The following is a 450010-nucleotide window of genomic DNA, read 5'->3' as shown; positions in this document are numbered from 1 at the left end:
AGACACCTCTCCCGCTGCCGAGCTTGCCCCACCCGCCGCAAACCCCGAAGCTATCCCCCAGAACAGGAGACAGCTTCATGCAGATCTACAAGGTGGGCGGCGCCGTGCGCGACCGCCTGCTCGGCATCCCCTTCAGCGACACCGACTGGGTGGTGGTCGGCGCCAGCGCCGACGAGATGCTTGCCCAGGGCTACCGCCCGGTGGGCGCCGACTTCCCGGTCTTCCTCCACCCCAAGACCGGCGAGGAATACGCCCTCGCCCGCACCGAGCGCAAAAGCGGGCGCGGGTATGGCGGCTTCACCTTCTACGCCAGTCCCGACGTCACCCTGGAAGAAGACCTGATCCGCCGCGACCTGACCATCAACGCCATGGCCGAGGGCGATGACGGCCAGGTCGTCGATCCCTACCACGGCCAGAAAGACCTCGAAGCCCGCCTGCTGCGCCACGTCTCCCCGGCCTTCGCCGAAGACCCGTTGCGCGTGCTGCGCGTTGCGCGCTTCGCCGCCCGCTATGCGCCGATGGGCTTCGCCGTGGCGCCGGAAACCCTGGCGCTGATGCGCAAGCTGTCGGAATCCGGCGAACTGGAAGCGCTGACGGCCGAACGCAGCTGGAAGGAAATCTCCCGCGCCCTGATGGAATCGCGCCCGGACGTGTTCATCCAGGTCTTGCGCGACTGTGGCGCCCTGGCCGTGCTGATGCCGGAAGTCGATGCGCTGTTCGGCGTGCCGCAACCGCCGCAGCACCACCCGGAAGTGGATAGCGGCGAGCACGTGCTGGCCGTACTGCGCGAGTGCGCCAGGCACGATCAACCGCTGAGCGTGCGCTGGGCCTGCCTGCTCCATGACGTGGGCAAGGGAGAGACGCGCAAGGAAGAGTGGCCCAAACACCACGCCCACGAACACCTGGGCCTGCCGCTGATCGACGCGATCAATGCACGCTTCAAGGTCCCGCGAGATTGCCAGGAGCTGGCGCGACTGGTCGGCGAGTACCACACCCACTGCCACCGCGCGCTGGAGCTGCGGCCAAACACCATCCTTGAGCTGCTGCAATCCTTCGACGTCTACCGCCGGCCGCAGCGCTTCGAAGAGTTTCTCGCCGCCAGCGAGATGGACGCCCGCGGCCGCCACGGGCTGGAGGATCGCGAATACCCGCAGGCCGAGTACCTGTGCGGCGCAGCACAGGCCGCCCGCTCGGTCGCGGTGCAGCCATTGCTGGACAAGGGATACAAGGGTGCCGAGCTAGGCGAAGCGCTCAAGCGTGAGCGGCTGACAGCACTGAAGGCCTACAAGGAAAGCCACGCCGCCTGACAGCACCGCGGAGGGATCGCCCCTCCAACGACGAACTCTCACTGTAGGAACGGTCCATGCCCGCGATCGCGCCCATGGGGCGCTCCTACAAATGAGGCGTCAAGCTGTCGGATGCGCCTCGATCAGCGCCGCCGGTGTCAGCTCCACACCGCGCCACTGGAAGGGCACCGGCCAGAGTTTCTGCCCGATCTGCGCGTCCGCCCAGAGTCCGGCAAACGAACGCTGCGCTCCCGGATGCTTCACTTCAGGCGCCAGCAACGCCAGCGGCCAGAGCACGAAGGCATTCTTCAGCACCTCCGCGCGCGGCAGCGTCAGGCCGTCGAACTCCCCGTGCAGGTCGCCATACAGCAGCACGTCGATATCCAGCGGCAGACCCTTGCGCTCCGGCGCATAGCGACCGTTGTCCGCCTCGATATGCTTGAGCCGCAGGCTCAGCTCCGCCAATGGCAGGTCGGTGCGTGCGACGATCACGAAGTTGTAGAAGGGGCCGCTGCGGATGCCCACCGGCTCGCTCTCGAAGACCGGCGAGCAGTGGATGTCCTCGAGGAAACCGTCCAGCGCCTCCAACCCGGCGAGCAGATGGCGCTCACGGTCGAAATTGCTGCCCAACCCGAGGTAGACCGTCGTCAGCGGCATCCGCGTTCGATCTCCACACCCACGCCGATGGCAGCCGCGACGGCGCCGGGCTTGGTGACTTTCAGGCGCAGCCACTGAATGCCGAACTCCGCCATCAGCAACTCGGCCAGGCGCTCTGCGAAGGTTTCCACCAGCTGGAAATGCGCGTCACGGGCGAAAGCCATGACCCGCTCGGAGAGCACGGCGTAGTCCAGGGCCTTGGCAATATCGTCGTCGGCCGCCGCCGGGCGGTTGTCCCAACCCAGCGTCAGGTCCAGGCGCAGGCACTGCCGGATACCCCTTTCCCAGTCGTAGACGCCGATCACGGTGTCCACTTCCAGCCCCTCGATGAAAACTCTGTCCACTGACTGCATGCTCCAAGGCGACACGACAAGCGGCCGGCGCCCCGTTAGAATCGGAAACGACCTCGTCTCCGGTGGAAACCATGTTCTGGTTCTTGGCGATCCTCGCCTACCTGCTCGGATCACTGTCCTTCGCGGTACTCCTCAGCCGCCTGTTCGGCACAGCAGACCCGCGCGCCAGCGGCTCGGGCAATCCCGGCGCCACCAACATGCTGCGCCTGGCCGGGAGGAAGATCGCCATCCTCACCCTGCTCGGCGATCTCGCCAAGGGGCTGGTTCCGGTTCTTTTCGCCCGGATGATCGGCCTGTCCGACGTGGAGCAGGCCTGGATCGGGCTGGCAGCGGTGATCGGCCACCTCTACCCGCTGTACTTCAACTTCCGTGGCGGCAAGGGCGTCGCCACCGCCGCCGGCATGCTGCTGGCGCTGTACCCGCCGGCCGCCCTGCTCGCGGCAGTGGCCTGGCTGGTGACCTTCAAGCTGTCACGCACCAGTTCGCTGGCTTCCCTGGTGGCCACGCCACTGACCCTACCGCTGCTGGCCTGGCAGGAGCCTTCGGCGCTGCTGCCAATGACCGTACTCACCGGCCTGATCGTCTGGCGTCACCGCAGCAACCTGCGCGACCTGATCGCTGGACGCGAACGTCACTTCTAAAGCCGCGAGCTTCCCGGCCCGCGTACCACGCTGCAAGCGAAAAAACGGCCCATGCCGCTCAGAGCATGGGCCGCGTCGTTTGCAGCTTCATTATTCAGATCGCCGGCAGCGACTCCATTGGCCAACGCGCCTGGACGCCGATCGACGGGCCGTCCTGCTGCCCGGCCACCAGCCGCTGGCAGCCAGCATAGGCGATCATCGCGCCGTTATCGGTACAGAAGCGCGGGCGGGCATAGAACACCTGGCCCTTCATCTCGCCGAGCATCTTTTCCAGATGCTGGCGCAAGGCCTGGTTGGCGCTGACGCCACCGGCGATCACCAGGCTCTTCAGGTGAGTCTGCTTGAGCGCGCGCTTGCACTTGATGGTCAGGGTCTCGACCACCGCCGTCTGGAACGCCAGGGCGATGTCGCAGCGGGTCTGCTCGCTGTCGTCACCTTCGGCCACGCAGCGCTGCCAGGTGTTCAGGGCGAAAGTCTTGAGGCCGCTGAAGCTGAAATCCAGGCCCGGACGGTCGGTCATCGGGCGCGGGAAGACGAAGCGACCAGCGGTGCCGCTCTGGGCCAGACGTGCGATTTCCGGACCACCGGGATAGGCCAGACCAAGCAGCTTGGCGGTCTTGTCGAAGGCTTCGCCGGCCGCGTCGTCCACCGACTCGCCGAGCACCTGGTACTGGCCGATGCCATCCACCCGCACCAGTTGGGTATGGCCGCCGGACACCAGCAAGGCGACGAACGGGAACTGTGGCGGCTGCTCTTCGAGCATCGGCGCCAGCAAGTGGCCTTCCATATGGTGCACGCCGACGGCCGGTATACCCCAGGCAAACGCCATGGCCTGGGCGCAGGACGCGCCGACCAGCAGCGCGCCCACCAGGCCGGGGCCGGCGGTGTAGGCGATGGCATCGATGTCTTCGGCAGTCCGGCCGGACTCATCCAGCACCTGGCGAATCAGCGGCAGCATGCGCTTGACGTGATCACGGGAGGCCAGCTCGGGAACCACGCCGCCATAGATGCGGTGCAGGTCGATCTGGCTGAACAGCGCGTCGGCCAGCAGGCCTTTTTCGCTGTCGTACAAGGCGACGCCGGTCTCGTCGCAGGAGGTTTCCAACCCCAGCACTAGCATGGGTTTGAGCCTTTACTCTGGGCAAAATTGAAGCCGCGCATCATAATCGCCGGCTGGGCTTCGGACCAGTGCTTTTCGATCGGAGGCTTTGCATTCCTCCTTCCGAACGTTTAATATCCGCAACCCTTGAAAACCGCCGACTCCGAACAACCGTCAGGAGCGCGATAAATCCTCCGGTAATCATTGAAGGTACGACCTGGATGCCCGCCGTCAAAGTTAAAGAGAACGAACCCTTCGACGTAGCTCTGCGTCGTTTCAAGCGCTCCTGCGAAAAAGCAGGCGTACTGGCCGAAGTCCGTAGCCGTGAGTTCTACGAAAAGCCGACCGCCGAGCGTAAGCGCAAGGCCGCTGCCGCTGTTAAGCGTCACGCCAAGAAAGTGCAGCGCGAACAGCGCCGCCGCGAGCGCCTGTACTGAGTTACAGCGCTTCGTCGCACGCTTTCCGCATCGCCCGGCCCACTCGCCGGGCGAGTGCCTGAAACAAGGCACCCCACTCCGATTCGCATTCGCGGACTTCGGAGTTTTTGCTTTTCCAGCCCCATGCTTAGTCTCAAGCCTCGCTAGCGGCCTCAACGCCCCGCGCTATGCTTGGGTCCACCCTGCGTCCCGATGAGTCTATGGCCGGCCTGATTCCACAATCCTTCATCGATGACCTGCTCAACCGCACCGACATTCTCGATGTGGTGAGTTCGCGCATCCAGCTGAAGAAGACCGGCAAGAACTACAGCGCGTGCTGCCCGTTCCACAAGGAGAAGACACCCTCCTTCACCGTCAGCCCGGACAAGCAGTTCTATTACTGCTTCGGCTGCGGCGCCGGCGGCAACGCTCTCGGCTTCATCATGGACCACGACCAGCTGGACTTCGTCCAGGCAGTCGAGGACCTGGCCAAGCGCGCCGGCATGGACATCCCCCGCGAGGAAGGCCGGCGCGGCAACAAGCCCCGACAGCCGGTCGACTCGCCGCTCTACCCGCTGCTGGCTGCCTCTGCCGAGTTCTACCGCCAGGCGCTGAAAGGCCACCCGGCGCGCAAGGCAGCGGTGGAATACCTCAAGGGACGCGGCCTCACCGGCGAGATCGCCCGCGACTTCGGCCTGGGCTTCGCGCCGCCGGGCTGGGACAACCTGCTGAAAAACCTGGGCGGCGACAACCTGCAGCTCAAGGCCATGCTCGATGCAGGCCTCCTGGTGGAAAACCCCGACAGCGGCAAGCGCTACGACCGCTTCCGCGACCGGGTGATCTTCCCCATTCGCGACAGCCGCGGCCGGGTGATCGCTTTCGGCGGCCGGGTGCTGGGCGACGACAAACCGAAATACCTGAACTCGCCGGAAACCCCGGTCTTCCATAAAGGACAGGAGCTCTACGGCCTGTACGAGGCCCGGAAGAACAACCGGGATCTCGACGAGATCATGGTGGTCGAAGGCTACATGGACGTCATCGCGCTGGCCCAGCAAGGCATCCGCAATGCGGTCGCCACCCTGGGCACGGCCACCAGCGAAGAACACATCAAGCGGCTGTTCCGCATCGTGCCGAACATCCTCTTCTGCTTCGACGGCGACCAGGCCGGCCGCAACGCCGCCTGGCGCGCACTGGAGTCGGCACTGAGCAACCTGCAGGACGGGCGCAAGGTGCGCTTCCTGTTCCTGCCCGAGGGCGAGGACCCGGACAGCCTGGTACGCGCCGAAGGCCCGGACGCGTTCCGCGCCCGCCTCGCCCACCAGGCCCAGCCGCTGGCGGACTACTTCTTCCAGCAACTGACCCAGGAAGCCGACCCCAGCACGCTGGAAGGCAAGGCGCACCTGGCGACCCTGGCCGGGCCGTTGCTGGAAAAAATCCCCGGCAACACCCTGCGCCTGCTGATGCGCCAGCGCCTGGGCGAGATCACCGGGCTGTCCGCCGAGGCGCTCAGCCAGATCAGCGCGCCGCGCTCGGGCCTCACCGGGCAGGGCAAGCCCAGCCAGGCGCCCGCTCCGACCAAGACGCAGGGCTCAGAGCAGCACGCCCACGAATACGCCGACTACGACATGGGCCAGTTCGCCGGCCAGTTCGCAGAGCATGGCGACAGTCACTACCAGGATGCTTCGAACTACTTCGAGGCGCCGCAGGAATTTTCCGCCGGCAACGGCGGCGCCAAGCAGGGCAAGAAGCCCTGGAAGGGCGATCGCAAATGGGACGGCAAGGGCAAGAAAGGCGACTTTACGCCGCGCCAGCCACGTACCGAGATCAGCGTCGAATCGCCGACCCTGACCGCGCTGCGCACCCTGTTGCACCATCCTCAACTGGCGCAGAGCGTCGAGGATGCGAGCCACTTCTCCAACGAGGGACAGACCTACTCGCAACTGCTCGCGGCCCTGGTCGAAGCGTTGCAGAAAAATCCGAAACAGAGCTCGATGCACCTCATCGCGCGCTGGCACGGAACACCCCAAGGGCGCCTGCTACAGGTGCTGGCGGGGAAAGAATGGCTGATCGATGACGGCAATCTTGAAAAGCAGTTCGTCGACACCATTACTACACTTGCACACAACCAACTGCTCAGCAGCCGCGAAGCCCGCCTGCACAGTGTGCTGCGAAAGAATCCCAGTGAACTGACCGACGAAGAGAAAGCGTTACTGCGGGAGCACTACAGCACCCCCTCTTCAACAGGCAGCCAGAGCTGAACTGGCGCCTGAAGCCTCGAATCTGGTATAATCCTCGGCTTATTTCAGCCCGCCAAGACCTTCAGTGGATAGGGTGTTATGTCCGGAAAAGCGCAACAGCAATCTCGTCTCAAAGAGTTGATCACCCGCGGTCGTGAGCAGGGTTACCTGACTTACGCGGAGGTCAACGACCACCTGCCGGAGGATATCTCTGATCCGGAACAGGTAGAAGACATCATCCGCATGATCAACGACATGGGGATCAACGTATTCGAGACAGCCCCGGATGCGGATGCCCTGCTGCTGGCGGAAACCGATACCGATGAAGCTGCCGCCGAAGAAGCTGCTGCCGCCCTTGCCGCGGTAGAGAGCGACGTTGGCCGCACGACCGACCCGGTGCGCATGTACATGCGTGAAATGGGTACCGTGGAACTGCTGACCCGCGAAGGCGAGATCGAAATCGCCAAACGCATCGAGGAAGGCATCCGCGAGGTCATGAGTGCCATCGCCCAGTTCCCGGGCGCGGTGGACGGCATTCTCGAAGAGTACAACCGCATCGTCGCCGAAGGCGGCCGCCTGTCTGACGTCCTCAGTGGCTACATCGACCCGGATGACGGCACCCTGCCGGCCGAAGAAGTCGAGCCGGTCGGTCTGAAAGACGACGCCGAAGCCAAGGACAAGGATAAGGACGAAGAGGACGAAGAGTCCGACGGCGACAGCGAGGAAGAAGAAGGCGACGGTGGTCCGGATCCGGAAGAAGCCGCTCGTCGCTTCGGCGCCGTTTCCGAGCAGCTGGAAAAAGCCAAGAAAGCCCTGAAGAAGCACGGTCGCGGCAGCAAGCAGGCGACCGAAGAACTGGTCGCCCTGGCCGAACTGTTCATGCCGATCAAGCTCGTGCCCAAGCAATTCGACGTGCTGGTCGCCAAGGTCCGCGATTCGCTGGACAGCGTCCGCCGCCAGGAACGCGCCATCATGCAACTGTGCGTGCGTGATGCCCGCATGCCGCGTGCCGACTTCCTGCGCCAGTTCCCCGGCCACGAAACCGACACCGCCTGGGTCGACTCCGTACTCAAGGGCAAGCCCAAGTACGCCGAGGCCATCGAGCGCCTGCGTGACGACATCCTGCGCAACCAGCAGAAGCTGGTCGACCTGGAAGCCAGCTCGCAGCTGACCGTTGCCGAGATCAAGGACGTCAACCGCTCCATGTCCATCGGCGAGGCGAAAGCCCGTCGTGCGAAGAAGGAGATGGTGGAGGCGAACCTGCGTCTGGTGATCTCCATCGCCAAGAAGTACACCAACCGCGGCCTGCAGTTCCTCGACCTGATCCAGGAAGGCAACATCGGCCTGATGAAGGCGGTGGACAAGTTCGAATACCGTCGCGGCTACAAGTTCTCGACCTATGCCACCTGGTGGATTCGCCAGGCGATCACCCGCTCGATCGCCGACCAGGCCCGCACCATCCGTATTCCGGTGCACATGATCGAGACGATCAACAAGCTCAACCGTATCTCCCGCCAGATGCTGCAGGAGATGGGCCGTGAACCGACCCCGGAAGAGCTGGGCGAACGCATGGACATGCCGGAAGACAAGATCCGCAAGGTCCTGAAGATCGCCAAGGAACCGATCTCCATGGAAACGCCGATCGGTGACGACGAAGACTCGCATCTGGGCGACTTCATCGAGGACTCCACCATGCAGTCGCCGATCGAAGTGGCGACCAGCGAGAGCCTCAAGGAAGCCACCCGCGAAGTCCTCGCCGGCCTCACCGCTCGTGAAGCCAAGGTCCTGCGCATGCGCTTCGGCATCGACATGAATACCGACCATACCCTCGAGGAAGTCGGCAAGCAGTTCGATGTAACCCGCGAGCGTATCCGCCAGATCGAAGCCAAGGCGCTGCGCAAGCTGCGCCACCCGTCTCGAAGCGAGCATCTGCGCTCCTTCCTCGACGAGTGACGAAGAACCCCCGGCCAAAACCGGGGGTTTTTCTTTGGGCCTTCCATCGGGCAAAGTGCCACGTCTACACTTCGGCATAGTCCCCCCTGGAATGAGGCCCTTCATGCCGCGTCTGCAGGCAGTTCTACTGTGGTGCCTCGCATTCTGGGCGGGACAGGCATTCGCCCTGAGCCTCACGCCCGAGGAGCAGCAGTGGCTGCAGGCGCATCCCACGCTGCGTCTGGGCGTGGACGCCTCCTGGCCTCCCTTTGAGTTCCGTGACGCGCAAGGCCTCTACCAGGGTCTCGCCCCGGCGTACGTGGAATACCTCAGCGAACAGCTCAAGGTGAAGCTGGAGTCGGTCGAACCGAAGGACTGGAACGACCTGCTGCAACAGGCCCGCGCCGACCAGGTCGACCTGCTTCCCGGCGTCATGGCCACGCCCACCCGCCTCGACTACCTCAGCTTCACCCGCCCCTACCTCGACTTTCCGATCATCATCCTCGCCCGCCGCAACGGGCCGGAGCCGGCGAACGTGAAGGAGTTGTACGGCCTGAGAGTCGGCGTGGTGGCCCACTACGCGCCTCACGAGCTGCTGGTCGCCAACCACCCCGACCTGAACCTGCAGCCGCTACCAAGCATCGCCGCCGGCCTGCAGGCGCTGGCCACCGGTCAGGTAGACGCCTTCGTCGGCGACCTCGCGTCCAGCGTCTGGAATCTGCGCCAGCTCAAGCTAGAAGGCCTTCAGATCAGCGGCGAGACGCCGTACCGCTACCAGTTGGCAATGGCCGTCCCCAAAGAGCAGACCATCCTGCTGGGAATCCTCGACAAGGTGCTCGCCGATATGAAGCCCGAACAGATCGAGGCGCTCCAGGCGCCTTGGGTCGGCGGATTGGTAGATCGCCGCAGCGTCTGGCCCGAGCTGTTCCGCGTCGTGCTCCCCATCGCCCTGCTCACCGCCCTCACCCTGCTGGTGCTGTTCACCATGAACCGCCGTCTGCGCGGCGAGATGCAGCGCCGCGAGAAGCTCGAGCAGGCCCTGCGCGACAGCGAGCAGCACTACCGCGGCTTGGTGGAAAGCCTCACCGCCATCGCCTGGGAAATGCGCCTGGCGGAAAACCGCTTCACCTACGTCTCGCCCCACGCCCAGCGGCTGCTCGGCTACCCGATCAAGGACTGGCTGGAACCCGGCTTCTGGCAGCGCACCCTGCACCCGGAAGACGCCGAGCGTGCCATCCACTTCTGCCTCAGCGAAAGCCAGGCCGGGCGCAACCACAGCTTCGACTACCGCATGCTGGCCGCCGACGGGCGGATCGTCTGGATTCGCGACATCGTCACGCTGATCCACCACGACGACGAGATGATCCTGCGCGGCCTGATGATCGACATCACCGACGCCATGCACACCGAGCAGGCCCTGCGCCTGTCCGAACAGAAATTCGCCTCGGTGTTCCACCACTGCCCGGACATCATCGTCCTCGCCCGTCGCGTCGACGGGCAGTTGTTGGCGGTGAACAGCACCTTCGAACAGCAGATCGGCATCCCCGCCAGCGAGGCGCTGGGCAAGACCTCCACCGAGCTGGGCATCTGGGGCGAACCGGGCATGGGCCCGGCGATGCTCGCACGCCTGCAGGGCGAGCCGCTGAACAACGTCGAGATTCCGCTCAACCGCCGCGACGGCACGCGCTTCACCGCCCTGCTCTCGGCCCAGCACATCGTCCTCGACGACACCCCGGCGCTGGTGGTGGTGGTGCGCAACATCTCCCAGGTCAAGGAAACCCAGGAACAACTGCGCGTCTCCGAGGAAAAGTTCGCCAAGGCCTTCCACGCCTCCCCCGACGGCATGCTCATCTCGCGCATCAGCGACGGCCGTCTGGTGGAAGTGAACCAGGGCTTCACCCGCATCACCGGGTACAGCCGCGAAGAAGCCGCCGAGCGCTCCACGCTCGACCTGCGCCTGTGGGCCAACCCGGCCGACCGCAGCAAGCTGCTGGGCATCCTCGACAACGCCTCCAGCGCCCCGGACTTCACCGCACAGATTCGCACCCGCGACGGCAGCCTGCGCCTGTGCGAGCTATCCGCCCACCGCATCACCATAGGCAGCGACGACTGCATGCTGACCATCGCCCGGGACATCACCGAGCAGCAGCAGATGCAGGAAAAGCTCCGCCTCGCCGCCACCGTGTTCGAAAGCACCGCCGAAGGCGTGATGATCACCGACGCGCACCAGCAGATCGTCGCGGTCAACCGCGCCTTCAGCGAAATCACCGGCTACAGCGAACAGGAAGCCCTCGGCAACTCGCCGCGCCTGCTTGCCTCCGGCCAGCATGACACCAGTTTCTACGTCGCCCTCTGGCACCAGCTCAACGCCGAAGGCCACTGGCAGGGCGAGATCTGGAACCGGCGGAAGAACCAGGAACTGTACCCGGAGTGGCTGACGGTCAGCGCCGTGCGCAACGCCGACGGCGAGCTGACCCACTACGTCGGCGTGTTCGCCGACATCTCCACCCTCAAATACGCCCAGGCGCGGCTCGACTACCAGGCCCACCATGACCCGCTCACCGGCCTGCCCAACCGCCTGCTGTTCGAAAGTCGCCTGAACGCCTCGCTCAAGGAAGCCCAGGAAGACGATCACCAGGGCGCCGTGCTGTTCCTCGACCTCGACCGTTTCAAGCACATCAACGACAGCCTCGGCCACCCCGTGGGCGACCTGCTGCTGAAATCCATCGCCACCCGCCTGCGCGAGCAACTGCGCGACGTCGACACCGTGGCCCGCCAGGGCGGCGACGAATTCATCATCCTGCTGCCCGGCCTCCACCACGCACTGGACGCCGAGCACGTGGCGAACAAACTGCTGGTCTGCTTCGACAAGCCGTTCATCGCCGGCGAACAGGAGTTCTTCGTCAGCGCCAGCATCGGTATCTGCCTCTATCCCAGCGACGGCGGCGACGTCGCCACCCTGGTGAAGAACGCCGACGCTGCCATGTACCGGGCCAAGGCCCAGGGCCGCAACCGCGTCGAGTTCTACACCCGTGAGCTGACCTTCCAGGCCACCGAACGCATGGCCCTGGAGCACGAACTGCGCCGTGCCCTGGAAAGCGACCAGCTCCAGCTCTACTACCAACCCAAGCTGTCCCTCGCGAGCGGGCAGCTTGTAGGAGCAGAAGCGCTGATCCGCTGGAAACATCCGCAATTCGGCGCGATTTCTCCGGATCGCTTCATCCCCCTGGCCGAGGAAAACGGCCTGATCCTGCCGCTGGGCGACTGGGTCCTGCGCGAAGCCTGCCGGCAGATGAGCCGCTGGCAGGACAGCCACGCCGCGTTCGGCCCGCTCTCGGTCAACCTCGCCGGCGCCCAGCTGCGCCAGACCAACCTTGTCGAACGCATCCGCGAACTGCTCGCCCACTACAACCTGCAGTCCTCGCGCCTGCAGCTGGAGATCACCGAGAGCTTCCTCATGCACCAGACCGAGGAAGCCCTGTCGATCCTGCACAGCCTCAAGCACCTGGGCGTGCAACTGGCCATCGACGACTTCGGCACCGGCTACTCCTCGCTCAGCTACCTGAAGCAGCTACCGCTGGACACCCTGAAGATCGACCAGTCCTTCGTCCACGGCCTGCCTGACGACCCCCACGACGCCGCCATCGCCCGCGCCATCATCGCCCTGGGCCGCAGCATGAACCTCACGGTGATCGCCGAGGGCGTCGAACACGAAGCCCAGGAACGCTTCCTCGAAGCCGAAGGCTGCGACCAGATCCAGGGTTACGCGCTGAGCGCCCCGCTCCCGGCCGACGCCTTTGCCAACCGCTTCCTGGTCCCGCTGCATCCGGTTGGCGCAAGCCAGAACGCACCGGTATAATCCGCCCGCCTTCTGGGGGCCTATAGCTCAGTTGGTTAGAGCAGAGGACTCATAATCCTTTGGTCCACGGTTCAAGTCCGTGTGGGCCCACCACCCTTTCAGCAAAAAGCCGCGCAGATGCGCGGCTTTTTCGTATCCGAGCTTTGGCGAACCGCACCGGTTACCTCAAGAGCAGCGCAGCCCGCATCGTGCCCATGCCAGGACGTACAGTTCCGACGGTTTTTGCCCCTGCAATGAGCACCCTTTCACACCAGCCGTCGACTCTCTGACGGAAGACGCCTCAGCCTATGACAGGGGTCAATATCAGATAGCCATTAGCCATTAAATTGGCATCTCCCTGATATGAGTGATCCCCTCATGACTCTCCACCGGCATCCCGTCCAATTGCTTGTCGCGTCCGAGGACCCGGCGCTGGCCCGTCAGGTTCGTGCCCTGCTGGCGGCCTATGAGCTGCGCTGCGGGGTGATGGAAGGCCCTTGTGACTGCCAGCAGGCGCCGCTGTGCCGCTGGTTTCAGGACGCACCGCTGGGCGAGACCGGGAAGATCACCGCGCTGCTGGCCGATGCCATCGGCGTGCTGGAGCGCACCCGCCATGCCTTCCGCTCCCGCGAGCTGGGCGAGTTGCGCCAGCGCCTGAGCGGCGCGCTGCAAGAGTTGTCGGGGCCCCGCCCCCTGGTGTAAAAGACAAACCACCCGCGTTCCGCCATTGCGGAAGCTGGCTTTGCCGGGCAGGACTTGTGGGCCTGCAAGACAAAGCGCCGAGTTGGTCGCCGTCGATTTCGACGGGACGACGAGCCGGCGCTTTTTTCATGCCCGACAAAAACAGCAGACCCGCAAGGAGCCGAACATGGGCCTGGGACCGAAGCTCGAGAGCGTGCTCGAGCGCATCGGCCTGTCGACGATGGAAGTCGATCAGCGCCTGAGTTACCTGGAGTGGCGCGAGGAGGATGGCTGCCATCTCCACGGCCGCGCCGCCGAACTGGAAGGCTGCCACCAGCGCTTCATCGAGCAGCTCTACGACCACCTGCGCAACTACCCGCCGCTGGGAGCGATCCTCGCCGAGCCGGCCACGCTGGCGCGGCTGAAATGCAGCCAGCTCGACTACTACCGCCAGCTCTGGGACGCCCCGCAGGACGCCGACTACGTGCGCGACCGCCTGCGCATCGGCCTGGTGCACCAGCAGGTCGGCGTCGAGCTGAAGTGGTACCTGGGCGCGTATCGCCTGTACCTGGACCAGATGCTCGCCGACCTGATGGGCGATGCCCACGAAGCCAAGACCTACGCCAGTCTGCTCAAGCGGGTGTTCTTCGACATGTCGCTGGCCATCGACACCTACGGCGCGGCCCAGCGCCAGGCGCTGGAGGACAGCGAGGCGCGCTATGCCCGCGCCCTGCGTGGTGCCAACGACGGCATCTGGGACTGGGACCTGGGCAATGATCGCCTCTACGTCTCCGAGCGCTGGGCGCGCATGCTCGGCCTGACCCGCGACAACCTCGGCGAAGGCAGCACCAGTTGGTTCGCCCGCGTCCACCCGGACGACCTGCCCGGCCTGCGCAAGGCCATCGACGCCCACCTGCGCGGCAGCAGCGCGCTGCTCAGCCACGAATACCGCATCCGCCAGCGCGACGGCAATTACCTCTGGGTGCTGGCGCGGGGCGTGGTCACCGACGGGCGCATGGCCGGCTCGCAGACCGACATCAGCCAGCACAAGGCCAGCGAGCACCAGCTCAGCCACGCGGCGCGGCACGACCCGCTCACCGGCCTGGGCAACCGCCTGCGCCTGGACGAACTGCTGCAACAGGCGCTGATGCGCCAGCGCCGCCCCGGCGCGCGGGAGTCCGGCCTGCTGTTCATCGACCTGGACCGCTTCAAGCTGATCAACGACAGCCTCGGCCACGCAGTGGGTGACCGCGTACTGGTGGAAGTCTCCCAGCGCCTGCTGCGCTGTCTGCGGCCGGGCGATCACCTGGCGCGCTTCGGCGGCGACGAGTTCGTCGTGCTGCTGGACGACCTGGCCAGCCTGGTCGACGCCGAGCAGGTCGCGCAGCGCATGCTCGATTGCCTGCGCCAGCCGCTGCACGTGGATGGCCGCACGCTGGTGGTCAGCGCCAGCATCGGCATCACCGGGCTGATGACCGACGGCCAGGCCATCGACACCCTGCAGGCTGCGGACCTTGCGCTGTACCGCGCCAAGGAAGCCGGCAAGGCGCAGTACGCGCGCTTCAGCCTGGAGCTGCAGGCCGAGGCGCAACGCCGGCTGGACCTGGAAAGCGCGCTGGCCCAGGCGCTGCGCCGCGAGGAGTTCAGTCTGCACTACCAGCCCATCGTCCGCCTCGACCGCGATTCGCCGCACTGGGAAGCGGTGGAGGTGCTGCTGCGCTGGAAGCACAACGGCCAGTCGATCTCGCCGCTGGACTTCATCCCGGCGCTGGAGGAATCCGGCGAGATCGTCCCGGTCGGCGACTGGGTACTGCGCCAGGCGTGCCGGCAGACGGCGTTGTGGCAGCGGCAGGGGCATCGCAGCCTGTACTGCTCGGTCAACCTGTCGAGCCGGCAACTGCAGCAGCCGGGGTTCGCCGCGCGGGTGCAGCAGATTCTCGCGGAGAGCGGCCTGTCGCCGCGCAGCCTGGTGCTGGAGATCACCGAAAGCCTGCTGATGCAGGATGGCGCAGAAACCCTCGCCTGCCTGCGCGAACTGGCCGCCGAGGGCGTGCGCCTGGCGCTGGACGACTTCGGCACCGGCTATTCCTCGCTGGGCTATCTCAAGCGCTACCCGCTGCACATCCTCAAGGTCGACCGCAGCTTCATCACCCGCGTGCCGGACGACCCGGAGCTCAGCGCCATCTGCCGCGCGATCATCGGCCTGGGCCACAGCCTCGGCCTGGAAGTGGTGGCCGAAGGCGTGGAGCGCCAGGAGCACCTGGACTTCCTGCGCGCCGAAGGCTGCCGCCACGCCCAGGGCTTCCTGTTCAGCAAGCCGCTGGCACCGGAGCAACTCTTCCAGACCCGCCTGGAGCACCAGCGATGAAGCTCAACATGCCCGTCAGCGGGCGCCAGGTAGATGTGCCGGTCAATGCCAACATCCTCTCCACCACCGACCTCAAGGGTGCGGTCACCCATGTGAACCCGGACTTCATCCAGGTGAGCGGCTTCGACGCCGAGGAGCTGGTGGGCTTCAACCACAACCGCGTGCGCCATCCGGACATGCCACCCGCCGCCTTCGCCCACCTCTGGCAGACCTTGCAGGCCGGGCGCAGCTGGATGGGCCTGGTGAAGAACCGCTGCAAGAACGGCGACCACTACTGGGTCAGCGCCTTCGTCACGCCGATCCGCCATGGCGGCAAGGTCGTGGAGTACCAGTCAGTGCGCACCCGTCCCGGTGCCGAGCAGATCGACGCGGCGGAGCGCCTTTATGCGCGCATGCGCCAGGGCAGGACATTGCGTCGCCCGCGCGTGCCGCTGGTGCTCCAGTTGCTGCTCGGCCTGTTGCTGGCGCAGGCCAGCGGCGCTCTTCTCGCGCTGCTGCTGCCCAAGCTGACCGCACTGGCCTTCCTGTTGGCGCTGGGCGCATCAGGCACTTGGCTGGTACTGCGCCTGCAACCGCTGGGCGCGCTGCTCGGGCGAGCACGGAAGATTGCCGACAACCCGCTGAGCCAGCAGCTCTATTCGGGCCGCGCGGACGAATTCGGCGAGCTGGATTTCGCCTTGCGCATGCTGGAGGCGGAGACCGCCGCGGTGGTCGGGCGCATGGCCGATGCGTCCCAGCAACTGGCCGAGCACTCCGCCGCGCTCGCCGACGCCATGGCCGGCGGCAGCGCGGCTTCGCAGTTGCAGCAGCGCGAGACCGAACAGGTCGCCAGCGCCATGCAGCAGTTGGCGCAGAGCGTCCAGGAAGTCGCCCGTCACGCGCAGCACAGCGCGGTGGCGGCGCAGTGCAGCGAGCGCATCACTCAGTCAGGGCATCAGGACGTGCACGGCACCCGCGGGCAACTCGCTGCGCTGGAAGCCGGCGTGCGCGCGGCCAGTGCCGCGGTGGAGCAACAGAAGGAACACAGCGAGGCGATCTCGCGGATGCTCGAGGTGATCCGCGACGTCGCCGGGCAGACCAACCTGCTGGCGCTGAACGCCGCCATCGAGGCGGCGCGCGCCGGGGAAAGCGGACGCGGTTTCGCGGTGGTCGCCGACGAGGTTCGCGCGCTGGCTTCGCGCACGGAGCATTCCGCGCGGGACATCCAGTCGCTGGTCGGCAACCTTCAGCAGGGAGCCGAGGATTCGGTGCGTGCGCTATGGCACTGCTGCGACCAGGCGGTGGCGAGCCTGGCCCAGGCTGGCCAGGCGGCGGGCACGCTGGAGCGCATCAGCGAGCAGGTCTCGGCGATCCAGCGGATGAGCCTGGAGATCGCCGAAGCCATCGAGGAACAGGGCGCCGCCAGCGAGGACGTGCAGCGCAGCCTGCACGCCATCCGCGGTTCGGCCGACAGCAACGCGGCGAAGGTCGGTACCTGCCAGCGCAGCGCAGCGCGCATGGCGGAACTGTCGGCGGAGCTGCGGATGCTGGCGGAGCATTTCTGGGAGGGCAGCCGGGCGGGTTAGCGCTTGGCGATGATGTACACGGCGTGGACGATGCCGGGGATGTAGCCGAGCAGCGTCAGCAGGATGTTGAGCCAGAACGCTCCGCCGAAACCGACCTGGAGGAACACGCCCAGCGGCGGCAGAAGGATGGCGATGAGGATACGGATGAGGTCCATGCGGTGGCTCCTTGTGAGATTGCCTCGTGCATGGAATGGACCGCCGGGCAGCGGAGCGGGTTCAGAGAATCTGGTGTTCCCTGCAGGAGCGGGCCATGCCCGCGATCGCGTCCATGGGACGCTCCTACAGGGTGCATTGGCCGTTACAGGAACCAGCGGTACTCCCGCGCGCTGACTTCGTTCATGAAGTCCAGGTGGTCGTGGCGCTTGTTCTCGCAGTAGACGAAGACGAACTCGCTGCCCAGGCCTTCCTTGACCACCGGGTGGTCTTCCATCTCGGCGACGGCGCCGAGCATGTCGCGGGGGAAGTCGATGCCGCTGGTGCGGTCTTCGTTCAGCGGCGGGATCGGTTCCTGGCGGGTTTCCAGGCCGTGCTCCATACCGGTGAGGATCGCCGCGAGCACCAGGTACGGGTTGGCGTCGGCGCCGGCCAGGCGGTGCTCGATGCGCAGGTTCTTGCCGTCAGACTCCGGAATGCGGATGCACGCATCGCGGTCCTCGAAGCCCCAGCTGGCCTTGCTCGCGGCGTTCACGCGGGAGCCGTAGCGGCGGTAGGCGTTGTGGTTGGCGGCGAAGATCGGCATGCAGTGCGGCAGCAGCTCCAGGCAGCCGGCCACGGCGTGGCGCAGGGCCTGCTGGTTGTCGCGGTCGAGCAGGTTGTTGCCGTCACGGTCGTACAGGCTGACGTGTACGTGCATGCCGCTGCCCGGCGCATGCAGGTAAGGCTTGCTCATGAAGCTGGCGCGGTAGCCGTGCTTGAGCGCCACGCCACGGGTGGCGCGGGTGAACAGCGCAGCCTGGTCGGCGGCGTGCAGGCCATCGTCGCAGTGGGCGAAGTTGATCTCGAACTGGCCCGGGCCGATCTCGGCGGTAATGACGTTGGCGTCCACGCCCTGCTCGCGGGAGGCTTCGACGATTTCATGGAGCACATCGGAGAAGCGCGACAGGCGCTCGATGTGCATGTTCGGCTGGTCGTCCTCGTCGTCGCTCAGCGGGTCGCGCGGGTACTGCGGCAGGCCGGCATCCAGTTTTTTGTCGAACAGGTAGAACTCCAGCTCGAAGGCCACCACCGGGCGGATGCCCTTGGACTCCAGGCGCTGCATGACGCGGGCGAGTACTTCGCGCGGTTCGAATTCGATGGGCGCCTCGGTGCCGTCGGAGCTGATCAGCATCTGCCCCAGCGGCTGGTTCTCCCAGCGCACCGGCTTGAGCGAGCCGGGGATCAGGCGGCGCGGCGCATCCGGGTCGCCGTCGTTGAAGCAGTAGTCGCCGATGGGGTGCAGGCCACCTTGTACGCCCAGCAGCACGCAGTTCTGCGGCAGTTTCAGCGGGCTGCCGGCGGCGACTTTTTCCAGCATGTCCACGGGGTAGCGCTTGCCGTAGAAGTGGCCGGGAATGTCCAGGCAGATCAGGTCGACGTAGCGGATGTCCGGGTATTGCTGGCGGAAGGCGCGGACTTCGCTGAGCAGGTCGGGATGCATCGGGCGGTTCATGATGTTCTCTGGGGCCTTTGTGCGGGAGCGGCCGGATCGTTTTCCCAAGCCAACCCTCGCGGGCTGGCTTGGGAAATCAGGTGAAGATCCACAGCACCCTGGTTGGTTTGTCGGTGAGGTTGCCGTAGCGGAACTGGCTGTGCGGCGGCAGCTGGAAACTGTCGTTGGGGTAGAGGGTGACGGTGTCGTCCTCGTACCAGATGGTCAGTTCGCCTTCGAGGACGAAGCCGCCCTGCTCCGAGCTGTCGTCCAGGTGGCCTTCGCCGCTGGTGGCGCCGGGGGCGAGAATGCTGTCGAGCAGGGAGAAGCCGCCGGACATGTTCGGCGAGGCGAGGATGTCGGTGACGCCGCCGGCGTAGTACAGGGTGCGGCGGTCGTTCGGCCGGGTCACCCAGTCGCGCTCGCGGCGGGTGTCGCCGGCGTAGAAGTAGGTGGTCGGTACGCCCAGGGCTTCGCTGATGGCGGTGAGGTCGGCGACGGTGGGTTGCGACAGGCCACGCTCGACCTGGGAAAGAAAGCCCACCGAGCGGCCGATCTGCTCGGCCAGCTCGCCCAGGGTGAGGTTCTTGTGCTTGCGCAGGTCGCGGATCAGCGTGGCAAGGTGTTCGTTGGCAACCGTCTGGGTCATGTCAGGGTCCGGATCAGATGAAATCCCGTAATCGATACCAGGCCTTGCCGACGGCTTCCAGTGGCGCGGCGAAGCGCTGGCCGCCGGGGAACCCGGGATTGCGGATGCGTTGATAGAGGTCAAGCTCGTCGCTGCGGCCGCCCATGGCTTCGCTCACGGCGTGGGCGGCGGCCAGGCTCGGCAGTACGCCGTGGCCGGAATAGCCCTGCAGCCAGTAGAGGTCGCCGCGCCGGCCGATATCCGGGGTGCGCCGCATGCTGCAGTCGATGTGCCCGCCCCAGGCGTATTCCAGCTCCACGCCCTTGAGTTGCGGGAATACCCGTTCGACGTAGAGGCGCGTAGCCGCGCGGATGTCCGAGGGCATGCCGCCCAGGTAGGTGCAGCCGCCGCCGAACAGCAGGCGATGATCGGGGGTCAGGCGGAAGTAGTCGAGGACGAACTGGTTGTCGGTGACGCAGCAGTTCTTCGGCAGCAGCGAGCGGGCCAGTTCCTCGCCCAGCGGCGCGGTGGCGACCTGGTAGGTGCCCACCGGCAGGATGCGTTCGGAGACGTCGCGGTCCAGCCCGTCGATGTAGGCGTTGCAGGCCAGCACCAGGGAGGCGCAGCGCACGCTGCCATGCTCCGTAGTCACTTCATAGCCGTTGCCGCTTTCGCGGAAACTCAGGGCGCGAGTCTGTTCGAAGATGCGGCCGCCGGCGCGCTCGATGGCGCCGGCCAGGCCGTAAGCCAGTTTCAGCGGGTTGAGGTGCGCGGAATTCGGGTCATACAGGCCGGCCTGGTAGCGGTCGCTGGCGATCCACTGCGGGAGGTCTTCACGGGGAATGAACTGTAGGCCTTCGTAGCCCCAGCGGCGATTGGCTTCGGCCTGCCAGTCGTAGAGCGAACCAACCCGGCGCGGCAGCACGGCGGTCCACAGGTGGCCGATGCGGTAGTCACAGTCGAAGCCGTGGCGTTGCGGCAGGTCACGCAGTTCGTGGGCAGCCCAGAGCATGCCCTGCCAGAGGCGCAGCGCGCCTTCGTGGCCGAGGTCGTCCTCGATGGGGCCCAGGTCGCTGGACCAGCCCGGCAGTGCCTGCCCGCCGTTGCGTCCGGAGGCGGCCCAGGCGATGCGGCTGGCCTCGATCATGCAGACCTGGCGGCCGCCTTCGACCAGTTGCAGCGCCGTGTGCAGGCCGCTGAAACCGGCACCGATCACCAGGACTTCGCACTCCAGCGGCTCGCGAAGGGCTTCGCGGTGCTGGATCAGCTCGGGGTTGGCGCCGGCGTAGTAGGTGCCGACCGGTTCGGGCGAACGCAGGAACATCGCTACCTCGTGAAATTGTTCTGATTATTTTTCATGAAAAATAACAGAACAAATTTCACAAGGCTAGCCCGTCGCACTTTTGCGGACGGGGTGCGTTTCAGATCATCAGGAAGACAGCACCGCAGCGCTGCCCTGCTCCTCGCGCTTCTGCCGCACGCTGACCACCACCACCAGCGCCACCAGGATAGCGGCGAGGATGGCCGAGGAGCCGATGGTGCCGAAGTCCAGACCGCCCTTCTCGTGGGACTTGGTCAGCACGTCGCCCAGGGTCGCGCCGAACGGACGGGTCAGCACGAAGGCCACCCAGAACAGCAACACCGAGGACAGCTTGGTGAAGTAGTGCAGCGCCACCACCACGGCGATCAGGCTACCGATCAGCAACGCGCCGCCGGCGAAGCCCAGGCCGGAGTCGTCGGCGAGGAAGTCGCCCAGCGCGGTGCCCAGGGTGTTGGAGAAGAGAATGGCGATCCAGTAGAACATCTCGCCCTTGAAGCTGCGGATGTTGTCCACCGACAGCGAGGTGCCGCTGAAGCGCCAGGCCGCGAAGATCGCCCCCAGGATGCTGATGAGGATCGCCGAACCGGTGGCGTAGCCCAGGCCCAGCGTGCGGTCCATGAAGTCCGACATGGTGGTGCCAGCGGTGCTGGTGGAGAGGATCACCAGCCAGTACAGCCAGGGTACGTAGCGCTTGCTGGCGAGCTGGCCGACGAGGGTGACGAGGAACAGGCTGATGAGGATCAGCGAGCTGATCGCATAGCCGACATTGAGGGTCATCGACAGCAGGTCGCCGGCGGTTTCCCCCAGGGTGGTGGCGCAGATCTTCATCACCCAGAAGGCCAGGGTGATCTGTGGCAGTTTGTTGTTCACGGGTTTGTCTCCGGAAATGAGCGGGATAGACGCGCGTCGGTCACGTCGCTGCACCCGGAGTTGGCGGTCTCCCCCGATACCCCCTGGCGCATGGTCGTGGAGACTGAGGGCGGCGCGGTGAAGAAAGGGTCAAGCCGGTATGAAAAATCCATTGGCCAATTTCGCTTCTGCGGCGACCGACGGATGACAGATCACGCTCAGTTGCTATGGTTTTACGTGGGGGCGATGCGCCCGAAGACCGCTTGACTGCGCGCAATTGGCCGGCGCATGGGGATATGGATGAATCAGATGATCAAACCGCAACCGTACTGCAAGAACTGCCGGCTGGCGCCGCCGACCCTGAGCGACGACAAGGTCATGGAGCTCGAGGCGATCATCAAGCCAGGGCACCTGCTGCACAAAGGGGACTTCGTATTCCGCCAGGGCGACCCGTTCCACAGCGTGTACCTGGTGCGCTCCGGTTCGATCAAGACCTTCACCACTAACGAACAGGGTCTGGAGAAGATCACCGGCTTCTACTTCGCCACCGAGATTTTCGGCTTCTCCGGGATGGGCGAAGGCAGCTACCCGGTTTCCGCGCAGGCGCTGGAAAGCACGCTGTGCAGCGAGATTCCGTTCAGCCAGCTGGAAGAGCTGTCGCTGCAGATTCCAGGGTTGTCGCACCAGATCATGCTGATGATGAGCCGCAAGATCCGCGAGGATCAGCAGATGAAGCTGCTGCTCTCGCGGCTGAACTCCGACTCGCGCATCGCCGCCTTCCTTCTCAACATTTCCGCGCACTTCCGCGAGCGCGGCTTCTCCGCCACGCGTTTCCGCCTGAGCATGTCGCGCAACGAGATCGGCGATTACCTGGGGCTGGCAGTGGAGACGGTTTCGCGCAGCTTCACCCGCCTGCAGAAGCACGGGTTGATCCGGGTGGATGGGCGGGAGACGGAGATCGTCGATTTCACCGAGCTGTGCGCGCTGGCCGGAGGTGAGGTCGAGCTTTGAGATGCAGCCCTCTCAGGGCTTCGCTGGCATGACCCGCTCCTGCAAAACGCAGGGCGTCTGACGTTCGATGTCAGACGCCGCTTGCCCTCCCTCGCCTTCCTCTGCCTGAACGGCGTACAACCATGACCGGTTGTACGCCCTACGGACCGTCGAGTCCTTGCGTACCCGTAATCAAGTCCCGATCACACCGCCATCATCCTTGGTGATCACCAGCGTCGTGGAACGCGGGATGCTCTTGCCGTCGCTGGCCGGGAAGCTCAGCGTCGGGTGCTGGATGTTCACCCACAGCGTCTTGCCGTCCGGCGTCTGGGTGATGCCGGTCAGCTCGCAGCCGCGCGGGCCGACCAGGAAGCGCCGTACTTCACGGCTGTGCGGGTCGGCGCAGAGCAACTGGTTGCAGCCCATGGCTTGCATCGCCGGGACGTCATCGTCGTAGTCGGTCTCGATCCACAGGCGCCCGGCGGCGTCGAAGTACAGGCCATCCGGCGAGGAGAAGATGTCGCCGTTGATGGTACCGATCAGGTTCTCCGGCGCGCTGGCGCCCTGGTGCTCGCCGGCCAGCAGGAAGATTTCCCACTGGAAGGTGGTGGCGGTCGGATCACCGCCGGCCTCGTTCCAGCGCAGGATCTGCCCGTGCAGGTTTTCCTTGCGCGGGTTGGCGGCGTCCACCGGCTGCTTCTTGCCGCGGGCATCGTTGTTGGTGAGGCTGACGTAGACCTCGCGGGTGGTCTGCTGCACCGCGACCCACTCGGGGCGGTCCATGGGCGTGGCGCCCAGCCTGTCGGCGGCGGCGCGGGCGTTGACCAGCACCTCGGCCTGGCTGGCGAAGCCATTCTCGGCGCTCAGGCCATTCTGCCCATGCACCAGCGGCAGCCACTGTCCGCTGCCATCGGCATTGAAGCGGGCGACATAGAGGGTGCCTTCGTCGAGCAGGTCGACGTTCGCCGCGCGGTTGTTTGCGTCGTATTGGCCGGCCGGGACGAATTTGTAGATGTACTCGCCCTTGGTGTCGTCGCCGTAATAGAACGCCATGCGGTTGTCGGCGCCCAGCGAGAGGGTCGAACACTCGCGGCAGAAACGGCCGACGGCGGTGCGTTTCTTCGGCGTGGAGGTCGGGTCGAACGGGTCGATCTCCACCACCCAGCCGAAGCGGTTCGGTTCGTTGACGTGGCCGCCATGGGGCTGGTCGGCTTTCGGCGTGGCGTCGAAGCGCGCATCCACCGCTTCCCAGGCGTAGTAGTTGCTGAACTGGCCGTTGGACAGGCCGTAGCGCTTGTGCGAAACGCGCTTGGCGTAGTCGTCCTTGTCGCGGTTGACGAAGTACTGGTGCCAGTTCTCTTCGCAGGCCAGGTAGGTGCCCCAGGGCGTGACGCCCATGGAGCAGTTGTTCAGGGTGCCGAGCACCTGTTTGGCCTCGGGGTCACTGGCGGTGCGCAGCAGGTCGTGGCCGGCCAGCGGGCCGGACAGGTCCAGCGGCGAGCTGCCGGTGATGCGGCGGTTGTAGCTCGAGCCTTCGACGCGCAACCACTGGCCGCCGGCGTCCTTCTTCACCTCGATCACGCTCAGGCCGTGGGCGGCGATTTCCTTGCGCACTTCGCCTTCCGGGCGGCCGCGCGAACCATCGGGGCGGTCCTCGAAGGTCTGGCCCTTGGGGTGCAGCGTCGGGTTGATGTACTCGTGGTTGATCACCAGCAGGCCGTGGCTGTCCGGCGCATTGGGGAAGGGGAAGTAGTGCATGCCGTCATGGTTGTCGCCGGCCTGCAGTTCCTGGGCTTTCCAGTCCTCGCTGGCGTCGCCTTTCCAGGCCGGCGAGCCGCTCACCACAGCGTCGCCCCAGGAGAAGAACGGCCGCGCGCTGTAGCCCTCGGCGACGATCACCCGGTCGAATTTCGGGTCCTGCTGCACCGGCACGCCCTTGAAGCCCAGCAGCGCGGTGGGCACCGGGGCGTCGGCAGCAAACAGTGAGCGGCCGGGGAAGAGGCCGCCGCCGAGGAAGCCGACCGCGCCCAGCACCAGGCTGTTCTTCAGCAGGCGGCGGCGCGAGGCGTCGATGATCTCGCTCATCGGCAGGTTGCCGGAGGGGTTGATCGCCTGGTCGTCGAAGGCGGCCAGTCGGTCGTGGAAATCCTGGAAACGCTCGCTCATCAGATGGTTCCTTCCGCGCGGCCGTCTTTCTGACGGCTCGGGTTGTCAGTAATAGCTATCGGCGGAAGGTTAGGAACGCGGTGTTACGTCGGCATGACAACGCCGCCGAGCCCTGTGACAGGCTCGGCGGCGGTAATAAAAGCCGCCCCGCAGGACCAAGACGACGTCCGGGGGCGGGCGCGAGGGCATTTGCGAAACAGTGCGGCTCAGCTCTGCAGGCCGCCCTGCTCCGAACATTCGGGGCCCGCCAGGCGGGCCGTCCAGTCTTCCAGCACGCCACTGGTGAGGCGTTGCGCGGCGGTCTTGCGCCAGCGCAGGGAAAGCGCGTCGCAGGCCATCATCAGGCGCAGGCCGGTACGTTCCAGCGGGTGGCCGAAGTACCAGTCCAGCAAGCTCGCCACGCTGAGCTGCGGGTAGTGCCGCTGCACCAGTTCCAGCGGTGCATCGGGGGCGACCATGCCGGAACGGCGCACCCGGTAGAACCAGCCGCAGCGCCCCTGCTCCTGCACTTGCTGCGGCAGCTCGGGGAGATTCCAGCGCCGCGCCAGGCGGTAGCTGGGCGAGCGCGGCTGGCTCACTTCGATCAGCGCTTCGCCCCAGCGGAACAGGTCGCCGATGCAGACCTCCTGTTCACTGAGGCCGAAGGTCGACAGGTTCTCGCCGAAGGCCGGCTGTCGCCAGCGCGTCTGCGGGTGCTGCTTGCGCCAGTGGCGGTAGTGCTCGGCCGGGTAGTGGTGCAATGCGCGGTCCAGGCCGCCGTCGCGGCGCAGCTCAGGCCTTGCGTCCCCCGGCAGCCCTTCGGCACCGAGCCAGACTTCCTGATGCGCTTCCAGCTTGTCGATATCGCTGAGCAGACCTCCCCAGCTTTCTTCGACTTTGCCTATGAAAACGCCCTGGATGACGATGCTTTCCACCTTTGTCTACCCATCTGAGACAGCGGACAAGCGCTAGAGTAGTGGCCTGGATAGCTGACTATCCATTTCGATTTTCCAGTTTCGTTGATAAGCAGACCTTATGGATTTCCGCCAGCTCCGCTATTTCGTCGCGCTCTACGAGGAAGGCCATGTCGGGCGCGCGGCCGAACGCCTGGCGATTTCCCAGCCGGCACTGTCGCAGCAGATCCGTCAGTTGGAGCAGAACCTCGACGTGGCACTGTTCCAGCGCAGCGGCAAGCGCCTGCTGCCCACCGCTGCCGCGCACACGCTGTACAACCATGCAGTGCCGCTGCTGGAAGGCCTGGAACGTGCCCGCGAGGCGCTGCGGGGTTTCCGTGGACAGAGTGCGCGCAGCCTGGCCATTGGAGTACTGCAGACGGTCAACGCGAGCTTGGTGCCGCACTTGGTGGAACGCCTGCACGCTGCCCAGCCGCACGTGCAGGTGCGCATCTACGAACTCTCCGGGGTGGAGATCGAGCGCCGCCTGCTGATCGGCCAGCTGGATATCGGCATCGGCTTCCTGCCTCCGCGCCAGCCGGCGCTGCATGGCGTGGAGCTGTACCCGGACGAGTTGCAGTTGGTGATCCCGGCGGAGCATCCGCTGAAGGACTTCAAGAAGGTCTCGCTGGCCCAGGCGGCGGAACTGCCGATGCTGCTGCTCGGCGAGGAATTCCGTGCCCGGCAGATCTGGCAGGAACAACTGGCGGCCATCGGCCGGCGGCCACGGGTGCAGGCGGAGCTGAACCACATGGGCGGCATCCTCGACAGCCTGCCGCAGAGCCGTTTTGCCACCGTACTGCCGGGGCGGGCGCGGCAGATGCACGCGCACAAGGACCTGCTCTGGAAGCCATTGAGCGAACCGCGCATTCCGCTGAGCGTGGGGCTGGTCTATCGCGATGCGCAGCGGCAGCAGCCGACGGTGGAGCTGTTGCGGTCGTTGCTGGATGGGGCGGTGTGACGCCCAAATTCCCGATGGGTATCGCAGGCCCGCACGGAGCTTCTACGTAGGGCGCATAACCTGGAACAGGTAATCCGCCGTCCCGACCACCAGCGGCGGATAACGCTGGCGCGTTATTCGCCCTACGGGTAGACAGACCGAATCGCAGGCAAGAAAAAACCCCGCTTCTTGCGAAGCGGGGTTTTGCAGACCGATATCCTGACGTCCATGCAGGCCACCATCCGTGGTGGAATCCCTATATTTCCGTGTTGTCTTTGGCGCTTCCTGCGCAATGTCCTGACTGAGGAAAAGGTTACCGCCGTAAGCCTTTGTCAGAAAGACGCCGATCACCACCGCTGTTTGTAAGCTTTGGCTTACACGGATTCGTACTAGCGCCCTTCGGAAAGGAAATATCCCCATAAAAAAGCCCCGCCGGAGCGGGGCTTTTCAGAACGAACGCTTAGAACTGCGCAGCGTCCAGCAGGTAGAGCGACTCGCTGCCGGCCTTCACCGAGGCACTCAGCGAGTGAATGCGCGGCAGCAGGCGAGCGAAGTAGAAGCGCGCGGTGCCGAGCTTGCTGGCATAGAACTCGTCCTGGCCTTCCTTGCCCAGCGAAGCGCGAGCCATCAGGGCCCACATGTACGCGTAGGCGGTGTAGCCGAAGGCATGCAGGTACTCGACCGAGGCGGCGCCGATTTCGTTCGGGTTGCCCTTGGCGCGGTCCAGGACCCAGGCGGTCAGCTCGTCCAGGTTCTGCACGGCGGCGTTCAGCGGGCCGGTGAATTCGGCCAGCTCGGCGGACGCCGAGGCGGTGAAGGCGCGGATCTCGTCGGTGAACAGCTTGCAGTAGGCGCCGCCGCTGCCGACGATCTTGCGACCCATCAGATCCAGCGCCTGGATGCCGTTGGTGCCTTCGTAGATCTGGGTGATGCGGCAGTCGCGTACCAGCTGCTCCTGGCCCCACTCGCGGATGAAGCCGTGGCCGCCGAAGATCTGCTGGCCGTGGATGGTGGTTTCCAGGCCCATGTCGGTGAGGAAGGCCTTGGCCACCGGGGTCAGCAGGGCAACCAGTTCCTCGGCGCGCTTGCGGGTGGTCGGCTCTTCGCTGTACTTGGCGGTGTCCAGCTGCATGGCAACGTAGCTGGAGAAGGCGCGGCCACCCTCGTTCAGCGCCTTCATGGTCAGCAGCATGCGACGCACGTCCGGGTGGACGATGATCGGGTCGGCAGCCTTGTCCTTGGCGACCGGGCCGGTCGGCGCGCGGCTCTGGATACGCTCGCGGGCGTATTCCACGGCGCTCTGGTAGGAGCGCTCGCCGGTGGCCAGGCCCTGGATGCCAACGCCCAGGCGCTCGTAGTTCATCATGGTGAACATGGCGGCCAGGCCCTTGTTCGGCGCATCGACGATCCAGCCGGTGGCGCCGTCGAAGTTCATCACGCAGGTGGCGGATCCCTTGATGCCCATCTTGTGCTCGATGGAGCCACAGGACACGGCGTTGCGCTCGGCCAGGGAGCCGTCTGCGTTGACCATCACCTTCGGCACCAGGAACAGCGAGATGCCCTTGGAGCCGGCCGGCGCGTCGGGGAGCTTGGCCAGGACCAGGTGGATGATGTTCTCGGTGAGGTCGTGCTCGCCGCCGGTGATGAAAATCTTGGTGCCGGAAATCTTGAAGCTGCCGTCGGCCTGGGGTTCGGCCTTGGTGCGGATGATGCCCAGGTCTGTGCCGGCGTGCGGCTCGGTCAGGCACATGGAACCGGCCCAGGTGCCGGCGTACATGTTCGGCAGGTACTTGGCCTTGAGTTCTTCGCTGGCGTGGTTGAGCAGCGACAGGCAGGCGCCGGCGGTCAGCATCGGGTACAGACCGAAGGACAGGTTGGCCGAGTTGACCATTTCCTCGACCTGGGCGCCGATCACCTTGGGCATGCCCATGCCGCCGAACTCCGGCGCGCCGCCCACGCCCACCCAGCCGCCTTCGGCGTAGGTGCGGTAGGCCTCGGGGAAGCCAGCCGGGGTCTTCACGCCCTCGGCGCTCCAGCTGCAACCTTCCTCGTCGCCGCTGCGGTTCAGCGGGGCGATCACACCGCCGGTGACCTTGCCGGCCTCTTCGAGGATCGCGGATGCGGTCTCGGCATCGACGGTCTCGGCCAGAGCGGGCAGTTCGGCCCACAGGTTGGCGACCTCGAAGACTTCATTGAGGACGAATTGCATGTCGCGCAGGGGAGCTTTGTAGTCAGCCATGATGGATCCTCGAACGAAAACGACGGCTGATCTGGCAGCCAGCGGTATCAGAATAGGAGGTACACGAAGGTACGCCGCCGGAGTTTACTCCAACAACTTTTCAGACTTTAAGCGTCATGTTGTGACCGCACAACTATAGATTGGTCACAATATGTAGCGAAAAACGAGGAGGCCCGCGCGGGGCGGGCCTCCTCGTCTGGCACGCGGATTACAGGGCGAACTGCTCTGCCGACAGGCGCATCAGCACCTCGGAACCGGCTTCCGCCGCTGCAACGTGAGCCTGCGCGCGCGGCAGCAGGCGGCTGAAGTAGAACTCGGCGGTGGCCAGCTTGGTCTGGTAGTAGGCCGCCTCGCTGGCGCCCTGCTCCAGCTTCTGCTGGGCGACGAGCGCCATGCGCAGCCAGAAGTAGCCGAGGGTGACGTAGCCGGAGAACATCAGGTAGTCGACCGAGGCCGCGCCGACTTCGTCCGGGTTCTTCATGGCGGCCATGCCGACTTTCTGGGTCAGCTCGCCCCACTGCTTGTTCAGCGTCGACAGCTGGGCAACCTGTGCCTTCAGTTGCGGGTGCTCCGCGTGCTGCTGGCAGAGCTGATGGACGAGCTTGGTGAAGCCCATCAGCAACTTGCCCTGGCTGCCGAGGACCTTGCGGCCCAGCAGGTCCAGCGCCTGGATGCCGTTGGTGCCCTCGTAGATCGGCGCGATGCGGCAGTCACGCACCAGCTGCTCCATGCCCCACTCGCGGATGAAGCCGTGGCCACCGAATACCTGCATGCCGATGTTGGTGACTTCCAGGCCGGTCTCGGTCATGAAGGCCTTGCAGATCGGAGTGAGGAAGGCCAGCAGGCTGGCGGCGCGTTCGCGCTCCTCGGCGTCCTGGGACAGGTGCTCGATGTCCAGCAGTTGCGCGGAGAAGTAGGCCAGCGCGCGGTTGCCTTCGTTGAACGCCTTCATGGTCAGCAGCATGCGGCGCACGTCCGGGTGGACGATGATCGGGTCGGCGGGCTTCTCCGGCGCCTTCGGGCCGGTCAGCGAACGCATCTGCAGGCGGTCCTGGGCGTAGCGTACGGCGCCCTGGTAGCTTGTCTCGCCGAGGCAGAGGCCCTGCATGCCGGTGCCCAGGCGCGCGTGGTTCATCATGGTGAACATGCAGGCCAGGCCCTTGTTGGCCTCGCCGATGAGGAAGCCGCGGGCGCCGTCGAAGTTCATCACGCAGGTGGCGGACGCCTTGATGCCCATCTTGTGCTCGATGGAGCCGCAGGCCACGGCGTTGCGCTCGCCAGCCTCGCCGTTCGCATCGAGGTTGAACTTCGGCACGATGAACAGCGAGATGCCCTTGGTGCCGGCCGGCGCATCGGGCAGCTTGGCCAGGACCAGGTGGATGATGTTCTCGCTCATGTCGTGTTCACCGGCGGAGATGAAGATCTTGGTGCCGGTGATCGCGTAGCTGCCGTCCGCATTGGGCACGGCGCGGGTCTTGATGATGCCCAGGTCCGTGCCGCAGTGCGGCTCGGTGAGGCACATGGTGCCGGTCCAGACCGCGCTGGTCATGCGCGGCAGGTAAGTGTCCTTCTGCTCCTGCGTGCCGTGGGCGTGGATGGCGGCCATGGCGCCCTTGGTCAAGCCGGGGTACATGCCCCAGGAACAGTTGGACGCGCCGATCATCTCGCTGACCAGCAGGCCGAGAGACGGCGGCAGACCCTGGCCACCGAATTCCGGGTCGCTGGAAACGCCGTTCCAGCCAGCCTCGACGTACTGCGCGAAGGCTTCCTTGAAGCCCTTGGGCGTGGTCACCACACCGTTGTCGAAGTGGCAGCCTTCCTCGTCGCCGGAGCGGTTCAGCGGGGCGATGACCTGCTCGCAGAACTTCGCGCCTTCCTCGAGAATGGCGGCGAACATGTCCGGGGTGGCATCGGTGGCGCCGAGGGCTTCATAGCGGCCGGTGAAGTCGAAGACTTCGTCGGTGAGGAAGCGCACGTCGCGCAGGGGGGCCTTGTACTCGGGCATCGCGAATCTCCGTTCGGTTCGGGGCGCCAGCGTGGCGCGGAAAACTCGAACCTAACGGCCCGCTACGATGCGGACAATCACGCTGCACGCGCTGAATGCGCGGTCATAACGCAGGCCGCTCAGGCGGTGCGCACCGCTCCGCGACGCGACTGCCCGTGCACGGCCACGCGGTTGCGCCCGCCGCTCTTGGCCGAGTACAGCGCCTCATCGGCGCCCTTGATGACTTCCTCGGGGCTGCGCCGCTCGCCGTCGCGCTCGGCGACGCCGACGCTGATGGTCACCGAGACCGTCTGCGCCTCCTTGCCGGCGCGCTTGCCGCGGCCCTGGCGGTCGTCCTTGGGGCGGTTGCCACGGTCGCGCAGGTGCATGGCGTAACCCTCGATGGCCTGACGCACGCCATCGAGGTAAGGCAGGCACTGCTCCACGGTCTTGCCGGCGAACACCACGGTGAATTCCTCGCCGCCATAGCGGTACGCCTTGCCGCCGCCACCGGTACGACGCAACTGGCTGGCGACCATGCGCAGCACCTGGTCGCCGACGTCGTGGCCGTGGCTGTCGTTGAATTTCTTGAAGTGGTCCACGTCGATCATCGCCAGCACGTACTGCTGGCCCAGGCGCTGGAAGCGCTCGTTCAGCGCGCGGCGTCCGGGCAGGCCGGTGAGCTCGTCGCGGAAGGCCATCTGGTACGCCTCGTGGGCCACCGCGCCGGCCAGGGTGAGCATCACCAGGCTGGTCATCACGGTCAGCGCGTGGGGCAGGATGAATACCTTGGGCAGCATCCACAGCAGCCCGAGCAGGCCCAGCAACTGCGCGGCGTGCAACGGCCGCGGCTGGCGCACGTAGGCGGCGACCAGGGCGACGAAGGCCATCAGGAAACCGAAGTAGGACAGCTGCGCCAGGCTCATCCAGTGGCCGTGCAAAGCCGGCCAGTAGGTGTCGCTGAGCAGCTCCGCCAGCCCCTGTGGGAAGCGCTTGGCCAGTGCTGTCGCCACCCCGGCCACGGCGACCAGCGCGGCACTGCGGGCGAGCAGGTCCTGCAGCATGTGCATGCGCTCCTGCCAGATGCCGTACAGGCCGTAGAGCAGCGGCAGCAGCACGCAACACAGGTGGAACACCAGCGCCGCTTCCGGCATCACCACGCGGTGCGCCTGGAAGTAGTCGACCTGGGTATCGAGCAGGAAATAGGCGATGTACACCACCGTCAGCATGAACAGCTGGCGCTGGCGGCCATAAACCATGCACAGCGCGCCGCCGAGCAGCAGCAGCAGGGTCGGCAGGACGTTGAACAGGGAGATGAAGAAGTCAGACAGTTCGCCCAGGGAGCCGGCGGCGATGCCGGCCGGAATCAGCAACAGGGGCGTGAGGAAATGGCTGATCCGGTAAGGGGCCGTGGGTCGCACAAAGGGTTCCGCAGAGTGGGTGCCGGTCTTGCCGTCAGTCGATCGGCAAGTGGCGTAATGATGGCATTTTCTGCGGCGTTTTGTGTGGATTCGGATACGAAAAAGCCCGCCTTGCGGCGGGCTTCCTGCTGTTCAGCAGACGGACGGCGAACCGTCCGTCCAAGGCGCTGATCAGTAACCGAGGGCGAAATCTTCCTCGGCCAGGTCCATCAGGTTGTTGGCGCCGGACAGCATGGAGCCAACGTGCGCGCGGGTGCGCGGCAGGATACGCTGGAAGTAGAAGCGCGCGGTCTTCAGCTTGGCCTGGTAGAAGGCCTCTTCGCTGGTACCGGCAGCCAGCTTCTCGGCAGCCAGGCGAGCCATGTCGGCCCAGAAGTAGGCCAGGCAGGCGTAGCCGGAGAACATCAGGTAGTCGACCGATGCGGCGCCGACTTCCTCGCGGTCCTTCATGGCAGCCATGCCGACCTTCATGGTCAGGTCGCCCCACTCCTTGTTCAGCGCAGCCAGCGGTGCAACGAACTCCTTGACGGCTTCGTTGGCTTCGTTGGCCTGGCAGAACTTGTGCACGATCTTGGTGAAGCCCTTGAGCGCTTCGCCCTGGGTCATGAGGATCTTGCGGCCCAGCAGGTCCAGCGCCTGAACGCCGGTGGTGCCTTCGTACAGCATGGAGATACGGCTGTCGCGGACGTTCTGTTCCATGCCGTGCTCGGCGATGAAGCCGTGGCCGCCATAGATCTGCACGCCGTGGTTGGCGGCTTCGAAGCCCACTTCGGTCATGAACGCCTTGGCGATCGGGGTGAGGAAGGCCAGCATCGCGTCAGCGGCTTTCTTCTCTTCTTCGTCCTGGCTGCGCTGGACGATGTCGACCTGCTTGGCAGCGAAGTACAGCATGGCGCGGTTGCCTTCGGCGAAAGCCTTGGCAGTCAGCAGCATGCGACGTACGTCCGGGTGCACGATGATCGGGTCAGCGGCTTTTTCCGGAGCTTTCGGGCCGGTCAGCGAACGCATCTGCAGACGCTCGCGAGCGTAGGCGATACCACCCTGGAAACCGATTTCGGCGTGGGCCAGGCCTTGCAGCGCGGTACCCAGGCGAGCAGTGTTCATGAAGGTGAACATGCAGTTCAGGCCCTTGTTCGGCGGGCCGATCAGGAAGCCGGTGGCGGCGTCGAAGTTCATCACGCAGGTGGCGTTGCCGTGGATGCCCATCTTGTGCTCGATGGAGCCACAGGAAACGGCGTTGCGCTCACCCACGTTGCCTTCGGCGTTGGGCAGGAACTTCGGCACGATGAACAGCGAGATGCCCTTGGTGCCCTGCGGGGCGTCGGGCAGGCGGGCCAGCACGATGTGGACGATGTTGTCGGCCATGTCGTGTTCGCCAGCGGAAATGAAGATCTTGGTGCCGGTGATCTTGTAGGTGCCGTCAGCCTGCGGCTCGGCCTTGGTGCGCAGCATGCCCAGGTCGGTGCCGCAATGCGGCTCGGTCAGGCACATGGTGCCGGTCCACTCACCGGAAACCAGCTTGGTCAGGTAAGCGTGCTGCTGCTCCGGAGTACCATGGGCGTGCAGGGTGTTCATGGCACCGTGGGACAGGCCCGGGTACATGCCCCAGGACCAGTTGGCCTGGCCGACCATTTCGCTGATGGCCAGACCCAGGGATTCGGGCAGACCCTGACCGCCGTGCTCGACGTCATGGGCCAGGCTCGGCCAGCCGCCTTCGACGAACTGCTGGTAGGCCTCTTTGAAGCCGGTCGGAGTCTTGACGCCTTCCGGGCTCCATTTGCAGCCTTCCAGGTCGCCAGTGCGGTTCAGCGGAGCGATTACCTGTTCGCAGAACTTCGCACCCTCTTCGAGGATGGCATTGACCATGTCCGGGGTAGCGTCTTCGGCGCCCGGCAGGTTCTGGTAGTGCGCTTCGTAGCCCAGCAGCTCGTCGCGAACGAAACGGATATCACGCAAGGGGGCCTTGTAATCAGGCATAGCGGTAAACCTCTACGAAGGGTTCTGGTTAATGGGCGACCGGTTGCTGCGGTCGCAGTGCGGGAGCATTCCCGGCCGCCCAGTCGGTGCGCGTGCGCATCCGGACAGTCAAACAGGCGTTTGAAACATACGTTTACGCCATACCCTTGTCAAGCGTGCAAACCGACCGCCTGGTCACGCTCGCAGGGCTGTCGGCGGGGCGTATTGGCAGCGAGGCCCTGAGGCTAATTAAAGCCCATGGCAGAGCGGCCGGCGTGTCACAAGGACAGCCGGCCGCGCGGGGGGATTCAGGGCGGGGAAAGGGTCGCGGTCAGGCGCGGATATCGATGAGGGTGCCGAGCGTTTCGTCGGCAGCCTGGATGACCTTGGCGTTGGCCTTTACCTCGTGCTCGCCGCGGCGCAGGTCCACCAGACGGTCGTTGAGCACTTCGCTGGGCGCGCTGCCGGCAGTGGCGATGTCGGTGCTGGCGCGGTCGACGCGGCGCTGGCCGTTCTGCACGCCATACAGGCCCGCAGAGAAAGCATTACCGGAAATTTCCATCGACACGCCTCCAGCAAAAAGCAGCAAGTGGCCACTATTCAAGCAGACGGAGTCCGCCAGGCCAAGGCCCGGTTACAAATCCAGGATGCCCAGGTCCAGGTGCGCGGCCACTGCCGCCGGAGTCGCGTGGGCCAGGCGCGGCACGCGTCCGATGCAGGGTGCGGGCAGACGTTCGGCGAGGGTCGCGAGGTTTTCTTCCAGACGGGAGGTCTGCGGATCGACGATGTTCGCTACCCAACCGGCCAGCAGCAGGCCGTCGCGCTGGATCGCCTCGGCGCTGAGCACCGCATGGTTGATGCAACCCAGGCGCACGCCGACGACGAGGATCACCGGCAACTCCAGGGCGATGGCCAGGTCGGAGAGGTTCTCCTCCCCTGCCAGCGGCACGCGCCAGCCCCCGGCGCCTTCCACCAGGGTGAAATCGGCGCCCAGTTCCAGCACCGAACGCACCGGCCCCTTGAGTGCTCCGACTGTCAGCTTCACGCCCTTCTCGCGAGCAGCGAGGTGCGGCGCAATGGCCGGCTCGAAGGCGAAGGGGTTCACCTGTTCATAGGCCAGCGGCAGGCTGCACTCACCCAGCAGCGCCAACGCGTCGGAATTGCGCAGGCCCTCGGGGCTGCGCTCGCAGCCGGAAGCTACCGGCTTGGCAGCTGCCGTGGACAACCCGGCCAGCCGTGCCGCATGCAGCAGGCCGGAGGCGATGGTGGTCTTGCCGATTTCGGTGTCGGTGCCGGTGACGAAGTAGGCGTGGGACATGGCGTTCCTCTGGTGCTCTTGCCGGATTCAGTGCTTGCGCAGGACGGCGTAGACCACCCGGTAGGTTGCCGGCAGCCCCTGGGGCTGGCGGAAGTGCTCGTAGGCAGCGATCAGCGCGCGCACCCGCTCGCGCCCGGTGAGACCGTCGGGCCGGCCGGGATTTAGGTTGTGCGCGCCGAGCGCCTTGAGTTCATGGGTCAGGCTGCGCAGATCGGGGAAGTGCAGGACGCGGTCCTCGGTGCGCAGCTCCAGCACTTGCAGGCCGCTACCTGCGCAGTGCTGCTGATACTGCTCGAAGGCGCGGAAGCGGTTCACGTGGACGAAGCCGTCCACCGCTTCCCAGCTCTGCCGCAGCTCGCCCAGCGTGCCGATGCACAGGCTGCTGAACGCCGCGACGCCGCCAGGACGCAGCACGCGGCGCGCCTCATCCAGCACCGCCGGCAAGTCCCCGCACCACTGGATCGCCAGGCTGGAGAACAGCAGGTCAGCGGCGCCATCGCGCAACGGCAGCCGTTCGGCATCGCCGCCGATGAAGTGCTGCGCACCGCCCTGCTCGCGGGCGTGACGCAGCATGCCCTCGGCAATATCGACGGACAGGCCCTGTGCCTGTGGATAGCGCGCCGCCAGAGCGCGGGTGAAATAACCGGTGCCGCTGCCCAGGTCGATCCAGCGCTGCGGCACGACGTGGGCCGGCAGCAGCTCCAGCAGACGACCGCCGACGGCGCGCTGCAGTTCGGCCACCGCGTCGTAGGTCGACGCGGCGCGGGAGAAGGAGGCGGCTACCTGGCGTTTGTCGGGCAGCGCGCTGGTACTGCAATCAGGCATCGTCGCCCTCGTGGATGAACTTCAGAATGGCGCCGGCCACTTCGTCCGGCTGCTCCAGCGGCAGGCCGTGGCTGGCGCCGGGCAGCAGGCTGACTTCGACGTCCGGCAGCCACTCCAGCAGGGCGTCGGCAGCGCTGGCCGGGACCAGCGCATCGTTGGCGGCGAACAGGTGCAACTGCGGGCCGGGATAGCGACCGAGGGCGGCGCGGGTATCGAGCTGCCCCAGCAGTTGCAGGCCGGCGGTCAGACCTTCGGCATTCAATTGCGGCAGCGCCACCTGCAGCTGGCGTGCGAGCGTGCGCGGGTCGCGGGCGCCCTGGCTGACCAGCAGCGTGAAGCGCTTGCGCACCAGGTGTGGCTCCAGCAGAAAGGCCTCGAAGAAATCCTCGAAAACTTCATTGGCCATCGCGTCCGGCCAGTCCTCGCGGCGGCGGAAGCAGAGGTTGCTGGCGATGGTCACCAGCCCCCGACAGGACTCGCCACGGCGCGCCGCCAGTTCTGCGCCCAGCATGCCGCCCAGCGACCAGCCGGCGATCCAGGCGTCGTGAGCGACGTTGTCGTCCAGCTCGTCGAGCCAGGCATTCGGATCGGTATCCGCCGGTAGCGGTTCGATCTGCACATTCAGGTGCGGAGCCTGCTCCAGCAGCGCATCGCGCAACGGTTCCAGCGGCGCGCTGCCCAGGCCCCAGCCCGGCAACAGGATCAGTTGGTCACGCATCATCGCCCTCCTCGGCATCAATCTCTGCCAGAAGGCTAGACGACACGCGCTGCCAGCTTTCGGCGAGCGCCACCAGCAGGCGGTCGACCTGCGCTTCGGTGTGCGAAGCGGACAGGGTCACACGCAGGCGCGCGGTGCCGGCCGGCACGGTTGGCGGGCGGATCGCGCCGACGAGGATGCCGCGCTGGCGCAGCTCCGCCGACAGTGCCATGGCCTGGGCGCTGCCGCCGATGAGGATCGGCTGGATCGGCGTCGGGCTGTCCATCAGGCTCAGGCCGATGGCCTCAGCGCCGGCGCGGAAGCGCGCGATCAGCGCATTCAGGTGATCGCGGCGCCAGCTCTCGGCGCACAGCAGCTCCAGGCTCTTCAGCGTGGCGCAGGCCACGGCGGGCGGCTGGCTGGTGGTGTAAATGTAGGGGCGGGCGAACTGGATGAGCGTCTCGATCAGCTCCTCGCTGCCGGCAACGAAGGCGCCAGCGGTGCCAAAGGCCTTGCCGAGGGTGCCGACCAGTACCGGCACATCATCCATCCCCAGGCCGAAGTGTTCGACGATGCCACCACCAGTCGCGCCCAGCGGGCCGAAACCATGGGCGTCGTCGACCATCACCCAGGCGCCCTTCTCCCGGGCCCTGGCGCAGAGCGCCGGCAGGTCGGCCAGGTCGCCGTCCATGCTGAACACGCCGTCGGTGACCACCAGCGTGTTGCCTTCAGCCTTATCAAGGCGGGAGGCGAGGCTGGCGGCGTCGTTGTGCAGGTAGCGCGAGAAGCGCGCACCGGAAAGCAAGCCGGCGTCCAGCAGCGAGGCGTGGTTGAGGCGGTCCTCCAGCACGCTGTCGCCTTTGCCGACGAGGGCGGTGACGGTGCCGAGGTTGGCCATGTAGCCGGTGGAGAACAGCAGCGCGCGCGGGCGGCCGGTGAACTCGGCGAGCGCCAGCTCCAGCTCGTGGTGCGGGCCGCAGTGGCCGTTGACCAGATGCGAGGCGCCACCACCGACGCCCCAGCGTTCGGCGCCGGCGCGCAAGGCGGCAATCACCTCGGGGTGATTGGCCAGGCCCAGGTAATCGTTGGAACAGAAGGCCAGCATCGGCTGGCCGTCGATGACCACTTCCGGCCCCTGCGGCGATTCCAGCAGCGGACGGCGGCGGTAGAGGTCCTCCGCCTGGCGCTGGGCCAAGCGGGCGGCGAGATCGAAAGGCATACGCAACCCCGTGTCGGCGGTGGTCCTGCGAGGCGAGGACCTGTAGGAGCGAGCTTGCCCGCGAACAGTCTTCCCGAACACTTCGGTGCCGGGCGGTTCGCGAGCAGGCGCGCCCCTACATGAAGAAAAGCGGCTCTATCAGGCCGAAGCCGCGTTATAGAACAGCTGGGAGTCGCGTTGTTCCACCAGCGCCTGCTCGATGGCGGCCTGGTGTACCTCGTCAGCGTGCTCCTCGCGCTCTTCGGGCTTGATGCCCAGACGCGCGAACAGCTGCATGTCCTTCTCGGCCTGCGGGTTGGTGGTGGTCAGCAGCTTCTCGCCATAGAAGATCGAGTTGGCGCCGGCCATAAAGGCCAAGGCCTGCATCTGCTCGTTCATCTGCTCGCGGCCGGCGGACAGGCGCACATGGGATTTCGGCATCATGAGGCGAGCGACCGCCAGGGTGCGGATGAAGTCGAACGGATCGACGTCCTTCTCCTCGGCCAGCGGGGTGCCCTTCACTTTCACCAGCATGTTGATCGGCACCGATTCCGGGTGCTCGGGCAGGTTGGCCAGCTGGATCAGCAGGCCGGCGCGGTCGTCCACCGACTCGCCCATGCCGAGGATGCCGCCGGAGCAGATCTTCATCCCCGCTTCGCGCACGTACGCCAGGGTCTGCAGGCGCTCGCTGTAGGTGCGGGTGGTGATGATGTTGCCGTAGAACTCCGGCGAGGTATCGAGGTTGTGGTTGTAATAGTCCAGGCCTGCTTCGGCCAGCGACTGGGTCTGCTCCTGGGTCAGCTTGCCCAGGGTCATGCAGGTTTCCAGGCCAAGCCTCTTCACGCCCTTCACCATTTCCAGCACGTAGGGCATGTCCTTCGCCGACGGATGCTTCCAGGCGGCGCCCATGCAGAAGCGCGTGGAGCCGATGGCCTTGGCTTCGGCAGCGGCCTGCAGCACCTTCTGCACTTCCATCAGCTTTTCCTTGTCCAGGCCGGTGTTGTAGTGGCCGGACTGCGGACAATATTTGCAGTCTTCCGGGCAGGCGCCGGTCTTGATCGACAGCAGGGTGGACACCTGTACGCGGTTCGGGTCGAAATGCGCGCGGTGCATGGTCTGCGCCTGGAACAGCAGGTCGTTGAAGGGCTGTTCGAACAGGGCGCGGACTTCGGCAAGGGTCCAGTCGTGGCGGGTTACTTGGGCTGCGGTGGCACTCATCGGCAAAGTCCTTCGACGCTTGGGGGCGCCTCTTGTCTAGGGTGCCCCGGCGGCGCGCCACCGGGGAAATCAGGCTCAAGGCATCATATGTGGAGCTGTGACGCTGTCAACCACTCTCGCGACACAGGTCGACAAGTGACCATTTATTGATCAATCACGATGATCTCGTTACCGCTGCGGCTGAACCGAACCGGTCCATTGCCGCTCCAATCAGGCAGAACACTCAGGAGTCAGACCCCAGATGGGAACAGAAGGATTCTTCGACGGCCTTGGCCAGATGGTCGGCAAGGCCATCCGCTTCATCGTCGATCTGCTATCGGGCGTGCTCGGCGGCCTGTGGCGCGCCATGGACGACTTCTTCCACGGCTTGGCGCGGGCTGTGGGAATCGACGTCTCGATCTTCAGCTTCGTCCTGCTCTTCATCGGCCTGCTGCTGCTCTACAGTGGCATCCGCGCCTTCCTGCGGCGCTCGATCTTCGGCGGGCTGATCTGGACGGTGCTGGGCCTGGTGGTATTGAGCTGGCTGATTCACTGACCCGCTCACCCCTGAACGCCCCGCCCATGGAGGGGCTGAATGTGGATATCTCAATGGCGCCCCATCTGGTGGCGCCCTCGCGTGCAATGTCTTCTTTGCGGCGGGGCGGCGGAACAGGCCGCCCTGCCCCTCTGCACCGGCTGCGACGATGACCTGCCGTGGCTCGCCGGGTACTGCGCGGTCTGCGCCCTTCCCCTCCCAGCTTCCGGACTGACCTGCGGCCAGTGTTTGCGCCGCGCTCCGGCTTTTCACCGGGTCGAGACACCCCTGCGCTACGGCTTCCCCGTCGATGCGCTGGTCACCCGCTTCAAGCACCAGGCCAATGCGCCGCTCGGGCGTCTGCTCGGCGAGTTGCTCGAACGCCATCTGCTGCATGCCTTTGATGAAGGATTGCCGCGCCCGGACCGGCTGATCCCCGTGCCACTGTCGCGCCGGCGCGAGCGGCAACGGGGCTTCAACCAGGCGCAACTGCTGGCCGACTGGCTGGCCGCGCCGCTGCATCTGCCTGTGGATAACCGCCTGGTCCGCCGCACGCAGGACACCCCGGCCCAGCAAGGACTGGACGCCGCCGCCCGCAAGCGCAACCTGCGCAGCGCCTTCACCCTGGCCGCTGGCGCGAGCGTCGAAGGCCTGCACCTGGCGCTGGTGGACGACGTGCTGACCACCGGCGCCACCGCCGAGCGCATCGCCCGCCTGTTGCGTTGTGCTGGTGCGCGGCGGGTCGACGTCTATTGCCTGGCGCGCACGCCGGCCCCGGAATAGACGACCGTTCGGCCACATTCCCGACATCTGCCCCTTGCGTTTTGCACGCCAGCAACGGAGCCTCGTCGCATACCAATAAGTACCCGCGAAACCATGACCACCCTCAGCCTGTTGACCCAACACGTTACCCGCCGCCCGCAGCGCATCGCCCTGCTGGCGCAGATCGCCCAGCTCGGCTCGATCACCCACGCCGCCAAGGCCGCCGGGATGAGCTACAAGACCGCCTGGGACGCCATCGATGAACTGAACAACCTCTCCGACCGGCCGCTGGTGGAACGCAGCGTCGGCGGCAAGGGCGGTGGAGGCGCGCGCCTGACCGCCGAAGGCGAACGCCTGCTGGCGCTCTACCAGCGCCTGGAAGCCCTGCGCGAGCACATTGTCGAGCACGTCGAGCACCAGGCCGACCTGGAACTGATCGGCCGCCTGATGATGCGCACCAGCGCACGCAACCAGCTTCACGGGCGCGTCTGCTCGGTGGAGCCGTCCGGCCTCAACGACCTGGTGTGCATCGAACTGCCTGGCGGCTCGCGCATCCAGGCGCGGGTCACCCGCGAAAGCACCGAGAAGCTGGAACTGGCCGACGGCGTGCCGGTGGTGGCGCTGATGAAGGCCGGCTGGCTCTACGTCGACCTGCCGCACATCCCCTGCCCGGAGGGCCTGAACGCGCTGGAAGGCCACGTCGATGACATCCGCGAAGCCGAAGACGGCCCCAGCGAAGTGCGCATCCAGCTGCCCAGCGGCCAGATGCTCTGCGCCCTGACCGACCCGGAGCGCATCGAAATCCTCGGCCTGCAAGCCGGTTCGGCGGTGCGCGCGCAGTTCTCCCCGGCGCAGGTGATCCTCGGTACGCCGCTGTAGTCGCCCCGGCAAATGGGTTTCCCTGCCTCATATCAAGCCCGACGAGTGCGCGGCGCGCTCCAATAACCGCCTGAGTCCCGCCCGGGGTCGGGCGGGGCCGTGGTCAATCGGAGCTCCCACCATGCGCCGCTCGCTCGCCCTGCTTGCCCTGCCGTTCCTGCTTTCCCTGCCCCTGGCTAGCCAGGCCGGCCCCGATGTCCTGCGGGTCGGCGCCAGCACCGAACTGATGCCGACGCTGGAACCACTGGTTGACCAGTACCAGCTCGCCACCCACAACAAGGTCCTGCTGATCGGCGGCGGCGAAGGCGAACTCGCCGAACAGGTCCGCCAGGGCACGCCCTACGACCTGCTGCTGACGCCGCTGCACAACACCGACAAGCCCTCGCAAAGGCTCGAGTGCAAAGCCCGCACGATGCAGAAGCTGACCCTGGTGAAGGGCGAGCGCCGGGCGCTCGCCACGGACTTCGTCGAGTACCTGAAAAAACACTGCGCTGACCACTGAGGCGACTGCGCACCCAAACAGAGCGGACTGGGTAAACTAGGCAGCTTTACCATTGCCGGAACGTCGCCATGTCCCATCCCTTCTCCGACCTCACCCCCGACCTGGTGCTGGATGCGGTGGAAAGCATCGGTTTTCTCAGCGACGCCCGCGTACTCGCGCTCAACAGCTACGAGAACCGCGTCTACCAGGTGGGCATCGAGGACAGCGAGCCACTGATCGCCAAGTTCTACCGACCCGGCCGCTGGACCACCGAGGCGATCCTCGAGGAGCACGCCTTCTCCGCCGAGCTGGCCGAATGCGAAGTGCCGGTGGTGGCGCCGCTGGTGCATGAAGGCAAGACCCTCTTCGAGCACGCAGGCTTTCGGTTCACCCTGTTCCCCCGCCGTGGCGGCCGCGCGCCGGAGCCGGGCAACCTCGACCAGCTCTATCGACTCGGCCAGTTGCTCGGCCGCCTGCACGCCGTGGGCGCCAACCGCCCGTTCGAGCACCGCGAGGCGCTTACGCCACAGAACTTCGGCCACCAGTCCCTGGCCACCCTGCTGGAAGGCAACTTCATTCCCAAGAGCCTGCTGCCGGCTTACGAATCCGTGGCTCGCGACCTGCTGAAGAAGGTCGACGCCCTCTACGCCCGAACGAAGTACACGCCCATCCGCATGCACGGCGATTGCCACCCCGGCAACCTGCTGTGCCGCGACGAGACCTTCCACGTCGTCGACCTCGACGACTGCCGCATGGGCCCGGCCGTGCAGGACCTGTGGATGATGCTCGCCGGCGAGCGCCAGGAGCGCCTCGGGCAGCTCTCGGAACTGGTGGACGGTTATCAGGAGTTCCACGACTTCGACCCACGCGAGCTGCCGCTGATCGAGGGCCTGCGCGCCCTGCGCCTGATGCACTACAGCGCGTGGCTGGCGCGGCGCTGGGACGACCCGGCGTTCCCGCCGAGTTTCCCCTGGTTCGGCACCGAGCGTTACTGGGGCGAACAGGTGCTGGTGCTGCGCGAGCAGCTGGCAGCGCTGGATGAGGAGCCGCTGCGGCTGTTCTGATTTCCGCGTTCATTCAGCAATCTCGCGGACATCCCACTGACAATCTGCAGGAGTGCCCCATGGGCGCGATCGCGGGCATGGCCCGCTCCTACAGGTCGACTCCGCTGGCGTGACGTTATCCACAACCCCGTAACGGCATCGTTACGCACATTCGCCAGCGCCACTGGGACATCCAGCGAAGCGGCACAGACAAGCCAGCACGAGCGCCCTAGAATTGTGCAGCCACTCATTAGCTGCCTAACCAAGGATGTTCCATGGCCACCGCCAACCCCCGCCGGGGCTACGCCCTGGGCTTGACTGCCTACGTCATCTGGGGACTCTTCCCGATCTACTTCAAGCTGCTCGAACGCATCCCCGCCCTGGAAATCATCACCCACCGGGCCATCTGGTCGGCGGTGTTCGGCGCCCTGCTCCTGCTGGTGTGGAAACACCCCGGCTGGTGGCGCGAGCTGCGCGAGAACCCCAAGCGCATCGCGGTGCTCACCGCCAGCGGCCTGCTGATCGCCAGCAATTGGCTGGTCTACGTCTGGGCGGTCAACAACGGCCACATGATCGAGGCCAGCCTGGGCTACTACATCAATCCGCTGATCAACGTATTGCTGGGCCTGGTGATCCTGCGCGAACGCCTACGCCCGCTGCAGTGGGTCGCGGTCGGCCTCGCCGCGCTGGGCGTGGCACAGCAGCTGTGGCAACTGGGCAGCCTGCCCTGGGTATCCCTGGCGCTGGCGCTGACCTTCGGCTTCTACGGGCTGATCCGCAAGCAGGCGCCGGTGGCTGCCCTGCCCGGCCTGGTGGTAGAGACCTGGATCCTGCTGCCACTGGCGATCGGCTACCTCGTGTTGTCCGCCGATGGCCCGAGCGTGCACGCGGACTTCTGGACCACCAGGGACGCCATCTGGCTCGCTGCCGCCGGCCCGATCACCCTGGTGCCGCTGGTGTGCTTCAACGCTGCCGCGCGCCACCTGCCTTACGCGACACTGGGCTTCCTGCAGTACCTGGCGCCAACCCTGGTGCTGCTGCAGGCGATCCTGCTGTTTGGCGAGCACCTGGACACCACGCGCCTGATTTCCCTCTGCTGCATCTGGGCCGGCCTGGTCGTCTACAGCGTGGACATCTGGTACCGCCTCGCCCGCGGGGATTGATCATTAATTGATCCACTGCCTGCAAGCCACACCAACTGTGGCTTGCAGGCAGTCACCCGCAGATTGTCCACAGCTCTATCCCGCGATTGCGGGGATAACGGCTGTTTCTTCCACAAGCCGCCTCACCTCCCACTTCCAGTGCAATCCTCTCTGGCTGCACACAGCAGCATGATCAATATTTGCTCAATTCCATGTAATCCACGTTATTCCTGGCCTCCAGAGATGTTCCCCCGGCTTTTCCACAGGCTGATCCACGCCTTGTGTGGATGGAAAAACGCCGCCCGCCCAGAAAGTGGACAACCCTGTTAAAGCCATAGGCTGCGCGGCCTGCAGCGTTCCATGAACGGCTTCTCCACAGACTCTTCCAGTGGTTTTGTGCACAGCGTCTGGAAAGTCCGGGTCGCTCAGTTCGCCGCACCAGCCTTGTGCAGAAAACGATCAATACACTGGAGAGCCCATAAACAGGAGGCTACAGCCACTTATCAACAGAATGCCCACGGTACGATCCCCGCAATTTGTGCACAGCGGCGAGGCAGGAAGTGGATAAACAGATCGACGTGAAACCTAAATAGAATGGGCCCTCTGTCAATCCATCAACAGAGAGCCCACAGGTTTTTCCACAAGCCTTGCGGTCAGAGCGGGACGGTCATTCCCCGCTGTGGAAATTCAGCTCCACCATCAAGTCATCGGCCAGCTCTTCCAGCTTCTGCTGCAGGGTTTCCAACGGCAGGGTCAGCGGCACGGCCAGCAGCGCCTCGGCATGGAACAGCGGCTCGCTACTCATGGGCGCGGGGAGCACCTCGGTGGTCAGGCTCTCCAGGTTCACGCCATGCTCGGCCAGCAGCTGGGTGATATCGCGGACGATGCCGGGGCGGTCGTTGCCCACCAGGTCGAGATGGATCGGCTTCCAGTTGCAGGCCGGCTCGATGCCGCTTTCCGCCAGCAGCACGCGGATGCCGTGCTCGCTCAGCTCCTGCAGACCTTCCACCAGCTCGTCATAGCCTTCGGCGGGAACCGCCACGCGAAGGATCCCGGCGAACTGCCCGGCCATGCGCGACATGCGACTTTCCAGCCAGTTGCCGCCATGGGCGGCGATGCATTTGGCCACGCGCTCCACCAGACCGGGCTGGTCCTGGGCGATGACGGTCAATACGAGGTGGTCCATGAGCAGTCTCCGCGAAGGGCTAGGCCGTGAGGTCCAGCCAATAGGTGTAGAACTTGTCGTCCCGCTGGTATCCCAGGCGCTCGTACAGCGACTGGCCAGCATGGTTGGTCTTCGCCGTCTCCAGCATCAGGCCGCAGGCGCCGGTCGCTTCACCGTGGGCGCGGGCGGCGTTCATCAGCGCCTCGCCATAGCCATCGCGGCGCGCAGCGGGCAGCACATAGAGGTCACTGATCAACCACGACGCCTGCAGCGCCAGGGAAGCGAAGAACGGGTACAGCTGCACGAAGCCTACCGCCAACCCATCGATGCTGCGCGCGATGAATACCGTGGACTGCCCGCTGCCGATGCGCGCCCCGAGAAACTCGCGAATCTTCGCGTGGGGCGCGGGCACTTCGTAGAAATCGAGGTAGCCGGAAAACAGCGGAACCAGGTCATCCAGATCGGTGGGGGTGGCAAGCGTCACGGACATGCGGGATTCTCCAGGAGGGAAGAAGCAGTATAGGCACGGCGAGGTTAGCCGGCTGCGACGGGCTGCCACAGGTACCCGTTCGGGTAATGCGTGTACAGTTTTAAGATTTATCTGGAACAATCCAGATGATATTTGCGAACATAAGACCTGCTACGTGACTGATATGCGTACTTTGGTCTAACCGCGACGCTAGCCCACTGATTTTTCCCACGGCATCATGTAGTATTCCGCGGCTCGGACTACAAGGCGTTTTGCCTGTGTCCAGAGCTGGTCCTGAGCAGAGTGAGGCAAGCAATGACTGAACGCGTTCAAGTCGGTGGCCTGCAGGTCGCCAAAGTCCTTTTCGACTTCGTGAACAACGAAGCCATTCCCGGCACCGGCATCGAGTCCGGCAAGTTCTGGGCGGGCGTAGAAACCGTAATCAACGACCTGGCCCCCAAGAACAAGGCCCTGCTCGCCAAGCGCGATGACATCCAGGCGAAAGTCGATGGCTGGCACCAGGCCCGCGCCGGCAAGCCGCATGATGCGGTCGCCTACAAGGCCTTCCTGCAGGAAATCGGTTACCTGCTGCCCGAGCCGGCCGACTTCCAGGCCAGCCCGCAGAACGTCGACGACGAAATCGCCCGCATGGCCGGCCCGCAGCTGGTAGTGCCGGTGATGAACGCGCGCTTCGCCCTGAACGCCGCCAACGCCCGCTGGGGCTCGCTGTACGACGCACTGTACGGCACCGACGCGATCAGCGAAGAGAACGGCGCCGAGAAGGGCAAGGGCTACAACAAGGTCCGCGGTGACAAGGTGATCGCCTTCGCCCGCGCCTTCCTCGACGAAGCCGCCGCACTGGAATCCGGCTCCCACGTCGATGCCACCGCCTACGTGGTGAAGAACGGCGCACTGGCCGTGACCCTGAAGAACGGCAGCGAGACCGGCCTGAAGAACGCCGCTCAGTTCCTCGCCTTCCAGGGCGAAGCCGCCAAGCCGAAGGCCGTGCTGCTCAAGCACAACGGCCTGCACTTCGAAATCCAGATCGACCCCACCAGCCCGATCGGCCAGACCGATGCCGCTGGCGTGAAAGACGTCCTGATGGAGTCCGCGCTGACCACCATCATGGACTGCGAAGACTCCGTGGCCGCCGTCGACGCCGACGACAAGGTCGTGGTCTACCGCAACTGGCTGGGCCTGATGAAAGGCGACCTCGCCGAGCAGGTTTCCAAGGGCGGCAGCACCTTCACCCGTACCATGAACCCCGACCGCGTCTACACCAAGGCCGACGGTTCCGAGCTGAGCCTGCATGGCCGCTCCCTGCTGTTCGTGCGTAACGTTGGCCACCTGATGACCAACCCGGCGATCCTCGACGCCCAGGGCAACGAAGTGCCCGAAGGTATCCAGGACGGCCTGTTCACCAGTCTGATCGCCATTCACAACCTGAACGGCAGCGCGACCCGCAAGAACAGCCGCACTGGCAGCGTGTACATCGTGAAGCCGAAGATGCACGGCCCGGAAGAAGTCGCCTTCGCCGCCGAAATCTTCAGCCGCGTCGAGGACCTGCTGGGCCTGCCGCGCAACACGCTGAAAGTCGGCATCATGGACGAAGAGCGCCGCACCACCGTCAACCTGAAGGCCTGCATCAAGGCCGCTGCCGAGCGCGTGGTGTTCATCAACACCGGCTTCCTCGACCGCACCGGTGACGAAATCCACACCTCCATGGAAGCCGGCGCCATGGTGCGCAAGGGCGCCATGAAGACCGAGAAGTGGATCGGTTCCTACGAGAACAACAACGTCGACGTCGGCCTGGCCACCGGCCTGCAGGGCAAAGCCCAGATTGGCAAGGGCATGTGGGCCATGCCTGACCTGATGGCCGCCATGCTCGAGCAGAAGATCGCTCACCCGCTGGCCGGCGCCAACACCGCCTGGGTTCCGTCGCCGACCGCCGCCACCCTGCATGCGCTGCACTACCACAAGGTCGACGTGTTCGCCCGTCAGGCCGAACTGGCCAAGCGCGCGCCGGCTTCGGTGGACGACATCCTGACCATTCCGCTTAGCGCCAACACCAACTGGAGCGCGGAAGAGATCAAGAACGAGCTGGACAACAACGCCCAGGGCATCCTCGGCTACGTAGTCCGCTGGATCGACCAGGGCGTCGGCTGCTCCAAGGTGCCGGACATCAACGACGTCGGCCTGATGGAAGACCGCGCCACCCTGCGTATCTCCAGCCAGCTGCTGGCCAACTGGCTGCGCCACGGCGTGGTCACCCAGGAGCAGGTGCTGGAAAGCCTCAAGCGCATGGCTTCGGTGGTGGATCGCCAGAACGCCGGTGACGCCCAGTACCGCGCAATGGCGCCGAACTTCGACGACAACGTGGCCTTCCAGGCCGCGCTGGAACTGGTCCTCGAAGGTACCCAGCAGCCCAACGGTTACACCGAGCCGGTCCTGCACCGCCGCCGCCGCGAGTTCAAGGCCAAGAACGGTCTGTAAGAACATCGCCAAGCGTTGAAGAAACCGCCCTCCGGGGCGGTTTTTTTATGGCTGCCGATCCGGGAACCGGCGCTACGCCCAGTCAATGGTGGACTCCTCCTGCGATGCACTCTGACCACAGGGAATCGGACACGTAACGCATGTGCACAATTATTGTGTACAAAATCCCCACCCTGAATATCCGAGAATCGCAACCAACCTGACTCCCAAGTCAATGATTGCTATGGAAATTTAATTTCCTGACCACTTGGACATCCATCAAGGCCGCACCAATAAAGGGCTCAAGCGGGATTCGAACCTACCTCCAGCGAGATCTGGAAGGCGGCAGACGGTTGCACTGGCATGGAATTGGCTTTGCACACAAATCACAAAAAGCCGTGCATACAAATCGAGTAGCCCATGAACTCCAGCCCTACCCACCTGTCCGGCGTTTCCCCTGTCCAACCTGTCGATGGCGCGGCCTGCGCGAAAACTGCCGCGCCGACCCTGAGCCCGCGCCTGTACAGCGCCGACCTAGCCCCGACCAAGGCCGCCGGCCGCAACTGGGGGCGCTACAGCCTGTTCGCGCTGTGGACCAACGATGTACACAACATCGCCAACTATTCCTTCGCCATCGGCCTCTTCGCGCTAGGCATGAGCGGCGCGCAGATCCTCGCCGCGTTCGCCCTCGGCGCGCTGGTGATCTATGCCCTGATGAACCTGTCCGGCTACATGGGCCAGAAGACCGGCCTGCCCTACCCGGTGATGTGCCGCATCAGCTTCGGCATCCACGGCGCGCAGTTGCCGGCGCTGATCCGAGCGGTGATCGCCATCGCCTGGTTCGGCATCCAGACCTACCTCGCCTCGGTGGTCCTGCGCGTGCTGCTCAGCGCCATCGCGCCGAGCCTTGCGGCCTACGACCATGACTCGATCCTCGGCCTGTCGACCCTCGGCTGGATCACCTTCCTCGGCATCTGGTGCGTGCAACTGGTGATCTTCGCCTACGGCATGGAGATGGTGCGCCGCTACGAATCCTTCGCCGGCCCGATCATCCTGGTGGCCTTCGCCAGCCTCGCCGGCTGGATGTACTGGCGCGCCGGTCTGTCGATCTCCTGGTCCAGCGGCAACGCGCCGACCGGCTCGGCGATGTGGCTGAAAGTCCTGGGCGCCGCAGCGCTGTGGGTCTCGCTGTACGGCACCATGATCCTGAATTTCTGCGACTTCACCCGCAACTGCCCGGACCGCCGCACTATCAGCGTCGGCAACTTCTGGGGCCTGCCGGTGAACATGCTGGGCTTCGCGCTGATCGCCGTGGTGCTGGCTGGCGCGCAGTTCAGCATCGACGGCAAGCTGGTGCAGAACCCCACGGAGATCGTCGCCGCGATCCCCAACACCTTCGGCCTGGTGCTGGCCTGCCTGGCCTTCCTGATCGTCACCGTGGCGGTAAACATCATGGCCAACTTCGTCGCCCCGGCCTACGTGCTCACCAACCTCGCGCCGAACCTGCTGAACTTCCGTCGCGCCGGCCTGCTCAGCGCCACCATCGCGGTGCTGATCCTGCCCTGGCACCTGTACAACAGTCCGGCGGTGATCGTGTATTTCCTCGGCGGCCTGGGTGCGCTGCTCGGCCCGCTGTACGGGATCATTGTCACCGACTACTACCTGGTACGCCGCAGCCGGGTGAACCTGCCGGAGCTGTACAGCGAAAGCCGCGAAGCGGCCTACCACTACAGCGGCGGCGTGAACCTGCGCGCCGTGTCGGCGTTCGTTCCGGCCGCGCTGATCGCCATCGTGCTGGCGCTGGTGCCGGCGTTCGATGCGCTGTCGCAGTTCTCCTGGTTCTTCGGCGCCGGCCTCGGCGCGCTGATCCACTACACCCTGGCCGACCGCAAGCGCCGCTACGCGGATGTCTCCGGCGAGCCCATCGCGGTGGATGCAGCGCACCATTGAGCCTGGATTATCGAGCTTGTGGATAAACGACAAGGCCGCCTTCGGGCGGCCTTGTCCGTTCAGGGCGCCAGCAGGAAATCCAGCACCGCACCTTCGAACTCACGGGGAAACTCGATGTTCGACAAGTGCACCGCCGGCAGCATGAACAGGCGCGCGCCGGGGATCGCCTGGGCAATCAGCTCGCTGTGGTCCGCGGCGGTCACCGTGTCGAACTGCCCGGCGATCACCAGCGTGGACAGACGCACATTGCGCAAGGCGCTGCGCAGATCGGTTTCCTGCACCGCAGCGAAGGACCCGGCCAGCCCATGCCGGTTGGTCGCCAACAGCGTGGCGCGGAACGGCTCCATCTCCGGCCGCCGCGAATCCAGCCAGGCTGGCGGGAACCAGTTGGCAAGGAAGGTCGCCGCAGTGCCCTGCAGATCTTCCGCCGCCAGTACGTCGGCGATGCGCGCGTCCCATTGCTCCTGCGGCCCGAGCCAAGCGGAGGTGTTCGCCAGCACCAGTCGCTCGATGCGCTGCGGAGCCTTCAGCGCCAGCCACTGGCCAACGAAGCCGCCCAGGGAGAGTCCGAGGAAATGCGCACGCTGTACGCCGAGCGAATCGAGCAGCTCGATCACGTCTTCTCCCAACCGCGCCAGTGAATAGGGACCAGCGGGAACGCTGGAGGCGCCGTGCCCGCGAGCGTCGTAGCGCAGCACGCGGAAGTGCTCGCTCAGCGCGGCAACCTGCCCGTCCCACAGGTGCAGGTCGGTGCCGATGGAGTTGGACAGCACCAGTAGGGGCCGCTCGGCGGGGCCGTCCAGGCGATAGGCAATGCGCGCATTGTCGCGGGTAGTCAGATAGTGCAGCTGGCTCATGGCAGCCTCTCCTCAAGGGGTGTGAGACGAGGCTAGTTGCGGCGGACTCTGGAAGAAATTACAAAGAGCGAACGCTCTCTGTCAGGAAAGCTGACATGCACGACTTCACCCTGCACGACCTGCAGTGCTTCGACGCGGTGGTCGAAGCCGGCGGCTTCCAGGCCGCCGCCCAGCAATTGCATCGTTCCCACCCCGCGGTTTTCGCCGCCGTGGCCCGCCTGGAGCGCCAGCTCGGCTTCGAGCTGCTGGACCGCAGCGGCTACCGCGTCGCCCTGACGGCCGCCGGCGAATCCTTCCACCGCCGCGCCCGGGGCCTGCTGCGCGAACTGGGCAGCCTGCGCGACCACGCCGCGCACCTGGCAGCCGGTGAGGAAAGCGAACTACGGGTGGTGCTCGGCGACTTCTGCCCGCGCCCCACCCTGCTGGAAAAGCTCGCACGCTTCTTCGCCACGCAACCCCGCACGCAGCTGCAGTTGTATTTCGAAAGCGTCAGCGGGCCGCTGGAGCGGCTGCTCGATGGCGAGGCCGGGCTGATCCTGCACCGCGTGGACAAGGCCGACCCGCGCCTGGAGTGGCTGGACCTGGGTCAAGTGGACTTCATCCCGGTAATTGCGCCGGGGCTGCTGACGGACATCACGGATATCCGCCCGGAGCACCTGCGCTCGCTCACCCAGTGCGTGATGCGAGACAGCGCCCGGCACTCGCCTCCCGTGGACTTCTTTGCCCTCGAGGGAGCGCCGCAATGCACGGTGCCGGACCAGGCGATGAAGAAGGAGCTGGTGCTGCACGGCCTCGCCTGGGGCCACCTGCCGCGCCACCTGATTGCCGAAGAACTGGCCGACGGTCGCCTGCGCGATCTCAGCGGAACCCACCTGCCCGGCCGCCGCGAGGAACTGGTCGCCGCGCGCCTGCGCGACCGCGCCCACGGCCCGGTCGCGCAGCGACTCTGGAGCTTCCTGCAGCAGGCCTGATCAACTGCGGCTCATCGGCCCGCGCACCGGCTGTTCACGCATGTAGCTGACCTCGCTGACCGGCGCGCCTGCGGCGATCAGCGCTTCGCGCTGCTGGGCGATGGGCGTGCGGGCGATGGCGCGTTCGAACTGGTTGAGCTTCTGGAACGCCGGCAGCGCAAAGGCCGCGGCGAGCATGGCCGCCAGTTTCGGCCAGCGCTGGGCATCCAGCTCGTAGCGGGCGAACTGCGCGTTGCGCATGAAGCAGGCGACGCTGATGTCGGCGATGGACAGCTCACCGAACAACCAGCCGCTCTCCGGCAACTGCGCCTCGAGGTAATCGAATACTGCCGGCAGGTCGTGCTGGTAGGTCTGCTCCAACAAAGCGGCGTCCGGCTCACGGCCCCACACGCCGCGGCCGATCACCAACTGGTCGAACAGCTGCCAGATCACCACCTGGCCCATGCGGCTGTCGGCAAACTCCTCGATCCAGCGGGCGCGGGCGCGCTTGGCGATATCCGCCGGGTACAGCGCCGGCTGTGGATAACGCTCTTCCAGGTACTGGCAGATCACCGAGGAGTCGTTCAGCACCAGTTCGCCGTCCACCAGCACCGGCACCTGGCGCAGCGGGCTCAGGCGCTCGAACGCCTCGTTGCCGAAGAAGGGCACGACGGAGTCGATGCGGTAGTCCACGCCCTTCATTTCCAGCAGGACCAGCGCCTTGCGCACATAGGGCGAGAGGAAGGAACCGATGATCAACACAGGGTCTGACATGGCGAGGCTTTCCGCGAGAAGGGTCGCCCGATTGTAGAACGACGCCGAAAAGCGGGCGACCGGCAGCAAAAGCCGACGGGTGCCAATTGCGCGCGTGACCGCACTTTGCGATCATTTGCGAATGGTTATCGTTTTTTAACTTGATTCCATTCGAGATCATTGGGGGAGTAGCTTGTCGGCCATCCAGATGGGTAGCGGCGAACTCGTTGGCGCCTTGTATCGCGATCACCGCGACTGGCTGACTGCCTGGCTGAATCGCAGCCTGGGCTGTCCGCAGCGCGCCGAAGACCTGAGCCAGGACACCTTCGTCCGCGTACTCGGTCGTCGCGAGCTGCCCTCCCTGCGCGAACCGCGCGCCTTCCTGGTGACCGTCGCCAAGGGCCTGCTGGTGGACCACTGGCGCCGCGTGGCGCTGGAACAGGCCTACCTCGACGAACTGAAATGCCTGCCCGAAGCGGTGCAGCCCTCCGCCGAAAACCACTGTCTGATTCTCGCCGACCTGCGCGAGATCGACCGCCTGCTGGGCAAGCTGTCCACCCGCGCGCGCAGCGCCTTCCTGCTCAACCGCCTGGACGGCCTGGGCCACGCCGAAATCGCCGGGCAACTGGGCGTTTCCGTGCCGCGCGTACGCCAGTACATCGCCCAGGGCCTGCGCCAGTGCTACGTCGCGCTCTACGGCGAGCCGACGTGAAGGGACCGGTTTCCCTGCAGGTACTGGACGAGGCGATCAGCTGGCAGCTGCGCCTGGGCTCCGGCGAATCGCGCCCCGACGATGAAGCAGCTTTCGCCCACTGGCATTCGGCCCACAGCGAACACGCCCGTGCCTGGAGCCAGCTGGGCATGCTCGACCGCAGCCTGGCCGGCGCCGCACCCAAGGCAGCGCGCAACGCCTTGCTGCGCTCGCCGGGCGAATCCCGACGCAAAGTCCGGCGCCTGGCTGGCACCGGCTTGTCGTTGCTGCTGGTCGGCGCACTGGCGCTGGGCGTCGGCAACCGTTACACGCCGGTGCGCTATGCCTTCTCCGATCTCGTCACCGCCACCGGCGAGCAGCGCGAACTGCGCCTGCCGGACAACACCCGGCTGGTGCTCAACAGCCGCACCGCCGTCGATGTGCGCTTCGACGCCGAGCAGCGGCGCATTGTCCTGCTCAGCGGCGAAATCCTGGTGGAGACCGCCCACGGCGACAGCCGTCCGTTCATCGTCGAAACCGACGAAGGCCGCCTGCGTGCCCTTGGCACGCGCTTCCTGGTGGAGCGCGACGACGGCGACAGCACCTTGCTGAGCGTCCTGCAGTCCGCCGTGGCCGCACGCCCCGAACAGCTGCCGGACGAACGCGTGGTCAACCAGGGCCAGCAGGTGCGTGTGCGCGCCGATGGATTTGGCGCGCTAGAGGCCAACAGCGTCACCGCCGATGCCTGGACCCACGGCATGCTGGTGGTGGACAACGTGCGCCTGGGCGAGCTGATCCACCAGCTGGCGCGCTACAGCCCCGGCTACCTGGCGCTGGACCCGGCGCTGGCGGACCTGCGCATCACCGGCAGTTTCCCGCTGAAGAACATCGACCTGGCGCTCAGCTCGCTGGAACCGACGCTACCGGTGCGCATAGAGAAGCACGGCCAGTGGTGGTCCCGCGTGGTGCCGCGCGGCTGAATCCCCTGTAGGAGCGGGCCATGCCCGCGATGGCATCCCGCGCGATACGGACCTGTCGCGGACGGAGTCCGCTCCTGGGAAAAGCTGCCTCGGCGAATACCCGAAAAAAATTTTCACCCGGCCCTATCACTTTTCAATTCTCGTCCGGCAAGGAGGCATCGAGAACCGTTTTCATTCAGGAGTCGTTTTCAATGCGCCGCCCGTTCGAACTGTCGCTCCGCCCCTGCCTGCTGGTCACCGCTATCCTGCTGGCCACCTCGTCGGCCATCGCCGCCGAAACCGTGCGTGACTACCAGGTACCCGCCGGCCCGCTCGCCAGCACCCTCAACCGCATCGCCGCCGAAGCCGGCCTGTCGCTGAGCCTCGACCCGGCGCTGGCCCAGGGTCGCAACGCGCACGCCGTGCAGGGTCGCTACGATGCCGCCGGCGCACTGCGCCAGGCGCTGCAGGGAAGCGGGCTGGAACTGGTGGAAAGCGAATCGGGCAGCTACAGCCTGCGCCCGGTGCCCAGCGACACCCTGTCGATGTCCGCCACCACCATCAGCGGCACCCAGGAAGACCCGGACGGCCCGACCGTCGGCTACCTCGCCACCCGCACCCGCGCCGGCACCAAGACCGACACCCCGCTGCTGGAAGCCCCGCGCTCCATCTCCGTCGCCACCCGCGAGCAGATGCAGGACCGCAACGTGCAGAGCCTGGACGACGCAGTGCGCTACATGCCCGGCGTGATCGCCAGCAGCTACGGCAACGACACCCGCGCCGAATGGCTGAAGGTGCGCGGCTTCGAGCCGACCCAGTTCCTCGACGGCCTGCCGCTGCCCAAGGGCTCCTACGTGATGCCCAAGCTGGAAACCTGGGACCTGGAGCGCGTTGCCCTGCTGCGCGGCCCGGCCTCCTCGCTGTACGGCCAGACCCCGCCCGGCGGCCTGCTGGACATGACCAGCCGCCGTCCGGAAGCCGAGAGCAGCCATGAAGTGCAGCTGCAGGTCGGCAGCTACGAGCACAAGCAGATGTCCTTCGACAGCACCGGCAAGGTCGACGATGCCGGCAACCTGCTCTACCGCGTCAGCGGTGTGGTGCGCGACAGCAACACCCAGGTCGATCACGTCGACAACAAGCGCTACAACATTGCCCCGAGCCTGACCTGGAACTTCGACGAAGACACCAAGCTGACCTTCCTCTCCCAGTTCAACCGCGACGATACCGGCATCACCAGCCAGTTCCTGCCGCTGCAGGGCACCAAGCTGTCCACGCCGGCAGGCGAGGTGAAGTACCACGAGAACCTCGGTGATCCGGACTGGGAGTTCTACGACAAGACCTACTACGCCCTGGGTTACGCGTTCGAGCACCGCATCAACGACGTCTGGCAGTTCCGCCAGAACCTGCGCTACACCAAGAGCGACCTGTCCTTCCAGGGCATCACCGCCGGCGGCAGCGCCTACTCGGTAGCCGACGACGGCACCCTCTCCCGTGGCGCCAACGTGGTCGACGAAGACATCAGCCAGTTCGCCATCGACAACAACCTGCAGGCCGACTTCTCCACCGGCCCGTTCAAGCACACCCTGCTGCTGGGCCTGGACCACCAGCGCGCCAACACCAACTACAAGTGGCTGTACGGTACCGCGCCGACCAGCAACATCAGCAAGCCGATCTACGGCCAGGACTTCAGCAACGTCGTCTACACCGCGTACAACGACTACAACCAGAAGATGCGCGATACCGGCCTGTACGCCCAGGACCAGATCGCCCTCGACAACTGGCGCCTGACCCTCGGCGGTCGCCAGGACTGGGCCCACACCGGTTCGAAGTTCTACAACGCCGATGGCGCTACCGATACCCGCCGCGACAGCAATTTCAGCGGTAACGCGGCGCTCAGCTACGTATTCGACAACGGCGTGGCGCCCTACGTGTCCTATGCCGAGTCGTTCCAGACCGAAGCCGGTGGCACCAACGGCGCGGCCTTCGAGCCGAGCACCGGCAAGCAGTACGAGCTGGGCGTGAAGTACCAGCCGGTGGGCACCGACCTGATGCTCAGCGCCGCCGTCTACGACCTGACCCGCAAGAACATCGTCCTCACCGGCAGCGACTTCATCAGCCGCCCGGTGGGTGAAGCTCAGGTCCGTGGCTTCGAGCTGGAGGCCGTCGGCAACGTCACCGAGAACCTCAAGGTGACCGCCGCCTACACCTATGCCAACAGCAAGATGACCAAGGTCGCCAACCCGCTGGACAAGAACCGTCCGCTGCCGCTCACCCCGGAGAATCAGGCCTCGCTGTGGGCCGACTACACCTGGCATGACGGCCTGCTCGACGGCTTCGGCCTGGGCTTCGGCACCCGCTACGTCGGCGAGACCCACAACATCGCCATCGGCAGCATGGGCTATGTACGCGACAAGTCGGACGGCGACACCGGTTCCTACACCGTCTACGACGCCGCGGTGCACTACGACCTGGGCCGCCTCGACAACAGCCTCAACGGCCTGAACGTCGCGCTGAATGCCAACAACGTATTCGACAAGGAATACATCTCCACCTGCGACGGCTTCTACTGCTACTACGGCGACCGTCGCAACGTGGTCGCCAGCGTCAACTACAAGTTCTGACGCCCGCGCAGCGCTACAGGCACTCGTAGGGCGCATAACGCGCCAGCGTTATCCGCCGGCACAACGGCGGATAACCGGTTCCAGGTTATTCGCCCCAGGCTTCCGGTGGCCCGCGCAATGCGGGCCGCCCCTACGCAATGCCCACCGTCACCTCTCCCCAGACCACGCTCGCATCGTCATGGATCTTCAGACGCGGATAATCCAGCGCCTGACCATCGGCGCTTTCCAGCGCACGCAGTTCATCGATCAGCGGCTCCACACCACGCTCGGGCAAGGCCGCGAACAACGCGCCCAGATCGTAGCGGCGGAAGTCCAGCAGCCGGTCGAAACCATCGGTGACCAGCATGAACGCCCTCAGCCCCACAGGGTCGAGCACCCGGCGTTGCACGTGGGGAATCCAGCGCTCGCTCGGGTCAAGGCACCAGTAGCCTTCCGGCGTGTTGGCCCGCGCGCGGTTGCACCGCACCCATTCACGACTGGCCTGCCAGAGCTGCGCATGGCTCCAGTGCGGATTCGCCTCACGGAGCGCCAGCAGGCGCTGCACCGACTGGCGATCGATCTCTTCCAGCGGCGTGTCGCCGAAGCTCTCGACACGGCCATCGTTCCAGGCCAGGTGGATGCAGGTATCGCAGAGATTGAGCAACTCCAGCGAGCCGTCGCCCAGCACCCGCAGCAGGCTCAGGCAAGCGCTGGGCAGGTTGAGATCCAGGCTCACGGCCACGCCGGAGTCACGCCGGAAGTCCGCAGCGATGCCCGCCTGCAATTGCGCCAGCAGCTCGTCGGTCGGTACATACGGCTGCTCCTCCAGCAAGCGCTGCAGGTGCGCATTGGCGCTCTGCGCCAGCCAGCGCGCGTCACTCTCGCCACCCACCAGGCCCTGTCCGAGACTGGTCGCACCATCCAGCACCCAGGCCGCCTGCGCGGTGTAGCCGATGGCATCGTCGTTCACCGGCGAACCCTGGCGGCAGGCCGCCCCGCGTACGGAAATCGTCGTCACAAGCCGTTCTCCTTCGTTTCGTCGGCCACACTGACCGGCGTACAGTCTCACCTGAATCCGGACCCTGCCAAGGAGAGCCCCATGCTTTGCGTCCTGTCCCGCCCCCTGAGCGGCCTGCTCCTGACCGGCCTGCTGCTGGCCACCGGCGCCCATGCCGCCGAGGTGAAGTACTTCGACCTGCCCAAGGGCTCCGGCCCACACGATGTAGCGCCCACCGAGGACGGCAAGGTCTGGTACACCGCGCAGAAGCTCGGCGTTCTCGGCCGGCTCGATCCGCAGACCGGGCAGACCGAACAGATCAGCCTGGGCAAGGGCTCCAGTCCCCACGGCGTGATCGCCGATGGCAACGGCGATGCCTGGGTCACCGACAGCGGCCAGAACGCCATCGTCCACGTGGATGCGCAACGCCTGGGGGTGGAAGTCATCCCGCTGCCCAAGGAGGCGGCCAACGCCAACCTCAACACTGCGGTATTCGATGACGACGGCGTGCTGTGGTTCACCGGGCAGAACGGTTTCTACGGTCGTCTCGACCCGGACAGCCGCGACCTGAAGGTCTGGCCGGCGCCGCGCGGCAAGGGTCCGTACGGCATCGCCGTGGCTCCGGATGGCGGTCTCTGGTACGCCTCCCTGGCGGGCAACTACATCGGCCAGATCGACGGCATCGAAGGCAGCGCCACCCCCTTCGATGCGCCAAGCAAGGACGGCGGCCCGCGCCGCCTCTGGTCAGATTCCGTGGGGCGACTCTGGGTCAGCCAGTGGAACGCCGGGAGCCTCGCGCGCTTCGATCCCAGCGACAACCAGTGGAAAACCTGGAAGCTGCCGGGCGATCATCCGCAGCCTTATGCGGTCTACGTCGATGCCATGGACCAGGTATGGCTGAGCGATTTTTCCGCCAATGCGCTGCTGCGCTTCGACCCGCAGAGCGAGAAATTCACGGCCTTCCCCAGCGATCACGAACACGCCAACGTCCGCCAGCTGCTTGGCCGCCCCGGCGAAGTGTGGGGTGCCGAATCCGGCACCGATCGCCTGGTGCTGATCCGCGATTGAACCGATGACCGAACCCCAGGAGTTGCTGTCGATGAGTACCCGTCCCGTCCTGTTCCACGCCGCCGCATCGCCCTTCGTGCGCAAGGTCATGGTCCTGCTGCACGAGACCGGCCAGGTCGACGCCGTGGAGCTGTACGCCGCCGTCCACACGCCCATCGCGCCGGACGCCGGCGTGCTGCACGACAACCCCGCCGGCAAGATCCCAGCCCTGCGTCTGGCCGACGGTCAGACCCTGCACGACAGCCGGGTGATCCTCGAATACCTCGACCAGCAGCACGCCGGCGAGCCGCTGATCCCCCGCGAAGGCGCCGCGCGCTGGCGGCGTCTCACCCTCGCCTCGCTGGCGGACGCAGTGCTCGATGCGGCCGTGCTGATCCGCTACGAAACCGCCATGCGTCCGCAGGAAAAACACTGGGACCAGTGGCTGGACAACCAGCAGCTGAAGATCGTCCGCGCCCTCGCCTACTTCGACGGTCCGGCCCACTCCGAGCTGGCCGAGCGCTTCGATATCGCCGCCATCGGTGTGGGCTGCGCCCTGGGTTACCTGGACTTCCGCCAGCCGCACTGGGACTGGCGCGCGGATTACCCGCAACTGGCGAAGTGGTTCGCCGAGGTCAGTCAGCGGCCGTCGATGCAGGCCACGGTTCCTGCCTGACCCCTGGATGGGTATCGCTGCGCTCCACCCATCCTACGGTGCGCAGCTCATTGAGCGATCCGGTTTGCTCCATACTCGCCAGCCGGCACCGCCCAGCCCCCTCTCCCTTTGAGAGAGGGTTGGGGTGAGGGCGAAGCCTGCGCGCCAGAACTTCACCTCGCACAAACCGCGCCGCACCGCCCGGCGCTGAAACCGCTCATCCCGCACCACCCGCCGCTCCAGCCCCAGTTCGAACAACCCGGCGATCCGCCGCGCCAGCCGCCGGCCCACTTCGCGCTCCTCGCGCAGTCCGCTCCACCCACTCATCACTTCTTCCCCAATCGGTAGATCGGCAGCGCAAGCAGCAGGCCGAGTTGCGCCACGCCCATGCACATTTCCAGGAAGGAACGCACATGGGGGTTGTTCGCCGCGTCCTCGACACCCGTGAGTTGAGTCCACAGCTCACCCGGCAGCAACAGCGCCAGGTGCGCCATCGGCTTGCCGGTGGCCACCAGCAGGGCGATCCAGTCGAAGCGGCCGAGCAGCATCAGCACCGGCAGGCACAAACCACTGAGCAGAAGGCCGGCGAACAGACACAGGGAAAAACGCATCAGGTTGGGCATCTCCATTCTCCTCAGCGCTGCACGCGCACGTCTTCCAGTGAAAATTCCAGGTCATCGCCACGGGGCTTGCCGATGCCGTACCAGTCCAAGTGACGGGTCAGCACCATCACGCCACCGAGCACGCCGAACAACAGCAGCGAACCCATCAGCAACGCGTAGTCCTCGGCGCTGAGCAGCGCGTAGAGCATCCCGTAGAGCCCAGCCAGCCCGAGGCTGAACCCGGCTCCGCGCCACAGGCTGCGCAGCACGTGGCAGAGGTAGAAGCCGATCAGCCCGACGCACGCGCCAGCGGACAGCAGGTAGGCCAGCTCGAAGCCGACATGCTCGGAGAGCGACAGCAGCAGCAGGTAGAACAGCGCCAGTGCCATGCCCACCAGGGCGTACTGGATCGGGTGCACCGACAGGCGCTTGAGCACTTCAAAGAGGAAGAAGCCGGCGAAGGTGAGGACGATGAACAGCAGCGCGTACTTCACCGCGCGGTCGGTCTTCAGGTACTGGTCCACCGGGTCCACCAGCGCGACACCGAAGCGGTGCTGGCCGAACTCGTTGCACTCCGCCGAACTGGCACGGGAGGCGTCCGGATCGACCGCTTCGACCGCACGGGCGACATCCGCCTGGGCCGGCGCGGTGCAGGCACGCAGTTGGTCCTCCAGGTTGGTGGCGAAGAAGCTGGTACGCCAGCGTGCGCTGAAGCCCTGGTCGCTGACGCTGCGTTCGGTGGGCAGGAACTCGCCGCCGAAACTGGGGTGCGGCCAGTCCGAGACCAGGTTGACCTGGCTGTCGCGGCCGACCGGGGTGATGTCCAGGCGGCTGCTGCCCAGCAGCGACAGTTCGAAGGCGTAGTCGAATCGCTGCTCGTGATCGCTGGCCTTGAGTGGCAGCACCGCATGCACGCCGTTGCCGAGGAACTGGCTCTGGGTGCCCGGCTGGAAGTCGCGCAGTTCGTCACCGACCTTCAGCTTCGGTGCGTTCTCGATGCCGCGCACGTCGCTGATGCCCACCGCCAGCAGCGGGTCGTCGAAACGGTAGCTGCCCAGGTCGCTGGTGATGCCGTAGTTGGCCGGCAGGACGAAGCTGCCGCTGACCTGGCTCTCGGCATGGAACAGGCGCGCCTCGTAGATACCGCGATGGCGCAGCTCGGTGCGCATCTGTCCGTCGAGGCTGAAAACTTCCGGCAGGAAGTACAGCCGCCCACGCACTTCGCGCTCCTGCAGCACGCGCTGCTGGCTCGCCTTGTCCAGGCGCCAGCCACGAATGGTGCGGGTGTAGGGCACGACCACCAGCGGGCCGGTGAGCTGCTGGCTGTAGCTGGCGCTGCGGGCGATGTCCTGCAGGACTTCGTCGCGGTAGTTCTGACGCTCGTCGACGAGGCCGTCGATCATCAGCAGGGGTATCAGCAAGAGGACGATCAACAGCGCGATGGCGCCGAGCTTGATGCCGAGGTGGCGGTTCATCGAAGGCTTCTCCGTTGGTGGACGACGGGGCAAGCCTGGGGCCCGCGCGTGGCGACGCTCAGGGCGGAGTGTGGAGACTGTGTGGGTTTTATGTGGCGGCGGAGCAGCCAGTAGGAGCGGGCCATGCCCGCGAGCGGCGCCGACAGGCGCCTTATGTCTACGGCAGGGACAGACTCGCGCGCACGCCACCTTCGACGTTCTCGACGCTCAGCTCACCGCCATGCAGCGCCGCCACCTCGGCGACGAAGTTGAGGCCCAGGCCAGTGCTCTTGCGTCCGCTGATCGGGCGCGGCAGCGAGTAGAAACGCTCGGTCAGACGCGGCAGGGCGAACTCCGGAATCGCTTCGCCCTGGTTGAACAAGTCCACCCGCCAGCCTTCGCCGTCGGGCTGCGCAGCGAAGCGAATCACGCCACCGGCCGGGGTGAAATCCAGCGCATTGTCCAGCAGGTTTCCCAGCGCCTGGCGCAGCAGGAAACGCTCGCCCACCACGCATGCCTGCTGGGGAATCGCGTTCTCCAGCTGCACGCCCTGCACCCGCGCCATGCGCTCATCGATCAGCTCATCCGCCAGCTCGTGCAACGCCACCGGCACATGCTCCTCCAGCCCCTGGCGCTGCTCCACCTGGGCAAGGTTCAGCAGGCGCTCGATCAGCTGCTGCAGGCGCTCGCTCTCCCCGGCGATGTTGCCGACGAAGCGCGCACGCTGCTCGTCGGGCATCTCGCCCTCGAGCAACTCCGCCGCTCCGCGAATCGCCGCCAGCGGGCTCTTCAGTTCGTGGGTCAGGGTATGCACGTAGCGTTCTACGTAGTCCTTGCCTTCCAGCTGCACACGCATGTGCTCCACCGCGCCAGCCAACTGCGCCATCTCGCCGCCGCGGTAGCGGGGCAGCTCGGCGCGCCGGCCCTCGCTGACCGCCTGGGCGTAGCGGGTCAGGCGATCCAGCGAGCGGCTCAGCCACCAGGACAGCCCCGCGCCCACCAGCAGGCCGAGCACGATCAGCCCGGCGCCGAGCCACGCCAGACGGCGCTGCGAGCGATCAATGTAGGGCTGCAGTGTGCGGTTGGGCTTGGAGACCGAGACCACGCCGATGATCTTCTCGCCGTCGCGGATCGGCGCAGCGACGTACATCACCGAGGACTCCGGATCGTCCGCCGACTCACGGCTGGAGCGCGCCCCGTACTCACCATTGAGGGTCCGATAGACGTCGTTCCAGCGCGAATAATCCTGGCCCACGGCCCTGCCGAGGGAGTCCAGCAGGACGATGCCGCGCGCATCGGTGACGTAGATGCGGTGGTTCACAGCCGTCTTGTTCACGCCCCAGATATCGGCCTGCGGGCTGCGCGCGCCGTAGGCGCGGAGCATGTCGGGCAGCCGGCTCTGGTCGAGGGTGCCACTCTTCACGTCGGCCTGGAGAATCTCGGCCAGCAGGTTGGCGGTATCCACCAGCGTCTCTTCGCTGGACTGGCGCACGCCGGGGCGGATTTCGTCCATCACTGTGCGCAGGACGAACCAGCCGGTCAGCCCGACGAAGAAGAAGTAGACCAGGAAGATCCGCAGCGACAGGCGCATCAGCTCTTGTCCGGCGCGTAGCTGTAGCCCAGCCCGCGGTGGGTCTGGATCGGTTCGGCGGCGGGGACGACCTGGCGCAGCTTGGCGCGCAGGCTCTTGATGTGGCTGTCGACATTGCGCTCGTAGCCGGCATCGGCGGCGACGCCCAGCGCATCGAGCAGCTGCTCACGGCTGAACACGCGCTCGGGGCGCGCCAGCAGCGTTTGCAGCAGGCGGAATTCGTGGCGGGTCAGCGCCAGCGAGTGGCCATGGTAGCGAATCTGGAAGCGCTCTTCGTCCACCTCGAACGGGCCGTTGCCGGCGGTCGCCGTGGCCGGCGCTTCACGCGGCGCGGTGCGCTTGAGGATGGCTTTCACCCGCGCGGCGACTTCACGCGGGCTGAAGGGTTTGACCACATAGTCGTCGGCGCCGATCTCCAGGCCCACCACGCGATCGATCTCGGCGTTGCGCGCGGTGAGGAAGATCACCGGCACCTCGGAGAAGCGCCGAAGCTGCTTGCAGGCTTCGAAGCCGCTGATGTCGGGCAGGCCGACGTCGAGGATGACCAGATCGAATGCGTCACGCTGCAGGCGTTCGAGGGCGGGGCCGGCGAGGTTCAGCCAGGTGGTCTCGAAACCCTCGGCCTGCAGGGCATAGAGCAGCGTGTCGGCGATGGCGGCTTCATCTTCGACGATGAGGATGTGGGGCATGGGATTCCGATTCCCGGGAAAGTTCCGGAAGGGTCCATCATGCCCCGCGCCGCGTCAATCGAGGATCAGGAGCAGCTCGGCTTGCCGGCCACGAAGCGCTCGCCCGGGTCCACCGCAACGTGGAATTTGCGCAGGCCCTTGGTGCCCATCAGGAACGGGTAGTTGAAGTGGCTGCGATCGGTGAGGTTGACCTCGATGGTGCGCTGGTCGCCGCCCAGGCACACCGGCAGTTCGATCACCGGGCGCTGGCTGAGGCCGGGGCTGGCCTCTTCCTCTTCGTCCTCGCCGGCGGATTCGGTGCGGTTCTTGATCTTCGAGATGCGCGAGAGCTTGTGCTCGTACACCGAATCGCCGCCGTCCTTGGTGGCCAGCTTGAAGCGCACCCAGTCCTCGCCGTCGCGCTGGAATATCTGGATATCCTTGGCCGACAGCGACGAGGTGTAGGCGCCAGTGTCCATCTTGGCCTGCAGGGTCTGGTCGAGCTCGGGCAGGCTGACCCATTCGTAGCGGCCGTAGAGCTTGGTCTCGGCGGCCAGGGCGAGGCCGGGCAGTGCGATGCCGGCCACAGAGAGAAGCGAAAGCAGAGCGAGGGCGCGTTTCACGCGAAATCTCCGGGGTGGAATACGTCGCATAGGACTAGCACGGCGGCCATTGGTTCGCCATACCCGCGCCGCTTGGGCCGGGACAATTGTCTGCGTATCATGGCCGCGCCACCGTCGCACAAGGAATGGACCCCATGCCGGCAGTCAAAGGCGTCATCGCCAGCCTCCTGCTGTTGCTCAACACGCTGATCCTGATCGGGCCGATGCTGCTGATCGCGCTGCTCAAGCTGGTCATCCCCGGCCAGGCCGCGAAGGACGCCTGCTCGCGCGGGGTGATGTGGATCGCCGAGACCTGGGCGGAGATCGACAAGGCTATCTTCGCCCTGATGACCCCGACCGTGTGGGACATCCGCGGCGCCGCCCAACTGCGCGGCGACACCTCCTACCTGGTGATCAGCAACCACCAGTCCTGGGTCGACATTCCGGCGCTGGTGCAGGCGTTCAACCGCAAGACGCCCTACTTCAAGTTCTTCCTGAAGAAGGAGCTGATCTGGGTGCCCTTCCTCGGCCTGGCCTTCTGGGCGCTCGACTATCCCTTCATGAAGCGTTACAGCAAGGCCTTCCTGGAGAAGCACCCGGAGCTCAAGGGCAAGGACCTGGAGATCACCAGGGCGGCCTGCGAGAAGTTCAAGCGCATGCCGGTGACCGTGGTGAACTACCTCGAAGGCACGCGCTTCACCCCGGCCAAGCAGGCCCAGCAGCAGTCGCCTTACCAGAACCTGCTCAAGCCCAAGGCCGGTGGCGTGGCCTTTGTCCTGGCGGCACTGGGCGAGCAGCTCGATACCCTGCTGGACGTCACCCTGGTCTATCCGAAGGGCCCGCGACCGGGCTTCTGGGACCTGCTGTGCGGACGCGTGCCGCGCGTCATCGTCGATATCCAGGCGCGCGAGATCGACCCCGCGCTCTGGCAGGGCGATTACGAGAACGACCCGGAATTCCGCCAGTACGTGCAGCACTGGGTGTCGCAGTTGTGGGAGCAGAAGGATGCGCGCATCGAGCAACTGCGCCAGGAGTTCTGACGCTCCCTACGCGCCTCGTCCGGCGACCGGCGCAGCCGGCGTCAGCGGGGCCGCCGGCGTCCCCCAGAGTCCGCCGAGCGTCCCCAGCAACTGGCTGCTCAGGCCCTGCTCGGTGAAGTAGTCGAGGATCACCCCGGCGAAGCGGCCGATCATCGACTGGTCCATGCCCAGTACGCCGAAGATCTGGTCGACGTCCTGCAGGTTGTTGATCCCGCCAAGCAGCGCCGCGGCGTTGCCCAGTCCACCGAAACCGCCCAGCGCCCCGCCCAGATCACCCAGCGAGCTGTTGCCGGCGAGCTGGTCGAGGTTCGGCAGGGATTTCTGCAATTGCGCCGTGTCGGTTTCCTTCAGGCTGTTCATCGCCATCGCCAACATGGCGCCGGTACCGCCGATGGCCTGCTGCTCGCTGACACCCAGCTGCCTGGTGAGGTTGCCCAGCAACGCGCTGGCGGCCGGCGGCACGCCCTGCCCCTGAGTGGCGGGCTCGCTGGTGTCGGTGAAGGTGGCGGCGAACACGGGGGAAACGGCCAGGCAGGCGGCCAGGAAGACGACGGAACGGATGGGCATCGACGGCTCCGGAAAGCGGATGTCCCGCCCCAGGGCGGGGCCGGATCGTCGATAGGACCGGGGCGCGGCGCGGCGGTTCCGCGCCGGCCGGCGGATATCAGGCGCCGGTGCCCCAGAGGCTGCCCAGGGTGCCGAGCAGGTTGCTGTTCAGGCCCTGCTTGCCGAGGTAATCCAGCAGCACGCTGGAAAACTTGCCGGTCATCTCCTGGTCCATGCCCAGCGCACCGAAGGCCTTGCTCACGTCGCCCATGCTGCTGACGTTGCCCAGCAGGCCGCTGGAGGCGCCGCCACCCAGGTCGCCAAGCTGGCCACCGAGGCCGCCCAGGGCATTGCTGCCGGTGAGCTTGTCGAGGCCGGGAACGGTCTTCGCCAACTGCGAGTAATCGGCGGTGCTCAGTTTGTTCTTCGCCAGGCCCAGCAGCGCGCCGGTACCGCCGAGCGCCTGTTCGTCGCTGACGCCGAGCTGCCCGGTCAGGGCGCCGAGCAGGCCGCTGGTCTGCGGCGTGGAAGCCACGCGCGAGGTGTCGGCGCCGGTCGCGCCGGACACCGCCTTGGCGGCATCGCCCAGGTTGAAGGCGAACGCGGAGGAAGTCGCCAGCAGGGCGGCCAGTGCGAGGGTGACACGGGGTTTGACGGACATCGCTGTCTCCTGGGGGTTCCGGACGCCATATCGACCGGGAGGCAGGGCCATTGTTCCGCCCTGGAAGGCGCAGCGGAGGAAAAACGCGCTCCGTTCACAGGGACAGAAATGTCCGGCGTCATCGGGCTGCGCCAGGGAACTCCTGGCCTGCCGGCAATGAAAGGTCATTCGTCCAATCACTCCGGCTGGCGACGAGGGAGAATCGTCTCGCCACTGCCGCGGCGATTTTCCCCGCGATCGGCAAAGATTCCCTAAGCTAGAGCCATCCCCGCCCGACGGACCGACCATGAGCGAACCCTTCATCCTCACGCCCCGAGTGGCCCGCCTGCTGCCCTGGCTGGTGGCCATCGCCTTCTTCATGCAGGCCCTGGACGGCACCATCCTCAACACCGCGCTGCCGAGCATGGCCCGCTCGCTGGAAGAAGACCCGCTGCGCATGCAGGGCGTGGTGATCGCCTACCTGCTCACGGTAGCGCTGCTGATCCCCTCCTCCGGCTGGATTTCCGACCGCTTCGGCACCCGCCGGGTATTCCTCTTCGCGATCTTCCTGTTCAGCCTCGGCTCGCTGCTCTGCGCGCTCTCGCCCAGCCTCGGCGCCCTGGTCGGCGCCCGCGTGGTGCAAGGCATCGGCGGCGCGCTGATGATGCCGGTGGGGCGCCTGGTGATCCTGCGCGTGTACCCGCGCACGGAGCTGGTGCGCATCCTCAGCTTCGTCACCATCCCCGGCCTGCTCGGTCCACTGGCCGGACCGACCCTGGGTGGCTGGCTGGTGGAGTACGCCAGCTGGCACTGGATCTTCCTGATCAACCTGCCGGTGGGGCTGGTCGGCTTCATCGTCGCCCTGCGCCTGATGCCGGACCTGCGCGGCGTGCGCGCAACGCGTTTCGACTCGATCGGTTTCCTGCTCTTCGGTGGCGCCATGGTACTGATCACCATCGCCCTGGAGGGCCTGGGCGAACTGCACATGCCCCACGTGCGCGTGGTTCTGCTGCTGGTGGGCGGGCTGGTGCTGCTGGCGGCCTACTGGTTGCGCGCGCTGCGCATCGAAGCGCCACTGTTCCCGCCCTCGCTGTTCGCCACGCGGACCTTCGCCGTGGGCGTCCTGGGCAACCTGTTCGCCCGACTGGGCAGCGGCTCCCTGCCCTTCCTCACGCCGCTGCTGCTGCAGATCGGCCTGGGCTTCTCGCCGTCGCGGGCGGGCATGACCATGATCCCGATGGCCCTGGCGGCCATGGTCATCAAGTCGCTGGCGCGACCGCTGCTGGACCTGTTCGGCTACCGCAAGCTGCTGGTCGGCAACACGCTGTTGCTGGGCGCGATGATCGCCAGCCTCGGCCTGGTGGACCAGAACACGCCCTACGCGCTGCTGCTGGTGCAACTGGCGGTCCTGGGCGGGATCAACTCGCTGCAGTTCACCGCGATGAACACCCTCTCGCTGATCGACCTGCGCGACGACAACGCCAGCGCCGGCAACAGCCTGCTCTCGGTGGTCATGCAGCTGTCCATCGGCATGGGCATCGCCTGCGCGGCGGCGCTGCTGGGCGGCTTCAACGGCGATCAGGAAAGCGCCCAGGGCGACGTGCTGTCAGCCTTCCACGCGACCTACTTCAGCGTCGGCATCCTTTCGATGCTGGCGGCGGCGATCTTCTTCCAGCTCAATGCCGACGACGGTCGCACCACGCCACGCCGGGTCGAGCCGGAGCATGGCGTCGACGAACACTGATCAGGGCTTGCAGGTGGGCGCGACGGTCTGGGTCTTCGAGGCGTCCACCGCGCCCAGGTGTTCCAGGGTCCGGCGGCCGAGCAGCACCGGGTAGTCCAGGGTCTGGCGGTCACGCAGGGTGAACTGCTCGCGGTAGACCTTGCCACCCAGGCACACGTCCATCAGCACCACCGGGCTGCGCTCGACGCCGCTCTCGTTCTTGAACTTGAGCACGCGCTCGACGCGCCGCTCGAAGGGCAGGCGCTGCTCCTTGCCGGTGGCCGGATCGGTGAGCATCACGTCGTACTGCACCCAGCGCTCGCCGTTCTTCTTGATCCGGACGATGTTGCGCGCATCCATCACCGAGGTCTGCGCGCCGGTGTCCAGCTTGGCCTTGAGCGGCGCCTGCTCGGGCATCAGCATGAGCGTTTCCACCCAGCCCCAGGTAGCGGGCTGCGCGGGGGCGTCGGCGGCAAGGACACTGCCCGGAATGAGCAGGCCGGCGAGCAGCAGGCGGAAGGTGAATGGCATGGATGGCGGCTCCGGAAAGGCTATGGCGGCACTATAGGCAATAAAAAACCCCGGATGTTTCCACCCGGGGTTTCTTGGCTGACGCCAGGAAGCGTTTAGGCTACCTGTACGCGCTCGGCCTGCATGCCTTTCTGGCCCTGCACGACTTCGAAGGTGACTTTCTGGCCTTCGGCCAGGGTCTTGAAGCCGTTACCTTCGATAGCGCGGAAGTGTACGAACACGTCCGGGCCGCTTTCCGGGGTAATGAAGCCGTAGCCTTTGGTCTCGTTGAACCACTTGACGGTGCCGTTCTGACGATTCGACATGGTGTTCTCCTTGGAACGTATTTTTAAAATTAGCCACGAATGGCCAGGAACTGAGTTGCAAGGAGTTACAAGGAGTCGAGCAGGACGGGGTGGAATAACCGACCGCATCAGGTCACGATCGACGGCGACCCATGCAAACACAGTGCAGAAACTCTACGACAAAAATCTGCGGAAAGCGAATCTCTTGAAAAAACCGCGGATCAGCACCTGGAGAAAATCGGACGAGTGGCCTCAAACCCTTGCCATATCAGCTTCTCAGCCCTCCTGAGGGTGCTCTCCTGCTACACTGCGCGGCCATATGGATTCACCCGGGCTCCCTTCGTGACCACCTCTGCATTTTCCAGCCTCGCGCTGTCGGCCGACCTGCTGGCCAACCTCGACTCTCTCGGCTATCGCGAGATGACGCCGATCCAGGCCGCCGCCCTGCCGGCGATCCTCAAGGGCCGTGACCTGATCGCCCAGGCCAAGACCGGCAGCGGCAAGACCGCCGCCTTCGGCATCGCTCTGCTCAGCCCGCTGAATCCGCGCTACTTCGGTTGCCAGGCACTGGTGCTGTGCCCGACCCGCGAGCTGGCCGACCAGGTGGCCAAGGAAATCCGCCGTCTGGCCCGCGCCGCCGACAACATCAAGGTACTGACCCTGTGCGGCGGCACGCCTTTCGGCCCGCAGATCGGCTCGCTGGAGCACGGCGCCCACGTGGTGGTCGGCACGCCCGGCCGCATCCAGGAACACCTGCGCCGCGGCACCCTGAAGCTCGATGGCCTGAACACCCTGGTACTCGACGAAGCCGACCGCATGCTCGATATGGGCTTCTACGACAGCATCGCCGACATCATCGGCCAGGCGCCGGCGCGCCGGCAGACGCTGCTGTTCTCCGCCACCTATCCCGACGGCATCGGCCAACTGGCGGCGAAATTCCTGAAGAACCCCGAGCGCGTGGAAGTGGAAGCGCTGCACGATGACAGCCAGATCGAGCAGCACTTCTACGAGATCGATCCCAAGCAGCGCCTCGATGCCGTCGTCCGCCTGCTTCAGCATTTCCGCCCGCAGTCCTGCGTCGCGTTCTGCCATACCCGCCAGCAGTGCATGGAAGTCGTCGAGCAGCTCAACGCCCGGAAGATTTCCGCACTGGCCCTGCACGGCGACCTGGAGCAGCGCGAGCGCGACCAGGTGCTGACCATGTTTGCCAACCGCAGCTGCAGCGTGCTGGTGGCCACCGACGTGGCCGCGCGCGGGCTGGACATCGCCGCACTGGAAGCAGTGATCAACGTCGAACTGTCGCGCGATGCGCAGATCCACATTCATCGGATCGGTCGCAGTGGTCGTGCCGGCGAAAAGGGCCTGGCGCTATCGCTGGTTACCCCCGCCGAAGCCAATCGCGCACAGGCCATCGAAGACCTGCAGGGCGCGCCGCTGAACTGGGAGCGCATCGACTTCCTCAAGGCCAGCGACACGCCGCTGCTGCCGCCGATGACCACCCTGGCCATCGCCGGCGGGCGAAAGGACAAGCTGCGTCCCGGCGACATCCTCGGCGCGCTGACCGGCGACGCCGGGCTCAAGGGCACCCAGGTCGGCAAGATCGCCATCTTCGACTTCCAGGCCTTCGTTGCCGTGGAACGCGAGATCGCCAAGCAAGCGCTGAAGCACTTCAACGAAGGCAAGATCAAGGGCCGCTCGTTCAAGGCACGCATCCTCTGACGTCATTCCCCCTGTAGGCGCGCGCCATGCCCGCGATCAAGCGCATGGCTTGCTCCTACAGGTACGACATCCAACCTGTCGCGCTCGCGATAGCCGCGCCCGGAGCGATCCGCTAGTCTGAGCGGCAGACATCCGGAAGTCCCGCACGCGCATGCTCTCCTCCCCACTGCTCCAGTCTCTGCGGCGCCTCTGGGCGCTGGACAAGTTCGCCTACAGCCTGCGGGTGTTCGTCGCCCTCAGCGGGGTCATGCTCGCGTGCTGGCTGCAGGGTCGGCCGGAGCTGGTGATCCCGCTGTTCCTCGGGGTCATCGCCAGCGCCCTGGCGGAAACCGACGACCACTGGCTGGGCCGCCTGCAGGCGTTGCTGGTGACCCTCGCGTGCTTCACCATCGCCTCGCTGGCGGTGGAACTGCTGTTCCCCTACCCGCAGCTGTTCGTCGCCGGGCTCGCACTCTCGACCTTCGCCATGACCCTGCTCGGCGCCCTCGGCGAGCGCTATGCGGCAATCGCCTCGGCGACCCTGATCCTGTCGATCTACACCATGATCGGCGTCGACCAGCGCGGTGGTACGCCCACCGACTTCTGGCACGAACCCCTGCTGCTGGTGGCCGGCGCGCTCTGGTACGGCTTGCTCTCGGTGCTGTGGAACGCACTGTTCGCCAACCAGCCGGTGCAGCAGAGCCTGGCCAAACTGTTCCTCGAACTGGGCGAGTACCTGAAGATCAAGTCGACCCTGCTGGAGCCGCTGCGCCAGCTCGACGTCGAAGCCCAGCGCCTGGCGCTGGCACGGCAGAACGGGCGGGTCGTGGTGGCGCTCAACCAGGCCAAGGAAACCATCCTCGCGCGCCTGTCCCACGGCAGGCCGAGCCCGAAGATCAGCCGTTACCTGAAGCTCTACTTCATCGCCCAGGACGTCCACGAGCGCGCCAGTTCCTCGCACTACCCGTACAACCAGCTGGCCGAAGCCTTCTTCCACAGCGACGTGCTGTTCCGCTGCCAGCGCCTGCTCAACCAGCAGGGCAAGGCGTGCAAGGCACTGGCGAAGGCGATCCAGCTGCGCCATCCGTTCGACTACAACGACAGCGAACTGGCCCTGGCCGACCTCAACGCCTCGCTGGAGTACCTGCGCCAGCAGGGCAACCCGGCCTGGCGCGGACTGCTGCGCTCGCTCGGCGCACTGGCGGCCAACCTCACCACCCTGGACCGCAAGCTCAGCGGCGCGAGCAACCCCGACATGCTCGACGACGAGCAGGACAGCACACTGCTGGACCGCTCCCCCCGCTCATTCAAGGACGCGCTGGAGCGCATCCGCCTGCAGGTCTCGCCGACCTCACTGCTGTTCCGCCACGCCCTGCGCCTGTCGCTGGCCCTGGCCGCCGGCTACGGCATGCTGCACCTGATCCACCCGACCCAGGGCTACTGGATCATGCTCACCACGGTGTTCGTCTGCCAGCCGAACTACGGCGCCACGCGCATCCGCATGGTGCAGCGGATCCTCGGCACGCTGGTCGGCCTGGTGGCCGGCTGGGCACTGATCGACCTGTTCCCCAACCCGCTGATCCAGTCCCTGCTGGCAGTGGTCGCCGGGGTCGCCTTCTTCGCCACGCGGAGCACGCGCTACACGCTGGCGACGGCGGCGATCACCCTGCTGGTGCTGTTCTGCTTCAACCAGGTGGGCGACGGCTACGGGCTGATCCTGCCGCGTCTGTTCGATACCCTGCTCGGCGCGCTGATCGCCGGCATTGCGGTGTTCCTGGTGCTGCCCGACTGGCACGGGCGCAGCCTGCACCGCCTGGTCGGCGGCACCCTGGCGTGCAACAGCCGCTACCTGCGGGAAATCATGCAGCAGTACGCCAACGGCAAGCGCGACGACCTCGCCTACCGCACCGCACGGCGCAACGCGCACAACGCCGACGCGACGCTCTCCACCACGCTGTCGAACATGCTGCTGGAACCCGGCCACTTCCGTAAGGACGCGGAGATCGGCTTCCGCTTCCTGGTGCTGTCGCACACCTTGCTCAGCTACCTCTCCGCCCTCGGCGCGCACCGCAACCAGCTGCCGCCGGATGTTAACGACGACCTCATCGCCGAGGCCGCCGAACGCCTGACCAGCAGCCTCGACGACATCGCTGCGCGGCTCAACGAGCGACGCGCGGTGGCTATCTACAGCGACGAGGAAGACGCGCTGGCCAAGCGCCTGGAAGAGCTGCCCGAGGAACAGGACGACGCCCACCGGCTGGTGCAGACCCAGCTGGCACTCATTTGCCGACAGCTCACGCCGCTGCGCACCCTGGCGGCGCACCTGCTGAAGAAGGACCTCGGCGCGGAACAGATCGAGGCCGCCTGACGTCGAAACTTCCAGCTGCGTAGGAGCGGACTCCGTCCACGAAACCCTTGTAGGGCGCATAACCCGGAACGGGTTATCCGCCAATGGCACCGCGGCGGATAACGCTGGCGCGTTATGCACCCTACGGTCTGCAAGGGAACACAGCGACGGCTAAAGCCCGTGTTCGTGCATCAGCTCGTCGTAGCTGCCGTCCTCGTGCATCTCGCGGATCGCCTTGTTGAACGCCGCTATGATCGCCGCGTGGTCGGGCACATGCCGGCCAACCAGAATGTGCAGGCCATTCTCGGTCAGCGGCACCGGCAGGAATTCCAGCTGCCCCTTGAGTTCGGCAAGGTCGCCATTGAAGTGCACCCGCGCGGTGATCTCGTCTTCCAGCGTCAGGTCCACCCGCCCTGCCTGCAGCATCAGCGCCGCGTTGACGAAGCTGAACACCGGTACCCGCTGCAGTTTCGGATCGTTGTTGAACGCCTCGGAATAGGCATACCCGCGCACCATGGCGATGCGGTACGGGTAGAGATCGGCGAGCCTGGCGAAGGTGATGGGCGAGCCCTGGCGTTTGATCAGGCGTACGCGGTTGACCAGGTAGGGCTCGGAGTACACGGCGAAGGCTTCCCGCTCCGGCGAATACCAGGCATCCGCCACCAGGTCGTACTCGCCATTCGCCACGCCATGCAGCACGCGCGGCCAGGGCACTTCGATGTACTCGCTGGCGTACCCGGCGCGCTTGAGGGCAGCCTGCACCAGGTGCACCGCCACGCCGTTGCCGGGCAGTTGGCGATCGGCATAGGGCGGCCAGCGGTCCGCAGCGATGCGCAGCACCTCCCCGGCCCGCGCCGCGCTGGTAACGCACAGGAACAAGAGGATCAGCAGCAGGCGCAACGGCATCGGGTTTGTCGTCCAGAGAGAAGCTTTCAAGACTAGACGCTGCCCACGGCGTCGCGCCAACCTCAGAACAGCATCGCCGCGCGCAGGCTCATCCCGCCGCCGGTTTCCGGCACCACGGTCAGGTTGTAGCGCTCGCTTTCCGGGCCTTCGAGGAACAGGTTGTAGGTGAAGTTGGCGAAGAAGTTGCCCACCGCCATCCCCACCAGCACATCGGTGGGATAGTGCTTGTCGCCTTCCACGCGCGACAGCGCGGTCAGCCCGTCGAGGGTGTAGAGGCCGGCCTTGGCGGTGTAGCGCCAGGTCGGGTCCATGTCGATGTAGTCCAGATTGCGGCGGGTGAAACTGGTGTGCACGGCGGTAACGGCAGTGTGCTTGGACGGGAAGGAGTCGTCGGGAATCCCGTCCGGCCGCTCACGCCCGGACCATTCCTTGGCTTCCTCGACGAAGCCGGTCACGGCGTAGCGGTCCGCCGCCAGCAGCGTCAGGTTGCGCCCGCGCCAACTCCACTTCTCCTCGCTGCTCACGTCCTTGGGTGAAGCCACCAGGGCAGTGACGACGCTCAGGCCGGTGGCGAGGTTGAGCATGCGGTCGGCCGCCTGGTTGGCGTCGCCGCCGAAGAACCAGTCGTGGTTGCTCGCCGACTTCTGCCACTGGTGGTCCCAGCCACCGGCAGCGATCACTGCCGCGCCAGCCACCGGGGCCCAGACGTCGGCACTGGTGACCGCGCGCTGCGCCGAATCCCCTACCCTCTCCCAGCTCATTTGCGGTGCCCCTGCGCAACCGATGAGCGCGGCGCTGGCCGCCAGAGTGGCGACTGCCAGCAAAGTCCGATTCATGATGCTCCCCCATGCGCCCGGCCCGCTCCAGGGCAGCGGACGCGTCAATGCATGAGCGGGGAAGGATAGTCCGGTGCGCTCTGAAGGCCTCTGCCTTCAGTCACTAATCGGTAACTCTTCGTTTCCTTCAGCGGAAAAAGAAAAACCCCGCCGAGGCGGGGTTCTTCAAATCAGACGGAATCAGCCTTTGAAGACGTCTTCCACCGACTGCAGCGGGTAGTGCTTCGGATACGGCAGGGTCGCCACGCCGGTCTCGATGGCAGCCTTGGCCACCGCGTCGGAAACGACGGTGATCAGGCGCTTGTCCATCGGCTTCGGAATGATGTACTCGCGGCCGAACTCGATGGCGCTCACGCCGTAGGCGTCGCACACGTCCTTGGGTACCGGCAGCTTGGCCAGGTCACGCAGGGCCAGGGCGGCGGCGATCTTCATTTCTTCGTTGATGCGGGTGGCGCGTACGTCCAGGGCACCGCGGAAGATGAAGGGGAAGCCCAGTACGTTGTTGACCTGGTTCGGGTAGTCCGAACGGCCGGTGGCCATGATCACGTCGTCGCGGGTGGCGTGCGCCAGTTCCGGCTTGATTTCCGGGTCCGGGTTGGAGCAGGCGAAGACGATCGGGTTCGGCGCCATGCGCTTGAGGTCGTCCGGGCTCAGCAGGTTGGCGCCGGACAGGCCGACGAATACGTCGGCGCCTTCCAGGGCGTCAGCCAGGGTGCGCTTGTCGGTCTCGGTGGCGAACACGGCCTTGTACTGGTTCAGGTCGTTGCGGCCGGCGTGGATCACGCCCTGGCGGTCGATCATGTAGATGTTCTCGACCTTGCCGCCCATGCTCACCAGCAGCTTCATGCAGGAGATGGCGGCGGCGCCGGCGCCCAGGCAGACGATCTTCGCGGTCTCCAGCTTCTTGCCGGCGATTTCCAGCGCGTTGAGCATGCCGGCGGCGGTCACGATGGCGGTGCCGTGCTGGTCATCGTGGAATACCGGGATGTCGCACTGCTCGATCAGCGCGCGCTCGATCTCGAAGCACTCGGGTGCCTTGATGTCTTCCAGGTTGATGCCGCCGAAGGTGATGGAGATGCGCTTGACGGTATCGATGAAGGCCTGCGGGCTCTCGGCGTCGACTTCGATGTCGAACACGTCGACACCGGCGAAGCGCTTGAACAGCACGCCCTTGCCTTCCATGACCGGTTTGGAGGCCAGCGGGCCGAGGTTGCCCAGGCCGAGAATGGCGGTGCCGTCGGAAATGACCGCGACCAGGTTGCCCTTGCCGGTGTACTTGAAGGCCAGTTCCGGATCACGCGCGATTTCGCGCACCGGCTCGGCGACGCCCGGGCTGTAGGCCAGCGACAGGTCGCGGGCGGTGGCGGTCGGCTTGGTCAGCTCGACGCTCAGTTTACCGGGGCGGGGTTGGGCGTGATATTCGAGGGCAGCGGTCTTGAGATCAGACATTTGGGCACTTCCGCTTTTGTTGCTTGTTGGACAGACGGGGGTCCGAGCATACGCACAAACCCCGCACCTGCCAAGGTAGCCCAAGCCCCTGCTGTCAAGACCTCTAGCGTACGACTTTCAGCCAGTCGCCAGCTTTTGGCTGACCAGTTGGATACAAGTCATTCAATAAACGTATACGATTTATCGAGTCAGATTCCGGACCGGATTCAGCCTTCGCGAACTGCTCTACAGTCTGCCCGGATTTGACCTGAATGACGGCGATCCGGCGCGGTTGTGCGAGTTTCTGCTCGTCGGCGCGCATCGGCCGGAAGCTGCGGATGACCTGCATGAAGTGGTCGTCTTCGCTTTCCAGTGAAGCGCGACCTTTGACCACACCAATGAACAGGTAGGCGCGGTCCTTCTGGTAGATCACCGCGGCGCGGCGGGCGGGCGAGCCGGGCACCACGCCGGTGGCGACGTCGAGACCGGCCTGCAGGAAACTTTCTTCGTTCGATAACCGCCCGCCAGCGCCCTTGCGCAGGTATTCCGCCGGGGTCAGCTGGCCTTCGCGGGGCACCAGCTTCATGCCGATGTAGGCCTGCTGGTCGGCGGTGTAGCCCACCAGCGCGGTCGGCTGGTTGAGGATGCCCCAGCCCGACGGGTAGGTCAGGGTGAAGTCCAGCTCCGAGTGGTAGAAGCTCTGCCCACGGCGCACGCCACTGGAAGCGGAGTCGCCGAAGGGCATGCCGTCGATGGCCTTCAGGTAGCGTTCGGCGCCGATCTCGTGCTGGCTGTTGGCGGCCAGGGTCTGGGCGGGGCCGATGACCTGCTTGAGGCGCTGGTCGTTGTCCGGGTGGGTGTCGAACAACCCGTGGTAGCCGACCGGCTGGGCGGCCTGGCCCTTGCGCGCGGCCTCGTCGCGGGCAAAGTCTTCCTGGTTCTTCAGCACCCGCACCACCTGGATCATGGCGGTCGGGTCATAGCCCGCACGGGCCAGGTACTTGGCACCCAGGCCGTCGGCCTCCAACTCCATGTCGCGGCCATAACCGCGCACGAAGGCGGTGCCGAGCACGTTGGTGAGGTCGGCGGCGGCGCCGACACCGGTGCCGATGGCCACTGCCTGGCCGAGGATGTTCCAGGCGCTGGACTGGCTCTGCTGGCGCACGCTGTGGCGGGCCGTGACGTGGCCGACCTCGTGGCCGAGTACGGCAGCCAGCTCCGCTTCCGAGCCCAGGTACGCCATCAGCCCGCGGTGTATATAGATGTAGCCGCCGGGCAGGGCGAAGGCGTTGATGTCGGGCGTGTCGATGACCGTGAAGTGATATTGCAGATTGGGCCGGTCGCTGGCGCGGGCAACCCGCTCGCCGACCTGCTGGACGTAGGCCTGCAGCTTGCCGTCTTCATAGCGCGGATACTGCTGGGCGATCTGCTGGCTGTACTTCTGCCCCATCTCCAGCTCGCTCTGCTCGCTCATCATCACGAAGTCAGACTTGCCGGTGGCCGGGTTGGTGGCGCAGCCGCCGAGAACGCTCAGCAGCGCCAGCAGGGTCAGAATTCCGAACGAGCGCAAGCTCATGGCAATACCTCCATCATCGCCGGGTCGGTCACAGGCAGCATCCATCGCGCCTGTCCGGGTTTCACGCCACCACGTTCGGCGCGGTCGATGACCCAGCCGCGCGCCTCTACCTGTCGACCCTTGAGATCGCGCAGGGTTGCATCGTCGAAACGCTTCACGAGTCTCGCCTCGATCCGCAGCACCAGCGGGCCGTCGAGATCGATCCACAGCCCGCCGCGATTGCGTTGTACCTGCTCGACCCGTCCGCGAACCACTGCGAATCCGCTTTCGTGAAGTTGTTCCGCCGTCTGTACCGGAGAGCGCTTCCACAGACCGAGCCCGGCGCTGCGGGCTTGCCGCTCGGCAGCCTGCTGGCAGGCGGTGAGGTCGGTGTTGGGGGCGATAGCTACAAGGTAGCCCAGGCCTTCGGCGAGCAGACGGGATTCGAGGTTGTTGCCATGGGCGTCATAGGCGTGGGCCAGGGTGCGACCGTACTTGTCCTTGCCCTGCTGGCCGGCAACCAGGCCAACCTCGCCGTCATTGGCCGCCACCAGTTCCTGCAGACGACGCTGGGCGGCGACCGCGAAGGCTTCCTCGGAGCGGCCGTGATGGGCCAGTTCCGGGGCGTTGACGCCGATCAGGCGGACGCTGCGGCCGTCGGCGAGCTTGAGCGTGTCGCCGTCCACCACTCGCGCCACGCGCACCGTTTCGGCCGACGAAGGTTGCGGGCAGGCAGCGGCGCTGGCGTCCAGGGAAAAAAGGACAGTCATAAAAAAGGCGCCCACAAGGGACGCCTTTTTCGAATTACCGTGAAAAACCATCGTCGGCCTTTCCCGGAAATCGATCTTACTTCTTGCCGCCGAACATGGCGAAGCGCTGGTTGAAGCGGTCGATACGGCCGCCGGTGTCCAGAACTTTCTGCTTACCGGTGTAGAAGGGGTGGCACTCGGAGCAGACGTCCAGGTGAATGCCCTTGCACAGGGTGGAACGGGTCTTGATCACGTTGCCACAGCTGCAGGTAGCTTCGATGTCTTCGTACGCGGGATGGATTTCCGGTTTCATGGTCTCTTCCTCTCGGTGGTGTGCCGCCACCCAGTCTCTGGCAGAAGCCGAGCCACGGTCATCGAGGACCGCGGGCGGGATCTTTTACCGGGCACCGCACGGAAATTAAGGGCGTGGATCATACCAGAGAACGCCTTCAACGCAAGATCAGGCATGACCGACCGTCGCATCGCCCATGCTACCATCCGACGCTCCCCGCCGCCCCGGAATCCGTCGCGTGCCGTCACCGTCCATCCTGCGTCTCGCCCTGCCCTCGCCGCTGCGCCGCCTGTTCGATTACCTGCCTCCGCGCGGGGTCGACGTGGCACGCCTGCAGCCCGGCGTGCGCCTGCGCGTCCCCTTCGGCCGCCGCGAGATGGTCGGCGTGCTGGTGGACAAGGTGGAAAACTCCGAGGTCCCGGCAGACAAGCTGCGCCCGGCCCTGGCCGTACTCGACCGCGAGCCGCCGATGCCAGCGCACCTGCTGGAGCTGTGCCGCTGGACGGCGCAGTACTACCAGCACAGCCTGGGCGACACCTTCTCCTGGGCACTGCCCAACCTGCTGCGCCAGGGCGACCCGGCCGAGGCGCGCCAGCAGCGCTTCTGGCATGCCGAACCCGGCGCCCGCGAGGAAGACCCGCGTCTGGCCCGCGCGCCGCGCCAACGCGAGACGCTGAAGATCCTCAAGCAGCATCCCCATGGCGTCGCCCACGACCTGCTCAGCCAGTTGCAGATCAACAAGGACAGCCTCGACCTGCTGCAGGAAAAGGGGCTGGTCACGCTGGAGGTGCGCGTCCACAGCGTGGCGCCACACCACGGCCCGTGGCTGGCGCAGGCGGAACTGCCGCTGAATGCCGAGCAACGCGCCGCCTTCGAGGCCGTGCGCGCCGGGTTTGGCAGTTTCCACAGCTTCCTGCTCGCCGGCGTCACCGGCAGCGGCAAGACCGAGGTCTATCTGCAACTGATCCGCGAGACCCTGGAAGCCGGCAAGCAGGCGCTGGTGCTGATCCCCGAGATCAACCTCGGCCCGCAGACCCTGAGCCGCTTCGAGCGCCGCTTCAACGCGCGCATCGCCCTGCTGCACTCCGCGCTGACCGACCGCGAGCGCCTCGACGCCTGGCTGGCCGCCCGCGACGGCGAGGCGGACATCATCATCGGCACCCGCTCGGCGCTGTTCACCCCCATGAAGAATCCGGGGCTGATCATCATCGACGAGGAACACGACGCTTCCTATAAACAGCAGGAAGGCTTGCGCTACCACGCCCGCGACCTGGCCATGGTGCGCGCGCGACTGGAGAACGTGCCGATCCTGCTCGGCTCCGCCACCCCCGCGCTGGAGAGCCTGCACAACGCCCAGAGCGGCCGCTACGGCTTGCTGCGCCTGACCCAGCGCGCCGGCGGCGCGCACCAGCCGAAGTTCCACCGCCTGGACGTGAAAAGCCTGCCGCTGGATTCGGGCATCTCCATGCCGCTGCAGCGTTCGATCAAGGAGACCCTGGCCGCCGGCCAGCAGGTGCTCGTCTACCTGAACCGCCGCGGTTTCGCCCCGACCCTGCTGTGCCACGACTGCGGCTGGATCAGCCAGTGCCCGCGCTGCGACGCGCGAATGACCGTGCACCAGGGCAGCGGCGAGCTGCGCTGCCACCACTGCGACCACCGCGAGCGGCCGCCGCGCAACTGCCCGAAATGCGGCACGGTTGACCTGCGCCCGGTCGGCGCCGGCACCGAGCGCGCCGAGGAGCGCCTGCGCATCCTTTTCCCGGATTACCCGGTGCTGCGTATCGACCGCGACAGCACCTCGCGCAAGAACGCTATGCGCGACCTGTTCGCCACTATCAATAAGGGCGAGCCGTGCATCCTGGTGGGCACGCAGATGCTCGCCAAGGGGCACCATTTCCCGCGCGTCACCCTGGTGGCGATCCTCGATGCCGACGGCGGGCTGTTCTCCGCCGACTTCCGCGCCAGCGAACGCATGGCCCAGCAGATCGTCCAGGTTGCCGGCCGCGCCGGGCGCGCAGAGGAACCAGGCCGTGTGCTGATCCAGACCCACCTGGCCGACCACCCATTGCTGGTGCAGCTCACCGAGCAAGGCTACTTCGCCTTCGCCGACCAGGCCCTCACCGAGCGCCGCTCCGCCGGCCTGCCGCCCTTCTCGCACCTCGCCCTGCTGCGTGCCGAGGCGCACAAGCCGGGGCAGGCCGAAGGCTTCCTCGACGAAGCCTGTGCCGAGGCCGAACGCCTTCAGGCGACCCTTGGCCACGACGTCGACCTCCTCGGCCCGGTACCGGCGCCCATGGAGCGCCGCGCCGGCCGCTACCGCGCGCAACTGCTGCTGATGAGTACCGCCCGCGCACCACTGCATCGCCTGCTCACGCCCTGGCTGCAGACACTCGAAGGCATGCCCAGCGGACGCCAGGTGCGCTGGTCGCTGGACGTGGACCCGATTGACCTGTTCTGACAGATGCGCCGCACGGATAAAACCCGCCAGGCTTGCGCATCCGTCCTACATTGACTTCCATCAGCCGCGACGGATGGCACAGCGGCGAGACTGAACAAGGAGCGCTCCGCGGTTGGCAAGCCATGCCCGGCCACGGATAATGCGCGGTTCTGAGCCCGATAACCGGTCGCGCGCGCCGGATGCACGCGAGCACGGAGAAAACCATGAAAGACACGATTCGCCACCTGATCCAGCAAGCCCTTGTCAGCCTCACCGAAGACGGCACCCTGCCGGCCGGCCTGACGCCCGACATCCAGGTGGAGAACACCAAGGACCGAACCCACGGTGACTTCGCCAGCAACATCGCCATGATGCTGGCCAAGCCGGCCGGCATGAAGCCGCGCGACCTCGCGACCCAGCTGGTCGCCGCGCTGCCGCAGAGCCCGGAAGTGGCCAAGGTCGAGATCGCCGGCCCCGGCTTCCTGAACTTCTTCCAGGACCAGGCCTGGCTTGCCGCCAGCCTCGACAAGGCCCTGGCCGACGGCCACATCGGCGTACGCAAGGCCGGTGCGGCCCAGCGCGTGGTGGTGGACCTGTCCTCGCCGAACCTGGCGAAGGAGATGCACGTCGGCCACCTGCGCTCGACCATCATCGGCGACGCCGTCAGCCGCGTGCTGGAGTTCCTCGGCGACACCGTGATCCGCCAGAACCACGTGGGCGACTGGGGCACCCAATTCGGCATGCTGCTGGCCTACCTGGAAGAACAACCGGTGGATGCCCAGGCCGAACTGCACGACCTGGAAGTCTTCTACCGCGCCGCCAAGAAGCGCTTCGACGAGTCCGCCGAGTTCGCCGACCGCGCCCGCGAGCTGGTGGTGAAGCTGCAGGCCAACGATCCCAAGTGCATCGCCCTGTGGACCCGTTTCAACGACATTTCCCTGTCGCACTGCCAGAAGGTCTACGACCTGCTGGGCGTGAAGCTGACCATGGCCGACGTGAAGGGCGAGAGCGCCTACAACGACGACCTCGCGCAGGTGGTGGCCGACCTGACCGCCAAGGGCCTGCTGGTCGAGAGCGACGGCGCCCTGTGCGTGTTCCTCGACGAATTCAAGAACGCCGAAGGCGAGCCGCTGCCGGTGATCGTGCAGAAGGCCGGCGGTGGCTACCTCTACGCCACTACCGACCTCGCCGCCATGCGCTACCGCCACAAGGTGCTGCACGCCGACCGCGTGCTGTACTTCGTCGACCAGCGTCAGGCCCTGCACTTCCAGCAGGTGTTCGAAGTCGCCCGCCGCGCCGGTTTCGTCCCGGCCAGCATGGACCTGGAGCACATGGGCTTCGGTACCATGAACGGCGCCGACGGCAAGCCGTTCAAGACCCGCGACGGCGGCACCGTGAAGCTGATCGACCTGCTGATCGAAGCCGAAGAGCGCGCCTACACCCTGGTGAAGGGCAAGAACCCCGACTTCAGCGAGCAGGACCTGCGCCAGATCGCCCACGCCGTCGGTATCGGCGCGGTGAAGTACGCCGACCTGTCCAAGCACCGTACCAGCGACTACAGCTTCAACTTCGACCTGATGCTGAGCTTCGAGGGCAACACCGCGCCGTACCTGTTGTATGCGTACACCCGCGTGGCGAGCATCTTCCGCAAGCTGGGCAAGACCTATGACGAAGTGGGCGGCAGCATCCACCTGCAGCAGCCCCAGGAAATCGCCCTGGCCGCGCAGCTGGCGCAGTTCACCGACCTGCTCAACAACGTCGCCGTAAAGGGTGTCCCGCACATCCTCTGCGCCTACCTGTACGAGCTGGCCGGCCTGTTCTCCAGCTTCTACGAGCACTGCCCGATCCTCACCGCCGAAGACCCGGCACAACAGGAAAGCCGCCTGCGCCTTGCCGCGCTGACCGGCCGTACCCTCAAGCAGGGCCTGGAGCTGCTGGGTCTGGAAACCCTGGAGCGCATGTAAGCACCCATGGCGAAGAAGAAACCCGCTCCCAAGCGCGGCGCCAGCCGCTACCAGGCCCCAGCCAAGAAGACGTCGGTCCCCGGCTGGGTCTGGCTGGTCGCAGGCCTCGCCATCGGCGGCTTCATCATGTTCCTGATGAAGCTGGAGCCGGGTCGCAACGACGTCAAACGCGAGAAAGCGGAGGCGCCCAAGGCCGTGGTCGGCTCCAACAAGCCTTCCGGCACCGTGCAGCCACAGCAACCGGCCGCACCGACCGGGGTGAAGCCCAAGTACGACTTCTACACCCTGCTGCCGGGCTCGGAAGTCGCCGTGCCGCCGGAAGCCGTGCCGCCGCCGGCCAAGCCGCAGCAGCCGGCGACCGTGGTCGCGACCAAGGAAGAAGCCGAGAAGATCGACACCCAGCGCGCCCTGGCGGCACTGAGTGGACAGAATCCGCCGCCGCCCGCGGTGGTCAAGCCGGCAACGCCCACCACGCCGCCCGCGACCCAGGTCGCCAGCGCGCAGAAGCAGGCGCTGCCGCAGGCCCCGGCCAGCGACACCGCTCCAGCCAAGCCGACGCCGCCACCGGCGGTGGCCGCGACCCAGTACTACCTGCAGGCCGGCTCCTTCCGCAAACAGACCGACGCCGATCACCTGCGCGCGCAGATCATCATGATGGGCCAGAACGCCCGCGTGGAGTCCGGCACCGTCCGCGACGAAACCTGGTACCGCGTCATGGTCGGCCCCTACGGCGACCGCGCCAAGGCCTCCGCAGCGCAGAAACAACTCGCCGGCAACGGTTTCAGCAACCTGCTGTTACAGCAGCGCCAGACCCGCTGAACCCCGGCCACGCCAAGGCTTGCGCCGACGGGCGGCGCGCGAAATGCGCGCTACTCGTCCGGCGCAGGACTTGAACCCCGCCTTCCTAGTCCCCATCTGACTCTGCATTCGGGCACATCGCCCCGCTAGTGTGGAGTAAGACCCTTGACCACCATCGTATCTGTCCGCCGCAATGGCAAAGTCGTCATGGGCGGCGACGGCCAGGTTTCCCTGGGCAACACCGTGATGAAAGGCAACGCGAAGAAAGTCCGTCGCCTGTACCACGGTGAAGTACTGGCCGGCTTCGCTGGCGCCACCGCCGATGCGTTCACCCTCTTCGAACGCTTCGAGCAGCAGCTGGAAAAACACCAGGGCCACCTGGTGCGCGCCGCTGTCGAGCTGGCCAAGGACTGGCGTACCGACCGCTCCCTGAGTCGTCTGGAAGCCATGCTGGCGGTAGCCAACAAGGACGCCTCGCTGATCATCACCGGCAACGGTGACGTGGTCGAACCCGAGCACGGCCTGATTGCAATGGGCTCGGGCGGCGGCTTCGCCCAGGCGGCGGCCCTGGCCTTGCTGCAGAAAGGCAGCGACGACATGAGCGCCCGCGAGATCGCCGAGACCGCACTGAACATCGCCGGCTCCATCTGCGTGTTCACCAACCAGAACCTGACCCTTGAGGAGCTCGACAGCGCCGTCTAAGCGCTGTCGTTCCGGAGTAGCACGTCAAATGTCCATGACTCCCCGCGAGATCGTCCACGAACTCAACCGTCACATCATCGGCCAGGACGACGCCAAGCGCGCCGTCGCCATCGCCCTGCGTAACCGCTGGCGGCGCATGCAGCTGCCGGCCGAGCTGCGCGCCGAAGTGACGCCGAAGAACATCCTGATGATCGGCCCGACCGGCGTCGGCAAGACCGAGATCGCCCGTCGCCTGGCCAAGCTGGCCAACGCCCCGTTCATCAAGGTGGAGGCGACCAAGTTCACCGAAGTCGGCTACGTCGGCCGTGACGTCGAGTCGATCATCCGCGATCTCGCCGATGCCGCGATCAAGATGCTCCGCGAGCAGGAAGTGCAGAAGGTGAAGTACCGCGCCGAAGACGCCGCCGAAGAGCGCATCCTCGACGCCCTGCTGCCGCCAGCGCGTACCACCGGTTTCGGTGACGAACCGGCCCGCGAGGATTCCAACACCCGCCAGCTGTTCCGCAAGCGCCTGCGTGAAGGCCAGCTGGACGACAAGGAAATCGACATCGAGGTCGCCGACATTCCTTCGGGCGTGGAAATCATGGCCCCGCCCGGCATGGAAGAGATGACCAACCAGCTGCAGAGCCTGTTCTCCAACATGGGCAAGGGCAAGCGCAAGAGCCGCAAGCTGAAGGTCGCCGAGGCCATGAAGCTGATCCGCGACGAGGAAGCCCAGCGCCTGGTCAACGAGGAAGACCTCAAGGCCCGCGCCCTGGAAGCCGTGGAGCAGAACGGCATCGTCTTCATCGACGAGATCGACAAGATCGCCAAGCGCGGCAACGTGGGCGGCGCCGACGTCTCCCGCGAGGGCGTGCAGCGTGACCTGCTGCCGCTGATCGAGGGCTGCACCGTGAACACCAAGCTGGGCATGGTGAAGACCGACCACATCCTGTTCATCGCCTCGGGCGCATTCCACCTGTCCAAGCCCAGCGACCTGGTGCCGGAACTGCAGGGCCGCCTGCCGATCCGCGTCGAGCTGAAAGCCCTGAGCCCGAGCGACTTCGAGCGCATCCTCAGCGAGCCGCACGCTTCGCTGACCGAGCAGTACACCGCGCTGCTTAAGACCGAAGGCCTGGACATCGAGTTCGCCGCCGACGGCATCAAGCGCCTCGCGGAGATCGCCTTCCAGGTCAACGAGAAGACCGAGAACATCGGTGCCCGTCGCCTGCACACCCTGCTCGAGCGCCTGCTCGAAGAGGTGTCCTTCGACGCCGCCGACCTCGCCAGCGAGCACAGCGACAAGGCCATCGTGATCGACGCGACCTACGTCAACGGTCACCTGGGCGAGCTGGCCCAGGACGAAGACCTTTCCCGCTACATCCTCTAAGCGATCCCTATCGCTGCGACGGGGCGCCTCAGGGCGCCCCGCTGTTTTTCTGCCGGCGCTACAATGCCGGAATCGCCGTTCAGGAGCCGTCCATGCGCATTCCTTCCGCCATCAAGCTGCACAAGGCCTCGAAAAAGCTTTCGCTGACCTATGGGGAACAGTCCTTTGAGCTGCCCGCCGAGTTCCTGCGCGTGCATTCGCCATCGGCGGAAGTCCAGGGCCATGGCAACCCGGTGCTGCAGGTGGGCAAGCTGAATGTCGGTCTGAACAACATCGAGCCGGCCGGGCAGTACGCGCTCAAGCTGACCTTCGATGACGGCCACGACAGCGGCCTGTTCACCTGGGACTACCTCTACGAGCTGTGCATGCGCCAGGACGAGCTGTGGGCCGACTACCTGGCACAGCTGGAGAAGGCCGGCAAGTCACGCGATCCGTCGGAGTCCGTGGTCAAGCTGATGCTGTAAGCAGCTAACGCCGAAATGCCGCCTGCGCAGGAGCGGGCTCCGCACCTCGCAATACCGTGTAGGGCGCATAACGCCTAAGGCGTTATCCGCCATTGATGCCATCGGCGGATAACCCGTTCCGAGTTATCCGCCCTACGCGCGGGCTCTGCAGCGGGGCCGGTTGGCGAGCAAGCTCGCTCCTACAAGATCAGGAGCGCTTCCGCACATCTCTTCACCGCCCCCTCCAACTCCTTCGATCTTTCCTCCCCGCCTCCCCCTGCGCACCAACCTTCGTCGGGCAATCGCTCCAGGGCACGCCATTTGCAACATTCCCGTTGCAGACTGCTGCGTGCAGGTCGGTCACCCCGGGTTTGGCGAGATGCCCCCGCTCTAGGGCGCGTTTTCTAACTTTTCCCGACATACTCCTAGGAGTTGGCCCACGCTGCACCAGCTTGCGCGGCGAAGGAAACTCGGGTAACCAAGGCAGTGCAATGTACGGAACTACAGTGCACAGAGCGTGGTTTCCTGAACTTCCAGTGATGCCGCCAAGTAGATGAATCGCGTGGAGCCCTCTCCACGTTCCGCAACCCCGAGAAGTACTTGGCCTTACGTCACGAAAGGTGAGCCCCGCCAGTATGTGTCTCAGGACAATGGAGCGTCGCCGATGACCCAGAAGAACAACAGCGATCTACCCCAGCAAGCCGCGGAAAACACCCTGAATCTCAGCCCGGTGATCGGCATTCAGGGCAAGGACCTGCTCACCTCTGCCCGCATGGTGCTGCTGCAAGCGGTCAAGCAGCCGTTCCACAGCGCCAAGCACGTAGCCCACTTCGGCCTCGAGCTGAAGAACGTGCTGCTTGGCAAGTCCGACCTCAAGCCCTCGGACGACGACCGCCGCTTCAACGACCCGGCCTGGAGCCAGAACCCGCTCTACCGCCGCTACCTGCAGACCTACCTGGCCTGGCGCAAGGAGCTGCACACCTGGATCGGCGACAGCGACCTGTCCAGCCAGGACATCAGCCGCGGCCAGTTCGTCATCAACCTGATGACCGAGGCCATGGCGCCGACCAACACCCTGTCCAACCCGGCAGCGGTCAAACGTTTCTTCGAGACCGGCGGCAAGAGCCTGCTCGACGGTCTTACCCATCTGGCCAAGGACCTGGTGAACAACGGCGGCATGCCCAGCCAGGTCAACATGGAAGCCTTCGAGGTCGGCAAGAACCTGGCCGTGACCGAAGGCGCGGTGGTATTCCGCAACGACGTGCTGGAAGTCATCCAGTACAAGCCGATCACCGAGAGCGTGCACGAGCGCCCGCTGCTGGTGGTACCGCCACAGATCAACAAGTTCTACGTCTTCGACCTGTCGCCGGAGAAAAGCCTGGCGCGCTTCTGCCTGCGCAACCAGGTGCAGACCTTCATTGTCAGCTGGCGCAACCCGACCAAGGCGCAGCGCGAGTGGGGCCTGACCACCTACATCGAGGCGCTGAAGGAAGCCATCGACGCGGTCCTGGCCATCACCGGCGCCAAGGACCTGAACATGCTCGGCGCCTGCTCCGGCGGCATCACCACCGTCACCCTGCTCGGCCATTACGCCGCCCTGGGCGAGAAGAAGGTCCATGCCTTCACCCAGATGGTCAGCGTGCTGGACTTCGAGATGAACACCCAGATCGCCCTGTTCGCCGACGAGAAGACCCTGGAGGCCGCCAAGCGCCGCTCCTACCAGTCCGGCGTGCTCGAAGGCAAGGACATGGCCAAGGTGTTCGCCTGGATGCGCCCCAACGACCTGATCTGGAACTACTGGGTCAACAACTACCTGCTGGGCAACGAGCCGCCGGCTTTCGACATCCTGTTCTGGAACAACGACACCACGCGCCTGCCAGCCGCGCTGCACGGCGAGCTGGTGGAGATGTTCAAGACCAACCCGCTGACCCGCGCCGGCGCCCTGGAGGTCTCCGGCACGGCCATCGACCTCAAGCAGATCACCTGCGACTTCTACTGCGTGGCCGGCCTGTCCGACCACATCACACCCTGGGAAGCCTGCTACCGCTCCGCTCGTCTGCTGGGCGGCAAGTGTGAATTCATCCTATCCAACAGCGGACACATCCAGAGCATCCTCAACCCGCCAGGCAACCCCAAGGCCCGCTTCATGACCGGCCCTGAACTCTCGGCCGATCCGAAGGCCTGGCAGGAAAACGCCAGCAAGCACGCCGACTCCTGGTGGCTGCACTGGCAGAACTGGCTCGCCGAGCGCTCGGGCAAGACGCGCAAGGCACCGACCGCCCTGGGCAACAAGGCCCACCCGGCCGGCGAAGCCGCCCCTGGAACCTACGTACACGAACGATGAAAACAGAACTCCTCCCGCAAGCCGGCGCCGTGGACGACGCCAACACCCCAGAATCGTCGCAGGCCGTGGAAGTGGCCCCGCCGACGAGCCGGCGCGCGCGCAGCAAGCGCAGCGCGGAGGAGATACTGCCGAGCAAGGCGCCGGCGGCGCAGCCCTTCGAGTTCCGCACCATCGAGCTCGACGGGCAGACCATCCGCACCGCCGTGCGTCCGGGCAAGAGGCACATGACGCCGCTGCTGATCTTCAACGGCATCGGCGCCAACCTGGAACTGGTCTTCCCCTTCGTCGCCGCGCTGGACCCGGACCTGGAGGTGATCGCCTTCGACGTCCCCGGCGTCGGCGGTTCGTCCACGCCCAGCACGCCGTACCGTTTCCCCGGCCTGGCGAAGCTGGCCGCGCGGATGCTCGACTACCTGGACTACGGCCAGGTGACGGCCATCGGTGTCTCCTGGGGCGGCGCCCTGGCGCAACAGTTCGCCCATGACTATCCCGAGCGCTGCAAGAAGCTGATCCTCGCCGCCACCGCCGCCGGTGCGGTGATGGTGCCGGGCAAGCCGCGGGTGCTCTGGCGCATGGCCAGTCCACGGCGCTACATCCAGCCGTCCTATGGCGTGCACATCGCCCCGGACATCTACGGCGGCGCCTTCCGCCGCGATCCGAAGCTGGCCATGGCCTTCGCCAGCAAGGTGCGCTCGTCCGGCAAGATGGGCTACTACTGGCAGCTGTTCGCCGGCCTCGGCTGGACCAGCATCCACTGGCTGCACAAGATCCGTCAGCCGACGCTGATCCTGGCCGGCGACGACGACCCGATCATCCCGCTGATCAACATGCGCATGATCGCCTGGCGCATCCCCAACTCCGAGCTGCACGTGATCGACGACGGCCACCTGTTCCTGGTGACCCGCGCGGAAACCGTGGCGCCGATCATCATGAAATTCCTCCAGGAGGAACGGCAGCGGGCGATCATCCACCCCCGTCCCTTCGCCCCGAAAGCCAGCTAAGGCCAACTGAAGCATCACAGCTTCGTCACAGTCGGTGGGCATCCTGCCTTGACCGATCGCTGCGCAGGCACTTTTTTTAAAGAGCCGAACAACAAACAGGCGTGTTCACGGGTATCGACACGTAGCGCCTGATTCGGGACCCGCGCTGCGGCCACCTTCGAAGGTGACCGCAGGACAGCCCGGCTGCTGATCCGCTGCCCTGTTTTCGGGCAGTTGCCCTCTCGCGTCGATACCCGTGCACACCCCCCGAACCGGCGGCAGGCGTCTGGAACGGGAATTTCCCGATTCTGGTACAGCCCTTGCGTCGTAGGGTCTGTTGACGTTTTGGCACGGCCGCGACGGCGCCGCATTTTGCGCAGGGCTGGGCGCGAGGAGTGTGGTTTGGTCATTTCAAATGAACGACGAGTCACGACGCACTGCGCAAAATGCGGCCCGTCCCTACGGGTTGCGCGGCAAAACGTCAACAGACCCTAATTAGGTCGGACCTTTCATGGAGTGCTGTTCATGCGCGAGAAAGCTGAGCCGGGTAGCGTCCCCGTCCCCACCGAGTACATGAATGCGCAGAGTGCGATGGTCGGCCTGCGCGGCAAGGACATGCTGTCCACCCTGCGCATGCTGGCGCTGCAGGGCGTGCGCCAGCCGGTCCATTCGGCGAAGCACCTGGCGGCCTTTGGCAAGCAGGTGGGTAAGGTGCTCATCGGCGACTCGCCGCTGCAGCCCAACCCGCAGGACGCACGCTTCCAGGACCCGTCCTGGCGCCTGAACCCCTTCTACCGGCGCACCGTGCAGGCCTACCTGGCGTGGCAGAAGCAACTGCTGGCCTGGGTCGACGAGAGCGACCTGAACAGCGACGACCGTGCCCGCGCGCGCTTTCTGCTGTCGATCCTCTCCGACGCCGCCTCGCCATCGAACACCCTGCTCAACCCGCTGGCGGTGAAGGAACTGTTCAACACCGGCGGCCAGAGCCTGCTCAAGGGCGCGCAGCACCTGCTCGACGACCTGATGCACAACGGCGGCATGCCCAGCCAGGTCAACCGCAGCGCCTTCGAGATCGGCCAGAACCTGGCCATCACGCCCGGCGCGGTGGTGCTGCGCAACGAGGTGCTGGAGCTGATCCAGTACAAGCCGATGGGCGAGCACCTGCATGCCAAGCCGCTGCTGATCGTGCCGCCGCAGATCAACAAGTTCTACATCTTCGACCTGACGACCGAGAAGAGCTTTGTCCAGTACGCCCTGAAGAACAATCTGCAGCTGTTCATGGTGAGCTGGCGCAACCCCGACGCGCGCCACCGCGAGTGGGGCCTGTCGACCTACGTCACCGCTCTGGACGAGGCCATCGACGTGTGCCGCTCCATCAGCGGCAGCCGCAGCGTCAACCTGATGGGCGCCTGCTCGGGCGGGCTGACCATCGCCGCGCTGCAGGGCCACCTGCAGGCGCGCCGGCAACTGCGCAAGGTCGCCAGCGCCACCTACCTGGTGAGCCTGCTGGACAGCCAGGTGGAGACCCCGGCCGCGCTGTTCGCCGACGAGCAGACCCTGGAGACCAGCAAGCGCCGCTCCTATCAGCACGGCGTGCTGGACGGCCGCGACATGGCGAAGATCTTCGCCTGGATGCGCCCCAACGACCTGATCTGGAACTACTGGGTCAACAACTACCTGCTGGGCAAGCAGCCGCCGGCCTTCGACATCCTCTACTGGAACAACGACAACACCCGCCTGCCCGCCGCGCTGCACGGCGACTTCCTCGACTTCTTCAAGCACAACCCGCTGGCCCGCCCCGGTGCCATGGAAGTCAACGGCAGCGCGATCGACCTGAAGAAGGTCGCGGTGGACAACTTCCACGTCGCCGGCATCACCGACCACATCACCCCGTGGGACGCGGTGTACCGCTCGGCCCAGCTGCTGGGCGGCGAGACGCGCTTCGTGCTGTCCAACAGCGGGCACATCCAGAGCATCCTCAACCCGCCGGGCAACCCCAAGGCCTGCTACTTCGAGAACAGCAAGATCAGCTCCGACCCGCGCGCCTGGTACTACGACACCAAGCGCCAGGAAGGCAGCTGGTGGCCGCTGTGGCTGGAGTGGATCCAGGAGCGCTCGGGCGAACGCCGGCCGGTGAACTTCGAGCTGGGCAACGCCGAATACCCGGCCAAGGAAGCCGCACCGGGCACCTACGTGCACGTACGCTGAGGCAAGCATGGATCGGGCAACCCGTTGCGGGTTGTTCGCTCCGCGCCTTCCACTGGCACCGTAGAACGCTCTCGAAGGATGGGTGGAGCGCAACGATACCCATGCTGACGGCGCGCTGAGTCGATGGGTATCGCTACGCTCCACACCATCCTGCGTAGATGCCCTGGCAACCCACGTCGCGGGGGCACCATGCAGAAGTTTGCCGCACAGCAATTGGCAGCCACCCTATCCCGAAGCTATCGTCGGCCCCACTGCGGCTGGAACCTGAACACGGATGAAAACGCGCGACCGGATTCTCGAATGCGCCCTGCAGCTGTTCAACGAGCAGGGCGAGCCCAACGTTTCAACCCTGGAGATCGCCACCGAACTAGGCATCAGCCCGGGTAATCTCTACTACCACTTCCACGGCAAGGAACCGCTGGTGCTGGCGCTGTTCGAACGCTTCCAGGACGAACTGGCGCCGCTGCTCGACCCGCCGGAAGACGTGCGACTGGGCGCCGAGGACTACTGGCTGTTCCTGCACCTGATCGTCGAGCGCCTGGCGCACTACCGCTTCCTCTTCCAGGACCTCTCCAACCTCGCCGGGCGCCTGCCCAAGCTCGCCCGTGGCGTGCGGGCCTGGCTCAACCAGCTCAAGCGCACCCTGGCCACCCTGCTGGCGCAACTCAAGGCGCAGGACGAACTGGCCAGCGACACCGAAGCCCTCGGCCAGTTGGTAGAGCAGATCACCCTGACGCTGCTGTTCTCCCTCGACTACCAGCGCATCCTCGGCCACGAGGGCGACGTCCGCCAGGTGGTGTTCCAGGTCATGATGCTGGTAGCGCCGCATCTGCGGCCGGACTCGCAGCTGATCGCCGAGCGACTCGCCAAGCGCTACCTCACCCCCTGACTTATCCCTGCAGGTTTTTGTCTTGCGAGAATGAAAACGCCCGGCGCGAGGCCGGGCGTGGGTGTTGCAGCAGACCGGTCAGGCCTGGGACGGCGGCGGCGTTGCCGGAGCAGCGGCGGACGGCGTCACGGCCGGCGCGGCGGCGGGAGCCGACGGTGCCGGAGTGGCGACCGGAGCGGTTGCCGGTTTCGCAGCAGCCGGCTTGGCGGCGGTCTTGGGTGCAGCGGGCTTCTTCACGGCAGGCTTCTTCGCCGCGGCCGGCTTGGCTGCAGGTTTCGCAGCGGCAGGCTTGGCGGTGGCAGCCGGTTTTGCAGCGGGTTTGGCGGCAGGCTTCGCGGCGGCTTTCGCAGCAGCGGGCTTGGCAGCCGGTTTCGCGGCAGGCTTGGCCGCAGCCTTGGCAGCCGGCTTCGCAGCAGGCTTGGCAGCGGGTTTCGCGGCAGCCTTGGCAGCCGGTTTGGCGGCGGCTTTGGCAGTGGGCTTGGCGGCCGCCTTCGCTGCAGGTTTGGCAGCAGCCTTGGCAACCGGTTTGGAAGCCGCGGTCTTCACAGCGGGTTTCGCGGCCGGTTTGGCGGCGGCTTTCGCTGCGGGTTTGGCGGCGGCCTTGGCGGCCGGTTTGGCGACGCTGACGCCGGTGAGCTTCTCGATCTGCTTGGTGAGGCTGTCGACCTTGCTGTGCAGGTCTTTCACTTCACGGCTGCTCGGCACGCCCAGGCGCGAGATCGCGCTGTTCAGGCGCTTGTCGAAGGCCTCTTCCAGTTCGCCCCACTTGCCGATCGCGGCGCCCTTGACGGCATCGACGCGCGCCTTCGCGGAACGGGTGGAGGTCTTCACCGCACCCTCGACTTCGGTCTTGGCCAGTTTCTCAGCCTTCTCGCCGTCCTTGACCAGGGTCTCGAACACCTTGCTGCCGTCTTTGCTGACCTTCGAGTAGGCCCCCAAGCCAGCCAGCCAGATCTGCCGCGAGTATTTCTCGATCTCGCCGATCCAACTGGACTCTTTTTTATCGGTAGTTTTTTTGCCAGCCATCCTGCTCTCCTTATTGGGTTCTCGCGACACGCTCGAGCACTGCGCTCAGCTCATCCAGCTTAGCAGAGAGCGCCTCCACATCACGCCTGGAGGGAATTCCGATTCGGTTGAGGGCGGAGGACACGCGCGCATCGAACGCCTCTTCGATCCTGTCGAAGTTCAGCTTGGCCTTGACGCTGTGCAGACGGCCCTTGACGGTGTCGTTGGCGGCGTCGATCTGGGTGCTCACCAGGTCACGGCCTTTCTTCTCCACGGACTCGCCGGACTTGACCAGTTCCTTGAAGTACTCGCTGCCTTCCTGGCCCACGCGAGCGTAGGAGCCCAGGCCTGCGAGCCAGATCTGCCGGGCGTAGTGCTTGGCATCGGAGTAGAGGGAGGATTGGAGTTCTGCGACTTTCTTCTTGCTGACAGCCTTGGCCATGGTGGCACCTCACAGGTTCAGATTCGATGATGTCGAAAGCTGCCCGCATCAGGCGGGACTGTGAGCCAAGGTATCGGGGAAAATTAGAAAACACATACCAGGCTTTGTAGGAAAGCCGGCGCCGCACGAAAACGGCATGGCCCCGCGGGGAACGGGGCCGGCAGGGGGTCAGGCCAGGGCCTTGTCCAGCGCGCGCTCGATCTCGCCCTTGAGCAGGCCGCCCATGGCCGAGAGCATCAGGCCCAGCTTCACGTCCACCGCGACCTTGTCCGCGCCCACTTCGATGCGCCCGTCCACGCCGCTGCGCTTGAACAGCAGGGTGTCGCCCTGCCACTCGCTGCTCACGCCGTGCTCGCGGGTGAGCTTGTCGGCGAGCTTTTCCGCCTTGGCGCGGGCGGCTTCGAGGCCGAGGGAGTGGGAACGTTCGACGTGGATACGGGACATGCTGGAACTCCGCAGTTGACTGACCCCGCCGATCATACGCGCCGCGCCGTATCGCCGCACCCCGCTGGCGGCGTGACCGGGGCGGCGTTTTCTCTGCATCCTGTTAGAATGCCCGCCACTGACTTCCAGGGTACAAACGCCATGAGCGAACCGCGCAAGCCCCAAGCCGGCCAGGACAGCGCCGATCCCACCACGCACTTCGGCTACAAGACCGTGCGCGAGAGCGAGAAGGCCGAGAAGGTCGCCGAGGTATTCCACTCGGTCGCCGCCAAGTACGACCTGATGAACGACCTGATGTCCGGCGGCGTCCACCGTCTGTGGAAGCGTTTCACCATCGAGCTGTCCGGCGTACGCGCCGGCAACCGGGTGCTGGACATCGCCGGCGGCACCGGTGACCTGACCCGCCAGTTCTCCCGCCTGGTCGGCCCGACCGGCGAAGTGGTGCTGGCCGACATCAACGCCTCGATGCTCAAGGTCGGCCGCGACAAGCTGCTCGACAGCGGCGTCGCCGGCAACGTCAACTTCGTCCAGGCCGACGCCGAGAAGCTGCCGTTCCCCGATAACTACTTCGATGCGGTGACCATCGCCTTCGGCCTGCGCAACGTCACCCACAAGGATGAAGCCATCCGCTCCATGCTGCGGGTACTCAAGCCCGGCGGCCGCCTGCTTGTGCTGGAATTCTCCAAGCCCACCAGCAGCCTGCTGTCCAAGGCCTACGACGCCTACTCCTTCACCCTGCTGCCGCTGATGGGCAAGCTGGTGACCAACGATTCCGAGAGCTACCGCTACCTCGCCGAATCGATCCGCATGCACCCCGACCAGGAAACGCTGAAGTCGATGATGGTGGAGGCCGGCTTCGACCGCGTCACCTACCACAACATGACCGGCGGCGTGGTCGCCCTGCACCGCGGCATCAAGCCCTGATGACCCTGCTCCTGCAGGCCGCGCTGGCCAGCGCCGAAGCCACCGTCAACCGCGTGCTGCGGCTCGACGGCGTGGCCCTGCGGCGTCTCGGCCGGCTCGCCGGCAAGGTGCTGGAAGTGGACTGCCAGGCACCCGCGCTGCGGCTGTTCATCCTGCCCGACGCTGACGGCCTGCATTTGGCCGCGCACCACGAGGCGCCAGCCGACTGCACCCTCGTCGCGCCCGCCGGCAGCCTGCTGCAACTGGCCCTGGCCAAGGACAAGACCCGCGTCCTGCACAGCCCTGAAGTGACCATGGGCGGCGACAGCGCGATGCTGCTGGAGCTGGCCGATATCCTCCAGAGCCTGGAGCTGGACTGGGAATACGAAGTCTCCCGCTGGCTCGGCCCGGTGCCCGCGCACCTGCTCGGCGCGCGTTTGCGCGGCGGCATGGCCTGGGCCGGCGACAGCCTGGAAAGCCTGCGCCTGAGCCTCGCCGACTACCTCGCCGAGGAAAGCCGCAGCCTGGTCGGCCAGCACGAAGCCGAAGCGCGCTTCGCTGAGCTGGACCAGTTGAAGATGTCCCTCGACCGCCTCGACGCGCGGATCAACCGCCTGACCCAGAAGATCAAGCCTGACGCATGAAGCTGCTCGCCTTCCGCCGCCTGCTGCGCATCCAGCGCGTAGCCATCCGCTACCGTCTGGACGACATGGTCCTCGAACTGCCCTTCCTGCCCTGGTGGCTGCGCCTGCTCGGCGGGCTGCTGCCCTGGCGCTGGCTGCCGCGCAAGCCGCTGGAGCTCAGCCGTGGCGCGCGCATCCGGCTGGCGCTGGAAGACCTCGGGCCAATCTTCATCAAGTTCGGCCAGATACTCTCCACCCGCCGCGACCTGCTCCCCGACGACATCGCCCTGGAGCTGGCCTTCCTGCAGGACAAGGTGCCGCCCTTCCCGCCGGAACAGGCCGTGGCGCTCATCGAGCAGCAGCTGGGCGCGAAGATCGAGCAGGTGTTCTCCCGCTTCGAGCGCGAACCGCTGGCCTCCGCCTCGGTGGCGCAGGTGCACACTGCGCAGCTCAAGAGCGGCGAGGAAGTGGTGGTGAAGGTCATCCGCCCGAACCTGGAGCCGGTGATCCGCTCCGACATCGCCTGGCTGCACATCCTCGCCCGCACCGCCGAGCGCATCTCCGCCGACGCCCGCCGCCTGCACCCGGCCGAAGTGGTCAGCGACTACGAGAAGACCATCTACGACGAGCTGGACCTGCTGCGTGAAGCGGCCAACTCCTCTCAGCTGCGGCGCAACTTCGAAGGTTCGCCGCTGCTCTACGTGCCCCAGGTCTACTGGGACTGGTGCCGCCCCAAGGTGCTGGTGATGGAGCGCATCTACGGCATCCCGGTGACCGACCTGGACACCCTGCGCGACCAGCGCACCGACTTCAAGGCACTGGCCGAGCGTGGCGTGGAGATCTTCTTCACCCAGGTGTTCCGCGACAGCTTCTTCCACGCCGACATGCATCCCGGCAACATTTTCGTCAGCACCCGCACGCCGTGGAGCCCGCAGTACATCGCAGTGGACTGCGGGATCGTCGGCAGCCTCACCGACGAGGACCAGGACTACCTGGCGCGCAACCTGATCGCCTTCTTCAAGCGCGATTACCGCAAGGTCGCCCAACTGCACATCGACTCGGGCTGGGTACCGGCGGAAACCAAGGTCAATGATTTCGAAGCGGCGATCCGCACCGTGTGCGAGCCGATCTTCGAGAAACCGCTCAAGGACATTTCCTTCGGCCAGGTGCTGCTGCGCCTGTTCCAGACCGCGCGGCGCTTCAACATGGAAGTGCAGCCGCAACTGGTGCTGCTGCAGAAGACCCTGCTGAACATCGAAGGCCTGGGCCGCCAGCTCTACCCGGAGCTGGACCTGTGGACCACCGCGCAACCGTTCCTGGAACGCTGGATGCGCGAGCGCGTCAGCCCTGGCACTCTGCTGCGCAACGCCCAGCAACACATCGAACAACTGCCGCACCTGGCGCAGATGACCCGTGACACGCTCGAGCGCCTGTCCCGCGAGCCGCAGCCCGAAACGCGCCTGACCGGCGTCCCGGTCGGCATGGCCGGCGCCTGGCCGGCGCGGCTGATTGGCGCGGTGCTGGTCGCCGGGGCCGCCGAAACCGGCCTCGCCACCCACAGCCTCGCGGCCTGGCCGGCGTGGGCGATGCTGGCCGGTGGTCTGTATCTGATTCTGCGCCGATAGCCAGTCGCCGCACTGGCTGGCACACTTAACCGCTAGATGAAGTGGCTTACGAAGTGGCTCTGGGCACCGCGCGTGCCCGCTGTACGGAACCCGAGATGAAAGACTGGCTGGACGAAATCAAGTGGAATGCCGATGGACTGGTGCCGGCGATCGCCCAGGACCATCGCACCGGCCGCGTACTGATGATGGCCTGGATGAACCGCGAGGCCCTGGCCCTCACCGCCGCCGAGAACCGCGCCATCTACTGGTCGCGCTCGCGCGGCAAGCTCTGGCGCAAGGGCGAGGACTCCGGCCACGTGCAGAAGCTGCATGAGCTGCGCCTGGACTGCGACGCCGACGTGGTGATCCTGATGGTCGAACAGCTGGGCGGCATCGCCTGCCACACCGGCCGCGAGAGCTGCTTCTACCGGGTGTTCGAGAACGGCGCCTGGCAGACCGTCGACCCGGTCCTGAAGGACCCGGATGCCATCTACTCCCACGTAGGTACAGGAAAACCCCATGAGCACTGATACCCTCGCCCGTCTGGCGGAAGTCCTCGAAGCGCGCAAGAATGCCGCACCGGACAGCTCCTACGTGGCCAGCCTGTATCACAAGGGCCTGAACAAGATCCTGGAGAAGGTTGGCGAAGAGTCGGTGGAAACCATTCTCGCCGCCAAGGACGCCGCCGCCAGCGGTGACTGCACGGACCTGATCTACGAAACGGCCGACCTCTGGTTCCACTCCCTGGTGATGCTCGCCGCCCTCGGCCAGCACCCGCAGGCGGTACTGGACGAGCTGGACCGCCGCTTCGGCCTTTCCGGGCACGACGAGAAAGCCGCGCGCCAACCGTCAGCCTGAACCCGACAACTTTGCGAGGAAAACAAGATGGGCATCTTTGACTGGAAACACTGGGTCGTCATCCTGATCGTCGTCGTCCTGGTCTTCGGCACCAAGCGCCTGAAGAACCTCGGTTCGGACGTCGGCGAAGCCATCAAGGGCTTCAAGAAGGCGATGAACACCGAGGAAGACGAGAAGAAGGACCCGAACGCCGCTGCCGGCAACCCGCCGCTGAACCAGCCGCACACCATCGACGCCCAGGCGCAGAAGGTCGAAGAGCCGGCGCGCAAGGACTGATTCATGTTCGGTATCAGCTTCAGCGAACTGCTGCTGGTGGGCCTCGTCGCCCTGCTGGTGCTCGGCCCCGACCGCCTGCCGGGCGCCGCGCGCACGGCCGGCCTGTGGATCGGCCGGCTCAAGCGCAGCTTCAACGCCATCAAGACGGAAGTGGAGCGCGAGCTGGGCGCGGATGAAATCCGCCGCCAGCTGCACAACGAGCACATCCTGCAGATGGAACAGGAAGCCAAGAAGCTGATGGCGCCGCTGACTGACCTGCAGGAGCAGGCGCGGGAAACTTTCAACCCGCAACAGCCGGTCCAGTCCAGCGGCCAGAACGCACCTGCCGAGCCGCCCGCGGCGCCGAGCATCGCGCCCAACAGCCGCCTGAACAGCCTGCCGGGCGCGGGCCTCGCGCCTGCCACTGAGGAGGTTCCCGCCGCTGCACCGCAGGCGCCGGAAGCCGGCCAGCCGAGCCAACCGACTGAACCGACTGGCGCGAGCCAGCCACCCGCTTCGTCCGAGACGCCGCGTACCCCATGAGCGCCGAAAAACCCGACCAGCCCGAACACGACCAGGAAATGCCCCTGGTCTCGCACCTGACCGAGCTGCGTACGCGCCTACTGCGCTGCGTGGTTGCGATCTTCGTGATCTTCATCGGCCTGCTGTACTTCTCGCAGAAGATCTACGCGCTGGCTTCCGAGCCGCTGCGCCGCTTCCTGCCCGAAGGCGCGACCATGATCGCCATCGACCCGGCGTCGGCCTTCCTCGCGCCGCTGAAGCTGACCATGATCGTCGCCGTGCTGTTCGCCATGCCGGTGATCCTCGCCCAGGTCTGGGGCTTCATCGCGCCGGGCCTGTACAAGCACGAGAAGCGCGTCGCCCTGCCGCTGCTGGCCTCCAGCATCGTGCTGTTCTACGCCGGCATGGCCTTCGCCTATTTCCTGGTGTTCCCGTTGATGTTCCACTTCTTCCTCGGCTCGGCCCCGGAAGGCGTGACACCGATGACCGACATCAACAGCTACCTGGACTTCCTCACCCTGCTGTTCGCCTTCGGCGTGGCTTTCGAGATTCCCGTGGCCACCGTGCTGCTGGTGTGGATCGGGGTGGTCAACGTGGCTTACCTGAAGAAGATCCGCCCCTACGTGATCATCGGCTGCTTCGTCGTCGGCATGATCCTCACCCCGCCGGACCCGCTGTCGCAGACCCTGCTGGCCGTGCCGATGTGGTTGCTGTTCGAGGCCGGCGTGCTGTTCAGCCACCTGATCCGCAAGCGCGGCCCGGAAGAGGAAGAAGAAGAGTCCAAGGGCGACCAGCCTCCGGCCACCCGCTCGTGAACCTGCTGCTCCTCGACGACGCCGACTTCGTGGCGGCGGACCGCGTGATCCTGCGCGACCGCCGCCTGACCCACCTGCAGGAAGTCCACCGCGCCGAAAGCGGCGACCGGATGCGCGTCGGCCGCCTTGGCGGCCTGATGGGCGAAGGCCGTCTGCTGCGCCTGGAAGCCAACGAGGCCGAGTTGCAGGTCAGCTTCGACCAGGCCCCGCCAGCCAAGCTGCCGCTCACCCTGCTGCTCGCCCTGCCCCGCCCGAAGATGCTCCGCCGCGTGCTGCAGACTGTCGCCGCCATGGGCGTGCCGCGGCTGGTGCTGCTCAACAGCTACCGGGTGGAAAAGAGCTTCTGGCAGACCCCCTTCCTCGAGCCAGAGGCCGTGCGCGAGCAACTGATCCTGGGCCTCGAACAGGCCCGCGACACCGTGCTGCCCGAAGTGATCATCGAGAAGCGCTTCAAGCCCTTCGTCGAAGACCGGCTGCCCACGCTGGCCGCCGGCAGCCTCGGGCTGATCGGCCATCCCGGCCCGTGGCCCGAGTGCCCACGGGCGTTGAGCGAGCCGGTGACCCTGGCCATCGGCCCGGAAGGCGGCTGGATTCCCTACGAGGTCGACAAGCTGCGCGAAGCCGGCCTGAACCCCGTGCAACTGGGCGAACGCATCCTGCGCGTCGAGACTGCCGTGACCGCGCTTTTGGCACGACTGTACTAACGAAAAATGGCTAGAGGCCAGTAACCACGCGGCCTCCAGCGTGAACCACCAGTCAGAAAATTACCGTAAAACCCTTCAGTTCCCCGCAGCGAAGCCGATATCAGCGGTACCGGTCGTCCCCACTCTGCGCATTTCCTGCTCAGCCATGCGTACCGGCCCTGTTCATCGCTGGAGCGCCGCCTTCATGTTTCGCTGGTTCAACAACCTGACTGTCAAACTCAAACTCGCCTCGGGCTTCGGCCTGGTGCTGCTGCTCACCCTGCTGATCGCCCTCACCGGCTGGATCAACCTGGGCAACGTGATCGAACGGGGCGACAAGCTCGGCGAGATTTCCGAGCTGATCGCGATCGCCAAGGACCTGCGTATCGCCCGTCTGAAATTCCAGTCCACCCGCGCCCCGGAAGACGCCAAGGCGGTGCTCGATACGCTGGACAAGCTGGACCAGCGCCACCGCGCGCTGAACGAGCGGTTCACCGAGGCCGAGGACCGTCGGGTCATCGACCAGCAGCATGATCTGAGCGTGGAGTACCGCAAACTGTACGCCCAACTGCTGAAGTCCTTCGAAGAGCGCGACGCCGCCAAGCAGGTGCTGATCCAGGCCGCCGGCGCGGTCAGCGAAGGCATGCAGAAGGCCGAGCAGAAGCTGGTCAGCAACGGCAGTCCCGAAGGTCTGCAACATCTGCAGGACCTCTCCGGCCTCGGTCGCAGTGTCATGCAGGCGCGCCTGCAGGTCATGGCCTACACCAGCACCGACGCGCAGAACCTCGAGCAACCCGCCTTCGCTGCCCTGCAGAAGCTCATCGACGGCGTGAAGAGTGACATGAGCACCTCGCCGGCCGAGCTGAACAGCGAGTTCCGCGCCACCCTCGACGCGCTGGAGACCTACCGCAACGCGCTGACCAATTACCGCAACGAGGTCAACGACAGCCAGGCTGCCCGCGACCGCATGCGCGATGCCGGCCAGCAGATCGAGAAGCTCAGCAACGAACTGACCTCCACCCAGACCGCCAAGCGCGACGCCGGCGTCGCCCAGGCCAAGACCCTGCTGGGCCTGGCCGCGCTGATCGCCCTGGTGCTGGGCAGCATCGCTGCCTGGATCATCACCGGGCAGATCGTCAATCCGCTGCGCGACGTGCTGGGCCACGCCGAGCGCATCGCCGACGGCGACCTCAGCCGTGACATCCCCACCAATCGTCACGACGAACTGGGCCAGCTGCAAAAGAGCATGCAGCGCATGAACCTGTCCCTGCGCGAGCTGATCGGCCGCATCCACGATGGCGTGACGCAGATCGCCAGCGCCGCCGAGGAGCTGTCCGCGGTGACCGAGCAGACCAGCGCCGGGGTGAACAATCAGAAGGTCGAGACCGACCAGGTCGCTACCGCCATGAACGAGATGGCCGCCACCGTGCAGGAAGTCGCACGCAACGCCGAGGAGGCCTCCGAGGCTGCCTCCGCCGCCGACCGCCAGGCCCGTGACGGCGAAGGCGCGGTGACCGAGGCGGTAACCCAGATGGATCGCCTGGCCGGCGAAGTCGGCCGCACCAACGAATCGGTGCTCAAGCTCAAGCGCGAAAGCGAGAAGATCGGCAGCGTGCTGGACGTGATCAAGGCAGTCGCCGAGCAGACCAACCTGCTGGCGCTCAACGCCGCCATCGAAGCCGCCCGCGCGGGCGATGCCGGCCGTGGCTTCGCCGTGGTAGCTGATGAGGTACGCGGCCTGGCGCAGCGCACCCAGTCCTCCACCGAGGAGATCGAGGAGCTGATCGCCGGCCTGCAGAGCGGTACCCAGCAGGCCGTGCAGATGATGGAAACCAGCCGCGACCTGACCGTCAGCACCGTCGACCTGACCCGCCGCGCCGGCGAGCGCCTGGGCGCCATCACCCGCACCGTGTCGACCATCCAGTCGATGAACCAGCAGATCGCCGCCGCTTCCGAGCAGCAGAGCGCGGTGGCCGAAGAGATCAACCGCAGCGTGATGAACGTGCGCGACATCTCCGAGCAGACCGCCGCCGCCAGCGAGGAGACCGCCGCTTCCAGCGTCGAGCTGGCTCGCCTGGGCAACGAGCTGCAGGTGCTGGTCAGCCGCTTCCGCGTCTGATCCGGCCTCGCCACGAAAAGGCCCGCGCACTGCGGGCCTTTTTTATTCTGCGCAGGGTTTCCGCTGCAGGAGCGACAGCCAGGGTGGCTTTTTTAGGATGGGTGGAGCGCAGCGATACCCATGCTGTCGGCGCGCGATGTTTGATGGGTATCGCTTCGCTCCACACCATCCTACGAGGCGCTGCAACGACGTTCATGGCAACAGGAAGCCGTACCGAGCCGGAAACATCGCGACAAATTCCCGCCTTCAGTTTCCCCTTTCGCCGCCGATAGCCTCTGACGCACGAAGATGCGTCCCGACAATTGCGCCTCGCCTCTGCACACTCGTTCTTGCCAGCCACGGGCCGTCGATCCCGTGGCGACGCCTGCCTGGAGTTTTCGACATGTACGATTGGCTAGTAGTACAGCTGGGACGCCTGAACGTCAGCCTGAAGCTGGTGGTGGGCTTCGGCATCCTCCTCTTCCTCACCCTGCTGGTGCTGCTCAGCGGCCTGCACAGCCTGGACAACCAGGCCGAGCGCGGCGAGCAGATGGCGACCATCACCGAACTCAACGACCTCAGCCAGCAGGCCAACCTCGCGCGTCTGCAGTTCGAGCTGGGCGGCGATCGCAGCCAGGCCGAGCGCGTCGAACAGCACAGCACGAAGATGCTGGAGCTGATCGAGCAGCGCCTGAAAGGCAGCGACGTCGATGCCAAACAGCTGGCAGCAGCGCGCCAGGCAGTCAGCGAGTACCGCGAGGCCTTCACCGCCCTGACCCGCGCCGTCGACCAGCGCACCCAGGCCCGCGGCACTCTGGTGGGCAGCGCGCAGAGCGCCCTGCAGGCCTTCGAGGCGCTGGACAAGCAACTCTTCGAACTGCTCGCCGAACAACCCGGCGATGCCCAGTTGCTGCACGGCGCCCAGGCCGTCGGCCAGTTGCACCAGCAACTGCTGGTGGTGCGCTATCAGGTACGGGGCTATGTCTTCGAACAATCTGCCAGCGCCGAACAGGCTGCGTTCGCCGCCTTCGACAAGCTGCGCGACACCGGCACGACCCTGCAGAGCCAGTTGCCGGCCATCGCCGCCGACGGCCTGGGCGACGCGCTCAAGGACCTGCAGAACTACCGCAGCGGCATCGAGCACTTCCGCGACGGGGTGAACGCCACCCAGCAGGCCCGCAAGGCGCTGAGCGGCGCCAGCGATGCACTGCTCGCCGCCGCCGACCGCCTCTACGACGACACCCTGGCACGCAACGACGCCGAGACCGCTGCCGCCAAGACCCGGCAGATCCTCATCGCCGTGCTCGCCCTGGCCTTTGGCTTCCTCTCCGGCTGGGCCATCAACCGCCAGATCGTCCGCCCGCTGCACGAGGCCCTGGAACTGGCCGAGCGCATTGCCCAGGGCGACCTCTCCCAGGGCTTGTCGCGCGACCTCAACCTGCAGCGCAGCGACGAGCTGGGCCAGTTGCAGCGGGTGATGCTGCGCATGCGCGAGAGCCTGGCGCAGCTGCTCGGCCACATCGGCGGCAGCGTCAGCCAGCTGGCGACCGCCGCCGACGAACTCTCCGCGGTCACCGAGCAGACCCGCGCCGGGGTGAACAGCCAGCGCGTGGAAACCGAGCAGGTCGCCAGCGCCATCCATGAAATGGCCGCTACCGTGCAGGAAGTCGCGCGCAACGCCGAACAGGCTTCCGCCGCCGCCCAGCAAGCCGACCAGCAGGCCCGCGAGGGCGACCAGGTGGTGCAGGACGCGGTCAACCAGATCGACCGCCTGGCCACCGAGGTAGATCGCTCCGCCGAGGCCATGGAACTGCTGCGCAAGGAAAGCGAGAAGATCGGCAGCGTGCTGGACGTGATCAAGTCGGTGGCTGAGCAGACCAACCTGCTGGCGCTCAACGCCGCCATCGAAGCCGCCCGTGCCGGCGAGGCCGGGCGCGGTTTCGCCGTGGTCGCCGATGAGGTGCGCGGCCTGGCCCAGCGCACGCAGTCTTCCACCGCCGAGATCGAGGGCCTGATCGCCGGCCTGCAGCGCGGCGCCCAGGAAGCGGTGACGCGCATGGACGACAGCCGCCGCCTGACCGGCAGCTCGGTGGAACTGACCCGCCGTGCCGGCGAGGCGCTGGGCGTGATCGCCCGCACCGTGGCCGACATCCAGGGCATGAACCTGCAGATCGCCTCGGCCGCCGAGGAGCAGAGCAGCGTTGCCGAGGAGATCAACCGCAGCGTGGTGCAGGTGCGCGAGATCGCCGACCAGTCCGCTGCCGCCAGCGAACAGACGGCCAGCTCCAGCACCGAGCTGGCGCGCCTGGGCAACGAGCTGCAACTGCAGGTGGGCCGCTTCCGTCTGTAAAGCGCCAGTCGCTCGGTGCGCCCGCGCCGACCGACAACGGCAGGACAGTTGTCATGCGCATGGCGTAGGATCGGTCACTCGCCAACCAGGGAGAGTGACCATGCGCCCGCTGACCATCGACCTCGACGAACTGGCCTTCGCGCTTGATACCCAGGGTATCGATCACTACCTCGATCTGTTCAGCGGCCAGGTGCTGCTGATCCCCGAAGAGGACCCCGACCCGGAGCTGGCCGAGTTGCTGCACCGCGAGCCGGAACGCCTGCTGCCTATCGAACCGCTGAGCAGCGGCCAGTCGCTGGAGCTGATGCGCGACTTCCTCCGCGAAGTACCCGAACCCCACGCCTATTCCGCCCTGGCCAACGCCATCGAGGGGCGCAAGCCGTTCAAGGCCTTCCGCCACGTGCTGATGGGTTACCCGGAATTGCTGCAGGCCTGGTACGTCTACCAGGGCGAGCGCCTGCGCGAATGCGCGCTGGACTGGCTCGCCGACAACCAGATCCAGCCGGCGGGGCGCAGCTCCGGTGCCTACCTGTAGAGCAGCCTCAACCACCGGCGCAACCTGTAGGGCGCATAACGCCCAAGGCGTTATCCACCGTCAACACGGCGGATAACCCGTGCCGGGTTATCCGCCCTACGCGAGCCACCAACAAAAACGCCGCCCCGAAGGGCGGCGTTCTCGTTTCCAGCCGGTAAGGATCAGCCTTTCGGCGCCTCGCTGGAGATCGGCCTGGCTTGCGCCGCCGTGGCCTGCCAGCCGCCGCCGAGGGCCTTGTACAGGTTGACCTCGCTGGTCAGCTGGTTGAGGCGGTCGGTGATCAGCTGCTGCTGGGCACTGAACAGCGAGCGCTGCGCGTCGAGCACGGTGAGGTAGTTGTCCACACCGGTGCGGTAGCGCTTATCGGCCAGGCGGTAGTACTCGCTGGTGGCGTCCACCAGCGAGCGCTGCGCCTGCAGTTGCTCGTTGAAGGTGCCGCGCGCGGCGAGGCCGTCGGCGACCTCGGAGAAGGCCGTCTGAATGGCTTTCTCGTACTGCGCCACGTTGATGTCCTTCTGCACCTTGGCCAGGTCCAGGCTCGCCTGCAGGCTGCCGGCGTTGAAGATCGGCAAGGTGATCGAGGGCTTGAACAGCCAGCTGCCGGAGCCGCCGTCGAACAGGCCGGACAGGTCCGGGCTGAGGCTGCCGGCGTTGGCGGTGAGGCTGATGTTCGGGAAGAACGCCGCCCGCGCCGCGCCGATGTTGGCGTTGGCCGCCTTGAGCTGGTGCTCCGCCTGGAGGATGTCCGGGCGGCGCTGCAGCAGGTCGGAAGGCAGGCCCGCCGGCACGGTGGCCAGCAGCTCGTCGGACAGCTGGCGGCCCTGGGGCAGGTCGCCCGGCAGACCGGAACCCAGCAGCAGGACCAGCGCGTTCTGGTCCTGCGCGACCAGACGGGTGTACTGCGCCAGGGTCGCCCGCGCGCTTTCCACCGAGGTCTGCGACTGGCGCAGGTCCAGGGCCGAGGCGACGCCCACTTCGTAGCTGCGCTTGGTCAGGTCGTAGCTCTTCTGGTAGGTGGCCAGGGTGTTGCGGGTCAGCTCCAGCTGGGCCTGGTCGGCGCGCAGCGTCAGGTAGGCGTTGGCAACGTTGGCCACCAGACTGGTCTGGGTGCTGCGACGGGCCTCTTCGCTGGCGAAGTAGGTTTCCAGCGCCTGGTCACGCAGGGCGCGCAGGCGGCCGAACAGGTCGAGCTCCCAGGAAGTCACGCCCAGGGTCGCGCCGTACTGGCTGCTGATCATCGAGCTGCCGGTGGTCGACAGGTCGGCCGGCAGGCGCTGGCGCGAGCCGGTGATGCCGGCGTCCACCGCCGGGAACAGGTCGGCCCGCTGGATGCGGTACTGCGCCCGGTAGGCTTCGATGTTCAGCGCGGCGACGCGCAGGTCACGGTTGTTTTCCAGCGACACTTCGACCAGTCGCTGCAGTTGCGGGTCCTTGAAGAACTCGCGCCAGCCGATGTCGGCACCGGCGGTAGCCGGCTGCCCCGCATCGTAGGCATCGCCCTGCGGATAAGCCGCGGCCACGGGCGCCTCGGGGCGCTCGTAATCGGGGATCAGCGAGCAGCCGGACAACACGCCGGCTGCTATGGCGAGGGACAGTAAGGACTTTCTCATATCAATGCCCCTTCTCGGTGGATTCCTGTTCCTTGGACGCGGCGTCCTTGAACAGGGTACTGACCACCACGTAGAACAACGGCACCCAGAAGATCGCGAGGACGGTCGCGGTGACCATGCCGCCGATCACGCCGGTACCGATCGCATGCTGGCTGCCGGAGCCGGCGCCAGTGGAAATCGCCAGCGGCACCACGCCGAGGATGAACGCCAGGGAGGTCATGACGATCGGGCGCAGACGCATCCGGCACGCCTCGATGGCCGCCTCGACGATGCCCTTGCCCTGCTCGTGCAGTTCCTTGGCAAACTCGACGATCAGGATCGCGTTCTTCGCCGACAGGCCGATGGTCGTCAACAGACCCACCTGGAAGAACACGTCGTTGGACAAGCCGCGCATGGACGTCGCCAGCAGTGCACCGATGACGCCCAGCGGCACCACCAGCATCACCGAGAACGGAATCGACCAGCTCTCGTACAGCGCCGCCAGGCAGAGGAACACCACGATCAGCGACAGGGCATAGAGCGCGGGGGCCTGCGAGCCGGACAGGCGTTCCTCGTAGGACAGACCGGTCCAGGCATAGCCGACGCCCTTGGGCAGTTGCTTGACGATCTCCTCGACCGCCGCCATGGCCTCACCGGTGGAGCGGCCCGGGGCCGGTTCACCGAGGACTTCCATGGCCGGCACGCCGTTGTAGCGCGCCAGCTTCGGCGAGCCATAACTCCACTCGCCGGTGGCGAAGGCACTGAACGGCACCATCTCGCCGGTACTGTTGCGCACGTACCACTTGTCCAGGTCTTCCGGGCTCATCCGGGCATTCGGGCGGCCTTGCAGGTAGACCTTCTTCACACGACCACGGTCGATGAAGTCGTTGACGTAGTTCGAACCCCAGGCGATGGAGATGGTGCTGTTGATGTCCGCCAGCGAGACGCCCAGCGCACTGGCCTTCTCGTCGTCGATCAGCAACTTGTACTGCGGCTCGTCGTTCAGGCCGTTGGGACGTACGCGCTGCAGCACCGGGTTCTGTGCGGCAAGACCAAGGAACTGGTTGCGCGCCTGCATCAGCACTTCGTGGCCGACGCCGGCCTGGTCCTGGAGGAAGATGTCGAAGCCCACGGCGTTACCCAGTTCGAGTACTGCCGGCGGGGCGAAGGCGAACACCATCGCGTCCTTGAAGCTGAAGAAGTGCTGCTGCGCGCGCTGGGCCAGCGCGAACACGCTGTTCTCCGCGCCCGGACGCTCTTCCCAGGGCTTGAGCATGATGAACGCCATGCCCGAGCTCTGACCACGGCCGGCGAAGTTGAAGCCGGTTACGGTGAACACCGAGTTCACCGAGCTGCTTTCCTTGTCCAGCAGGTACTCGCGCATGGAGTCCACCACTACCTGGGTGCGCTCGGCGGACGAACCGGCCGGGGTCTGCACCTGGGCGAACAGCACGCCCTGGTCCTCGTCGGGGAGGAACGCAGTGGGGATGCGGGTGAACAGGAAGACCATGCCGCCGAGGATCAGCACGTACATCAGCAGGTACGGCACGCGGTGCTTGAGGATCGAGGTGACGCCGCGCTCGTAGCCGTGGGTGGTGGAGAGGAACGCACGGTTGAACCAGCCGAAGAAGCCGCGCTTGTGCTCGCCGTGGTCGCCCTTCTCGATGGGCTTGAGCATGGTGGCGCAGAGTGCCGGAGTCAGCACCAGGGCCACCAGCACCGACAGGGCCATGGCCGAGACGATGGTGATGGAGAACTGGCGGTAGATCACCCCGGTGGAGCCGCCGAAGAAGGCCATCGGCAGGAATACCGCCGAGAGCACCAGGGCAATACCTACCAGCGCGCCCTGGATCTGGCCCATGGATTTGCGCGCCGCCTCGCGGGGCGACAGGCCTTCCTCGGCCATCACCCGCTCGACGTTTTCCACCACCACGATGGCGTCGTCCACCAACAGGCCGATCGCCAGCACCATGCCGAACATGGTCAGGGTGTTGATCGAGAAGCCGAAGGCGGCGAGTACGCCGAAGGTGCCCAGCAGGACCACCGGCACGGCGATCGTCGGGATCAGCGTGGCGCGGAAGTTCTGCAGGAACAGGTACATCACCAGGAACACCAGCAGGATCGCTTCGCCCAGGGTCTTCACCACCTCATGGATCGAGGCGGAAACCACCGGGGTGGTGTCGTACGGGTAGACGATCTTCATGCCCTGCGGGAAGAACGGCTCCAGCGTGGCCAGGGTGGCGCGGATCGACTTGGCGGTGTCCAGCGCGTTGGCGCCGGTGGCCAGCTTGATCGCGATACCCGAGGCCGGCTTGCCGTTGAACTGAGCATTGATGCTGTAGTCCTGGCCGCCCAGGGCGACATCGGCGACGTCCTTCAGGCGAACCTGGGAGCCGTCGGCGTTGACCTTGAGCAGGATGTCCTTGAACTGCTCGGCGCTCTGCAGGCGGGTCTTGCCGATGATCGTGGCGTTGAGCTGCTGCCCCTTCACCGCAGGCAGGCCGCCGAGCTGGCCGGAGGAGATCTGCACGTTCTGCGCCTGGATCGCCGTTTTCACGTCGCCTGGGGTCATCTGGAAGCTGTTGAGCTTCGCCGGGTCCAGCCAGATGCGCATGGCGTACTGCGAACCGAACACCTGGAAGTCGCCCACGCCAGCGGTCCGCGACAGCGGGTCCTGGATGTTGGAGACGATGTAGTTCGACAGGTCTTCCTTGGTCATGCTGCCGTCTTCGGAGACAACGCCGACCACCATCAGGAAGTTCTTCACCGCCTTGGTCACGCGGATGCCCTGCTGCTGCACTTCCTGCGGCAGGAGCGGCGTGGCCAGCTGCAGCTTGTTCTGCACCTGAACCTGGGCGATGTCAGGGCTGGTGCCCTGGTCGAAGGTCACGGTGATGGTCATGCTGCCATCGGAGTTGGACTCCGAGGAGATGTAGCGCAGATGGTCGAGACCGTTCATCTGCTGCTCGATGACCTGCACCACGGTGTCCTGCACCGTTTCGGCGGAGGCGCCCGGGTAGCTCACCTGGATGGCGATGGCCGGTGGCGCAATGGCCGGGTACTGGTTCACCGGCAACTTGAGGATCGACAGACCGCCCGCCAGCATGATCACCAGGGCGATCACCCAGGCGAAGATGGGCCGGTCAATGAAAAACTTCGACATTACGAATCCCCTTGATTAACCCTGCTTGGCCGGTTGAGCGGCGGCGGGCTTGTCGGCGGCACCTGCGGTGGGCGCCACGTTCTTCGCGGGTACGGCCTTGGCCTGGGCGCCCGGCTGGACATACTGCAGGCCTTCGGTGATCAGGCGGTCGCCGGCCTTCAGGCCATCGCTGACCAGCCAGTAGGCACCGACGGTGCGGTCGGCCTTGATGGTGCGCAGCTCGACCTTGTCCTGGGCATTGAGCACCAGCGCGGTCGCCATGCCACGGAAGTCACGGGTCACGCCTTGCTGCGGCGCCAGGATGGCCTGCTTCTTGATGCCCTCTTCCAGCTGCGCATGGACGAACATGCCCGGCAGCAGCTCCTTGTTCGGGTTGGGGAAGATGGCGCGCACGGTCACCGAGCCGGTGCCCTGGTCAACCGAGACCTCGGAGAACTCCAGCTTGCCCTCGACGGGGTATTCGGAACCATCTTCCAGGTACAGCTTGACCTTGGCGGCGTTGTCACCGGCCTTCTCCAGCTGCCCGGCGGCCAGCTCGCGGCGCAGGCGGATCAGCGAAGTGGAGGACTGGGTGACGTCGACATAGATCGGGTCCAGCTGCTGCACGGTGGCCAGTGCGGTGCTCTGGCCGTTCTGCACCAGGGCGCCTTCGGTCACGCTGGAGCGGCCGATACGGCCGGAGATCGGCGAGTAGACCTTGGTGTAGCGCACGTTGATCTGGGCGCTGTCGACGGTGGCCTTGGCCTGCAGGTAGGCGGCCTGGGCGTCAGCGTACTGCTGCTTGCTCACCGCCTCGTCCTTGACCAGTTCCTTGTAGCGTTCGGCCTGCTGCTGGGTGGATACCAGGTTGGCCTGGGCGCTCTGCAGCGTCGCCTGATAGGTGGCCGGGTCGATCTGGTACAGCTGCTGGCCTTCCTTGACGTCGCTACCTTCCTTGAACAGACGCTTGAGGATGATGCCGTTCACCTGCGGGCGAACTTCGGCAATGCGATACGCGGTAGTACGGCCCGGCAGTTCGGTGCTCAGGGTGACTTCCTGCGGCTGCAGGGTCACTACACCGACCTCGGGGATCTGCTTCTCCTGCGGGGCCTGGGCTTTGTCGCAGCCGGCAAGAGTGGCCATGGCGACGAGCAGGGCCGGGACCAGGGCGCGCATGGCTGGCTTTCGTTGCATATCGTTGTCCTCGTGAGCAAAGCATCCGGTTTGGCTGTGGGCTTGCCGGTCCGGAAAAGCTGGCAAAAATACTTACATTCAGCTGTGTTTGTAAACGTCCGAAAGCCCTGAGGGAAACCTACTGAAACGTTTTAGCCTTTGGCTGATAACGCAGTAGGTTTCCCGCAAGGCAGTCGCGGCGATGAACAAAGTTGATAACATCAACTAAAATACGAAAAAATGGTTGAGCCGATCAACCTGATTTACACAAGACTTACCGTGACCGAGCCGATGACCCACAACGTGAATCCCGACCTGCCACAGACCCTGATGAAAGTCCTCGACCACCTGCGCGAGAGCCTCCAGGACCAACTGTGCGCGGAGGGCATCGACCTCACGCCGCCGGACATCCGCCTGCTCGAGCTGATCGGCGCCGATGCTGGCCAGAGCCTGCAGAGCCTCGGCCGCAAGATGTGCCGCGACAAGGCACTGGTGACCCGCAAGATCCGTGAGATGGAGACGCTGGGTCTGGTGCGTCGCGAGCGCAACCCGGGTGACCAGCGCAGCTTCCAGCTGTTCCTGACCGAGGCCGGGAGCCGTGTCGACGAGCGCACCCAGGCCATCCTCGCACGGACCCATGACAGTCTGTTCGCGCCGCTGGACGACGAGGAGCAACGCACCCTCACCCAGCTCCTGCGGCAATGCCTGCAGGGTCACGCGGACTGACAGCACAAACGAAAACGCCGGCAATCGCCGGCGTTTTCGCAATCCTGCGTCTTACTGACGCACCCCTTCTACCGACAGGGTCAGCTCGACTTCCTGGGAAGCCGGGCCAAGATCGCGCTGGATGTTGAAGTCTTTCAGCTTGAGGGTGGTGGTGCCGAGGAAGCCGGCACGGTAGCCGCCCCACGGGTCATCGCCCTGGCCGATCAGTTCAGCCTTGATGGTGACCGGCTTGGTCACGCCGTTCAGGGTCAGGTTGCCAGTGATCTCGGCATTCTTGCCATCGGCCTTCACGCCGGTGGATTCGAAGGTCGCGGTCGGGTTCTTCGAGACGTTCAGGAAGTCCGCGCTGCGCAGGTGCTTGTCACGCTCGGCGTGGTTGGAGTTCACGCTGTTGGTGTTGATGGTCACCTTGACCTTGTCGGCGGACGGGTTCTTCTCGTCGAAGGTGAAGGCACCGTCGAAGTCGTCGAAGCGGCCATACAGCCAGCTGTAACCCAGGTGCTTGATGCGGAACTCGATGAAGGCGTGCTGGCCTTCCTTGTCGATCTTGTAGTCCGCGGCCATGGCCTGGCCAGCGGAGAACAGGGCGGTACCCAGCGCCAGAGCGGCGAACGTCTTCTTCAGCATTGAAGCAATCTCCCTTTGAGGTGAGGTGTTATTTCGCGGCACGACCGAGCATGCGGACCAGGGTCTCATCACGGTCGAAGAAATGGTGTTTGAACGCCGCCAGGGCGTGCAGCACGGCCAGTACAACCAGGGTCCAGGCCAGGTACAGGTGAATGGCGCCGGCGATGTCGGCCTGGTCGGTGATGCCGCTCAGGGTGGCGGGCACGTCGAACCAGCCGAACACGCTGATGGGTTTGCCTTCGGCGGTGGAGATCAGGTAGCCGGCGATGATCACCGCGAACAGCAGCGCGTAGAGCGCCAGGTGGCCGAGCCTGGTGGCCAGGCGGGTCATCTGGCCGTGGTTGGCCGGGGTCGGTGGCGCCGGGCTGATGAAGCGCCAGAGCACGCGCACGATCAGGGCGATGGCCAGGAGGATGCCGATGCTTTTGTGGATTTCCGGAGCGCGGTGGTACCAGGTGTCGTAGTAGTCCAGCTCGCGCATCCACAGGCCCAGGCCGAACAGGCCGAAGACCACCAGCGCACTGCCCCAGTGCAGGAACAGGCTGACCAGTCCGTAGCGAGCGGGGGAATTACGCCATTGCATCGATCGACATCCTTGAAAACGGGAATTCAAGACTAGCGGTTAATCCATCGAAGAAAAGCAGAAAAATCTGCTTTGAAACATCGACTGACAAGATAGGTCCGGTCTGAAACGCCCGTCCCAGAGCCAGAAACGACAATGCCGGCTTTCGCCGGCATTGTGGATAGAACGGGTTCGATCAGAACGGCAGCCAGGACATGATGCCCTTCTTCTCGCCCTTGGCATCGGCCGGCTTGTCGCTGGCGGCCGGCTTGTTGTCGGCCACCAGGGAGGCGCCTTCGAGCACCGGCGTCTTGCCGGCGTAGAGGTCGCGGACCTGGCTGGCGGCACGCTTGCCGCTGCGCAGGGCGCCTTCGATGGTGCCCGGGTAGAGTGCATCGGTGTGCTCGCCGGCGAAGGCCACGCGGGACACCGGGGTCTCCCACACACGCCAGAAGCGGCTGATCTGGCCCGGACCGAAGGCCAGGTAGGAACCGCCAGTGCCGGCGTCGGTGCTGTAGCGACGCATTTCATAGCCGTCGTAGGCACCGCGCATCTTCGGGTAGTACTTGTTCATGCGGATCAGCACCTGCTCGGAGAGCTGGCGGTCGCCGAAGGCCTGCATCACGCGGGCGTTGTCGCCGGACAGGTTGATCAGCACGTTGGCGCCGCCCTTGGTCGCGGGCTCGACCCAGATCATGCCCAGGCCCTGGTCGCTGTAGATCTCGCCGGACAGGCGCGACTTGTCGTCCCACACCGGGCGCTTGAACTTCATCAGGATCTGGTCGCGCCAGCCGTAGTTGGTGCCTTTGAGGGCCGCCAGTTGCTTCTCGTTCAGACCCGGAGTCAGGGTGATGCTGCCCAGGGCGCGCAGCGGCACGGCCAGCACCAGGTAGTCGGCGGTGTAGCCGGTGGGGCCGACCTTGACGGTCACGCCGTCCTTATCCTGGCTGATCGAGGTGACCTTGGCGTTGGTCTTGATGGTCTTGATCTGCTTGACGAAGGCCTGGGCCAGCACCTGGCTGCCGCCGGGCAGACGCGACGCGCGCAGGTCACGGTCGTCGACGCCGCGGTACACACGGCCCTGCTGGGCGAGGTAGAGCAGCGACAGGCGCGACGGTTCGTCGTAGTGCGAACGGATGCGCTGGTTGACCAGCAGGCGCGCGGTCGGCGACAGATTCAGCTTGTCCAGCCAGCGCGCGGCGGTGAGCTGGTCGAGGGCGAACAGAGTCTTGTTCGCCAGCGGGTTGAGCGGGTCGTCGATGGAGGCGGACAGCTCGTTCAGGGACTTCTCGAAGCGCTCGAGGTCCGCTGCGACGGCCGGCATCTTGGTCTTCAGGTCGGCGCTGGTGTAGTAGACGCCGTCGATCAGGTAGCTCGGGGTACGGACGAATTCCGGCGCCGGCACCGAATTCACCTTCAGGGTTTCCAGGTAGCCGTTGAGGGTCGGCTGGACCTTCTTGTTGCCGATCCACTCGCTGGTGGCCAGGCCCGAACGACCGCCCACCTGCGGCTTGGCTTCCAGCAGGGTGACCTGCCAGCCCGCCTGCTGCAGCTCGTAGGCTGCGGAAAGACCGGCGAGACCGCCGCCGACCACGATGGCGGTCGGTTGTTTGTCCTTGCCCAGCGCCACTGCGCTGAACACCCCCAGAGCAAGCAACGCGGCAGCGCGCAGCCATCCCATTTTCATCGCCAGACTTCCCCGAATTGGTGCAAAGGCGCGAAGCATACGTGAGCGCCCGAATGCCGAATAGCTGTGTTGGTCGGCTGCCCACGGCATGTGTCGTAGGACGTGTCCTTGTTCATCTCAGGTGCATTGAATAGGCTTGCCCGATCCGGGCGAGTCGACCGTCTGACGAGCCATTATTTCAAGGAGCAGACCATGGGCCTGAACGCCGAGTGGATGCAGCGCGATCTCGAGGTGCTGTGGCACCCCTGCACCCAGATGAAAGACCACGAGCGCCTGCCGGTGATCCCGATCCGCCGCGGCGAGGGTATCTGGCTGGAGGACTTCGAAGGCAAGCGCTACATGGACGCGGTCAGCTCTTGGTGGGTCAACGTCTTTGGCCACGCCAACCCGCGCATCAACCAGCGCATCAAGGACCAGGTGGACCAGCTGGAGCACGTGATCCTCGCCGGTTTCAGCCACCAGCCGGTGATCGAGCTGTCCGAGCGCCTGCTGCGCCTGGCACCGGCCGGCTTCTCCCGGGTGTTCTACGCCGACAGCGGCTCGGCCGGCATCGAAGTGGCGCTGAAGATGAGCTACCACTACTGGCACAACCTCGGCCAGCCGGAGAAGAAGCGCTTCATCACCCTGACCAACAGCTACCACGGCGAAACCGTGGCGGCGATGTCGGTGGGCGACGTCGCGCTGTTCACCGAGACCTACAAGTCGCTGCTGATGGACACCATCAAGGTGCCGACCCCCGACTGCTACCTGCGCCCCGAAGGCGTGAGCTGGGAAGAACACTCACGGACGATGTTCGCCGCCATGGAGCAGGCGCTGGAGCAGCACCATAAAGAAGTCGCGGCGGTGATCGTCGAGCCGCTGGTGCAGGGCGCCGGCGGCATGCGCATGTACCACCCGGTCTACCTCAAGCTGCTGCGCGAGGCCTGCGACCGCTACGGCGTACACCTGATCCACGACGAGATCGCCGTCGGCTTCGGCCGCACCGGTACGATGTTCGCCTGCGAGCAGGCCGGCATCACCCCGGACTTCCTCGTGCTGTCCAAGGCGCTGACCGGCGGCTACCTGGCAATGAGCGCGGTGCTTACCACCGACAAGGTCTACCAGGCCTTCTACGACGACTACGCCACCCTGCGCGCCTTCCTCCACTCGCACACCTACACCGGCAACCCGCTGGCCTGCGCCGCCGCCCTGGCGACCCTGGACATCTTCGAGCAGGACAACGTCATCGAGGCCAACAAGGCCCTGGCGGCACGCATGGCCAGCGCCACCGCGCACCTGGCCGACCACCCGCACGTCTCGGAAATCCGCCAGACCGGCATGATCCTCGCCATCGAGATGGTCCAGGACAAGGCCAGCAGGACGCCCTACCCGTGGCAGGAGCGTCGCGGCCTGAAGGTCTTCCAGCACGGCCTGGAGCGCGGAGCGCTGCTGCGCCCGCTGGGCAGCGTGGTGTACTTCCTGCCGCCGTACATCATCACCCCCGAGCAGATCGACTTCCTCGCCGAGGTCGCCAGCGAAGGCATCGATATCGCCACCCGCGACAGCGTGAGCGTGGCGGTCAGCGAACGCTTCCCCGAGCATCGCGATCCGGGCTGATCGGCTACAAGCGGCAGGCCGAAAGCTTTAAGCTTGCCGCTTTCCCCCATCAGTTCGACATCGCCATGCGCCTCTCCCGCTTCTTCATCGACGCCCCACTCTCCCTCGGCCAGCATGAGCTGCCCGAAGCCCAGGCCCACTACATCGGCCGCGTGCTCCGGCACTCGGCCGGCGACGCCGTGCAGCTGTTCGACGGCTCCGGCCACGAATACCTGGGCGAACTGATCGAGGTCGGCAAGAAGAACGTCCGCGTGGAACTGCGCGAATCCTTTGCCGGCCAGGCCGAATCGCCGCTGCACATCCATCTGGGCCAGGGCCTGTCCCGCGGCGAGCGCATGGACTGGGCGATCCAGAAGGCCACCGAACTGGGCGCCAGCGAGATCACCCCGATCGTCAGCGAGCGCTGCGAAGTGCGCCTGAAGGACGAACGCGCCGACAAGCGCATGGCCCACTGGCGCCAAGTGGCGATCAGCGCCTGCGAGCAATGCGGCCGCTCGGTGCTGCCGGTGCTCAATGCGCCGGTCACCCTCGCCGACTGGCTGGAGAGCTGCCAAGCACAGCTCAAGCTGGTGCTGCACCCGGTGGCCGAACCGCTGACCAGTCATGACAAGCCCTCCAGCCTGGCCTTCCTGATCGGCCCGGAAGGCGGCTTGAGCGATGCGGAGGTGGAGCAGGCCAAGAGCGCCGGATTCCACGCTGCCCGCCTCGGCCCGCGCGTATTGCGCACCGAGACTGCTCCGGTGGTTGCGCTGAGCGTAGCGCAGCAGCTTTGGGGGGATTTCTAACGGCTTCGGCGACTCAGACACCCCGCAACGCCAACCCCGCCAGCACCAGCAGTACCACCCCGCACAGCGCATGGCTGACCCGATGCCAGCGCGGTGAAGCGTTGCGCCGCAGCCAGTCCACCAGTGCCGCGCAGAGGAAGCAGCAGAGCACCGAGGCGGTCATGAAGCCGGCGAAGAACACCAGCGAATCGGCCAGCGACGGCACGCCGTCCACCAGCCCGGCCATGGCACCTCCCAGCGCGCCCCAGTAGACGATGTTCTTCGGGTTCGACAACGACAGCATGGCCCCGGATGCGAAAGCCCCGGCATTGTGTTCGCCGCTGTCGCCCTCCTCCGCCAGGCCGACCTGGCGAGCATCCAGCAGGCTCTGCACACCCAGCCAGGCCAGATAGGCCGCGCTGGCCAGGGTCAGCGGCAGGCGCAAGGTCTCGTGGCCCAGCAGCAGCGCCAGTCCGGTGAGGCCGATCAGCGCCCACACCGCGTCACCGATCAGGGAGCCGAACTGCACCAGCAGCGCCGGGCGGAAGCCGCCCTTCAGGCCACGGCGCAAGGTTTCGGCGAGGACCGCGCCGGGGGACAGGCAGAAGACGATGCCGAACAGCAGTGCGGCGAAGAACAGGGTCATGGATCAGCTCTCGAACCAGTAGGCGATGACGCGATTCTGCCTGGGCAGCGGCGGCGGGACTTGAACCGGATTGCTCAGCGCAGGGCGCGCTGGAAGTTGCCCGGCGACACACCATAAGCCGCGCGGAAGTGCCGGTTCAGGTGACTCTGGTCGGCGAAGCCCAGTTCGTGCGCCACTTCAGTGGCCGGCAGCCCCGTGCGCAGCAAGGCCTGGGCGCGCCGGGTGCGCAGTTGCATGGCCCACTGCCGGGGGCTCAGGCCGACCTGTTTCTGGAAGCTGCGCAGCAGGTGGAAGCGTGACAGGCCGAGGTGGGCGGCCATTTCGTCGAGGCTGGGTTGTCGCGCAAGGTCGGCGGCCAGCCAGTCCTGCAGGTCGGCAATCCGGCCGCCATTCTCCAGACTTTCCTGCGGCAGGCGCACGCCCATGGCACGGGCGATCTCGGCCAGCAGCAGCGTCAGGCGTTCCTCGCCACGCTGGCGAACGAAGGCATCATCGCCCAGCACGTGCTCGACGGCGTCGGCCAGGGCAGCGGCCAGGGTGGGCAGGCGGTCAGTGGGCCGCTCGAACTCCAGGCGCTGCAGGCCGAGCATCGTGGCCAGCTGCTCAGGCGCGATGTAGAGGCTGACGAACTGCCAGGGCTGGCCTTCGTCAACACCGCCGCCCTGAATCTGGCCGGGGTTGTAGGTGGTGATGGCGCCGGGGCCGGCGTCGAAGCTACGGCCATCCAGCCATACGCTTTCCTCGCCGCGCAGGTTGGCGCTGATGACGAATTCGTCGTGGCTGTGGCGTTCGAAACGGTGGCCGCCGAGGGTGGCGCCGGCGACCTCGAAGCCGGGTTGGTCCCCCAGCTGGGCAAGGCGCAGGCCACCGGTCATGGCGGGCTCAGATCAGGCCGGAGTCGGCCAGCTTCTGCTCCAGCGCGGCCAGGTCGGGGATGCGCGCCTGGGCGTCCCCCAGGTCAACCGCGTCCAGCTCCAGCGGCGCCAGCGGCACGTCGGCGCGCTTGAGATCACTGCCAACTTTCACCGAACGTGGGATGCCCTGCACCAGCAGGGCGAAGAATTTCACGTTGGGTCGCCCGCCCAGGGCGTTGACCACGATCACCCGCGCGCCGGGGCTGACTTCGGCCTGGCCGTCGGAGGCCGCCTCGAAGGACAGCAGCGGCAGGCGCAGGTCGCGCCAGGCCACCTGGCCCAGGTACCAGGACGGCAGGCCGTCCACCGGGTGCGGGGCACGGTAGGTGATCAGCTCGGCCACCGCCACGTTGGGCAACAGCAGGTTGCGGTCGGCCAGCGGCACCAGCAGCGCGGTCAGGCTGCTGGGGGCGGCGTTGGCCGCGGTAGCATTGGCAACCGCGCTATTGGCAACGCCGGCATTGGCGACGGGGAGATCACTCATCGGGCCTTATCTCACTGGGTGACTGCGCCGACGCATTGTTCGGCAAGGTGATTGACCAGCGCCGCCGCGAGCTCGCGCGGGTCGCCGGTGAAGAGGCTGTAGCCGCCTTCGCGCAGGCTGTCGGGCATGCTGGAGCAGGCGCAGCTATCGGCGCGCTGGGTCCAGATCGGCGCGCCCTGGCGGCGCACGTAGGCCGCGGCGGCGCTGCCGTCGCTGCACATGCCGCTGAACACGATCACGCCGCAACGCTCACCGTACTGCTGGGCGAGGTTGAGCATCATCTGGTCAATGGACGGGCTGTAGGGCTCGGGCCAGCTGCGATCTTCCACGCGCATGCGTGCCGAGTCATCGAAGCCCAGTTCGCGGGAGATCGGCACCACCACGACTTCGCCGCAACGCACCGGGTCGCCGTCGCGCACGGAGTTGACGTGCCACTGGCTGTGGCGGCCGACCGCTTGCGGCAGGTTGGCCTCGAAGGCAGCGTCGATGTGCTGGGCATACAGGAAGCCCACCGGCAGGCCGCCGGGCAGGGCATCGAGGAAGGTCTTCACCGCCGCCGGGCCACCCAGCGAAGCGGCCAGCAGCCAGACCTGCGCAGCTGGTTCACCGGCCTTGAGCGGGGAAGCCGCGAGGTCATCGGGCAGCGTCACGCGGGTCGGGCGCTGCGCTTCGTCGAGCAGCGCAGCCAGGCTGCGGCCGACGCCGGCGCTGGGGTCGCCCACCAGCTTGCGCAGCTTGGACACCAGCCGGCGTTCCCAGCGTGGGTAATGTTCGGAATGCCGCTCCGGCGCGTGGCCTTCGCCGAACAGCACGGGCACCCGCGACTGTTCCAGCAGGTTGTCCACCAGCGGTGAATCTTCCTGCTGCGCCAGGTCCACCAGCCACAGGTCGGTCTCACAGGCGTCCAGCTGCTCGCTTTCAAGGCGCGCCGGGTCGGCGTTGAGCACTACCTGGTAGCCGTGTCCGGCCAGGGCCTGCGCCAGCACGTGGCGCTGCAGCGAGGTATCGGCGATCACCGCAATCCGCGGCGTGCTCTGCTCAGACATGGGCCTTCACCAGCTTGTGGATATTCTCCAGCAGCTCGGATTCCTGGTACGGCTTGCCCAGGTACTGGTTGACACCGATGGCCAGGGCACGGTCGCGGTGCTTCTCGCCGGTACGGGAGGTAATCATGATGATCGGCAGGTCCTTCAGCTGTTCATCGTGGCGCACCAGGGTGGCCACCTCGAAGCCGTCCATGCGCGGCATCTCGATGTCCAGCAGCATGATGTCCGGCTTGTGTTCCTGCAGCTGGGCGATGGCGTCCACCCCGTCCTTGGCGGTGAGCACGTTCATGCCGTTGCGCTCGAGCAGGCGGCTGGTGACCTTGCGCACGGTGACCGAGTCGTCCACCACCATGACCAGGGTCGGGCGCTGGTGCTCGATCTCCGCGGCGGCCGGGCCGGCCAGCTGGCGGCGCGGGGCGTGCTGGACATGCTGCGCATGGAGCACACGGATGGTCGCCAGCAGGTCGAGAATCACCACCACGCGACCGTCACCCAGGATGGTCGCACCGGAGATGCCGCTGACGCCGGCGAACTGCGCACCGAGGCTCTTCACCACGATCTCGCGCGAGCCCGCCAGGGCATCCACCTGCACTGCCACGGCGTGGTCCGCCGAGCGCACGAGGATCACCGGCAGCGGCAGCGACTGCCCGACCAGCTTGGGATGCTGGCCATTGTTGAGCAGGTCGCCCAGGTACTTCAGTTCATAGCTCTGGCCCGCGTATTCGAAGCTCGGCGCGGCGCCGGTCTCGTCGGCGGCAGCCTGCTCGTAGAGGGCTTCCAGCTCGTACGGGGAGACCCGCACGATACCTTCGATGGTGTTCAGCGGCAGAGCGTAGAGGTCTTCGCCGGAGAGCACCATCAGCGCGCGGTTCACCGACACGGTGAACGGCAGGCGAATGTCGAAGCGGGTGCCTTCGCCGATGCTGGAGTGGATGCTCATGGAGCCGCCGAGCTGCTTCACCTCGGAGTTCACCACATCCATGCCCACGCCACGGCCGGAAATCTGCGTGACCTTCTCGGCGGTACTGAAGCCAGCTTCGAGGATGAACTGCAGCACCTCGTGGTCGTTCAGCTCGCTGTCGTCGGTCATCAGGCCACGCTCGATGGCCTTGCGGCGAACTGCTTCGAGGCGGATGCCGGCACCGTCGTCGGCGAGGGTCAGGAGGATGTCGCCACCCTCGCGGCCCAGGGTCAGGCGGATGGTGCCCTGCTCGGCCTTGCCGGCAATGCGGCGCGCCTCGCCAGACTCGATGCCGTGGTCAACCGCGTTGCGCAGCATGTGCTCCAGCGGCGCGACGATGCGTTCGAGCACGGTACGGTCCATTTCGCCTTCGGCGTTGCTGACCACGAACTCGACCTGCTTGCCCAGCTCGCTCGCCACCTGACGGACGATCCGGCGCAGGCGTGGCACCAGGCGGTCGAAGGGCACCATGCGGGTGCGCATCAGGCCTTCCTGCAGCTCGGTGTTAACCCGCGCCTGTTGCAGCAGCAGCGTCTCGGCGTCGCGGTTCTTGGCGGCCAGGGTTTCCTTGAGGTCGAACAAGTCGGAAGCGGACTCGAACAGTGCGCGCGAAAGCTGCTGCAGCTGCGAGTAGCGGTCCATTTCCAGCGGGTCGAATTCTTCGTAGCCGGCGCGCTCGGCGTCGGCCTGGTGGCGCGAGAGGATCTGCGCCTGGGTTTCGGTATCGAGACGGCGCAGCTGGTCGCGGACCCGCTCGATGGTGGCGTCCATCTCGCCCAGTGTCGAACCGACGTCGCTCACCTGCTGCTCGACGCGACCACGGAAGATCGAGGTCTCACCGGCGAGGTTGACCAGGCCTTCGAGCAGTTGTGCGGGCACCTTCACCAGTTCCTGCGGCGCACGACGCGCGGCGGCTTCCTGGGCAGCTTCCTGGGCACGGCGGACGAAGGGCAACACCACCGGCGCATCGATGCGCTGCGGCACGGCTGCGGCCATGATGGCTTCCGGCAAGGCTGGCAGGTTCACCGGAGCCGGTTGTTCGGCAACCGGTTCCTCGGCGATGTCTTCAGGCTGGCTTTCGGCGCTCTCGACCTCACCCAGGTGCAGGCGCAGCTGATCGACTTCGGCCTGCAGGCCTTCGAAGCCGGACTGCGCGTCCATCAGCAGGCTTTCCGGCCACGGCGCGCCCTGCTGCTGGGCTTCACCCAGGTGCTGTTCGAGGTCGTGGGCCAGGTCGCCCAGGCTGGTCTGGCCAGCCAGGCGCGCACCGCCCTTGAGGGTGTGGAGAATGCGCAGCAGCTCGTCGAGCGCACCGTTCTCGCGCTCGGCGTCCCAGCGGCCCAGGGCCTGTTCCATGGCTTCGAGCAGGTCGTCGGCCTCTTCCAGGAAGATATCCAGGATGTCGGCTTCCGGGCCTTCCGGCACGGCATGGGTGGAGCTGATCGCGTGCAGGCTGACGCTGCTGGGGATGCTCAGTTGTTCTTCGGGGTTGGCACGAAATCGGTGGATCGCGTCGATCAGCGATTCACCTCCCGGAATCCGGCGATGCTGCTGGACCGCTTCGAGCATCTCGGCGAGACGGTCGTGGCAGCGCTGCAGCAGCTCGAAGAGTGTCGGGCTCGCGCGCAGACGTCCGCCGCAGAGGCCTTCGTAGAGGAATTCCAGTTCGTGGGAGAGATCGCCGATGGGGCGGATCTCGGCCATCCGCGCGCCGCCCTTGAGGGTGTGCAGGTCGCGTTGCAGCGCTTCCAGCTCGACGCTGTTGTCGGGGTTTTCCATCCAGCGGTGCAGGGCACCGGAGGAGCTTTCGAGGATGTCGAAACCTTCCTCGAGGAAGATTTCCACCAGTTCCTGGTCGCGGTCTTCGTTCAGCTCGTACTCGCTGTCCTGTACGCCCGAGGCTTCAGGAACAGCAGCTTCCGGCTCGGCCGGCTGCACTCCGGCGACCTCGGTTTCGGCAGCTTCGAGGAAGGCCTGCAGGTCGAGGTCCTGCGCCGTGACTTCCAGCTCCGGCTCGCTGCTCTCGAGATCGATGCTTTCGAGATCGCTGGCCTCAGCCTCAGTTGCTTCGAGCTCGTCGGCCACTTCGGCTTCCGGCGCCACCTCGGCGGGCAGCTCCAGCTCGATGGCGTCTTCGATAACTGGCGGCAGCTCGAGGGTTTCGTCCTGCTCGGCCACGGCGTCCTGCTGCGCGGCCACGGCCTGCGGCAGGTTCAGGCCGGCGGCCGGGTTCTGGCGGAAGGTGCGGATGGTCTGCACCAGATCGGCTGGATCGGTCAGCGCCTGGCCGGCCTGCAACTGGTCGAGCTGGGTCGCCAGACGGTCGTGGCAGGTACGCAGCAGGTCACCTAGCGGCTGGCTGTGCTGGAAACGATGATCCAGCAGGCCTTCGTAAAGCGATTCGAGTTCGTGGGACAGGTCGCCGATCTCGCGGATTTCCGCCATGCGCGCGCCACCCTTGAGGGTGTGCAGGTCGCGCTGCAAGGTCGAGAGCGCGGCGAGGCCTTCGGGCGAGGCCAGCCACTGGTCCAGCGCCTGGCCGGCGTTATCCAGAATATCGACGGCCTCTTCAAGGAAGATCGCCACCATTTCCTCGTCCAGCGCCCGCGGCGGTTGCTGCGGGGCGGGATGGGCATGCGGGGTCTCGGCGGTGATGACGTCATCGTCGTCATCATCGGCGGCGCCGCGCGGGGCGCCATCATTGGCGTTGCGCGGCGACCAGCTCAGGCCGTCGGGCAGGTTGTCGTCGTCCACCGGGCGGCTGTCGAGCAGGAACTCCTCGTCCTCGGCCGGGAAGTCCTCGGCGGTGAGGCTTTCCAGGTCGACGAACTCGATGTCGGTGGCGTCCTGCAGGTCGTTCGCAGGCTCTTGCGGTGCGGCGACCGGGGCGTCCAGCAAACGATGCAGCGCTTCGACCTGTTCCGGGCGGGCGCTGACCTGCAGGGCCGCAGCCACCTGGTCCATCATGCCGATCAGCGCCTCGTGGGCGGTTTCGGCGGCGGAGAAGAAGGCATCGCCGGTTTCCAGGCGACCCTGGCGCACGGCGCCGTAGACCGCCAGCAGCGCATCGGCGAGTTCCGCCATCTGCGGCAGCTCGGCCATCTGCGCGCCACGGCTGAGGGTTTCCAGCTCGTCGTAGAGGGCGCCCAGCTCCTGGCGCTCCTGCGGGTGTTCACGCCAGCGGCGCAGCAGGTCCTCGGCGTCGAGCAGAATGTCCATGCCCTCGGCGAGGAACATGCCGATCATCTGCGGGTCGTTGCCGCTGCCCTCGCCGCTTTCACCGCGACGCTTGGCCTCGGCGGCCTCCAGGCGTTCCTGGTGGATCTGCGCGATGCGCGCCAGCAGCTCCGGGCTGCCCTCGATGGGCGCCAGCGGGCGGCCTTCGACGAGCTGGTCGAGACCGACACGGAACAGGCCTTCGGCGGCGTGCAGCAGCTCGGCCTCGCGCAGGTCGACCTGCAACAGGTTGGTCTTGAATTCCTTCACCAGCCGCTCCAGCGGCGTGGCGATTTCGGCGATCGGCAGGATGCCGGCCATGTGCGCGCTGCCCTTGAGCGTGTGCAGGGCGCGCTGCAGGTCGTCGGTCACCGGCTGCGGCAGCTGTTGCGCGCAATCGGCGAGGAAGCCGACCAGAGTTTCCAGATGGGCTTCCGCTTCATTGCGGAAGATCTCCAGCAACTGCGGGTCGAGGCTCTCGTCGAGCCCCTCATTGGCTGCCTGCGCGGCAATCTCTTCGACTTCAGCCAGCTCGGGGGTGATGTCCTCGTCCTGCGGGGCCGATTCCGGCAACCCGCCACCCGGCGGCGGTACCGGCTGTCCCTTGGCCAATGCGTGGGCGGTGGCGGCCAGACGGTCGACATCGTCACGCTGGCGCTGGGCGCTGGCGGCGTATTCGTCGACCAGCTCGGGCATCAGCGCGACCACGTCCTGCACCACCTGCAGCACGGCAGGCGAGGCGGCGATGCTGCGGTCGAGCACGCGGTTGAGCAGGTTCTCGATGGACCAGGCCAGCTCGCCGATCACCAGCGCGCGGACCATCCGGCCACTGCCCTTGAGGGTGTGGAAGGCGCGGCGGATTTCGGTCAGCGAGTCGCGATCATCGGTGCTGGCCAGCCAGGTCGGCAGGTGCTCACCGATGGTTTCCAGAACTTCACCGGCTTCTTCGATGAAGACCTCGCGCAGCTCTTCGTCGATCGGTTCTTCGTCGGCGGGCGGCGGCAGCAGGCTGGGCGGCACGTCCTGGGCAGGCGGGTTGATCGCCTGGACCGGCGCAGCCATGACTTCGGCCAGGGACAGCGGCTTGGCCGGTGCCTCGGCGACCGGCTCGGGCTCGGCCGGCGGGCTGGGCAGTTCGACTTCCGGCAGGTCCAGGTCGGCGATGTTCTCGTCGCTCCAGGCTTCGGCCTGGAGGGCAGGAGTTTCAGCTTCGGCCAGCGACTCCAGCGTTTCCAGCTGCAGCGGCGCGTCGAGGCTGAGGTCGACGCCGGCGTCCAGCGCGGTCGGCTCGCTCAGTTCGCCCAAGGTCCAGTTGTCATCGCTGACCAGCGCGACTGGCGCGGTGGACGGCTCATCAGTGGCCGGTTGGGCGTCGAAGCTCAGGTCGTCCAGGGATTCCAGGGTCGCCAGCGGCGCGGGTTCGAGTGCTTCCAGGCTGGCGAAGTTTTCGTCCAGTTCCAGGGAAGGCGCAGGCGACTCGGCAGCCGGCTGGGTCAGGTCGACGCTGAACCAGTCTTCCTCTGCAGGCTTCTCGCCAGCCGGGGTGAGCGCTTCCATGTCCCAGCTCAGCTCGTCCACCGGGGCCGGAGCGGCCTCCAGCGACGGCAGGCTGGCGAAGTCTTCGACCAGCTCCGGGGTTGCCGGGGTTTCGCTCGGCGCGGTGGACAGGTCCAGGGCTTCCCAGGACTGCTCGGCAACGACGGCCTCCGCCGGAGCCGGCTCGTCGAAGCGCGGCGCCTCGGCCAGCGGGGCGGCTTCGTCCAGGTTCCAGCTCAGCTCATCGGCCAGCGGTTGGCTGGGAGCTTCATCCAGCGTTTCGAGGCTGAACTCGATGCTGTCGGCCTTGTGGCTGTCGTCCAGCGACCAGCCTTCGTCGGCCAGGGTGGTGTCGGTGAGCGGTGCAGCCGGCTCCAGCTCGATGTCCCAGCTGAGGCTTTCCGGCTCCAAAGTGGCGGTCGGCGCGCTCGGTTCGGTAGCGGCGGCCAGCGGCTCGACCTCGTCCAGGGTCCAGGCGCCCAGTTCCGCGGACGGTTCAGCGGCCTGCAGGCCGGAGTCCAGTTCCAGGGATTCGAAGGTGAAGCTGGATTCGGCTTCGCTGGCAGTCCGGGCTTCGGGCTCCGCCGGGAGGTCGACGTCGGCCAGCAGCGCAGGCTCTTCTGCGGCAGCAGGCTCAGCGAGCGGCTCCAGGGGTTCGAACGTGAAGCTCTCTGCGTTTTCAGCGACGGGTTGCGGCGCGTCAAAGTCGGCCAGGCCGAGGATCGGTTCTTCGACCGGGGCTGGCTGTTCAACGGGGGCCCGTTCTTCCGGAGGAGCGAGCTCTTCCAGAGAAGCCATGGAGGAAGGCTGCTCGAACGACGGCTCCTCGAGCGCGGCGGTCTCGAAGCCGGACGACTCGAAGCTGTCGGCGATTTCCACCGGCGCGGCCAGTTCCGGGACTTCCTCCACCGGCACCGCTTCGGTCGGCTCGGCCAGCGGCTGGGCGGCCAGCACGTCGATCTCGTCGAGTGGGTTGTCCAGCGGAGCAGGCGCGAAGGCGCTCGGCTCGGCGTCGAGGATCGACGGGCGCGGCTTGAGCGAGTAGCCCAGGCTGTCCAGGCTCTCCTCGGCCACATCGAGGATCATGTCGCCCTGGGTGTTGTGGTCTTCCGACAGGCGCTCGAGGTAGTACTCGACGCTGGTGATGGCGTCGGCCAGGGTGTCCAGGCTGTGCCAGTCCGGCACGGCCTGGCGCACAAGCAGTTGTTCCTGGATGTAGCGATTGCAGTTTTCCAGCAGTTTCGCCGCACGTTCCTGGGAGATCATCGCCAGACCGCCGCGAACCTGCGTCAGCAGCTCCGGCACGCGGGCCAGGTGCTCGTGGTTCCACTGCGAGGCGATGAACTCGATGATCGCGTCCTTGGCCAGTTCCAGGCCGTTGCGCGCTTCCTTGATCACCACCTGGTGGATCTGCTCGACGTCAGTGGTCGGCAGGACGTTCTCTTCGCGGCCCGGCTCTTCGCTCGGGCCGACCATGCCGGCCAGGGTGGCCTCGACATACAGCAGCGCACCGGCGACATCCATCAGGGTGGCGTCGTTGGGCTGGCGCTGGCCGTGGGCGAGCGCGCTGACCACATCGATCTGGTCGAGGATGACCTTGCGCGGCTGGCCGAAGCCCAGCACGGCGAGGGTGTCGGCGATCTGCTTGAGCGGCGCCAGCAGGCTGCCCAGCTCGTTCACGCCGCTGCGGTCGCTGCGCACGAAGAGGTCAAGGCTGTCCTTGACCCGCACCAGCTCCTCGCACAGCGCACCAACGACGGAACGCATGGCGTCGCGGTCGGGGCCGGCGAGACGGGCGCGCTCCTCGTCCACCAGGGCAGCGCCCGGCAGGGCATCGTCCAGGCGGTACTCGTCTTTCACCGCACGCACGCGCGGCGACTGGTCCGACGCCTTGGCCACGTAGAACAGCAGGTTCTTGATCAGCTCGTCCGGCGCCGGCTGGTTCATGGCGTCGGCGCCCTGGTCGACCAGGCGCTTGAATTCACGATCAACCTGGCGCAGCAGGTTACGCACCGAGGTGCCGTTGGCGATGCTGCCGTTGGCCAGGCCTTCGATCATCGCCGAGGCGATCACCCACAGGCGGCCCAGCGGGGCGTCCTTGCACAGGGATTCGAGGCGGGCGAAGACGCGCGCCAGGTAGCCCAGGTTGGTCGGCAGGTCCTGGTTGCGGATGACGCCGACCAGGGCGACCTGCAGCATCTGCCGCAGCTTGCGCAGCAGCGCCGGCAGTTCGGCGGTGCGCAGGCGCGCCAAGGCGTCCACCGGCAATACCGGGGATTCGCGGGACAGATCGGGGGAGAACAGGCTGGTTTCCGACAGCAGCTTCTCGCCACGGGCGGTGCGCAGGTCGTTGAGCAGCGGCAGGACCACCAGCGGCAGGTCGCGGCGGGCGCTCTGAATGCGCTCAAGGTACGCCGGCAGTTGCAGGATGGCCTGCATCAGCACTTCCAGCGCTTCGCTCTGGCTGGAGGTCGTGCCGTCGATCAGCGCCTGGGTCAGGTACTCCATTTCTTCGGCGAGCAGGGCTGCGCCGTAGAACTCCACCATCTGCAGAGTGCCGCGCACCTGGTGGATATAGGCCAGGCAAAAGCCCATCCGCGTCGGGTCCTGGGGATTCTCGACGTAGGATTCGAGGGCTTGCCGCGCCTGCTTGAGCGTTTCGGCAATCTCGCCTTTTACCCATTCCAGGGCGACATAATCGTGCCGATCACCCATAGCCACTCCACTCATGTGTCTGTGTCATCCCTTCCGGGTAAAGGCCAGAACGCGCTCATCGGCGACCGGTTCGAGCAGCGGGTGGTGCCAATCGGCAACCTCGCCCACTCCGATCACCAGCAGTCCCCCAGGCGCCAGCCGCTCGGCCAGGCGATTGAGGATTTCCCGCCGCCGCCAGCGGCGGAAATAGATCAGCAGGTTCTGGCAAAAAATCACGTCCATGCCGGACATTGGCGCCTTGGCCAGTTCCAGCACATTCAGCCGCGCGCAACAGACGCGCCCGGCGAGATCGGGTATCACACGGTATCGACCGTCATCCTGCGCGCTGAAGTAGCGCATGGCCAGTTCCGGGTCGATATCCGCAAGCTTGCGTGCCGCATACGTGGCCTCGCGTGCCCGGTTGAGGGCGTTGAGGCTGATGTCGGTGCCGGTCACGCCATACAGCGGCGCAAGACCTGCATCTTCCAGTACCTTGGCGGCCACCATGGCGAGGGAGTAGGGCTCCTCGCCGCTGGAACAGCCGACGCTCCACAAGGCCAGCGGCCGGCTCGGGCCGACCTGTTCGAGGCGCTGGAGCAGGTAGCTTTCCAGCACGTCGAAAGATGCCTTGTGGCGAAAGAAACGGGTTTCCTGAACGGTGAGGCGGTCCAGCAGGTTCGACCACTCGACGGCGCCGCGCGGGCCATCGGTGACCTGGCGGTAATAGGTGCCGTAGTCGGCGATACCCAGTTCGCGCATCCGCGCGCCCAGGCTGGTCTGCAGGAAGGCACGGCGTTGCTCGTTGACAACAACGCCGGTGCGGTCTTCCAACAGTGCCTGCCAGTCGCGGAAGTCCGCGGCCGACATGTCGGCCAACGGCTGCAACGACCAGACGCCACTTGCCTGCATGTCGCGCCCCTCGCTCAAGATTGTCGTGCGCTACCCGGCTACGAGCCGCGCACCTCCTCTGCTCAGGCCTGTTCGGCGGTGTCCGGCAGTTTGAAGCCGGATACGGAGTGGCGCATCTCGCCGGCCATCTTGGCCAGGTTACCAATGCTGCGCGCGGTGGCGGTGGTACCGGCAGAGGTCTGCGAGGTGATCTCCTGGATCACGTTCATGGTGTTGGAAATGTGGCCGGCGGAGGAGGCCTGCTGACGGGCGGCGTTGGAGATGTTCTGGATCAACGCTGCCAGGGTCTTGGATACCTTCTCGATCTCTTCCAGGGACACACCGGCGTCCTGCGCCAGGCGGGCACCACGGACCACCTCGGAGGTGGTCTGTTCCATCGAGATCACCGCTTCGTTGGTGTCGGTCTGAATGGTCTTCACCAGCGCCTCGATCTGCTTGGTCGCAGCGGAGGAGCGTTCCGCCAGGCGCTGTACTTCGTCCGCTACCACGGCGAAGCCGCGGCCCGCGTCGCCCGCCATGGACGCCTGGATCGCTGCGTTCAGGGCGAGGATGTTGGTCTGGTCGGCAATGTCGTTGATGAGGCTTACGATGTCACCGATCTCCTGGGACGATTCACCGAGGCGTTTGATCCGCTTCGAGGTGTCCTGGATCTGCTCACGGATGTTGTCCATGCCGGTGATGGTGTTGTGCACCACTTCGTTGCCCTTGTTGGCGATGGCTACGGAACGTTCCGCTACCGCCGAGGACTCGGAGGCGTTCGCCGATACCTGGTCAATGGAAACGGCCATTTCGTTGATCGCGGCGGAGGCGCCGGCGATTTCCTGGGCCTGGTGCTCGGAAGCCTCGGCCAGGTGCATGGCGGTGGCCTGGGTTTCCTGGGCGGCGGCGGCCACCTGCACGGCTGTCAGGTTGATGGTTTCCACCAGCTCGCGGAGCTGGTCGATGGAGTAGTTGATGGAGTCCGCGATCGCACCGGTGAAGTCCTCGGTTACCGTCGCGGCCACCGTCAGGTCACCGTCGGCGAGGTCGGCGATTTCGTCGAGCAGTCGCAGAATCGCCGCCTGGTTACGTTCGTTCTTCTCGGCGGTCTCGGCCAGTCGGCGGTTGGTTTCACGCACCATCACCAGGCCGATGAGGATGATCGCGCCCAGGGCGATGATGCCCAGCATGGCGCTGGCGACCTGGTTGAAGACACGGCCTTCGGTCAGGTTCTCGAAGCCGCTGGCCAGGCTGGAGGCCTTGTCCAGCAGGGTCTGCGAGCCACCGAAGATGGTGTTGGCGGCTTCACGGACCTGGAACAGTTCCGGGGAGGTCTCGAGGATCTCGTCCACCGAGCCGGAAACGAATTCGAAGAGCTCGGCGATCTCGTTGAGGCGGTCCACCGCTTCTGCGTTGGTCACCTTGGAGATGCTCATCGCCGCGTTGCCTTCCTTCATGCCCTTGAGTACGCGGCCGAAGAGGCTGGCGTCACGGCCGAAGCTGTCGGCGGCCTGCACGGAGTTCTCGTCACCGGCGAGCACCTTGTTCACCGAGCCGAGGATACGTTCGGCCAGCAGCGACTGGCGCTGGGCTACCGCAACCTGGTCGGCCGGGGCGCCGTTTTCCAGCAGGATGTCGACGACCTCTTCGTACTCCACCTGCAGCTGCGGGATGGTTTCGGCGAGGGTCGCGGCTACCTGGTGCAGGGACAGTACGGTCTGTTCGCTGGCGAGGATGGAGTCGGCGTTCTTGCGCAGGGTGTCCCAGTCCTTCTGTACATCCGCCATCTGCGGTTGTACCGAATCCGGGCTCGGCGGCAGGCCGGTGCTCTCGTCACCCTTGGAGAGGATGTTCCAGCGCTTCTCGAAGTCGTTGCGTGCTTCTTTCAGCAGCTTGAACGCCTCCGCCTTGCCCGCCGCGGCTTCCGTGGCGTTCTTGGCGATACGCTGGGACAGCACGCGCAGTTCGCCGGCATGGCCGATGTACTGTTTGTCGTGGTTCGCCTGGGTGTTGAGGTAAGCGAAGTTGGCGAACAGCAAGACGATCGCCACGATCAGGACCACGAAGAGTCCGAGGATCAGCGAGCTGCTACGCGCACCCGAAAAAAGACTGCCTGCCTTTATATTTTTCATATTCGGCCCCCGCCTGGACCCACCACGATTACGGTTTCCATGTCACAACAAGGGCCGGCAATGCCGGCCCAACCGGTCAAACTCTAGCTGGCGACGTCCAGGAACCCCGGGTGCTGAGCCAGCGCATGCGGACTGAACACGAGCCAGGGTTGCTCCCGATGGAAGACGCCATGGATAAAGGGCTGCAGGACCGCTTCCAGCGGCGGCAACTGCTCGGAGAAGGTGTCCACCGGGAAGTGCTGCATGCCGAACACCTCATCGACGATGAGGCCGGCGAAGACTTCCTGGTATTCCACGACGAGCACGCGCCGTTGCTTGCGCAGAGGCGAAAGCTCCGCGCCGAGGAAACCGCACAGGTCCATGATCGGCAACAGGCGGCCGCGCACGTTGGCGACCCCCTTCACCCAGTCACGGACACCGGGCAGCAGTGTGTAGCGCGGTTCATGAAGAACCTCGCCGACCTCCCCCATGGGCGCCACGAACAGGCGCCCAGCCATGCGAAAGCCGATGCCGTTCCAGCTCTGCACCACCTCGCGCTGCGCGGGCAGACCCGCGGCCAGCTGACGACAGCGCTGATCGATCTGGACGAGAACCTCGAAAGGACTCTGGACTTCCGCCATGCCGGCCCTGGCCTTCTCTAATAATTATGTTTTGTACGTACTGGACAGCTGTATCAGCCGGCCAGTACCGAATTGATGGTCTTGAGCAGTGTTTCTTCGTCCACCGGCTTGGTCAGGTAGTCGCGAGCGCCCTGGCGCTTGCCCCAGACCTTGTCGGTCTCCTGGTCCTTGGTGGTGACGATGATCACCGGAATCGCGCTGGTTTCCGGGTCCTTGGACAGCTGACGGGTCGCCTGGAAGCCGTTCAGGCCGGGCATGACGATGTCCATCAGGACGACGTCGGGCTTTTCCTGGCGAGCCAGGGCCACGCCATCGGCGCCATTTTCGGCCTTGAGTACCTGATGCGAGTGCTTTTCCAGCATCGCGGTCAGCTTGTACATCTCGGTCGGCGAGTCATCAACAATCAGAATTCGAGCCATTGTGGTCCCCATACGGAATAGGCGTCACCGGCGCTTGCGCCGGACTTCAGGAAGCGTGCTCCACCGGGGTGAAGTCGGGCACATGGGTCTTGATCGCGCCGAGCAGTTCTTCCTTGCTGAAGGGCTTGGTGAGGTACTGATCGGAACCGACGATGCGACCCTTGGCCTTGTCGAACAGGCCGTCCTTGGAGGACAGCATGATCACCGGCGTGGATTTGAATGCACTGTTGTTCTTGATCAGGGCGCAGGTCTGATAGCCATCCAGGCGCGGCATCATGATGTCGACGAAGATGATGCTGGGATGGGTATCGGCGATCTTGGCCAGCGCGTCGAAGCCGTCGATGGCTGTAATGACATCGCAGCCGACTTTCTTCAGCAGGGTTTCAGCCGTGCGACGAATCGTCTTGGAATCGTCGATCACCATTACTTTCAAACCGTCGGAATGCTGTTCCATGTTCGCCCTTACCATCTCGGTGAGTCGTTTTTCCGCTTTTTATTTCAGTGCGCAAGCGCCCTGCCACCGTCGGGCTGCGACCCAATCGTGGGAACCTTTTACCACAATCGTCAGAATCTTTACCACGCCCAGCAAATTCAGGCCATAAGACCCCGAACGCGCAGGCTTTTTCCTTGACCGAGCGCACATCCAGCGCCACCCTGAGCGTCCATTTTCAGCCTTTGCGGCGCGGCCTCGAGTCGCAGCCCCAAGCCGACGAATTCCCCCAGGAGGACATCCCATGAGCGTACGCCTCGGGATCGTGATGGACCCCATCGCGCAGATCAGTTTCAAGAAGGACAGCTCGCTGGCCATGTTGCTGGCCGCCCAGGCCCGTGGCTGGCAGCTCTTCTATATGGAACAGCAGGATCTTTACCAGAAAGAGAACGTCGCCCGCGGTCGCATGCGTCCGCTCAAGGTGTTCTACGATCCGGCCCACTGGTTCGAACTGGAAGACGAAGTCGACCAGCCGCTGTCGGACCTGGACGTGATCCTGATGCGCAAGGACCCGCCCTTCGACAACGAGTTCGTCTACTCCACCTATCTGCTGGAACAGGCTGAAACCGCCGGTACGCTCGTCGTCAACAAGCCGCAGAGCCTGCGTGACTGCAACGAGAAGTACTTCGCCACGCTGTTCCCGCAGTGCGCGCCGCCGACGGTGGTGAGCCGCCGGTCCGACATTCTCCGCGAATTCGCCGCGGAGCATCGTGACATCATTCTCAAACCCCTGGATGGCATGGGCGGATCGATGATCTTCCGCCACCGCGAGGGCGACCCGAACCTCTCGGTGATCCTCGAGACCCTGACCCGCCACGGCCAGGAGCAGGTCATGGCGCAGCGCTACCTGCCGGCCATCAAGGATGGCGACAAGCGCATCCTGATGATCGACGGCGAGCCGGTGGAATACTGCCTGGCGCGCATTCCCGCCCAGGGCGAGACCCGTGGCAACCTCGCCGCCGGCGGCCGTGGCGTGGCCCAGCCGCTGACCGAACGCGACCGCTGGATCGCCGCCCAGGTCGGCCCGGAACTGCGCAAGCGCGGCTTGCTGTTCGTCGGCCTGGACGTGATCGGCGAGAACCTCACCGAGATCAACGTCACCAGCCCGACCTGCATCCGCGAGATCGATGCGGCCTACGACACGCGCATCGGCGAGAGACTGATGGCAGTCATCGACGAAAAGCTCAAGGCGCGCAGTGCGTCATAGACTTTTATAAGCCTCGTCGGCAGACTTCCGCCCCACCCTGGCCCGTGCGATCCGCAATGAACGCTGCAACCCATCAAGACTTCCCTGTGTCCTCCGGCGTGCGTCCGGCGGACCGTCTGGGTTTCACCCTGTTCATTGCGGCCATCCTGCACGTCGCCGTGCTGCTGGGCGTGGGCTTCACCATGCCCTCGCCCAGCCAGCTGAGCAAGACGCTGGAAATCACCCTGGCCAGCTTCAAGAGCGACAAGGCGCCGGAAAAGGCCGATTACCTCGCCCAGATGAACCAGCAGGGCAGCGGCACCCTGGAGCACAAGGCGGTCCCCAAGACCACCGAGCAGGCGCCGTTCCAGGACACCGAAGTCAAGAAAGTGTCTCCGCCGACCACTCCTCGCCAGGCCAAGAGCCCGGAAGCGCCCAAGGCCGCCGTTGCCACCCGCACGCCGCGCCCGGACAAGGTGCAGACCAAGCAGCAGACACCCAAGGCCGAGACCGTCGCCAAGCCGGCGCCACAGTTCGACTCCGCCCAGCTCTCGGCGGAAATCTCCAGCCTCGAAGCCGACCTCGCCCGCGACCAGCAGGCCTACGCCAAGCGCCCGCGCATCCACCGTCTGAGCGCCGCCTCGACCATGCGCGACAAGGGCGCCTGGTACAAGGAAGAGTGGCGCAAGAAGATCGAACGCATCGGCAACCTCAACTACCCCGACGAAGCCCGTCGCCAGCGCATCTACGGCAGTCTGCGGCTGCTGGTGTCGATCAACCGTGACGGCTCGCTCTATGAGGTGCAGGTCCTGGAATCCTCCGGGCAGCCGACGCTCGACCAGGCCGCCCAGCGCATCGTGCGCCTGGCCGCACCCTTCGCGCCCTTCTCCGGCGACCTGAACGACATCGACCGCCTGGAAATCATCCGCACCTGGCGCTTCGAGCGCGGCGACCGCCTGTCCAGCAACTGAGCCAGCGCGCCCGAAGCGTCTACTGACGCTTTCAAGTCTTGTCCCTTTGGCCCCCAGGCCTGAAACTAGCCGGCATGAAAAGCACAGCCGCCAGCTACCTCAAGCACCATTTTCTGATCGCCATGCCGCACATGGCGGACTCCAATTTCGCCCAGACGGTGACCTACCTCGTGGAACACAACGAGCAGGGCGCCATGGGCCTGATCATCAATCGGCCCAGCGGCCTGAGCCTCGCCGACGTGCTCGAACAACTGCGTCCGGACGAACTGCCGCCGGTGCGTTGCCAGGGCGTGACCATCTATAACGGTGGCCCGGTGCAGACTGACCGCGGCTTCGTCCTGCACCCCGCCGGGCGTAGCTACCAGGCCACCCTGGAGCTGGGCGAGCTGTCGCTGTCCACCTCCCAGGACGTGCTGTTCGCCATCGCCGACGGCAGCGGCCCCGCGCAACACCTGATCACCCTCGGTTATGCAGGCTGGGAAGCCGGCCAGCTGGAAGCCGAACTCGCCGACAACGCCTGGCTGACCTGCCCCGCCGACTCGGCGGTGCTCTTCGAGGTGCCGGCCGAGCAGCGTCTCTCGGCGGCCGCCGAGCGCCTGGGGGTCAACCTCAGCCTGCTCACCGCCCAGGCCGGGCACGCCTGATGACCAGCAAACCCCTGCGCTTACTCCTGGGTTTCGACTACGGCACCAAGCAGATCGGCGTCGCCGTTGGCCAGGCTATCACCGGCCAGGCCCGCGAACTGTGCGTGCTCAAAGCACAGAACGGCGTGCCGGACTGGAACCGCGTCGAAGCCCTGATCAAGGAATGGCAGCCCGACGCCATCGTCGTCGGCCTGCCGCTGAACATGGACGGCACCCCCAGCGACATGAGCGAGCGCGCCGAGAAATTCGCCCGCCGCCTGCACGGCCGCTACAACCTGCCGGTACACACCCACGACGAACGCCTGACCACCTACGCCGCCAAGGGCGAGCGCCTGGCCCAGGGCCAGCGCGACGGTTACCGCGAACGCCCGGTGGACGCCCTGGCCGCCGCCCTGCTGCTGGAGGGCTGGCTGGCCGACAACGCCCCCGCCTGACCCGAGGCCGGCTCCCTTGACCTGAAGCAGCGCCAGGGGAGCGAAAGCCACTAAGCTTGCCGGACCACTCCTTCCCGGAACGGTCCGCCCCGATGGCCGCCCGCGCCGGGTGGCCTCGCCAACCGAACCGGAGACGTCATGACCCTGCCCAGCCCCGCCGAACTCATCCCCCGCATGGCTACCGACCTGCGTAACTACCTCGCGCAGCGCGGGATCGACTCACCGCGCTTCGTCGGCATCCACACCGGCGGCATCTGGGTTGCCCAGGAACTGCTCAAGGCACTGGGCAGCGACGAGATCCTCGGCATCCTCGACGTGTCCTTCTACCGCGACGATTTCAGCCGCAGCGGCCTGCACCCGCAGGTCCGTCCGTCGGAACTGCCCTTCGAGATCGACGGCCAGCACCTGGTGCTGGTGGACGACGTGCTGATGAGCGGCCGGACCATCCGCGCCGCGCTCAACGAGCTGTTCGACTACGGTCGCCCGGCCAGCGTGACCCTGGTCAGCCTGGTCGATTTGAACAAGCGCGAGCTACCCATTCGCCCGGATATCGTCGGCGAAACCCTGTCCCTGGCACCCAACGAGCGGGTAAAATTGCGCGGTCCCGCACCACTCGTCCTCGAGCGCACGCTTCTCAGCACCGCGCTGTAACTCCGCGCGCCCGGACCTCCACCCCCAACTTTCAGGGCCTGCCACATGCCGACCGACGCCAAGCGCCCGCTGCAGCTCAACGACCTGGGCCAGCTGCGCCACTTCCTCTCGCTCGACGGGTTGTCCCGCGAACTGCTGACTGAAATCCTCGATACCGCCGATTCCTTCCTCGAAGTCGGCGCCCGCGCGGTGAAGAAAGTCCCGCTGCTGCGCGGCAAGACCGTGTGCAACGTGTTCTTCGAGAACTCCACGCGCACCCGCACCACCTTCGAACTGGCCGCCCAGCGCCTGTCCGCCGACGTCATCTCGCTGAACGTGTCGACCTCCTCGACCAGCAAGGGCGAGACGCTCACCGACACCCTGCGCAACCTTGAGGCCATGGCCGCCGACATGTTCGTCGTGCGCCACAGCGACTCGGGCGCCGCGCACTTCATCGCCGAGCACGTCAGCCCCAACGTCGCCGTGATCAACGGCGGCGACGGCCGTCACGGCCACCCGACCCAGGGCATGCTCGACATGCTCACCATCCGCCGCCACAAGGGCAGCTTCGAAAACCTCTCGGTGGCCATCGTCGGCGACATCCTGCACTCGCGGGTGGCGCGCTCCGACATGCTGGCGCTGAAGACCCTCGGCTGCCCGGACATCCGCGTCATTGCCCCGCGCACCCTGCTGCCGGTGGGCCTGGAAGACCAGTACGGAGTGAAGGTGTTCACCGACGCCAACGAAGGCCTGAAGGGTGTCGACGTGGTGATCATGCTGCGCCTGCAGCGCGAGCGCATGGCCGGCGGCCTGCTGCCCAGCGAAGGCGAGTTCTTCAAGCTCTATGGCCTGACCCAGAAGCGCCTGCAGCTGGCCAAGCCCGACGCCATCGTCATGCACCCCGGCCCGATCAACCGTGGCGTGGAGATCGATTCCGCCGTGGCCGACGGTGAACAGTCGGTGATCCTCAACCAGGTCACCTACGGCATTGCCATCCGCATGGCCGTGCTGTCCATGGCCATGAGCGGCCAGAACGCCCAACGCCAGCTGGAACAGGAGGACGCGCAATGACCGTCAGTATTCGTGGCGCCCACCTGATCGACCCGGCCAGCGGCCTGGACAAGGTCTGCGACCTGCACATCGAGGCCGGCCGCATCGTCGCCATCGGCGAAGCACCCGAAGGCTTCCGCGCCGCCCAGGAAATCGACGCCGCCGGCCTGACCGCCGCGCCCGGCCTGGTGGACCTGAGCGTCGCCCTGCGCGAGCCGGGCTACAGCCGCAAGGGCAGCATCGAAAGCGAAACCCGCGCCGCCGCTGCCGGCGGCGTCACCAGCCTGTGTTTCCCGCCGCAGACCAAGCCGGTACTGGACACCTCCGCCGTCGCCGAGCTGATCCTCGACCGCGCCCGCGAAGCCGGCAACGCCAAGGTCTTCCCCATCGGCGCACTGACCAAAGGGCTCGCCGGTGAGCAACTGTCCGAGCTGGTCGCCCTGCGCGACGCCGGCTGCGTGGCCTTCACCAACGGCCTGGCGCCGATGGCGAGCAACCGTGTGCTGCTGCGTTCGCTGGAATACGCGGCGACCTTCGACCTGACCGTGGTGTTCACCTCCCAGGACGCCGAACTGGCGGCCGACGGCATCGCCCACGAAGGCCCGACCGCCAGCTTCCGCGGCCTGGCCGGCATCCCGGAAACCGCCGAGACCGTGGCCCTGGCCCGCAACCTGCTGCTGGTGGAGCAGTCCGGCGTGCGTGCGCACTTCAGCCAGCTGACCAGCGCTCGTGGCGTCGAGATGATCGCCCAGGCCCAGGCCCGTGGCCTGCCGGTCACCGCCGATGTGGCGCTGTACCAGCTGATCCTCACCGACGAGGCACTGGCGGACTTCTCCAGCCTGTACCACGTGCAACCGCCGCTGCGCTCGCGCAAGGACCGCGACGCCCTGCGCGAAGCGGTGAAGAGCGGCGTGATCCAGGCCATCGCCAGCCACCACCAGCCCCACGAGGCGGACGCCAAGAACGCGCCGTTCGCCGCGACCGACCCGGGCATCAGCAGTGTCGAACTGCTGCTGCCGCTGGCCATGACCCTGGTGCAGGACGGCCTGCTCGACCTGCCGACCCTGCTCGCGCGCCTCTCCAGCGGCCCGGCCGCCGCCCTGCGCCTGCCGGCCGGCAAGCTGGCCATCGGCGCGGCAGCGGACGTGGTGCTGTTCGAAGCCGAGGGCCAGACCCTGGCCGGCGAGACCTGGCACTCCCGTGGCCAGAACTGCCCGTTCCTCGGCCACTGCCTGCCGGGCGTGGTGCGCTGCACCCTGGTGGACGGGCACATCGTCCACGCGGTCTAGCGCTCCGCCGTCCCATGAAAAAGCCCGCCAATCGGCGGGCTTTTTCTTTTCCTGTGGCTCCACAGCGAACATCAGCACCAACCGGCGAGCGTAGGAGCTTCAACGTAGGATGGGTGGAGCGGAGCGATACCCATGCTGTCGGTGCCGCGGTTGATGGGTATCGCTTCGCTCCACGCCATCCTACAAGTGCGCCACGTTTCAGATCATCGCCAGGGCCTTGGCGAGGTCAGCGCGCAGGTCTTCCACGTCCTCCACCCCCACCGACAGGCGAATCAGCGAATCGCCGATCCCCAGCGCCGCACGGTTCTCCGGTGGGATGCTGGCGTGGGTCATGATCGCCGGATGCTCGATCAGGCTTTCCACGCCGCCCAGGCTTTCCGCCAGGGCGAACAGTTGGACGTTCTCCAGGAAGCGCCGCGAGCCGGCGAGGTCGGTGTCCAGATCCAGCGAGATCATCCCGCCGAAGCCCTTCATCTGCATGCGCGCCAGTTCGTGCTGCGGGTGTGACGGCAGGCCGGGGTAGTAGACGCGCTTCACCTGCGGCTGCTGTTCCAACCATTTCGCCAGCTCCAGTGCATTGGCGCAGTGGCGCTCCATGCGCAGGGCCAGGGTCTTCACCCCGCGCAGGGTGAGGAAGGCGTCGAACGGGCCGGCGATGGCGCCCACCGAGTTCTGCAGGAAGCCCAGGCGTTCGGCGAGGTCGGGGTTGTCGCCGACGATGGCGATGCCGCCGATGACGTCGGAGTGGCCATTGAGGTACTTGGTGGTGGAGTGCACGACGATGTCGAAGCCCAGGTCCAGCGGGCGCTGCACATAGGGGCTGGCGAAGGTGTTGTCGGCCACGCAGAGGATGCCGCGCTCGCGGCAGGTGCGGGCGATGGCGGCCAGGTCGGTCAGGCGCAGCAGCGGGTTGCTTGGGGTTTCCACCCAGACCATGCGCGTCTTGTCGGTCAGCGCCGCTTCCAGGGCGCCGGGCTGGGCCAGGTCGGCGAAGTGGAAATCGTGCCCGGCGCTGCGCCGGCGCACCCGCTCGAACAGGCGGAAAGTGCCGCCGTAGAGGTCGTTGCCGGAGACGATGTGCGAGCCGGCGTCGAGCAGTTCCAGCACCGCCGAGATCGCCGCCAGTCCCGAGGCGAAGGCGAACGCCTTGCTGCCGCCCTCCAGGTCTGCCACGCAGCGCTCCAGCGCCCAGCGCGTGGGGTTGTGCGAGCGGCCGTAGTCGAGCCCCTTGTGCACGCCGGGGCTTTCCTGGCGGTAGGTGGAGTTGGCGTAGATCGGCGGCATGATCGCCCCGGTGGACGGGTCCGGCTCCTGCCCGGCGTGGATCACGCGGGTGGCGAAACCGAGGCGGTCGTCGTGCTGACTCATGGGAGGGTCCTCCGCAAGTGGTTGAGCAGGTCGAATCGTGTGATCAGGCCGTGGAAGCCCGAGGCGTCGGCAATGATGGCCACCAGACCGCGGCCGAGCACCGCTTCCAGTTCGCCGAGGCTGGCACCGGGGGCCAGGGTCTCCGGGGCGTCGCTCATGGCGCTGGAGACTTCGCAACGGTAGTGCGCCGGATCGTCATGCACGCCCATGAGGATGTCGGACTCATCGATCACGCCGACCAGGCGTTTGCCGTCGAGCACGGGAAGCTGGGAGATGTCCGCAAGGCGCATGCGCTGGAAGGCGGTGAGCAGGGTGTCGCCGGGGCCGACACTGACCACGCGGCCCTCCTCGAAGCGCCGCGCAATGATGTCGCGCAGGTCGCCGTAGCGCTTGCGGTGCAGCAGGCCCTGGTCGGTCATCCACTGGTCGTTGTAGATCTTCGACAGGTAGCGCGTGCCGGTGTCGCAGACCAGGCTGACCACGCGCTTGGGTTCCCTCTGCTCGCGGCAGAAGCGCAGCGCGGCGGCCAGCAGCGTGCCGGTGGAGGAACCGGCGGCGATGCCTTCATTGCGCAGCAGTTCGCGGGCGGTGGCGAAGCTTTCCTCGTCACTGATCGAGTAGGCGTGGCGCACGCTGGAGAGGTCGGCAATCGACGGTACGAAGTCTTCGCCGATGCCCTCGACCGCCCAGGAGCCGGGCGTGCCGATGGCGCCGGAGCGCGAGTACTCGGCCATGATCGAGCCCACCGGGTCGGCGAGGACCATTTCCAGCTCGGGCTGGACCTTCTGGAAGAAGCGCGTGAGGCCGGTCAGCGTGCCGGCTGAGCCTACGCCGACTACCACGGCGTCGAGGTCGTGGCCGGTCTGCGCCCAGATTTCCGGGCCGGTGCCGGTCTCATGGGCCAGTGGGTTGGCGGGGTTGTTGAACTGGTCGGCGAAGAAGGCGTCGGGCAGGTCTTTCGCCAGCCGCGCCGCGACGTCCTGGTAATACTCGGGGTGGCCCTTGCCGACGTCGGAACGGGTGATGTGCACCTCGGCGCCCATGGCGCGCAGGTGCAGGACCTTCTCGGTGGACATCTTGTCCGGCACCACCAGCACCACCCGGTACCCCTTGGCGCGGCCCACCAGCGCCAGGCCCAGGCCGGTGTTGCCGGCGGTAGCTTCGACGATCACGCCGCCGGGCTTGAGCCGGCCGTCGCGCTCGGCGGCCTCGATCATGGCGACGCCGATGCGGTCCTTGATGGAGCCGCCGGGGTTCTGCGATTCGAGCTTGAGGAACAGGGTGCAGGGTCCGGTATCGAAGCGCGTCACGCGGACCATGGGGGTATTGCCGATCAGGTCGAGTACGGCAGGACGGGGTTCGTTGCTCATGGCAGCCACTCCTTCTGGGCGAGCCGGGGATCGCCCGGCGGCGCCTGCTACTGTCCTCCTGACCTTAGGCGGGAGGCACAGGTCGCGCCAGGCGGCGCGACGAAAGACGGCGGTCAGGAATGGCATTCACCTGCAGGAGCGAGCCGTTTTCCATAAAGGCACTAAGGGCGCGATCGCGTCCATGGGGCGCTCCTACAGGGAAAAGCGCGGCGTCAGATACGCTGCGGCCCATTGCGTTCGGAAATCTGGCTGTTCAGCGTCCAGAAGTCATACAGCACGCCGATGAAGAACAGCCCGCCGGTGAACAGGTAAAGGATGCCGGTGAGCCATTTGCCCATGTACATGCGGTGCACGCCGAACACGCCGAGAAAAGTCAGCAGGATCCAGGCGACGTTGTAGTCCACGCCGCCGGAACGGTAGCGCTGGTCCGCTGCGTCATCCATGGAGGGAATGAGGAACAGGTCGATGATCCAGCCGATGAAGAACAGGCCGAGGGTGAAGAACCAGATCGTGCCGGTGATCGGCCGGCCGTAGTAGAAGCGGTGCGAGCCGGTGAAGCCGAAGATCCACAGCAGGTAGCCGATGACCTTGCTGTGGGTGTCAGGGTTGGCGGACATGCCTTTCTCCCGTTGCGTTACAAGGCATCCAGCATAAACGAAAAGCCCGCACGGGGCGGGCTTCTCAAGGAGCAGGATCAGCGGAAACGGCGGTTGGGATCGTCTTCGCTCATCTCCAGGGTCAGGCCCTGGGTCATGGTGGTCAGATGGTCGGCGTCGGTCTCCGAACCCAGCTTGATCATCAGGCGCAGGTCGTTCGCCGAGTCGGCGTAGGCCAGCGCATCTTCGTAGGTGATCTCGCCCTGGGTGTAGAGCTGGTACAGCGCCTGGTCGAAGGTCTGCATGCCCTGCTCGGTGGAGCGCTTCATCAGCGGCTTGAGCTCGTGGACCTCGCCCTTGCGGATCAGGTCGGCGGCCAGCGGGGTGTTCAGCAGCACCTCGATCACCGCACGGCGGCCCTTGCCGTCCGGGGTGGGCACCAGTTGCTGGGCAACGATGGCCTTGAGGTTCAGCGAGAGGTCCATCCACACCTGGCCATGCCGGTCGGCCGGGAAGAAGTGAATGATCCGCTCCAGCGCCTGGTTGGCGTTGTTGGCGTGCAGGGTCGCCAGGCACAGGTGGCCGGTTTCGGCGAAGGCCACTGCGTGGTCCATGGTCTCGCGCGAGCGCACCTCGCCGATCATGATCACGTCCGGCGCCTGGCGCAGGGTGTTCTTCAGGGCCACCTCGAAGGTATCGGTATCCAGGCCCACTTCACGCTGGGTGACGATGCAGCCCTGGTGCTGGTGGATGTACTCGATGGGGTCTTCGATGGAGATGATGTGGCCGGTGGAGTTCTTGTTGCGGTAGCCGATCATCGCCGCCAGCGAGGTGGACTTACCGGTACCGGTGGCACCAACGAAGATCACCAGACCGCGCTTGGTCATCGCCAGCTTCTTGAGGATTTCCGGCAGCTTCAGGTCATCGATGGTCGGGATGTTGGTCTCGATGCGGCGCAGCACCATGCCCACCAGGTTGCGCTGGTAGAACGCGCTGACACGGAAGCGACCGACGCCACGGGCGCTGATGGCGAAGTTGCACTCGTGGTTCTCGGCGAAGTCGCGGCGCTGCTGCTCGTTCATCACCGACAGCACGGTCTCGCGGGTCTGCTCCGGCGACAGCGCAGTCTTGGTGACCGGCAGCACCTTGCCGTTGACTTTCATCGAAGGCGGCACGCCCGCCGTGATGAACAGGTCGGAGGCTCCCTTTTCCACCATCAGGCGCAACAGCTTCTCGAATTCCATGATCTTTCTCGCCGAGTTCACGCTGACTACGACAGGGCTGTCGGATCACGAAGCGGGTGCGTGTGGCGCGCTCCGTGCGCCGGGCCGCAAAGGCCCGGTGGGATTAGAAGTTTTCCGGGATCTTGGCTTTTTCTTTCGCCGCGTCGCGGGTCACCAGGCCCTTGGCGACCAGGCCCTTGAGGCACATGTCGAGGGTCTGCATGCCGATCGCGCCGCCGGTCTGGATGGCGGAGTACATCTGCGCGACCTTGTCCTCGCGGATCAGGTTACGGATCGCCGGGGTACCGATCATGATCTCGTGGGCCGCGACCCGACCGCCGCCGATCTTCTTCAGCAGGGTCTGGGAAATCACCGCCTGCAGGGATTCGGAGAGCATGGAGCGGACCATGGATTTCTCCTCGGCGGGGAACACGTCGACGATACGGTCGATGGTCTTGGCCGCGGAGGTGGTGTGCAGGGTGCCGAAGACCAGGTGGCCGGTTTCCGCGGCGGTCAGCGCCAGGCGGATGGTCTCCAGGTCGCGCATCTCGCCCACCAGGATGATGTCCGGGTCCTCACGCAGGGCCGAACGCAGGGCCTCGTTGAAGCCGAGGGTGTCGCGGTGCACTTCGCGCTGGTTGACCAGGCACTTCTTCGATTCGTGGACGAACTCGATCGGGTCTTCGACGGTGAGGATGTGGCTGTACTTGGTGTTGTTCAGGTAGTCGAGCATCGCTGCCAGCGAGGTGGACTTGCCCGAACCGGTCGGGCCGGTCACCAGGACCAGGCCGCGCGGCACGTCGGAGACGCGCTTGAAGACTTCGCCCATCCCCAGGTCTTCCATGGTCAGTACCTTGGAGGGAATGGTCCGGAACACGGCGCCGGCGCCGCGGTTCTGGTTGAAGGCGTTGACCCGGAAGCGGGCGACGCCCGGCACTTCGAAGGAGAAGTCGGTTTCCAGGAACTCTTCGTAATCCTTGCGCTGCTTGTCGTTCATGATGTCGTAGATCAGCGCGTGAACCTGCTTGTGCTCGAGCGGCGGCAGGTTGATGCGGCGAACATCGCCGTCGACGCGGATCATCGGCGGCAGGCCGGCCGAGAGGTGCAGGTCCGAAGCGCCCTGCTTGGCGCTGAAGGCGAGCAGCTCGGTAATATCCATGGGACTCCCCAATCAAGAGCAAGCAGGTAGAATGCCGCAGAACACGCAGCAGCCGGGCGGAAAAGCGACGGTAATGTCCACGATAGCAGAGAATATTGCAAAGGTTCGCGTACGAATCCGTGAGGCGGAACAAGCGAAAAATCGCACGCCTGACTCGGTGCAGTTGCTTGCCGTGAGCAAGACCAAACCCGCCGCCGCGATCCGCGAAGCGTTTGCCTGCGGCTTGGCCGATTTTGGCGAGAACTACCTGCAGGAAGCGCTGCTCAAGCAGACCGAGCTGGCCGACCTGCCGCTGACCTGGCATTTCATCGGACCCATCCAGTCGAACAAGACCCGCCCCATCGCCGAGCACTTCGACTGGGTGCACTCGGTGGACCGCCTGAAGGTCGCCCAGCGCCTCTCCGAGCAGCGACCGGCGAACCTGCCGCCGCTGAACGTGCTGCTGCAGGTAAATGTCAGCGGCGAGGACAGCAAGTCCGGCTGCTCCCCTGCCGAGCTGCCCGCCCTCGCCCAGGCGGTTGCGCAACTGCCTCATCTGAAACTGCGCGGCCTGATGGCCATCCCCGAACCCACCGAGGACGTTGCCGCGCAGCACGCCGCGTTCGCTCGCCTGCGCGAGCTGATGCAAGCCCTGAATCTCGGCCTGGACACCCTGTCCATGGGCATGAGCCACGACCTCGAAGCCGCCATCGGCGAAGGCGCCACCTGGGTGCGGATCGGTACCGCCCTGTTCGGCGCCCGCGACTACGGCGCCTCCCACTGAATAAAGGAAGCGACTCCATGAGCAGCACTCGCATTGCCTTCATCGGCGCCGGCAACATGGCCGCCAGTCTCATCGGTGGCCTGCGCGCCAAGGGCGTCGCCGCGAGCGACATCCGCGCCAGCGATCCGGGCGCCGAGCAGCGCGCGAAGATTGCCGCCGAGCACGGCATCGAAGTGGTCGGCGACAACGCCAGCGCCGTGGCCGGTGCCGATGTGGTGGTCCTGGCGGTCAAGCCGCAGGTCATGAAGGACGTCTGCCTGGCGCTGGCGCCGGCGCTGACCGAGAGCGCGCTGATCGTCTCCATCGCCGCCGGTATCCCCTGCGCCAGCCTCGAACGCTGGCTGGGCGAGGCGAACGGCCAGCCGCGCGCCATCGTCCGCTGCATGCCCAACACCCCGGCGCTGGTCGGCCTGGGCGCCAGCGGCCTGTACCCCAACGCCAGCGTCAACGCCGCCCAGCGCGAGCAGGCGGAGCAACTGCTGAGCGCCGTGGGCATCGCCCTGTGGCTCGACGAGGAGCGCCAGATCGACGCGGTCACCGCCGTCTCCGGCAGCGGCCCGGCCTACTTCTTCCTGCTGATGGAAGCCATGACCGCCGCCGGCGAGAAGCTCGGCCTGTCCCGCGAAGTCGCCGGCCAGCTGGCCCGTCAGACCGCCCTGGGCGCCGCGCAGATGGCCACCACCAGCGATGTCGACCCGGCCGAACTGCGCCGCCGCGTGACCTCGCCCAAGGGCACCACCGAAGCCGCCATCACCACCTTCCAGGCCAACGGCTTCGAGGCACTGGTGGAGAAGGCAGTCGGCGCCGCCGACCATCGCTCCGCCGAGCTGGCCGAACAACTGGGCCGCTGATTGCGATGACGCACTCCGTCCGGCGACCAGGGAAGGTCGCACTGCCCCTTGCTGTCTGTGTCCTGCTGGCCAGCGCCGCCACCCAGGCGGCGCAATGCCCGGTTGCCCCGCCCATCGACGAGGCCGCGCGAACTGCCTATCAGGCCATGCAGCAAGCCATGACCAGCGGTTTCACCGACGATGCGGACAACACCGTCACGCCAGCGCTCAGCCAGGCCATCGAACACTATAAACAGACGCTGGCCGAAGCCTTCGACGCCCACCTCGCCTGCGCCCAGGCCGCGCCAGACCTCGATGCCCTGCAGGCCGACCTGCGCCAGCGCCTGTTGCCCGCGCCGAAGCCGGTCAGCGAAGACGAAGTGGCGCTGCCCGACCAGAATGAGATCGTCGTCAGCCTGAGCGGCAGCCCTACCCCGCTGCTGCTGGTCAGCGGCGGCTTCGCCATTCCCTGCGGCAGCGACAACGTCCTGCGTGGTTATCGCCGCGAAGGCGATGCCTGGGTGCGTGCGCTGGCCTGGCAGAGCGGTCCTTACCAAGACATCTCCGGCGCCTACGGCGACCTGTACCTGTACGAACGCCTGTCCAGCGGCGACATTGCACTGATGCACGGCACGCCCTGGTGCACTTCGCGCTGGAGCCACCTGGCAGTGGAAGTGATACGCCCGGCCACGGCCGACCAGGCCCAGCGCACCCTGCTGCACAACGAGCACGACTACGTCCGCGATGACCACGAAGTGAAACTCAAGGCCCGCCCCGACGGCTTCGAGTGGCGCGCCGATGTCGGCAGCCTGGACGGCGACCTGCTGACCCGACCGGGCATCTTCCGCTTCCGCCAGGACGGTGAAGCCTTCCAGCGCACCCAGCCCGCCGCGTCCAATGGCCGCGGCTTTGTGGATGAATGGTTGCGAGTGGACACCACGCTTGCCCGCGCCTGGGCCGACCCGGCCGGAGCCGACACGGCACTGACGGCGCGGGAAGAACTCATCGAGCTGAACAAGCGCACCGGCGTCACACTGACCTACACCGCCGTGCGCGCCTGCAAAAAAGACCCGGCGCGCTTCCAGGTGGACATCGAGCTGGACAGCCCGCAGCCCCTGGCCGAAGGCAACCAGCGCTATGTCAGCATCCGCCAGGAAGCCAACGGCTTTACCCTGCTGGGCCTGAGCCGAACCGCCGACCCAGCCTGCAACGGCCGCGACCTGATGGCCAGGCGGGGTTGAAATTGCACGTGACGAAACACACTTACACGCGACCGGCGACGATGAATTCCCTACAGTATGGCGTTACAGCGCCGTCGTTGACCGACCGCCCGATTCGCCCGGCCCTGCGCGCCGGCGCCCAACGTTCACCAAGGACCGCCCAATGACCGGACTTTCCACAGCCGCCATCTATGTGATCCAGACACTTGGCAGCCTGTACCTGCTGATCGTGCTGCTGCGCTTCATCCTGCAGCTGGTCCGCGCCGACTTCTACAACCCGCTCAGCCAGTTCATCGTGCGCGCCACCAAGCCGCTGCTGAACCCGTTGCGCCGCATCATTCCCGGCTTCGGCGGCATCGACTTCGCCTCGCTGGTGCTGGCGATCCTGGTCCAGCTGGTGCTGATGGTCATCACCCTGACCCTGATGGGCTACGGCGTCGGCGGCTACATCCTGCAACTACTGGTGTGGTCGATCATCGCGGTCACCTCGCTGTTCCTGAAGGTATTCTTCTTCGCCCTGATCATCAGTGTGATCCTCTCCTGGGTCGCCCCGGGCAGCCACAACCCCGGCGCCCAACTGGTGAACCAGATCTGCGAGCCCTTCCTGGCGCCCTTCCGCAAGCTGCTGCCGAACCTCGGCGGCCTGGATATCTCGCCGATCTTCGCGTTCATCGCGCTGAAGCTGATCGACATGCTGGTGATCGGCAACCTGGCCGCGATGACCGGGATGCCGCAGATCCTTTCGCCCTTCATGTAAGCAGGCATGCCGTTCTATCACTGGGACGGCGAGGACCTGATCCTCGACTGCCACCTGCAGCCCAAGGCGAGCCGCGACGAGTTCGCCGGGCTGCATGGTGAGCGCCTGAAGATCCGCCTCACCGCGCCACCGGTCGAAGGCAAGGCCAACGCCCACCTGCTGGCGTTCCTCGGCAAGGCCTTCGGCGTACCGAAAAGCGCGGTGAAGCTGGAAAGCGGCGAGCTGAACCGCCAGAAGCGCGTGCGCATTCCCCGTCCGACGAAACTTCCGGCAGAACTCGGGATAGCCGCTCGGTAACCTTGGCCGACCTTACGCGTAGGAATGTGCTGTAGGCCAATTGCTATTCCTACGCCCCGACGCATAATCCACGCCATCCATTCCCCGCGCAGGACGCGCCAGCCCAAGGAACGCCCGGATGAGCATGGAACGTCTCAGTCAGCAGATCGATGCCTACGTCACCTGGAAGCGCGAGCTGGTCCGCGAGATCACCCGCTATCGCAGCTGGCTGGAGCGCGCCCGGCTGAATACCCCGGAAATCGAGAACCGCCTCGAACGTACCCTGCGCCTGCTGCGCGTCGACCACATCACCCTGGCCTTCGTCGGCGAGTACTCGCGCGGCAAGACCGAGCTGATCAACAGCCTGTTCTTCGCCGGGTTCGGCCGCCGCATGCTGCCGTCCCAGGCCGGGCGCACCACCATGTGCCCCACCGAGCTGTTCTTCGACCCGCGTTCGGAGCGCCCGTACATCCGTCTGCTGCCCATCGAGACCCGCGTCGCCGATGCCAGCGTGGCGCAGTTCAAGCGCATTCCGCGGCACTGGGTGAACATCCCGCTGGATACCTCGGACCCGGCGAACATGGCCGAGGCCTTCGCCCAGGTCGCCAAGACCAAGCCGCTGCCGGTGGAACAGGCGATCCAGCTGGGCTTCCACCCGGACATGCTCGAAGCCACCGACAAGCCCGGCATCGTGCTGGTGCCGGCGTGGCGTCACGCGCTGGTGAACTTCGACCACCCGCTGCTGCGCCAGGGTCTGCGCATCCTCGACACCCCCGGCCTCAACGCCCTGGGCAGCGAACCGGAGCTGACCCTGTCGATGCTGCCCAGCGCGCAGTCGATCCTCTTCCTGCTGGCCGCCGATACCGGCGTCAGCGCCTCCGACATGGCGATCTGGCAGGACCACGTGCGCCAACTCGGCGAGGACGGCCATACCACCCTTTACGCGGTGCTGAACAAGATCGACGTGCTCTGGGACGACCTGGCCGGCGAAGCCTTCGTGCAGAACGCCATCCGCCACATCCAGGACACCACCGCGCGCCAGCTGGGCATCGCCCGCGAGGACGTACTGCCACTGTCGGCCAAGCAGGCGCTGCTGGCCAAGGTCCGCGGCGACCGCGAATTGCTCGCGCGCAGCCAGATGGAGTCCCTGGAGGACCTGCTCTGCGAGCGCATCGTCGCGCAGAAGGAACGTCTGCTGGAAACCGCCGTGGTCGGCCAGGTGCTGGCACTGGTCAACAACAGCCAGCACAGCCTGCGCGTGCGCCTGGACAAGGTGAAGGAGCAACAGGCACTGCTCAACGACCAGCAGCAGGACAGCGGCCAGCTGCTATTCGAGCTGACCGCGCGGACCAAGGACGACCACAACCTGCACCACAAGCGCCTGCTCAGCCTGAAGACCAACCAGCGCCTGCTGCGCCACCAGGGCGAGCAGTTGCGCGAGGCAGTGCGCGCCGAGCGCCTGGAACAGCACCTGAAGAAGGTCCACGACAAGCTGCGCGGTAGCTGGACCACGGTCGGCATCCACCAGGCCATCCTGCAGTTCTTCCGTACCGTGGAAGGCGACCTGGTCGCCCTCGGCCACGAAGCGGAAACCGCCAACCGCATGGTCGCGGCCATCTACCAGCGGCACAACGAGGAAAACCCGCTCAACGCGCTGGACGCTCCGCAGTTCCGCGTCCAGCGCTACCTGCGCGACCTCGCCAAGCTGCAGGAGAAGGCCGATCGCTTCCGCCTGCACCTCAAGACCCTGCTCACCGAGCAGCGCCTGCTGACCCGACGCTTCTTCGCCACCGTCGCCCAGGAAGTCATCGGCCTGCACCAGCGCCTGCGCGAGGAAGCCGAGCAATGGGCCGCCGACGCCCTGATGCCGCTGATGCAATACAGCCTGGAACACAAGCAGATGCTGGAAACCCACATGCTGCGCCTCAAGGCCCTGGCCCAGGAAACCCAGCAGGCGCGGCAGCGCTCGCTGCTGCTGGGTCGCTATACCGAGGAGCTGGAACAGCAGCTCGCCGAGGCCACCGACATCCTCCGCCAGCTGCGCCGCCCGGCGCCGCTGCAGCGCCAGGCCAAGGTCGTTACCCTGCCCACCTCCCAGCGCGCCTGAACCCCGCGCGGCGCCCGCCCCCGACGCCTCCGAGCGCGCTTGCCGCAGGGGGCGGCGCTCTTTAGACTGGCCGTCCTTTTTTATTCATGAGCTGGGTCGATGCCAACAGTCTTCCCCGAAGATTCCGTCGGTCTGGTCACCCCCCAGACGCTGCAGTTCAACGAACCGCTGCCCCTGGCCTGCGGCAAGACCCTGCCCGAATACCAGCTGGTGATCGAGACCTACGGCGAGCTGAACGCCACGGCGAGCAACGCCGTGCTGATCTGTCACGCCCTCTCCGGCCATCACCACGCCGCCGGCTACCACAGCGAGGATGAGCGCAAGCCGGGCTGGTGGGACAGCTGCATCGGTCCGGGCAAGCCCATCGACACCCGCAAGTTCTTCGTCGTCGCGCTGAACAACCTGGGCGGCTGCAACGGCTCCACCGGGCCGACCAGCCTCAACCCCGCCACCGGCAAGACCTACGGCGCAGACTTCCCGGTGGTCACCGTGGAGGATTGGGTCAACAGCCAGGCACGCCTGGCCGACCGCCTCGGCATCCACAGCTGGGCCGCCATCGTCGGCGGCAGCCTGGGCGGCATGCAGGCGCTGCAGTGGACCATCAGCTACCCCGAGCGCGTGCGTCATTGCCTGTGCATCGCCAGCGCACCCAAACTGTCGGCGCAGAACATCGCCTTCAACGAAGTCGCGCGCCAGGCGATCCTCTCGGATCCGGAGTTCTTCGGCGGCCACTTCCAGGAGCACGACGTGATTCCCAAGCGCGGCCTGCGCCTGGCGCGGATGGTCGGGCACATCACCTACCTCTCCGATGACGCCATGGGCGCCAAGTTCGGCCGCGACATGAAGTCGGAGAAGCTCAACTACGACCTGCACAGCGTCGAGTTCCAGGTGGAAAGCTACCTGCGCTACCAGGGCGAGGAATTCTCCACCCGCTTCGACGCCAACACCTACCTGCTGATGACTAAGGCGCTGGACTACTTCGACCCGGCCGCCGCCAACGGCGACGACCTGGCACGGACCCTCGCGGGGGTGAAGGCGGACTTCTGCCTGATGTCCTTCACCACCGACTGGCGCTTCTCCCCGGCACGTTCACGGGAGATCGTCGACGCGCTGCTGGCGGCAAAGAAGAACGTCAGCTACCTGGAAATCGACGCACCGCAAGGCCATGACGCCTTCCTGATGCCGATTCCGCGCTACCTGCAAGCCTTCAGCGGTTACATGCACCGCATCAGCGTATAAGGACCACCATGCGCGCCGACCTGGAAATCATCCAAGACTGGATCCCCGCCGGCAGCCGCGTGCTCGACCTGGGCTGCGGCGATGGCGAGCTGCTCGCCTGGCTGCGCGACCACAAGCAGGTCGGCGGCTACGGCCTGGAGATCGACCCCGAAAAGATCGCCAAATGCATCGAACGCGGCGTCAACGTCATCGAACAGGACCTGGACAAGGGCCTGGGCAACTTTGCCAGCGACAGTTTCGACGTGGTGGTGATGACCCAGTCACTGCAGGCGCTGCGCTACCCGGACAAGGTGCTGGCGGAGATGCTGCGCGTGGGCAGGACCTGCATCATCACCTTCCCCAACTTCGGTCACTGGCGCTGCCGCTGGTACCTCGCGCGCAATGGCCGCATGCCGGTGTCGGAGTTCCTTCCGTACACTTGGTACAACACGCCGAACATCCACTTCTGTACCTTCCGCGACTTCGAGGCGCTCTGCCACGAGCAGCACGCGAAGGTACTGGACCGCCTGGCGGTAGACCACGAGCACCAGCATGGCTGGGCCTCGCGAATCTGGCCTAATCTGTTGGGTGAGATCGGCATCTACCGAATCAGCGGCGCTGGCGTGCAAGACCACCGCATCGCCGTCTGATCGCGGCTATCTGATAGAGCCCGGGAGAAACATCATGCGCCGCCTGCTTACCCTCCTCGCCTGCCTGGTCCTCGCCGTGCCCGCCTTCGCCGAACAGGTGAAGCGCCTGGGTGATCTGCAGGTGCATTACAGCGTGTTCAATTCCAGCTTCCTCCAGCCCAATGTCGCGCAAGCGGTGGGTGTGGTGCGCAGCAAGGCCCAGGGCGTGGTCAACATCGTGCCGCTGGACGCCAGCGGCAAGCCAGCCAACGTCACCGTCGCCGGCTCCGCGAAGAACCTGATGGGGCAGACCGTCCCCCTGACCTTCAAGCGCGTGGTCGAGGAAGGCGCCGTCTACAACCTGGCGCAGTTCCCCATCGAAGGCCGCGAAACCCTGACCTTCTCCATCCAGGTCCAGTCCGGAAACGAAGCCCCGCAAAGCTTCGATTTCATGCAGGAAATCTTCCCAGACGAATGATCAAGCTCGAACAACTGGTGCTGGCCAGTCACAACGCCGGCAAGCTCAAGGAACTCCAGGCCATGCTCGGAGCCCACGTAAAGGTGCGCTCCATCGGCGAGTTCAGCGACGTGGAGCCGGAAGAGACCGGCCTGTCGTTCGTCGAGAATGCCATCCTCAAGGCCCGCAACGCCGCGCGCATCTCCGGCCTGCCGGCGCTGGCCGACGACTCGGGCCTGGCGGTGGACTTCCTTGGCGGTGCGCCGGGCATCTATTCCGCGCGCTACGCCGACGGCCAGGGTGACGCGGCGAACAACGCCAAGCTGCTGGACGCCCTGAAGGACGTGCCGGACGGGCAACGCGGCGCCCAGTTCGTCAGCGTGCTGGCCCTGGTCCGCCACGCCGACGACCCGCTGCCGATCCTCTGCGAAGGCCTCTGGCACGGCAGCATCCTGCGCGAAGCCCGCGGCGAGCACGGCTTCGGCTACGACCCGCTGTTCTGGGTACCGGAGGCGGAGTGCTCCAGCGCCGAGCTGGCGCCCGAACGCAAGAACCAGATCAGCCACCGCGCCCGCGCGATGGCCCTGCTGAAGCAGCGGCTGGGTCTATGAGCCAGGCAGGAAGCCACGGGCTCGACGCAGGGCCGGTGGCTTCCGGCTTCCACCTGCCAACGCTGTCGGCGTACGTGCACATCCCCTGGTGCGTGCGCAAATGCCCCTATTGCGACTTCAACTCCCACGCCGCCGGCCCGGAGCTGCCCGAGGACGCCTACGTCGAGGCGCTGCTGGCAGACCTGACGGCCGATCGCGGCTACGTCCATGACCGCAAGCTGACCTCGATCTTCTTCGGCGGCGGCACTCCTAGCCTGTTCTCCGCCAAGGCACTGGGCCGCATCCTCGAAGGCCTGGAGCGGCAAGTCGGCTTCGAGAGCGATATCGAGATTACCCTGGAGGCCAACCCCGGCACCTTTGAACAGGCCAAGTTCGCCGACTACCGGGCGCTGGGCATCAACCGCCTGTCCATCGGCATCCAGAGTTTCCAGGCCGAGAAACTCAAGGCACTGGGCCGCATCCACGATGGCGACGAAGCAGTACGCGCCGCCGAAATGGCCCGCCGCGCCGGCTTCGACAACTTCAACCTGGACCTGATGCACGGCCTGCCGGAGCAGAGCGTCGCCGACGCCCTGGCCGACCTGCAGCAGGCCATCGACCTGGCGCCGACGCACCTGTCCTGGTACCAGCTGACCATGGAGCCGAACACGGTGTTCTGGAGCCAGCCACCGGAGCTGCCCGAGGACGACCAGCTGTGGGAAATCCAGGAAGCCGGCCAGGCGCTCCTCGCCCAGGCGGGTTACGTGCAGTACGAAACCTCGGCCTATGCCCGTGACGGCCAGCGCGCGCGGCACAACCTGAACTACTGGACCTTCGGCGACTTCCTCGGCATCGGCGCCGGCGCCCACGCCAAGCTGAGCACGCCGCAAGGCCGCATCCTGCGCACCTGGAAGACCCGCCTGCCGAAGGACTACCTGAACCCGGACAAGCCCTTCCAGGCCGGCGAGCGCGACCTGGAAGCGGACGATCTGCCCTTCGAATTCATGATGAATGCCCTGCGCCTCACCGAGGGCGTGCCGGCGGCGACCTTCGCCGAGCGCACCGGCCTACCGCTGGCCGCCATCGAGGAAGCCTGCCGCCAGGCACGCCAGGACGGCCTGCTGGTGAACGACCCGCAGCGCCTGGCCCCGACCGAACGCGGCCAGCTGTTCCTCAACGACCTGCTGCAGCGCTTCCTGCCTTGAGAATGCGTCGGGCGACGCTGCCGTCGCCCGCCGTGTACACTCCCCGGCGACTCTGAATCCCAAGGAGCCCCAATGGACTTCGCGCTCGACCTGATTGCCAACGTCTCCCGCTGGTGCCGCGGCCACCTGTCCGACATCGCCCTGGCGATCATGGCGACCGTACTGGTGCTGTTCGGCCCGGCGATCAACGCCTGGGTACAGCAGCGCATCGGCAGCCTGAACTTCGTCTTCCGCACCCTGCTGTTCGTGCTGATCTGCGCCGTGGGCTACGGCCTGGCGATGGTCTTCGTCACCCCGTGGCTGGCCAAGGGCCTGGGCTACTTCAACAACTACACCCTGGCGCCCGTCCTGCTGCTAGTGTTCTTCGTGATTGGCATGATCGCCGACCGCAGTTGAGCTGCGTTCCTCCGGCGGTTGGCCACCCACCCGCCGGAGGACACATGAAGCCGATCAAGCATCTCTACCTGCACTTCTCCGATGGCCAGCGCCTGGCGCTGCGCTTCCCGCAACAGAGCGACGACCCCGCCGAAGTGGCCCGCGGCATCCGCAAGCAGATGGAGTCGCCGGTGATCAGCATCGAGGTGGACGGCGACCTGCTGATCATCCCGCGCACCAGCATCAAGTACCTGCAGATCAGCCCGGCGCCGATGCGCATGCCGGAGACCACAGTGCTGGGAGCCGAGCTGATCGAGTAGGTCCGGCGCCGGAATCGATGCTCTTCGCAGGAGCGCGCTTGCTCGCGAACCGCCCCAGCATCGGCGCCGCCAGGGAGAACGTTCGCGAGCCATAACGATGGCGTTCCCCCTAGACCCTACAACAGCCCACACCCACCAATATCTCGCGGATAGACAAAGGCCGCCTCGCGGCGGCCTCTGCTGGACTCAGTTACCCTCGCGGCGCAACGCCTGCGGGGTGAAGTCGCGCGGCCCCAGCGGCACCTTGAAATCGTACATCGGCTCGTTGTTGTCCAGGCCGTCGACGAAGTAGCGCGCCCCTTCGAAGTCGTAGAGCGCTTCCAGGGTGCTGAGCACCATGGGCACGTCGTAGTAGTTGATCGGGTGCACTTCCTGGGCGCGGATCAGCTTGCCGTCGGCGTTGTAGATATCCGAGGCGAGGATCTGCCAGCTGTCTTCATCCAGGTAGAAGCGACGCTTGGCGAACGGATGGCCCATGCCCTTGCGCAGGGTCGCCTCGACCACCCAGACGCGGTGCGGCTCGTAGCGCAGCAGCTCGGGGTTGAGGGTCTTGGTCCTGAGGATGTCGGCGTAGGGGATGCCCTTCTGGTGCACCGCGTAGCTGTTGTACGGCACCAGCATCTCGCGCTTGCCCAGCAGCTGCCACTCGTAGTGGTCCGGCGCGCCGTTGTAGACGTCCACGGTATCGGCGGTGGCCAGGCCATTGGTGTCCGGCTGCAGGGTGTCGTAGGCCAGGCTCGGCAGGCGGCGCACGCGGCGCTCGCCGCTGTTGAAGCGCCAGGCCTTGCGGATCGACAGCACCTGATCGATGGTCTCCTGCACCACCAGCGCGGAACCGGCGAGCTTGGCCGGGGCGACGATGTTGTACTTGTAGTAGAACAGCGTGTTGTTCAGGTCCTGCGGGGTCATGCCCTCGCGACCGTAGTTGAAGTACACGTAGCGGTCGAGCTTGAGCAGGTTGTAGCTGCCGCTGGCGAGCACGGCGGCCTGGTTGGTCACCATGTGAATCTGCTCGCCACGGTAGCGCATGATGTGGTTCCAGATGGCTTCCAGGCCGGTCTTCGGCATCGGGAACGGCACACCGGCGGCGGCACCCTGCACGCCGTTACCGTCGGCGATCAGCTCGGCGTTCTCGGCATTGAAGCGCGTGGCGTCATAGATGCGCTGGGGCAGCGACGCACTGCGGCGGCTGGGGAAGACGCGCAGGTAGTAGTCCGGGTTCTCCTGCAGCAGGGCCTGGGTGCCCGGAGTGAGCAGCGCCTGGTACTGCGCCAGATTCTTGCTGTCGATCTTGTACTGCACGGCATCGGCAGCGTACGGATCGAGGTGGTGGGTGCCAGGCTGGTAGCCCGCCGGGGCGCTGGTGATGCCACCGGTCCACGCGGGGATGGTGCCATTGGCGTTGCCGGCCAGTTCCGCCCCCATCGGCGTCAGGTCGCGGCCCAGTCGAGCGGCCTCGGTGGCATCGACTTTCGCCTGCGCCGGCAGGACCCACGCCCCCGCCATCAGCAGTACAGCAAGTTTCTTCAACACAGCAGACTCCTTTGCGACGGACTCCTGTCCATCACTCTTATTTTCGTCCGCGGCGGATGCCGCTTTTTATTCAGGAGGTGAGGGTGGCCTTTGCGGCCTGCCGGGTGGTCCCGGTCTATAGGCTGTTCATCCGTGAAAAAGGCCTGCTGCGCAGGCCTTTTTCCGCTGAATCAGTCGACACGCTCGAACTTCAGGTCCCAGACGCCATGCCCGAGTCGCTCCCCGCGACGTTCGAACTTGGTGACCGGGCGCTCTTCCGGGCGCGGCACATAGGTATTGTCCGCCGAAAGGTTGCGATAGCCGGGTGCGGCATTCATCACTTCCAGCATGTGCTCGGCATATTGCTCCCAGTCGGTGGCCATGTGCAGCACACCGCCGACCTTCAGCTTCTGCCGTACCAGCTCCGCCCAGGCCGGCTGCACGATGCGACGCTTGTGGTGACGCGACTTGTGCCACGGGTCCGGGAAGAACAACAGCAGGCGGTCGAGGCTGGCATCGGCCACGCAGTCGCGCAGGACTTCGATGGCGTCGCAGCTGTAAACGCGGATGTTGCTCAGGTCCTGGGTCAGCATGCCGTTGAGCAGTGCGCCGACGCCCGGACGGTGCACTTCTACGCCGATGAAGTCCTGCTCCGGCGCGGCAGCGGCCATCTCCAGGGTCGCGTGGCCCATGCCGAAACCGATCTCGAAGGTACGCGGCGCGTGGCGCCCGAATACCTGGTCGAAGTCCCGTGCACCGTCAGCCAGCTCCAGGCCGTACTTCGGCCAGCCCTGGTCGAGGCCGCGCTGCTGGCCTTCGGTCATGCGCCCGGCGCGCATCACGAAGCTCTTGATGGCGCGCATCGGGCGGTTGTCGGCGTCGGGCTGGTTCTCGGGCTGATTCTCGGGAATGTCACTCATGACTCGGACCTTGCGGGTAAATGCACGCGCGGGCCGGCTGCCCTCGGCATACCGGCCCGCGCGTCGGGATGGAAATGCTTAGTTGATCAGACCCGTCATCGGCGACGACGCGCTCGCATACAGCTTGCGCGGCATGCGGCCGGCCAGGTAGGCCAGGCGGCCGGCGACGATGGCGTGCTTCATGGCCTCAGCCATCATCACCGGGTTCTGCGCGTGGGCGATGGCGGTGTTCATCAGCACGGCCTCGCAACCCAGCTCCATGGCGATGGTGGCGTCGGAGGCGGTGCCCACGCCGGCATCCACCAGCACCGGAACGCTGGCTTCTTCGAGGATGATGCGCAGGTTGTAGGGGTTGCAGATGCCCAGGCCCGAACCGATCAGGCCGGCCAGCGGCATCACTGCGATGCAGCCGATCTCGGCCAGCTGACGAGCGATGATCGGGTCGTCGCTGGTGTACACCATGACGTCGAAGCCGTCCTTGACCAGCACTTCGGCGGCCTTGAGGGTCTCCACGACATTGGGGAAGAGGGTCTTCTGGTCGGCCAGGACTTCCAGCTTGACCAGGTTGTGGCCATCGAGCAGCTCGCGGGCCAGGCGGCAGGTACGCACGGCCTCGACGGCGTCGTAGCAGCCGGCGGTGTTCGGCAGGATGGTGTAGCGATCCGGCGGGATCACGTCCAGCAGGTTCGGTTCGCCCGGGTTCTGGCCGATGTTGGTGCGGCGCACGGCAACAGTGACGATCTCGGCGCCCGAGGCCTCGATGGCGACACGGGTCTCCTCGAGGTCCTTGTACTTGCCGGTGCCGACCAGCAGGCGGGAATTGTAGGTACGGCCAGCCAGGGTGAAGGGCTTGTCGACCGGCGGGTTGGAGTTGGTTTGGCTCATCGGATCACTCCTGAAGGAAAGGCGGGCGGGGCCTGAAAGTCTGGGAGGCGGCTGCTAGCCGCCGCCGATGGCATGCACCACTTCCACCTGGTCGCCTTCGCTCAGGGCGGTGGCGGCGTGCTGGCTGCGCGGCACGATGTCCTGGTTGAGCTCGACCGCGACACGCTTGCCGGTGAGGTCGAGACGCTCGAGCAGATTGGCGACGCTGTGGCCGTCGGGCAGCTCGAAAGGTTCGCCATTCAACTGAATACGCATGGGCGGGACGGTCGTTGCTGGAGGGGTCGGCATTCTAGCCCGATCGCGCCGGATGACCAAGGTTCCGGAGTGCCGCACTCGGGCTTTTCTGACGCTCGGGTCAACCCAGCTGGAAGGCCGCTACCAGCAACAGCGCCCAGCCGATGAGGAAGAACAGCCCGCCGATCGGAGTGATGATACCCACGCCCAGGCCGGCCAAGGTCAGCAGGTAGAGGCTGCCGGAGAACAGCAGGATGCCGACGGTGAAGGCCCAGCCGGCGAGACTGACCAGGGTGCCGCCGATATGCGCGGTGAGCAGTGCCACGCCAAACAGCGCCAGGGCATGCAGCATCTGGTAATGCACGCCGGTCTGGAACACCGCCAGGTACTCCGGGGTGAGCTTGCTCTTCAGGCCGTGGGCAGCGAAGGCACCGAGGGCGACCCCGGTAAAACCGAAAAAGGCGGCGAGCATCAGGAAAGTACGCAGCATCGGAAAGCTCCAGACAGGTGAGTGCCGCTATAATGGCCCGCTCATCCGCCCAGTCAAAGCCTCGCATGCGCAACGTCCTCCGCCGCCTGTTCAAGATTGCGCTCTGGTTCGTCGCCATCAGCGTGGCGCTGGTCATCATTCTGCGCTGGGTACCGCCGCCGGGCACCATGGTGATGATCGAGCGCAAGGTCGAGTCCTGGTTCAACGGCCAGCCCATCGATCTGCAGCGCAGCTGGCGCTCCTGGGACGAGCTGCCGGACAGCCTCAAGCTCGCCGTGATCGCCAGCGAAGACCAGAAGTTCGCCGAGCACCACGGCTTCGACGTTCCGGCGATCCAGAAGGCCCTGGCGCACAACGAGCAGGGCGGCAGGGTCCGCGGCGGCAGCACCATCAGCCAGCAGGTGGCGAAGAACGTCTTCCTCTGGACCGGCCGCAGCTGGGTACGCAAGGGCTTCGAGGCCTGGTTCACCCTGCTGATCGAGACCTTCTGGTCCAAGCAGCGGATTCTCGAGGTCTACCTCAACAGCGTGGAATGGGATGCCGGCGTCTTCGGCGCCCAGGCCGCTGCCCAGCACCACTTTGGCGTCGACGCCAAGCGCCTTTCGCAACAGCAGGCCAGCCTGCTGGCGGCCGTGCTGCCCAACCCACGCAAGTGGAGCGCCGGCAAGCCCGGCCCCTACGTGCGCCAGCGCGCCTCATGGATCCGCCAGCAGATGTGGCAGCTGGGCGGCAGTGACTACCTCGAACGCCTTTAAGGCGCCTCGCGGGTCTTGAGGGTATCGCGCGGCACCACTCGCACCCACTGCAGGGTGCCGTCGCGATGCAGCAGGGTCATGCCCTTCTCCGGATAGACCCAGGCCTCACCGCCATCCACCTGCAGGCGCAGGCGCGGATCGCCCAGGCTCACCGCCAGGCGACCCACCGCGAGGTCTTCCTGCGGCGCCAGCGCCAGCTCGGAGACCGGCTTGTTGCCTAACTGGCCCATCAGCTCCGCGCTCAGCGGCTGGTCCTTGCTGTTCGGCTGCATGCCGGTGGCCTTGGCCAGGCTGGCGTGCTCGGCGGCGCTAAGCGCCAGCTCCGCCTCGACGTGCCAAGGGCCCTCTTCCGTCACCAGCCGGCCGCGGTAATGCAGTTGCGGGCCGTCCTGGCTGGCGGTCAGCCACAGCTCGCCCGGCTCCTGATCCTGCAGCTCGTTCAGGGTCAGTTTGTCATCGGCCAGCGGCTCGAAGACCTTTTCCTTCCAGTCGTTGAACCACTGCGGCGGCTTGGGCGGCACCGAGGTGCGGGCGACCCAGGAACCGAGGCCGAAGGCCAGCAGGGCGATGACCAGGAAGAACATCCCGTGGACGGGACGCAGGCGCGGCATGGGACTCTCCAGACGCTGATTGCGGGCAGAAAAAAACCGCACCAGGGTGCGGTTCGCGACTCGCAGGGCGCGTCGAAGCCGGTCAGGCTTCGATGCGACCCTTGAGTTTGTTCATTGCGTTCTTTTCCAGCTGACGGATCCGCTCGGCGGACACGTTGTACTTGGCCGCGAGATCGTGCAGGGTCGCCTTCTCCTCGGCCAGCCAACGCTGGTAGAGGATGTCGCGGCTGCGGTCGTCCAGGCCTTCCAGCGCCTCGTGCAGGCTGGCGGTGGAGCTGTCGCTCCAGTCCGCTTCCTCCAGCTGGCGCGCCGGGTCGTAGCGATGATCTTCCAGATAATGCGCCGGGGACTGGTAGGCGCTCTCGTCGTCGGCATCCGCCGCCGGGTCGAAGGCCATGTCCTGCCCGGTGAGACGGCTTTCCATCTCGCGGACTTCGCGGGCCTCGACACCGAGGGTTTCCGCGACGCGGTGCACTTCGTCATTGCTCAGCCAGGCCAGCTTCTTCTTCTGGCTGCGCAGGTTGAAGAACAGCTTGCGCTGCGCCTTGGTGGTCGCGACTTTCACGATCCGCCAGTTGCGCAGGATGAACTCATGGATTTCCGCCTTGATCCAGTGAACGGCGAACGACACCAGGCGCACACCCATTTCCGGGTTGAAGCGCTTCACGGCCTTCATCAGGCCGACGTTGCCTTCCTGGATCAGATCGGCCTGGGCCAGGCCGTACCCGGAATAACTCCGGGCGATATGCACGACGAAGCGCAGGTGCGCCAGAACCATTTGCCGTGCCGCTTCCAGATCTTGCTGGTAGAAGAGGCGTTCGGCCAGTTCGCGCTCCTGCTCCGGCGTCAGCAGCGGAATGCTGTTCACCGAGTGCACATAGGCTTCCAGGTTCGCACCAGGAGCCAGGGCATAGACAGGTTGCAGAGAAGTGGTCATGCGAATCCTCCGATTCACGAAACTCGCGCAGTGTAGCACTGCGAAATCTGACTGCAAGCGGGTGTAAAAGTTCCTTTACACCCACTTAACCCCTGCAAAATCAGGGGGTTTCAGCGCGGCGCCAGCTCGCGCAGGTGGCGCGCCACGGCCAGCCAGGCGCCGATCCAGCCCAGCAGCACAGCGCCGATGGTGAGCGACAGGCCGTCGTCGACCGGTACGCCCGCCAGGCCGAAATCACTGCCGTACAGCCCGGCCAGGTTGACCACGGAGCTGTTCAGCCAGTCCAGGCCGAAGGCCAGCAGGGCCCAGGACAGGATGCCCGCGCCCAGGCCGTACAACGCCCCCATATAGAGGAAGGGGCGACGCACGTAGCCGTCCGTCCCGCCGACCAGCTTGATGACTTCGATTTCGTTACGGCGGTTTTCGATGTGCAGGCGGATGGTGTTGCCGATCACCAGCAACAGGGTCAGCACCAGCAGGAGGGTCAGGCCGAAGACGAAGCGGTCGCCCAGCTTGAGGATCGCCGACAGCCGCTCGACCCAGACCAGGTCCAGCTGCGCCTGTTGTACACCCGGCAGCTCCGACAACCTTTGACGCAAGGCATCCAGCTGGGCCTTGTCGATCTGCTTGGGCGTCACCGAGATGACCGCCGGCAGCGGGTTGTCAGGCAATTCCTTCAGCGCCTCGCCGAGACCGGACTGCTCCTGCAGCTCTTTCAGCGCATCGTCGCGGCTGATCAGCTGCGCTTCGATCACGTCGGGCATCTTCTCGATCTGTTCGCGCAGGTCCTGGCCCTGGGCCTCGCTGGCCTTCAGGTCGAGGAACAGGGAAATCTGTGCGGCGCGCTGCCAGGAGCCGCCAAGGCGCTCGACGTTGTTCAGCAGCAGCGACAGGCCCATGGGCAGGCTCAGGGTGATGCCCATCACCAGGCAGGTGAAGAAGCTGCCAAAGGGGTGGCTGACCAGGCGGTGCAGGCTGTCCATCAGGCTGGCGCGGTGGTTTTCCGCGTAGGCCGAAAGGGACGCGCTGTGGTCCTGGTGTTCGTTGTCCTCCGGGCGCTCGCGGGTGTTGCGCGTCGGGGTGCCTTCTTCGTCGCCGCGGGGCAGGTCATTGGCGCTCATCAGGCGTTCTCCTCACGGTCGGCGATGATCCGGCCGCGCTGCAGGGTGATCATCCGGTGGCGCATGCGCGCGATCAGTGCCAGGTCGTGGCTGGCGATCAGCACGGTGGTGCCCAGGCGATTGATGTCTTCGAACACGGACATGATTTCCGAGGCCAGGCGCGGATCGAGGTTGCCGGTGGGTTCGTCGGCGAGCAGCAGGGCCGGACGGTGCACCACCGCGCGGGCGATGCCGACGCGCTGCTGCTGGCCGGTGGAGAGATCGGACGGACGGTCCTCGGCCTTCTCCTTGAGGTTCACCCGGTCCAGCGCCGCTTCGACGCGGTAGGCGATGTCCGCCTTGGGCAGGCCGAGGATCTGCATCGGCAGGGCGACGTTCTCGAACACGCTGCGGTCATCGAGCAACTGGTGGTTCTGGAACACCACGCCGATCTGCCGGCGCAGGAAGGGAATCTGCGCGGTGGAGATGCGCGAGACGTCCTGCCCGCCGAGCAGCAGCTTGCCGGAGGTGGGTCGCTCCATCGCCAGGATCAGGCGCAGCAGGGTGCTCTTGCCCGCACCGGAGTGTCCGGTGACGAACATGATCTCGCCGCGCGGCACGCGGAACGAAATCTCGTGCAGGCCGACGTGGCCGTTGGGATAGCGTTTGCCAACCTGCTCGAAACGGATCATGCGATTTCCCGGGTCTCGAAGAGTGCACGGACGAAAGCATCGGCTTCGAAGGTTCGCAGATCGTCGATCCCTTCGCCGACACCGATGTAGCGGATCGGCAGGCCGAACTGCTTGGCCAGGGCGAAGATCACCCCACCCTTGGCGGTGCCGTCCAGTTTGGTCAGGGCCAGGCCGGTGAGTTCCACGGCATTGTTGAACTGCTTGGCCTGGTTGATGGCGTTCTGCCCGGTACCGGCGTCGAGCACCAGCAGGACTTCGTGGGGAGCCGTCTCGTCCAGCTTGCCGATCACGCGGCGCACCTTCTTCAGCTCTTCCATCAGGTTGTCCTTGGTGTGCAGGCGACCGGCGGTATCGGCGATCAGCACGTCCACGCCACGGGCCTTGGCGGCCTGCACGGCATCGAAGATCACCGAGGCGGAGTCCGCGCCGGTGTGCTGGGCGATCACGGCGATGTTGTTGCGCTCGCCCCAGACCTGCAGCTGCTCGACGGCGGCGGCACGGAAGGTGTCACCGGCGGCCAGCATGACTTTCTTGCCATCGAGCTGCAGCTTCTTCGCCAGCTTGCCGATGGTGGTGGTCTTGCCGACACCGTTCACACCGACCACGAGGATCACGTAGGGCTGCTTGTCGCGAGTGATGGTCAGCGGCTGCTCGACGGGGCGCAGCAGGCCGGCCAGCTCTTCCTGCAGGGCCTTGTACAGCGCTTCGCTGTCGGCCAGTTCCTTGCGCGCCACGCGCTTGGTCAGGTTCTGCACGATGGTGGTGGTGGCCTCGACGCCGACGTCGGCGGTCAGCAGGCGGGTCTCGATCTCGTCGAGCAGGTCGTCGTCGATGGCCTTCTTGCCCAGGAACAGGCTGGCCATGCCTTCGCCGAGGCTGGCGCTGGTCTTCGACAGGCCCTGCTTGAGGCGGGCGAAGAAGCCAATCCTGGCCGGCTCGCTGGCAGCAGGCTTGGCCTGCGGCTCGGGCTCGGGCTGCGGAGCGGGCTCCGGCTCCGGCTCCGGCTGGACGACCACAACGGGGGCTTCGGCAACGGGTTCGGGCTGAACCGGCGCGGCGACAGGTGCCGGTTCGACCGCGGCGACCGGCTGGACAGCCGGCTGCGGCGCCTCGGCAACCACTGGCGGCGCAACGGGTTGCGGCTCAGGCTGCGGCGCGGGCTGAGCTTCAGGTTGCAGAGCGGGCTGCGCCAGCGGCTCGACCGGCACGCTGGCCGGTACCATGTCGACTATCGGTTCGGGCGTCGGCTCGGGCGTCGGTTCCGGAGTCAGCTCGGCGCGCGGGGCAACCGGCTCGGCCTGGACGGCGGGAGCCTGCTCGGAGGCGGGGGCCGGTTCGGCGGCAACAGGCTGTTCAGCCTGTGGCTCGGCTTGCGCGGCGGGTTGTTCCTCGGCCTGGGGCTTCTTGCGCCACCAGCCGAACAGACCCTTCTTCTCCCCGGCTGGCGGGGCCTTCTTGTCGTCGTTGGAACCAAACATGTAGGGATCGAATCTCTAGGGGACGCCACGGAAACAGGCAGAAAAAAAGCCTCGAAACAGCTTTGAGAAGCCCTGAACGTGGCCGCCCGGAAAACGGATGGGTATCCTAGCATCTCCTCGCCCGCCGGGGTTAAGAGGCTGGCCGCCAGCCTGCATAGACCCCGCGGACAGCCCGAAAGGTTCAGTCCACGATGAAAACCCTTGCACGCCGCCACGCCGGCCTGCTGCTCGGCTCCCTGTTGCTGCCGCTGATGGCGAGCGCCGCGGAACCACAGCCCACCCACGAATACACCCTGGACAACGGCCTGAAGGTCGTTGTCCGCGAGGACCACCGCGCCCCCGTGGTGGTTTCCCAGCTCTGGTACAAGGTCGGCTCCAGCTACGAGACGCCCGGCCTCACCGGACTCTCCCACGCCTTGGAGCACATGATGTTCAAGGGCAGCCGCAAGCTCGGCCCCGGCCAGGCTTCGCTGGTGCTGCGCGACCTCGGCGCGGAAGAGAACGCCTTCACCACCGACGACTACACCGCCTATTACCAGGTGCTGGCCCGCGACCGCCTGCCGGTGGCGCTGGAGCTGGAAGCCGACCGCATGGCGCACCTCGCCCTGCCGGCCGACCAGTTCAAGAGCGAGATCGAGGTGATCAAGGAAGAGCGCCGCCTGCGCACCGAGGACAAGCCCAGCGCGCTGGCCTTCGAGCGCTTCAAGGCCGCCGCCTACCCCGCCAGCGGCTACCGCACGCCGACCATCGGCTGGATGGCCGACCTGCAGCGCATGACCATCGACGACCTGCGCCACTGGTACGAGGCCTGGTACGCGCCGAACAACGCCACGCTGGTGGTGGTCGGCGACGTCAGCGGCGATGAGGTGAAGGCCCTGGCCGAGAAGTATTTCGGCGAGATCCCCAAGCGCGACCTGCCCGCCGCGCGCAAGCCGCTGGAACTGGCCGAGCCGGGCGAGCGCCGCCTGAAGCTGCACGTGCGCACCCAGTTGCCCAGCCTGATCATGGGCTTCAACGTGCCGACCCTGGGCAGCAGCGATGACTCGAAACAGATCAACGCCCTGCGCCTGATCTCGGCGATCCTCGACGGCGGCTACAGCGCGCGCCTGTCCGCGCGCCTTGAGCGCGGCGAGGAAATCGTCGCCGGCGCCTCGGCCTCCTACGACGCCTTCTCCCGTGGCGATGGCCTGTTCTTCCTCTCGGCCACCCCCAACGTGCAGACCGGCAAGACCCTCGACCAGGTCGAGGCCGCGCTGTGGAAGCAGCTGGAAGACCTCAAGCAGAACCCGCCGAGCAAGGAAGAACTGGAGCGCGTGCGCGCCCAGGTCATCGCCGGGCTGGTCTACGAGCGCGATTCCATCGCCGGACAGGCCAGCACCATTGGCGAGCTGGAAAGCGTCGGCCTCGGCTGGCGTCTGGCGGACAAGGACCTGGAAGCCATCCAGGCCGTCACCGCCGAAGACATCCAGCAAGCCGCCCGCACCTACTTCACCCGCTCCCGCCTGACCCTCGCCCAGGTCCTGCCGGAAGTCGCCACCGACAAGGAGCCGAGCCATGAGTGAACGCAATGGCCTGCGCTACGGCCTGGTCGGGCTGATCGTCATCGCGCTGATCGCCGGACTGGTGCTGTTCGTTTCCCGCCCCGCCGCCGAGACGGCGGCTGCCGCGCCCGCCCCCACGCCAGCACCTGCAAAGCCGGCTGCCGCCGAAGCCGCCGCGCCCACCGGCCTGCAATCCCTCGCCGAGGCTGCCGGCAGGGCGCCCAGCCACCGCAAGCTGAACATCCAGCAATGGCAGACCGTCGAAGGCGCCCGCGTGCTGTTCGTCGAGGCCCATGAGCTGCCGATGTTCGACCTGCGCCTGACCTTCGCCGCCGGCAGCAGCCAGGACGGCGACAGCTACGGCCTGGCCATGCTGACCAACGCCATGCTCAACGAAGGCGTGCCCGGCAAGGACACCAGCGCCATCGCTGCCGGCTTCGACGACCTCGGCGCCAACTTCGGCAACGGTTCCTACCGCGACATGGCGGTGGCCAGCCTGCGCAGCCTCAGCGAGCCAACCAAGCGCGACGCCGCGCTGGCGCTGTTCGACCAGGTGATCGGCCAGCCGACCTTCCCCGAGGACGCCCTGGCACGCATCAAGAACCAGGTCATGGCCGGCTTCGAGTACCAGAAGCAGAACCCCGGCAAGCTGGCGGGCCTGGAGCTGTTCAAGCGGCTCAACGGCGACCACCCCTACGCCCACTCCAGCGACGGCAACGAACAGTCGGTGCCGAAGATCAGCGTTGCCCAGCTGCGCGCCTTCCACCAGAAGGCCTACGCCGCCGGCAACGTGGTCATCGCACTGGTCGGTGACCTGACCCGCGAGCAAGCCGAAGCCATCGCCGGCAGCGTCTCCAGATCCCTGCCCAAGGGCCCTGCCCTGCCCGCACCGGGCGAGCCGCAGATGCCCAAGGCCGGCGTCACCCACATCGAGTTCCCGTCCAAGCAGACCCAACTGATGCTGGCGCAGCTGGGCATCACCCGTAACGACCCGGACTACGCCGCGCTCTACCTGGGCAACCAGATCCTCGGCGGCGGCGGCTTCGGCACCCGCCTGATGGACCAGGTACGCGAGAAGCGCGGCCTGACCTACGGCGTGTACTCCGGCTTCACCGGCATGCAGTCGCGCGGGCCGTTCACCATCGGCCTGCAGACCCGCGCCGAGATGAGCGAAGGCACCCTCAAGCTGGTCCAGGACATCGTCCGCGACTACCTCGACAAGGGCCCGACGCAGAAGGAACTCGACGACGCCAAGCGCGAGCTGGCCGGCAGCTTCCCGCTGTCCACCGCGAGCAACGCCGACATCGTCGGCCAGCTGGGCGCCATCGGCTTCTACAACCTGCCGCTGGATTACCTGGAAACCTTCCTCAGCCAGGTCCAGGGCCTGAGCGTGGAACAGGTGAAGCAAGCCATGCGCCGCCACCTCGACCCGGACGCTTTCGTGATCGTCACCGCTGGCCCCACCGTGCCGCAGCAGCCGCTGCCGCCGCCCACCGACAAACCCGCCGCGCAACCTGCCGGCGTACCGGAGCACTGATGAGCAAACGACCCGGCGGCGCCCCGCGCGCCGCACAGAAGCCCCACGGCGGCCAGGGCCAGCTGCGCATCATCGGCGGCGAATGGCGCAGCCGGCGCTTCGCCTTCCCCGACGGCCCGGGCCTGCGCCCGACGCCCGACCGCGTGCGCGAGACCCTGTTCAACTGGCTGGCGCCCTACGTCCCCGGCGCCCGCGTGCTCGACCCCTTCGCCGGCAGCGGCGCGCTGTTCCTCGAAGCGCTGTCCCGTGGCGCCAGCGCGGGCCTTGCGCTGGACACCAACGGCGAAGCGGTGGCCGCCCTGCGCGGCACCCTCGACACCTTGAAGTGCGCCACCGGCCAGTTGGTGATGACCGACGCCCTGCGCTACCTGGACAACCAGGCCGCGCAGCCTTTCGACCTGGTCTTCCTCGACCCGCCCTTCCACCAGGACCTGCTGCAGAACGCCTGCCGTCTGCTGGAAGAACGCGGCTGGCTGGCCAATGACGCGTGGGTCTACACCGAAAGCGAAGCCGTGCCCTCCAGCCTCGGCCTGCCGGGCAACTGGCGGCTGCACCGGGAGAAGAAGGCTGGCTCGGTGCATTACGCGCTGTGGCAGCGGGAAGGTTGACGGATGCCGGATGCCCTTCGCGAACAGCTGCTGGCGCTGGACGAACGCTGCTTCGCGCAGCCCGTCAGCGACTGGGCCGGCGACATCACCCTGCCTGCCGAGCTGGAACGCTTCTACCGTGAAGTCGGTCCCTGCGACTGCACCCTGGACACCGCCGGCAACCCGTTCTTCATTCCCTCGCTGGCGAAGCTGTGGAAGCAGCAGGCCGGCTACCGCTGGCACGGCCTGACCGGCGAGCGGCTGGCAGGGTGGAGCGAGGACTGGATCGTGGTGGCGGACCAGGGCGCCGATCCCTTCATCTTCGAGAGCTCCACCGGCCGCATCCTCTTCGACCAGCACGGAGGTCCCTGGGACCCCGCGCCGATGTTCGATGACCTCTGGCAGATGACCGCCTGCCTTGCCACTTTCGCCCGAGTGTGGCGCGGCGCCGGCGAGGCCATCTACGCCGAGGATTACAGCGTCAACCCGCTGTACCGCCGCGGGCTGATCGACGAGCTGACGCCGCTGCTCGGCGACGCCCGCCGCGCGCAGGACCTGGCCGACGAGTTCGGCTGGTAGCGAGCCTTATTGGCTCGCCGGCCCCGTCGCGTCTACTGCCTCTGCTGCGTCGGCCGCGCTGGCCTCCACGGCCTCCGGCTCAGGCGAGGCGTTGTCCACACCGCGACCGGCATGCCGGCGATCCGGCGCGCCGGAGCAATCGGCAGTGCCGGACAGCTCGCCATCCAGCGCGGCGTGGCCCCAGTTCTCCAGGCGGGTGTACCAGGCCGCGTCCTCGGCAGTCTTCAACCAGGCGATGGCTTCCGCGTCCTGCTGCTGTGCGGCCTTTTCCAGCCAGAGCCGCGCCTGCAACTTGTTCATCCCCGAACCAGCGCCGTTCCAATAGGCCTCGCCGACCTTGAACTGGGCGCGGGCGCTGCCCCGGGTCGCCGCCTTGCAGAACCACTGGAAGGCCTTTTCGCGGCTGGCGGCGTAGCGGTCCAGCAGGGCAGCTTCTTCGTCGTTGGCGGCGCCATAGACTCCCTGCGAATCGTCCAGGTAGAACCAGCCCAGGTTGGTCTCCGCGTCTTCACTACCGGCCTTGGCCGCGCGCTCGAACCAGGTGCCGGCCTTGACCCGGTCCTTGTCGACGCCTTCGCCGCTCCAGTAGAGGACGCCCATCTCGTTCTGTGCGCCGGCGTTGCCCTGCTCGGCCGCTCTGGCGAACCAGCGCGCCGCTTCGGCCTTGTCCTGCGGACCACCGTCGCCGTCGCGATAGAGCATGGCCAGCTGGATCTGCGCACGGGCCAAGCCGGCCTCGGCAGCCTTGCCCCACCATTTGCGCGCACCGGCGTAGTTCTGCTGGTGGTAGAAATAGGCGCCGAGATCGAACAGGGCCTGCGGCTCGCCCGCTGCGGCGGCCTGCTGCAGGCGGGTGAACTCGGCGAACAGCTCTTCACCGCGCGGATCACTCTGCTCGGTGCTGGGCGACGCCTCACTGAAATCGGATGAGGCGTCCTCGGCCCAGGCAAATGCGGGCAAGGCGAATGAGAGAGCGGACAGGAACACCCAACGGCTGAACATACGTGACAATCCTCATGTCGGTTGAAGCGGTCGGCCATCCCGGCGCGACCTCGTGGCGGTGGTTTGGGGACCTCAGATCGACTTGCCGACATCGACGGTGCTGGTGCGCACCAGCTCCACGCCGTCGACCACCATCTTCCATTGGCTACCGTCGTGATAGGGTGGTTTCGAGACCTTGAAGTGCGTATCGAAGGGACCGAAGCCCACGGTGAAGCCGTCGGCTTCGTAGCTCTTGATGGGCGCCTCGATGGACCTCGACGTACTGCCCGCCACCCGCTTGTAGGCGACGCGACCATCCGCCGTCACCAGCAGACTCATCTGCGGCGCGGTCCACAGGCCGACGTAGGAGCGATGCTCCTGCGGCACCGGCTCGCCGCACGCGGCCAGCCACACCAGCAGGCTCAACGCCGCGATTTTCTTCCACATTCCTTCCCCTCCTTTGCGTGGGTTTTCCTGACGACGGAGGCAGGAGGCCTCCATCGCACGGCCGAGTTGGCGTTACTATCACGACTCGTCGGCCCCATTCGATCCGTGATGACTATACCCTCCCCGTTCAAACCCGCCTGGTGGTTACCCGGCCCGCACCTGCAAACCCTCTATGGCTCGCTCGCACGCAAGGCGCCCAGCCTCGAGCGCACGCGCGAGCGCCTGTGGCTGGAGGATGGCGACTTCATCGACCTCGACTGGCACGGCCCGCACGAGGCGGATGCGCCGCTGGTGCTGGCGCTGCACGGGCTGACTGGCTCGTCGTCCTCGCACTACATCCTCGGCGTGCAGCAGCAGCTGGCGGCGCAAGGATGGGCCAGCGTCGCGCTGAACTGGCGCGGCTGCTCGGGCGAGTCGAACCTGCTGCCGCGCGGCTATCACTCGGGCGTCAGCGAAGACCTCGCCTCGGTGGTCGCCCACGTCCGCGCCAAGCGGCCGATGGCGCCGCTCTACGCAGTGGGCTATTCGCTGGGCGGCAACGTATTGCTCAAGTACCTGGGCGAAGCCTCGGACAGCTGCCCGCTGAAAGGCGCGGTCGCGGTGTCGGTCCCCTTCCGCCTGGACCAGTGCGCCGACCGCATCGGCATCGGTTTCTCCAGGGTCTACCAGGCGCACTTCATGCGCGAGCTGGTGACCTATGTGCAGACCAAGCGCCAGGCCTTCGCTGCCGGCGGCCACGCGGAAAACCTCGCCGCGCTGGAGCGCCTCGGGCCGCTGGACGGCATGCGCACCTTCTGGGACTTCGACGACCGGGTGACTGCGCCCCTGCACGGTTTCGCCGACGTGCACGACTACTACCGGCGCGCCTCCAGCCGCTATTACCTGGGCGGTATCCGCGTGCCGACGCTGATCATCCAGTCCAGCGACGATCCGTTCATCCACGCCCACAGCGTGCCGCAGCTGGACGAGCTGTCGGCTTCGACGCAGATGGAGTTGCTGCCCCATGGCGGCCATGTCGGTTTCATCGGCGGCTCGCCCGGGCGCCCGGACTATTACCTGGAGCGGCGCATCCCGCAGTGGCTGCGCGAACGGCGGGAAGCCTGACTGCGCTGGGTCAGCCCCTGGACGCGGGAATGAGGCAGACTGAAGGTGCACCCGGAAGGAAACGCCAGAAAGGAGCGCCGCCATGCACGACACGCCGCTGACGATTCTGCACAACGAACCGCTGAGTGATGCCCAGTGCGCGGGCATCGCCGCGCTGTACCGCGCGGTGGGCTGGGGTTCGCCCGGCACCACGGCGGAACTGCGCGATCTCTACGAGTTTTCCAGCTACTTCCTGCTGGCCGTGGACGGTGAGCAGGTACTCGGCCTGTTGCGCGCGGAAAGCGAGACAGCGCAGACAACCTGGCTGGCGGAAATCGCCGTGCTGCCGGGTTTCCAGTCACGCGGGATCGGCCTTGCGCTGATGGCGCGCTTCCTCGCCGATCACCCCAACCGCACGCTCTACACCGATGCCACCGAGGGTGTGGAGGCGTTCTTCCTGCGCCACGGCATCGCCCTGCGCCGGCCAAGGGTGCCGGGGCCGCGCCAGGTGGATGCTTAACGTGTTGGGCAGTGCGGTCGGCGGATAACGCTGGCGCGTTATCCGCCCTACGAAACGGTTGAGTGTTAGGCGGATAACCGTTCACGGTTATCCGCCGTCTGAAGATCAGTCTTCCAGCGGCACGTACAAGCGGTCGAACACCGCCGCCACGGCCTCGCGGAACGCCGGGGCGATGTGTCCGCTTTCCAGCGCCAGCACCTGATAGATGCCCCGGCGCATCAGAACCTCGCTGAGGTCATTGGCTACTTCACGGGTGGTGCACAGGTAACGCACCCAGGAGGTGAGGATGATCCAGGCGTTGAGGGTCAGGGCCTCGAGCTGGGGTTCGTCCATCTGCAGGATGCCGGCGTCGACGAAGCCCCGGTAGATCCCCTTGGCGTTGTCCATCGCGCGGCGGGCGAAGGCGCGGTAGCCGGCGGCCAGTTCCGGGTCGGAATCCAGCAGGTGTTCCAGGTCGCGGTGCAGGAAGCGGTAGTGCCACATCGCGGCGAGCAGCGCTTCCAGGTAGAAGGTCTTGTCCTCCACCGTCAGCGCGCGCCCCTCGGGCAGGTGCAGGAACTGGTCGACGTGGCTTTCGTACTCGGCGAACAGCTGGGCGATGATCACCTGCTTGTTGCGGTAGTGGTAGTACAGGTTGCCCGGCGAGATACCCAGGTGCGCGGCGATGTGGTTGGTGGTGACGCTGCGCTCACCCTGGGCATTGAACAGCTCAAGGCTGGCCTGGGCGATGCGGTCACGGGTGTTGATGCGTGGTGCCATTGCCAAAACTCGTCGAAGCGGATTGCGCGGACGCAAAGGTACACCGATTGCTACCACCTGACACAACTGTCGGGCTCGCCCAACTTTTCGTTGGCTGGGCCCGGCGGCGCGGAACCGGCATGCTGATTGACACTCTAGAGCAATTGCTCTAAAAAACCAGCGACAGCATAAAAACGCGAGGCATCCGGGATTCCTGTGCGAATCATCCGAGAGCCTCCCCACCACGCTTGCGCCAGGAGCCCGTCATGGTTGCCGATATCGCCTACCTGCAGCAGACCCAGCAGCAGATCAGTCAGCTGGAAACCCTTCTCGAACGCCAGCGCCAGGCGTACCGCGCCAACCCGATGCCTGACGCCGGCCAGCGCATCCAGTGGCTGAAGAGCCTCGCCAACCTGCTGGTCACCGAGCAGAAGGCGATCATCGATGCGATCAGCAGCGACTTCAGCAACCGCTCCGCCGACGAGACCCTGCTCGCCGAAGTGATGCCCAGCCTGCACGGCGTGCACTACGCGACCAAGCGCGTGAAGAAGTGGATGAAACCGTCGCGCCGCAGCGTGGGCATGCAGTTCATGCCGGCCTCGGCCAAGGTCATCTACCAGCCGCTGGGTGTGGTCGGCGTGATCGTGCCGTGGAACTACCCACTGTTCCTCGCCATCGGCCCGCTGACCGGGGCGCTCGCCGCCGGCAACAGGGTGATGATCAAGATGAGCGAATCCACCCCGGAATCTGCCCGCGTGCTGAAAGAGCTGCTGGGCAAGGTATTCCCCGAAGACCTGGTCGCCGTGGTGCAAGGTGAAGTGGATGTGGGCGTGGCCTTCTCCAAGCTGCCTTTCGACCACCTGCTGTTCACCGGCGCCACCAGCGTTGGCAAGCACGTGATGCGCGCCGCCGCCGAGAACCTCACCCCGGTCACCCTGGAGCTGGGCGGCAAGTCGCCGGCCATCGTTTCCACCAGCGTGCCGATGAAGGACGCCGCCGAGCGCATCGCCTTCGGCAAGTCGCTCAACGCCGGCCAGACCTGCGTGGCGCCGGACTATGTGCTGGTGCCGCAGAACCGCGTCGACGAGTTCGTCGAGAGCTACCGCCAGGTGGTCCAGGGCTTCTTCCCGAAACTGGAGAACAACCCCGACTACACCGCGATCATCAACGAGCGCCAGCTGTCGCGCCTGAACAGCTACCTCGCCGACGCCCAGGCCCGCGGCGCCACCGTCGTGCCGCTGTTCCCGCAGGCCCAGGGCCGCCGCCTGCCCCAGGCACTGGTGCTGAACGTGACCGACGAGATGAAGATCATGCAGGAAGAGATCTTCGGCCCGCTGCTGCCGGTGATCCCCTACCAGAACCTCGACCAGGCGCTCAGCTACATCAACGAACGCGACCGCCCGCTGGCGCTGTACTACTTCGGCTACGACAAGCGCGAGCAGGACCATGTGCTGGCCCAGACCCACTCGGGCGGCGTGTGCCTGAACGACACCCTGCTGCACGTTGCCCAGGACGACATGCCCTTCGGCGGCGTCGGCCCGTCCGGCATGGGCCACTACCATGGCCACGAAGGCTTCCTGACCTTCTCCAAGGCCAAGGGCGTGTTCAGCAAGCCGCGCTTCAACGCCGCGCGGGTGATCTATCCGCCCTACGGCAAGGCGCTGCAGAAGCTGGTCTACAAGCTGTTCATCCGCTGACCGCCGCCATCCACCACAGGTGCCCTCTACACAGGTGACAGAACAAGAATGACAGACACCTCCCTGAGCGCGCCGGGACTCTCCCGGCGCGGCGTGCTCAAGATCGGCCTGCTGGGCGGGGCCTTCCTCGCCACGGCGGGCGTCACGGCCACCCTGAGCGGCTGCTCGGCCAGTACCCCGGCCAACGGTTTCGCCGTGCTGCGCGATTCCGACATGCCCTTCCTGCGTGCGCTGATTCCGGTGATGCTGGCCGGTGCCGTGCCCGCCGAGCGCATGGCCGAGGCGGTCAAGGGCACCATCGAAAGCCTCGACAACAGCCTCAACCACCTCTCCCCGGAGATGCTCAAGCTCACCGTGCAGCTGTTCGACGTGCTCGCCCTGCCGGTCACCCGCGGACCGCTCACCGGCATCTGGGGCAGCTGGGACAACGCCAGCGCGGACGACGTGAAGAACTTCCTGCAGCGCTGGCAGAACAGCTTCATCTCCCTGCTGAAGATGGGCCACAGCTCGCTGCTGCAACTGGTGATGATGGCCTGGTACGGCCGCACGGAGTCCTGGGGCCACTGCGGCTATCCCGGACCGCCGAAGATCTGATGTCATCAGAACAACAAGAATTTGCCTGAGAGATTTCCGATGCCCGTACCCGATCTGTTCGCCGAGGGCCTGGCCCGCGGCTGGAAAGTCCACAACGGCTCGCGCCTGGACAAGGACCTGATCCTGGAAGCCGATGTCGTCATCGTCGGCAGCGGCGCCGGCGGCGGCACCACTGCCGAAGCCCTGAGCGCCGCCGGCTACAAGGTACTGCTGGTGGAAGAAGGCCCGCTCAAGACCAGCACCGACTTCAAGATGCAGGAGTCCGATGCCTACCCCAGCCTCTACCAGGAAGGCATCGGCCGGATGAGCAAGGATGGCGCCATCACCATCCTGCAGGGCCGCGCCGTGGGCGGCACCACCCTGGTCAACTGGACCTCCAGCTTCCGCACCCCCGAACCGACCCTGGAACACTGGGCCAAGGAACACGGTGTGAAGGGCCACAGCGTCGCCGAGATGGCGCCCTGGTTCGAGAAAATGGAGCAGCGCCTGGGCGTCGCGCCCTGGATCATGCCGCCCAACGCCAACAACGACGTGATCCGCAATGGCTGCGAGAAACTCGGCCTGCACTGGAAGGTCATCCCGCGCAACGTTCGTGGCTGCTGGAACATCGGTTACTGCGGGATGGGCTGCCCGACCAACGCCAAGCAGTCGATGCTGGTAACCACTATCCCGGCGACCCTGGAAAAGGGCGGCGAGTTGCTGTTCCTCGCCCGCGCCGACCGCCTGCTGCACGACGGCAACAAGGTCAGTGGCCTGGAATGCTCGGCCATGGACGAGCGCTGCGTCGCCCCCACCGGCCGCAAGATCACCATCAAGGCGCGTCACTACGTGCTCTCCGGCGGCGGCATCAATACCCCGGCGATCCTCCTGCGCTCCAAGGCGCCGGACCCGAACGGCCGCGTCGGCCAGCGCACCTTCCTGCACACGGTGAACTTCAGCGCCGCGCTGTTCGACGAGGTCATCAACCCCTTCTACGGCGCGCCGCAGTCGATCTATTCCGACCACTTCCAGTGGGACGACGGCGCCACCGGGCGCATGTCCTACAAGCTTGAAGTTCCGCCGCTGCAGCCGGCGCTCAGCGCCACCCTGCTCGGCCGCTTCGGCGAGGACAACGCGCTGCGCATGGAGCAGCTGCCGCACACCAACGTGATCCTGGCGCTGATGCGCGACGGCTTCCATCCGGACAGCGCGGTCGGCTCGGTCAGCTTGCGCGGCGACGACACCCCGGTGCTCGACTACCAGATGACCGACTACACCTGGGACGGCATCCGCCGCGCCTTCCACACCATGGCCGACATCCAGTTCGCCGCCGGCGCCAAGGCTGTGCTGCCGCTGCATGCCGATGCCGACTACGTGAAGAGCGCCAAGGAAGCCCACGCGCTGATCGACGGCCTGAGCCTGGAGCTGTACCGCACCCGCCTGGGCAGCGCCCACGTGATGGGCGGCTGCGCCATGGGCGAGGATGCCAAGCAGTCAGTGTGCGACAGCCTCGGCCGCCACCATCAGCTGGAGAACCTGTCGATCCACGACGGCTCGCTGTTCCCCACCAGCATCGGCGCCAACCCGCAGCTCTCGGTCTACGGCCTCACCGCACAACTGGCCGACGCCCTGGCCAAGCGTCTGGGCAAGGCCTGACACGCCACCCGAGCGCCCATGCCGACTCCTGCGATCCCGCAGGGCGTATAACGCGCCAGCGTTATCCGTCGCAGGTTGGCCGGCGGATAACCCGTTCCGGGTTATCCGCCCTACGAAACAGAGCAGCATCAGGCAAGACAGCACGCGCAGGCTCTGGCACGGGGCCTGCGCGTGACGCATCGGTCTCTCGCCGGTTATCTCAGGTAGTCCGTTCACAGAAGCACTACCAAGGTCGCTTGGCCCCACGGACATGCTGCGTTACCATCCGCCCGCTATTGCACCAGCCTGCCAACAAGAGCCGACCAGGACGCCGCGATGAATCGAGTGTTGTACCCGGGTACCTTCGACCCCATCACCAAAGGCCATGCCGATCTGGTCGAACGCGCCTCGCGACTGTTCGACCAGGTGATCATTGCCGTCGCCGCCAGCCCCAAGAAGAATCCCCTGTTCCCGCTGGAACAGCGCGTCGAGCTGGCCCGCCAGGTCACCTCGCACCTGCCCAACGTGGAAGTCGTCGGTTTCTCGACGCTGCTCGCCCATTTCGCCAAGGAACAGAACGCCAACATCCTGCTGCGCGGCCTGCGCGCAGTGTCGGACTTCGAGTACGAGTTCCAGCTGGCCAACATGAACCGCCAGCTCGCCCCCGACCTGGAAAGCATGTTCCTCACGCCGTCGGAGAAGTACTCCTTCATCTCCTCCACCCTGGTGCGCGAGATCGCGGCACTGGGCGGCGACATCACCAAGTTCGTGCATCCCGCGGTGGCCAGCGCCCTGGCCGAGCGCTTCAAGCGCTGAGCCGCACACCGCCAAGGATGGCGGTTTCCGTCAGCTGACTCCCTGATTGCGTGCACTACGCGCGCCGATACGGCACAATTTCACCATTGTTGCTACCGATCGCCATGGCTGCCGTCATGGTTGGAGTTGTTCGATGTCCCTGAAAATCACTGACGATTGCATCAACTGCGACGTCTGCGAACCCGAGTGCCCCAACGCCGCGATCTCCCAGGGCGAGGAGATCTACGTCATCGACCCGAACCTGTGCACCGAGTGCGTCGGCCACTATGACGAGCCGCAGTGCCAACAGGTCTGTCCGGTGGACTGCATCCCCCTCGACGAAAGCAACGTCGAGAGCAAGGATCAGCTGATGGAAAAGTACAAGAAGCTCACCGGCAAAGCCTGACTTCGCGCGTTTCGACACTTTTTCATTGAGTTCTCACAAACCCGGTGCGTTGTGGATTGTCTATCCTCCACCTTCGCCCCGTTTGGTTTTCCAGCCGGCCCTGCCGGCGGTTCGTGAGATGCCATGTCCCTGTTGAACTCCCGCTCCCGCGCCTCCCTGCTCGGCTTGTGCAGCCTCCTGCTGCTGAGCTTTGCCCTGCACGCCGCGGAACATCCCGCCCAGGCCAGCGTCGCCAGCGCACACCCATCGGCCACCGTGGCCGGCCTGGAGACCCTCGCCGACGGCGGTAACGCCTTCGACGCCGCCGTGGCCATCGCCGCCGCGCTGGCGGTGGCCGAACCCTACGGCTCGGGTCTGGGCGGCGGCGGTTTCTTCCTGCTGCGCAAGGCCGGGAGTCCGCCGACCTACCACTTCATCGATGCCCGCGAACGCGCCCCGCTGGCCGCCCACGCGCGGATGTACGAGCGCAACGGCAAGGTCGACCCGCAGCTGTCGCTCAACGGCCCGCTGGCCGCCGGCATCCCCGGCCTGCCCGCCGCCCTGGCGGACATCAGCAGCCGCTATGGCCGCAAGACCCTGGCGAACAACCTCGTGCCGGCGATCCGCCTGGCCACCGATGGCGTGTCCATCGACCGCGTCTACATCGACCGCGCCTCCTGGCGCCTCGACGCGATGCGCAAGGACCGCGAGACCGCGCGCATCTTCCTCGACCAAGGCAACCTGCCCGAGGAATACAGCCTGATGCGCCAGCCGCAGCTGGCAAACACCCTAGAGAAGCTGGCGCGCTACGGCCGCATCGGTTTCTACGAAGGCGAAACCGCCGAGAAACTGGTGGAAGGCGTGCGCGCCGCCGGCGGCGTGTGGAGTCTGGAAGACCTCGCCAGCTACCGCACCGTCGAACGCCAGGCACTGCGCTACCCGCTGGCCGACGGCCGCGAACTGATCAGCGCCCCGCCACCCTCCGCCGGCGGCGTGGCTCTCGCGCAGAGCCTGGGCATGCTGCAGCAATTGCCGTGGCAGAAGGCCGAACCGGTGCAGCGCGTGCATTACGTGGTGGAAGCCCTGCGCCGCGCCTACCGTGACCGCGGCCTGCTGGGCGACCCGGACCGCGTCGCCAACCCGGTCAACCAGCTGCTCGCGCCGGATTACCTGAAGCGCCTGGCCGCCAGTATCGATCCGCAGCGCGCCACACCCAGTTCCTCTCTGCCGCCGGCACCTGCCTGGCGCGAAGGCGATCACACCACCCACTTCGTGGTGATGGACGCGGACGGCAATGCCGTGGCCGCCACCCTGTCGGTCAACCTGCCGTTCGGCGCGGCCTTCACCGTGCCGGGCACCGGCGTGCTGCTCAACGACGAGATGGACGACTTCGCCACCGACGACAGCGGCGCCAACGCCTACCAGTTGGCCGGCAGCCAGGCCAATTCGGTGGCCGCCGGCAAGCGCCCGCTGTCGAGCATGAGCCCGAGCTTCATCGAAAGCCCCACCGAACTGGCCGCCTTCGGCACGCCGGGCGGCAGCCGGATTCCCAGCATGGTGCTGCTGGCGATGCTGGACTACCTGGACGGCAAACCGGTGCAGCGCTGGGTATCCACGCCGCGCTACCACCATCAGTTCCTGCCCGACGTGATCGAGCATGAACCGCGCGCCTTCACGGCCACTGAAATGGCCGACCTGCAGCGCCGTGGCTACACCCTCAAGGATGTCGGCCGCGCCTACGGCAACCAGCAGGTGCTGCTGTGGAACAAGAAGTCCGGCGAAGTGCAGTCCGCCAGCGACCCGCGCGGCATCGGCCTGGCGACCGAACTGGCGGCGCCGCTGCGCTGATCAGGGCAGGATGAGGGCCGGAGTGTCGTCTTCGCGGGTATCGAACAGACCATGCTCGGTGCCCAGTTGCAGCACGTTGCGCAGGCTCTGGATGATCCGGCTGACGTAGCCCAGGTCGTTCATCAGCGAGCTCATCTGCAGGCCGTCCAGCTCCTGTCGGCGTACCGCCGCGAACAGACGCTGGCGGAACGCCGCGTCGAACTCCGCAGCGCTCTCGTCGAGCAACTGCAGACGCGCCAGCAAGGCCTCCTCCGGCAGCTCGCCACCAAGCAGCGAGCCCAGCGCGCGCACTTCGCGCAGCATGCCGATCAGGTGCCGGCGCAGCTCGACGTAGGCTTCCCGTAGCGCCGAGGGCTCGCCGTGCAGTGCCTGGCCAAGGTTCTTCTGAAGGTGCTTGGCGTCCTTCACCGCGTCCACCAGTTGCAGCGCCACCACCTGGCAGGACAGCCAGAAGCGCTGGTGCTCCTCGTCCAGCGGCACTTCCAGGCGACTCATGAAGCTCAGCAGGTCGCCGTACACACCCTTGATATGGCGCTGGTAAAGCACTTCCGCGGCCAGCGCATGGCGATCCGGCGCAGCCTGCAGCTGGCTTTCGTCCACCCGCGGCTGGTTGAGCATCTCCACCGGCAGGTACAACGCGTGGCAGATCACCTCGATGCTCAGGCGCCCCAGGTGGCGCAGCTCCTGCAGCACCGCGCTGGCGGCGGCGTCAGCGGAATCCAGCGCGCGCTCATTGAGGTAGCGCGCATGGGTACGTTCGATGGTGGGCAGCGCCGGGGCCATGTCGGTGATCAGCACTGCCGGTTCCTCGACCTCCGGCAGCCAGCGCACCAGCGCATTGGCCAGTGCGCCCTGGATCGGCCAGAACAGCACCACGCCCATGCCGTTGAACAGGGTATGGAACAGCGCCAGCTGGATCATCGGGTTGCCCGCCAGCCCCACCGGCGTCACCAGCCAGTGCACCAGCCAGGTCAGCGGCGCGAGCAGGAGGAACGCCAACACCCCGGTCACCACGTTGAACAGCACGTGCGCCAGCGCCAATCGCTGCCCGCTGCGGTTGCCGCCCAGGGAGCCGACAAACGCCGTGGTGACGCTGCTGCCAACGTTGGAGCCGATGGCGATCGCCAGGCTCTGGCCCAGCTCCAGCTGGCCTCCGGCGAGGGCGGCAAGCGTCAGCATCAGGGTCGCGTGACTGGACTGCAGCACCACGGTGATGAGGATGCCGAAAGTGACGAACAGCAGCGCGCCGAGCATGCCCTCCGAGCGCAGATCGCTCATGTCCATGGCGTCGCCGAAGCTGCCGAAGCCGTCCTTGATCTGGTCAATGCCCAGGAAGATGAAGGCGATACCCAGCAGGATGCGCCCGGCGGCCTTGCTCTTGGCGCCGTTGAAGCCCATCAGCACGCCGAATACCAGCAGCGGCAGCGCCAGGGGACTCAGGCTGAGGTTCTGCCCGGCCAGCGCCAGCAACCAGATGCCGCTGGTGGCGCCGAGGTTGGCGCCAAAAAGAATGGCGATGCCACCGGCCAGCTGGATCAGCCCGGTGCTGATGAAGGCGATGGTGAGCAGGGAAACCAGGGTGGAGGATTGCAGCAGGAAGGTGCCGAACAGCCCGAACAGCAGGCTCTTGCCGCGAGTCGCGGTGCTCTTCTCCAACCAGCGCTCAAGCTGGCTGCCGGCGAGGTCACGCAGGCCTTCTTCAAGGCACTGCATGCCGAACAGGAACAGCGCCAGGCCCGCCCCCAACTGCAGCAGACCGGCACTGGACCAGAAGGTGTAGCCCAGGATGACAGCGACCAGCAGCAGAAGCAGCGGACGCAGGTGCTTCTTCAGGCCACTCAGCTTCATGGGCAACCTACGGGACTTACCCGGCAAGCCGGGCTGGCGAGGCGGACACGCCGCCCCGGAGCAGGACGACGGATCAGTCCTTCTTGTAGCCGCTGGTGGTACAGCCCAGGCAGCGCACGAAGGCGGCCTTGCCCGGATCGACGACCAGCGCCTTGCCCGCTTCGCCGATGTTGCCGCCGGCTGCGCTGAACGGCAGGGTCACCACGAAGGCAGCGGTGCCGACTACGGTGGCGGCGATCAGCAGCGGACGTGCGATCAGCAGGTCGCCAATCATGGAGTAGAACGGCGGGGCCGAGACGACATAGGTCGGGTCACCGCTGACGTTGCTCACTTCTTCCTGAGCAACGGCCGGCAACACCGAGAATGCACAGACCAGGGCCATTGCAGTGGCGGCGGTGCGGAACACGTTCATGGAGGGAAGTCCTTTTTTGTGTAGTTGGGCAGGCAGACTGCCATAACTATAACAGCGCTCCGTGACTTGTCGCGTGACAGCCTTCAATCGCCGAAGAATGCGTATTCAGGCTTTTTCGGCACGAAAGGCCGGTAGAAGGCCAGCATGCGGCGCAGGTCAGCGGACTCGTCGCCGGTGGGCCGGAATGGCTCGCCGATAACGATGCGCCGACCGGGATAATCCAGCGCCGCCAGCACGATGGGTACGCCCGCGCCACGGGCGATATGGTAGAAGCCCATTTTCCAGCGCTCGACCTTCTTGCGCGTGCCCTCCGGGGAGAGGATCAGCATCATTTCGCGGTTGTCTGCGAAGGCCTGGATCGCCTGGTCCACGGTGTTCAGCTTGAGGTGGCGCTGGATCGGGATGCCGCCCCAGCGGCGCATCAGACCGCCAAGGGGCCCGCGGAAGAGGGTGTGCTTGCCGAACCAGCGGGCGTTCAGGCGCAGGACGAACTTGACCGCCAGGAACAGGATGAAGTCCCAGTTGGACGTGTGGTGTGCGCCGATCACCACGAACTTGTCGAGTTGGGGCAGCGCACCTTCGATGCGCCAGCCGGCCACGCGCAGCATGCTATGGCCGAGCGCCTCGGCGAACGGGTTGCGGGGCAGATAGTTGCCAGACATGAATCACCTGCAGGCCCCTCGTCGGGGGCCCTTGTTGTTATGGCGAGGGAGGATCGGGCAGATCGGGGCGGCAGCTTAACGGACGCCCCAGCGCCTCAGCGTTGGCAGCGCGAACAGTAGACGCTGGCGCGCTGGCCGAGACGCACTTCGCGCAGGGTCGAACCGCAGACTTTGCACGGCTCGCCGCCGCGCCCGTAGACGAAGAGTTCCTGCTGGAAATAGCCGGGCTGGCCATCGCCGCCGACGAAGTCGCGCAGCGTAGTGCCGCCGCGCTCGATGGCAATGGCGAGGATGCGCTTGATCTCCTGGGCGAGCTTCACGTAGCGCGCTCGTGAGAGGGTCCCGGCCTCGCGGCGTGGGTCGATGCCGGCGGCGAACAGCGCCTCGGTGGCGTAGATGTTGCCCACGCCGACTACCACGGCGTTGTCCATGATGAAGGGCTTCACCGCCATGCTGCGGTTGCGCGACAACTGGAACAGGCGCTCACCTTCGAAGGCGTCGGTCAGCGGTTCCGGGCCGAGGTGGCGCAGCAGTTCGTGCTCCAGCGGCGTCAGGCTCCAGAGCAGCGCACCAAAGCGACGCGGGTCGGTGTAACGCAGCGCCATGCCCGATTCCAGCTCGATATCCACATGCTCGTGGCGCGCGGCCGGTGTTCCGCACTCCACCAGGCGCAGGCTGCCGGACATGCCCAGGTGGCTGATCAGCGTCCCCACCTCGGCATTGAGCAACAGGTACTTGGCGCGCCGCTCCACCTGCACGATACGCTGCCCGGACAGGCGAACGTCCAGGTCCTCGGGGATCGGCCAGCGCAAGCGGCGCTCGCGGACGATAACGCGGCTGACGCGCTGGCCTTCGAGGTGAGGTGCGATACCCCGGCGGGTGGTTTCAACTTCAGGTAATTCGGGCATGGATGACGATATCTGAGGGACTTTTACGTAGGAGCGAGCTTGCTCGCGAACTGCCCGGCAAGTAAATGCCGGGCGTATGCCTACCGGATGAAACGCAGCTCAGTCCAGCGCGCGAGCCAGCTGGATCAGGTCTGCGCGCCAAGGTGCCGCCTTGGGCAGCGCCAGGAAGGACTCGTTGAGCAGACTCTCCCGAGCTTCATAGGTGAAGGGCTCGCCGCGCACGTCCAGCACTTCGCCGCCAGCACCTTCCAGTACGCCCTGGGCCGCCGCGGTGTCCCACTGGCTGGTCGGTGCCAGTCGCGGGTAACAGTCCGCCGAGCCTTCGGCGAGCAGGCAGAACTTCAGCGAGCTGCCGATGCTGGCCAGGTTCAGGTCGCCGAAGCGCTGCGCCAGGCCGGCCAACAGGCTTTCCTGCTGCGGGCTGGAGTGGCGCTTGCTGGCTACCACGGTAAAGACATCCTCCGGCTCGGTGCGCACTTCGATGGCTTCGGGCTCGTCGCCGCGGTCCTCGCACCAGGCGCCCAGGCCAGCACCGCCGTAGTAGCAGCGGCCGCTGGCCGGTATGCCGACCACGCCGAAGACCACCCGGCCGTGCTCGATCAGCGCGACGTTGACAGTGAACTCGTCACTGCCGGAGATGAACTCCTTGGTACCGTCCAGCGGGTCCACCAGCCACCAGCGAGTCCACTGGGCGCGCTGCTCGAAGGGGATGTTGCAATCTTCCTCGGACAGCACCGGCACATCCGGCGCCAGCGCACGCAGGCCGTCGGCCAGTACGCGGTGGGCAGCCAGGTCGGCGGCGGTCACCGGCGACTCGTCGGCCTTGCTCTGGATATCCAGGTCGCCTTGCCAGAACGGCAGGATCACATCACCCGCCTTGTGTACCAGGTCGATCACGGCGGGCAGAAAAGCATTCATCACGGCTGGAATTCCCCTCGTTGGGTCAGCAGGTCACGTACCAGGTAGAGCGCGGCCAGGGCCCGCCCTTCACTGAACTGGGCATTCTGCGCAAGACTGGAAAGCTCGCGCAGGCTGATCTTGTCCACGCCCATCGGCTCGGGCTCGTCGCCGGGCAGCGATTCCTCATAGAGGTCGCGGGCGAGCACCACCTGGATGCGCTGGCTCATGTAGCCAGGCGACAGCGACAATTCGGTGATGTACTCGAGCTGACGGGCGCCATAGCCGGCCTCTTCCTTCAGCTCGCGGTTGGCGGCGTCGAGGATGTCCTCGCCCGGCTCCACCAGGCCCTTGGGCAGCGACAGCTGGTACTCATCGACCCCGGCGCAGTATTCCTCGACCAGCACGGCGTGTTCGGCATCGAGCATGGCGATCACCATCACCGCGCCGTAGCCCTGCCCCTTGCCCACCAGGCGCTCGTAGGTACGCTCTACGCCATTGGAGAAGCGCAGCTGCAGCTCCTCGACGGCGAAGAGCCGGCTTCTGGCAACGATCTCTCGGGCGAGGACCGTGGGTTTCTGACGCATGGGGCGACTCCTGGGGGTGGCCGGGTCGGCTATGATAACCCGCCTTTTCCGATTCTCCGTGTCAGATATCGCGCCGATTCCGTCCACCGGCGGCGCAATTGCGACACCCTTTTGCGAAAGCCCAGCATGCCACGCCTGCCCTGGAACCAGATCGACACCGTCCTGCTCGACATGGACGGCACCCTGCTCGATCTGCATTTCGACAACCACTTCTGGCTCGAACACCTGCCGCAACGCTACGCCGAACACCATGGCATCAGCCGTGCGGAGGCAGACGCCGAGCTGCTGCCGCTGTTCCGCGACAACGCAGGCCAACTCAACTGGTACTGTCTGGATTTCTGGAGCCGCGAGCTCAAGCTGTCGATCCTCGACCTCAAACACGAGGTTGCCGATCTCATTGCCCTGCGCCCGGACGCCGACCTGTTCCTCGCCGAACTGCGCCGCCACAGCAAGCGCGCAGTGCTGATCACCAATGCCCACCGTGATTCGCTGTCGCTGAAGCTGCAGCGGGTGGAACTCTCGCCCTGGTTCGACCGGCTGATCAGCTCCCACGACTACGGCTTCCCCAAGGAAGACCAGCAGTTCTGGCAGGCGCTGCGGGCGGACGTCGGTTTCGATCCGGCGCGCAGCCTGTTCATCGACGACAGCCTGCCGATCCTGCGCTCGGCGCGGGCCTTTGGCGTCGCCCAATTGCTGGCCGTGCGCCAGCCGGACAGCCGCCAGGGACCGAAGGACACCGAGGAGTTCGCCGCCCAGGAAGACTACCGGGCGCTGCTCGAAGGGTTGTGAACGAGGGCTGCAGAAACAGCGAGCCCGGCGCTGGGCCGGGCTCTCTGGCTTTACTCCGGAATCCGCAGCACCTGGCCGGGATAGATCTTGTCCGGATGGCTGAGCATCGGCTTGTTCGCCTCGAATATCTTCATGTAGGCGTTGGCGTTGCCGTACTCGGCCTTGGCGATGGCGCTCAGGGTGTCGCCCCTCTTCACGGTGACGAAGCGCGCTTCCGGCGCCGGGGTGGCGACGGTGATGTGGTCTTCCACACCGGAAACCCCCGCGACGTTGCCCAGGGTGAGCAGGATCTTTTCCTTCTCTTCCTGACTGGCCACTTCTCCAGTGGCAATCACCTTGTCGCCCTCGACGCTGACCTGGATATTCGGGTTGCCCAGGCCAACCTTGGCAATGTGGTCCTTGAGCGATTCGGCGGCCTGCGCCTCCTGGCCCACAATGCTTTCCCACAGCTTCTCGCCGGCTTCCTTCACGAACGCAAAAATGCCCATTTCCAACCTCCCTACGGTTACAGTGACAGGCGGCCGGCATTGGGCAGACCGCGCGCCCCTGGAGTCTAGACGGCGACTTCCGCAGCGCCTGACGGAAAAGTCCTAATCCTTCCCCGACCCGACAGAACGCCCCGGAGCCTTTCCGCCGATGGACATCAAGCAGCTGAAATTCCTCTGCGCCCTGGACGAGACGCGACACTTCGGCCAGGCGGCAGCGCGCTGCCATGTCACCCAGCCGACCCTGTCCATGCGCGTGCGCAGCCTGGAGGAAGAACTGGGCCTGGAACTGGTGCGCCGTGGGCAGCGCTTCGAGGGTTTCACCGAAGCCGGTGAGCGTGTGCTGGCCTGGGCCCGCAGCCTGCTCGCGGCCCACGACGGGCTCTACGCCGAAGCGGCCGCGTGTCGGGGCCAACTAGTCGGCACCCTGCGCCTGGGCCTGGTGCCACTGGCGGGGTTCGACCCCATGCGGCTGATTGAGCTGTTCGCCCAGCGCCACCCGGAACTGCGCTTCCAGCTGTTCGCCCTGAGCTCGGAGAACATCCTCGAAGGCCTCGGCCGCAACCAGCTGGACCTCGGTCTGTCGTACCTGGACCGCCTCGACCGCGAGCACTTCGAAAGCCTCGAACTGGCCGCCACGCGCATGGGCCTGCTGCACGACCGCCGGCACTTCCAGATCGACAGCCCGACCCTGAGCTGGGATGCCCTGGCGGAGCTGCCCCTGGGCCTGCTTTCGGCCGGCATGCACTTCCGCCAGTCCATTGACCACGGCTTCCGCAGCCGCGGCCTGACCCCCCAGGCACGCCTGGAGACCGACGCCGTGCACCAGCTGGTGCAGGCCGTGGAGCGCGGGCTGTGTTGCGCGATCATGCCGTTGGGCAGCGGGTTGGATACCCAGGGCGAACACTTCGTCCTCACCCCGATAGAGGACGCGCGCACGCTGTCGCCGCTGGGCCTGATCCTGCGCCGCAGCGAGCCGCGCTCGGCACTGGCCGAAGCCTGCTTCCGCGAAGCCGCGGCTCTGCTGGGCGGCTCCGAAAGCGACCGATAAACGCCATCTATCACAACATCGACAGCAGCCATTAGACGCTGCCCCGGCATAGGCATAGGCTGGTCGCATTACTAGAACCACAGGGCTCAGCCCATGCCTTGCCTGATCACCCGCCCGGCCAGCGCCGCGGTCCGGGATGCCGTCGTGCCTGCCGACGGCTACAGCTTTGCCGAACTCACCCCGGAGGGCGACACCGGTCGCGCCGTGCTGGCTGGGGAAATCGCCCTGGCGATTGCCTACAACGGGCTCAGCCAGGCGGTCATGATGGTCTCGCCGAACGACCTGGAAGACTTCGCCTACGGTTTCAGCCTCGGCGCCGGCCTCATCGACTCCATCGACGACATCTATGACGTGCGCCTGACGCCCCACGGCGACGCCATCGCAGCCGAGCTGCAAGTCAGCAATCGCGCCTTCTGGGCCCTTAAGGACCAGCGCCGGCAACTGGCCGGCAATACCGGCTGCGGCCTGTGCGGCGTCGAGGCGCTGGACCAGGCACTGCCCGGCCTGCCGGTGTTACCGTCGGCGCCGCTGCCGCCCGCCGCGCACTTCGAACACCTGCGTGAACGGGTCAACGCCGTGCAGGAGATCGGCCGCCGCAGCGGCGCCCTGCACGCCGCGCTGTTCGTCGATGCCGCCGGCGAGATTCGCCTGTGCCGCGAGGACATCGGCCGCCACAACGCCCTCGACAAGCTGATCGGCGCGCTCAAGCGCCAGCGCCTGGACCTGGCCGGCGGTTTCGCCGTGGTCACCAGCCGCTGCAGCCTGGAACTTATCCACAAGGCCGTGCGGGGCGGGCTGTCGACCCTGGTCAGCCTCTCCGCGCCGACCGCACTCACCGTGCAGTGGGCCCGCGAGCACAACCTGAACCTGATCCACCTGCCGCACCGCAGCGCGCCACGCATCTACAGCCCGGCTCCGCCAGCCGCCTGATCGCCCGCTTTCGAAGACAAAGAGACCCCATGAGCCTGCAGCAAGAGAATCCCCGCTACCAACCTTACAAGGGCGCAGCCGCCGGCTGGGGTGCGCTCATCAGCGTCACGCGCTTCTGGCTGGACAGCAAGCAGCCGTTCAAGAACCTGCGTGCGCTGCTCAAGACCAACCAGAACGGCGGCTTCGACTGCCCCGGTTGCGCCTGGGGCGACTCGCCGGAAGACGGCCGGGTGAAATTCTGCGAGAACGGCGCCAAGGCGGTGAACTGGGAAGCCACCAAGCGCCGCGTCGACCCGGCCTTCTTCGCCCGCCACAGCGTCAGCTCGCTGCGCGAGCAGAGCGACTACTGGCTCGAGTACCAGGGCCGCCTGACCGACCCGATGCGCTACGACCCGGCCACCGACCGCTACCAGCCGATCGCATGGGACGATGCCTTCGCCCTGATCGCCCAGCACCTGAATGCCCTGGAAAGCCCTGACCAGGCCGAGTTCTACACCTCTGGCCGGGCGAGCAACGAGGCCGCGTACCTTTATCAGCTGTTCGTCCGCGCTTTCGGCACCAACAACTTTCCCGACTGCTCGAACATGTGCCATGAGGCCAGCGGCGTCGCCCTGGGCCAGAGCGTCGGTGTCGGCAAGGGCAGCGTGACCTTCGACGACTTCGAGCATGCCGACGCGATCTTCGTCTTCGGCCAGAACCCCGGCACCAACCACCCGCGCATGCTCGAACCGCTGCGCGAGGCGGTAAAACGCGGGGCCCAGGTGGTCGCCTTCAACCCGCTGAAGGAGCGCGGCCTGGAGCGCTTCCAGCACCCGCAGCACGCGCTGGAAATGCTCACCAACGGCTCCGAGCCGCTGAACACCGCGTTCTTCCGCCCCGCCCTGGGCGGCGACATGGCCGCCGTTCGCGGCATGGCCAAGTTCCTCCTGCAATGGGAACGCGAAGCCCAGGCCAAGGGCGAGCCGGCGGTGTTCGACCATGAATTCATCGCCGACCACACCCAGGGCGTCGACGCCTACCTCGCCGCCGTGGACGACACCAGCTGGGACCACATCGTCCAGCAGTCGGGCCTGAGCCTCGAGGAGATCGAGCAGGCCGCGATCATGTACCGCTGCGCCGAGCGCGTGATCGTCTGCTGGGCCATGGGCATCACCCAGCACCACCACTCGGTGCCGACCATCCAGGAACTGGTCAGCCTGCAACTGCTGCGCGGCAACGTCGGCCACCCCGGCGCCGGCCTGTGCCCGGTGCGCGGCCACAGCAACGTGCAGGGCGACCGCACCATGGGCATCAACGACCGCCCGCCGGCCGCGTTGCTCGACGCCATCGAGCGCCGCTTCCAGTTCAAAGTGCCGCGCGAGAACGGTCACAACACCGTCGAGGCGATCAACGCCATGCTCGATGGACAGTCGAAGGTGTTCATCGGCCTGGGCGGCAACTTCGCCCAGGCGACCCCGGACAGCCCGCGCACCCACAGTGCCCTGCAGAGCTGCGCGCTGACCGTGCAGATCAGCACCAAGCTCAACCGCAGCCACCTCACCGTGGGCGGCGACGCGCTGATCCTGCCTTGCCTGGGCCGCACCGATATCGACCGTCAGGCCGATGGCCCGCAGGCGGTGACCGTGGAAGATTCCTTCAGCATGATCCACGCGTCCTTTGGCCAGCTGGAGCCGTCGTCGAAGCAGATGCGTTCCGAGCCCGCCATCATCGCCGGCATCGCCAAGGCCACCCTGGGCAACCACCCGGTGGACTGGGACGCGATGATCGCCAACTACGACCGCATCCGCGACCTGATCGCCGACACCATTCCCGGCTTCAGCGACTTCAATCGCCGCGTGGCCAATCCCGGCGGCTTCCACCTGGGCAACTCGGCCGGTTCGCGGCGCTGGAACACCGCCAGCGGCAAGGCCAACTTCCACCACCATCCGCTGCCGGCGGACCTGGTCCACGCGAAGATCCGCGAGACCGGCCAGGAGCCGCACCTGATCCTGCAGACGCTGCGTTCCCACGACCAGTACAACACCACCATCTATGGCCTGGACGACCGCTACCGCGGCGTGCGCGGTCATCGCGAGGTAGTGTTCGCCAATGAGGCCGACATCCGCCGCCTGGGCTTCGAGCCCGGCGAGAAGGTAGACATGGTGTCGCTCTGGTCCGACGGCGTGGATCGCCGCGTCAGCGGTTTCACCCTGCTGGCCTACGACATCCCCGCCGGCCAGGCCGCCGCCTACTACCCGGAAACCAACCCGCTGGTGCCGCTGGACAGCCACGGTGTGGGCAGCCACACACCAACCTCGAAGTTTGTCGCCATCCGATTCGAGAAGGCGCGGGCGAGTCTGCGGATCGTTTGACGGCACCTTCCTCACGGCGCCCTCATCAGGGCGCCGCTCTCCTACGTCTCGAAACGCCCGCTCTTACAGGGGATTTCGTGCGTGCAGCAAAAGACCACCCTGCGAAAAATCCGCTGGATTTGCGTCACATCAGAAAGGGATGAAAGGTAAACTCGGAAGGACCAGGCCAATTCCCGTGAAAAGCCATCATTTCAATGGCAATTTGTGAGAAAAACACCTCACAAATGGAACCCTGGAATAACACTCAGACCGCCCGAAATCGAAAAAGTTCTGACCATAAATCAAATACTTGCAATATTTGATGAAAGTCGTGTTACTCGTCGGAACCCCCTTGTCAGAGCCTTCGCACGACCCGAGGATCGCTTCCAACATCCCCACAGAGAGATCCTCTCTATGAAGTACTCCTCGATGCTCCTGTTGTCTCTCGCGCTGGTCGGTGGCACCGCCTACGCGGACGGCGACACCCGTGCCGGCGTCGGTGGCGCCCTGGGCGGGGTATTGGGTTCGGTCATCGGCCAGTCGGTCGGTGGCAGCACCGGCGCCGCCATTGGTAGTGGTCTGGGCGGTGCGGCCGGTGGCGCGGTCGGTGCCCGCCACGGCAACAAGACAGAAGCCGCCATCGGCGGCGGCCTGGGCGCAGCCGGCGGCCAGGTGATCGGCAACAAGATGGGTGGTACCACCGGCGGCCTGATCGGCGCGGCCCTGGGTGGCGGTGCCGGCGGCGCACTGGGCAACCATTACGCCGACAACAACCGCGACGACGATGATGACGATTACCGTCACGGCTACCGTCGTGCCCGTTACGACGACCATCGCCACTATGATCGCCGCTGGCACGACAACGGTCGCCACCGTGGCTGGTACAAGCACAAGCACCACCGTCGCGACTGGGATTGATCCGCGGTCCCTCTAACCGCGATCAGTCCACGGAAACGACGACTGACAGCCGGGCCTGATTGCCCGGCTGTTTTGTGTGCGGGACAATTCTCCCGATAATTCCTACTTTCAGGTTCGCAACATGCGTAAGACTCTTTCTGTTCTGGCACTGGCCCTGCTGGCCAGCCACGCCGTGGCCGATGACACCAAGACTGCCATTGGCGGCGGCATCGGTGGCGCCCTCGGCAACGTGGTCGGCGGCGCCCTGGGCGGCTCCACCGGTGCGGCCATCGGTGCTGGCGTAGGCGGTGCGGCTGGCGGCGCGATGGGCGCGAAGAACGGCAACAAGACCGAGGCGGCCATCGGTGGCGGCCTGGGCGCAGCCGGCGGCTCGGTCATCGGCAACAAGGTCGGCGGTTCCACCGGCGGCGCCATCGGCGCGGGCCTGGGTGGTGCAGCCGGCGGCGCACTGGGCAACCACCTGGCCGACGATAACGACGATGATCACCACAGTGGTAGCAAGAGCCATCACAAGGGCAAAGGCCACTACAAGCACAAACACAAGCATCACGACGACTGACGGATGCCCCTGTGAAAAGGCCCGCCTATTGGCGGGCTTTTTCGTTCAGGCCTTCAGCTTCAGGCGCAGACTGGCAAACAGGACAACAGCGCGCCCAGCTCGGCCGGCGGACGTCGCTCGACGCGCCGGTACTCACCACCATCCGGGGTACGCGTGAGCCAACCGCCGTCCACCAGCGCCCTGCGCAGCAGCAGGTGGTCGCCCAGACATTCCTGGGCGCGCAGCCGTTCGTTGAGCTCCTTCTCGCTCCAGCGCTGCCGTGCCGGCAATCGCGACCACAGCACCCAGAGGCAGGCCTCGCGGTGGCTGTGCTTCTTCGGCCAGCGTTGCAGGCAGCCGGCGTCATCGAAGTAGCGCCGCCATTGCTCGACGCGGCGAAAATCCACCACGGCTCCAGGCTCGGCTTCACGGGCCAGTCGCGTCTCGGCCTGATGGCTGGCGCGCAGCGCCTGGTAGTTGCGGAAGCCCGCCGCGCGGGCGAGCAGGTTGAGCAGTTCGAGATGACCGGGGCGCTCGGGCGATTCGTCGAGCTGGCGCGCCAGCGATTTCGCCAGCGCGGAGATGTCGGGGGCGTGATAGGGCAAGCGTTGCCTGGACACAGTGCAATCCTCGTTGCGTGCCAAGACCTCGCGCAGGAGGTTATCGGGGGTCGCCATTCCGATGCGGCACTGGGGAAAGTGTGTCGGATCGTCAAACATGCGGGGAACCGCGCGGCAGGTTTAGCGCTCTCCATACGGAGGCGGCGACGCCTGGGTGAACTGCCGACCGGCCGCCAGCATAGGCCGGACGCGCCGCCCGGGACAAGCCCCGTGTCATCCCGCGAGTCTGGTATAGGCTTGCCGGGGAGGGATCACTGCCGACAAGGAGTTACTCGTGAAAGCTCTTGCTGCCGCCGGGCTGCTGCTGACGCTCTGCGCCGCGCAGCCCGCGTACGCCGGGGACTGGCAGGTCTGCCAGCTGGAAGTGGAAATCACCGGAGCACTGAAGCTGCCCGTGCGCGGGCTGGAAGGCCGGGTCGCTTCGGCCAAGCCGCGCTCGGCGGGGACCAAGTGCCCGAGCCCGGGCGAGGTCATCGCCTTCGAACCGGAAAGCGCCGACTGGCAGAGCCGCATCCCGCGCCAGCACTGGCCTGGGGCCGGGCAACGGGTGTGGATGCGCTACCAGTACCTGGACGGCATCTGCAAGGGCGACGGCAACAGCCGGCCCTGCCGGATCGAGCATTATCCGATGGGCTGGTGAGACGTCCTGCCCTGCAGCTCAGCCTCGAACCAGCACTTCCATCGCCTCGCGCAGCGGCGCCGGAATCGCCACCGGCCGGTTGCTCGCCCGATCCACGAACACATGCACGAACTTGCCCGCCGCGCAGGCCAGTTCATCGCCCTCGCGGAAGATCGCCAGTTCGTACTGCACCGAGCTGTTGCCCAGCTTGCCGACCCGCAGCCCAACTTCGATGCGTTCGGGGAAGGCCACCGGCGCGAAGTAGTCGCAGCTCGAACTGACCACGAAACCCACTACGTCGCCGTCGTGGATATCCAGGCCGCCGCGCTCGATCAGGTAGGTATTCACCGCCGTGTCGAAGAAGCCGTAGTAGGTCACGTTGTTCACGTGGCCATAGATGTCGTTGTCGTGCCAGCGCGTGGTGATCGGCTGGAAGTGCGCGTAGTCGGCGCGGCTGGGGTGCTGTTCGCTCATCGGGTTCTCAGAAGGCGGCTCGGTAGATGGCCAGCGCGTCGCTCTCGCTGACTTCGCGGGGATTATTCACCAGCAGGCGCTGCTGCAACATCGCATCGGCGGCCAGGCGCGGCAGGCTGTCCTCCGGCACGCCGGCGTCGCGCAGGCGCGACGGCAGGCCGCTGCGCGGGCTGAGGTCGGCCAGCTCGGCAATGAACTGCTCGGTGCGGTCGGCATCGCTGCGCAGGCGCTCGCCCAGCAGCAGCGGCGCCAGCTCGGCATAGAGCGGGCCAGCGTTGGGAGCATTGAAGCGGATCACCTCGGGCAGGACCAGCGCATTGCTCAGGCCGTGGGGAATGTGGAAGTGCCCGCCCAGCGGGTAGGCCAGCGCGTGCACGGCAGCTACCGGGGCGTTGGCGAAGGCCTGCCCGGCCAGGCACGCACCCAGCAACATGGCCTGGCGCGCCTCGCGGTTGCGGCCGTTGTGCACCGCCTCGTCGAGGTTCAGCGCCAGCAGGCGCAGGGCTTCGCGGGCCAGCAGGTCGGACAGCGGGTTCTTCTTCAGCTTGCTGGTGTACGCCTCGATGGCGTGAACCATCGCATCGATGCCGGTGGCGGCGGTGACCGCTGGCGGCAGACCGAGGGTGAGGTCGGCGTCGAGCACGGCCAGGTCCGGCAGCAGGTAGGGGCTGACCACGCCCATCTTGGTGGTCTCGCCGGTGGTGACGATGGCGATCGGCGTCACTTCCGAGCCGGTACCGGCGGTGGTCGGCACCTGGATCAGCGGCAGGCGCGGGCCACGGGCGTTGCCGACGCCGAAGACATCCTTCAGGCCTTGTGTCGCCAGCGGCTGCGCCAGCAAAGCCACCAGCTTGGCAACGTCCATCGAGCTGCCGCCGCCGAAGCCGACCACCAGCTGCGCGGCCATCCGGCGCGCCTGGTCGGCAGCTTCCAGCACGATGCTTTCCGGTGGGTCGGCCAGCACCTGGTCGAAGACTTCCACAGCCACGCCGGCCGCGGCGAAGCCCGGCAGTACGCCGTCGAGCATGTTCAGGCGGGTGATGCCGGGGTCGGTGACGATGAGCACGCGCTGGGCGCCGCGCTCGCGGCAGAGTTCACCCAGGCGGGCGGCGGAGCCACTTTCGCAGAGAATCTGCGCGGTGGTGGCGAAGCTGAAAGGCTGCATGACGGTCCCCGGTCTTGTCGTTGTAGTGCGGAAAATCCGTAGGCCACCGTTCGGCGGCCAGCCGGGGCAGCATAGCAACGCGATGTAGCCTCATGGAACCTCGTACCGCCTGGCGAAACAGTTATTCACAGGATGAATGCTGCGGCACGGCAGGCAGGTTCGTGGAGCGCAGGAACAGGTGCCGGGAGACGCCCGACACCGGATTCACCTGCAGGAGCGCCCCTGGGTGCGATCGCGGGCATGGCCCGCGTCTACATTGAAACGCTTGTGCCGAGCCTGAAATGAAAAAGGCCGGCATTGCGCCGGCCTTTTCTTCAACGAGGACAGGTCAGACAGCGACCGGCGCCTTGATGTGCGGGTGGGCTTCATAGCCGACCAGTTCGAAGTCCTCGAAGCGGAAGTCGAACAGGTCCTTCACCTCGGGGTTGATCTTCATGGTGGGCAGCGGCAGCGGCTGGCGGCTCAGTTGCAGGTCAGTCTGCTCCAGGTGGTTGGCGTACAGGTGGCAGTCGCCGCCGGTCCAGATGAATTCGCCGGGCTGCAGCCCGGCGACCTGCGCGACCATCAGGGTCAGCAGCGCGTAGCTGGCGATGTTGAAGGGCACGCCGAGGAAGATGTCGGCCGAACGCTGGTACAGCTGGCAGCTGAGCTTGCCGTCGGCCACATAGAACTGGAACAGCGCGTGGCACGGCGGCAGGGCCATTTCGTCGATCAGCGCGGGGTTCCACGCGGAGACGATCAGGCGGCGCGAATCCGGGTTGTTCTTCAGCATCTGCATCAGGTTGGCGATCTGGTCGATGTGGCGACCGTCCGGCGCCGGCCAGGAGCGCCACTGGTAGCCGTAGACCGGGCCCAGGTCGCCGTTCTCGTCGGCCCACTCGTCCCAGATCGAAACGCCGTTTTCCTTCAGGTAGGCGATGTTGGTCGAACCTTTGAGGAACCACAGCAGCTCATGGACGATCGATTTGAGGTGGCACTTCTTGGTGGTCACCAGCGGGAAGCCTTCGGCGAGGTCGAAACGCATCTGGTGGCCGAACACGCTGTAGGTGCCGGTGCCGGTGCGGTCGCTCTTGAAGGTGCCGTGTTCGCGCACGTGGCGCATGAGGTCGAGATACTGTTTCATCGCTGCGGTTTCACCCAAAAGCCGGTCGGTGAGGCTCTGCGGCGCGGCTCCGGGGTGGGCCGCCGGCAGGAGCAATCGCCCGGCAGAATCTGAACAAGCGGCAATACTAAGGGCCTGGGCACGCTATCGCCAGTCCGACCGACGGACCGGCTACGTGGCCGATGGAAGCACCCAGCGTCAGGATTCAAGCGGCGACAGACCGCGTTCCCCAACCGTTCGCCTGTTGCAAGAGAGGTCGTCATGTCCGAGGCACAGCTGCCCGCCTTCCCCCTTTCTCGGCGCCGCCTGCTGGCGGTGGCCTGCGCCAGTGCCGCCCTCGGCGGTGTGCTGCTCAGCCCCGCCGGGCGCACCTGGGCCGCGCTGACGCCCCAGGCGGAGAAGGCGCTGGAAGGCTTCATGACCCTGTCCCAGCGCCTCACCGGGCGCAGCAACCTCGACCCGCGTATCGGCCAGCGTCTGTTCCAGGCCCTGGCGCAGCGCGACACCGCGCTCAAGCAGAGCCTGGCCGAGCTGCTCGAGCGCCTGGGCGACGCCCCGGACAGCTGGAACGAGCGCCAGCAATGGCTGGCCCGGCAGATCCTCGGCGGCTGGTACCTGGGACAGGTCGGGGATGACACCAGCGCCACGGTCGTCACCTACGAGCAGGCACTGATGTTCCGCGCGGTGGACGATGTGCTGGTGATCCGCAGCTACTGTCCGAACAAGCCAGGCTTCTGGGCCGCGCAGCCTACCGAGCGGGGGGCATGAGCATGGCCGAGACGCAACGCGCGGATTTCGTGGTGGTCGGCTCCGGTGTGGCCGGCGCCCTGGTCGCCCATCAGCTGGCACTGGCCGGCAAGGACGTGCTGATCCTCGAAGCCGGCCCGCGCATGGGCCGCTGGGAGATCGTCGAGCGCTTCCGCAATCAGGCGGACAAATCCGACAACCAGGCGCCCTACCCGTCCAGCGCGCACGCGCCACATCCGCAGTTCAAGCCGGACAACCACTACCTGATCCAGAAGGGCGAACACCCCTACGACGTGCAGTACATCCGCGCCGTGGGCGGCACCACCTGGCACTGGGCGGCGTCCGCCTGGCGCTTCCTGCCCAACGACTTCAAGCTGCTCAGCCTCTATGGCGTGGGCCGCGACTGGCCCATCGAGTACGCCGAGCTGGAGCCGTGGTACCAACGCGCCGAGGAGGAACTGGGCGTCTGGGGCCCCGGCGACGAAGAGCTCGACTCGCCCCGCAGCCAGCCCTACCCGATGCCGCCGCTGCCATTGTCGTGGAACGAGCAGCGCATCAAGACCCTGCTCAACGCCAACGGCTACCGCGTGGTCACCGAGCCGGTGGCGCGCAACAGCCGTCCTTACGATGGCCGGCCGACCTGCTGCGGCAACAACAACTGCATGCCGATCTGCCCCATCGGCGCCATGTACAACGGCATCGTCCATGTCGAGAAGGCCGAGGCCGCCGGTGCGCGGCTGATCGACAACGCCGTGGTGTTCAAGCTGGAGAAAGGCGACGGCGGCCAGATAGTCGCAGCGCTGTACAAGGACCCGCAGGGCAACGAGGTGCGTGTCGAGGGCGACACCTTCATCCTCGCCGCCAACGGCATCGAGACGCCCAAGCTGATGCTGATGTCCGGGGTTGGCAACAGCTCGGACATGGTCGGCCGCAACCTCATGGACCACCCCGGCACCGCGGTGCGGTTCTACGCCGACGAGAAGCTCTGGCCTGGGCGCGGACCGCAGGAAATGACCTCCATGGTGGGCTTTCGCGACGGCGCCTTCCGCAGCGAGTACGCGTCGAAGAAGATCCACCTGTCCAACCTCTCGCGTACCGACCAGGTCGCTGCCGAGCTGATCCGCCACGGGCCGCTGCTGCTGGGCCATGACCTGGAGGCGAAGATCCGCGACCGCGCCGCACGTTTCGTGCGCTTCGACAGCTTCCACGAAATCCTCCCGCACCCGCAGAACCGCATCGTGCCCAGCGCCACCGAGCGCGACGCGGCGGGCATCCCCAAGCCCGAGTTCACCTATGCGATGGACGACTACGTGCGCAAGAGCGCGGTGCACACCCGCGAGGTCTACGCCCACGCGGCCAAGCTGCTGGGCGGCGAGGAGGTCAAGTACGACGACAGCTTCGCCAACAACAACCACATCACCGGCACCGTGCTGATGGGCACAGACCCGAAGGACTCGGTGGTGGATGCCCAGTGCCGCAGCCACGACCACCCCAACCTGTTCATCGCCAGCAGCGGCGTGATGCCCACCGTCGGCTCGGTGAACTGCACCCTGACCATCGCCGCCCTGGCCCTGCGCCTGGCCGAGCACCTGAAGCGGGAGGCCAAGGCATGAAACCTCTCCTGCTGCTCGCCCTGCTGGCCGCACCGCTGGCCACCCATGCCGCCAAGGCCCTCGACCCGGCGCCGGCGGAGTTGCTGCAACGTGGCGAATACCTCGCCCGCGCCGGCGACTGCGCAGCCTGCCACACCGCGCCGGGCGGCAAGCCCTTCGCCGGCGGCCTGCCGCTGGCCACGCCACTGGGTGCGGTGTACTCCACCAACATCACCCCCGACCCGAAGACCGGCATCGGCAGCTACAGCTACGACGACTTCGCCCGTGCCGTGCGCGAAGGCGTGGCCAAGGGCGGCACGCGGCTCTATCCGGCGATGCCCTACACCGCCTATTCGAAGATCACCGACGAGGACATGAAGGCGCTCTACGCCTGGTTCCTCGAAGGCGGCGTACAGGCGGTCGCGCAGCCCAACCAGGATTCCGACATCACCTGGCCGCTGGACATGCGCTGGCCGCTGGCGATCTGGAACCTGCTGTTCCACGACGATGCGGTCTACCAGAACAACCCGAAGCAGAGCCCGGCCTGGAACCGTGGCGCCTATCTGGTCCAGGGCCTGGCCCACTGCGGCACCTGCCACACGCCGCGCGGCATGGCGTTCCAGGAGAAGGCCACGGACGAGCGCGGCACCGGTTTCCTCGCCGGCGCCGCACTGGGTGGCTGGTATGCCTTCAACATCACCCCCGACACCCACAGCGGCATCGGCGGCTGGAGCGACGCGGAGATCGTCCAGTACCTCAAGACCGGTCGCGTACCGGGCAAGGCGCAGGCCGCCGGGCCCATGGCGGAGGCGGTGGAGCACAGCTTCCAGTACATGACCGAGGCTGACCTGCAGGCCATCGCCAGCTACCTGCGCAGCGTCCCGGAGGTCAGCGATGGCGAACGCAAGGCGCGCTTTGCCTGGGGCCAACCGGCGGACGACCTGGTGACCCTGCGCGGGGAGGACTTCGCCGCACAGAAGCACGAAGACGGCGCCCGCCTCTACCTGGGCAACTGCGCCAGCTGCCACTCCTGGACCGGCGAGGGGGTGAAGGACGGCTACTACCCGATGCTGTTGAAGAACAGCGCCGTCGGCGCCCTGCAGCCGGACAACCTGGTGCAGGTCGTGCTCGGCGGCGTGCATCGCAAGGTGGGCAATGACAACGTGTTCATGCCCGGCTTTGCCGGCACGCTGAACGACGAGCAGATCGCCACCCTGGTGAACTACCTGACCGCGCAGTTCGGCAATCCCGAAGTGAAGGTCGATAGCGCGAGGGTCGCCGAGATTCGCCAGCCCTGACCCCGACGTAGTGGCGGGCCGCCAGCCACCAGAAATGAGGCCCGCCCGCGTTGACAGCTCCCACCGGCTCGCGGAAGCTCCTGTACCCACGGAGTTGCCGCGGAACAACGGATGTCCATGCGCCACAAGACCAAGAAGCCTCGCACCGTCTCTGCCCCCGCTCCCGCCGCCGCGCAGCCCGAAGGGTTCCGTCGCGCCTGGCTCGCCGTCGTCGTCGGGGCACTGCTCCTGGCGACCATCGGTGCATGGATCTGGGTCGAACAGGACAGCGGCGTCCAACTGCCCAGCGGCCATCCCCCCATTCCGACCACCACGGCGAAGCCTCCTGCACCGACACCCGCGGCGCAAACCGCGACGCTGGTGGATGAAGCCGCCTGCAGCGGCTGCCACCAGTCGCAGATCAAAGACTGGCAGGGCTCCCATCACCAGCAGGCGATGAAACCGGCCACCGAAGGCAACGTCCTGGGCGACTTCGCCAATGTCACCTTCAAGGGCGAGACCGAGACCAGCCGCTTCTTCCGCAAGGACGGCGAGTACTGGGTCAACACCCCCGGCGCCGACGGCAAGCCGGCGGATTTCAAGGTCGCCTACACCTTCGGCTTCGAACCGCTGCAGCAGTATCTGCTGGCGTATCCGGGTGGCCGCCTGCAGGCCCTCGGCGTCGCCTGGGATAGCCGCAAGCACCAGTGGTTCCAGCTGATGCCCGGCCAGCGCATCGACTTCAAGGACGAGCTGCACTGGACCCGCCCCGCGCAGAACGCCAACTTCATGTGCGTCGAGTGCCACACCACCGGTTTCAAGCGCGACTACGATGCGAAGACCGACAGCTTCGCCAGCCACTGGAACAGCCTTGGCGTCGGCTGCCAGGCCTGCCACGGCCCGGCGTCCAAGCACCTGGAATGGGCACAGAAGCCCGACGGTAACGCCGCCAGGGGCTTCGATGTGCCGCTGCAGAACGCCAGCCAGAGCACCATCGTCGAGACCTGCGCACGCTGCCACGCACGCCGCGCGCCACTGGGCGACGGCTACCAGAACAACCACCGTTTCATGGACGATTACCTGCCCAGCACCCTGACCCGCGAGCTCTACGAGATCGACGGCAAGATCAAGGACGAGGTCTTCGAGTGGGGCTCCTTTACCCAGAGCAAGATGTTCGCCAAGGGCGTGCAGTGCACCGACTGCCACAATCCCCACAGCGGCGAGCTGAAGGCGCCGGGCAACGGCGTCTGCCTGCAGTGCCACAACACCGCCGGCAAGGCGGTGCGTCCGCAGATCGACGGCAAGGGCCTGCAGGCGAAGAACTACGACTCCCCCGAACACACCCACCACCAGCCCGGCACCCCTGGCGCGCAGTGCACGTCCTGCCACATGCCTGGGCGCTACTACATGGTCAACGACTACCGCCACGACCATGGCTTCACCCTGCCCGATCCCGCGCACGCAAGGCACATCGGCGCACCGGACGCCTGCCTGGCCTGCCACAAGGACACCCCGGCGAAGAAGATCAGCGACCAGTTCCGCCAGTGGTACGCCAGCGAGCTGCCGGCCAAGGCCAACGCCTCCAGCAATCCCGTCCCGCGCTATGACGACACCCTGTGGAAAGCCCGCAATGGCAAGCCCGGTGCCTCCCGCGCGCTGCATCTGCTGCTGGCCGACGCCAGCCTGCCGGCGATCCGCCGCGCTACGCTGATGGCCGAGCTGCCCAGCTATCCCAGCCAGCGTTCGCTGGAACTGGCCGCACTGGCCCTGAAGGATGCCGACCCGCAGGTACGTACCGCCGCCATCAACGTGCTCCTGCCGCTCGCCAACGGCCCGCAGCAGGGCCTGGTGCTGCCGACGCTGCTGGCGCCTCTGCTGGACGATCCGGTCCGTGCCGTGCGCATCGCTGCCGCCTGGCAACTGGCGCAGTTGCCGCCGCAGACCCGCGCCGGCCTCAACTCCGCGCTGGAGAAGGGCCTGGGCGAGTATGAAGAGGTGCAGAACGACCTGAGCGAACGCGCCGAGGCGAACCTCAACCTCGCCATGCTCTACCAGCGCACCAACCGCCCGGAAAAGGTGGAGCCCGCCCTGCGCGCCGCCATCGCGCGCAACCCGGCATTCCTGCCAGCCACGGTCACCCTGATCCAGTGGCTGGAGGCCAACGGGCGCCAGGACGACGCTCGGCAGTTGCTCGATGAAGCCCTGCGCCAGAACCCGGCGTCCGGGCTGCTGCATCACGTCAATGCCCTGTCCCTGGTCCGCCAGGGGCAGCGTCCGCAGGCCCTGAAAGAGCTGCGTGAAGCGGTACGCCTGGCTCCGGAGGACGACCAGTTCCGCTATGTGCTGGCCATCGCCCTGCATGACAGCGGAGATGCCGACGGCGCCTGCCATGAGCTGGAGACCCTGCTGCAGAAACACCCGGCCAATCGCGCGGCGCGCCTGGTACTGATCGATTATCTTCGCGAATCCGGGCAGTTCCAGAAGGTGCAGCAGTTCACGGCGGAGCTGGAGCAGCAAAACCCGGATGATCCCTCGCTCAAGCGCGAGTGATCGCTCCGGCGACAGATAGCTGCGAAGACAGGCAGCTTCGGTGACAGACATTTCCGACGACAGGAGGGAACCGCGGAAATTTCCGAAGCTCTGAGTGGCGCGCAATCACTCAAGGAACCATCATGCGTCGCCGTTTTGTCCCTGCTGTCGTAGCCCTCACCCTGCTCCCCCTCACCTGTGCCATGGCCGAAGATCGCGACTTCTGGCGTTCGGTCCTGACCTCCGGCGCCACCACCGCCTCGAGCTACCTGACCAGCCGTGACGATCACAAGCTGATCGGCCCGGCCCAGGACGATGCCGCCAGCTTCATCGCCACCGACGGCGCCATCCGCGGCCCCTACCTGGAAGCCACGCTGCAGCAGATGCGCAGCGCCGACCCGGCCCTGGCGCAAGCCAGCGACGCCGAACTGGCCTCGGCGATCCTCGCCGCCCAGCGCTGATCGACGCGGTCCGCGCGGGCGACCGCTCGCGCAGACCGTCGCAGGAAAGTTGGAACTCCCGCCAACCCACGCGCCTCTCACCTGTACACGGACCTTGCGGAGGTGTACCCGATGCGTACCGCGAAACTGGCCACGGCCTTTGCCCTGATTGCCCTGCCCGCCGCCTCGGCCATGGCCGACGGCGACTTCTGGCGCGACGTCATCTCGTCCGGCGCCACCACGGCGTCGACCTACCTGACCTTCAAGCACGACAAGCTGATCGTCGCCGCCCAGGACGATGCGAGCGCCTTCGTCGCCAGTGACGGCGCCATCCGCGGCCCCTACCTGGAAGCCGCCCTCACCCGCCTGCGCAGCGACGACGCCGCGCTGCAGGACCGCAGCGACATGGAGCTGGCCAACGCCATCCTCGTCCGCCGCGATGACGCACCCACCCAGTGACACCCACCGGCGCGGCCCGTGGCGTTCGCCACGAGCCACGCCAGGCGGTGCAGGCTGTGTTCTACTGACACTCCACCTACGACACGGAGTGTCCCATGAACGATCCCATCCAGCCGCTGAAGATCACCCTGATCCTGCTGATCGTCAGTGAAGGTTTCTGGCTGCTCAGCCGCCTGCTCAGCGTGGTCGGCCTCGAGATCTACTCGCTGCTACCCTCGGCCGTCTACAACCTGATCGGCATGCTCAGCAACGTACTGATGATCCTGCTGTTCGTCTTCCTGATCCGCCTGATCGGCCGCTTGCAGCTCAAGCCCTGAGTCCCGCCGCAGGCACCAGCGCCCCTCTCGAAAACGCGCCTGCCGCGAGCGCCACGTTGCGCCGTCGAACGGTACGCAGGATTGGCGGAGCCTAAGCGATACCCATGCTGTCGGCGCGCGGCGGTTGATGGGTATCGCTGCGCTCCACACCATCCTACGCCGTGCCTCGGTCCGCAGCGGAATCAACCTGTAGGTGCGGACCATGCCCGCAATCGCGCGCATGGCGCGCTCCCACAGGGGAACGCCCGCGCTAAGGGTTTGCCTGTAGGAGCGAGCTTGCTCGCGAACCCGCCCAGCGCCTGCGCCGCCGGGAACTCCATTCGCGAGCAAGCTCGCTCCTACGAAAAGCCCAATGAAAAAGCCGCCCGAAGGCGGCTATTTCGTTCAGCGCACAGTCACTTCAGCGCACGGCTCACTCGCGGTAATCGTCCACCGGCACGCAGGCGCAGAACAGGTTGCGGTCGCCGTAGACGTTGTCCACGCGGTTCACCGCCGGCCAGTACTTGAAGGCGCGGGTGTGCTCGGTCGGGGTCACTGCTTCGGCGATCTGGTAGGGGCGGTCCCACAGCCCGGTGACGTCCGCCAGGGTGTGCGGAGCGCGCTTGAGCGGGTTGTCCTCGGCCGGCCATTCGCCGGTCTCGACCTTGGCGATCTCCGCGCGGATCGACAGCATCGCCTCGATGAAGCGGTCCAGCTCATGCTTGGACTCGCTCTCGGTGGGCTCCACCATCAGTGTGCCCGGCACCGGGAAGGACATGGTCGGCGCGTGGAAGCCGTAGTCCATCAGGCGCTTGGCCACGTCTTCCTCGCTGATCCCGGTCTGCGCCTTGAGCGGGCGCAGGTCGAGGATGCACTCGTGGGCGACCCGCTCGTTGCGGCCGCGGTAGAGCACCGGGAAGGCGCCATCGAGCTGCTGGGCCAGGTAGTTGGCATTGAGGATCGCCACTTCGGTGGCGTCAGCCAGCTGCGGGCCCATCATGGCGATGTACATCCAGCTGATCGGCAGGATGCTCGCGCTACCCCAGGGCGCGGCGCTCACCGCGCCGTTCAGCGGGTTCGGGCCTTCGATACGGATCACCGGGTGGTTGGCGACGAAGGGCGCGAGGTGCTTCTTCACGCCGATCGGGCCCATGCCCGGGCCGCCACCGCCGTGGGGAATGCAGAAGGTCTTGTGCAGGTTCATGTGCGACACGTCGGCGCCGATGTCCGCCGGGCGCGCCAGGCCCACCTGGGCGTTGAGGTTGGCGCCGTCCATGTAGACCTGGCCGCCGTGGCCGTGGATGACCTCGCAGATTTCGCGGATGCCTTCCTCGTACACGCCGTGGGTCGACGGGTAGGTGATCATCAGGCAGGACAGCTGCTCGCCGGCTTCGGCGGCCTTGCGTTTTAGGTCCTCCATGTCGACGTTGCCGCCCTTGTCGCACTCGACGATGACCACGCGCATGCTCGCCATGATCGCCGAGGCCGGGTTGGTGCCGTGGGCCGAGGACGGGATCAGGCAGATGTTGCGGTGCGCGTCGCCACGGCTCTCGTGGTACTTGCGGATCGCCAGCAGGCCAGCGTACTCGCCTTGCGCGCCGGAGTTGGGCTGCATGCAGATGGCGTCGAAGCCGGTGATCGCGCAGAGCCAGCTTTCCAGCTCCTCGATCATCAGGCGGTAGCCCTCGGCCTGCTCACGCGGCACGAAGGGGTGCAGGCTGGCGAACTCCGGCCAGGTGATCGGGATCATCTCGCTGGTGGCGTTGAGCTTCATGGTGCAAGAGCCCAGCGGGATCATCGACTGGTTCAGCGCCAGATCCTTGCCCTCGAGCTGGCGCAAGTAGCGCAGCATCTCGGTTTCGCTGTGATGGCGGTTGAACACCGGGTGGTTCAGGTAGTCGCTGCTGCGCTGCAGGGCGGCGGGGATGCCGTCGGCAACCTTGCCGGCGTCGAGCTGGGCGACGTCCAGGCCGTGGCCGGCACCGAGGACAATGTCGAACAGGCTGGCGAGGGTGTCGGCGCTGCTGGTTTCGTCCAGGCTCACGCCCAGGCGGTCTTCGCCGACGATGCGCAGGTTCACGCGGGCGGCGCGGGCGCGCTCGACGATGGCCTGCTGCTGGGCGCCGACGTCCAGGGTCAGGGTGTCGAAGAAGTGCTGGTTGACGACCTTCACGCCCTTGGCGGTCAGGCCGGCAGCCAGCACGGAGGTCAGCCGGTGCACGCGCTGGGCGATGCGCTTGAGGCCCTGCGGGCCGTGGTAGACGGCGTACAGGCTGGCGATGTTGGCCAGCAGCACCTGCGAGGTGCAGACGTTGGAGTTGGCCTTCTCGCGACGGATGTGCTGCTCGCGGGTCTGCAGTGCCATACGCAGCGCGGTGTTACCACGGGCGTCCTTGGACACACCGATGATGCGGCCCGGCATGGCGCGCTTGTAATCGTCGCGGCAGGCGAAGAACGCCGCGTGCGGGCCGCCGTAGCCCATGGGCACGCCAAAGCGCTGGGCGCTGCCCAGGACCACGTCGGCGCCCAGCTCGCCCGGCGGGGTGAGCAGCAGCAGCGCGAGCAGGTCGCTGGCGACGCAGGCGATGGCCTGCTGGGCGTGCAGCGCGTCGATCACCGCGCGCAGGTCACGGATTTCGCCACGGGTGTCCGGGTACTGCAGCAGTGCGCCGAACACCGTGTGCTGGCCGAGGTTGTCTACCTCGTCGACCACCACGTCGAAGCCGAAGGCTTCGGCACGGGTCTGCACCACGGAGATGGTCTGCGGGTGGCAGTTGACGTCGACGAAGAACAGGTTGCTCTTGGCCTTGGCCACGCGCTTGGCCAGGGCCATCGCTTCGGCGGCGGCGGTGGCCTCGTCGAGCAGCGAGGCGCTGGCGAGGTCCAGGCCGGTGAGGTCGATGGTCATCTGCTGGAAGTTCAGCAGGGATTCGAGACGACCCTGGGCGATCTCCGGCTGGTACGGGGTGTAGGCGGTGTACCAGCCCGGGTTCTCCAGCACGTTGCGCAGGATCACTGTCGGGGTCAGGGTGCCGTAGTAGCCGGTGCCGATCAGGCTGGTCCACAGCTCGTTCTTGCCCGCATAGCCCTTCAGCTTGGCCAGCGCGCCCTGTTCGTCGAGGGCGGTCGGCAGGTCCAGCGGCCGGTTCAGGCGGATCGCCGGCGGCACCGTCTGCACGATCAGGTCGTCGCGGTTGCCGAGCCCGAGGGTGTCGAGCATGGCTTGCTGCTCGGCGGCGTCGGGGCCCAGGTGGCGGGCGAGGAAGGCATCAGGCTGGTGCAGCTGGGAAAGCGAAGGGGTGTTCGACATGGCCACGGTCTCGAAAGGTCGGTCCGTAAAAAAGAACAGGCCCCGACGAGTCGAGGCCTGTGTTTACAGCAGTGTCTTACGCGTCGGCGTCGCTGGCAGCGCGGTAGCCGGCGGCGTCGAGGAGCTTGTCCAGCTCGGCCGGGTTGCTCGGCTTGAGCTTGAAGAACCAGGAACCGTACGGGTCGTTGTTCACTTCTTCGGGGGTGTCGGCCAGCACGTCGTTGACGGCGATGACTTCGCCGCCCACCGGGGCGTAGATGTCCGAAGCGGCTTTCACCGACTCGACGACACCGGCTTCCTGGCCGGCGGCGAGGGTCTTGCCCACCTCCGGCAGTTCGACGAAGACCACGTCGCCCAGGGCTTCCTGGGCATGGTCGGAGATGCCCACGGTCACAGTACCGTCGGCTTCCAGGCGCGCCCACTCGTGGCTGGCGGCGTAACGCAGGTCGGCGGGGATATTGCTCATCTTGTTGTTCCTCGAGGACTGGGCGACGGGCGGCGATGCCGCCCTCTTCTAAGTTAGATCATGCAATTTAGATCAGGGCTTTGCCATGACGCACGAAATTCGGCTGAACGACGCGAACCGGGTACCACTTGCCACGGATTTCCACTTCGGCGCGGTCGCCAGTGGCTGCCGGCACGCGGGCCAGGGCGATGGACTTGCCGAGTGTCGGGGAGAAGCTGCCGCTGGTGATCTCGCCCTCGCCAACGCCGGCGACGCGGACCACCTGGTGGGCGCGCAGCACGCCGCGCTCCTCCAGCACCAGGCCGACCAGCTTGGGCGCATCGCCGGCAGCCTTCTGCGCTTCCAGGGCCTTGCGGCCGATGAAGTCGCGGCCTTCGGGTTCCCAGGCAATGGTCCAGCCCATGTTGGCGGCCAGCGGGGTGACGTCTTCGTCCATGTCCTGGCCGTAGAGGTTCATCCCGGCTTCCAGGCGCAGGGTATCGCGTGCGCCCAGGCCCGCCGGGGAGATACCGGCGCCGACCAGGTCGTTGAGGAAGCCTTGCGCCTCAACGGCCGGCAGCATGATTTCCAGGCCGTCTTCGCCGGTATAGCCGGTGCGGGCGATGAACCAGTCACCGTCGGCCTTGCCCTGGAAGGGCTTGAGTTCGCGGATCAGCGCGGCGCGCGAGGGGGTGACCAGTTCGGCGGTCTTGTCGCGGGCGTTGGGGCCCTGCACGGCGAGCATCGCGAGGTCCGCGCGCTCGGTCAGGGTGACGTCGAAGCCTTCGGTGTGGGCCTGCATCCAGGCCATGTCCTTGTCGCGGGTGGAGGCGTTGACCACCACGCGATAGCCGTACACGCCGAGGTAGACGATCAGGTCGTCGACCACCCCGCCGCGCTCGTTGAGCATGCCGCTGTAAAGCGCCTTGCCCGGAACCTGAAGTCGTTCGACGTCGTTGGCCAGGAGTCGCTGCAGGTATTCCTTGGCCTGCGGACCGGTGACGTCCACCACGGTCATGTGGGAAACGTCGAACACGCCGCAATCGCGACGTACCTGGTGGTGCTCTTCGACTTGCGAACCGTAGTGCAACGGCATGTCCCAACCGCCGAAATCGACGATCTTGGCGCCGAGGGCGACGTGCAAATCATAGAGCGGCGTGCGCTGTCCCATGGGTGTTCTCCTTCCGGGCGAGGCGGGTGCGGAGCGCGAGTACGGCCCGCACGAAACGCGCGCATTGTAGTCGCATGGCAGGACTCTGGACAGCTTGTCCGACGGCCGATTCTCAGGGCCGCGAAGAACCGCTCTGGCGCGCGGATCGACGGATCAGGCCGATCACCGGGAACAACCCCACCAGCACCAGCGTCAGAGCAGGCAGCGCGGCACGCGCCCACTCGCCCTCGCTGGTCATCTCGAAGACGCGCACGGCCAGGGTGTCCCAGCCGAACGGGCGCATGAGCAAGGTCGCCGGCATCTCCTTGAGCACGTCGACGAACACCAGCAGCGCGGCGCTCAGCGCCCCCGGCAGCAGCAGCGGCAGGTAGACGCGAAAGAACAGGCCGGCACCACCGACACCCAGGCTGCGGGAAGCTTCCGGAAGCGACGGGCGAATTCTCGCCAACGCACCCTCCAGCGGGTTGTAGGCCACCGCCATGAAGCGGATCAGGTAGGCCACCAGCAGCGCCCCGAGGCTGCCCAGCAGCAGCGGCTTGCCGGCGCCGCCCATGGCGCTGGAGAGCGGGATCACCGCGTGATTATCGAGCCAGCTGAAAGCCAGCATGATCGCCACCGCCAGCACCGAGCCGGGCAGCGCATAGCCAAGGTTGGAGATACCCACCGCCGAGCGCACTGCCGGCGTCGGCGACAGCCGCCGGGCGAAGGCCAGCAGCAGCGCCACGGCCACCGTCAGCACCGCCGCGAAGCCCCCCAGGTAGAGGCTGTGCAGGATCAGGCCCCAGTAGCGCTCATCGAGGTCGAACCGGCCCTTCTGCCAGACCCAGACCACCAGCTGCAGCACCGGAATGACGAAGGCGCAGGCGAACACCAGCAGGCACCAGGCGCTGGCGGCGAAGGCCTTCCAGCCGTGCAGCCTGTAAAGCGCCGCGCCGCGCGGACGCTCGTTGGGCACGCCGCTGCGGCCACGGCTATAGCGCTCGCCCAGCAGCACCAGCATGACGAACAGCAGCAGCAGGCTGGCCAGCTGGGTAGCGCTGGAGAGACTGTAGAAGCCGTACCAGGTCTTGTAGACAGCAGTGGTGAAGGTATCGAAGTTGAACACCGACACGGTGCCGAAATCCGCCAGGGTCTCCATGATCGCCAGCGCCAGCCCGGCGCCGATGGCCGGCCGGGCCATCGGCAGGGCGACGCGCCAGAAGGCCGCCAGCGGCGACAACCCGAGCACCCGCGCCGCTTCCATGAGCCCGCGTCCCTGGGCGAGGAAGGCGGTTCGCGCGAGCAGGTAGACATACGGATAGAAGACCAGCACCAGCACCGTGATAACGCCGCCGGTGGAGCGTACGCGCGGCAGCCGCAGGCCGCTGCCGAACCACTCGCGCAGCAGCGTCTGCACGGGGCCGGAGAAGTCCAGCAGACCGACGAAGACAAACGCCAGCACATAGGCCGGCACCGCGAAGGGCAACATCAGCGCCCAGTCCAGCCAGCGCCGGCCGGGGAATTCGCAGAGGCTGGTGAGCCAGGCCAGGCTGACGCCCAGCACGGTCACGCCAACGCCCACGCCGGCCACCAGCACCAGGGTATTGCCCAGCAGGCGCGTCATCTGGGTTTCCCACAGGTGCGACCAGATTTCGCGGTCGATCTGGGCCCAGCTCAGCAGCAGGACGCTGATGGGCAGCAGGACCAGGGCGGCGACGGCGAAAGTGATGGGGTACCAGCGGTTGGCGCGCATGCGTTGGGTGTTTCCAGAACATCAGGGGGTCGTGGGAAGTGCCGCCGGGCTGCCGTCGGAAATTTCCCTCATTGAAATCGAATTCGCCCGATCCTCACCTGGCAGGGATAAAGCGCAAGGTACAGCGGTCGAATCGGCCACTCTGCCACCGCCGTCCCCAAGGAAAAAGTCCCATGTCGTCACTCTGCCGCCTGTCCGGCCTGCTGCTGTTGCCGCTCTGCAGCCTGGCCCTGGCCGACGAACCCACCCCTGTCGAATCCTGCCTGGCCATGGCCATCGGCAAGGTCGCCGCGGACCCGCAGCTGCAGGAGCGCTGGCAGCAGACCTGGATCGAGCCGGGCTCGATCCGCGAGGAAGCCTATGAAGGCTCGGTCGACGGTCAGACGGCGAGCAAGCGGCTGGTCGCGCAACTGCGTCGGGGCGAGCAGTCCGACGGCGAATTCATCTGCCTGCTGAGCGGTGAGGGCAAGGCACTCTCCGTCAGCCATTCGGACGATGCCGGCGCCCGTTGAGGCGCCGGATTCCGGTCAGTTCCAGCCGGCGCGATCCATCAGCTTGATCGCTTCGGCCTGACGCTTGCCGGCGATTTCCACCGGGATGCTGTCGGCCTTGAACTCACCCCAGGCCGCCACTTCCTGCGACGGCGCCACTTTCGGGTTGGCCGGGAATTCCTGGTTGATGCCGGCGAACAGCGACTGGGCGTCCGGCCCGGTCATCCACTCCACCAGCTTCTTCGCGGCTTCCGGGTGCGGCGCATGCTTGGTCAGGCCGATGCCCGACAGGTTGACGTGCACGCCACGGTCGCCCTGGTTCGGCCAGAACAGCTTCACCGGCAGCTGCGGATTGTCCTTGTGCATACGGCCGTAGTAGTAGGTGTTGACGATGCCGACGTCGCACTGGCCGGCGGCGATGGCCTGCAGCAGCGCGTTGTCGTCGGAGAACACGTCGGTCGCCAGGTTGTTCACCCAGCCCTTGAGGATTTCCTCGGTCTTTTCGGCGCCATGGGTCTCGATCAGGGTCGCGGTCAACGACTGGTTGTAGACCTTCTTCGCGGTGCGCAGGCACAGGCGGCCTTCCCACTTCGCATCGGCCAGCTCTTCGTAGGTCGACAGTTCCTCGGGCTTCACCCGCTGGGTCGAATAGGCGATGGTCCGTGCGCGCAGCGACAGGCCGGTCCAGCTGTCGGTGCCGGAGCGATACTGCGGCGGGATGTTGGCATCCAGGGTCGGCGAATCGAAAGGCTGCAGGATGCCCATCTTCTCGGCCTGCCAGAGGTTGCCGGCATCGACGGTGAGCAGCAGGTCGGCCGGGGTGTTGGCGCCTTCGGCCTTGATCCGCGCCATCAGCGGCGCTTCCTTGTCGGTGATGAACTTGATCTTCACCCCGGTCTTCTCGGTGTAGGCGTCGAACACCGGCTTGATCAGCTCGTCGATGCGCGAGGAGTAGACCACCACTTCGTCGGCGGCCTGGGCGGTGCTACCGAGGGCGGCCAGCAGGAGGGTGGCGAGAAGACCTTTGCGCGCGAGCATGGGCGTGTCCTTTACGGGAAAGATATCCCTCAAATGATAAGGAACCTCATTTGCTAACGAGCCGCGCGTTTGTGTCGGGGTGTTTCGATGGGGTGCGGTCTGGGGTCGCGGGCGCCCTGATCACACCCGCGCCAGATTCGGCAAGTCCCCCGACAGCCCCAGCGCCTGGCGCACGAACACGCCCTTGGCCTCATGGTGCTTGTCCACCAGGCGCAGCCCGGCGTTGCGCAACCAGCGCACCGCCAGCGGGTCGGCCTGGAACAGGCGCTGGAAGCCTTCCATCGCCGCCATCATCGCCAGGTTGTGCGGCATACGGCGACGCTCGTAGCGGCTCAGCACACGTTCCTCGGCAATGTTCTCGCCACGGGCGTGGGCATGCTCGAGCACCTCGGCGAGCACCGCGGCATCCAGGAAGCCCAGGTTCACGCCCTGCCCGGCCAGCGGGTGGATGGTGTGCGCGGCGTCGCCGATCAGCACCAGCCCCGGCTCCACGTAGCGCTTGGCGTGGCGCTGGCGCAGCGGGATGCACAGGCGGCGGTCGGCATGCTCGATGGCGCCCAGGCGCTGCTCGAAAGCGAGGCCCAGAGCCTTGCAGAAGCCTTCGTCGTCCAGCGCCATGAGCTTTTCCGCCTGCTCCGGGGTGGTCGACCAGACGATCGAGCACCAGTGTGCGTCGCCCTCTTTCGCCAGCGGCAGAAAGGCCAGCGGGCCGTCGTCGGTGAAACGCTGCCAGGCGGTGGCCTGGTGCGGCTTCTCGCAGCGCACGCTGGTGACGATGGCGTGGTGCAGGTAATCCCACTCGCGGGTGGCGCAGCCGGCCAGGCGGCGTACCGCGGAGTTGGCGCCGTCGGCGGCAACCACCAGGGGTGTGCGGATTTCGCGGCCGTCGGAAAGGCTCAGCAGCCAGTCGTCGCCGGAGTGGCGCAGCTGCTCCAGGCGCGCATTGGGCAGCAGGCCGAGGGCGGAGTCATGCAGACGCTCCAGCAGGGCGTCCTGTACCACGCGGTTTTCGACGATGTGGCCGAGCATCTCGGCATGCACGCTGGCGGCGCTGAAGTGGATCTGCCCGGTCCCCGAGCCGTCCCACACCTGCATCTCGCAGTAGGGCTCGGCGCGCCGTGCGGCGATGCCGTCCCAGGCATGCAGGCGCTGGAGGATGCGCCGGCTGGCCTCGGACAGCGCACTGACGCGCGGTTCGAAGGGCGCTTCGCGGTCGAACGGCTTGACGCTCAGCGGCGAGCCGTCCAGCAGCAGGATATCCAGCCCGCTGCCTTCCAGGGCCAGGGCCAGCGCGCTGCCGACCATTCCCGCCCCGACGATAACCAGATCCGCGTGCATGTGCGTTCCTTCTTCAGCGGCCCGCGCAGCAACTGCGCGGGCATCGAAATTCAAGCGGCCTGCCGCGGGCGCGGCTTGAGCCGGACGTACAGGGTCTTCTGCACCCGCGCCACCAGGGTGCCTTCGCCGTCACGCACTTCAGCGTGCAGGCGCGGCAGGTATTTCTCGCCCGTGGCGGTCTGCTCGCGGATGTCGTCGAGCAGGTGCTGGTCGATACGGAAATCGGCATACACCGGCCCCTTGCCGGGGCTGACGAATTCGATGTTGGCAGCCTTGTCCCAGACGATGTAGTCGCGCCCCAGGTTCTCCATCAGCATCAGCATGAAGAACGGGTCGGTCATGCTGTACAGGCTGCCGCCGAACTGCGTGCCGACGTAATTGCGGTTGAACAGGTTCAGGCCCATCTTCACGCGGATCTCGCGAAAATCCGCGCTGATGTGACGCACTCGCACTCCGGCGCCGAGGTACGGCGGGTAGAGGTTCAGGCCGATGCGCAGCAGGCGGGCGCGGTGCGGGCTCTTGCGTGCTTGCATCGACTCAGACCGGTCGGGCGCCCAGGCCCATGGCCTGGCGGGCGAACCAGCGCTTGGCCGGTGGCAGCAGGTCGAGGCCGAGCAGGCCGATGTTGCGGCCGGTGGCCAGCAACGGCTGGGCATTGGAGAACAGGCGGGTGACGCGGTCGGAGAAACCGACAGTCATCTGCTGGTCCAGGCGCTGGCCATCCAGGTAGCGCTGCAGCACGGCGAAATCGCCCGGCGCGGCCTCTTCCTGCAACAGGCAATCGCCCAGGGCCTTGGCATCGCGCAGCGACAGGTTGAAGCCCTGCCCGGCAATCGGGTGCAGGCTGTGGGCGGCGTTGCCCAACACGACGAGGTGCGGGCGAATCTGCTCGTCGGCCTCGGTCAGGCTCAGCGGGTAGCCATAGCGCACGCCAACCTGGCGCAAGGTGCCCAGGCGATAGCCAAAGGCGTCCTGCAGTTCGGCCAGGAAGGCCGCGTCGGACAGCTCGCGCAGGCGCTCGGCGTCACTGCCGTTGCGGGTCCAGACCAGCGCGCAGCGGTTTTCCGGTAGCGGCAGCAGGGCCAGCGGGCCGTTTTCGGTGAAGCGTTCGAAGGCCTGCCCGCGATGGGCCTCGGACGGGCTGATGTTGGCGATCAGCGCGGTCTGCCCGTAGGACGAGGAGCGCACGTTGATGCCCAGTTGCTCGCGCAGGCCGGAGCGGCCGCCGTCGGCCAGCACGGCGAGGTCGCAGTCCAGCTGCGAGTCGTCGTCCAGGGTCAGGCGGTAGCCGTCGCCCACGGCATCCATCCGGCGCACTTCGGCCGGGCAGCGCCAGCTCACCACTTCCGGGTCGAGCGCATGCCACAGGCACTGGCCGAGCCAGGCGTTCTCCACCACGTAGCCGAGGGCGGGAACGCCCTCTTCCACCGCCGTCAGGCGCGCGGCGCCGAAGCGGCCGCGGTCGGAGACGTGGATCTGGGTGATGGGTTCGGCGCGCTGCGATATCTGTTGCCAGAGCCCCAGGCGCTCGTAGATCTGCCGGCTGCCGAAGGACAGCGCCGAGGAACGCGCGTCATAGCTGGGCTGGTAGGCATCGCCAGGGGCGAAGGGCTCGATCAGCACGATCTGCCAGCCGCGCGCGCGGGCACCGGCCTGGAGGATCAGCGCAAGGCTTGCGCCGACGAGCCCGCCACCGATGATGGCCAGTTGCGTACGTTGCATGTCAGGCGGCCTGGGCCTTGGCCTCGGCCATCAGCGCTTCGATCTCGGCGACGGTTTTCGGCACGCCGTTGGTCAGCACTTCGCAACCAGTTTTCGTCACGACCACATCGTCCTCGATGCGTACGCCAATGCCGCGCCACTTCTTCGGCACGTCGGTGTTGTCCGGGGAGATGTAGATGCCCGGCTCGACGGTCATCGCCATGCCCGGTTCGAGCACGCGCCACTCGCCGCCGACGCGGTACTCGCCGACATCGTGCACGTCCATGCCCAGCCAGTGGCCGGCACGGTGCATGTAGAAGGCCTTGTAGGCTTCGCGCTCGATCAGCTCGTCGACGTCGCCCTTGAGCAGGCCCAGCTCCACCAGGCCGGCGGTGATGACCCGCACGGTGGCCTCGTGGGCTTCATTCCAGTGGCGGCCCGGAGCGATGTAGTCGAAGGCCGCCATGTTGGCATCCAGCACCAGCTGGTAGATGGCCTTCTGCTCGGGGCTGAAGGTGCCGCTGGCGGGGAAGGTGCGGGTGATGTCGCTGGCGTAGCAGTCGATCTCGCAGCCGGCGTCGATCAGGATCAGGTCGCCGTCCTTGATCTGCGCGTCGTTCTCCCGGTAGTGCAGGATGCAGGCGTTGCGGCCGGTGGCGACGATGGAGCCGTAGGCCGGCATCTTCGCGCCGCCCAGGCGGAAGGCGTATTCCAGCTCGGCCTCCAGGTGGAACTCGTAGAGGCCCGGACGGCAGGCCTGCATGGCGCGGATGTGCGCACCGGCGGAGACTTCCGCGGCATAGCGCATCACCTTCACCTCGCCGGCGCTCTTGTACAGGCGCTGGTCGTGCAGCAGGTGGTCGAGGGCGACGAATTCGTTTGGCGGCTGCGCGCCCTGGCGCGCCTTGGAGCGGATCACGTTGATCCAGTCCATCAGCCGGCGGTCAAATTCCTGGTTGGCGCCCAGCGCGTAGTACACGCGGTCGCGGCCCTCGATCAGGCCGGGAAGGATGTCGTCGATATCGCCGATGGGGAAGGCATCGTCGGCGCCGAAAGTGCCGATGGCACCGTCCTGGCCGGCGCGCAGGCCGTCCCAGAGCTCACGCTCCGGATCGCGTTCGCGGCAGAACAGCACGTACTCGCCATGCTCGCGGCCGGGGATCAGCGCCATCACCGCTTCCGGCTCGGGGAAGCCGGTGAGGTACTGGAAATCGCTGTCCTGGCGGTAGACGTGCTCGACGTCGCGGTTGCGGATGTACATCGGCGCCGCCGGGAGAATGGCGATGCTGTTGGGTTCCATCTGCGCCATCAGCGCCTTGCGACGACGGGCGTATTCCGACTTGGCGATACGGATCATGCGCGACCTCAATGCAGGGAGGGTTTCTCGGCCGGTGCCGGCACCTTGCCGAATTCGGAGAACAGCAGCAGCGGGGCGACGCGCAGGTATTCCTGCACTTCCATGTAGTCGGCCTCGCCGTCTTCGGATTCTTCCAGCTGGCCGCCGACCTGGGCGATAGCGGCGATGTCCTGCAGCACTTCATCGGCTTCGTCCGACAGGCTGGGGGAGCGCAGCGCCAGGCCGAAGCCGGCGAGGAAGCCCTGGCACCACTGGCCCAGGGCCACGGCGCGATCGGCCAGCGGCGCGTCGTCGTTGGGCAGCATCAGCACCACGGCCATCTCGCCCTGGCTGAAGTCCTGCTGGACCATGCCCAGCAGGCCACCCAGCGCCGCGCCCAGACGTTCGCCCGGTTCGCCGCCGAGCAGCTCACCGGCGGCCTGCAGCCATTCGCCCTGGTCAAAGCCAGACCCGGCGCAGACACGGCCGAGCAGGTGGCCGTGCAGTTCGGCGGGGGAAATGGGCAGGGCAGCCTCGGCGAGCAGGGCGGCGAAGGCGGTATAGGCGGAGCTGGAAGTGGACATGATCGAACCCGGGTGACGGCTAGGCGCCATCAGGCGCCGCGCATAGAATATGGTCCGTTATCCTAGCACCGGCGCACACCGCAAGACCATGTGACGACGCGCCGGGCAGCCGTGCGTTGACCCACCCCCACGGCAGTCCTATATAGTTCTCGATTACTTAAGCAACTCCCAAGCGAGAGCCCATGGAAGACGCCGACCTGCACGCGCTGATCGCCAAGTTCGACCTGCTGCTCCAGCGCCTGGAACAGCTAAAGGCCGAGAACCGGCTGCTGCGGGCGAACGAGAAAAGCTGGCGGGAAGAACGTGCCCATCTGATCGAGAAGAACGATTTGGCTCGGCAGAAGGTCGAAGCGATGATTTTGCGTCTTAAAGCCCTGGAGCAGGACTCATGAGCCAGTCGAATACCCTGAACGTCCAAATCCTCGACAAGGAGTACTGCATCGCGTGCCCTGCGGACGAGCGCGTCAACCTGGAAAGCGCCGCGCGCTATCTGGACAGCAAGATGCGCGAGATCCGTTCCAGCGGCAAAGTGATCGGTGCCGACCGCGTCGCGGTCATGGCGGCCCTGAACATCACCCACGACCTGCTGCACAAGCAGGAGCGCGTGGAGCACGACAGCGGCTCCACCCGTGAACGCGTGCGCGAATTGCTCGAGCGCGTGGATCGCGCCCTGACCACAGACACCCCTACCACCGATAAAGACCAGGGTGAAGTCTGACCAGGGAAATTTCCTTGGGGTATAATCGCCTCGCTCCCTGGTGTGTTTGCCAGTCGGTGATGTCCCTGAGCCGATAATTGCAACAACGGGGGTTGCCAGTTGGGCTGGTGTGCATGTCCGCACGACGGAAAGCCTTAAAGCCTACTGCAACCACCACCTTGAACTCTCGGGTTCAAGGGCTAACCCGACAGCGGCATGTCCGGGGAGCTTTACCCTTCCATGATTCACTCCGATGGTCTTCCCCGCCCTGCCCTGCGCCGCCAGCTGCGCCAGGCCAGACGCGCGCTCACTCCCCTTCAGCAACGTCTCGCCGCCCAGGCCCTGTATCGCCAGCTCGCGCAGCATCCGCTTTTCCGCCGGGCGAAGCACATCGCCCTGTACCTGCCGGCTGACGGCGAAATCGACCCGCGCCCGCTGATGAAGGCTGCGCAGAAGCGCGGCAAGGCGACCTACTTGCCGGTGCTCTCCGACTGGCCGCGCACGCACATGACCTTCCAGCAGGTAGGCATCGGCGAGCGCTGGGTACCCAACCGCTTCAACATCGCCGAACCGCAGGCCGACCGCGGGCGCCAGCGTCCGGCCTGGGCGCTGGACCTGCTGCTGCTACCGCTGGTCGGTTTTGATCCACAAGGCGGCCGTCTCGGAATGGGCAAGGGGTTCTACGACCGGACCCTGGCCTACCTGGGCATGCGCAAAAATTGGCAGAAACCGACATTATTGGGCCTGGCGCACGAGTGCCAGAAGGTCGACAAGCTGGAGCTGGCGAGCTGGGATGTGCCGCTGATGGGCATAGTGACGGACGGCGGCTGGTATGGCCGTCTCGCGACGGAATCGCGTTCCTTGCGATAACCGTGGCGGCAGCAGTCCCCTGGATCAGGGCTGCTGGGTGACCTGCACCGGGGCGTTGCCCTGGCGTTGTTCCCACAGGCTCTGGGTGTAACCGGTAGTGACGACACCCAGACCGAAAAGTATTACCAACACCCACAAAAGATCAGGCTTGCGTTTCATCGATTGCCTCCCCCTTCCAGGCAAACTGTCAACGATGGCCGGCGGTGGTTTTTTTATCCGTCCGGCAGGCCAAGCTAAAAACGGCGGCATTCTCCGACAATGAAAAGCTTCTCGCAATTCTGACGCCAACCGATCGTCGGAGGAGCAGTCGCCCCCAAAACTTCCGGCACTTTCAGGCAATGTTCATGCCGGGATTCCTACATCTTCTTCCTACAATTTGTTTCCGGCGATCCGGCAGCTTGTCGCAGGGAAACGCCTGCCCGCCTACCCTTAGCCAAATCAGAAAAAGATCATTACCCGCCACGCACAAGGAGACCCTCGCGGATGGCACGCGCTTACTGGCTGATGAAATCCGAGCCCGACGAACTCTCGATCCACGACCTGCAGCGCCTGAAAACGGCGCGCTGGGACGGCGTGCGCAATTACCAGGCACGCAACTTCATGCGCAGCATGCAGCCGGGCGACCTGTTCTTCTTCTACCACTCCAGCTGCCCCGAGCCGGGCATCGCCGGCATCGCGCAGATCGACGGCGAGCCGTACCCCGACCCGACCGCGCTCGACCCGAAAAGCCACTACCACGACCCCAAGGCCAGCGATGAGAAGAACCCCTGGACGGCCCGCGACGTGACCTTCGTCGAGGCCTTCCGCTCGGTGTTGCCGCTGGGCACGCTCAAGGCTCAGGCCGGACTGGAAGAGATGCCCCTGGTGCAAAAGGGCAGCCGCCTGTCGGTGATGCCGGTCACTGCCGAACAGTGGGCGATCGTCGTCGGCCTGGCGCACAAGTAGAGGCACTGTGCTATTAGGTTACTGAAGCCCCCGGAATTCGCCGCATGCACCGCCTTCAGTCCTCACTAGCTTCCTACCTCGGGCTTGGCGGTCTGCTCTGCGTGCTCCTGCTTGCCAGTGCCTGGCTGGGTGAGGAACTGGCGAGCAGCGAGCGGCAGCGCGTACAGGAGCGCCTGACCTACCAGGGACGCAGCCTCGCGCACCAGCTGGAAGCCAACCTGCACGAGCAGGTCCAGGGCCTGGACCTGCTTGCCCAGCTGTGGACCCACCACGGCCGCATGCCCCGTCCCGAATGGGAACTGGACGCACGCTTCTACGTGCGCAGCTTCCCCGGCTACCAGTCGATCCAGTGGGCCGACCCGGAGCTGCGCATCCGCTGGCTGGAACCGCTGCAGGGCAACGAGGCGGCGCTTAACTTCCGGCTCTCCCCGCAGCACCCCAACTACGCGACGGCGATGTCCGCCCGCGACAGCGGCAAGCCGCGCCTGAGCGACAGCGTGGAGTTGGTCCAGGGCGGACGCGGCTTCGTGCTCTACACCCCGGTTTACCTGCGCGATGCCAACAACCAGCTGCAGTTCGACGGCTTCATGCAGGGCGTCTTCCGCGTCGGCCCGCTGATGGACAACCTGCTCAGGCAAGCGGACAACCACCTGTTCAGCGTGCGCCTGCTGGAGCACGGCCGGCCACTCTACGTGCGCGACCAGCCCGCCGGCGATGCCGAGCAGACCCTGCGGGTACCGCTGCGTCTACTCAACAACCGCAGCTTCGAGCTGGAGCTCAGCCCCACTCCGGCCCTTGTGCAGTCTCTGTCCACGCCGTTGCCGATGGTGGTGTTCGGCGGTGGCGTCGCCATCAGCCTGCTGCTGGTGGCAGCGCTGTTTCTCGCTCGCGAGAACGCCCGCCGCGCCACCGCGCTGAGCGCCAGCAACCAGTTGCTCAGCCAGGAAGCAGAGCAACGCCAATCGGTAGAGGCCAACCTGCGCGACAGCCGCGAACGGCTACAACTGGCGCTGGACCTCACCGACTCCAGCCGTGACGCGCTGTTCATCTTCGACCTGCAACAGCGCGAGCTGCTGCACATGAACCGCGCCACCTACAACGGCCTGGGCTACAGCGCCGAGGAGTTCCGCCACCTGCTGCGCGATGACCCGGAGCGGCTGATCCCCGGCTTCCACGCCTGGCTCCAGCTGGTGCAGCAGGCGCATCGGTTGAACCTGTCGATGATCTTCCAGCGCGAGATGCAGCGCCGCGACGGCAGCCTGCAGCCGGCGGAGATCAACACCCAGCTGATCCACCAGGGCGACCGCGACTACCTGATCGCCGTGGCCCGCGACAACAGCGAGCGCCTGCAGCTGGAAGCGCAGCTGCACAAGCTCTCGCAACAGGACGGCCTCACCAGCCTGTTCAACCGCCGCTATTTCGACCGCCAGTTGCAGAGCGAGTGGCGCCGTCTGCGCCGCGCGGACGCGCCGCTGGCGGTGCTGATGCTCGATGTCGACCACTTCAAGCGCTTCAACGACTGCCTCGGCCACCTGGCCGGCGACGATGCGCTGCGGCGCCTCGCCAGTTGCCTGCAGGAGTGCCTGCAACGCGAAGGCGATGTGGCATGCCGTTATGGCGGCGAAGAGTTCGTCATCATCCTCACCGACACCGGACTGGATGGCGCCAGCCACGTCGCCGCACGCATCCACCAGCGCGTGGCGGAGATGGGCATCGCGCATCCGGCCGGCGAGCTGGGACGGCTGACGGTGAGTATCGGCCTGGCCATCGCCACGCCGGGGCAGGACGCCGAGCCGGACCAGTTGATCGCTCAGGCCGACCAGGCGCTGTATGCCGCCAAGCACAGGGGACGCAACCAGACCTGCGTGTGGCCGGTGGATATGGCCGAGCGCACGCTCTCCTGAAAATCACTCGGGCCTGGCATGGGCACTCCACTGCAGGAACAGCAGCTCAGGCCATCTGCCCGATGGTCCGACGGAAGCGCCAGAGCGCGCCGAAGAAGAAAGCCGCACCGATCCCGACGATGGCCAGCAATTGCGGCCAGACGATCGACAGGTCGGCGCCGCGATAGAGGATCGCCTGGGCCAGGCTGACGAAGTGCGTGGTCGGCGCTGCCAGCATGATGTTCTGCACCAGCTCGGGCATGCTCTCGCGCGGCGTGGTGCCGCCGGAAAGAATCTGCAGCGGCATCAGGGTGAGGATTACCAGCAGCCCCAGTTGCGGCATCGAGCGGGCCACGGTGCCGATGAAGATGCCCATGGAAGTGGTGGCGAACAGGTGCAGCGCCGCGCCCAGCAGGAACAGCCCCACCGAACCGCTGATCGGCACGTCCAGCCAGCCGCGCACCACCAGTTGCAGCGAGATCGCCGCCGCCACCAGCACCACGGTGCCCATGGACCAGACCTTGGCCATCATGATCTCGAACGCGGTCAGCGGCATCACCAGCAGGTGTTCCACCGTACCGTGCTCGCGCTCGCGGATCAGCGCGGCGCCGGTGAGGATGATCGACAGCATGGTGATCTGGTTGATCACCTCCATCACCGCGCCGAACCAGGCCTGGGTCAGGTTCGGGTTGAACTCCATGCGCACTGCCAGCTCCGCCGGCATCGCTGGCTCGGCGCGGTAGCGGCTGACGAACTCGCTGACCTCGGTGCCGACGATGTTCTGGATGTAGCCGGCGCCGGAGAAGGCCTGGCCGGTCTGCGTTGCATCGACGTTGACCTGGATCGCCGGCTGCCGCCCGGCCAGCACGTCGCGCTGGAAGTCCGGCGGGATATCCAGGGTGAAGGTGTACAGGCCAACGTCCATGCCGCGGTCCATCTGCGCGTGGCCGATCATTTCCGGCACCCGGAAGTACGGCGGCTGGAAGGCGTTGACGATGCGCGAGGAGAGCTGCGACTGGTCCTCGTCGACGATGGCGATGGGCGCGTGGTGCAGGGTTTCCGGCACGCCGGTGGCCGAACTGTAGACGCCCAGGGTAAAGGCCCAGGCGATCAGGATCAGCATCGCGTAGTCGCGGCCCAGGCTGCGGAATTCCTTGATGCCGAGGTTAAAGATGTTCGCCAGCTTGTTCATCTCAGACCTCCTGTTTCTTCAGGCAGGCCACGCTGAGCAGCGTCAGCACCACCACCATCGCCAGCAACGGCAGGTAGTAGACCCACAGGTCGGCAAAACCCAGCGCCTTGGAGAAGGCGCCACGGCTGACGATGAGAAAATGCGAGGTCGGGTAGAGCTGGCCGATCACCGCCGCCGCGCCTTCCAGCGAGGACACCGGGTGGATCAGCCCGGAGAACTGGATCGCCGGGATCATGGTGGCGATGGCGGTGCCGAACACCGCGGCGATCTGGCTCTTCATGAAGGTCGAGAGCAGCAGGCCGAGGCCGGTGCTGGTCACCACGTAGAGGAACGCGCCGACCAGCAGCGCCAGGAAGCTGCCCTTGAGCGGCACCTGGAACAGCAGCACGGCCATGGCCAGCATCAGCACGAAGTTGATCATGCCCATGCCGATGTACGGCAGCTGCTTGCCGAGCAGGAACTCCAGGCGCGTGACCGGGGTGACGTAGAGGTTGGTGATCGAGCCCAGCTCCTTCTCGCGCACCACGCCCAGGGCGGTGAGCATCGCCGGGATCATGATCAGCAGCAGCGGGATCACCGCCGGCACCATGGCCTTGAGGCTCTCCACGTCCGGGTTGTAGCGGAAGCGCACCTCGGTGCTCGCCGCCGCGCTGGCGGCGCTGCTGCCACTCTGCCGCGCGAGGTCGGCCAGGTAGCTGGCGTGCAGCCCCTGCACATAGCCGAGCACGGTGTTGGCGCGGGTCGGCATGGCGCCGTCGATCCACACGCCTATGGCCGGGTCGGCGCCGCGCTTCAAGTCACGGCCGAAATTCGGTGGGATCTCCACGGCCAGGCTGATGTCACCGCTGCGCAGGCGCCGCTCCAGCTCCTCGGGGTTCTGGATCGGCGCCTTCTCGATGAAGTAGCGCGAGCCGGAAATGTTCAGCGCATAGGCCTGGCTGGTGGTGGTCTGGTCGCGGTCGAGCACCGCGTAGGTGAGGTCCTCGACGTCCATGTTGATGCCGTAGCCGATGATGAACATCAGCAGCGCGGTGCCCACCAGCGCCAGGGTCAGGCGGATCGGGTCGCGGCGCAGTTCCATGGCCTCGCGGCGTGCATAGCTGAACAGGCGCAACCAGCTGAAGCGGTCGCTGCCCTTGTAGCGGGCGGACTCGGCGGGCTGCTCGGGAGCCGGCGTGGCGTCGGCCACCGGGGCGCTGCCGGCGGCCTCTTCCAGGTAGGCGATGAAGGTGGCTTCCAGGGTCGGCAGGCCACGCTTGTCGATCAAGCCCTGCGGTGTATCGCTGTCGAGCACCTTGCCGGCATGCATCAGCGAGATGCGGTCGCAGCGCTCGGCCTCGTTCATGAAGTGAGTGGAGATGAAGATGGTCACGCCGTCGTTGCGCGACAGCTCCACCATCAGCTCCCAGAATCCGTCGCGTGCCACCGGGTCGACGCCCGAGGTGGGCTCGTCGAGGATCAGGATTTCCGGTTTGTGGATCACCGCCACGGCCAGCGACAAGCGCTGGCGGATGCCCAGCGGCAGGCTGTCGGGCAGCTCGCCCTTGACCTTGCCCAGGTCGAAGCGCTGGAGCATCTCCTCGACGCGCGGGCCGATCTGCTCATGCGGGATGTGAAACAGCTTGGCGTGCAGTTCGAGGTTCTGCAGCACCGTCAGCTCGGCGTACAGCGAGAAGGCCTGGGACATGTAGCCGACGCGCCGACGGGTCTCCATGTCATTGGCGTTCACCGGCTGGCCGAACAGCGCGCAGGTACCCTCGCTGGCGGGCAGCAAGCCGGTGAGCATCTTCATGGTGGTGGACTTGCCGCAGCCGTTGGAGCCGAGGAAGCCGAAAATTTCCCCGCGCTCGATGCGGAAGCTGACGCGGTCCACCGCGACGAAATCGCCGAAGCGGCAGGTCAGCCCTTCGGCCTCGATGGCGATCTGCGGCGCGCCGTCAGGCTGCGGCCGCGGTGGAATCACCAGCTTGTGGTGGCCGGCGCGCTTGCTCTCGGGCAACAACGCGATGAAGGCTTCTTCGAGATTCTGCGTACTGGTGTGCGCGCGCAATTCGGCGGGCGTGCCAGTGGCGAGCACCTTGCCGTCGTCCATCGCCACCAGGTGGTCGAAGCGCTCGGCCTCCTCCATGTAGGCGGTAGCCACCAGTACGCTCATGCCTTCGCGGCCAGTGCGGATGCGCGCGATCAGCTCCCAGAACTGGTTGCGCGACAGCGGGTCGACGCCGGTTGTGGGCTCGTCGAGGATCAGCAGGTCAGGGTCGTGGATCAACGCGCAGCACAGCCCGAGCTTCTGCTTCATGCCGCCGGAGAGCTTGCCCGCCGGGCGCTCGGCGAAGGGCGCAAGGCCGGTGCTGTGCAGCAGGTCGGCGATGCGCCGCTCGCGCTCGGACTTGTCGTGGCCGAACAGGCGGCCGAAGAAATCGACGTTCTCGAACACCGAGAGCGTCGGATAGAGGTTCTTGCCCAGGCCCTGCGGCATGTAGGCGATGCGCGGGCACACGGCGCGGCGGTGGCGCGCATCGCGCATGTCGCCGCCGAGCACCTGGATTTCGCCGTCCTGCATCTTCCGCGCACCAGCCAGCAGCGCCAGCAGGCTGGACTTGCCGACGCCGTCCGGGCCGATCAGGCCGACCATGCGGTTGGCCGGGATTTCCAGGGTGACGTCGTCCACTGCGCGGGTCTCGCCGTAGCGCAGCGAGACGCCAGCCAGACGGGCCACGCAGTCGGCGGCGTTCATTGCGGGACCTTGATCTGCAGCTCAGCCGGCCACTGCACCTGCGGGTCGAGACGCAGGTAGGCCATGCCCGGCACGCCGGTCTTCACGTAGGTGATGTACTTCTCCAGCAGGCCCGGATCGAGGCGCGCCTTGACCCGGAACATCAGCTTTTCGCGCTCGTTGGCGGTCTCCACGGTCTTGGGCGTGAACTGCGCGACGCTGGCGACGTAGGACACCTTGGCCGGGATCACGTACTCGGGCACGGCGTCGATCACCAGGTGCACTTCCTGGCCCAGAGCGACCTTGCCGGCCTGGCCCGAGGGCAGGAAGAAGGTCATGTAGACGTCGGCCAGGTCGACCATGTTGAGCAGCTTACCGCCGGCCGCCAGCACTTCGCCCGGCTGCGCCACGCGGTACTGCACGCGGCCGTTGCGCGGGGCCTTGAGCAGGCTGTCGTCGATATCTGCCTGCAGGCGCTCGACGCTCGCGGTGGCAGCCTCTATGGCCGACTGCGCCTCGATCACCTGGGAGCGCGCGGCGGAGATGCCGGCCTGCGCCGAGACCACCTGAGAGCGAGCCGCGGCCAGCGCCGCCTGGGCGCTTTGCAGGGTGGCGCGGTCGTCATCCAGTTGCTGTTGCGGCAGCGCATTTCGTTTGACCAGCTGTTCGGTGCGGGTGAAACGCTTCTGCGCGGCGGTGAGCTCCGCCTGGCGTTGCGCGACTATGGCTTCGGCGGTGGATTTCTCGCTGGTGCGCTGGGCCACCAGGGACTCGGCGGTGAGCTGGGCGTTCTGCGCCCGCCGCACTTCCGCCTGGGCCTGGGCGAGCTGGGCCTGGAGCACCTGGGTGTCCATCTTCGCCACCACGTCGCCGGCCTTCACGAAGTCGCCTTCGTCCACCAGGATTTCCGCCACGCGGCCGGGCAGCTTGGTGGCCACGTCGACTTCGGTGGCCTCGATGCGCCCATTGCCACTGGCGAAACCTTCGGGCAGCCCCGTCGGCTTGAACGTCTGCCAGGCCAGCGCGGCGAGCACGGCCACCACGAGCACCGCGAGACCGCGGGTGCGCCAGCTTTTTGCCTTTCCTGTCATCCGATTTCCCCTTTGTCCAGACGCTCGAATTCGAGCGGATCATGAGGGGATGTTCGGCGACCAGCGGCAAACGGGGTTTGATTCAGGTCAGGCGTGCGCCGGAAATTTCCTACGCGCCTTGTGAGGCGGGGCTTTCAGCCCGGCATTGCGGCGAGCAGCCGCAGCCGGGTGTCGCTTGGCCTGCATGAGGCGCACTCATGCAGCGCAGCCCGGAGGGGATCAGGGCTGGACGATCAGGTTGTTGAACAGCAGGTCGTCCACCAGCGGCTTGCCTTCCTCCTGCTGGAGGGCGGTCTGCACCTGCTTGAGGGCTTCCTGGCGCAGTTTCTCCTTGCCGTCGACGCTGCCGAGGGAGTCGTCGGTCTGCTGGGCGAACAGCATCACCAGTTGGTTGCGGATCAGCGGCTCGTGATGCTCGACCTTCTCGGAGGCCTCCTTGCCGGTGACCTTCAGCGCGATGTCGGCCTTGAAGTACTTCAGGCGCGGACCGCTGCCGTAGTTGCCCACCAGCGCGGGGGTGAGGTCGACGAATACAGGCTTGTTGGCGTCTTCCGGCTTGGCTTCCTCGGATTCGGAAGCCATGACGAAGGTACTGAAGGAAAAGGCCAGCAACAGGGCGAGGAAAGCTCTCAAGGCGATGTCTCCGGATTCGATGGGCAAAGGATAGCCACACTCGCGCCGCCGCCCAAGCTATATCGGGGCATAAGCCCAGGCCATGGTGATTTGCCCTCTGTGCCCGCGCTCCTACACTGGCCCTCTACTCACAAAGAAGAACCTCCAACGGAGTACGTCCTCATGAAAGCCGTGCTGTGCAAAGCCTTCGGCCCCGCCGAAACCCTGGTGCTGGAAGACATCGCCAGCCCCGAGCCGAAGAAGAACGAGGTCCTGCTGCAGGTCCATGCCGCTGGGGTGAACTTCCCCGACACCCTGATCATCGAGGGCAAGTACCAGTTCAAGCCGCCCTTCCCGTTCTCCCCGGGTGGCGAGGCTGCCGGGGTGGTCGGCGCGGTCGGTGAGAAAGTCAGCCACGTGAAGCCCGGCGACCGCGTGATGGCGCTGACCGGCTGGGGCAGCTTCGCCGAGGAAGTGGCGGTGCCCGGCTACAGCGTGATGCCGATCCCCGACGGCATGGACTTCGCCAGCGCCGCCGCCTTCGGCATGACCTACGGCACCTCCATGCACGCGCTCAAACAGCGCGCCAACCTGCAGCCGGGCGAAACCCTGCTGGTGCTCGGCGCCTCCGGCGGCGTGGGCCTGGCCGCCGTCGAGATCGGCAAGGCCATGGGCGCCAAGGTCATCGCCGCCGCCAGCAGCGAAGCCAAGCTCGAAGTGGCCAAGGCCGCCGGCGCCGACGTGCTGATCAACTACAGCGAAGGCAGTCTGAAGGACAAGCTCAAGGAACTCACCGGCGGCCAGGGCGTGGACGTGATCTACGACCCGGTGGGCGGCGACCTGTTCGAGGAAGCCTTCCGCTCCATCGCCTGGAACGGCCGCATGCTGGTAGTCGGCTTCGCCAGCGGCACCATCCCGTCGCTGCCAGCCAACCTCACCCTGCTCAAGGGCGCCTCGCTGGTTGGCGTGTTCTGGGGCTCCTTCGGCCAACGCCAGCCGCAGGACAACGCAGCGAACTTCCAGCAGCTGTTCGCCTGGTTCGCCGAGGGCAAGATCAAGCCGCTGGTGTCCCAGACTTACCCGCTGGAACAGGCGGCCGACGCGATCAATCACCTGGGCCAGCGCAAGGCGGTGGGCAAGGTGGTAGTGACCGTTCGCTGAGCGCTTCCCATGACATGAAAAAGCCCCGCATCAGCGGGGCTTCTCGTTCTGGCGCTCCTACAAGGGGATACCGGCGTTGAGCTGTTCGCGAGCACCATAGGGCGGATAACCCGGAGCGGGTTATCCGCCCTACCAGAGTCTGCCGGGAGGCACGCCATCCTACGGAAGAACGCCCTGCGCGCGATCGCAGGCATGGCCCGATCCTGCAGAGCGACTTCTGCGATCAGGAATACAACGCCTTGAACTGCTCGCGCAGCACATTCTTCTGCACCTTGCCCATCACGTTGCGCGGCAGCGCGTCGACCACCATCACCCGCTTGGGCTGCTTGAAGCGCGCCAGCTTGCCGTCCAGCGCGGCAAGTACCTGCGCCTCGGTCGGCACCTCGCCTTTGCTGGCCACCAGCACGGCGGTCACGCCTTCGCCGAAGTCCGGGTGCGGTACGCCAATCACCGCCGATTCGGCCACGCCGGGCAAGGTGTCGAGGATTTCCTCCAGTTCCTTGGGATACACGTTGAAGCCGCCGCTGATGATCATGTCCTTGTTGCGGCCGACGATCTGCACGTAGCCGCGGTCGTCGACGAAGCCGATATCGCCAGTCATGAAATAGCCGTCCGCACGCAGCTCCTCGGCGGTCTTTTCCGGCATGCGCCAGTAGCCCTGGAATACGTTCGGCCCGCGCACTTCGATCATCCCCGGCTCGCCCTGGGGCAGCAGGGTCGGCTCGGCCTGGCCCGGATCGGTGATGCGCAGCTCGACGCCCGGTAGCGGGAAGCCGACGGTGCCGGCGATGCGCTGGCCGTCCAGCGGGTTGGAGGTGTTCATGCCGGTCTCGGTCATGCCGTAGCGCTCGAGGATGGCCATGCCGGTGCGCTCGGAGAACGCCTTGTGGGTCTCGGCAGTGAGCGGCGCGGAGCCGGAGATGAACAGGCGCATGTGCGCCACCGCCTCGCGGGTCAGTCCGGGCTGGTCGAGCAGGCGCGTGTAGAAGGTCGGCACGCCCATCAGCAGGTTTACCTGGGGCAGCAGCTTGAGCATCTGCGCCGCGTCGAACTTGCTCAGGAAGAGCATCGATCCGCCGGCCATCAGCAGGCTGTTGCAGGCCACGAACAGGCCGTGGATATGGAAGATCGGCAGCGCGTGAAGCAGCCAGTCCTCGCTGGTGATGCTCCAGTAGTCCACCAGCGCGCGGGCATTGGAGACCAGGTTGCCGTGGCTGATCATCGCGCCCTTGGAACGCCCGGTGGTGCCGGAGGTGTAGAGGATCGCGGCGAGATCGGAAGCAGCACGCTCGACATCGGCAAAGCGCCCCGGCTTGCCATGTACCCTGGCCATCAGCGAGCCGTCGCCGGCATCACCCAGGGTCTCCACGTGGGCCACGCCGCTGACTTTCGCCAGCTCCCGGGCCTGGGCCTCGAAGGCCGGCGCACAGACGAACAGCGAAGGCTCGGCATCATCGAGGAAGTAGCGCAGCTCCTCGCCGGTGTAGCCGCTGTTCAGCGGCAGGTAAACCGCGCCGACGCGCAGCACGGCGAGGTACAGCATCACCGTCTCGGGGCTCTTGTCGACCTGCACGGCGACGCGGTCGCCCGGCTGCACGCCGAGCTCCACCAGCGCATGGGCGAACTGCGAGGTGCTGCGCAGCATGTCGGCGTAGCTGTAGCCGCCGCCTTCCGGGGTACGGATGAACGGCTTGGAAAGGTCGCTGGGCAGGTGTTTGCCGACTTCGGCGAAAAGGCTCTGGTTCATGGTGAGGTCCTAGCGTTTTGTTTTCGCCGACAGGGTGGCCAGTTTGCGCACCTCGGGTGAGGCGGTGACCGCGCCCTGGTTGGCGTAGGCTTCGTGGTTCTTTTCGATCTGGCGCAGTTCGTAGCGGTAATTGACCATCAGCCCGGCGGCCTGGCGCAGGCCGCTGGTGGAGAGGTCGCCGCGCCAGTTCAGACGTTCCAGGCGCGCGCCGTTGCCCAGGTGGAAGCGCGCCACCGGGTCCAGCGGGAAACCCGCGCCGTTGCGGGCATGCAGGAAGTATTCGGCGGCCAGCGCCAGCATCGGTTGCTCCGTGCGTGGCGGCGGCGCGGCGTCGGGCTTGAGTGCCTTGAGCAGCTCGGCGGCTGTCGCGCCCAGCTGCGGGTCCTCCCCCAGGCTGTCGAGCCAGCGGCGGAAGCCGGGCACCGGCGACAGGGTGACGAACTGGCGCAGGCCGGGAATCTCCCGCGCCAGCTCCTCCACCACCTGCTTGATCAGGAAGTTGCCGAAGGAGATGCCGCGCAGTCCGTCCTGGCAGTTGCTGATGGAATAGAACACCGCGGTATCGGGCTCGTCTGCCGACGCATCAGCCGGCTTGCCCTCCGGACTCTTTGTTTCCAGGATCTCTGCAATCGCACCCGGCATGGCGCGGGTCAGCGCCACCTCGACGAAGATCAGCGGCTCGTCGGCCAGAGCCGGGTGGAAGAAGGCGAAGCAGCGGCGGTCGGCCGGCTGCAGGCGGCTGCGCAGGTCGTCCCAGTCCTTGATGGCGTGGACGGCCTCGTACCTGATGATCTTTTCCAGGATCGATGCCGGGGTCGACCAGTCGATGCGCCGCAGCACCAGGAAGCCGCGGTTGAACCAGGACGCCAGCAGGTGCTGCAGGTCGTGGTCCACGGCTGCCAGCTCCGGATTGGCTTTGAGCTCCTGCAACAGCAGGCGGCGCATGGCGATCAGCTCGGCGGTGCCGCCGGGTGCCTGGTTGAGGCGACGGAAGAGCTCCTGGCGCGGCGGTTCGCTGGCTTCGAACAATGCCGTGGTGTTGGCCGACGACGGCTCGTCGAGGTAGCGCTGGCAGGCTTGCGCCAGCGCATCGTGGGGTGGTGCGAAATCCTTCAGCAGGGTGTCGAAGAAGGCCTTCTGCTGGTCTTGCGGACAATCCCGGTAGGCGCACAGGACCTGCTGCGCCAGGGCCACGCCCGAGGCTTCGCCGTGGCTGGAGATCAGCTTGTGGCAAGCCTGCGCCAGCGCCTGGGCATTGCCCGGCGCCGGCTCGCGCGACTCCAGCAATTGCCGGCCGCGCTCGGTGATGCTTTGCAGCAGTTCCTGGAAGAAGCTGATATTCATGCGTCCCCCTCAGCTTGTGGATAACGGAGTTACACCCCCGCCAGCATGGGCGGCGGGCAGCGCTGATACCAGCGCGCGGCCTGCTCGTAGGCGTGGGCCAGTTGCAGCACGGCCATGTCGGCCTGGTGCCTGCCGATGATCTGGATACCCATGGGCAGGCCCTGCTCATTGAAGCCCACCGGTACGTTGGCCGCTGGGCAACCGGACAGGGTGGCCGGGATCACCACTTCCATCCAGCGGTGGTAGGTGTCCATGGACTTGCCGGCGATTTCCTTCGGCCAGTCCCAGGTCTTGTCGAACGGGAACACCTGGGCGCTGGGCAACAGCAGGTAGTCATAGCGCTCGAACAGCTTGTTGATCGCACGGTACCAGTCGCTGCGCGCGGCGGAGGCGCGGAACACGTCCATGGCGGAGAGCTTCAGGCCGTTCTCCACTTCCCAGATCGCCTCGGGCTTGAGCAGCTCGCGCTTGGCCGGGTCGGTGTAGGCCGCGCCGAGGGAGCCGGCAACCATCCAGTGGCGCAGGGTACGCCAGGTGTCCCAGAGGCGCTCGGGCGCGAAGCCCATGGCGGTCTCCTCGACGTGGCAGCCGATGGCTTCGAAGTCGGCGAAGGACTGGCGGCACAGCTCCAGCACGCCCTTCTCCATGGGCAGGTGGCCGCTCAGATCGCCCAGCCAACCCAGGCGGGCGCCCTTGAAATCACGCTCCAGCGAGCCTGCGAACTGCTCGCCGCTCTCGGCGATGGACAGCGGTGCACGGGCATCGCCACCGGCCTGTACCGACAGCAGCAGCGCCACGTCGCGGACGCTGCGGCCCATGGGGCCTTCGTAGCCCATCTGGTCGATGAACAGGTCGGCGCTGTCGTCGAAGGGCACGCGGCCCTGGGACGGGCGGAAGCCGACAATGTTGTTGAAGGCCGCCGGGTTGCGCAGCGAGCCCATCATGTCGCTGCCGTCGGCCACCGGGACCATCTGCAGGGCCAGGGCCGCCGCCGCGCCACCGCTGCTGCCGCCGGCGGTGCGGTCGGGCGCGTAGGCGCAGCCGGTGGCACCGAAGATCGGGTTGTAGCTGTGGGAGCCGAGGCCGAATTCGGGGGTATTGGTCTTGCCGATGATGATCGCGCCGGCCGCCTTGATGCGCTCGACCATGATGCCGTCGCGCTCGGGCAGGTAGTCGCGGAACAGCGGCGAGCCTAGGGTAGTGCGGATGCCCTGGGTCAGCGACAGATCCTTCACCGCGTGGGGCAGGCCGTGCATCCAGCCACGGTACTCGCCACGGGCCAGTTCGGCGTCGCGCTGGTCGGCTTCGGCCAGCAGGAGGTCGTCCGGCTGCTGGCTGACGATGGCGTTGACCGCCGGGTTGTAGCGCTCGATCTGCTCGAGGTGCGCCTGCATCACTTCACGGCAGGAAACTTCGCGCAGGCGGATGCGCTGGGCCAGTTCGTGGGCCTGGAGCTGGACGAGTTCGTTTTGCTTGTTCTTCTGGCTCATGGAACGAGGCCTTTTTTCATCAGGATTTCCCGCAACGGGAAGGTTCGGTCGGGTTCAACGACCCCATCAGCGGATGGGGCTTGTAGCGAATATCGTGTTCGCCGGGCCGCACGCTGCCGGCACGCCCACCAAAATGGACGCGAGCAGCGGCGGTCTGTGGCTTTCCCGGTCGGGGATCAGCGCATCAGGTTGGTCCAGATACGGTCGGCCAGGCGGATCGCGCCTTCGCCGCAGGTCTTGCTGAACACCACCTTGGTGCCCTCGGGGATGTGCAGTTCCGGCGCATCCTTCAGGCTGGCGTCGAGGAAGGGTTCAACGCCCTTGATCGGGCTCTGGTGCTTGAGGAAGTTCTGGGTCATCGCCGAGTTTTCCGGCTGGCTGAGGAAGGCGATGAACTTCTTCGCGTTCTCCGGGTGCTTGGCGCCGGCCGGGATCACCAGGTTGTCCACCCAGGCCATCACCCCCTCTTTCGGGTAGAGGTACTTCAGGCTGGATTTCATCTCACGCGCACGCATCGACGAGCCGCCCCAGAACATCGACATGTCGACCTCGCCCGAGGCCAGGTTCTCGCGGATCGAGCCTGCCTTGGAGCTATAGGTCTTCACGAAGGGCTTCTGGTTCTTCAGCAGGGTCAGCACCTGTTGCATCTGCTTGGGATCCTCGCTGCACAGCGGAATGCCCAGGTAGAGGCTGGCGGTGTCGATCACTTCGCTCGCCGAGTCGAACATGTTGATCCTGCCCTGCAGCTCCGCCGGCGGGGTGAACAGCACCGAGTAGCTGTCGGCCGGGCCGCTGTACTTGGCGCTGTCCAGCACCACGCTGGTGGTGCCCCAGATGAAGGGCACGGCGTAGGCGCCTTCCGGGTCCCAGGTGGGCTTCTTCAGGTTGTCCTCGACGTTGGCGTAGTACGGCTGGCTGGCCGGGTCGAAGCGCTCCAGCAACTTCTCCTGGATCAGGATCGGCACGAACTGGTGCGAGGGAATGGCCACGTCGTAGCCGGTGCCGCCCTGCTTGAGCTTGGCCAGCAGCGTTTCGTTGGAGTCGTAGGAGTCCACGGTCACCTTGATGCCGGTTTCCTTCTCGAACTTCTCGAGGATCTGCGGGGTGAAATAGCCACTCCAGCTCACCACGTTCAGTTGCTCGGCGGCGTTCACGTTGGCCACCAGGCCCATGGCCAGCGAGGCCCCTACAGCAGCGATCAGTTTGCTCATCTTCTACTCCGGTATGTGGGCTCAGGCCTTCTTCTTGCCGAGCAGGTAGGACAGGGTTACGAACAGCACGGACACGCCGAGGATCAGGGTCGACACCGCATTCACATCAGGCGTCACGCCCATGCGCAGCAGGCCGAAGATGAAGATCGGCAAGGTAGTGGTGCCGGCCTGGGAGACCATCATCGAGATCACGAAGTTATCCAGCGAGACGATGAAGGCCAGCATCAGCCCGGAGAAGATCCCCGGCATCAGCAGCGGCAGGGTCACCTTGCGGAAGGTCCGCCAGGGGCCGGCGTAGAGGTCGGCGGCGGCCTGCTCCAGGGACAGGTCCATGTCGTTGAGACGGGCACGGATCGGCAGGTAGGCGAACGGGATGCAGAACACCGTGTGGGCGATGATCAGGTTGCCGTAGCCCAGCGACAGGCCGAGGGTGGAGAACAGCGCCAGGGTGGCGACGCCGACGACGATCTCGGGCAGCACCAGCGGCAGCATGATCGCCCCCATGGACAGCCGCAGGCCCTTGAACTTGGCCCCGCGCGAGGTGCCCAGCGCGGCCAGGGTGGCGATCACCGTGGCAATCACGCTGGCGCACACGGCGATCAGCAGGCTGTTGCCGGCGGCCTGGCGCAGCGCCTGGTTGGCGAAGGCGCTGCGGTACCAGTCGAGGCTGAAGCCGGTCCACACGGTGGCGGACTGGTTGGCGTTGAACGAGAGCACCACCAGCACCACGATGGGCGCGTAGAGGTACAGGTAGAACAGGAAGCTCAGCGCGCCGAAGCCACGAAAATCCTGCACACCCAGACGGCGTTTGGTCAGCAGCGAGAGCATCATTCACCTCCCCGGGCGATGCGCAGGCGCTCGGCGCGCATCGCGTAGAACATCAGCACCAGCATCACGGCTCCCATCAGCACCAGCGACAGCGCCGCGCCGAAGGGCCAGTTCCGCGAGTCGCTGAACTGCCGGAAGATCAGGTTGCCGAGCATCATCTTGGTGCCGCCGCCGAGCAGTTCGGGGGCGATCATCGCGCCCAGGCACGGCACGAAGGTGAGGATGGCGCCGGCCAGGATGCCCGGACGGGCAATGGGCAGGACCACCTTGCGCAGGGTACGGATGCGTCCGGCATAGAGGTCCTGGGCCGCTTCGAGCAGGCGCATGTCCATCTTCTCGAGGGTGGCGTAGATCGGCAGCACGACGAAGGGCGCGTAGGTGTAGACCAGGCCCAGCAGCACGGCGCCGTCGGTGTAGAGCAGGTTCAGCGGCTGGTGGATCAGCCCTAAGCTCATCAGTGTGCCGTTGACCACGCCGGTGCCACGCAGCAGCAGGATCCAGGCGTAGGTGCGGATCAGCAGATTGGCCCAGAACGGCACGGTGATCAGGAAGATCAGCAGGCCGCGACGGTGCGCCGGCTGCATGGCCAGCCACACCGCCACCGGGAAGCCCACCAGCAGGGTGATGACGGTGGTCGCCGCGGCGATGCCGATGGAGCGCAGGGCGATCATCACATAGGAGTCGGCGAAGGCCAGGCTGTCGTCGAGCTGGCGCTCGAACAGCAGCGAGACATAGGCGTCGATGCTGAAGTGCGGGTTCACTCCGCCATAGGGGTTGGCCTGCATCAGCGAGTAACCGACCACGATGAAGATCGGCACGATCAGGAACAGCCCGATGGAGACCAGTGCGGGCGACACGCCGAGGAAGCTGCGCAGCGCCTGGCGCCGCTCCAGCGAATTGCCGGCGGTTGTGGATAACCGGTTCATGTTCACCTCCGCTCAGTCGACCAGGACGCTGGCGCTGCCTTTTTCAAAGAGCAGCCTGGCGCGTTGCCCGGCGGCCAGGCGCCCGCGTTGCCCGGCGCTGTTGGGCGCACGGACTGTCAGGCGGGTGCCGTCGGCAAGGCTGACCTGGTACTGCAGGTCAGTGCCCAGGTAGATCTGCTGGACGACGGTGCAGGGTGTGGCGGACGGGGTGTCCTCGGCCACCAGCTGCAGGCGCTCGGGGCGGATCGACAGGGTGACCTCGGCGCCGACCTTGAGGCCTTCGCGAGCCTGGGCCTCGATCAGTTGGTCGCCGGGGATCCGGTACTGCGCGCAGTCGCCGGTGAAGTTCTCGACCCGCGCCGGGAGGAAGTTGGTCTCGCCGATGAAGTCGGCGACGAAGCGGTTGCGCGGGTTTTCGTAGATGTCGTCCGGGCGGCCGACCTGCTGCACCTCGCCCTCGGAGAGCACGGCGATGCGGTCGGACATGGTCAGGGCTTCTTCCTGGTCGTGGGTGACGAAGATGAAGGTGATACCGGTCTTGGCCTGGATCGCCTTGAGCTCTTCGCGCATGGCCTGGCGCAGCTTGAGGTCGAGTGCGGACAGCGGCTCGTCGAGCAGCAGCACTTTCGGATGCGGCGCCAGAGCGCGGGCCAGGGCGACGCGCTGTTGCTGACCGCCGGAGAGCTGGGTCGGTTTGCGCTGGGCGAAGCGTTCCATCTGCACCAGGGCAAGCATCTCGCGGACGCGCTCGGCGACCTGCGCCTTGCTCATGCGCTGGCCCATCGGGTGGGATTCCAGGCCGAAGGCCAGGTTCTCGGCGATGGTCATGTGCGGGAACAGCGCGTAGTGCTGGAACACGGTGTTCACCGGGCGCTCGAAGGGCGGCCGGTCGGCGATGTTCTCGCCGTAGAGCTGGATTTCCCCGGAGGTGGGGAATTCGAAGCCGGCGATCATCCGCAGCAGGGTGGTCTTGCCGCAGCCCGAGGGGCCGAGCAGGGTGAAGAACTCATTGTCGCGGATGTCCAGGTCGACGCATTTGAGCGCGACGGGACCGCTGGCCGGGTCGCCGTAGACCTTGCGCACGGAGCGGATGGAAACCGCCGCCGTCTGCAGGCTGTGCAGGGCATTCATGGTGAAACCTCCGCATCCTTCCCGTTTGCCGCACGCTGGCAGCCGGGGGATCTTGTAGTTGTTCTGGCAGGGCTGGAGTAGTCGCTGGATGCAGCGCTGGCCGTGGGTTCGGCTCGATATTGTGGTGATGCTGCTGGAGCGGATATTCGAAGAAAGGTGGTTGAGCGAAAAGCTCAATTTTCTTACATTCGATATTAAATAATTTAACAACAGAAAAACTGACACCCCTGAGGCCAAGCCCATGTCCATCCAGCGTCTTCCGCCGCTCAATGCCGTCCGCGCCTTCGAGGCCGCCGCCCGGCTGGGCAGCTATGTCGCCGCCTCGAAAGACCTGCATGTGACGCAGCCGGCCATCGGCCGTCACGTGAAGCTGCTGGAGGACTGGCTGGGCGTGCAGCTGTTCGAGCGCACCCCGCGCGGGGTGAGCCTGACGCCGGCCGGGCAGCGCTACTACGCGAAGATATCCACAGCCCTGCAGCAGATCGCCGACGCCGGCCATGAACTGGCCCCCGGCGGCACCGCACGGTGGCTGAAGATCCTGGTGGTGCCGGCCTTCGCCAAGCGCTGGCTGATGCCGCGCCTGGAAACCCTGCGCCAGCAGCGCCCAGGCCTGAAAGTGGCGGTGGAGCCCAACCCGACTTTCACCGAAGTGGACGGAAAAAGCGCCGATCTGGGGATTGTCTACGGGCTTCCCGGCGTCTATCCGCAGTGCCACAGTACCCTGGTGCGACCGGCGGTTTTCCCGGTGTGCTCGCCCTCCTACCTCGAAGAGCACGGCCCGCTGAGCAGCGTGCACGAACTGGCGCAGCACAAGCTGATCCACGTTGACGACGGCGAATGGTGGAACCTCTGGCTGTCCACCATCGGGCTGGACTTGCGGGTGAACTCCGACGTGCTCTACGTCAGCAACGACCACGCGCTGTCCATGGCCGAGGCCGGCCACGGCATCGCCCTGGCCAACCTGGTGCTGGTGAAGCACCAGTTGGCCACCGGCACGCTGGTGCGACCGCTACCCGAGGAGGTGCCGCTGGAGAGCTACCAACTGCTGCTGCCCACCGGCGCGGTGAGCGCCGACGTGGCCTGGTTCGAGGACTGGATTCGCGCGGCTTTGCAGGAGGAGTTCTCACCACATGCCACCCACGAGACTGAGTCGACTGAATAGCTAGGCGGAGTGCCGAAGACAGTGCGACTGGCACGGCGAGGCGCTCCAACGACGCTAGACAGTTGAATCAGCCTCGTGGGGCGTAGGCGAAGACGTCGGCGCGCATTTGATGCGGGTCCATGCCCGCCGCCACCAGCGCGTCCAGCGTGCCGTAGACCATCGCCGGCGAGCCGCTGGCGTAGACGCGCAGGCCGGACAGCTCGGCGAAATCCTCGCACACCGCTTCATGCAGCAGACCGCAGCGCCCCTGCCAGCCGCACAGGTCGCTGACGATCTTGTGCAGATGCAGGTTGGGCACGCTTGCCCACTGCTCCCAGTGCGGCAGCTCGTAGAAATCCTCCGGGCGCCGCACGCCCCAGTACAGGTGTACCGGGTGGGCGAAGCCGGTGGCGCGGCAGAATTCGATCAGGCTGTGCATCTGCGCCATGCCGGTGCCGGCGGCGATCAGCACCAGCGGGCCGTCCGGCAGATCGGCCAGGTGCGCGTCGCCGAAGGGCATCTGCACGCGGGCAAAGCGGTCGCGCTGCAACTGGGTCAGCAGGTCGATGGCGCTGTTCTCGCGGGCCAGGATGTGCAGCTCCAGGTCACGCCCTTCCTGCGGCGCGGAGGCCAGGGAGAAGGCCGCCGGGTCGCTGCCTTCGCGCTCGAGCAGCACGTACTGCCCGGCGTGGTAGCGCGGCGGCTTGCCGGCCGGGGCACGCAGGCGCACGCGCCAGACGTCGCCGCCCACCGGCTCGCAGAGGCTCAGCTGGCAGGACAGCCTGCGCACCGGCAGCTCGCCGGGGGCCAGCACACCGTCCCAGTGCAGCACGCAGTCTTCCAGCGGCTCGGCCAGGCAGGTGAAGAGCTCGCCGTGGTCGCGCACCTCGCCGTCCTGGCGCACGCGGCCTTCCACCAGCAGCGCCGCGCAGATATGGCAGTTGCCGTTGCGGCAGCTCTGCGGGCACTCGTAGCCCAGGCGCCGCGCACCGTCGAGGATACGTTCCCCGGGCCGCAGCTCAAGCTGGGCGCCGGAGGGTTGCAAGGTCACTTTCAAGCGCTGTTCTCGTTCTTCTGATTCTGTAGGAGCGGGCCATGCCCGCGAACCTTGGCCAATCTCGGCGTCAGGTCGCGGGCATGGCCCGCTCCTACAAGGTTACCCGCGCATCAGTCGATGCCCAGGCTCGCCCAGATTTCGTCGACGCGACGGGTCACCGCCGGGTCCTTCTCGATCACCCGGCCCCATTCACGGCTGGTCTCGCCCGGCCACTTGTGGGTGGCGTCCAGGCCCATTTTCGAGCCCAGGCCGGAGATCGGCGAGGCGAAGTCCAGGTAGTCGATCGGGGTGTTGTCGATCATCACCGTGTCGCGCTTGGGGTCCATGCGCGTGGTGATGGCCCAGATCACGTCGTTCCAGTCGCGGGCATTGATGTCGTCGTCGGTGACGATAACGAACTTGGTGTACATGAACTGTCGCAGGAACGACCAGACACCGAGCATCACGCGCTTGGCGTGGCCGGGGTACTGCTTCTTCATGGTCACCACCGCCATGCGGTACGAGCAGCCCTCGGGCGGCAGGTAGAAGTCGGTGATCTCGGGGAACTGCTTCTGCAGGATCGGCACGAAGACTTCGTTCAGCGCCACGCCGAGGATCGCCGGCTCATCCGGCGGGCGGCCGGTGTAGGTGCTGTGGTAGATCGGTTTCTGCCGGCGGGTGATGCGCTCGACGGTGAACACCGGGAAGCGGTCCACCTCGTTGTAGTAGCCGGTGTGGTCGCCGTACGGGCCTTCATCGGCCATCTCGCCGGGATGGATCACCCCTTCGAGGACGATCTCGGCGCTAGCCGGCACCTGCAGGTCGTTGCCGATGCACTTGACCAGCTCGGTCTTGTGGCCGCGCAGCAGGCCGGCGAAGGCATATTCGGAGAGGTTGTCCGGCACCGGGGTCACGGCGCCGAGGATGGTCGCCGGGTCCGCGCCGAGGGCCACAGCCACCGGATAAGGTTGGCCGGGGTGCTTCTGGCACCACTCGCGGAAGTCCAGCGCACCGCCGCGGTGGCTGAGCCAGCGCATGATGACCTTGTTGCGGCCGATCACCTGCTGACGGTAGATGCCCAGGTTCTGCCGCTCCTTGTTCGGCCCACGGGTGACCGTCAGGCCCCAGGTGATCAGCGGCGCGACGTCACCAGGCCAGCAGGTCTGCACCGGCAACTTCGACAGGTCGACGTCGTCGCCCTCCTCGATCACTTCCTGGCACGGCGCGTCCCGCAGGACCTTGGGCGCCATGTTGATGACCTTCTTGAAGATCGGCAGCTTGGACCAGGCGTCCTTCAGCCCCTTGGGCGGCTCGGGCTCCTTGAGGAAGGCCAGCAGCTTGCCGATCTCGCGCAGTTCGGAGACGTCCTCGGCGCCCATGCCCAGCGCCACGCGCTCGGGCGTGCCGAACAGGTTACCGAGTACGGGGATGTCATAGCCGGTGGGCTTTTCGAACAGCAGGGCCGGGCCCTTGGCGCGCAGGGTGCGGTCGCACACCTCGGTCATTTCCAGCACCGGGGATACCGGCGCCTGGATGCGCTTGAGCTGTCCGCGCTGCTCCAGGGCAGCGATGAACTCGCGCAGGTCGCGATACTGCATGAGGGTCTCGATGGCGGCAGGATGATGCGACAGTCTACCGCCTATCAGCGCCTTGCAGAAACACGAAGGCCGGGTTTCCCCGGCCTTGTGCGGTTCGAGAGGCGCTTACTTGCTGCGCTTCATCGAATCGAAGAACTCATCGTTGGTCTTCGTCTGGCGCAGCTTGTCCAGGAGGAATTCCACAGCGGCGATCTCGTCCATCGGGTGGAGGATCTTGCGCAGGATCCACATGCGCTGCAGCTCTTCCTCACCGGTGAGCAGTTCTTCGCGACGGGTGCCGGAGCGATTGATGTTGATCGCCGGGAACACGCGTTTTTCCGAGATGCGACGGTCGAGGATGAGTTCCGAGTTACCGGTACCCTTGAATTCCTCGTAGATCACTTCGTCCATCTTCGAGCCGGTTTCGATCAGCGCGGTAGCGAGGATGGTCAGCGAACCGCCTTCCTCGATGTTGCGCGCGGCGCCGAAGAAGCGCTTGGGCTTTTCCAGGGCGTGGGCGTCGACACCACCGGTGAGCACCTTGCCGGAGCTGGGGATCACGGTGTTGTAGGCACGGGCCAGACGGGTGATGGAGTCCAGCAGGATGATCACGTCCTTCTTGTGCTCGACCAGGCGCTTGGCCTTCTCGATCACCATCTCGGCAACCTGCACGTGGCGGGTCGGCGGTTCGTCGAAGGTGGAAGCGACGACTTCGCCGCGCACGGTGCGCTGCATCTCGGTCACTTCTTCCGGGCGCTCGTCGATCAGCAGGACGATCAGGTGGCACTCGGGGTTGTTGCGGGTGATGTTCGAGGCGATGTTCTGCAGCATGATGGTCTTGCCCGCTTTCGGCGGGGCGACGATCAGGCCGCGCTGGCCCTTGCCGATCGGCGAGCAGAGGTCGATCACACGGCCGGTGAGGTCCTCGGTGGAGCCGTTGCCGGCCTCCATGGTCAGGCGCTTGGTCGGGAACAGCGGCGTCAGGTTCTCGAAGAGAATCTTGTTCTTCGCGTTCTCCGGACGATCGAAGTTGATCGAGTCGACTTTCAGCAGGGCGAAATAACGCTCGCCTTCCTTCGGCGGCCGAATCTTGCCGATGATGGTATCGCCCGTACGCAGGTTGAAGCGACGGATCTGGCTGGGCGAAACGTAGATGTCGTCGGGGCCGGCCAGGTACGAGGAATCGGCGGAGCGCAGGAAGCCGAAGCCATCCTGGAGAATCTCCAGCACGCCGTCACCGGAGATTTCCTCACCGCTTTTCGCATGCTTCTTCAGCAGCGCGAAGATGATGTCCTGTTTGCGCGAACGGGCCATGTTTTCCAGGCCCATGGCATCGGACATTTCCAGCAATTCGGCAATCGGCTTTTGCTTGAGTTCGGTCAGATTCATAGAAGGGACGTAAATACGCTGAAAGGGGAAAAGGGAACAAGCGTAATGCTTGAAGAGCCGCGCCGTAGATGACGGACAGGATCGCTTGGAATTCGAATGGGAAGTGCGTCGGCGACGGCTTGCAGGGGACAACGAAATAATCGTTGTGCGCCCGAATTTAACACCCGAGTTTCGGAGCGTCTAGGGGCAATAACGAAAAAACCCCGCGCATTGGCGGGGTTTTTCGGGCTTCTTCGACTTAGATGTTGCTGTCGAGGAAGGCAGCCAGCTGCGACTTGGACAGCGCGCCGACCTTGGTCGCTTCGACGTTGCCGCCCTTGAACAGCATCAGGGTCGGAATGCCACGCACGCCGTACTTCGGCGGGGTGTCCTGGTTCTCGTCGATGTTCAGCTTGCAGACTTTCAGCTTGCCCTGATAGTCCTTGGCGATCTCGTCGAGTACCGGGGCGATCATCTTGCACGGGCCGCACCATTCGGCCCAGTAGTCGACCAGCACGGGACTATCGGACTTCAGTACGTCCTGCTCGAAGCTGGCATCGGTAACATTGACGATATGTCCGCTCATGTATTCTCTCCGTCAATCGGATGCGAAAAAGTGTCCGCCATCATATCCCGCCTCGGCCCACACCGAAAGGCGCAGCCGATTGAGTGTATCTATCGCTGCCGCGGTGACTTCTGATCGGTGACAACCCCTTCATTGGCACTACCTGCCTAAAATGGCAGGATGTCTCCCGTATTTATCCGGACCCGCCCCTATGCCCCATACCCCTGCCAAGACCTTTCCGATGATCGCGGCCATTGACCTTGGCTCGAACAGTTTCCACATGGTCCTGGCGAAGGCCGATCACGGCGAGATCCGCATCCTCGAGCGGCTGGGCGAGAAGGTCCAGCTGGCCGCCGGCATCGGCGAGGACCGCATGCTCACCGCGGAAGCCATGCAGCGCGGCTACGACTGCCTGAAGCAGTTCGCCCAGTTCATCAATGGCATGCCGCCGGGTTCGGTTCGAGTGGTAGGCACCAACGCCCTGCGCGAAGCGCGCAACCGTGCCGAATTCATCCGCGAAGCCGACCAGATCCTCGGCCACCCGGTGGAAGTCATCTCCGGCCGTGAAGAAGCGCGCCTGATCTATCTGGGCGTGTCCCACACCCTGCCGGACAACCCCGGCAAGCGCCTGGTGGTCGACATCGGCGGCGGCAGCACCGAGTTCATCATCGGCCAGCAGTTCGAATCGCAACTGCGCGAGAGCCTGCAGATGGGCTGCGTGAGCTTCACCCAGCGCTACTTCAAGGACGGCAAGATCACCCCGGCGCGCTACGCCCAGGCCTACACCTCGGCCCGCCTGGAGCTGATGAGCATCGAGAACAGCCTGCGCCGCCTGGGTTGGGACGAGGCCGTCGGCGCCTCCGGCACCATCCGTGCGATCTGCCTGGCGATCCAGGCCGGCGGCCACGGCAACGGCGAGATCAACCCCGAAGGCCTGGCGTGGCTCAAGCGCAAGATGTTCAAGCTGGGCGAGGTCGAGAAGCTCGACATCGACGGCATCAAGCCGGACCGCCGGCCGATCTTCCCGGCCGGCATGGCGATCCTCGAGGCGCTGTTCGATGCCCTCGAACTGACCCGCATGACCCACTCCGAAGGCGCCCTGCGCGAAGGCGTGCTCTACGACCTGCTGGGCCGCCACCACCACGAGGACGTCCGCGAGCGCACCATCGGCGCCCTCATGGAGCGCTACCACGTCGATCCGGAACAGGCTGCGCGCGTCGAGGCCAAGGCGCTGGAATCCCTGGACCAGGTCGCCAAGGCCTGGGACCTGAACGACGAGGGCCACCGCGAGCTGCTGATGTGGGCCGCGCGCGTCCACGAGCTGGGCCTGGACATCGCCCACTACCACTACCACAAGCACGGCGCCTACCTGCTGGAGCACTCGGACCTGGCCGGCTTCTCGCGCCTGGACCAGCTGACCCTGGCGCTGCTGGTGCGCGGCCACCGCCGCAACATCCCGGTGGACAAGTTCAACGAGCTCGGCGACGAGGGCGACAAGTTGATCCGCCTGTGCATCGTGCTGCGCTTCGCCATCCTCTTCCACCACATCCGTGGCACGCAGGAAATGCCGGCCGTGGCCCTGAAGGCCTCCGGCAAGTCGCTGGACGTGCGCTTCCCGGACGGCTGGCTGGCCGCCAACCCGCTGACCCAGGCGGACTTCGAGCAGGAAGCCGAATGGCTCAAGCGCGTGGGCTATTCGCTCAGCGTGAGCTGATCTCCCCCGCGACAGACGAAGGCCCCGGCGCTTGCGCGCCGGGGCCTTTGCATTTCCAGGCATGACCTGCAGGAGCGGGACATGCCCGCTCCAACAAAAACACGCCCATGAAAAAGCCCTGCCAAGGCAGGGCTTCTTTATGCAGCGACGGCAGATCAGCGAACGCTGATCACCGGCGTGCACAGGCGCTCCAGCAGGGTCGCCTGGGCATTGCGGGCGTTCTGGTTGCCGCTGGGGCTCTGGCGCACGTAGCTGCCGTCGGACTGCAGCACCCAGGCCTGGGTGTTGTCGCTCAGGTAGGACTCCAGCTCCTTCTTCACGCGCAGCACGAGCTTCTTGCCTTCCACCGGGAAGCAGGTCTCCACGCGCATGTCGAGGTTGCGCTCCATCCAGTCGGCGCTGGAGAGATAGAGCTTCTCCTCGCCGCCGTTGAGGAAGTAGTAGATCCGGCTGTGCTCCAGGAAGCGGCCGATGATCGAACGCACCTGGATGTTGTGCGACACGCCCGGCACGCCCGGACGCAGGCAGCACATGCCACGTACCACCAGGTCGATCTTCACGCCGGCCTGGCTGGCCTTGTACAACGCGCGGATGACCTTGGCGTCGGTCAGCGAGTTGACCTTGGCCATGATGTGCGCCGGCTTGCCTTCGGCAGCCTGGGCGGCCTCGCGGTTGATCATCTCCAGCAGGTTCTTCTTCAAGGTGAAGGGCGCGTGCAGGAGCTTCTTCATGCGCAGGGTCTTGCCCATGCCGATCAGCTGGTTGAACAGCTTGTGCAGATCCTCGCAGAGCGCCACGTCGGCGGTCAGCAGGCTGTAGTCGGTGTACAGGCGGGCATTGCCGGCGTGGTAGTTGCCGGTGCCCAGGTGCGCGTAGCGGCGCAGCTCGCCGTCCTCGCGACGCAGGATGAGCATCATCTTGGCGTGGGTCTTGAAGCCGACCACGCCGTAGATCACCACCGCACCGGCCTGCTGCAGACGGCTGGCCAGCTGCAGGTTGGATTCTTCGTCGAAGCGCGCCCGCAGCTCGATCACCACGGTGACTTCCTTGCCGTTACGCGCGGCTTCCACCAGTGCGTCGACGATCTCGGAGTTGGCCCCGGAGCGGTACAGCGTCTGCTTGATCGCCAGCACACTGGGGTCCTTGGCGGCCTGGCGCAGCAGGTCGACCACCGGGGTGAAGGACTCGAACGGGTGCATCAGCAGCACGTCGAGCTTGCCCAGCACGTTGAACAGGTTTTCCTTCTTCTGCAGCAGCTTGGGGATCGCCGGGGTGAACGGCGGGGACTGCAGCTCCGGATGACTGGCCAGACCGGTGACACTGAACAGGCGGGTCAGGTTGACCGGCCCGCTGACGCGGTACAGCTCGGTCTCGGACAGGCCGAACTGCTTGAGCAGGTAGTTGGACAGCGGCACCGGGCAGGTATCCACCACCTCCAGACGCACCGCATCGCCGTAGCGGCGCGAGAACAGCTCGCCACGCAGTGCGCGGGCCAGGTCCTCGACGTCCTCGGCATCCACCGAGAGGTCGGCGTTACGGGTCAGGCGGAACTGGTAGCAGCCCTTCACCTTCATGCCGTGGAACAGGTCGTCGGCGTGGGCGTGGATCATCGACGAGAGGAATACGTAGTTGTCGCCAGGGCCGGCGACTTCTTCGGGCAGGCGGATGATCCGCGGCAGCGAGCGCGGCGCCGGGATGATCGCAAGGCCGGAGTCGCGGCCGAAGGCGTCCAGGCCTTCGAGCTCGACCATGAAGTTCAGGCTCTTGTTCACCAGCAGCGGGAACGGATGGGTCGGGTCGAGACCGATCGGGGTGACGATGGGCGCGATCTCGTCGCGGAAGAAGCGACGGACCCAGGCCTTGATCTTCGGCGTCCAGTAGCGGCGGCGGATGAAGCGGATGTCGTGCTTGGCCAGCTCCGGCAACAGGATGTCGTTGAGGATGCTGTACTGGCGACCGACCTGCTCGTGCACCTGCTCGCTGATGCGCGCCAGCGCCTGGTGCGGCAGCAGGCCGTCGGCGCCGGCCTGTTCGCGGGCGAAGGTGATCTGCTTCTTCAGGCCGGCGACGCGGATCTCGAAGAACTCGTCGAGGTTGCTGGAGAAGATCAGCAGGAACTTCAGGCGTTCCAGCAGCGGGTAGGACTCGTCCAGCGCCTGCTCCAGCACGCGGATGTTGAACTGCAGCTGCGAGAGCTCGCGATGAATGTAGAGGGCACTGTCATCCACGTTGATCGCTGGAACTGCCGGCTCGACGGGCGGCGGCGTCGCCTCGACGACCTCCTCCACGACGACTTCGGTGATTTCAGCGGTGGTGTCAGCTTCGATAACTTCGGTTTCGCTAATGCCTTCGGTATTCATCGCTCGTCTCATCGACGGGGTCAGCCCCCGCTTTTCAATTGTTGTGCTGCGCGCTTGGCGAAGTAGGTCAGGATGCCATCTGCGCCCGCGCGTTTGAAGGCCAGCAGCGATTCGAGGATCACCGCCTCGCTGAGCCAGCCGTTGTTGATCGCAGCCATGTGCATCGCGTACTCGCCGCTGACCTGGTAGACAAAGGTCGGCGCACGGAATTCGTCCTTGGCCCGGCGAACGATGTCGAGATACGGCATGCCCGGCTTGACCATGATCATGTCGGCACCTTCGGCGAGGTCAGCGTAGATCTCGTGCAGCGCTTCGTCGCTGTTGGCCGGGTCCATCTGGTAGGTGGCCTTGTTGCCCTTGCCCAGGTTGGCGGCGGAGCCGACAGCGTCGCGGAACGGGCCGTAGTAGGCGCTGGCGTACTTGGCCGAGTAGGCCATGATGCGGGTATTGATGTGGCCGGTGGATTCCAGGGCCTCGCGGATCGCGCCGATACGGCCGTCCATCATGTCCGAGGGAGCCACGACCTGGGCGCCGGCTTCGGCGTGGGAAAGCGCTTGCTTGACCAGCACATCAACGGAAATGTCGTTCAGGACGTAGCCGTCCTCGTCGAGGATGCCGTCCTGGCCGTGGCTGGTAAACGGGTCCAGCGCCACGTCGGTGATGATGCCCAGCTCCGGGAAGCGCTCGCGCAAGGCGCGGGTGGCGCGCTGCGCGATGCCGTCGGGATTGAAGGCTTCGGCGCCATCGAGGGATTTCTTCTCCAGCGGAGTCACCGGGAACAGCGCCAGCGCGGGGATGCCCAGCTCTACCAGCTCTTCGGCTTCCTTTAGCAGCAGGTCGATGGACATGCGCTCCACACCCGGCATCGAGGGTACCGCTTCACGCTGGTTCTTGCCGTCGAGGACGAACACCGGAAGGATCAGGTCGTTGGTGGTCAGGACGTTTTCGCGCACCAGACGGCGGGAAAATTCGTCACGACGGTTGCGACGCAGACGAGTGAAGGGGAAGGCACGATCGGCGGGAATGAAGCTCACGGCGTACTCCAGGGCCTGATACAGCAGGCACAGTCTGACAGTTATAGCCCTGAATTATGACCGATTGGTAACAACCGGTAACAGTGACCCTTGGTCGCGGCATCCTGCCGCAGCGGCAAGCCGCCGCTCTGCACCGGTACAGGCTTGTTCCAGGTCAGTTGTGCGGACTGGGGTGCCTTCCCTGCGGACGACAACCGAGTTAGGCTTCGCGTTCATTTCGCTGCGTTGCCTCGATAATGCTCCAACAATTCCTGCAGGATTTCGGCTACTTCGCGCTGTTTCTCGGCACGTTCTTCGAGGGTGAGACCATTCTGGTCCTGGCCGGCTTCCTGGCATTCCGCGGCTACATGCAGCTGGAGTACGTCATCGCGGTGGCTTTCTTCGGCAGTTACGCCGGGGACCAGCTCTGGTATTTCCTCGGCCGTCGCCACGGTCGCAAGCTGCTTGCGCGCAAACCGCGCTGGCAGAAGATGGGCGACAGGGCCCTGGAGCACGTGCGCAAGCATCCCGACCTGTGGGTGCTGAGCTTCCGCTTCGTCTACGGCCTGCGCACCGTGATGCCGGTGGCCATCGGCCTGTCCGGCTACCCGCCGGCGCGCTACCTGCTGCTCAACGGCATCGGCGCCATCGTCTGGGCCACCGTGCTGGGCAGCGCTGCCTTCTACTTCGGCAGCGTGCTGGAAGGGGTCCTGGGCAATATCAAGAAGTACGAGCTCATGGTGCTCGGTGGACTCGTGGTGATCGGCCTGCTGTTCTGGCTGCGTCGCCGCTTCAAGGCCAGCAAGACCGACTGAGCACCTCGGCCGATCAGGCCGCCTGCGGCAGGCGCTCGGCGCGCCGCAGGCCCCGCAGACCGATCAGGCTGAGCAGCGAATAGACCGCCAGCGCCCAGGGCGCCCACTGTGGCAGCTCGATCCCTCCCCATAGCGCCATGGCCGCCACTGCCGGTACGTTCAGCGCCAAGCGCAGCAGTTCCAGGCGCAGCGCCCAATGGCGGTTCTCCAGCCAGCAGCCGATGGCGTAGAGCCCGAAAGCCATCCAGCTCCAGCCGATCGCCAGCGGCAGCACCCGCCAGTGCTCCCCGACGCCCAGCAACCAGGTACCGACCACCACATAGGTGGCGAACTGCAGCCCGGCGTACCACTGCCGGCCGCGCGTCAGCGGCACCTCGAACTTGCGGAAGGACGCCAGGTCCGGCTTGGCCATGGGGTAGCGCTGAGCAACGTCCTCGGGACGCCAACCGGTGCGCATGAACCAGATGCGCAGCTTGTCCCACAGGCTGCCAGCACGGCGGGCATCGCTCCACAGGTGCGCGTAGACCTGCAGGTTGGCCCACAGCGGGTTCCAGCTGGCCAGCGGCACGGTCACGCCGAATACCACCGGCTCCTCGTCCAGTTCCTCCTGGAAGGTGCCGAACAGGCGGTCCCAGACGATGAACACGCCGCCGTAGTTGCGATCCATGTAGACCGGGTTCTGCGCGTGGTGCACGCGGTGGTTGGACGGGGTGATGAAGATCCACTCGAACCAGCCCAGCTTGGGGATGTGCCGGGTGTGCACCCAGAACTGGTAGAGCAGGTTCAGCGCACCGACCGTGAGGAACACCAGCGGCGGCACCCCGGCGATGGCCATGGGCAGGTAGAAGATCCAGCCGAAGATGAAGCCGGTACTGGTCTGCCGCAGTGCGGTGGAGAGGTTGTAGTCCTCGCTCTGGTGGTGCACCGAGTGGGCGGCCCAGAGCACGTTGCGCTCGTGGCCCAGGCGGTGGTTCCAGTAGTAGCAGAAGTCGTAGAAGACGAAGGCGAACACCCAGACCCAGAGGTTCTGCGTGGACATCTCGAAAAGCGCCAGGTGCTGCCAGGCGATGGCGTAGGTGAGCACAGCCAGGCCCTTGGTCAGCAGGCCGCTGGTGGTCGACAGCACACCGGCGCTGAGGCTGTTCAGCGCATCACTCAGACGGTAGGTGCGCATGCCACGCCAGCGGTCGGCGAGCAACTCGATGGCAATCAGGAGGAAAAAGAAGGGTACGGCGAAGAGGATGTAGTTCATGGCGTGGCCGAGTCGTTATGCTTATGGGAAGGCCCAGATTCGTTGATCCTAGCCTCTACCTCCGCGCCGGCCCCGACCGCCGGCGCCAAGCCGGGCGGCATATCGCGACATGCCCGGCATCCTCGAACAGGAGCAGTCCATGCAGAAGAAAGTTGCCGTCATCCTCTCCGGCTGCGGCGTCTATGACGGCGCCGAGATCCATGAAAGCGTGATCACCCTGCTGCGTCTTTCCCAGCGCGGCGCCAAGGTGCAGTGCTTCGCCCCGAACATCGCCCAGCACCATGTGCTGAACCACCTCACCGGCGAAGAAATGGCCGAGAGCCGCAACGTGCTGGTGGAATCCGCGCGCATCGCCCGTGGCGAGGTGAAGGACATCCGCGAAGCCAAGGCCGAGGACTTCGATGCCCTGATCGTTCCCGGCGGTTTCGGCGCGGCAAAGAACCTCAGCGACTTCGCCTTCAAGGGTGACCAGTGCGAAGTGCAGCCGGACGTACTGGCCCTGGCGAAGGCCTTCGCTGCGGCGAAAAAGCCGGTTGGCCTGCTCTGCATCGCCCCGGCCATGGCCGCGCGCATCTATGGCGCCGGCGTGGAATGCACCATCGGTACCGACGAGGGTACCGCCCAGGCACTGACCAGCATGGGCGCCAAGCACATCGACTGCGCCGTGGAAGACATCGTCGAGGACAAGGACCACAAGCTGGTCACCACGCCGGCCTACATGCTCGCGCAGTCCATCGCCGAAGCCGCCAGCGGTATCAACAAGGCGGTCGACCGGGTGCTGGAACTGGCCTGAGCAACACGCTGAACGCAAAACGCCCGGCATTGCCGGGCGTTTTCGTTTCAGGCCGGGTCAGCCCTTGCGGCTCTCCGCCTCGCGCAGCAGGCGCGTCAGCAGCCGGTCCAGGCCGTTGGCGAAGGCCTGGCGGTCCTTGTCGCCGTAGGGCGCCTGCCCTCCCCCCACCTGGCCCTGTTCGCGCAGGTCGGTGAACAGGTTGCGCACGGCCAGGCGCTCGCCCATGTTCTTCTCGTCGAACTCGCGGCCACGCGGGTCCAGCGCATCGACGCCCTTCTTCACCAGCCGGTCGGCCAGCGGCACGTCGCTGCAGATCACCAGGTCGCCGGGCTCGGCCTGCTCCACCAGGTAATCGTCGGCGGCGTCCATCCCGCTGGGCACCACTATCAGGCTGACGCAGGCGAACGGCGGCTTGGCCACGGGCTGGCCGGCGACCATCACCACCTCGAGCTTGCGCTTGAGGGCGAACTTGGCCACCAGTTCCTTGGCCGCGCGCGGGCAGGCGTCGGCATCGATCCAGATACGCATAATCGGAAACCAATCTCCAGAAAGCACGACGGCCAGTATCGCACTGGCCGTCGTGTATCGCTCAGCTATCGCCTCAGGACGAGGCGATCTCGGCGGCCTTGCGGCGCTCGGAGAAGTAGCTGCGTCCGTAGAGCACGGCCACCGCCACCAGCGCCACGGCCTGGGCCGACAGCGAGTAGGCGTCGGCCTTGATGCCGAGCCAGTCGAAGTCGAAGAACGGCACCGGGCGGGTACCGATCACGCCGGCTTCCTGCAGGGCGACCACGCCGTGACCGGCGAAGACCACCGACAGGGCGCAGAGCAGCGCGGCGTTGACGGTGAAGAACAGCTTCAGCGGCAGCTTCGCCGAGCCACGCAGGATCACGAAGGCGATGGCGATCAGGATCACCACGGCAGTGCCCGCACCAGCGATCACCGCATTGTGACCGGCCGGGCCGGCCTGCAGCCAGAGGGTCTCGTAGAACAGGATGACTTCGAACAGCTCGCGGTAGACCGAGAAGAACGCCAGCACCGCGAAGCCAAAGCGGCCACCGCCACCCACCAGGCTGCTGCGGATGTAGTCCTGCCAGGCGGCGGCGTGGCGGCGGTCGTGCATCCACACGCCGAGCCAGAGCACCATCACGCAGGCGAACAGCGAGGTGAAGCCTTCCATCAGCTCGCGCTGGGCACCGCCGATGTCGATGACGTAGGCGGCGACTGCCCAGGTAGCGAAGCCGGCGACGAAGGCCAGGCCCCAGCCGATGTGGACGCCGCGCACCGCCTTCTCCTGCCCGGTGTTGCGCAGGAAGGCGAGGATCGCGGCCAGCACCAGGATCGCTTCCACGCCTTCGCGCAGGAGGATCAGCAGGGCCGAGACGAAGCTAATGGAGGTGCTCAGCGAGTCGCCGCTCAGGGCCTTGGCGGCGTCCGCCAGCTTGGCCTTGGCCAGTGCCAGCTGCTGAGCCACTTCGGCTTCCGGCAGGCCGTCACGCAGCGCCTGACGGTAGGCCATCAGCTGCTTCTCGGTGGCCTTGCGCAGGTCGGCGTCGACGTTGTCCAGCGAGCTTTCCACCAGCTCGAAGCCTTCCAGGTAGGCCGCCACGGACAGGTCGTAGGCCTGATCGTGGTCGCCGGAGCGGTACACGGCGAAGCTCTTGTCCAGGGTCGCGGAGGTGTAGTCGATCTGCTGCGCCGGGCCACGGTGCTCCAGCGGCGGGTGGGCACGCAGAGCACGGAAGCTCTCGGCCGCTGCCTCGCCATCGCGCTCGGCGACATCGGCCGGGGTCTGGGTCGAAAGGGTCGCCAGCGGGTAGGCGTGAGCCGGGTCGGCCTTGGCCTGGCCGGCGCTGAGGCCGGCGATATAGGACGCCAGGTCCCAGCGCTGACGCTCGTCGAGCTGGTCGGCGAAGGCCGGCATGTCGGTGCCGGAAACGCCCAGACCGATGACGTTGCGCAGGTCGTACAGGCTCAGCTGGTCGAGGCGCGCGCGGTCGGTCAGGTTGGCCGGGGGCGGCTCCAGGCCGATGCCTGCCGGGCCGTCGCCCTTGCCGGCATCACCGTGGCAGATCGAGCACTGCTGGGTGTAGATCTCGGCGGCGCGAGTAGGGTCCGGGGTGATCGAAGGGGTCTGCACCACCTGGTAGATGTCGGCGACGCGCGCCTCCAGATGACGGGCCTGCTGGGCGACCTGCTTGCCGGGGAGGCGCTGCTCGATGGCCTGCTTGAGGCTGGCGGCATCCTTTTCCAGGTCGGCGCGTTCGGGGGCGGCCGGCAGGGTGACGATCAGCGCCTGCAGATTGCCGACGAACTCCAGCTGCTCCTTGTATTCGCTCTCGTCCACGACCTTGCCGTCAGTGACGGTGGCCGGGTAGTCGGCAGCGAGGTAGCTGAGCAGGTGAAGGGCTTGGGAGGGGTCGACAGCCGTGTCGGCGTGAGCTCCAAGGCTGAAGAGACCGACCAGCGGCAACAGCCAGACGAAAAGTTTGGAGGGGCGCATACGGAAAGGTAAATGAGAATGAAAGAGGTTAAATTGTCACCTCAGGTTTCCGTCTATGCAAGGACAAATGTCCCGCAGAGTTGCGTCCGAAGCGCTCACAAGGGCGCTCCGGAGCCAGGAAATCCCCCTCAGGCCGGTGCACGGCGGACGGTGGCGAGCAGTGCGGCGGCGCCTACGAAGAGGGTCGCGAAAGTCCGATTCATCACCCGCTGCTGGCGTTGCGAGCGCAGGGCGCGCAGTACGCGCGCGGCCAGACCGGTGTAGCCGGCCATGACGATCAGGTCTACGGTGATCATGGTGGCGCCCATGATCACGTACTGGATCGCCATCGGACGGTGCGGGTCGACGAACTGGGGCAGCACCGCGAGCATGAAGATCACCGCCTTGGGGTTGCTGGCGTTGACCAGGAAGCCGCGCAGCACCAGGGTCAGCGGCCGGCCGATGGGGCGCTCGCCGCTCGCCGCCATCACCTGCGGAGCAGCGGTCCACTGGCGGTACGCGAGGTAGACCAGGTACACCACGCCGAACCACTTGATCGCACTGAACGCCACCGCCGAAGCCGAGAGCAGCGCACCGACGCCTGCAGCGACGATCGCGATCTGCAGCGCCAGGCCGATCTGCAGGCCCAGGGCATTCCAGTAGCCGCGCCAGAAACCGTATTGCAGCCCGCAGGACATCGAGGCGATGGCCCCGGCGCCGGGCGACAGGCTGATCACCCAGCAGGCGATGAAGAAGGCGAACCAGGTACTGGCGAGCATTGCGAACCTCACGGCGCCCAGGCAGGCGCAATAATTTGTTACGGGAAGCCAGTGTGCCTCAGTCGCGCCGACTCGCCCAGCGTTGCCGACGAAGGTCGGATGATCCTTGTAGGAGCGCGCCACGCGCGCGATCGCGGGCATGGCCCGCTCCTACATTTTGGGTGCCCAACAAAAAGCCCGGCGCTAGGCCGGGCTTTTTTCGCTTCAGGACAGACCGATCAGCTCGGGATGTCCTTGCGCAGCTTCACCGGCTCCTCGCCGCGCTTGCGCGCCAGGGCGCCGCGCAGGCGGATATTGATCGCCTCCACCGCCAGCGAGAAGGCCATGGCGAAGTACACGTAGCCCTTGGGCACGTGGATCTCGAAAGCCTCGGCGATCAGCACGGTGCCGACCACGATGAGGAACGACAGCGCGAGCATCTTCAGCGACGGGTGCTTCTCGATGAAGGCACTGATGGTGCCGGCCGACAGCATCATCACGCCGACCGAGATGACGATCGCCGCGACCATCACCGGTACGTGCTGCACCAGGCCCACGGCGGTGATCACCGAGTCCAGCGAGAAGACGATGTCGATGATCGCGATCTGGATAATGATGCCCATGAAGCCGCGGGACTTGCCGCCTTGCTGCCCGCCCTCCTCCGCACCTTCCAGGCTGTGGAAGATTTCCATGGTGCTCTTGAACAGCAGGAACAGGCCGCCGAAGAACAGGATCAGGTCGCGCCCGGAGATGCCGTGGTCGAACACGGTGAACAGGTCGGCCGTCAGGCGCATCACCCAGGTGATCGACAGCAGCAGCAGGATGCGCGTGCCCATCGCCAGCGCCAGGCCGAAGAAACGCGCCTTGGGTTGCTGGGCGGGCGGCAGGCGGCCAACCAGGATCGAGATGAAGATGATGTTGTCGATGCCCAGTACGATTTCCAGGGCAGTCAGGGTCAGAAAGGCAACCCAGATCTCAGGGCTAGTGAGCCATTCCATAGTGGGGATGTCCGTTGGGGGTCAAGGGGTCAGGGGGTGGTGGGGAAATTCGGGCCGCGCCAGCGGCGGATGGCCTTCTGGAAGAACAGGTTGTTCGGCACCTGCAGCAGCGCGCCGGGGGTGCCGTCCTCGGCGACTTCCTCCAGGGTGGTATAGAGCAGGTTGATTGCGATCACCCGGCCCTTCACGCCGGGCTTGTCGGCAGACTCGATGACTTCCACGCGATCCCCCAGGCGGAACGGGCCCATGGTGAAGATCATCAGCGCGCAGAACAGATTGGAGAGCACGCTCCAGATGGCGAAGAAGGCCACCGCCGCAACGGCGGCGAAGCCGGTCAGCGCGGCCCAGAGCACATCGGCGGAAACGCCCAGGCGCTCCAGTACGAGCATTACCGCCGAGCCCATGATCAGCCAGCGCAGGCCGCCGCGCAGCGGCAGCAGCAGCTCCGGCGGCATCGGATAGCGTTCGCCCAGGCGACTGACGGCGCGCGTCACCACGCGCTGCACCAGCCACGCCAGCAGCAGGACGAGGATGATCTGCCCGCCGCGCAGCAGCGGTTCGCTCCACGCCACCAGCAGGTTCACGTCGTCCATCACTCGCTGGCCTCGAGCTGGCGCTGCAACTCTTCGAGGGTTTCCAGCGCCATCAGCCAGGACTCTTCCAGCTCGCTTTCGCGGCCCTTGAGGGTCGCCTGGCGGGCCAGCAGATCACGCAGTTCATCCTTGCGCGAGGACTCGTAGAGCGCGCTGTCGCCGAGGCGCTGTTCCAACTCGGCCAACTGCTCGTGGACCTTGCCCAGCTCCTTCTCCAGCTTGTCCGCCTCGCGCTTGTGCGGGGCGAGCTGCTGGCGCAGGGCCGCGGCGGCCTGGCGCTGGGCGCGCTTGTCAGTCTTGTCGCCAGCGGGAGCGGCGGGCGACGACGGCGCCTGCCGCGCGCGGAAATCCACCAGCCAGCGGGCGTAGTCCTCGAGATCGCCGTCGAACTCCTGGATGCGCCCGTCGGCCACCAGCAGGAACTCGTCGGTGGTGCTCTTGAGCAGGTGACGATCGTGCGACACCACCACCACGGCGCCGGAGAACTCCTGCAGCGCGAGGGTCAGCGCGAGGCGCATTTCCAGGTCGAGGTGGTTGGTCGGTTCGTCGAGCAGCAGCAGGTTGGGCTTCTGCCAGGCGATCAGTGCCAGGGCCAGGCGCGCCTTCTCGCCACCGGAGAAGTTCAGCACCGGCTCGTCGCAGCGCTCACCACGGAAGTCGAAGCCGCCAAGGAAGTCACGCAGGGGCTGCTCGCGCTCGGCCGGCGCGATGCGCGCCAGGTGCAGCAGCGGGCTGGCCTTGGGGTCGAGCGAATCGAGCTGGTGCTGGGCGAAGTAGCCGATGGCGAGGTTTTCGCCACGGGCAAGCTCACCGGACAGCAGCGACAGGTCGCCGGAGAGGGTCTTGATCAGCGTCGACTTGCCCGCTCCGTTGGGGCCGAGCAGGCCGATGCGCGCGCCCGGTACCAGCTGCAGCTTGACCTTTTCCAGCACGGTCTTGTCGCCGTAGCCCAGGCGGGCTTCGGAGAGATTCAACAGCGGGCTGGAAATCTTGTCGGACTCGCGGAAGGCAAAGTCGAACGGCGAATCGACGTGGGCCGGCGCCAGCTCTTCCAGGCGTTCCAGCGCCTTGATCCGGCTCTGTGCCTGGCGGGCCTTGGTGGCCTGGGCGCGGAAGCGGGCGATGTACTTTTCCATGTGGGCGCGTTGCGCCTGCTGCTTCTCGTACGCCTGTTGCTGCTGGGCGAGGCGTTCGGCACGGGTACGCTCGAAGGCCGAGTAGCCGCCACGGTACAGGGTCAGCCTGCGCTGTTCGAGGTGGGCGATGTTATCCACCACGGCGTCGAGGAAGTCGCGGTCGTGGGAGATCAGCAGCAGCGTGCCCGGGTAACCCTTGAGCCACTCTTCCAGCCAGAGGATGGCGTCGAGGTCGAGGTGGTTGGTGGGCTCGTCGAGCAACAGCAGTTCGGACGGGCACATCAGCGCCTGAGCCAGGTTCAGGCGCATCCGCCAGCCACCGGAGAAGTCGCCGACGCGGCGGTCCATCTGCTCGGAGGTGAAGCCCAGGCCGGCCAGCAGCTTGCGCGCGCGGGCATCAGCGGTGTATCCGTCGGCGCTGTCCAACTCGCTGTGCAGGCGCGCCAGGGCGGTGCCGTCGTGGGCGTCTTCCGCCGCGGCGAGGTCCGCCTGGATCTTGCGCAGGTGCACGTCGCCGTCGAGCACGTAGTCGACGGCGAGGCGGTCGAGGGTATCGACCTCCTGGCGCATGTGCGCGATACGCCAGTCAGCGGGCAGGTAGCAGTCGCCGGCGTCCTGGCCGAGCTGGCCGCGCAGCAGGGCGAACAGGCTCGACTTGCCGGCGCCGTTGGCGCCGATCAGGCCGACTTTCTGTCCGGCGTGCAGGGTGAGTTCGGCACCTTCCAGCAAGCGCTGGGGGCCACGCTGTAGCGTAAGATTTTGTAGTCGAATCATGGCGGCGGAGTTTATCAGCTTCGCCTGGCAATCGCTGTGGGTGCTCTATGTCTGATGATGTCTGGTCGTATGCACTGAAACTCTACGCCCGCCCTGGGGTTGAGGCGGCTTGCCTGACCCTGCAGGAAGGCGGCGCGGATGTCTGCCTGGTGCTCGCTGCAGCGTGGCTGGGCGGCACTGGCGTGGCCTTCGCGGCGGCGCGAATGAGCGAGCTGGAAAGCACGGCGCAGGGATGGCGCGAAGAGGTGGTTGTGCCTTTGCGTTCGCTGCGTCAGCGCTGGCGGGAATCCGCGGAGCAGGATGCGCAGCTGGCGCCATTGCGCGAGCGGGTCAAACAGCTCGAACTGGAAGCGGAAAAGGTGCTGCTGGGGAGACTGGGGACGGTGGCGCAGGATTGGCCACGGGATGAAGCGGAGGACCTGGCGCGCTGGCTGGAAGCCGCGGCAGGCGGAACGGGCGGCTTGCGCCGCGATGCGCGGGAAACCCTGCGCACCGCGGCGAGCCTCTCCTGAGCCTTAGGAAGCGCTGGAGGAGTTGCTGCTGGCCGGAGCAGCCGATGCCGGAGTGGCGCTGGCAACCGGGGTAGCGGCCGGAGTGCTCGGCTGGGCAGCCGGTGCGCTCGGGGCAGCCGGAGCGGCCGGTTTGGCAGCCACGGCGGGCTTGGCCGCAGCCGGTTTGGCAGCAGGCTTGGCGGCCGGCTTGGCGGCCGGCTTTGCGGCAGGCTTGGCAGCGGCTTTCACGGCCGGTTTGGCAGCCGGTTTAGCGGCGGGTTTGGCAGCCGGTTTGGCAGCGGCAGCAGGCTTCGCGGCAGGCTTGGCAGCCGGTTTTGCGGCAGCGGCGGGCTTGGCGGCAGCAGGCTTGGCGGCGGGTTTGGCAGCGGCTTTCGCAGCAGGCTTCGCAGCCGGTTTAGCGGCCGGTTTGGCGGCAGCGGCAGCAGGCTTGGCAGCGGGTTTGGCTGCCGGCTTGGTGGCGGCTTTCGCAGCAGGCTTCGCAGCCGGTTTAGCGGCAGCCTTGGCGGCCGGTTTGGCAGCAGCGGCAGCAGACTTGGCAGCGGGTTTGGCTGCCGGCTTGGCGGCGGCTTTCGCAGCGGGCTTCGCAGCCGGTTTAGCGGCAGCCTTGGCAGCCGGTTTGGCGGCGGGCTTGGCAGCCGGTTTGGCAGCAGCAGGCTTGGCAGCGGCAACCTTGGCGGCCGGCTTCGCAGCGGGCTTGACGGCAGCTTTCACGGCGGGCTTGGCAGCCGGTTTGGCAGCGGGTTTAGCGGCCGGTTTGGCGGCAGCCTTGGCAACCGGTTTGGCAGCGGCGGCAGCCGGCTTGCGGGTAGCGAGGGATTTGCCAGCGGCTTCCTTCACCTTGGTCACGCCCTGGGCGAGCTTGAGGCTCTCCTGCACATCGCGCTTGAGGTTGGCGATGTAGGCACGGGTTTCAGTCTGGCGGGTCTTCAGAACATCCAGCACGCCATCGAGCTCAGCGATGCTCGACTTGGCCTTGGCCTGCGCCTTCGCCTTGCCGGCCTTGGTCGCGTCCTGCAGCTTGGTGCGTGCGTTGTGCAGCTTCTCCTGAGCCTTGCCGCGTTGTTTCTCGAGCTTGGCGAGCAGCTTTTCGGAATCGACGAGCGCCTGCTTGCAGGCACCTTCGAGGTGTTCGATCAGACTGTTGGACAACTGGTGCAGCAGGTGCAGAGGGGTAGTGACGGGTTTCTTGTTGGCCGACATGACGTGCCTCCTGGCGGACGTGGTTGCGCCCATACTAGCCCCGCTGATGGCCTCTCGCCAATGTCCCTATTGTGCTGCAGGCCGCAGCAGGCATTGGCTTCAGAGGTTTTCAGCAGTGCGCGAAGGCGCGTTTTTTCACTCACTCAATGACGCTACCCCGCGCACTTGGTTCCATTGGCGCAATCGGCCAGGCAGCGCAAACGCCCGTGGTGCGTGCGTTTGACGATGAAAAATAAATTTTCGAAGCAGGCCGGAAAAGCCCGTCGCAGAGCCTTTTGCACAACACGCAGCAGTATCGACGAAAGCAGACTGCCAGTCGTTCGAGACGCGTCAGCACGACGCGAGAATCACGCTCGTGGCACGGTGGAAATACTCTTGCGAGCCCCCGCTCGCAGTCACCGTTGCAGCCCATTTTCAGCGGCGATTCATCGCGCGAAAAAGACGCTGAGAGTACCGCTGCAAGCTGCCGAACGGCGCGAGTTTTTCAGCGCTGCGGGCTCAGAGTGCGAGGCTCGGAACAGCGCGGACAAAGTCCACTCCCACGTGACTTGAAGCCCCGCCCACGATTGGCAAGAGCGTCACCACCCCGACACAAACGAAAACGGCGCGAGTGCTTCGAGCGCTCGCGCCGTTGTCGGAAGTCCCTTCGTTCAGGCCGTAACGGCTTTCTGCTCGTGGGAGTTGTGCAGCACTTCGATCAGGCAGTCTTCCAGTTCGAAGCGTTCGTGCAGTTGCTGGCGCAAGCTTTTCAGTTCGCTGGTCAGGCAGGTGCCTTCGCGGCAATCGCCGTTGTCGCAGCGGTCGTTGAAGTTCAGCGCGTTGGCGGTGATGGTCTCCAGGCGTGGGTAGATCTGCTTGGCCAGTTCAAGGCCGCGCGTATCACCGAAGGCTTGCGCCTCGTTCATCAGCTGTTCGTACACTTCGAAGTGTCCCGCCGACACGTAGTCGAGCAGGAGCTGGCAGAAGCTCTGGAGGTTTTCGGCGTTGGTCTTCGGCGCCTGGACACCGTCCAGGGAATCGAATGCCCGGACCAACTCATGTCGATCCCGCAACCAGCGGTCGATCAGCTGGTGTACGCCTCCCCAACGTTCCTGGGCATTACGGCAGCTCTCGAGCATGTTGTCCTCACTTCCCTTTCGCCGTCCCGGCTAGGTCCGCCCCGGGACAATATTCTGTCGATTCTCGACGTCCGCGATGTATGAAGCTTGTTCGGCGGCGGCTTTCCGACGGAGTGGAAAACCAGAGTATGCCCGCCCGTTATCGCCTTCAAGACACCGGCAACGGGAAAATTCATACGAGCGTTTAATCGACAGACCGCGACGCCTCTGGCCTGCGCCGAAGAGGCGCAGACCATGGCGAATTGAGATGCGACGCTCAGCCGCGGCGGCGGAAGAACTGCACGATGGCGAACAGGGCGAAGCCGATGAAGGCCAGCAGACTCCACTCCGCAATGCTCATGCCGAGCAGCGTCCAGGTGACCTCGGCGCAGTCGGCCGAACCGTGGAACATGGTGTAGAGGATCTGCGTGTAGGGCATGCTCTCGAGCATGAAATCCAGCGGCGGCAGGCAGGACGGCAGCTGGTCCGGCGGCAGGGTCTGCAGCCAGAGTTGACGGCCCGCGGTGCCGGCACCGCCCAGGGCGCTGAGCAGGATCAGCACCGAGTACACACGCGGCGCACGGCCGTGCAGCGCGGCGATCAGCGAGAACAGCCCGCAACCGGCGAAGAAGATGCGCTGCAGGATGCACAGCGGGCAGGGCTCCAGCCCGACCACGTACTGCAGGTAGAAGCCTGTACCGAGCAAGGCGACGCAGGCGAGGAAAGCAAGGAAGAACAGGGAACGAGGGCTGGCCAGGTTCATGGCGGCTCCGCTGAAAAGCGCTGTTGCACGAAAGGCCGCTACGGTAGTGGAAACACGCCGATCAGTTCAAGGCGAGTGTCTAGACTGGCCGTGGCACTCATCCGGGAATTCCTGCCATGCGTCGTCATTTCCTACTTTGCTCGCTGCTTTCCCTGACAGCAGCGCCGGCCATAGCTGCCACCGACCTCAGCCAGATCCGACTCCCTGAAGGCTTCCACATCAGCCTGCTCACCGACCAGGTGCCCGGCGCCCGCGCCATGGCCTGGGGCGAAAAAGGCACGCTGTTCGTGGGCAGTCGCTCTGCCGACAAGGTCTACGCGGTGAAGCCCGACGGCCAGGTGAAAGCGCTCGCCGATGGCCTGCAGATGCCTGTGGGCGTGACCTTCCACAAGGGCGACCTGTATGTGTCGTCGATCAACCGCGTCGTCGTGCTGCGCGACATCGAAGCGCACCTCGACGCACCTCCCAAGGCCGAAGAACTACCGGTACAGTTTCCGAAGGAGACCGCGCACGGCTGGAAATTCATCGCTTTCGGCCCGGACGACAAGCTCTACGTACCAGTCGGCGCTCCGTGCAATATCTGCCGCCCGGACCGCGAGCAATACGCCAACCTGCAGCGCATGAACGCCGATGGCAGCGCGCGGGAAGTGGTCGCTTACGGCATCCGCAACACCGTCGGCTTCACCTGGCACCCACAGACCAGGCAGCTGTGGTTCACCGACAATGGACGCGACCTGCTCGGCGACGACAAGCCCGATGACGAGCTGAACAAGGTCAGCAAGGTGGGCGAGGACTTCGGCTATCCCGACTGCCACCAGGGCGACATCGCCGATCCCGAGGAGAGCAGGAAACCCTGCTCCGCGTTCACGCCTCCCGTGGCCAAGCTCGGCCCGCACGTCGCCGCACTGGGGCTGCGTTTCTACACCGGCGAGCAGTTCCCCGCCGAGTACCGCAACAACCTGTTCATCGCCGAGCACGGCTCGTGGAACCGCACGCAGAAGATCGGCTACCGCGTGGCACGGATCGAGCTCAATGACGATGGCACGCTGAAGCGCCAGAGCGTGTTCGCCGATGGCTGGCTCGACAAGGATGGCGGGGTTAGTGGAAGGCCGGCGGACGTGCTGGTGTCGCCGGACGGCTCGCTGCTGGTCAGCGATGACCAGAATGGGGCGATCTACCGCATCCGCTACGGCAAGCCCTGAAATTGAAAACGGCGCCCCGGGGCGCCGTTTTCATTGGCATCGCCAGGCTCAGGCGCGCACGGCCACCGGCAGTGAAACCGGCGGAGCCAGCAGGCCGAGACCTTCCTGGAACAGCTGGTTGCTGCGTTCCACCTCACCCAGTTGCGCCAGCAGCCGCGCCAGTTCGGCGCAGGTTTCTGCGCTGCGCTGGCGAGTCAGGCTGGCTTCCAGGTACTCGCGCGCCTTGCCCCACAGCTTGTTCTGCAGGCTCAGGCGGCCGAGGGTCAGCAGCAGCTCCGGGTCGTCGCCATGCTGCTTCAGCCAGCCTTCGGCAGTCTTCAACTGGTGCGCACCATCGCGGCCACGGGCACGGCCATAGAGGTGTACCAGGCGACTGTCGTAGCCTTCCTTGAGCGCCTTGCGCAGCACGTCCTCGGCCTCTTCCGGTGCGCCCAGGCGCAGCAGCTGTTCGGCGTAGGCGGCCACCAGCGGCGGCTGCGCGCGAAGGTTGGAGGGCACGGTCTGCCAGCGCTGGGTCAGCGGCTGCAGGCTGCTTTCACCCTGGCCGAGGCCCTGCTCGCCCGCTTCGCCCAGCGCAGCCATCCAGGTGCGGCGCTCCAGGTCCGCCAGCTCGGCGTTCTGCAGCACACGCTCCTTGCGCAGTTCGGGCAGCAGCACGCACAGCGCCTGCCAGTCGTGGAGGCTGACGTAGAGCTGCTGGAGCAGGCGCAGCACGGTCGGATGACGCGGGTGATCCTGATGCAGCTTGTCCAGCACCACGCGAGCGCGGGTGAAGTCGCCGCGGTTGATCAGCAGTTGGGCACGGGTCAGCCCCACCGCCAGCTCGGTGCCGGGCTCGCGCTCCTGGGCGCGGTCCAGCAGTTCGTCGCACTCTTCGGTCTTGCCCAGCTCATTGGCCGCGCGGGCGGCGCCCAGGTAATGCGGCAGCGGGCGATCGCTCAGCTCGGCGGCGCGACGCAGGTGACGCAGCGCCTGCGCCCAGTGGCCTTCGGCGAGATCACGCTGGCCGTGTTCCTCGGCCAGTTGCGAGCGACGGCGCCGGTTGAAGCGCGACCAGGGATTCACCACGCGCCCGGACACGCCCAGCAGGCGCAATACCAGGCGCACGACGAGGTAGATCACCCAAAGCACCACCAGCAGCGCGAGGAAGGTCCACAGGCTGGATTCGTAACGGAAGCTCTTGTAGGCGATCAGCACGTAGCCGGACTGCTCGGCGATGGCCAGCCCGACCAGGGTGGCCGCCAGGACCACGGCGAGGATCAGGACATAGACGCGGCTCATGGCTGGGTCCCCGCGTCCGGCGCCACCGCCTCCTGCTGCTGCACCGCATTCTCGCGGCGCGACAGGTAGGCCTGCAGCGAACTCAGGGCCGGGCCGAGGTCCGGCGTCTGCACGGTGACGGCCTGACCGCTGAGCTCATCCAGTCGCGCAACCAGCGCGCGGCTGTCGGCGAGGTCGGCGTTGAAGAAGTCGCCGACTATCTGTTTGGCCTGCTTCAGCGCCTGCTCGTAGACGTCCTGCTTGCCGTTCAGCGCGGCCCACTGCGCCTGCTCCAGGGCAAGGCTCAGGGCGAGGCGTACACGGTCCAGTTGCTGTCCGGATAGGAGCGGACGGATGTCCTGCCCGGCGTTGAAATCAATGCGCACGTAGCGTGAGATGCGCTCCCACCACTGGTCCCAGGTGCTGCTGCCGTCGCCCCAGGCGGTGCTCGGGCCGGTACCACCCTCCGAAGGCTTGAACGCCGGGTTCAACGGCTGCAGTTGCGCAGCCTGGTCGCGCAGCGCGCCCAGTTGCAGGAACAGCCCGGTACGGTCCGGACGCGGCAGCGCGCGCAGCGCTTCGAGGCTCTTGGCCAGTTGCGCACGGGCGGCGAAGGCGCCCGGGTCGTTGTTTACACGAAGGATGTCGTCGGCGCCCTGCACCAGCTCGGTGGCGCTGTCGATGTCCTGCAGCGCAGAGAGACGCAGTGCTGCCAGACGCAACAGATGCTCGGACTCGGCCAGGCGCCACTGCTGGCGACTCTGCCCCAGTACCTGCTTGACCTGCTTGGCCAGCTGCTGCTGGTCGCCCTGCAGCTCCACCACGAGGCGGCGGCGGGCTTCTAGCTCGTCGGCGTTGGGCAGGGTATCCAGGCGCTTGTTCAGCTCGGCGTTGGCGTTCTGCACGCCCTGCGCCTGGGCGCGGGCATCTTCCAGTTGCGCGGCGCGTTGCTGCTCGGCGCCCTTGAGCTGCTGGACCTGCCAGACGCCCCAGCCACCTGCGGCGAGGCCGGCGGCGCCGACCAGCAGGGCCAGCAGGGCGATGCCCGTGCCACCCTTGCGCGGGGCCGGCGCGGCGGCCGGACTGGACGATGTTGGTGAAGTCTCTTGGGGAGTGACGGCTTCGCTCACAGATCCATCCTTCGCTCGGAAATTGTTCTAGTCGGCGCTTCTCAACGCTTCCATTAATGCCGCCGGGCTTGCGCCCCGGCAATCGATTACTTGCAGCGCCCCCATCTCCCGCGCCTGCTCAGCCACCCGCGGGCTGGGCACGAACAACGGCATGGCACTGACTTGCGGCCAATCCGCCGCCGCCAGCTGGCGCAGGTGCTCGAGACCCTGCCCACTACTGACCGCGATGGCGTTCAAACGCTCCCCCTGGATTCGCCGCAGCAGTTCGCCCGGAGGGTAAGCCGGCATTTCGCGCCGGTAGAGTTCCAGATAGTCGACCACCACGCCTTGGCCGCGCAGGCGCTCGGCGAGGAATTCTCGGCCACTCTCGCCGCGCATGATCAGCACCTTCGGGTCGTGCACCTGCAGGGCCTGCTCGAACTCGGGCAAGGCAAGCAGGGCTTCGCTGTCGTCGCCATCTTGCGGGCAGACCACATCCAGACCGTAGTCTTCGAGGATAGCCGCCGTGGCGGCGCCGACGGTGAACCAGCGCTGGGTCAGCGGCGGCTGCGGCCAGTAGCGGTCGAGCCGCTCGAGGCCCAGGCGCGCCGCGGGCTTGCTGACCACGATAATCGCGCAGTAGCGGTCCAGGTCAAGGATCAGGCTGCGCTCGATGGGTGTCTCTTCGCGTGGCGTGATCGCCAGCAAGGGCAGGCAGTCGCCGTGGATGCCGTGTTCGGCGAGGGTGGCGGCGAGCGCCGCGCAATCCTCTTCGGGACGGGTCAGCAGCAGCCGCCAGCGGCTCACGGGTGACCAGCCTCGCCGTAGACCGCGTCGAGGATTTCCTGGGCGCCCTGGCCCAGCAGGTCTTCCGCGACCTTCACGCCGAGGGTTTCGGCTTCGGCGGAGGGCGCGCGGGCTTCGGCACGCAACAGTTCGGTACCGTCGGGCTGACCGACCAGGCCGCGCAACCACAGCTGGTCACCTTCGAGGATGGCGTAGCAGGCGATGGGCACCTGGCAACCGCCATTGAGGCGCTTGTTCAGCGCACGCTCGGCGGTGACACGCAGGGCGGTCTCACGGTGATGCAGCGGCTGCAGCAGGGCGTGGATTTCCGCGTCGGCGGTACGGCACTCGATGCCCACCGCACCCTGGCCTCCGGCCGGCAGGCTGGCTTGAACGCTGATGGAGGAGCGGATGCGGTCTTCGAAGCCGAGGCGGATCAGGCCAGCGGCGGCGAGGATGATCGCGTCGTATTCGCCGGCATCGAGCTTGGCCAGGCGAGTGTTGACGTTGCCGCGCAGGAAGCGGATCTGCAGGTCCGGGCGGCTGGCCAGCAGTTGGGCCTGACGGCGCAGGCTGGAGGTGCCGACCACGCTACCGGCGGGCAGGTCATCGAGGCTTGCGTAGGTATTGGAGACGAAGGCATCGCGCGGGTCTTCACGTTCGCAGATGCAGTACAGGCCCAGGCCTTCGGGGAAGTCCATCGGCACGTCCTTCATGGAGTGCACGGCGATGTCCGCTTCGTTCTCCAGCAGGGCGGTTTCCAGTTCCTTGACGAACAGGCCCTTGCCGCCGATTTTCGCCAGCGGCGCGTCCAGCAGCTTGTCGCCGCGGCTGGTCATCGGCAGGAGGGTCACGGTCAGGCCGGGGTGGGCCTGTTCCAGGCGGGCCTTGACGTATTCGGCCTGCCAGAGTGCCAGGGCGCTCTGGCGCGTGGCGATACGGATTTCGCGAGACATGGGCATTTCCAGGCAAAGGAAGCGTGCAAGAAAGTGCCCGCATGATAACAGCTCACGCAAACGAAAAGCCCGGGGGCCGCCCCCCGGGCTTCAGGCGCTGCGGCACTGTGTCGCTACAGGTTATGCATGAGTCGGCGGACGCCAGCGACATGGCGGCGGCTGACGGTCAGCGCGTCGCCGTTGAGTCCTTTCAGGTACAGCTGGAAGTGCCCCAGCGGGGTGCGCTGCAGGCGCTCGATACGCTCGCGGGAGACCAGCGCGTTGCGGTGGATGCGCACGAAGCGGTCACCGAACTCGTCTTCCAGCGCCTTCAGCGGTTCGTCCAGCAGCACTTCGCCGCCCGCGTGGCGCAGGGTCACGTATTTGTGGTCGGCGATGAAGAAGATCACGTCTTCCAGCGGAATCAGCTCGATCCCCTTGCGGGTCCGCGCGCTGATGTGGCTGCGCGGGCCGGGACCGCCGGCGGCCGGGGGTTTGGTCAGCGCCGCCAGTTGCACGCGGTTGGGCCGCGAGGCTTTCTTCAGGGCGTCGGCCAGGTCCTCGCTGCGGACCGGCTTGACCAGGTAGCCGACCGCACTGACCTGGAACGCCTCCAGGGCGAATTCATCATGGGCAGTGCAGAAGATCACCGCCGGCGGGGCTTCGCGCTCGCACAGCTTGGCGGCCACCTGAAGCCCGTCCAGGCCGGGCATGCGGATATCCAGCAGGACGATATCCGGCTTCAGGCTGTCGATCAGCGTCAGCGCTTCTTCGCCGTTGCTGGCGGATGGCTCGAGGACGCGATAGCCGTCCAGTTGCCCCACCAGCCGGGCCAGGCGCTCTCGCGCCAGGGGTTCGTCATCGACGATCAGGACATTCATAAGCTCAGGCTTCCTGCATGAGACGCGCACATGGATAGCGTAGACAGGTGAAGTGCCGTCCGTCACGGCGCTCGACGGTGAGACTAGCTTTTGGCCCGAAAAGTGCCGCAAGTCGCGCTGCAATATTCTGCAGGGCCTGCTTGGTCCCCTTCGTGGGCAGCGTCTCGGTCGATTCGTCGTACGGGTTGCTCACGCAGAGCTGGAACACACCGTCACGGTAGTCCGCCTCAACTTTCACCAGACCGCCTTCGATGCGCGGCTGGATGCCATAAATCAATGAGTTCTCGAGCAACGGCTGCAGTGTCAGCTGGGGAATCGGCACGCCATCGGGCACGCCGCTCACCTGCCAGTCCATCTGCAACCGGTCGCCAAGACGGAACTGCTCAATGGAAAGATAGCGTCTGGCCAGCTCAAGTTCCTCTCCCCAGGAAATTAATGTTCCAGGTTTGGCCAGGCTGGCGCGAAAAAGGTCCGAAAGATTCAGCACCGCCAGCTCGGCCTTGCCCGGATCGATCTCGATCAGGCTGGCGATGCTATTGAGGCTGTTGAACAGGAAGTGCGGACGGATTCTCGCCTGCAGCGATTCGATCCGCGCCCGCAGTTCAGCCTGCTCCTGCCGTCGCCATTGGCTCACCAGATAAAAATAGCGTAGCAACAGCGTGGACATGATGAGCGCAATCAACGCATGCCGCAGGTAGAGGTTGACCTCACCGGTGCGGCTCATGGGCCCGCCAAGGGAGAAATAATCCGCCACCCAGGTGCAGGCCAGTGTCAGCAGGACCACCAGCACACAGCTGAGCAGGCCGGAGAACCAGGCCGGCCAGCGCGCCATGAACGGTCGCAACTGGCACAGCAGGCCGGCCGAGAGCAGCACGATCCACTGCACGAACAGCGAGGACAGGGCCAGGCGCACCCAGTTGAAGCTGGGGGTCATCGGCTCGGCGAGCACCAGCACGAGCACCAGCAGCTCGGCGAGCAGCACCAGGCTGAACAGCGCTTCGGGCTGGCAGAGTTCGGGGATGAAGTAGTCTTCGTTGGGCGCCGGCTTGTCGCCGGTCTTCGTCAGTCTGGGCATCGACGCAGTTTCCGTAAGCGCCTGCACGGCGGCAAGCGCCGCGTGCGACCAAAAGCCAGGAATTGTCGGGCAGCGCAAAGATCGGCACGGGACCTGCGACGATTCACCGCCACTCCCCCGCCGCAACCCGCCAAAGCGCCGCCGGTTTTGTCCTTCAGCCTGCTATTATCGTCGCACTTTGCCCTTCATGCAGGCTGCGCGCCGCGCCTGCCCGTTTCAGCGAGAGAGATCCATGAGCGTAGAGAAGACCAACCAGTCCTGGGGCGGCCGTTTCAGCGAGCCCGTCGATGCCTTTGTCGCCCGCTTCACCGCTTCCGTCGACTTCGACAAGCGCCTCTACCGCCACGACATCATGGGTTCCATGGCCCACGCCACCATGCTGGCCAAGGTCGGCGTGCTGAGCGACGCCGAGCGCGACACCATCATCGACGGCCTCAAGCAGATCCAGAGCGAGATCGAGGCCGGCACCTTCGACTGGCGCCTCGACCTGGAAGATGTCCACATGAACATCGAGGCGCGCCTGACCGACCGCATCGGCGTCACTGGCAAGAAACTGCACACCGGCCGTTCGCGCAACGACCAGGTCGCCACCGACATCCGCCTGTGGCTGCGTGACGAGATCGACCTGATCCTCGCCGAGATCACCCGCCTGCAGCAGGGCCTGCTGGGCCTGGCGGAAGCCGAAGCCGACACCATCATGCCCGGCTTCACCCACCTGCAGACCGCGCAGCCGGTGACCTTCGGCCACCACCTGCTGGCCTGGTTCGAAATGCTCAGCCGCGACTACGAGCGCCTGGTTGACTGCCGCAAGCGCGCCAACCGCATGCCCCTGGGCAGCGCCGCGCTGGCGGGCACCACTTACCCGATCGACCGGACCATCACCTGCGAACTGCTGGGATTCGAAGCGATCTCCGGTAATTCGTTGGACGGCGTGTCCGACCGCGACTTCGCCATCGAATTCTGCGCCGCCGCCTCGATCGCGATGATGCACCTGTCGCGCTACTCCGAAGAGCTGGTGCTCTGGACCAGCGCCCAGTTCCAGTTCATCGACCTGCCCGACCGCTTCTGCACCGGCTCCTCGATCATGCCGCAGAAGAAGAACCCGGACGTCCCGGAGCTGGTGCGTGGCAAGTCCGGCCGCGTATTCGGCCACCTCGCCGGCCTGCTGACCCTGATGAAGGGCCAGCCGCTGGCGTACAACAAGGACAACCAGGAAGACAAGGAACCGCTGTTCGACGCCGCCGACACCCTGCGCGACAGCCTGCGCGCCTTCGCCGACATGGTTCCGGCGATCAAGCCCAAGCGCGAGATCATGCGCGAAGCGGCCCGCCGCGGCTTCTCCACCGCCACTGACCTCGCCGACTACCTGGTGCGCCGTGGCCTGCCGTTCCGTGATTGCCACGAGATCGTCGGCCACGCCGTGAAGTACGGCGTAGACAGCGGCAAGGACCTGGCCGAGATGAGCCTGGACGAACTGCGCCAGTTCAGCGACCAGATCGACGACGACGTGTTCGCCGTGCTGACCCTGGAGGGCTCGGTGAACGCCCGCGACCACATCGGCGGTACCGCGCCGAACCAGGTCCGCGCCGCCGTCGCTCGCGGCAAGGAACTGCTGGCCACGCGCTGAGCACAGCGGTTCATGCACTACTGGAATCAGGAAAACTTCGAAGGACTGGAGCGGCTCGCCGATGAACTGGCGAGCCGGCCCGGCCTGCAGGCGCTGGCGGATTACGCCCGCGCCCGCAGTCGAGGCGTGCGCCGCGAGGCGTTTGCCGCCCTCGAAGGGTTCCTGCGCAATACCCCTGCCCCCGACACCCTGCCAGCCCGCGAGCTGAGCCTGCAGATACTCACGCTGCACAGCCAGACGCGCGAAGCCCACCAGTTCCTCGCCCAGCCTCTGCTCGCGCGCTTCCTGGTCCCGACACTGCAAGCCTGGATTGACAGCGCACCGACGGCGCACGCACCGCTGCGCTGGCTGGGGCTGCTGCAGAATGATGGCGATCTCCTGCGCCGCGCGCTGGCGGTCGGCCCGGACGATGTCACTGTTCGCTACCGATTGATCGATTTCGCCCTGGGCGCCGCGGACTACGCGATGCACCATCTGGACGAGGGCTTCTTCATCGGTGAGCCGGCCGACGCGCGCCAGGCGCTGGAGCGGGCGACTCAGCTCATCGCCGAGGCACCGGACGCCAGTCCGTTCTCCCGCCCCGCCAAGGAAGCCGTGCAACTGTCGGCGATGCTGGATGACTGGCAGGCCTACTCGGCACAGCCCGAAGGCGACTTCGCCACCTGGTGCGCCGAGCGGCAGCGCCCCTACGCCTGGGCGAAGAAGTACTACTACACGCAGTCCTGAGCGCTCAGGTCCGCCCCAGATAGCCCAACTGCGCAGGCGTCAGTTGCAGCATGCGCGCGGCCTTGTGGTCCTTGAGCCTGGGCAGCTCCTCTTCCGGCAGACGCGCGGCACTGGCGGCAAGATTGACGATCAAAGCCTCACGACTGAACACGCCATTGTCGATGGCGTAGGCGGCGGCGATCAGGTTGCGCAGCTCCAGCGGCAGGCGCCAGCGGGTGCGCAAGGCAGAGCCGAAGCTCGCGCCGTGCTCCTTCAGGGCCTTGTCAACGTCCGCCTCGCCCAGCTCACCACCCGCGCTGTGCCAGTCCTGCAGACTGCGCAGCAGTGCCAGATCGCCCAGGCAGTGCAGTAACCCGGCGGTAAAGCAGCGATCGGCATAGGCGCCGAGGGACTCAGCCAGCGCGAAAGCAGCGTCGGCGGTATGCCGGGAAAGCTCCCAGAAGCGCTCGGCACGCTCCTTGAGCAGCGGGTCATCGAGCGTCGCGGCGCGCTGCAGCGCCACGGCCAGCATCAGGTTCAGCGCCTGCGCCACGCCCAGGCGCGACAGCGCCTGCATCAGCGTCTGGCAGGGCATGCCGACGTGCCGCGCGGCACTGTTGGCGGCGGAGATCAGGCAGGCGGTGATCTGTGGATCGTGGCCGAACTCCTGTTCGAGCATCTCCAGGTTGATGTCACTGGCCTCCATGCAGCGATTCACCGCTGCACCGACCTCGCCCATCAGCGGCGCACCTTCAGTGGCGTCGCGCTCGGTCTGCAGGAAGCGCTCCAGCGACAGGCTCTGCTCCAGGGTCGGCAGCTCGCAGACGACGTTTTCCCCCGGCGCCAGCAACAGCGAGCGCAGGCGTTCGCGCAGATTCTCGGCGTTGAACGGTTTGACCAGGTAGGCTGTGGGCGCCAGCGGCAAGGCGGCGCGCACGCTGGCGGCATCGGCCTTGCAGCTGATCAGGATGAAGGGCTGGGCGACCGGCCCGCGACGGCGCATGCGCACGTGGCGCAGCAGTTCCAGGCCGTCACTGCCGGGCAGCTCGCGCTCGGCCAGGATCAGGGCGAAGGGATGCCGGCGACAGGCCTCGATGGCCGTATCACCGTCCTCGCAGAACTCGACGGTGGCGTCGCAGCGCACGCTCAGCACCAGCTGGCCGAGCAGCTCGCGGCTCCAGGGGTCGCTGGCAGCGACCAGCACGCCGGGCGAAACGCTCATGGATCGCACCTCGTTCGGGACAGATGCCGTCGCGGGCGGAAACAACCGATCCTGAGCCTTCCCTGCCGCGTGCCCGGTCCTTCGGATGCCGCCGGCCAACGGCCTTCGGATACTGCGCAGCGTAGTCCAAAGCCCACGAGCTTTCCCATGCGCGCCATCAACTTCGGCGCACAATTCACACAAACAAACACAGAAAGCGCGCCCATAAAAAAGGCCCGCTTGCGCGGGCCTTCTTCTGAACCGTTAGAGCGGTAAGGCTCAGGCCAGTTCGTCGAAGCACTCGGCGAGGATGGCCAGGCCTTTTTCCAGCTGCGCGTCAGGGATGGTGACGGGCATCAGGAAGCGGATCACGTTGTAGTAGGTACCGCAGGAGAGCAGGATCAGACCTTTCTCACGGGCACGAACCACGATCTTGCTGACCAGTTCAGCGGCCGGCTTGTTGTGATCGCCGCCTTCGAACAGCTCGATGGCGATCATCGAACCCAGGCCACGAACGTCGCCGATTACCTTGTGCTTGGCCTGGATGTCGCGCAGACCGGCCTTCAGGCTCTCGCCAACGGCTTGCGAACGCTCCAGCAGCTTCTCTTCGTCGAACACTTTCAGCACGGCCAGGGCCGCGGCGCAAGCGATCGGGCTACCGGCGTAGGTGCCGCCCAGGCCGCCGGGAGCGATGGCGTCCATGATTTCGGCTTTACCGGAAACACCGGAGATCGGGAAACCACCGCCAACGGACTTGGCGAAGGTGGTCAGGTCCGGAACGATGCCCAGTTGCTCGGTGGCGAAGAAGGTGCCGGTACGGCCAGCGCCAGTCTGTACTTCGTCAGCGATCAGCAGGATGCCGTGCTCGTCGCACAGGGCGCGCAGGCGCTGCATGAAGGCCTTGGAGTTTACGTAGAAGCCACCTTCGCCCTGAACCGGCTCGATGATGATGGCAGCAATGTCACGCGGCTGGGCGTCGTTCTTGAAGATGCGCTCGATGCTGGCGATCGACTCGTCTTCGCTCACGCCGTGCAGTTCGCACGGAGCCAGGGCGCGGAAGATGCCGCCCGGCATCAGGCCCATGCCAGCGGAGTACGGAACGACCTTGCCGGTCAGGCCCAGGGTCATCATGGTACGGCCGTGGTAGGCGCCGGTGAAGGCGATCACGCCAGCGCGGCCGGTGGCGGCACGGGCGATCTTGACGGCGTTTTCAACGGCCTCGGAGCCGGAGGTGACCAGCAGGGTCTTCTTCGGGAAGTTGCCCGGAACGCGCTTGGCGATCTCTTCGGCCAGCTCGATGTAGGGCTCGTACGCCAGCACCTGGAAGCAGGTGTGGGTCAGCTTGGTCAGCTGTTCCTGAACGGCGGCAACCACTTTCGGGTGCAGGTGACCGGTGTTCAGAACGGCAATGCCGCCGGCGAAGTCGATGTACTCACGACCTTCGACGTCCCACACGGTGGAATTCTCGGCGCGCTCGGCGACGACCGGGTGGATCTGGCCTACACCGCGCGGTACGGCGGCCTGACGACGTTGCAGCAGGGATTCGTTGGTTTTGCTCATAGCTTCCTCAGTGGCCGCTCATCGGGCGACCGGATCAAAGGATGAAAGCGGGGAGAAGCCACACACGACAGCATACGATGATCGACTGTCGTGGCACTTGCGGCCCGCCGGACGGGTTGTCCGGTGCTACCACCGGAAAACGCCGGCGCGAAGGTGGCTGTCAGCTCTTGCCTGCCACCCCGCGCCCACGGAAAAAACGGATCAGATACCGCCGAGGCAGAGGTATTTGACTTCGAGGTAGTCCTCGATGCCGTACTTCGAACCTTCGCGGCCCAGGCCGGAGGCCTTGATGCCACCGAACGGCGCCACTTCGTTGGAGATCAGGCCGGTGTTGATACCCACCATGCCGTATTCCAGCTGCTCGGCGACGCGGAACACGCGGGCCAGGTCGCGGGCGTAGAAGTAGGAAGCCAGGCCGAACTCGGTGTCGTTGGACATGGCGATGACTTCAGCCTCGTCCTTGAAGCGGAAGACCGGCGCCAGCGGGCCGAAGGTCTCGTCCTTGGACACCAGGGCGGACTTGGGTACGTCGACCAGGATGGTCGGCTCGAAGAAGGTGCCACCCAGGGCGTGCGGCTTGCCGCCGGTGAGGACCTTGGCGCCCTTGGAAACGGCGTCGGCGATGTGCTCTTCGACCTTGGCGACAGCCTTGGAATCGATCAGCGGGCCGGTGGTGATGCCCTGCTCCAGGCCGTTGCCGATGTTCAGCTTGGCCACCGCGACCTTCAGCTTCTCGACGAAGGCATCGTACACGCCGTCCTGTACGTACAGGCGGTTAGCGCAGACGCAGGTCTGGCCGTTGTTGCGGTACTTGGAGATCAGTGCGCCTTCGACGGCGGCGTCCAGGTCGGCATCGTCGAACACGATGAACGGAGCGTTGCCGCCCAGTTCCAGGGACACTTTCTTGATGTCCTTGGCGCATTCGGCCATCAGCTGGCGACCGATCTCGGTGGAGCCGGTGAAGGTCAGCTTGCGCACGATCGGGTTGCTGGTCAGCTCACCGCCGACTTCGCCGGCGCTGCCGGTAACGACGCTGAACACGCCCTTCGGAATGCCGGCGCGCTCGGCCAGCTCGGCCAGGGCCAGGGCGGAGTACGGGGTCTGCGAGGCAGGCTTGAGCACCATGGTGCAGCCAGCGGCCAGAGCCGGGCCGGCTTTACGGGTGATCATCGCCGACGGGAAGTTCCACGGGGTGATGGCCGCGGTGACGCCGATCGGCTGCTTGATCACGATGATGCGCTTGTCGGGCTGGTGGCCCGGAATGGTGTCGCCGTAGATGCGCTTGGCTTCTTCGCCGAACCACTCGAGGAAGGAGGCGGCGTAGGCGATCTCGCCCTTGGCTTCGGCCAGCGGCTTGCCCTGCTCGATGGTCATCAGGCGGGCCAGGTCGTCCTGGTTGGCGATCATCAGGTCGAACCACTTGCGCAGCTTGTTGGCGCGCTCTTTCGCGGTCAGCGCACGCCAGGCCGGCAGGGCCTTGTCGGCGGCTTCGATGGCACGACGGGTTTCGTCGGCGCCCATCTTCGGCACGGTGCCGATGATCTCGTTGGTGGCCGGGTTGTTCACGTTGATGGTCTTGCCGTTGTCGGCGTCGACCCAGGAACCGTCAATGTAAGCCTGTTGGCGGAACAGCTTGGCATCATTGAGTTGCATGACCTGTCTCCTTTCGAGGAAAGCCTGTGGACGGCGGGTCTGCCTCGAGTCCCCGCCTGCCTTGTTGTCTGGATGGGAGAGACCGCAGTCTCTGCCGTTCATTCGCCCCGGCCGATCAGTATCGACGCTGGAGGCGAACGTCGCCTCAGCTTGGAGGCGATGCCAGGCGAACGGCTCTTAGTTCGCTCGGCATGCGGACACGAAAAAACGCAGGCCGGGGTCATTGCCCGGTCTGGTTGAACTCGTTCACGCACAGATTCCCGGGCTCGGCCCAGGAGTACGACTGCCCTACAACCTTCCGGTACGCTGATCGACGGAAGCCGCACGGAGACCTGTCACAAGGGACATGCGGTGGGTGCAACGGAAGACTGTCATCCCGCAGGCTGATGGCCGGCTGGTGTGATGCCAATGCTCCGGTCTCCTGTTGTTGTGATGGGGAGGCGTTTGAAATCTCAAACGAATCCTAGGGCCCCCGACTGCAAAGGGCAATAGCTCGTTCGACAAAACCAACGAAGGTATCCGCTTGCAGTGGGTTTTCGGAGGATTTCTACCGACAAGCGGCTGTTTTCGTTCGATATCATGAACGAGCGTACCCGCATTGGACGCCTGCACGGGAGATGCGTATGATTGCCGCCTGCCGCGCCAGCCGCGGCATACGCACCAGTAGCTCAGCTGGATAGAGTACTGCCCTCCGAAGGCAGGGGTCGTGGGTTCGAATCCCGCCTGGTGCGCCATATCCCTTTGTTTCGAACTGCTTCAGGCAGTCTGCGAAACCACCTGGAAAGCCCGCCCTGAGCGGGCTTTCCTGTTTCTGGTGAACAGCGCCGCGCAGGCCAGGCTTTCAGGCCGGAAAGGCCCTCGACGCCCGACGATTCCTCTTCGCCACCAGAGGCTGTATAAGCCTTGCGCCATCGCGCGCGAAAAGGACAAACCGCCCATGCTCCGGCTTCTGCTGCCCGCCCTGCTCCTGGCCCTTGCCGGGTGCGCCACCAAACCGCCGGCGAACCCCGAGAACCTCTGCGAGATCTTTCGCGAAAAGCCGAAATGGCACGAGGCGGCGCTGCAGGTGCAGAAACGCTGGGGCGGAACCGTGCAGGTGCCGATGGCGATGATGTACCAGGAATCCTCCTTCCGGCACGACGCCCTGCCACCGCGTTACTACTTCCTCGGCTTCATCCCCTGGGGCCGGGTCAGTTCCGCCTATGGCTACGCCCAGGCCAAGGACGAGACGTGGGCGGACTACAAGAAGGAAGCCGGCGGCTGGGGCGCCGACCGTGACGATTTCGCCGACGCGCTGGATTTCATGGGCTGGTACATGAACAAGACCTACAGCGTGAATCGCGTCTCCAAGTGGGACGCCTACGGCCAGTACCTGAACTATCACGAAGGCTGGGGCGGTTATCGCCAGCGCAGCTACGACGCCAAGCCGTGGCTGAAGACGGTGTCGCAGAAGGTCCAGGCGCGCGCCTACCTGTACGGCGCCCAGTACAAGAGCTGCGAGCAGGAACTGTCGGGCGGCAGCTGGTTCTAGCCGCTCGCCCCTCGATTACCCCAACGCGACGCAGACGAGAAAGGCCCGCTCAGGCGGGCTATTTCATGTCTGCCGCAAAAGTTGCGCGACGTCACACAAAGCGCGGCGCTTGTCTGTTCCGGCAGACCTCCGCAGCTTCCATAGCCTCTCTCGGATCAATGAGTTAGCCGGAAAGCCCGGCACCTTGAGATCATTCTCATGGCTATTTAGAACGCATTGCTTTCAATTTTCCTCGGGCGTAGGTTTTTGAGCCGTTGTACTGGAGAACTCACGAAGAGGTAGTCATGAACATTCTTCTGAAGAACGCCCAGATATTCGACGGCAAGCACCCCAGCCTGCACAAAGGCGATGTTCTCGTCAGCGGGCCGAAAATCCTTTCCCTCCATGAAACCCACCAACCCGCCCCTCAGGACACTCTCAGCATCGACCTGAACGGCAAGTACCTGATGCCTGGGCTGATCGACGCCCATGTCCATATCACCGCCAGCCAGGTGGACCTGAACCAGGAGACCGAGTTGCCCGGCTACGTCTACGCGCGCAGCTTCAGCTTCCTCGACAGCATGCTCGCTCGCGGCTTCACCTCCGTGCGCGATGCCGGAGGCGCCGACGCGGGTATCAAGCGTGCTATCGAAGACCAGGTGATTCGCGGGCCGCGGCTGTTCATGAGTGGCCGGGCCCTGAGCCAGACCGGCGGGCACGGCGACTTCCGTCACCCGTCCAGCCCGATGCTTACCTGCGCCTGCAGCCTGCATACCGGTTCCACCATCTCGGTCATCGCCGACGGCCTCAGTGCCGTGCGCAAGGCCGTGCGCAAGGCCGTGCGCGAGCAGTTCCGCATGGGCGCCTCACAGATCAAGGTCATGGCCGGCGGCGGCATCGCCTCGCCAAATGATCGGATCGAGAACCTGCAGTATTCCGAAGCCGAACTGTCGGTGATCGTCGACGAGGCCGAACGCTACAACAGCTACGTCATGGCCCACGCTTACTCGCCGGCCGCCATCATCCGCTGCGTGCGCTGTGGGGTCCGCTCCATCGAACACGGCAACCTGCTCAATGCCGAGGCTGCCCAGGTCATGCACGAGCACGACGCATTTCTGGTGCCTACGCTATCGATCTACAACGCGTTCATCCTGAACGCTGGCAACCCGGCTGCGGGCATCCCCGACTCGGTGCTCATCAAGCTGAAAGACGTGCAAAGCCAGGCGCTGGAGGCGGTGCGGATCGCCCGTCGCCATGGAGTGAAGATCGGCCTGGGCACCGACCTGCTGGGCGAATTCCATAGCTGCCAGACCGATGAATTCAAACTTCGCGCGCAGGTCGATACGCCCTTCGACGTCCTGCAATCGGCGACGCGGGTGAATGCCGAACTGCTCAACATGCAGGACCAGCTCGGCGTGGTCGCACCGGGCGCACTGGCGGGCCTGATCGTGCTGGACCAGGACCCGCTGCAGGATCTCTCCCTCTTCGATGCCGCAGGCACGCACGTGCAGATGGTCATCAAGAACGGCGAAATCCTGAAGAACCAGTTGCACTGACCGGCAGCGCAATCCGCCTCGATAGCGAGCCCCACCATGTTTCGAAACTACCTGGTGAGCCTGAGTGGCATTGCCATCATCATCAATCCGTTGACGATGTTTTCCATCTTCACGTCCTACACGCAGGGCATGCCCGCTGACGATATAGGCCGTACCGGAAAGAAAACCACGCTGGCAGTCGCCATTACCCTGCTGATCTGCATCTGGTTCGGTATGGAGCTGTTTCGTCTGCTCGGGATCACCCTCGCCTCACTGCAGGTTGCCGGCGGGCTATCGCTTTTGATCTCCTGCCTGCAGGGGCTCAACGATCCGTCGGACAGCGCGCGGCGCCCAAGCAGCAACATCGCCGTCGTGCCGCTGTGCATTCCCGTCATCGCCGGGCCGGCCGCCATCTCGGTGGTCATCCGGTTGACCAGCGAGACCGCCAGCCCGGTCTCGGTCAGCCTGGCTGCCTTGACCGTCACAGCGGTGCTGGGTAGCTTGCTCCACTTCAGCGTCCCGGTATCGAAGTGGCTGGGCGAGCAGGCCATGAGCGCGATCAAGCAGATTTCCTACCTGGTCCTGGCCTGCATCGGCGCAACGCTCTTCATCACCGGCGTGCAAACCATGATCGGCAAATAGCGGCGCCAAGAGAGTCTGTATCAAGAGAGCCTGCATGAAGGAAAGAGAGCTCACTCAACTCACCGAGTTACTGAGAACCAACCATGCACTCTGGCAGAAGTATCTTGAGCCGATCATCAACAGCGTCGGCATCACCTTCGTTGATCGCCTCATTCTCGATAATCTTCGCGAAGATGGGTTCGCCACCAAGAACGACCTGGCGAACCAGCTGGGCATGCCCCACCAGAACCTGACGCGATCACTGGCGCGCCTGGAGCAGAGCGGCCTCATCGTCATCCAGAAGAGGACCGGCCCGGACCTGCGGCAGATCTACCTGTCACTGACGCGGCAGGGCAAGCTGATCAACGACAAGATCAACGCAGACATCAACCTCGCCTGGCAGCAGGTGTGCCGCAACATTCCCGAGCAGGAGCTGCTGAGTTTCATGTCGATCCTCTACCGGATGAACAGCAACCTGCTCGATCTCTGAAGCCTGGAGACTCCGACCCGGAAAGCCCGCCGCTGTGCGGGCTTCTGCGTTCCAGACGACCCTCAGCGCCCCATGATCCGCCGGTACTCGTCGCGGTATTCCTCGTACGGCAGGTTGCGACGCTGCAGCTCCATCAGTTGCTGCTCCTGGCTCAGTGGGCGGGAGACGTGGGCGACGGTTTCCGCCGCCGTGGGCGAGACCGGCTGCGGGACCGCTTCAGGCGGCTGCACCGGCGTGGTGGCGGGCAGTGGCAGCGGCAGGCTGCGGGACGGTCGCGCAACCAGCAGGGCGCTGGTGATCTCGTCGACTATCTGTTCGGACACCGCGCTGACTTCGGAGGAGCCCATCGAGGTGAACAGGTCGCCGTCGGCTTCGCTTTCATAGCGGCGCGAGGCGAGCAGCTGGCCGGTCAGGCCGTCGTGGTAGCGCACGGTGGAGGTGATCCACTCCTCGTCGCCACTGCCGGGACGGTTGTTGGCGTTGTGGCCGGCGCCGACCTCGATCACCACCAGGGTGGACAGGGTATCGGTGGCCCTCGGTTCGCCGTCCTGCTCGGTGAGCTGGTAATCGGCCGAACCCGCCTCGTCGCGCAGCGCTTCGCGCCAGCTGGCCTTCAGCGCGCCCCAGCGCGGGTTGGCCGCCACCGTGGCGTCGGGCTGGAAGTTCACCACCATCACGTGGCGGGTGTCGCGGTAGAGGGAAATGGGCGCGGTGCGGTCATCCCGGCGGACGTCCGAGGAACATCCACAGAGCAGGGAAACGGCCAGGGCGAGCGTGACGTTGCGCATGGTGCTTTCTCTTTATTGTCTGGCCAGCATTCTGCCAGCCAATCATGACGCCCGGATATCGTCCGAAGGTCAGGCCGCTACCAATCCTCTTCCTCATCGAGGCCCGGCTGGTATTCCTCCACTTCCTCGTCATCCTCCTCATGATCGCCGGGCGGGTCCTCGAAGAATGCCGCGTCCTCCTCCAGCAGGCCGTCGAGGTCGTCATCGAGGTCCAGCAGGTGGTCGTGTTCGGGCTCGTGGAGGTCGAGGTCTTCGTCAGTCATGGCCGGTCTTTCGTGGGGGGAAACAAGGAAGGGAATCACAGTATAAGTCGCGCCGCGGGAGGATGACGCTCCCGTGACGGCGGACGGCGCTTTCCGGCCTTGCCGGATCGCGATTCGTCCACGATTCTCTATAAACCACGGGCATAGCGCCGTGAACGACGAACAGGGGGTAGGAATGAAGACTGTGGCTCAGCTGTTGAACGCCAAGGCGGACCAGCAGGTTTACACCATCGCCCCGGATGCGCTGGTGATCGATGCACTGCGCCTGATGGCGGAGAAGAACCTCGGCGGCCTGCCGGTGGTGGAGGCCAACCAGCTGGTCGGCTTCTTCAGTGAGCGCGACTACGCCCGGCGCCTGGCGCTCAAGGGGCGCAACTCGGAAGACACACCGATCAGCGCGGTGATGACCGCACCGGTCATCACCGTGGACACCCACCTGAACGTCGACAAGTGCATGGGCATCATGACCGAGCGCCACCTGCGCCACCTGCCGGTGGTGGAGAACGGCGAGCTGCTGGGACTGCTGTCCATCGGCGACCTGGTGAAGGCCGCCATCGCCGAACAGGCCGAACTGATCCAGCAACTGGAACAGTACATCCGCGGCGAGTGATCGCCCCGGCGGTCGCTCAGCGAGCGGCCGCCGTTTCCACCTTGCCGCTGTGCATGTCGACGAGGCTCAGGCAACCGTCGGCGTAGCCGCTGCCCGTGTCGATATAGTGGGTATTGCCCAGCGGGCGCACGGCGCTCTGCGCGGTATGACCGACGTACAGGCGCTCCAGCCCGGCAATGACCGTGGCGTCTTCCTTCTCGATCCGCGTGCGTGCCCACATCACGATGGCGGCTGCGCGCTGACGCGACTCCTCGCCAAGCTCGCCTGCCAGCGCAGCCACGCCACTGTCCCAGTCAGGGAAAGCCGGGGTAATCGGCACCTCGGCATGCACGATACCGATGCGACGCCCTTCGCCCAGCTCCACCTCGATGGCCAGCGGCAACTGCTGCAGACGCCGGGCAATACGCTCGCGCGTGACTGGCGTGAGCTTGTACAGCCAGGCGCCACCGTTGCGCATATGCAGGTCGCGATCATCTCCCGCCAACACGATATCGATCACCAGTTGCTCGTGGTTGCCGCGCACCGAGGCGAACCAGGGCTTGGCCAGCCAGTCGAGCACCTGCGGGGAATACGGACCACGATCCACCAGGTCGCCGGCGGCGAACAGGCGGTCGGCGGCCGGATCGAACTCGACCTGATCGAGCAGACGCTGCAGCAGTTCGAAATGGCCGTGCACATCCCCCACTACGAAATCGCGGCCGCACAGGTTGCGCGGGAAGCGTTGCAGGGGTTGCTCCGGCAAGAGCGTATTCATTGCCAACTCCAGGGTTTTCAAGCGACCAGCTTACCAGCTGCACATTGCGTTCCCACGGCACTGCGACGAAAGCCGCGCCGCTCTGCCGGCCTGCTGCTGACCCACTGCTGCCCAGGCAGCGACGGCCCAGCATGAACTGTTGCCCCAGCAGCACAGCCTCCGCAGCGACCAGTAAAAATCCTTTTGTATCAGCCACTTAACAATCAACAAGAAAGCGGTACGGATGTTGCGATGTCTCCGGCAAGCCTTCCGGCCTTCATCACGCGTGAGCCAGCACAAGAGCAACGCAACAACCGCTTCATGCCTTGCGGCGACGACCGAGCACCACAGAGCCAGCCGTCTTTTCGCCGCCCCCTGGGGACACCATGTTCAAACGCAGCACCCTTTCCCTTGCCATCCTGGCGAGCCTGGCCAGCGTCGTCGTCCAAGCGGCCGACAGCGAGTCGCCGAAAACCGAAGAAGCCAGCGCCGCACCGACCCTCGGCAAAGTGGTGGTCACCGCGCAGAAGCGCGAGGAATCGGTACAGGAAGTACCGGCACCGATCACCGTGCTGAGCGGCGAGAAGATCCGCGACGCCTCCCTGCAATCGGCCAGCGAGGTAACCCGCTACACCCCCAACGCCTCCGCCGGTACCACCGACGGGCACGGTCGCCCGCGCTGGTGGATTCGCGGCCTGGGCACCGGCGACCAGGGTGCCAACACGGTCAGCCCGATCGGCATCTACGTCGACGACGTGTACATCGCCAACATCAGCGCCACCGGCTTCCCGCTGTTCGACCAGGAGCGCGTGGAAGTGCTGCGCGGCCCGCAGGGCACTCTGTGGGGCAAGAACACCACGGGTGGCGCGATCAACTTTATCTCGCGCAAGCCGACCTTCAGCCCCGAGGGCTACTTCAAGGTCGACCTGGGCAACTACGCCAACCGCATCGTCGAAGGCGCGGTGAGCGACGCGCTGGTGGACGACAAGCTGGCCGGGCGCCTGTCCTTCCACCACCAGGGCCGCGACGGCTACACCGAGAACGAGAACGACGGCAACGACCAGGGCGCGCTGGAAGACGACGCCGTGCGCCTGCAACTGGCCGCGCGGGTGAACGACAACCTCGACGCCAACCTCAACGTCCACGCCCGTCACTACCACGACACTGCCAGCTACAACACCGTGAGCTACGGCACCCGTCCGGACGGCACCAACCAGTTCGGCTATTCCGTCGACCCGAAACTGGGCAAGGCCAACTTCAACGCCAAGTACCAGGCCGAGATCGACCAGGCCGGCAGCAACCTCAACCTGGTCTGGCAACTGGGCGACCTCGAGCTGACCTCCATCACCGCCTTCGAGCACTTCACCCGCGACGGCTGGACCGACAGCGACAACACCCCGCTGGAGCTGCAGCGCAGCTACAGCTACGCCGACAGCCAGCAATGGTCGCAGGAACTGCGCCTGGCCTCGCCGCGCAGCGACCGGCTGAACTGGGTACTGGGCTTCCACTACTTCAACGAGGACCTGGAATCGAAGAACGCCAACGCGGCGCTGCCCAACGTCTATATCCCCAGCTACTACAACAACGTCAGCTACGACCAGAAGACCGAGAGCTACGCCATCTTCGGCAGCACTACCTACAACTTCACCGACGACTTCAGCGTCACCGCCGGTCTGCGCTGGACCCGCGAGACCAAGGACATCGACCTCGAGCGCCTGGTCAACCGAGGCGCCGCCAGCTTCGGCGACGGCCACTGGTGGCAGCCGGGCAACGTCGATTCACCGCTGATCGTCAACGCCACCCAGGACGAGAGCAACACCTGGAGCGACTACAGCTGGGACCTGACGCCCGAGTACCGGATTTCCGATAACGCCCGCGCCTACTTCCGCTACGCCCGTGGCTTCCGCTCCGGCGGCTACAACGCCGGCGTCACCAGCCAGGCCACGGTGGCCAAGGTCGATCCGGAATACCTCACCTCCTACGAGCTGGGCCTGAAGTCGGAATGGTTCGACGGCCGCCTGAACGCCAACGCCAGCGTCTTCTACTACGACTACGAGGACATCCAGCTCAACATCGTCACCGCGGTGAACAACCAGACCGTCTCGCGCCTGGCCAACGGCGCCCAGGGCGAGGCCTACGGTGCCGAGTTCGAACTCGAAGCCATCCCCGTGCAGAACCTGCACCTGAACCTCGGCCTGGGCCTGCTGCACACCGAGTTCACCGACTACACCTCGGGCAACGACGACTACTCCGGCAACCACTTCGTCCGCGCGCCCAGCGTCTCGGCGGTGATCGGCGCCGACTACCGCATCCCGCTCAACGTCGGCGGCGCAGTGGTGCTGGGCACCGACTGGAACACCCGTAGCCGCCAGTACTTCTTCACCAACGACCAGAGCGCCAACATGCGCACCGGCGGCTACACCCTGGGCAACGCGCGGGTGACCTACGAGCTGCCGGGCGAGACCACGCGCATCACCGCCTACGTGAACAACCTCACCGACAAGGAATACCGCAACCACACCCTGCCCACCGGCTACCAGACCGCCGCCGTCATGTACGGCGACCCGCGCACCTTCGGCGTCTCGGTCACCACCGACTTCTGAGCGAGGTAATCCCCATGAACTTTCTGCATCGCGCGCTGCGCCGGCTGCTGCCGGCGGCCGCCGTACTGCTCGCAGGCCACGCCCTGGCCGCCGAGCAGCCGACCACCCTGCGCATCGCCACGGTGGCCTACGCCAACGCCGGGCAAATCACCTTCAACGGACCGTCCTACGTGATCGACCGCGACAAATGGCTGGAACAGCAACTGGCCCAGCGCGGCATCAAGCTGGAGTGGGTGCCCGCCGCCACCGGCTCGGTGGGCACCTTCGTCAACGAGGAGTTCGCCAACAGGCGCATCGACTTCGCCTTCTACGGCGACCTGCCATCGATCATTGCCAACGCCTCGGGCGTGCAGACCCAGCTGATCGTCCCCGGCGGCATCGGCAACAACGTCTACCTGGTGGTGCCGCCAGGCTCCACGGCGAAATCCATCGCCGACCTCAAGGGCAAACGCATCGCCCTGCACCGCGGTCGGCCGTGGGAACTGTCGTTCGCCAAACTGCTGGAAGCCAACCACCTGGGCTTCGAGGACTTCCGCATCTTCAACCTCAACCCCCAGGCCGGCGCCGCTGCATTGAGCGCCGGGCGGGTGGATGCCTTCTTCACCCTGAGCGACGCCTTCCTGCTGGAAGACAAGCAGGTCGGGCGCATCATCTGGTCGAGCAAGGAGGCCCCGGCGGACTGGAAGATGCGCGCCGAAGTCTGGGGTGCGAAGGACTTCGTGAAAGACCATCCCGACCTCACACAGCTGGTGGTGGACGCCTACCTGAAAGCCGCGTGGTGGGTCTCCCAGGACGCCAACCAGGCCGAGTACCAGCAAGCTCAGACCCGCTCCGGCGTGCCGCTGAGCGTGCTGCAGCGCGAGGTCTCCGGCGAGCCCTGGTCGGCGCACTTCTCCCCGCTCTACGACGTCGCCCTGCGCCAGCACTACAGCGACGGCATCGCCTACAGCCTGAAGGCGAAACTGATCCGCAACGAAGTGAAGGTGGATGACCTGCTGGAGCCCAGGTTTGTCGAGCAAGGACTGAAGAACCTGCAACTGGAAAGCTTCTGGCAGCGCAGCGCCGGGCCTTCTGTCGCCGCCAAGCCCTGATCTGAGCGTAGGAGCGGTCTCTGTCCGCGATAGATTGCCGGCTACTCGGAGCCGGCCTGTTGCACATCGCGGACGGAGTCCGCTCCCACCTGAAATATCCCACCGGAGCATACCCTCTCCCCCGCCCTCTCCCTGAAGGGAGAGGGAGCCGCCCGTGCCGGCTGACGCTTTGGTTTCAACCTGTGCCGAACGGTCCCCTCTCCCTTCAGGGAGAGGGCTAGGGAGAGGGGGAGCCAAGGCACGGATCTCCAGAGGAAGACAGTTGCTCCCACAACTGTGTCTAGGTCCGACATTGCGATCAGAAAACTCACAATGCCCCCCGACTTACAAGACACCGCCTACAGTCCATCCTGTCCACCGCACCGAGCACACCGGAGTCAGAACATGGAAGGCATGACCTATAAGGGCTTCACTGCGCGCATCGCATTCGATGAGCGAGATGATCTCTTCGTTGGACGCATTCTCGGGCTACAGCAGATTGTCAGTTTCGAGGCAAAACGCCTTGGGGAACTGATGCCCGCTTTCCAGTCCGCAATCGATGATTATCTGGGCGACTTCGAAGCCTGCAGTAGGTAACCAATCCCGTAGACGGGGGTCATGCCCGCGATCTGCGAACGAAGTCCGTAGCCAGAAAAAAGCCCTCGCAAGAGGGCTTTTTCATGCCGGGCAGAAACTCAGGCCGCCGCGCCCAGCAGCTTCTGGCCCTGCTCCCAGAGGCCGGTCATCTTCCACTGCTGCTCCAGCACGCCGGGGCCGAATTCCTGGGAGCCGCCGAGGCTTTCGGCGAGGCCCTGGAAGTAGGCGCCTTCCTCCAGCAGCAGGATCAGCTTGGACGCCTTGATCAGGTCGTCGCCCCAGAAGGTCGCGCCGCCGTTGGCTTCGAGGATGGCCGGGGTGTGCGGGTTCTCGGCGAGTTTGTCGAGGATGAACAGCGGCTCGGGCTGGCGGCGGTCGATGTAGATCGGCAGCTCGCGGGCCAGGGTGACGCGCTGGGAGGCGGCGTAGCGGATCGGCAGCACGCGATGGGCGCTGGCCCAACCGCCGAGGTAGGCAGTGTGCACGTGGATCACCACGTTCACTTCCGGGCGCGCCTGGAAGATCGACGCGTAACGCTTGCCGTTGCCGCCTGCGCCACGGCCGCTGAGCGGAGTCGCGCCAGGGATGCTTTCGTCGAGGATCACTTCGCCGTCGTAGGTTGCAACGACCGCACGGATTTCCTGGTCGTCGGCCCAGGGGTTCGGCGCGTGGACGGCGATCACCTTGTCGCTGTCCGGTACGCGCACGTAGGCCTGGTAGGTGTTGCTGGCGGTGAGGGTGCGGCTTTCCTTGAGCACGCGGAAGGCCTTGGCAAAGTCGCGGCGGACCTGTTCGAGCTGGCTGGCGAGTTGCGGGTCGAGGGTGGACATGGAGTGCCTCCTGGCAGTCGGGGATGGATGAACCGCGTGGCGGTGTTCCACTGACTGAGCAGGACTTGTGCCACTAAAAAATATCAATACAAATCAATTAGTTGGATGAACAAAAGGCCAACAAACGGGCACCAACCCCGGCGAAACGGGCGAAATTGCTGCCCGCCCAGCATCCCCTGCTGACCCACTGCTGCTGTACAGACAAACGCCCTGCTGCCACAGCAGCACGCCAGCCTGAAAGCCCCGCCCCGCCTGGCCTTCAGGCTTTGGGCACAGCCCTTGCTCAAGACCCTGCACGAGCAGCACGACGCTGCCCCGCCAAGCAAAGGAGCATGGTCATGAGCACCGAATTCTTCTGGCGACTGCCGCTGGGCAGCGACGGTCCCTATCTTGCCTCGGACAAGAACAACCGCGGCAGCCACATCGAGCGCCCCGGCAACATCGCCCCGGGTCGCCTGCCCAACGGCGAGCCGGACGGTTTCACCTACATCGACTACATCGCCCAGGTGGCCAAGGCCGCCGAGATCGCCGGCTTCGAGGGCGCGCTGCTGCCCACCGGGCCGGAGCCGTGGATCGCCGCCGCCGCGCTGGCCCGCGAGACCCGCCGGATCAAGTTCCTGATCGCCTTCCAGGCCGCCTGGACCCTGCCGGCCTACGCGGCGCAGCAGGCGGCAATCCTCCAGCACCTGTCCCGCGACCGCCTGGAGTGGAACATCATCACCGGCGGCAACCCCGCCAGCCAGCGCGCCAACGGCGACTTCCTCGACCACGACAAGCGCTACCAGCGCACCGGCGAGTTCCTCGAAATCATCGACGGCCTGTGGAAGAACGAGCAGTTCTCCTACCAGGGCGACATCTACCAGCTGGAGAACGGCTCGCTGCCGATCGCGCTGCGCAACGTGCGCAAGCCCGGCGTGTATTTCTCCGGCTTCTCGGACCCGGCGCTGGACGTTGCGGCGAAGCACGCCGACGTCTACCTCAACTGGGCCGAACCCATCGACAAGCTCAAACCGCACCTGGAACGCGTGCGCGAGCTGGCCGACAAGCAGGGCCGCGAGATCCGCTTCGGCATCCGCATCGACCTGTTCGCCCGCGAGACCGAAGAGGCCGCCTGGAGCGAACTGCGCCGCCAGTACGAGCGCATCGACGCGCGCACCAGCGCCTTCATCAAGAACTTCGCCACCGGCTCGGATTCCGTCGGCGCCGCGCGGCAGACCGCCTACCACCAGAACGTCGAGCGCTTCGACGACCTGATCCTCGGCCCCAACCTCTGGGCCGGCTTCGGCAAGGCCAAGCCGGGGCCGACCATCGGCCTGGTGGGCAGCCACGAGAACGTCGCCGAACGCCTCGCCGAATACCGCGACGCCGGCTTCTCCACCTTCATCCTCGCCGGCAATCCGCACCTGGAAGAAGCCCTGCGCATCGGCCAGGAAGTCCTGCCGCTGGTACAGGGCAAACGCGCTGACATCCACGAACTCAAGGCCCGTGCCTGAGCCACAAGGAGCTGAACATGTCCCCTCCCCTCGATACCCTCTGGTACACCCGCTGCCCGGTGCCCACCGGCCTCGGCATCGCCGTGCAGAAAGGCTGGCTTGAAGAATCCCTTGCCGAGCAGGGCACGCAGATCAAGTCGCTGCGCGAGTCCGCCGACCAGGCGGTGCGCGAGTCGCACTTCGACCACACCCTGCAGAACTCGGTGCGCCACGGCGGCAACATCCCGGCCATCTGGGCCCGCGCCAGCGGCCGCGAAACCCGCGTGATCGGCCTGTCCTGGGCCGACGAGGCGCAACTGATCCTGACCACCGCCGAGAGCGGCATCCGCAACGTGCGCGACCTCAAGGGCCGGCGCTTCGGCCTGCCGGACTGGAGCGGCGCGCAGATCGACTTCACCCGCGCCCAGGCCATTCGCGGTCTGGAAAATGCCCTGCGCCTGGAAGGCCTGGAAGTGCGCGATCTGGAGCTGGTGGACTTCGGCCTGAAGGGCACCTTCAGCGACGAGGCGCCGGGCAACATCGTCGGCATCACCGGCCACGGCGGCAGCCGTCGGCGCAGCCAGAATCCGGAACTGGTCGGGCTGCTGCGGGGCGAGGTCGATGCGATCTTCCTCAAGGGCGCCCACGCCGTACAGCTGGCGCAGCAGTTCGGCCTGCACACGGTGATCGACACCGGTGCCCACCCGGAACCGCTGATCCGCGCCAACAACGGCACGCCGCGCACCCTGAGCGTCGACCTCAACCTGCTGGAGCAACATCCCGACGCCGCCACCGCGATCCTCGCCTCGGTACTGCGGGCCGAGGACTGGGCGCACCAGCACCCGGACGACACCCGCCGCTACCTGGCGCGGGAAACCAACAGCAGCGAGTTCTGGGTCGCCACCGCCTACGGCGAGGACGCCCACCTGCGCCTGCGCACCAACCTCGACGAAGGCTCGATCCTCGCCCTGCAGGACTTCACCGACTTCCTGCAGCGCTGGAACTTCATCCCGGCGCGCTTCGACGTGCGCGAATGGATCGACCCGCGCCCGCTGGAAGCCCTGCGCAGCTTGACCCAGAAAGCGAGCTGAACAACGTCGCGAGGGCGAGCCCTCTCCCCCAGCCCCTCTCCCTGAAGGGAGAGGGGAGCTATCGAATTCCGAGTCCCCATGAGCACACCGCTGGAAACCCTCTGGTACACCCACAGCCCCGTTCCCACGGGCCTCGGCATCGCCGTCGAATCCGGGCGCCTGGCCCAGGCCTTCCGCCCGTTCGGCACGCGCATCCAGTCGCTGCGCGAGTCGTCCGAACGCGAGGTGCGAGAAGCGCACTTCGACCATCACCTGCCCTACTCCGTGCGCCACGGCGGCAACATTCCGGCCATCTGGGCCCGCGCCAGCGGCGCACGCACGCGGGTGGTCGGGCTGTCGTGGAGCGACGAGGTGCAGCTCATCGTCAGCGCCCCGGACAGCGGCGTGCGCAGCATCCGCGACCTGCGCCACCGACGCTTCGGCCTGCCGAAGTGGGCCAACGTGCAGATCGACTTCACTCGCGCCCAGTCCCTGCGCGGTCTGGAAAACGCCCTGCGGCTGGAAGGCCTGGAAGTGCGCGACGTCGAGCTGGTGGACTACCCCTACGGCGGCACCTTCAGCGACGATCCGGTGCGCCATGTGTTCGGCGCCCAGGTCGCGCTCAAGGGCAACCGCGTGGTGCAGCGCAACAACGAGCTGATCGGCCTGTTGCGCGGCGACATCGACGCCATCTTCCTCAAGGGCGCCCACGGCCTGCAGCTGGCCCACGAGTTCGGCCTGCACGTGGTCATGGACGTCGGCTCGCACCCCGAGCCACTGGTGCGCTCGAACATCGGCACGCCGCGCACCCTGACCGTCGACCAGCAACTGCTGGACGAACACTTCGATGCCGCCGTGCTGGTGCTCGACACCGTGCTGCGCGCCGAGCAGTGGGCCTGGGCGCACCCCGAAGAAACTCGCCGTTTCCTCGCCCGCGAGCTGAACACCAGCGAGTTCTGGGTCGCCAGCGCCTATGGCGAGGACGCCCACCTGCGCTTGCAGACCAACCTGGCGGAGCGCTCGCTCAACGCCCTGCGCGACCTCACCGCGTTCCTGCAGCGCTGGGCATTCATCGGTAAAGACTTCAGCGTCGACGACTGGATCGACCCACGTCCGCTGGAAGCCCTGCTGGGGAAGATCGATGTCGCTATCTAGCCCGGCGCGGCCCGCCGCCTTCCTGCTCAACTTCATGCTGCTGGCGGCGTTCAGCGGCGCCACTATTGGCATGGCGAAGATCGTCACCACGCTGTACGCCATCAGCATCGGCGCCAACGCCATGCAGATCGGCATCATCTCGGCCATGGAAGCGCTCGGCATGGTGATCCTCACCCTGCCCGCCGGCTTCGTCATCGCCCGCTTCGGCGCGCGCCGCGTGTACTTCCTCGCCAGCCTCGGGCCGATGCTGCTGAACCTGGCCATCCCACTGTTCGGTGGGTGGCTGTGGCTGGCCTGTGCGCGGCTGCTGATCGGCCTGTGCATCCCGTTCCGCATCGTCGCCATGAACAGCGCCTTCCTGCGCCAGCTCAAGCGCATCGGCAACGACAAGGCCGGCTGGTACCGCGGCTCGCTGACTTTGGGGATGGGCCTGCTCGGCCCGCTGCTGGGCAACTGGCTGAGCGGCGCGGCGAGCTTCACCTGGGGCTTTGCCGCCATCGGCCTGTGCTTCGGCCTGATGGCTTTCTACAGCCTGGGTTTCTGGGAAGGCGAGGCACCCGCCGAGGACGTGCCCGTGGCCGCCGCCACCGGTGGGCTGCTGCAACAGGTCAGCGCCATGCTGGCCAATGTCGAGATCGCCGAGAGCTGCCTGATTGAGCTGCTCAGCGCCGCCACCAGCGCGCTGTTCGGCACCTTCATCCTGCTGCTGGCGATGGACGTCGCCGGCCTGTCGCAAGGCCAGGCGGTGAGCCTGGTGATGATCCAGGGCCTGGCCTCGGTGCTTGGGCTGTTCGGCTTCGGCTACCTGATCGAACGCAGCGGCCGGCGCCTGGCCTACGTCGGCAGCCTCGCCGCGGCACTGGCCGCACTGTTGCTGCTCGGCGTCGCCCGCGATTACTGGCTGCTCGCACTGGGCGGAGTGCTGCTCAGCGCGGCGGCGGCGCTCATCCACCTGGTGAACATGGCCCAGCTGGGCGAGCACGCCATGGACAAGAGCAAGATTTCCGGGCTGTTCAACCTCGCTTCCATGTCCGGCAGTTTTTCCGGCGCGCTGCTGGGCGGGGCGATCAGCCACTTCGTCGGGCTGGGCAACCTGTTCCTCTGCTGGATTCCCCTGGTGCTGCTGGCCGCGCTGTTCTGCTGGCAACGCAAGCAGCGCCGCCAGAGCGCCGGGCCATTGCTCGGACAGGAGGGCTGAGACATGAGCCGAACATTCGATCGCCTGAGCTGGTTCGCCTCGCCGCTGCTCCTGCTGCTGGCCTGGTTCGCCGTCGCCCGCGCCGGCTGGTTCCCGCCGCAGCTGCTGGTACCCCCGGCGGAGGTCTGGGCCAGCTTCCAGGACCTGCTGGCCAGCGGCGAGCTGCGCGAGCACGTGGTCAACAGCCTGTCGCGTCTGGCCATCGGTTTCTCCATCGGCGCCGTCGGCGGGCTGCTGCTGGGCACCGCCATGGCCCTGTCGAAGAACGTGGAGGCCTACTGCGCGCCGCTGTTCCATACCCTGCGCCAGGTACCGTCGATTGCGCTGATCCCGATGTTCATCCTGTTCTTCGGCGTGGAAGAGACCTTCAAGGTGCTGATCGTCACCAAAGCCGCTTTCTTCCCCGTGGCACTGGCCGCCAGCGAAGGCGTGAAGGGCATTCCGCGCAGCTACTTCGAGGTCGCCAGCGTGTACCGCCTGCCGCTGTGGAGCCTGCTGCGCGACGTTGCCTTCCCCGCCGCCGCACCGCCCATCGTCACCGGCCTGCGCATCAGTCTGAGCCGCGCCTGGATGGTGCTGGTGGCCGCCGAACTGCTCGCCGCCGACAGCGGTCTGGGGCAGATGATCGAGCTGAGCCGGCAGATGCTGCGCATCGACATCGTGATGGTCGGCGTGGTGGTCACCGGGGCCATCGGCTTCGTCCTCGACTTCGCCTTCCGCCTGCTGGAGAAGCGCCTGCTGCGCTGGAGACCGACGCCATGATCCGACTTCTCAGGAGTCTTCGCGGGCTGGTATTGCCGGCGCTGCTGATCGCCGCCTGGCACTGGCAGTCGCAACAGGGCGCCAGCGCCGCTTATGCCTTCGTGCCGCTGGGGCGCATCGGCGCCGGCTTCGCCGAGCTGATCAAGACCGGCGAGCTGTGGCTGAGCGTTTCCGCCAGCCTGCAACGCACCTGCCTCGGGCTGCTGCTGGGCGTGCTCGCCGGCTTTGCGCTGGGCGCCGGCATGGCGTTGTCACGGCCACTGGAGCGGCTGTTCGCGCCGCTTTATCACACGATCCGCCAAGTGCCGATCCTCGGCCTGATCCCGCTGATCGCCCTGTGGTTCGGCAGCGGCGAGCCGTCCAAGGTGCTGATCGTCAGCCTTGCCGCCTTCTACCCGATGACGCTGAACGCCTTCGAGGGCTTCCGCGACGTGGAGAAACGCTACCGCGAAGTCGGCCGCCTGTATGCCTTCGGCCCCTGGCAGCAGTTCCGCGAGGTCCTGCTGCCCGGCGCACTGCCCAGCCTGAGCAACGGTGTGCTGCACGCGCTGGCCTTCGCCTGGGTCAGCTCGGTGGGCTGCGAGCTGTTCCTGTCCACCGGCATGGGCCTGGGCAACCTGATGATGAACGCCGAGACCGGCTCGCGCATGGAGATCGTGGTGATCGGCGTGCTCAGCATCGGCCTGCTCGGCTACGCCATGAACCAGCTGTTCGCCCGCGCCGCGCGCCACCTGCTGCGCTGGCGCAACCTGCGCTGAACCCTCTATGAGTGCTTCGATCATGAACGCGATCCTCGACCCCGCCCTCCTTCCGGCCCAGCAGGCGCAACACGGCGCGCTGGCCATCCAGGGCCTGAGCAAGGCCTACGCCATCGACGGCCGCAACCTGCCGGTACTGGAAGACATCAACCTGAACGTGCGCCCCGGCGAGTTCGTCAGCATCGTCGGCGCCAGCGGCTGCGGCAAATCCTCGCTGCTGCGGCTGATCGTCGGCCTGGAGAACGACTACAGCGGGCGCATCCTCCTCGACGGCCAGGCCGTGACCGGCACCGGCCTGGAGCGCGGCATCGTGTTCCAGGACCACCGGCTGTTCCCCTGGAAGACTGTGGAGCAGAACGTCGCCCTGGCGCTGAAACAGCAGAAACTCAGCCGCGCCGAGAAGCGCGAGCGGGTGGCCGAGCACCTGGAGCTGGTAGGCCTGACCGGCTTCGAGCAGGCCTATCCGCACCAGCTCTCCGGCGGCATGGCGCAGCGCGCCGCCATCGCCCGCGCGCTGATCACCCGGCCCAAGGTGCTGCTACTGGACGAGCCCTTCGGCGCCCTCGACGCTCTCACCCGCGTGCGCCTGCAGCATGAGTTGCAGCGCATCTGGGTGCAGCAGCGCAGCACCATGATCATGGTCACCCACGACGTGGAAGAGGCGCTGTACCTGGGCGATCGGGTGATCGTCATGGACGCGCGGCCGGGGCGGATTCGCCATGAGGTGCGGGTCGATCTGCCGCATCCGCGTGAGCGCGGGCATGCTCGGCTGGCCAGGCTCAAGGACGAACTGCTGGCGGAGCTGATGCAGGGATGATTCTCCTGTAGGGCGCGTAACCCGGAACGGGTTATCTGCCCTACGGAACCACCGGGCGCCAAGGGAGCGTCAACGTAGGATGGCGTGGAGCGCAGCGATACCCATCCTACGTCCGCGTTTCGCCGGCAACCTCCGAGCTGGCAGCAGACAGCGCCGCCGGGAAATCCGGGTGATACCCCGCGCCGATCTCCTCCAGCACGCCCGCCTTGCGCAGCTTGCCGAGCACCCGCGCATTGGCCTCGCACAGGCGCACCTCGATGCCACGTCGCTGCAACTGCTCGATCACTTCCTGCAGGGTCTGCAGGCCGGTGATGTCCATGAACGGCACATGGCGCAGGCGGATGATCAGCACCTTCGGGTCGGTGTGGGTCTTGGCCAGCGCGCGCTCGAAGGTTTCCGCCGCGCCGAAGAACAGCGGCCCCTCGATGCTGTACACCAGCACACCGGGCGGCAGCTCGCCAAGGCCGCGGCCGCGCAGTTCCACCTCCAGCTCCGGGCCGTCGTCGGCGTGTACTTCCACCGAGGACGCCATGCGCCGCAGGAAGTGCAGCATGGCGAGGATCACGCCGATGTTCACCGCGATCACCAGGTCGCTGAACACGGTGAGCAGGAAGGTCACCAGCAGAATGGCTACATCCGCGCGCGGCGCGCGCTTGAGCATGAACAGGAAGTGCCGCGCCTCGCTCATGTTCCAGGCCACCACGAAGAGGATCGCCGCCAGCGCGCAGAGAGGGATGTTCGAGGCCAGCGGCGCGAGGAACAGCAGGATCAGCACCAGCGTCGCCGCGTGGGTGACGCCGGCCAGCGGGCTGTTGCCGCCGTTGCGGATATTGGTCGCAGTGCGCGCGATGGCCCCGGTGGCGGCAATGCCGCCGAACAGCGGGGTGACCAGGTTGGCGATGCCCTGGCCGATCAGTTCCTGGTTGGAGTCGTGGCGGGTGCCGGCCATGCCGTCGGCCACCACCGCCGAGAGCAGCGACTCGATGGCGCCGAGCATGGCAATGGCGAAGGCCGGGCCGATCAGTTCGAGCACCCGCGGCAAGGTCACTTCCGGCAGGCTGAAGCTGGGCAGGCCCTGGGGGATACCACCGAAGGCGCTACCGATGGTGGCGACACCGTCGAAGTGGAACAGCGACTGGATAGCCGTCACCACGACCATCGCCACCAGCGGGCCGGGCACTCGGCGCAGCGCAGCGATGCGCGGGGTGAACAGCACCAGCGCCAGGCTCAGCAGCGCCAGCACAGTTGTCGCCAGGTGCAGTTGCGGCAATGCCTGGACCAGGTGCCAGAGCTTCTGGTGGAAGTGCTCGCCGGTCACCGCCGGCAGGCCGAAGAAATCCTTCCACTGGCCGACCCAGATGATCACCCCGATGCCGGCAGTGAAGCCGACGATCACCGGCGCGGGGATGAAGCGGATGATGCTGCCCAGGCGGCTGACGCCCAGCAGCACGAGGATCGCGCCGGCCATCAGCGTGGCGATCTGCAGGCCATCCACGCCGTACTTGGCGGTGACGCCGGCGAGGATGACGATGAAGGCGCCGGTCGGGCCGGCGATCTGCACACGGCTGCCGCCCAGCAGCGAAACCAGCACGCCGGCGAAGATCGCCGTGTAGATGCCCTGCTCCGGCTTCACCCCGCTGGCGATGGCGAAGGCCATGGCCAGCGGCAGCGCGACCACCCCGACTATGACCCCGGCCACCAGGTTGCGCGTCCAGTGCTCACGGCCGAAGAGTCCGGCCTTCCAGGCTTCTCGCAGGGCGATCATCGCAGTCTCCGACAGGATTTCGAGCAAGGATGCTAGCAGGAGCAGCCCTTCGGCAACCCGGCGCAGGTCATGCCTGTGGCGCGCTGTCGCAGGCCAAATGCAGTGAACAGAATATTGCACAAGCCTGATGATGCGCAGGATCCAGGCGGGTTCGCAGGCGCCATTTCACGGGCGCTTATGACGCAAATCAGCTGGGTCGATTTGCCAGCGAAGCGAAAAATGGGCACAATATGTTCATTATGTTGAACATCAAGGCTCTACCTCTCCCCACTTCCCGCCTGGTTTCGCGCGAGCGTCACTGGACCGGCGACCTCTAGCTCCTCCCTTCGGCAATCACCTTCTGGTGGCGCCAAGCGCGGTGAACACTCACAGGTGATTCCCGCCCGAGTCGGCACCACCGAACCCGAACCGAAACCGCCGCAAGGATGCTCTTAGCGAGACTGCGCGCGGCTGCCCGTGGGAGGGCTTTACCATGCGTTCCTGGATCTATCTGTTAGCCGCCATCGGCTTCGAAGTCGTTGGCACCACCTCGATGAAATTCACCCACACGCTGTTCCCGGTCGCCGGGCTGCTGCTGATGTACGTGATGATCGGCCTGTCGTACTACTTCCTGTCGCTGGCCATCAAGCGCGTGCCGGTCGGCGTGGCCTACGCCCTGTGGGAAGGCATTGGCATCGTGCTGATCACCCTGGTCAGCGCCTTCTTCCTCGGCGAGCACCTGAGCCTGGACAAGGCCCTGGGCCTGGCCGTGATGATCGCCGGCATCCTGCTGGTGAAGTCCGGCACCCGTACCGGCCGTCATGAAGAGCGCCGTGAACTGAATGGGGAGGCCGTGACATGCTGAACCATGACCTGATTCCGATGGCCTGGCTAGGCCTAGCCATCGTCCTGGAAGTGATCGCCAACCTGCTGCTGAAGTACTCCGACGGCTTCCGCAAGCGCCTGATCGGCGCGGCCTCGATCCTCTGCGTGCTGGGCGCGTTCACCGCGCTGGCGCAGGCAGTACGCGGCATCGAACTGTCGGTGGCCTACGCCATCTGGGGCGGCTTCGGCATCCTCGCCACCGTCGCCATGGGCTGGGCCCTGTTCGGCCAGCGCCTGGTCTGGCGCGGCTGGGTCGGCCTGGCGATGCTGGTGCTGGGCATGGGCCTGCTGAAGCTGGCCTGATTGGCTCGATGTGAGCACGACAAAGGCGGAGCTGGGCTCCGCCTTTTTTATGCCTGGGAATTGGGTGCCCGCGACCGGCGTCCGCAGGACGCCCCGTAGGGCGCATAACCTGGAACAGGTTATCCGCCGCAGCCCGAACGGCGGATAACGCTGGCGCGTTATGCGCCCTACGAGAGGCTGCGGACGGGTCAGGCCAGCAGGCTGACCACCGCAAAGCGACTCAGGTTGGCCTGGGCCACTACCGTCTGCGCCGCTGCGCTGTAGTGCGTGGCGCTGCGCCCCATGCGGTCAAGCATGGACGCGGCGAAGGTGTGCGCCCACTCGCGCTCGTCCTCACTGGCGTGGCGATCGAGGAAGTCGCGGATGTCGTCCTGGCGATGGCGCAGCTGGTCGCGCAGACCGCCAATGCGATCCAGCGCCGACACCACCGAATCGAGCAACTGGCGCTGTTCGCGGAAAGCGTCGGTCTTGATCTCGGTGGGGAACGCCAGCAGCCCTTCTTCCTGGCTTTTCAGCCGAGTGTTCTTGCCCTTGGCGAACAGCTTGCCCTCGCCCTGCACCGCCAGCTGGCCCTTGAGCTGCTGCCAGTCGGCCTCGGGGGCGGAGAACTTCAGCGCGCCATCGCTATCGAGTTCGGCGCGGATGCCGGCCTGGCCGAGCGTGGCGTTGAAGCGGCGCAGCACCTGCTCGGTGCTCATGCCATCGTCCAGCACCACCGCCGCCGGCTCCCCGAGCTGACGCCCGGCGCTGAACAGCAGGGTTTCCTTACCCGAGCGCTGGATATCCTGTACCGACTCCAGTCCTTCGAGGCTGAAGCGGCTACGCACCGGTTCGTTCAGGCGCAGGCGGAAGTTGGCGTCGAGGCTGCCGTCCGAACGCTGGACGCGCTGCTCCAGCAGCTCGTTGACCTGCCGGGTGGCCTGGCGCACGCCTTCACGGTCCTGGGACTGCGGCGCGCTGAGTTCGCGGCTGAGGTTGAGCTTTAGGCCGCCCAGACGGTCCTGCAGGTCGCCCAGGTAGCTGTCGGCCGACTGTATGGAGGATAACTGCTGGTTGAGCTGCAGGTTGAAGCTGCCGCTCTTCTGCGCGCCCCGCGCCATCTGCGCGGCGTTCTCACTTTTCTCATCGTTCTTGCGCAGGGCGTTCTGCCGCTCGCCGGTGGAAGGCAGGATGACGTCGCGGCGGGCGCTCGGGTCGAAGACCGCAGCGGCCGGCAGTTGCTTGATGACCTTCATGGTGACCTCTGCACCGGATGTGCTTCCGCCCGACACTGTGGCCGGGCGGAGGCGGGATAAAAAGTAGGGGAACCGGGCGCTGCGCCGCCGATTGGCGTCCAGACCTCCTTGCGGCGCGGCCCGGCTCCCCTACGAAGAAACTTACAGGCGACTGAACAGCGACAGGTCGTTGAGCTTCAGGTAGGTCTTCTGCGTGGCCTGCAGCGCCAGCTGGTAGGTGTTCAGGTCGATGCTCGCGCCGGCGTAGTCCAGCTGCGACAGCTCGCCATTGATCTTCTGGTTCACCAGCGACACCTCCTCGTTGCTCGAGTTGAGCATGGTCAGGGTGTTCTGCCGTCCGCCCAGTTCGGTGATGGCGCCAAGTACGCCGTCGTGGGCGCTGTCGAGGCTGTCGATGGTCGCTGCGATCTGCGCGTGCACCGCGGGGTCGGCGACGTCCAGCGCCGGGTCCTTGAGCATCTTCACCGTGGCATGCAGCTGGTTGAGGAAGTCCATGTTGCTGCCGAAAACGCCCAGCGCGGTGACGTTCTCTTCCACCTGCACGCCGTTGGCCACGGCGGCCTGGCGCGACTTGTCGTTGCCGGTGGCGACGTAGGTATCGGTCAGCGGTTCGTAGGTCGCCGCGGCGGTGTCGCTCAGGGTCCCGGAGAACAGGTAGCGGCCTTCCTCGTCGCGCACGTTGACGAAGCTGACGATGGTCTTCTCGATGTTCTCCAGCTCCCCGGCCATGGCGTTGAGGTCGCCGCCGGTGTTGGAGCCGTTGGCCGCCCAGAGCAGCAGGTCGCGCACATTGAGCATCGCGTCGGAGGTCGCCTGCAGGTTGGTTTCCTGGGTCGACAGGTTGCCCGAGACGTTGCCGATGTTGGTGCGGTACTGCGCCAGGCTCGCTTCCTCGCGCTGAATGCGCAGCATGCGCACGCTGGCGATGGGGTCGTCGGAGGGCTGGAGGATGCGCTGCCCGCTGGACATCTGCTGCATCAGCTTGCCCAGGGCCGCCGAGTTGCTGTTCATCGAACCGCCCATCAGCGCGGTGATCTGTGCATTGGTAATGCGCATGGTGCTTTCCTTAGCCAGGGCCCTAGAAGGCCGCGAGCATCGAGTCGAACAGCTCCTTGGCGGTGCTGATGACTTTCATGTTGGCCTGGTAGGCCTGCTGGTAGGTGATCAGGTTGACCGCCTCTTCATCCAGGCTCACCGCGCTGACGCTGTCACGCTGGGCCTGCGCCTGGGTGGCCACGGTGGTGGCGGTCTTCTGGTCGGCCTGGTTCTGCCGGCTGGCGCTGGCGACCTTGCCGAGCAGGCCGGCGAAGGCGTCGTTGAGGGTCACCTGGCTGCCGTCGATGGTGATCGACTGGCCCTTGAGATCGAGCAGCGCCAGCAGGTTCACGTTGTTGCCGGACTCGCCCGCGGTATCCGACAGCGCCAGCTCCTCGGGCTTGAGGTCATTCACGCTGAGCATCGCCGTGGTGCTGCCGGCGTTGTAGGTGAGCAACGCCTGGCCGGCGTTGCCGTTGAGGTCGAAGCCATTGGCCAGGGTGTCGTTGACCATCTGCGCGAATTGCCCGGCCATCTCGTGCAGGGCGATCTGGTTCGGCCGCAGGGTGTCGTACTCGGTGTCGTACAGCGCACCGAGGGAGCCGCCCATGCCGTCCTGGGCCAGGGGGAAGCTGGTGCCGGCGAAGGTCAGGGCGATTTCCTGCTCGCCGCTGGCGGTGCGGCTGATCGCCAGTTGCCCGGCGGAGTTGCCGGCCACCAGCGGCTGACCGTTGGCGAGGGAGACGGTGAGCGAGCCGTCGGCCACTTCGTTGACGCGGATCGAGGCGTATTTGGAGAGGTCCTGCACCAGGCTCTCGCGGTGGTCGCGCAGCGCGGTGGTATCGCCTCCGGAAGAGCCGACTTCGACGATCTGCTTGTTCAGCGCGGCGAGGTTGCTGGTCAGGCCGTTGATCTCCCCGACCATGGAACCGCGCTGCTCCTGCAGGGCGCGCAGCTGGCTGTCGATGTTGCCGGACAGGCCGTTGAAGCGCTGGGCGAGGTTCTTGGTCTCGTTGACGATCTGCTGGCGAAGGGCGACCGAGCCGGGCGTGGCGGTGGCCTCGCTGAGCGCCGCGAAGAAGTTGTCCAGGCCGACGCTGATGCTCGAGCCTTCGCCACCCATCAGGCCTTCCAGCGCGGACAGATACTGCTGGCCGCTGTCGTAGTAGCTCTGCTCGGTGGTGGCGCGCCACAGCTGCTGGTTCTGGAAGTCGTTGGCCATGCGGCGGATGCTGGTCACCGTCACACCGCCGCCAACGTTCAGACCACCCTCGCCGGACAGCGAGGCGAGCACCGGGCTCAGCCGGCTGAAACCGGGGGTGTTGGCGTTGGCGACGTTCTGGCCGGAGGTGGCCAGGGCGATCTGCGCCGCGCGCAGGCCGCTGTAGCCGATCTGGCTCAACATACTCAAGAGGCATTCTCCTTCGACTCGAGGCGGATCGGCTGGGCAAACGCCGCCGAGGCCGGTCGGGAAACAAATTCGGGCTGTTGTCCCTGATAGGCGACGTAATCACTGTGGCGCTTAAATCCTTCCTGCGGCGCGTGCTTCAGGCCGCTCTCCGGCGACAGGCCGCTGCCGGGGATGCGCGCCGGCGCCTGGGCCTCGCGCACGCGACGGAGCACGCCGAGGGTGTAGTCGCGGGTTTCCTCAAAGGGAATGCTGCGCACCCAGTCGGCCATGCCGATCTGTCCGCTGCGCGGATCGCCGTTGTTCTTCAGCCACTCATCGACCTTGCCGGGGCCGGCGTTGTACGCGGCCAGGGCGAGCACGTGCTGGCCGTCGTAGCGATCAAGCATCTTGCCCAGGTAGGCGCTGCCCAGGGCCTTGTTGTACGCCGGGTCGCTGGTCAGGCGCTGCTCGTCGTAGGGCAGGCCGAGTTCGCCGGCGACTTCGCGGGCGGTGTCAGGCATCAGCTGCATCAAGCCACGCGCGCCCTTGGGCGAGACGGCGGCGGCGTTGCCGCCGGACTCCTGGCCGATCACGCTGTCCACCAGGGTGCGGAAGCCCGCCGTGCCCTGCTGCCAAGCGTGGGCGAGACGGTCCACGCCACGCTGCCAGGTATCCACCAGCGGGTTGCGGCTGGAGACCGAGTGCCGGCGCAGCGCCTCGCCGCTGTCGGCGAGCGCCACCGGCTCGGTGGTGTCGGCAGGCTCGGCAGAGAGCTGTCGCACCAGCAGGTCGGCGATACCGGTCTGCTTGCGCGAGGCGAGGTGCTCGGCCAGCGCTTCGTCGTAGAAATCGCGCATCGTATCGAGGTCGCGGCTGCGCAGCGGGCTGCCGGCGGAGAGCACGTCGCCGGCCTTGCGCATCTGCTTGAGTATCTGCTGCAGGAACATCGCCTCGAACTGTTCGGAGGCCGCCTGCAGCTGCTCGCGGCGAATCTGCTCGGGCGACTCGCCAGGCTGGCCGCTCGGCACGATGGGACGGTTCAGGGACGTGATGCTCATCAGATCACCACCAGCTCGGCATTCAGCGCGCCGGCCTGCTCCAGCGCCTGGAGGATGCTCATTACGTCATCCGGCGTCGCGCCCAGGCTGTTCACCGTGTTGATGATGCTTTCCAGGCTGGTGCCCTCGGGCCACTTGAACATCGGTTTCTTGTCCTGGCTGACCGAGACGTCCGACTGCGGGGTGACCGCCGTGGTGCCGTTGGAGAAGGGCCCCGGCTGGCTGACCTGGGGGTTCTCGCTGATGGTCACGGTGAGCGAGCCGTGGGCGACCGCGGCGGCTTTCACGCGCACGCCCTGGCCGACCACCACAGTGCCGGTGCGGCTGTTGAACACCACCTTGGGCCGGGTGCGGCCTTCCTGCACTTCCATGCCTTCGAGCATGGCCATGAAGCTGGTGCGCTGGGCCAGGCTGACCGGGGCGCGGACGGACACCTTGGTGCCGTCCAGCGCAGTGGCGGTGCCGGAGCCGAAGCGTTCGTTGACCGCGTTCATCACCTGGTTGGCGGTCTGGAAGCTCGGCTTGCGCACGTTGAGCATCACGTCCGGGCGCTGGGCGAAGTCGCTGGGAATCATCCGCTCGATGGTCGCGCCGTTGGGAATCAGGCCGCTGTTGGCGCTGTTGATCGACACGCTGGAGCCGCTCTGGCCCTGTGCATGCAGGCCGCCGACCACCAGGTTGCCCTGGGCCAGCGCATAGACTTCGCCGTCTACGCCCTGCAGCGGCGTCATCAGCAGCAGGCCGCCGCGCAGGCTCTTGGCGTCGCCCAGCGAGGACACGGTGACGTCGATGGTCTGTCCGGCGCTGTAGGACGGCGGCACGCTGGCAGTGACGCTTACCGCGGCGACGTTCTTCAGTTTCGGGTCGACGTTCGGCGGCAGGTTCACGCCGAACTGCTTGAGCATGTTGGCCACCGACTGGTTAGTGAACTTCACCTGGTTCTTGTCGCCGGTGCCGTCGAGGCCGACGACGAGGCCGTAGCCGATCAGCTGGTTCTCGCGCACGCCTTCGATGTCCACCAGGTCGAGCAGCGGGATGGCCAGCGCCTCGACCTGCCAGGACAGGCACAGCAGCGCCAGCAGGCGGGAAAGATGTCTACGCATGGAGTGCTCGCCTGCTTACATCGGGAACAGCGGGTGGGTGAAGAAGCGCGTCAGCCAGCCGGCCGAGTTGCTGTCGTTGAGCACGCCGCGCCCGGCGTAGGAAATCTTGGCGTTGGCGACGTTCTGCGAGGACACCTGGTTGGAGCGGTTGATGTCGTCGATGCGCACCAGCCCCGTGAGGCGGATGAACTCGTCGCCCTGGTTCAGGCGCAGGGATTTTTCGCCCTTCACCAGCAGCACGCCGCCGGGCAGCACCTTGTGCACGGTCACCGCAATGGAGCCGGAGAGGGTGTTCTGCTGCGAGCTTTTCGCCGAACCGGTGAAGTCGCGGTTGGCCGTGGCGGACGTTTCCAGGCCGCCGTAGTCCTTGGTCAGGATGGTCGGCACCGGCACATCCAGGCTGGACTGCTTGCCGAAGCTGGTGCCCGCGCTCTTGCTCGACTGGGTGGACTCGCTGAGGACCACGGTGACGATATCGCCGACGCCGATGGCGCGCTTGTCGCGCAGCAGCGAGCCGCCATAACCGGAACGGAACAGACCGCCGCTGGTGGTCGGCGGCTGGCTGTAGTCCAGCTCCGGGGGCTGGTAGGTCGAGGAATCCTCGTCCGGCAGCATCTCGTCGAAGCTCTGGCATCCGGCGAGCAGCGCCAGGGCGAGCAGCAGGGCAAGGCGCGTCATGGTCAGACCGTCTGGTTGAGGAACTGCTGCATGCCCGACGCGGCGTCGAGCACCTTGGCGTTGGCCTCGTAGGCGCGCTGGATGGCGATCATGTTCACCATCGCTTCCACCACCTGCACATTGGAGCCTTCCAGCACGCCCTGCTTGAGATTACCCAGGCCCTCTTCGCCCGGCGTGCCTTCCTGCGGCTCGCCGCTGGCGGCGGTTTCCTTGTAGAGGTTGCCGCCGAGGGCTTCCAGGCCCGCCGGATTGGTGAAGCTGACCAGGGTGATCTGGCCCAGCTCCGTGGGCAGAGTCTCGCCCGGCAGCACGGCGGTGACGATGCCGTCGCTGCCGACGGTGAAGCGACTGGCGCCGGCCGGCACTTCGATGTTCGGCGTCAGCGGCAGGCCCTGGGCGTTGACCACGATGCCTTCGTTGTTCAGCTGCAGCTGGCCGTTCTCGGTGTAGTAGGTATCGCCGTTGGGCGCCTCGACCTGGAAGAAGCCGCTGCCGACGATGGCCAGGTCCATGGGCTGGCCGGTGGTCTGCATGCTGCCTTCGGTGAACACCTTCTGCGTGCCGACGACGCGCACGCCGCTGCCCAGCTGGATGCCCGAGGGCACGGTGTTGACCTGGTCAGCCTGGGCGCCAGGTTGCAGCTGCACCTGGTAGAACAGGTCCTCGAAGACGGCGCGGTCGCTCTTGAAGCCGACGGTGTTGACGTTGGCCAGGTTGTTGGCCACGGTGGACATCGCGGTGTCCTGGGCTGCCAGGCCGGTCTTGCTGACCCAAAGTGCCGAACTCATGTTGTGCTCCTGTCTGCGCGCCGCGGGTTAGCCGCCACGGATCATGCGGTCGCCGGCCTCGGCAAGATCCGAGGCGGCCTTCATCATCTTCACCTGGGTCTCGAACCGGCGGTTCAGGCTCATGGTCCCCACCAGCTGGTCGATGGCCGAGACGTTGCTCTGCTCCAGGTGCCCGGAGACCAGGCGCACGTCCTCGCTGGCGGCGACGTTCTGGCCGTCCTTGCTCACCAGCAGGCCCTGGGCGTTCTTCACCAGAGAGGCAGCCGGCGCGTCCACCAGCTTCAGGCGGTCGACGTCGGTCATCATGAAATCACCGCGAGGCATCACCGAAATGGTGCCGTCGCTGCCGATGGCGATGGCGTCGTACTCGGGCAGGGTGATCGGCCCGCCCTCGCCGAGCACGGCGCGGCCGTTGATCATGAGCTGGCGGTCAGCGTCGATCTCGAGGTTGCCCTGGCGCGTGTACGCCTCGCCGTTGCCGCTCTGCACGGCGAACAGGCCCTGGCCCTGGATGGCGACGTCGAGGTCGCGCCCGGTGGCCATCAGGGTGCCGGCGCTCATGTCCACGCCGCTGCTCTCGATGCGCGCGAGGTGGCGGCTGTCATAGCCGGCGCCGCTCACATCGACGGCGGTGGCGTGCTCCAGGTCAGCGCGAAAACCGGGGGTGTTGACGTTGGCGAGGTTGTTCGCGCGCACGTCCAGCGCCGCCATGCTACGGCTGGCGGCGGTCATTGCGGTGTAGCCGAGGCGATCCATGACGAGTCCTTAGATGGCCGAGAACAGGACCTGGGTGAGTTCCTTGTCGGTGGTCATCACCTTGGTGTTCGCCTGGTAGTTGCGCTGGCCTTCCATGAGGCCCACCAGTTGCTGGGTGATGTCGACGTTGGAGCCTTCCAGGTTTCCGGCCGACAGCGAGCCGAACTGGCCGATGCCGGGCACGCCGATCAGCGGGGCGCCGGAGGCGGAGGTCTCGGTCCAGGCGGTGCCGCTCTGGTTCTGCAGGCCGCCGCTGTTGATGAAGTTGGCCAGGGCAACCTGGCCCTGCAGCATGCGCTGGCCGTTGCTGTAGTTGACGTAGACCTTGCCGTCGTTCTCCACCGCGATGCCGGTCTGCTCGCCGGCGGCGTAGCCGGTGGTGCGGTTGGTGGTGACGACAAAGTCCGAGCCGTACTGGCTGGTGCCGGTGTAGTCCAGCGAGATGTTCATCGGGTCGACACCGGGCAGGGTGAAGCCCACCGGCACCGAAGCGATCGGCGAGGACAGCGAGCCGTCGGGGGCGAAGGTCAGTGACTGGGTGGCGCCGACGGCATTGCCGTCCACCGCGTAGTGCGCGTCCCAGGTGTTGGTGCCGGTCAGCACGAAGTACTGGGTCAGGGTGTGCTCCTTGCCCTGGGAGTCATAGATCTTGCTGGTGTAGGTGGAGTTGTAGGTCTCCACCTTCTGCGGGTCGAACGGCGAGATGGTCGGCACCGTCTCGTTGGAGTCGAGGTTGGCGACGAACTCCAGCTTGTCGGTGGCCTTGGCCGGCAGGTTGGCGGTCTTCACCTGCAGGTCGGAGACGGTGCCCACCAGCAGGTTGCCGGCGGCGTCGGTCGGGTAGCCCTGCAGGCGCTGGCCGGTGGCGTTGATCAGGTAGTTGGCGTTGTCCTGGCTGAACACGCCGGCGCGGGTGTACTGGGTGTCGCCATTGCCGCTCTTGACCACGAAGAAGCCGCCGCCGGAGATGGCGAGGTCCAGTGCGCGGTTGGTCGACACCAGCGAACCGCCCTGGCTGATGCTCTGGGTGGTGCCGGCGACTTCCACGCCCATGCCCTTGCCGTCGGCGTAGACGCTGCCGAACTCGGTGCGCGAGGACTTGAAGCCCACGGTGCCGGAGTTGGCGATGTTGTTGCTGATGGTGTCCAGCTGCTGGGTGACGGCGTTCAGGCCGGTCAGGGCGATGTTGAAGCTCATGGCGTTATCTCATCCTAAGAGGGGGGAAGCAGGCGCTCAGGCGGCCTGGCCCTGACTGAATTCGACGATCTTGTAGAAGGGCACCGAGCCTGCGCCCTCGACTTCCAGCACCGGGCCATCGGCGCTGACGCGGACGTTGTGCACCAGGCCGGACACCTCGATACCCGGCGTCTCGCCGCTCTCGGTCTTGACCGCCAGGCTGTACTTGCCGGGCTTCAGGCCAAGCGCTTGCGGGTCCACGCTGAAGGGCACGGCACCGGCTTCCTGCGGGCCGAGGGTGATGTCGGTACGCACGCCGTTGGCGTCGGTGAGCTGCAGCACGGTGGTGGCCGAGGCGTGCTCCAGGGTGATCTGCCCGCTGACCTTGTCGCCGTCCAGTTGCAGGCTGTCGGCGCTGACCTTCACTTCCTGGCCGACCAGGCCGGCGGCGGTGAGGGTCTGCAGGTTGTCCATCAGCACCAGGTTGTTCTGCTGCAGGGTGGTCATGTTCTGCATGCTCTTGACCTGCGCCATGGCCGAGTACTGGTTGATGAACTCGGTGCTGTCCACCGGCTTGGTCGGGTCCTGGTATTGCACCTGGGCGACCAGCAGGGTGATGAAGCTGTTCTCCATGTCGGTCAGCTCGCCGAGGTTGACCGCCTGCTTGGGCGTGTCGGACGAGGTACCGCTGGTGGTGGTGCTGGTGTCGTTGTTGACCGTACTCATCAGGCGTCTCCCAGTTTCAGCAGGCTGGACTGCATGCTCTTCACGCGGTTGAGCACTTCCACGCCGGTCTCGAAGCTGCGGGTGGCGGACATCATGTCGGTCATCTCTTCGATCTCGTTGACGTCCGGGTAGTAGACGTAGCCGGTGGCGTCGGCCAGCGGGCTGCCCGGCTCGTAGCGGCGCTGCGGCGAGCGACCGGAGGTCACCACGTCGAGCACCTGCACGTGGGCGCCGCCCATGCCGGCGCCACGGGTCAGCTGGTCGTTCTCGTAGACGGCGGCGAACATCGGCTTGCGCGCCTGGTACACAGCGTCCGGGCTGTTGGCGGCGGAGTCGGCGTTGGCCAGGTTGCTCGCCACGGTGTTCAGGCGCACGGTCTGCGCGTTCATCGACGAGCCGGCGATGCGGTAGATGGAATCGAATGCCATGGCGTCAGCGTCCTTCGATGGCCTGCTTGAGGCCGCGGAATTTCAGGGTCAGGAAGGTCAGGCTGGTCTGGAAATCCATCGCGTTGCGCGAGAACTCCGCCTGCTCGGTGGACAGCTCCACGCTGTTGCCGTCCTGGGAAGGCTGGTTGGGGATGCGGTACTTCAGGTCCGGGCGCGCGGCATTGATGTTGGTGCCAGCGCTGGCCAGCAGGACGCCGGAGCTGTCCTGGCGCTGCATCTCGGCGGCGAAATCGATGTCCCGCGCCTTGAAGCCGGGGGTGTCTTCGTTGGCCAGGTTGGAGGCCAGGATTTCGCTGCGCTGCATGTGCAGCGAGAGGGCTCTCTCGTGGATACCCAGGGTCTCGTCAAACCGTATACTCATTCGCGCAACCCGCTCTCGTCGTTCGGCCATCTTTCGGTGTGCGCAGCGACAGAGCACAAAGCATGCCCACCCCGGAATATCGCTTCATGTCGTTGATTTACAAGGCTTTACGCGCAATACATAACAGCGCGTGCAACGCGGCTTTTCCGCTTTCGACGCACCGCGCGACGGGATGCGGAAAGGCTCTTTCCGCCTGCTTCCTCCTGCTGCTTCCCGCCCTGGCACAAGCCCAGGATGCGCGCGCGCAACTCGACACCGCCGCGCAGCAGCAGGTCGCCGCCGAGCTGAAGGAATCCGCGCGCAAGGCTGGCTGGAAAGGCATGACTTTTACGGTGAACAACAACCTGCCCAACAGCCTGGGCAAGCTCGCCGCCTGCCCCGGAGGCCCGCAACTGCGTGCGCTCGAAGCGCCCGTCGCGGTCACCGCGCGGCGGCGTTTCGAAGCCTCCTGCGCGGGACAATCCGGCTGGCCGGTGACCTTCATCAGCCAGCCCACGGTGTATCTGCCGACCGTGATCGCCAGCGGCGAGATCGCGCGCGGCCAGACACTGGACGCGGCGCAGCTCAAGCTCGCGCCGATGGAACTCGGCAAGAGCTCGCGGGGCTACTTCACCGATATCGCCGAGGTGGCCGGCAAGACGGCCCGCCGCCGCATTCGCGCCGACCAGCCGCTGACGCCGGCACTGCTCGATGGAGCAATGCGGGTGCGGCGCGGCCAGCAGGTGAAGATCGTCGCCAGCCAGGACGGCATCCAGGCCAGCGCCGTCGGCGAGGCGCTGGCCAACGGCAAGCAGGACGAAGTGATCCGCGTGAAGAACCTGCGCAGCCAGAAGATCATCGAGGCGAAGGTGACGGCGTCAGGCGAGGTGAGCAGCATCTTCTGATGCTGCCCCCGCTCACTGCCGAACTCCCCTGCAGGAGCGCGCCAGGCGCGCGATCACGGGCATGGCCCGCTCCTACAGTGATGCGCTGCGGTCACCGCTGCCCAGCGAGCCCGGCAGCACGACGATGGATTCGGGCGTAGCGGCCGGCGCGGCAAACGTGGTCACCTCCTCCAGCCGCCGCGCGTGGATGCTCGGCGCCGGCAGCACCGGCGCATCCAGCGGCGCCTCACGGAAGCAGCGCAGGTGGTTGGCGACCATGTCGTAGCCGGACAGGTGGCTGAAGGCGATCCCGCCGGAGAAGCGCGGGTTGACGTCCATCAGCAGTGCCTCGCCGTCCTGCACGAGGAACTCCATATTGATGCAGCCGTTCACGTCCAGCACGCGGGCGACCTGTCCGGCCATCTCGACCAGCTGCGGATCGGCCAGCATGCGCACAGTCAGGCCCGCGCCAGTAGGCGTGCGCACCAGTTCCTGGCGCGCCATGGCCGCCCAGTCGCCGCTGCTCCGCTGGCGCACCACGTCCACCACGCAGACCTCACCCGGCAGCAGTGGCTGCACGATGTAATCGCGGTCGGAGAAACGCTTGCGCACGTAGTGCATGAAATCCGCGTCGCGCACCTGCATCAGCCCTTCGCAGTTACGCCCGTCGCGCGGCTTGGCGATCAGCGGCAGGTCCAGCCCCGGTACGGGCAGGTCTTCCAGGCGCCAGGTGGGAATGGTGCAGATCAGCGGATCGTTGCGAAAGGCCTGGTGCACCAGCCACTTGTCGCGGGCGACGCGAATGGTCTCCAGCGGCTGCATGCACAGCGTGATGCCGCGTTTGGCGAACGCCTCGTGGTGCAGCGCAAAGGCATCGACCTCGGGGTCGATCAGCGGCACCACATGGGTCACCTGCTCGGCTTCGCAGATCCTGAGGATGCGCTCCACATACTCGGTTACATTTCTCGCCGCCGGAACCCGATGGAAGGTATCCAGCAAGGCCGAGGTGGTGCACCAGTCACGGGGCTGGGTATTGGTCCCCACCACCCGCGCGCCCCAGTGCTCGCGCAACGATGAGATCACCGATTCGGCCGAGTACGAGCCGATGGCGGTGACCAGGCAGGTAAACGGGAAGCCACCCGCCGAGCTGCTCAAGACGCAGCTCCGCCGGTGATTCGCGGAAAGAGCATGTTCATTGCTTCATGGCCCCGTGAAGATTCGACTGCCTACGCCCAAACACTCCGTTGCCGTACGACATTTCCGAGGGAATAGAGCAAGCGTAGCCGCGAACCGGCGCTCCGGCGGGGCTGCCCCGGAGCGCCTGGAAGATTTCCGACGGGGGTCAGGTCCACCAGTAACGGACGAAATGGAAGAACACCGGTGCGGCGAAACACACCGAATCCAGGCGGTCGAGCATGCCGCCGTGGCCTTCGATCATGTGGCCCCAGTCCTTCACTCCGCGGTCACGCTTGATCGCCGACATCACCAGCCCGCCGAAGAAACCGAGGATGTTGATCATCAGGGCGATCAGCAGCGCCTGCCAGAAGCTGAAGGGCGTGATCCACCACAGCGCGCCGCCGATCAGCGTGGCCAGCGTCACGCCGCCGACGAAGCCTTCCAGGGTCTTGGACGGCGACAGGTTCGGAGCAATCTTGCGCTTGCCCATGAGCTTGCCGCAGACGTACTGCAACACGTCGGACAGCTGCACGACGATCACCAGGAAGGCGATCAGCAACAGGTTGCGCCCTTCGTAGCCGGCGATCTCCAGGGTCAGCAGCGCCGGCACGTAGGAGATGCAGAACACCGCCAGCATCAGCGCCCACTGCACCTTCGAGGCGCGCTCGAGGAAATGCTTGGAGTCGCCGCCCAGCGAGGCGAGGATCGGCAGCAGCAGGAACACGTAGACCGGGATGAAGATAGAGAACAGCCCGTACCAGCCGATGCCGATCAGCAGGTACTGCATCGGCAACACGAAGTAGAACGCCGCCACCAGCGCCGGATAGTCGCTGCGCCGGGTCGGCATCAGGGTGAGGAATTCGCGCAGCGCGTAGAACGACACCCCGTAGAACAGCAGGATCACCGCCCAGTGACCGAGGGCGAAGGCGCAGCCAATCACCGCGACCATCACCCACCAGGCGTTGATCCGCGCGTTGAGGTTGTCGATCACCGCGTGCGGCCCGGGCGGCGCTTTCCAGCGCAGCACCGCGCCGACCAGCGAGGCGAGGACGAGGATGGCGCCGATGCCACCGAAGAGCAGCCAGGTCTGGTTCATCTCAGCGACCCTCCGGCGCGGCGAGCTTGAGCAGCGCCTCGCGGGCGCGTTCGAGGAAGGCCTCCTTGGCCTCTCCCTCCTCCACCGCCAGCGGTGCGCCGAAGCTCAGGGTGCACAGCAGCGGCAAGGGCAGCGCGCGGCCCTTGGGCATCACGCGGTTGAGGTTGTCCAGCCACACCGGCACCAGTTCCACCTGCGGATGGGCCCTGGACAGGTGGTAGATGCCACTCTTGAAGGGCAGCAGGCGTACTTCCTCGTCGAGGTTGCGGGTACCTTCGGGGAAGAGGATCAGCGAGTCGCCGTCAGCCAGGGCGCGCTCCACCGGCTCCAGCGGGTTGCCGCCCTCGGCGCCGCGCGTGCGGTCGATCAGCACGCCATGGAACACACGGTTGATGATGAAGCCACGCAGGCCGCCCTTGCCCCAGTAGTCCATGCCTGCCACCGGCCGCGTGCGCGAGCGCAGCTCCGGCGGCAGCGAGGCCCAGAGCAGGACGAAATCGCCATGGCTGCTGTGGTTGGCGTAGTAGATGCGCTGCGCCGGGATCGGCGTGGTGCCGATCCACAGGCTGCGCAGGCCGGTCACCGCACGGGCGCCGGCAATGATGGCGTAGGCGCAGAGTCGTTCCAGCATTGCGGGTACGTTCCTCAGGATTGGAAAGTCAGGGTGATCAGGCACAGCAGCGCAATGAGCCACTGGGCGGCGCAGAGCTGCACCTGCCGGCGCAACAGGGCGAGCGCGCCACGGCTGCGCTCGCTCCAGGGACGGCCGGTCTTGTCCGCCGACACACCGGCGTAGGTCGCCAGGGCGTCGTCCAGCTGCCGGGTTTTCTCCGGCAGCGCCTCTCCGGCGTTGGCCATGGCTTCGAACAGGTCGGCGTCCAGTGCCACGCGCATGGCATAGAACTTCTGCACCAGCCCGAGCAGCACCAGCAACGCCATGCTCAGGCTGAACGCCAGGGTGGCGCTGGCCATCAGCACGCCGTAGAAACCCAGGGCCAGCGCCAGCACCGTGAGTGCCGAGGACAAGCCATTGAGACTGCTGCCGCGGCGCAGCAGGCTGGCCACCAGGATCAGGGCCGGATCAACCGACATGACTCACCTCCTGTGACAGGTTCGGCTGGCCGGCGATCTGCGCCAGCACTGCCAGTTGTTCGGTTTTGAGTACCACCTGCGGACGCGCGTGGCGAAGCTGCGCCAGCGCATCTTCGAGCGTGGCCGCACGGCCGGATATCAGCAGCCATGCCACCACCAGCGTGGCGCTGCGCGAGTAGCCCAGTGCGCAACAGACCAGCACCGGGCCTTCGGCGTGCATTCGCTGGATCAGCTCCGCACCTTGCCGGCACTGCTCGACACTGGGCGCTACCAGGTCAAGCAGCGGCAGGCACTCGTAGCGCCGGGTCAGCGCAGTGCGGGGCAATTCGGCGCACAGGTCGAGGATCGCCAGGCTCGGCAGATGCCGGGGCTGGTACCAGTCCGGCAGGCGCCCAAGCCAGAGCCCCGGCAGCACTTCATCCGGCTGCGGATGGCGGCGCGTCCACCAGCGCGCATTGAGCCACGCGCCCAACCAGTAGGGCGCCAGCAGCCAGGAGACCGCCACCGAATGGCGACCGTCCCGGCGCTTCTGGAAGCCCACCGTACCGATCCCCAGGTAGCACAGCGCGACCAGCGCCAGGGATACCGCCGGCCAGCAGAGCCAGAGCCACAGGCCGCCGCCAACCAGCGCCAGCACCAGGCAGAGCAGCGCCCCGACGCCGTAGGTGGCTGCCAGCCGACGCCGCTGCGGATCGCCGCTGAGGCTCCACGCCTGCAACGGCGAGCGGACCTCCCGCGGCCATAGCCAGACGCAGAGGAAGCCGAGCAGCGCACCGGTCGGCACGTCGATGAAATGGTGTTGCCAGGTGGTCAACACCGACAGGCCGATCAATGCGAACCAGCCGTGCAGCAGCCACCGCCATGCGCCGCTGGCGTAGCGACCGTAGGCGGCCCAGAGAATCACCAGCAGGGCGATATGCAGCGAAGGCGCCTGATTGAAGGGCTTGTCGAAGCCCATCAGCAGGTCGAACAGCACGCCGAAGACGCCCTCCAGCATCGGTCGTTCGAAGCTGAAGCGCAGCGGGAACAGCAGGAAACAGGTCACCGCGACAACCTGCGCGGTGAGCAGGCGCAGGGCGTGGCAGTCCAGCCCGCGCCGGGTACGCGGCAGCAGGAAGGACAGCCCGTACAACAGGTCGATGGACCAGTACGGGATGATCGTCCAGGGCCACAGCGGCGTGCCGCGCTCCCAGTCGAACACCAGCACACCGACCGATTCGCGCTGCCCCGCCACCCAGTTGGCAAAGCCATAGCTGAGGAAGAAGAACGGCCCGAGGAACAGCAGCCAGATCACCGCGCGCCGCAGGACTCCGGGATCGCGCGCCGGCATCGACGCCATCAGCTGTGCTCCCGGCGGGCCAGGGAGACGGTGAAGATGCCGTCCTCGTCGATGCGCTGGGCCAGCTTGCGGAAGCCGGCGGCGGCCACCAACTGGTCCATCTCCCCTTGCGTGCGGCGGCGCATTACCCAGGCCTGCCCGGCGCGATGGCTGGTGAGCGCACGGGCAATCAGCTCCAGCTGCGGGTGCCAGGGTTGGCCGGTGTAGATCAGGTAGCCGCCCTCTTCCACTGCCTCGCCCAGACCCGCCAGCGAACCGCTGACCATGGCATTGTCAGCGAACAGCTCGTAGAGACCGGAGACCACCGCCAGTGTCGGCTTCGGCTCGACGGCGGCGAGGTCGGCGCCATCGAAGGCATCGCCCTGCACGAAGCGGGCGCGCTCCTTCAGGCCCAGGCGCTCGATCAGCGCCGAGCCCTCGCGCACGTTCAGCTCGCTGTAGTCGCGCAGCAGCACACTTTCGGGCAGTGCCTCGAGGCCCTGCAGCGCTTCAAGGATGTAGCGTCCGTGGCCGGCGGCGATGTCGAGGATGCGCACCTCGCGGCCCTGCTCGCGCAGGCTGGCCATGGCCAGGCGCAGCAGTTCCTCGATGTTCACCTTGCGCTGGCGGATACCGCGCCAGCCAGCGGATTCCAGGTAGGTGCGGTCGATCATCCGGCCCACCGGCCCCGCGCCGGCGGGCTGGTTGCGGTAGACGTAGTCCAGCGTGCTGCCGGAGTCGAAGCCGGTCTGGAAGCCGAGGTTGATACCGTCGGACAGCAGTCGGCCGAGGCGCATGTTGGCGCGGGTCGCACGCCAGTAGAGATCGCGGATCGACCACGCGGGCAGCGGCGTCGCCAGTGCTTCCGCTTCGGCGCAGGTGTAGCCGAAGCGGTCGGCGTCGCGCAGGTCGGCGAGCTCGGGTTGGCGGGCGAAGCATTCGAGGATGAAGCGCCGTGCGCGCGTGGTCGCCTGCTCGCGGTTCAGCTCGCCGAGGGTGTCGTGAAAGAAGCCGGGCAGGATGTGCAGTTCCTTGCGCGCCGTGCCGAGGTTGTCGAAGAAGCGCTGCTGGGGTTTGCGGTGCACCACGAAGTCGGACCCGGAGATCAGCAACTGCGTCGGCACCTGGATCGCCTGGGCGTCGGCCACCACTCGGTCGGCCGCTTCGTACAGGCCCAGCAGCACGTTCACCGAAATAGCCTTGGCGATCAACGGGTCGCTGTCGTAGGAGGCGATTCGCTCGGGGTCGTGGGTGAGGAATTTCGCCTTCACATAGCTGTTGACGAAGAAGTTGCCGCGCCACCAGCGCGCCAGCCTCAGGCCCGGCCGGGCGAAGGGCACGTAGAGCTTGACCTTGAACGCCGGCGAGGCGAGCACCAGGCTGCGGATCGGCGGTGCGTAGTCGTGTACCCAGGTGGAGGCGACCACCGCGCCGACACTCTGCGCCACCACCGCCATGTCGCTGATGGCGATGCCGTGAGTCGAGGCGATGTGCTCGACGAAGGTCTGCACATCGCGCACGCTGGTGCCGAAACTCGGGCTATCGCCACGCGCGCCAGGCGACTCGCCATGGCCACGGGCATCCCAGGCAAAAACGTCAAAGCCGGGCAGGTCGAGTTCATCGGCCAGGTGGCCGATGCGCCCGGAATGCTCATGGCCGCGATGGAACAGCAATACCGCACGGCGCGGCTCGCCACTGCCGGCAACAGCCGGCCAGTGACGGTAGAACAGCTCGACGCCGTCATGGGTAACGAAATGGTGATTCGAAGACTCGCGCATAACTTCCTCTGTTCGATGGCTTGCGGGACTGTCCGGTCCCTGTCCTGAGATGGCGACCGTGGCTCAGGCCTGTGACTCCTTCTGCTCGACCAGCCCCTGGCGCACCCGGTTGACGATAGTCAGCACCAGCAGCAGTGCCAGCAGCGCCAGCAGCGGGTTCAGCCAGACCAGCGGCAGCTGCCCGGCCGCCACGGCCGCGCCGAAAACGCCGAAGCACAGCGCGCGGTCGCTCTTGCCCATGGGCCCGTCGTAGCGCCGCGAAGCACCCACCATCACCCCGAGCACGCCGGCGTATTCGCTGATCACCGCCAGCAGGACCACCAGCACCACCAGCGCCGGACTCACACCCGGCAGCAGGGCGAATGGCAGGTACAGCGCGCTGTCGGCGATCACGTCGGTGAGTTCGTTGAGATAGGCGCCCAGCTTCGACTGTTGGCCGAACTCGCGGGCGAGCATGCCGTCCATGGCGTTCAGCGCCATGCGCAGGAACATCCACAGGGGGATCAGCAGGAATATCCAGGCGTGGCCGGCCAGCAGCGCGACCGTGAGCGCCACCAGCAGGGAGAGGCCACAGGCAGCCAGCGTCACCTGGTTGGCGGTGACGCCGCGCTCGTGCAGGTGGGTGACCAGGGGGCGGAGCAGGTTCTGGAAACGGGACTTGAGCTGGTAGACGGAGATCATGAGGTTCCTTTCTCACAGTTCGGGACGAGGGATTCGGTCGAACGATCCACAGCCTTGTGGACCCGAGGAGCTTAGCCGCACCCCGGCGTCAGGGCTGTCAGATATGTCTCAACAAGATAGATGACCGATCCTGAGTAAAAGGACACATGCCGCAGGCCGGCGATGCCCACGCGGCGCCGGCCGGTATCGCCGGAATCCCCGCGCCAAATTTTTTCATCCCCCCTTAATCCTTCCCCGCGAGCTGTCGCCTTACCCCTTCAGCAGGCACAACGCCGGCTTCATTCAGCTCATACAGGAAGTCCACCATGGCCTTGTCGATTCAAACCAACTACTCCTCCCTGATCACCCAGACCAACCTGGGCAAGACCAACAACCTGCTGGCCACCAACCAGCAGCGCCTGGGCACCGGCCTGCGTATCAACTCCGCTTCCGACGACGCCGCCGGCCTGCAGATCGCCACCCGCCTGAACGCCCAGTCCCGCGGCATGGACGTGGCCATGCGCAACACCAGCGACGCCATCTCCCTGATGCAGACCGCCGACGGCTCCTTCAGCGAGCTGACCGACATCACCCAGCGCATGAAGGACCTGGCTACCCAGGCCGCCAACGGCACCAACACCACCGACGACGGCAAGGCGCTGTCCGCCGAGTTCAACGAACTGGGCAAGGAACTGAAGAACATCATCGCCAACACCAAGTTCGGCGGCGATGCGCTGTTCGGCGTCGACGGCGCCAGCGGCAAGTTCGGCGCCACCGGCGGTGTAACCTTCCAGATCGGTTCGGACAAGGCCGAGACCCTGAACGTCGACGTCACCACTGAACTGAAAGCCGTGACCGACGCCTTCGGCGCCCTGACCACCCAGTTCCAGGCCACCAGCGCCGACGGCACCGAGCTGGAAACCATCACCAACGCCAACGGCTCCATCGACAAGGCCAACGATGCCCTGGACGCCATCGGCGCCCTGCGTGCCCAGTTCGGTGCGAACATCAACCGCCTGCAGCACACCTCCAACAACCTGGCCAACATGAAGGACAACACCGACCTGTCCAAAGGCCGCATCATGGACGCCGACTTCGCCGTCGAAAGCGCCAACATGAGCAAGAACTCCATGCTGATGCAGTCCGGCATCTCCATGCTCAAGCAAGCTGGCCAGATGCCCAGCATGATCATGGGCCTGCTGGGCTAAGCCCCGGCCAGCGCGAGGCGCCCCCCGCCTCGCGCGTCCTGATCCGCCATCGCCCCGCCCCGGCGGGGCGTTGTGCTGTCTGCGGGTACGCTGACAGACGGCATTGCGGCCACCGGTCGCGGTGCAGCCCCTCTGCGCCAGTGGTTTCGAGGCTTGTGTGAAAATTGCAAGCACGAGTGTGCAAAATTCAGAACTTGCACCCACATTTTTCTGACGTCAAAATAATGCCTCTGCCTCCATGGACAAATGGAGTTTCCCCGCGACCGTCAAGGGAGCGGCTCGCAAGGGCAAGATGAACACACTCACTTCCACGCCAGCGGACAGTCGGCCGATCGCCTGCCTGACCCTCCGTACCGGGCGTTCCGATTGCGTCGCGCAGTTCTATCCCGCGCTCTATCAACTCGACCTCGACCGTGACGGCCAGGTGGAGCGCATCGACCTGGGTTTTTCCGGCAGCCGCGTGCTCGAACGCCTGCTGCAGAGCCCGGGCGACGTGGTGGCGCGCGATGAACTGCTGACCCATGCGTGGTCCGACCGGGTGGTCGGCCAGGGCAGCCTGAACCAGCAGATCTACACCCTGCGCCAGGTGCTGGCGGACGAGAAGCAGCGGCAGATCATCCAGACGCTGCCGCGCCGCGGCTACATGTTCAACCCGCAGTACCTGATCGGCCAGGCCAGCGAGCCGGACGCGGAAATCACCGACGCCACCCCGGAAGTCATTCCGCTGGAGGAGCTCGTTCCCGCCCCCGGGCTGCGACCGACGAACCTGCGGCGCCTGAAACTCGCCGCCGCCAGCCTCTGCATCCTCGGCCTGCTGGTCCTCTCCGGCGCCTTCTACTACACCCAGGTTCGCAGCCCGGTCCTTACCGCCGAACAGAACCTCGGCTCCCTGCAGATCACCTACGTCGAAGACAACGAACAGGACCTGCAACGGCTGATCAGCAACACCCGCCCCCTGGCCCACCAACTGGCCGACCTGGCCAGCCGCCCCATCGGCCTCATGCTGCACATGACCTCGGGCTTCTACGAACTGGTCTGCGTGCAACCCGAAGGCAATTCCAACTGGCTGCTGATCCATGAAAGCCAGGTCGCCCGGATTCCCCAGGAGCAGCTGCGCAAGTGCCTGAACTGAACCTACGCCGCCAGGTCGGCGCGGCCCGCCGCTGCCTGGTGATTTCGCTGTTCGGCGTGATCTGCCTGACCCTGGCGCTGGGCATGCTGTGGAAGCACGCCCACAACACCTCGGCCATCGACGGCCGCTACGCCTCTTCCGGGCAAGTGGTGCTGGGCAACGGCAAGGTGCTGGAGATTGCCCAGACCACCATGTTCCACGAGGGGCGCTTCTACTCGATGATCCAGCAGGACGCCAACATCCTCGAAGTCTCCGGCCTGGTCGGCAACGACCTGGGCGGGCGCTTCCAGCTGCAGGTGGAGGAAAACAGCATCAGCAACCTGCAGGCCGACAGCGGCCTGGACAGCGAGCTGATCTTCAACCTGCTCTACGGCCGCCAGCGCGGCGCCCGCATCACCCTCGAACCCCTGGGCGGCTGCCTCTACGGCGTGGAGACGCGCCAGGTGTTCTGTCCGCGCCATCTGCGCAATCGCTGAGGCTTCTCAGAGCTTCAACGTCGGCTCTGCCGCACTGGCAGGAGCCGTTGCTTCGAGCGCCGCTGAAGCCGGCGCCTCCCCCTGCGGCTGCGGCTGCGGCTGCGGCTGCGGCTGCGGCTGCGGCTCGATGAGCTTCGCGCCCGACTCCGAGTAGTGCACCTGCGCATAGCTCTCGCCGAAGATTTCGCGGTACAGGCTCTCCGCGCGCTGGGTCAGCAGGAGGATCTCGATGCGCCGGTTGGCGCCGTTCTCCGGGTCCTCCGGGCGCAGCGGCATGACGTCCGCCTGAGCCGCCACCTGCAACACGTGCGCGGCCGGCAGGCCGCTGTCGACCATCACGTTGCGCGCGCGCAGGGCGCGGTCGCCGGAGAGGTTCCAGTTGTTGTAGCCATCCGGCCGGCGGTACTGCACGGCATCGGTGTGGCCACTGAGGATCAGCTTGTTCTGCACCTTGGCCAGCACGCCCGACAGCGCGCCGAGCAGGGTCTGGAAATGCGGGTCGAGGGTGGCCTGGCCACGGACGAACATGAAACGCTGCTGGTCGTCCTTGATCAGGATGCGCAGCCCCTGCGGCACCACGGTCACTTCGATGTTGGCCAGCGCATCGACCTTGCCGGACACCTCGCGGATCAGCTCGGCCAGTTCGCGCAAGTCCTCGTTGCTGTCGTACTGACGGCCATCTCCGCCCTGCTGCACGCTGGAATCCTTCGCCTGCTCGCCGGCCCTGCCCTGCTTGCCGGCCTCTAACGCGAGCTGCGGCGCGGGCTTCTCCGGCGTCTTGATCGGCTGCGGCATGCCGTCCAGCTCAATGGGTGTACGACTGGCGCCATCGAACACGCCGGCGCCGCCATCGACCACCGGGTTGGCATCCTGGTCGCCCACCGCCACCGGCTGCGATTCGGTCTGCGGGTGGACGATCCACAGCACCATGAACAGCGCCATCATCGCCAGGGTGAAATCGGCGAAGGCTACTTTCCAGGCACCGCCGTGTTCATCATCGTGGCCCTTTTTGCTGCGGCGCTTGATGATGACTTCGCTGTGCTTGTCGGCACGTTTCTTCATGCTGCGTCCCGCTCTTCCTCATAGCGGGTGACCCAGGTCTCCAGCTGCTTGAAGGCCGGCTTCACGTCCTGCTCGATCAGCTTGCGACCAGCGTCGACCGCCAGCAGCGTGGGCTTGCCGGCAACGTGGGCGACCAGCGTGGTCCGCACGCATTCCAGCGCCGACAGCTCGGTCTTCACGCGCTGCGACATGGCGTTGGACAACGGGTCCATCAGGCAGTAGCAGACGAAGATGCCGAAGAAGGTACCCACCAGCGCGGCGGCCACGTGGGCGCCGATCTCGGCCACCGAGCCACCGATGTTGCCCATGGTGATGATGATGCCGAGGATCGCCGCGAGGATGCCGAAACCGGGCATCGCCTCGCCGACCTTGTGCAGCGACTTGGACGGCTGCAGCAGGGCGTGCTCCATGGCGTCGAGCTCCTGTTCGAGGAAACCTTCGAGCTCGTGGGCGCTGATCTTGCCCATGGCCATCAGACGGAAGTTGTCGGCGATGAACGCCATCAGGTTCCTTTCCTGGAGGATCAGCGGGTAGCGGGCGAACAGGTCGCTCTGCTCCGGCTCCTCGATGTGCGCGTCGAGCACCTTCAGGCCGCCGACGTCGACCATCTCCAGCAGCTCGTAGAGAAGCATCAGCAACTGCCGCTGGAACTCTTCGCCACGGCGCTTGAAGACGAACACGCCCTTGATCTGCGAGCACATCTCCAGCAGCACTTCGCGCGGGTTGGCGACGACCAGGGTGCCCAGGCCGGCGCCGAGGATGATGAGCATCTCCGCCGGTTGCCAGAGTGCGCGCATGTCGCCATGGGCCATGGCGTAGCCGCCGAGCACGGCGGCGATGATGATCAGGGCGCCGATGATTTTCTGCATGGTTATGGGTTCTTCAGAGAGGGTCGGGGTCGTTGAGGAAGCGGCTGCACTTGCCGATCGCCTGCTTCATCAGCTGGCAGATGCGCGCATCGGTCAGCTCCAGCACCAGGGCGATTTCCTTGAGGTTCAGCTCGTGCTGGTAATACAGGTTGAGGATCAACCGCTCGCGCTCGTTGAGGCGCTCCAGCGCCTGGGCCAGCAGGCGCTCCTTGAGCACGCGCTCCTCAAGCGCATCGCCGCTGCCCTGCACGCCGTCGTGGCCGTTCTGCAGCAGCGCATCGAAGCTCTCGATGGCCTCGGAGGATTCGGCGCGCAGGTAATCCTGGTAGCCCGCCTCGTCGAGGCCAGTGGCGGCGAGCACTTCCTCGTCGCTGGGCACGCGGCCAAGCTGGCGTGCCAGGGAACGGATCGCATCGCGCACCTTGTGCGCCTGCTGCCGCACCTGGCGCGGACGCCAGTCCTGGCGGCGCAGTTCGTCGAGGATGGCACCGCGAATGCGCAGCGCGGCGAAGCGGCCGAACTGCTCATCCGGCTCGCCGTAGCGGCGCAGCCCTTCGAGCAGGCCCATCAGGCCGATCTGTTCCATGTCCTCGCGATCCAGCACCTGGTTGGCCTGCAGCGACAGCTGGCTGACGATGCGCCGCACCAGCGGCAGGTACTGCATCATCCAGCGCTGCTCGGCCGCCGGCGACAGGCGCGCATGGCCGCCTTCGGGGCTGGCGTAGCCACCGGCACCGCTGGCATAGCTGGGGGCAGGATCGCGAAGGGCGTGCATGACGGCTTACTGGACGATCATCTTGCTGAGCAGCACGTGCTCGAAGGGCACCACCACCTTGCGCGCGGCGAAGTCGTCGATCACCGCCTTTTCCAGGCGCGTCTGCACGTCGCCGATGGGCATCGCGCGCAGCACTTCGAACTTCTCCGGGGTCAGGTTGGCGACCACCGAGCTGCGCACCATCGGCGCGACGCTCTCGAGCTTCTTGCGCTCCTGCTCGGCCTTGGCCTGCAGCACCAGGTCGATCACGAAGTAGTGCTCGCGATCCTCACCACGGGAGCTGACGATGATCTTCTCCACCGGCACGAAGAGGTATTCGGCGCTCTCCTGCTCTTCTTCCGCCTTGGCGCCTTCCTTGCCACCCTCCTTGTCGGAGGCGGCAACGGCCGGGGCAAGGCTGGCGGACTTGATCATCTTGTAGTTGACGAACACGCCACCCAGCACGACGGCGATATTCACGATGAGCATCAGTAGAACGAGACGCGGCGTGGACATGGTGTTTCTCGAATAATCCTGTGGGAGTGCGGGCCGCAGGCGGCCTACACAGTAATCAGTACGTCGCTGTCGCCACGCGGCGAGGAGCGTTCGCCTACCTGCGCGTCGCGCGGGTTGGCGGCAACCGCGAGCTGTTCCTCGGCAAAGCGCTGGCGGTTCTGCTGGCCCTGCTGGCCGGACTGCGAATCGGACGAGACCTGCACGTTGACCTGCAGGAAGTTCTGCCCGACCAGTTCCTGGCGCAGGCGCTCGCTGGTGCCCTGCAGCAGGCGCACCACGTCGCCGTTGGACGCGGATATCTGCACGTTGAGCTGGCCGGCTTCGTGGCGCACGAGGATCTCCATGGCGCCCAGCTCCGGCGGATCGAGGCGGATCGTGGCGTTCTGCACGCGCTGGCCGAGTTGCAGCTCGACGTTGTCGCGCAGCGCACCGAGCATCTGCTCGCCCCAGTGGGCCTCGTTGTTGCCCTTGAGGTGCAGCGGCTTGTCGAACAGCGGTGCGGCTGGCGTCGCGGCGGCATTTTGTGCGTTGCCGTCGGTGGCCGGCAGGCGCGCATCGAGCGCAACGGTCGGCAGCGCCGGCACGCTGGAATCCGGCGCCTGCGCAGCGGCGGCCAAGTGCTGCTGGAGCAGGGTCTGCGCCTGGCTCTGGATGGCCTCGCGGGGCGCTGGCGCTGTCGCTTTGGCGGGCTCTTCGGAACGCTCGGCGGGCGGCAGCAGCATGTCCTCCGGCTTCACGGCGGCGGGCGCAGGCTGCGCGGAGGTTTCCACTGTCTGGGTAGCGAAACCGGATACCTGGGCGCGGGTCTGCGCGGACGGATTGTCTCGCGCCTGCACCACCAGGCCGGCCTGACTGAGCATGCCGGCGAGCCAGCTTTCGGCACCGGAAGGTGAAGCCTCTTCGGCCTGCGGGCCCGGCGCATCGCTATCGCCGGTTTCAGCGGGCAGCGCTTCAGGCGTGGCCGGCACTGCAGCGCTGGGCTGTTGCAGCGACTCCTCGACCTGCGTCGTGTCGAACTGCGCGAGGAAGGACTGCACGGTGATGGTCCGTTCGCCGGCATTCAGCTGCGCCGGTTGTTGCGCGCGGAAACCGGCGACGCCGGCGTCATCACCGCGCGAATCCAGCGGGCGCGCTTCGGCCACCGGCGCGCTATCGCGGTCGGTGCTTGGCAAGGACTGGGTCGGTAGCTGGATCACGGTCTATCGACCCTCCTGGTACGTATCCACCTGCATGTACGCCGAGCGTCCCTCGGCGTATTCCAGGTGCGAGAGCAGGAGACGGCGCAGGCGCTCGCACTCCTCGGCGCAGGCCTGCGACGCTTGCTCATGCAGGCGCTTCAGGTGCTTCCTGGCCAGCAGCACATCGGCTGCCAGACCGGTCTGCGACGACATCGCCACCAATTGCGCGCGGATCGCCAGGTCAACCTGCCCCATGGCTTTCCAGTCCTTGCGCTGCAGCGCCCGACCCAGCCGTTCGTACAGCTGCAGCAGGCGCTGGCGATCATCCACGTGCGGCACTCACGCCCTCCCAGCCCTCGCGCAGGATGCCCAGCAGGCGCACCACTTCGTCGATGCCGGCGACCTCCAGCGACACGCTGACGTCGGAGAGCCGATAGATGCAGTAGTCGTAGAGGCGCGCCAGGCCCTGTACGGTCTCGCCGCCGTTCTCGTAGTCGAGCGCACCATTGAGGCCGTTGAGGATGTTCAGGCACTTCTCCAGGGAGCGGCCCTTCTGCTGGTAGCGCTTGTGCTCGATGTGCCCGCGGGCGCGGGCCAGTTCGTCGAGCAGGCCGTCGAACAGCACCAGCACCAGTTCATAGGGCGAGGACGAGGCGGCCTTGGATTCCAGGTCGATCATCCGGTAACTGTCGTAGCTTTCGTTCATGCCGTAGGCGGTCATCCGAACATCCCGCTGGTCTGGTCCATCGACTGCATGGTCTGCATCATCGAGGTGTATTGCTTGAGGTAGCGCGCGTAGTAGGTGTCGTACTGCTTCTGCAGGTTGTCGTAGTCATCGTCGACGCGGCGCAGGCTGTTGTTCAGGGCGTCCTTGCGGTTCTTCATGACGCCGTTGACGCTGTTGGTGTAGACGGCGACGCCCTTGTCCAGGCTGTCGAGCAGGTTGCCCTTGCCCATGAACAGCTTGTCCAGGGCCTCGGGGTCGCTGGCAATGGCTTTCTCGAAGCGGGTGGCGTCGAGGGTCAGCTTGCCGTTACGGTCGGCGCTGATGCCCAGGGTGATCAGGTTGGCGCCGCCGAAGCTGGTGCGAACCATCTGGTTCAGCGCGTTCTCGATGGAGCGCACGCTGGAGTCGCCAGCCAGGGCGCCACGGGCGTTGCCGTTCTGGTCGCCGGCCGCCGTCAGGCTGTCGATGGTGCCGGCCAGCGCGTTGAAGGCGTCGATGAACGTCTGCACCTTCTTCTTGGTTTCGCTCTGGTCCTGCGCGACGGTCAGGCGAATGGCCTGTTCGCCGGACTTCTGCGCCTGGGTGAAGGTGGCGCTGACGCCGTCGATGATGTTGTCGAAGGTGTTGCTGGAGTTGGTCAGCAGCATGCCGCTCTCGCCACCCAGGCGAACGCGGGCGTCCTGCGCCTTGGACAGTTCCTGCGGGTTGCCGATGGCGTTCTCGAAAGCGCTGTTCGCGCTGTCGGTGCCGCTCAGCGACAGGCTGATGGCGTTGTCCGCGCCGGACTTCTCGGCCCCCAGCACCAGCGATACCTGGCCGTTGCTGCGCACCAGGGTGGCCTTCACGCCAGTGTTGTCGGTGGCCTTGTTGATCGCGGCGGCCAGCTCGTCCAGCGAGTTGCTGCCGTCGCCGTCGGTGTCGATCTTGCTCAGGTCGATGTCGAAGGACTTGCCGTTCTGGGTCAGGGTCAGGGTGCCCTGGGTGTCGACATCACCGGCCTGCAGGCCGGAGAAGGACAGCTGGTGGCTGGTGGCGAGTTGTTCGACGAAGAAGTCGTAGCTGCCGGGCACGGCGTTCTTGTCGACCTTGGCGGTCAGGTAGCCGTCCTTGCTGGTGGTGGCGCTGTTCACCAGCATGCTGGTGTTGCTGCCGGTCACGCCCTGCAGGCTCTTTACCGCCGAGGAGAAGGTCTTGAGCGCCGACTCCAGGGAGGTCACGGCAGTCAGTTGCGACTGGTACGAGGACTGGTTGCGGTCAGCCTTGTTCAGGCCGTTCTGCACCTCGTACGTGGCCAACTGCTGGGCCATGCTTTTGACGTAATCGGAATCTATGGTCGCCATGTGAATCCACCTCTTTGGGTCGGAAGAGCAATTACGGTGCCAATGCCGGAAGGCCCGCCATACGGGTCTTTTCGGGATAACGGGGAGAAGTTTCACTTCCGCCCGGAGTGCTTTGGCGCGCAGCGGGAAGCGGCATTTCCGCCTGCCGACCACGCACCCTGATGCAGGGAAAAGGCGACCGTGGGGAGGGATTCGTTAAGGGGTTTCGGCGGGGTGTTTGGCAGCCGCGCTTTTTGTAGGAGCGCGCCATGCGCGCGATCGCGGGCATGGCCCGCTCCTACAGGGGGAGTCCAGTGCTGAACCTGATCGCAGCTCGCCCTGCGGCAGATCAGTACAACTGGCGCGAATACACCGGCTGTTCGCGCGGGTCGCTCATGAGCTGGCTGAGGATGTCGTGGTGCATCGCCAGCAGCTTGCCGTTGCGCTCGTTGAGGCGCTTGCACTGGGCGGTGAGCTGGCCCAGCTGCAGCCACTCCTGCTGCAGTTCCTCGCGACGCGGCGGCTGGTAGTTGGACAGCAGCGTACGCATGCCCTCGGCGTCCATCGGCAGGTGGAAAGCACGCAGCACGCGACTGCGGCGCTGGGCGCGGCCGGCGACGCCTTCGAGCAGTGCCTGGATGTCCGGGTTCAGCGCTTCGATCTGCACGCTGTCCCGCGCCAGCAGGTGGCGATATAACTCCTGCAGGCGCTCGCGCAGCGCCAGGCAATCGCGGCCATCCTGCTGGATGTCCTGCTCGATGACCTGCAGCAGCCGCGCGCGCTGGGTCATGCGTCGCTGCCGCGATGGTAGGAGAGGATGCTGGTGGCGAGCACGCTGGTGTCGTTCTGCAGCTCGCCATTCATCAGTGCGCGGCGGATTTCCGCGACGCGGCTCTGGTCCACGTCAGGCATGGCGCGCAGGGTTTCCTGCATTTCGTCCAGGCGCAGCGAATCGCTGACCGGCGCGCTCGCACTGGTCTCCGCCACCGGGGCGACGCGCTCGCTGCGCGCGCTCTTGGCGGACTCGCTGGTGGCCAGCGCGACGCTGGTCAGTTGCCGGGTGATTTCCATGGTCGGTATCCGAATGTCTTTGGGCCTTTCCCTCAGAGGGCGACCGCCTCGGAGGAAAACTTAAATGCCGTGTTTCACAGAGACTTAAGAGCCGGCGGATAACCGCAAGCGGTTATTCGCCCTACGGAACGAGTTATGCGCCATGGGCTTCACGCCCGCGCCCGCCACCAGGACTGCGCGGCGAGGCCATCCTGGATTTTCTGTTCCTGCTGCGCAAGCTGCAGCTGCCACTGGCCGACCTTGGCCTCGATCACCTGGGTCAGCACCTTCTCGCTGCGCATGGCCGCCATCAGCTCGCCCTGGATGCGCGCCAGGGTCTGTTCGGCGACTTCCAGCTCGCGGCGCTGCAACTGCAGCATCTTGTGCAGGGTGGCCTTGTACTGCTGCTGGTTGTGTCGCTGCAGCGGCGTACTGGTGGCCACGCTGAAGCCGCACAGGCGGTCGAGCCCGGTGATGTTGTTGCGGTAGCGCTGGCAGAGGTTCTGCTGGTAATTCACCCGTCCCAGCAGCTCGCGGACCTTGCCGCCGCGCACGTCGGCCAGGCGCCCGAGCATGTCGATCTGCGCCTTCATCAGCGGACCCCGACGATGCTTTGCAGGGTGGCGACGCTATTGCCCAGTTCGGCGCCGTCGGCGGTCTCCTGGCGCAGGTAACGCTCCAGCATGGGCGCCAGCTGCACGGCGCGGTCGGTCTTCACGTCCATGCCCGGCGTATAGCCGCCCAGCGGGATCAGCTCCTTGATGCGCTCATAGGTGCCGCTGAATTCCTTGAACTGCCGCGCCGCGGAGAGGTGCAGCGGGTCCGCCACCTGGCTCATGCAACGGCTGACCGAGGCACCGATGTCGATGGCTGGATAGTGCCCGACGTCCGCCAGCCGGCGCGACAGCACGATGTGCCCGTCGAGGATGGCGCGGGCGCAGTCGACGATCGGGTCCTGGTGATCGTCGCCCTCGGCCAGCACCGTGTAGATGGCGCTCAGGCTGCCCGTTTCGCCCTCGCCGTTGCCGGCGCTTTCCACCAGTTCCGGGAGCATGCCGAACACCGACGGCGGGTAGCCCTTGGTGGCCGGTGGTTCGCCCAGGGCCAGGGCGATCTCGCGCTGGGCCATGGCGTAACGGGTCAGGGAGTCGACCAGCAGCAGCACGTCCTTGCCCTGGTCGCGGAAGTAGGCGGCGATGCTGTGGCACAGCTCGGTGGCCTTCAGCCGCATCAGCGGCGACTCGTTGGCCGGCGCCACCACGACCACGGCCTTCTGCAGCCCTTCCGGGCCGAGGGAGTGCAGGATGAACTCCTGCACCTCGCGGCCGCGTTCGCCGATCAGCCCGACCACCACCACATCGGCCCTGGTCTGCCGGGTGATCATCCCCAGCAGCACGCTCTTGCCCACGCCGCTGCCGGCGAACAGGCCGACGCGCTGACCCTTGCCCAGGGTCAGCAGGCCGTTGATGGCGCGTACGCCAACATCCAGCGGCTCGGACACCGGGCGTCGGCGCAGCGGGTTTACGTTCGGCAATTCAGTAGGCAGCGGGTGGCGGCCGGCGAGCTTGCCGAGGCCGTCCAGCGGTTCGCCGAGGCCGTTGACCACGCGCCCCAGCCAGGAATGATCGATGTGCAGCACGGCTTCGTCCGGCGCCGGGAAGACCCGCGAGCCGGAGGTCAGGCCGACGGGCTTCTTGAAGGGCATGAGGTAGGTGATGTCACGGTTGAAGCCAACGACCTGCGCCTCCAGGCGCTCGCCGTCGGCGACTTCCACGTAGCAGCGCTGGCCGGTCATGCGCCGGCAGCCGAGGCTTTCCAGCAGCAGGCCGGAGACGCGCACCAGGCGACCGCTGACCCGCGCCAGCTGGACCGAGTCCAGCGAACGCAGCGCTTCTTCGAGCTTGAAGCCGTCGCCCAGGGCCATCTCAGTCTTCGTCCTGCAGGTGCGCGCTCAGGGCTTCCATGCAACTGTCCAGGCGCTGCTGGCAGCCGATGTCGGCTTCCGCCTGGGCGGTGACCACGCGGCATTCGCCCAGCGCCAGTCGCTCGTCCGGTACCAGCCTCCACTTGGCAGCGCGCTCGGGGTTCAGCTCGCGGATGCGCGCGCATTCTTCCGGGTTGAGCAGGATCTGCACGTCGCCCTGCTCACCCGGCATGGCCGCGAGAGCTTCCTCGGCCAGGGTCAGCAACTGGGTGGGGTTGAGCGTGAGCTCGACGCGGATGACCTGTTTCGCGACTTTCTGCACCAGCTCCAGCAGCTCCTTCTGACGGCTGCGCTGGAAGGCCTGGTGGTACTCGCCGAAGGCCTCGACGGCGGCCTGCAGCGGCGCGCTGGCCTCGTCGAACACCTGGCGGCCGGTAGCGCGGCCTTCCTCGCGGCCCTTGCGCAGGCCGTCCTGGCGACCGGCCTCGAAACCTTCGCGCAGGCCGGCTTCACGGCCTTCGCCGACGCCGTCCTGGTAGCCGCGCTCGAGGCCTTCCTGGAAGCCCTCGGAGATGGCGCGCTGGCGCGCCGCCGGGTCGCTGTCCCAGCCATGGTTGTCGGCGCTGGCGGTGGCGCAGCGCGGCGGGAAGCGGTACGGGCGCCAGGCGCGGCTGTCGGCCTTGATGACTTTGATCGCCATGCGCGGTTACTCCACCGTCTGCTCGCGGAACAGCTGTACCTGCAGGTCGCCCTCGGCGGCCAGCTCGCGCACCACGCCCATGATGTCCTTGCGCACCTGCTCCACGCGGCTCAGCGGCACCGGGCCCTGGCGGCGGTTGATGGACTCCATCTGCTGCGCCTGGCGCTTGGGCATGGCGCCCTGGATGGCGCGCACCAGCTCGGGCTCGGCGCCCTTGAGGGCAACCACCCACTCGTCCAGCGGGATGACTTCCAGCAGGGTCTGCAGCACTTCCTGGTTCTGCCGGGAGAGGATGAAGAAGTCGTACATCTCGTCTTCGATCTTGCCAACCAGGTCGTCGTTGTGGGCGCGCAGCAGCTCGAACATCTGGTTACGGTCGCCCTTGAAGCGGTTCATGATGTCCGCCGCCTGCTTAACCCCGCGCACCTGCGAACCCTGGGTGGAGAGCACGCGCAGGCTGCGGTCGATCAGTTGCTCCAGCTCGGCGATGACATCGCTGTTCACTTCGCTGAGGTTGGCGATGCGGAACAGTAGCTCGTCCTGGCGCTCCGGCGGCATGGCTTCGAGCACGTCGGTGGCCATGCCCGGCGGCAGGAAGGCGAGGAACACCGCCTGCATCTGCGCGTGTTCCTTGGCGATCAGCGCGGCGAACTGCTTGGGATCGATCCACTCCATGCGCGCCATCTTGGCGCGGATTTCCTCGCCGTAGATGCTGTCCAGCAGGTTGCGCGTAATGTCACTGCCCAGCGCCTTGCCAAGCATGCCGGCGAGGTAGGAGCGCGACGCGCCCTTGATGCTGGACTGCAGCTTGTAGTCGTCGAAGAACCGGCCGATCACGTCGGAGACGGTGTTCTGCTTGACGTTGGACAGCCGCGCCATCGCCTGGCTGATGCTGACGATCTCCTCGCGGCTGAAATTGCGCAGGATGCCGGAAGAGGCTTCGTCACCCATGCTCAGCATGAGGATCGCCGCCTGTTCCAGGGAGCTCACGGCGCGCATCTGCGGGCCGCGCTTTTTCGTTTCTTCAGGCAGGCTCGTGTCGGTCATTGCGGCCAATCCAGTGCTTGATCACTTCCGAGACCCGTTCCGGGTCGTTCTTCGCCAGCATCTGCAGATGCTCGATCTGGTGCTCCAGGCCCGAGCCCGGCGCCGGCAGGCGGATTTCCGAGAGCGGGTTCAGCTCGCCGAGCACGTTGAGCCCGCCGACGCTTTCACTGCCCAGCGACAGACGCCGCTCGGCGTCCAGCGCCAACGGATACTCGGCACTGCCTTCGGGCAGCTCGGCGGTGGCCATGGGCTGCGCGCGCTGGGTCAGGCTGCGCACTGCCGGGCGCACGCCGAACAGCAGGAACAGCAGCGCAATCAGGCCGAGCACGGTGTAGCGCACCAGTGATTGCAGGGCGCTGCTCTCCCACCAGCTGGCGGAGGACTCTTCCACCGCGGTGGCGGCGAAGGGGAACACGCTGACGGTGATCAGGTCGCCGCGCTGGGCATTGAAGCCCACGGCGCTTTTCACCATGGTTTCGAGGTCGGCGCGGGCCTTGTCGGTCCAGCCGCCCTCGGGCGCGGTGGAGGCGTTGATCACCACCGCGACGCTCTGCTGGCGCAGGGCGAAGGCCGGGTACTTGATGTGGGTGACGCTCTGGTCGAAGTCGTTCTGCCGGGTGGCTTCCTCACGGGTCGAGGTCGCGGCCTTGTTGTCGGTATTGGCGACCTTGCCGTTACCCGGAGCAGCCTGGTTATTGCCCTGGGCGTTGTTCTGACCCTGCTGCTGTTGCGGCGGCGGCTCCGGCGGACGGTTGCTCAGCGAGCCGGGCACGCCGAGGGCGAGCTGATCCAGCGTGCTCTCGTTGCGCAGCACTTCGCTGCGCAGGCGCGGCGCTTCGCCGTAGGCCTGCAGGGTTTCTTCCTTCTGGCTGAAGTCGATGTCGGCAGACACGCTGATGCGGTAGTTGCCCAGGCCGAGAACCGGCGCCAGCACTTCCTCGACATTGCCCACGGCCTTGCGCTGGTACTCGTCGACCGCCTGCCAGTTCTGCGAGGGAGCGCCGACGCCACTGATGCCGCGCGACAGCAGCACGCCGTTCTGGTCCACCACGCTGACGTCTTCGGGCTTCAACTGCGGCACGCTACCGGCCACCAGGTTGACGATGGCGCCGACCTGCTCCGGGCTCAGCCGCTGGCCGGGCGCCAGTTGCAGCAGCACCGAGGCCTTGGCCGGGTCACGCCGGCCGACCACGAAGGAATTGCTGTCCTCGCGGGCGACGTGCACGCGCGCCTGCTCGATGCCCTTCAGGCCCATGATGGTCCGGGCCAGCTCGCCTTCCAGGCTGCGCTTAAGGCGCACGTCCTGTAGGAAGTGACTGGTGCCCAGCGGCTCGTCCTTGTCGAACAGCTCGTAGCCGGCCGGCATGGACACCTTCACGCCCTTGGCTGCGAGCAGCATGCGGGCGCGCGCCAGGTCTTCCTCGCGCACCAGCACCTGGCCGCTCTGCGGGTGCAGGCGATAGTCGAAGGCCTCGGCGTCCAGCACCTGCATCACGTCGGCGGCCGGGTAGGCTTCGCCCGCGCCATACAGCGGGCGGTAGGCACCCTGGTCGCGCCACAGGTAGAAGACCACGGCAGCGGCCAGCAGGGCGGCACCCAGGGCGATGCCGAGCAGCCCCAGGCGCGGGTCGAGCTTGAGTTTGTCGAGCGGCAGGCGCCCTTTGAGATTCTGCAGCACTGTCAGTCCTTACAGCGGCATGCGGATGATTTCGTCGAAGGCGCCGGTGAGCTTGTTGCGCACCTGCAGCAGCGCGGAGAACGACACGCTGGCCTTCTGGCTCTGGATCATGGCGCCGACCAGGTCTTCGCTCTGGCCGCTGTCCACCGCAGCCATGGCGGCGCTGGACTTGTGCTGTTCGGCGTCCACCGAGCGCAGCGCCTGCTCGAAGCTGGCGCCGATGCCTGGGGCCTGCGCACGCTCGTTGAACTGCGTGGCGAGCTGCGCGGCAGGCCGCACGGCCGGGCCGCTGGCGAGGTCGGCGTAACGGTTCATCCGGTCCAGCATGTCCTGCTGCACCTGCATGATCGAACTCATGGAAGTTTCCCCCGGAAACGAAATCAGAACTGCACCTGCACGCCCTGCTCACGCATCGCGTTGAGCCGGTAGCGCAGCGCGCGGGTAGTCATGCCCAGGCTCTCGGCGGCCTTGGTCTTGTGCCCGCCGAAGCGGCGGATGGTGTCGATGACGTGCTGGTACTCGGCAAGCTTGCCGCTGGCGCGCAGCGCGGCGCGGCCGCCTTCGGCCGCCAGCGGGATCACCGCGGCGACGGTACCGACAGGTGCATCCGGCGCGGCCAGGCCGAGGTCACGGGGCTGGATGAACAGGCCGTTGCGCAGCACCAGGGCGCGTTGCAGGGTGTTCTCCAGCTCGCGCACGTTGCCCGGCCAGTCGTGTTGCAACAGCGCGCGGCCAGCGGCTTCGGTAAGCAGGTCGTGCTCGGCATCCTGCGGGGCGTACTGGCGGATGAAGCGGCGTGCCAGCGGCAGCACGTCTTCCTTGCGCTCGCGCAGGGGCGAGATGTGCAGGGGCAGCACGTCGAGGCGGAACATCAGGTCGGCGCGGAAGCGCCCCTCGCTGACTTCGGCCTGCAGATCGCGGTTGGTGGCGGCGATGATGCGCACGTCCAGCTCGATCTCGCGGCGACCGCCCAGGCGCTCCACGCGCTGCTCCTGCAGCACGCGCAGCAACTTGGCCTGCAAGGCCATCGGCAGTTCGCCGATCTCGTCCAGCAGCAGGGTGCCGCCGTTGGCCAGTTCGAACTTGCCCGGCTGGGCAGTCACCGCGCCGGTGAAGGCGCCGCGTTCGTGGCCGAAGAGGATGGATTCGAGCATCGCCTCGGGGATCGCCGCGCAGTTCACCGCGATGAAGGGAGCGTCCGGGCTGGCGATACCATGGATGTAGCGGGCCAGCAGTTCCTTGCCGGTGCCGGTTTCACCGGTGACCAGGATCGGTGCGCGGGTCTGCGCGACCCGTTGCGCCATGGCCAGCAGGCGGCGGCCGGCCTGGGAGCGCGAGACGAACAGTTCCTGGGCGGCGCTGGAGGCTTCCTGGCGACGCAGCAGCGCGGCCAGCTGGCCGGCGCCGAAGGGCGAGAGCAGGTAATCGACGCAACCCAGGTCGAGCAGGGTGGCGGCCTTGTCCTGCTCTTCATAGCCGACGATGGGCACCACGTCGCGCTCGCGGCCATCGCTGAGCAGCGCGCCGACCTGTGCATAAAGATCAGGAGCAGGGAAGGCGCCGGCGAGGATGAACAGCAGGGAGGCATCGCAGCGCGCACGGGCCAGTTCGGCAAAGCCGGAGAAGCGCTCGACGCGGCAGCCTTCGGCCAGCAGCGTCTGCAAAAGAAGGGCGTGAGCGGCGTCCGAGGACGGCCCGATGATCGCAACTTTTTTCTGCGCCGGCCGCTCTTCGAGCAGCGTTTCACATAATTGGTCGATCGACTGGCTTAAACTGTTCACCGCAACTTTCCATTCGCTAGTGCGTTCGACAACCCTCCTTCGTTCAACGCCAGCATCGGCCGAAAACTGTTATCGGCGACTGCGGAACTTCTTTGCGGATCGGCTATCTCACGGGTGGCATTGCAACAACTTCGTCATAACTGAAGTCGCTGCAACCTGTAACTAACTCACCCACACTAACAAGTGCCAGCACTACGCCATAGCTTCCCGCCGATTAATTTAAATCAATAGACAAAAAGTTCCGTCAAAAACAGCATTTGATATCTATTGATTTAATCGTACGACCTCAGATCGCTATCATTGCGCCACGTCAGCAGCCTGTGATGCAGCAGTCACGGGCTTCCTGAAAGACAGAGCATGCCGCGAGCAACGATCAGCCGATCCCGGCGGTCATGACACCTCCCGTGTCCTTGGGCAGATGGCAGATCGAACCTGGAAGTACGACGCTGAGCATGACTGGTAAATCAAAAGTCCACCATGGCGTGCCCGCCGATAGTCTGATTCGACTGAAACCGCAGAAACTCGGCCGGCATTATCACAAGATCCCGCAGTACATCAAAGAGATCTCCGGAAAATATCCGCGGATTATCAGCGACTACTTCCTGCGGCATTATCGAATCAATCTCGAACTGGATAACCTGACCCTTCACGAGGAACTTCCCCGTGAACTGGAGTGTTTATTCGATTCGCCCTTGGGCAAGTTCGGTTTCGCCATGGACCGTGCCCTGCTCACCGAAGTCATCGAGTGCTATTACGGTGGCACCGTGGTCGCCAGCCGCGACACGCCGCCGATCAGCAGCTCTGAGCAGCGCATGCTCGACCGCCTCGGCCTGGACGTGGTGGATCTGTTCGGCCGCGCCCTGCTGATGGGCGAATCGGTCGGCCGCCTGCAGCAGATCGACCCTACCTATGAAGAAGTGCAGTGGGAGTACGTCGCCGAGTTCAGCTACGTCAGCCACCTGACCGGCGAGCGCTCCTCGCTCTACCTCTACTTGGACAACCCGCTGGCGGACGAACTGACCCGCCGCCTCGCCGGCCCGCCACCGCCACGCATGACCGGCAACCCGGTGGAGCACATCAAGCACCTGCCTCTGCGCCTGGACTGCGTGGTCGCCGCCGCGCGCCTGCCGCTGTCTCAGGTGCTGGCCCTGGAGCCGGGCGATGTACTGACGATCCGCCCGCTGGAGCGCGTCGACGTGCGGGTCAACCAGCAGAAGCTGTTCCGCGGCGCCATCTTCGAAGACGACGGCACCCTCTTCCTCTCCTCCCTGGAAAGCGTGAAAAACCCATGACCGGTTCTCTCTCCGACTCCGAGTTCGAGTCGCTGATCAACGACGGCGACCTGGGCCTCACCCAGGACGTCACCGACATCCCCGCCGACCCCGTGCGCGCGCCGCTGCCGCAGCAGGACCTGGCCTTCTTCGGCAAGATCCCGGTGAACGTCACCCTGGAAGTCGCCTCGGTGGAAATCTCGCTGAAGGAGCTGATGGACGTGGACGCCAACAGCGTGATCATCCTCGACAAGCTCGCCGGCGAGCCGCTGGACGTGAAGGTCAACGGCGCGCTGTTCGCCAAGGCCGAGGTGGTCGTGATGAACGGCAACTACGGCCTGCGCGTGCTCGAACTGTGCGGCGCCAGCCTCGACGCCCTGACGGCGTGATGCTGTCCCGCTGCCTGGCCACGCTTGGCCTGCTCATCGCCGCGCTCTGCCCGCTCTACGCGCAGGCGGCCGGCGGCGAGGTCACGCTGTTCAACCTGCACGATACGGCGGACGGCCAGGCCTTCAGCGTCAAGCTGCAGATCCTCATCGTCATGACCCTGCTGGGCTTCCTTCCGGCGATGCTCATGCTGATGACCTGCTTCACCCGCTTCGTCATCGTGCTGGCAATCCTGCGCCAGGCCATCGGCCTGCAGCAGAGCCCGCCGAACAACGTGCTGGTAGGCATCGCCCTGGTGATGACCCTGCTGGTCATGCGCCCGGTCTGGCAGGACGTCTACAGCAACGCCTACCAGCCCTTCGAGGCCGACCAGATCAGCCTGGAAGACGGCCTGGGCCGCGCCAAGCAGACCCTCAGCCGCTTCATGCTCGCGCAGACCAACCGCACCTCGCTGGAAACCATGGTCAGCCTGGCCGGCGAGACGGTGCCGGAGAACCTCAACGACCTGGACTTCTCCCTGCTACTGCCGTCGTTCGTGCTCAGCGAGCTGAAGACCGCGTTCCAGCTGGGCTTCATGATCTTCATCCCCTTCCTGGTGATCGACCTGGTGGTGGCCAGCGTGCTGATGGCGATGGGCATGATGATGCTCTCGCCGATGATGATCTCGCTGCCGTTCAAGCTGATGATCTTCGTGCTGGTGGACGGCTGGGCCCTGATGATGGGCACGCTGACCAGCAGCGTGCAGCCGTTTTAGCGGCCCTGACGGAAAACCAAAGATGCTCACTCCGGAAAGCGCCGTCGATATCGTCTCCAACGCCGTACACATCACCGCGCTGATCGTCTGCGTGCTGATCGTGCCGAGCCTGATCGGCGGCCTGCTGGTGAGCATTTTCCAGGCAGCCACGCAGATCAACGAGCAGATGCTCAGCTTCCTCCCGCGCCTGCTGATCACCCTGGGGATGCTGGTGTTCGCCGGCCACTGGATCCTGCGCACGCTCTCGGAGCTGTTCATCGAGTCGTTCCACCAGGCGGGCCGCCTGGTCGGCTGATGCCATGCAGCAAGGCGCATCCATCCTGCAGGCCTTCGACTACCTGCAAACGCTGCAGGCCTGGTGGTGGCCCTTCTGCCGGATCATGGCGGTGTTCGCCCTGGCGCCGATCTTCAGCCACAAGGCGATCCCCATGCGCCTGCGCATCCTCCTTGGCCTGGCCCTGACCGTCGCCCTCGGCGCCGCGCTGCCGCGCCCGCCGGCCATCGATCCGCTGTCCGCGCAGGGCCTGCTGGTGGCGCTGGAGCAGATTGCCTTCGGCCTGATGCTGGGCCTTGCGCTGATGTTGGTGTTCACCGTGTTCACCCTGGTGGGCGACGTGATTTCCACCCAACTGGGCCTGAGCATGGCGGTGTACAACGACCCCATGAACGGCGTGTCGTCGTCCTCGATCTTCTACCAGCTGTACTTCATCCTGCTGGTGTTCCTGTTCCTCTCCATCGACGGCCACCTGCTGGTAGTGAGCATCCTCTACCAGAGCTTCGTCTACTGGCCGGTAGGCAGCGGCCTGCATTACCTGGGGCTGGAGTCGGTGGCCGGCAGCCTCGCCTGGGTGTTCTCCGCCGCCGTGCTGATCACCCTGCCGGTGGTGTTCTGCATGACCCTGGTGCAGTTCTGCTTCGGCCTGCTCAACCGCATCTCGCCGGCACTCAACCTGTTCTCCCTGGGGTTTCCCATGGCGATCATCGCGGGCCTGGCGTGCATCTGGCTGACCCTGCCGGACATCCCCGAGAACTACCTCAAGCTCACCCGCCAGCTGCTCGACGCCATCGGCGTGATCTTCCGCGAGGGGCGCCATGGCTGACCAGCACAGCGCCCAGGAGAAAACCGAAGAGGCCTCCCAGCAGAAGCTGAAAAAGAGCCGCGAGGATGGCCAGGTCAGCCGCTCCAAGGACCTCTCCACCACCCTCTCACTACTGGCCACGCTGGTCGCGCTGAAGTTCTGCGTGGAGCACTTCTACGATGGCATCAGGCAGGGCTTTGCGCTGTCCTTCATCGATCTGCGGCACAGCGAGATCGGCCTGGACGACCTGCCGCTGGTGCTCGGCCACCACCTGGTGCTGTTCATCACCACGCTGCTGCCGCTGCTGGTCACGCCGCTGCTGGTGGTGCTGTTCTCGATGATCCCCGGCGGCTGGATCTTCTCCAGCAAGAACTTCATGCCCAGGCTGTCCAAGCTCAACCCGATCACCGGGCTTGGGCGCATCTTCTCGATGCAGAACTGGACGGAGCTGGCCAAGTCGCTGCTCAAGATCGTCGTGCTGATCCTCGTCGCCCTCTATCAGTTGCACGGCGCCCTGCCCGGCCTGCTGGCGCTGCAGCGCAGCAACGTGCACAGCGCCATTGCCGCCGCCTTCGGCACCTTCTACGACATCACCCTGTCGCTGCTGGTGGTGTTCATCCTGTTCTCGGTCATCGACATCCCGATCCAGTACTTCTTCTTCAAGAAGAAACTGCGCATGACCAAGCAGGAGCGCAAGGAAGAGCACAAGAACCAGGAAGGCCGCCCGGAAGTGAAGGCGCGCATCCGCCAGATGCAGCGCCAGCTGGTGCACCGGCAGATCAGCAAGACGATCAGGACCGCCGACGTGGTGATCGTGAACCCGGTGCATTTTGCCGTGGCGCTGCGCTACGACCCCAAGAAGGCCCAGGCGCCCTACGTGGTCGCCAAGGGCCTGGACGAGACCGCGCTGTACATCCGCAAGCTGGCCAGGGCCCATGACCTGGAAGTGCTCGAGTTACCGCCACTGGCCCGCGCCATCTACGCCACCACCCAGGTGAACCAGCAGATCCCCGCGCAGCTGTACAAGGCCGTGGCCCACGTCCTCACCTACATCCTCCAGCTCAAGGCCTGGCGCTCCGGGCGCCGTGAGCGGCCGGAACTGATCAAGAACGTCCCCATTCCCGAAGAACTGCTGAACAGAGTCTGACCATGCGCCTACTGCAGTCACTATTGCCGACCTTCCAGAGCGGCCGCATCGGCATCCCGCTGATCATCCTGTCGATCCTCTCGATGATCATCCTGCCGCTGCCGCCGCTGGTGCTGGACGCCCTGTTCACCTTCAACATCGTGGTGGCGATCCTGGTGCTGCTGGTCAGCGTGTCGTCGAAAAGTCCGCTGGACTTTTCCCTGCTGCCCACGGTGATCCTGGTCACCACGCTGCTGCGCCTGACCCTGAACGTCGCCTCCACCCGCGTGGTGCTGCTCGACGGCCACACCGGCACGGGCGCGGCCGGCAAGGTGATCGAAGCCTTCGGCCACGTGGTGATCGGCGGCAACTTCATCGTCGGCCTGATCGTCTTCGTGATCCTGATGATCATCAACTTCATGGTCATCACCAAGGGCGGCGAGCGTATCTCCGAGGTGACCGCGCGCTTCACCCTGGACGCCCTGCCCGGCAAGCAGATGGCCATCGACGCCGACCTCAACGCCGGCCTGATCGACCAGAACGAAGCCAAGCGCCGCCGCTCGGAAGTGGCCAAGGAAGCCGACTTCTACGGCGCGATGGACGGCGCCTCGAAGTTCGTCCGCGGCGACGCCATCGCCGGCATCCTGATCCTGCTGATCAACCTGTTCGGCGGCCTGGCCATCGGTGTGTTCGTCTACGACCTGCCGGCCGGTGCGGCCTTCCAGCGCTACGCCCTGCTGACCATCGGCGACGGCCTGGTGGCGCAGATCCCGGCGCTGCTGCTGTCCACCGCGGCGGCAATCATCGTCACGCGGGTCAACGAGTCGGCGGAAATCACCAGCCTGGTGCGCAAGCAGATGCTGGCCTCGCCGTCGCTGCTCTACACCGTCGCCGGCATCCTCGTGGTGCTCGGCCTGGTCCCGGGCATGCCGCACATCGCCTTCTTCGCCTTCGCCGCACTGGTGGCCTTCATCGCCTGGCGGCTGTCGCTGGCCGGCCCGCCCATCGAGGCGCAGACGCTGGAGCAGACCCAGGCGCTGACGCAGGCCATGGACCAGGAGCGCGCGCAGCAACTGGGCTGGGAAGACATCCCGCTGGTGGAGCGCCTGTCGATCTCGCTGGGTTACAAGCTGGTCAGCCTGGTCAACGAGGCCAGCGGCGCGCCGCTGCCGCAACGGATTCGAGGGGTGCGCCAGACGCTCTCGGAAAGCCTGGGCTTCCTCCTGCCGGAAGTGCAGATCCGCGACAGCCTGCGCCTGAAGGCCTCGCAGTACGCCATCCACATCAACGGCGAGCGCATCGACGGCGCGGAAATCCACGCCGACCGGCTGATGGCGATTCCCTCGCCGGAACTCTACGGCGAGATCGACGGCATCCTCGGCGTCGACCCGGCCTACCGCATGCAGGTGGTGTGGATTCTCCCGGCGGACAAATCCCGCGCACTGAACCTGGGCTACCAGGTGATCGACTGCGCCAGCGTGGTCGCCACGCACCTGAACAAGGTGGTGCGCGAGCACCTGCCGGACATCTTCAAGCACGACGACGTCGAGCACCTGATGCAGCGCCTGACCTTGCAGGCGCCCAAACTGGCCGAATCGCTGAAGGCGCAGCTGACCTACTCGCAGCAGCACCGGGTGTTTCGCCAGCTGCTGCAGGAAGAAGTGGCGCTCAAGGACATCGTCACCATCGCCAGCGCCCTGCTCGAAGGCAGCGAGACTACCAAGGACCCGGTGCTGCTGGCCTCCGACGTGCGCTATGCGCTGCGCCGCAGCATCGTTTCCTCGATTGCCGGTGACCGCCCGGAGCTGAGCGTGTTCGTGCTGGAGAACGCCCTGGAGAACACCCTGCTCGGCGCCCTGAGCATCGCCCAGCAGGCCGGCCCGGTGAGCCTGGACAATATCCCGGTGGAGCCCAGCCTGCTCAACCAGCTGCAGCACAGCATGCCGGTGGTGAAGGAAAAGCTGCGCAAGGAAGGCCACCCGCCGATCCTCACCGTGATGCCGCAGCTGCGACCGCTGCTGGCGCGTTACGCGCGGGTGTTCAGTCCGGGGCTGCACGTGCTGTCGCAGAACGAAATTCCGGAGCGGGTGGGGGTGCAGATTATGGGGACGTTGGGGTAGGGAGTTCCAGGGAGCCCGGAGCTGGGTGTTGCCCTCTCCCTAACCCTCTCCCTGAAGGGAGAGGGGACTATCCCGAGTGGGCTGGAGGTTCAGCGCTCGCCGGCTAACACTGTGGTTGCAGCGCACACCGAACGACTCCCTCTCCCTTCAGGGAGAGGGCTGGGGAGAGGGTGCAACAGGCCCGCACCCAAGCCAACCCCATCACGACAACCGTGCCCGCCCCAACAGACTGCGGTTGAAACTCACCGACATCGACGTCACCAGCTCGGTGAACGCCGCGCTCGGCCGGTCCAGCTTGAAGCCCTGCTCGAAGCGCGCGGTCTTGGCGTCCTTCTTCGACCACTGGCAGATCGCAGTGATATCCACCGAGCGGGTGTGATCCTCGCGCACCGGAATCTCCAGGCGCATGTCGTAGCAGCTGCCCGGCGCCAGCGGCTCCTCCGTCACCAGCCGCAGGCCACCCATCGAGACGTCCAGGACCACCCCCATGGGGTCGCCACTCAGGCGGTTGGTCACGTTGATCTGGCCGATATGGCGGAAGGTCAAACGGCGGTGCTTGCGCATGGCGGCCTCTTGTAGGGAACGGGCTCTGGGACGGGCGCTTCAGGGAGCGAAACGCGCGCGCATCCTAGCAGCGCCAGCACCTCAAACGAACTCAAAAGCTATCAACTGGCCAGTATTTGCCACGAAATCGCCGCGCCTTCCATCGCCCGGCGCGGCGCTGCAACCCTGCAGCGGATACTCTGCAAACTGCGCTGCAGGGTTGCCCTCAGTGCTGCGTTTTTGCACACACCCGTGCATGCAACCCCGTGGCACACGGGCGTTTCAGGCTGGCATGCAACATGCCTTGGTCTCCTTGAGTGCCGCTCGTTTGCGGCCGTGCGGCCGCATCGCCGTGTTGGGAATTTGCCTTGGAGATCTGCCTTGGAGGGAAAAATGGACCCACTGAAACTGCTGCTGGACAGGGGCCTGCTGCTGTCCGACAGCCTGACGTCCCAGGGACGCTTCATCGAAGTCTCCGCCGAGCAGACCGATCAGCTCGGCTACGCACCGGGTTCGCTGGACGGCCAGGGCGCCGAGCTGATCTACACCGCGGACTCGCTGAACGCGTTGATGCAGTTGTTCGCCAGCCCGCCGGCCGATGAACGCGTGCAGGACCTGGAGCTGACGCTGATCCGCCACAATGGCGGCTTGCTGCCGGTGCTCGCCAGCGGCGTGCTGCAATGGCGCGACGGCGAGCCGGCTCGCCTGCACCTGGTGAAGATGCCACTGGGGCCGATCAGCCGCCGCCTGGGTGAGCTGCAGAGCGCCAACGAGGTGATGAGCCAGATGCTCTTCAGCGCGCGGGTCGCTTACTGGTGCATCGAGTTCGCCGAGTCGGTGGACGTGCGCGAGACGCCCGACGAGATCGTCCGCCAGGTGTTCGAAAATCGCTCCTACTGGCGCATGTGCAACCGCGCCATGGCCAACATCTACGAGATGCCCGCCGACGTCGATTTCAGCGAGCAGCCGGTGCGCCTGTACTGGCCACGCAGCCCGGCCAACGAAGAGTTCGTCCGGCGCCTGATCGAGGCGGAATTCCACGTCGACGGCGCGCTGTCGGTGGATCGCCGCCATGACGGCTCGCCGGCCTACGTGGAGAACGACGTGCGCGCCAGCATCCACAACGGCCGCATGCTGCGCATGTGGGGCAGCCTGCGCGACGTCAGCCAGGAGCTGCGCATGCAGCACGACGCCGAGCAACGCATCGAAGCGCTGCGCCGGGTGTTCGACGCAGTGCCCGACGCCGTCCTGGTGATCGACGAGCAGGCCCAGCCGCAATGGCGCAACGCGGCCTTCGAGCAGACCTTCGGCATCACCCGCGCCGCCGGGCTGGCCTCGACGCTGAACCGCATGCCACTGCCCGAACGCACCTGGCAGGTACTCGACCTGCCCGACCAGTTCGGCAACTACCAGTCCTTCAACAGCCACTGCTCGCGCATCCTCATCCGCGAGGGTGTGGCCTGGCGCGTCTTCGTGCTGCGCCAGGCGAACAACGCGACGGAGCTGCATCCATGAGCGAAGAAGGCTTCTTCGCACCGCTGCGCATGGGCATGCGCTCATCGGTCAGCGCGTCGGGCGAGATGCTCTCCGCCCTGCTGGAAACACCGGCGCTGCATGCGCTGCTCGACAGCTTCAGCGAGGCGCTGATCGTCTGCGACGGCGACTCGCGGGTGCGCTTCATCAACCTTGCGGCCGAGCGGGTCAACCGCGTGACCCGCGTGGACGTGCTGGGCCTGCCGGATGTGGACTTCTTCCAGCGTTCGGCGCTGCAGTTCGACGATTTCCAACAGGCCCTGCGCCGCGGCGGCAAGAGCGCGCTGACCCGCTCGCGCGATGGCCGGGTGTTCCTCACCCGCGCCCAGGCCGTGCCGACCACGGCCTACGAGAAGCCCTACTGCCTGCTGATCCAGCGCGAGTACGAGCCGGGCACGGCGGGCAGCCTGCGCAGCCCTTCCGGGCGCGCCTCGACCACCGACCTGCAGGGGCTGGGCGACCCGCAGGACAATGCGTTGCACATGTCGCCGCTGCTCTCCTCCATCGCCGACATGGGCGTGCGCGCCTTCCGCCGCCGCGCGCGCCTGCTGCTGCTCGGCGAGCCCGGCGTGGGCAAGACCGCCATCGCCCGGCATATCCACCGCGCCGCCGGCTGGGGCGACCGCCCCTTCATCGACGTGAACTGCGCGAGCATTCCGGAAACCCTGTTCGAGTCGGAGATGTTCGGTTACGAGCGCGGCGCCTTCACCGGCGCGTTGCAGTCGGGCAAGCGCGGCTATATCGAGGGCGCCTCGGGCGGCACGCTGTTCCTCGACGAGATTGGTGAAATTCCGCTGCAGGTGCAGGCCAAGCTGCTCAAGTTCCTCGAGGACGGCACCATCCAGCCGGTGGGTTCGCCGTTGTCGAAACAGGTCCAGGTGCAGGTGATCGCCGCGACCAACAAGGACTTGCGCGCCCAGGTGGCGGCCGGCGAGTTTCGCGCCGACCTCTACTACCGCCTGGCCGTGCTGCCGGTGGAAATCCCGCCGCTGCGCGCCCACCGCGACGATCTGCCGGTGCTGATGGACATCCTCCTGGCGCGCATCAACCGCGACCGCCAGCCGCCGCTGCGACTCGCTTCGGGATGCCGTGAACGCCTGCTGGACTACGACTACCCCGGCAACATCCGCGAGCTGGTGAACATCTTCGAGCGCCTCGCCGTGCTGGCCGACGACGTGGCGGAAGAGCTGCACCTGCCGCCGGAACTGCTCGGCGCGCCACCGGCCGGCAGCCCCGTCGCCCACGACGAACCGGCGGCGGCCATCGACGACCAGCCACTCAAGGCCCAGGTGCAGCGTTATGAGCGCCAGGTGATCCTGCGCGCGGTGCGCCTGTGCGGCAGCAAGCGCAAGGCGGCGATCCACCTGGGCATCGATGTCGGCACGCTGATCCGCAAGTTGCAGCGGGACGATTGAGCCCCCTCCGCTCCCCTTAGGATGGGTGGAGCGGAGAATCCGCCCCACTGAAATCCAACTCCTGCACGGGACCACCCGGTCACGCCGCCTTCCCGCATCCGGCAGAAATCCCCCTGCGACATTCCACCGCTGCAAGCCTGCCTACAGGCGTTGTCATTTCTGCTTACACCTGCGTTTTCATATTTTTACTTTTCCTTTTAATTTCAATCACTTAACTATTTGGCACAGCCTGTGCTCTGTGTATCTCCGACCCGTGGCCGTGCACGGGTCCTCGAATCGCGCCGGCGCTCCTGACCGAGAGAGCCGGCAGTTCTGGAGGCACAAGAATAATGCTCATCACAGGTATCAAGAGCCGGCCGGTCTACGACCAGTTGCGCCCGCTCGCTGGTGGTCACCACCACATCATCGCCGGCCAGGGCAGCGGCGGCGCCGCCATGCTCCGCCTGCTCGCCGAGATGCCGCGCAGCGCGCCCATCCGCGTGCTGTACGCCACCGAATCCTTCTCCGGCCAGGATCACCTCGCCGCGCTGCGCGACATCACCGACGTCGAGCTGTCGATCTACCCGAGCAACCGTGCGCTGGTCGATGACCTGCACGCGCTGCTGGGCCAGTCGCGCATGGGGACCCGCCTCTACCTGGCCGGCTCCGAGAGCTTCATCGGCACCGCAATGCAGGCCGCCGACGCGATCAACCTGAACAAGGACGAAGTGCTGCGCGAACACGCCGGCTCCTTCGTCCGCCGCGTCTGGTGCGTGCATTGCGACGGCTACACCGAGAACGTCACCCAGCGCGTCTTCGAGTGCCCGCACTGCGCCCGCACCCTGGTGGTCCGCGACCACTACTCCCGCCGCCTCGCCGCGTTCCAGGCGGTGAAGGCCGACGCCGAAGTCCCCGGCGAACTGCCCGATGCCGAGGAGCTCGACACATGAGCCAGTCCAACGGAACCCTGAACGTCCGCGTCACCCGCATCGAGCAGGTGACCCCGGAGATCAAGCGCTTCACCCTGGCCTCCACCGATGGCGCGCACCTGACGCCGTTCTCCGGCGGCAGCAACGTCGTGGTGCTGATGCCCCATGCCAGCGGTACCTACCGCAACGCCTACTCGCTGATGAGTTCGCCCTACGACGCCAGCGCCTACCAGATCGCCGTGCGCCGCGTGGAAGAAGGCCGTGGCGGTTCGAAGCACATGCATGACGTGGTGAAGGAAGGCGACGAGCTGGAAATCCTCCGCCCGGTGAACCTGTTCCCGCTGAGCAAGCACGCACGCCTGCACCTGTTCATCGCCGGCGGCGTGGGCATCACCCCGGTGTGCTCGCAGCTGGCGGAACTGCGCCTGCGCGGCACGCCCTTCGAAGTCCACCTGGCGGTGCGCGGCAACGCCCATGCGCGCCTGGGTGAAGAACTGCTGCAGGAATACGGCGACGCTGTGCGCCTGTACCGCGACGACCGCGGCGAGCGCCTGAACATTTCCGCCGTGCTGGCCGACCGGCCGCTGGGCAGCGACGTCTACGTCTGCGGCCCCGAGGGCATGATCCAGGCGACCATCGACGCCGCCCACGCCCACGGCTGGACCGACAGCCACATCCACTACGAGCGCTTCCTCGAACAGGGCAGCGTCGGCGAGGCGTTCCAGGTCACCCTGGCGCGCAGCGGCGCAACCATCGACGTGTCGCCCGACCAGAGCCTGCTGGAAGCCGCCGAGGCCGCCGGCCACGAAATTCCGTACCTGTGCCGCGGCGGCGCCTGCGGCATGTGTGAGACCAACGTCCTGGAGCTGGACGGAGAAATCCTCCACACCGACGACTGGCTGTCCGACGAGGACAAGGCCGCCAACCAGAAAATCATGCCCTGCGTGTCGCGCGCCAAGTGCTCGCGGCTGGTCATCGACTGCTGAGCCGGAGAACGACCATGACCATCCAATTCCGCCCCGACGAAACCTACCGCGACGACTACACCTACGCCAACAGCCAGGCCTGCATCGACCGCGCGCCCTGGCCCTTCCCGGACGACGAGTACATGTACTCGATGAACCTGGAGCCGCACGTCTCGGTGGGCACCGACGCCTTCCGCGCAGTGTTCGACATCGACGAGCACTACATCAGCGAGTGCCGCGACCGTGCGATCACCCTGGAGAAGGATCCGGGCATGCACTACGTCTCCGCGCCGCACATGATGGAGGCGCAGTGGGACCTGCTCGAACTGATCATGGAGTCCTACGCCAAGGATTACCCGGAGTACTTCTCCCTGGAGAAGGACGGCACCCGCTGGCACTGGACCAACAAGCTGCTGAACATCGACGACACCTTCACCTTCGGTGATCCGTCGACCCTGCCCTATGAGCCGATGGAATACGTCACCCGCCAGGCCCAGGGCGACTGGGTCCTGCAGGAAGAGCGCGACGGCACCCTGTACTGGGGCGCGGGCATCGCCACCCAGCGCGCCGACTACTCGTTGCGCTTCAACCTGGGCATGGCCTGGCACGAGTTCCACGGCCCGGTGCCGCTGGTCAAGGAAACCGGCATGCTCGACCGCGCGCTGAAGTTCCTCCTGCGCCTGCGCAACGGCCACCCGGTGCGTCGCCTGAACTGGTCGCTGACCGTCAACCCGCGCCTGGACGTGTCCGCCGAATCCCTGCCCGAGTGGGCGCCGGACCGCACCACAGTCACCGCCGAGAATGCCGGTCAGAAGGTCTACTTGCGCATCGAGCTGCAGCCGCTGCACCGTCTGCCGCGCAGCAACGCCATCGTGTTCCCGATCCGCACCTACCTGCTGAGCCTGGAAGACATCGCCACCAACCCGGCGTGGGCCAAGCGCATGCACCGCGTGCTCAAGAGCCTCGACCAGCAGCTCGTCGACTACAAGGGCTTCACCCGCTACCACCCGCAGACGGTGCAGTGGCTCTCGCAGTTCGACGACGGCCAGTAAGTCCACAGCAGTACACACAACTAAAAACCCGAAAAGGGATCCGGCGGGCGTCGTGAGGCCTGCCGGTCGATTGCCTTCTGCCCATCAACCCCCCGAGAGGAAACAACGATGAGTGGGTCCCCTGCCAAGCGTGCCGCTGGCGTAACCGATTCCGATGCCGAGCAGCTCGCTGCCCTCGGCTACAGCTCCAACTTCGAACGCAGCATGAGCCTGTGGGAGAACTTCTCCCTGGGCTTCACCTATCTGTCGCCGGTGGTCGGCGTCTACACCCTGTTCGGCCTGTGCCTGGCCGCCGGTGGTCCGCCGATGTTCTGGACCTACCTGCTGATCGGCCTGGGCCAGATGCTGGTGTGCCTGGTGTTCTGCGAAGTGGTCTCGCAATTCCCGATCTCCGGCGGCGTCTACCCCTGGGCGCGGCGCCTGGTGGGCAAGCGCTGGGCGTGGATGGTCGGCTGGGTGTATGCCTGGGCGCTGTGCACCTCCATCGCCGGCATCGCCGTGGGCGCCAGCCCGTACATGGCCGCCATGCTCGGCTTCGAGATGCACGGCAACGCCGCCATCGGCATCGCCCTGGCGCTGATCGCGCTGTCCACCGTGCTCAACCTGTCCGGCACCAAACTGCTGGCCCGCGTCGCCATGTTCGGCTTCATCTGCGAGCTGGGCGGTGCGCTGCTGGTGGGCGGCTACCTGCTGATCTTCGAGCGTCACAACGACTTCAGCGTGCTGTTCAACACCTTCGACATCAGGATCGACGGCAGCTACTGGCCGGCCTTCCTCGCCGCGTCCTTGGCGGGGCTGTTCCAGTACTACGGTTTCGAGGCTTGCGGTGACGTCGCCGAGGAAACCCCGAACCCCGGCAAGATGATCCCCAAGACCATGCGCATGACCATCTACATCGGCGGCGCCGCCGCGATGTTCGCGTGCCTGGCGCTGATCCTCTCGGTGCCGGACATCCAGCGCGTGATCAACGGCGAAGACACCGACCCGGTGACCACCATCCTCGCCAACGCCTTCGGCCCGGTGGGTTCCAAGCTGGTGATGGCGGTGGTGATGGTGTCGTTCGTGTCCTGCGTGCTGAGCCTGCAGGCCGCCGCCAGCCGCCTGCTGTTCGCCTATGCCCGCGACGAGATGATCGTCGGCAGCAAGGCCCTGTCCAAGCTCAACACCAATCACGTGCCGGCCGTTGCGCTGGTGGTGGCGGGCGTGATGCCGGCGGCCATCGTCTGCCTGGGCCTGTTCATGGGCGACGCCGTGGCCACCATTGTCGGCTTCGCCGCGATCGGCATCTACGTGTCCTTCCAGCTGATCGTCATCGCCTCGCTGATCGCCCGTGCCAAGGGCTGGGTGCCCGGCGGCCACTTCAGCCTGGGCAAGTGGGGCGTGCCGGTGAACGTCGCAGCGCTGGTCTACGGCGTGGCGGCGATCACCAACATGGTCTGGCCGCGCACCCCGGACGCGCCCTGGTACATGAACTATTCGATGATCCTCACCACCGTCGTGGTGATCGGCGCGGGCCTGGTCTACATGCTGCTGGCCAAACCCTACGATAAGGGCACGGCACCGGCGGGTGACGCCCACCGGATCTCCGGCCGCCAACTACCCGCGCGCGCTGCGGGCGCGCTGACCGAACCGGCTTGATCGCAACGTTGACGCAATTCGGGCCATACGCCTGAGGGGCTGCGTCTGGAGCGTCACCTTTCCCCGGTGACGCTCCCCCTGCGTTTGCGCAACGGACCCGCCATCCCCGCGATGGCCGGTCCGTTTTTTTATGCCTGCATGGCGGCTTTCGCAGGATGGGTGGAGCGCAGCGACACCCATGCTGTGCGTGGGTGGAATCGATGGGTATCGCAAGCCCCACCCATCCTACGTTCAGGCTTTCCTGAACGATCGCACCCTTGCCTATCGGGCAATCCACAGCAGACAAAGCGAGAGCGTGACCAGCGACCCCAGCGTCGACACCAGGATGCTTCGCGACACCACCGCCGCCTCGCGCTGGTAGTACTCGGCGAGCATGAACGGCCCGGTGCCGGTGGGCAGCGCGCTGAGCAACAGCGCCGAATCCGCCCACAGCGGTGGCAGGTCGAAGACCTTGTAGGCGAGGAAGCCGGTAAGCAGCGGCTGGCCGACCAGCTTGATCGCCACCAGCGGCCAGGCGCCGACCTGCTCGCCTTCCTGTTTCTGCGCCAGGAACAGGCCCAGCGAGACCAGCGCGCAGGGCGTGGTGGCGGCGGCGAGCATGTCGAGGAAGTGCAGCAGCGGCGCCGGCAGGCCGATGCCGGTTACGGCCCAGAGGCCACCGATGATCGGCGAGACCACCAGCGGGTTCTTGCCCAGCGCCTTGCTCACCACCCAGACGGCGCGGCCGATGTGCTTCTCCTCCTGCAGGCCGACCTCGATGCACACCACGGCGATGGCGAACAGCACGCAGACCACCAGCAGCGAGGCGATCAGCGCCGGCTCCAGGCCGTCCTGGCCGAATACCAGCAGGCACAGCGGAATGCCCATGTACCCGGTATTGGCGTAGGACGCACTGAGGCCGTCGATGCTCGCCGCCGGCAGCGCGCGGCCCTGCATCAGGCGCCAGACGAGGGTGGCGAAGAACACCAGCAGGCAGCCGCCGGTGAAGGCGGCGAGGAAGCCCGGCTGCCAGATTTCCGCCCAGGTCGCGGTGGCGGTGACCTTGAACAGCAGCGCCGGCAGGCACAGCCAGACCACCAGCTTGTTGATCTCCGAAGCCGCCTGCGGGCCGAGACGGTTGGTGCGCCGGCACAGCCAGCCGACCAGGATCAGCGCGAAGATCGGCAGGACGACGGCGAACACGGTGTGCATGGCAGGGAACCTGGAGAGCGGGAGCGGCAGGCGAGCATAGGGTTGCCAATCGATACCGTCCAATGCTTACTAAAGCGCCAATCCATACCCAAACCGTATCGATGATCGACTTCCGCCAGCTGCGCTATTTCCTCGCCCTCGCCGAGCAACTGCACTTCGGCCGAGCCGCCGAGGCACTGCACATCACCCAGCCGCCGCTGAGCCGGCAGATCGCCGCGCTGGAAGAGGAACTGGGCACGCCGCTGTTCGCCCGGCATTCACGCTCGGTGGAGCTGACCGCCGCAGGCCGCGACTTCCAGCAGCAGGCCCGGACGCTGCTCGCCGGCCTCGACCTCGCCGTGCGCTCGGCACGCGCTACGGCACGCGGCGAGCGCGGCGAGCTGCGCATCGGCTTCACCATGCTGGCTGCCTGGACGCTGCTGCCGCGCCTGCTGAAAACCTTCGCCGACGGCCACCCGGAGGTGAAGCTGGTGCTCAACGAGATGCTCCCGCGCGATCTGGGACCGGCGCTGGACAGCGGCGAGGTGGACGTCGCCCTGACCTTCCCCGAACACGAACCGGGCCAGCGACTCTATCGCACGCTGCAGCGCGAGCCGCTGTGCGCGGTGCTGCCGGCCGAGCACGGTTTGGCGCAGGAACCTGAGTTGGACGTGGCCAAGCTGGCCGGCGAGCCCTTCATCACCTTCCCGCCGGCCACCGCGCCGGCGCTGCACGAATCGGTGATGGACTGCTGCCGCCAGCACGGCTTCGTCCCGGCGGTACGCATGGAAACGCACCTGCAGCAGACCATCGTCAACCTGGTGGCCGAGGGGCTGGGCGTGTCACTGGTGCCGGACTCGATGCGGCGCATGCAACTGCCCGGCGTGGCCTTCCGCGCCATCGGCCGGTCGCCGCAGGTGGAGTACGGCGCGGCCTGGAGCCCGCACAACGATAACCCGTGCCTGGCGGCTTTCCTGCGCAGCGTGGGGGCAGCCTAGACACCCTGTAGGAGCGGCGGATAACCCGTGCCGGGTTATGCGCCCTACGGAAGCCTCGCAATCAGACGCGGCCGGTCACCGGGATGCACGCACCGGTAATGGCCGCCGCCGAATCCGAGGCGAGGAACAGCAGCGTCGCTGCCAGTTGCTCCGGTTTCACCCAGCGGTCGAATTCCGCAGTGGGCATGTCGGCGCGGTTCTGCGGGGTGTCGATGATGCTCGGCATCAGCGCGTTGACGGTGATCCGCGCGTCCTTCAGTTCCTCCGCCAGCGCTTCGGTCAGGCGCATGACGCCGGCCTTGGACGCCGCATAGGCCCCCATGCCCAGCGCCGCGCGGGTCGCAGCTGCGGCAGCGATATTGAGGATGCGCCCGTGCCCGCGCGCCTTCAGGTGCTCCAGCGCAGCCTGGCTGGAGACCACGGCGGTGCGCAGGTTGATGCGGTACATCAGGTCCCAGGTGTCGATGTCACCATCGCCCAGGGTTTCCCAGTGGAAGCCGCCGGCCACGTTGATCAGCGCGTCGAGGCCGCCGAAATGCTCGTTGACCTTTTCCAGCGCGGTGCGGGCAGCGTCAGGGTCGGTGAGGTCGATGCCGCCGATGGACAACGCACCGGCCTGTGGATATCGCGGGCCGACGGCGCGGTCGAGCAACGCGACCTGCCAGCCGGCGTCGGCGAACGCCTGGCCGACCACACTACCCAGATGGCCGAAGCCGCCGGTGATGGCGACGATCCTGTTCATGCTGCTACCTCGTGACGGTGGGAGAGGCGTTCTTATAGGGGTAGCAGGGGTTGTGCGAAAGGTCGCGGGCGCCAGATGAGGGGACGGATCAGGACGGGGTGTTCTGGGGGAGATTCGATGCTGGGTGAGGGGGCAGGCCCGCAGCGGAGCCGCCCCCTGAACCCCTACTTCACCAACCGCGCATCCAGGCTGTTCTGCGCCAGCCGCTGCGCCTGCTCCCGGGTCATCCCCAGGTGCTCGTGCAGGGCCTGGAAGTTCTCGGTGACGTAACCGCCAAAGTAGGCCGGGTCATCCGAGTTCACCGTCACCTTCACGCCACGCTCGAGCATGTCGAGGATGTTGTGCTCGCGCATGTGGTCGAACACGCAGAGCTTGGTGTTGGACAGCGGGCAGACGGTCAGCGGGATCTGCTCGTCGATGATGCGCTGCATCAGCCGCTCGTCCTCGATGGCGCGCACGCCGTGGTCGATGCGTTCGATCTTGAGCAGGTCCAGGGCTTCCCAGATGTACTCCGGCGGGCCTTCCTCGCCAGCGTGGGCGACGGTGAGGAAGCCTTCGCTGCGGGCGCGGTCGAACACGCGCTGGAACTTGCTCGGCGGGTGGCCGACTTCGGAGCTGTCCAGGCCGACGGCGATGAAGGCGTCGCGGAACGGCATGGCCTGGTCGAGGGTCTTGAACGCCTCGTCCTCGGACAGGTGGCGCAGGAAACTGAGGATCAGGCCATGGCTGATGCCAAGCTGCTTCTCGCCATCCTTGAGCGCGCCCTGGATGCCACGCAGCACCACCTCGAAGGGCACGCCACGGTCGGTGTGGGTTTGCGGGTCGAAGAACGGCTCGACGTGGATGACGTTCTGCGCCTTGCACTTCTCGAGGTACGCCCAGGTCAGGTCGTAGAAGTCCTGCTCGGTACGCAGCACGTCGGCGCCGGCGTAGTAGAGGTCGAGGAATTCCTGCAGGTTGTTGAACGCATAGGCCTTGCGCAGGCTCTCGACGTCGCCCCAGGGCAGGGCGACCTTGTTGCGCTCGGCCAGGGCGAAAAGCAGCTCGGGCTCCAGCGAACCCTCCAGGTGCAGGTGCAGTTCGGCCTTGGGCAGGGCATTGAGCCAGTCGTACATGGGTGAGATCTCGTTATTCAGGCAATCGGGCCAATTATCGCACGGCCCGGCAAGGGTGCAGGCGAAGTTGCCGATGACGGGCAGGTCGTCGAAAGCTGCGAGGCGCGTCCCGCTGTCGCCCGGCGTCGGCTGGTGCGGCCCTCGGGCATTGCCTAAGATGGCGCACTCGCCTCTTACGTCAATGGACATCCCCTCGATGCTGCGCGCGCTCAAAGACGAAAAATTCCTCCTCCTCGCCCTGCTGGTGGCGATTGCGGTGTACCCGCTGGAGCACAGCCTGCTGGGCGGCGGCAAGATGCTCGCGGGGATCGCCGCCACCGCGCTGCTGGCGGTGATCATCGGCGTCTCGCTGCGCGTGGCGCACCACGCCGAGATCCTCGCGGAGAAGGTCGGCGAGCCCTATGGCACCATGATCCTGACCCTGGCGGCGGTGCTGGTGGAGGTGGTGATCCTGGCGATCATGATGAACCACAACCACTCGCCAACCCTGGCCCGCGACACCATCTACGCGGCGGTGATGCTCGACATGAACGGCATCCTCGGCCTGGCCGCGCTGCTGGGCGGCCTCAAGCACGGCGAGCAGTCGTACAACGACGACTCGGGCAAGACCTACGTGACCATGATCCTCACCGCCGTGGGCATCTCCATGGTGGTGCCGGAGCTGATCCCGGCCGAGCAGTGGAAGCTCTACTCGTTCTTCACCATCGGCTGCATGGTCATGCTCTATGCGCTGTTCCTGCGCATGCAGACCGGCCAGCACAGCTACTTCTTCAGCTACAACTACGCGACCCACGGCGAGCACGCCGAAGGCCACGAGGCACCGGGCAACAGCAAGCAGTCCATGGCCCTGCTGGTGTTCGGCGTGGTACTGATCGGCGCGCTGGCGGAGGTGATGTCCAAGGCCCTGGACGTCGGCCTGGAAGGCAGCGGCGTACCGCCCATCGTGCCGGCGCTGCTGGTGGCGGCGATCTCCGCCAGCCCGGAAATCCTCACCGCCCTGCGCGCGGCCATGGCCAACCGCATGCAGCCGGTGGTCAACATCGCCCTGGGCGCCTCGCTGTCCACCGTGATCCTCACCGTGCCGGTGATCGAGGCGCTGGCGCTGTTCAAGGGCCAGCCGATCCAGATGGCGATGACCCCGCTGCAGACCGGCATGATGTTCATCACCCTGATGGTCGCCGGCTACAACCTGCATGACGGCAAGACCAACGCCATCGAAGGCATGACCCACTTCGTGCTGTTCGCCACCTTCCTGATGCTGTCGTTCATGGGACTCTGACCATGCTCAAGCTGTACCTCGCCGGCCCCGACGTGTTCCTCCCCGATGCCTTCGAGCAGGGCGAGCGGCTCAAGGCCCTGTGCACCGAGTTCGGCGTGCAGGGGCTGTACCCGCTGGATCACTCGGTGCCGGAGGGCATCGTCGAGCCGGTGGCCCAGGCACGCTGGATCTACCAGGCGAACCTCGAGCTGATCCGCCAGGCGGACGCGGTGCTGGCCAACCTCAACCCCTTCCGCGGCGCCGAGCCGGACAGCGGCACGGCCTTCGAACTGGGCTACGCCGCCGCGCTGGGCAAGCCCCTGTTCGGCTACATCGACGAAGGCGGCAGCTGCGCGGAACGCCTGCCCTGCGAGTGGCACGGCGAAGAGCCGGGCCGCGATCGTGACGGCAACCAGATCGAGGGCTTCGGCCTGCCGCTCAACCTGATGCTCGGCGTGCCGGCGAAGATTGCCGTAGGCGGCGCACGGGAGGCGCTGGAGCTGCTGCGCAAGGCGCTGATGCCCCTGTAGGAGCGGGCCATGCCCGCGATCTACACCTGCCGCCGATCACCCGGCAACAAAAAACGCGCCCTCGGGCGCGTTTTTCGTTTGGCTCGGTAGCCGCCGTCAGCGACGCCCCTCGAGCTTGAAGAAGAACACCTTGGTCGCCTGGCGGGCGACGATCCGGCCACCGCTGACGCGTGGTTCGAAGCGCCACTTGTCCATGGCATCACGCACGGCGTTGTCGAACATGCGCGGCGGCGAGGACTCCAGCACCTGGATGTCGGCGATGCGGCCATCGCTGGTGATGGTGAACAGCACCTTCACCCGGCCTTCGATGCCGCGGTTCAGCGCCATGCGCGGGTAGACCGGCGGGTCCATGCGCAGCGGCTTGATGTCGCTGTCGTTGAGACTGCCGGTGGGCAGGCCGGCGGGGCCCTGGGAACCGGTCGGCGCGGCCTGGGCGCCCTGGGTGAACTGGCCGACGGTGGGCGCGGCGGGCGGCGGCGGTGCAGCCGGGGTCGGCGGCGCGACGGCTTCCTCGGCGGGCTCCGGGTCCGGCTCGGGCTTGGGTTTCGGCTTGGGCTTGGGCGACACCTTGGGCACGGCCTTCTCGGGCGGCTTGGGTTTCGGCTTGGGCTTCTCCACCGGCTTGGGCGGCTCGATCGGTTTCGGCGGCTCGGGCTCCGGCGGCGGCGGAGTCGGCGCGGCGGCGGGCGGTTGCTGCACTTCGGGCTTGGGCGGCAGGGTGACGACGCTCACCTGCATGGCCTTGGGCATCTCGCCGGCACCCAGATTCAGTTCGGCCGGGGTGGGCATCACCCAGAGCAGCGCGGCGACGATGGCCAGGTGCATGGCAATCGCCAGGCCCGAGGACTTCCACCAACCACCGTGGGGCGGCGGCTGTTCGCCGTCTTCCACGCCTTCGACCGGCGCGGCGTAGGGAATCAGGACCTCTTCGGGAACCACTTCCTCGTCGCGGCGGGGACCAGCACAACTGACGAGTCGCAGGGTGGCCTCATTGACGCGCTGGGCGTTCACGCTGGGCAAATGGGCGCCGTCATCCGCCGTGGCGGAAGTGAACAGCTGTTCCTCAGCGTCCACGGCAAGACTGGCGTCCGCCGCTTTGCGCGGTTGGGGTAACGACATGAGAAAGCCTGCGGGAAGAGTTCACGAAGCAGTATCTGCTGATAATTATTATCATTCACTCGTTACGCGAGGGCAACCTTCTCTGTCAGATCGGTGCGATGGCGCAGCGCAAAAGTTCGTCCTGCAAGGCCTGTGGATCAAGTTCGGCGGCGAATATCAGCTCTATCCGGCTGTCCTTGCGCCAGGCGCTGGGCGTCCACGGCGCCGGACCAACGGTACGGTTGCAGGCCAGCCAGGCAGCCTCGCCGCGCACCACCGCCTTGGCCCGCATCAGGCTGGGAAGCCCGGCCAGCCAGGCGTCCAGCTCGGCCGTGCGGAAGCGCCAGTCACGGTGGAAGCGCCAGCCGACCGCCTGTCGGCCCTCTTCGACGCGCACCTGGCGCAGCGGCGCTTCACGACGCAACAGCACCGCCGGTCCGGCGGACAAAGCGCCCTGCGGCATATCAGCGCCCGCCGCTTCTACTGGCGCGCTCGGCAGCCCGTCCAGCGGCAGGCGGCCGTGGTTTGTCCAGCGCAACGCCACCTCCGGCAAGCGTTCAGCAAGGGCCGCACGCGCCGCGTCATCCAGCGCTTCGGACTTGTTCATCAGCAGCAGCGCCGCGTCGCCCAGCGCCAGCTGCTGCGCCTCCGGCAGGGGCTGCCCGGCGGCCAGTGCGGTAGCATCGAGCACCATCACCAGCGGCTGCACCGCCAGCACGCCCTGCCAGGGCGCGGCGCGCAGTTGCGCCAGCAGTTGTGCGGGATGGCCAAGGCCGGAAGGCTCGATGAACAGTCGCTGCGGCCTGGCCTTGCGCAGCAGCCGGCCGAGGCCGACCTGGAACGGCGCGCCGTTCACGCAGCACAGGCAGCCGCCGGCAACTTCGCCCAGGGCGATGCCGTCCTCGTCGCGGGACAACAGCGCGGCGTCCAGGCCGACCTGGCCGAATTCGTTGACCAGCACGGCCCAGCGCTCACCCGCCGGGCGTTGCGCCAGCAAGTCCTGCAGCAGGCTGGTTTTGCCCGCCCCGAGGGGGCCGGCGATGAGATGAGTCGGGATCTGCTTCAACATTCGCCCATGGTGCCGCCTGACGCTCGCCGGGAAAAGCGCTAGAGTCGCGGCTTTCTCTCGCCAACCCGGATCGATCATGCGCCTGCTGCTGCCTCTCGCCCTCGCCTGCCTGCCCCTGCTCGCCCACGGCGAGGCCTGCGTGGTGCACACCCAGGGCAAGGACGTCGACGTGAAGGTCTGCCAGCAGAACCGCACCATCCCGGAAAAACTCTTCCGCGAGGGCTTCTGCCAGCCGCAACTCAAGGACCAGAAGGTCGAGGTGACCTACGCCGAAAACTGCCCCAGCGGCGCCTTCGGTGTCTGCGAGAACGCCCAGACCCAGGGCGTGCCCTACCGTCAGGACATCCACTACTACGGCGTGGCCAGCGACGCGCGCATCCTCCAGCCCTTCTGCGAGCAGCAGAGCAACGGCCACTGGCGCAAACCGCAATAGCGGTCATCGCCCTGTCACACGGTTCGGGCTTACTGGCGTCGGGTACCTCACACCCTCCCGGCACCCCACGCCGGACATGATCTTGGTGAATTGGGCCGCTCTCCCCGGGCGGCCCATTTTTTTTGTCCGCGCGAAACCTCAGCCGAGCCAGTCGAGCGTGAGCAGCAGGCGTCGTTCACCCTGTGCCGGCAGCGGCGAACGGTGGACGATGCCGCCGCCGAGATTGCCGGCCCATTTCTCGCCCTTGAACAGCCCCACATCGCCGGCGGCCATCTCGCGAATCTCCGCCCGGCTGACCGGCTCGGCCGCCGCATCGCCCAACCGCGCCCGGGCCATGGCCCACTCCTCCAGCCACTGGCTGGCGGGCCCCGAGTAGGTGGTGACCAGGCGCAACGGCACGTGATCGACGTGGAAGCGCGGACACATGGCCTTGTCCAGGCTGCGCAGGCGCAGGCCGATGCGCTGCGCGCCGGTCAGACAGGCGAAGGCTTCGGCCAGCCATTGCAGGTCGCTGCGAAACAGCGTGCAACCGTCGAGCATGGCGTACTGACGCAGCAGGTCGCCCAGCTCGACGCGCTCATCGACCACCTCGAGGCTCTGCGTCAGGTCCAGCGCCTGGGTCCCCAGCCAGCCGGCGAAGCTGCTGATTTCCGGGTACAGCGTGCGTTGCCAGACGGCCAGGTTGACGTCTTCCTCGAGCACTTCGGCGAGCACCTGCGGATCATCGCTGAGCACCTGGCGCGGCCAGGTGGGGGTTTCGAGGGCGAGCATCAGGCGCCGGCCTCCCAGGGTTCGAACGGATCGGGCAGGCGCTTCCACGCAGTGGTGCCGGCGGCCATTTCTTCATCGTCCAGCAGGCAATGGTCCAGCTCGGCGAACAGCTGCGGGAAGTCCAGGTTCTGGCCGATGAACACCAGTTCCTGACGGCAATCGCCGCTGTCCTCGCGCCAGTGACGCAGCACGCCCTGCAGCTCGGTAGTGTCCTGCGGCCAGTGCTCGCGCGGGACGAAGCGCCACCAGCGCCCGGCCAGGCCGTGACGCATCAGGCCGCCAGCCTGGGACCAGCTACCGGCCTCGCGGTAGCGGCTGGCGAGCCAGAAGAAGCCCTTGGAGCGCAGCAGCCGACCGTTGCTCCAGGGCTGGGCAAGGAAGTCGTGGAAGCGCTGCGGGTGGAAGGGCCGCCGCGCCCGGTAGACATCCGAGGAAATACCGTAGGCCTCGGTCTCCGGCAGGTGCTCGCCGCGCAGCTCCTTGAGCCAGCCCGGCGCCCGCTCGGCGCGCTGGAAGTCGAAGCGGCCGGTGTCGAGGATGCTCGCCAGCGGCACCTGGCCCATGACCATGGGCTGGATGTCGGCGTCCGGGTTGAGCCGGCGCAGGATCGCCAGCAACTCATCACGCTCGGCGCTGCCGATCAGGTCGATCTTGCTCACCAGGATCACATCGGCGAACTCCACCTGTTCCACCAGCAGGTCGCTGAGCGAGCGCTCGTCGTCCTCACCGAGGGTTTCGCCGCGCTCGGCGAGGCTGTCGGCGCCCTGGTAGTCGGCAAGGAAGTTCAACCCGTCGACCACCGTAACCAGCGTGTCCAGCCGCGCCAGGTCAGACAGGCTGCGGCCCTGCTCGTCGCGGAAGGTGAAAGTCTCGGCCACCGGCAGCGGTTCGGAGATGCCGGTGGACTCGATCAGCAGGTAGTCGAAGCGGCCTTCGCTGGCGAGGCGGCTGACCTCTTCCAGCAGGTCCTCGCGCAGGGTGCAGCAGATGCACCCGTTGCTCATCTCCACCAGGCGCTCCTGGCCACGGTTGAGGCTGACATCGCGCTGCACCTCGCGGCCGTCGATGTTGATTTCGCTCATGTCGTTGACGATGACCGCGACCTTGAGGTCCTCACGGTTCTTCAGCACGTGGTTGAGCAGCGTACTCTTGCCGGCGCCAAGGAAGCCGGACAGGACGGTGACAGGGAGTGGGGCGTTCACGGGGATCATCTCCAGGGAATTCAGGCTTCGCGGACGTGCAATTCGCGCCGCTCCTGGCGCTCCTTGGCCTCGATGCACAGCGAGGCGGTGGGGCGCAGCAGCAGGCGGCGCAGACCGATCGGTTCGCCGGTTTCCTCGCACCAGCCGTAATCGCCCCGGGCCAGGCGCTCCAGCGCCTGGTCGATCTTGTCGAGCAGCTTCTTCTCGCGCTCCAACAGGCGCAGTTGCCACTGGCGCGACTCCTCGCGGCTGGCGACATCGGCTTCGTCGCTGGCCCGCTCGGTGTCCTGCAGCGCCTGGAACTCCTCCTCGATGCGCCCCTGCAGTTCGTCGCGCTGATCCAGCAGCAGTGCGCGGAAATAGCCCTGTTGCGCCTCGCTCATGTAGGCCTCGCCGGGCTGGGCGAGCAGTTCCTGTTCGGTCATGACCGTCTCCGGAAGGGAGTGATCTTTTATGTTATATTATAACAATGCGCGCTCGACAATAGCCTGCCGACGTGCGATATCGACGCTTCGCTCCACCCATCTGCCGAGACCCTCGATGCTGCGCCGCGCCCTGCTGCTCTGCCTGTTCGCTCCCTTCGCCCACGCCAGCGGGTCCGCGCCACTGCCTTTCCCCGGCGAGGAACCGGCGCGCTGCGCCTGGTCGGCTTCGGTGCTGGCCTGCATGGACGATTCGGGGAATCTCTACAGCGTCGCCACCCAGGGCCACGACACCTACCTGCGCGGTTTCGAGGCAAGCAGCGGACGACGTTGGGCGCAGACCGGCACGCGCTATGGCAGCCTGACCTTCTTCAGCGGGGTGACCAGCGATGGCCAGGTGTGGGTCGGCACCAGCCGCGGTATCGGCTGGACCAACATCAGCCGCTTCAGCAGCTCCACGGGTGACAGTGCGCGACTGACCTGCGGCCGGGTCAGCGGTTGCAAGCAGCATGTTCGCTGACGAGGCCATTGCGGGATCGGCGGGAAGCAAATACGTTATATTATAACAATTGCCGACCGTGACCCGCCCATGACCGCCCTGCTCCCCGATATCGCCTGCCAATCCACCCGCCTGCCCATCCCGCTCGACTGGGTCGGCATGCAAGGCATCGCCGTGCCGCTGCGTATCACTGGCGAGCGCGTTGCCGCCTATGCCGACGCCGGCGTCAGCCTCGACGAAGCCGATGCGCGCGGCATCCACATGTCGCGGCTGTACCTGGCGCTGCAGGGGCTGGCGGATGCGGAGCTTTCACCGGCGCTGCTGCATGACCTGCTCAGGCAGTTCCTCAGGAGCCACGCACAGCTTTCCCGGCGCGCCAGCCTGACGCTGCGTTTCGAACTGCTGCTGCGGCGCCCGGCACTGGTCAGCCCGCTGAGCGGCTGGAAGCGCTACGCCTGCGAGATCCACGCGCAGCTGGAGGACGATGCGCTGCACCTGGAGTTGCACCTGAATCTGCCCTACTCCTCGACCTGCCCGTGCTCGGCGGCACTGGCGCGCCAGCTGATCCAGGAGCGCTTCGACGCCGACTTCGCCGACCGCCCGCTGAAGGCCAGCGAGGTCCGCGCCTGGCTCGGCAGCCCGCAGGGCATAGTCGCCACGCCGCACAGCCAGCGCAGCGAGGCACAGCTGAACCTGCGACTCGACCCGACCGCACCGGCATTCGCTTTCAGCGAGCTGATCGACCACGCCGAAGACGCCCTCGGCACCGCCGTGCAGACGGCAGTGAAGCGCGCCGACGAACAGGCCTTCGCCCTGGCCAATGGGCAGAACCTGATGTTCTGCGAAGACGCCGCACGCCGGCTGCACCGGGCGCTGTTGCAGCGCGAAGAGGTGTCAGGCTTCGAGGTGCGCGTGGTGCATGCGGAAAGCCTGCACGCCCACGATGCGGTGGCGGTGAGTCGCTGGGCGCGCGGTTAGACGCCGAGGTCGAGCGCCAGACGAATCTGGTCGCGGCACTGGATGCCGTTCTCGTAGATCGGCTCGGGGTAATGCCGCACGAAGTGGTCCGGCTCGATGCCGACGATGCGGAAGCCCAGGCGCTGGTACAGGCCGAGCTGGGCCAGGCTGGAGTTGCCGGTGGCGATGGTCAGGCGCTGCAGGCCGGCCTCGCGCGCCTGCTCGATGGCCGCCAGCAGCAGGCGCCGGCCCAGGCCGCGCTCCTGCCATTCGTCCTCGACCGCAAGGCTGGTGATCTCGGCGACGCCGGGCTCGCGGGGAGTCAGCGTCAGCACGCCGCGCACGCAATCTGCCTCGTTCAGCGCCAGCAGGCGGGAATCGGGCAGGTAGCTCTCGAGCTGTTCGCGGCTGGGGTCGGCCTTGAGCAATAGTGGCCAGGGCGCCTGCGCGGGCGAGAGTTCGACGAGGGACAGGTCCGGGAAGAAATTCACCATGATTCATCTACCAAAGAGTCAGTGGGGAAAGGCGGTTTAGCCTCCCGTGCCGCTCGATGCAAGCCTTTTGCTCGCGCCGGAAAGGCATCGGGCCCGGCAAGCCAGGCCCGATGGCAATCCCTGAGCAGGCTCAGGCGTAGAGGTCGCGGCGGCTCCAGGGCACTTCGTGGCCGCCGTCGGTGTGCGGCTTGCTGGCAAGAATCTGGTGCAGGTTGATCCAGCCCTTCTTGAAGCCATAGGCGCAACCGGCAAGGTACAGGCGCCAGATGCGCAGGGCCTGGTCGGGCACCAGTTTCGCTGCATCGGCCAGCCTGGCCTCGAGGTTGGCACTCCAGAAGTCCAGCGTGCGCGCATAGTGCAGGCGCAGCCCTTCGACGTCGACCACTTCGAGCCCCGCCTCGCTCATGCGGGCGACGGCCAGCGACAGGTGCGGCAGCTCGCCGTGGGGGAATACGTAGCGGTCGATGAAGTCACCCGCGCCGCGCCCGACCGGGCGGCCGTCGGTGTTGCTGGAGGTGATCCCATGGTTCATCACCAGCCCGCCCGGCCGCACCGCGTCGTACAGGTGCTGGAAGTAGAGGCCCAGGTTGGCATGGCCGACGTGTTCGAACATGCCGACGCTGACCACCTTGTCGTAGCGGCCGTCACGCGGCAGGTCGCGGTAGTCGCGCAACTCCAGGGTCACCTTGCCTTCCAGCCCGTCCGCCTTGACCCGCTCGCGGCCGAGCTTGAGCTGCTCCTCGCTGAGGGTGATGCCGTGCACCTGTACGCCGAACTCCCGCGCCGCCAGACGCGCCAGACCGCCCCAGCCGCAGCCGACGTCGAGCAGCTTCTCGCCCGGCTTCAGGCGCAGCTTGCGGCACAGGTGGCGCAGCTTGGCCAATTGGGCGCTGGCCAGGTTTTCGTTGCCGGTCTCGTAGTAGGCGCAGGAGTACACCATCTCCGGGTCGAGCCAGAGCTGGTAGAACGCGTTGGACAGGTCGTAGTGGTAATGGATGGCTTCGGCGTCGGTGGCCTTGTCGTGGCTTTTGCGCACGTAGTCGGAATCGTCGTCGTCATCGCCCAGCGCGGCGCTCAGGGCGTCGGCAGTGGCGATCACTTCCTGCATCGGTCCCTCGATGTCCATGCGGCCCTCCACGTAGGCGCGGCCGAGGATATCGAGGCTGGGATGGGTGATCTCGGTCAGCAGCGTGGGATCGCGGACAACCAGAGTTACCTGCGGGTCGGGGCCGAGGTCGAAGGCCTGGGCCTCGCCGATGCGGATACGCAGCGGCAACTGCAGGGACAGCAACTCAGAGGGCAGATTGGCTTTCATGCAAACCTCCTGGTCACAGGGCTGAAGAACTATAGACCAGCCTTTCCATAGTCTTCGCCTATGGCCTGGCCCGCGAAAAACTATCGGGCGCCGATCCCTGCAATGAACCTGACGATTCCTCTGCAGTGGAGTACGCCCCGGCGGGTTGCGTTCCAAAAAAGGACAGCACGGCAAGATAGCTCGCCTGTAAAGCCTAGCAGCCGCTTCGTTCATCATCTTTGTCAGCCCTGAGATAGAGCCTTTCCTGCCCGGTAACTATCGCGCAGGCGTGACAGTTCGCCGCTGCCTTGCACTACACTGGGCGCGCCCGCGCCCATCCCGGCCGGAGCACCTCTGCTGTGAAGGGGGCCTTCCTTGAATACCTTGTCCGAGCCGCGTCCGGCGGTCCGCACCGTGCTGGTGGGGCTGATGCTGGCGATCTTCCTCGGTGCGCTCGACCAAACCATCGTCGCCGTTTCCCTGCCGGCGATCTCCGCCGGCTTTGGCGATTTCGACCTGCTGGCGTGGGTCATCTCCGGCTACATGGTGGCGATGACCATCTCCATGCCGATCTACGGCAAGCTCGGCGACCTCTACGGCCGCCGCGTACTGATGCTCTTCGCCATCGGCCTGTTCACCGTCGCCTCGCTGCTCTGCGGCGCTGCCCAGAGCATGGAGCAGCTGGTGCTCGCCCGCGTCCTGCAGGGCATCGGCGCCGGCGGCATGATGTCGGTGAGCCAGGCGATCATCGGCGACATCGTCCCGCCTCGCGAACGTGGCCGCTACCAGGGCTACTTCAGCAGCATGTACGCGGTGGCAAGCATCGCCGGCCCGGTGCTGGGCGGGCTGCTCACCGAGTACCTGTCGTGGCGCTGGGTATTCCTGATCAACCTGCCGGTGGGCCTGGTCGCCCTCGCGGTGTCGCGCCAGACCCTGCGCGGCCTGCCGGTGCCGGGGCGCAAGCCGGTGATCGACTACCTCGGCACGATGCTGATGATCGCCGGCCTGGGCAGCCTGTTGCTGGCGATCACCGAGGTCGGCCAGGGCGCGCGCTGGAACGACCCGCAGATGCTCGCGCTGTTCGTCGCCGCCGTGGTGCTGATCGCCCTGTTCGTGCTGCAGGAGCGCCGCGCGCCGGAGCCGCTGGTGCCGATGCACCTGTTCGGTATTCGCGCAGCCACCCTGAGCTGGCTGATCAGCTTCTTCGCCAGCTTCCAGGTGATCTCGCTGTCGGTGCTGGTGCCGCTGCGCTTCCAGTCGGTCACCGGCGCGGGCGCGGACAGCGCCGCGCTGCACTTGCTGCCGCTGGCCATGGGCGTGCCGATCGGCGCGTACTGCTGCGGCCGTCTCACCGCGATCATCGGCCGCTACAAGCCGCAGATCGTCGGTGGCGCACTGTTGATGCCGCTGGCGATTGCCGGCCTGGCGCTGACGCCGCCGAGCGCGTATTTCCTCTCGGGCGTCTGCATGCTGCTCACCGGCATTGCCGCCGGTACGCAGTTCCCCACCAGCCTGGTGGCGGCGCAGAGCGCGGTGGAGACGAAACACCTGGGGGTGGCGACCAGCAATATCACCCTGTTCCGTTCACTGGGCGGGGCGGTGGGGATCGCGCTGATGTCCGCGCTGCTGCTGGCGATGCTGCAGCCGCTGGCGGGCGAGGCGGGTCACGGGCTGTCAGCCAGCGCGCTGCTGGCCAGCCTCAGCGGAGCCGGCCACGAGGCGCAACGGCTCACGCTGGATGGGGTATTCGGGCACCTGTTCCTGATCAACGCAGGCTTCGGCGCCCTGGCCCTGCTGATCGCCGTGTCGCTGCCCGACCACGCCCTGCGTGGCCGGGGCAACGACTAGCGCTGCCGGCGCAGGTCAGTCCTCGTCGTTGAGGTAGCTGACCTTGCGCAGGTCCGGCAGCAGCAGGCAGACCACCAGCGCCACGCCGCACATGACCGAAACGTAGATATAGAACACCTCTTCCATGCCCATGGTCTTCAGGCCCAGCGCGGCGTATTCGGCGGAGCCGCCGAAGATCGCGTTGCCCACCGCGTAGGACAGGCCAACACCCAGGGCGCGAATCTGCGGCGGGAACATCTCCGCCTTGATCAGGCCGCTGATCGAGGTGTACAGGCTGACGATGGCCATGGCCGCGATGATCAGCACGAACGCCAGGTATGGGCTGCTCACCGCCTTCAGCGCGGAAAGGATCGGCCAGGTGAAGATCAGCCCCAGGGCGCCGAACCAGAGCATCGAGGTCTTGCGGCCGATGCGGTCGGACAGCGCGCCGAACAGCGGCTGCATGCACATGTAGCAGAACAGCGCGAAGGTCATCACGCCGCTGGCCACCTTCGGGTCCATGCCGGCGGTGTTCACCAGGTATTTCTGCATGTAGGTGGTGAAGGTGTAGAAGATCAGCGAGCCACCGGCGGTGAAGCCGAGCACGGTGAAGAAGGCGCGCTTGTGGTGGGCGAACAGTTCGGAGAGGGTGCCCGACTCCTTGCGGTTGAGGTTCGACTCCTTGGCCGTCTCGTGCAGCGAACGACGCAGGTAGAAGGCGATCACCGCGGTGATGGCACCGACCACGAAGGGAATACGCCAGCCCCACTCCTTCAGTTCGTCGGTGGTCAGTAGTTGCTGCAGGACCACCACCACCAGCACGGCCAGCAGTTGGCCGCCGATCAGGGTCACGTACTGGAAGGAAGCGAAGAAGCCGCGCTGGCCCTTGAGCGCCACTTCGCTCATGTAGGTCGCGCTGGTGCCGTACTCGCCGCCCACGGAGAGACCCTGGAACAGCCGCGCCAGCAGCAGCAGCGCCGGCGCCGCGACACCGATGGTGGCGTAGGTCGGCATCACCGCGATCGCCAGCGAGCCGCCGCACATCATCAGCACCGAGATCATCATCGCAGTCTTGCGGCCCTTCTTGTCGGCGATGCGGCCGAACAGCCAGCCGCCGATCGGGCGCATCAGGAAGCCCGCGGCGAATACCCCGGCGGTGTTGAGCAGCTGCACCGTCGGATCGTCCGAGGGGAAGAAGGCATGGGCGAAGTACAGCGCGGTGAAGGCGTAGACGTAGAAGTCGAACCACTCCACCAGGTTGCCTGACGAGGCGCCGACGATGGCGAGGATGCGCGAGCGGCGCTCATGAGCGGAGTATTGCGGTACGGCAGGTGTGTTCATGGGGATTCTCTTGTCAGGTGGAACAGCGTCCCGTCTTGATGGACGGAAATCCTTCTGCCGTCCGTGCCCGAGCGTCGCTCCAGGAGCGGAGTTTTCCCGGACACAATCAGAAACAGTATAGACACCTCCGATAGCCGGCTAACGAAATCCGCGGTCCCGACCGGCCCTTTTGGTTCGAATATCGGACACTTGCGAACGCGCGTTTGTCGTTTCCGATTGACCGGCCACTAGCCAGCTTCTATCGTTGGCCCGCTCCCCGCCCTGCGGGAGACTTGTCAGGTACCCCTCGCAGGGCCGGAGCCCGACCTTGTCCACAAGACAAGGTCGATTTCCATTCCCCTCGTGTAGCGGCCTCTGCCGCCTGGCCTCGGTGCCCCGTCCACACCCCCGGACGTGCAGGCACCGGGGGAATGTTGATTCCCCCCGCACTGCGCCACCAAAGCGAAATATCCCCTCCGTAGACTGCCGAAAAGCACTGCAGGCCGTGTCGTGCGCGGCTTTCGTCCATCCGGCAAGGGGCCAGGCTTGAACGCCGTCAATCCACTGTGGTTCGCCATCGGGCTGCTCGCGCAGGCCGCCTTCTCCGCTCGCTTCCTGGTCCAGTGGGTGCTCTCCGAGCGCGCCCGCCGCAGCCTGATGCCGGTGCACTTCTGGTATTTCAGCTGCGCCGGAGCCGTGCTGCTGCTGGCCTACGCGACGCACCAGCGCGACCTGGTGATCTGCCTGGGGCAGCTCGCCGGCCTGGCCATCTACCTGCGCAACCTGGAACTGGAGCGTCGCCATGGCGGCGGCCGGCCGCTGTTCTTCGCCTGGCCCTGGCTGACCTGGGCGGCGGTGGCGGTGATTCCCGGCTGGTTGTCCAAGCCTGAACCGATCATCCAGGCGCTCGGAGCCGCCGATCCCTGCTGGACCGTCGTCGGGCTGGTGGGACAGGTGCTCTTCACCGGGCGCTTCGTGCTGCAGCTGTGGTTCTCCGAGCGCGCCGGGCGACCGGTCAATCCGATCCACTTCTGGTACCTGTCGATGGCCGGCAGCGTGCTGCTGTTCAGCTACGCGGTGGCGCAGCGGGACCCGATCATCATCCTCGGCCAGTCCTTCGGCATCCTGGTCTACCTGCGCAACCTCGCGCTGCTGCGGCGCCAGGGCACAGGTGCCGGCGCGCAGAGCCACTGAGCAGCGCTCAGCGCTTCTCGAAGCGGTAGAACAGGTTCGGCTCGCTGACCACGAAGAGGTTGCCGCTGGCGTCCATCGTCAGCCCTTCGGCCTGCGGCGCGCGGTGCTTGAGGTCGCCGAAGCCGCCGAGGGAGCGGAAGCTCACCAGGCCACCCTGATCGTCCAGCTCCATGATCAGCCGCGACTCTTCGCTGAGCACCAGCAGGTGGCCGCTGCGGCGGTCGTAATGCAGGTCGGAGATGTCGGTGCCGAACACGCTGCGCTTCACCCAGGCGGTGCGGTCGATGATCTTCAGCTGCATCTTCCCCGCCAGGCTCGCGCGCACTCCGGTGACCTCATAGATCTGCCGCGGACCGCGTTCCTTGCCGATGAACAGGCGGTCATGGTCGGGATCGTAGGTGAGCCCTTCGAAGCCCTTGTTGTGGATGCTCGGGTTGATCGCCAGGGCGAAGGACTGTGCGTCGCTCGCCTGGATGGTCTGGCCGGGGTGCTCGGGCAGGCTGAAGAAGTCGATCTGCTGGAGGTTCTCGTCGGCCACCGCCACCAGCCCGCCGCCCAGGTAGGCCACCGCTTCGACGTCCTCGAAGCCGCTCATGGGGTACTGCGCGAGCATCTCGCCGGCCTTGTTCAGCACCGCCAACTTCATGTTGCCGGCGTTGGTCACGGCGAGCAGGCGATCCTGGTCGAAGTCGTAGCTGATGGCCGACAGGTCCGACTCGATACCCTTCACCGGCAGCGCGTCGAGGGTCACCTTGTAGTCGGGCAGCCAGACGCTGCGCCCCGCCCAGTCTGCGGCATGCAGCTGGCTGCGCAGGTAGAACCAGGCGCGCTGCTGCCAGTGCTCGGTCAGCACCAGCGTCACCGCCGGCACCAGCAGCGCCAGCCCCAGGGCCAGGCGCAGCCAGGTGCGGCGGTCGAACCGGCGCCACGACGGGCTCCGCGGTAGGGCTTCGATGCTCTCGACGATCTGGCTCACGTGCGGACTCCTCGCGGGGGTTCAGGACAGCGGGCGCTGCCAGGCAAAGCGATAGGCCGGAGCGCTGGCATCTTCGGCGCACAGGCCGTTGTCGGCCTCGGCGCCAACCAGGAACCAGCGCTCCTCGTAATCGCCCTTCACCTCGCGGGCGACTTCAGGTCGGAAGCAGCGCTCCAGGTCCTCGGCGCGGACCATCGCCAGCGCCTGCGGGTGAGCACGCAGCCAGGTCAGGGCCTTCCCGGTCTGGTTCGGGGTGTCGATGCCGAAGTGCACCAGCGACTGGCGGGCATAGAGCCAGTGGCCCTCGCGCCAGTGGGTCAGCACCAGCTCGCGGCCTTCGCTCAGACGCTGTACCTCGGCCATCAGCGGCCGGCGGTCATCGCCGGGGTTCTTCAGCGGTTCGATGAAGCCACGGGCGAACCAGGCGGCGAACCAGGCCAGCGCCAGGCCGACGAAGACTTTGCGCGCCCACGGCCGTTCGGCGAACCAGCGGCGCAGCAGCCAGGGCAGCAGTGGCGCCATGACCAGCACCAGGCCGGGCAGCGCGGGGAAGATGTAGAGCTTGCGCTTGCCGCTGCTGAGGCTGAAGAACAGCAGCACCAGCACGACCCAGCCCAGCAGCACCAGCACGCGGCCATCCCGGTGCACCAGCTGGCGGCGCCAGGCCGGCACCATCCAGGGCAGCGCCAGCACCAGCGGCAGCCAGTACTGCGGGATGACCTTGGCGAAGAAGTACCAGAACGGTTCCTGGTGCTGCCAGGCGCTGGCATAGCGCCTGGCGGTCTGGTGCAGGAGGATGTCGTCGAGGTAGGCGCGGCCGTCGGCGCTGCCGCTGCTCAGCACGTGCAGCACCACCGGCAGCAGCCACAGCAGGATCGCAGCCAGGGCCACCAGCAGGCCCAGCCACCAGCGCCTCGCCTGGCCGGGCATCGCAACCACGCCGGACCACTGCCGGCGCACCGCGTAGGCATAGGGAATGAGCATCAGCGCCGGCAGGAAACCCACGCCCTTGCTGATGACGCCCAGCCCCATCGCCGCGCAGGCGACATAGAACCAGCGCCACGCCGGCCCCAGCAGCAGGTGCCGGCACAAGCCGTAGACGCCCAGGCTCGTCCACAGGCAGAGGAAGCCGTCGATGCTGCCGTCGCGCAGCACCGACCAGGTCTGGTAGGTCGCCAGGAACAGCAGCCCGGCGACGAGGCCGATGCGAGGGTTCCACAGGCGCCGGCCGAGGTCGTAGAGGCAGGCAGTGGCGACCATGCCGGAGAGGAATGCCGGCAGGAACAGCGCCAGGTTCGGCGCGATGCCCAGGCGCACCAGGGTCGCCAGCAGCCACATGAACAGTGGCGGTTTGTCCGGGTAGATTTCCGCGGCGCGGTGGGGAATCAGCCAGTCGCCGCTCTGCAGCATTTCCAGCGCAACACCGAGGAAGCGCTCTTCATCCACGTTGCTCGGCTGGCGCAGACCCAGCCCGGCGCCCAGCAGCAACGCCGCCAGCACCAGCAGCAGCCAGGGCCGCCCGGCGCTGCGGCGCCACCAGGTGAACTGTGCGCGGTTAAGCAGGCTCAGGGAGGAGCTTGGCACGCTCATGGTTCAGCGGCCCAGCTCATGCGGCAGGGCGTCCAGGCGCGTGCGGCGGATCAGCCACCAGACGCCGATCAGGTCGAGGATACCCACCAGCGCACGATCGAGGTTGCCGTACTTGGATACTCCGGCGTTGCGCGCCCGGTGGTTGACCGGGTACACGCGCATGCTGCCCTGGTGACGCTGGATCAGCGCGGGGATGAAGCGGTGCATGTGGTCGAAGTACGGCAGGCGCAGGAAGGCTTCACGCTCGATCAGCTTGAGGCCGCAACCAGTGTCCGGGGTCTGGTCGCGCAGCAGGCGCCCGCGCAGGCGGTTGGCAAAGCGCGAGGCCCAACGTTTGCTCGCACTGTCCTGGCGCTTCACGCGGTGGCCGGCGATCAGCTTAAGGTCAGCCGGGCAGTCTGCCGCGCGCACCAGCGCGAGCATGCCGGGGATGTCCGCCGGGTCGTTCTGCCCATCGCCGTCCAGGGTCGCCAGCCAGTGGCCGCGCGCGGCCTCGGCGGCGTGATAGATCGAGGTGCTCTGGCCCAGCGAGCGCTCGTGGGCAAGCACCCGCAGCTGGCTGTAGCCGCCCTGTTGCAAGCCCTGCAGCACACTGCGCGTGGCATCGTTGCTGCCGTCGTCCACCACTATGACTTCGAAGCTTTCCCCGGCCAGAGCGGCGCGGACTTCCTCGAGCAGGGCGGGAAGGTTTTCGGCCTCGTTCTTCGCCGGGATCAGCACCGACACGAAAGGACTGCTGGACATGCTCAGACGCTTGCTCCGTACCCGTCACGCCGCCGGGGCGCAGGGCTGTGCGACCGCGTAGAACTCGCGGTACCAGTGGACGAATCGTTCGACGCCGCTCTGCAGCGAGGTGCCCGGACGGAAGCCGGTGCGTTGCGCCAGGGCCTCGACATCGGCCCAGGTGCGCAGCACATCGCCCGGCTGCAGCGGCAGGTAGTTGCGGATAGCACGGCGACCCAGCGCGCGCTCGACGCAGGCGACCATGTCGAGCAGGCGCACCGGCGAGCCGCAGCCGATGTTGTAGAGCGCCGCCGGCGCCGCGCCGAGCTCGCCGGCGGCGGGTGGGCAGTCCTGGATGCGCAGCAGGCCTTCCACCACATCGTCGATGTAGGTGAAGTCGCGGGACATCTCGCCGTGGTTGTAGATGTCGATGGGCTGCCCTTCGAGGATCGAGCGGGTGAACTTGAACAGCGCCATGTCCGGACGGCCCCAGGGGCCATACACGGTGAAGAAGCGCAGTCCGGTGAGCGGCAGGCGGTAGAGATGCGCGTAGGTGTGCGCCATCAGCTCGTTGGCGCGCTTGGTGGCGGCATAGAGCGACACTGGTTGGTCCACCGCTGCGTCGATGCTGAAGGGCATCGCACTGTTCATGCCGTAGACCGAGCTGCTGGAGGCGTACACCAGATGGCCGACGCCGGTGTGCCGGCAGCCTTCGAGCAGGTTGACGAAACCGCTGAGGTTGGCGTCGGCGTAGGCCTGCGGGTTCTCCAGCGAATAGCGCACGCCGGCCTGGGCGGCCAGGTGGATCACCCGCTCGAAACCTTCGCGGCGCATCAGTGCCGCCAGGGCCGGCGCGTCGGCAATATCCAGGCGCTCGAAGCGGAATTGTCGCTGCCCCCGCAGGAGCTCCAGGCGAGCCAGCTTGAGCTCGACGCTGTAGTAGTCGTTAAGGTTGTCGATGCCGACCACCTCGTGCCCTTCACGGCACAGGCGCTGAGCGGTGTGGAAGCCGATGAACCCGGCGGCGCCGGTGACCAGCAGCTTCACCGCGCAAGCTCCGGAGCGAGGCCCGAGACGCGGCCAATCAGTACGAATCCTTCGATCGTCATCAGTCGCCAGCACCCGTTGCGTTGTTGTAGTGACCGGCGCCACGCCGGTTCCCGCTGACGCGGGACTCGGGAGCGCGCGGCAGCTACGGCCACGCGCGCACCCGTTCAGGTTGCAGCGCTGAGGGTGGCGTACCGAGTTGGCAGGCTGGGGACGGTTTCGTGAAGCTTTGGCGGGAGTCGTGCGACGGATTTGTTGCGAGGGCGGCGAAGGGCAGAAACGAACAGGGGGCCGGCGCGATGCGCGGGCCCCCTGGGGTGGAGCTGAGCAGACCGACTTACTCGACGGTTACCGACTTGGCCAGGTTGCGCGGTTGGTCGACGTCGGTGCCCTTGAGCACGGCGACGTAGTAGGACAGCAGTTGCAGCGGCACGGTGTAGAGGATCGGCGCCAGGCAATCGTGGATTGCCGGCATGCCCACCACATGGGTGCCTTCGCCATCGCTGATGCCGCTGCCGCCTTCGGCGAACACCACCAGCTCGCCGCCACGGGCGCGGACTTCCTGCAGGTTGGACTTGAGCTTCTCCAGCAGTTCGTTGTTCGGCGCCACGGTGACCACCGGCATGTCGGCGTCGACCAGCGCCAGCGGGCCGTGCTTGAGCTCGCCGGCCGGGTAGGCCTCGGCGTGGATATAGGAGATTTCCTTGAGCTTCAGCGCGCCTTCCATCGCCACCGGGTACTGGGCGCCACGGCCGAGGAACAGGGTGTGGTGCTTCTCGGCGAACAGCTCGCTGATCTTCTCCACCACCTTGTCCATGGACAGGGCTTCTTCCAGGTGGGTCGGCAGGCGACGCAGCTCGTTCACCAGCTCGGCCTCGACGCCATCGCCCAGGCGCTTCTGCACCTGGCCGATGCCCAGGGTCAGCAGCAGCAGGGCGACCAGCTGGGTGGTGAAGGCCTTGGTGGAGGCCACGCCGATTTCAGGGCCGGCGTTGGTCAGCAGGGTCATGTCCGACTCGCGCACCAGCGAACTGGTGGCGACGTTGCAGATCGCCAGGCTGGACAGGAAGCCCAGCTCCTTGGCGTAGCGCAGCGCGGCCAGGGTGTCGGCGGTTTCGCCGGACTGGGAGATGGTGACGAACAGGGAGTCCGGGTGTACCGCGACCTTGCGGTAGCGGAACTCGCTGGCAACTTCGACCTGGCAGGGAATGCCGGTCAGGCTCTCCAGCCAGTAACGGGCGACCATGCCGGCGTGGTAGCTGGTGCCGCAGGCGACGATCTGCACGGTGCGTACCTTGGCCAGCAGCTCACGGGCCTGCGGGCCGAAGTTGTCCACCAGCACCTGCTGGGCGCCCAGGCGGCCTTCCAGGGTGCGCTGCACCACGGCGGGCTGCTCGTGAATCTCCTTGAGCATGAAGTGGCGGTAACCGCCCTTGTCGGCCGCCTCGGCTCCCTCGTGGTAGCGCACTTCCTCGCGCTGCACCGGGTTGCCCTTCACGTCCCACAGCTGCAGGCCGTCACGACGGATTTCGGCAATGTCGCCTTCTTCCAGGTAGATGAACCGGTCGGTGACCTGGCGCAGCGCCAGCTGGTCGGAGGCGAGGAAGTTCTCGCCATGCCCCAGGCCCACCACCAGCGGGCTGCCGCTGCGGGCGGCAAGGATGCGGTCGGGCTGCTTGCTGCTGATCACCGCCAGGCCATAGGCGCCGTGCAGTTCCTTGACCACGGCCTTGAGTGCGACGGTCAGGTCACCCAACTCACTCAGGCGCAGGTGCAGCAGGTGGGCGATGACCTCGGTATCGGTCTGCGAGGTGAACTCGTAGCCGCGCGCCTTGAGCATTTCACGCAGGGGCTCGAAGTTCTCGATGATGCCGTTGTGTACCACCGCCACTTCGCCATGGGAAAAGTGCGGGTGGGCGTTGGCCTCGGTGGGCGCGCCGTGGGTGGCCCAGCGGGTGTGGGCGATGCCCAGGCGACCGAGCAGCGGCTGCTCGGTAATGGCCTGTTCGAGGCTGGAAACCTTGCCGGCGCGGCGGCGGCGATCCAGCGCACCGCTATTGTCGATCACCGCCACACCGGCGCTGTCGTAACCACGGTATTCCAGGCGCTTGAGGCCTTCGACGAGGATCGGGGTGATAGTGCGCTCGGCGATGGCGCCTACGATTCCACACATGGCTTGGCTCTCCTGTCAGTCTTCGCAGCGCGCGCGGATCACTTTCACGCCGCGCGCCTGGATCAGTTCGAACGCTTCATCGCTCAGGCGTTCGTCGGTAATCAGGGTCTGGACGCTGCTCCACGGCAGCTCCAGGTTGGGAATGCGCCGGCCCAGCTTGTCGGCCTCGGCCATGACGATCACCTCGCGGGCGACCTCGGCCATGACCCGGCTCAGGCCCAGCAGTTCGTTGAAGGTCGTCGTGCCCCGCTCCAGGTCGAGCCCGGTGGCGCCGATGAACAGCTGATCGAAATCGTAGGAGCGCAGCACCTGTTCGGCCACCTGGCCCTGGAACGACTCCGAGTGTGGGTCCCAGGTGCCGCCGGTCATCAGCAGCACCGGTTCGCGCTCCAGCTCGCGCAGGGCATTGGCCACGCTCAGGGAGTTGGTCATCACCACCAGGCCGGGCTTGCGGCCCAGCTCCGGGATCAACGCGGCGGTGGTGCTGCCGCTGTCGATGATGATCCGCGCGTGCTCGCGAATGCAGGCAGCCGCGGCACGGCCGATGGCCTGCTTGTAGCGCGACAGCGGCTGGCTCGGCTCGGCGATCAGCTCATGGGGCATCGGCACTGCGCCGCCGTAGCGGCGCAGCAGCAGGCCGTTGCCTTCCAGGGCCGCCAGGTCCTTGCGGATGGTCACCTCGGAGGTGGCGAAGCGGCGCGCGAGATCGTCCACGCTGACCTCGCCCAGTTCGGCGAGCAGCGCCAGGATGTCGTGGCGGCGTTGAGGTGTGTTGCGTTTCGACATGAACTATTAAGTTTCGATTCGAAAGATAATGGTTCGAATCAAAACCTATAAGCTTTCATTCGTCAAGAATTTTCGGCAGAAATGAAATGTTTTCCTGTAGGAGCGAACCCCGCTCGCTCCTACAGTCAGGACCGGTCGTCAGTCGACTTCGAGGCGATTGCGCCCGCCGCGCTTGGCGCGGTACAGCGCCTGGTCGGCGCGCTCGAACACGGCCTCGGCGCGCTCGCCCTCGCGGAACGCCGTCAGGCCCGCCGAGCAGGTGATGCTCAGGCGTTCGCCCTTGAAGTGGAAGGGGCAGGCTTCGATGGCGCCGCGCAGCACGTCGAGCAGTTGCTGTCCGCCGTCCAGCGGCGTGGCGGGCAGCAGCACGACGAACTCCTCGCCGCCGTAGCGGGCGATGAAATCGGTCTTGCGCACGCGCTTGGCCAGTTCGTTGGCGATGATCTTCAGCACCTTGTCACCGGCAAGGTGGCCGAAGTCGTCGTTGATGCGCTTGAAGTGGTCGACATCGAGCACCGCCAGCAGCAGGTCGCCGCCGTAGCGCTCCCAGCGCGAGACCTCCAGCTCCAGCCGCTCGCTCAGCGCGGCGCGGTTGGGCAGGCCGGTCAGGGCGTCGGTCATGGCTTTCTGACGCTGGTCCTCGATGTTCGCCTGGAAGGTGCGGGCCTCCTCTTCCATGCTGGTGACGCGGGTCACCAGCGACTGGATGCGCTCACCCACCTCGCGCTCACGGACTTCGCGCTCCTCGCGGAAGCGGTCCATGGTGCCCACCAGGCCCTGCAGGCGCGACTCGACATTGCGCTTGAGGCCCTCGAGGTCGGTGGCCTCCAGCACGCTTTCCTTCAGACCGCTGACCTGCTCACGCAGGGTGTCGTCCAGGTCGCGGGCGCTGGAACTGGAGCCGCTGTGATTCTCCTGGACCGCCTGCAGGCCGTCGAGGAAGGTGCCCAGGCGTTCGTTGAGCTGGTGCAGGTAGCCTTCGAACTCGCGCTGGCCGCTGTCGTTGAGCGACAGCACCAGGACGCCCAGGTCGTCCAGCACCGGCACCAGTTCGTACCAGTTGAGGCTGCCATGGATGCGCGAGCGCAGTTCTTCGGCCTGGATCTGCTGGGCGGCCGGCAGGTGCATCTCGTCCAGCAGGCGCAGCAGGCTCGCCTCGATGTGTGGTGCCACAGCGCTGTAACCGGGCTCCGGGCGCGGTGGCAGGGCGTAGGGATCGCTGGCCTGACGTGCGTCTTCCGGCGTGCCGAACAGGCCGGGCGGCACCGGCAGGCTGTCTAGCAGCTTGGAATCGTCGTGGGCAAAAGGCTCCAACACGGCCGCAGGGACCAGCACTTCGGCCACGGCGACAGGCTCGGGTAGCGCGGCCGGGGACGGTGCGGCGACGGGTTCTGGCGCCGGGGCAACGGCGTCGGCCCTCTCCATGACGGACTCGGCAACCGCTTCAGTGACCACCGGCTCGGCGGGTGCAGGTGCAGGTGCAGGTGCAGGTGCAGGTGCAGCAGGTTGTGCTGCAGCGGGAAGCGGCTCATCTATCGCTGCTTCGTCGATGGGCGTTGCCTGTGCCGTTGCGGTGAGCGCAGTGGGCGTCGATTCCGGCGAATCTGTCTCGTCGTTGTCCCGGCTGCCGAACAGCCGCTGCAGGAAGCCGGGGCGCTGCTCGCCGCCGCCATTGCCGAAATGGTCCAGCACCTGGCGTTGCAGGCGGCTCAGTTCGGCCAGCAGGCCCGGCAGTTCACGGGAGGAGCTGCCACGGCTGGGAATATCCTTGGCCAGGCGCTTGAGCGGCTTGCGCAGGTCGCCCGGCATGTCCAGGGACAACAATTGCTGCGACAACTGGCCCAGTGCGGCGATGTTCTGCTCGACGCGCTGCTGGCGGCGCTGCTCGGAGTCGAGCACGGCTTTTTCGAGCTGCGGAATCAGGCGCGACAGGCCGGCGTCCATCTCGTCGCGGCGCAATACCTCACGCAGCTCCTTCATGCACGCGTCTACCGCCTTGTCGCTGCCTTCGGCGGCGAGGCTGCTGCGCACCAGTCCGCGACGCAGCAGGTCGAGACGGGCATCCCAGCGGCGCTCGAGCTTTTCCTGCTGCTCGAGGTTGTCCAGGTATTTCTGTTTCCAGCGTTGGTCGTCGTCGCGACTCATTCAGGGGCCTCGCCGCGCAAGGCGAGCGACGAGGACGAACGCAGGGCATCCGGCAGGCGGATTTCCACGGCCACGGGCAGGTGGTCGGAAATCGGGTGCGGGAGGACACTGACGCGTTCCAGCGCCAGCTCGGAACTGAGCAGGATGTGGTCCAGGCAGCGCTGTGGGCGCCAGCTGGGGAAAGTGGCCTCGACCTGCGGGGCGATGAGCTGGAGATCGCGCAGCGGCGAGCTTTCCAGCAGGTCGGTGGCATGGGTGTTCATGTCGCCCATCAGCACGTGGTGGCGGTAGTCCTGCAGCAGCTCGCGGATGTAGGCGAGCTGGCGGGTGCGGGTCCGCGCGCCGAGGGCCAGGTGCATCATCACCACGGCCAGCGCGTCACGGCCTTCGCCGAAGCGCATGAGGATCGCGCCGCGTCCGGGCGGGCCGGGCAGCGGGTGGTCTTCCAGGGCGGTGGGCTGCAGGCGGCTGAGCAGGCCGTTGCTGTGCTGGGCGATACGCCCGAGATTGCGGTTGAGCTGCTGGTACCAGTAGGGGAAGGCGCCGAGCTGGGCCAGGTGTTCGACCTGGTTGATGTTGCCGGAGCGGATGCTGCCGCCGTCGGCTTCCTGCAGGGCGACCACGTCGTAGTCGTGGAGCAGTTCGCCGATGCGCTGCAGGTTGCTGGCGCGCCCGGCGGCCGGCAGCAGGTGCTGCCAGCCGCGGGTCAGGTAGTGGCGGTACCTTTCGGTACTGATGCCCACTTGGATGTTGAAGCTGAGCAGGCGGAGCCGGCCGTCGTCGGGCAGGCCGGCGGGTGTCCCATGGGCGGCATTCACCCGCGGGACGCAGGCCCCCGCGACACGATCACGAGTCCGCCGGCGCAGCATCGTCGTCGGACCTTACTGAGCGGCCTTGGCGTCGGCGCGTTCCTTGGCGATCAGCTGGTCAGCCAGCTGCAGCGCCTCGTCCGGGCCACCGGCCGAGCCGATGTCGAAGCGGTACTTGCCATTGACCACCAGGGTCGGCACGCCGCTGATCTGGTAGGCCATCGCCAGTTTCTTGGCCTTCTCGATCTGGCCCTTGATGGCAAAGGAGTTGTAGGTGCTCAGGAACTTGTCCTTGTCCACGCCCTGTTCGGCGACGAAGTCAGCCATTTCTTCCGGGGTGGTCAGGGCTTTCGGGTTGTTGTGCAGCTTCTCGAAGATCGAGTGGTGCACCTTCTTCTCCACGCCCATGGACTCCAGGGTCAGGAACAGCTGGCCGTGGATGTTCCACAGGCCGCCGAACATGGCCGGAATGCGCACGAAATGAACGTCGGCCGGCAGCTTCTCGACCCACGGGTTGATGGTCGGTTCGAACGCGTAGCAGTGCGGGCAGCCGTACCAGAACAGCTCCACCACCTCGATCTTGCCGGGCTGGGAGACCGGGACGGCCTGGTTCAGCTCGGTGTAGTTCTTGCCTGCTTCGAAGTCGGCGGCGTTCGCGTTGACGGCGAACAGGCCGGCGAAGGCAAGAGCGGCGGTGAAAATCAGGTTACGCATGGTTCACTCCTTGGCTGAGCGGAACCGCCACGCTGCACGCGGCGGGATGAAGCGGTTTGACCGGAGGGGCCAGACACGGTTCCAGCATTGTAGTGGGGGCGGACGCAAAAAAGGGCGGCCTGAGCCACCCTTTTTTTCGAAGCAGTTTTTCGATCTGGCGTTTCCGCCACAAGGGCTGCTTAGTGCAGGCCTTCGATGTAGCTGGAGATCGCGGCGATGTCCTTGTTGGACAGCTTGGCGGCGATGCTGCGCATGATCATGGCGTCGCCGTCGTTGGTGCGCTCGCCTTCGCGGAAGGCGGTCAGCTGCTTGGCGGTGTAGGCCGCGTGCTGGCCACCCAGGTGCGGGAAGCCGGCTTCGGCGTTGCCCTGGCCAGCCGGGTTGTGGCAACCGGTGCAGGCCGGCATGCCTTCAGCGAGTTTGCCGCCGCGGAACAGGGCTTCACCCTGGGCGACCAGCTTGGGATCGGCGGCGCCGACGCTGCCGTTCTGGCTGGAGAAGTAGGCGGCGATGTCTGCCAGGTCCTCATCGCTGAGGTTGGTCAGCAGGCCGGTCATTTCCAGGACGGTCCGCTTGCCGTCCTTGATGTCGTGCATCTGCTTGAGCAGGTAACGCTCACCCTGCCCGGCCAGTTTCGGGAAGTTGGGCGCCATGCTGTTGCCATCGGCGCCGTGGCAGGCACCACAGACAGCAGCTTTCGCCTGACCGGCCTTGGCATCGCCAGCGGCGTTCGCCACACCGACAAGACCCAGGGTCAACAGCAGACTCACGATCAATTTGTTCATCAGCTAATCCAATAACGGCTAAGGGTGAAAGAGTAAGGCCTGGGAGTTACTTCGACATCCACTGGATAATTGTCTGGTAATCCTCGGCGCTGCAGTCGGTGCACAGGCCGCGAGGCGGCATCGCGTTGAAACCGTTGGTCACATGTTGCACCAGCGTGTCCATGCCCTTGTCCAGGCGTGGCTTCCAAGCGGCGGCGTCGCCCTTTTTCGGCGCCATTGGCAACTGACCATTGTGGCAGGCGCCACAGGCTCTGTTGAAAACGGCTTCCGGATCCTGGGCCGCCAGGGCGCTGGATGCCAGCGCGGCAACGATGGCTGCGAACAGCAGTTTCTTCATGATTATCCTCATCGCAGGGAACATCCGCGTTCTTGATTGCGCGGACTCCAACGTTCCCGTGTGGCTCGACCCTGGGGGATAAAGCGCACACAAAATCCGCGGCATTATATACTTCAGATGCCCAAACGGAAACGAAACCGCCCCCCGCGACACCGCGTCGCACCCGCCGCGAAGTTACCCATGTCCTCGAATAACGCTACGAAAAACCCGATTCTCGGCCTCTGCCAACAGGCCACTTTCCTCATTTCCGCCGCCAAGGTGAACCAGTGCCCGGAAGACTCCGGCCTGGAAGTCGCCTTCGCCGGCCGCTCCAACGCGGGCAAGTCCAGCGCGCTGAACGCGCTGACCCACGCGAACCTGGCGCGGACCTCCAAGACCCCCGGCCGCACCCAGTTGCTGAACTTCTTCCGCCTGGATGACGAACGCCGCCTGGTCGACCTGCCCGGCTACGGCTACGCCAAGGTGCCGATCCCGCTGAAGCTGCACTGGCAGCAGCACCTGGAAGCTTATCTCTCCAGCCGCAATGCGCTAGCCGGCGTGGTGCTGATGATGGATATCCGCCACCCGCTGACCGATTTCGACCGCCTGATGCTCGACTGGGCGCAGGCCAGCCAGCTGCCGATCCACGTGCTGCTGACCAAGGCCGACAAGCTGGCCTACGGCGCGGCGAAGAACGCGCTGCTCAAGACCCGCAAGGAAATCCTCGACGGCTGGGGCGATGTCGCCACCCTGCAGCTGTTCTCGGCGCCCAAGCGCCAGGGCGTGGAAGAGGCGCAGCTGGTCCTGGCCGGTTGGCTGGGGCTGCTGGACGAGGAAGAAGAGGAGGCCGGCGAGGAGGCCTGAGGCCAAATCGCAGGCAAAAAAAACCCCGAGCTTCGTATGGGGAGGGGGAAGTTCGGGGTTTAAGTCCGGACCGCTAGGGCGGGGTCCAGTAATCTGCCAACACTAAACACTGCAAAGGAGCATCGAAGGGCTTCACCAGCCATTCACGAGTTCTGACTCGGCTCCGCGCGGGAAAGTTCAGCGGGTCACAAAAGATTTTTTCGGGCCAGCCCGAAAGGGCCTGAACAATCGTGCCAGAAGGCCCGACTGGCGGGCCTTGCGACCGTTCGTCCAGTCGTCAGTGCGCCTCGTCCCAGTTCACCCCGACACCCGCTTCGACGACCAGCGGTACATCCAGTTCCGCCGCGCCGCTCATCAGCGGCCGAATGCCATCACGGACCTGATCCACCAGGTCCTCGCGCACTTCCAGGACCAGTTCGTCGTGTACCTGGAGAATGACGCGGGCATCGATGCCGCTCTCCTGCAGCCAGTTATCCACAGCCACCATGGCGCGCTTCATGATGTCCGCGGCAGTGCCCTGCATCGGTGCGTTGATCGCGGTACGCTCGGCGGCCTTGCGCATGGCGCCGTTCTTCGAGGCGATTTCCGGCAGGTACAGGCGACGGCCGAAGAGGGTTTCGACGAAGCCCTGCTCGGCGGCCTGGGCGCGGGTGCGCTCCATGTAGGCCAGCACGCCCGGGTAGCGGGCGAAATAGCGATCAATGTAGGCCTGGGCCTCCTTGCGCTCGACGCCGATCTGCTTGGCCAGGCCGAAGGCGCTCATGCCGTAGATCAGGCCGAAGTTGATTGCCTTGGCGCTGCGGCGCTGGTCGGACGTCACGTCGTCCAGCGGCACGCCGAAGACTTCGGCGGCAGTGGCGCGGTGTACGTCGCGATCATGACGGAAGGCGTCCAGCAGACCTTCGTCCTTGGCCAGGTGCGCCATGATGCGCAGTTCGATCTGCGAGTAGTCCGCCGCCAGCAGCTGGTAGCCCTTGGGCGCGACGAAGGCCTGGCGGATGCGCCGGCCTTCGGCGGTGCGGATCGGGATGTTCTGCAGGTTCGGGTCGCTGGAGGACAGCCGGCCGGTCGCCGCCACCGCCTGGTGGTAGCTGGTGTGGATACGCCCGGTGCGCGGGTTGATCTGTTCCGGCAGCTTGTCGGTATAGGTGCTCTTGAGCTTGCTCAGGGAGCGGTACTGCATGATCACCTTGGGCAGCTCGTAATCCTGCTCGGCCAGCTCGGCGAGGACGGCCTCGGCGGTGGACGGCTGGCCGGTGGCGGTCTTGGACAGCACCGGCAGGCCGAGCTTTTCATAAAGGATGGCGCCCAGCTGCTTGGGCGAGCCGAGGTTGAACTCCTCGCCCGCGAGCTCAAAGGCCTGGCGCTGCAGCTCGACCATCTTCTCGCCCAGCTCCACGCTCTGTTTGCCCAGCAGGTTGGCGTCGACCAGCGCGCCGTTGCGCTCGATGCGCGCCAGTACCGGCACCAGCGGCATCTCGATTTCGGTGAGGACCTTGGCCAGGGACGGGATGGCTTCCAGCTTCTGCCACAGGGTCTGGTGCAGGCGCAGGGTCACGTCGGCGTCTTCGGCTGCATAGGGGCCGGCCTGTTCCAGGGCGATCTGGTCGAAGGTCAGCTGCTTGGCGCCCTTGCCGGCGATGTCCTCGAAGCGGATGGTGCTGTGGCCCAGGTACTTGAGCGCCAGGCTGTCCATGTCGTGGCGGGTCGCGGTGGAGTCCAGCACGTAGGATTCGAGCATGGTGTCGTAGGCGATGCCCTGCACGGCGATGGGCGTCGAGGCGTTGGCCAGGACGTTCATGTCGTACTTGGCGTGCTGGCCGACCTTGCGCTTCTTCGGGTCTTCCAGCAGCGGCTTGAGAGCCTTGAGTACCGAGTCGCGGTCCAGCTGCGCCGGCACCCCCATGTAGCTGTGGGCCAGTGGCACGTAGGCGGCTTCGCCTTCCTTCACCGCGAAGGACACACCCACCACCTGCGCCTGCTGCGGGTCGAGGCTGGTGGTCTCAGTGTCGAAGGCGATCAGCTCGGAGGCTTCCAGCTTCTTCAGCCAGGTGTCGAACTGGGGTTGCTCCAGAACGATCTCGTAGAGCTTCTCGGCCGCGGCAGCCGGGGCCTCTTCCAGCGCCAGCTGCGGGCTACCGGCCTTGGCCGCCTGGCGTTGCAGATCGTCCAGCCCGGTCTTGAATTCCAGAGTGCGATACAGCTCGGTCAGGGCTTCGCGGTCCGGTTCGCCGGGGTGCAGGGCTTCGATCTCGACGTTCAGTTCAACATCGCACTTGATGGTGGCGAGCTGGTAGGACAGGTAGGCCATGTCCTTGTGCTCTTCGAGCTTGGCCGGCAGGCCCTTGGCGCCGCGGATCGGCAGTTCGGGCACCTTGTTCAGGCTGGCGTAGAGCACATCCAGGCCGCCACCGACGCCGGTGAGCAGGCCGAGGGCGGTCTTTTCGCCGACACCGGGCACGCCGGGGATGTTATCGACCTTGTCGCCCATCAGCGCCAGGTAATCGATGATCAGCTCAGGACCGACACCGAATTTCTCCTTAACGCCATCCACATCGAGCACGCTACCGGTCATCGTGTTGACCAGCGTAATGTGCCCGTCGACCAGCTGCGCCATGTCCTTGTCGCCGGTGGAGATCACCACCGCCCGGCCACCGGCCGCGCTCTGCCGGGCCAGGGTGCCGATCACATCGTCCGCTTCCACGCCTTCCACGCAGAGCAGGGGCAGGCCGAGGGCGCGCACGGTGGCGTGCAGCGGCTCCACCTGCACGCGCAGGTCGTCCGGCATCGAGGGGCGATTGGCCTTGTACTCGGCAAACATCTCGTCGCGGAAGGTCCCGCCCTTGGCATCGAAGACCACCGCGAAGGGGCTGTCCGGGTACTGCTTGCGCAAGCTCTTGAGCATGTTCAGCACGCCCTTCACCGCTCCCGTGGGCATGCCGGTGGAGGTCATCAGCGGCGGCAGGGCATGGAAAGCGCGATACAGGTAGGACGAGCCGTCCACGAGGACGAGGGGTGCTTGGCTCATGAGGGGAATCAACCTTTTCAGAAGGGCTCGGGCTAAAATGTCCGTAGCCAATTCGACAAAGGGACAAGGTTATCATGCGTACGTTGAACCGCCTGTTGCTCGCCGCTCTGCTGGGTCTTGGCGCGACCACCGTGTTGGCGGCGGACGATGCCCCGACGCCGGAACCGGATGTGACCATCCGCCAGGAGGGCGACAAGACCATCCAGGAATACCGCGTGAACGGATTCCTCTACGCCATCAAGGTCGTGCCCAAGCACGGCAAGCCGTACTTCCTGGTGCGCCAGGACGGCAGCGACGGCAACTTCATCCGCTCGGACCAGCCCGACAAGCTGATTCCGCAGTGGCAGATCTTCAGCTGGTAAACCCTCCCCTCCACGACGCTCCAGAGGATTGAGCATGTCGGTATTCACGCCTCTGGAACGTCCGGTCCTGGAAGACTTTCTCGCCCCCTACGGTCTCGGCCGGCTGCGGGACTTCCGCGGCATCGCGGAAGGCTCGGAGAACAGCAACTTCTTCGTCAGCCTGGAACAGGGCGAATTCGTCCTGACCCTGGTGGAGCGCGGCCCGGTGCAGGAGATGCCGTTCTTCATCGAGCTGCTCGACGTCCTGCACGAAGCCGACCTGCCGGTGCCCTACGCCCTGCGCACGAAGAGCGGCGAGGCGCTGCGCCAGCTCGAAGGCAAGCCGGCGCTGCTGCAGCCGCGTCTGGCCGGCCGTCACGAACGCTCGCCGAACAACCATCACTGCCAGGAAGTCGGCGACCTGCTGGCACGCCTGCACCTGGCGACCCGCGAGCGGATCATCGAGCGTCCCAGTGACCGTGGCTTGAGCTGGATGCTGCATGAAGGCGAGACGATGCAGTCGCACTTGTCCGGCCACGCCGCGACCCTGCTGGGTGATGCCCTGGAGGAGATCGCCCGCCTGCTCGCCGAACAACCGGCGCTGCCGCGCGCCAACCTGCACGCCGACCTGTTCCGCGACAACGTACTGTTCGACGGCCCGCACCTGGCGGGGGTGATCGACTTCTACAACGCCAGCTCCGGCTGGATGCTCTACGACCTGGCGATCACCGTGAACGACTGGTGCTCGACGGACGACGGCACCCTCGACGGCCCGCGCGCCCGCGCCCTGCTGGCGGCCTATGCGGCCAGGCGGCCGTTCACCGCGCTCGAAGCCGAGCTATGGCCGGAGATGCTGCGAGTGGCTTGCGTGCGCTTCTGGCTGTCGCGGCTGATCGCCGCCGAGGCATTCGCCGGGCAGGACGTGCTGATCCACGACCCAAGCGAGTTCGAACGTCGGCTGGCGCAGCGGCAGACGGTGGGGATTCGTTTGCCGTTTGCCCTGTAGTTCAGCGACGGTTCGCGGACCCGGCCCACTCCTTTGAGCACTGCGCCTACCGGAAACTGATGAGCCCCTTGTAGGAGCGCGCCATGCGCGCGATCGCGGGCATGGCCCGCTCCTACAGGGAGCCCCGGTCGTCCATGGCCGGTCTTTCGAGATTGCTTAGCTCTGGCTCACCCGCACTTGGAATACCCACAGTTCAGGCAGGTCGCGCAGCCATCCATCTGCACCACCGCCATGGTGTTGCACTTGCCGCACAGCTGGGCACCGGCGGGGAAGCCTTCGCCGGGTTCGGCCTTGTTGGTGCCCTGGGCGGCTTCGTAGGCGGCGCGCTTCTCGGCGAGGTACAGGCGCTGCTCTTCGTCCAGCTGCGGGCCTTCCATCAGGCCGATGGCGACCAGGTGGCGCTCTACCACCGCGCCGATCTCGGCGACGATCGACGGCATATAGATGCCGCCGCGCTTCAGGTAGCCGCCGCGCGGGTCGAACACCGCCTTCATTTCTTCCACCAGGAAGGTGCAGTCACCGCCTTTGCGGAATACCGCGGACATGATCCGGGTGAGCGCGACGATCCACTGGAAGTGGTCCATGTTCTTCGAGTTGATGAAGATCTCGAAGGGCCGACGCTGCTCGTACGGGGTGTCCGGGTTGAGCACCACGTCATTGATGGTCACGTACAGCGCATGCTCGAACAGCGGCGACTTGATCTTGTAGGTCGCACCGACCAGCAGCTCCGGCCGCTGCAGGGTTTCATCCATCTTCACCACGGCGGCCGCCGCGGCGGCTTCCACACGGGCCTTTTCCTCGGCCACGTCCACCACCTGGAAGCCTTTGATCTTCTGGTTGATCTTGACGCTCATAGCATTCTCCAGGGGTATCAGTACTTGCCGTAATAGCCTTCTTTCAGGGCATCGAAGAGGTTGGCGGCGGTGTGTATCTCGCCGTCGTATTCCACTTCCTCGTTACCCTTGAGCTCCACCACGCTGCCATCTTCCAGCTCGAAGCGGTACAGGGTCTTCTCCAGGTCCGACTCCTTCACCAGCACGCCCTGGAAGGCCGCCGGGTTGAAGCGGAAGGTGGTGCAGCCCTTCAGGCCCTGGCGCCACGCGTAGAGGTAGATGTCCTTGAAGTCCTCGAACGGGTAGTCGGTGGGGACATTGGCGGTCTTGGAGATCGACGAGTCGATCCACTTCTGCGCGGCGGCCTGGATATCCACGTGCTGCTGCGGCGTGATGTCGTCGGCGGTGATGAAGTAGTCCGGCAGGCGGTGCTTCTCTTCCTCGGCCCCCGGCACGGCGTGGTTGTCGATCTGGTCGCGGTAGGCCAGCAGTTCGTAGCTGAAGACCGATATCTTCTCCTTGGTCTTGCGCCCGGCGCGGATCAGGTTGCGCGAATAGTGGTGGGCGAAGCTCGGCTCGATGCCGTTGGAGGCGTTGTTGGCCAGGCTCAGGCTGATGGTGCCGGTGGGCGCGATGGAGCTGTGGTGGGTGAAGCGCGCACCGTGCTCGGCCAGCTCCTCGATCAGCTGCGGCGCATGCTCGGCAACGCGCTGCATGTAGCGCGAGTACTTGGCGTGCAGCACGCGGCCGGCCACCTTGTCGCCGACCTTGAGGCCATCGGCTTTCATCTCCGGGCGCTTGCGCAGCATCTCGGCGGTGACGTCGTATTCCTTCACCAGGGCCGGCGCCGGACCTTTCTCGCGGGACAGTTCCAGGGCCACTTCCCAGCCGACCAGGGCCATCTCGCGCGCCACTTCCTCGGTGAACACGCAGGCTTCCGGACTGCCATAGCGCAGCTTGAGCAGGGTCAGCGCCGAGCCCAGGCCGAGGAAACCCATGCCGTGGCGACGCTTGCCGAGGATTTCCGCGCGCTGCTGTTCCAGCGGCAGGCCGTTGATCTCCACGACGTTGTCGAGCATGCGGGTGAACACCCGGACCACTTCGCGGTAGCGCTCCCAGTCGAAGCGTGCATTATCGCTGAAGGCGTCGACCACGAAGGTAGTCAGGTTCACCGAGCCCAGCAGGCACGATCCGTAGGGCGGCAGCGGCTGCTCGCCGCAGGGGTTGGTCGCGCGGATCGCCTCGCACCACCAGTTGTTGTTCATCTCGTTGACCCGGTCGATGAGGATGAAGCCGGGCTCGGCGTAGTCGTAGGTGGACACCATGATCATGTCCCACAGGTGCCGCGCCTTGACCCGCCCGTAGACCTTGCAGGCCACGCGGCCATCGTCCCCCACCAGGTACTCGTCGTGCAGCGGCCAGTCGCGCCAGACCACTTCCTCGGCGTTCTTCAGATCAACTTCGTCGCGTTCCTTCTGGTGGATCGGAAACACCAGCGGCCAGTCCTCGTCGTCCTCCACGGCGTTCATGAAGCCGTCGGTGATCAGCAGGCTGAGGTTGAACTGGCGCAGGCGGCCGTCTTCACGCTTGGCGCGGATGAACTCGCGCACGTCCGGATGGCTGACGTCGAAGGTGCCCATCTGCGCGCCGCGCCGCCCCCCGGCGGAGCTGACGGTGAAGCACATCTTGTCGTAGATATCCATGAACGACAGCGGCCCGCTGGTGTGCGCGCCGGCGCCGGAGACGTAGGCGCCACGCGGGCGCAGGGTGCTGAATTCGTAGCCGATACCGCAGCCGGCCTTGAGCGTCAGCCCGGCCTCGTGGACCTTCTCCAGGATGTCGTCCATGGAGTCGCGGATGATCCCCGACACGGTGCAGTTGATGGTCGAGGTGGCCGGCTTGTGCCCCTGGGCACCGGCGTTGGAAATGATCCGCCCGGCCGGGATGGCGCCGTTGCGCAGGGCCCAGAGGAAACGCTCGTACCAGTGCTCGCGCAGCGCCTTGTTGGTCTCGACGTCGGCGAGGGCGCGGGCGACGCGCTGCCAGGTCTCGTCAACGCTGCCGTCGATGGGGTCACCGCTCTTGTGCTTGAGGCGGTACTTGCTGTCCCAGATGTCCTGCGAGGCAGGCTGCAGGGCGAGAACTCCTGGTTTGGCGCCGCGTTGGCGCGCATCGGTCTTGGCCATCCGGGAAATAACCTCCTGTCGGTTGGGTGGCAGGCGCAAATGGAGCGCGAGTAGACCCCATATGTAGGCATAGATTCCTGATCACCATCAACATCTTGTGTCAGGCAACCCCAACTAGACACCATAGACAATTGAACGACGAACGCCGTCAAAGCTGCGGAAAGCCGACGATTGGCGGGGAATCAGGGGAGGAAAGTGCGGGAAATTTCAGGCAGGGAGGGTGCGGCGATCAGGCGCGGGGATGGCGTTGTGCCGCACCTGAATTGTTGGAGCGCGCCCACCTGCGTGTCTGAAAAGCGGCCCACTCCCACAGGGGGAAATCCGGAACCGCGGATTACTCAGCAACGTAGGGCGCATAAAACGGAACGCTTTATCCGCCCTCCGAGGCCCAACGGCGGATAACGCCCGAGGCGTTATTCGCCCTACGAGCGAGGAAGCTTGGGCAGAGCGCCGACTCAGAGCTTCTCCAGACACCCCGCAAACTCGTCCGCCAGGTTGCCCAGCAGGTTTTCGTAGCCCTGGGCATCCACCTTGACGCCCACGCCCAGGTCATCCAGCTCGGCCAGGCGCACCGGCAGGCCCTGGCTCAGGGTGTCGGCCAGGCGCGGGCGGATCGGCGGCTCGCTGAAGATGCAGGAAGGGCCGGCCTTCTGCAGTTGCGCACGCATCATGGCGACATGGCGGGCGCCCGGCTGCACGTCTGCGGACACCGCGAAGACGCCGGCATGGCGCAGACCATAGGCCTCTTCGAAGTAGTCGAAGGCCTCGTGGAAGACGAAGAACGGCTTGCCCTTGAGCGGGTCGATGCGCTGTTTCAGGCGGGCGTCGAGGGTTTCCATGCGCTCGTCGAAGGCCTTCAGGTTGGCCTGGTAGCGGCTGGCGTTGGCCGGGTCGGCGATGGCCAGGTCCTCGGCCATGCGCGCGGCGATCACCTGGGCGTTGGCCGGTAGCAGCCAGAGGTGCGCGTCGATCATGCCGGGGCGGTGATCATGATCGTGGCCCAGATCATCGTGAGCATCGTCATGGTCCGGGTGGTTGGACCCGCTGAAGTCGGCGAACTTGCGCAGGTGCATGCCGGCCTGGTCCTGCACGGCCACGTTCGGGCCCTTGCGGCTTTCCAGCACCTTGGGCAGGAAGTTCTCCAGGTCCGGGCCAACCCAGTAGAACAGCTGTGCGTCGCGCACGCGGCGGATGTCCGACGGGCGCAGCGAGTAGCTGTGCGGCGAGGCGCCCGGCGGCAGTAGTACGTCCGGCGTGCCCTCGCCGTCCTGGATGGCGGCGGCGATCAGTTGCAGCGGCTTGATGCTGGTCAGCACGCTGACCTCGGCACGTACGGGGAGGCTGAGCAGCAGCGCACAGGCGGCGGTCAGCAGGGCGACGGGACGGAAGGACACGGCGGTACTCACACAGGGGAGACATGAAAGAGTAATATAATAACGTCTCTGAACCCGAGCGTCGCCGCGCATGTACAAGATTGCCCCCAAGACTCCCCTCGCCTGCCGTCCGCACGACCACGCCAATTGCGTGGCCAGCGCCCTGGCCGACGCCGATGCGCTGTGCGCGCGTCAGGGCGTACGCCTGACCGAGCTGCGCCGGCGCGTGCTGGAGCTGGTCTGGGCGAGCCACAAGCCGCTGGGCGCCTACGACATCCTCGCCGTGCTGAGCGAAGAGGACGGCCGTAAGGCGGCGCCGCCGACGGTCTACCGCGCCCTGGATTTCCTCCTGGAAAACGGCCTGGTACACCGCATCGCCTCGCTCAACGCCTTCATCGGCTGCGCCCACCCCGAACATGCCCATGAAGGCCAGTTCCTGATCTGCCGCGCCTGCCACACCGCCATCGAGCTGGAACAGCCGGCCATCAGCGAGGCCATCGTCGCCGGCGCCAAGGGCGTCGGCTTCGCCGTGGAAAGCCAGACCGTCGAGATCGTCGGCCTCTGCGGCGCCTGCGCCCCCGGCCAGCGGGAGGCGTGATGAGCGACGCCCTGATCCGCCTGCAAGGCGTCGGCGTCAGTTACGCCGGCCAGGCGGTGCTGCAGAACGTCGACCTGACCATCGCCCCCGGCGAGATCGTCACCCTGATCGGCCCCAACGGCGCCGGCAAGACGACCTTGGTACGCAGCGTGCTCGGCCTGCTCAAGCCCGATACCGGCAGCGTCTGGCGCCAGCCGAAGCTGTCCATCGGCTACATGCCGCAGAAGCTCCACGTCGATCCGACCCTGCCGCTGACGGTTTTCCGCTTCCTGCGCCTGGTCCCCGGCGTGCAGCGCTCCCACGCCCTCGACGCGCTGAAGGAAGTCGGCGCCGCCCACGTCATCGACAAGCCGCTGCAGAGCGTCTCCGGCGGCGAGCTGCAGCGCGTGCTGCTGGCCCGCGCCCTGCTGCGCAAGCCGGAACTGCTGGTGCTCGACGAGCCCGTGCAGGGCGTCGACGTCGCAGGGCAAGCCGAGCTATACCGCCTGATCGGCCGCCTGCGCGACCGCCTCGGCTGCGGCGTGCTGATGGTCTCCCACGACCTGCACCTGGTGATGAGCGCCACCGACAAGGTGGTCTGCCTGAACCGCCACGTCTGCTGCTCCGGGCACCCGGAACAGGTCAGCGGCGACCCGGCCTTCGTCGAGCTGTTCGGCCAGGACGCCCGCAGCCTGGCGGTCTACCACCACCACCACGACCACTCCCACGACCTGCACGGCGAGGTGGTGAAACCCGCCTTCCCGGCCGGCACCCGCTTCACTCCGGTCCACCAGCACGGCCCCGACTGCAACCATGGCTGATTTCCTGCTCAACGCCCTCCTCGCCGGGCTCGCCCTGGCGGTGGTCGCCGGGCCCCTGGGTTCATTCGTCGTCTGGCGACGCATGGCCTATTTCGGCGACACCCTGTCCCACGCCGCCCTGCTCGGTGTGGCCTTGGGCTTCCTGCTGGACGTCAGCCCGACGCTGGCGGTGACCGTCGGCTGCGTATTGCTCGCCGTCCTGCTGGTCACCCTGCAGCAGCGCCAGCCGCTGGCCGCCGACACCCTGCTCGGCATCCTCGCCCACAGCACGCTGTCACTGGGCCTGGTGACCCTGAGCTTCATGAAGGAAGTGCGCGTCGACCTGATGGCCTACCTGTTCGGCGACCTGCTCGCCGTCAGCCAGACCGACCTCCTGTGGATAGTTGCCGGCAGCGCCCTGGTGCTGGGGCTGATCTGCTGGCTGTGGCGCCCGCTGCTGGCGATCACCGTGCACGAGGAACTGGCGCGGGTCGAAGGCCTGCCAGTCACCGCCATCCGCCTGGCGCTGATGCTGCTGATCGCCATCGTCATCGCCGTGGCCATGAAGATCGTCGGCGTGCTGCTGATCACCTCGCTGCTGATCATCCCAGCCGCCGCCGCCCAGCGGCATGCGCGCAGCCCGGAACAGATGGCCTTCGGCGCGAGTCTGATCGGCCTGGTGGCGGTGTGTGCCGGGCTTTCGCTGTCCTGGTTCAAGGACACCCCCGCCGGCCCCTCCATCGTGGTCAGCGCGGCGGCCCTGTTCCTGCTGAGTTTTGTCCTGCCGCGCCGGACGGTGTAGAATTTGGCGATTTTTTGATCAAAAGAGACCCTGACGCATGAAGTCGTTCGTCATCCGCCTGTTCGCGCTGATGGCCATGGCGCTGGCCCTCGCGGCCTGCCAGAGCACCGCGAGCAATCCGCCCAGCAGCAGTGGCTTCGAGACCGAACTGGCCGCCGGCCGTCTGGAATCCGCGCAGCTCGCGCTGGGTTCCGAACAGGAAGACGCCACCCAGCTCGCCGAGCGCCGCAAGCGCCTGGCCGACGCGTACCTTGAGCGCAGCCGCGAAGCGCTGGCCAAGGGCGACGTCAATGGCGCCACCACCGCCCTGACCCGCGCCCGCTCACTGATGCCCCGCGCCCCCGGCGTCGCCGCCGACGTCAGCGGCCTGCAGAAGCCCGCCGCTCCGGTCGCCCCGGCCGCCCAGCCGAACTGCACACCCTGAACCCCACGGGCGCCCGTTCGCGGCGCCCGTTATTCCCTTTTGTTCCGTGCTTAGCTGAACAAAGATTAATCAGCCATAAAAAAGCAGGTTAAAATGCGCGGTTTTGGCTGACCGCCTACGCTCGTTGCCTACGCCTGTTCATCCGACGGCCCCGGTAGCGAGCGGCGCCTCCCCGTACCCACAAGGTTCGCTAAGTGATCGAATTCCACGACGTCCACAAGACCTATCGCGTCGCCGGACGCGATATCCCGGCCCTGCAGCCGACCCGCCTGTCCATCGAGGGCGGCCAGGTGTTCGGCCTGATCGGCCATTCCGGCGCCGGTAAAAGCACCCTGCTGCGCCTGATCAACCGCCTGGAAGAGCCCAGCGGCGGACGCATCGTCATCGACGGCGAAGACATCACCGCCCTGGACGCCGACGGCCTGCGCCGCTTCCGCCAGCGCGTCGGGATGATCTTCCAGCACTTCAACCTGCTGGCCTCCAAGACCGTCGCCGACAACATCGCCATGCCGATGAAGCTCGCCGGCACCTTCAGCGCCGCCGAGATCACCGCGCGGGTAGACGAACTGCTCGATCGCGTCGGCCTCAAGGACCACGCCCGAAAGTACCCGGCGCAGCTGTCCGGCGGCCAGAAGCAGCGCGTCGGCATCGCCCGCGCGCTGGCCTGCCGGCCGACCATCCTGCTCTGCGACGAGGCCACCAGCGCCCTCGACCCGCAGACTACCGGCCAGGTCTTGCAACTGCTGGCGGAAATCAACCGCGAGCTGAAGCTGACCATCGTCCTGATCACCCACGAGATGGACGTGATCCGCCGCGTCTGCGACCAGGTCGCGGTGATGGATGCCGGGCGCATCGTCGAACAGGGCGAGGTCGCCGACGTGTTCCTCCATCCGCAGCACGAAACCACCCGCCGCTTCGTCTTCGAGGCCGAGCGCGTCGATGAGGACGAGCAGCACGACGACTTCGCCCACGTACCGGGGCGCATCCTGCGCCTGACCTTCCGCGGCGAGGCGACCTACGCGCCGCTGCTGGGCACCGTCGCGCGCCAGACCGGCGTCGACTACAGCATCCTTGCCGGGCGCATCGACCGCATCAAGGACCAGCCCTACGGCCAGCTCACCCTGTCCCTGGTGGGCGGTGACATCGAAGCCGCTCTGGCGCAGCTCAACGCCGCCGAAGTCCATGTGGAGGTGCTGCGCGCATGAGCGATTTCTTCGTAAATATTGATTGGTCCGAGATCCTCCAGGCCAGCCTCGACACCTTCTGGATGCTCGGCGGCTCGCTGCTGTTCACCGTCATCCTCGGCCTGCCGCTGGGCGTGCTGCTGTTCCTCACCGGGCCCAAGCAGATGTTCGCCAACCGCGGCATCTACGGCGTACTGGCGTTCATCGTCAACGTGCTGCGCTCGCTGCCGTTCATCATCCTGCTGATCGTGCTGATTCCGCTCACGGTGATCCTGGTCGGCACCTCGCTGGGCGTCGCCGGGGCCATCCCGCCGCTGGTGGTGGGTGCCACGCCGTTCTTCGCGCGCCTGGTGGAAACCGCGCTGCGCGAGGTGGACAAGGGCATCATCGAAGCCACCCAGGCCATGGGCGCCAGCACCCGCCAGATCATCTGGAACGCCCTGCTGCCCGAGGCCCGCCCGGGCATCATTGCCGCCATAACCGTCACTGCCATCACCCTGGTGTCCTACACCGCGATGGCCGGCGTGGTCGGCGCCGGCGGCCTCGGCGACCTGGCGATCCGCTACGGCTACCAACGCTTCCAGGACGACGTGATGCTGCTCACCGTGGTGATGCTGGTGGTCCTCGTCCAGATCCTGCAGACCGTCGGCGACAAGCTGGTGGTCCATTACTCGCGCAAATAACCACAAGGCCCGCCGGATGCGGGCCGACCAAGGAGCCAACCATGAAGAAACTGTTCGCCGCGTTCGCTGCCGCCGCCGTCATCGGCGCCCCGCTGGCCCAGGCCGCCGACAGCCTGACCGTCGCCGCCACCCCGGTGCCGCACGCTGAGATCCTCAACTTCGTCAAACCCATCCTGGCCAAGGAAGGGGTTGAGCTGAAGGTGAAGGAATTCACCGACTACGTGCAGCCCAACACCCAGGTCGCCGAGAAGCGCCTGGACGCCAACTTCTTCCAGCACCAGCCGTACCTGGATGAGTTCAACAAGACCAAGGGCACCAGCCTGATCGCCGTCACCGGCGTGCATATCGAGCCGCTGGGCGCCTACTCCACCAAGTTCAAGAAGCTCGAAGAGCTGCCCTCCGGCGCCACCGTGGTGATCCCCAACGACGCCACCAACGGCGGCCGCGCGCTGCTGCTGCTGGACAAGGCCGGCGTGATCAAGCTCAAGGACAACAAGTCCATCACCGCCACCCCGAAAGACATCGTCGAGAACCCGAAGAACATCAAGGTGCGTGAGCTGGAAGCGGCCACCCTGCCGCGCGTGCTGACCCAGGTCGACCTCGCCCTGATCAACACCAACTACGCCCTGGAAGCCAAGCTGAACCCCACCAAGGACGCGCTGGCCATCGAAGGCGCCGACTCGCCCTACGTGAACATCCTGGTTGCCCGCCCGGACAACAAGGACAGCGCCGCCATGCAGAAGCTGGCCGCCGCCCTGCACAGCCCCGAGGTGAAGCAGTTCATCCTCGAGAAGTACAAGGGTGCCGTGGTGCCGGCGTTCTGATCGCCGCGTAGCTGACACGTATGAAAAGCCCGGTCGAATGACCGGGCTTTTTCGTTTCAGCGCCTCGCAAAGCCGCGCGCCAGGGCCTTTGCTCAAAAAAACACCAACCTTTCCTGCATATTTTCCATGCCGCAAAGGCATCGGATTTTTGCCGATCCGCTGAAACCCACGAATGGTGCGGCCTGCAGCGATCCGCCGAAAACCTATAGCACCGAAAGTTATTTAAACAAGAGAAACAATCACTTCAAGAGCTAAGACGCTCCGCCAATCATGCAGGTCCGTTCCAGGCGCGACTTAGAGCCGCGCAGACCAGCAAGGAGATCGTTCATGGCTCAACCCCAGCATGCCCTCGCGCCGGATGCGTTCCTGCGCCACGTGCCCGGCGGCGACCTGGTCGATCTCGGCCGCCCGCTGCGCCACGCGCTGGAGCTGGGCCGCCACGTGCCGGCGAAAGCCCGTGCGCTGAGCCGCCGCGAAGCCGTGCTGCTCGGTCTGTTTGCCCTGACACTGCATGGCGCGGTGGTCTACTGGCTGAGCCAGCAGCCCACCCCGCAGCTGCCGGAGGTGCCGCCGCAGGTGCCGCCGATGACCATCGAATTCACTGCACCGACGCCGCCGGTGGTCGAGCCGCCGCCGCCCGAGCCGATTCCCGAGCCGGTGGTGCAGGAGCCGCCGCCCCCGGTGGTGGACGAGAACGCGGTGAAACCACCGCCGCCCAAGCCGATTCCCAAACCCAAGCCGAAGCCCGTGGCCAAGCCCAAGCCTGTGCCCAAGCCGGTCGAGCAACCCACGCCGCCAAAGGCCGAAACCCCGCCGCCGCAACCGGCTCCGCCCGCTCCGCCGGCTCCAGCCCCGCTGACGCCGCCCTCAGCCAGCGCCGGCTACCTGAAGAACCCGGCGCCGGAATACCCACCCCTGGCCCAGCGCCGTGGCTGGGAAGGCACCGTGCTGCTGCGCGTCCACGTCCTCGCCAGCGGTAGCCCGAGCGAGATCCAGGTGCAGAAGAGTAGCGGCCGCGACGCCCTGGACGATGCCGCGGTGCGCGCCGTGAAACGCTGGAGCTTCGTCCCCGCCAAGCGCGGCGACGTGGCCCAGGAAGGCTGGGTCAGCGTACCCATCGATTTCAAATTGCATTGATTCAACTTGCCCAGATCAGCCGCACGAGAATCGCGGAAGGAGAACACCCATGAGTCTGCCCCTGAACCCCCTGGAATCCGTCGAAGGCGCAGTCATCTGGCTGCTGGTCGGCTTCTCCGTCGTCACCTGGGCACTGGCCCTGGTGAAAGGCGTCCAGTTCACCCGTCAGAAGTCCCAGGACAAACGCTTCCAGAAGCAGTTCTGGAGCGCCACCAGCCTCGAATCGGCCGGTGACCAGGCCGCCGGCAAGCCCGGTGCCGGTGCTCGCGTGGCCCAGGCCGGGTTCGCCGCCATCCAGGTCCAGGACAACGGCCAGCCTGACCTCGCCCAGTCGATCAACCACCAGGACCGCCTCGAACGCGCCCTGCGCCAGCAGATCCAGCGTGAGCGCCGCTCCCTGGAATCGGGCCTGGCGGTGCTCGCCTCGATCGGTTCCACCTCGCCCTTCATCGGCCTGTTCGGCACCGTGTGGGGCATCATGGAAGCGCTCAAGGGCATCAGCGCGGCCGGCTCGGCGAGCCTGGAAACCGTCGCCGGCCCCATCGGCAGCGCGCTGATCGCCACCGGCGTGGGGATCGCCGTCGCCGTGCCGGCGGTGCTGGTCTACAACTACTTCCTGCGGCGCCTGAAGCTCACTGCGGCCGACCTCGACGACTTCGCCCACGACTTCTACAGCCTCGCGCAGAAGAGCGCCTTCCGTGTCGTCACCCTGCCCACCGCCGCGCGCAAACCGGCTGCCGGTGCCAGCGTGAAGGAGGCGAGCTGACATGGCCTTCTCGACCCAGGACAGCGACGAAGTTCTCTCCGAGATCAACGTGACCCCGCTGGTGGACGTGATGCTGGTGCTGCTGGTGGTGTTCATCGTCACCGCGCCGCTGCTGACCAACGCCATCCCGATCAACCTGCCCAAGACCGAGGCGGTCGCCCCGCCGGAGCAGAAGGACCCGCTGGTGGTGAGCATCGACGGCGCCGGCAAGTGGTTCATCAACAAGGACGAGATCCAGCCGGAGTTGCTGCAGAGCAACCTGGCCGCGGCCAAGGCCAAGGACGCCGAAGTCCGGGTGCAGCTGCAGGCCGACGAGACGGTGAACTACGGCCAGGTAGCCAAGGCCATGGCCTCCATCGAGAAGGCGGGGATTACCAAACTGGCGGTGATCACCGCGCGCTGAGGCACCTGTAAGACACCTGAAACAGAGCGGGTGTAGAAAGGGACCTCCACAACGTACCGAGCTTCAAGGCCGCTCTCCCAATACTCAGGCAGGGGTGAGCGGCCTTTTTTTATTCTCCGCGTCCAGCGGATGGCAGGTTCGCGGGCAAGCTTGCTGCCATGAAAAGCAGGTCCGACCTGAACCGGCGAAACCCTAGGGCGGATAACGCTGGCGCGTTATGCGCCCTACCAGAGCGCCAGTGGCTTGCTGCGCCTGCCAAACCACCCGCCGTTCGTCGTCATCCCCGCCCTGGCAATAAACCTATGCCTTTCAGGCCCTTCCGTGGCCGCCGCTGTTCCACTAAGTTGATGACAGTCTGGAGACCTGAGGGGTACCGCATGACATCGTCTCCCGCTTCGGAAGGCCCGTTCTATCCGCCGACACTGGGGGTGCCGGAACGCTTCACACCCGCACAGCTGCGCGCCTCGCTCGACATCACCATGAGCGAACACGGCGCCGGCCCGGTGTGGCTGTTCGCCTACGGCTCGCTGATCTGGCGCCCGGAATTCCCGGTGGCCGAGGCACGCCGCGCGCGGGTGCATGGCTACCATCGCGGGCTCTACCTATGGTCCCTCACCCACCGCGGCACCCCGGAAGCGCCGGGCCTGGTGCTCGGCCTGGACCGTGGCGGCTCCTGCGCCGGCTTCGCCTTCCGCCTGCCCGACGACAACCTCGACGCCAACCTCTACGCGCTCTGGGAACGGGAGATGCCCTACGCTTCCTACCGCCCGGAATGGCTGAACTGCCGCCTCGACGACGGCAGCCGCGTACGCGCCCTGGGCTTCGTCCTCGAACGCCACCTGCCCAGCTACGCCGGCTCTTTGCCCGACAACATCGTCCAGCACGTGCTCGACAGCGCCCAGGGCCACTTCGGCACCACCCGCGACTACGTCGAGCAGACCGCCAGGGCGCTGCGCGACTACGCCATGCCCGACCTCAACCTGGAAGGCATCCTGGCGCGCTGCTGCCCGCTGCACCGGGAGCAGGACTGAGGCCTTATCGCCATTCGTCAGATAGAAATACTGCATAAGCAAAGAATTTCTTATTCCTTAACGAATATTAAAACCCTCCCTAGAATGCCTTCTCATGACGATTCGAGAGGGCCGCCCCATGCGCAATGAACGCATCCGCTACCTGATCGTGCCGGGCTGGCACGGTTCCGATGACGCCCACTGGCAGAGCCACTGGCAGCGCGCCCTGCCGAACGCCGCGCGGGTGCAGCAGCAGGACTGGATCACCCCGCAGCACAACGACTGGGTCGCCGAACTGGACCGCGAAATCCGCCGCGAACCGGGCCGCGTGGTGCTCATTGCCCACAGCCTGGGCTGCGTCACCGTCGCCTCCTGGGCGGCCCGCGCTGACCGCCGCGCCCTCGCCCAGGTCGCTGGTGCCCTGCTGGTCGCCCCAGCTGACGTGGAACGGGAAACCTGCCACGAGGCTCTGCGCAATTTCGCCCCCATCGCCGCGCAGAACCTGCCCTTCCCCGCCGTGCTGGTGGGTTCGGACAACGATGCCGCCTGCAGCCCGCAGCGCGCGCTGATCCTTGGCCGCGCCTGGGGCGCCGAGACGGTGATCCTGCCCTCCGCCGGGCACATCAACGTGAAATCCGGCCACGGCGCCTGGGAATCGGGCTACCGTCATCTGTATCGCCTGCAGTACCTGATCGACCAGCAATCGCGCCAGCGCGCCTGATCCGACGAAAGACGGCGCGCGGTGTGACGACCGCGCCTATCCCATCGCGGCGCGGATTCGGCTAGGGTGAGGCATAGCCCCACGCCGGAGACTGCCATGCCACCGTTGCACGACCTGTCCGCCGTCGAATTGCTGGCCCTGTACCGCTCGCACCAGCTATCCCCCGTCGAGTACCTGGAGCATCTGATCGCTCACATCGACCGCTGGGAGCCGCAACTCTGCGCGCTCTTCGCCTTCGATCCGCAGCGGGCGATGGAGCAGGCGCGGCGCTCCGAGGCGCGCTGGATCCGCTGCGCGCCCTGCGGCGAACTGGATGGCGTGCCGGTGACCATCAAGGAGCTGATCGCCACCCGTGGCGACCCGATTCCCCAGGGCAGCGCCGCCACCCTGCTGCAACCTTCAACCGGCGACGCACCGCCTGCCGCGCGGATGTTCGAGGCCGGTGCGATCCTGCTGGGCAAAACCACGGTGCCGGACTTCGGCATGCTCTCCTCCGGGCTTTCCAGCTTCCACGAACTGGCGCGCAACCCCTGGGATCTGCGCATGAACCCCGGCGGCTCCAGCGCCGGCGCCGCCTCGGCGGCCGCCGCCGGCTACGGGCCGCTGCACATCGGCACCGACATCGGCGGTTCGGTGCGCCTGCCGGCGGGCTGGTGTGGCCTGGTCGGCTTCAAGCCGAGCTTCGGGCGCATTCCCATCGACCCGTACTACACCGGGCGCTGCGCCGGGCCGATGACCCGCACGCTGGACGATGCGGCGCTGATGATGAAGCACCTCACCCGCCCGGACTGGCGTGACGCCACGTCGCTGCCGCCGGCGGACCTGGACTGGCACATCGAGCCGCTGGACGTGCAGGGCCTGCGTATCGGCCTGCAGCTCGCCCCCGGCTGCGGCCTGCAGCCGGACGCGGAAGTCCGCGCCGCCGTCGAGGCGGTCGCGCAGCGCTTCGCCAACGCTGGCGCGGAGATCGTCGAAGTGCAGCCGATCCTCGACCGCGAACTGCTCGATGGGCTCGACAAGTTCTGGCGCGCACGCCTGTGGGCCGAGCTGGAAAACCTGCCGCGCGAACGCCAGGCCAAGGTGCTGCCCTACATCTACCAGTGGGCCGAGGGCGGCGCCTCGGTCAGCGGAGCCGACGCGGTGCGCGGCTACAACCGCACTTTCGACATGCGTCGACGGGCCGCCGAGCAATTCCACGAAGTAGACTTCCTGCTCTCGCCGACCAACCAGGTCTCAGCCTTCCCGGCCGAGTGGGCGTCACCCACCAACGACCCGGCGCTGCCCTTCGAGCACATCGGCTTCACCGTGCCGTGGAACATGTCCGAGCAACCGGCACTCTCAATCAACTGCGGCTTCACCAGCGCCGGCATGCCCATCGGCCTGCAGATCGTCGGCCCGCGCTTCGCCGATATAGCTGTGCTGCGCCTGGGCAAGACCTACGAACACTGGCGCGGCCCCGTCAGCCGCTGGCCGCAGCCGCCGGGAGTCAACTAGGCTCAGACACACCGCCGACCACAAGGAACCGATCGCGCGCCCATGCAGTACACCACCTACATCGCCCACTTCCTGGTCGTCATCCAGCTGCTGGGGATCATCGCCGCGGTCCACGCCGTGCTCAGCGTGCGCACTGCGCAGGGCGCCATCGCCTGGGCGACGTCGCTGGTGTTCATGCCGCTGCTGACCCTGGTGCCCTACCTCGTCTTCGGCCGCAGCCGCTTCGACGCCTACATCGGCGCACGCCGGCAGGCCAACGAGGAAATGCACGTGGCCGCCGCCGAACTGGACTGGCGCCCCTGGGTGGAAGAGGCCCTCGCCGCCCGCCAGTACCACGCCTACAAGTCGCTCAAGGCGATGGTCGGGCTGGCGCGCATGCCGACGCTGGCCAACAACAAGGTGCGCCTGCTGGTGAACGGCAAGGCCTCCTTCGATGCAATGTTCGAGGCCATTTCCAGCGCGCAGAAAGTCATCCTGGTGCAGTTCTTCATCATCCGCGACGACGCCCTCGGCCAGCGCCTCGCGCAACTGCTGCTGGAGCGCGCGGCCAACGGTGTGGACGTGTTCCTGCTGTATGACGGCATAGGCAGCCATGCCCTGTCGCGTCGCTACATCGAGCGCCTGCGCCAGGGCGGCGTGCAGGTGCACGCGTTCAGCACCGGCAGCGGGATGATCAACCGCTTCCAGGTGAACTTTCGCAACCACCGCAAGATCGTGGTGGTCGACGGCGTGCGCGGCTTCGTCGGCGGGCACAACGTCGGCGTCGAATACCTGGGTGAGAAACCCCCACTGGCGCCCTGGCGCGACACCCACATCGAACTGCACGGGCCGGCGGTGGCGTGTCTGCAGGAGTGCTTCGCCGAGGACTGGTTCTGGGCCACCCATACTCTGCCGACGCTGATCCTGCCCGACGGCTACGACGACGCCGGGATGCTCTGCCAGGTGGTGCCCAGCGGCCCGGCGGACACCCAGGAAACCTGCTCGCTGTTCTTCGTCGAATCGATCAATGCGGCGGTGGAGCGGGCGTGGATCACCACGCCGTACTTCGTCCCGGACGAAGCCGTCGCCGCCGCCCTGCGTCTGGCGGTGCTGCGTGGCGTGGACGTGCGCATCCTGTTGCCCTCCCGGCCGGACCACAAGACGGTCTACGCCGCCTCCAGCCTGTACGCGCTGGACGCCGTGCGCGCCGGCGTGCGGGTGTTTCGCTACCAGCCGGGGTTCCTGCACCAGAAAGTGGTGCTGATCGATCACGACAGTGCCGCCGTAGGCAGCGCCAACCTGGACAACCGCTCCTTCCGCCTGAACTTCGAGATCATGGTGATCACCGTCGACGAAGGCTTCGCCCGCGACGTGGAGAGCATGCTGGAAGAGGACTTTGCGCAGTCGGTGGAGATGACCCTGGACGACCGCAAGCGCGTGCATCGCCTGCAGCAGCTGGGGATGCGCGTGGCGCGGCTGGTATCGCCGATTCTCTGAAGATTCGGAGCGAGGCTGGCCCTCTCCCCCGCCCTCTCCCTGAAGGGAGAGGGAGCCGTCCTCTGCATCGATACTTTTCGAAGTCAGCCGGAGGGCGCAGAGATCTCCGCGTCTGCCGGACAGTCCCCTTTCCCTTCAGGGCGAGGGTTAGGGAGAGGGTGCTAACCCCGCGCGTCAGGACCAGCAGGTAAATATCATCCAAAAGAAAACGCCCGGTTCACTCACGTGAATCGGGCGTTTCTTTCTCTAGCGCGAGGTCATCAGGCTGGCGCGGAGGAGCGGATCAGGTGGTCGAAGGCGGAGAGCGACGCCTTGGCGCCTTCGCCGACCGCGATCACGATCTGCTTGTACGGTACGGTGGTCACGTCACCGGCGGCGAAGATGCCCGGCAGCGAGGTTTCACCGCGAGCGTCGACGATGATCTCGCCACGCGGGGTCAGCTCGATGGTGCCCTTGAGCCATTCGCTGTTGGGCAGCAGGCCGATCTGCACGAAGATGCCTTCCAGTTCGACGGACTTGAACTCTTCCGAATTGCGGTCCTTGTAGACCAGGCCGGTGACCTTCTGGCCATCGCCTTTCACTTCGCTGGTCAGCGCGCTGGTGATCACGTCAACGTTCGGCAGGCTGAACAGCTTGCGTTGCAGCACGGCATCGGCGCGCAGCTTGCTGTCGAACTCCAGCAGGGTCACGTGGGACACGATGCCGGCCAGGTCGATGGCCGCTTCAACGCCGGAGTTGCCGCCGCCGATCACCGCCACGCGCTTGCCCTTGAACAGCGGACCGTCGCAGTGCGGGCAGAAGCACACGCCCTTGGCCTTGTACTCCTTCTCGCCCGGCACGCCCATTTCGCGCCAGCGGGCGCCGGTGGCCAGGATCAGCGACTTGGCCTTCAGGCTGCCGCCGCCCTCGAACTGCACTTCGTGCAGGCCGCCGGCGGTCTTCGCCGGAATCAGCGCGCTGGCGCGCTGCAGGTTCATGATGTCGACGTCGTAGTGCTTGACGTGTTCTTCCAGCTGACGAGCCAGTTTCGGGCCTTCGGTCTCGGTCACCGAGATGAAGTTCTCGATCGCCATGGTGTCCAGCACCTGGCCGCCGAAGCGCTCAGCCGCGACGCCGGTACGGATGCCTTTACGAGCGGCGTAGATGGCCGCCGCAGCGCCAGCCGGGCCACCGCCGACGACCAGTACGTCGAACGCTTCCTTCGCCGACAGCTTCTCGGCTTCGCGGGCAGCGGCGCCGGTGTCGATCTTGGCGAGGATTTCTTCCACGCCCATGCGGCCCTGGCCGAACACTTCACCGTTGAGGTAGATGCTCGGGACAGCCATCACCTGGCGGCGCTCGACTTCTTCCTGGAACAACGCGCCGTCGATGGCGACGTGGCGGATGTTCGGGTTGAGCACGGCCATCAGGTTCAGCGCCTGGACCACGTCCGGGCAGTTCTGGCAGGACAGCGAGAAGTAGGTTTCGAACACGAACGAACCCTGGATGCCCTTGATCTGCTCGATCACTTCGGCTTCGAGCTTGGACGGGTGGCCGCCGACCTGCAGCAGCGCCAGCACCAGGGAGGTGAATTCGTGACCCATGGGGATGCCGGCGAAAGCCAGGCCGATGTTCGCCCCCGGGCGGTTCAGCGAGAAGGACGGCACGCGTTCGTCGCGACCATCTTCACGCAGGGTGATCTTGTCGGTCAGGCCGACGATTTCGTGCAGCAGCTCGCTCATTTCGCGGGACTTGTCGCTGTCATCGAGGGACGCGACGATCTCGAACGGCTGCTGGACCTTTTCCAGGTAGGCCTTCAACTGGGTTTTAAGCGTGGCGTCCAACATGATTCAAATCCTCGGAATCTGAGCAAAGGGGTTCCCCGGCGGGCTTTTCAGCCCACCCTACGCACGCTTTTGGCTTGGGTAGGGAGGATGCCGGTAGGCATCCTCGGGGTGTTGCCAAACGGCTCGGGAAGCTTTCGTGGGCGGACGCCCGGTGGTTGCGTGGCGGGAGCCGCCGCGCAACCGCTTCCCGATCGTTCTTAGATCTTGCCGACCAGGTCCAGGGACGGAGCCAGGGTTTTCTCGCCTTCTTTCCACTTGGCCGGGCAGACTTCACCCGGGTGAGCGGCGGTGTACTGGGCAGCTTTCAGCTTGCGCAGGGTTTCGCCGACGTCACGAGCGATCTCGTTGGAGTGGATTTCGACGGTCTTGATGATGCCTTCCGGGTTGATCACGAAGGTGCCGCGCAGCGCCAGGCCTTCTTCCGGGATGTGTACGCCGAAGGCGTTGGTCAGCTGGTGGGTCGGGTCGCCGATCAGCGGGAACTGGGCTTTGCCAACGGCCGGGGAAGTCTCGTGCCACACCTTGTGGGAGAAGTGGGTATCGGTGGTCACGATGTAGACCTCAGTACCTGCTTCACGGAAGGCGGCGTAGTTGTTGGCAGCGTCTTCGATCTCGGTCGGGCAGTTGAAGGTGAAAGCTGCCGGCATGAAGATCAGAACGGACCACTTGCCCTTCAGGGACTGCTCGGTGACTTCGATGAACTTGCCATTGTGGAAAGCGTTGACCTTGAACGGTTGAACGGCGGTGTTGATCAGATTCATTAGGCAATTCCTCGTAGAGAGTTGTCGTTTAATCGAGTGGTCGATCGGTTGAAATTCGACAGGGGCAAGATTATCGCCTGATGACAATGAATGCCCATTGATTTAGGGCATCACGAAAATTGAGTCTCTCTATGGAGAGAACTATAAAAGGAAGAAGTTTCCTATCAGGCGAATAGTAGCGTCCTACGCCCGGAGTCGTGACGCAAAGCGTCTGGCCCGGCCGTTATCAGCGTTTTCCCTCTGCAATGGTCAACTCACCTTCGCCCGAAAGCGCCGCGAGGACAACGCCAGTCGCGACGTACGGTGCTTCGAAGCTTTTCGAGCGAAGCGGTTTTCCTGCCCCACTGGTCAAGCCTGCCCGCGAGCCTATGCTTGTGCCTGAGAGCCCTTCGCACGCGGCTCTCGAGCTTACGGACAGCCTTCGCGGCGCGGCGCGGCCGCACGCATGACGACGAGGACTCCCGATGATCCAGTTCCTGCTCGGCGACGAAACGGTCCAGGCCGACGGCTTCGCGCCCGAGACCAGCCTGCTCGACTACCTGCGCATCCACCGCGCGCGCACCGGCACCAAGGAGGGCTGCGCCTCGGGTGACTGCGGCGCCTGCACCGTGGTGCTCGCCGAGCCTGAAGGCGAAGCGCTGCGCTATCGCGCGGTGAACGCCTGCATCACGCTGCTGGGTGCGGTTCACGGGCGCCAGGTGCTGACCGTGGAGCACCTTGGCGAACCCGGCGCGCTGCACCCGGTGCAACAGGCGATGGTGGACTGCCACGGCTCACAGTGCGGCTTCTGCACGCCGGGCATCGTCATGTCGCTGTTCGCCTGGCGCCACGCACCGCCACCGCACGACCGCGAGACGGCACTGACCGCGCTCTCCGGCAACCTCTGCCGCTGCACCGGCTACCGGCCGATTCTCGACGCCGCTGCGCAGATCGCCGGGCAGCCCTGCCACGACCGCTTCGCCCAGAACACCGCCTTCACCGTCGCCCGTCTTCGGGAGATATCCACAGGCGCAAGCCTGCGCGAAGGTGAAGCGCAGGCCTGGCTGCCAACCTCGCTGGATGAACTCGACGAACTGCTGCAACGCCATCCGCAGGCACGACTGATCGCCGGCGGCACCGACCTGGCGCTGGAAGCCACGCAGAACCTGAAGACCTTCCCGGCGCTGATCCACCTCGACCGGGTGAGCGAACTGCAGCGCCTTGAAGTCCACCCTGAGCACCTGCTGATTGGTGCGGCGCGGACCTACGCCGACTGCCTCGAAGCCCTGGAGGAATTCCCCGGCGTCGCCGCCCTGCTGGAACGCCTGGGCTCGCTGCAGATTCGCCAGCGCGGCACGCTGGGCGGCAATGTCGCCAACGCCTCGCCCATCGGCGACATGCCACCGGTGCTGCTGGCACTGGATGCCCGGCTGCGCCTGCGCAAGGAGGGAGCTGTGCGCGAGGTCGCCATCGACGGCTTCTTCACCGGCTACCGGCAGACACTCCTGCAACCCGGCGAGTACATCGAAGCGCTGCTGATTCCGCACCTGCGCGGCAACCAGCGGTTCCGCGTCGACAAGATTTCCAAACGCCGCGACGACGATATTTCCGCCGTCTGCCTGGCCCTGCGCCTGGACTTCGACGATGCCGGCATCGTCACTGACGTGCGCCTTGCCTGCGGCGGCATGGCGGCTACCCCCTTGCGCGGCGCAAAGACCGAAGCAGCCCTGCGCGGCAGGCCCTTCGACCCCGCCGCCATGGCCGTCGCACAAGCGGCGATCCCGCAGGATTTCCAGCCCATCGACGACCTGCGCGCCAGCGCCGCCTATCGGCTGAAGGTGGCACAGAACCTGTTACAGCGCGCACTACTGGAATGGACCCAAAGCCCTGCGGAGGTGCGCCATGCGTAGCCTGCCACCGCTGGCCAGCAACGGCGTCACGGTCGCCATCCACAGCGCGGGCGAACCCCGCGAGCACGACAGCGCCACGCTGCACGTGAGCGGCGCCGCGCGCTATGTGGACGACCTGAAGGAGCCGCGCGACCTGCTGCACGCCGCCGTCGGCCTGACTGAAATCGCCTGCGGTGCCGTGCTCTCGCTTGACCTCGACGCCGTGCGCAACGCGCCCGGCGTGGCGGCCGTACTGACCCTGGACGACGTACCCGGCCACACCGACATCGGCCCGGTGTTCCCCGGCGACCCGCTGTTGGCGGGCGAGCGGGTGAAGTACCACGGCCAGGCGCTGTTCGCGGTTGCCGCGCAAAGCCTGATCCAGGCGCGTCGGGCAGTGCGTCTGGCGAAAGTCGAATACGCGAAGGAGGATCCGCTGATCGACCCGCTGCGGGCCAAGGCCGAGGAACGCTTCGTGCGCCCGCCGCACCACATGCGCCGGGGCGATGCGCAGGCAGCGCTGGAAAACGCTCCGCAGGTGCTGGAAGCCCGCCAGTTCATCGGCGGCCAGGAGCATTTCTACCTCGAGGGCCAGGCCTCGCTCGCCCTGCCCGGCGACGACGGCGGCATGCTGGTGCACACCTCCAGCCAGCACCCGAGCGAAGTGCAGAAGCTGGTAGCCGAAGTGCTGGCCATCCCACTGGCCAAGGTCACAGTGGAAGTGCGGCGCATGGGCGGTGGTTTCGGCGGCAAGGAAACCCAGGCCGCGCCCTTCGCCTGCCTCGCCGCGCTGCTGGCGAACAAGACCGGCCGCGCGGTCAAGCTGCGCCTGCCGCGCGCCGAGGACATGCGCCTGACCGGCAAGCGCCACCCGTTCCACAACCGCTACCGCATCGGCTTCGACGACGGCGGCCGGCTGCTCGCCGCGCAACTCGACCTGGTGGGCGACTGCGGGCATTCGCCGGACCTCTCCGACGCCATCGTCGACCGCGCGATGTTCCATGCCGACAACGCCTACTTCATCCCCGACGTCGCCATCTCCGGCTACCGCAGTTTCACCAACATCGTCTCGCACACCGCCTTCCGCGGCTTCGGCGGGCCGCAGGGGATGATGATCATCGAGCGCGCCATGGACGACATCGCCCGCGCGGTGGGCAAGGACCCGCTGGAGGTGCGCAAGCTCAACCTTTACGGCGGAATGGGCAGGGAGCTGACGCCCTACCACCAGAAGGTCGAGCACAACCTGCTGGGCGAACTGATCGCGCGGCTGGAGCACAGCAGCGACTATGCCGCGCGCCGCTCGGCGATCCACGCGTTCAATGCGCAGAGCCCGGCACTGAAGAAGGGCCTGGCGCTGACGCCAGTGAAGTTCGGCATCTCCTTCACCGCGCAGCACCTCAACCAGGCGGGCGCGCTGGTCCACCTCTACACCGACGGCAGCATCCAGCTGAACCATGGCGGCACCGAGATGGGCCAGGGCCTGAACACCAAGGTCGCGCAGATCGTCGCCGAGGAGTTCCAGGTGCCGCTGGAGCGCGTGGTGATCACCGCCACGCGCACCGACAAGGTGCCCAACACCTCACCCACCGCCGCCTCCAGCGGCACCGACCTGAATGGCATGGCCGCCCGCGATGCCGCGCGCACGCTGAAGAAGCGCCTGATCGACTTCCTTGCTGAGCGCGATGGGGTGAAGCCGCAGGAGATACGTTTCGAGCACGGCGGCGTGACCGTCGGGGCGCAGCACCTGGGCTTCACCGAAGTCATCCAGGCGGCCTACTTCGCGCGCATCCAGCTCTCCGCCACCGGCTTCTACCGCACGCCGAAGATCTTCTACGACCGCGAGAAGGGCCAGGGCCATCCGTTTTTCTACTTCGCCTATGGCGCGGCAGTGTCCGAGGTGGAAGTGGACACGCTGACCGGCGAGTACCGCGTGCCTCGGGTGGACATCCTCCACGACGTCGGCCGCAGCGTGAACCCGGCCATCGACATCGGCCAGATCGAGGGTGGATTCGTCCAGGGCATGGGCTGGCTGACCACCGAGGAGCTGCGCTGGGACGACACAGGCAAGCTGCTCACCGTGGGGCCGGCGACCTACAAGATCCCGGCGGTGAGCGACGCACCGGAAGACTTCCGCGTGGCACTGTTCGAGCGTCCCAACGAGGAAGACAGCGTGTACCTGTCCAAGGCCGTGGGCGAACCGCCGTTCATGCTGGCGATCTCAGTGTGGTCAGCGCTGCGCGACGCCATCGCCAGCCTCGCCGATTACCGCCTGAGCCCCGACCTGGATACGCCGGCGACGCCAGAGCGGGTGCTCTGGGCTTGTGAGGCGATGCGCCAGTCTCAGCAAGAGCCCCCTCTCCCTAACCCTCTCCCGCAAGCGGGAGAGGGGACGGATAGGTGCGAGGCGCAATCGCGCCGCCAACCGGTGGCCATTGTCCCCGACGACCTGCCGCGCTCAGTACAGGCAGAGGACGGCTCCCTCTCCCTTCAGGGAGAGGGCTGGGGAGAGGGCTGGGGAGAGGGCAAGTCGTCGGCACAGGAGCTGAAACCATGACCACTACCTGGATGGACGCCATCGCCCGCCTGCGCGACAGCGCCGAGCCCTACGTGCTGATCACGGTGATCGGCGTGCAGGGCTCCACGCCCCGCGAATCGGGCAGCAAGATGCTGGTCACTGCAGGGGAAGCCTTCGACACCATCGGTGGCGGCCATCTGGAGTTCGCCGCCATCGAGCACGCGCGCCAGCTGCTGCTGGCCGGCAAGGACAGCCAGGCACTGGAGCACTTCCCCCTCGGCGCGCGGCTGGGCCAATGCTGCGGCGGGCGCGCCAGCCTGCTGTTCGAATGCTTTGCCGCGCGCGGACCGCAGGTGGTGCTGTTCGGCGCCGGCCACGTAGGCCGTGCGCTGGCGCCGCTGCTGGCGGGGCTGCCGCTGCGCCTGGAGTGGGTGAACAGCCGGGCGGCTGAGTTTCCCCAGACCGTTCCCGAGGGCGTGCGCATGCGCCTGCTGGAGGAGCCGGAAGATGCCGTGCATGAAGCGCCGCCGGGCAGCTACTTCCTGGTCATGACCCACAACCATCCGCTGGACTACGCCATCGCCGAGGCGGTGCTAAAGCGCGGCGACGCCGGCTTCCTCGGCATGATCGGCTCGCGCACCAAGGCCCGGCGCTTCCAGATGAGGCTGGAACAGCATGGTTATCCACAGGAGCTGATTGCGCAGATGCATTGCCCAATCGGTCTCTCCGAAGTCCCCGGCAAGCGCCCGCTGGAAGTGGCCATCTCGGTGGCCGCCCAGGTCATCGCCCGCTATCACCAGGACGCCCCCGCCCGGCAGACCCGCGAAGGCGTGGAGTGGGCCGCGCTCTGCAGCGAAGGTTCGTGCAGCGATCTGCCGGAAAACGCAAAAACCTGACCAACGGGACAACAGTTTTTCCCGGCTCCGCCGATACATTCAACGACCCCGTCTCTTCGCCCGCCACTGGCGGGTGTTTCGTTGTGCGTTCGGAGGAAAACAAGAACATGCGCCTGCGAAGTATCCAGACCCAGCTCATCCTCAGCATGGGCGCCGCCCTGCTCATCAGCCTGCTCATCGTCCTCGGCCTGTATGCCGTGCTGGTCAATCGCCTGAGCGAGCGTTACCTGCTCGAACAGGCGCTGCCGGCGAGCATCCAGGCCATCGCCAACGACTTCGAGAAACGTCTCACCGGCCCCATCACCGCAGCGGCCGGCATCGCCGACAACACCCTGGTGCAGGACTGGCTGGCCGCCGGCGAAAGCCCGGAGAAGCTGGCCGAATTCACCCGCTACCTGGGCGGCATCCGCGCCTCCCAGAAGGCCTTCTCGGCGCTGATCACCTCCAACGCCAGCGGCGCCTACTACAGCGACAAGGGCAAGGAGCGCACGCTGAGCCGCAGCGAGCCGAAGGACAGCTGGTACTTCCAGTTCATCGACAGCGGCAAGCCGCGCATGTGGAACATCGACACCGATGGCAGCACCGGCGAACTGGCGCTGTTCATCGACCAGCGCGTGGAACGCGACGGCAAGCTGCTGGGCATCGCCGGGCTGGGCCTGGAGATGCGCGAGCTGTCGACGCTGATCCGCGATTTCCGCTTCGGCCGGTCAGGGCGCGTGTACCTGGTGAAGAACGACGGCCAGGTGCAGATCCATCCCGACGCCTCGCTGCCCAAGGGGCGCAGCCTCGGCGACCTGATCGGCGCCAGCGCCGCAAGCGCGCTGCTCGGCCAGCAGGGCTTCCACAGCGCCCGCTTCGAGCGCGACGGCGAGGACTACCTGGCCGCCAGCCTACCGCTACATGACCTGGGCTGGACCCTGGTGAGCGAAGTGCCGGAAGCGGAGATCTACGCCGACGCCCGCGAGGCGCTGGCCTTCTCCGGCCTCGCCGGCGCCGTGGTGGCCCTGCTCTGCCTGGCGCTGGTGGTGCTGATGGCGCGCAGCCTGGCCCGACCGATCCGCCAGGTCACCCGTGCGTTGCTGGAGATCGGCGGTGGCGGTGGTGATCTCACCCGCCGCCTGGACGACAGCCGTGCGGATGAACTGGGCGACCTGGCCCGTGGCTTCAATCGTTTCCTCGAGGGCCAACGCGCGCTGATCGGCGCCGTGCTCGGCACCAGCCAGCAACTGCGGCACACCGTTGGTGAAGTGGCGCAAGTGGTGGACAACACCGCCGACCGCGCCGGTCGCCAACAGGAAATGACCGACATGGTCGCCACGGCGGTGAACGAAATGGGCAGCACCGTGCAGGAAATCGCCCGTAACGCCGAGCAGGCCGCCAGCGCCTCGCAGCAGGCGCGTGAGGAAGCCGGCGAAGCACGGCGCGTAGTCGGCGGCTCACTGCAGGTCGGCCAGCGCATGTCCGGGGAGATCGGCGAAGCGGCCGGTGCCGTGGGCGAACTGGCCGGCCAGGTGGCGAGCATCGACCAGGTGCTGGCGGTGATCCGTGGCGTTTCCGAGCAGACTAACCTGCTCGCCCTCAACGCCGCCATCGAGGCGGCGCGCGCCGGCGAACTGGGCCGTGGCTTCGCCGTGGTGGCCGATGAGGTACGCACGCTGGCCAGCCGCACCCAGGGCTCGACCGATGAAATCCTCACGATCATCCAGCGCCTGAAGGGCGGCGCGGAGGCCGCGGTCCGCTCGATGCAGTCCAGCCAGCAGACCACCGGGCAGAGCCTGGCCGCCAGCGAACAGGCCGGCGCCTCGCTGGGCGCCATCGCCGACCAGGTGGAGCGCATCAGCGACATCAACCACCAGGTCGCCACGGCCACCGAGGAACAGTCGGCGGTGACCGAGGAGATCAACCGCAACGTGCAGGGCATCGCCGACCTCGCCCACGCCACCACCCGCGAAGTTCAGCACGGCCGCGAGCAATGCCGCGAGCTGCGCAACCTGGCCGATGACCTGGCGCGGCAGATGGCGCAATTCCGCCTTTGAGAAGCCTTGGCGCCGGCCTTGCGCCGGCGCCTTTTCCCCAGCGTTATCCACAGATTTTCCAGGCGAAGCGGCAGGCTTTTCGCTACGGCCGGCGGGTGATGACGACCGCTGAGCGCACGAAGTGTCTCGCCGGCGAGACACCTTGCCCACAAGTTGCCCACAGATTGTCCAGAGACTTGCCCCCAACCCTCCGGACGCCGCCCGCGAATCCGTCAAAAAGCCCGAGCCCAGGCCCTGCAAGCCCTGCATCAATCCAATGAATAATTCACCGAGTGGTCAGAAGTGGCGTCTGACGACATTCAGGGGGTATTTCACCCACACCTTTTCCACAGCTTGTTCATATTTTGCTCAACAGGCCCGAGAGCAATTGATCAAAAAACAAGCGAAGCGCTGAAGGCTGCGGAGTACGTGGGCAGCAGAGGTCCTGCCACAGGTTATCCACAGGTGGTTCCACGGTGTTTGGGGAGAAGAATCAGGCGTCCAGCAACTGCGCCTGCACGCGACCACGGCTGAGGTCACCCAGCAACTTCTGCAGCAGCTCGACCTGGGTGGTCGGCAGGTTCAGCGTCATGCGCACGCCTTCCGTGCCAAAGGCTTCGTCTTCGACGCTGGCCCCGAGCGCCAGCACCCGCGCCTTGAACAGCGCGTGCTCGGCGAAGCTGCAGTCGAATGCCAGCCGGCTGCTGGGCACCAGTTCGATCCGCTCGGCGTCCTGCAGGCATTTCGCCGCGCAGCCACCGTAGGCGCGGGCCAGGCCGCCGGTGCCGAGCTTGATGCCACCGAACCAGCGGCTGACCAAGACCACCACGCGGTCCATGTGCTGACCTTCGATGGCGACCAGCATGGGCCGGCCGGCGGTGCCACCGGGCTCGCCGTCGTCGCTGAAGCGGTACTGGTTGCCCAGCTTCCAGGCCCAGCAGTTGTGCCCGGCGCTGGGGTCGCGATGGGCGGCAAGGAACGCCTGGGCCTCGGCCTCACTGGCAATGGGGGCGGCGACGCAGTGGAAGCGGCTCTTGCGGATGTCTTCCTCGTAAACCGCGGGGCCGGCGAGGGTGAAACTCATGCCGAGGCCGGCGGCGTCAGCCCGCAACCCTTGAGGATGATACGGATGAGGTTGTCGCTGGCATCACTGAAGTCCTGCCTGGACAGGCGCTTGCGGCCGGTGACGAAGCCGATCTGGGTGGCGAAGTCCGCGTAGTGCTGGGTGCTGCTCCAGATCAGGAAGATCAGGTTCACCGGGTCCACGGCGTCCATCTTGCCGGCATCGATCCAGGCCTGGAACACCGCGGCACGGCCGGCAAACCAGGTACGGTAGTCCTGGCTGAAGTGCTCGGAGAGGCATTCGCCGCCGCTGATGATCTCCATGGCGAATACCCGCGAGGCCTGCGGGTAACGGCGGGAGAATTCCATCTTGGCGCGGATGTAGGTGGCCAACGCGACGGCCGGGTCATCGTCCACGGTGAGGTGGTTGAAGGTGCTGTCCCACAGTTCGAGGATGTTGCTCAGCACCGCCACGTACAGCCCCAGCTTGTTGCTGAAGTAGTAATGCAGGTTGGCCTTGGGCAGGCCGACGCGCTGGGCGATGGTGTTCATGCTGGTGCCCTTGAAGCCGTGGCGGGCGAACTCCTCCTCGGCGGCGGCGAGGATGGCTTCCTCGTTCTTCTGGCGAATGCGGCCGGCGGGCTTTTCGCCGTTGGGCGCGGTATGGGCGGGTACCTGGAGGGTCATGCGGGATGTCCGTGCATTGAGCGGGGGCGCTGCATGGATAACCCAGGCGGGTGGCGGGATTCAAGCGCAAGGCGTGAAAAAGGGCAGGAACCGGGATCGCCAGGCGATCCGGCTCCCGCCCGGGTCACTGCAGCCCCCGGGAAAGAGCCGGGGGCCTGGCATCACTTGGTGGTGCCGGTGGTGCCGGAGCTGTGGTGGCCGCCGCCACCACCGTGGTTGCCGATGGCAGCGCCAATGGCCACAACGGCGGCGCCGATGCCGACGGCTTCACCGACGGTCAACTGGCCGTACAGCGGCGTGGCCAGGCCCATGCCAGAGCAGGTCGGCGGCAGCGGAATGATCGCGCCGGCGCGGTCCTTGTCACCCTGCTCGGCTCCGTTCGCGGCTTGCGCCTGATCCTTCTGCTCCTTCGTAGCGCCGCCCCACAGCGGCGCGCAATCGTTGGCGGCGACCACGGCCTTCTGTTCCTCTTTCGGCTCCTCTTTCACGGGCGCCGGCCGGGAACGGGTGATGACGTCCTGGTAGAAGCCACCCGCATGGGTTTCATCATGGACTTCGGTCGGCGGAATACTGGGGTGCCCGAGGGGCGCCGCCAGCACAGGGGCGCCCAGGCTCGCGGCGATGGCCGCGATCAACAGTTTCTTCATGGCTCACATCTCCTAAGGTGAAGCAAAAGAGATGCAAAGCTAGAGGTTGGCGCGAACTCGACCAATGGGCCGTGAGCCGGATGGCCTGTCGGCAATTTCCGAAAGATTCGAGGATGTTGCTGCAGGCTCACGAAACTTCCGTAAGAAGCCTGAAAAGACCGACCCCGCCAAGCGGCGGGGTCGGAGGGGAACATCAGAAGTGGTACTTGACCAGCGCGCTGACGGTGTTCTGGTCGGTGGTGAAGTACTGCGAATCCTTGATGCCGTACTTGTCGGACCAGTAGTCGTACTCGATACCCACGTAAAGGTGCTTGGCTTCGTAGCCCAGGGACTTGCCCAGGTCGTACTTCAGCTGCGGGTTGAAGTGGAGGTTGGCGTGGTAGTCCGACTGGTTGCGGTGGCTGGAGCTGGCGTCCTTGTTGTTCACGACCCAGTCCATGAAGCCGTCGAACAGGATGTCGGAGTTGCCCACCGGGAAGGTCATGGCCCAAGCCGGGGTGATCTGCCAGGCGCCGGACGGCACGCGGTTGCCATCAGGCTTGCGGTAGTAGAAGTTCAGCTGGAAGTAGTCGAAGCCCGGCAGCGCCAGGTCGAAGCCCGGACCGACCAGGTAGGACTCGACGTCGCCTTCGCCGAACTCGTAGGTGGTCGCCAGCAGCACGTCCTTGACCGGGCCGAAGGACAGGTCGGTGCCGGTGATCTTGCCAAACGACAGGCGCGGGCTGAACTCACCGTAGTAGGTGTTCTTGCCGTTGGTGGCGCTTTCCTTGCCGTTGTAGTTGATCTGGTCGACGAAGAACCAGATGTCGCCCCAGGTCCAGGCGCTCGCGCTCTCGAAGGTGAAGGTCTGCTGGATCGGCGGGTCTACCTTGAAGTTCTTGCCCCACAGGTAGGTCAGGCTTTCGTTGTGCCAGATCAGCGGGCCGTCATTGGAAGCCGGCGCCGGGGTCAGGTCTTCACCGCCAGCCATGGCCTGCCCGGCCGCGAGCAGCCCGCCGGCGAGCAGCAGGGATGCGAGAGTGCGAGTCATGCGTTGCTCCTAATCAGTGCAGTCGTGTTGCGTTTTTAATTGTCGGTGGAACCTGTCCGGTCGGTCAGGCCTGGCGAGGAAAGCAAGATTGGCGCCAATCCTGACCAGATGTTCCACTTTTATGACGAACCCCTTCAGGTCCGCTCCTTTGGCAGGGAAGACGCAGGTGCACGGGACGGGCCATTTCCTGACCCACAGGACAACTTCGCCTGTTTGGAGGGCATCAGCCCCACCAGGAGGCACTGCAATAGCGATCTCCGGCCAGAGGATTGGATACATGACAAAGCTGTGTTGAAACGAATCAACACAAATTGTGTATACAACCACCTTGTGGGAAATCTACACAACAGCCGTCGGAACACACCACGCGTTTTTCCGGGCGCGGATAATGCCAGACACGGGCCTTCACCACACCTGTCAGAGTGTCTCGGACCGCCCGGCGGTCGAGCTGTCGGATGCTTCCTTCAGGGCTCGAACGCCGCCGTTCACGTCGGCAACGGCTCTGATCCGGCTTGAGATGGACGGGGCGGCCTGCCAGACTTCGATTTTCCAGCGATATTTTCCAACGCTATGCCGATGAAAGGACAAGCTCCTGAACTGCAACGCCTGATCCCGGTGCTCGACCGCCTGCCGCGGCCGGTCTATGCGCGCGCCGAGCGTTTGCGCGCGGGTTCCTGGACCAGCAGGCACCATCACGCCTGGGTGCAGTTGTCCTACGCCATCACCGGGGTGCTGGGTGTGCATACGGCCGAAGGCAGTTTCTTCGCGCCGCCACAGCGGGCGATCTGGATTCCGGCCTTTCTCGACCATGAAGTGGTGACCTCGACCCAGGCGGAAATGCGCAGCCTGTACATCCGCGACGACGCCTGCCGGTGGGCGCCGGACCGCTGCCGGGTACTGGAGGTGACGCCGCTGGCGCGCGAGCTGATCAAGAGCTTCTGCGAGCTGCCGGTGGATTATCCACAGGGCGACAGCGCCGAATCGCGGCTGGTGGAAGTGCTGCTGGACCAGTTGCGCGACCTGCCGGAAGTCGCCTTCTCCCTGCCGATGCCACAGGAGGGCCGGCTGCTGCAGTTGTGCCAGACACTGATCGACCACCCCACCGACAGCCACACCCTGGGCGACTGGGCGCAGCGCATCGGCACCTCGGAGAAGACCCTGTCGCGGCTGTTCCAGCGTGAGACCGGGATGACCTTCCGCCTGTGGCGCCAGCGCCAGCGACTGCTTGCCTCCCTCGGCTCGCTTGAGGCGGGCGACAGCGTGACAGCGGCGGCGCTGGATTGCGGGTATGACTCGACCTCGGCGTATATCGCGTCGTTCAAGGGGCTGTTCGGCTTCACGCCGGGGGATCTGTTCCGCCAGCGGTAGACCGTGTCGGCGGATACCGACTCCGTCCGCGATTGGCTGAATTGCGCATCGAGCCCACGCCACGGCACCTCTTGTGCGTCGGCGGATTTCCGCTCAGCGCCCGCCGCGATAGGCGCCGCTTCGCCTGCCGACATCCCTTGAAAACCGCTGAAACCCTTGTACCACGCGACTTTCGCGCCTTGGCACGCTGCCTGCTATCGCCCTCGACACTGCGCCGCCCTCGCGGCGCGCCGGTGTGCCGTTCCGCAGTCCGCGCACCTGACGACAACAACGACAAGAGGAATACCCATGGATAGCGCAAGCGCCGTCTCCGCTTCTGCCGCACCCCGCACGACTTCCCAGCGCATCAAGTCGATCTTCAGTGGTTCGGTGGGCAACCTGGTCGAGTGGTACGACTGGTACGTCTACGCCGCCTTCTCGCTGTACTTCGCCAAAGCGTTCTTCCCCCAGGGCGACATGACCGCCCAGCTGCTGAACACTGCCGCGATCTTCGCCGTGGGCTTCCTGATGCGCCCGATCGGCGGCTGGCTGATGGGTATCTACGCCGACCGCAAGGGCCGCAAGGCGGCGCTGCTGGCCTCGGTCCTGCTGATGTGCTTCGGCTCGCTGATCATCGCCCTGACCCCCAGCTACGAAACCATCGGCGTCGGCGCCCCCATCCTGCTGGTGCTCGCGCGCCTGCTGCAGGGCCTGTCGGTCGGCGGCGAATATGGCACCTCCGCTACCTACCTGAGCGAGATGGCCAACAAGGAGCAGCGCGGCTTCTTCTCCAGCTTCCAGTACGTGACCCTGATCTCCGGCCAGCTCATCGCCCTGGCAGTTCTGATCGTGCTGCAGCAGACCCTGACCACCGAGCAACTGGAAAGCTGGGGCTGGCGTGTGCCGTTCTTCATCGGCGCGCTGTGCGCGGTCGTCGCCATGTTCCTGCGTCGCGGCATGGAAGAGACCGAGTCCTTCACCACCAAGAAGGAAGAGCCCAAGGAAAGCCTGATGCGCTCGCTGATGCGCCATCCCAAGGAAGTCCTGACCGTGGTCGGCCTGACCATGGGCGGGACCCTGGCCTTCTACACCTACACCACCTACATGCAGAAGTACCTGGTGAACACGGTGGGGATGAGCAAGAACGACTCCACCATGATCTCGGCGGCCACCCTGTTCCTGTTCATGCTGCTGCAGCCCATCGTCGGCGCGCTGTCGGACAAGATCGGCCGTCGCCCGATCCTGATCGCCTTCGGCGTACTGGGCACCATCTTCACCTACCCGATCCTCAGCACCCTGCACACCATCGATACCTGGTGGGGCGCGTTCTTCCTGATCATGGCCGCGCTGGTCATCGTCAGCGGCTACACCTCGATCAACGCCGTGGTGAAGGCCGAGCTGTTCCCCACCGAAATCCGCGCCCTGGGCGTGGGCCTGCCGTACGCGCTGACCGTATCCATTTTCGGCGGCACCGCCGAGTACGTGGCGCTGTGGTTCAAGAGCATCGGCATGGAGAGCGGCTTCTACTGGTACGTCACCGCGTGCATCGCCTGCTCGCTGCTGGTCTACGTGACCATGAAGGACACCCAGAAGCACTCGAAGATCACCACCGACTGATTGGGCTCTTTGCCCAGGCCCCGGCGCACACTCTCCGGGGCTTTTTATCCACAAGGCCCGGCTCATGCCGGGCCTTGTCGTTTCGGGCACTGGCAGCAGTGGATGGGCGTGTGACCGCATACGGCTGCACGCCCTCGGTTATGCTCGCCGGCATCCTTTTCACCGAAGCCCGTCCATAAACCTCCCGCAGATTCCCCTTGGCCCGCTGCAGGCGCGCGAACTGCGCCGCGCGCTGTACACCGGGATGATCCCGACGCTGAACCAGATGGCTGCCGCCGGAATCATCACCCTGCCGGGGATCATGACCGGGCAGATACTCGCCGGCATGGACCCGCTGGACGCCACGCGCTACCAGATCCTGCTGATGTTCCTGCTGGCCGCCGCTGGATTCGCCACGGCTCTCGGCGCGGTCTGGCTGTCGGCCTAGCGGCTCACCGACGAGCGCGACCGCTTGCGTCTGGACCGCCTGCGCGCGGAGAACTGAGCGGGTATGCTGAGGACATTTCAACGGCACCGGAGAACGCCATGAGCACTGCCAAATCCGCCCTGATCATCGGCGCCTCGCGCGGCCTCGGCCTGGGCCTGGTGCGCGAGCTGCTGGAGCGTGGCTGGGACGTCACCGCCACCGTGCGCGATGTTGTCCATCCTGGCGAACTGGCGAACCTGCCCGTGCGGGTGGAAGCCCTGCTGCTGGACGACATCCACTCCCAGGACCGCCTTGCCGAAGCCCTGGCCGGCTCGCGCTTCGACCTCATCTACATCAACGCCGGCATCTACGGCCCGCCGCACCAGTCGAGCATCGACGCCAGCCTCGCCGATGTCGGCCAGTTGTTCCTGGTCAACGCCATCGCCCCGCTGCGCCTGGCCGAACGCCTGCTGCCGCGACTGAATGCCGACAACGGCGTACTGGCCTTCATGACGTCCGAGCTGGGCAGCGTCGCCGGCAACGAATCGGGCGGCATGGCGCTGTACCGCGCGAGCAAGGCGGCGCTCAACTCGCTGACCCGCAGTTTCGTCGCCGAACTGGGCGAAACCGGTATCACCGTGCTCAACCTGCATCCGGGCTGGGTGCGCACCGATATGGGCGGCGAGTCCGCGCCGCTGGACGTGCAGACCAGCGTGAAGGGCCTCGCCGATCAGGTCGAAGGCCACGCCGGCCAGGGCGGGCAGTTCTACCTGGACTACCAGGGAACGACGATCGACTGGTGACGGCCAGCCCCGTGGGCGTTACCATGCGCCCACGTCTGACTCTCGGGTCAACGGACCTGGATCAGCAGACAGGGTGAACACTGAGCTGGCTTCCCATGACCCCATGGAGCCGGCTCGATACGAACGGCTCCGTCCGTTTGGAGAACTCACCCATGTCTTCCCCGCGTCTCTGGCTGCGCAACCCGCTGGCCATCTTCACCGCCAATGACCTCGACGCCCGTGGCGGCATCGTCGTCCAGGACGGCCGCATCGTCGAACTGGTCGCCGCCGGCCAGCAGCCCTCGGCTCCCTGCCAACAAACCTTCGACGCCAGCCAGCACGTGCTGACGCCCGGCCTGATCAACACCCACCACCACTTCTACCAGACCCTCACCCGCGCCTGGGCGCCGGTAGTGAACCAGCCGCTGTTCCCCTGGTTGAAGACCCTCTACCCGGTGTGGGCGCGCCTGACCCCCGAGCAGCTCGGCGTGGCCACCAAGGTGGCGCTGGCCGAACTGCTGCTGTCGGGCTGCACCACCGCCGCCGACCACCACTACCTGTTCCCCGACGGCCTCGAGCAGGCCATCGACGTGCAGGCTGGCGTGGTCCAGGAACTGGGCATGCGCGCCATGCTCACCCGTGGCTCGATGAGCCTGGGCGAGGCCGACGGCGGCCTGCCGCCACAACAGACCGTGCAGAGCGCCGAGGACATCCTCGAGGACAGCCAGCGCCTGATCCGCGAATACCACCAGCGCGGCGAAGGCGCGCAGGTGCAGATCGCCCTGGCGCCCTGCTCGCCGTTCTCGGTCACCCCGGAAATCATGCGCGCCAGCGCCGAGCTGGCCGAGCGCGAGGACGTGCGCCTGCACACCCACCTCGCCGAAACCCTCGACGAGGAAGACTTCTGCCTGCAGCGCTTCGGCCAACGCACCGTGGACTACCTGGACAGCGTCGGCTGGCTCGGCCCGCGCACCTGGCTGGCCCATGGCATCCACTTCAATGACGAGGAAATCCGCCGCCTCGGCGCAGCCGGCACCGGGGTCTGCCATTGCCCCAGCTCGAACATGCGCCTGGCCTCGGGCATCTGCCCGACCGTGGCGCTGGAAGCGGCCGGCGCGCCGGTGGGCATCGGCGTGGACGGCTCGGCCTCCAACGACGCCTCCAACATGATCCTCGAAGCCCGCCAGGCCCTGTACATCCAGCGCCTGCGCTACGGCGCCGAGCAGATCACCCCGGAACGCGCGCTGGGCTGGGCCACCCGCGGTTCGGCCAAGCTGATCGGCCGCAGCGACATCGGCGAGCTGGCCGTGGGCAAGCAGGCGGACCTGGCGCTGTTCAAGCTCGACGAACTGCGCTTCTCCGGCAGCCATGACCCGCTTTCCGCCCTGCTGCTGTGCGGCGCCGACAAGGCCGACCGGATCATGATCGGCGGCACCTGGCGGGTCATCGACGGCGAAGTCGAAGGCCTCGACCTCAAGCGCCTGATCGCCGACCACACCCAGGCCGCGCGCAAGCTGCTCGGCACGCTGTAAGCCTTGATGCGCTGGAGCGGACGGAGTCCGTTCCAGCGCACCCTTCGACATCCTCACCCGCTCCTGCCTTTCCACCTTCCGCTCTCCCTCAGCCGACTGGCTCCGGATGCCATTGCGGCGGGCACGTTTTGCCATCAAAAAATCGCTACAACCCGCGTCACACAAGGCCTGCGCCCTACCGCCCGTCGCCCGCCGGACAGTCATGACGAACAGTCATTCCAGCAAAAACCCGTCTAAATCAAGGCTCACTGTTGGTTGGCAGGAAAATGCCGTCAATTTGACATCACCGAGCCGCCCTCTAGTTTTAAATCGCTGGGCCGAATTCCTGCTCAAGACGTTGTCAGCAGCCGTTTGGCCCGGTTACCGGCGCCCGGCAATGGAGTGCACTTCAATGCGCGATTCACAGTTGAACCCCCAGGCGGTTCAAGAGAACGGCCAGGGTTGGCCGCGGCGCCTCATTATCCAGACCCTGCCGTGGGCGATCGTGGCCGTGCTTTGCGCGGTCGGTGTACCGTTCTGGTGGATGCTGCCGGTGGGCTGGCTCTCCAGCCTGGTGCTGTGCAGCCTGCTGGGCGGCGCCGGCAAGGCCGCCATCGAGGCCCAGGCCGCCACCCTGCAGACCGATGAGCTGCCGCACTGGCGCCCGCTGCAGGACGCCGTGGAAGGCCACCTGGCCTCGCTCAATGGCCACACCCACCAGATCGACAACCTCCTGCACCAGGCCATCCGCCAGCTGACCGACAGCTTCCACGCCCTTGCCGAGCGCATCGACACTCAGCGCGGCCTGTCCCACTCGCTGATCGAGCGCTACGACGGGCGCGGCCACCTGGACGGCGACATCGACTTCCAGCGCTTCATCCACGCCACCCAGGAAACCCTCGGGCTGTTCGTCGAAGCCACTCTGGAGACCAGTCGTACCTCGCAGCAACTGGTGGAGCGCATGGACCGCGTGACGCACAAGATCGCCGAGATCCTGCAGTCCACCCAAGACATGGACGCCATCGCCAAGCAGACCAACCTGCTGGCCCTCAATGCCGCCATCGAGGCCGCCCGCGCCGGCGAGAGCGGCCGTGGATTCGCCGTGGTAGCCGACGAGGTGCGCGCGCTGTCGACTCGCTCCACGCACTTCTCCCAGGCCATCCGTGAGCACGTCGACGTGGTCTACCGCGAGATCAAGGACGCCGAAGGCGCGATCAGCCAGCTGGCCGACAAGGACATGACTTTCGCCCTGGATTCGCGGCAAAAGATCCAGCACATGCTCGACGACCTCGACGCAATGAACCAGCACACCGTGAAGGTGGTGCAGGAGCTGGACCGCATCTCCCTGGAAGTGGGCGACGGCGTCAACGCCGCGGTCACTGCCCTGCAATTCCAGGACATGAGCAGCCAGCTGCTCGGCCAGGTCGGCAAGCACAGCGCCCGCATTGGCGCGCTCGCCGTCGGCCTGGGAGCGCTGGATGGTCGTGAACCCGGCGAGTGGAGCGAACGCCTGCGCGGCGAAGTCGCCGAGCTCAGCCGCCCCCTGAGCAACCCGGTCGCCCAGACCAGCCTCAGCGCTGGCGAGGTGGAACTGTTCTGACCTGAAGGCAACGCAGGAGCCCCGACATGCTGCAGTCCGTCTTCGAATACCTGGCCAACCTCGCCCTGATCGGCTGAGCCCCCCACACCATTTTCCGCGCGCCGGGATGGCGCGAGCACTTGTGCGCCTGGCGACAGGCAAACGCATTGCAATCCGAGGAGAACCAACGCAATGGGAAAGCAGATTCTGATCGTCGATGACTCGGCCTCCATCCGGCAGATGCTGAGCTTTACGCTCAAGTCCGCCGGCTACGAGGTGGACGAGGCCGTGGACGGCAAGGACGGCCTGGGCAAGGCCCAGCGCAAGACCTACAACCTGGTCTTCACCGACCAGAACATGCCGAACATGGACGGCCTGACGCTGATCCGCAGCCTGCGCGACATGGCTGGCTACCGCGGCACGCCGATCCTCATGCTCACCACCGAATCCAGCGACGCCATGAAGCAACAGGGCAAAAGCGCGGGCGCCACCGGCTGGCTGGTGAAGCCGTTCGACCCGCCGAAACTGCTGGAAGTCACCCGCAAGGTCCTGCCCTAGGGGTATCGCCGATGGCCACTGGAATGGAGCAGTTCCTCCAGGTGTTCTTCGAGGAAACCGACGAGCACCTGGCGACCCTTGAACTCCTGCTGATCGGGCTCGACCTCGACCAGCCGGACGCCGAGACGCTCAATGGCATTTTCCGCGCGGCCCACTCGATCAAGGGCTCCAGCGGCATGTTCGGTTTCGACGACCTGACCGCGGTGACCCACGAGCTGGAAACCCTGCTCGACCGCATCCGCTGCGGGCAGACCGCCCTGCACGTGGACATGATCGGCGTGTTCCTCGAAGCCCGCGACGTCCTGCAGCGCCTGCTCGATGCGCACCGCAGCCAGGTACCTGATCCGGACGTTCCGGTGGCTGCCACCGTGGAACGCCTGCGCGCCTGGCTGGTGGAGCCTGTCGCCGCCACCCTCGATGACGGCTGCGGCCTGTTCGCCGAAGTCCCGGCAGCTGAAAGCAGTATCAGCGAGGACGACGCGTTCGGTTTCTTCGACGATGCACCCGGCGCACCTGAAACCGTTGCCAGCAGCGACGACTTCGGTTTCTTCGACGACGCCCCCGGCGCGCCGGACGTCAAACCCGTCGAGCCCTACGGTATCTTCGACAAGGCACCCGGCGCCCCCACAGCCGCCGCAGTGGTTACGGCGCCAAGCGAGCAACCCAAGGCCGCACCCGCCGCCGTCGCCAAGCCGACCGCCCGCGCCGACAGCGAATCCAGTTCCATCCGCGTCAGCGTCGAAAAGATCGACAGCCTGATCAACCTGGTGGGCGAGCTGGTGATCACCCAGGCCATGCTCAGCCAGCTCAGCGAAGACCTCGATCCCACCCACTTCGAACGTCTGCAGCAGGCTCTGGCGCAGCTGGAACACAACACCCGCGACCTGCAGGAATCGGTGATGTCGATCCGCATGCTGCCGATCAGCTTCATCTTCAGCCGCTTCCCGCGCCTGGTGCACGACACCTCCGCGCGCCTGGGCAAGCAGGTCGAACTGATCCTCCAGGGCGAACACACCGAGCTGGACAAGAGCGTCATCGAGAAGCTCAGCGACCCGCTCACCCACATCGTCCGCAACAGCATCGACCACGGCATCGAGACGCCCGCCGAACGCCTGGCCGCCGGCAAGCCGGCCCAGGGCTCGGTGAAGCTCGCCGCCAGCCATCAGGGCGGCAGCGTGGTGGTGGAGATCTCCGATGACGGCCGTGGTCTATCCCGCGAACGCATCCTCGCCAAGGCCCGCGAAAAGGGCCTGCCGGTGCACGACGCAATGACCGACTCAGAAGTCTGGCAGCTGATCTTCATGCCCGGCTTCTCCACCGCCGAGGCGGTCACCGAGCTCTCCGGCCGCGGCGTGGGCATGGACGTGGTGCGGCGCAACATCCAGGCCATGGGCGGACGGATCGACATCGATTCCGCACCCGGCATGGGCACGCGCATGAGCATCCGTCTGCCGCTGACCCTGGCCATCCTCGACGGCCTGATCGTCGCCGTGGAGAAGGTCAACTACGTGGTGCCGCTGACCTACATCGTCGAATCGCTGCAGGCCCGCGCCGACGACGTGCGCGGGCTGGCCGGCGAGGAATCGACGGTGATCCGCGTGCGCGGCGAATACCTGCCGCTGTTCTCCCTCAACCAGCTGCTGCGCATCGGCGCCGCGCCGGTGCCGCCGGAGCAGGGGATCGTGGTGATCCTCGAATCCGAAGGCAAGAGCTTCGCCCTGCAGGTGGACGAGCTGGTCGGCCAGCAGCAGGTGGTGATCAAGAGCCTGGAACAGAATTTCCGCCGGATCAATGGGATCGCCGGCGCCACCATCATGGGAGACGGCAGCGTCGCCCTGATCCTCGATGTCGATGCCCTGCCGCGTCTGGCAGCACAAGGAGAATCCACCCATGAGCGCAGCTGAAGCCCACGCGGCGAGCAGCCCGGTGCAGGAGTACCTGACCTTCACCCTGGGCCGCGAGGAATACGCCATCGACATCCTGCGCGTGCAGGAGATCCGTGGCTACGACCAGGTCACGGCGATCGCCAACGCCCCCACCTTCATAAAGGGCGTGATCAACCTGCGCGGGGCGATCGTTCCCATCGTCGACCTGCGTATCAAGTTCAATCTGGCCGACATCAGCTACGACCAGTTCACCGTGGTGATCATCCTCAACGTCGGCCGGCGCATCGTCGGCGCGGTGGTGGACTCGGTCTCCGACGTGATTGCCCTGGCCGGCGAGGAGATCAAGCCGCGCCCCGAATTCGCCGCCAGCTTCGACACCGAGTACCTGCTGGGCCTGGCCACCGCCGGTGAGCGGATGCTCATCCTGGTGGACATCGAAAAACTCATGACCAGCCGTGAAATGGCGCTGGTCGACGAAACCGCCGCCTGATTGCGACCGAGGATAATCAACATGGGTCTGTTCAACGCACACGCCGTGGCGCAGCAACGCGCCGACCGCATCACCGCCCTCCTCCACAGCCTGGTGGACGGCAACCTCGACGTCGCCATCGGCGAAGCCCCGGCCGCCGGTTACGAGCGCCTCTACGACGGGCTGCGCAGCATCCAGCGCAACCTGCGCGAGCAGCGCGCCGAGCAGGCCCAGGTGGAAGCCCTGGAAGCCGGCCTGGTGGAAATGACCCGCCAGCACGAACTGGGCTGGATCGACGAAGTGATCCCCGTGGACAAGTTCGCCGGCCGCCCGGCACGCATCGCCAAGGGCATCAATGACCTGGTCGCTGCGCACATCGCGGTGAAAATGCGCGTCGTCGCCACCGTCACCGCCTACGGCAAGGGCGACTACTCGGTGGACATGGACCGCCTGCCGGGCAAGAAGGCCATCATCACCGAGGCCATCGACGGTGTGCGCGACAGCCTCAAGGCCAACGCCGATGCCGCCGAGTACAACGCGCGGATCAAGAGCGCGCTGGATAACGTCTCGGCCAACGTGATGATCGCCAACAACGACCTCGAGATCATCTACATGAACCGCACGGTGACCGAGATGCTCGGCAACGCCGAGGCCGACATCCGCAAGCAGTTGCCGAACTTCAACGCCGGTCGCCTGATGGGCGCCAACATCGACATGTTCCACAAGAACCCGGCGCACCAGCGCGGCATGCTCGCGCACCTCACCGCGCGGCATAAGGCCGAACTGAACCTCGGCGGCCGGCGCTTCGCCCTGGACGTGGTGCCGGTATTCAACGATGCCGGCGAGCGCCTGGGTTCGGCTGTGCAGTGGACCGACCGCACCGAAGAATTCCGCGCCGAGCAGGAAGTCTCGCAACTGGTGGACGCCGCCGTCGCCGGTGACTTCACCAAGCGCATCGAGGCCTCGAACAAGGAAGGCTTCTTCCTGAAGATCGCCACCGGCCTGAACAACCTGGTGGACACCGCCGACAAGGGCCTGCGCGACGTCACCCGCGTACTCGGCGCACTGGCCCAGGGCGACCTGACCCAGCGCATCGACGCCGACTACCAGGGAACCTTCGGCGAGCTCAAGGACTACGCCAACGAAACCGCACAGAGCCTGTCGCGCATGCTCGGGCAGATTCGCGAAGCGGCCGACACCATCCACACCGCCGCCAGCGAGATCGCCAGCGGCAACGCCGAACTCTCCACCCGCACCGAGCAGCAGGCCTCCAGCCTGGAAGAAACCGCATCGAGCATGGAAGAGCTGACCAGCACCGTGAAGCTCAACGCCGAGAACGCCCGCCAAGCCAACTCGCTGGCGGTGAACGCATCCGAAGTCGCCACCGAAGGCGGCAGCGTGGTGCAGAAGGTGGTGGGCACCATGTCGGCCATCAACGACTCGGCACGCAAGATCGCCGACATCATCGGGGTGATCGACGGCATTGCCTTCCAGACCAACATCCTCGCGCTCAACGCCGCGGTGGAAGCGGCGCGCGCCGGCGAGCAGGGCCGCGGCTTCGCGGTGGTGGCCGGTGAAGTGCGCACCCTGGCGCAGCGCTCCGCCGCCGCCGCCAAGGAGATCAAGACGCTGATCAACGACTCGGTGGACAAGGTCGAGAGCGGCAACAGCCTGGTCGCCCAGGCCGGCCAGACCATGAGCGACATCGTGGTGGCGATCAAGCGCGTCACCGACATCATGGCCGAGATCGCCGCCGCTTCCGCCGAGCAGAGCAGCGGCATCGAGGAAGTGAACGGCGCCGTGTCGCAGATGGACGAGATGACCCAGCAGAACGCCGCGCTGGTGGAAGAAGCCGCCGCCTCGGCCGAGGCCCTGCAGGAGCAGGCCGGCATGCTCAACCAGCAGGTCGGGGTGTTCAAGCTCGAATCCATCGCCGCCACCGTAGTGCCGCTGGCTTCCGCCCGCCCGGCCCGCACCGAGCCGGCCGCGCACACCTCGCGCGCCGCCCGCGGCGTGGCCAAGGCGGTGCGCGCCAAGGGTAAAGAGGACGACTGGGAAGAGTTCTGATCGGGCGGGGCTGAGGGATGGCGGCGGCCGGAGCAATGGGAGGGTCGGCCGCCGCGCGCGGACCAGGGATGGTCTGGGATGGGCTCTGAGCCATGCAAAGCCCCTCTCCCTAACCCTCTCCCTGAAGGGAGAGGGGACTGTATGGCATCAAGCGGAGCACCGCAGATCCCGGCAACGCCGAACGGCTCCCTCTCCCTTCAGGGAGAGGGCGGGGGAGAGGGTAAAACCCCGCGCAGAAGGTTCCCGAACCACCCAATGATGTAGGGCGCATAACGCCACAGGCGTTATCCGCCAACGCGGCGGATAACCCGTGCCGGGTTATGCGCCCTACGCAACCTGCTCACCACCGAGACAACCCGATGTCGATCAACCTGCCCGCCCCCGAGCACGAATTCCACTACACCCGCCGGGACTTCCAGCAGGTGCGCGAGCGCCTCTACCGGCACGCCGGCATCAGCCTCTCGGAAAACAAGCAGCAGCTGGTCTACAGCCGCCTCTCGCGGCGCCTGCGCAGCCTTCGCCTGGGCAGCTTCGCCGAGTACTTTGCCTACCTGGAGAGCCACGAGGAAGAGTGGCAGCAGTTCGTCAACGCGCTGACCACCAACCTCACCGCCTTCTTCCGCGAGAAACACCACTTCGACCACCTCGGCCGCTTCGCCGCCGAGCAGTTGCAGGACCATCAGCCGCTGCGCTTCTGGTCCACCGCCTCGAGCACCGGCGAGGAGCCCTACTCCATGGCCATGACCCTGGTGGACGCGCTGGGCAGCTTCGCCCCGCCCATCGAGCTGATCGCCTCGGACATCGACACCGGGGTGCTCGGCCAGGCGCGCCAGGGCATCTACCCGCTGGAGCGCCTCGAGGCGCTGAGCCCGGCGCAGAAGAAGCGCTTCTTCCTCCGCGGCACCGGCGGCAACGCCGGCAAGGCAAGGGTGGTGCGCGAGCTGCGGCAGATGATCGACTACCGGCAGATCAACCTGCTCGACCGCGACTGGGGCATTGCCGGCGGCCTGGACGCGATCTTCTGCCGCAACGTGATGATCTATTTCGACAAGCCGACCCAGACCCGCCTGCTCGAACGCATGGTGCGCCTGCTGCGGCCCGGCGGGCTGTTCTTCGCCGGGCACTCGGAAAACTTCGTCCACGCCAGCCACCTGGTGCGCTCGGTGGGACGCACCACCTACCAGGCGGTGGGGAGCCAGTGATGGGCGCTGCCCTGGACCAACCCAACCGCTACTACGACCCGCGCTTCGGCATGGAGGCGGTGAAGCTGCTGCCCGGCGAGTGCTACGTCACCGCCGAACCGCTGATGCTGGTCACGGTGCTCGGCTCCTGCGTCTCGGTCTGCCTGCGCGACCGCAGCAGCGGGCTGGGCGGCATGAACCACTTCATGCTGCCCGGCGACACCGGCGTGCAGGGCCTGCTGTCCAATTCCGGGCGCTACGGAGTGCACGCCATGGACCTGCTGATCAACGGCCTGATGCGTCGCGGCGCCCAGCGCCGGCACTTCGAGGCCAAGGTATTCGGCGGCGGCTCGGTGCTGAAGAACCTTAGCGCCGACGTCGGCCAGCGCAACGTCGAGTTCGTCCTGCAGTATCTGGAGGACGAGGGCATCCCGCTGGCCGCCCAGGATCTGCTCGACGTGCACCCGCGCAAGGTCTATTTCTTCCCCGGCACAGGCCGGGTGCTGGTGCGCAAGCTGCGCACCCTGGCCAACGACACGGTATTGCAGCGCGAGCGGCAGTACTGCCAGCAACTGTCCCGCCGGGAGCGCGGCGGGAGCATCGACCTGTTCTGAACGGAGGGACGAGCGATGGCCGTCAAGGTCCTGATCGTCGACGACTCGGCGCTGATTCGCAGCCTGCTCAAGGACATCATCCACAACGACCCGGAGCTGCAGCTGGTGGGCGCGGCGCCCGACGCCTTCGTCGCCCGCGACCTGATCAAGCAGCACTCGCCGGACGTCATCACCCTCGACGTGGAAATGCCGCGCATGGACGGGCTGACCTTCCTCGACAAGCTGATGAAGGGCCGGCCGACCCCGGTGCTGATGATCTCCTCGCTCACCGAGAAGGGCTCCGAAGCCACCCTTCGCGCGCTGGAGCTGGGCGCCATCGACTTCATCGCCAAGCCGCGACTGGGCATCGCCGAAGGCATGCAGGCCTACGCCGAGGAAATCTGCGCCAAGCTCAAGGCCGCCGCCCGCGCGCGCCTGCCCCGCGCTCGTCCCGTCGCATCGTCCGACGCACCGGCAATGAGCAGCGCGCCGCTGCTGAGCACCGAGAAGATCTTCGCCATCGGCGCCTCCACCGGCGGTACCGAGGCGATCAAGGAAGTCCTGCTGGGCCTGCCGCCGGACTGCCCCGGCACCGTGGTCACGCTGCACATGCCGCCGGGCTTCACCAAGTCCTACGCTGACAGACTGGACCGTCAGACGCGCCTTTCAGTTCGCGAAGCCCGCGACGGCGACCGCATCCTCCCCGGCCACGTGCTGCTCGCCCCCGGCGACTTCCACATGGAAGTGCAGCGCAGCGGCGCCAACTATGTCGTGCGCCTGCACCGCGAGGCTGCGGTCAATGGCCACAGGCCGGCGGTGGACGTGATGTTCAACTCCCTCGCCCGCTGCGCCGGGCGCAACCTCATCGCCGCCCTGCTCACCGGCATGGGCAAGGATGGGGCCCGTGGCTTGCAGGCAATCCGCCAGGCCGGCGGCCACACCGTCGCCCAGGACGAGGCCACCTGCGTGGTCTACGGCATGCCCCGGGAGGCAGTGGAGCTGGGCGCGGCGAAGGAAATCCTGCCGCTGGAGCGCATAGCAGGCTCGCTCCTACAGCAGGCGCGCCAGAGCGGAAGTGGGAACCGCGTCTAGTTCTGCGGGAATCATCCCGCACCGCCGAGCGGCTTTTCACACAGGGTCTAGACTCAGGCCAATTGACCGGCGCCAATAATATGGCGATTCGATATCAATTTGGTTTGATTGTGCCCGTATACAAAATGCACAATTGAGCTTTCGCCAAAAGACCGGCACACGGCGGGCGACACGGGGAAACAAGATAGCCATGGCGGCAAGATGGGGGTTGCGCGGCAAATCGGTGGTGGCATTGCTCATCGCCTGTCTCCTGGCACTGGTACCGGCAGTCATGCTGGGCTGGAAAGCCATGGAGGACATCCGCACGCATTTCGGCCTCGCCTTCGCGAGAAACTTCACGCTGCTCAACCAGCAGAAGATCATCGCGCCGGTGATCCGCGAGCTGGCGCTCTCGCGGCGCCTGGCCGAGTCCGTGGTGACGCAGGACTGGCTGCTGTCCGAGAACGACCCCGCGCGCCGGGCACTGTTCTTCCGCGAAGCCGAAGGCTTCCGCGCGGACCAGCACAACTACTCCTACTTCGTCGTGGTGGACTCCTCGCGCCACTACTACTTCAACGACTCCAGCTCGCCGCTCTCCAATTCCCCGCGCTACACCCTCAGCGACACCGATCCGCAGGACCGCTGGTACTTCGATACCCTGGCCCGCGATGAGACCTACAACATCAACGTCAACTACGACGCCAAGCTGAAGGTCACCAAGGTCTGGTTCAACATGGTGGTGCGCGCCGGCAACGAGAAAGTCGGCCTGGCCGGCGGCGGCCTCGACCTCACCGAGTTCCTCGACCAGTTCATCTCGCGCCGCGAGGCCGGGGTGACACCGATGATCGTCGACCCCGAGGGCGCCATCCAGGCGCACCCGGACACCCGCCTGATCGCCTTTTCCTCCGGCTCCAGCGGCCAGGCCAAGCACCACGTCTACGACCTGCTGGCCAACGCCCAGGAGCGCACCGCGCTGCGCCAGACCCTGCGCCAGGCCGAGACCAACCCCGGCGAAGTGGAAACCATGTGGGGCACCATTGACGGCAAGGAACAGCTGATCGCCACTGCCTACATCCCGCAGCTGCGCTGGCACGTGCTCAGTGCCATCGACCTGCACGCCGCGCAAGTGCTCGACAGCCGCTGGATCTGGCCGCTGGTGGGCACCCTCGCCGGGTTGCTGGCGATCCTGCTGATCGGCTTCGCCTACACCGTCGACCTGCTGGTGCTGCGCCCGCTGCGCGGCCTCAAGCAGTCGGCCAAGGCGATCGCCGCCGGGCAGTACGACAGCCCGCTGCCGCGCACCCGCCCGGACGAGATCGGTGAGCTGTCCAGCGCCTTCGCCAGCATGGCCGACCAGGTCCGCCGGCACACCGAGGAGCTGGAAGACAAGGTCCAGCAGCGCACCCAGGCACTCGAAGCCGCCAACCGCGAGATGGCCGCCGCGCAGAAGAAGATCGGCGACTCCATCGACTACGCCAGCCTGATCCAGCGCGCCATCCTCCCCGATCGCCAGCTGCAGGCTTCCCTGGGCGAGCACCATTTCGTCCTGTGGAAACCCCGCGACGTGGTCGGCGGCGACTTCTACATCTACCGCGAAGGCCCGCAGGACAGCCTGATCGGCGTGGTCGACTGCGCCGGCCACGGCGTGCCCGGCGCGCTGATGACCATGCTCGCCCTGGCGGCCATCGACCACGCCATCGACAGCGTGAAGAGCCACGACCCGGCGGCCATCCTGCGCGAGACCGACCACGTGATGCGCGGCATGCTCGGCCAGGAAGAGTTCACCCACTCGCTGGCCACCAACATGGATGCCGGCCTGGTGCGCGTCGATCACCAGCGCAAGCAGCTGCACTTCTCCGGGGCGAAGATTTCCCTGTTCGCCAGCGACGGCAGCGAAGTGCGCGAATACAAGGGCGCGCGCCGCGCCATCGGCGACAAGCGCCAGGGCGACTATCAGGACGTGGAAATCCCGATGGAAACCGGCTGGACCTACTACCTGTGCACCGACGGCTTCCTCGACCAGGCCGGCGGCGAGCACGGCTTCGGCTTCGGCAACAGCCGCTTCGCCGACCTGCTGCGCAACCACGCGCGCCGACCGTTGGCCGAGCAGGCCGATGTGTTCGCCGCTACCCTCGCCCAGTACCAGGGTGAGCAGCCGCAGCGCGACGACATCACCATTCTCTCTTTCCGCTTCGACTAGGGGTTAATCCATGGAATCGCTAGATCTGTTGGCCATGCGCGAGAGCTTTACCCGGCAACGCATATTGCTCTGCTTCAACGGCCCCATCTCGCGCAGCCTGATCGAGGAAATCGGCCACGCGCTGCGCAACTACCTGCAGGCCGAACAGGCGCACCCCAGCGAAGCGATGGACGTGTTCGCCGTCTACATCGAGATGACCCAGAACATCCGCCACTACGCCACCCAGCGCGGCTACAACGAGCAGGAGGCCTCGGCCACCGTGGCGATTGCCCGCGATGACGAAGGCCACTACGTGGTCTCCGCCGGCAACCTGGTGGAACTGGCCGACGGCCAGGGCCTGGTGCGCAGCATCGAAGCCATCGCCGGGCTCGACAAGGTCCAGCTCAAGGCAGCCTACAAGGAGCAGCTGCGCCGCCCGCGCGACGCCGAAGCCTCCACCGGCGCAGGTCTCGGCCTGCTGGACATCGCCCGCAAGTCCAGCGCGCCGCTCAAGACCTCCCTCACCGAACAACCCGACGGCCGCGCCTTCTTCAGCCTGCGCGCCGTGATCTGAACCGCGAAATTCAGGAAGACCCGACATGAGCGATCTCAACGTCACCGGAACCCAATCCACCCCACAGATCCATGGCGACTGGCAGGCCGGCATCCTCGCGATGCAAGGCGACTCCTACCCGGAGAACTCCTTCGAGCTGTTCGGCCAGGTCATCGAGTGGGTCGAACGCTTCCTCACCCAGGAGCAGCGCCCGCTGGAACTCGACCTGCGCCTGCTGTACCTCAACACCAGCTCGATCAAGGCCATGATGGACATCTTCGACCTGCTCGAAGAAGCCCACGGCCAGGGCCGCAGTACTCGCGTGGCGTGGCACTACGACCGACGCAACGAGCGCGTCGCCGAACTGGCCGAGGAATTCCGCGAGGACTGTACCTTCCCGTTCGTCATCCAAGCCTACGACGAGTAAGAGCCATGACTAGCGAGCGCGAGCTGGACCTGCTGATCGAAGAGCTGCTGGCCGACCCCCAGTACGAAGGGCACCCCCTGCGTGAGGCCCTGTACCAGAAGCACCAGCAATCCCTCGACCAGCTCGCGCGCCTGGAACGCATCGCGCGGATTTCCGACGGCTTCCAGTCCATGGCCAGGCAGCAGAACAGCACGCTATCCGAGCGCTACCACAAGCAGCTGCGCCAGCTGGAAAAGGTCGCGCGCATCTCCGACCGCTATCAGGACATGATGCGCGACCTGAACATCGCGCTGAAGGAAGCCTCGACCCACGACACCCTCACCGGCATCGCCAACCGCCGCCTGCTGATGGAGCGCCTGCGCGAAGAAAGCGAACGCGCCCAGCGCCACGGCGAGTCCTACGTGCTGGCCATGCTCGACGTCGACCGCTTCAAGCAGGTCAACGACACCTGGGGCCATGAAGTGGGCGACCGCGTGCTGGTGGAAATCGGCCGCGCCATGGAGTCAGCCCTGCGCCAGTACGACCTGTGCGGCCGCTGGGGCGGCGAGGAATTCCTGCTGATCCTCCCCGACACCCGCCTGGCCGACGCCGCCGCCATCATCGAGCGCGTGCGCAACGACATCCGCTGTCTGGCCGTGCGCGTGGGCACCAACGCCCTGTCCGTCACCGCCAGCTTCGGCGTCGCCGAGCACCATCCGGGCGAAAGCTACTCCCAGACCCTCAGCCGCGCCGACGCCGCATTGCTGGATGCCAAGCGCAGCGGGCGGGACAAGTGCGAGTTCGCCACCGCGTAACGGCGGCACCATGAAAAAAGCCCGGCCATGGCCGGGCTTTTTTTGTAGAGCGAGATCAGTTCTGCAGCGATACCTGACCGGCACCCAGCTTCAGGCCACCCAGGCGCTGCAGCAGGGTGTTGATGTTGGCGCGGGCCGAGCCTTCGTTGGCCAGGCGCAGGCGGGTCACGCCATAGAACGCATCACCTACTCCCGCGGTGAAGGGCTCCTTCACGGTCTCCTGCCAGACCACGCGGCCACCGGCGTTTTCCACCAGGCTGTACTCGACGGTCGAGGTCACGGTGAAACTGAAGCCGAATACCGGCTGGTCGAGACTGACCAGCTTGGTGCGCAGCGAATAGGCCGCCTTGTTGCCCTGGCCGAGCAGGCCGGCCTTGCCCAGGGACTGCTCCAGCGCCGCGCGGAAATCAGCGCCGTCGATCTGCGAGGTCCACAGCGGGTTGGTCTTCTTGCCACCCTCGACATCGGTGACCTGGAGGTTGTCGCGCAGCGCGGCGTCATAGCCCTGGGTGTGCGCCTGCTGGTCATTGACCTGCATGTTCTCGACCTTCGCCGAAGAGGCGCAGCCGGTCAGCAGGATCGCGAAAAGGGAAACGCAGAGAAAGCGAAACATGGTCATTCCTTCGATGGCAGATTGGGCGCCCAGGCAGTTCGCGATCGAATGATGACGCCACGTTCCTCCCTGAACGGTGGCGGAGGATATGCCTGCGCCAGTGATGGCGCAATGACTCTATTGGCTTGCCGGGTTGTCGCGACCGGCCACGGGCACTAAGGTCGTCGTAACCACCGCAAAGGATGCAGCATGGCCAACAAGTCTCCCTCCCCTCGCCAGCAGACCCATCTCGCCGTCCTGATCGACGCCGACAATGCCCCCGCCGCCATCGTCGAAGGGCTGTTCGAGGAGATCGCCAAGTACGGCGTCGCCAGCGTGAAGCGCATCTATGGCGACTGGACCAAGCCCAACCTGGGCAAGTGGAAACAGGTTCTGCTCGACCACTCCATCCAGCCCATGCAGCAGTTCGCCTACACCAGCGGCAAGAATGCCACCGACAGCGCGCTGATCATCGACGCCATGGACCTGCTCTACACTCGGCGCTTCGACGGCTTCTGCCTGGTTTCCAGCGACAGTGACTTCACCCGCCTGGCCGCGCGCCTGCGCGAAGAGGGCCTGACGGTCTACGGCTTCGGCGAAGAAAAGACGCCCAGGCCCTTCGTCTCCGCCTGCGACAAGTTCATCTACACCGAGATCCTGCGCGCCGTCGCCGAGCCCACACCGGCCACCGACAAGGCTGCCGCCCCGAGCGCCACCGAAGCGGCAAAACCCGCCAGCAAACCCAAGTCGCAGAAAGTCCCGCTGGACTTCATCGCCAAGGTGCTCGACGACATCGACGGCGACGACGATGACTGGGTGCAACTGGGCGCCCTGGGGCAGAACATCAGCAAGCTGCAGCCGGCGTTCGACCCACGCCTGTATGGCTTCAAGAAGCTCAGCGACCTGATCAAGGGCCACCCCAAGCGCTTCGAACTGCAGGCGCGGGGAATCGGCAATACCGGCGGCAAGGACTTGTACGTGCGCAATGCCGGCCCGGTGCGTTAAGCCTGCGTCAGCTCAATGCAGCGTCACTTTCCGGTCGTTAGGGTTGAACTTGAACCTGCAACGGAGCCGCCCCATGCGCCCCTGGCTGATAGCCCTGCTCCTGACCCTCGCTGCCGGCGCTGCCCACGCCGGCACGCTGCGCTGCGGCACCAGCCTGATCAACGAAGGCGACCCGATGGACGAAGTGCTCGCCAAGTGCGGGCAGCCGGACAAGCGCGACATCGTCCCGCCAACCCCGCCCCGGCGCGGGCAGGACGGCAAGATCATCCCCGGCGGCCCGCAACTGGAAACCTGGATGTACGGCCCCAGCAACGGCGCCTACCGCTACCTGCGCTTCCGCGATACCACGCTGGAGCTGATCCGGACTTCGCGCAAAGAGGAAATCTGATCGCAGGGCGCATAACCCGCTAAGGGATATGCGCCGCATCAACGGGGATTCGGGCGCATTCATGCACCGCCGTACCCGCCGCTACCAAAGGCGCCTACCCATCGCGGCAGCATCTCCCTAGACTGATCGCCTTCGCCAATCCGGAGGGCACCATGCAAAGCCAATTCGACTTCACCCTCGGCATCGACCCGCAAGCGCGCGACGTCGTGGTCAAGGGCCTGCTCGCCTACAACCTGGGCCAGATGGGCCGCAGCAACACCTACGACGACTTCGAACTCTATGCCCGCAGCGACGACGGCGAAGTGGTCGGCGGCATGTTCGGCCAATCCGGCATGGGCTGGCTCTACATCGACTACCTCTGGCTGCAGGACGACCAGCGCGGCAGCGGCCTGGGCAGCCAGCTCATCGCCCTCGCCGAAGACGAAGCCCGCCGTCGCGGCTGCGTCGGCCTGTTCCTCTACACCTACAGCTTCCAGGCCCCCGGCTTCTACGAGAAACAGGGCTTCGAGCGCATGGGCGTGCTCGAAGATTGCCCGCCGGGGCATCAGCGGATCTACCTGAAGAAGCAGCTGGGCTGATCGCCGCGCCTTTCCCCTGTAGGAGCGAGCTTGCTCGCGAACCCGCCCAACGCCGGCCCTGCCGGCGTGTCACCGACAACCTGCGCCGTGCCAACTCCGGTGCTCGGCCTCCCCTCACCCTAACCCTCTCCCGGAGGGAGAGGGGACCGTTCGGTGCGTAGCGAAACCACCGTGCCAGCCGGCACGATCTGCATCCGTAGGGCGGATAACGCCCCCGGCGTTATCCGCCGTTCTGGCGCATAACCCGTTCCGGGTTATGCGCCCTACGTCTGCGGCAATGGAGTTCTCCGTTGTGCATTTCGCGGACAAGGTCCGCTCCTACAGATGGGCAACGGTGCCGTGCGGTTCGCGAGCAAGCTCGCTCCTACGAAGAGCGCCGTCGCTCCGACGAACCGGCTCTGGCTCTAAAGGACTTCCAGAGAAATACCAGCGCACTCCGACTGCCCCGTTCAGGAGGCCTCGTTGAAGCGGAGTTTCTGGGGTTGAGCGGCATGGATGCCGCGAGAGCCGCGATGGGCCAGGGATGGCCCTTCGCGGCGTGCCCCTGAAACTGCGCTTCAACGAGGGTATTTTTCGCCTAAGCGAAAAACCGGATGTCCGGGGCAAGACCTTTGCCTCCTTTGGGGCGTTTGCCAAAGGAGGTCGCCCGAGGGGGCGAAACAAAAAGCCCACGCGCACGCCGAAGCGGCGCAGAACACCCAACCTGGAAGCATCGCGGACAGAGTCCGCTCCTACGCAAACGGGAACGCCAGCGTTGTGCGGTTCGCGAGTCCGAATCCATTCCCTACGGATTTCGGCATTTCCCACATCCCTGTGGGTCACAAGCTCGCTCCTACACGCACGCCGGAAACCGCTGCTTGTTGGGCACACCTGCCATTCCTATCCTCGCCCAGTCACATCAGTGACCTGGGTTTGGCGACCCGGAATTAGTGGCGCGAAAGCGCTTGAAGGCGCTTGCGAGAACAGCGAATGTTCTTGCAGGTCCCCGCACGTGCAGAATTTTCTGCAACGCTCAATGGCGGATCGCGCGGGGAGACCTCTGGGTCTGCCGGGCACCACTAACCGGTTCGCCAACCCCGCGCGGTCTGCCTCCCTTCGTTTGGCGACGTCGATGGCAGCTCTAAACTTTTAGTGGAGCTTCATCAATGCAAAACACCTACACCCCAACCTTCTTCACCCGCAAAAACGCTTCCTGCGCGGCCTCATGCTCGACAACCAGGCCTGGTTCGTTTCCCGCGACATCGCCCGCCTGCTCTCCGTCCAGTATCCCGACAGCTTCCACCACCGCTTCTTCCCCCACGAAGTCCAGACCCTCCCTCTGACCTACCGCACCGGCACCACGGAAGACACCGTCCTGCTCAGCGAGGCCGCCCTCTACAAGGCCTTCGTCCGCTTCGGCCACCCGGAACTCGAAGCACTGGACCGCTGGCTCTCCCACGACGTCATCCCCACGTTGCGTGACCAGCACTCCCCGGAATCCGCCGCCCCCCGCCGCATACTCCTCACCTGGGACGCCCGCCGCCTGATGCTGCTGAACTGGCAAGGCGGCCTGTGGATGCGCTGGGAAGAAGTTCCCCGGATGTTCGATTACTCCTGAGCCGCAGCAGCATGGGTATCGCTCCGCTCCACCCATCCTACAAAGGTTTCAGCCGGCTCCCGCAGAGCCGCAGGTGACCCCGAACGTAGGATGGCGTGGAGCGCAGCGATACCCATCAACAAAGCCCAGCCGGCCCCCGCAGCGCCACAAGCGACCTCGAACGTAGGATGGCGTGGAGCGCAGCGATACCCATCAATGCCCACAGGACGCGCCATGACCTCATACCGCCGCGACAGAACCGATGGCGCCACCTGGTTCTTCACCCTTGCCCTGGCCGACCGCCGCTCACGCCTGCTGGTAGAGAACATCGACCTGCTCCGCGCCGCCTTTGGCTACACGCAACAACGCCACCCCTGGCACATCGACGCCATCGTCATCCTGCCCGACCACCTGCACGCCATCTGCACCCTGCCAGTGGGCGACGCGAATTACGCGCTGCGCTGGCGGCTGATCAAGACAGAATTCTCACGGGCGCTCCCCAGTCTCTGGCAGCCGCCAGACAAAGGGCGAGCGCGGCATCTGGCAACGGCGTTACTGGGAGCACCGAATTCGCGACGACCTCGACTTCGTACGGCACGTGGACTACATCCACTTCAATCCGTGCAAGCACGGCCATGCTCCCCACGTGGTCGATTGGAGGTGGTCGTCATTTCATCGCTACGTGCGTAACGGGCTGCTGGTGAGGAATTGGGGCGGGGAGGCAGTGGAGGGAATCGAGGCGGGGGAATGATGGGTATCGCTTCGCTCCACGCCATCCTACGAATAGGTTCCCGGAAAGAACGGTGCACTTGGCAATAAAAAAGGCCGGTCATCTGACCGGCCTTTTTCTTACCGCTTATTCACCATCAGCCATTGCTGGGGAAGGCGAACTGCGCCGCTTCGTGCGACTTGCGCTGCGGCCAGCGCTGGGTGATGGCCTTGCGCTTGGTGTAGAAGCGCACGCCATCCGGGCCGTAGGCGTGCAGGTCGCCGAACAGCGAACGCTTCCAGCCGCCGAAGCTGTGGTAGGCCACCGGTACCGGCAGCGGTACGTTGACACCGACCATGCCGACTTCGATCTCGTCGCAGAACAGGCGGGCCGCTTCACCGTCGCGGGTGAAGATGCAGGTGCCGTTGCCGTATTCGTGGTCGTTGATCAGCTGCATGGCTTCTTCCAGGCTGTTCACGCGCACGATGCAGAGCACCGGGCCGAAGATTTCTTCCTGGTAGATGGTCATGTCCGGGGTCACCTTGTCGAACAGGGTGCCGCCGATGAAGAAGCCGTTCTCGTGACCGGCCACCTTGAAGTTGCGGCCGTCGACCAGCAGCTGGGCACCCTGCTCGACACCGGTGTCGATGTAGCCGGTGACCTTGGCCTGGGCAGCGCCGGTGACCAGCGGGCCCATGTCCAGGCCGCAGTTGGTGCCGGCGCCGATCTTCAGGGCCTTGATCTGCGGAACGATCTTCTCGACCAGCGCGTCGCCGATCTGGTCGCCCACGCAAACGGCCACGGAGATGGCCATGCAGCGCTCGCCGCAGGAGCCGTAGGCCGCACCCATCAGGGCGCTGACGGCGTTGTCCAGGTCGCAGTCGGGCATCAGAACCGCGTGGTTCTTGGCGCCGCCCAGGGCCTGTACGCGCTTGCCGCGCTTGGTGCCTTCGGAGTAGATGTACTCGGCGATCGGGGTCGAGCCCACGAAGCTCAGGGCTTTGACTTCCGGCGCTTCGATCAGCGCGTCCACGGCGGTCTTGTCGCCGTGCACCACGTTCAGCACGCCCTTGGGCAGGCCGGCTTCTTCGAAGAGTTCGGCGATCAGCAGGGTGGAGCTCGGGTCACGCTCGGACGGCTTGAGGATGAAGGTGTTGCCGCAGGCGATGGCCAGCGGGTACATCCACAGGGGCACCATGGCCGGGAAGTTGAACGGGGTGATACCGGCGACCACGCCGATCGGCTGGAAGTCGCTCCAGGCATCGATGTTCGGGCCGACGTTGCGGCTGTATTCGCCTTTGAGGATTTCCGGGGCGGCGCTGGCGTACTCGACGTTCTCGATGCCGCGCTTGAGTTCACCGGCGGCGTCTTCGATGGTCTTGCCGTGTTCTTCGCTGATCAGCTGGACGATGCGCTGCTCGTTGGCTTCGAGCAGTTGCTTGAAGCGGAACAGCACCTGGGCGCGCTTGGCCGGCGGGGTGTTGCGCCAGGCCGGGAAGGCGGCCTTGGCGGCGTCGATAGCCTGCTGGACGGTTTCACGGCTGGCCAGCGGGACCTTGCGGATGGCTGCGCCGGTGGACGGGTTGAAGACGTCGGCGGTGCGGCCGGTGTCGGCGATCATCTCGCCGCCGATCAGGTGCTTGACGGTGGTCATGGGCTGTCTCTTCTCACTTGAATGGTTCGGGTGAAGGACTTCAAGAGCCCCTCTCCCCAACCCTCTCCCTGAAGGGAGAGGGGGCTTGTTCGGAGTGTGGGCAAAGCCGCGTGGCTCGCCGGGAACTGCACTTTAAAAGGAGTTTCCCGGCTACGCCTTCTCGCGTGCCCGCGCACTCAGTGGCTGTGCGGGTGCTCGTCGCTCTTGAGCTCGATCTCGATGAACGCCACTTCGTGATCGCAAGGATTGATCACGTTGTGCTCGGTTCCGATCTGACGGGTGTAGCTCGCACCCAGGACCAGCGGCGCGCGGCGCTCGCCCTCGGGGGTTTCGAGCAGCAGTTCGCCGTTGGTCACCGGGACCACGACGTATTCCATGCCGTGGCGGTGCCAGCCGGTCTCGGCACCGGGGGCGAAGCGCCACTCGGTGACCAGGACCTTGTCGTTGTCGATCTGTACCGTCGGGACGGCCTTCGGACGCTCGCTCACTTACGCTACCCCGTTGAGGGCATCGCCCACGGCGCTGAACAGGCGGTCCAGGTCCTCGGGCTTGGCGTTGAAGGTCGGGCCGAACTGCAGGGTGTCGCCGCCGAAGCGCACGTAGAAGCCTTCTTTCCACAGCTTCATGCTGGCTTCGAACGGACGCACGATGGCGTCGCCGTCGCGGGCGCCGATCTGGATGGCGCCGGCCAGGCCGCAGTTGCGGATGTCGATGACGTTCTTCGCGCCCTTCAGGCCGTGCAGGGCCTTCTCGAAGTAGGGAGCCAGTTCCAGCGACTGCTGGATCAGGTTCTCTTTCTCCAGCAGGTCCAGCGCGGCGATACCGGCGGCGCAGGCGACCGGGTGCGCGGAATAGGTGTAGCCATGGCCGAACTCGACGGCGTATTCCGGCAGGTTCTGGCCCATGAAGGTGTCGTAGATTTCGCTGCTGGCGATCACCGCGCCCATCGGGATGGCGCCGTTGGTGACCTGCTTGGCGACGTTCATGATGTCCGGCTTCACGCCGAAGAACTCGGCGCCGGTGGCCTTGCCCATGCGGCCGAAGGCGGTGATCACTTCGTCGAAGATCAGCAGGATGTTGTGCTGGTCGCAGATTTCGCGCAGGCGTTGCAGGTAGCCCTTCGGCGGTACCAGCACGCCGGCGGAACCGGACATCGGCTCGACGATGACGGCGGCGATGTTCGAGGCGTCATGCAGCTCGATCAGCTTCAGCAGTTCGTTGGCCAGCTCGACGCCGCCGGTCTCGGCCATGCCCTTGGTGAAGGCCATGCCCGGCTGCAGGGTGTGCGGCAGGTGGTCGACGTCCATCAGCTGGCCGAACATCTTGCGGTTGCCACCGATGCCGCCCAGGGCGGTGCCGGCGACGTTCACGCCGTGGTAGCCACGGGCGCGACCGATCAGCTTGGTCTTCTGCGCCTGGCCTTTCAGGCGCCAGTAGGCGCGGGCCATCTTGATCGAGGTGTCGGCGCACTCGGAGCCCGAGCCGGTGAAGAATACGTGGTCGAGGCCGGCCGGGGTCAGCTGGGTGATTTTTTCCGCCAGCTTGAAGGACAGCGGGTGGCCGTACTGGAAGGCCGGGGAGTAGTCGAGGGTGGTCAGCTGCTTGGCGACCGCGTCGGCGATTTCCTTGCGCGAGTGACCGGCGCCGCAGGTCCACAGGCCCGACAGGCTGTCATAGATCTTGCGGCCCTGGTCGTCCACCAGCCAGCTGCCTTCGGCGGCGACGATGATGCGCGGGTCTTTATGGAAGTTGCGGTTGGCGCTGAAGGGCATCCAGTGGGCCTTCAGGTTCAGTTCGCTGGCCACCGACGGGGTGACGTTCACTTGCTGGTTCATGGAGCATGTCCTCGACGACAGTCTTGTTGGGCGCGCAGGCCGCGTCGGGCCTGGTGCGATGGGAGTAGATTGGGCCTGACTAAACGTGAGTTAAAGCTTATTCTTCTTACGTTCAGTTTCGAATTGGTAAAACTAAGATGGCGAAACAACGGGCGCCTTCCCTGGGCCAGGTCAGCGATTTCGAGATCCGCCTGCTGCGCATCTTCAAAACCATAGTCGAGTGCGGCAGCTTCTCGGCCGCGGAAAGCACGCTGGGCATCAGCCGCTCGGCCATCAGCCTGCACATGGGCGACCTGGAAAAGCGCCTGGGCATGCGCCTGTGCCAGCGCGGCCGGGCGGGCTTCGCGCTCACCGACGAGGGCCGCGAGGTGTACCGCGCGACCCAGTCGCTGCTGGCGGCGCTGGAGGGTTTCCGCGCCGAGGTCAACGAGTTGCACCAGCACCTGCGCGGCGAGCTGAACATCGGCATCATCAACAACCTGGTGACCCTGCCGCAGATGCGCATCACCCACGCCCTGCGCGCGCTGAAAGCCAGCGGGCCGGGCGTGCGGATCAACATCGGCATGACCACGCCCAACGAGATCGAGCTGGGTGTTCTCGACGGACGGTTGCACGTCGGGGTGGTGCCACTCATCAGCCCGCTGTCGGGGCTGGAGTATTCCGCTCTTTATGAGGAGCGCTCGCTGCTGTTCTGCAGCCAGGAGCACCCGCTGTTCGAGCGCGACGACGCGAGTATCACGGTGGAGGAAATTCACGCCTGCGACGCGGTGGAGCCCAGCTACCGCATCCCCGCCGAAGCCCAGGAGCGCCACCAGGAACTGCGCGGCAGCGCCAACGCCTCGGACCGCGAGGGCATGGCCTTCCTTATTCTCACCGGCAGCTACATCGGCTACCTGCCCGACCACTACGCCGCCGATTGGGTCGCCCAGGGCCGCCTGCGCCCGCTGCGGCCGGAGCGCTTCCACTACGACATCCCGCTGACCGTGGTGACCCGCAAGGGCCGCCGGCCGAACCTGGTGCTGGAGCGGTTCATCGAGGCGGTGGCAGAAAGCCGCTGATCCGCCAGACGCTCAGGATGAATGCCTCCGTAGGATGGCGTGGAGCGCAGCGATACCCATCCTACCTGGCGTCACGCCGGTGACGCTGGCGCGGAATCAAGCCCGAACAAGCCACATTCTGCCTATCCAATTTGTCGCCCCAGCCACCAAAAATCCTATACCCCCTCCCCTGCAGCCCGCGGGCCGCGGGGTTTGCGTGGGTGCAGCTTTTCCCTAGCCTGCGACTACAAAAAACATAATTTCGCTATTCACAGCCTCTGAACAGAATGCGGCCAACAGCTCACCGCAGCCGCAACAAGAACAAACGTGATCAGAGTCTGAGGAAGCAAGCCATGACCGACCTGAATCCAGGCGCCTTCGGCAAGAAGTCGCTTGATAACCTGGAAATCGACACGCTGGTCGTTGGCGCCGGACAAGCCGGCGTGGCCATGAGCGAGCACCTGACCCAGCAGGGCGTGCCGCACATCGTGCTGGAAAAGAGCCGCATCGCCGAAGCCTGGCGCACCGGCCGCTGGGACTCGCTGGTCGCCAACGGCCCGGCCTGGCATGACCGCTTCCCGAACATGGAATTCCCGGTCGGCCCGGATGACTTCCCGGCCAAGGAGCAGGTCGCCGAGTACTTCGTCGCCTACGCCAAGCAGTTCAATGCGCCGATCCGCACCGGTGTGGAAGTGAAGAAGGTCACCCGCAACGAAGGCCGCCCCGGCTTCACCGTGGAAACCTCCGAGGGCACTCTCCAAGCCCTGCGCATCGTCTCCGCCACCGGCCCGTTCCAGCGCCCGGTGATCCCGGCCATCGCGCCGAAGGACGAGAGCATCCAGCAGATCCACTCGGCCAAGTACTTCAACCCGCAGCAGTTGCCCGAAGGCGCCGTGCTGGTGATCGGTGCCGGCTCCTCCGGTGTGCAGATCGCCGACGAGCTGAACCGCGCCGGCAAGAAGGTCTTCCTCTCCGTGGGCGCCCATGACCGTCCGCCGCGCTCCTACCGCAACCGCGATTTCGTCTGGTGGCTGGGTGTGCTCGGCCTGTGGGACGCCGAGGAAGTGCAGCCGGGCCGCGAGCACGTGACCATCGCCGTGAGCGGTGCCCGTGGCGGCGAGACCATCGATTTCCGCCGTCTGGCCAACGAGGGCATCACCCTGACCGGCCTGACCAGGTCCTTCGCTGACGGCAAGGTGACCTTCCAGGACGACCTGGTGGCCAACCTGAAGGCCGGCGACGACAACTACCTCGGCCTGCTGGACGCCGCAGACGCCTATATCGAGCAAAACGGCCTCGACCTGCCGCTCGAGCCGGAAGCCCGCAAGGTCTACCCGGACGCCGAGTGCATCCGCAACCCGATCCAGCAGCTGGACCTGGCCGAAGCCGGCATCACCTCGATCATCTGGGCCACCGGCTACGCCGTGGACTTCAACTGGCTGCAGGTGAACGCCTTCGACGACAAGGGCAAGCCCAAGCACCAGCGCGGCGTTTCCCGCGAGCCGGGCGTGTACTTCGTCGGCCTGCCGTGGCTGTCGCGCCGTGGCTCCTCGTTCATCTGGGGCGTATGGCACGACGCCAAGCACGTGGCCGGCCACATCGCCACCCAACGCCGTTATGTCGAATATCAGGATGCCTCGCAGCGCGAAGGCTCCGTTCCGAAAGCCGCATCCTGGGAGTAAGAGATGCCTACCCACACTCGCATCCGCATGTTCAACACCAAGGACACCTACCCGAACCAGACCCTGGACAACGACCTCTGCCAGGCCGTGCGCGCCGGCAACACCGTGTACGTACGCGGCCAGGTCGGTACCGACTTCGAGGGCAACCTGGTGGGCCTCGGCGACCCGCGTGCCCAGGCCGAACAGGCGATGAAGAACGTCAAGCAACTGCTGGAAGAAGCCGGCAGCGACCTGTCGCACATCGTCAAGACCACCACCTACCTGATCGACCCGCGCTACCGCGAGCCGGTGTACCAGGAAGTCGGCAAGTGGCTGAAGGGCGTGTTCCCGATCTCCACCGGCCTGGTGGTGTCGGCCCTCGGCCAGCCGCAGTGGCTGATGGAGATCGACGTCATCGCGGTCATTCCGGACTGATCGATGAACTGAAATGCGATGCGGCGACGCGGGATTTCCTGCCTCGCCGCTTCGTCGTTTGTGCAGGTTTGCGCTGATAGAACAAGCAAAGGAGCCACCATGACCTTCTCCATCGTCGGCCGCTGCGCCGAAACCGGACAACTGGGTATCGCCATCAGCTCCTCGAGCATCGCCGTGGGCGCCCGCTGCCCCTGGGTACGCGCCGGCGTCGGCGCGGTGGCCACGCAGAACATCACCCTGCCGGCCCTCGGCCCGCAGATCCTCGACCAGCTCGAAGCCGGCCTGGAGCCGGGCGCGGCGCTGGACAAGGCGCTCTCCAGCAACGGCTACAGCCAGTACCGCCAGGTGACGGTGATCGACCAGCACGGCAAGGTCGCGCTGTTCACCGGCAGCGAAGCGCTGGGCGTGTACAACGCCGTGGCCGGGGAAAACTGCGTGGCGGCAGGCAACCTGCTGTCGTCCCCCGCAGTGATCCAAGCCATGACCCAGGCCTTCGAAGGCGCCAACGGCTGCCTGGCCGAGCGCCTGCTGGCTGCGATGCAGGCGGCGATGGCCGCCGGTGGCGAGGCCGGCCCGGTGCATTCGGCCGCCCTGAAAGTCGTCGGCGACCTGGTCTGGCCGATCGTCGACCTGCGCGTAGACTGGGCGGACGAAGCGCCCATCGATGAACTGGAAAAACTCTGGGTGGCCTACAAGCCGCAGCTGGAGGACTACCTGGTGCGCGCCCTCGACCCGACCAAGGCGCCGAGCTACGGCGTGCCGGGCGACGAGTAAGCGACCCTCCCGCAGGGGCGGGCCATGCCCGCTCCTGCAAAAGTTCTGAAGCAGGACCCGACCATGCCTTCCAGCCGCGAAATCCTCGCCGACCTGATCGCCTTCGACACCGTCAGCCGCAACTCCAACCTGGCGCTGATCCACTACATCCGCGACTACCTCGCAGGCTATGGCATCGCCTGCGAGCTGTTCCACGATGCTGAAGGCGGCAAGGCCAATCTCTACGCTACGCTCGGCCCGCAAGACCGCGGCGGCGTGTGCCTGTCCGGCCACACTGACGTAGTGCCGACCGATGGCCAGCCGTGGACGGTCCCGCCGTTCGAGCTGACCGAGCGCGACGGCCGCCTCTACGGGCGCGGCACCGCGGACATGAAGGGCTACATCGCCTGCGTGCTGGCGGCGGTGCCGGCGTTCCTCGCCCAGCCGTTGCGCCTGCCGGTGCACCTGGCCTTCTCCTACGACGAGGAAGTCGGCTGCCTCGGCGTGCGCTCGCTGCTCGCCGCGCTGGAGCACCGCGAACACAAGCCGACGCTGTGCATCATCGGCGAACCCACCGAACTCAAGCCGGTGCTCGGCCACAAGGGCAAGCTCGCCCTGCGCTGCCAGGTACACGGCGCACCGTGCCACTCGGCCTACGCGCCGCAGGGCGTGAACGCCATCGAGTACGCGGCGAAACTGATCGGTCGCCTCGGCGAGATCGGCACCCGCCTGGCTGCACCGGAGCGCCATGACCCGCGCTTCGACCCGCCCTATTCCACCGTGCAGACCGGCGTGATCAGCGGCGGTCGCGCGCTGAACATCGTGCCCGCCGAATGCCAGTTCGATTTCGAAGTACGCGCGCTGCCCAGTGACGATCCGCAACAGGTCGCCGATGACCTGCGCGCCTTCGCCGAAGCCGAGCTGCTGCCGAAGATGCGTGCGGTGAAGGCCGAGACGGACATCCGCTTCAGCGAAATTTCCGCCTACCCGGCGCTGGTCACCGACCAGCAGGCCCAGGCTGCGGAGCTGATAGCGCTGCTCAGCGGCTCGCGCGACTTCACGACCGTTGCGTATGGCACCGAAGGCGGGCTGTTCCACCAGGCCGGCATCCCCACCGTGGTCTGCGGCCCGGGCAGCATGGACCAGGGCCACAAGCCGGACGAGTTCGTCAGCCTGGAGCAGTTGGCGAAGTGCGATGAAATGATGGGGCGCCTGGCGGAGTGGTTGCGCGGTTGATTCGCCGCGCGATTTACCCGGTTTTGTAGGAGTGGACTCCGTCCGCGATGGGCATCCGGTTTGCCCGGAGCGGCCGGAAATCGATCGCGAAAGAATTAGCTGTAGGGCGCATAACCCGGGACGGGTTATCCGCCGAATCCCTCGCGGCGGATAACGCTGGCGCGTTATGCGCCCTACGATCCAGTCGGCCGGTCGCGGGCATGGCCCGCTCCTGCAGGTTCAGCGCTGCGCGGTCAGGCAAACGCCGCGCGCAGCTCGTCCATGCTCGCGAAATAGTGCGCCGGGCTTTCCGCCATCAGCTCTTCGCGGCTGCCGAAGCCATAGCCGACACCCGCGGCGGACAGGCCATTGCGGTGCGCCCCGATCAGGTCGTGCTTGCGGTCGCCGATCATCAGCGTCTGTTTCAGGTCCAGCTGCTCGATACCCAGCAGGTGCTCGATCAGCTCGACCTTGTTGGTGCGCGTGCCGTCCAGCTCGCTGCCGTAGATCACCTTGAAGTGCCGGGCGAAGTCGAAGTGGCGGGCGATTTCGGCGGCGAACACCGTTGGTTTGCTGGTGCAGATGTACAGCGTACGGCCCTGGCCACCGAGCAGTTGCAGCAGCTCGGCAACGCCGTCGAACACCTTGTTCTCGTACAGCCCGGTGTCCTTGAAGCGCACGCGGTAGTGGTTCACCGCTTCCCAGGCGCGCGCCTCGTCGAAGTCGTAGGTGCTCATGAAGCACTGCAGCAGCGGCGGGCCGATGAAGTGTTCGAGCTGACGCAGGTCGGGCTCGTCGATGCCCAGCTGGGCGAGGGCGTACTGGATCGAACGGGTGATGCCCTCGCGCGGGTCGGTAAGGGTGCCGTCGAGGTCGAAAAGGATGTTCTGGTAATGCATGGGATCAGCGTCCGGCCGCGAAAGTCGGGCCCGAAGGATACTGCGCATGGCCGCCTGCGCGAAGCGCGGATCGTCGAACGACACCTCAGGGCGCCGCGCCCTGCCCCTGCTTGAGCACGCGGAAGCCGCCACTGACGCTCACCGGCTCGGCCTCGCCGGCGCCGTAGGTCCGGGCGGCGGATGGCTCTTGCGCTTCATCCTCCGGCTGCGCCAGCCGGCCCGTCAGGCTCTGTTGCACGCGGGCGCCGAGGTGATCGACGCCGGACATCACTCCGCCGTCCGGATCGCGCATCAGCGCCAGCCACTGTTCGTCGAAGGCGGCGTTGATCTCCTTGCGCAGCTGGGTCTCCACCTCTGGCCGGTCGTGGTCGTTGCCGGCCATGCTGAACAGGGTGAAGGCCACCGAGATGACCGAGCCGGCGACCTTGCCCGCCGCGCTCGCCACCACCCCGGCGATGCTGCGGTTGCGCAACTCGTGCACCAGCTTGGCGCTGGTGCGCTGGGCCACCGGTGAGACGCCGCTGACCTTGGTGCCGGCACCGGCTTTGCCCGCCGCCGTGCGGATCTCCTGCATCAGCGCGGCGAAGGCCGGCACCTTGCCGATGTCCTTGGCGTACACCACGTCGTACAGCGAAGCATCGCGGCTGGAGGGCGGGCCAAGGGAGATCGCCGGGATGCCCATCAGGTGCTCGTCGAAGGCCTTCTGCGGGATGCCGCGGCGCTGGGGAATGTCCTTCACCGCCACCGTCAGCAGCTCGATGTAATGCCGGGTGGCCTTTTCCATCACCGCGTCCGGGTCGACCTGTTTGGCCACCGGTATCAGCACCTGCTTACGGTACTGCTCCTGCAGATAAGCGGCCAGTTTGTCGACGGTGGGATCGAGGTCGCCGTGGGAGCCCATCTTGTACCAGGCGACTTTCATGCTCAGCCATTCCTGGGTCCAGTAGCTGGAGAACCAGGGGATGAATTTCTCGTCGGTGCGCTGGTAGACCAGGTCCATCCACTGCTGCATGGCCTCTTCGGCGTAGGCGCGGGCCTGGGAGGTGGCGGCCAGCGAAGCGGCGCCAATGTCGGCGTCGACCTGGTGCCAGGTGGCTTCGGTAATCGGGGCGGCAGGCTGGGCAGGGTGATGGGCGCAACCGGGCAAAACCAGCAGAAGCAGCGCCAGCAGGAGCAGGAGCAGGACGATGACACCGCCGCGCCGCCAGGGCGAAACGGTGGCGCTGGGGGAGCACAGACTGTTCATGGCCGCTCGCCGGCTCGGCGGCGCCGTGATGGCTGGCCGCCCGCTGCTGAACCCGGCCGGGCACGCGCTGGCGTCCGGTCACCTCGGGTCAGTATAGGGCGCGAGGTTCGGCACGGCAGGCCGTCCGGCGGGACGGCCTTGATGTAGGGCGCATAACGCCTCGGGCGTTATCCGCCATCGGAGCATCGGCGGATAAAGCGTTCCGCTTTATGCGCCCAACGGAGGCTCCGCCGTCAGCCCGCGTAACCCTCGGCAATATGCTGATCCTTCAACTTCACATAGTTCCCGGCCGTATAGCTGAAGAACGCCCGCTCCTTGTCCGTCAGCGGCCGGGCCTTCTTCACCGGGCTGCCGACATAGAGGAAGCCGCTCTCCAGTGTCTTGCCCGGCGGCACCAGGCTGCCGGCGCCGAGGATCACCTCGTCCTCGATCACCGCGCCGTCCATGACGATGGAGCCCATGCCCACCAGGATGCGGCTGCCAATAGTGCAGCCATGCAGCAGCACCTTGTGGCCGATGGTCACTTCGTCGCCGATGGTCAGCGGGAAGCCGTCCGGGTTGAAGGGGCCGGCGTGGGTGATGTGCAGCACGCTGCCGTCCTGCACGCTGGTGCGCGCGCCGATGCGGATGCGGTGCATGTCGCCGCGAATGGTGACCAGCGGCCAGACCGA

General features: G+C 66.2%; 421 protein-coding genes, 2 tRNA genes, 1 other RNA gene and 5 pseudogenes (1 of these 429 running past the window's edge). 212 read left to right on the top strand and 217 right to left on the bottom strand.

Annotated elements, in window-relative coordinates; genetic code table 11:
• The first annotated feature begins 77 nt into the window (after positions 1 to 77).
• Positions 78 to 1307 (top strand): multifunctional CCA addition/repair protein, encoded by a 1230-nt coding sequence (locus IB275_RS02685; protein WP_192296255.1) that lies wholly within the window; start codon positions 78 to 80, stop codon positions 1305 to 1307.
• 99 nt (positions 1308 to 1406) lie between these two features.
• Here IB275_RS02685 and folK read toward each other — a convergent pair whose 3' ends face one another.
• Together folK and folB are read right to left on the bottom strand one after the other, a co-directional pair.
• Positions 1407 to 1943 carry a 2-amino-4-hydroxy-6-hydroxymethyldihydropteridine diphosphokinase gene (gene folK / locus IB275_RS02680; RefSeq protein ID WP_192296256.1) on the bottom strand — a complete coding sequence of 179 codons (537 nt, stop codon included), beginning with the start codon at positions 1941 to 1943 and terminating at the stop codon, positions 1407 to 1409.
• A complete protein-coding gene (gene folB, locus IB275_RS02675) occupies positions 1934 to 2287 on the bottom strand; it encodes a dihydroneopterin aldolase (protein WP_015475255.1) in 354 nt (117 codons plus the stop codon). The genes folK and folB overlap by 10 nt, the downstream gene beginning before the upstream one ends.
• Before the next feature lie 80 nt (positions 2288 to 2367).
• On the opposite strand from folB, the gene plsY reads away from it, so the two are divergent.
• Positions 2368 to 2937, top strand: a complete 570-nt coding sequence (plsY, locus tag IB275_RS02670) for a glycerol-3-phosphate 1-O-acyltransferase PlsY (protein ID WP_192296257.1) — start codon at positions 2368 to 2370, stop codon at positions 2935 to 2937.
• Between the two features lie 94 nt (positions 2938 to 3031).
• On the opposite strand, the gene tsaD is transcribed toward plsY, so the two are convergent.
• The gene (gene tsaD / locus IB275_RS02665) at positions 3032 to 4057 is read right to left on the bottom strand and encodes a tRNA (adenosine(37)-N6)-threonylcarbamoyltransferase complex transferase subunit TsaD (protein ID WP_192296258.1); all 1026 of its coding nucleotides are present in this window, start codon (positions 4055 to 4057) and stop codon (positions 3032 to 3034) included.
• A 200-nt stretch (positions 4058 to 4257) separates the two neighbouring features.
• Here tsaD and rpsU point away from each other — a divergent pair, with 200 nt between their 5' ends.
• The 8 genes from rpsU to IB275_RS02625 all read left to right on the top strand — a co-directional run bounded on the left by rpsU (position 4258) and on the right by IB275_RS02625 (position 17073).
• On the top strand, positions 4258 to 4473 hold the full coding sequence (gene rpsU, locus IB275_RS02660; protein ID WP_003085057.1) for a 30S ribosomal protein S21: 216 nt from the start codon (positions 4258 to 4260) through the stop codon (positions 4471 to 4473).
• 200 nt (positions 4474 to 4673) lie between these two features.
• Positions 4674 to 6710 carry a DNA primase gene (gene dnaG / locus IB275_RS02655; RefSeq protein WP_192296259.1) on the top strand — a complete coding sequence of 679 codons (2037 nt, stop codon included), beginning with the start codon at positions 4674 to 4676 and terminating at the stop codon, positions 6708 to 6710.
• A 78-nt stretch (positions 6711 to 6788) separates the two neighbouring features.
• A complete protein-coding gene (rpoD, locus tag IB275_RS02650; protein ID WP_192296260.1) occupies positions 6789 to 8642 on the top strand; it encodes an RNA polymerase sigma factor RpoD in 1854 nt (617 codons plus the stop codon).
• Between the two features lie 103 nt (positions 8643 to 8745).
• The gene (locus IB275_RS02645; RefSeq protein WP_192296261.1) at positions 8746 to 12480 is read left to right on the top strand and encodes a bifunctional diguanylate cyclase/phosphodiesterase; all 3735 of its coding nucleotides are present in this window, start codon (positions 8746 to 8748) and stop codon (positions 12478 to 12480) included.
• Between the two features lie 16 nt (positions 12481 to 12496).
• Positions 12497 to 12573 (top strand) — tRNA-Ile (locus tag IB275_RS02640).
• A 264-nt stretch (positions 12574 to 12837) separates the two neighbouring features.
• Positions 12838 to 13161, top strand: a complete 324-nt coding sequence (locus IB275_RS02635) for a hypothetical protein (protein ID WP_081520808.1) — start codon at positions 12838 to 12840, stop codon at positions 13159 to 13161.
• A 166-nt stretch (positions 13162 to 13327) separates the two neighbouring features.
• Positions 13328 to 15508 (top strand): putative bifunctional diguanylate cyclase/phosphodiesterase, encoded by a 2181-nt coding sequence (locus IB275_RS02630; protein ID WP_192296262.1) that lies wholly within the window; start codon positions 13328 to 13330, stop codon positions 15506 to 15508.
• A complete protein-coding gene (locus IB275_RS02625; protein WP_192296263.1) occupies positions 15505 to 17073 on the top strand; it encodes a methyl-accepting chemotaxis protein in 1569 nt (522 codons plus the stop codon). The genes IB275_RS02630 and IB275_RS02625 overlap by 4 nt, the downstream gene beginning before the upstream one ends.
• On the opposite strand, the gene IB275_RS02620 is transcribed toward IB275_RS02625, so the two are convergent.
• From IB275_RS02620 to IB275_RS02600, 5 genes are all read right to left on the bottom strand, one after another.
• Entirely contained in the window at positions 17070 to 17228 is a 159-nt protein-coding gene (locus IB275_RS02620) for a YqaE/Pmp3 family membrane protein (protein ID WP_003084988.1), read from the bottom strand. The genes IB275_RS02625 and IB275_RS02620 overlap by 4 nt on opposite strands.
• 143 nt (positions 17229 to 17371) lie before the next feature.
• The gene (locus tag IB275_RS02615; RefSeq protein ID WP_192296264.1) at positions 17372 to 18721 is read right to left on the bottom strand and encodes a glutamine synthetase family protein; all 1350 of its coding nucleotides are present in this window, start codon (positions 18719 to 18721) and stop codon (positions 17372 to 17374) included.
• Positions 18722 to 18797: 76 nt separating this feature from the next.
• Positions 18798 to 19349, bottom strand: a complete 552-nt coding sequence (locus IB275_RS02610; protein ID WP_192296265.1) for a helix-turn-helix domain-containing protein — start codon at positions 19347 to 19349, stop codon at positions 18798 to 18800.
• 13 nt (positions 19350 to 19362) lie between these two features.
• Complete coding sequence (locus tag IB275_RS02605) at positions 19363 to 20652, bottom strand: NAD(P)/FAD-dependent oxidoreductase (protein ID WP_192296266.1); 1290 nt, start codon at positions 20650 to 20652, stop codon at positions 19363 to 19365.
• 105 nt (positions 20653 to 20757) lie between these two features.
• Positions 20758 to 21477 carry a COG4705 family protein gene (locus IB275_RS02600; protein ID WP_192296268.1) on the bottom strand — a complete coding sequence of 240 codons (720 nt, stop codon included), beginning with the start codon at positions 21475 to 21477 and terminating at the stop codon, positions 20758 to 20760.
• A gap of 330 nt (positions 21478 to 21807) precedes the next feature.
• Here IB275_RS02600 and fnr point away from each other — a divergent pair, with 330 nt between their 5' ends.
• Positions 21808 to 22509 carry a fumarate/nitrate reduction transcriptional regulator Fnr gene (fnr, locus tag IB275_RS02595; RefSeq protein WP_139791708.1) on the top strand — a complete coding sequence of 234 codons (702 nt, stop codon included), beginning with the start codon at positions 21808 to 21810 and terminating at the stop codon, positions 22507 to 22509.
• 171 nt (positions 22510 to 22680) lie between these two features.
• Here fnr and IB275_RS02590 read toward each other — a convergent pair whose 3' ends face one another.
• Positions 22681 to 24654, bottom strand: coding sequence for a PhoX family protein (locus tag IB275_RS02590; RefSeq protein ID WP_192403043.1), 1974 nt, complete (start codon positions 24652 to 24654; stop codon positions 22681 to 22683).
• A 206-nt stretch (positions 24655 to 24860) separates the two neighbouring features.
• Positions 24861 to 25568: an MOSC domain-containing protein gene (locus IB275_RS02585; protein ID WP_192293676.1), complete on the bottom strand. Its 708-nt coding sequence runs from the start codon at positions 25566 to 25568 to the stop codon at positions 24861 to 24863.
• Positions 25569 to 25668: 100 nt separating this feature from the next.
• On the opposite strand from IB275_RS02585, the gene IB275_RS02580 reads away from it, so the two are divergent.
• Positions 25669 to 26547 (top strand): LysR family transcriptional regulator, encoded by an 879-nt coding sequence (locus tag IB275_RS02580; protein ID WP_081519682.1) that lies wholly within the window; start codon positions 25669 to 25671, stop codon positions 26545 to 26547.
• Positions 26548 to 26986: 439 nt separating this feature from the next.
• Here the strand turns inward: IB275_RS02580 and IB275_RS02575 are convergent, their stop codons facing one another.
• The 10 genes from IB275_RS02575 to bioB all read right to left on the bottom strand — a co-directional run bounded on the left by IB275_RS02575 (position 26987) and on the right by bioB (position 39382).
• Positions 26987 to 28765 carry an acyl-CoA dehydrogenase C-terminal domain-containing protein gene (locus IB275_RS02575; RefSeq protein ID WP_081519681.1) on the bottom strand — a complete coding sequence of 593 codons (1779 nt, stop codon included), beginning with the start codon at positions 28763 to 28765 and terminating at the stop codon, positions 26987 to 26989.
• A gap of 208 nt (positions 28766 to 28973) precedes the next feature.
• Positions 28974 to 30770 (bottom strand): acyl-CoA dehydrogenase C-terminal domain-containing protein, encoded by a 1797-nt coding sequence (locus IB275_RS02570; protein ID WP_192293678.1) that lies wholly within the window; start codon positions 30768 to 30770, stop codon positions 28974 to 28976.
• A gap of 119 nt (positions 30771 to 30889) precedes the next feature.
• Positions 30890 to 32170 carry a GGDEF domain-containing protein gene (locus IB275_RS02565; protein ID WP_192293680.1) on the bottom strand — a complete coding sequence of 427 codons (1281 nt, stop codon included), beginning with the start codon at positions 32168 to 32170 and terminating at the stop codon, positions 30890 to 30892.
• Positions 32171 to 32341: 171 nt separating this feature from the next.
• Complete coding sequence (locus IB275_RS02560) at positions 32342 to 34147, bottom strand: phenylacyl-CoA dehydrogenase (protein ID WP_081519678.1); 1806 nt, start codon at positions 34145 to 34147, stop codon at positions 32342 to 32344.
• A 310-nt stretch (positions 34148 to 34457) separates the two neighbouring features.
• Positions 34458 to 34688 (bottom strand): hypothetical protein, encoded by a 231-nt coding sequence (locus tag IB275_RS02555; protein ID WP_081519677.1) that lies wholly within the window; start codon positions 34686 to 34688, stop codon positions 34458 to 34460.
• A gap of 72 nt (positions 34689 to 34760) precedes the next feature.
• Entirely contained in the window at positions 34761 to 35444 is a 684-nt protein-coding gene (gene bioD, locus IB275_RS02550; RefSeq protein WP_192293682.1) for a dethiobiotin synthase, read from the bottom strand.
• A gap of 27 nt (positions 35445 to 35471) precedes the next feature.
• Complete coding sequence (bioC, locus tag IB275_RS02545; RefSeq protein ID WP_192293684.1) at positions 35472 to 36269, bottom strand: malonyl-ACP O-methyltransferase BioC; 798 nt, start codon at positions 36267 to 36269, stop codon at positions 35472 to 35474.
• Complete coding sequence (locus IB275_RS02540; RefSeq protein WP_192293686.1) at positions 36262 to 36987, bottom strand: alpha/beta fold hydrolase; 726 nt, start codon at positions 36985 to 36987, stop codon at positions 36262 to 36264. Before IB275_RS02540 ends, bioC begins: the two co-directional genes overlap by 8 nt.
• A complete protein-coding gene (gene bioF / locus IB275_RS02535) occupies positions 36980 to 38185 on the bottom strand; it encodes an 8-amino-7-oxononanoate synthase (protein ID WP_192293688.1) in 1206 nt (401 codons plus the stop codon). Before bioF ends, IB275_RS02540 begins: the two co-directional genes overlap by 8 nt.
• A 138-nt stretch (positions 38186 to 38323) precedes the next feature.
• The gene (gene bioB, locus IB275_RS02530) at positions 38324 to 39382 is read right to left on the bottom strand and encodes a biotin synthase BioB (protein ID WP_192293690.1); all 1059 of its coding nucleotides are present in this window, start codon (positions 39380 to 39382) and stop codon (positions 38324 to 38326) included.
• Positions 39383 to 39623: 241 nt separating this feature from the next.
• Between bioB and IB275_RS02525 the strand changes: the two genes are divergently transcribed.
• From IB275_RS02525 to rarD, 6 genes are all read left to right on the top strand, one after another.
• Positions 39624 to 39917, top strand: coding sequence for a hypothetical protein (locus IB275_RS02525; RefSeq protein WP_081519671.1), 294 nt, complete (start codon positions 39624 to 39626; stop codon positions 39915 to 39917).
• A gap of 39 nt (positions 39918 to 39956) precedes the next feature.
• Positions 39957 to 40679: a ComFC family protein gene (locus IB275_RS02520; RefSeq protein ID WP_192293692.1), complete on the top strand. Its 723-nt coding sequence runs from the start codon at positions 39957 to 39959 to the stop codon at positions 40677 to 40679.
• Between the two features lie 93 nt (positions 40680 to 40772).
• Positions 40773 to 41537 (top strand): TOBE domain-containing protein, encoded by a 765-nt coding sequence (locus tag IB275_RS02515; protein ID WP_138213040.1) that lies wholly within the window; start codon positions 40773 to 40775, stop codon positions 41535 to 41537.
• A gap of 121 nt (positions 41538 to 41658) precedes the next feature.
• Positions 41659 to 42039, top strand: a complete 381-nt coding sequence (locus IB275_RS02510) for a substrate-binding domain-containing protein (protein ID WP_081519668.1) — start codon at positions 41659 to 41661, stop codon at positions 42037 to 42039.
• A 68-nt stretch (positions 42040 to 42107) separates the two neighbouring features.
• Complete coding sequence (locus IB275_RS02505; protein WP_138213042.1) at positions 42108 to 43082, top strand: serine/threonine protein kinase; 975 nt, start codon at positions 42108 to 42110, stop codon at positions 43080 to 43082.
• Positions 43083 to 43336: 254 nt separating this feature from the next.
• Positions 43337 to 44224 carry an EamA family transporter RarD gene (gene rarD / locus IB275_RS02500; protein WP_192293694.1) on the top strand — a complete coding sequence of 296 codons (888 nt, stop codon included), beginning with the start codon at positions 43337 to 43339 and terminating at the stop codon, positions 44222 to 44224.
• A 646-nt stretch (positions 44225 to 44870) separates the two neighbouring features.
• Here the strand turns inward: rarD and IB275_RS02495 are convergent.
• Together IB275_RS02495 and IB275_RS02490 are read right to left on the bottom strand one after the other, a co-directional pair.
• Positions 44871 to 45389 (bottom strand): glycine cleavage system transcriptional repressor, encoded by a 519-nt coding sequence (locus tag IB275_RS02495; protein ID WP_045212798.1) that lies wholly within the window; start codon positions 45387 to 45389, stop codon positions 44871 to 44873.
• A 19-nt stretch (positions 45390 to 45408) separates the two neighbouring features.
• Positions 45409 to 45858, bottom strand: a complete 450-nt coding sequence (locus IB275_RS02490) for a GNAT family N-acetyltransferase (protein WP_192293696.1) — start codon at positions 45856 to 45858, stop codon at positions 45409 to 45411.
• Positions 45859 to 46152: 294 nt separating this feature from the next.
• Between IB275_RS02490 and IB275_RS02485 the strand changes: the two genes are divergently transcribed.
• Entirely contained in the window at positions 46153 to 48330 is a 2178-nt protein-coding gene (locus IB275_RS02485; RefSeq protein WP_192293698.1) for a malate synthase G, read from the top strand.
• Positions 48331 to 48729: 399 nt separating this feature from the next.
• Positions 48730 to 50259 carry an NCS1 family nucleobase:cation symporter-1 gene (locus tag IB275_RS02480; protein WP_192293700.1) on the top strand — a complete coding sequence of 510 codons (1530 nt, stop codon included), beginning with the start codon at positions 48730 to 48732 and terminating at the stop codon, positions 50257 to 50259.
• 59 nt (positions 50260 to 50318) lie between these two features.
• Here IB275_RS02480 and pcaD read toward each other — a convergent pair whose 3' ends face one another.
• Positions 50319 to 51116: a 3-oxoadipate enol-lactonase gene (gene pcaD, locus IB275_RS02475; protein WP_192293703.1), complete on the bottom strand. Its 798-nt coding sequence runs from the start codon at positions 51114 to 51116 to the stop codon at positions 50319 to 50321.
• Between the two features lie 95 nt (positions 51117 to 51211).
• On the opposite strand from pcaD, the gene IB275_RS02470 reads away from it, so the two are divergent.
• Complete coding sequence (locus IB275_RS02470; RefSeq protein ID WP_192293704.1) at positions 51212 to 52087, top strand: LysR family transcriptional regulator; 876 nt, start codon at positions 51212 to 51214, stop codon at positions 52085 to 52087.
• Here the strand turns inward: IB275_RS02470 and IB275_RS02465 are convergent, their stop codons facing one another.
• Complete coding sequence (locus IB275_RS02465; RefSeq protein WP_192293705.1) at positions 52088 to 52840, bottom strand: glutathione S-transferase family protein; 753 nt, start codon at positions 52838 to 52840, stop codon at positions 52088 to 52090.
• 187 nt (positions 52841 to 53027) lie between these two features.
• Here IB275_RS02465 and IB275_RS02460 point away from each other — a divergent pair, with 187 nt between their 5' ends.
• The 3 genes from IB275_RS02460 to IB275_RS02450 all read left to right on the top strand — a co-directional run bounded on the left by IB275_RS02460 (position 53028) and on the right by IB275_RS02450 (position 57090).
• Entirely contained in the window at positions 53028 to 53531 is a 504-nt protein-coding gene (locus IB275_RS02460; protein WP_405307719.1) for an RNA polymerase sigma factor, read from the top strand.
• The gene (locus IB275_RS02455; protein WP_192293707.1) at positions 53528 to 54490 is read left to right on the top strand and encodes a FecR domain-containing protein; all 963 of its coding nucleotides are present in this window, start codon (positions 53528 to 53530) and stop codon (positions 54488 to 54490) included. Before IB275_RS02460 ends, IB275_RS02455 begins: the two co-directional genes overlap by 4 nt.
• A gap of 191 nt (positions 54491 to 54681) precedes the next feature.
• Positions 54682 to 57090 carry a TonB-dependent siderophore receptor gene (locus IB275_RS02450; protein WP_192293708.1) on the top strand — a complete coding sequence of 803 codons (2409 nt, stop codon included), beginning with the start codon at positions 54682 to 54684 and terminating at the stop codon, positions 57088 to 57090.
• A 130-nt stretch (positions 57091 to 57220) separates the two neighbouring features.
• Here the strand turns inward: IB275_RS02450 and IB275_RS02445 are convergent, their stop codons facing one another.
• On the bottom strand, positions 57221 to 58087 hold the full coding sequence (locus tag IB275_RS02445; protein ID WP_192293709.1) for a protein phosphatase 2C domain-containing protein: 867 nt from the start codon (positions 58085 to 58087) through the stop codon (positions 57221 to 57223).
• Between the two features lie 81 nt (positions 58088 to 58168).
• Between IB275_RS02445 and IB275_RS02440 the strand changes: the two genes are divergently transcribed.
• Both IB275_RS02440 and IB275_RS02435 read left to right on the top strand, forming a co-directional pair.
• Entirely contained in the window at positions 58169 to 59134 is a 966-nt protein-coding gene (locus tag IB275_RS02440; protein WP_192293710.1) for a Vgb family protein, read from the top strand.
• 25 nt (positions 59135 to 59159) lie between these two features.
• The gene (locus IB275_RS02435) at positions 59160 to 59789 is read left to right on the top strand and encodes a glutathione S-transferase family protein (RefSeq protein ID WP_412548198.1); all 630 of its coding nucleotides are present in this window, start codon (positions 59160 to 59162) and stop codon (positions 59787 to 59789) included.
• Between the two features lie 33 nt (positions 59790 to 59822).
• Here the strand turns inward: IB275_RS02435 and IB275_RS02430 are convergent, their stop codons facing one another.
• From IB275_RS02430 to rloA2, 6 genes are all read right to left on the bottom strand, one after another.
• Positions 59823 to 60095 carry an ABC transporter substrate-binding protein gene (locus IB275_RS02430; protein ID WP_192293712.1) on the bottom strand — a complete coding sequence of 91 codons (273 nt, stop codon included), beginning with the start codon at positions 60093 to 60095 and terminating at the stop codon, positions 59823 to 59825.
• Positions 60095 to 60391 (bottom strand): hypothetical protein, encoded by a 297-nt coding sequence (locus tag IB275_RS02425; RefSeq protein WP_138213057.1) that lies wholly within the window; start codon positions 60389 to 60391, stop codon positions 60095 to 60097. The genes IB275_RS02430 and IB275_RS02425 overlap by 1 nt, the downstream gene beginning before the upstream one ends.
• A gap of 11 nt (positions 60392 to 60402) precedes the next feature.
• Entirely contained in the window at positions 60403 to 61845 is a 1443-nt protein-coding gene (gene creD, locus IB275_RS02420) for a cell envelope integrity protein CreD (RefSeq protein WP_192293713.1), read from the bottom strand.
• A gap of 157 nt (positions 61846 to 62002) precedes the next feature.
• Positions 62003 to 63415, bottom strand: a complete 1413-nt coding sequence (creC, locus tag IB275_RS02415) for a two-component system sensor histidine kinase CreC (RefSeq protein WP_192293714.1) — start codon at positions 63413 to 63415, stop codon at positions 62003 to 62005.
• Positions 63415 to 64104 (bottom strand): two-component system response regulator CreB, encoded by a 690-nt coding sequence (gene creB, locus IB275_RS02410; protein WP_192293715.1) that lies wholly within the window; start codon positions 64102 to 64104, stop codon positions 63415 to 63417. The genes creC and creB overlap by 1 nt, the downstream gene beginning before the upstream one ends.
• Positions 64105 to 64169: 65 nt before the next feature.
• Positions 64170 to 64706: a retropepsin-like aspartic peptidase RloA2 gene (gene rloA2 / locus IB275_RS02405; protein WP_081519648.1), complete on the bottom strand. Its 537-nt coding sequence runs from the start codon at positions 64704 to 64706 to the stop codon at positions 64170 to 64172.
• Between the two features lie 134 nt (positions 64707 to 64840).
• Here rloA2 and yihG point away from each other — a divergent pair, with 134 nt between their 5' ends.
• Positions 64841 to 65725 (top strand): 1-acylglycerol-3-phosphate O-acyltransferase, YihG family, encoded by an 885-nt coding sequence (gene yihG, locus IB275_RS02400; protein WP_192293716.1) that lies wholly within the window; start codon positions 64841 to 64843, stop codon positions 65723 to 65725.
• A 6-nt stretch (positions 65726 to 65731) separates the two neighbouring features.
• Here yihG and IB275_RS02395 read toward each other — a convergent pair whose 3' ends face one another.
• Entirely contained in the window at positions 65732 to 66292 is a 561-nt protein-coding gene (locus IB275_RS02395; RefSeq protein ID WP_192293717.1) for a DUF2780 domain-containing protein, read from the bottom strand.
• Positions 66293 to 66389: 97 nt separating this feature from the next.
• On the bottom strand, positions 66390 to 66932 hold the full coding sequence (locus IB275_RS02390) for a DUF2780 domain-containing protein (RefSeq protein ID WP_081519645.1): 543 nt from the start codon (positions 66930 to 66932) through the stop codon (positions 66390 to 66392).
• A 286-nt stretch (positions 66933 to 67218) separates the two neighbouring features.
• Here IB275_RS02390 and mdtD point away from each other — a divergent pair, with 286 nt between their 5' ends.
• Entirely contained in the window at positions 67219 to 68655 is a 1437-nt protein-coding gene (mdtD, locus tag IB275_RS02385) for a multidrug transporter subunit MdtD (protein WP_081519644.1), read from the top strand.
• On the opposite strand, the gene rloA3 is transcribed toward mdtD, so the two are convergent.
• Positions 68656 to 69165 (bottom strand): retropepsin-like aspartic peptidase RloA3, encoded by a 510-nt coding sequence (gene rloA3 / locus IB275_RS02380; protein WP_151189080.1) that lies wholly within the window; start codon positions 69163 to 69165, stop codon positions 68656 to 68658.
• Between the two features lie 95 nt (positions 69166 to 69260).
• Positions 69261 to 69470: a cold-shock protein gene (locus IB275_RS02375; protein ID WP_081519642.1), complete on the bottom strand. Its 210-nt coding sequence runs from the start codon at positions 69468 to 69470 to the stop codon at positions 69261 to 69263.
• Positions 69471 to 69791: 321 nt separating this feature from the next.
• On the opposite strand from IB275_RS02375, the gene dbpA reads away from it, so the two are divergent.
• Both dbpA and yccS read left to right on the top strand, forming a co-directional pair.
• A complete protein-coding gene (gene dbpA, locus IB275_RS02370; RefSeq protein WP_192293718.1) occupies positions 69792 to 71168 on the top strand; it encodes an ATP-dependent RNA helicase DbpA in 1377 nt (458 codons plus the stop codon).
• Positions 71169 to 71319: 151 nt separating this feature from the next.
• Complete coding sequence (gene yccS / locus IB275_RS02365; protein ID WP_192318854.1) at positions 71320 to 73515, top strand: YccS family putative transporter; 2196 nt, start codon at positions 71320 to 71322, stop codon at positions 73513 to 73515.
• A 150-nt stretch (positions 73516 to 73665) separates the two neighbouring features.
• Here yccS and IB275_RS02360 read toward each other — a convergent pair whose 3' ends face one another.
• The 6 genes from IB275_RS02360 to rpmE form a co-directional block, all read right to left on the bottom strand.
• Positions 73666 to 74400, bottom strand: a complete 735-nt coding sequence (locus tag IB275_RS02360) for a substrate-binding periplasmic protein (protein ID WP_192293720.1) — start codon at positions 74398 to 74400, stop codon at positions 73666 to 73668.
• A 62-nt stretch (positions 74401 to 74462) separates the two neighbouring features.
• Positions 74463 to 75236, bottom strand: a complete 774-nt coding sequence (locus tag IB275_RS02355; RefSeq protein WP_192293721.1) for a phosphatase PAP2 family protein — start codon at positions 75234 to 75236, stop codon at positions 74463 to 74465.
• 180 nt (positions 75237 to 75416) lie between these two features.
• Positions 75417 to 76685 carry a malic enzyme-like NAD(P)-binding protein gene (locus tag IB275_RS02350; RefSeq protein ID WP_045212856.1) on the bottom strand — a complete coding sequence of 423 codons (1269 nt, stop codon included), beginning with the start codon at positions 76683 to 76685 and terminating at the stop codon, positions 75417 to 75419.
• 103 nt (positions 76686 to 76788) lie between these two features.
• Positions 76789 to 78240, bottom strand: a complete 1452-nt coding sequence (locus IB275_RS02345; protein WP_412548195.1) for a M48 family metalloprotease — start codon at positions 78238 to 78240, stop codon at positions 76789 to 76791.
• Positions 78237 to 78989 carry a thermonuclease family protein gene (locus tag IB275_RS02340; RefSeq protein WP_225607733.1) on the bottom strand — a complete coding sequence of 251 codons (753 nt, stop codon included), beginning with the start codon at positions 78987 to 78989 and terminating at the stop codon, positions 78237 to 78239. Before IB275_RS02340 ends, IB275_RS02345 begins: the two co-directional genes overlap by 4 nt.
• 76 nt (positions 78990 to 79065) lie before the next feature.
• A complete protein-coding gene (gene rpmE, locus IB275_RS02335; protein ID WP_024766509.1) occupies positions 79066 to 79281 on the bottom strand; it encodes a 50S ribosomal protein L31 in 216 nt (71 codons plus the stop codon).
• Between the two features lie 217 nt (positions 79282 to 79498).
• Here rpmE and IB275_RS02330 point away from each other — a divergent pair, with 217 nt between their 5' ends.
• The 10 genes from IB275_RS02330 (at position 79499) to IB275_RS02285 (ending at position 93394) form a co-directional block, all read left to right on the top strand.
• Positions 79499 to 81718 (top strand): primosomal protein N', encoded by a 2220-nt coding sequence (locus tag IB275_RS02330; RefSeq protein WP_494514422.1) that lies wholly within the window; start codon positions 79499 to 79501, stop codon positions 81716 to 81718.
• A 203-nt stretch (positions 81719 to 81921) separates the two neighbouring features.
• Positions 81922 to 83661, top strand: a complete 1740-nt coding sequence (gene argS / locus IB275_RS02325) for an arginine--tRNA ligase (protein WP_192293727.1) — start codon at positions 81922 to 81924, stop codon at positions 83659 to 83661.
• 6 nt (positions 83662 to 83667) lie between these two features.
• Complete coding sequence (locus IB275_RS02320; protein WP_192293729.1) at positions 83668 to 84480, top strand: SPOR domain-containing protein; 813 nt, start codon at positions 83668 to 83670, stop codon at positions 84478 to 84480.
• 144 nt (positions 84481 to 84624) lie between these two features.
• On the top strand, positions 84625 to 85161 hold the full coding sequence (hslV, locus tag IB275_RS02315; protein WP_017520170.1) for an ATP-dependent protease subunit HslV: 537 nt from the start codon (positions 84625 to 84627) through the stop codon (positions 85159 to 85161).
• A 28-nt stretch (positions 85162 to 85189) separates the two neighbouring features.
• Positions 85190 to 86530, top strand: coding sequence for an ATP-dependent protease ATPase subunit HslU (gene hslU, locus IB275_RS02310; protein ID WP_192293731.1), 1341 nt, complete (start codon positions 85190 to 85192; stop codon positions 86528 to 86530).
• Between the two features lie 92 nt (positions 86531 to 86622).
• Positions 86623 to 86994 carry a gamma-butyrobetaine hydroxylase family protein gene (locus IB275_RS02305; protein WP_192293733.1) on the top strand — a complete coding sequence of 124 codons (372 nt, stop codon included), beginning with the start codon at positions 86623 to 86625 and terminating at the stop codon, positions 86992 to 86994.
• Positions 86995 to 87637: 643 nt separating this feature from the next.
• Positions 87638 to 89317: a class II poly(R)-hydroxyalkanoic acid synthase gene (gene phaC / locus IB275_RS02300; protein WP_081519632.1), complete on the top strand. Its 1680-nt coding sequence runs from the start codon at positions 87638 to 87640 to the stop codon at positions 89315 to 89317.
• Positions 89314 to 90318: a poly(3-hydroxyalkanoate) depolymerase gene (phaZ, locus tag IB275_RS02295; RefSeq protein ID WP_225607732.1), complete on the top strand. Its 1005-nt coding sequence runs from the start codon at positions 89314 to 89316 to the stop codon at positions 90316 to 90318. Before phaC (IB275_RS02300) ends, phaZ begins: the two co-directional genes overlap by 4 nt.
• 504 nt (positions 90319 to 90822) lie before the next feature.
• Positions 90823 to 92505 carry a class II poly(R)-hydroxyalkanoic acid synthase gene (gene phaC / locus IB275_RS02290; RefSeq protein ID WP_192293735.1) on the top strand — a complete coding sequence of 561 codons (1683 nt, stop codon included), beginning with the start codon at positions 90823 to 90825 and terminating at the stop codon, positions 92503 to 92505.
• A gap of 274 nt (positions 92506 to 92779) precedes the next feature.
• Positions 92780 to 93394, top strand: coding sequence for a TetR/AcrR family transcriptional regulator (locus IB275_RS02285; protein ID WP_192293737.1), 615 nt, complete (start codon positions 92780 to 92782; stop codon positions 93392 to 93394).
• Positions 93395 to 93472: 78 nt separating this feature from the next.
• On the opposite strand, the gene IB275_RS02280 is transcribed toward IB275_RS02285, so the two are convergent.
• The 3 genes from IB275_RS02280 to IB275_RS02270 all read right to left on the bottom strand — a co-directional run bounded on the left by IB275_RS02280 (position 93473) and on the right by IB275_RS02270 (position 95285).
• Entirely contained in the window at positions 93473 to 94420 is a 948-nt protein-coding gene (locus IB275_RS02280; protein WP_192293739.1) for a phasin family protein, read from the bottom strand.
• Positions 94421 to 94430: 10 nt separating this feature from the next.
• Positions 94431 to 94841, bottom strand: coding sequence for a phasin family protein (locus IB275_RS02275; RefSeq protein WP_192293741.1), 411 nt, complete (start codon positions 94839 to 94841; stop codon positions 94431 to 94433).
• A 168-nt stretch (positions 94842 to 95009) separates the two neighbouring features.
• Positions 95010 to 95285 (bottom strand): polyhydroxyalkanoic acid system family protein, encoded by a 276-nt coding sequence (locus tag IB275_RS02270; protein WP_138213081.1) that lies wholly within the window; start codon positions 95283 to 95285, stop codon positions 95010 to 95012.
• Between the two features lie 141 nt (positions 95286 to 95426).
• Between IB275_RS02270 and ubiE the strand changes: the two genes are divergently transcribed.
• From ubiE to IB275_RS02200, 14 genes and pseudogenes are all read left to right on the top strand, one after another.
• Positions 95427 to 96209 (top strand): bifunctional demethylmenaquinone methyltransferase/2-methoxy-6-polyprenyl-1,4-benzoquinol methylase UbiE, encoded by a 783-nt coding sequence (gene ubiE / locus IB275_RS02265; protein ID WP_151189072.1) that lies wholly within the window; start codon positions 95427 to 95429, stop codon positions 96207 to 96209.
• Positions 96209 to 96832: a ubiquinone biosynthesis accessory factor UbiJ gene (locus tag IB275_RS02260; RefSeq protein ID WP_081519625.1), complete on the top strand. Its 624-nt coding sequence runs from the start codon at positions 96209 to 96211 to the stop codon at positions 96830 to 96832. The genes ubiE and IB275_RS02260 overlap by 1 nt, the downstream gene beginning before the upstream one ends.
• The gene (ubiB, locus tag IB275_RS02255) at positions 96829 to 98436 is read left to right on the top strand and encodes a ubiquinone biosynthesis regulatory protein kinase UbiB (RefSeq protein ID WP_192293743.1); all 1608 of its coding nucleotides are present in this window, start codon (positions 96829 to 96831) and stop codon (positions 98434 to 98436) included. The genes IB275_RS02260 and ubiB overlap by 4 nt, the downstream gene beginning before the upstream one ends.
• Positions 98437 to 98531: 95 nt before the next feature.
• Positions 98532 to 98945: a phosphoribosyl-AMP cyclohydrolase gene (gene hisI, locus IB275_RS02250; protein WP_024766215.1), complete on the top strand. Its 414-nt coding sequence runs from the start codon at positions 98532 to 98534 to the stop codon at positions 98943 to 98945.
• Complete coding sequence (locus IB275_RS02245; protein ID WP_045212901.1) at positions 98935 to 99273, top strand: phosphoribosyl-ATP diphosphatase; 339 nt, start codon at positions 98935 to 98937, stop codon at positions 99271 to 99273. The genes hisI and IB275_RS02245 overlap by 11 nt, the downstream gene beginning before the upstream one ends.
• 27 nt (positions 99274 to 99300) lie before the next feature.
• A complete protein-coding gene (locus tag IB275_RS02240) occupies positions 99301 to 99549 on the top strand; it encodes a twin-arginine translocase TatA/TatE family subunit (protein ID WP_017520155.1) in 249 nt (82 codons plus the stop codon).
• 3 nt (positions 99550 to 99552) lie between these two features.
• A complete protein-coding gene (tatB, locus tag IB275_RS02235; RefSeq protein ID WP_192293745.1) occupies positions 99553 to 100071 on the top strand; it encodes a Sec-independent protein translocase protein TatB in 519 nt (172 codons plus the stop codon).
• Positions 100068 to 100865, top strand: a complete 798-nt coding sequence (tatC, locus tag IB275_RS02230) for a twin-arginine translocase subunit TatC (RefSeq protein ID WP_138213088.1) — start codon at positions 100068 to 100070, stop codon at positions 100863 to 100865. Before tatB ends, tatC begins: the two co-directional genes overlap by 4 nt.
• Complete coding sequence (locus IB275_RS02225; protein WP_192293747.1) at positions 100862 to 101569, top strand: 16S rRNA (uracil(1498)-N(3))-methyltransferase; 708 nt, start codon at positions 100862 to 100864, stop codon at positions 101567 to 101569. Before tatC ends, IB275_RS02225 begins: the two co-directional genes overlap by 4 nt.
• Positions 101570 to 101714: 145 nt before the next feature.
• Positions 101715 to 102746 (top strand): annotated as a pseudogene (locus IB275_RS02220) (methyl-accepting chemotaxis protein); the annotation flags it as partial.
• 48 nt (positions 102747 to 102794) lie between these two features.
• On the top strand, positions 102795 to 103667 hold the full coding sequence (locus IB275_RS02215) for a methyl-accepting chemotaxis protein (RefSeq protein WP_405307715.1): 873 nt from the start codon (positions 102795 to 102797) through the stop codon (positions 103665 to 103667).
• 97 nt (positions 103668 to 103764) lie between these two features.
• Positions 103765 to 105090: pseudogene (locus IB275_RS02210) on the top strand (methyl-accepting chemotaxis protein); the annotation flags it as partial.
• 33 nt (positions 105091 to 105123) lie between these two features.
• Positions 105124 to 105996, top strand: coding sequence for a methyl-accepting chemotaxis protein (locus IB275_RS02205; RefSeq protein WP_412548197.1), 873 nt, complete (start codon positions 105124 to 105126; stop codon positions 105994 to 105996).
• A gap of 100 nt (positions 105997 to 106096) precedes the next feature.
• Positions 106097 to 106531 (top strand): UPF0158 family protein, encoded by a 435-nt coding sequence (locus IB275_RS02200; protein WP_138213092.1) that lies wholly within the window; start codon positions 106097 to 106099, stop codon positions 106529 to 106531.
• Positions 106532 to 106692: 161 nt separating this feature from the next.
• On the opposite strand, the gene IB275_RS02195 is transcribed toward IB275_RS02200, so the two are convergent.
• From IB275_RS02195 to mexA, 3 genes are read right to left on the bottom strand one after another with little or no spacing between them, the layout of a single operon-like run.
• On the bottom strand, positions 106693 to 108141 hold the full coding sequence (locus tag IB275_RS02195) for an AdeC/AdeK/OprM family multidrug efflux complex outer membrane factor (RefSeq protein WP_081519618.1): 1449 nt from the start codon (positions 108139 to 108141) through the stop codon (positions 106693 to 106695).
• Position 108142: 1 nt separating this feature from the next.
• On the bottom strand, positions 108143 to 111283 hold the full coding sequence (locus tag IB275_RS02190; RefSeq protein ID WP_192293765.1) for an efflux RND transporter permease subunit: 3141 nt from the start codon (positions 111281 to 111283) through the stop codon (positions 108143 to 108145).
• Between the two features lie 15 nt (positions 111284 to 111298).
• Positions 111299 to 112456, bottom strand: a complete 1158-nt coding sequence (gene mexA / locus IB275_RS02185; RefSeq protein ID WP_192210396.1) for a multidrug efflux RND transporter periplasmic adaptor subunit MexA — start codon at positions 112454 to 112456, stop codon at positions 111299 to 111301.
• A 270-nt stretch (positions 112457 to 112726) separates the two neighbouring features.
• Between mexA and IB275_RS02180 the strand changes: the two genes are divergently transcribed.
• Positions 112727 to 113161: a MarR family winged helix-turn-helix transcriptional regulator gene (locus IB275_RS02180; protein WP_151189772.1), complete on the top strand. Its 435-nt coding sequence runs from the start codon at positions 112727 to 112729 to the stop codon at positions 113159 to 113161.
• Positions 113162 to 113212: 51 nt separating this feature from the next.
• On the opposite strand, the gene IB275_RS02175 is transcribed toward IB275_RS02180, so the two are convergent.
• The 3 genes from IB275_RS02175 to IB275_RS02165 form a co-directional block, all read right to left on the bottom strand.
• A complete protein-coding gene (locus IB275_RS02175; protein WP_081519614.1) occupies positions 113213 to 113788 on the bottom strand; it encodes a YceI family protein in 576 nt (191 codons plus the stop codon).
• A 28-nt stretch (positions 113789 to 113816) separates the two neighbouring features.
• Positions 113817 to 114371: a cytochrome b gene (locus IB275_RS02170; protein WP_151189066.1), complete on the bottom strand. Its 555-nt coding sequence runs from the start codon at positions 114369 to 114371 to the stop codon at positions 113817 to 113819.
• Positions 114372 to 114546: 175 nt separating this feature from the next.
• Positions 114547 to 116037 (bottom strand): flavin monoamine oxidase family protein, encoded by a 1491-nt coding sequence (locus IB275_RS02165; protein ID WP_192293767.1) that lies wholly within the window; start codon positions 116035 to 116037, stop codon positions 114547 to 114549.
• Between the two features lie 192 nt (positions 116038 to 116229).
• On the opposite strand from IB275_RS02165, the gene IB275_RS02160 reads away from it, so the two are divergent.
• On the top strand, positions 116230 to 117633 hold the full coding sequence (locus IB275_RS02160; RefSeq protein WP_081519611.1) for an adenosylmethionine--8-amino-7-oxononanoate transaminase: 1404 nt from the start codon (positions 116230 to 116232) through the stop codon (positions 117631 to 117633).
• Between the two features lie 65 nt (positions 117634 to 117698).
• Positions 117699 to 118418: a 16S rRNA (uracil(1498)-N(3))-methyltransferase gene (locus IB275_RS02155; protein ID WP_192293769.1), complete on the top strand. Its 720-nt coding sequence runs from the start codon at positions 117699 to 117701 to the stop codon at positions 118416 to 118418.
• Between the two features lie 13 nt (positions 118419 to 118431).
• Here the strand turns inward: IB275_RS02155 and IB275_RS02150 are convergent, their stop codons facing one another.
• From IB275_RS02150 to pilG, 10 genes are all read right to left on the bottom strand, one after another.
• The gene (locus IB275_RS02150) at positions 118432 to 119043 is read right to left on the bottom strand and encodes a LysE family transporter (protein WP_192293771.1); all 612 of its coding nucleotides are present in this window, start codon (positions 119041 to 119043) and stop codon (positions 118432 to 118434) included.
• Between the two features lie 74 nt (positions 119044 to 119117).
• Positions 119118 to 119918 carry an AraC family transcriptional regulator gene (locus IB275_RS02145; protein ID WP_192293773.1) on the bottom strand — a complete coding sequence of 267 codons (801 nt, stop codon included), beginning with the start codon at positions 119916 to 119918 and terminating at the stop codon, positions 119118 to 119120.
• A 7-nt stretch (positions 119919 to 119925) separates the two neighbouring features.
• Positions 119926 to 120441 (bottom strand): chemotaxis protein CheW, encoded by a 516-nt coding sequence (locus IB275_RS02140; RefSeq protein WP_225601778.1) that lies wholly within the window; start codon positions 120439 to 120441, stop codon positions 119926 to 119928.
• An 11-nt stretch (positions 120442 to 120452) separates the two neighbouring features.
• Complete coding sequence (locus tag IB275_RS02135; protein WP_192293774.1) at positions 120453 to 121487, bottom strand: chemotaxis protein CheB; 1035 nt, start codon at positions 121485 to 121487, stop codon at positions 120453 to 120455.
• Positions 121480 to 129915, bottom strand: coding sequence for an Hpt domain-containing protein (locus IB275_RS02130; RefSeq protein ID WP_192318851.1), 8436 nt, complete (start codon positions 129913 to 129915; stop codon positions 121480 to 121482). Before IB275_RS02130 ends, IB275_RS02135 begins: the two co-directional genes overlap by 8 nt.
• 24 nt (positions 129916 to 129939) lie before the next feature.
• Entirely contained in the window at positions 129940 to 130803 is an 864-nt protein-coding gene (locus IB275_RS02125) for a protein-glutamate O-methyltransferase (RefSeq protein ID WP_192294681.1), read from the bottom strand.
• A 62-nt stretch (positions 130804 to 130865) separates the two neighbouring features.
• On the bottom strand, positions 130866 to 132914 hold the full coding sequence (locus tag IB275_RS02120) for a methyl-accepting chemotaxis protein (protein ID WP_192293778.1): 2049 nt from the start codon (positions 132912 to 132914) through the stop codon (positions 130866 to 130868).
• An 83-nt stretch (positions 132915 to 132997) separates the two neighbouring features.
• The gene (locus tag IB275_RS02115; protein WP_081519603.1) at positions 132998 to 133534 is read right to left on the bottom strand and encodes a chemotaxis protein CheW; all 537 of its coding nucleotides are present in this window, start codon (positions 133532 to 133534) and stop codon (positions 132998 to 133000) included.
• Positions 133535 to 133587: 53 nt separating this feature from the next.
• Positions 133588 to 133953 (bottom strand): twitching motility response regulator PilH, encoded by a 366-nt coding sequence (gene pilH / locus IB275_RS02110; RefSeq protein ID WP_024766237.1) that lies wholly within the window; start codon positions 133951 to 133953, stop codon positions 133588 to 133590.
• Between the two features lie 46 nt (positions 133954 to 133999).
• On the bottom strand, positions 134000 to 134407 hold the full coding sequence (gene pilG, locus IB275_RS02105; RefSeq protein ID WP_015475142.1) for a twitching motility response regulator PilG: 408 nt from the start codon (positions 134405 to 134407) through the stop codon (positions 134000 to 134002).
• A 280-nt stretch (positions 134408 to 134687) separates the two neighbouring features.
• Here pilG and gshB point away from each other — a divergent pair, with 280 nt between their 5' ends.
• The 7 genes from gshB (at position 134688) to IB275_RS02070 (ending at position 140647) form a co-directional block, all read left to right on the top strand.
• A complete protein-coding gene (gshB, locus tag IB275_RS02100; RefSeq protein ID WP_192293780.1) occupies positions 134688 to 135650 on the top strand; it encodes a glutathione synthase in 963 nt (320 codons plus the stop codon).
• Positions 135651 to 135706: 56 nt separating this feature from the next.
• Positions 135707 to 136600 carry an energy transducer TonB gene (locus IB275_RS02095; protein WP_192293782.1) on the top strand — a complete coding sequence of 298 codons (894 nt, stop codon included), beginning with the start codon at positions 135707 to 135709 and terminating at the stop codon, positions 136598 to 136600.
• A 74-nt stretch (positions 136601 to 136674) separates the two neighbouring features.
• Positions 136675 to 137244, top strand: coding sequence for a YqgE/AlgH family protein (locus IB275_RS02090; RefSeq protein WP_192293784.1), 570 nt, complete (start codon positions 136675 to 136677; stop codon positions 137242 to 137244).
• Positions 137241 to 137678: a Holliday junction resolvase RuvX gene (gene ruvX / locus IB275_RS02085; RefSeq protein ID WP_138213113.1), complete on the top strand. Its 438-nt coding sequence runs from the start codon at positions 137241 to 137243 to the stop codon at positions 137676 to 137678. The genes IB275_RS02090 and ruvX overlap by 4 nt, the downstream gene beginning before the upstream one ends.
• A 138-nt stretch (positions 137679 to 137816) precedes the next feature.
• Positions 137817 to 138329 (top strand): bifunctional pyr operon transcriptional regulator/uracil phosphoribosyltransferase PyrR, encoded by a 513-nt coding sequence (pyrR, locus tag IB275_RS02080; protein ID WP_081519598.1) that lies wholly within the window; start codon positions 137817 to 137819, stop codon positions 138327 to 138329.
• 45 nt (positions 138330 to 138374) lie between these two features.
• Entirely contained in the window at positions 138375 to 139379 is a 1005-nt protein-coding gene (locus IB275_RS02075; RefSeq protein WP_192293786.1) for an aspartate carbamoyltransferase catalytic subunit, read from the top strand.
• Positions 139376 to 140647, top strand: a complete 1272-nt coding sequence (locus IB275_RS02070) for a dihydroorotase (protein ID WP_192293788.1) — start codon at positions 139376 to 139378, stop codon at positions 140645 to 140647. Before IB275_RS02075 ends, IB275_RS02070 begins: the two co-directional genes overlap by 4 nt.
• A 198-nt stretch (positions 140648 to 140845) precedes the next feature.
• Here IB275_RS02070 and IB275_RS02065 read toward each other — a convergent pair whose 3' ends face one another.
• From IB275_RS02065 to pilT, 5 genes are all read right to left on the bottom strand, one after another.
• A complete protein-coding gene (locus IB275_RS02065; RefSeq protein WP_192293790.1) occupies positions 140846 to 142015 on the bottom strand; it encodes a trans-sulfuration enzyme family protein in 1170 nt (389 codons plus the stop codon).
• A complete protein-coding gene (locus IB275_RS02060; protein WP_192293792.1) occupies positions 142012 to 143385 on the bottom strand; it encodes a pyridoxal-phosphate dependent enzyme in 1374 nt (457 codons plus the stop codon). Before IB275_RS02060 ends, IB275_RS02065 begins: the two co-directional genes overlap by 4 nt.
• 212 nt (positions 143386 to 143597) lie before the next feature.
• The gene (locus tag IB275_RS02055; protein ID WP_017520120.1) at positions 143598 to 144002 is read right to left on the bottom strand and encodes an NINE protein; all 405 of its coding nucleotides are present in this window, start codon (positions 144000 to 144002) and stop codon (positions 143598 to 143600) included.
• 77 nt (positions 144003 to 144079) lie between these two features.
• On the bottom strand, positions 144080 to 145225 hold the full coding sequence (pilU, locus tag IB275_RS02050) for a type IV pilus ATPase PilU (protein ID WP_081519592.1): 1146 nt from the start codon (positions 145223 to 145225) through the stop codon (positions 144080 to 144082).
• Between the two features lie 103 nt (positions 145226 to 145328).
• Positions 145329 to 146363 carry a type IV pilus twitching motility protein PilT gene (gene pilT / locus IB275_RS02045; RefSeq protein WP_017520118.1) on the bottom strand — a complete coding sequence of 345 codons (1035 nt, stop codon included), beginning with the start codon at positions 146361 to 146363 and terminating at the stop codon, positions 145329 to 145331.
• Between the two features lie 73 nt (positions 146364 to 146436).
• Between pilT and IB275_RS02040 the strand changes: the two genes are divergently transcribed.
• From IB275_RS02040 to IB275_RS01980, 13 genes are all read left to right on the top strand, one after another.
• Positions 146437 to 147126: a YggS family pyridoxal phosphate-dependent enzyme gene (locus tag IB275_RS02040; protein ID WP_138213118.1), complete on the top strand. Its 690-nt coding sequence runs from the start codon at positions 146437 to 146439 to the stop codon at positions 147124 to 147126.
• Positions 147127 to 147143: 17 nt separating this feature from the next.
• Positions 147144 to 147977: a pyrroline-5-carboxylate reductase gene (gene proC / locus IB275_RS02035; protein WP_192293794.1), complete on the top strand. Its 834-nt coding sequence runs from the start codon at positions 147144 to 147146 to the stop codon at positions 147975 to 147977.
• 5 nt (positions 147978 to 147982) lie between these two features.
• Positions 147983 to 149197: a hypothetical protein gene (locus IB275_RS02030; protein WP_192293796.1), complete on the top strand. Its 1215-nt coding sequence runs from the start codon at positions 147983 to 147985 to the stop codon at positions 149195 to 149197.
• Between the two features lie 142 nt (positions 149198 to 149339).
• Positions 149340 to 149933, top strand: coding sequence for a YggT family protein (locus IB275_RS02025; RefSeq protein WP_138213120.1), 594 nt, complete (start codon positions 149340 to 149342; stop codon positions 149931 to 149933).
• A gap of 6 nt (positions 149934 to 149939) precedes the next feature.
• Entirely contained in the window at positions 149940 to 150230 is a 291-nt protein-coding gene (locus IB275_RS02020; protein WP_138213121.1) for a DUF167 domain-containing protein, read from the top strand.
• A gap of 118 nt (positions 150231 to 150348) precedes the next feature.
• Complete coding sequence (locus tag IB275_RS02015; protein WP_192293797.1) at positions 150349 to 152316, top strand: dynamin family protein; 1968 nt, start codon at positions 150349 to 150351, stop codon at positions 152314 to 152316.
• A 99-nt stretch (positions 152317 to 152415) separates the two neighbouring features.
• The gene (gene metX, locus IB275_RS02010; protein ID WP_081519586.1) at positions 152416 to 153555 is read left to right on the top strand and encodes a homoserine O-succinyltransferase MetX; all 1140 of its coding nucleotides are present in this window, start codon (positions 152416 to 152418) and stop codon (positions 153553 to 153555) included.
• 8 nt (positions 153556 to 153563) lie between these two features.
• On the top strand, positions 153564 to 154184 hold the full coding sequence (gene metW, locus IB275_RS02005) for a methionine biosynthesis protein MetW (RefSeq protein ID WP_192293799.1): 621 nt from the start codon (positions 153564 to 153566) through the stop codon (positions 154182 to 154184).
• 34 nt (positions 154185 to 154218) lie between these two features.
• The gene (locus IB275_RS02000; protein ID WP_192293801.1) at positions 154219 to 154641 is read left to right on the top strand and encodes a DUF4426 domain-containing protein; all 423 of its coding nucleotides are present in this window, start codon (positions 154219 to 154221) and stop codon (positions 154639 to 154641) included.
• Positions 154638 to 155231 carry an RdgB/HAM1 family non-canonical purine NTP pyrophosphatase gene (rdgB, locus tag IB275_RS01995; protein ID WP_138213125.1) on the top strand — a complete coding sequence of 198 codons (594 nt, stop codon included), beginning with the start codon at positions 154638 to 154640 and terminating at the stop codon, positions 155229 to 155231. The genes IB275_RS02000 and rdgB overlap by 4 nt, the downstream gene beginning before the upstream one ends.
• Positions 155228 to 156415, top strand: coding sequence for a radical SAM family heme chaperone HemW (gene hemW / locus IB275_RS01990; RefSeq protein ID WP_192293803.1), 1188 nt, complete (start codon positions 155228 to 155230; stop codon positions 156413 to 156415). Before rdgB ends, hemW begins: the two co-directional genes overlap by 4 nt.
• Before the next feature lie 72 nt (positions 156416 to 156487).
• A complete protein-coding gene (locus IB275_RS01985; protein WP_017520106.1) occupies positions 156488 to 156811 on the top strand; it encodes a DUF3392 domain-containing protein in 324 nt (107 codons plus the stop codon).
• A 44-nt stretch (positions 156812 to 156855) separates the two neighbouring features.
• Complete coding sequence (locus IB275_RS01980; protein WP_017520105.1) at positions 156856 to 157110, top strand: hypothetical protein; 255 nt, start codon at positions 156856 to 156858, stop codon at positions 157108 to 157110.
• Between the two features lie 186 nt (positions 157111 to 157296).
• Here the strand turns inward: IB275_RS01980 and IB275_RS01975 are convergent, their stop codons facing one another.
• From IB275_RS01975 to IB275_RS01955, 5 genes are all read right to left on the bottom strand, one after another.
• The gene (locus IB275_RS01975) at positions 157297 to 158643 is read right to left on the bottom strand and encodes a DUF1329 domain-containing protein (protein ID WP_192293805.1); all 1347 of its coding nucleotides are present in this window, start codon (positions 158641 to 158643) and stop codon (positions 157297 to 157299) included.
• Positions 158644 to 158813: 170 nt separating this feature from the next.
• On the bottom strand, positions 158814 to 159485 hold the full coding sequence (gene trmB, locus IB275_RS01970) for a tRNA (guanosine(46)-N7)-methyltransferase TrmB (protein WP_225601809.1): 672 nt from the start codon (positions 159483 to 159485) through the stop codon (positions 158814 to 158816).
• Positions 159486 to 159620: 135 nt separating this feature from the next.
• On the bottom strand, positions 159621 to 160427 hold the full coding sequence (locus tag IB275_RS01965) for a thiazole synthase (RefSeq protein ID WP_192293809.1): 807 nt from the start codon (positions 160425 to 160427) through the stop codon (positions 159621 to 159623).
• A gap of 54 nt (positions 160428 to 160481) precedes the next feature.
• The gene (gene thiS, locus IB275_RS01960; RefSeq protein ID WP_017520101.1) at positions 160482 to 160682 is read right to left on the bottom strand and encodes a sulfur carrier protein ThiS; all 201 of its coding nucleotides are present in this window, start codon (positions 160680 to 160682) and stop codon (positions 160482 to 160484) included.
• A 100-nt stretch (positions 160683 to 160782) separates the two neighbouring features.
• A complete protein-coding gene (locus IB275_RS01955) occupies positions 160783 to 161151 on the bottom strand; it encodes a DUF423 domain-containing protein (RefSeq protein WP_192293811.1) in 369 nt (122 codons plus the stop codon).
• Between the two features lie 32 nt (positions 161152 to 161183).
• On the opposite strand from IB275_RS01955, the gene mtgA reads away from it, so the two are divergent.
• Positions 161184 to 161906: a monofunctional biosynthetic peptidoglycan transglycosylase gene (gene mtgA / locus IB275_RS01950; protein ID WP_192293813.1), complete on the top strand. Its 723-nt coding sequence runs from the start codon at positions 161184 to 161186 to the stop codon at positions 161904 to 161906.
• Here the strand turns inward: mtgA and IB275_RS01945 are convergent.
• From IB275_RS01945 to ftsY, 5 genes are all read right to left on the bottom strand, one after another.
• Positions 161903 to 162517 carry a hypothetical protein gene (locus tag IB275_RS01945; RefSeq protein WP_192293815.1) on the bottom strand — a complete coding sequence of 205 codons (615 nt, stop codon included), beginning with the start codon at positions 162515 to 162517 and terminating at the stop codon, positions 161903 to 161905. The two genes, mtgA and IB275_RS01945, sit on opposite strands and share 4 nt — an antisense overlap.
• Before the next feature lie 82 nt (positions 162518 to 162599).
• On the bottom strand, positions 162600 to 163454 hold the full coding sequence (gene rpoH, locus IB275_RS01940) for an RNA polymerase sigma factor RpoH (protein ID WP_045213023.1): 855 nt from the start codon (positions 163452 to 163454) through the stop codon (positions 162600 to 162602).
• A 110-nt stretch (positions 163455 to 163564) separates the two neighbouring features.
• Complete coding sequence (gene ftsX / locus IB275_RS01935; protein WP_081519575.1) at positions 163565 to 164575, bottom strand: permease-like cell division protein FtsX; 1011 nt, start codon at positions 164573 to 164575, stop codon at positions 163565 to 163567.
• Complete coding sequence (gene ftsE, locus IB275_RS01930; RefSeq protein ID WP_017520095.1) at positions 164575 to 165246, bottom strand: cell division ATP-binding protein FtsE; 672 nt, start codon at positions 165244 to 165246, stop codon at positions 164575 to 164577. Before ftsE ends, ftsX begins: the two co-directional genes overlap by 1 nt.
• The gene (ftsY, locus tag IB275_RS01925) at positions 165243 to 166724 is read right to left on the bottom strand and encodes a signal recognition particle-docking protein FtsY (protein WP_192293817.1); all 1482 of its coding nucleotides are present in this window, start codon (positions 166722 to 166724) and stop codon (positions 165243 to 165245) included. Before ftsY ends, ftsE begins: the two co-directional genes overlap by 4 nt.
• A 191-nt stretch (positions 166725 to 166915) precedes the next feature.
• Between ftsY and IB275_RS01920 the strand changes: the two genes are divergently transcribed.
• From IB275_RS01920 to IB275_RS01905, 4 genes are read left to right on the top strand one after another with little or no spacing between them, the layout of a single operon-like run.
• Complete coding sequence (locus IB275_RS01920; RefSeq protein WP_192293819.1) at positions 166916 to 168286, top strand: M16 family metallopeptidase; 1371 nt, start codon at positions 166916 to 166918, stop codon at positions 168284 to 168286.
• Positions 168279 to 169802, top strand: coding sequence for a M16 family metallopeptidase (locus tag IB275_RS01915; protein WP_192293821.1), 1524 nt, complete (start codon positions 168279 to 168281; stop codon positions 169800 to 169802). Before IB275_RS01920 ends, IB275_RS01915 begins: the two co-directional genes overlap by 8 nt.
• A complete protein-coding gene (rsmD, locus tag IB275_RS01910) occupies positions 169802 to 170410 on the top strand; it encodes a 16S rRNA (guanine(966)-N(2))-methyltransferase RsmD (protein ID WP_192293823.1) in 609 nt (202 codons plus the stop codon). The genes IB275_RS01915 and rsmD overlap by 1 nt, the downstream gene beginning before the upstream one ends.
• 3 nt (positions 170411 to 170413) lie before the next feature.
• Positions 170414 to 170968, top strand: a complete 555-nt coding sequence (locus tag IB275_RS01905; protein ID WP_192293825.1) for a hypothetical protein — start codon at positions 170414 to 170416, stop codon at positions 170966 to 170968.
• Positions 170969 to 170974: 6 nt separating this feature from the next.
• On the opposite strand, the gene IB275_RS01900 is transcribed toward IB275_RS01905, so the two are convergent.
• Together IB275_RS01900 and IB275_RS01895 are read right to left on the bottom strand one after the other, a co-directional pair.
• Complete coding sequence (locus tag IB275_RS01900) at positions 170975 to 171970, bottom strand: tetratricopeptide repeat protein (protein ID WP_192293827.1); 996 nt, start codon at positions 171968 to 171970, stop codon at positions 170975 to 170977.
• 72 nt (positions 171971 to 172042) lie between these two features.
• Positions 172043 to 172396: a hypothetical protein gene (locus IB275_RS01895; protein ID WP_192293829.1), complete on the bottom strand. Its 354-nt coding sequence runs from the start codon at positions 172394 to 172396 to the stop codon at positions 172043 to 172045.
• Positions 172397 to 172504: 108 nt separating this feature from the next.
• Here IB275_RS01895 and IB275_RS01890 point away from each other — a divergent pair, with 108 nt between their 5' ends.
• Positions 172505 to 173500, top strand: a complete 996-nt coding sequence (locus IB275_RS01890) for a hydrolase (protein ID WP_192293831.1) — start codon at positions 172505 to 172507, stop codon at positions 173498 to 173500.
• Between the two features lie 82 nt (positions 173501 to 173582).
• Positions 173583 to 173999, top strand: a complete 417-nt coding sequence (locus IB275_RS01885; protein ID WP_192293833.1) for a GNAT family N-acetyltransferase — start codon at positions 173583 to 173585, stop codon at positions 173997 to 173999.
• A gap of 105 nt (positions 174000 to 174104) precedes the next feature.
• Here IB275_RS01885 and IB275_RS01880 read toward each other — a convergent pair whose 3' ends face one another.
• Positions 174105 to 174758 (bottom strand): TetR/AcrR family transcriptional regulator, encoded by a 654-nt coding sequence (locus IB275_RS01880; RefSeq protein WP_192293835.1) that lies wholly within the window; start codon positions 174756 to 174758, stop codon positions 174105 to 174107.
• A gap of 245 nt (positions 174759 to 175003) precedes the next feature.
• On the opposite strand from IB275_RS01880, the gene IB275_RS01875 reads away from it, so the two are divergent.
• The 6 genes from IB275_RS01875 to ggt all read left to right on the top strand — a co-directional run bounded on the left by IB275_RS01875 (position 175004) and on the right by ggt (position 181670).
• A complete protein-coding gene (locus IB275_RS01875; RefSeq protein ID WP_151189041.1) occupies positions 175004 to 176434 on the top strand; it encodes a coniferyl aldehyde dehydrogenase in 1431 nt (476 codons plus the stop codon).
• Positions 176435 to 176482: 48 nt separating this feature from the next.
• Complete coding sequence (locus IB275_RS01870) at positions 176483 to 177028, top strand: twin-arginine translocation pathway signal protein (RefSeq protein ID WP_192293837.1); 546 nt, start codon at positions 176483 to 176485, stop codon at positions 177026 to 177028.
• Between the two features lie 39 nt (positions 177029 to 177067).
• Positions 177068 to 178663, top strand: coding sequence for a GMC family oxidoreductase (locus IB275_RS01865; protein ID WP_192293839.1), 1596 nt, complete (start codon positions 177068 to 177070; stop codon positions 178661 to 178663).
• Between the two features lie 315 nt (positions 178664 to 178978).
• Positions 178979 to 179458 (top strand): pantetheine-phosphate adenylyltransferase, encoded by a 480-nt coding sequence (gene coaD, locus IB275_RS01860; protein ID WP_024767001.1) that lies wholly within the window; start codon positions 178979 to 178981, stop codon positions 179456 to 179458.
• 133 nt (positions 179459 to 179591) lie between these two features.
• On the top strand, positions 179592 to 179843 hold the full coding sequence (locus tag IB275_RS01855; RefSeq protein WP_017521427.1) for a YfhL family 4Fe-4S dicluster ferredoxin: 252 nt from the start codon (positions 179592 to 179594) through the stop codon (positions 179841 to 179843).
• 123 nt (positions 179844 to 179966) lie between these two features.
• On the top strand, positions 179967 to 181670 hold the full coding sequence (gene ggt / locus IB275_RS01850; protein WP_192293841.1) for a gamma-glutamyltransferase: 1704 nt from the start codon (positions 179967 to 179969) through the stop codon (positions 181668 to 181670).
• Here ggt and IB275_RS01845 read toward each other — a convergent pair whose 3' ends face one another.
• The 6 genes from IB275_RS01845 to nudE all read right to left on the bottom strand — a co-directional run bounded on the left by IB275_RS01845 (position 181671) and on the right by nudE (position 186984).
• A complete protein-coding gene (locus IB275_RS01845) occupies positions 181671 to 183518 on the bottom strand; it encodes a Na/Pi cotransporter family protein (RefSeq protein ID WP_192293843.1) in 1848 nt (615 codons plus the stop codon). It abuts the gene before it with no gap.
• Positions 183519 to 183591: 73 nt separating this feature from the next.
• Positions 183592 to 183930 (bottom strand): multidrug transporter, encoded by a 339-nt coding sequence (locus IB275_RS01840; protein WP_138213145.1) that lies wholly within the window; start codon positions 183928 to 183930, stop codon positions 183592 to 183594.
• 83 nt (positions 183931 to 184013) lie between these two features.
• Complete coding sequence (locus tag IB275_RS01835; protein ID WP_192293845.1) at positions 184014 to 184592, bottom strand: lysophospholipid acyltransferase family protein; 579 nt, start codon at positions 184590 to 184592, stop codon at positions 184014 to 184016.
• A gap of 95 nt (positions 184593 to 184687) precedes the next feature.
• On the bottom strand, positions 184688 to 185500 hold the full coding sequence (gene mutM, locus IB275_RS01830) for a bifunctional DNA-formamidopyrimidine glycosylase/DNA-(apurinic or apyrimidinic site) lyase (protein WP_045213067.1): 813 nt from the start codon (positions 185498 to 185500) through the stop codon (positions 184688 to 184690).
• Positions 185501 to 185599: 99 nt separating this feature from the next.
• The gene (cysQ, locus tag IB275_RS01825; RefSeq protein ID WP_192293847.1) at positions 185600 to 186418 is read right to left on the bottom strand and encodes a 3'(2'),5'-bisphosphate nucleotidase CysQ; all 819 of its coding nucleotides are present in this window, start codon (positions 186416 to 186418) and stop codon (positions 185600 to 185602) included.
• The gene (gene nudE / locus IB275_RS01820; RefSeq protein WP_088415924.1) at positions 186418 to 186984 is read right to left on the bottom strand and encodes an ADP compounds hydrolase NudE; all 567 of its coding nucleotides are present in this window, start codon (positions 186982 to 186984) and stop codon (positions 186418 to 186420) included. The genes cysQ and nudE overlap by 1 nt, the downstream gene beginning before the upstream one ends.
• A gap of 126 nt (positions 186985 to 187110) precedes the next feature.
• Here nudE and yrfG point away from each other — a divergent pair, with 126 nt between their 5' ends.
• On the top strand, positions 187111 to 187773 hold the full coding sequence (yrfG, locus tag IB275_RS01815; protein ID WP_192293849.1) for a GMP/IMP nucleotidase: 663 nt from the start codon (positions 187111 to 187113) through the stop codon (positions 187771 to 187773).
• A 50-nt stretch (positions 187774 to 187823) separates the two neighbouring features.
• On the opposite strand, the gene lysM is transcribed toward yrfG, so the two are convergent.
• Positions 187824 to 188261, bottom strand: a complete 438-nt coding sequence (gene lysM / locus IB275_RS01810) for a peptidoglycan-binding protein LysM (RefSeq protein ID WP_192293851.1) — start codon at positions 188259 to 188261, stop codon at positions 187824 to 187826.
• 148 nt (positions 188262 to 188409) lie between these two features.
• Between lysM and IB275_RS01805 the strand changes: the two genes are divergently transcribed.
• From IB275_RS01805 to IB275_RS01785, 5 genes are all read left to right on the top strand, one after another.
• Positions 188410 to 189309, top strand: a complete 900-nt coding sequence (locus IB275_RS01805; protein WP_081519553.1) for a LysR family transcriptional regulator — start codon at positions 188410 to 188412, stop codon at positions 189307 to 189309.
• A gap of 93 nt (positions 189310 to 189402) precedes the next feature.
• Positions 189403 to 190239 (top strand): formate dehydrogenase accessory sulfurtransferase FdhD, encoded by an 837-nt coding sequence (fdhD, locus tag IB275_RS01800; protein WP_192293853.1) that lies wholly within the window; start codon positions 189403 to 189405, stop codon positions 190237 to 190239.
• A 29-nt stretch (positions 190240 to 190268) separates the two neighbouring features.
• A complete protein-coding gene (locus IB275_RS01795; RefSeq protein ID WP_192293856.1) occupies positions 190269 to 192590 on the top strand; it encodes an FdhF/YdeP family oxidoreductase in 2322 nt (773 codons plus the stop codon).
• A 393-nt stretch (positions 192591 to 192983) separates the two neighbouring features.
• A complete protein-coding gene (locus IB275_RS01790) occupies positions 192984 to 193487 on the top strand; it encodes a YMGG-like glycine zipper-containing protein (protein WP_081519550.1) in 504 nt (167 codons plus the stop codon).
• A 121-nt stretch (positions 193488 to 193608) separates the two neighbouring features.
• The gene (locus IB275_RS01785; RefSeq protein ID WP_081519549.1) at positions 193609 to 194046 is read left to right on the top strand and encodes a YMGG-like glycine zipper-containing protein; all 438 of its coding nucleotides are present in this window, start codon (positions 193609 to 193611) and stop codon (positions 194044 to 194046) included.
• 59 nt (positions 194047 to 194105) lie between these two features.
• Here the strand turns inward: IB275_RS01785 and IB275_RS01780 are convergent, their stop codons facing one another.
• Positions 194106 to 194645 carry a DUF2087 domain-containing protein gene (locus tag IB275_RS01780; protein ID WP_192293858.1) on the bottom strand — a complete coding sequence of 180 codons (540 nt, stop codon included), beginning with the start codon at positions 194643 to 194645 and terminating at the stop codon, positions 194106 to 194108.
• Between the two features lie 274 nt (positions 194646 to 194919).
• Here IB275_RS01780 and IB275_RS01775 point away from each other — a divergent pair, with 274 nt between their 5' ends.
• Positions 194920 to 195285, top strand: a complete 366-nt coding sequence (locus IB275_RS01775) for a hypothetical protein (RefSeq protein WP_192293860.1) — start codon at positions 194920 to 194922, stop codon at positions 195283 to 195285.
• Between the two features lie 18 nt (positions 195286 to 195303).
• Here the strand turns inward: IB275_RS01775 and IB275_RS01770 are convergent, their stop codons facing one another.
• The 3 genes from IB275_RS01770 to IB275_RS01760 form a co-directional block, all read right to left on the bottom strand.
• Positions 195304 to 195738, bottom strand: coding sequence for an acyl-CoA thioesterase (locus IB275_RS01770; RefSeq protein WP_192293862.1), 435 nt, complete (start codon positions 195736 to 195738; stop codon positions 195304 to 195306).
• Positions 195739 to 195745: 7 nt separating this feature from the next.
• Complete coding sequence (locus tag IB275_RS01765) at positions 195746 to 196903, bottom strand: iron-containing alcohol dehydrogenase (RefSeq protein WP_192293864.1); 1158 nt, start codon at positions 196901 to 196903, stop codon at positions 195746 to 195748.
• 328 nt (positions 196904 to 197231) lie between these two features.
• Positions 197232 to 198026 carry a thymidylate synthase gene (locus IB275_RS01760; RefSeq protein ID WP_192293866.1) on the bottom strand — a complete coding sequence of 265 codons (795 nt, stop codon included), beginning with the start codon at positions 198024 to 198026 and terminating at the stop codon, positions 197232 to 197234.
• A 240-nt stretch (positions 198027 to 198266) separates the two neighbouring features.
• Here IB275_RS01760 and IB275_RS01755 point away from each other — a divergent pair, with 240 nt between their 5' ends.
• The 7 genes from IB275_RS01755 (at position 198267) to IB275_RS01725 (ending at position 205366) form a co-directional block, all read left to right on the top strand.
• Positions 198267 to 198773 (top strand): sugar dehydrogenase complex small subunit, encoded by a 507-nt coding sequence (locus IB275_RS01755; protein ID WP_192293867.1) that lies wholly within the window; start codon positions 198267 to 198269, stop codon positions 198771 to 198773.
• Between the two features lie 2 nt (positions 198774 to 198775).
• Positions 198776 to 200365, top strand: a complete 1590-nt coding sequence (locus IB275_RS01750) for a GMC family oxidoreductase (protein ID WP_192293869.1) — start codon at positions 198776 to 198778, stop codon at positions 200363 to 200365.
• Positions 200362 to 201642: a cytochrome c gene (locus tag IB275_RS01745; RefSeq protein WP_192293871.1), complete on the top strand. Its 1281-nt coding sequence runs from the start codon at positions 200362 to 200364 to the stop codon at positions 201640 to 201642. Before IB275_RS01750 ends, IB275_RS01745 begins: the two co-directional genes overlap by 4 nt.
• A 111-nt stretch (positions 201643 to 201753) precedes the next feature.
• Positions 201754 to 204171: a tetratricopeptide repeat protein gene (locus IB275_RS01740; protein ID WP_192293873.1), complete on the top strand. Its 2418-nt coding sequence runs from the start codon at positions 201754 to 201756 to the stop codon at positions 204169 to 204171.
• Positions 204172 to 204293: 122 nt separating this feature from the next.
• Complete coding sequence (locus IB275_RS01735) at positions 204294 to 204611, top strand: DUF2388 domain-containing protein (protein ID WP_045213099.1); 318 nt, start codon at positions 204294 to 204296, stop codon at positions 204609 to 204611.
• 111 nt (positions 204612 to 204722) lie between these two features.
• Positions 204723 to 205049, top strand: a complete 327-nt coding sequence (locus IB275_RS01730; RefSeq protein WP_138213164.1) for a DUF2388 domain-containing protein — start codon at positions 204723 to 204725, stop codon at positions 205047 to 205049.
• Positions 205050 to 205144: 95 nt separating this feature from the next.
• Entirely contained in the window at positions 205145 to 205366 is a 222-nt protein-coding gene (locus IB275_RS01725) for a hypothetical protein (protein ID WP_081519540.1), read from the top strand.
• Between the two features lie 412 nt (positions 205367 to 205778).
• On the opposite strand, the gene gcvP is transcribed toward IB275_RS01725, so the two are convergent.
• The 4 genes from gcvP to IB275_RS01705 all read right to left on the bottom strand — a co-directional run bounded on the left by gcvP (position 205779) and on the right by IB275_RS01705 (position 212003).
• Positions 205779 to 208655, bottom strand: a complete 2877-nt coding sequence (gcvP, locus tag IB275_RS01720; RefSeq protein ID WP_192293874.1) for an aminomethyl-transferring glycine dehydrogenase — start codon at positions 208653 to 208655, stop codon at positions 205779 to 205781.
• A gap of 76 nt (positions 208656 to 208731) precedes the next feature.
• On the bottom strand, positions 208732 to 209121 hold the full coding sequence (gene gcvH, locus IB275_RS01715) for a glycine cleavage system protein GcvH (protein WP_045213109.1): 390 nt from the start codon (positions 209119 to 209121) through the stop codon (positions 208732 to 208734).
• Positions 209122 to 209188: 67 nt separating this feature from the next.
• On the bottom strand, positions 209189 to 210271 hold the full coding sequence (gene gcvT / locus IB275_RS01710) for a glycine cleavage system aminomethyltransferase GcvT (RefSeq protein WP_192293876.1): 1083 nt from the start codon (positions 210269 to 210271) through the stop codon (positions 209189 to 209191).
• A gap of 112 nt (positions 210272 to 210383) precedes the next feature.
• Positions 210384 to 212003, bottom strand: a complete 1620-nt coding sequence (locus tag IB275_RS01705; RefSeq protein ID WP_192293878.1) for an ABC transporter permease — start codon at positions 212001 to 212003, stop codon at positions 210384 to 210386.
• A gap of 173 nt (positions 212004 to 212176) precedes the next feature.
• Between IB275_RS01705 and IB275_RS01700 the strand changes: the two genes are divergently transcribed.
• Entirely contained in the window at positions 212177 to 212515 is a 339-nt protein-coding gene (locus IB275_RS01700) for a hypothetical protein (RefSeq protein WP_081519536.1), read from the top strand.
• Positions 212516 to 212530: 15 nt separating this feature from the next.
• Here IB275_RS01700 and IB275_RS01695 read toward each other — a convergent pair whose 3' ends face one another.
• The 6 genes from IB275_RS01695 to IB275_RS01670 all read right to left on the bottom strand — a co-directional run bounded on the left by IB275_RS01695 (position 212531) and on the right by IB275_RS01670 (position 218491).
• Entirely contained in the window at positions 212531 to 213532 is a 1002-nt protein-coding gene (locus IB275_RS01695) for a Fe(3+) ABC transporter substrate-binding protein (RefSeq protein ID WP_081519535.1), read from the bottom strand.
• Between the two features lie 120 nt (positions 213533 to 213652).
• The gene (locus IB275_RS01690) at positions 213653 to 214870 is read right to left on the bottom strand and encodes a 2-octaprenyl-3-methyl-6-methoxy-1,4-benzoquinol hydroxylase (protein WP_192293880.1); all 1218 of its coding nucleotides are present in this window, start codon (positions 214868 to 214870) and stop codon (positions 213653 to 213655) included.
• A gap of 50 nt (positions 214871 to 214920) precedes the next feature.
• Positions 214921 to 215403, bottom strand: a complete 483-nt coding sequence (locus IB275_RS01685; protein WP_192293882.1) for a DUF4442 domain-containing protein — start codon at positions 215401 to 215403, stop codon at positions 214921 to 214923.
• 4 nt (positions 215404 to 215407) lie between these two features.
• Positions 215408 to 216592: a 2-octaprenyl-6-methoxyphenyl hydroxylase gene (gene ubiH, locus IB275_RS01680; protein WP_192293884.1), complete on the bottom strand. Its 1185-nt coding sequence runs from the start codon at positions 216590 to 216592 to the stop codon at positions 215408 to 215410.
• Position 216593: 1 nt separating this feature from the next.
• Entirely contained in the window at positions 216594 to 217928 is a 1335-nt protein-coding gene (gene pepP / locus IB275_RS01675; RefSeq protein WP_081519531.1) for a Xaa-Pro aminopeptidase, read from the bottom strand.
• Between the two features lie 8 nt (positions 217929 to 217936).
• Positions 217937 to 218491, bottom strand: coding sequence for a UPF0149 family protein (locus tag IB275_RS01670; protein ID WP_192293887.1), 555 nt, complete (start codon positions 218489 to 218491; stop codon positions 217937 to 217939).
• A gap of 182 nt (positions 218492 to 218673) precedes the next feature.
• Between IB275_RS01670 and IB275_RS01665 the strand changes: the two genes are divergently transcribed.
• The 4 genes from IB275_RS01665 (at position 218674) to IB275_RS01650 (ending at position 220058) form a co-directional block, all read left to right on the top strand.
• Positions 218674 to 218883, top strand: coding sequence for a TIGR02449 family protein (locus IB275_RS01665; RefSeq protein ID WP_017521390.1), 210 nt, complete (start codon positions 218674 to 218676; stop codon positions 218881 to 218883).
• Positions 218880 to 219209, top strand: coding sequence for a cell division protein ZapA (locus tag IB275_RS01660; RefSeq protein ID WP_045213134.1), 330 nt, complete (start codon positions 218880 to 218882; stop codon positions 219207 to 219209). The genes IB275_RS01665 and IB275_RS01660 overlap by 4 nt, the downstream gene beginning before the upstream one ends.
• A gap of 31 nt (positions 219210 to 219240) precedes the next feature.
• Positions 219241 to 219419, top strand: a non-coding RNA gene (ssrS, locus tag IB275_RS01655) — 6S RNA.
• 9 nt (positions 219420 to 219428) lie between these two features.
• Positions 219429 to 220058, top strand: a complete 630-nt coding sequence (locus IB275_RS01650) for a 5-formyltetrahydrofolate cyclo-ligase (RefSeq protein WP_192293889.1) — start codon at positions 219429 to 219431, stop codon at positions 220056 to 220058.
• Between the two features lie 24 nt (positions 220059 to 220082).
• On the opposite strand, the gene IB275_RS01645 is transcribed toward IB275_RS01650, so the two are convergent.
• Positions 220083 to 220217, bottom strand: coding sequence for a hypothetical protein (locus IB275_RS01645; protein WP_128082560.1), 135 nt, complete (start codon positions 220215 to 220217; stop codon positions 220083 to 220085).
• 324 nt (positions 220218 to 220541) lie between these two features.
• Here IB275_RS01645 and IB275_RS01640 point away from each other — a divergent pair, with 324 nt between their 5' ends.
• Positions 220542 to 221003 (top strand): EVE domain-containing protein, encoded by a 462-nt coding sequence (locus tag IB275_RS01640; protein ID WP_192293896.1) that lies wholly within the window; start codon positions 220542 to 220544, stop codon positions 221001 to 221003.
• Between the two features lie 44 nt (positions 221004 to 221047).
• Positions 221048 to 222907 carry a sensor domain-containing diguanylate cyclase gene (locus tag IB275_RS01635; RefSeq protein WP_192293903.1) on the top strand — a complete coding sequence of 620 codons (1860 nt, stop codon included), beginning with the start codon at positions 221048 to 221050 and terminating at the stop codon, positions 222905 to 222907.
• Between the two features lie 46 nt (positions 222908 to 222953).
• On the opposite strand, the gene IB275_RS01630 is transcribed toward IB275_RS01635, so the two are convergent.
• The 4 genes from IB275_RS01630 to IB275_RS01615 form a co-directional block, all read right to left on the bottom strand.
• Complete coding sequence (locus tag IB275_RS01630) at positions 222954 to 224078, bottom strand: ABC transporter permease (RefSeq protein WP_138213177.1); 1125 nt, start codon at positions 224076 to 224078, stop codon at positions 222954 to 222956.
• Between the two features lies 1 nt (position 224079).
• Positions 224080 to 226815 carry a ribosome-associated ATPase/putative transporter RbbA gene (gene rbbA / locus IB275_RS01625; protein WP_192293905.1) on the bottom strand — a complete coding sequence of 912 codons (2736 nt, stop codon included), beginning with the start codon at positions 226813 to 226815 and terminating at the stop codon, positions 224080 to 224082.
• Entirely contained in the window at positions 226812 to 227885 is a 1074-nt protein-coding gene (locus tag IB275_RS01620; RefSeq protein WP_192293907.1) for an HlyD family secretion protein, read from the bottom strand. Before IB275_RS01620 ends, rbbA begins: the two co-directional genes overlap by 4 nt.
• Before the next feature lie 219 nt (positions 227886 to 228104).
• Positions 228105 to 228518, bottom strand: coding sequence for a flagellar basal body-associated protein FliL (locus tag IB275_RS01615; protein WP_138519768.1), 414 nt, complete (start codon positions 228516 to 228518; stop codon positions 228105 to 228107).
• A 162-nt stretch (positions 228519 to 228680) separates the two neighbouring features.
• On the opposite strand from IB275_RS01615, the gene IB275_RS01610 reads away from it, so the two are divergent.
• Complete coding sequence (locus tag IB275_RS01610; protein ID WP_192293909.1) at positions 228681 to 229658, top strand: NADPH:quinone oxidoreductase family protein; 978 nt, start codon at positions 228681 to 228683, stop codon at positions 229656 to 229658.
• A 223-nt stretch (positions 229659 to 229881) separates the two neighbouring features.
• On the opposite strand, the gene IB275_RS01605 is transcribed toward IB275_RS01610, so the two are convergent.
• From IB275_RS01605 to IB275_RS01575, 7 genes are all read right to left on the bottom strand, one after another.
• Positions 229882 to 231405: a malonate--CoA ligase gene (locus tag IB275_RS01605; RefSeq protein WP_192293911.1), complete on the bottom strand. Its 1524-nt coding sequence runs from the start codon at positions 231403 to 231405 to the stop codon at positions 229882 to 229884.
• 9 nt (positions 231406 to 231414) lie between these two features.
• Positions 231415 to 232749, bottom strand: a complete 1335-nt coding sequence (locus tag IB275_RS01600) for a malonyl-CoA decarboxylase (RefSeq protein ID WP_192293913.1) — start codon at positions 232747 to 232749, stop codon at positions 231415 to 231417.
• A 29-nt stretch (positions 232750 to 232778) separates the two neighbouring features.
• Entirely contained in the window at positions 232779 to 234239 is a 1461-nt protein-coding gene (locus tag IB275_RS01595) for an amidase (protein ID WP_192293915.1), read from the bottom strand.
• Positions 234240 to 234415: 176 nt separating this feature from the next.
• Positions 234416 to 235411, bottom strand: coding sequence for an ABC transporter substrate-binding protein (locus IB275_RS01590; RefSeq protein ID WP_405307710.1), 996 nt, complete (start codon positions 235409 to 235411; stop codon positions 234416 to 234418).
• A 60-nt stretch (positions 235412 to 235471) separates the two neighbouring features.
• A complete protein-coding gene (locus IB275_RS01585; protein ID WP_174824627.1) occupies positions 235472 to 236278 on the bottom strand; it encodes an ABC transporter permease in 807 nt (268 codons plus the stop codon).
• Positions 236278 to 237204 carry an ABC transporter permease gene (locus IB275_RS01580; protein ID WP_192293919.1) on the bottom strand — a complete coding sequence of 309 codons (927 nt, stop codon included), beginning with the start codon at positions 237202 to 237204 and terminating at the stop codon, positions 236278 to 236280. The genes IB275_RS01585 and IB275_RS01580 overlap by 1 nt, the downstream gene beginning before the upstream one ends.
• Before the next feature lie 12 nt (positions 237205 to 237216).
• Complete coding sequence (locus tag IB275_RS01575) at positions 237217 to 238335, bottom strand: ABC transporter ATP-binding protein (RefSeq protein WP_192293921.1); 1119 nt, start codon at positions 238333 to 238335, stop codon at positions 237217 to 237219.
• A gap of 241 nt (positions 238336 to 238576) precedes the next feature.
• Here IB275_RS01575 and IB275_RS01570 point away from each other — a divergent pair, with 241 nt between their 5' ends.
• On the top strand, positions 238577 to 239497 hold the full coding sequence (locus IB275_RS01570) for a LysR substrate-binding domain-containing protein (protein WP_192293923.1): 921 nt from the start codon (positions 238577 to 238579) through the stop codon (positions 239495 to 239497).
• Positions 239498 to 239564: 67 nt separating this feature from the next.
• Here the strand turns inward: IB275_RS01570 and IB275_RS01565 are convergent, their stop codons facing one another.
• The 4 genes from IB275_RS01565 to trxA form a co-directional block, all read right to left on the bottom strand.
• The gene (locus IB275_RS01565; protein ID WP_192293925.1) at positions 239565 to 240533 is read right to left on the bottom strand and encodes a CDP-6-deoxy-delta-3,4-glucoseen reductase; all 969 of its coding nucleotides are present in this window, start codon (positions 240531 to 240533) and stop codon (positions 239565 to 239567) included.
• A gap of 110 nt (positions 240534 to 240643) precedes the next feature.
• On the bottom strand, positions 240644 to 242110 hold the full coding sequence (ubiD, locus tag IB275_RS01560) for a 4-hydroxy-3-polyprenylbenzoate decarboxylase (protein ID WP_081519511.1): 1467 nt from the start codon (positions 242108 to 242110) through the stop codon (positions 240644 to 240646).
• Between the two features lie 105 nt (positions 242111 to 242215).
• Positions 242216 to 243478, bottom strand: coding sequence for a transcription termination factor Rho (gene rho, locus IB275_RS01555; RefSeq protein ID WP_015475046.1), 1263 nt, complete (start codon positions 243476 to 243478; stop codon positions 242216 to 242218).
• A gap of 238 nt (positions 243479 to 243716) precedes the next feature.
• On the bottom strand, positions 243717 to 244043 hold the full coding sequence (trxA, locus tag IB275_RS01550; protein WP_192293927.1) for a thioredoxin TrxA: 327 nt from the start codon (positions 244041 to 244043) through the stop codon (positions 243717 to 243719).
• A gap of 190 nt (positions 244044 to 244233) precedes the next feature.
• Between trxA and ppx the strand changes: the two genes are divergently transcribed.
• On the top strand, positions 244234 to 245736 hold the full coding sequence (gene ppx / locus IB275_RS01545) for an exopolyphosphatase (RefSeq protein WP_192293929.1): 1503 nt from the start codon (positions 244234 to 244236) through the stop codon (positions 245734 to 245736).
• Positions 245737 to 245891: 155 nt separating this feature from the next.
• Here the strand turns inward: ppx and ppk1 are convergent, their stop codons facing one another.
• Both ppk1 and hemB read right to left on the bottom strand, forming a co-directional pair.
• Entirely contained in the window at positions 245892 to 248096 is a 2205-nt protein-coding gene (gene ppk1 / locus IB275_RS01540) for a polyphosphate kinase 1 (RefSeq protein ID WP_192293931.1), read from the bottom strand.
• Between the two features lie 20 nt (positions 248097 to 248116).
• Positions 248117 to 249130, bottom strand: a complete 1014-nt coding sequence (gene hemB / locus IB275_RS01535; RefSeq protein ID WP_017521366.1) for a porphobilinogen synthase — start codon at positions 249128 to 249130, stop codon at positions 248117 to 248119.
• Positions 249131 to 249363: 233 nt separating this feature from the next.
• On the opposite strand from hemB, the gene IB275_RS01530 reads away from it, so the two are divergent.
• Positions 249364 to 249924 carry a DedA family protein gene (locus IB275_RS01530; protein WP_192294683.1) on the top strand — a complete coding sequence of 187 codons (561 nt, stop codon included), beginning with the start codon at positions 249364 to 249366 and terminating at the stop codon, positions 249922 to 249924.
• A 13-nt stretch (positions 249925 to 249937) separates the two neighbouring features.
• Here the strand turns inward: IB275_RS01530 and IB275_RS01525 are convergent, their stop codons facing one another.
• Entirely contained in the window at positions 249938 to 251176 is a 1239-nt protein-coding gene (locus IB275_RS01525; RefSeq protein WP_192293933.1) for a sterol desaturase family protein, read from the bottom strand.
• Positions 251177 to 251315: 139 nt separating this feature from the next.
• Between IB275_RS01525 and elbB the strand changes: the two genes are divergently transcribed.
• Positions 251316 to 251969, top strand: coding sequence for an isoprenoid biosynthesis glyoxalase ElbB (elbB, locus tag IB275_RS01520; protein ID WP_192293935.1), 654 nt, complete (start codon positions 251316 to 251318; stop codon positions 251967 to 251969).
• 57 nt (positions 251970 to 252026) lie between these two features.
• Here the strand turns inward: elbB and IB275_RS01515 are convergent, their stop codons facing one another.
• The 6 genes from IB275_RS01515 to IB275_RS01490 form a co-directional block, all read right to left on the bottom strand.
• On the bottom strand, positions 252027 to 252497 hold the full coding sequence (locus IB275_RS01515) for a YaiI/YqxD family protein (protein ID WP_081519504.1): 471 nt from the start codon (positions 252495 to 252497) through the stop codon (positions 252027 to 252029).
• A 73-nt stretch (positions 252498 to 252570) separates the two neighbouring features.
• The gene (locus IB275_RS01510) at positions 252571 to 254472 is read right to left on the bottom strand and encodes a cytochrome c/FTR1 family iron permease (protein WP_151189005.1); all 1902 of its coding nucleotides are present in this window, start codon (positions 254470 to 254472) and stop codon (positions 252571 to 252573) included.
• Positions 254473 to 254600: 128 nt separating this feature from the next.
• On the bottom strand, positions 254601 to 255230 hold the full coding sequence (locus IB275_RS01505; protein ID WP_054910211.1) for a LysE family transporter: 630 nt from the start codon (positions 255228 to 255230) through the stop codon (positions 254601 to 254603).
• A gap of 218 nt (positions 255231 to 255448) precedes the next feature.
• The gene (locus IB275_RS01500) at positions 255449 to 256207 is read right to left on the bottom strand and encodes a TerC family protein (protein ID WP_081519501.1); all 759 of its coding nucleotides are present in this window, start codon (positions 256205 to 256207) and stop codon (positions 255449 to 255451) included.
• A 29-nt stretch (positions 256208 to 256236) separates the two neighbouring features.
• A complete protein-coding gene (locus IB275_RS01495) occupies positions 256237 to 256800 on the bottom strand; it encodes a mechanosensitive ion channel family protein (protein WP_081518722.1) in 564 nt (187 codons plus the stop codon).
• The gene (locus IB275_RS01490) at positions 256800 to 258710 is read right to left on the bottom strand and encodes an ATP-binding cassette domain-containing protein (protein ID WP_192293943.1); all 1911 of its coding nucleotides are present in this window, start codon (positions 258708 to 258710) and stop codon (positions 256800 to 256802) included. Before IB275_RS01490 ends, IB275_RS01495 begins: the two co-directional genes overlap by 1 nt.
• A gap of 47 nt (positions 258711 to 258757) precedes the next feature.
• On the opposite strand from IB275_RS01490, the gene IB275_RS01485 reads away from it, so the two are divergent.
• Positions 258758 to 259222 (top strand): TIGR02444 family protein, encoded by a 465-nt coding sequence (locus tag IB275_RS01485; protein ID WP_192293946.1) that lies wholly within the window; start codon positions 258758 to 258760, stop codon positions 259220 to 259222.
• A gap of 315 nt (positions 259223 to 259537) precedes the next feature.
• On the opposite strand, the pseudogene IB275_RS01480 reads toward IB275_RS01485, so the two are convergent.
• From IB275_RS01480 to IB275_RS01470, 3 genes and pseudogenes are all read right to left on the bottom strand, one after another.
• Positions 259538 to 260422 (bottom strand): annotated as a pseudogene (locus tag IB275_RS01480) (AlgP family protein); the annotation flags it as partial.
• Between the two features lie 650 nt (positions 260423 to 261072).
• Positions 261073 to 261540, bottom strand: a complete 468-nt coding sequence (locus IB275_RS01475) for an Rsd/AlgQ family anti-sigma factor (protein ID WP_045213212.1) — start codon at positions 261538 to 261540, stop codon at positions 261073 to 261075.
• 256 nt (positions 261541 to 261796) lie between these two features.
• Positions 261797 to 262282: a disulfide bond formation protein B gene (locus IB275_RS01470; protein WP_138213202.1), complete on the bottom strand. Its 486-nt coding sequence runs from the start codon at positions 262280 to 262282 to the stop codon at positions 261797 to 261799.
• Between the two features lie 116 nt (positions 262283 to 262398).
• On the opposite strand from IB275_RS01470, the gene IB275_RS01465 reads away from it, so the two are divergent.
• Positions 262399 to 263484 carry a PQQ-dependent sugar dehydrogenase gene (locus tag IB275_RS01465; protein ID WP_192293950.1) on the top strand — a complete coding sequence of 362 codons (1086 nt, stop codon included), beginning with the start codon at positions 262399 to 262401 and terminating at the stop codon, positions 263482 to 263484.
• A 48-nt stretch (positions 263485 to 263532) separates the two neighbouring features.
• Here IB275_RS01465 and IB275_RS01460 read toward each other — a convergent pair whose 3' ends face one another.
• From IB275_RS01460 to IB275_RS01435, 6 genes are all read right to left on the bottom strand, one after another.
• Positions 263533 to 264765, bottom strand: coding sequence for a heme biosynthesis HemY N-terminal domain-containing protein (locus IB275_RS01460; RefSeq protein ID WP_192293951.1), 1233 nt, complete (start codon positions 264763 to 264765; stop codon positions 263533 to 263535).
• Positions 264762 to 265874, bottom strand: a complete 1113-nt coding sequence (locus IB275_RS01455; protein WP_192293953.1) for a uroporphyrinogen-III C-methyltransferase — start codon at positions 265872 to 265874, stop codon at positions 264762 to 264764. The genes IB275_RS01460 and IB275_RS01455 overlap by 4 nt, the downstream gene beginning before the upstream one ends.
• A gap of 27 nt (positions 265875 to 265901) precedes the next feature.
• Complete coding sequence (locus IB275_RS01450; RefSeq protein ID WP_192293955.1) at positions 265902 to 266660, bottom strand: uroporphyrinogen-III synthase; 759 nt, start codon at positions 266658 to 266660, stop codon at positions 265902 to 265904.
• Entirely contained in the window at positions 266657 to 267595 is a 939-nt protein-coding gene (hemC, locus tag IB275_RS01445) for a hydroxymethylbilane synthase (protein WP_192293958.1), read from the bottom strand. The genes IB275_RS01450 and hemC overlap by 4 nt, the downstream gene beginning before the upstream one ends.
• A gap of 113 nt (positions 267596 to 267708) precedes the next feature.
• Positions 267709 to 268455, bottom strand: a complete 747-nt coding sequence (algR, locus tag IB275_RS01440) for an alginate biosynthesis regulator AlgR (RefSeq protein ID WP_017521347.1) — start codon at positions 268453 to 268455, stop codon at positions 267709 to 267711.
• 4 nt (positions 268456 to 268459) lie between these two features.
• Positions 268460 to 269530, bottom strand: coding sequence for a sensor histidine kinase (locus tag IB275_RS01435; RefSeq protein ID WP_138213207.1), 1071 nt, complete (start codon positions 269528 to 269530; stop codon positions 268460 to 268462).
• 232 nt (positions 269531 to 269762) lie between these two features.
• Here IB275_RS01435 and argH point away from each other — a divergent pair, with 232 nt between their 5' ends.
• Positions 269763 to 271157 (top strand): argininosuccinate lyase, encoded by a 1395-nt coding sequence (gene argH, locus IB275_RS01430; RefSeq protein WP_192293959.1) that lies wholly within the window; start codon positions 269763 to 269765, stop codon positions 271155 to 271157.
• Between the two features lie 12 nt (positions 271158 to 271169).
• Positions 271170 to 271883 carry a hypothetical protein gene (locus tag IB275_RS01425; RefSeq protein WP_192293960.1) on the top strand — a complete coding sequence of 238 codons (714 nt, stop codon included), beginning with the start codon at positions 271170 to 271172 and terminating at the stop codon, positions 271881 to 271883.
• Positions 271884 to 271887: 4 nt separating this feature from the next.
• On the opposite strand, the gene IB275_RS01420 is transcribed toward IB275_RS01425, so the two are convergent.
• From IB275_RS01420 to gabD, 3 genes are all read right to left on the bottom strand, one after another.
• Positions 271888 to 273084 (bottom strand): HDOD domain-containing protein, encoded by a 1197-nt coding sequence (locus IB275_RS01420; RefSeq protein ID WP_192293961.1) that lies wholly within the window; start codon positions 273082 to 273084, stop codon positions 271888 to 271890.
• 258 nt (positions 273085 to 273342) lie between these two features.
• Positions 273343 to 274623 (bottom strand): 4-aminobutyrate--2-oxoglutarate transaminase, encoded by a 1281-nt coding sequence (gabT, locus tag IB275_RS01415; protein ID WP_045213232.1) that lies wholly within the window; start codon positions 274621 to 274623, stop codon positions 273343 to 273345.
• 201 nt (positions 274624 to 274824) lie between these two features.
• A complete protein-coding gene (gene gabD, locus IB275_RS01410; protein WP_081518737.1) occupies positions 274825 to 276276 on the bottom strand; it encodes an NADP-dependent succinate-semialdehyde dehydrogenase in 1452 nt (483 codons plus the stop codon).
• A 657-nt stretch (positions 276277 to 276933) separates the two neighbouring features.
• Between gabD and IB275_RS01405 the strand changes: the two genes are divergently transcribed.
• The 5 genes from IB275_RS01405 to IB275_RS01385 all read left to right on the top strand — a co-directional run bounded on the left by IB275_RS01405 (position 276934) and on the right by IB275_RS01385 (position 280432).
• Positions 276934 to 277010, top strand: a tRNA-Arg gene (locus IB275_RS01405).
• A 203-nt stretch (positions 277011 to 277213) separates the two neighbouring features.
• On the top strand, positions 277214 to 277807 hold the full coding sequence (locus tag IB275_RS01400) for a transglycosylase SLT domain-containing protein (protein WP_192293962.1): 594 nt from the start codon (positions 277214 to 277216) through the stop codon (positions 277805 to 277807).
• Between the two features lie 284 nt (positions 277808 to 278091).
• The gene (locus tag IB275_RS01395; RefSeq protein ID WP_192293963.1) at positions 278092 to 279342 is read left to right on the top strand and encodes a metal-dependent hydrolase family protein; all 1251 of its coding nucleotides are present in this window, start codon (positions 278092 to 278094) and stop codon (positions 279340 to 279342) included.
• 36 nt (positions 279343 to 279378) lie between these two features.
• The gene (locus IB275_RS01390; protein WP_192293964.1) at positions 279379 to 279963 is read left to right on the top strand and encodes a MarC family protein; all 585 of its coding nucleotides are present in this window, start codon (positions 279379 to 279381) and stop codon (positions 279961 to 279963) included.
• 34 nt (positions 279964 to 279997) lie between these two features.
• Positions 279998 to 280432: a MarR family winged helix-turn-helix transcriptional regulator gene (locus tag IB275_RS01385; protein WP_192293965.1), complete on the top strand. Its 435-nt coding sequence runs from the start codon at positions 279998 to 280000 to the stop codon at positions 280430 to 280432.
• Between the two features lie 62 nt (positions 280433 to 280494).
• Here IB275_RS01385 and IB275_RS01380 read toward each other — a convergent pair whose 3' ends face one another.
• Both IB275_RS01380 and IB275_RS01375 read right to left on the bottom strand, forming a co-directional pair.
• On the bottom strand, positions 280495 to 281220 hold the full coding sequence (locus IB275_RS01380) for a hypothetical protein (RefSeq protein ID WP_192293966.1): 726 nt from the start codon (positions 281218 to 281220) through the stop codon (positions 280495 to 280497).
• A 77-nt stretch (positions 281221 to 281297) separates the two neighbouring features.
• On the bottom strand, positions 281298 to 281483 hold the full coding sequence (locus IB275_RS01375) for a hypothetical protein (RefSeq protein ID WP_192293967.1): 186 nt from the start codon (positions 281481 to 281483) through the stop codon (positions 281298 to 281300).
• Between the two features lie 175 nt (positions 281484 to 281658).
• Between IB275_RS01375 and IB275_RS01370 the strand changes: the two genes are divergently transcribed.
• Positions 281659 to 282093: a CBS domain-containing protein gene (locus IB275_RS01370; RefSeq protein ID WP_081518744.1), complete on the top strand. Its 435-nt coding sequence runs from the start codon at positions 281659 to 281661 to the stop codon at positions 282091 to 282093.
• A 16-nt stretch (positions 282094 to 282109) separates the two neighbouring features.
• Here the strand turns inward: IB275_RS01370 and IB275_RS01365 are convergent, their stop codons facing one another.
• A complete protein-coding gene (locus IB275_RS01365; protein ID WP_192293968.1) occupies positions 282110 to 282847 on the bottom strand; it encodes a metallophosphoesterase in 738 nt (245 codons plus the stop codon).
• 365 nt (positions 282848 to 283212) lie between these two features.
• On the opposite strand from IB275_RS01365, the gene IB275_RS01360 reads away from it, so the two are divergent.
• From IB275_RS01360 to IB275_RS01350, 3 genes are all read left to right on the top strand, one after another.
• Complete coding sequence (locus tag IB275_RS01360; RefSeq protein ID WP_192293969.1) at positions 283213 to 285429, top strand: TonB-dependent receptor; 2217 nt, start codon at positions 283213 to 283215, stop codon at positions 285427 to 285429.
• Positions 285430 to 285443: 14 nt separating this feature from the next.
• Entirely contained in the window at positions 285444 to 286520 is a 1077-nt protein-coding gene (locus IB275_RS01355; protein ID WP_192293971.1) for an ABC transporter substrate-binding protein, read from the top strand.
• A gap of 384 nt (positions 286521 to 286904) precedes the next feature.
• On the top strand, positions 286905 to 287096 hold the full coding sequence (locus IB275_RS01350; protein ID WP_192293973.1) for a hypothetical protein: 192 nt from the start codon (positions 286905 to 286907) through the stop codon (positions 287094 to 287096).
• Between the two features lie 98 nt (positions 287097 to 287194).
• Here the strand turns inward: IB275_RS01350 and IB275_RS01345 are convergent, their stop codons facing one another.
• The gene (locus IB275_RS01345; protein WP_192293975.1) at positions 287195 to 287926 is read right to left on the bottom strand and encodes a class II aldolase/adducin family protein; all 732 of its coding nucleotides are present in this window, start codon (positions 287924 to 287926) and stop codon (positions 287195 to 287197) included.
• Between the two features lie 338 nt (positions 287927 to 288264).
• Here IB275_RS01345 and IB275_RS01340 point away from each other — a divergent pair, with 338 nt between their 5' ends.
• From IB275_RS01340 to IB275_RS01310, 7 genes are all read left to right on the top strand, one after another.
• Complete coding sequence (locus IB275_RS01340; protein WP_192293976.1) at positions 288265 to 289419, top strand: LLM class flavin-dependent oxidoreductase; 1155 nt, start codon at positions 288265 to 288267, stop codon at positions 289417 to 289419.
• A 17-nt stretch (positions 289420 to 289436) separates the two neighbouring features.
• Positions 289437 to 290489, top strand: coding sequence for an ABC transporter substrate-binding protein (locus IB275_RS01335; protein ID WP_192293977.1), 1053 nt, complete (start codon positions 289437 to 289439; stop codon positions 290487 to 290489).
• Positions 290490 to 290567: 78 nt separating this feature from the next.
• Positions 290568 to 291623: an ABC transporter substrate-binding protein gene (locus tag IB275_RS01330; RefSeq protein ID WP_192293981.1), complete on the top strand. Its 1056-nt coding sequence runs from the start codon at positions 290568 to 290570 to the stop codon at positions 291621 to 291623.
• A complete protein-coding gene (locus IB275_RS01325; protein WP_192293983.1) occupies positions 291610 to 292821 on the top strand; it encodes an MFS transporter in 1212 nt (403 codons plus the stop codon). Before IB275_RS01330 ends, IB275_RS01325 begins: the two co-directional genes overlap by 14 nt.
• Positions 292822 to 292824: 3 nt before the next feature.
• A complete protein-coding gene (locus IB275_RS01320) occupies positions 292825 to 293583 on the top strand; it encodes an ABC transporter permease (protein WP_192293985.1) in 759 nt (252 codons plus the stop codon).
• A complete protein-coding gene (locus IB275_RS01315) occupies positions 293580 to 294341 on the top strand; it encodes an ABC transporter permease (RefSeq protein ID WP_192293986.1) in 762 nt (253 codons plus the stop codon). The genes IB275_RS01320 and IB275_RS01315 overlap by 4 nt, the downstream gene beginning before the upstream one ends.
• Before the next feature lie 22 nt (positions 294342 to 294363).
• On the top strand, positions 294364 to 295158 hold the full coding sequence (locus IB275_RS01310; RefSeq protein WP_192294685.1) for an ABC transporter ATP-binding protein: 795 nt from the start codon (positions 294364 to 294366) through the stop codon (positions 295156 to 295158).
• Positions 295159 to 295264: 106 nt separating this feature from the next.
• Here IB275_RS01310 and IB275_RS01305 read toward each other — a convergent pair whose 3' ends face one another.
• Positions 295265 to 296923 carry a SulP family inorganic anion transporter gene (locus tag IB275_RS01305; RefSeq protein ID WP_192293988.1) on the bottom strand — a complete coding sequence of 553 codons (1659 nt, stop codon included), beginning with the start codon at positions 296921 to 296923 and terminating at the stop codon, positions 295265 to 295267.
• Positions 296924 to 297395: 472 nt separating this feature from the next.
• On the opposite strand from IB275_RS01305, the gene IB275_RS01300 reads away from it, so the two are divergent.
• A complete protein-coding gene (locus tag IB275_RS01300; protein ID WP_081518756.1) occupies positions 297396 to 297767 on the top strand; it encodes a multidrug/spermidine efflux SMR transporter subunit MdtJ in 372 nt (123 codons plus the stop codon).
• Positions 297761 to 298090: a multidrug/spermidine efflux SMR transporter subunit MdtI gene (gene mdtI / locus IB275_RS01295; RefSeq protein ID WP_024766311.1), complete on the top strand. Its 330-nt coding sequence runs from the start codon at positions 297761 to 297763 to the stop codon at positions 298088 to 298090. The genes IB275_RS01300 and mdtI overlap by 7 nt, the downstream gene beginning before the upstream one ends.
• A 188-nt stretch (positions 298091 to 298278) precedes the next feature.
• Here mdtI and IB275_RS01290 read toward each other — a convergent pair whose 3' ends face one another.
• From IB275_RS01290 to flgB, 12 genes are all read right to left on the bottom strand, one after another.
• Positions 298279 to 299325 carry a hypothetical protein gene (locus tag IB275_RS01290; protein ID WP_192293990.1) on the bottom strand — a complete coding sequence of 349 codons (1047 nt, stop codon included), beginning with the start codon at positions 299323 to 299325 and terminating at the stop codon, positions 298279 to 298281.
• Between the two features lie 141 nt (positions 299326 to 299466).
• On the bottom strand, positions 299467 to 300381 hold the full coding sequence (gene flgL, locus IB275_RS01285; protein ID WP_192294014.1) for a flagellar hook-associated protein FlgL: 915 nt from the start codon (positions 300379 to 300381) through the stop codon (positions 299467 to 299469).
• Between the two features lie 22 nt (positions 300382 to 300403).
• Positions 300404 to 301771 (bottom strand): flagellar hook-associated protein FlgK, encoded by a 1368-nt coding sequence (gene flgK / locus IB275_RS01280; protein ID WP_192294016.1) that lies wholly within the window; start codon positions 301769 to 301771, stop codon positions 300404 to 300406.
• Complete coding sequence (locus IB275_RS01275; RefSeq protein ID WP_192294027.1) at positions 301768 to 302808, bottom strand: lytic transglycosylase domain-containing protein; 1041 nt, start codon at positions 302806 to 302808, stop codon at positions 301768 to 301770. The genes flgK and IB275_RS01275 overlap by 4 nt, the downstream gene beginning before the upstream one ends.
• A complete protein-coding gene (locus IB275_RS01270; RefSeq protein ID WP_192294029.1) occupies positions 302808 to 303911 on the bottom strand; it encodes a flagellar basal body P-ring protein FlgI in 1104 nt (367 codons plus the stop codon). The genes IB275_RS01275 and IB275_RS01270 overlap by 1 nt, the downstream gene beginning before the upstream one ends.
• 15 nt (positions 303912 to 303926) lie before the next feature.
• Positions 303927 to 304589 carry a flagellar basal body L-ring protein FlgH gene (flgH, locus tag IB275_RS01265; RefSeq protein ID WP_138213236.1) on the bottom strand — a complete coding sequence of 221 codons (663 nt, stop codon included), beginning with the start codon at positions 304587 to 304589 and terminating at the stop codon, positions 303927 to 303929.
• 2 nt (positions 304590 to 304591) lie between these two features.
• The gene (gene flgG / locus IB275_RS01260; RefSeq protein WP_081518763.1) at positions 304592 to 305377 is read right to left on the bottom strand and encodes a flagellar basal-body rod protein FlgG; all 786 of its coding nucleotides are present in this window, start codon (positions 305375 to 305377) and stop codon (positions 304592 to 304594) included.
• A gap of 27 nt (positions 305378 to 305404) precedes the next feature.
• Positions 305405 to 306133, bottom strand: a complete 729-nt coding sequence (gene flgF / locus IB275_RS01255) for a flagellar basal-body rod protein FlgF (RefSeq protein WP_192294035.1) — start codon at positions 306131 to 306133, stop codon at positions 305405 to 305407.
• 9 nt (positions 306134 to 306142) lie between these two features.
• Entirely contained in the window at positions 306143 to 307330 is a 1188-nt protein-coding gene (flgE, locus tag IB275_RS01250; protein WP_192294037.1) for a flagellar hook protein FlgE, read from the bottom strand.
• A 36-nt stretch (positions 307331 to 307366) separates the two neighbouring features.
• Complete coding sequence (locus IB275_RS01245; protein WP_192294040.1) at positions 307367 to 308035, bottom strand: flagellar hook capping FlgD N-terminal domain-containing protein; 669 nt, start codon at positions 308033 to 308035, stop codon at positions 307367 to 307369.
• Positions 308035 to 308463, bottom strand: a complete 429-nt coding sequence (gene flgC / locus IB275_RS01240) for a flagellar basal body rod protein FlgC (RefSeq protein ID WP_081518767.1) — start codon at positions 308461 to 308463, stop codon at positions 308035 to 308037. The genes IB275_RS01245 and flgC overlap by 1 nt, the downstream gene beginning before the upstream one ends.
• A 4-nt stretch (positions 308464 to 308467) precedes the next feature.
• Positions 308468 to 308845 (bottom strand): flagellar basal body rod protein FlgB, encoded by a 378-nt coding sequence (gene flgB / locus IB275_RS01235; RefSeq protein WP_192294042.1) that lies wholly within the window; start codon positions 308843 to 308845, stop codon positions 308468 to 308470.
• 62 nt (positions 308846 to 308907) lie between these two features.
• Here flgB and flgA point away from each other — a divergent pair, with 62 nt between their 5' ends.
• The gene (gene flgA, locus IB275_RS01230) at positions 308908 to 309729 is read left to right on the top strand and encodes a flagellar basal body P-ring formation chaperone FlgA (RefSeq protein WP_192294044.1); all 822 of its coding nucleotides are present in this window, start codon (positions 308908 to 308910) and stop codon (positions 309727 to 309729) included.
• Between the two features lie 72 nt (positions 309730 to 309801).
• Here flgA and IB275_RS01225 read toward each other — a convergent pair whose 3' ends face one another.
• From IB275_RS01225 to IB275_RS01195, 7 genes are all read right to left on the bottom strand, one after another.
• The gene (locus tag IB275_RS01225; RefSeq protein ID WP_192294046.1) at positions 309802 to 310863 is read right to left on the bottom strand and encodes an ATP-grasp domain-containing protein; all 1062 of its coding nucleotides are present in this window, start codon (positions 310861 to 310863) and stop codon (positions 309802 to 309804) included.
• 187 nt (positions 310864 to 311050) lie between these two features.
• The gene (locus IB275_RS01220) at positions 311051 to 311980 is read right to left on the bottom strand and encodes a phosphatidate cytidylyltransferase (protein WP_138213243.1); all 930 of its coding nucleotides are present in this window, start codon (positions 311978 to 311980) and stop codon (positions 311051 to 311053) included.
• Between the two features lies 1 nt (position 311981).
• The gene (locus tag IB275_RS01215; RefSeq protein WP_192294048.1) at positions 311982 to 312611 is read right to left on the bottom strand and encodes a lysophospholipid acyltransferase family protein; all 630 of its coding nucleotides are present in this window, start codon (positions 312609 to 312611) and stop codon (positions 311982 to 311984) included.
• Positions 312612 to 312625: 14 nt separating this feature from the next.
• Positions 312626 to 313072, bottom strand: a complete 447-nt coding sequence (locus IB275_RS01210) for a hypothetical protein (RefSeq protein ID WP_151188977.1) — start codon at positions 313070 to 313072, stop codon at positions 312626 to 312628.
• Positions 313062 to 314402, bottom strand: coding sequence for a phosphatase PAP2/dual specificity phosphatase family protein (locus IB275_RS01205; protein ID WP_192294687.1), 1341 nt, complete (start codon positions 314400 to 314402; stop codon positions 313062 to 313064). The genes IB275_RS01210 and IB275_RS01205 overlap by 11 nt, the downstream gene beginning before the upstream one ends.
• 8 nt (positions 314403 to 314410) lie before the next feature.
• Positions 314411 to 316168 carry a bifunctional alpha/beta hydrolase/class I SAM-dependent methyltransferase gene (locus IB275_RS01200; RefSeq protein ID WP_192294050.1) on the bottom strand — a complete coding sequence of 586 codons (1758 nt, stop codon included), beginning with the start codon at positions 316166 to 316168 and terminating at the stop codon, positions 314411 to 314413.
• 63 nt (positions 316169 to 316231) lie between these two features.
• Positions 316232 to 316849 (bottom strand): CDP-alcohol phosphatidyltransferase family protein, encoded by a 618-nt coding sequence (locus IB275_RS01195; protein WP_192294052.1) that lies wholly within the window; start codon positions 316847 to 316849, stop codon positions 316232 to 316234.
• Between the two features lie 305 nt (positions 316850 to 317154).
• On the opposite strand from IB275_RS01195, the gene lafA reads away from it, so the two are divergent.
• The 3 genes from lafA (at position 317155) to IB275_RS01180 (ending at position 319644) form a co-directional block, all read left to right on the top strand.
• Positions 317155 to 318036 (top strand): lateral flagellin LafA, encoded by an 882-nt coding sequence (gene lafA / locus IB275_RS01190; protein ID WP_138213248.1) that lies wholly within the window; start codon positions 317155 to 317157, stop codon positions 318034 to 318036.
• Between the two features lie 292 nt (positions 318037 to 318328).
• Positions 318329 to 319168 carry a transcriptional regulator gene (locus IB275_RS01185; RefSeq protein ID WP_225607731.1) on the top strand — a complete coding sequence of 280 codons (840 nt, stop codon included), beginning with the start codon at positions 318329 to 318331 and terminating at the stop codon, positions 319166 to 319168.
• Entirely contained in the window at positions 319156 to 319644 is a 489-nt protein-coding gene (locus IB275_RS01180) for a hypothetical protein (protein WP_138213250.1), read from the top strand. The genes IB275_RS01185 and IB275_RS01180 overlap by 13 nt, the downstream gene beginning before the upstream one ends.
• Before the next feature lie 6 nt (positions 319645 to 319650).
• Here IB275_RS01180 and IB275_RS01175 read toward each other — a convergent pair whose 3' ends face one another.
• From IB275_RS01175 to IB275_RS01095, 17 genes are all read right to left on the bottom strand, one after another.
• Positions 319651 to 320706: a flagellar motor protein MotB gene (locus IB275_RS01175; protein ID WP_192294056.1), complete on the bottom strand. Its 1056-nt coding sequence runs from the start codon at positions 320704 to 320706 to the stop codon at positions 319651 to 319653.
• Positions 320703 to 321575 carry a flagellar motor stator protein MotA gene (gene motA / locus IB275_RS01170; protein ID WP_192294058.1) on the bottom strand — a complete coding sequence of 291 codons (873 nt, stop codon included), beginning with the start codon at positions 321573 to 321575 and terminating at the stop codon, positions 320703 to 320705. Before motA ends, IB275_RS01175 begins: the two co-directional genes overlap by 4 nt.
• A gap of 13 nt (positions 321576 to 321588) precedes the next feature.
• Positions 321589 to 322350 carry a FliA/WhiG family RNA polymerase sigma factor gene (locus IB275_RS01165; RefSeq protein WP_225601782.1) on the bottom strand — a complete coding sequence of 254 codons (762 nt, stop codon included), beginning with the start codon at positions 322348 to 322350 and terminating at the stop codon, positions 321589 to 321591.
• A 6-nt stretch (positions 322351 to 322356) separates the two neighbouring features.
• On the bottom strand, positions 322357 to 322845 hold the full coding sequence (locus tag IB275_RS01160) for a flagellar basal body-associated FliL family protein (RefSeq protein ID WP_192294060.1): 489 nt from the start codon (positions 322843 to 322845) through the stop codon (positions 322357 to 322359).
• Between the two features lie 44 nt (positions 322846 to 322889).
• Positions 322890 to 324041, bottom strand: a complete 1152-nt coding sequence (locus IB275_RS01155; RefSeq protein WP_192294062.1) for a flagellar hook-length control protein FliK — start codon at positions 324039 to 324041, stop codon at positions 322890 to 322892.
• Positions 324042 to 324044: 3 nt separating this feature from the next.
• A complete protein-coding gene (locus tag IB275_RS01150; RefSeq protein WP_192294064.1) occupies positions 324045 to 324362 on the bottom strand; it encodes a PDDEXK family nuclease in 318 nt (105 codons plus the stop codon).
• Positions 324346 to 324744, bottom strand: a complete 399-nt coding sequence (fliS, locus tag IB275_RS01145; RefSeq protein WP_037017149.1) for a flagellar export chaperone FliS — start codon at positions 324742 to 324744, stop codon at positions 324346 to 324348. The genes IB275_RS01150 and fliS overlap by 17 nt, the downstream gene beginning before the upstream one ends.
• Positions 324741 to 326090: a flagellar filament capping protein FliD gene (gene fliD / locus IB275_RS01140; protein WP_192294066.1), complete on the bottom strand. Its 1350-nt coding sequence runs from the start codon at positions 326088 to 326090 to the stop codon at positions 324741 to 324743. Before fliD ends, fliS begins: the two co-directional genes overlap by 4 nt.
• A 328-nt stretch (positions 326091 to 326418) precedes the next feature.
• Positions 326419 to 326859, bottom strand: coding sequence for a flagellar protein FlgN (gene flgN, locus IB275_RS01135; protein ID WP_192294068.1), 441 nt, complete (start codon positions 326857 to 326859; stop codon positions 326419 to 326421).
• Positions 326856 to 327140: a flagellar biosynthesis anti-sigma factor FlgM gene (gene flgM / locus IB275_RS01130; RefSeq protein ID WP_045213327.1), complete on the bottom strand. Its 285-nt coding sequence runs from the start codon at positions 327138 to 327140 to the stop codon at positions 326856 to 326858. Before flgM ends, flgN begins: the two co-directional genes overlap by 4 nt.
• 149 nt (positions 327141 to 327289) lie before the next feature.
• Entirely contained in the window at positions 327290 to 327712 is a 423-nt protein-coding gene (locus IB275_RS01125) for a flagellar FliJ family protein (protein ID WP_192294069.1), read from the bottom strand.
• On the bottom strand, positions 327712 to 329043 hold the full coding sequence (fliI, locus tag IB275_RS01120) for a flagellar protein export ATPase FliI (protein ID WP_192294071.1): 1332 nt from the start codon (positions 329041 to 329043) through the stop codon (positions 327712 to 327714). The genes IB275_RS01125 and fliI overlap by 1 nt, the downstream gene beginning before the upstream one ends.
• A gap of 1 nt (position 329044) precedes the next feature.
• Complete coding sequence (gene fliH, locus IB275_RS01115; protein WP_138213261.1) at positions 329045 to 329743, bottom strand: flagellar assembly protein FliH; 699 nt, start codon at positions 329741 to 329743, stop codon at positions 329045 to 329047.
• Positions 329744 to 329749: 6 nt separating this feature from the next.
• Positions 329750 to 330790, bottom strand: coding sequence for a FliG C-terminal domain-containing protein (locus IB275_RS01110; protein WP_045213334.1), 1041 nt, complete (start codon positions 330788 to 330790; stop codon positions 329750 to 329752).
• A complete protein-coding gene (fliF, locus tag IB275_RS01105) occupies positions 330768 to 332468 on the bottom strand; it encodes a flagellar basal-body MS-ring/collar protein FliF (protein ID WP_192294073.1) in 1701 nt (566 codons plus the stop codon). The genes IB275_RS01110 and fliF overlap by 23 nt, the downstream gene beginning before the upstream one ends.
• A gap of 9 nt (positions 332469 to 332477) precedes the next feature.
• The gene (gene fliE / locus IB275_RS01100; RefSeq protein ID WP_192294075.1) at positions 332478 to 332825 is read right to left on the bottom strand and encodes a flagellar hook-basal body complex protein FliE; all 348 of its coding nucleotides are present in this window, start codon (positions 332823 to 332825) and stop codon (positions 332478 to 332480) included.
• Positions 332826 to 332848: 23 nt separating this feature from the next.
• Positions 332849 to 334228 (bottom strand): sigma-54 dependent transcriptional regulator, encoded by a 1380-nt coding sequence (locus tag IB275_RS01095; RefSeq protein ID WP_405307707.1) that lies wholly within the window; start codon positions 334226 to 334228, stop codon positions 332849 to 332851.
• Positions 334229 to 334701: 473 nt separating this feature from the next.
• On the opposite strand from IB275_RS01095, the gene IB275_RS01090 reads away from it, so the two are divergent.
• From IB275_RS01090 to IB275_RS01060, 7 genes are read left to right on the top strand one after another with little or no spacing between them, the layout of a single operon-like run.
• A complete protein-coding gene (locus IB275_RS01090; protein WP_138213265.1) occupies positions 334702 to 335541 on the top strand; it encodes a FliM/FliN family flagellar motor switch protein in 840 nt (279 codons plus the stop codon).
• Positions 335538 to 335909, top strand: coding sequence for a FliM/FliN family flagellar motor switch protein (locus tag IB275_RS01085; RefSeq protein ID WP_192294086.1), 372 nt, complete (start codon positions 335538 to 335540; stop codon positions 335907 to 335909). Before IB275_RS01090 ends, IB275_RS01085 begins: the two co-directional genes overlap by 4 nt.
• The gene (gene fliP, locus IB275_RS01080) at positions 335909 to 336661 is read left to right on the top strand and encodes a flagellar type III secretion system pore protein FliP (RefSeq protein WP_151188966.1); all 753 of its coding nucleotides are present in this window, start codon (positions 335909 to 335911) and stop codon (positions 336659 to 336661) included. Before IB275_RS01085 ends, fliP begins: the two co-directional genes overlap by 1 nt.
• Before the next feature lie 22 nt (positions 336662 to 336683).
• Positions 336684 to 336956 (top strand): flagellar biosynthetic protein FliQ, encoded by a 273-nt coding sequence (locus IB275_RS01075; RefSeq protein ID WP_045213351.1) that lies wholly within the window; start codon positions 336684 to 336686, stop codon positions 336954 to 336956.
• Positions 336957 to 336960: 4 nt separating this feature from the next.
• Positions 336961 to 337761: a flagellar biosynthetic protein FliR gene (fliR, locus tag IB275_RS01070; protein WP_192294088.1), complete on the top strand. Its 801-nt coding sequence runs from the start codon at positions 336961 to 336963 to the stop codon at positions 337759 to 337761.
• Complete coding sequence (gene flhB / locus IB275_RS01065; protein WP_192294090.1) at positions 337754 to 338887, top strand: flagellar biosynthesis protein FlhB; 1134 nt, start codon at positions 337754 to 337756, stop codon at positions 338885 to 338887. The genes fliR and flhB overlap by 8 nt, the downstream gene beginning before the upstream one ends.
• A gap of 2 nt (positions 338888 to 338889) precedes the next feature.
• Entirely contained in the window at positions 338890 to 340986 is a 2097-nt protein-coding gene (locus IB275_RS01060; protein ID WP_192225558.1) for a flagellar biosynthesis protein FlhA, read from the top strand.
• 201 nt (positions 340987 to 341187) lie between these two features.
• On the opposite strand, the gene IB275_RS01055 is transcribed toward IB275_RS01060, so the two are convergent.
• Positions 341188 to 341550, bottom strand: a complete 363-nt coding sequence (locus IB275_RS01055) for a PilZ domain-containing protein (RefSeq protein ID WP_192294092.1) — start codon at positions 341548 to 341550, stop codon at positions 341188 to 341190.
• 372 nt (positions 341551 to 341922) lie between these two features.
• Here IB275_RS01055 and IB275_RS01050 point away from each other — a divergent pair, with 372 nt between their 5' ends.
• The 6 genes from IB275_RS01050 to IB275_RS01025 all read left to right on the top strand — a co-directional run bounded on the left by IB275_RS01050 (position 341923) and on the right by IB275_RS01025 (position 349040).
• Entirely contained in the window at positions 341923 to 343044 is a 1122-nt protein-coding gene (locus IB275_RS01050) for a PAS domain-containing protein (protein ID WP_192294094.1), read from the top strand.
• On the top strand, positions 343041 to 344477 hold the full coding sequence (locus tag IB275_RS01045) for a sigma-54 interaction domain-containing protein (RefSeq protein WP_192294096.1): 1437 nt from the start codon (positions 343041 to 343043) through the stop codon (positions 344475 to 344477). Before IB275_RS01050 ends, IB275_RS01045 begins: the two co-directional genes overlap by 4 nt.
• A gap of 329 nt (positions 344478 to 344806) precedes the next feature.
• Positions 344807 to 345406: a dimethylamine monooxygenase subunit DmmA family protein gene (locus tag IB275_RS01040; RefSeq protein WP_192294098.1), complete on the top strand. Its 600-nt coding sequence runs from the start codon at positions 344807 to 344809 to the stop codon at positions 345404 to 345406.
• Positions 345403 to 346371 carry a PDR/VanB family oxidoreductase gene (locus IB275_RS01035; RefSeq protein WP_192294100.1) on the top strand — a complete coding sequence of 323 codons (969 nt, stop codon included), beginning with the start codon at positions 345403 to 345405 and terminating at the stop codon, positions 346369 to 346371. Before IB275_RS01040 ends, IB275_RS01035 begins: the two co-directional genes overlap by 4 nt.
• A gap of 14 nt (positions 346372 to 346385) precedes the next feature.
• On the top strand, positions 346386 to 347402 hold the full coding sequence (locus IB275_RS01030) for a heme-dependent oxidative N-demethylase family protein (protein WP_192294102.1): 1017 nt from the start codon (positions 346386 to 346388) through the stop codon (positions 347400 to 347402).
• Between the two features lie 108 nt (positions 347403 to 347510).
• Positions 347511 to 349040, top strand: coding sequence for an APC family permease (locus IB275_RS01025; RefSeq protein WP_192294104.1), 1530 nt, complete (start codon positions 347511 to 347513; stop codon positions 349038 to 349040).
• Between the two features lie 261 nt (positions 349041 to 349301).
• On the opposite strand, the gene IB275_RS01020 is transcribed toward IB275_RS01025, so the two are convergent.
• Positions 349302 to 350231, bottom strand: coding sequence for an AEC family transporter (locus tag IB275_RS01020; protein ID WP_138213277.1), 930 nt, complete (start codon positions 350229 to 350231; stop codon positions 349302 to 349304).
• Positions 350232 to 350332: 101 nt separating this feature from the next.
• Here IB275_RS01020 and IB275_RS01015 point away from each other — a divergent pair, with 101 nt between their 5' ends.
• Positions 350333 to 351208 (top strand): LysR substrate-binding domain-containing protein, encoded by an 876-nt coding sequence (locus IB275_RS01015; RefSeq protein ID WP_192294106.1) that lies wholly within the window; start codon positions 350333 to 350335, stop codon positions 351206 to 351208.
• A gap of 61 nt (positions 351209 to 351269) precedes the next feature.
• On the opposite strand, the gene IB275_RS01010 is transcribed toward IB275_RS01015, so the two are convergent.
• Together IB275_RS01010 and IB275_RS01005 are read right to left on the bottom strand one after the other, a co-directional pair.
• Complete coding sequence (locus IB275_RS01010; RefSeq protein ID WP_192294108.1) at positions 351270 to 351950, bottom strand: SDR family NAD(P)-dependent oxidoreductase; 681 nt, start codon at positions 351948 to 351950, stop codon at positions 351270 to 351272.
• A 164-nt stretch (positions 351951 to 352114) separates the two neighbouring features.
• Entirely contained in the window at positions 352115 to 353065 is a 951-nt protein-coding gene (locus tag IB275_RS01005) for an adenosine deaminase (RefSeq protein ID WP_192294110.1), read from the bottom strand.
• 196 nt (positions 353066 to 353261) lie between these two features.
• Between IB275_RS01005 and IB275_RS01000 the strand changes: the two genes are divergently transcribed.
• Together IB275_RS01000 and IB275_RS00995 are read left to right on the top strand one after the other, a co-directional pair.
• Positions 353262 to 354344 (top strand): calcium:cation antiporter, encoded by a 1083-nt coding sequence (locus IB275_RS01000; RefSeq protein ID WP_138213280.1) that lies wholly within the window; start codon positions 353262 to 353264, stop codon positions 354342 to 354344.
• A gap of 2 nt (positions 354345 to 354346) precedes the next feature.
• Positions 354347 to 354853: a nucleoside 2-deoxyribosyltransferase gene (locus tag IB275_RS00995; RefSeq protein ID WP_192294112.1), complete on the top strand. Its 507-nt coding sequence runs from the start codon at positions 354347 to 354349 to the stop codon at positions 354851 to 354853.
• Between the two features lie 96 nt (positions 354854 to 354949).
• Here the strand turns inward: IB275_RS00995 and IB275_RS00990 are convergent, their stop codons facing one another.
• A complete protein-coding gene (locus IB275_RS00990; protein ID WP_192294114.1) occupies positions 354950 to 355972 on the bottom strand; it encodes an energy transducer TonB in 1023 nt (340 codons plus the stop codon).
• A gap of 85 nt (positions 355973 to 356057) precedes the next feature.
• On the bottom strand, positions 356058 to 357020 hold the full coding sequence (locus IB275_RS00985) for a CobW family GTP-binding protein (protein ID WP_192294116.1): 963 nt from the start codon (positions 357018 to 357020) through the stop codon (positions 356058 to 356060).
• 76 nt (positions 357021 to 357096) lie between these two features.
• On the opposite strand from IB275_RS00985, the gene IB275_RS00980 reads away from it, so the two are divergent.
• Positions 357097 to 357453 carry an NADH:ubiquinone oxidoreductase gene (locus IB275_RS00980; protein WP_192294118.1) on the top strand — a complete coding sequence of 119 codons (357 nt, stop codon included), beginning with the start codon at positions 357097 to 357099 and terminating at the stop codon, positions 357451 to 357453.
• Between the two features lie 138 nt (positions 357454 to 357591).
• On the opposite strand, the gene IB275_RS00975 is transcribed toward IB275_RS00980, so the two are convergent.
• Genes IB275_RS00975 through dksA form a run of 3 tightly spaced genes read right to left on the bottom strand, consistent with a single transcriptional unit; the run spans position 357592 to position 359851 of the window.
• Entirely contained in the window at positions 357592 to 358224 is a 633-nt protein-coding gene (locus tag IB275_RS00975) for a DUF1826 domain-containing protein (protein WP_192294120.1), read from the bottom strand.
• The gene (gene zigA / locus IB275_RS00970; RefSeq protein ID WP_192294122.1) at positions 358224 to 359426 is read right to left on the bottom strand and encodes a zinc metallochaperone GTPase ZigA; all 1203 of its coding nucleotides are present in this window, start codon (positions 359424 to 359426) and stop codon (positions 358224 to 358226) included. The genes IB275_RS00975 and zigA overlap by 1 nt, the downstream gene beginning before the upstream one ends.
• 20 nt (positions 359427 to 359446) lie before the next feature.
• Complete coding sequence (gene dksA, locus IB275_RS00965; protein ID WP_081518815.1) at positions 359447 to 359851, bottom strand: RNA polymerase-binding protein DksA; 405 nt, start codon at positions 359849 to 359851, stop codon at positions 359447 to 359449.
• Between the two features lie 115 nt (positions 359852 to 359966).
• Here dksA and IB275_RS00960 point away from each other — a divergent pair, with 115 nt between their 5' ends.
• Together IB275_RS00960 and folE2 are read left to right on the top strand one after the other, a co-directional pair.
• Positions 359967 to 360368 (top strand): hypothetical protein, encoded by a 402-nt coding sequence (locus tag IB275_RS00960; RefSeq protein ID WP_192294124.1) that lies wholly within the window; start codon positions 359967 to 359969, stop codon positions 360366 to 360368.
• 69 nt (positions 360369 to 360437) lie between these two features.
• Positions 360438 to 361325 (top strand): GTP cyclohydrolase FolE2, encoded by an 888-nt coding sequence (folE2, locus tag IB275_RS00955; RefSeq protein ID WP_192294126.1) that lies wholly within the window; start codon positions 360438 to 360440, stop codon positions 361323 to 361325.
• Here the strand turns inward: folE2 and IB275_RS00950 are convergent.
• Both IB275_RS00950 and cfaB read right to left on the bottom strand, forming a co-directional pair.
• Positions 361322 to 361798, bottom strand: a complete 477-nt coding sequence (locus IB275_RS00950; RefSeq protein WP_192294128.1) for a GNAT family N-acetyltransferase — start codon at positions 361796 to 361798, stop codon at positions 361322 to 361324. The genes folE2 and IB275_RS00950 overlap by 4 nt on opposite strands.
• Positions 361799 to 361928: 130 nt before the next feature.
• Positions 361929 to 363113, bottom strand: a complete 1185-nt coding sequence (gene cfaB / locus IB275_RS00945; RefSeq protein WP_192294130.1) for a C17 cyclopropane fatty acid synthase CfaB — start codon at positions 363111 to 363113, stop codon at positions 361929 to 361931.
• A 408-nt stretch (positions 363114 to 363521) separates the two neighbouring features.
• On the opposite strand from cfaB, the gene IB275_RS00940 reads away from it, so the two are divergent.
• Positions 363522 to 364940, top strand: a complete 1419-nt coding sequence (locus IB275_RS00940) for a DHA2 family efflux MFS transporter permease subunit (protein ID WP_494514452.1) — start codon at positions 363522 to 363524, stop codon at positions 364938 to 364940.
• A gap of 15 nt (positions 364941 to 364955) precedes the next feature.
• On the opposite strand, the gene IB275_RS00935 is transcribed toward IB275_RS00940, so the two are convergent.
• Positions 364956 to 366260: an MFS family transporter gene (locus IB275_RS00935; protein ID WP_192294134.1), complete on the bottom strand. Its 1305-nt coding sequence runs from the start codon at positions 366258 to 366260 to the stop codon at positions 364956 to 364958.
• A 525-nt stretch (positions 366261 to 366785) separates the two neighbouring features.
• On the opposite strand from IB275_RS00935, the gene IB275_RS00930 reads away from it, so the two are divergent.
• Positions 366786 to 367433: a lipid-A-disaccharide synthase N-terminal domain-containing protein gene (locus tag IB275_RS00930; protein ID WP_192294136.1), complete on the top strand. Its 648-nt coding sequence runs from the start codon at positions 366786 to 366788 to the stop codon at positions 367431 to 367433.
• A 7-nt stretch (positions 367434 to 367440) separates the two neighbouring features.
• Here IB275_RS00930 and IB275_RS00925 read toward each other — a convergent pair whose 3' ends face one another.
• The 11 genes from IB275_RS00925 to IB275_RS00875 form a co-directional block, all read right to left on the bottom strand.
• Complete coding sequence (locus tag IB275_RS00925) at positions 367441 to 368409, bottom strand: SdiA-regulated domain-containing protein (RefSeq protein ID WP_192294138.1); 969 nt, start codon at positions 368407 to 368409, stop codon at positions 367441 to 367443.
• Positions 368410 to 368430: 21 nt separating this feature from the next.
• The gene (locus IB275_RS00920) at positions 368431 to 369999 is read right to left on the bottom strand and encodes an ArnT family glycosyltransferase (RefSeq protein ID WP_192294140.1); all 1569 of its coding nucleotides are present in this window, start codon (positions 369997 to 369999) and stop codon (positions 368431 to 368433) included.
• A 3-nt stretch (positions 370000 to 370002) separates the two neighbouring features.
• Positions 370003 to 370743, bottom strand: coding sequence for a glycosyltransferase family 2 protein (locus IB275_RS00915; protein WP_192294141.1), 741 nt, complete (start codon positions 370741 to 370743; stop codon positions 370003 to 370005).
• A gap of 24 nt (positions 370744 to 370767) precedes the next feature.
• Complete coding sequence (locus IB275_RS00910) at positions 370768 to 371769, bottom strand: NAD-dependent epimerase (RefSeq protein ID WP_192294143.1); 1002 nt, start codon at positions 371767 to 371769, stop codon at positions 370768 to 370770.
• 337 nt (positions 371770 to 372106) lie between these two features.
• Positions 372107 to 373942: a glutamine--fructose-6-phosphate transaminase (isomerizing) gene (glmS, locus tag IB275_RS00905; protein WP_192294146.1), complete on the bottom strand. Its 1836-nt coding sequence runs from the start codon at positions 373940 to 373942 to the stop codon at positions 372107 to 372109.
• Between the two features lie 15 nt (positions 373943 to 373957).
• Positions 373958 to 374728, bottom strand: a complete 771-nt coding sequence (locus IB275_RS00900) for a DeoR/GlpR family DNA-binding transcription regulator (protein ID WP_192294148.1) — start codon at positions 374726 to 374728, stop codon at positions 373958 to 373960.
• 138 nt (positions 374729 to 374866) lie between these two features.
• Complete coding sequence (locus tag IB275_RS00895; protein ID WP_192294150.1) at positions 374867 to 376873, bottom strand: GGDEF domain-containing protein; 2007 nt, start codon at positions 376871 to 376873, stop codon at positions 374867 to 374869.
• Complete coding sequence (locus IB275_RS00890; protein WP_081518824.1) at positions 376870 to 377742, bottom strand: endonuclease/exonuclease/phosphatase family protein; 873 nt, start codon at positions 377740 to 377742, stop codon at positions 376870 to 376872. The genes IB275_RS00895 and IB275_RS00890 overlap by 4 nt, the downstream gene beginning before the upstream one ends.
• Positions 377743 to 377754: 12 nt before the next feature.
• Positions 377755 to 378396, bottom strand: coding sequence for a thiol:disulfide interchange protein DsbA/DsbL (locus tag IB275_RS00885; protein ID WP_081518825.1), 642 nt, complete (start codon positions 378394 to 378396; stop codon positions 377755 to 377757).
• Between the two features lie 179 nt (positions 378397 to 378575).
• A complete protein-coding gene (locus IB275_RS00880) occupies positions 378576 to 379181 on the bottom strand; it encodes a c-type cytochrome (protein WP_151188949.1) in 606 nt (201 codons plus the stop codon).
• A 46-nt stretch (positions 379182 to 379227) separates the two neighbouring features.
• A complete protein-coding gene (locus tag IB275_RS00875) occupies positions 379228 to 379518 on the bottom strand; it encodes a c-type cytochrome (RefSeq protein WP_017521244.1) in 291 nt (96 codons plus the stop codon).
• Between the two features lie 180 nt (positions 379519 to 379698).
• Between IB275_RS00875 and yihA the strand changes: the two genes are divergently transcribed.
• The gene (gene yihA / locus IB275_RS00870; protein ID WP_045213409.1) at positions 379699 to 380361 is read left to right on the top strand and encodes a ribosome biogenesis GTP-binding protein YihA/YsxC; all 663 of its coding nucleotides are present in this window, start codon (positions 379699 to 379701) and stop codon (positions 380359 to 380361) included.
• A 277-nt stretch (positions 380362 to 380638) separates the two neighbouring features.
• On the opposite strand, the gene polA is transcribed toward yihA, so the two are convergent.
• Positions 380639 to 383389 carry a DNA polymerase I gene (polA, locus tag IB275_RS00865; protein WP_192294152.1) on the bottom strand — a complete coding sequence of 917 codons (2751 nt, stop codon included), beginning with the start codon at positions 383387 to 383389 and terminating at the stop codon, positions 380639 to 380641.
• A gap of 74 nt (positions 383390 to 383463) precedes the next feature.
• Between polA and IB275_RS00860 the strand changes: the two genes are divergently transcribed.
• The gene (locus IB275_RS00860; RefSeq protein WP_045213413.1) at positions 383464 to 383751 is read left to right on the top strand and encodes a DUF2782 domain-containing protein; all 288 of its coding nucleotides are present in this window, start codon (positions 383464 to 383466) and stop codon (positions 383749 to 383751) included.
• 34 nt (positions 383752 to 383785) lie between these two features.
• Positions 383786 to 384736, top strand: a complete 951-nt coding sequence (locus IB275_RS00855; RefSeq protein WP_192294154.1) for a homoserine kinase — start codon at positions 383786 to 383788, stop codon at positions 384734 to 384736.
• A 167-nt stretch (positions 384737 to 384903) separates the two neighbouring features.
• Here IB275_RS00855 and IB275_RS00850 read toward each other — a convergent pair whose 3' ends face one another.
• From IB275_RS00850 to znuA, 3 genes are all read right to left on the bottom strand, one after another.
• Positions 384904 to 385590, bottom strand: coding sequence for a TSCPD domain-containing protein (locus IB275_RS00850; protein ID WP_192318847.1), 687 nt, complete (start codon positions 385588 to 385590; stop codon positions 384904 to 384906).
• Positions 385591 to 385607: 17 nt separating this feature from the next.
• Positions 385608 to 387755 carry an adenosylcobalamin-dependent ribonucleoside-diphosphate reductase gene (locus tag IB275_RS00845; RefSeq protein WP_192294156.1) on the bottom strand — a complete coding sequence of 716 codons (2148 nt, stop codon included), beginning with the start codon at positions 387753 to 387755 and terminating at the stop codon, positions 385608 to 385610.
• A 455-nt stretch (positions 387756 to 388210) separates the two neighbouring features.
• On the bottom strand, positions 388211 to 389149 hold the full coding sequence (gene znuA, locus IB275_RS00840; RefSeq protein ID WP_192294158.1) for a zinc ABC transporter substrate-binding protein ZnuA: 939 nt from the start codon (positions 389147 to 389149) through the stop codon (positions 388211 to 388213).
• A gap of 70 nt (positions 389150 to 389219) precedes the next feature.
• On the opposite strand from znuA, the gene zur reads away from it, so the two are divergent.
• The 14 genes from zur to cls all read left to right on the top strand — a co-directional run bounded on the left by zur (position 389220) and on the right by cls (position 401429).
• On the top strand, positions 389220 to 389726 hold the full coding sequence (zur, locus tag IB275_RS00835) for a zinc uptake transcriptional repressor Zur (RefSeq protein WP_015474971.1): 507 nt from the start codon (positions 389220 to 389222) through the stop codon (positions 389724 to 389726).
• Positions 389726 to 390526 carry a zinc ABC transporter ATP-binding protein ZnuC gene (znuC, locus tag IB275_RS00830; RefSeq protein ID WP_081518832.1) on the top strand — a complete coding sequence of 267 codons (801 nt, stop codon included), beginning with the start codon at positions 389726 to 389728 and terminating at the stop codon, positions 390524 to 390526. Before zur ends, znuC begins: the two co-directional genes overlap by 1 nt.
• A complete protein-coding gene (znuB, locus tag IB275_RS00825) occupies positions 390519 to 391307 on the top strand; it encodes a zinc ABC transporter permease subunit ZnuB (RefSeq protein ID WP_017521234.1) in 789 nt (262 codons plus the stop codon). Before znuC ends, znuB begins: the two co-directional genes overlap by 8 nt.
• A gap of 37 nt (positions 391308 to 391344) precedes the next feature.
• On the top strand, positions 391345 to 391731 hold the full coding sequence (locus IB275_RS00820; protein ID WP_138213311.1) for a hypothetical protein: 387 nt from the start codon (positions 391345 to 391347) through the stop codon (positions 391729 to 391731).
• A gap of 194 nt (positions 391732 to 391925) precedes the next feature.
• On the top strand, positions 391926 to 392936 hold the full coding sequence (locus IB275_RS00815) for a methionine ABC transporter ATP-binding protein (protein ID WP_192225579.1): 1011 nt from the start codon (positions 391926 to 391928) through the stop codon (positions 392934 to 392936).
• Positions 392933 to 393598, top strand: coding sequence for a methionine ABC transporter permease (locus tag IB275_RS00810; RefSeq protein WP_024766991.1), 666 nt, complete (start codon positions 392933 to 392935; stop codon positions 393596 to 393598). Before IB275_RS00815 ends, IB275_RS00810 begins: the two co-directional genes overlap by 4 nt.
• 41 nt (positions 393599 to 393639) lie before the next feature.
• On the top strand, positions 393640 to 394422 hold the full coding sequence (locus IB275_RS00805) for a MetQ/NlpA family ABC transporter substrate-binding protein (protein WP_192294160.1): 783 nt from the start codon (positions 393640 to 393642) through the stop codon (positions 394420 to 394422).
• 327 nt (positions 394423 to 394749) lie between these two features.
• Complete coding sequence (locus IB275_RS00800; protein ID WP_192294162.1) at positions 394750 to 395559, top strand: energy transducer TonB; 810 nt, start codon at positions 394750 to 394752, stop codon at positions 395557 to 395559.
• A 49-nt stretch (positions 395560 to 395608) separates the two neighbouring features.
• Positions 395609 to 396325, top strand: a complete 717-nt coding sequence (locus tag IB275_RS00795; RefSeq protein ID WP_081518836.1) for a MotA/TolQ/ExbB proton channel family protein — start codon at positions 395609 to 395611, stop codon at positions 396323 to 396325.
• 1 nt (position 396326) lies between these two features.
• The gene (locus IB275_RS00790; RefSeq protein ID WP_081518837.1) at positions 396327 to 396728 is read left to right on the top strand and encodes an ExbD/TolR family protein; all 402 of its coding nucleotides are present in this window, start codon (positions 396327 to 396329) and stop codon (positions 396726 to 396728) included.
• A 377-nt stretch (positions 396729 to 397105) separates the two neighbouring features.
• Complete coding sequence (locus IB275_RS00785; RefSeq protein WP_192294164.1) at positions 397106 to 397759, top strand: gamma-glutamylcyclotransferase; 654 nt, start codon at positions 397106 to 397108, stop codon at positions 397757 to 397759.
• A gap of 118 nt (positions 397760 to 397877) precedes the next feature.
• The gene (locus tag IB275_RS00780; RefSeq protein WP_192294166.1) at positions 397878 to 398459 is read left to right on the top strand and encodes an alpha/beta hydrolase; all 582 of its coding nucleotides are present in this window, start codon (positions 397878 to 397880) and stop codon (positions 398457 to 398459) included.
• Positions 398460 to 398555: 96 nt separating this feature from the next.
• On the top strand, positions 398556 to 399953 hold the full coding sequence (locus IB275_RS00775; protein ID WP_192294168.1) for an amidase: 1398 nt from the start codon (positions 398556 to 398558) through the stop codon (positions 399951 to 399953).
• 42 nt (positions 399954 to 399995) lie between these two features.
• The gene (gene cls, locus IB275_RS00770; RefSeq protein WP_192294170.1) at positions 399996 to 401429 is read left to right on the top strand and encodes a cardiolipin synthase; all 1434 of its coding nucleotides are present in this window, start codon (positions 399996 to 399998) and stop codon (positions 401427 to 401429) included.
• A 260-nt stretch (positions 401430 to 401689) separates the two neighbouring features.
• Here the strand turns inward: cls and ahpF are convergent, their stop codons facing one another.
• Positions 401690 to 403255 carry an alkyl hydroperoxide reductase subunit F gene (gene ahpF / locus IB275_RS00765; RefSeq protein WP_192294180.1) on the bottom strand — a complete coding sequence of 522 codons (1566 nt, stop codon included), beginning with the start codon at positions 403253 to 403255 and terminating at the stop codon, positions 401690 to 401692.
• A gap of 197 nt (positions 403256 to 403452) precedes the next feature.
• Positions 403453 to 404016 (bottom strand): alkyl hydroperoxide reductase subunit C, encoded by a 564-nt coding sequence (ahpC, locus tag IB275_RS00760; protein WP_081518843.1) that lies wholly within the window; start codon positions 404014 to 404016, stop codon positions 403453 to 403455.
• Positions 404017 to 404480: 464 nt separating this feature from the next.
• On the opposite strand from ahpC, the gene xdhA reads away from it, so the two are divergent.
• From xdhA to IB275_RS00735, 5 genes and pseudogenes are all read left to right on the top strand, one after another.
• Positions 404481 to 405905, top strand: coding sequence for a xanthine dehydrogenase small subunit (gene xdhA, locus IB275_RS00755; protein WP_192294182.1), 1425 nt, complete (start codon positions 404481 to 404483; stop codon positions 405903 to 405905).
• Positions 405898 to 408438, top strand: a complete 2541-nt coding sequence (gene xdhB / locus IB275_RS00750; RefSeq protein WP_192294189.1) for a xanthine dehydrogenase molybdopterin binding subunit — start codon at positions 405898 to 405900, stop codon at positions 408436 to 408438. Before xdhA ends, xdhB begins: the two co-directional genes overlap by 8 nt.
• On the top strand, positions 408435 to 409295 hold the full coding sequence (xdhC, locus tag IB275_RS00745; RefSeq protein ID WP_192294191.1) for a xanthine dehydrogenase accessory protein XdhC: 861 nt from the start codon (positions 408435 to 408437) through the stop codon (positions 409293 to 409295). The genes xdhB and xdhC overlap by 4 nt, the downstream gene beginning before the upstream one ends.
• Positions 409296 to 409402: 107 nt before the next feature.
• A pseudogene (locus IB275_RS00740) lies at positions 409403 to 410416 on the top strand (cache domain-containing protein); the annotation flags it as partial.
• Between the two features lie 177 nt (positions 410417 to 410593).
• Positions 410594 to 411331 (top strand): methyl-accepting chemotaxis protein, encoded by a 738-nt coding sequence (locus IB275_RS00735; RefSeq protein ID WP_412548196.1) that lies wholly within the window; start codon positions 410594 to 410596, stop codon positions 411329 to 411331.
• Between the two features lie 472 nt (positions 411332 to 411803).
• Here the strand turns inward: IB275_RS00735 and IB275_RS00730 are convergent, their stop codons facing one another.
• The 4 genes from IB275_RS00730 to IB275_RS00715 form a co-directional block, all read right to left on the bottom strand.
• Complete coding sequence (locus IB275_RS00730) at positions 411804 to 412394, bottom strand: IMPACT family protein (protein ID WP_192294195.1); 591 nt, start codon at positions 412392 to 412394, stop codon at positions 411804 to 411806.
• Positions 412391 to 413059 carry a TetR/AcrR family transcriptional regulator gene (locus IB275_RS00725; RefSeq protein ID WP_192294197.1) on the bottom strand — a complete coding sequence of 223 codons (669 nt, stop codon included), beginning with the start codon at positions 413057 to 413059 and terminating at the stop codon, positions 412391 to 412393. Before IB275_RS00725 ends, IB275_RS00730 begins: the two co-directional genes overlap by 4 nt.
• 161 nt (positions 413060 to 413220) lie before the next feature.
• Positions 413221 to 413706, bottom strand: coding sequence for a hypothetical protein (locus IB275_RS00720; RefSeq protein WP_192294199.1), 486 nt, complete (start codon positions 413704 to 413706; stop codon positions 413221 to 413223).
• Between the two features lie 193 nt (positions 413707 to 413899).
• Complete coding sequence (locus IB275_RS00715) at positions 413900 to 414736, bottom strand: outer membrane protein OmpK (protein WP_192294201.1); 837 nt, start codon at positions 414734 to 414736, stop codon at positions 413900 to 413902.
• Between the two features lie 570 nt (positions 414737 to 415306).
• On the opposite strand from IB275_RS00715, the gene IB275_RS00710 reads away from it, so the two are divergent.
• From IB275_RS00710 to siaD, 17 genes are all read left to right on the top strand, one after another.
• Complete coding sequence (locus IB275_RS00710; RefSeq protein WP_139791593.1) at positions 415307 to 416104, top strand: AraC family transcriptional regulator; 798 nt, start codon at positions 415307 to 415309, stop codon at positions 416102 to 416104.
• Positions 416105 to 416392: 288 nt separating this feature from the next.
• Entirely contained in the window at positions 416393 to 417700 is a 1308-nt protein-coding gene (locus IB275_RS00705; RefSeq protein WP_081518851.1) for an MFS transporter, read from the top strand.
• A gap of 244 nt (positions 417701 to 417944) precedes the next feature.
• Complete coding sequence (locus tag IB275_RS00700; protein ID WP_494514421.1) at positions 417945 to 418127, top strand: ABC transporter permease; 183 nt, start codon at positions 417945 to 417947, stop codon at positions 418125 to 418127.
• Between the two features lie 98 nt (positions 418128 to 418225).
• Positions 418226 to 418909, top strand: coding sequence for an SDR family oxidoreductase (locus IB275_RS00695; protein ID WP_192294203.1), 684 nt, complete (start codon positions 418226 to 418228; stop codon positions 418907 to 418909).
• A 152-nt stretch (positions 418910 to 419061) separates the two neighbouring features.
• Positions 419062 to 420420 carry an 8-oxoguanine deaminase gene (locus tag IB275_RS00690; protein WP_192294205.1) on the top strand — a complete coding sequence of 453 codons (1359 nt, stop codon included), beginning with the start codon at positions 419062 to 419064 and terminating at the stop codon, positions 420418 to 420420.
• A gap of 106 nt (positions 420421 to 420526) precedes the next feature.
• Positions 420527 to 421999: a methyl-accepting chemotaxis protein gene (locus IB275_RS00685; protein WP_412548194.1), complete on the top strand. Its 1473-nt coding sequence runs from the start codon at positions 420527 to 420529 to the stop codon at positions 421997 to 421999.
• Between the two features lie 171 nt (positions 422000 to 422170).
• Complete coding sequence (locus IB275_RS00680) at positions 422171 to 422536, top strand: response regulator (protein WP_045213473.1); 366 nt, start codon at positions 422171 to 422173, stop codon at positions 422534 to 422536.
• An 11-nt stretch (positions 422537 to 422547) separates the two neighbouring features.
• The gene (locus IB275_RS00675; RefSeq protein ID WP_192294207.1) at positions 422548 to 424440 is read left to right on the top strand and encodes a chemotaxis protein CheA; all 1893 of its coding nucleotides are present in this window, start codon (positions 422548 to 422550) and stop codon (positions 424438 to 424440) included.
• On the top strand, positions 424427 to 424912 hold the full coding sequence (locus IB275_RS00670; RefSeq protein WP_192294209.1) for a chemotaxis protein CheW: 486 nt from the start codon (positions 424427 to 424429) through the stop codon (positions 424910 to 424912). Before IB275_RS00675 ends, IB275_RS00670 begins: the two co-directional genes overlap by 14 nt.
• A 21-nt stretch (positions 424913 to 424933) precedes the next feature.
• On the top strand, positions 424934 to 426958 hold the full coding sequence (locus IB275_RS00665) for a methyl-accepting chemotaxis protein (protein WP_192294211.1): 2025 nt from the start codon (positions 424934 to 424936) through the stop codon (positions 426956 to 426958).
• A gap of 359 nt (positions 426959 to 427317) precedes the next feature.
• Entirely contained in the window at positions 427318 to 428160 is an 843-nt protein-coding gene (locus IB275_RS00660; protein WP_192294213.1) for a CheR family methyltransferase, read from the top strand.
• Entirely contained in the window at positions 428160 to 428753 is a 594-nt protein-coding gene (gene cheD, locus IB275_RS00655) for a chemoreceptor glutamine deamidase CheD (RefSeq protein ID WP_081518860.1), read from the top strand. Before IB275_RS00660 ends, cheD begins: the two co-directional genes overlap by 1 nt.
• A gap of 15 nt (positions 428754 to 428768) precedes the next feature.
• Complete coding sequence (locus IB275_RS00650) at positions 428769 to 429824, top strand: protein-glutamate methylesterase/protein-glutamine glutaminase (RefSeq protein WP_192294214.1); 1056 nt, start codon at positions 428769 to 428771, stop codon at positions 429822 to 429824.
• 190 nt (positions 429825 to 430014) lie between these two features.
• Complete coding sequence (gene siaA / locus IB275_RS00645; protein ID WP_192294216.1) at positions 430015 to 432003, top strand: biofilm regulation protein phosphatase SiaA; 1989 nt, start codon at positions 430015 to 430017, stop codon at positions 432001 to 432003.
• Between the two features lie 10 nt (positions 432004 to 432013).
• Positions 432014 to 432556, top strand: a complete 543-nt coding sequence (gene siaB / locus IB275_RS00640) for a biofilm regulation protein kinase SiaB (protein ID WP_081518863.1) — start codon at positions 432014 to 432016, stop codon at positions 432554 to 432556.
• A gap of 25 nt (positions 432557 to 432581) precedes the next feature.
• Complete coding sequence (gene siaC, locus IB275_RS00635; protein ID WP_081518864.1) at positions 432582 to 432962, top strand: biofilm regulation phosphoprotein SiaC; 381 nt, start codon at positions 432582 to 432584, stop codon at positions 432960 to 432962.
• Between the two features lie 5 nt (positions 432963 to 432967).
• Positions 432968 to 433756 carry a biofilm regulation diguanylate cyclase SiaD gene (siaD, locus tag IB275_RS00630; protein WP_045213489.1) on the top strand — a complete coding sequence of 263 codons (789 nt, stop codon included), beginning with the start codon at positions 432968 to 432970 and terminating at the stop codon, positions 433754 to 433756.
• A gap of 55 nt (positions 433757 to 433811) precedes the next feature.
• On the opposite strand, the gene IB275_RS00625 is transcribed toward siaD, so the two are convergent.
• Positions 433812 to 434369 (bottom strand): hypothetical protein, encoded by a 558-nt coding sequence (locus tag IB275_RS00625; protein WP_192294218.1) that lies wholly within the window; start codon positions 434367 to 434369, stop codon positions 433812 to 433814.
• A 189-nt stretch (positions 434370 to 434558) separates the two neighbouring features.
• On the opposite strand from IB275_RS00625, the gene IB275_RS00620 reads away from it, so the two are divergent.
• From IB275_RS00620 to IB275_RS00600, 5 genes and pseudogenes are all read left to right on the top strand, one after another.
• The gene (locus IB275_RS00620; RefSeq protein ID WP_192294221.1) at positions 434559 to 435353 is read left to right on the top strand and encodes an NYN domain-containing protein; all 795 of its coding nucleotides are present in this window, start codon (positions 434559 to 434561) and stop codon (positions 435351 to 435353) included.
• A gap of 73 nt (positions 435354 to 435426) precedes the next feature.
• Positions 435427 to 435741, top strand: a complete 315-nt coding sequence (locus tag IB275_RS00615) for a DUF2845 domain-containing protein (RefSeq protein WP_192294223.1) — start codon at positions 435427 to 435429, stop codon at positions 435739 to 435741.
• A 152-nt stretch (positions 435742 to 435893) separates the two neighbouring features.
• Positions 435894 to 436319 (top strand): GNAT family N-acetyltransferase, encoded by a 426-nt coding sequence (locus IB275_RS00610; RefSeq protein WP_192294224.1) that lies wholly within the window; start codon positions 435894 to 435896, stop codon positions 436317 to 436319.
• 1204 nt (positions 436320 to 437523) lie between these two features.
• Positions 437524 to 437916: a BRO family protein gene (locus tag IB275_RS00605; protein WP_192294226.1), complete on the top strand. Its 393-nt coding sequence runs from the start codon at positions 437524 to 437526 to the stop codon at positions 437914 to 437916.
• Between the two features lie 213 nt (positions 437917 to 438129).
• Positions 438130 to 438646, top strand: a pseudogene (locus IB275_RS00600) (REP-associated tyrosine transposase).
• A gap of 115 nt (positions 438647 to 438761) precedes the next feature.
• On the opposite strand, the gene IB275_RS00595 reads toward IB275_RS00600, so the two are convergent.
• The 3 genes from IB275_RS00595 to aptA all read right to left on the bottom strand — a co-directional run bounded on the left by IB275_RS00595 (position 438762) and on the right by aptA (position 442093).
• Entirely contained in the window at positions 438762 to 440258 is a 1497-nt protein-coding gene (locus IB275_RS00595; protein ID WP_192294228.1) for a CoA-acylating methylmalonate-semialdehyde dehydrogenase, read from the bottom strand.
• A gap of 176 nt (positions 440259 to 440434) precedes the next feature.
• Positions 440435 to 440746, bottom strand: a complete 312-nt coding sequence (locus IB275_RS00590) for a cupin domain-containing protein (protein ID WP_138519935.1) — start codon at positions 440744 to 440746, stop codon at positions 440435 to 440437.
• Entirely contained in the window at positions 440747 to 442093 is a 1347-nt protein-coding gene (aptA, locus tag IB275_RS00585) for an omega-aminotransferase AptA (protein WP_081518871.1), read from the bottom strand.
• Positions 442094 to 442230: 137 nt separating this feature from the next.
• Here aptA and IB275_RS00580 point away from each other — a divergent pair, with 137 nt between their 5' ends.
• The 5 genes from IB275_RS00580 (at position 442231) to argE (ending at position 447215) form a co-directional block, all read left to right on the top strand.
• Positions 442231 to 443151 carry a LysR family transcriptional regulator gene (locus IB275_RS00580; protein ID WP_081518872.1) on the top strand — a complete coding sequence of 307 codons (921 nt, stop codon included), beginning with the start codon at positions 442231 to 442233 and terminating at the stop codon, positions 443149 to 443151.
• 332 nt (positions 443152 to 443483) lie between these two features.
• Complete coding sequence (locus IB275_RS00575; RefSeq protein WP_192294230.1) at positions 443484 to 444812, top strand: flavin-containing monooxygenase; 1329 nt, start codon at positions 443484 to 443486, stop codon at positions 444810 to 444812.
• Positions 444813 to 444815: 3 nt separating this feature from the next.
• The gene (locus IB275_RS00570) at positions 444816 to 445226 is read left to right on the top strand and encodes a RidA family protein (protein WP_015474916.1); all 411 of its coding nucleotides are present in this window, start codon (positions 444816 to 444818) and stop codon (positions 445224 to 445226) included.
• A 99-nt stretch (positions 445227 to 445325) separates the two neighbouring features.
• A complete protein-coding gene (locus IB275_RS00565) occupies positions 445326 to 446000 on the top strand; it encodes a DUF1028 domain-containing protein (protein ID WP_192294232.1) in 675 nt (224 codons plus the stop codon).
• Positions 446001 to 446063: 63 nt separating this feature from the next.
• Positions 446064 to 447215 carry an acetylornithine deacetylase gene (gene argE / locus IB275_RS00560; protein ID WP_192294689.1) on the top strand — a complete coding sequence of 384 codons (1152 nt, stop codon included), beginning with the start codon at positions 446064 to 446066 and terminating at the stop codon, positions 447213 to 447215.
• Between the two features lie 233 nt (positions 447216 to 447448).
• On the opposite strand, the gene IB275_RS00555 is transcribed toward argE, so the two are convergent.
• The 3 genes from IB275_RS00555 to IB275_RS00545 all read right to left on the bottom strand — a co-directional run.
• Positions 447449 to 448093 carry an HAD family hydrolase gene (locus tag IB275_RS00555; protein ID WP_192294234.1) on the bottom strand — a complete coding sequence of 215 codons (645 nt, stop codon included), beginning with the start codon at positions 448091 to 448093 and terminating at the stop codon, positions 447449 to 447451.
• A gap of 85 nt (positions 448094 to 448178) precedes the next feature.
• The gene (locus IB275_RS00550; RefSeq protein ID WP_192294236.1) at positions 448179 to 449339 is read right to left on the bottom strand and encodes a hypothetical protein; all 1161 of its coding nucleotides are present in this window, start codon (positions 449337 to 449339) and stop codon (positions 448179 to 448181) included.
• Positions 449340 to 449572: 233 nt separating this feature from the next.
• Positions 449573 to 450010 carry the 3' portion of a gamma carbonic anhydrase family protein gene (locus IB275_RS00545; RefSeq protein ID WP_151188917.1) on the bottom strand. The gene runs 105 nt beyond the window's last position, so the window shows 438 of its 543 coding nt (coding positions 106-543); its start codon lies beyond the right edge, outside the window — the gene reads right to left on this strand; its stop codon occupies positions 449573 to 449575.

Source organism: Pseudomonas sp. PDM21 (assembly GCF_014852505.2).
GTDB lineage: Bacteria > Pseudomonadota > Gammaproteobacteria > Pseudomonadales > Pseudomonadaceae > Pseudomonas.
This window is presented reverse-complemented; position numbering and strand designations above follow the sequence as displayed.

Excerpts from the sequence above, each read along its gene's own strand:
- IB275_RS02685 (WP_192296255.1), top strand. The coding sequence starts at position 78 with ATGCAGATCTACAAGGTGGGCGGCGCCGTGCGCGACCGCCTGCTCGGC.
- folK (WP_192296256.1), bottom strand. The coding sequence starts at position 1,943 with ATGCCGCTGACGACGGTCTACCTCGGGTTGGGCAGCAATTTCGACCGT.
- plsY (WP_192296257.1), top strand. The coding sequence starts at position 2,368 with ATGTTCTGGTTCTTGGCGATCCTCGCCTACCTGCTCGGATCACTGTCC.
- tsaD (WP_192296258.1), bottom strand. The coding sequence starts at position 4,057 with ATGCTAGTGCTGGGGTTGGAAACCTCCTGCGACGAGACCGGCGTCGCC.
- rpsU (WP_003085057.1), top strand. The coding sequence starts at position 4,258 with ATGCCCGCCGTCAAAGTTAAAGAGAACGAACCCTTCGACGTAGCTCTG.
- dnaG (WP_192296259.1), top strand. The coding sequence starts at position 4,674 with ATGGCCGGCCTGATTCCACAATCCTTCATCGATGACCTGCTCAACCGC.
- rpoD (WP_192296260.1), top strand. The coding sequence starts at position 6,789 with ATGTCCGGAAAAGCGCAACAGCAATCTCGTCTCAAAGAGTTGATCACC.
- IB275_RS02645 (WP_192296261.1), top strand. The coding sequence starts at position 8,746 with ATGCCGCGTCTGCAGGCAGTTCTACTGTGGTGCCTCGCATTCTGGGCG.
- IB275_RS02635 (WP_081520808.1), top strand. The coding sequence starts at position 12,838 with ATGACTCTCCACCGGCATCCCGTCCAATTGCTTGTCGCGTCCGAGGAC.
- IB275_RS02630 (WP_192296262.1), top strand. The coding sequence starts at position 13,328 with ATGGGCCTGGGACCGAAGCTCGAGAGCGTGCTCGAGCGCATCGGCCTG.
- IB275_RS02625 (WP_192296263.1), top strand. The coding sequence starts at position 15,505 with ATGAAGCTCAACATGCCCGTCAGCGGGCGCCAGGTAGATGTGCCGGTC.
- IB275_RS02620 (WP_003084988.1), bottom strand. The coding sequence starts at position 17,228 with ATGGACCTCATCCGTATCCTCATCGCCATCCTTCTGCCGCCGCTGGGC.
- IB275_RS02615 (WP_192296264.1), bottom strand. The coding sequence starts at position 18,721 with ATGAACCGCCCGATGCATCCCGACCTGCTCAGCGAAGTCCGCGCCTTC.
- IB275_RS02610 (WP_192296265.1), bottom strand. The coding sequence starts at position 19,349 with ATGACCCAGACGGTTGCCAACGAACACCTTGCCACGCTGATCCGCGAC.
- IB275_RS02605 (WP_192296266.1), bottom strand. The coding sequence starts at position 20,652 with ATGTTCCTGCGTTCGCCCGAACCGGTCGGCACCTACTACGCCGGCGCC.
- IB275_RS02600 (WP_192296268.1), bottom strand. The coding sequence starts at position 21,477 with ATGAAGATCTGCGCCACCACCCTGGGGGAAACCGCCGGCGACCTGCTG.
- fnr (WP_139791708.1), top strand. The coding sequence starts at position 21,808 with ATGATCAAACCGCAACCGTACTGCAAGAACTGCCGGCTGGCGCCGCCG.
- IB275_RS02590 (WP_192403043.1), bottom strand. The coding sequence starts at position 24,654 with ATGAGCGAGCGTTTCCAGGATTTCCACGACCGACTGGCCGCCTTCGAC.
- IB275_RS02580 (WP_081519682.1), top strand. The coding sequence starts at position 25,669 with ATGGATTTCCGCCAGCTCCGCTATTTCGTCGCGCTCTACGAGGAAGGC.
- IB275_RS02575 (WP_081519681.1), bottom strand. The coding sequence starts at position 28,765 with ATGGCTGACTACAAAGCTCCCCTGCGCGACATGCAATTCGTCCTCAAT.
- IB275_RS02570 (WP_192293678.1), bottom strand. The coding sequence starts at position 30,770 with ATGCCCGAGTACAAGGCCCCCCTGCGCGACGTGCGCTTCCTCACCGAC.
- IB275_RS02560 (WP_081519678.1), bottom strand. The coding sequence starts at position 34,147 with ATGCCTGATTACAAGGCCCCCTTGCGTGATATCCGTTTCGTTCGCGAC.
- IB275_RS02555 (WP_081519677.1), bottom strand. The coding sequence starts at position 34,688 with ATGGAAATTTCCGGTAATGCTTTCTCTGCGGGCCTGTATGGCGTGCAG.
- bioD (WP_192293682.1), bottom strand. The coding sequence starts at position 35,444 with ATGTCCCACGCCTACTTCGTCACCGGCACCGACACCGAAATCGGCAAG.
- bioC (WP_192293684.1), bottom strand. The coding sequence starts at position 36,269 with ATGCCTGATTGCAGTACCAGCGCGCTGCCCGACAAACGCCAGGTAGCC.
- IB275_RS02540 (WP_192293686.1), bottom strand. The coding sequence starts at position 36,987 with ATGCGTGACCAACTGATCCTGTTGCCGGGCTGGGGCCTGGGCAGCGCG.
- bioF (WP_192293688.1), bottom strand. The coding sequence starts at position 38,185 with ATGCCTTTCGATCTCGCCGCCCGCTTGGCCCAGCGCCAGGCGGAGGAC.
- bioB (WP_192293690.1), bottom strand. The coding sequence starts at position 39,382 with ATGAGTGCCACCGCAGCCCAAGTAACCCGCCACGACTGGACCCTTGCC.
- IB275_RS02525 (WP_081519671.1), top strand. The coding sequence starts at position 39,624 with ATGGGAACAGAAGGATTCTTCGACGGCCTTGGCCAGATGGTCGGCAAG.
- IB275_RS02520 (WP_192293692.1), top strand. The coding sequence starts at position 39,957 with ATGTGGATATCTCAATGGCGCCCCATCTGGTGGCGCCCTCGCGTGCAA.
- IB275_RS02515 (WP_138213040.1), top strand. The coding sequence starts at position 40,773 with ATGACCACCCTCAGCCTGTTGACCCAACACGTTACCCGCCGCCCGCAG.
- IB275_RS02510 (WP_081519668.1), top strand. The coding sequence starts at position 41,659 with ATGCGCCGCTCGCTCGCCCTGCTTGCCCTGCCGTTCCTGCTTTCCCTG.
- IB275_RS02505 (WP_138213042.1), top strand. The coding sequence starts at position 42,108 with ATGTCCCATCCCTTCTCCGACCTCACCCCCGACCTGGTGCTGGATGCG.
- rarD (WP_192293694.1), top strand. The coding sequence starts at position 43,337 with ATGGCCACCGCCAACCCCCGCCGGGGCTACGCCCTGGGCTTGACTGCC.
- IB275_RS02495 (WP_045212798.1), bottom strand. The coding sequence starts at position 45,389 with ATGGACCACCTCGTATTGACCGTCATCGCCCAGGACCAGCCCGGTCTG.
- IB275_RS02490 (WP_192293696.1), bottom strand. The coding sequence starts at position 45,858 with ATGTCCGTGACGCTTGCCACCCCCACCGATCTGGATGACCTGGTTCCG.
- IB275_RS02485 (WP_192293698.1), top strand. The coding sequence starts at position 46,153 with ATGACTGAACGCGTTCAAGTCGGTGGCCTGCAGGTCGCCAAAGTCCTT.
- IB275_RS02480 (WP_192293700.1), top strand. The coding sequence starts at position 48,730 with ATGAACTCCAGCCCTACCCACCTGTCCGGCGTTTCCCCTGTCCAACCT.
- pcaD (WP_192293703.1), bottom strand. The coding sequence starts at position 51,116 with ATGAGCCAGCTGCACTATCTGACTACCCGCGACAATGCGCGCATTGCC.
- IB275_RS02470 (WP_192293704.1), top strand. The coding sequence starts at position 51,212 with ATGCACGACTTCACCCTGCACGACCTGCAGTGCTTCGACGCGGTGGTC.
- IB275_RS02465 (WP_192293705.1), bottom strand. The coding sequence starts at position 52,840 with ATGTCAGACCCTGTGTTGATCATCGGTTCCTTCCTCTCGCCCTATGTG.
- IB275_RS02460 (WP_405307719.1), top strand. The coding sequence starts at position 53,028 with ATGGGTAGCGGCGAACTCGTTGGCGCCTTGTATCGCGATCACCGCGAC.
- IB275_RS02450 (WP_192293708.1), top strand. The coding sequence starts at position 54,682 with ATGCGCCGCCCGTTCGAACTGTCGCTCCGCCCCTGCCTGCTGGTCACC.
- IB275_RS02440 (WP_192293710.1), top strand. The coding sequence starts at position 58,169 with ATGCTTTGCGTCCTGTCCCGCCCCCTGAGCGGCCTGCTCCTGACCGGC.
- IB275_RS02430 (WP_192293712.1), bottom strand. The coding sequence starts at position 60,095 with ATGAGTGGGTGGAGCGGACTGCGCGAGGAGCGCGAAGTGGGCCGGCGG.
- IB275_RS02425 (WP_138213057.1), bottom strand. The coding sequence starts at position 60,391 with ATGCCCAACCTGATGCGTTTTTCCCTGTGTCTGTTCGCCGGCCTTCTG.
- creD (WP_192293713.1), bottom strand. The coding sequence starts at position 61,845 with ATGAACCGCCACCTCGGCATCAAGCTCGGCGCCATCGCGCTGTTGATC.
- creC (WP_192293714.1), bottom strand. The coding sequence starts at position 63,415 with ATGCGCCTGTCGCTGCGGATCTTCCTGGTCTACTTCTTCTTCGTCGGG.
- creB (WP_192293715.1), bottom strand. The coding sequence starts at position 64,104 with ATGCCCCACATCCTCATCGTCGAAGATGAAGCCGCCATCGCCGACACG.
- yihG (WP_192293716.1), top strand. The coding sequence starts at position 64,841 with ATGCCGGCAGTCAAAGGCGTCATCGCCAGCCTCCTGCTGTTGCTCAAC.
- IB275_RS02395 (WP_192293717.1), bottom strand. The coding sequence starts at position 66,292 with ATGCCCATCCGTTCCGTCGTCTTCCTGGCCGCCTGCCTGGCCGTTTCC.
- IB275_RS02390 (WP_081519645.1), bottom strand. The coding sequence starts at position 66,932 with ATGTCCGTCAAACCCCGTGTCACCCTCGCACTGGCCGCCCTGCTGGCG.
- mdtD (WP_081519644.1), top strand. The coding sequence starts at position 67,219 with ATGAGCGAACCCTTCATCCTCACGCCCCGAGTGGCCCGCCTGCTGCCC.
- rloA3 (WP_151189080.1), bottom strand. The coding sequence starts at position 69,165 with ATGCCATTCACCTTCCGCCTGCTGCTCGCCGGCCTGCTCATTCCGGGC.
- IB275_RS02375 (WP_081519642.1), bottom strand. The coding sequence starts at position 69,470 with ATGTCGAATCGTCAGAACGGCACCGTCAAGTGGTTCAACGAGACCAAA.
- yccS (WP_192318854.1), top strand. The coding sequence starts at position 71,320 with ATGCTCTCCTCCCCACTGCTCCAGTCTCTGCGGCGCCTCTGGGCGCTG.
- IB275_RS02360 (WP_192293720.1), bottom strand. The coding sequence starts at position 74,400 with ATGCCGTTGCGCCTGCTGCTGATCCTCTTGTTCCTGTGCGTTACCAGC.
- IB275_RS02355 (WP_192293721.1), bottom strand. The coding sequence starts at position 75,236 with ATGAATCGGACTTTGCTGGCAGTCGCCACTCTGGCGGCCAGCGCCGCG.
- IB275_RS02350 (WP_045212856.1), bottom strand. The coding sequence starts at position 76,685 with ATGTCTGATCTCAAGACCGCTGCCCTCGAATATCACGCCCAACCCCGC.
- IB275_RS02345 (WP_412548195.1), bottom strand. The coding sequence starts at position 78,240 with ATGAGCTTGCGCTCGTTCGGAATTCTGACCCTGCTGGCGCTGCTGAGC.
- IB275_RS02340 (WP_225607733.1), bottom strand. The coding sequence starts at position 78,989 with ATGACTGTCCTTTTTTCCCTGGACGCCAGCGCCGCTGCCTGCCCGCAA.
- rpmE (WP_024766509.1), bottom strand. The coding sequence starts at position 79,281 with ATGAAACCGGAAATCCATCCCGCGTACGAAGACATCGAAGCTACCTGC.
- argS (WP_192293727.1), top strand. The coding sequence starts at position 81,922 with ATGAAAGACACGATTCGCCACCTGATCCAGCAAGCCCTTGTCAGCCTC.
- IB275_RS02320 (WP_192293729.1), top strand. The coding sequence starts at position 83,668 with ATGGCGAAGAAGAAACCCGCTCCCAAGCGCGGCGCCAGCCGCTACCAG.
- hslU (WP_192293731.1), top strand. The coding sequence starts at position 85,190 with ATGTCCATGACTCCCCGCGAGATCGTCCACGAACTCAACCGTCACATC.
- IB275_RS02305 (WP_192293733.1), top strand. The coding sequence starts at position 86,623 with ATGCGCATTCCTTCCGCCATCAAGCTGCACAAGGCCTCGAAAAAGCTT.
- phaC (WP_081519632.1), top strand. The coding sequence starts at position 87,638 with ATGACCCAGAAGAACAACAGCGATCTACCCCAGCAAGCCGCGGAAAAC.
- phaZ (WP_225607732.1), top strand. The coding sequence starts at position 89,314 with ATGAAAACAGAACTCCTCCCGCAAGCCGGCGCCGTGGACGACGCCAAC.
- phaC (WP_192293735.1), top strand. The coding sequence starts at position 90,823 with ATGCGCGAGAAAGCTGAGCCGGGTAGCGTCCCCGTCCCCACCGAGTAC.
- IB275_RS02285 (WP_192293737.1), top strand. The coding sequence starts at position 92,780 with ATGAAAACGCGCGACCGGATTCTCGAATGCGCCCTGCAGCTGTTCAAC.
- IB275_RS02280 (WP_192293739.1), bottom strand. The coding sequence starts at position 94,420 with ATGGCTGGCAAAAAAACTACCGATAAAAAAGAGTCCAGTTGGATCGGC.
- IB275_RS02275 (WP_192293741.1), bottom strand. The coding sequence starts at position 94,841 with ATGGCCAAGGCTGTCAGCAAGAAGAAAGTCGCAGAACTCCAATCCTCC.
- IB275_RS02270 (WP_138213081.1), bottom strand. The coding sequence starts at position 95,285 with ATGTCCCGTATCCACGTCGAACGTTCCCACTCCCTCGGCCTCGAAGCC.
- ubiE (WP_151189072.1), top strand. The coding sequence starts at position 95,427 with ATGAGCGAACCGCGCAAGCCCCAAGCCGGCCAGGACAGCGCCGATCCC.
- IB275_RS02260 (WP_081519625.1), top strand. The coding sequence starts at position 96,209 with ATGACCCTGCTCCTGCAGGCCGCGCTGGCCAGCGCCGAAGCCACCGTC.
- ubiB (WP_192293743.1), top strand. The coding sequence starts at position 96,829 with ATGAAGCTGCTCGCCTTCCGCCGCCTGCTGCGCATCCAGCGCGTAGCC.
- hisI (WP_024766215.1), top strand. The coding sequence starts at position 98,532 with ATGAAAGACTGGCTGGACGAAATCAAGTGGAATGCCGATGGACTGGTG.
- IB275_RS02245 (WP_045212901.1), top strand. The coding sequence starts at position 98,935 with ATGAGCACTGATACCCTCGCCCGTCTGGCGGAAGTCCTCGAAGCGCGC.
- IB275_RS02240 (WP_017520155.1), top strand. The coding sequence starts at position 99,301 with ATGGGCATCTTTGACTGGAAACACTGGGTCGTCATCCTGATCGTCGTC.
- tatB (WP_192293745.1), top strand. The coding sequence starts at position 99,553 with ATGTTCGGTATCAGCTTCAGCGAACTGCTGCTGGTGGGCCTCGTCGCC.
- tatC (WP_138213088.1), top strand. The coding sequence starts at position 100,068 with ATGAGCGCCGAAAAACCCGACCAGCCCGAACACGACCAGGAAATGCCC.
- IB275_RS02215 (WP_405307715.1), top strand. The coding sequence starts at position 102,795 with ATGCAGCGCATGAACCTGTCCCTGCGCGAGCTGATCGGCCGCATCCAC.
- IB275_RS02205 (WP_412548197.1), top strand. The coding sequence starts at position 105,124 with ATGCTGCGCATGCGCGAGAGCCTGGCGCAGCTGCTCGGCCACATCGGC.
- IB275_RS02200 (WP_138213092.1), top strand. The coding sequence starts at position 106,097 with ATGCGCCCGCTGACCATCGACCTCGACGAACTGGCCTTCGCGCTTGAT.
- IB275_RS02195 (WP_081519618.1), bottom strand. The coding sequence starts at position 108,141 with ATGAGAAAGTCCTTACTGTCCCTCGCCATAGCAGCCGGCGTGTTGTCC.
- IB275_RS02190 (WP_192293765.1), bottom strand. The coding sequence starts at position 111,283 with ATGTCGAAGTTTTTCATTGACCGGCCCATCTTCGCCTGGGTGATCGCC.
- mexA (WP_192210396.1), bottom strand. The coding sequence starts at position 112,456 with ATGCAACGAAAGCCAGCCATGCGCGCCCTGGTCCCGGCCCTGCTCGTC.
- IB275_RS02180 (WP_151189772.1), top strand. The coding sequence starts at position 112,727 with ATGACCCACAACGTGAATCCCGACCTGCCACAGACCCTGATGAAAGTC.
- IB275_RS02175 (WP_081519614.1), bottom strand. The coding sequence starts at position 113,788 with ATGCTGAAGAAGACGTTCGCCGCTCTGGCGCTGGGTACCGCCCTGTTC.
- IB275_RS02170 (WP_151189066.1), bottom strand. The coding sequence starts at position 114,371 with ATGCAATGGCGTAATTCCCCCGCTCGCTACGGACTGGTCAGCCTGTTC.
- IB275_RS02165 (WP_192293767.1), bottom strand. The coding sequence starts at position 116,037 with ATGAAAATGGGATGGCTGCGCGCTGCCGCGTTGCTTGCTCTGGGGGTG.
- IB275_RS02160 (WP_081519611.1), top strand. The coding sequence starts at position 116,230 with ATGGGCCTGAACGCCGAGTGGATGCAGCGCGATCTCGAGGTGCTGTGG.
- IB275_RS02155 (WP_192293769.1), top strand. The coding sequence starts at position 117,699 with ATGCGCCTCTCCCGCTTCTTCATCGACGCCCCACTCTCCCTCGGCCAG.
- IB275_RS02150 (WP_192293771.1), bottom strand. The coding sequence starts at position 119,043 with ATGACCCTGTTCTTCGCCGCACTGCTGTTCGGCATCGTCTTCTGCCTG.
- IB275_RS02145 (WP_192293773.1), bottom strand. The coding sequence starts at position 119,918 with ATGACCGGTGGCCTGCGCCTTGCCCAGCTGGGGGACCAACCCGGCTTC.
- IB275_RS02140 (WP_225601778.1), bottom strand. The coding sequence starts at position 120,441 with ATGAGTGATCTCCCCGTCGCCAATGCCGGCGTTGCCAATAGCGCGGTT.
- IB275_RS02135 (WP_192293774.1), bottom strand. The coding sequence starts at position 121,487 with ATGTCTGAGCAGAGCACGCCGCGGATTGCGGTGATCGCCGATACCTCG.
- IB275_RS02130 (WP_192318851.1), bottom strand. The coding sequence starts at position 129,915 with ATGGGTGATCGGCACGATTATGTCGCCCTGGAATGGGTAAAAGGCGAG.
- IB275_RS02125 (WP_192294681.1), bottom strand. The coding sequence starts at position 130,803 with ATGCAGGCAAGTGGCGTCTGGTCGTTGCAGCCGTTGGCCGACATGTCG.
- IB275_RS02120 (WP_192293778.1), bottom strand. The coding sequence starts at position 132,914 with ATGAAAAATATAAAGGCAGGCAGTCTTTTTTCGGGTGCGCGTAGCAGC.
- IB275_RS02115 (WP_081519603.1), bottom strand. The coding sequence starts at position 133,534 with ATGGCGGAAGTCCAGAGTCCTTTCGAGGTTCTCGTCCAGATCGATCAG.
- pilH (WP_024766237.1), bottom strand. The coding sequence starts at position 133,953 with ATGGCTCGAATTCTGATTGTTGATGACTCGCCGACCGAGATGTACAAG.
- pilG (WP_015475142.1), bottom strand. The coding sequence starts at position 134,407 with ATGGAACAGCATTCCGACGGTTTGAAAGTAATGGTGATCGACGATTCC.
- gshB (WP_192293780.1), top strand. The coding sequence starts at position 134,688 with ATGAGCGTACGCCTCGGGATCGTGATGGACCCCATCGCGCAGATCAGT.
- IB275_RS02095 (WP_192293782.1), top strand. The coding sequence starts at position 135,707 with ATGAACGCTGCAACCCATCAAGACTTCCCTGTGTCCTCCGGCGTGCGT.
- IB275_RS02090 (WP_192293784.1), top strand. The coding sequence starts at position 136,675 with ATGAAAAGCACAGCCGCCAGCTACCTCAAGCACCATTTTCTGATCGCC.
- pyrR (WP_081519598.1), top strand. The coding sequence starts at position 137,817 with ATGACCCTGCCCAGCCCCGCCGAACTCATCCCCCGCATGGCTACCGAC.
- IB275_RS02075 (WP_192293786.1), top strand. The coding sequence starts at position 138,375 with ATGCCGACCGACGCCAAGCGCCCGCTGCAGCTCAACGACCTGGGCCAG.
- IB275_RS02070 (WP_192293788.1), top strand. The coding sequence starts at position 139,376 with ATGACCGTCAGTATTCGTGGCGCCCACCTGATCGACCCGGCCAGCGGC.
- IB275_RS02065 (WP_192293790.1), bottom strand. The coding sequence starts at position 142,015 with ATGAGTCAGCACGACGACCGCCTCGGTTTCGCCACCCGCGTGATCCAC.
- IB275_RS02060 (WP_192293792.1), bottom strand. The coding sequence starts at position 143,385 with ATGAGCAACGAACCCCGTCCTGCCGTACTCGACCTGATCGGCAATACC.
- IB275_RS02055 (WP_017520120.1), bottom strand. The coding sequence starts at position 144,002 with ATGTCCGCCAACCCTGACACCCACAGCAAGGTCATCGGCTACCTGCTG.
- pilU (WP_081519592.1), bottom strand. The coding sequence starts at position 145,225 with ATGGAATTCGAGAAGCTGTTGCGCCTGATGGTGGAAAAGGGAGCCTCC.
- pilT (WP_017520118.1), bottom strand. The coding sequence starts at position 146,363 with ATGGATATTACCGAGCTGCTCGCCTTCAGCGCCAAGCAGGGCGCTTCG.
- IB275_RS02040 (WP_138213118.1), top strand. The coding sequence starts at position 146,437 with ATGTCCACGATAGCAGAGAATATTGCAAAGGTTCGCGTACGAATCCGT.
- proC (WP_192293794.1), top strand. The coding sequence starts at position 147,144 with ATGAGCAGCACTCGCATTGCCTTCATCGGCGCCGGCAACATGGCCGCC.
- IB275_RS02030 (WP_192293796.1), top strand. The coding sequence starts at position 147,983 with ATGACGCACTCCGTCCGGCGACCAGGGAAGGTCGCACTGCCCCTTGCT.
- IB275_RS02025 (WP_138213120.1), top strand. The coding sequence starts at position 149,340 with ATGACCGGACTTTCCACAGCCGCCATCTATGTGATCCAGACACTTGGC.
- IB275_RS02020 (WP_138213121.1), top strand. The coding sequence starts at position 149,940 with ATGCCGTTCTATCACTGGGACGGCGAGGACCTGATCCTCGACTGCCAC.
- IB275_RS02015 (WP_192293797.1), top strand. The coding sequence starts at position 150,349 with ATGAGCATGGAACGTCTCAGTCAGCAGATCGATGCCTACGTCACCTGG.
- metX (WP_081519586.1), top strand. The coding sequence starts at position 152,416 with ATGCCAACAGTCTTCCCCGAAGATTCCGTCGGTCTGGTCACCCCCCAG.
- metW (WP_192293799.1), top strand. The coding sequence starts at position 153,564 with ATGCGCGCCGACCTGGAAATCATCCAAGACTGGATCCCCGCCGGCAGC.
- IB275_RS02000 (WP_192293801.1), top strand. The coding sequence starts at position 154,219 with ATGCGCCGCCTGCTTACCCTCCTCGCCTGCCTGGTCCTCGCCGTGCCC.
- rdgB (WP_138213125.1), top strand. The coding sequence starts at position 154,638 with ATGATCAAGCTCGAACAACTGGTGCTGGCCAGTCACAACGCCGGCAAG.
- hemW (WP_192293803.1), top strand. The coding sequence starts at position 155,228 with ATGAGCCAGGCAGGAAGCCACGGGCTCGACGCAGGGCCGGTGGCTTCC.
- IB275_RS01985 (WP_017520106.1), top strand. The coding sequence starts at position 156,488 with ATGGACTTCGCGCTCGACCTGATTGCCAACGTCTCCCGCTGGTGCCGC.
- IB275_RS01980 (WP_017520105.1), top strand. The coding sequence starts at position 156,856 with ATGAAGCCGATCAAGCATCTCTACCTGCACTTCTCCGATGGCCAGCGC.
- trmB (WP_225601809.1), bottom strand. The coding sequence starts at position 159,485 with ATGCGCGCCATCAAGAGCTTCGTGATGCGCGCCGGGCGCATGACCGAA.
- IB275_RS01965 (WP_192293809.1), bottom strand. The coding sequence starts at position 160,427 with ATGAGCCAAACCAACTCCAACCCGCCGGTCGACAAGCCCTTCACCCTG.
- thiS (WP_017520101.1), bottom strand. The coding sequence starts at position 160,682 with ATGCGTATTCAGTTGAATGGCGAACCTTTCGAGCTGCCCGACGGCCAC.
- IB275_RS01955 (WP_192293811.1), bottom strand. The coding sequence starts at position 161,151 with ATGCTGCGTACTTTCCTGATGCTCGCCGCCTTTTTCGGTTTTACCGGG.
- mtgA (WP_192293813.1), top strand. The coding sequence starts at position 161,184 with ATGGCCCGCTCATCCGCCCAGTCAAAGCCTCGCATGCGCAACGTCCTC.
- IB275_RS01945 (WP_192293815.1), bottom strand. The coding sequence starts at position 162,517 with ATGCCGCGCCTGCGTCCCGTCCACGGGATGTTCTTCCTGGTCATCGCC.
- rpoH (WP_045213023.1), bottom strand. The coding sequence starts at position 163,454 with ATGACCACTTCTCTGCAACCTGTCTATGCCCTGGCTCCTGGTGCGAAC.
- ftsX (WP_081519575.1), bottom strand. The coding sequence starts at position 164,575 with ATGAGCGCCAATGACCTGCCCCGCGGCGACGAAGAAGGCACCCCGACG.
- ftsE (WP_017520095.1), bottom strand. The coding sequence starts at position 165,246 with ATGATCCGTTTCGAGCAGGTTGGCAAACGCTATCCCAACGGCCACGTC.
- ftsY (WP_192293817.1), bottom strand. The coding sequence starts at position 166,724 with ATGTTTGGTTCCAACGACGACAAGAAGGCCCCGCCAGCCGGGGAGAAG.
- IB275_RS01920 (WP_192293819.1), top strand. The coding sequence starts at position 166,916 with ATGAAAACCCTTGCACGCCGCCACGCCGGCCTGCTGCTCGGCTCCCTG.
- IB275_RS01915 (WP_192293821.1), top strand. The coding sequence starts at position 168,279 with ATGAGTGAACGCAATGGCCTGCGCTACGGCCTGGTCGGGCTGATCGTC.
- rsmD (WP_192293823.1), top strand. The coding sequence starts at position 169,802 with ATGAGCAAACGACCCGGCGGCGCCCCGCGCGCCGCACAGAAGCCCCAC.
- IB275_RS01905 (WP_192293825.1), top strand. The coding sequence starts at position 170,414 with ATGCCGGATGCCCTTCGCGAACAGCTGCTGGCGCTGGACGAACGCTGC.
- IB275_RS01900 (WP_192293827.1), bottom strand. The coding sequence starts at position 171,970 with ATGTTCAGCCGTTGGGTGTTCCTGTCCGCTCTCTCATTCGCCTTGCCC.
- IB275_RS01895 (WP_192293829.1), bottom strand. The coding sequence starts at position 172,396 with ATGTGGAAGAAAATCGCGGCGTTGAGCCTGCTGGTGTGGCTGGCCGCG.
- IB275_RS01890 (WP_192293831.1), top strand. The coding sequence starts at position 172,505 with ATGACTATACCCTCCCCGTTCAAACCCGCCTGGTGGTTACCCGGCCCG.
- IB275_RS01885 (WP_192293833.1), top strand. The coding sequence starts at position 173,583 with ATGCACGACACGCCGCTGACGATTCTGCACAACGAACCGCTGAGTGAT.
- IB275_RS01880 (WP_192293835.1), bottom strand. The coding sequence starts at position 174,758 with ATGGCACCACGCATCAACACCCGTGACCGCATCGCCCAGGCCAGCCTT.
- IB275_RS01875 (WP_151189041.1), top strand. The coding sequence starts at position 175,004 with ATGGTTGCCGATATCGCCTACCTGCAGCAGACCCAGCAGCAGATCAGT.
- IB275_RS01870 (WP_192293837.1), top strand. The coding sequence starts at position 176,483 with ATGACAGACACCTCCCTGAGCGCGCCGGGACTCTCCCGGCGCGGCGTG.
- IB275_RS01865 (WP_192293839.1), top strand. The coding sequence starts at position 177,068 with ATGCCCGTACCCGATCTGTTCGCCGAGGGCCTGGCCCGCGGCTGGAAA.
- coaD (WP_024767001.1), top strand. The coding sequence starts at position 178,979 with ATGAATCGAGTGTTGTACCCGGGTACCTTCGACCCCATCACCAAAGGC.
- IB275_RS01855 (WP_017521427.1), top strand. The coding sequence starts at position 179,592 with ATGTCCCTGAAAATCACTGACGATTGCATCAACTGCGACGTCTGCGAA.
- ggt (WP_192293841.1), top strand. The coding sequence starts at position 179,967 with ATGTCCCTGTTGAACTCCCGCTCCCGCGCCTCCCTGCTCGGCTTGTGC.
- IB275_RS01845 (WP_192293843.1), bottom strand. The coding sequence starts at position 183,518 with ATGAAGCTGAGTGGCCTGAAGAAGCACCTGCGTCCGCTGCTTCTGCTG.
- IB275_RS01840 (WP_138213145.1), bottom strand. The coding sequence starts at position 183,930 with ATGAACGTGTTCCGCACCGCCGCCACTGCAATGGCCCTGGTCTGTGCA.
- IB275_RS01835 (WP_192293845.1), bottom strand. The coding sequence starts at position 184,592 with ATGTCTGGCAACTATCTGCCCCGCAACCCGTTCGCCGAGGCGCTCGGC.
- mutM (WP_045213067.1), bottom strand. The coding sequence starts at position 185,500 with ATGCCCGAATTACCTGAAGTTGAAACCACCCGCCGGGGTATCGCACCT.
- cysQ (WP_192293847.1), bottom strand. The coding sequence starts at position 186,418 with ATGAATGCTTTTCTGCCCGCCGTGATCGACCTGGTACACAAGGCGGGT.
- nudE (WP_088415924.1), bottom strand. The coding sequence starts at position 186,984 with ATGCGTCAGAAACCCACGGTCCTCGCCCGAGAGATCGTTGCCAGAAGC.
- yrfG (WP_192293849.1), top strand. The coding sequence starts at position 187,111 with ATGCCACGCCTGCCCTGGAACCAGATCGACACCGTCCTGCTCGACATG.
- lysM (WP_192293851.1), bottom strand. The coding sequence starts at position 188,261 with ATGGGCATTTTTGCGTTCGTGAAGGAAGCCGGCGAGAAGCTGTGGGAA.
- IB275_RS01805 (WP_081519553.1), top strand. The coding sequence starts at position 188,410 with ATGGACATCAAGCAGCTGAAATTCCTCTGCGCCCTGGACGAGACGCGA.
- fdhD (WP_192293853.1), top strand. The coding sequence starts at position 189,403 with ATGCCTTGCCTGATCACCCGCCCGGCCAGCGCCGCGGTCCGGGATGCC.
- IB275_RS01795 (WP_192293856.1), top strand. The coding sequence starts at position 190,269 with ATGAGCCTGCAGCAAGAGAATCCCCGCTACCAACCTTACAAGGGCGCA.
- IB275_RS01790 (WP_081519550.1), top strand. The coding sequence starts at position 192,984 with ATGAAGTACTCCTCGATGCTCCTGTTGTCTCTCGCGCTGGTCGGTGGC.
- IB275_RS01785 (WP_081519549.1), top strand. The coding sequence starts at position 193,609 with ATGCGTAAGACTCTTTCTGTTCTGGCACTGGCCCTGCTGGCCAGCCAC.
- IB275_RS01770 (WP_192293862.1), bottom strand. The coding sequence starts at position 195,738 with ATGAGCGAACAGCACCCCAGCCGCGCCGACTACGCGCACTTCCAGCCG.
- IB275_RS01765 (WP_192293864.1), bottom strand. The coding sequence starts at position 196,903 with ATGCAGCCTTTCAGCTTCGCCACCACCGCGCAGATTCTCTGCGAAAGT.
- IB275_RS01760 (WP_192293866.1), bottom strand. The coding sequence starts at position 198,026 with ATGAAACAGTATCTCGACCTCATGCGCCACGTGCGCGAACACGGCACC.
- IB275_RS01755 (WP_192293867.1), top strand. The coding sequence starts at position 198,267 with ATGTCCGAGGCACAGCTGCCCGCCTTCCCCCTTTCTCGGCGCCGCCTG.
- IB275_RS01750 (WP_192293869.1), top strand. The coding sequence starts at position 198,776 with ATGGCCGAGACGCAACGCGCGGATTTCGTGGTGGTCGGCTCCGGTGTG.
- IB275_RS01745 (WP_192293871.1), top strand. The coding sequence starts at position 200,362 with ATGAAACCTCTCCTGCTGCTCGCCCTGCTGGCCGCACCGCTGGCCACC.
- IB275_RS01740 (WP_192293873.1), top strand. The coding sequence starts at position 201,754 with ATGTCCATGCGCCACAAGACCAAGAAGCCTCGCACCGTCTCTGCCCCC.
- IB275_RS01735 (WP_045213099.1), top strand. The coding sequence starts at position 204,294 with ATGCGTCGCCGTTTTGTCCCTGCTGTCGTAGCCCTCACCCTGCTCCCC.
- IB275_RS01730 (WP_138213164.1), top strand. The coding sequence starts at position 204,723 with ATGCGTACCGCGAAACTGGCCACGGCCTTTGCCCTGATTGCCCTGCCC.
- IB275_RS01725 (WP_081519540.1), top strand. The coding sequence starts at position 205,145 with ATGAACGATCCCATCCAGCCGCTGAAGATCACCCTGATCCTGCTGATC.
- gcvP (WP_192293874.1), bottom strand. The coding sequence starts at position 208,655 with ATGTCGAACACCCCTTCGCTTTCCCAGCTGCACCAGCCTGATGCCTTC.
- gcvH (WP_045213109.1), bottom strand. The coding sequence starts at position 209,121 with ATGAGCAATATCCCCGCCGACCTGCGTTACGCCGCCAGCCACGAGTGG.
- gcvT (WP_192293876.1), bottom strand. The coding sequence starts at position 210,271 with ATGGGACAGCGCACGCCGCTCTATGATTTGCACGTCGCCCTCGGCGCC.
- IB275_RS01705 (WP_192293878.1), bottom strand. The coding sequence starts at position 212,003 with ATGCGCGCCAACCGCTGGTACCCCATCACTTTCGCCGTCGCCGCCCTG.
- IB275_RS01700 (WP_081519536.1), top strand. The coding sequence starts at position 212,177 with ATGTCGTCACTCTGCCGCCTGTCCGGCCTGCTGCTGTTGCCGCTCTGC.
- IB275_RS01695 (WP_081519535.1), bottom strand. The coding sequence starts at position 213,532 with ATGCTCGCGCGCAAAGGTCTTCTCGCCACCCTCCTGCTGGCCGCCCTC.
- IB275_RS01690 (WP_192293880.1), bottom strand. The coding sequence starts at position 214,870 with ATGCACGCGGATCTGGTTATCGTCGGGGCGGGAATGGTCGGCAGCGCG.
- IB275_RS01685 (WP_192293882.1), bottom strand. The coding sequence starts at position 215,403 with ATGCAAGCACGCAAGAGCCCGCACCGCGCCCGCCTGCTGCGCATCGGC.
- ubiH (WP_192293884.1), bottom strand. The coding sequence starts at position 216,592 with ATGCAACGTACGCAACTGGCCATCATCGGTGGCGGGCTCGTCGGCGCA.
- pepP (WP_081519531.1), bottom strand. The coding sequence starts at position 217,928 with ATGATCCGTATCGCCAAGTCGGAATACGCCCGTCGTCGCAAGGCGCTG.
- IB275_RS01670 (WP_192293887.1), bottom strand. The coding sequence starts at position 218,491 with ATGTCCACTTCCAGCTCCGCCTATACCGCCTTCGCCGCCCTGCTCGCC.
- IB275_RS01665 (WP_017521390.1), top strand. The coding sequence starts at position 218,674 with ATGGAAGACGCCGACCTGCACGCGCTGATCGCCAAGTTCGACCTGCTG.
- IB275_RS01660 (WP_045213134.1), top strand. The coding sequence starts at position 218,880 with ATGAGCCAGTCGAATACCCTGAACGTCCAAATCCTCGACAAGGAGTAC.
- IB275_RS01650 (WP_192293889.1), top strand. The coding sequence starts at position 219,429 with ATGATTCACTCCGATGGTCTTCCCCGCCCTGCCCTGCGCCGCCAGCTG.
- IB275_RS01645 (WP_128082560.1), bottom strand. The coding sequence starts at position 220,217 with ATGAAACGCAAGCCTGATCTTTTGTGGGTGTTGGTAATACTTTTCGGT.
- IB275_RS01640 (WP_192293896.1), top strand. The coding sequence starts at position 220,542 with ATGGCACGCGCTTACTGGCTGATGAAATCCGAGCCCGACGAACTCTCG.
- IB275_RS01635 (WP_192293903.1), top strand. The coding sequence starts at position 221,048 with ATGCACCGCCTTCAGTCCTCACTAGCTTCCTACCTCGGGCTTGGCGGT.
- IB275_RS01630 (WP_138213177.1), bottom strand. The coding sequence starts at position 224,078 with ATGAACAAGCTGGCGAACATCTTTAACCTCGGCATCAAGGAATTCCGC.
- rbbA (WP_192293905.1), bottom strand. The coding sequence starts at position 226,815 with ATGAACGCCGCCGACTGCGTGGCCCGTCTGGCTGGCGTCTCGCTGCGC.
- IB275_RS01620 (WP_192293907.1), bottom strand. The coding sequence starts at position 227,885 with ATGACAGGAAAGGCAAAAAGCTGGCGCACCCGCGGTCTCGCGGTGCTC.
- IB275_RS01610 (WP_192293909.1), top strand. The coding sequence starts at position 228,681 with ATGAAAGCCGTGCTGTGCAAAGCCTTCGGCCCCGCCGAAACCCTGGTG.
- IB275_RS01605 (WP_192293911.1), bottom strand. The coding sequence starts at position 231,405 with ATGAACCAGAGCCTTTTCGCCGAAGTCGGCAAACACCTGCCCAGCGAC.
- IB275_RS01600 (WP_192293913.1), bottom strand. The coding sequence starts at position 232,749 with ATGAATATCAGCTTCTTCCAGGAACTGCTGCAAAGCATCACCGAGCGC.
- IB275_RS01595 (WP_192293915.1), bottom strand. The coding sequence starts at position 234,239 with ATGAGCCAGAAGAACAAGCAAAACGAACTCGTCCAGCTCCAGGCCCAC.
- IB275_RS01590 (WP_405307710.1), bottom strand. The coding sequence starts at position 235,411 with ATGGGCCTGGTGGCCAACGTGAACGCCGCCGAGCAACTGAACGTGGTG.
- IB275_RS01585 (WP_174824627.1), bottom strand. The coding sequence starts at position 236,278 with ATGCTCTCGCTGCTGACCAAACGCCGTCTGGGTGTGCAGGATTTTCGT.
- IB275_RS01580 (WP_192293919.1), bottom strand. The coding sequence starts at position 237,204 with ATGAACCGGTTATCCACAACCGCCGGCAATTCGCTGGAGCGGCGCCAG.
- IB275_RS01575 (WP_192293921.1), bottom strand. The coding sequence starts at position 238,335 with ATGAATGCCCTGCACAGCCTGCAGACGGCGGCGGTTTCCATCCGCTCC.
- IB275_RS01570 (WP_192293923.1), top strand. The coding sequence starts at position 238,577 with ATGTCCATCCAGCGTCTTCCGCCGCTCAATGCCGTCCGCGCCTTCGAG.
- ubiD (WP_081519511.1), bottom strand. The coding sequence starts at position 242,110 with ATGCAGTATCGCGACCTGCGCGAGTTCATCGCTGCCCTGGAGCAGCGC.
- rho (WP_015475046.1), bottom strand. The coding sequence starts at position 243,478 with ATGAATCTGACCGAACTCAAGCAAAAGCCGATTGCCGAATTGCTGGAA.
- trxA (WP_192293927.1), bottom strand. The coding sequence starts at position 244,043 with ATGAGCGGACATATCGTCAATGTTACCGATGCCAGCTTCGAGCAGGAC.
- ppx (WP_192293929.1), top strand. The coding sequence starts at position 244,234 with ATGCCCCATACCCCTGCCAAGACCTTTCCGATGATCGCGGCCATTGAC.
- ppk1 (WP_192293931.1), bottom strand. The coding sequence starts at position 248,096 with ATGAATACCGAAGGCATTAGCGAAACCGAAGTTATCGAAGCTGACACC.
- IB275_RS01525 (WP_192293933.1), bottom strand. The coding sequence starts at position 251,176 with ATGAACTACATCCTCTTCGCCGTACCCTTCTTTTTCCTCCTGATTGCC.
- elbB (WP_192293935.1), top strand. The coding sequence starts at position 251,316 with ATGCAGAAGAAAGTTGCCGTCATCCTCTCCGGCTGCGGCGTCTATGAC.
- IB275_RS01515 (WP_081519504.1), bottom strand. The coding sequence starts at position 252,497 with ATGCGTATCTGGATCGATGCCGACGCCTGCCCGCGCGCGGCCAAGGAA.
- IB275_RS01510 (WP_151189005.1), bottom strand. The coding sequence starts at position 254,472 with ATGCGCCCCTCCAAACTTTTCGTCTGGCTGTTGCCGCTGGTCGGTCTC.
- IB275_RS01505 (WP_054910211.1), bottom strand. The coding sequence starts at position 255,230 with ATGCTCGCCAGTACCTGGTTCGCCTTCTTCATCGCCTGCTGGGTGATC.
- IB275_RS01500 (WP_081519501.1), bottom strand. The coding sequence starts at position 256,207 with ATGGAATGGCTCACTAGCCCTGAGATCTGGGTTGCCTTTCTGACCCTG.
- IB275_RS01495 (WP_081518722.1), bottom strand. The coding sequence starts at position 256,800 with ATGGACGACGTGAACCTGCTGGTGGCGTGGAGCGAACCGCTGCTGCGC.
- IB275_RS01490 (WP_192293943.1), bottom strand. The coding sequence starts at position 258,710 with ATGATTCGACTACAAAATCTTACGCTACAGCGTGGCCCCCAGCGCTTG.
- IB275_RS01485 (WP_192293946.1), top strand. The coding sequence starts at position 258,758 with ATGTCTGATGATGTCTGGTCGTATGCACTGAAACTCTACGCCCGCCCT.
- IB275_RS01475 (WP_045213212.1), bottom strand. The coding sequence starts at position 261,540 with ATGCTCGAGAGCTGCCGTAATGCCCAGGAACGTTGGGGAGGCGTACAC.
- IB275_RS01470 (WP_138213202.1), bottom strand. The coding sequence starts at position 262,282 with ATGAACCTGGCCAGCCCTCGTTCCCTGTTCTTCCTTGCTTTCCTCGCC.
- IB275_RS01465 (WP_192293950.1), top strand. The coding sequence starts at position 262,399 with ATGCGTCGTCATTTCCTACTTTGCTCGCTGCTTTCCCTGACAGCAGCG.
- IB275_RS01460 (WP_192293951.1), bottom strand. The coding sequence starts at position 264,765 with ATGAGCCGCGTCTATGTCCTGATCCTCGCCGTGGTCCTGGCGGCCACC.
- hemC (WP_192293958.1), bottom strand. The coding sequence starts at position 267,595 with ATGTCTCGCGAAATCCGTATCGCCACGCGCCAGAGCGCCCTGGCACTC.
- algR (WP_017521347.1), bottom strand. The coding sequence starts at position 268,455 with ATGAATGTCCTGATCGTCGATGACGAACCCCTGGCGCGAGAGCGCCTG.
- IB275_RS01435 (WP_138213207.1), bottom strand. The coding sequence starts at position 269,530 with ATGCCCAGACTGACGAAGACCGGCGACAAGCCGGCGCCCAACGAAGAC.
- argH (WP_192293959.1), top strand. The coding sequence starts at position 269,763 with ATGAGCGTAGAGAAGACCAACCAGTCCTGGGGCGGCCGTTTCAGCGAG.
- IB275_RS01425 (WP_192293960.1), top strand. The coding sequence starts at position 271,170 with ATGCACTACTGGAATCAGGAAAACTTCGAAGGACTGGAGCGGCTCGCC.
- IB275_RS01420 (WP_192293961.1), bottom strand. The coding sequence starts at position 273,084 with ATGAGCGTTTCGCCCGGCGTGCTGGTCGCTGCCAGCGACCCCTGGAGC.
- gabT (WP_045213232.1), bottom strand. The coding sequence starts at position 274,623 with ATGAGCAAAACCAACGAATCCCTGCTGCAACGTCGTCAGGCCGCCGTA.
- gabD (WP_081518737.1), bottom strand. The coding sequence starts at position 276,276 with ATGCAACTCAATGATGCCAAGCTGTTCCGCCAACAGGCTTACATTGAC.
- IB275_RS01400 (WP_192293962.1), top strand. The coding sequence starts at position 277,214 with ATGCTCCGGCTTCTGCTGCCCGCCCTGCTCCTGGCCCTTGCCGGGTGC.
- IB275_RS01395 (WP_192293963.1), top strand. The coding sequence starts at position 278,092 with ATGAACATTCTTCTGAAGAACGCCCAGATATTCGACGGCAAGCACCCC.
- IB275_RS01390 (WP_192293964.1), top strand. The coding sequence starts at position 279,379 with ATGTTTCGAAACTACCTGGTGAGCCTGAGTGGCATTGCCATCATCATC.
- IB275_RS01385 (WP_192293965.1), top strand. The coding sequence starts at position 279,998 with ATGAAGGAAAGAGAGCTCACTCAACTCACCGAGTTACTGAGAACCAAC.
- IB275_RS01380 (WP_192293966.1), bottom strand. The coding sequence starts at position 281,220 with ATGCGCAACGTCACGCTCGCCCTGGCCGTTTCCCTGCTCTGTGGATGT.
- IB275_RS01375 (WP_192293967.1), bottom strand. The coding sequence starts at position 281,483 with ATGACTGACGAAGACCTCGACCTCCACGAGCCCGAACACGACCACCTG.
- IB275_RS01370 (WP_081518744.1), top strand. The coding sequence starts at position 281,659 with ATGAAGACTGTGGCTCAGCTGTTGAACGCCAAGGCGGACCAGCAGGTT.
- IB275_RS01365 (WP_192293968.1), bottom strand. The coding sequence starts at position 282,847 with ATGAATACGCTCTTGCCGGAGCAACCCCTGCAACGCTTCCCGCGCAAC.
- IB275_RS01360 (WP_192293969.1), top strand. The coding sequence starts at position 283,213 with ATGTTCAAACGCAGCACCCTTTCCCTTGCCATCCTGGCGAGCCTGGCC.
- IB275_RS01355 (WP_192293971.1), top strand. The coding sequence starts at position 285,444 with ATGAACTTTCTGCATCGCGCGCTGCGCCGGCTGCTGCCGGCGGCCGCC.
- IB275_RS01350 (WP_192293973.1), top strand. The coding sequence starts at position 286,905 with ATGGAAGGCATGACCTATAAGGGCTTCACTGCGCGCATCGCATTCGAT.
- IB275_RS01345 (WP_192293975.1), bottom strand. The coding sequence starts at position 287,926 with ATGTCCACCCTCGACCCGCAACTCGCCAGCCAGCTCGAACAGGTCCGC.
- IB275_RS01340 (WP_192293976.1), top strand. The coding sequence starts at position 288,265 with ATGAGCACCGAATTCTTCTGGCGACTGCCGCTGGGCAGCGACGGTCCC.
- IB275_RS01335 (WP_192293977.1), top strand. The coding sequence starts at position 289,437 with ATGTCCCCTCCCCTCGATACCCTCTGGTACACCCGCTGCCCGGTGCCC.
- IB275_RS01330 (WP_192293981.1), top strand. The coding sequence starts at position 290,568 with ATGAGCACACCGCTGGAAACCCTCTGGTACACCCACAGCCCCGTTCCC.
- IB275_RS01325 (WP_192293983.1), top strand. The coding sequence starts at position 291,610 with ATGTCGCTATCTAGCCCGGCGCGGCCCGCCGCCTTCCTGCTCAACTTC.
- IB275_RS01320 (WP_192293985.1), top strand. The coding sequence starts at position 292,825 with ATGAGCCGAACATTCGATCGCCTGAGCTGGTTCGCCTCGCCGCTGCTC.
- IB275_RS01315 (WP_192293986.1), top strand. The coding sequence starts at position 293,580 with ATGATCCGACTTCTCAGGAGTCTTCGCGGGCTGGTATTGCCGGCGCTG.
- IB275_RS01310 (WP_192294685.1), top strand. The coding sequence starts at position 294,364 with ATGAACGCGATCCTCGACCCCGCCCTCCTTCCGGCCCAGCAGGCGCAA.
- IB275_RS01305 (WP_192293988.1), bottom strand. The coding sequence starts at position 296,923 with ATGATCGCCCTGCGAGAAGCCTGGAAGGCCGGACTCTTCGGCCGTGAG.
- IB275_RS01300 (WP_081518756.1), top strand. The coding sequence starts at position 297,396 with ATGCGTTCCTGGATCTATCTGTTAGCCGCCATCGGCTTCGAAGTCGTT.
- mdtI (WP_024766311.1), top strand. The coding sequence starts at position 297,761 with ATGCTGAACCATGACCTGATTCCGATGGCCTGGCTAGGCCTAGCCATC.
- IB275_RS01290 (WP_192293990.1), bottom strand. The coding sequence starts at position 299,325 with ATGAAGGTCATCAAGCAACTGCCGGCCGCTGCGGTCTTCGACCCGAGC.
- flgL (WP_192294014.1), bottom strand. The coding sequence starts at position 300,381 with ATGCGCATTACCAATGCACAGATCACCGCGCTGATGGGCGGTTCGATG.
- IB275_RS01275 (WP_192294027.1), bottom strand. The coding sequence starts at position 302,808 with ATGAGCATCACGTCCCTGAACCGTCCCATCGTGCCGAGCGGCCAGCCT.
- IB275_RS01270 (WP_192294029.1), bottom strand. The coding sequence starts at position 303,911 with ATGCGTAGACATCTTTCCCGCCTGCTGGCGCTGCTGTGCCTGTCCTGG.
- flgH (WP_138213236.1), bottom strand. The coding sequence starts at position 304,589 with ATGACGCGCCTTGCCCTGCTGCTCGCCCTGGCGCTGCTCGCCGGATGC.
- flgG (WP_081518763.1), bottom strand. The coding sequence starts at position 305,377 with ATGAGTTCGGCACTTTGGGTCAGCAAGACCGGCCTGGCAGCCCAGGAC.
- flgF (WP_192294035.1), bottom strand. The coding sequence starts at position 306,133 with ATGGATCGCCTCGGCTACACCGCAATGACCGCCGCCAGCCGTAGCATG.
- flgE (WP_192294037.1), bottom strand. The coding sequence starts at position 307,330 with ATGAGCTTCAACATCGCCCTGACCGGCCTGAACGCCGTCACCCAGCAG.
- IB275_RS01245 (WP_192294040.1), bottom strand. The coding sequence starts at position 308,035 with ATGAGTACGGTCAACAACGACACCAGCACCACCACCAGCGGTACCTCG.
- flgC (WP_081518767.1), bottom strand. The coding sequence starts at position 308,463 with ATGGCATTCGATTCCATCTACCGCATCGCCGGCTCGTCGATGAACGCG.
- flgB (WP_192294042.1), bottom strand. The coding sequence starts at position 308,845 with ATGAGTATACGGTTTGACGAGACCCTGGGTATCCACGAGAGAGCCCTC.
- flgA (WP_192294044.1), top strand. The coding sequence starts at position 308,908 with ATGCCCACCCCGGAATATCGCTTCATGTCGTTGATTTACAAGGCTTTA.
- IB275_RS01220 (WP_138213243.1), bottom strand. The coding sequence starts at position 311,980 with ATGAACCAGACCTGGCTGCTCTTCGGTGGCATCGGCGCCATCCTCGTC.
- IB275_RS01215 (WP_192294048.1), bottom strand. The coding sequence starts at position 312,611 with ATGCTGGAACGACTCTGCGCCTACGCCATCATTGCCGGCGCCCGTGCG.
- IB275_RS01210 (WP_151188977.1), bottom strand. The coding sequence starts at position 313,072 with ATGTCGGTTGATCCGGCCCTGATCCTGGTGGCCAGCCTGCTGCGCCGC.
- IB275_RS01205 (WP_192294687.1), bottom strand. The coding sequence starts at position 314,402 with ATGCCGGCGCGCGATCCCGGAGTCCTGCGGCGCGCGGTGATCTGGCTG.
- IB275_RS01200 (WP_192294050.1), bottom strand. The coding sequence starts at position 316,168 with ATGCGCGAGTCTTCGAATCACCATTTCGTTACCCATGACGGCGTCGAG.
- IB275_RS01195 (WP_192294052.1), bottom strand. The coding sequence starts at position 316,849 with ATGATCTCCGTCTACCAGCTCAAGTCCCGTTTCCAGAACCTGCTCCGC.
- lafA (WP_138213248.1), top strand. The coding sequence starts at position 317,155 with ATGGCCTTGTCGATTCAAACCAACTACTCCTCCCTGATCACCCAGACC.
- IB275_RS01185 (WP_225607731.1), top strand. The coding sequence starts at position 318,329 with ATGAACACACTCACTTCCACGCCAGCGGACAGTCGGCCGATCGCCTGC.
- IB275_RS01175 (WP_192294056.1), bottom strand. The coding sequence starts at position 320,706 with ATGAAGAAACGTGCCGACAAGCACAGCGAAGTCATCATCAAGCGCCGC.
- motA (WP_192294058.1), bottom strand. The coding sequence starts at position 321,575 with ATGCAGAAAATCATCGGCGCCCTGATCATCATCGCCGCCGTGCTCGGC.
- IB275_RS01165 (WP_225601782.1), bottom strand. The coding sequence starts at position 322,350 with ATGCACGCCCTTCGCGATCCTGCCCCCAGCTATGCCAGCGGTGCCGGT.
- IB275_RS01160 (WP_192294060.1), bottom strand. The coding sequence starts at position 322,845 with ATGTCCACGCCGCGTCTCGTTCTACTGATGCTCATCGTGAATATCGCC.
- fliS (WP_037017149.1), bottom strand. The coding sequence starts at position 324,744 with ATGACCGCCTACGGCATGAACGAAAGCTACGACAGTTACCGGATGATC.
- fliD (WP_192294066.1), bottom strand. The coding sequence starts at position 326,090 with ATGGCGACCATAGATTCCGATTACGTCAAAAGCATGGCCCAGCAGTTG.
- flgN (WP_192294068.1), bottom strand. The coding sequence starts at position 326,859 with ATGACCCAGCGCGCGCGGCTGCTGCAGGTCATCGAGCAGGACATCCAG.
- flgM (WP_045213327.1), bottom strand. The coding sequence starts at position 327,140 with ATGGAAATCACCCGGCAACTGACCAGCGTCGCGCTGGCCACCAGCGAG.
- IB275_RS01125 (WP_192294069.1), bottom strand. The coding sequence starts at position 327,712 with ATGAAGGCGCAGATCGACATGCTCGGGCGCCTGGCCGACGTGCGCGGC.
- fliI (WP_192294071.1), bottom strand. The coding sequence starts at position 329,043 with ATGGCCCTGGGCGACGGCTTCAAGCTCGAAGAAGCGCTGCGTTCGCTG.
- fliH (WP_138213261.1), bottom strand. The coding sequence starts at position 329,743 with ATGGCGATCAAAGTCATCAAGGCCGACAGCCGCGCCTGGCGCCCGTAC.
- IB275_RS01110 (WP_045213334.1), bottom strand. The coding sequence starts at position 330,790 with ATGACCGACACGAGCCTGCCTGAAGAAACGAAAAAGCGCGGCCCGCAG.
- fliE (WP_192294075.1), bottom strand. The coding sequence starts at position 332,825 with ATGAGTTCGATCATGCAGGTGCAGCAGGACATGCTGGACCGGATGAAC.
- IB275_RS01090 (WP_138213265.1), top strand. The coding sequence starts at position 334,702 with ATGACTGGTAAATCAAAAGTCCACCATGGCGTGCCCGCCGATAGTCTG.
- IB275_RS01085 (WP_192294086.1), top strand. The coding sequence starts at position 335,538 with ATGACCGGTTCTCTCTCCGACTCCGAGTTCGAGTCGCTGATCAACGAC.
- fliP (WP_151188966.1), top strand. The coding sequence starts at position 335,909 with ATGCTGTCCCGCTGCCTGGCCACGCTTGGCCTGCTCATCGCCGCGCTC.
- IB275_RS01075 (WP_045213351.1), top strand. The coding sequence starts at position 336,684 with ATGCTCACTCCGGAAAGCGCCGTCGATATCGTCTCCAACGCCGTACAC.
- fliR (WP_192294088.1), top strand. The coding sequence starts at position 336,961 with ATGCAGCAAGGCGCATCCATCCTGCAGGCCTTCGACTACCTGCAAACG.
- flhB (WP_192294090.1), top strand. The coding sequence starts at position 337,754 with ATGGCTGACCAGCACAGCGCCCAGGAGAAAACCGAAGAGGCCTCCCAG.
- IB275_RS01060 (WP_192225558.1), top strand. The coding sequence starts at position 338,890 with ATGCGCCTACTGCAGTCACTATTGCCGACCTTCCAGAGCGGCCGCATC.
- IB275_RS01055 (WP_192294092.1), bottom strand. The coding sequence starts at position 341,550 with ATGCGCAAGCACCGCCGTTTGACCTTCCGCCATATCGGCCAGATCAAC.
- IB275_RS01050 (WP_192294094.1), top strand. The coding sequence starts at position 341,923 with ATGGACCCACTGAAACTGCTGCTGGACAGGGGCCTGCTGCTGTCCGAC.
- IB275_RS01045 (WP_192294096.1), top strand. The coding sequence starts at position 343,041 with ATGAGCGAAGAAGGCTTCTTCGCACCGCTGCGCATGGGCATGCGCTCA.
- IB275_RS01040 (WP_192294098.1), top strand. The coding sequence starts at position 344,807 with ATGCTCATCACAGGTATCAAGAGCCGGCCGGTCTACGACCAGTTGCGC.
- IB275_RS01035 (WP_192294100.1), top strand. The coding sequence starts at position 345,403 with ATGAGCCAGTCCAACGGAACCCTGAACGTCCGCGTCACCCGCATCGAG.
- IB275_RS01030 (WP_192294102.1), top strand. The coding sequence starts at position 346,386 with ATGACCATCCAATTCCGCCCCGACGAAACCTACCGCGACGACTACACC.
- IB275_RS01025 (WP_192294104.1), top strand. The coding sequence starts at position 347,511 with ATGAGTGGGTCCCCTGCCAAGCGTGCCGCTGGCGTAACCGATTCCGAT.
- IB275_RS01020 (WP_138213277.1), bottom strand. The coding sequence starts at position 350,231 with ATGCACACCGTGTTCGCCGTCGTCCTGCCGATCTTCGCGCTGATCCTG.
- IB275_RS01015 (WP_192294106.1), top strand. The coding sequence starts at position 350,333 with ATGATCGACTTCCGCCAGCTGCGCTATTTCCTCGCCCTCGCCGAGCAA.
- IB275_RS01010 (WP_192294108.1), bottom strand. The coding sequence starts at position 351,950 with ATGAACAGGATCGTCGCCATCACCGGCGGCTTCGGCCATCTGGGTAGT.
- IB275_RS01005 (WP_192294110.1), bottom strand. The coding sequence starts at position 353,065 with ATGTACGACTGGCTCAATGCCCTGCCCAAGGCCGAACTGCACCTGCAC.
- IB275_RS01000 (WP_138213280.1), top strand. The coding sequence starts at position 353,262 with ATGCTGCGCGCGCTCAAAGACGAAAAATTCCTCCTCCTCGCCCTGCTG.
- IB275_RS00995 (WP_192294112.1), top strand. The coding sequence starts at position 354,347 with ATGCTCAAGCTGTACCTCGCCGGCCCCGACGTGTTCCTCCCCGATGCC.
- IB275_RS00990 (WP_192294114.1), bottom strand. The coding sequence starts at position 355,972 with ATGTCGTTACCCCAACCGCGCAAAGCGGCGGACGCCAGTCTTGCCGTG.
- IB275_RS00985 (WP_192294116.1), bottom strand. The coding sequence starts at position 357,020 with ATGTTGAAGCAGATCCCGACTCATCTCATCGCCGGCCCCCTCGGGGCG.
- IB275_RS00980 (WP_192294118.1), top strand. The coding sequence starts at position 357,097 with ATGCGCCTGCTGCTGCCTCTCGCCCTCGCCTGCCTGCCCCTGCTCGCC.
- IB275_RS00975 (WP_192294120.1), bottom strand. The coding sequence starts at position 358,224 with ATGCTCGCCCTCGAAACCCCCACCTGGCCGCGCCAGGTGCTCAGCGAT.
- dksA (WP_081518815.1), bottom strand. The coding sequence starts at position 359,851 with ATGACCGAACAGGAACTGCTCGCCCAGCCCGGCGAGGCCTACATGAGC.
- IB275_RS00960 (WP_192294124.1), top strand. The coding sequence starts at position 359,967 with ATGCTGCGCCGCGCCCTGCTGCTCTGCCTGTTCGCTCCCTTCGCCCAC.
- folE2 (WP_192294126.1), top strand. The coding sequence starts at position 360,438 with ATGACCGCCCTGCTCCCCGATATCGCCTGCCAATCCACCCGCCTGCCC.
- IB275_RS00950 (WP_192294128.1), bottom strand. The coding sequence starts at position 361,798 with ATGGTGAATTTCTTCCCGGACCTGTCCCTCGTCGAACTCTCGCCCGCG.
- cfaB (WP_192294130.1), bottom strand. The coding sequence starts at position 363,113 with ATGAAAGCCAATCTGCCCTCTGAGTTGCTGTCCCTGCAGTTGCCGCTG.
- IB275_RS00940 (WP_494514452.1), top strand. The coding sequence starts at position 363,522 with ATGCTGGCGATCTTCCTCGGTGCGCTCGACCAAACCATCGTCGCCGTT.
- IB275_RS00935 (WP_192294134.1), bottom strand. The coding sequence starts at position 366,260 with ATGAACACACCTGCCGTACCGCAATACTCCGCTCATGAGCGCCGCTCG.
- IB275_RS00920 (WP_192294140.1), bottom strand. The coding sequence starts at position 369,999 with ATGAGCGTGCCAAGCTCCTCCCTGAGCCTGCTTAACCGCGCACAGTTC.
- IB275_RS00915 (WP_192294141.1), bottom strand. The coding sequence starts at position 370,743 with ATGTCCAGCAGTCCTTTCGTGTCGGTGCTGATCCCGGCGAAGAACGAG.
- glmS (WP_192294146.1), bottom strand. The coding sequence starts at position 373,942 with ATGTGTGGAATCGTAGGCGCCATCGCCGAGCGCACTATCACCCCGATC.
- IB275_RS00900 (WP_192294148.1), bottom strand. The coding sequence starts at position 374,728 with ATGTCGAAACGCAACACACCTCAACGCCGCCACGACATCCTGGCGCTG.
- IB275_RS00895 (WP_192294150.1), bottom strand. The coding sequence starts at position 376,873 with ATGAGTCGCGACGACGACCAACGCTGGAAACAGAAATACCTGGACAAC.
- IB275_RS00890 (WP_081518824.1), bottom strand. The coding sequence starts at position 377,742 with ATGCTGCGCCGGCGGACTCGTGATCGTGTCGCGGGGGCCTGCGTCCCG.
- IB275_RS00885 (WP_081518825.1), bottom strand. The coding sequence starts at position 378,396 with ATGCGTAACCTGATTTTCACCGCCGCTCTTGCCTTCGCCGGCCTGTTC.
- IB275_RS00880 (WP_151188949.1), bottom strand. The coding sequence starts at position 379,181 with ATGAACAAATTGATCGTGAGTCTGCTGTTGACCCTGGGTCTTGTCGGT.
- IB275_RS00875 (WP_017521244.1), bottom strand. The coding sequence starts at position 379,518 with ATGAAGAAACTGCTGTTCGCAGCCATCGTTGCCGCGCTGGCATCCAGC.
- yihA (WP_045213409.1), top strand. The coding sequence starts at position 379,699 with ATGTCCTCGAATAACGCTACGAAAAACCCGATTCTCGGCCTCTGCCAA.
- polA (WP_192294152.1), bottom strand. The coding sequence starts at position 383,389 with ATGAGCCAAGCACCCCTCGTCCTCGTGGACGGCTCGTCCTACCTGTAT.
- IB275_RS00860 (WP_045213413.1), top strand. The coding sequence starts at position 383,464 with ATGCGTACGTTGAACCGCCTGTTGCTCGCCGCTCTGCTGGGTCTTGGC.
- IB275_RS00855 (WP_192294154.1), top strand. The coding sequence starts at position 383,786 with ATGTCGGTATTCACGCCTCTGGAACGTCCGGTCCTGGAAGACTTTCTC.
- IB275_RS00850 (WP_192318847.1), bottom strand. The coding sequence starts at position 385,590 with ATGAGCGTCAAGATCAACCAGAAGATCAAAGGCTTCCAGGTGGTGGAC.
- IB275_RS00845 (WP_192294156.1), bottom strand. The coding sequence starts at position 387,755 with ATGGCCAAGACCGATGCGCGCCAACGCGGCGCCAAACCAGGAGTTCTC.
- zur (WP_015474971.1), top strand. The coding sequence starts at position 389,220 with ATGTACAAGATTGCCCCCAAGACTCCCCTCGCCTGCCGTCCGCACGAC.
- znuC (WP_081518832.1), top strand. The coding sequence starts at position 389,726 with ATGAGCGACGCCCTGATCCGCCTGCAAGGCGTCGGCGTCAGTTACGCC.
- znuB (WP_017521234.1), top strand. The coding sequence starts at position 390,519 with ATGGCTGATTTCCTGCTCAACGCCCTCCTCGCCGGGCTCGCCCTGGCG.
- IB275_RS00820 (WP_138213311.1), top strand. The coding sequence starts at position 391,345 with ATGAAGTCGTTCGTCATCCGCCTGTTCGCGCTGATGGCCATGGCGCTG.
- IB275_RS00810 (WP_024766991.1), top strand. The coding sequence starts at position 392,933 with ATGAGCGATTTCTTCGTAAATATTGATTGGTCCGAGATCCTCCAGGCC.
- IB275_RS00805 (WP_192294160.1), top strand. The coding sequence starts at position 393,640 with ATGAAGAAACTGTTCGCCGCGTTCGCTGCCGCCGCCGTCATCGGCGCC.
- IB275_RS00800 (WP_192294162.1), top strand. The coding sequence starts at position 394,750 with ATGGCTCAACCCCAGCATGCCCTCGCGCCGGATGCGTTCCTGCGCCAC.
- IB275_RS00795 (WP_081518836.1), top strand. The coding sequence starts at position 395,609 with ATGAGTCTGCCCCTGAACCCCCTGGAATCCGTCGAAGGCGCAGTCATC.
- IB275_RS00790 (WP_081518837.1), top strand. The coding sequence starts at position 396,327 with ATGGCCTTCTCGACCCAGGACAGCGACGAAGTTCTCTCCGAGATCAAC.
- IB275_RS00785 (WP_192294164.1), top strand. The coding sequence starts at position 397,106 with ATGACATCGTCTCCCGCTTCGGAAGGCCCGTTCTATCCGCCGACACTG.
- IB275_RS00780 (WP_192294166.1), top strand. The coding sequence starts at position 397,878 with ATGCGCAATGAACGCATCCGCTACCTGATCGTGCCGGGCTGGCACGGT.
- IB275_RS00775 (WP_192294168.1), top strand. The coding sequence starts at position 398,556 with ATGCCACCGTTGCACGACCTGTCCGCCGTCGAATTGCTGGCCCTGTAC.
- cls (WP_192294170.1), top strand. The coding sequence starts at position 399,996 with ATGCAGTACACCACCTACATCGCCCACTTCCTGGTCGTCATCCAGCTG.
- ahpF (WP_192294180.1), bottom strand. The coding sequence starts at position 403,255 with ATGTTGGACGCCACGCTTAAAACCCAGTTGAAGGCCTACCTGGAAAAG.
- ahpC (WP_081518843.1), bottom strand. The coding sequence starts at position 404,016 with ATGAATCTGATCAACACCGCCGTTCAACCGTTCAAGGTCAACGCTTTC.
- xdhA (WP_192294182.1), top strand. The coding sequence starts at position 404,481 with ATGATCCAGTTCCTGCTCGGCGACGAAACGGTCCAGGCCGACGGCTTC.
- xdhB (WP_192294189.1), top strand. The coding sequence starts at position 405,898 with ATGCGTAGCCTGCCACCGCTGGCCAGCAACGGCGTCACGGTCGCCATC.
- xdhC (WP_192294191.1), top strand. The coding sequence starts at position 408,435 with ATGACCACTACCTGGATGGACGCCATCGCCCGCCTGCGCGACAGCGCC.
- IB275_RS00735 (WP_412548196.1), top strand. The coding sequence starts at position 410,594 with ATGACCGACATGGTCGCCACGGCGGTGAACGAAATGGGCAGCACCGTG.
- IB275_RS00730 (WP_192294195.1), bottom strand. The coding sequence starts at position 412,394 with ATGAGTTTCACCCTCGCCGGCCCCGCGGTTTACGAGGAAGACATCCGC.
- IB275_RS00725 (WP_192294197.1), bottom strand. The coding sequence starts at position 413,059 with ATGACCCTCCAGGTACCCGCCCATACCGCGCCCAACGGCGAAAAGCCC.
- IB275_RS00720 (WP_192294199.1), bottom strand. The coding sequence starts at position 413,706 with ATGAAGAAACTGTTGATCGCGGCCATCGCCGCGAGCCTGGGCGCCCCT.
- IB275_RS00715 (WP_192294201.1), bottom strand. The coding sequence starts at position 414,736 with ATGACTCGCACTCTCGCATCCCTGCTGCTCGCCGGCGGGCTGCTCGCG.
- IB275_RS00710 (WP_139791593.1), top strand. The coding sequence starts at position 415,307 with ATGCCGATGAAAGGACAAGCTCCTGAACTGCAACGCCTGATCCCGGTG.
- IB275_RS00705 (WP_081518851.1), top strand. The coding sequence starts at position 416,393 with ATGGATAGCGCAAGCGCCGTCTCCGCTTCTGCCGCACCCCGCACGACT.
- IB275_RS00700 (WP_494514421.1), top strand. The coding sequence starts at position 417,945 with ATGATCCCGACGCTGAACCAGATGGCTGCCGCCGGAATCATCACCCTG.
- IB275_RS00695 (WP_192294203.1), top strand. The coding sequence starts at position 418,226 with ATGAGCACTGCCAAATCCGCCCTGATCATCGGCGCCTCGCGCGGCCTC.
- IB275_RS00690 (WP_192294205.1), top strand. The coding sequence starts at position 419,062 with ATGTCTTCCCCGCGTCTCTGGCTGCGCAACCCGCTGGCCATCTTCACC.
- IB275_RS00685 (WP_412548194.1), top strand. The coding sequence starts at position 420,527 with ATGCCATTGCGGCGGGCACGTTTTGCCATCAAAAAATCGCTACAACCC.
- IB275_RS00680 (WP_045213473.1), top strand. The coding sequence starts at position 422,171 with ATGGGAAAGCAGATTCTGATCGTCGATGACTCGGCCTCCATCCGGCAG.
- IB275_RS00675 (WP_192294207.1), top strand. The coding sequence starts at position 422,548 with ATGGCCACTGGAATGGAGCAGTTCCTCCAGGTGTTCTTCGAGGAAACC.
- IB275_RS00670 (WP_192294209.1), top strand. The coding sequence starts at position 424,427 with ATGAGCGCAGCTGAAGCCCACGCGGCGAGCAGCCCGGTGCAGGAGTAC.
- IB275_RS00665 (WP_192294211.1), top strand. The coding sequence starts at position 424,934 with ATGGGTCTGTTCAACGCACACGCCGTGGCGCAGCAACGCGCCGACCGC.
- IB275_RS00660 (WP_192294213.1), top strand. The coding sequence starts at position 427,318 with ATGTCGATCAACCTGCCCGCCCCCGAGCACGAATTCCACTACACCCGC.
- cheD (WP_081518860.1), top strand. The coding sequence starts at position 428,160 with ATGGGCGCTGCCCTGGACCAACCCAACCGCTACTACGACCCGCGCTTC.
- IB275_RS00650 (WP_192294214.1), top strand. The coding sequence starts at position 428,769 with ATGGCCGTCAAGGTCCTGATCGTCGACGACTCGGCGCTGATTCGCAGC.
- siaA (WP_192294216.1), top strand. The coding sequence starts at position 430,015 with ATGGCGGCAAGATGGGGGTTGCGCGGCAAATCGGTGGTGGCATTGCTC.
- siaB (WP_081518863.1), top strand. The coding sequence starts at position 432,014 with ATGGAATCGCTAGATCTGTTGGCCATGCGCGAGAGCTTTACCCGGCAA.
- siaC (WP_081518864.1), top strand. The coding sequence starts at position 432,582 with ATGAGCGATCTCAACGTCACCGGAACCCAATCCACCCCACAGATCCAT.
- siaD (WP_045213489.1), top strand. The coding sequence starts at position 432,968 with ATGACTAGCGAGCGCGAGCTGGACCTGCTGATCGAAGAGCTGCTGGCC.
- IB275_RS00625 (WP_192294218.1), bottom strand. The coding sequence starts at position 434,369 with ATGTTTCGCTTTCTCTGCGTTTCCCTTTTCGCGATCCTGCTGACCGGC.
- IB275_RS00620 (WP_192294221.1), top strand. The coding sequence starts at position 434,559 with ATGGCCAACAAGTCTCCCTCCCCTCGCCAGCAGACCCATCTCGCCGTC.
- IB275_RS00615 (WP_192294223.1), top strand. The coding sequence starts at position 435,427 with ATGCGCCCCTGGCTGATAGCCCTGCTCCTGACCCTCGCTGCCGGCGCT.
- IB275_RS00610 (WP_192294224.1), top strand. The coding sequence starts at position 435,894 with ATGCAAAGCCAATTCGACTTCACCCTCGGCATCGACCCGCAAGCGCGC.
- IB275_RS00605 (WP_192294226.1), top strand. The coding sequence starts at position 437,524 with ATGCTCGACAACCAGGCCTGGTTCGTTTCCCGCGACATCGCCCGCCTG.
- IB275_RS00595 (WP_192294228.1), bottom strand. The coding sequence starts at position 440,258 with ATGACCACCGTCAAGCACCTGATCGGCGGCGAGATGATCGCCGACACC.
- aptA (WP_081518871.1), bottom strand. The coding sequence starts at position 442,093 with ATGAACCAGCAAGTGAACGTCACCCCGTCGGTGGCCAGCGAACTGAAC.
- IB275_RS00580 (WP_081518872.1), top strand. The coding sequence starts at position 442,231 with ATGGCGAAACAACGGGCGCCTTCCCTGGGCCAGGTCAGCGATTTCGAG.
- IB275_RS00575 (WP_192294230.1), top strand. The coding sequence starts at position 443,484 with ATGACCGACCTGAATCCAGGCGCCTTCGGCAAGAAGTCGCTTGATAAC.
- IB275_RS00570 (WP_015474916.1), top strand. The coding sequence starts at position 444,816 with ATGCCTACCCACACTCGCATCCGCATGTTCAACACCAAGGACACCTAC.
- IB275_RS00565 (WP_192294232.1), top strand. The coding sequence starts at position 445,326 with ATGACCTTCTCCATCGTCGGCCGCTGCGCCGAAACCGGACAACTGGGT.
- argE (WP_192294689.1), top strand. The coding sequence starts at position 446,064 with ATGCCTTCCAGCCGCGAAATCCTCGCCGACCTGATCGCCTTCGACACC.
- IB275_RS00555 (WP_192294234.1), bottom strand. The coding sequence starts at position 448,093 with ATGCATTACCAGAACATCCTTTTCGACCTCGACGGCACCCTTACCGAC.
- IB275_RS00550 (WP_192294236.1), bottom strand. The coding sequence starts at position 449,339 with ATGAACAGTCTGTGCTCCCCCAGCGCCACCGTTTCGCCCTGGCGGCGC.